Genomic DNA, 461,373 nt, shown 5'->3' on the forward strand with positions numbered 1-461,373 from the left:
AATCGTACGCTGAAAAAACATTTATGAAACCCCTACTTCTTATCTTGAGTTTTATTCTTTTATCTGCCTTTGGTTCTTACGCCCAAACGGGGCGGGAAGTAAAGGGAACTGTTGTCGATTCCACAAAGCTTTCGTTGCCCGGAAGTAGTGTGAAACTGGTTTCAAACAGCGGCGACAGTACCATCGCCATTGCCGATGCTACCGGTAAGTTTTCGTTCCCGGTGGTGAAAGGCAGCAAACTAACTATCACCATTTCGTCAATCGGTTTTACGGCAATAAAAAAACATTATTCGCTTGATGCCGGCACACAGCCTGTTGACCTTGGCCCCATTGTTTTAAAGGCCGAAACCAATATGCTTAACCAGGTTACTATTGTTGGTGTTAACCCGGTAATATTAAAAGAAGACACTACCGAATATAAGGTAAGTGCATATCCCGTACGTGAAAACGCCCCTGTTGAAGACGTATTAAAAAAACTGCCCGGCGTTGATGTGGATAAAGATGGCAACGTAACGGCACAGGGCAAATCGGTTACCAAAGTAAGGGTTAACGGAAAAGACTTTTTTGGCGGCGATGTTAAAACAGCTACGAAAAATCTACCCGCTGATGTAGTAGAAAGCATCCAGGTAATTGATGATTACGGTGATCAGGCCAACCTTACCGGCATCAAAACCGGTGAGCCCGACAAGATCCTGAACATCACCATTCGTAAAGATAAGAACCACGGCTACTTTGGCCAGGCCACAGCTGGTGATGGTGAAGACTTTTTACCAAAAGACCAGGGCATAGCCAACGCCAACCGATACATTGGCGATTTGAAGTTTTTCAACTTCAACAATGAGCAGCAGATAGCCGTGTTGGGTACTATAAACAATACCAACGTAAATACATTTACTTATGGCAGCGCTACATCCGGCGGTGGAGGTGGTGGTGGCTTTGGCGGCGGAGGTGGCGGCAGGGGCAACGCATTGCGCGGTTCCAGCAGCTCAACTACCAGCGCAAACGGTATCACCAATGCGCATGCCATCGGTGCCAACTTCCGCGATCAGTGGGGTAAAACCTTATCTGTTTATGGCAGCTACAGCTATACCGATAATACTACCAACACACTTAGCTCATCTATCCAAACCAACAACGTTCAAACGCCAAGTATCAGTACTCAAAAAAGCGATCAAACCGATAACCCGATCAATCATCGCTTTAACTTTAACCTGGAGTGGAAACCCGATACAATCAACTATTTAAAGGTTGTACCAAACTTTACCTACTCAAGTACCAATACCAATGCAAATGAGTCGGTATCGTCAACTATTGGTGGCATAACAAATTCATCGTATACTTCATTGTCCCACAGCGACGGCACAACGCCAAGCTATGGTATCAATGCCTTGTATAATCACCGTTTTAACGGGCATGGCCGCAACTTAAGCATTAACATCAGCGCCAATACATCAAAAACGTCACAGTTTGATAATCCAACATATGATTATGCCGACGGCGCGCCACACCAGGCACCGGCAAATCAGCAAACCAATACAGACAGCCGTGTAACCAGTTTTGGTACAAACGTATCATACATTGAGCCTATAAGCAAGCGGGGGTACCTGGAATTAAATTATGCTTTTAACCGTTCAAACACCACGAGCGATAAGGAAACCGATACGCTTAGTACGGGCAATACCTATGATCATTACGACAGGTTGAGCAACAACTATAAATATAATTTCACCACAAACCGGGTTGGCTTAAACTATCGCTTTATCGAAAAAAAATACAACCTTACCCTGGGTGTTGGCGTACAGCCGGCTACCTTAAACGGACTGAACCTTAAAAATGATTCGGCTACCCACGTAACCACCTTCAACGTAATACCAACTGCTCGTTTCAGCTATAATTTCTCAAGAGGAAAGGCCTTAAACTTTTTATATAACGGATCAAGCAACCAGCCTTCATTCACCCAGCTGCAGCCGGTTATTGATTTTACAAACGCGCTTTACCCGGTTCAGGGTAACCCTAACCTGAAACCTGAGTTTGCCAACAATTTTTCGTTGAGATATAATAATTTCAGTTTCCAAACCGGCGATATTTTCTTTACTAACTTCAATTTTACTGCAACACAAAATAAAATAGTACAAAACACTATTTCTTATCCCCGTGCATTTAGCAAAGCCGTATTAGCTGCAAATCCGTCATTAAAAAGCTTTGAGGGTACAAACCTCACCAACTATTTAAATGCCGGCGGCTATTATACCGGCGGTGCCAATGTAGTATATGCTAAACCTTGGGCCCAGCGTAAATTTACCTTGCAATTTAATGGCGCTTTAACGTATACCAATGGCGTTGCATTCTCTAATACTATCGACAGTAATAATGTTGCAGCATCGGCTGCGCCTTTAAAAAACATTGCTAAAAACCTCAACTTTACCCCGGGCTTAAAATTCAGGGTAAATATTGTTGATATCATTGATGCAGAGGCCAGCAGCAGCTATGGTATCAACAAAACTACCAACTCTATTCACAGCACGCTTATTGACGGCAGTTCAAACTTCCGTACATTGAATTTAGGCCTGGCCGGTAAAAACTATTTCTGGAAAGACTGGACATTAAGCTACGACTTTACCCGCACGGTAAACTATGGTTATGACGCAAGCCTTGGTATCAAAAACCCCAACATTCTGAATACTTATGTTGAACGCCGGTTCCTGAAAGATCACCGGGCAACCATCCGCCTTGCAGCATACGATTTATTTAACCAAAACACCGGTTATACCTCGGTTGTAAACGGTAACATCACCACGCAATCTACCGTTAACAGATTGGGACGTTATTACCTGTTAACATTTACGCTTCGGTTACAAAAATTTGCAGGGAAGGCGCCAACACAAGAGCCCGGCCAGCGCAGGTTTAACCGTGACGGCGGTGGCCCGGGCGGACCAGGCGGAGGCCCCGGAGGCGGTGGACCAGGCGGTCCCGGTTCTTTTTAATTAAGAAACTCATTCAACCAATAAAAGAAAGCCCCCGTTGCAAGATGCAACGGGGGCTTTCTTTATTCCCTCTTTTTACTTAGTGCTTAACTTGTTAAACTTGATGCTATAAGTAACAAGGAAATACCGCTTCAATGTATTGTTTTGTACATCGCTTACCGAATTGTTGTTGATGTAGCGGTACACGCTCACATTTTGATTAAAGATGTCATAAACAGAAAACTTGAGCTCGCCGCGGTCTTTTTTAAGCATTTGCAGGGCAAGGGATGAACTCACCACATTAACACCCTTTTTAAAGCCGGCGGCCACCTGGCTATTGTAATTAAAGTCCTGCTTTGTTTCCCAGATTATCTTTTTGGGAAACCTTACCACCAGGCTGTTACTGATATTATAGGTGCCAACTTTTACGTTCCTGAAATCATCATAATTGTATTTGGTGTTCGACTGATTAAAACCAACACCGGTGTTCAGGTCAATTACATCTTTCCAATTAACGTTAATATTTTCATGTACCCCATATGAAACCGTGTTTTGCCAGCCTTCTACATTGTTCAGCAGGTTAAGGTTTTGATAATAGTTGCCGTAAAAGTTGGTTGATGAGCCCAACTGCCAGTCTTTCATCTTTTTGAACCGTTTAAAAACCCCTAACGAAAAATTATAGCTTGGCCTTCCGTCGCGGTTAACGGTAGTGTTAGTCTGCGCCCCGTCCGATCGGATGGTTTGCTGTGCAACAGCCATATTTTTTTGCGACGAAATATTGCCGTAGGAGTAAATACCCAGCTGGCTGTCGTTGAAATATTTAAAAAAGTTGATATAATATGTATTGCTTATACCGGGCACCAGGTTGGGATTACCCGTATAACTGTATAGCGGGCTGTAAATAATAGTAATGGGTTGCAGGCTTGATATGTTAGGCTGGTTAACCCTCCGCTCATAGCTAAGTGATACACCATAAGCCTCAACACGAACAGTTGGCAACAGGAAGAAATAATTTTGAGCAAGCCTGCTGGTCACGAAATTGTTGTCGATCTGTTGCCATTGGGTATTAAGCCCCGCTATGATCTGTGTTTTTTTGTTAAGCTGATAAGTGATACCCGGTTTGATGTTTTCTGTCCATTGGTCTCGCTTAAGATCGGAGCTTTGATTGCTGATCAGCGAATCGAGGCCGGTTTTACGGTCGTAAGTAAAAACCTGGTCGCTGGTTTTATTGTAGATGCCCGATGTGGTCACATCAACGATCAGTTTCTTCGTCACCGGAAACCTGTAACTGAAATCAAGATTACCCGAAGCATTTTTTGATGTGCGGACAGACAGGCGGTGCAGACTGTCGGATAAATCGGGGCGCTGATAATTAACCACATCATTGTTGTTAAAGTTGCTATTATGATTGGGGCTAATGCTCAGGTTATGCGAGATGGTGAACGACTCCTTGCTTTTGTTCTTGGATCGTTTATGGAAATAAAAGCTTTGATTAAATTGTGTTGAATGGCCGCTACCGAAGGAACTGGATACCGACTGGTTAACCGGCATATCAAAATTGTTTGATGTGCTGCCACTTGATGCCGAGGTGTTACTATTTGAATTATAATTTAATGATGGGTTATAACGCAGGTTCTGGATTGTATCCGGTTTCCACTCCACAAGACCGCTTACTGTATGGGTATAACTATTAGAATACCTGTTGTTTGACGACCGGGTAAGCAGGGTAGTATCCTTCAAAAACTGCTGCTGAAAATTGGCCGATTCATTCACGTTATTACGCTGGGTATAAAAGTACTGCAGGTTAAGCTTTAACTTTTCGCCATAGTTTTGGTTAATGTTAAATCCTCCCGAGGTGATCTTTTCGATACCGCCGCCCCAGTTTCGGCCGCCGTTAAAAGAGGTGTTTCCCCCGCTTCGGTCAAAACCACCTTCCGAGTTAAGTTCTTCGCGCGAAAAAGCCGTATGGTTAAGGTTGTTGCTTAAGCCAATAACACTCACCTGCAGTGTATCCCGAAACATGTTGAACAAACCGCCGGCCTCATATCTGTCGCGTGAGCCCACACCTCCGAATACTTTACCAAAAATGCTTTTCTTAATGGCTTTTTTTAGTTTGATGTTGATGATCTTTTGTACCTGTGTTTCGCTCACGAGGTGATCGGGGTCGTTTTCGCGGTCATCGTAAACCTGAACCTGCGCAACAATGGCCGCATCCAGGTTTTTGGTGGCGATTTTGGGATCAGAGCCAAAAAACTGTTTACCGTCTATCAGTAATTTGCTTACCTGCTTGCCGTTAACGGTGATGGTGCCGTCGCCGTCTACCTGCACTCCGGGGAGCTTTTTAAGTAATTCTTCAACAGCAGCATTGGGCCGGGTTTTGAAAGCAGCCGCATCAAACTCAATGGTGTCCTTTTTCATTTTGATGGGCACCCGCTCGGCACGCACTACAACCTCTTCAAGCATTTTACTGTTAAGGGCAATATTCCCCAGGTCAATTACTTCGCCTTTCTTAAAATCAAAGCGACGGATATAACTTTTGTAACCCGCATAGGAAACAACCAGGCGTACCTGTTTATCGGGTGGAAGACGTTGTAATTCAAATTCGCCCGTTTTTTTACTGAGCGTATAGGCAATGAGTGATGTATCTTTCAGATCGACAGCAGCAATTGTACTCAATTCGAGGGGTTGCCGGCTTATCGAATCAATTACTTTGCCCTTAATATTTACACGGTTTTGGGCAAAGGATACAGAAAAAAGGCATAGTAATATTAATGAAAGAAAAATTGTTTTCATCCAGGTTTAGGTGCAGGCGGTATAAGGTTAGCTAAATTGTGTAATAGGTGGTGATGTAGGGCCGTGGTAAGTTTTGAAATTAAATCATGTGGTAGCTATAGGGTTTAGATGTTAGTGTAATTGTTAGTTGTTTTGATGATAAGCGCGTGTTAGACAAATATCAACAGTAAAGGTTTAAAGCATAAATAAGCGCCCCTCTACTTAACCACTACACTATAACCCCGCACGGCAGTATTATATGCTATAATTTGCTCCTATAACACATAACCTGTATAAATATTGCCCTATATGCTTTAAAAAGGGCCATATTTGGGCATTGTAACATTTGTTTTACCAAAGCAGACCGTATTTCCAGATCAAATCTGCGAATGAATGGGGATAAAAAATTTTACACGAGTTGATTTTCAAATCGACATCAATGAAAAATTCGTACAATTCGATTAATTAGGAAAAGTTTGTATGAAAATTTCTTACCTATCCCTCTCCAATGCTTAAACCCATTTTATAAAGCTATTTCCCTGATGTTCCCGGGTTGCTTCGAAAATGAAATTGTTCATTTCGTTTTATTGCATTTATTACAATATCGGTAGTCAACCAAATAAATGAATATAAATACGATAAAAATCACGCATAACCGCAATAAAATTTTGCCAATCTCGTTTTTAAACTAATATTGCGCAAGCAATATTAGTTTACGCCGAATTAATTACCTAAAACCATAACATTATGAAAGCAGCAGAAACCTACAAATCCATCTATGTAACGTTTTACCGGTGGAATGTTAAAAACTTTGGTCACGGCGGATTGCCAAAAGCAAACGCCCTTTTTGGAGCAAGCTTTTTGATGATCATTTTACTTGCCGTTTTAGTAAGTGTTGTACAGTTATTTTTAAACTCAGATTGGTTTGAGTTAAGTCCGATTTCCGGCCTGATGATATTGCTTGGAGCAACCGGGGCATTTGTGCTTAACTATTTTGTATTGCTCAACAGCCGTTACTTCAAAAAAGTTAATGCGGCGTTCGCCCGTATCAGCAAACATAACCCCAATACCTGGTCAATAATGCTGATGGTTTGCGTAATTGTTTCCTGCACCATGTTACTGGTGGTTTGCGAAGCCGGGGCATTTTTAAGATAAGATTAAACTACGTGATTATAAGAAAGCCCGCCGGTACCGGCGGTTTTTTTGTTTTATGGTGTCGCTTTATCACCTCATTAAAATTCTATATCTTTCGCTTCAAATAAACTTTTATCACAGTGTTGGTTAAAACTTTCGGAAGCGCGGTTTATGGGATACAAGCTATTACCATAACAGTTGAGGTGAATATTGCATCGGGCACCAAGTATTTTATTGTAGGCCTGCCCGATGTGGCCGTAAAAGAAAGCTATTTCAGGATAGAATCGGCGCTAAAAAACTGCGGCTTCAGGATGCCCCGCCAGCAGGTAGTAGTTAATATGGCCCCGGCCGATATCAAAAAGGAGGGCTCATCTTATGATCTTACCATCGCCACGGGCGTACTGGCGGCATCCGGCCAGATAGAACCCGAAACTCTCGATAAGTTTATCATCATGGGCGAACTTTCGCTCGATGGAAGCCTACAGCCCATAAAAGGAGCTTTGCCTATTGCCATACAAGCCCGTAAAGATGGCTTTAAAGGTTTCATCCTGCCCAAACAAAACGCCCGCGAAGCAGCCATTGTAAATGATCTTGAAGTTTACGGCGTTGAAAGTATTAAAGATGTTGTCGGGTTTTTTAATGGCACATCCGTTCTTAAGCCCGAATTAGTAAACACCCGCGAAGAGTTTTACGATAGCCTATGCAATTACGATAGCGATTTCAGCGAGGTAAAAGGGCAGGAAAACATTAAGCGGGCTTTGGAGATAGCCGCAGCAGGCGGCCATAATGTAATACTGATCGGTCCCCCGGGGGCTGGCAAAACCATGTTGGCCAGGAGACTGCCATCCATTTTACCGCCCTTAAGCTTATATGAATCTTTGGAGACAACCAAGATCCATTCGGTAGCAGGCAAGCTTGCCGCTGCAGATGCGCTGGTAACTATTCGCCCATTCAGGAGCCCTCACCATACCATCAGCGATGTGGCTTTGGTAGGAGGAGGGAGCAACCCGGCTCCCGGCGAAATCTCTTTAGCGCATAACGGCGTTTTATTTTTAGACGAACTGCCTGAATTTAAGCGCAGCGCATTGGAAGTGATGCGCCAGCCGCTGGAAGAGCGCCGTGTTACCATATCACGTGCCAAATTTACGGTTGATTACCCAAGCAGCTTTATGCTGGTGGCCAGCATGAACCCCTGCCCATGCGGTTACTATAACCATCCCGAAAAAGAATGTATCTGCCCGCCGGGTATGGTACAAAAATACCTGAGCAAAATATCCGGGCCATTGCTTGACAGGATTGACCTGCACGTGGAGGTAACACCCGTTAACTTCAGCGAATTATCGTCAGACCGCGCGGCCGAAAAAAGCGAGTTGATCCGCGATAGGGTTATCAAAGCCAGAGAAATCCAGGTAGAGCGTTTCGGCAACCGTCCCGATCTGCACGCCAATGCCCAGATGAGCCCGCAAATGGTCCGCGACCTGTGTAAGATCAACGTAGCCGGCCAAACCCTGCTTAAAAAAGCCATGGAAAAACTTGGCCTATCGGCAAGGGCGTACGACCGCATCCTCAAGGTATCCCGTACCATTGCCGATCTTGCCGGAAGTGAGGAGATTAAACTGGAACATTTAGCGGAGGCTATTCATTTCAGGAGTTTGGATAGAGAAGGCTGGGCGGGGTAATCCGTTTGAGGCAAAGTCTCTCGGCATAATGGACCGAAATCAGAGACTTCGATCAGCATGGTTGGGTGGTTGCGTCGGTGTTAGTAATATGATTGGTCAATAAAATAAAGAATATGAAAAAGTTTTTTTTCATAGGGGTTTTTATCTTACTATTATTTGTAACGGCGATTTATTATTATAATAATTTAGTTCGGAAAAACCACAGCATAGAATTCAACGGGAAAGTGGAAAAAGTTATTTACAGTATTAAAGGCGAACCAACTGTTTCGATCAATGGTAAGACATTTGACCTTCCAGTGAATCTTTGGGATTTCAGTCACAAAATCGAAAAAGGAGATTCGTTGATAAAATCTAAAGATTCCATGGTTATTAAATTAATAAAATATAAGACTGGACAAGTAATTTTTTTTAAATGATTTGTGTTTTAAACCTTACGAGTCTTGCTTGGGGACGAAATTTAGGATTAATATATGTTGTCTTGCGCTCCGGCACAAGTATGAAAACCTGGCGCGTTGTACCTTTAGCCTATATCCCGCACTATTGCCGGTCTTTCCGGGAGTGAAGAGATTAAACTGGAACATTGGGCGGAGGCTGTTCATTTCAGGAGTTTGGACAGAGACGGTTGGCGGAATAATTTGTTTGAGGCCAAACCTTTCGACAGTATCTAACATCTCTCCCCCATTTAATAATTACATTATGATAACCAAACCTTTATTACTTATCACTATCGCAGCTTTAACAATCTTTTCAAGCTCCTGCAAAATGTATTACATCCCCGTTGATAGCTTCAGACAGCAGATGCCAAGTATAGAGACCGTAAACCTAAAACAGGTTACTACTAAAGATCCATGGGGACATAGAGAAACTTACAGCACCTATCCAATCGACTCGATAAAATGTTTTGATAAAGATGGGAAAGGTTATAAGTTAAAGAACAGCCCTTCTATAGAAATCCGATTCACATACGACGATAATAAGCGAACTACTTTTTACTTCGATCGTATTTGGGTAGTAAAAGATTCCGTTACAGGCATCCGGTCGCATTTTCTGATTATGAAAAAAAGTATATCATTAAATACAGTAAAACTGATTGAAGTGCAGGATGGGCACAAAAAATACCGGTATGTTAATTAAAACCTCAGTTCTTTTTTAAAAACCAAAGGAATAAAATATGTGTGCCCGCCTTATCTGATTTAATGACCGGATCATGCGAACAATGGATTTGAATTTAATTTTGATATTTCTTTGCAAATAGAGCCAATCAGAAAAAATACTTTTCAATAGTGAGGATTGCCGCACTTAACGAATCATTACCCGCGGAAGGATTTGCCATAATGGCCGATAACATTGCCCTGTATGAAAACAACACACAAATCTACGGCACGCATTTAAGGCTCAATAACGGTCAATATGAAGCATATGCCATAGCCGACGAATCTGGTGTCGATACCCGTCGCAACCAAATTGGCTTATGCAACTTAGCTGTTTACCTGCAAAACTTTAAGCCCTACAACCAACTATATTATTATATTAAATAGTTTGGTTGAGTCCCTTAAAAGAAGCAGGGCCCCCGGCTGCTACCAATAGGAAATTTGTTAACCCTGCCATACTGATGATCGCAGTGTGTATGGTCGCGGTACATTTTTTGGTGTTGTGGCTGGCAGTTTACCACTAATGGTTGGGTAGTTTCAGTCTTATCAGGCTGACAAACTATCGTAGCTTGTTTTTTCATAACGAATCCCCCTGTTTAGATTATACTGATAATTGGTATAATAAATTTAACTATAAAAACACTTATTTACAATAGCTTTTATCAGAAAAATAATATTAACAGTTGGCTGCTTTAACTTAAGTCATTTATTGAACAAAGAATTTTAAAATCCCCTCTTGAGAGAGGGCGCGGAGGAATGAGTGGTAGCAGGGGTGTGTTTCTGCTACAGGCTTATCAAAGCAGAAACACACCCCTGCTACCCCTCTCAAGAGGTGAATCGCACATCCCTGGCTTTTTAATCTTACTGGAATTAAATAAAAACAGCCGGAGTATTATAATACCCCTGGCTGCTTAATAAGTGTCGCGTAATTATATTTTATTTACCCTTCCAAAATTGCAGGTAATGCAAGTTATACCCACCGTTGTTGGCCAGCACTTTTATCTTATTAGCACCAGCTTTTAAAACAATGTTTTTAACAGCGATAACCTGCCATTTTTTTAACCCTCCGGTATTGGGAACAGACACTTCTTTTGCCTGGGTTGTATTGTTAACCAAAACAGATAGTTTGGCATCGTCGGTAGCAGAAGCCACTTTTAGGCTTATAGAATATACCCCCGGGGTTTTAACCTGTATAGTATACTGTGTCCATTCACTGGTTTCAATATGGTCAACATAATAGCTGTTGTATTGGGTAGAGTCCTTACTGATATCAACGCCGTCGTTACGGTAAACATGCCCCTTGTTGCCTACACCGGGTTTGCCCGAAGTATGATAGTCGGCGGTGTCGGTATCAAAATAAGCGTAACCGTTGCGGCCCAGATCATAGTCAACAGCATTGATCGCTGTTCCGTTACCGATTTTATTGGCTTTAAATGGCCTGGTAACCGCTGTGTGCGGCTGCCTGAAAATAGCGTCGATCACATCATGGTGAATAATGGTATTTTCCAGTTTGGCATAGGTAGCCAGCTCCAGGGTGCCGCTATATGTATTGCTCTCATTAGGCTTATGCCTGCCAGTGTTGAGGTACCTGGCTACATCATCATAATTTAAATTTGAACGGATCTCCATCGGGTTGTTATTGCCCAGTTTTTTCAATGGCCATAACGACCAGCCAATATTGTTTTTCTCTAACAAACCAATAGCTTCGGTTAGCCAGGTATTTGAGTTTTCGCCGGTTTCGCCAAGCCATACAGGTATATTATACTGGTCGCGGGTTTTTACGATATGCTCAACAGATTTTTGATCATTAAAATTCCAGTATTTATGGAAGCTGAGCACCATATTTTTATCCCATTGGGGCAAAATGCCGTTATAGTTATTTCCCCAGCCGTTCCCTTCAATAATGATGATGTGCTTTTTATCTACCTCACGGATGGCTGCAGTAATATCAACCATGAGCTTTCTTAACGGCCCATTTGTTTTTTCCTTTAGGCCATTCTTATCATTTTGCGGATCATCAAAGCCCCAGTTTGGCTCGTTGATGATATCATAAGCGCCAATATTGGGCTCATTTTTATAACGCTCGGCCAGTTTTCGCCAAAGGGCGATGGTTTTTTGTTTATTGGCTTCGCTGTCCCATAGCGATGGCTTATCCGGGTCGCGGTCGGAGATATTAAGATCATTGCCTTGTCCACCGGGAGTGGCATGCAGGTCAAGGATCAGGTACATGTGGTTGGCTTTACACCAGGCCAGCAGATCGTCGGTCATTTTAAACCCCTTATCCAGCCAGGTATTTTGTCCTGCTACCGGTTCTTTATCAACCGGCAGGGTGTACAGGTTATAATGCATCGGCAGGCGGATGGAGTTAAATCCCCAGCGCTTCATCGAGTCCACATCTATTTTGCGGGTATTGTTGGCCAGCCAGGTATCGTAAAACTCTTTGGTTTCGGCTGGTCCCATTAATTCTTCCAGGCGCTCGCGGATGCGGTACTGGCGGCTGTCTTTATTAATGTGCAGCATGTAGCCTTCCTGCAGCATCCATCCGCCTAAACCCATACCGCGCAGCAATACATTCTGCCCTTTTTCATCAACTATTTTTTTGCCGTCGGCTTTTAAAAAGCCTGTTTGCGCATTGCCTTGCAGTGAGCAGAACAGGGCAGGGGCGGCGGCAAGCAATACCTTAATCCCTGTGTTTAACTTTATATTTTTTATTAACGATGTTAACATGTTGTTGTGCATTTAATTTTTTTGAAACAGTTCGTACTACCAGATATATGTTCCTACCGAACCTTTGTCGAGCTTAACAGCCAATATTTTTCCCTGGTATTTAATATTGAATTCCTGCGCATTATCGCCGGTATTGGCAACGATCAGTACTTTTTTGCCATCGGGGGTTTTGAAAGCTACATTAGGCAAAGTATCAGAACTGTTTGATGCGATACGAACCGAACCGGGGCGTACAAATTTGGAAGCATGGGCAACCGAATAGTAAGCCACATTTTTCTTAACCTCATTTTTATCAATGGTAACTGCACCCTGGCACATCGGGCAGCCGCCTCTGTCTGTATATGGTTTATATTCCAGGTCGGCGGCAAGGTTCCATTCCAGCACGTTGCGGCTCCAGTTGCGGGTAGCACCAATGATGAGTCTTTTAACCGGCCATGCAATATTGATGGTGCTTTGGTTCTCGGGCTCAACGGTCATCTGCTCGGTGAAGTAAATGTTTTTATCAGGATGCGCATTGTGTACATCAGTCAGGGCCGAAATATCGCCGCCGTACAGGTGGAAACCAGACCCGTCAACATATTTGCGGGCGGCAGGGTCGTTTAATATAGAGATAGGATAGTCGGGCCTGTCGGCATTATGGTCATAAACAATAATTTTTGTTTTGATTCCTGCGGCCTTAAACGCAGGGCCCAGGTTATTTTTGATAAAGTCTGCTTCATCCGGCGCAACCATCAGCAAGCTGGGGTTATTACCCGGGTGCAATGGCTCGTTCTGAATAGTGATGGCATCAATATTAATTCCGTTAGCTTTCATACCCTGGATATATTTAACCAGGTACTTAGCATAAACCGGGTAACAATCGGGTTTTAAACGGCCGCCGCGGGTATCGTTATTGGTTTTCATCCATGCCGGCGGCGACCATGGTGAGCCCAGGATCTTAATAGCCGGGTTGATAGCCAATATCTGCTTCATTACCGGGATCACATCAGTTTTATCCGCGCCAAGGTCAAAATGCTTCAGCGTTGGGTCGGTTTGGCCATTGGGCATATCATCATAAGAGAATACTTTCTCATTAAGATCCGATGCGCCAATGCTCAGCCTTAAATAGCTGATGCCTATATCGTTCCCGGTAACGGCAAAGAGATTTTTAAGTAAGGCTGCACGGCTACCGGCACTCATGCGGATGATATGCATAGCACTTCCTCCGGTTAGTGCAAATCCAAATCCATCTATCGGCTGGTAATGCTGCTTATCATCAACCGTAATGGTAGTGCCGCCGGCTTCTCCGGTTTTAAATGTAAGCGACTCCTTTTGCTGTTCAAAAAGTACCGACCTATCGGCCTTTGTAAGCCATAAGCTTGCCTTTGTTGTTTGGGCGTTTATTGTTGCCGCCGAACCAAGCAACAAGGCACCTAATAAAATAGATTTAATTTGCGTGTTCATGAAACAGAGATTACAGGTATAGTGTTGGTGTAACAGGAATTAATAAGGCTGTTTGAAATTGGATGGGTAAAAATATTACTGTTTTTATTAAAACGTCGTAATTAATCGGTTACAAATTCGATAATCAGGTTTTGTAGTAGTTAAGAAGTGGCTTTTTATGCAAATTTGTTGTAAGATGATGGTTTGAAACCTGTTTAAACACGCTAAATTTAATTAGCAATTTAAAACATTTGGTTTTATGAAAAGATGTTTATAAATTCACGTACAACTATCTCATGAGTACTTCACATAAAAAGATTGTCATATTTGATGACGACGAGGACATCCTGTCTATTTGCAGTTATATTTTGGAAGAACAGGGATGGGAAGTACATACTTTCAGCGATTGCAATAACATTGTTGAAAAGGTGTCGGGCATTTTGCCCGATGTTATTATGATGGATAACTGGATCCCGGATTCGGGCGGGATAATAGCCACACAAACACTCAAAAAAACAGATCTCCTCAAAGAAATCCCGGTTATCTATTTTTCGGCTAATAGCGACATTCAGATCCTGGCCAGCCATGCCGGCGCCCAAACATATTTAGCCAAACCTTTTGATCTCGAAGACCTGGAAAAAGTGATCAATCGGGTGATTGCGGCGTAGACTGGAGAGAGCCTTAATTCGAAAGAAAAAAGCGTGGGGCTGTGCGATTCCCCTCTCGAGAGGCTTCTGTTTACACATCTTTTAACTAAAAGAAAATGTCATTTCGATTGAGCAGGGATTGGCTGAGTGGGTGGAGCGAAAGAGAAATCTTATACGCCTTGTAGAGCCGGATGGATGGTTTAGAGTATGATGTATACGATTTCTCCTCACCCAGCCGCGCAACCTCCGCTGGTTCGTTCGAAATGACAGTTGTTTTCGGAATGGAGCTCCTATTATTTCTTCTCAAACGATGCCAGCAGGTTCACATTCGGGTCTATCTTAACATCGGCCGGCTTGGCTTTTACTTTAAACTTTGCTGTCGTCGATTTTTCTTTCACCGGCACTGTCAGCAATTGCCCGTCAACAGAAACCTCTAACGAGAGGTTATAAACATATTCCTGGCTCTGAGTCACATTTATAGCGATGGTGCTGTCTTTTTCGTCATATTTCCAGCTAACAGCCAGGTTGGGGTGCCCGGCTGTGCGCAGCCATTGCGTAAAAAACTGTTTCAGGTCTTTACCGCTGGCTTGTTCCATTTCCCTTCTTAAATCATCGGTATTGGCATTACCTCCCTGATATTTGGAATAATAGTTTCTTATGCCCTTCCAAAAAATATCATCGCCCAGTTTACGTCTTAGCATATGCAATACCCAGCCTCCTTTTTGGTAGCTATTGGCGTTGAGCAATTGCATATACTGGGTTTTAACAGCAGTATCAACAACAGGGGTCAATCGCTTTTTTTCAAATTCCAGTACCTTATTTCTATCGTCCTTCAAACGGATTTTTAATGTATCGGCACCATATTTATTTTCGAGGTAAAGGTTGGTCATATAGGTAGCAAATCCTTCACTTAACCAAAGGTGACCGAAACTCTTTTCACTGGCGCCGTCGCCAAACCATTGGTGGGCAATTTCATGGGCCATCAACTCTTCTATATCCGGGCTTTTAACCGATTCTTCAAAGTAAAATATGGCACTGGCATTTTCCATACCACCAAAAATGGTTTTGGATTGCACGTTTGCCAGCTTTTCATAGCTGTAAGGGCCAACATTTTTTATAAAGTAGGGGAGGATCTCTTTTGCCACTGCATAGCTTTTAAACCCGGCTTCCTTACTTTCCGGAAAAACATAGGTGAAAAGCGGGATGCCGTTAACATCGCCAGGGCGATCAACAGCAAACTCGGCAACGCCAATAACCATCACTTTTGTCGGGAGGGCAACTGTTTCAACCCAATGGGTTAGCTTCATTTTTCCGTCGAGTTGCTTTTCTTCCGTTTGCAGACCGTTCGATACCACCTGGTAATGATCGGGCGCGGTTACAATAAAATCAACCGGGGCTTTATCGGCTATATTGTCAACGCAGGGTAGCCAGTTGTGAGCCCGGTTAGGCCAGTTATCTCCAAAAAAAGTCCGGTGACCAAACGCATTGGTGGATATGATCAAGCCATCGGCCGGTATGCCGCTGTAGCTTATGGTGTAATCGCGGGTATTTCCTTTGTACGCGCGGGTATTGATCTTTAATTGTTCATCATCTTGTGTAAACTTTACCGGCTTTCCATTTTCAGTTACTGCAGATACCAGCATACCCTTGCCATGTGCATTCTTTTTTACCAGGTCGAGGTTAAAACCTTCTGTACCATTCAAAAACTTTACCGAAACCGTGGCTTTTCCTTCTATATTATTATCAGTATCATTCAGTTTAATATCAAACGTATAATGTTTAACATCAATCGGCGCCCCGGGAACCTGGGCAAATGCCGGTATAGCAAAAAAAATTGGTAACGATAAAATAACTAAAAAGATCCTGCGCATATGCTTCCTTCAATTTGTAATGAACACAACAAAGCTAACAAAAACAGGCTTTTATATCTATCGCAGGAGCATATAGCTTATCACATTTTTTAACATTGCTAAAACGTTACATTAACGCCTGTTGTAAATAAAAAGTAAAGGCCGTTCATTTTAGTTCCGGATACATAATCAACCTGGTTAAACGGCTTGATCAGGTAGGGAGTAAACAGGATCTGCCACTTGTTGATAGCGTAAGTTAAAGGCAGCGACCCGCTAAAGGCAAGCAGCTTATATTGCCGTACTTCGCGCTGGTTTTGCTGTGTTACGGTTTGGGTAATAATAGTTTGTTTTGGCTGATTAGGAAACAATATATTGATAGGCGTTTGTTTCTCCGGAACTTCTACCGAGCGGGTTACCTGCGATTCGGTATAATATGTTTGGTAAAATGATTGGGTACCGGCATACAGCGTGGCAGTAGGTGTAATTTTTAGGCCGCCTTTTTTATCCACACCTGTTTTCAGGGCAAAAATATCCTTTGATAATTCGGCCGTATTAACAATGTCATTGCTGTTGTTTTTATTAAATCTATAGCTAACCCCTCCTGTAAATTTTACAATATCATCGGGATTGGCATACAACTGCGCGTCGAGCGTGGCGTTGAAAGAGGAAAGTATTATAGGGCTGCTTTTAGTTATAAAATATTTAGTAGCCGATACATTGCCGCCATAATAGCGTTTTGCATCAAAGGTAAAAACATAGCCGGGAGTAACACTAAGCCCCTCGGTGCCCGATTTTGAACCATTAAGATCAAAATAACCGATAGCGCTTACAAAAAGCCCCTGTTTACCTACTAATGTAACCGAAGGAAGGAGGACAGGAACACTGCTCTCATCGCGCCGGCCTGCATAAGTAAGGTTTGACAGGTACTGCAGCCCTGCGTTTACAAACAACTCCTTGTTTTTAGCTGAAGTATCTGCTTTTTGCTGGGCATAAACTGTCGGGCCGGCCAAAACCAGCAGCAGGATAAGTTTAAGCTTTTTCATGATTAATGCTAATTAAAATAGTGCGGATAATCAAAAAGGCCGGTACCGGCCTTTTTGATTTGATATATGTTAAATGCTGTTATTGCTTAGCTATGCTCAATTTTGATGTGCTACGGCCCGAGGTTTTTACAGAGACCCTTTTTTTGCCTGCTTTTACAGTTGTGCCTGAAGTACTGCTACCCGCTGTAGAAGCGTTTATCTTTTTAGCGCTAACCGCAGCATTACCGGTGCTGTTTAGGTTGCCGGAAGAGGTTACACTTACCTTTTTGCTCATAGCATTTACGCCATTACCGGCGGCAACCGCTGTTTTATTCGCAGTTGTTGTAGCACCCGCTCTTAATGCGGCTGCATTGCTACTTACTTTTTCGGAGGTATTGGCGACAATACCTTCGGTTGTGGTTAATGCCTTTTCACCTGCTGCTGCAGCTCCGGCGGTATTTAGGCTACCTGCAGCAGCAGAGGTATTGCTGGTAACACCCGCCTGTGCCGCTGTTGTACCTGCTGCAGCATTTACGGTTGAAGCTGTACTACCGCTAACGTTGGCGGCCTGGCTTGCAGCTACACCTGTTACAGCCTGGTTGGTAGTTGCTTGTCCCTGGGCAGCGGTACGTGCTGCAACATTCTGGGCCTGGGCAGCAGCCTGATTGGTTACGGCAGATGTTGTGTTCACTGCCTTTTGCGCTATAGATGCAGCATTTACGGTAGGTGTAGCTACCCGGGTAGCTATTTTGGTAGCGGTAGTTGCACCGATATTAACCTGTGCCGAACTAACTTTAAATGCAAACAATGCTGCGGTAAATAAAACTGGCTTAATTAAATTTTTCATGGTCAAATATTTAGTTACTCATTGTGTTTGGAGTTGCTTTTATGCAATAGCCAAACTGTCGTATACACTAAATCAAAGGAAATGCCATTGCCCTGCAAATGACATTTTGATGACCAATAGAGCTTCGGGGTGTGAAAATATGCGTAAATGTGTATAATAATTTATACAACTGTTCATTTTGTTCATCGCCCTTTTAAACAAAAACGCCCCTTGTATTTTTTACAAGGAGCGTTTCAAAACACTTATCTAATAGTTTTTTACATCTTCGGCATCCTGCGCATCATGTTTGCCATCGCTGCCGGATTGCTCATTTGCTTCATTACCTTTTTCATATCGTCGAACTGTTTCATGAGGCGGTTAACTTCCTGCAAATCGGTACCCGATCCTTTGGCGATACGGTTACGGCGGCTTTGGTTGATGGTTTCAGGGTTAGCTTTCTCAAACGGGGTCATGGACTGGATAATAGCTTCAATAGCTTTGAAAGCATTATCATCAACCTCAACATCCTTCATCATTTTGCCTACACCCGGTATCATACCCATCAGATCTTTCATGTTACCCATTTTCTTGATCTGCTGAATCTGGCTGTAAAAATCGTTAAAGTCAAACTTATTTTTGCGGATCTTCTTCTGTAGCTCGGCAGCTTCTTTCTCGTCAAACTGCTGTTGTGCACGTTCAACCAACGATACCACGTCGCCCATGCCCAGGATCCTTGATGCCATACGATCGGGGTGGAAAACGTCAAGTGCTTCCATCTTTTCGCCGGTACCAATAAATTTGATAGGCTTGTTAACAACCGATTTAATTGATAACGCTGCACCACCGCGGGTATCACCATCCAGCTTGGTTAATACCACGCCGGTAAAGTCCAAACGGTCATTGAACACTTTAGCGGTATTCACAGCATCCTGACCGGTCATGGAGTCGACCACAAACAGAATCTCATGCGGTTTTACGGCGTCTTTTACCTGCTCAATTTCCACCATCATAGCTTCGTCAATAGCTAAACGGCCGGCAGTATCGATAATCACCACATTATTTCCGTTTTGCTTGGCCTGGGCTATACCTTCACGGGCGATAGCTACCGGGTCTTTCGAGTCGCGGTTGGCATAAACAGGGATGCCTATCTGCTGGCCTAATACCTCCAGCTGATCAATAGCCGCAGGGCGGTAAATATCGTCAGCAACCAGTAAAGGCTTTTTGTTACGTTGTGTTTTTAAGTAATTGGCCAGCTTACCGGTAAAGGTTGTTTTACCCGCACCGTTCAAACCTGCAATTAATATAATGGTAGGGGTAGCCGGAAAATTCAAATCGGCAGTAGTACCACCCATCAACGTGGTAAGCTCATCATTCATGAGCTTGGTAAGCAGCTGGCCTGGCGAAATAGATGTTAATACATTATTACCAAGTGCTTTTTGCCTTACATCATCGGTAAATGCTTTGGCGGTTTTATAGTTAACGTCGGCGTCAAGAAGGGCCTTGCGGATCTCCTTCATGGTTTCGGCCACGTTTATTTCAGTAATTGTTCCCTGACCCTTCAGGACCTTGAACGCCCTGTCGAGTTTATCCGAAAGATTTTCAAACATTATAAAAAACTTTAATCTTTTTTATGAGGATACAAAGGTATGATTTTGAACTATATTAACTCAATTACTTAGTAGATTAACTTCTACTCATTCTGAGTTATATAAACAAAACAGGCCTCATATTTATGAAGCCTGCCGATATTATAAAATATTTTTAAATCCGTTACGGGAACCGGTACAGCATGCCCAACCCAATCCCCTCATAACCCTGCGCGCTATCGGATGTATGTTTATCATATAACAACGTTCCGTTTACCGTTGCGCTAATTAACCTGTTTACTTTAGCTGTAAGCGTTAAGTCAACACGGTGGGTAATAAATTTTGGTGATTGAGCATAGGGGATAAACAACGCATAGCGGGTATTTAAATGAACGTTTTTTGCAATATCCTTATCAAACAAGGCGACCACCTGGAACGCAAGGTCATTTTTTACCGTCTTTAAGGTATCTACACCATAATTATCCGGTTGTTTTTTATGAATGTCATGATCAAGCACAAAAGTTTGCCTTGCAGTACCGGTACCCAAACGCAAATCGAACCAGGGTTTTGGCTTATACTCAAAACCGACCGATTCAGTGAGATAACCCGGCGACATAAAGTTTGAAATATATTGCTGATCGAACTTTCCATTGCCCAGATCAACATAATTAAAGCCTTTATCAAATTGCGACTCAAAGGTTAACGCACCGAAAAAGTACCAGCTTTTTGATAATTGAGAAGCTACTTTGTTATCAAAATAGATACGGTCTTGCGTTTTACGCTTGCCCTGGCCTTTATTTTTTGATACCCCATAAGTAAGGTTAAGCTCGGATACATAGCTGAACGGAGCTTTGTTATATTCGGTATGATATATAAAGTTTGAGCCTAATGCCACTGCACTTACACCACCGGCCGCATAATTGTTGCTAAACGCCGACTGGCTAAAGTTTAAGCCAAATGTGATTACTTTTTTCCAGTAATTTACTTTGTAATCGAGCATGGTAACCGGCACCATTTCGCGCTGGATCTGTATGGGGCGAACCCGGGTGGGGATGGCGTTTTTGCGGGAATTGATCCGGTATTTATTGAGTACTGCAGTATCTATTTTAACAGTATCTTTTTTCAGGGTATCGGTTTGTGCTTTTACTGATAAAACACACGTGACTGATAATGCGAGTATTAGTAATCCCGGTTTTGTTTTTAACATAGTAAACAAATTAAAGCAAAAATCTCCTTTTTCACCTACAATAAACAAAAATGTTGCCCCAGGGTTTAATCAGGCTAACAAGTTTTGCGCAAAAATATTGGAATTTCAGGATATTAAAATGAAGCTTACATTAAGGTTTGTGAACCTTATTCGCGGCCAAGGTCCTTCTTGCTGTCTTCGGGCGTAACAAGCGGGGTAAGGGAATAAGGGCGTTTCTTATACTTTAAAAAACGGTTGAGGTTGGTTTTAATGGAGGCTATAAACTCATAGTCGCTGGCGGTTTTTACCAGGTAATAGCCCGGGCGGTACCGCAGCATGAAATCGGTAAGCTGCTGATCTTTTAAATTGGTTATGGCGCCCACATAAGTTCGGTTAAAACGATAGTCAATAACACTTTGCTGATAGTCTTTCTCGATAGTTTCGCGCAGGTGAGCGGCATTTCTTCCGCTTCGGCTTAACGCATTGTAAATAGCATCAATACTTAAACCCGCACCTCCCGGCCCAAAGCTGAGCAGATCTTTGCTATTAAGCGGGCCAAAGATTTTGGTATAATCGTTTTTGGTTGCAGCAAGCCGCTTTTGCGGGTTAAGCAGGGTATCACGCACAATAACTTCTTTAAGCTGTATGGCTGTGCGTTTCATATAAACAGCCAACGATTCACCGCCTTGTATTTTCAATGTATCAGGGTGATGATCGGATTTTGTAAAAACAAGCACATCGCCGGGTTGGGCTTCAATTTTAAATTCGCCCTTAAAGGTGTTGTAAATGGATTTGCCGGTGGTAATATTTTGTACGTTCACTTTGGCAATGCGGTCCTTGCTGTCTTTATCAAACACAACGCCGTCAACCGTTTTTTGCTGGGCAAAAACTTTAATTGCAGGCAGGGCAGTACATATTAAAAGCGTCCAAAATTTCATTGAGGATGCAAAAATACGTACTGCGCAACGGGAGATCATACAATTTAACAACAATTAACTTTTTGAATGTAGAGTCAAGATGTCAGGAATCAAGATACAAGACAAATTCGAAGATAGTGGATCTCCTTACGTCTTGGTTCTTAATTCTTGCCGTCCTGATTCTATCCCTCACTTTACAACAACAAGCTTCTGGCCAATTTTAATGCCATTATCACTCATACTATTTAACGCTTTCAGGTCGTCGACAGTTATTCCAAAACGTTTAGATATGTTGTATAGTGTATCTCCCTGTTTTACGGTGTAGATCTTATCGTCGGGCGGGGTTTTGGAAAGGGTATCTTGTGCGGGTTTATTGATGTTGTTATTGATCTGGGCCAATACGCGGTCTTCCCGTTTAATTTTAGCTATTTCGCCTTCAGGACGGTCATATTGGGCGAGGTTGTATTTTTCGATGATATTGATCAGCAATTGCGGGTAATTGGGGTTGGTGGCATAACCGGCCTTCTTTAAGCCATAAGCCCAGCCTTTATAATCATCTTTATCCAGCTCGAAAAGTTTGGCGTAGTTTTTACGTTTTAAAAAATTGGAGTGATCGCGGAAAGAGTCCTCAGGGTTGTCATAAACGCGAAAGCAATCATTCACGTTGTCATCGTCCTTATAATAGCTCTTACCGGTCCAATCACTGGTACATTTTATGCCGAAGTGGTTATTGGCGTATTTAGCCAGATCGCTGCTGCCTGCACCGGATTCAAACAGGCCCTGACCAAGGGTAATACTGGCCGGAATACCATACTGGTTCATTTCCTGAATGGCTATTGCCTTAAAGCGTTCAATATATTCTAAAGAAGTGTATGATTTGTAATTGGCAACAGCATCTTTATTCGCTTTTTGGATGCTATTGTTATTTCGCCTTGCATCACGATTGGATACCGTCGAAGTTTTTTTACGGGCAGAGCATGAGCTAAAGCAGGCTACGGCAATAAACAAGTATATAATTTTTCGCATTATGCTTAAATCTTATGGAGTGGCGTATAAATAGCGGCCAAATTAAGATTTATAAACGTAATTATTGTTGTTTAGTTGTCGCGTCGGCCAGTTGTGTTTGGGTTGCCGGGTTTTCATCCAGATCGTTCAGATTATACCTATTGATGATTCCCAAAACCTGTGATGCCCATTTGCGGCTACCGGCATAACCGGCACGCTGAATGCCTTTTGCCCAGCCTTTGTAATCATAATGGGTAAGTGCGTCGGCCAGGTGACTGAACTGTTTACGCTCGGTCATGATGCGGGCAAAATCCTGGAACGAATCAAAAACCGAATCGTAACGTTTGTATGAAGTACGAACCTTTTTGTTGTGTTTGGTATAAACTACAGTGTTATACCCTTTTACCCCAAACTGATTATTAAGGTTTTGTGCTATTGTACTGTTGCCGCAGCCCGACTCGTGCATGGCCACGCCTAAAACGATGCTTGCCGGGATGCCGGTTTCGTGCATGATGCGAATGGCATCATCTTTAAATTTATCAATGTAAGATAGTGAGGTATTTTTCTGTGCTGAAGCAGCTAATGTTGAGATCAACAGTGTTGTAATCAGTAAGATTTTCTTCATAATTTATTTTTTTCTGATAACCAGCAGCCCGTCGCGTACTGGCAGGATCAATTTTTCTATCCTGCTATCAACAGCTATCTGGTCATTTAGTTTGCGAATTCCTTGTGTATCGGCATCTTTTTCGGGGCCATACACCTTTCCTTTCCACAAAACATTGTCAATTATTATTAATCCTCCGGATCTGACTTTGTCAAAAACTAATTCAAAGTAAGTATAATTATTCTTTTTATCCGCATCTATAAACACCAAATCGAAAACATCTTCCTGTAAATCAGCAATAATAGCCTCTGCCGGCCCAAAATGCAGCTTTATTTTGTTTTCAACATCTGTTAGTTTAAGGTGTGAATTGATGATCTCCTCCATTTCGCGGTTAACTTCAATGGTATGGAGGATGCCGTCTTCGGCCAAACCTTCGGCCAGGCAAATAGCCGAGTAGCCTGTGTAGGTACCTATCTCCAGGATGCGCTTAGGCTGCACCATTTTACTTAAAAAACTAAGCAACCTACCCTGGTAATGCCCCGATAACATGTTAGGTTTTAACACCTTGATATGCGTTTCGCGGTTGAGCTTTTTAAGCACTTCCGGCTCCGGGTCGCAATGGTCATCTAAGTAAGCCAATAAGGCATTAGGGAGAATATCCATCCTACAAAACTACGAATTTTATTTTTAATGGAAATTCAGAGCTCTTTTGAAGGTGCCATTACTCCAGCTTCTTCCCTTTACTCAAACCTTTTATACTATTCTCGGCGGGTAAATCCTCAGGCATTGTTCCACCCAATTCTTTTATGGTTTGTCTTACCTTCTTGCCAACCTCATAATGAGTTTTATTTGCTTTATCTTTTCCTTTTATCTGCTCTCTTTTTAACTTTTCTTCTGTTTGAGTGGCACGAAAAAGGTTTGCTGCCAATTCTGTACTTCCCATGTGATCTAATATGTTTTGACTCTTTTTTAAATTCTTCTTAGCATGAATCTCTTTAGCGCCTAATCCATCATATAACCCCATATATCCGTGATTCTGAAAAACAGCATATTCCCGCGGCTGTATCACACCGGCATCTCGCGCTGCATCCGCAAGATGCTTGTTATGCTCTGCCATCTCTCTTCTTAAATACAATCGCTTTTCTTCTTCACTTTTTAATTGTTCAAACCTTTGTTCAAGGATTTCCTGTTTCCTTGTTTGAACAGCAAAATAGGTTTGACCTTGAGCGACAACTTCTTTGGCAGGATCAGCATTTTGAATGATCAAATAGCATGCGTACCTCGAAAGATGTAAATCGCCTATATCCCGTTTAGCACCTTTAGGCAAATCTATCGTTTTCTCCACTCGGGGAAAATGATCATCTGGCTCCTGTCCGGCATTTTTACACGCTTCCTTTGCCTTAGCAATTACGTTTAAAAATTTATCCCACTTAATATAATCCAGTATTTTAAAAAGCTCCCTTCCACTCCAATATTCCTGCCCAATACTATTTAAGTGTTTAATTTCTTCAAAAACGCTTTTATTTTCCATAAATTAAAAATACACTTTATTTTAAAAATACTAAAAAAAATAGCAATTTATTCAGATATTCCTTTCCATCCAACTCTGCAATAATATCACTGCCGATATCGTATCCACCAGCTCTTTATTTTGCCGGTTCTTTTTGTTCATGCCGCTTTGAGCAATGGTTGCCGACGCCATTTTGGAGGTAAACCGTTCATCAATCATTTCGATGGGCATTTCCGGGAAAGTTTTCTTTAACAGGTTCACAAAGCCTTTTACATGAATAGCCGATTGAGAGGGTGTATTGTCCATCTGCTTTGGTTCTCCTACAATAAAGCGCTCCACCTGTTCTGTTTGGAGGTATTTTTTTAGAAACTCAATGATATTATTGGGGTGGATGTTGTCAAGCCCGGTCGCGATGATCTGCAGGGGGTCGGTAACTGCTATGCCTATGCGTTTAGTACCGTAGTCGAATGCCATTATTCTCATTTGGTAAAGATATGAGATGTGAGATATGAGATGTGAGATTTTTTGAAGATGATGGCTGTCTCCATCAAATAAATCTGCTCCGCCATGCCATTCCAGTCTCAAATCTTACATCTCATATCTCACATCTAAAATCTAATTACTATTTTGCACCAAATGCAGTTTAAAGAAATAGTAGGACAGGAAGCAACTAAACAACGATTACTTAACACGGTGAGCGAGAACCGGGTAAGTCATGCGCAATTATTTTTAGGCCCCGAAGGTTCGGGCAGCCTGGCGCTTGCTGTTGCTTATGCGCAATACCTTTCCTGCGAAGACAGGCAGCCTGGCGACTCATGCGGGGTATGTGCATCATGCCGCAAATACCAGAAATTGATGCACCCCGATCTGCATTTTTCATATCCGTTCTTCGCAAAACATAAAGATGATACTGCGCTTACTTTTATTGAGCAATGGCGCGGGGCTTTAACTATCAATCCATATTTAAGCCTTGATATTTGGCGCGGATACCTGGATGCCGAAAACAAGCAGGCCAACATCAACATTGCCGAATGCCACCAGATCATCAAAAAATTAAGCTTTAAACCTTTTGAATCGGAATACAAGATCCTGATCTTATGGTTACCCGAATACCTGGATAAGGAAGGGAACGCACTCCTTAAAATTATTGAAGAGCCGCAGCCCAATACATTATTTTTATTAGTAGCCCAAAACCAGGATCAGATCCTGAATACCATATTATCGCGTACGCAACTGGTTAAAATACCAGCATTAGAGTATGATGAAATTAAAGAACATTTAATAAGTAACCACCATCAAACCGAAGAAGCGGCTGCCGAAATGGCCTATCTCAGCAACGGCAACATGACCGAAGCGCTGGCCATGCTACAGCAGGATAACAAAAGCTATCACGAGCTGTTTGTACAATGGCTGCGCTATTGCTTTGGCAATAAAGGCATTGAGGTTATGGCTTTTGTGGAGCAGTTTGCTAAAATGGGCCGCGAAAACCAGAAAAACTTTTTGCGTTACGGCACCAGCTTTATCCGCGAATGCTGTTTACTGCTTGCCGGGGCCGGTAGCCTGGTACATTTGCCGGCAAAAGAACTGGATACAGCTCAAAAAATGAGCAATGTGCTGAGTATAGGCAAATCGCAAATGATTATTGATGAGCTGGAAAAGGCGCATTATCATGTGGAGCGCAATGCTAATCCCAAAATCTTATTTTTAGATGTATCTTTACAAATTATTAAAATACTAATTAATAAAAATGTCCCTGCGGGGAATCAATATATGCCAAGTTAATTATGGGATGTGGAAGTTGCTCAACAGGTGGCGGATGTTCGCCTGCGGGCTGCAAAAGTAACGGCAGTTGCCTTACTAATGGTTGCAGCAAATTAGATGTTTACGATTGGCTTGCCCACATGGACATGCCGACTAACTATAAGCCTTTCCAGGTTATTGAAGTTAAGTTTAAAGGCTCGCGCAAGGAGTTTTATTTAAACAACGATAATATTTACCTCGAAGCCGGCGAGCTGGTGGCTGTTGAGGCTACTACCGGAGGGTATGATATAGGCCATGTTTCGCTTACCGGCGAACTGGTGCGTATGCAAATGGTTAAACGCCACGTAAAGGAAGCCGACGTAGTAAAAAAGATCTACCGCAAAGCTACCGTTGCCGATGTTGATAAATGGAAAGCTGCCAAAGATATGGAATGGGAAACCATGCACAAATCGCGCAAGTTAGCCCTTGATCTTAACCTGAGCATGAAGCTGAGCGACGTAGATTACCAGGGCGATAAAACCAAGGCAACCTTTTATTACACAGCCGAAGGCCGCGTTGATTTCAGGGAACTGATCAAGAAAATGGCCGAAACCTTCCGCATCCGTATCGAGATGAGGCAGATAGGTATGAGGCAGGAAGCAAGCCGTTTAGGCGGCATAGGTTCATGCGGCAGGGAGCTGTGCTGCTCAACCTGGCTTACTGATTTTAAAACTGTATCTACTTCGGCTGCACGTTATCAAAACCTTTCGTTAAATACCCTGAAACTGGCAGGCCAGTGCGGTAAGCTAAAGTGCTGCCTTAACTATGAGCTGGATACTTACATGGATGCATTGAAATACATCCCTGATAATGTAAACGTACTTAAAACCCAAAAAGGTGACGCCCGCCTGCAAAAAACCGACATCTTTAAAAAAATGATGTGGTTTAGTTATCCCGGCGAAGAATCATGGGTTCCGCTACCTATAAAAAAGGTTAAAGAAATCCAGCAGCAAAATAAGGATGGCGTGATCCCTGAAGACCTGGGCGAAATTGTTGAGGTTGAAACAACACCGGCAAAGGTGCTTGATTACGAAAACGTAGTAGGCCAGGATAGCCTTACCCGCCTTGACGAGCGCCGCAACAACAATAAAAAGAAGAACAAAAACCGCAATAAAAACCAGAAACCCGGAGGCCAGGCACAAGCCGATGGCAAACCTGCTAATCAGCAGCCGCCGCGTCCGCAGCAGCCTCAGCAGGGATCAGGTAATACGCAGGAAAAACCGGCTCAGCAACAACGTACTGAAGGAAACCGCCCGCAACAACATAACAAGCCACAGGGAAACAGGCCTCCTCAACAAAACAAACCACAGGGCGAAGCGAAGCCACAAGGCGAAGCTAAACCACAAAGGGAACCAAGGCCCCTGGGTGAGCCAAAACAACAGCAAGGCGAGGGAAAACCGCAGGGAGAAGGCAGCGGTAATAATAACAGGCGCCGCAGGCCAAACCGCCCAAACCGAAATAATAATAATAACAACAATCAACAGGCAAAACCTGAATGAAACGGGCTTTAAATATCATTTACCCGGCAGCATTGTTATTGATAACGATGCTTGCCGGTTCATGTACCGACCCTAACAGCATTATTGATACCAATACCGAAATTGCCGATCATAACTGGTCGTACGTTAACCGTGCCAATTTTGATGTTAAAATTAATGATGAAAAAGTTGCCTATAACCAATATCTCAATTTACGGGTTACCGGCAATTATAAATACTCCAACATTTTTGTACTGGTTAACCAGATCTCACCCGATAAAAAAGCACATACTACACGTTTTGAAGTAAAACTGGCCAACCCCGATGGCGAGTGGCTGGGCAAAGGATCAGGTAACCTGTATAGCTACCAGGTGCTTTTGCGTAAAGATTACCATTTCCCGGCAAAAGGTGTTTACCGTTTTCAGATAGAACAAAACATGCGCGATAATCCGCTGCATGAAATCAGCGATGTGGGGTTAAGGGTGGAGAAAGCGCAATAATTTAGGCAACTTGGAGTAATGAGCCAGGCCTAATAATTTCCCTGCCAATATTCTGCGCAACCATTTTATCACTATAAGGCACCTATCGTTTCTCATTTTTGAGCACGAAGCAAGCAGCACGCTTATCGATATTCCGTAATCAGCGACTTTATAATCTGTTTTATTTGCAAATCTACTTAGCGCACAATTTCACTTTTAGCATATCGATAACCACATCCCAAAATAAAATATTATTTTAGGATGTTTATTTCCTTATCACAAATGAAAAAACTGCTTTTCGTTATGCTTTTTGCACCATTATTTGCAGGAGCTCAAACAAACACTGATAGTTTAAAATACATCAGCAGCATTAAATATTATACAAAAGCCCTTGCTCAGGAGCCAAATAATGCCGACTACTATCATAAACGTGGGGCTGCCTACTTAAACCTTGATAATTTTAAAGATGCGCTTGACGATCTGAACAAAAGCATTTCTATGGATGTAAAAACCGAAGAAACTTTTTTTGATCGTGGCCGTACTTATTATGCCCTTAAAAACTATGACAAAGCCATTATTGATTATACTAAAGCCATAGCTTTAAAGAAAGGAAATACAGACGCATTTTATAATAGAGGATTGGCTAAACGGCAAAAGGAAGATTATAAGGGTGCGTTGCTCGATTACAATCAAGCAATACTGTTGAGCCCCAAAGACCCTGACGCATTTATTGAGCGAGGGATTTGCAAAAAACATCTTGAAGATTACAAAGGCGCAATAGCCGATTACACCAGGGCTATAGTGCTTGATCCAAAATTAACCGACCCTTACTACAACAGAGCATTGGCTAAAAGTGCCTTAAAGGACTATAAAAGCGCAATTACTGATCTTGACTTTGTGATATCAAAAGAGCCAGACCGTTCAGACGCTTACTTCACAAGAGGGAATGCAAGGCGGAAACTTGGTTTAGATAAAGATGCTATCGCTGATTATTCTGTTTATATTAATCTCGAGCCTAATGATGTTGATGGTTATAACAACCGGAGTTTATCCAAACTAAATATTGAAGACTATTATGGAGCCAAAGAAGATGCTACCAAAGCAATCTCTATTGATAGCACATTTTCTGCTCCATATTATAACCGAGGATTAGCTGAAGACGGATTAAACGATCTTAACTCTTCAATCGATGACTATACAAAATACGTTGCTTTAGAACCTAAAGATACCGATGGTTATTTAAAACGAGGGAACGCCAAATTTGATCTCAAAGATTATAAAAGCGCAATAATAGATTATAATATAACGATAAAGCTCGACCCTCAATATTCAAACGCGTTTTATAACCGTGCGCTATGCAAAAGAAATCTTGATGATTATAGCGGAGCTGTTGCTGACTATAACCAGGTTATATTACTGGATCCCAAAAATGAGGATGCCTATAACAACCGCGGGTTTGCCAAACATTTGCTGAACGATAACAATGGAGCCTGCGCCGATTTTAATAAGGCGGCCTCACTTGGCAGCAAACTTGCACCTGATAATATAAAAAAGTATTGCAAATAGCCTTTAATTGACTTAAAAGATACCACCCATGAAAAAATTGATTTTTCTGCTTTTAATTACTACCGGAATAGCGCTTACTTCCTGTCACGGCTCTGATAAAAAAACCACCCGCCAAAACGATACCAGCGCCGCCAAAGGCAGCGGTGGCCCTGCCGATTCAACTAAAACTGCAACACCCGGAAACAGCGCATCAACCCCTAATTCATCGGATACTACTCCGCTTGGTGCCGATACAGATTCGGCTGTGCACCCGGTTCATTAATTTTATTAGCATTTGTTATTTTTAATACTTTAATTTGCTAATATTATTATCAATAAATGACTGGTATTATATTAGTAATTGTATCCCTGATCATCCTGCTGATCGCTGTTTTTTTATTCCTGAAAAAACCAAAAGCGGTTGAGTTAATCTCGGCCGAAGAATTGAGCAAACTCCGGTATGAGCACGATCAGCTTAAAATTTCATTGGCCAAAGCCGAAGAAAAAGCAAACGGCTTAATAGCTGAAAAAGAAAGCATTACCAACTTTTTAAAAGAGGAAAAGAACCGTCTTATTGACGAACTTTTATACGAGCGTACCCAGCTGGCGCAAGCTAATCAATCCTTAGAAAGTGCCCGTGCTTACTATAAATCGCAACAGGAAAAACTGCAGGAACAAAAAGCAGAGATAGAACATGTCCGCACGCAATTTCAGCGCGAATTTGAAAATGTGGCCGAAAAACTGCTTAAAGAAAAATCGAAGGAATTTACCGATATCAACCGTAGTAATTTGGATGTTATCCTTAATCCGCTAAAGGAAAACCTGAAGGCATTTGAAGATAAAGTTGAGAAAGTTTATAACATGGAAGCGGCTGAGCGAAATACCCTGAAAGGCGTGATCACCCAGCTGATGGACCTCAATAAACAGATCAGTGACGAGGCTCAAAATCTAACCAAAGCGCTCAAAGGCGATAATAAAAAACAAGGCAACTGGGGCGAGATGATTTTGGAGCGGATACTGGAGCGCTCAGGTCTGGTTAAAGACCAGGAATACCGCATCCAGGCCGCGATGCAGGCTACAGACGGTACAAGATATCAACCCGATGTAATCATCGACCTGCCTGATGATAAGCACCTGATCATCGATTCCAAAGTATCACTGATAGCGTACGAAAAACTGGTTAATGCCGATACCGAAGACGACCGAAAACTATTTGCCAAAGCCCATGTGGAGTCTATTCGCGGGCATGTTGCCGGCTTATCAGCCAAAAAATATCACGATTTATATAAGATCAACTCTCCTGATTTTGTGTTGCTTTTTGTGCCGATAGAATCTTCTTTCAGTATAGCAGTACAGCTTGATAATGAGTTATTTAATTACGCCTGGGACAGGAAAGTGGTGATTGTTAGTCCGTCGACATTACTGGCCACGCTGCGTACCATCGCCAGCATGTGGAAACAGGAACGCCAAAACCGTAATGTATTAGAAATTGCCCGTTTAAGCGGCGATATGTATGATAAGTTTGTTGGCTTTTTAGGAGATATGGATAGCATTGGCAAAAATATTAATCAAACACAATCGGCCTATAATAATGCTATCAATAAACTATCGGAGGGTAGGGGCAATCTTACTATTACCGCCGAAAAGATCAAAAAATTAGGTGCAAAGGCGGATAAGCAGATAGATCAGAAGTATATTGGGGATGAATTAAGTAGTTAAAAAATCATGTCATTGCGAGGAGCCGTAGGGGTAGTGTCATCGGGCGACGCGGCAATCTCGTCGCCATGCAGGGAGGGCGGATTTGCATTATGAATAGCATAACGACGAGATTGCCACGCTATCGCTCGCAATGACATATGGCTTAGCACAAATCAATCCTTCTTCCGCTCAAACCACCAATCTGCCTGTTTGGTGAACATCAGCGCCCATCCCCATAGCTCAACAATGATCTCGGCGAGGGTTAAAATGATGAGATAAACTGGTACTTCATGTTCCTTTTTAATATTAGAATCAAGATGCAAAATTCCAAAGCTATATAATAGCGATGATCCAAGGAAAAATACATTCAGCAGTATTAAAACGGAAAGTATGATCCTCGCCCATTTCTTTCCTTCGCCGGTAACAAAAATCAAAAAGCCGACAGCGACGAAAACAAACAATATTCCCGAAAAATTTAACCCATCCAAATATTCATTAAATATTTGAATTAATAAGCCCAGGTAAAGCAATAAAATTCCCTTTACAAAAATCTGTGGTGGTTTACCATCGGGGTGGTTGTTGAGGTAAAATTTATCAAATGCTCCCTGTAACATTATTCAGCTTTCTTAAATGCATTCCAGCCCTGGGCTTTCAATTCATGTACAGTACCGCTTTTGGTGATCAGGTTACAACCAGCCGATGGTTCGGTTATATAGCCGATGATACTGATATCCATTTTAAACTTGATCTTATCATAATCTGCCTGTTTCACAGTGAACAATAATTCGTAATCTTCACCACCGCTTAAGGCGCAAATAGTAGGGTCGAGGTTGAATTCGCGGGCTGTTTCAAAAGTCATCGGATCAAGCGGAATTTTTTCCTCGTAGAGGTTGCAACCTTTGTTGCTTTGCTTACAGATGTGTAAAAGCTCTGAAGCTAAACCATCTGATACATCGATCATCGCGGTTGGTTTTACCTCGATACTTTTCAGCAGTTCAACCACATCACGACGAGCTTCCGGTTTCAACTGGCGCTCAACAATGTAATCTTTTCCTTCCAGATCAGGCTGAATATTAGGATTTTCCATGTAGATCAGCTTTTCGCGCTCCAGTAATTGCAAACCGGTGTAAGCACCACCCAAATCGCCGGATACACAAATCAAATCACCTTCTTCGGCACCGTTACGATACACAATATCAGCTTCATCGGCGTAGCCAATTGAAGTTACGCTGATTACCAATCCCTGCTTTGATGAAGTAGTATCACCACCGATCAAATCCACATTATATTTTTCACAGGCGATATAAATCCCCTGGTAAAGTTCCTCAATGGCCTCCAACGGAAATTTGCTCGACATCCCGATAGAAACCGTAACCTGTGATGCTATACCGTTCATAGCGTAAATATCACTCAGGTTTACCTGTATCGCTTTGTAACCCAAGTGCTTAAGTGGCGTATACGCCAAATCAAAATGGATTCCTTCCAACAACATATCGGTACTTACCAGTACCTTTTTGCCCGCAAAATCAAGCACGGCGGCATCATCGCCAACACCCTTGTTTGAGCTTTCGTTGGTGAGCTTGATATTTTTCGTAAGATGACCGATAAGGCCAAATTCGCCAAGCTCCTCTAAATTGGTTCTATCCTGATTTTCAAACATAATAAGCCACTATAAATTGTTCCGCCTGCCGGCGGAAAAACTTTTAAATTTTTAGTTCCGTACATTCTGGGCCGGAACCCGGTTTTACATATTCCGCCGAAGGCGGGAAAATTTTTTTGCGATTTTTAGCCTACTATCAGCCAAAATCATTCGATTACCCGAAAGTGGGCCACAAATATATCAACGCCTATCCCTCTTTGCAGCTTGCCTGCACCTTCTACTTTTTAACAACAATGTGGATAACCCTATTTTTGGGGCCGCAATCTGTATATAATATATCCGCTTAAAGCGGAAAATTTTTTTGCGATTTTTGGCCTTTAAACTGTCAAGAAGGCGCTTTTATATAAAAAATTCCTTCAGTTTAATGCCTCCGGGTTTTCCACAATCACCCGGTTTATAAGTTTTACCCAAAGGCCATCTCACCAACAAAAATTCAGTGAAATCAACCTAATCGGTGAAATCCCAAAAACTACAATCCCAGCTGTGCCGAAATCTCAAGCATGCGTTCAATCGGTTTTACCGCTTTTTCAATGATATGCTCAGGTACGGTTACCTCTGGCGTTTCGTTTTTAAGGCACAGATACAACTTTTCCAGTGTGTTACGCTTCATGTGCGGGCAATCGTTACATGCACAGTTGTTATTTGGCGGCGCCGGAATAAAAATTTTATCCGGGTTCTCCTTTTGCATCTGGTGTAAAATACCCGATTCGGTCGCTACAATAAATTCTTTATCCTGACGGCTGCCTGCATATTTCAAAATACCGGTTGTTGAACCAACGTAATCGGCCATTTCTAATATAACATCCTCACATTCAGGGTGTGCCAGCAGTTTTGCACCCGGATGACGTTCTTTCAGTTTAGTGATCTTTTCTCTCGAAAATATCTCATGAACCATACAGGCACCATTCCACAATACCAGGTCGCGCCCGGTTTTCTTGGCTACGTACGCGCCAAGGTTTTTATCAGGTCCGAAAATGATCTTTTGATCTTTCGGTAAACTCTCCACAATCTGCACAGCATTGCTTGATGTACAAACAATGTCGGTTAAAGCTTTCAGTTCGGCCGTACAGTTTACATAAGTGATCACCAGGTGATCTGGATAGTTTTCCTTAAACTTTTTAAACAAGTGAGGCGGACAACTATCTGCTAATGAACAGCCTGCCTTCATGTCCGGCAGTAAAACCTTCTTTGTTGGCGACAAGATCTTGGCCGTTTCTGCCATGAAATGCACGCCTGCAAAAACAATGATGTCGGCATCCGTTTTGGCGGCTTGTTGGGATAATCCCAAACTATCGCCAATGTAATCGGCAATATCCTGGATATCGCCGTCCTGGTAATAGTGCGCCAGGATCACCGCATTTTTTTGCTTTTTTAATTTTTCAATTTCCGCGAAAAGATCAAGCGTCGGATCAATTTCTTCATCCACGTATCCTTTCAGATTTATTTCTTCGAAGGTATTCATTTCCACAATTCAATTAATAACAACTAATTTTTAATTAAAAAAGAACTATTGTTTGTTAGGGTGTTGGTAATGTGCAAAAGTCGGAGTAATTTTTGTTTTAAAAGTTAGTTTTCACAATTTATTAACACTTATAAACATTTTTCCACCAAAAAGTATGCTGATTTTTAGATATCTGTGACAATCAATTTTTATTTGAAAAAGTTTTATGTTAATATTTTCAGGGTTGACAAAATGTTAGCTTTATGACTGTAGTGTCGTAAAAGTCGCTCAAAAAATATTGATATTCGACCTGAGAAAGGGAGTTATACACACTGTAAACTATTTTTCACTTTTTGTTTACATAAAATTAACAGGTTATACAGCTGTTATTAACATTAGTACTACTTTTACACACATTCATCTAAAATATGACCCGAAATGTTGATTTCCTTGTAGTGGGTTCAGGGATAGCCGGATTAAGTTTTGCGCTCAAAGCTGCGAAGCATGGTAAGGTTCTGATAGTTACCAAATCGAACGAAGACGAATCCAACACCAAATATGCCCAGGGAGGCGTTGCGGTGGTTGTGGATAAAAAAGAAGATTCTTTTGAAAAACATATCCAGGATACTTTAATTAGTGGTGACGGCCTTTGCGACCGTGAAGTTGTTGAAGCTGTTGTTAAAGAGGGCCCAGCCCGGATCAATGAGATAATTGATTATGGTACCAATTTCGACAAGACCAATGAAGGTGTTTATGACCTGGCTAAAGAGGGTGGGCACTCTGAATTTCGTGTATTGCATTATAAAGATGTAACTGGCTGGGAGATAGAGCGTTCGCTTTTGGAGGAAATTCATAAAAACCCTAATATTGAGATACTTACGCATTATTTTGCTGTTGATTTAATTACGCAGCACCATTTGGGTGAGCTGGTAGGTAAATCAAGTACAGATATTACCTGCTTCGGCATCTATGCCTTTAATACCGAAACAAAGATTGTTGAAAAGATCCTATCTAAAGTTACGGTAATGGCTGCCGGTGGTGCCGGGCATATCTATGCAGTTACCACTAACCCGACTATTGCTACCGGTGATGGCATTGCTATGGTATATCGTGCAAAAGGTAAAGTAAGAAACATGGAGTTCATGCAATTTCATCCAACAGCTTTATATAATCCGGGCGAATATCCTTCATTTTTAATATCAGAGGCTGTACGTGGTTTTGGTGGCGTGTTGAAACGTACCAACGGTGAAGAGTTTATGCACGAGTATGATGAGCGTAAATCTTTGGCACCACGTGATATTACTGCAAGGGCTATTGATGCCGAGATCAAGAAATCGGGAGAGGACTTTGTTTATTTAGACGTAAGGCACCGCAGCAAGAAAGATATCCTGAACCATTTCCCTAATATTTATGCCAAATGTTTGGAAATTGGGATCGATATGACCAAGGATATGATCCCTGTTGCACCGGCCTGTCATTATATGTGTGGTGGTATCCTGGTTGATCATGTTGGTCAGTCGTCAATATTAAGGTTATATGCCTGCGGCGAATGTTCATCAACAGGCCTGCATGGTGCTAATCGCTTAGCCTCAAATTCGTTATTGGAAGCTTTGGTTTTTGCACACAGGATCTATGAAGATGCGGTAAAGAGCTTTGAAAATAATGTGATCCCGGATAATATACCTGATTGGGATGAGAAGGGCGTACAACTGTCAAACGAAGATATCCTGGTTACTCACAACGTTCGCGAAATGCAGAAGCTAATGAACGACTATGTGGGCATTGTTCGTTCAGATTTCAGGCTGGACAGGGCTTTACGCAGGTTGAAGTTATTGTATGAAGAAACCGAAGATTTCTACAAAAAAACAAAGCTATCTGTTAAACTATGCGAGCTGCGTAACCTGATCCAGGTTTCGTTTATTGTAGTAAAGTCGGCTATGTTACGTAAAGAGAGCAGGGGATTGCATTATACTACTGATTATCCGGAGCATGCTGATAAGGTGCAGGATACGGTGTTTTAGTAAATAACCATTAAAAATATGTCATTGCGAGCGTAGCGTGGCAATCGCACGGTAGCATAGCCATCCTGTATAGCATGCGGTTGCCACGCTACGCTCGCAATGACATGTTAAGAAAATTTTTGTGATGAGCGAAAAACGGGATTCGAACCCGCGGCCTTCAGTTTGGGAAACTGACGCTCTACCGACTGAGCTATTTTCGCTTATAATGTATCCAAACATAAAGAAAATTATTTAAATCGCTAATTCACTAAATCAATAATTCGCTAACTAATTAAGCCATGCCTGTAATTCTGCCTGTAAAAGATAAAAGCCCGGTTTGGGGTAAAGATTGTTTTATTGCCGAAAACTGCACTATAGTAGGGGATGTGGTGATGGGCGATAATTGTTCGGTATGGTTTAACGCTGTGATCCGTGGGGATGTGCATTATATTAAAATAGGTAATAATACCAATATCCAGGATGGCGCGGTGATACATGCTACTTATTTAAAAGCACCAACCAACATAGGTAACAGTGTTTCTATAGGGCATAATGCGCTTGTACACGGCTGTACTTTGCATGACCATACTTTGGTAGGGATGGGCGCCATTGTGATGGATCACGCTGTTGTAAATGAGTTTGTGATCATTGCTGCAGGTGCCGTGGTATTGGAAAATACCATCTGCGAATCAGGGTATTTATATGCCGGTATTCCTGCCAAAAAAATAAAGCCCCTTACTGATGAGCAAAGGGCTATGTTGAAGCAACTGCCTCAAAATTATATCATGTATTCGGGCTGGTTTAAGGAGTAACTTTTTCTTTCGGAATAGTGACCGGTTCTTCTGCTTCCCAGTTTGGCCTCAGGGTAATAAGTTTTTCATTTAACCAGATATTTTCGGGCTGTCTTTTTAGCCGCACATTACCGCTGTCCCACTTGCCGTTTTTATTTTCATCATAAATGATCCTTATATAATATTTGGCAGCCAGGATCCCTTTATATACCAGCGAAGTGTTTTTGGTAATCGGATCACTTTGAATTAATTTCTTGTCTTCGCCTAAAAGCTCAACTACATATGCTTTGGCTGTGTCAGGTACGGTTAACTTTACTGTGAGCTGGCTATAATTATCCAGCTTATTGATCTGGAATTTTTTAGTTAGGCGTTTATTCTTATCACCATAAATATCGGTTAAAGCACCGTCGTTCAGTATCAATTCATATTTACTTGTTTCCCGCCATCGGTATTTTAAATTAAGCAGCTTGTAATTGCCTGTGTCTTTTTGGATGGTATAATCGCTTGTAGCTACCGAATCTTCATTTAAAGTGATTAGCGATTGGTCGAAATTTTCGACAGGGATACTTGCCGTGATCACCAAATTGCTGCCCGGTTTTAATTTGCTATCGTTACCAATGTTATAGCTTGTTGTTAAAACGCGCGTAAAGCTTTCGTTTTTACGCTTAAGCTGATATATGGTATCAATAGGCTTACCCTTGTCAAATATGGCTACACGCAGGGAATCAAAGTTCATATTGCGTAGGTAAACGGAAGCTGTATCCTTGGTACGCGAAAATGAGACTTGCTTTTTACTATCAGCATCAGTAGGGTAGAGTACTTTGATAGCCGGTTGCGTTAGCCCTTTATTGAATACAAGCAATAGCTTGCCGTCGGTGTCAAAACGTTTTTCGGATACCCTGAATTTTTCGGGATCTTGCTTAAACAAGTTTAACTGGATGTTAGATGTATCCGCTCTAAGATGGATAGGCTTTTTTAAGAAAGCGATCAATTCATCATCGCGGTTAAAAATTTTATCAGGACTTGCTTCTTTTAGCGCATAGATACGATAGTCATCTTCGCGCAAATTATTCAAAGCAAAATTTCCTGACGAGTCTGTAAGCGCAAAGATCGACGGCTTCTTTTTCCCGAACAGTGTGTCTTGCTTTACAGGAAAAATGAAAACCAATACATCTTTTTCTTTTTCCTGGGTGAGGGTATTGGTTACCGTGCCGGTAATGCTTAACGAGTCGATATGGTTACCGGTAGAAAAAACGTAAGTAAAATTTTTAAGGATGTTACTTTCGTTTACGTCCTGTATTGCTTTACCAAAGTTGATAACGTATGTAGTATTTTTTTGAAGCGTGTCCTTAAATTCAATTTTTAATTTTCTTTTGTTTGATGAGTACTCGGGTTGCTTCTCCATGGCCGGGCTCATGCTGATCTCCTGGTAAGCGTTGGTGAGTTTGATAAACTCGTCAAATTCCAGGTCGATTTGTTTGGCGGCAAAATTCCTGGTTTTATTTCCCGGGATTGCTTTCACCAATTTTGGCGGAGTTTGGTCGCGCGGCCCTCCCTGGGGTGGTTGTTGGGCTGCGCAGCCAAAAATGAATAAAACGATAAAAATCAGTAGTGAATTTTTGTAAAAAATTGCCGGTTTTGTATTTAACATGATTTTTAGGCGATATAAGCGATTTTTATGTTTTTACAACAAGTACTATTAAAAATTGAAAATAATTGATTTAAAAGGATATTTTATAAATACTTAATTATCAGTAATTTATGAATTATCTTGACACGTGAACCATTAAAACAGAGATATCCGATGGTGAAACACCCGAAATTCGTGAGGCCTGGCCCAAAGTACGCGGTTTTATACGCATCAGTTTTTCGCGGGCCTCTTTTGATAACGACACCAAAGTGTGGTAATCAAAATTTGGATTGATCTCACGGTCTTCCATTTTTTTCATTCGGTCAACGATCTCCATCTCCTTGATGAAATAACTCTCATATTTGATTTTTATTTCAGCCTGCTCAATAGTTTCTTTATCATAGGCAGATAGTAACTCGGCTAAAGGAGCGTCTGCTTTTTTAAGATCATCAAAAGTAACCTGTGGCCTGCTCAATAAATTAAAGAGCTTGTTGCTTTGGGTAAGCGCGCTTGTACCTAATTCTTCTAACAGGCTGTTTACCGTAGATGGATCGATAGATTTACTTTTGGTATAAGCTACTATATCATCTGAGTTTTTTACTTTCTGATTTACTTTTTCCAAACGCTCATCGCTAATCAATCCCAGCTCATGCCCCAGAGGAGAGAGCCTGATATCGGCATTGTCCTGGCGTAATAACAGGCGATGCTCTGCCCTTGAAGTGAACATGCGGTAAGGTTCTTCCGTGCCTTTAGTAACCAGGTCATCTATCAAAACACCAATATATGATTCTGATCTTTTAAGGATCAGCTCATGCTTATCGTTAATTTTTTGGTGCGCATTGATACCTGCTATGAAGCCTTGTGATGCCGCTTCTTCATAACCTGTAGTACCATTGATCTGCCCGGCGAAGTACAGGTTACTGATCTGTTTAGTCTCTAACGTTAAACCCAATTGTGTAGGAGGGAAGAAATCGTACTCGATGGCGTAACCTGGCCTGAACATTTTGGCGTTCTCAAATCCGGGTATTTTGGTGAGTGCTTTGTATTGTACATCCTCGGGCAGGGAGGTAGAGAAACCATTTACATAGATCTCCACAGTATTCAATCCTTCGGGTTCAACGAAAATTTGATGACGGTCGCGCTCAGCGAAGCGGTTGATCTTATCTTCAATTGAAGGGCAGTAACGCGGACCTAAACCTTTAATTCTGCCCGTAAACATGGGCGATTTTTCGAAGCCTTCTTTTAGTGTTTCATGTACATCAGTATTGGTATAGGTGATCCAACAGCAGCGTTGTTCTTCTATAAAAGGTACATCGGTAAAGGAGAATTTTCCTCTAACCGGGTCGCCCCATTGCTCTTCCATCAGGCTATAATTAAGACTGCGGCCATCTACACGGGGTGGGGTACCAGTCTTCATGCGGCCTGCTTCAAATCCTAATTCAACTAATTGCTCGGTTAATCCTGTAGCTGCTTTCTCTCCTGTACGACCTCCGCCAAACCTTTTTTCGCCTATATGGATCACTCCATTTAAGAAAGTACCGTTGGTTAATACCACTGCATCTGTTTCAATTTCGATACCTATAGAAGTACGCACACCTGCAATAGTATTGTTTTTTACTATTAAAGAAGTAACAGTATCCTGCCAAAAATCAACATTAGGAGTTGCTTCTAATGCTAAACGCCACTCTTCGGCAAACCTCATGCGGTCGCTTTGAGCTCGTGGGCTCCACATAGCGGGGCCTTTTGACTGGTTAAGCATCCTGAACTGGATAGATGTTTTATCAGTTATAATGCCCGAATATCCACCCAAAGCATCTATCTCCCGCACTATTTGTCCCTTGGCAACGCCGCCCATTGCAGGGTTACAGCTCATCTGTGCAATGGTGCCCATATTCATGGTTATCAGTAAAACTGACGAACCTAAGTTAGCAGCGGCAGCAGCAGCTTCACAGCCTGCGTGCCCGGCACCTACTACTATTACATTATATTTCTTAAACATTTTATCCTCCTTGTTCCACTTTTAGTTAGTCTTGAGTTGTAAGTTTTAAGCCTAAAGTTGACTTATTAGTGTTTTAGTTCAAGATTTGTTCCACGTGGAACGTTTGTTTTTAAAGTCTTGAGTCGTCAGTTCTGAGTTGTTAGATTTATTATATTTTTGAACTGCGACTTTAAACTTCTGACCTTGAAAGAACGTTCCACGTGGAACGTTCTTTCATATTACGTATATAAATTTTGAATGAAGACTTTATACTTTCGACTTAGTTCTTCAGACTTAAAACACAAAATTAACTCAATTAAGCAGATGTTCCACGTGGAACTCTGAATAATGATATTAAAGCTACAAATCCCCAAACGCCTTCTAATACCACAAAAGGGTAGAAGCTTACCATATAGGATGCATAACAACAAGTACCTGCACCAATTAAGTTCATTAAGCTGTATATCTTATTTTGTGCTGATAATTTACCCGTTAAATTCAATAAAAAGGCTATCAAAAGAATGATTACACCTGTTGATGCTATAATATCTGAAGTTTTCATTATCCTTCGTTTAACTCGGTTAATTCCATCCAACGGGTACTTTTGTCGTCCAGTTGTTTGTTTAAAACCTCTATTTGCTTTAATATTTCATCAAGCTTTTTAGGGTCAATTCCTGAAGCGTTTAGTTGTTCGTTTTTGTCCTTAATGTTTGCTTCAATGGTATTGATTTCGCCCTCTATGTTTTCCAATTCCTTTGCTTCTTTAAAACTTAACTTGCTTTTTTTTGCTGTAGGGGCTTGTGCCTGAACTACGGGAGCGGGTTTCTTAGCTTGTTGTTTGGCTTCCTCTAACTCTAAGCGGTATGATGAATAATTGCCGTTAAAGATCCTTACATGACCTTTTTCTTCCATGATGAAAAGCTGATCAGTAAGTTTATCCAGCAAATACCTGTCGTGCGATACCATCATCAATACACCGCCGTAATTGGTTAAAAACTCTTCCAGTACGTTTAAGGTATCTATATCTAAATCGTTGGTGGGCTCATCCAGTATCAGGAAGTTGGGGTTCTTCATAAGGATGCTCATTAATTGCAGGCGTTTCTTTTCACCACCACTTAGCTTTGATATAAAGCCGTACTGTTTGGCAGGAGGGAAAAGGAATAAGGTAAGCAAAGCAGAAGCCGAAATGGTTTTACCATCGGCCATGGTAATGAACTCTGCAACGTTCTTTACAATATCAATAACACGTTCGTCATCCTTAAAAGTGATCCCTGCCTGGTGAAAATAGCCTATTACAGTTGTTTCTCCTTTAACTACACTTCCTTTATCTGGCTGTAAAGCGCCTGTGATGATATTTAGCAGGGTTGATTTGCCACTACCGTTACGGCCGGCTAAGCCAATCCTATCGCCTTTTTTAAATATATAACTGAAGTTATTGATGTAGGTATTACCATTAAAGGATTTGTACAGGTTATCCATCTCCATGATCTTGTTGCCCTGACGCGCTGTTTTAACGCTCAATTCAACCTTATCACGGATGCCGCCGTTCTTGGTTTTCTCTTCCAGATCATAATAGGCATCAATACGTGCTTTTGACTTGGTGCCACGGGCCTGGGGTTGACGGCGCATCCATTCCAGCTCTTTCCTTAACAGGTTTGAGTTTTTCTGAAACGCTGCCTCGTCGGCTGCTTCACGTTCTGCTTTCTTTTCAAGATAGTAACCGTAGCTGCCATTATAAGGCTGGATCTTGCCACGGTCAATTTCTAATATCTCGTTGCACACGTTATCCAGGAAATACCTGTCGTGCGTAACCATCAAAATGGTTTTGTTGCCTTCGGTCAATAATTTCTCCAACCATTCAATAGTATCAATATCCAGGTGGTTGGTGGGCTCATCCAGTATATAAACTTCAGGATCTTCAATAAGCAGTTTAGCTAAGGCTAAACGTTTCTTTTGCCCGCCCGATAGAGTAGTTATGTGCTGATTGAGGTGATGAATATCTAATCGACCTAAAATGGTTTTGATTTTGTATTCGTATTCCCAGGCATCAACCTCGCTCATTTCTTCCATTACCTTTTCAATGGCCTTGGTGTTTTCAGGATCGTTCTCCATCAGTTCCTCGTACCTGCGGATTAGCTGTTGCTGCACATCATCGGCATGGAAAATATAATCGCTGATGGTAACCGCGTTTTTAAAGTTAGGATCCTGCTCAAGGTAACCCATGTTAAGGTCACGGGCCTGAACTACTTTGCCTTCGGTTGGTTTTATAGTACCACCTAATATTTTTAGAAGGGTAGATTTGCCGGCACCATTAACGCCTACAAGCGCAACCTTACGGCCACGGTTAATACCAATGGTTACATTTTTAAATAACCAGTTGTCATGAAATTGATGGCCAAGGTTCTCGGCAGAAAGATAAGTACTCACGATAGTTGTTTTATTTTATCCGACTCGTATATAAATACACCGGTCGCGTTTTTTATTGATTGTTTATACATGGCCATGGCAACGGTTGAGGCCTCAATGCTTTGGTATTTTTTCCATCCTCCAAAAAGCAATGGATTAATAATTTTCATTAAGCCGTTTACAAACTTTTCCATTGGTCTGCTTTCCTGCCTGTCGCCCACTAAAAAGGATGGCCTGTAAATATGAATAGCGGGTATACCCGTTGCCGTTATATCGGCTTCTGTTTCTCCTTTAGTTTTGGTATAGAAATTAACGCCATTGATATCAGCTCCAATTGAGGATACCAAATGATATTGTTCAAACCCGTTTTGCTTGGCCAATTGTGCCAGTAATAACGGATAATCATGATCAATCTTGCGATAAACGGTCAAATCAGGCGTTTTCTTTTTAGTTGATCCTAAACAGGAGAACAGGGCATGGCCAGTCAGCTCATTTTTGTATGTTTCGGGCTGATCAAAGTCAATAACAAGCTGTGTTAATTTTTTATGCTGAAGTGGTATTTTTTTTCTGACCAGGATCAATACTTCATCATAATAGGCTTGTTCTAATAAAATTTGCAGGAGGTGACTGCCAATAAGTCCGCTTGAGCCTGCAATCACAGCTTTTTTTGCCATTACTTATTGATTTTCCGCAAAAATACGCATAATTAAATTGTGGAATAAATATTGTGTGTTTAAACATATAAATCAAAATAAGATGAAAACAATATTTTATCCCGAAGCAGAACGCGGACATAATGATATAGGCTGGTTAAAAGCAAATTTCTCGTTCAGCTTTGCTTCACATTACAATCCCGAAAAAATGAACTTTGGTGCGTTGCGCGTATTGAATGATGATATCATAGCTGCAGGCCGTGGTTTTGGCAGTCACCCTCATGATAATATGGAAATTATCACCATCCCTTTAAAAGGAGGGTTGGAGCATAAAGATAGTATGGGCAATACAGGTGTAATAAATGCGGGGGAGGTGCAGGTGATGTCGGCCGGTACGGGTATATACCATTCAGAATATAATGCGTCGCATAAAGAGGCTGCCAATACATTGCAGATCTGGCTTTATCCTAAAGAAAGGAATATCCAGCCGCGTTACGATCAGATGAATTTTAAAGACCGTTTTAAATTGAACGAGCTAACCACACTGATCTCCCCTCAAAAAAGTGAAGACACACTTTGGATCAACCAGGATGCGACGTTTTCGATGGGCGAATTTGAAGCAGGGCAAACTATCAACTATGATATTAAAACCCAGGGCAATGGTGCTTATGTGTTTGTGCTGGATGGAGTGGTTAAAATAAACAGCCAGGTTTTAAACAAAAAAGATGCGCTGGGCGTTTATGATACAAGTTCACTTACAATTATAACCGAAGAGCCATCCCGTTTCCTGATCATTGATGTACCGATGTCATAATCAGTATTTAGCCTGAATCCACAAAGTGAATATTATTGAAAGTTCAAAAACAATTGAGCATTGCTTTGTTGTTGTTTACTATTATTTAAGATTCACTGATGGAAGCACAGCAGGAACTAAGCGGATGGCGAAAATGGATGGAAGGCATAGGCGACTATGTGGTATTCTTCACACGCTTTTTCCGTAACATATTTACCGGTGGCTTTGAATGGTCGGAGTTTGTGAGGCAGTGCTACGAAATAGGTTACCGGTCCATGATGCTGGTGGGTATAACCTCCTTTATCATGGGCATGGTGCTTATTTTGCAGCTCAGGCCTTCGCTCATCTCTCTTGGCGCCGAAAGCATGCTGCCTAAAACACTTGCAGTATCACTCATCCGTGAGATAGGGCCGGTGATCACTGCTATCATCTGTGCCGGTAAAATAGCCTCAAGCATAGGTGCCGAGCTGGGCAGTATGAAAGTGACCGAGCAAATTGATGCTATGGAAGTATCGGGCGCCAACCCCGTTCAATACCTGGTGGTAACACGCGTATTGGCTACCAGTTTCATGATCCCGTTATTAGCCATTATAGGTGATGCAATTGGTCTATTCGGCGGCTTCCTGGCACTCAATTTTACCGATAGCATCAGTTTTTCTCTTTACTTCAATAAATGTATAGCCTCGCTTGATTTTACTGACCTGCTGCCCGCTGTTGTTAAAACGGTGCTTTTTGGGTTTGCAGTTGGTTTTGTAGGATGTTATAAAGGTTACCATTCGGATAAAGGAACTGAAAGTGTAGGCATAGCGGCTAACTCGGCTGTGGTAACTGCTTCCCTCTGGATCTTCATTATTGATGTGATAGCTGTTCAGATAACCAGTTTGTTATTTTATAAATAAGATGAAAAAAGCAAACGAAGATATCGAACCAAAAAAGGAAGCTCCAGTCCAAAAGGAAGAAGTGGTGATACATGCTAAAGGCATTAAAAAATCCTTCGGAAAGAAGAAGGTGCTTAAAAATATCACTTTCGACCTGAAGAAAGGCGAGAACATTGTTGTGCTGGGTAAATCAGGTCAGGGGAAATCAGTAACCATTCAATGTGTGGTAGGTATGCTTCAACCTGATAGCGGCGAGTTAAAGGTTTTTGGCCAGGATATAACAACGATGAATGATGATGAACTGAAGCAGCTGCGAATAAAGATAGGATTCCTTTTTCAGGGTGGGGCACTTTATGATTCCATGACGGTGAGGGATAACCTGGAGTTTCCGCTTACGAGGGTGTTAAAACTGAAAGATCAGAAGGAGATTGATAAAAAGGTTGAAGGCGTGCTGGATGCTGTTGGTTTATTAGATGCGATAGATAAAATGCCCTCCGATCTTTCGGGAGGGATGCGGAAGCGGGTAGGCCTGGCCCGTACACTGATCGTTAACCCCGAAATTATGCTGTATGATGAGCCTACCACCGGGCTTGACCCCATTACCTCCTGCGAGATCAGTGAGCTCATCAATCGCCTGCAACGAAAGTATGAAATATCATCCGTCATCATTACCCACGATATGGAGTGTGCCCGTATTACTGCCGACAGAATCCTGGTAATGGACGAGGGTGAATATATAGCCGAAGGCTCATACAAAGAGCTTGAAAAATCGGACAATGAAATGGTCAGATCTTTTTTTAACGAACCCGCATGAAAACCACATCAGCTCAAAAAATAAGAATAGGCATGTTTACCTTTTTAGGGTTGGCAGTGCTGTTGGTTGCTATATTTTTAATAGGGAATCAAAAGAGTCTCTTTAATTCTACCTTTCATGTTTATGGACGTTTTAAGAATGTGAGCGGCCTGCAGGTGGGTAATAACGTGCGATTTGCAGGCATTAATGTGGGAGTAGTACAATCTATCAATATCGTAACCGATAGTTCAGTACGGGTTGATCTTACACTGAATAAGAGCGTTAAAAAGTTTATCAAGAAAGACTCAAAACTAAGCATAGGCAGCGACGGACTGATGGGGGATAAGCTGGTAGTGATAGCACCCGGTGGTATTGTAAGCCACGAAGAGATTGAAGACGGCGGAAAGTTAGGTTCGATAAACCCGGTTGATGTAGACAGGATCATCAACAAGCTTACCCGGGTAGCTGATAATGCTGAATCACTAACCGAAAACCTGACCGGCATAGTTGCCAAGATAAATAAAGGGCAGGGCAGCATTGGCCGCCTGTTGAACAGCGACAAAATGGCCCGCGACCTGGAAGGTACCGTTAAACAAGCCCAAACTACAATTAAAACAGTTCATAGTACAACCAACACCCTTAATGAAGACTTAACCGCTGCCCAGCATAACTTTTTGTTGAGAGGTTTCTTTAATAAGAAAAAGAAGCGCGAGCAGCAAAGACAGGACAGTATTAAAAAAGTCCAGGAAAAGATTCAGGAGGATAAAGAAAAGGCAGCCAAAGAAGCTGAAAAGCAAAAGGAGAAAGCAGCTAAGGAAGCAGCCGATAAGCAGAAGGGGAATAATTAAAAACATTTGTCATTTCGACAAACAAGCGCAGGCATCGTGAGGTGGCTGTGAGGAGAAATCTTGTACGCCATGCAAAGCGATCATTGCATGGCGTACAAGATTTCTCTTTCGCCCCGACTCAGAATCTCTCCCTGCTCTATCGAAATTTCATTATTATTTTATTGATAATCAAATAATTATGTAAATGTGCCACGTGGAACAATTATAAAATCAAAGTTATCCCACCAAACACTCTAAACCCATCCCTGAATGCACCATTCATCTGGGTTTTATCAACTTCGCCACTATTAAGATAAAGCTCATCTGTACCATTACCGGTTTGCCAATGCAGGTATCCACCGCCGGCTTGGATTGCTATATGATTGGTAATAACGTAAACCGCTGTCCCATTGGCATTTAAACCATACCCGTTGGCGTGGTGACGATAGCTTACCGGGTGTTGAAACGTGGTGATCAGGTTCCAGTTACCATTGGCATTATAGCTTACCTGGTTGTAGGTGATATCAGCATTAAACTTTAGCTTTTCAATGAGTTTTATCGATGCTATGGCCTTGATAAATACACCTGTCCATTTAGTTTGGTAGCTGCTGTTTAAACCCGGAAAACGATTGTCGCTATCATACAGAGATAACGATTGCCTGTTATCACCGTATCCTGTATAAGGCGTAAGCTTAAGCCAACTATTATTAATTAACTGATAGCCTGCACCTATTGCCCAGCCTTGCATATGTCCTTTACCAGCATCAAATGTTTCATTATAGGTATTACCGATACGATTATCAGTGCTATAGTCCGAATCATTTACGGTGCCCGAGGTTATGAATTGCCGGGTATAATCTGAATAAATTTTAAATCGTTGATATACATTATATTGTAAAGAAGCAGCAATGCTTTGTCCGGCAAGCTTTGTCCATTTCAGCTCCGAAAAAATATTGGGGTTTTGACCATTACTGTTACCAGCTATCGACCAGTGAAAATTTTCGCGCTGATAGCCATCGGTGATATCAAACTGAAGTTTGTTTCCGCCTGATTGTGCGAGTAAAGAATTGGCGTTCAACATCAGCCATAAAAGACAAAAGCCGGTAAATTTTTTCATTAACAGGTTTATAAAAAAGGAAGCCTGCCCGCTAATTAAACGGGCAGGCTAAATATATCATTTTAAATTATTGATTTACACCGAAAGCTTCCCATCCGGATGCCGTTGCCCGGTTACAGGTCATGGGTTGTGTGCCATTTTCGCTGGAAATAAATTTGCCGTTATTACCCCTGAAGGTAACTTTACCATCGGTAGTAGGCACCCAGTCAAATTTTTCCCAATCGCCTACAGTAGTGCGGTTACAGGTAATAGCTTGAGTACCGTTTTCGCTTGATACGTATTTACCCATAGCCTGAAGCGCTACCTTGCCGCCTCCGGCATCAACTACAGTAAATTGTTCCCATGCCGATGCCGTAGCTCGGTTACAATTCATGGCCTGTGTGCCGTTTTCGCTGCTAACGTATTGGTTATTAAATCCTTTTAAAGTGATAGTTTGACCAATAGGAGGATTTGTACTGCTACCCGATAAGTCATAAACCCTTACGTAATCAACCACCATGTTGCAGGGTAATGCACTATCATTGATGGTATTACCCGGCAAATCGCCGCCGATAGCCAGGTTAAGGATAATAAAAAACGGATTATGGAACGCACCGGTATTGTTGATATTATTGGCAATATTGCCGGTTACATACAGGGTATTATCTACATACCAGCGGATTGAGTTGGCATCCCACTCAACAGCATAGGTATGGAATCCTGTTGGCGTAGTGGTTGTGCTGCCTCCATATTGTACGTGGCCGCCATTGTTGTACCAGTGCATGGTGCCCAAAATGGTGTTGGAGGTGTTTACCTGCTCCATAATATCAATTTCGCCGCATTGTGGCCAGCCTACTGTGCCTATGTTTGCACCCAGCATCCAAAATGCGGGCCAGGTACCCTGCACACCGGGAAGTTTGATACTTGCCTCGATACGACCGGATGTTGGCTGATATTTACCTGCCGTAGTTAATTTAGCTGATGTATATGGCTGCCCGCCAACGGATTCCTTTTTAGCTGTAATGGTAAGAAAACCACCAGACACAGTTGCATTTGCCGATTGATAGTATTCTTTTTCATTATTAACTCCGGGATTGCCGTTATCAATGTTCCAGTTGGCGGTGTTAACGCTTGTGCCGTTAAATTCATCGCTCCAAAGCAGTGTACCTGCCCTTGGTGTGGTGGTTGAGCTGCCGGTTGTTTCATCGGTTGTTTTAATGGCGGGTGCCGGTCTGTTCAAGTCCTTGCTGCAGGATGAAATTAAAAGCATAAATGCCGATGCAGTTGCGGCGCTCTTCGCAAAGTTTAAAAGTTGTTTCATAATGATGATATTGGTGAATAATTAATTGGTTTCGTAAGTAATTACTGGTTTACACCAAAAGCTTCCCAGCCCGATGCTGTTGCACGGGTGCAGGTCATGGCCTGGGTTCCGTTTTCGCTTGAGATAAATTTGCCGTTATTGCCCCTGAGGGTAACTTTTCCGTCGGTAGTGGGGATCCAGTCAAATTTTTCCCAATCGCCATAGGTTGTGCGGTTACAGGTAATGGCTTGTGTACCGTTTTCGGAGGATACATATTTACCCATAGATTGCAACGCTATTTTGCCTGCGCCTGCATCAACAACCAAAAACTGCTCCCATGCAGATGCAGTAGGACGGTTGCAATTCATAGCCTGGGTGCCATTTTCGCTGCTTACGTATTGATTATTAAAGCCTTTAAGTGTGATAGTTGAACCGATAGGTGCCCCTGATCCCGAACCGTTTGATTGTGTACCAGTCCATTTAAAGGTTGCTACAGCACCCGCGGCTAAAGTATAAGTAAACGATTCGGCTCCCCATTTTACTTTAAAGCTGGTGCTTGATGAGCCATTGTTAAGAGCGATAAGCACCTTGCTGCCATCGGAGTTTTTAAAAGCTACATTTTGGATACTGCCCGATAGGTTGGATGAAATGCGGACTGCGCCCGGTCTTACAAATTTTGAAGCGTGACCGATAATGTAATAGCCCACATTGCGGGTAATAGATGTACCACTAACAGTGATACCACCTAAACAGGTACTGCAACCGCCCGGTGTGTGTGGATTATTATTAGGATCGGAAGCCAGGTTCCATTCAAGCACGTTGCGACTCCAGTTGCGGGTAGCGCCAATAATGAGGGTGTTTACGTGCCATGACAGATCGCCGCCAAAGTTGCTTGGCGCACCAACCCATTGCTCGGTAAAATAAACGTTTTTGTTAGGATAGGCATTATGTACATCGGTTAAAGAACTGATATTACCTGCATACAGGTGAAATGCCGAACCATCAACATAGGGATTGGCGCCGCCATCAGCCAACACTGTTTCAGGGTAATCAATCCTGTCGGTATTATGGTCATAGGCAATGATTTTGGTTTGGAAGCTTGCGGCCCTGATCTGCGGACCGAGGTTATTTTTGATAAAATTGGCTTCTTCGGCGGGTTGCATTACCATACTTGGGTTGTTGTATGGGTTAAGTGGTTCATTTTGAGGGGTGATGGCATCAATAGTAATACCTTGCGCCTGCATAGCCTGTAGATATTTTACAAAGTACCGGGCATAGGCGTCATAATAGCCTGCTGCTGTATTGAGGCTGCCGCCGGTGTATCCGTTATTGCCGGTTGTATTCACCTTCATCCAGGTAGGGGCAGTCCAGGGCGTGGCGATAATTTTGATGGATGGGTTTATGGCGATGATTTTTTTCAGGATTGGCAGCAGGTCCTGGTTTTCGGCGCTGATGCTGAAGTTGTTCATATTAAAGTCGCCGGCGGTTTGGTTATAAGTAAAATCGCTGGCACTAAGGTCGGATGCACCAATGCTGATGCGGATATAGCTGATTCCGATTTGCCCGTTGGCCGTACCAAAAAGCTCGTTAAGTACATTGGCCTGATTACTGCCAAGACCATTCAACAACCCGGCACTACCGCCGGTTAAAGTAAAACCAAAACCGTCGATACCCTGGTAAGTTTGGTTTTCGTCAACAGTAATGGTTGTGGCATTGGTGCCTGCATCGGCTGCGAAATTGAAGCTGGTTTGTGCCTGCAAAAGATTTGACTGATCGGCAGTGGTGAGCCAGGCATTAACTACTTCGTTGGCTGCACGGGCTACGGTTCCGCTTGTTTTTTGATCGGGAGCTCCAGGAGTGTTTACATTCTTTTTACAGGAGTAAAAAGCAGCGGCAATAAGCAGGGTGAGGGCTGCAAACCGCCTTAATTTGTAATTGATTTTCATTTAGTTATTATTTAGTTGATTGATTTGATATTCAAAAAACATCACATAAGCCGCTATACAACAGCTAAATATGTATAATGATATTTAACTGCCGCTTAAGAATATCAAAGCATTGTTTTGGGGCGAATGCACCTGTATAATGCTGTTTTCCATAAAGCAGAGCTATGTGTAGCTTAAAATTGGCTGTAGCAAATCTACAGGAATTTAAACGGATTGATCAAGTAAAATGTTCATAAATAATTGATTTATAGTGTATTATGTGTGTTTTAATACGCTTGCATCACATTGTTTAAAACAGCAAAAATTACTTTAAATAGCCTGTGCAACGTTTTTGTTGCAATGAATTTTTTTTTGTGATACGCTTACTTCGCAATTGCTTTTAAAGAAAAAATGAGTAGGTATAGCTTTGAGCTATAAATAAATAAGACGAGAGGGAATAAAAAATATAGGTATAATTAAGTGAGAAGGGCTGTCATCCTGAAGAATGAAGGATCTTCTTCTTTTACTGGCGCAAGTCTTGTGTGATGAGTAGCGCCCGGGGGGACTTGTGACTTTCTACAGATATAGTTTTTTCCGGACAGTAAAGTCACAAGTCATCCACCCACCAGCAGCCGCACAAGACTTGCGCCATTTGGTGCAACACTTGCGTCATTTAGGAGTGGAAAAAATTCGTGAAATTCGCTAAATTATAAGCCTGCTCAGGCATTCGTGCTGTTATCAATCACCAGCTTACTCCAGCCTTTATCACCTGCGTTTTTGATCTCTTTTTTGCGCTGTTCCATTACTTTTTTAATGCGCGAGCTGTAGGCCCAGCAGGTACTTTGGCGAATGGAAAGAATTTCGGAGAGTTTATGTGACGAGATCTTGCCTTTGGTTGAGTACATCAGGAAGATCATATAGAAAGCTTTATTAATAGGGATGCGGGTATTTTGCAGTATGGTATAGGCTATCACCGATTCTTCATAACCGCATTTTGAGCACCGGCGACTGTAGGGGAGATGTCCGCTACCGTAGTGGGTGTTGCTGCACTTACGGCAGGCATAGCCATGTTCCCATTTCAGGTCGGACAGGAATTTGAAGCAGGTTTCCCGGTCGGGATAAATACGGCTAAACTCTTCAAAATCAACCTCGGTGAGCATTACCCTGTCGTGGGTAACCTTTTCAATATCGTTATGCAGTATGATGTTATCTTTTTCGAGCAGGACATTCATGCGCGAAATCTCTTCGGCCTGTTGTTGCAGCAATTCATTAACTGATTTAAGTTCTTCGTTTTGCTCGGCTATCATCGATGATTTTTCAACCAGTTCACGGGTACGTTCCTGTACCTGGGCTTCGAGGCTGCGGTTCAGGGTATCTTTCAGCTCCTCGTTTTGCTTCATCTGCGTTATGATGTTTTGCTGGGCGATATCCTTTTCCTTTTTCAGGATCCGCACTTTATCGCCAATAGCAAAAGAGATAAAAAGCATTTCCATAATAAAACAAACGCTGAGGCTGTAATAATCAAACTCGGTAACGGGCAACCACCAGATGTTTAACGCTATACAGGTTTTAATAATAAAGCCTGTGAGCAGGAAGGTATACCCGATAACAAAAAACCTTGCCGGTTTATAACCCTTGATCAAAACATAGCAGCCGGCGTAAAATGAAATACTTAACGGCAAAAATTCGATGATCTTGTAGTTAAACCAGGCCATATTAACAGCGATACAGGCCAGGAAATAGATACACCTGAAAACGATAACTCCTTTGATCACCTTGTTTAAACGAGGGGCATTAACTTTTAAATTGAGCAGGCTTTGAGCAAACAGGATAGCGAAAATGCTGGCCGAGAACAGGGCGATTCCATAGGCATAATTGTTCCAGCCGGGATTATTTGGCCAGATGTACTGGTAGGCAATGCCGTCGGCACACATTTCGTACAGGCCGATACTTAGGTTATAAACGATATAATACAGATATTGGACCTGGCGCATGGCTATAAACATCATAAAATTGTACAGGCCAAAAACCAGGATCATGCCGTAAAAAATGCCAAAGAAGAAATATTCATCGAGCGCGTAACCAATAAAGCGGCTTACGGTACGCAATACCATGATCACATTTACTGAGTGCCCCGAGCGGATGCGGATATAATAAACATCATCAGGCCCAACGTTACTGTTGATATTGACGCTAAAATTTTTGTGTTTGTAAAAACGGGCGGCAAAAGGGTGGCTGCTGCCCAGGGATGTTGCCCTGTAGGTATCTTTAACAGGCGAATAAACGGTAATACTATCGATAGTTTGATCAAAAAATTCCAGGATCCAGTTATTATTGGAGGCATGGGTCTTGCCAATTTTGATACGGTACCAATAGGCGGAGTTGTTATGGTGGGTAACGGGAGTTGGCTCGGGGTTAAATGCAAATTTGCCGGCTAAATAAGCGGCATGAATACCATCGAGGCCAAGTTTACCCGTTGTATCTTCAAAATAAACAATCTGTTTGTATTCAAAAATATGCTGGTTTACATTGTCGTTTATTTGTACCGTAGTTTGGGCCTTTATGCTTGTTGAAAAGCACAAGCAAAACACAACAATACCGATAAAAAATCTCAGTAACGGTTTAAACATAGGCGCAGCAAAATGAATGTTTTTCGCACCTGTAATGTTGGATTCACTACAGGCGCGAATGAAATGGTTGTTTGGTTAGCGTCAGGCCGGATACAATTATAATATTTTTATTTTTCTAATCCTATTAAAAGTATGTTATACAGTTATTTAAAATGTTAATTTTTAGCTATATGTTGCTAAAATACGGGTATTACCATACATAAGTAGCCACCGAGCCGTTGGCTAAAGTGCTCGAGGCTGTTTTTCCATCTATCTTAAAGTTAAAGGTTTGCTGGCCTCCGCTTGAATTTAGCACGATTAAAACCATACTGCCATCGGTATTTTTAAAAGCAACGTTTGGTAATCCGGCTACACTATCAGATGATATCCTTACAGCACCAGGCCTCACAAATTTTGAGGCATGCGCAATAATATAGTAAGACACATTTTTTGTAACGGCGGATGATGAAGTAACAGTTAGCGCACCGCGACAGGTGGTACAGCCGCCATCCGTATGCGGGCCGTATTCTGTATCAGTGGCGAGGTTCCATTCCAGTACATTGCGGCACCAGTTGCGGGTTGCGCCAACAATCAGGTTGCTTACATGCCATGACAAATCGCCGCCAAAGCCGCCATTTGATGGGGTGTATTGTTCGGTGAAATAAAGGTTTTTGCTTGGGAAGGCATCATGCAGCGGGCTAAGCGCATTGATATCGCCATTATACAGGTGGAAAGCCGATCCATCAACAAAAGGGTTTGCCGCAGCATCACTGAAAATATCTACCGGGTAACTGGTGTTATCGGCATTATGATCATAAACGATGATTTTAGTAGTAATACCGGCTGCTTTGAATTGCGGGCCAAGGTTGTTTTTGACAAAATTTGCTTGTTCATTTGATGGCATATACATAGCCGGATTATTGTAAGCGTTTAATGGCTCATTTTGCGGGGTTATGGCATCAATGGTAATGCCTTCGGCTTTCATAGCCTGGATGTATTTTACAAAATAGCGGGCATAGGCATCATAATAAGCGGTATTCAAACTGCCGCCTTTAAATCCATTGTTTCCAAGTGTGTTAACCTTCATCCAGGTAGGGGCTGTCCAGGGGCTGCCTAATATTTTAATGTTTGGATTAATAGCAAGAATCTTCTTCAATACAGGAATGAGATCGGCCTTTTCGGCATCGATAGAAAAGTTTTTCAGATCCACGTCTGTTAAACCGGGGGTAACTTCATCATAAGTGTAATCTGTAGCGCTCATATCAGATGCGCCGATACTGATGCGGAGATAACTTACACCGATATGGGTATCATCGGTGGAGAAAAGATCTTTTAATACTTCGTCCTGCTTTTGGGCTGTTAATTTATTAAGCACCATAGCGCTGCCTCCGGTGAGGCAGTAACCAAAACCATCAATGGTTTGGTAGGTAGTGGCTGCGTTGATATTAATGGTTGAGCCGCTCCCCGCCGTTGTACCAAAATTGATAGTTACATTTTGTTTAGCGAAAGCGGTAGCCTGATCGGCAGTGGTGAGCCACATGGCAACATCGCTTTTAGCTGGTGTTACCACCGGCGGCATAACAACTGGAGATGTTTGTGTTGGCGTTACGGTTGATTTTTTACCGCAGGCTTCACCGCTAAAAATACCGATTGTAATAAATGAGGCTAACAGAACGCTTGTAAAATTATTTTTCATCAGAGGGACATTTAAAACCGGTTTACATAAAATTGAGCGGCTTTACTTTATTAAAAATTGGTTTATTTGACTGCTTAACATGACTAATATATGAACCGCTAATGGCTATAACAAGCGTATATTTGTGGTGCAGAGGTATTAAATAGCCAGTTTTAAGAAATTATGATACGCTTTAATACCAAACGAAACGATTGCCTGTAAAGCAAAAAACTATAAAACCAATGCGAATCGAACATTATAATACCAAGCCAAAAAAAATTATATTTTTTTTATTAGTACTGCTGTTTGCAGCGCGTTTAACAGCAAATGCACAAAATATCCGGGTTGCGGCTGCGGCCAACCTGCAGCCTGTAATGGAGGTTTTGCAAAAAGAATTTAAGCAAAAAACGGGTATTACTATAGATGCTGTAATAGGATCATCAGGTAAGCTGGTGGCGCAGATCAGCAACGGAGCTCCGTTTGATGTGTTTTTATCTGCAGATATGAGCTTTCCGGAGACCTTATTTAAAAATGGTTTCGCAAAAGAAAAACCGGTGGTATATGCCTCTGGTAGCCTCATCATCTGCAGTACGCAAAACATTGGTTTTGAAAACTGGGAGAGGTTGTTGCTTTCGGCCAGGATAAAAAAGATCGCGGTGGCTAATCCTGCTATTGCTCCTTATGGTAAAGCCGCTGAGCAATCGCTTCAGGATAAAGGGATTTTAGATGATGCCAAACCCAAGATAGTTTATGGCGAGAGCATATCGCAAGTAAATACTTATATCACCACAGGTGTAGCCGATGTTGGTTTCACCACGCAATCGCTGGTGAAGGAACTTGGTAATAAAACACCATTATATTACAAAATCATCGACCCAAAAACCTATGAGCCGATACAGCAAGGTATCGTGATTCTGAAGCATGGAGCTGATAATTCATCGGCAGATAAATTTTATCGATACATTTTAAGTCCTGCCGCCAAAAGTATTTTCAAGACCTATGGCTACCGGGTACAATAATTTGTATTTTTATTGATGGACTTATCGCCCATATGGCTTACGTTAAAATTAGCTGGTATTACCACGCTGTTGTTGCTGCTTATCGGGCTGCCATTTGCATGGTGGCTTTCAAAAGGCAGGTCCTTTATTAAAATCATTATTGAAGCAATTATTACCATGCCTTTGGTGCTGCCGCCATCGGTGCTGGGCTTTTATTTGTTGCTGGCTTTTAGTCCGCAGCATGGCTTGGGAAAGTGGCTGCATGATACCTTTGACGTGCAATTGGTTTTTTCGTTTCCGGGCCTGATCCTGGCTTCGGTAATTTATAGCATGCCTTTTATGGTGGGGCCGGTAAAATCTGCCCTGCAGCAGTTACCGGCATCATTGGCCGAGGCATCTTACACATTGGGTAAAACCGAATGGCAAACTTTTAGATATGTGCTGTTGCCCAATATTAAACCGTCACTATTAACCGCTGCGGTATTAACGTTTGCCCACACGCTTGGCGAGTTTGGCGTTGTGCTGATGATAGGAGGGAATATCCCGGGAGTTACAAGAGTAGCATCCATTGCGGTATATGATTCGGTTGAGAAGATGGATTACGCATCGGCTAATAATTATTCGCTAATTCTATTTTCCATTACGTTTATCTTGGTGATATCTGTTTTTATATTCAAGAAATACCAGGCGAAAGGTCCCTTAGCATGATCAGCGTAGATATCGAAATAATGCTAAAGGCCTATCACGACAGGCCGTCGCTCAAAATAAACAGGCTGTTTAATACGGGTAGCATCACTAAAATCTTAGGGCCATCCGGTTCGGGAAAAACCACCTTGCTGAAAATAATAGCCGGCCTGGGCTCTCCTGAAAGCGGAAAGATCGTAGCTGATGGTGTTACCTGGTTTGACGTTGGGCAAAAGATCAATATCTCTCCCCAAAAAAGAAATGTTGGCTTCGTGTTCCAAAGCTATGCCCTGTTCCCGAACATGACAGTACAGCAGCATCTGGAGTATGCCACAACTGATGCGGACTGGATAAAGCAATTACTAAAACTTGGGCAACTGGATAAGTTTATTAATCATAAGCCCGATCAGCTTTCAGGAGGGCAACAACAGCGCCTGGCAATATTAAGGGCGCTGGCCATTAAGCCAAAGCTGCTTTTGATGGACGAGCCATTTTCGGCACTGGATAGTAAAATGAAAACTACATTGATTGCCGAACTTAAGCTTTTACTTAAGCAATTAGGGATTACTACCATTATAGTAAGCCATAATTTGAAGGAGCTGGAGATGTTTGAAGGGGAGGTGATGGATTTTGAGGAGTTGATTTAAGCATTTTATAAATACCCCGTCTCCCCCCTGGCTCCGGCTAAACACAAACTAAATATATTTCTACTTGCGCTCGTTAAAAACGAGTGCTTAATGTAGTTTGGCGTTTGTAACGCCATTTACGCGGCGCTTACGTTATAAACGTAAGCCCATGTTAAGCACTCATCACAGATGAGCGCAAGGTGTAATGATTCAATCATGTGGATGTTACCAAGAATGAAAAGTAAAAGCCATGTCATTGAGAAGGAACGACGGAGCAATCGCATGATATATTGGGCGAATATGCTTCCATGCGATCGTAACCCTTCACTGACCAACGGATTTAAATTACTCAGGGTGACAGGCCCTCTTTGCGGCAACAAAAAATCTTAATTATTTACTATTGCTCTTATCCCCGTCAGATATCGACTTGATGAGGCTGCCCCACGCAAGCGGGTTTAACAGCGGATTTGGGGTAAGGGAGTGCGAGTTCAGGATAGTGGTATGCATGTTTTGTGCATTGGCCGATTGTATTTCCTGGGCATCGCGGGGTAAGGTGTTGTAAAGGGCAGATAGGGTGGCTTTGCTGATGTTTTTGCGGGCTATTTCCAGATCATCATCAGCAAGTTTTATAGCCAGGAAATCTTTTTTAAACTCATCGGTAGTTGCCCACGGAAATACGTGGAACGTGGGCAGGTTAATGATCTGCGCTTTCAGAGACACCTGGGTAGTATAGCTTTCGTTTGGCAGGTTTGACGGGATAACCACGGTAACCGGCGCATAGCCTACGCAGGTAAAACGAAGCGTATCGCGTTCATGTACTACAAATGAAAAATAACCTTTATAGTTGGATACGTTAACGATATTATGTGCCGTAGTATTGGTAATGGTTACGTACGGAATAGTGATCTTGATGCTATCCGCATTATGTGTGATGCCTGTAAACTGCACAACGGGGCGATCTTTGCTTTGCGCAAAAGCACCCAGTGATACAAACATAAACAACAGGCCAACTAAATATTTCATAAAACCATTAACTACTTAACTCAACATATATTACGCTGCCAAAGTCAAAATAGTTTTTAAACTTCATCAAAAGTAAGTCATATCCCCAAATTGATCCGGGGATTTAACATTACTTAACAATTACCTTAAATTTTCGGGAAGCACGGCATTAGGGTCATCAATGTCCGTTAGGTTAATGGCCTCAATGGCGGTAACTTCGGGCACAGCTTTTTTAATAGCCTGCTCAATACCGGCTTTAAGGGTCATGATGCTCATTGGGCATGATCCGCATGAACCCAGCAGCTTTAATTTAACCACATTTTCAGGAGTTATCTCCTCAACAGAAACATTCCCCCCATCAGCCTCCAAATACGGACGGATAGTATCTAAAGCTGCTTCAACCTGATTTAATAAACTCATTTTTATTAATTTATAACGTTATGTAAAGTTATTAATTATTTACAACATTTTCTGCACTTAGTGCTTTGGCATTTGATATGGCCACCTGTTGTGCAACACGCTCGGCCATTTGAACAAAAGCTGTAGTCATTGGGCCGTCTTCTTCAAGTACGGTAGGCTTGCCGGCATCGCCTGAATCACTGATACCTTTAATCAATGGGATTTCGCCTAAAAAGGGAACTTCCAATATCTCCGCCAGTTTGTGGCCTCCGCCTTTACCAAAAATGTAATATTTATTTTCGGGCAGTTCGGCAGGTGTAAAGTACGACATGTTTTCAACCACACCCAATATCGGCACATTGATGGCAGGCATCATAAACATACCAATGCCTTTTTTAGCATCGGCAAGCGCCACATTTTGTGGTGTAGTAACAATTACAGCACCGGTTACCGGGAAACTTTGTGTTACCGTAATGTGGATATCGCCCGTACCCGGCGGCAGGTCGATCACCAGGTAATCCAGATCACCCCAGTCGGCATCATTGAATAATTGTTTTACTGCGGTTGATACCATCGGTCCGCGCCATGGCACAGGCTGGTTAGGATCGGTAAAGAAACCTATCGACAGCAATTTGATGCCATATTTCTCAATCGGCTCAATGCGGGTTTTGCCGTCAACCTGGCTGGCCATAGGGCGAGCACCTTCCAAACCAAACATGATTGGTACCGACGGGCCGTAAATATCGGCATCTATCAATCCCACCTTAGCACCTGATTTTGCAAGACCTAAAGCAAGGTTGGCCGCAACGGTTGATTTACCAACGCCACCTTTGCCCGATGCCACTGCTATGATATTTTTAACACCCGGTACGCCGGTGTTTTTTTGAGTGGTAACCCGCGAGGTCATGTTGATATTGATAACAGCATCCTTGCTTACAAAATGCAGGATAGCGTTGCGGCAGGCATTCTCGATCATCGCTTTTAACGGGCATGCCGGGGTAGTTAGGATTACCGAGAAGCTAACGTTGTTGCCATCAATATGAATATCCTGGATCATGTTAAGTGTAACCAGGTCTTTTTTTAAGTCCGGTTCTTCAACATTACCCAATGCTTGTAATACTTGTTCTTTAGTAATTGTCATAATATGAGGCAAATTTATGAAAACGGGGCGTTGATTGAGTTTATCAGGAAACAATTTGCAAAAACAACCGTTTGCAGGGGATAAGATTTAGTTTAGTTTTGGATAAAATTAACAAATGAAGCGCCTTAATCCTAAATATATACGCATAGCCGCATACATTCTCGTTCCCTTAATTCTTATTCTGCTTATCGGCGGATATGTTGCCTACTCAAAACGTGGCGCCCTGCTCGAAAAAGCCATCGACAAAGCTAAATTAAAAGCGAAGAGAGATTATAATTTAGATGTAAAAATAGGATCGGCCCGGTTTACCGGACTTAGTACGGTTTCTTTTTCCGACATCAGCATTGTGCCTGACGGGCGCGACAGTTTGCTAAGTATCAAAAACTTTGTAGTAAGTGTACGCATTATGCCCTTGTTGCTTGGCGAGGTAAAACTATCAGATGTTGTACTACAGGATGGTTTTATTAGCCTCGTTGACAAAAACGGGGTTAAAAATTTCGACTTCCTGTTTAAGAAGAAAAAGGATTCGACAGCAACCAACAACAAAGCCGATTTAAGCAATATTGCCCATAACCTGATCAATGAGGTACTTTACAAAATCCCCGATAATTTATCGCTCAATAATTTTAATATCAGTTTTAAAAATGACAGTGCACAGCTAAAGCTTTTAGCCCAGACCGCGCAGATCAAAGACGGACAATTGACTTCGACAATAAAGGTTAACGATGGTGAAGCTACCTGGCATTTTGCCGGCAAAATGCACCCCTCGGATAAAGACATCGATGTAATGCTTTATGCCGATAATCACCAAAAGGTTGAGCTGCCGATCATTGAAAAGAAATTTAACCTGAAGCTTAATTTCGATACGCTGCAAACTAAATTAACTAAGGAGGATCATAGCAGCGGTGAAACTTCAATTTCGGGCTCGTGGTCGGTTAAGAATTTACTGATCCGTCACCCGGGCATCTCTTCTTCCGACATTGTGTTCCCGGAAGCTGCCATTGATGCGGATGTTAAAGTAGGTTCCAATTATGTATCTATTGACAGTACTTCGCTTATCCATATAAAAAAACTAACCGCACATCCTTATATCAAATACACGCTAAACCCGGTTAAAATTTATGAACTGAAACTGAATACCGGGTGGCTTAATGCAACTGATATTTTTGATTCGTTCCCAACCGGGATGTTTGACGCGCTCGACGGTATCCAGGTTGCCGGAAAGCTGAACTATCATATGAATTTTTATATGGATTCGTCAAAACCCGATGACCTGATATTTGATTCGGGCATGGATAGGGACAATTTCCGGATCCTTAAATTTGGACGTACCGATTTAAGTAAGCTTAACAGTCCGTTTATATATACGCCTTATGAAAAAGGCAAACCAATGGCGCCTCACCTGATAGGCCCCGAAAACCCGGAGTTTACCCCACTGCAGCAGATCTCGCCTAATTTAAGGAATGCAGTTATGACTGCCGAAGACCCGTCTTTTTACACCAATCATGGTTTTGTGATGGAAGCCATCCGCAAATCGATAGCTACCGATTTTAAAACTAAAAAGTATAAACGAGGGGGCAGCGGAATCTCACAACAACTGGTGAAAAACGCTTACCTGAGCAGGGAAAAAACTTTATCGCGTAAAATAGAAGAGATCCTGATAGTATGGCTTATTGAAAATAACCGCATCATGACCAAAGACCGGATGCTGGAGGTTTATTTCAACATTATTGAATGGGGCCGTAATATTTACGGTATATCGGAAGCCGCGCACTATTATTTCGGCAAAGCGCCATCTGAACTTAGTCTCGGCGAAAGTATTTACCTGGCCAGCATTGTGCCTTATCCTAAAGGGGGCTTGTACGCGTTTCAGCCGGATGGTACCTTACGACCGGGTTTGCACGGCTATTTTAACCTGATAGGTAAACTGATGGCCATGAAAGGATATACTGCCCGTGATACCAATGCTTACGGCTTTTACGAGGTACGTTTAAGAGAAAGCCTGCGCCGCCAGATTGCGCCTGTTGATACCGCTACTGCGGATAGCCTCATGAAACAGGGCGGTGCAGACGATGACAGTATTTTGCCTGTAGTTGAAGAGCCGGTAAAACGACCAAATTTCTTCCAGCGCCTTTTTGGTAAAAAGGACACCACCGAACAAAAAGCCGAAGAAAAGCAGAAACAAAAAGAGCAAACGTTAAAGGAACAAATCAAAGCCCAGATAGAAGCGCTTAAAGCCGAGTATAAATTGAAGATTGACGCAGTAGACACCACCGGCGGCCGAACGCGAAAAGAAGTAAGGCAGGAAAAACGTCGATTAAGGAACGAAGAAGACGAAAAGGAAAAGGAGTTGAAGGATAAGATGCCGTAAAAGTTCTTTTCAGGGAGGTGAAAACGGACATTCTGCTTAGCAGAATGTCCGTTTTGTATTTATACCCACTACCGCGAGTTTAGCGCAGCGTAATTCGTGGTTAGCATCTTGTAAGCTTTCGGCTTACTTAGGTTCGGCTGAAAGCTGAAACCATGGTTGAAAAACCCGCGGCAGCTAAATACAATTAGTGCAAACCCGGCTTGTACTATGATAAATTTAAAATGAAAATTCGTGTAATTTGATCAAATTGTAAGCAAAATAAAGGGGGGTATTTATCTCTTGACATTTGTGTGTTTAAACTTATATGTTTAAACATGTATATTTGTTTCAATAATTGAGATAATCATGTCATTAGTAGAAAAATTACAATGGAGATCGGCCATTAAGAAATTCGATCCCACTAAAAAAATAAGTGCAGAACAATTAGAAGCATTAAAAACAGCTATCCAGTTAGCACCATCATCATTAGGCTTGCAATCATATAAAGTGATTGTTGTACAGGATGCCGAAACCAAACAAAAATTACGTGCTGTAGGGTATGACCAGGCGCAGATCACCGATTCATCGGCTTTGTTTGTATTTGCCTCATTAACTAATCTTGACGAGGATTTCGGTAAGAAATTCATCGACCTTGTTGCTTCAACCCGTAGTATTGCCCGCGAAAGCCTTATCGGTTACGAGCAAATGGTATTAGGTACATTGGCCAGTCGTACAGATGCACAAAAAGTTGAATGGTCGCACAAACAGGCCTATATTGCTTTAGGTGTTTTATTAGCCGAAGCTGCTGAGATTGGTGTTGATGCTACCCCGATGGAAGGTTTTGACGCTTCGAAATTTGACGAGATCCTTGGCCTTAAAGAAAAAGGATTAACTACCACTGTAATTGCCGCGGTAGGTTTCCGTGCCGAAGACGATGCTTATAGCAAAATGCTGAAAGTACGCCGCCCGCAAAGCGAGCTTTTTATTGAAGCGTAAATTTTTATAGTTCATGGGTGATGGTTCATAGTTCATAGCCATCTTGCAAAAACAGGTGATGGAATTATTTCTATCGCCTGTTTCTTTTTTATGTATCTGCTGTCTTGCTATGAACCATCAACCATGAACTATGAACCAGCCGAAGACTTCCGGATAAACAACTTCGATTTTAAAACATGTTCCTTTTTTGAGGTATTGCCATTATTTTCAAGCACATCAAACAATAATGTCGCCGCCTTTACACCCATTTCATAAGCCGGCTGTGTTATGGTTGAAAGGGGAGGAGACAGTAAAGGGGCTACTCTCAGGCTTGAAAAGCTGATCACTTTCAAGTCGTTAGGGATAGAAATACCAAGATCATTGCAAACATAATAGGTAGCAAACGCTAAACGCTCAACTGAGCTGAAAATGCCGTCTGGCCTGATTTCCTGTAAGGCTTTTTTCAGGATCTTATAGTTTATTTTTTCATCGTTGCTACAGTCGATAACGAGGTTATCATCAAACGCTATCTTATGTTTAGCCAGGGCGTCCATATAACCCTGCATCCTCACTTTACCTATCGAAATACTTTTATTAACCACCAGGTAGGCTACCTTTTTGCAGCCTGTTTTAATGAGATGTTCGGTTGCAGCAAAGCTGCTGTCATAGTCGTTAGTGGTTACCTTGGCGGCTTCGATATCTTCGTAAACACGGTCGAAAAATACAACAGGCACATGCTTTTTCTCCAATTGGCGAAGATAGTTGTGATCGTTGGCTTCGCCGGATACCGACATGATGATGCCATCGGCCTTGCCATTGTTAAGGTAGTTTACAAACGAAACTTCCTTTTCAAAAACGTCATCGGTACGGTAAAGCAAAATATAGAAACCTTTTTTACGGGCAACCTCTTCAATGCCATTTATGGCCTGCGAAAAAAAATCGTTGGCTATTTCAGGAACGATAACGGCCAGTGTATTGGTTTTTTTATCGCGCAGATTGCTTGCATAATGATTGGGCAAATAGTTATGCTGCTTGGCGTAGGCCAGGATCCGCTCTTTAGTATCTTTATTAATATCAGTATTTCCGTTAAAAGCCCTCGATATAGTTGATGTGGATATATTAAGTTCCTTTGCCAGTTTCTTGATATTGATATTGTCCATTTTTGCCCGCTAAATCTATTTACTATGTGCCAAATGTAATAAAACAGATCAATTGTGTTTAATAATCAGGAGCATAATTGTTAAAATATCATTACAAAAGATAGCCGTGCTGGCACACACTTTCGGCAGGGGGCGTAAATGCTTAACTCTAAGTTAATCAATGGCATGCACTTTGTATAATCCACGGTATAGTTCCCGTGGCATGATTTATGGCAAAGCGAATTTTGATAGTTGACGATAACGAGTTGATGATAGAAGTAATGACCTATATTTTGCTCGGCAACGGTTACGAAGTAGCTGCATCAACCCATGTGCATGAAATTTTCAATGTTATAAAAGCATGCCACCCGGATTTGGTGATCCTGGATATTGCCGATAAAAGTATGGATGGCCACGAGCTGTGCCGGCTAATTAAATTGAACCGGGCCACCAAAAGTCTGCGTGTAATTTTGTGTTCGGAAAATGAAGAAGTGGGGCATCACAATTCACAAAAAGGAGCCCCGGACGACGTTTTGCATAAGCCGTTTGGGATGAACAGCCTGATCCGCAAGGTTGAACTACAGCTGGCTGCATAACTAAATTTTAAAATAATCAATTGTAAATTAATTAGTTATGTTAAAAAATAGTAATGCTTTCAACCTGCTGTTGCTTTTGTAATATGGGATATGTATGTTTACCGAAGAGAAGATAAAGATGGGATTGCCACTAAGAATAACTTTTAATGATACCGACCACGTGTATCAAATTAACACCTCGCCAATTACCCCAACCACCAGCGAACTTGAGATCCTGTTAAATGGCGAGAAGATAATCCTCCAAAAAGATGCCCGCCGTGTATGGGTGCAAAAAGGCGAAGGCCCGGTAATTGACCCGGAGTTTGCACAGGCTTTGGGCAGATCGGTTGCTTTGCGGTTCAGGATGTAAGAGCGAATAATAAAATGTCATTTCGACGAACGGGCGAAGGAATATAGTGGTGTGAGGAGAAATCTTATACACCCGGCAAATTGCCTGTATGATTTACCAAGCCGCGCGTATAAGATTTCTCTTTCACCCCCGATGCTCATGATCTTCCCAGCTCTATCGGAATAACATAGCTATTTTGAGCGCCTGTTACATCAATCCCAGCATCACAACCCCCATCAAAATCATCAGGCTGTCCTCAATAATGGTAACGGTACTCATGGGCAGGTTAAACACCGCGCCAAGGCAAGCACAACGGATTTTCCTTTTGTTGAAAACGCTTTGCAGTACACCAATCAGGCTTATAGTCATTACTATAACCATGATAGCATTAACGGTTACCGGGGCTATGTTTAGCGCAAAAGCGAGACCTAAGCCCAACTCAATAAAAACATAAGCGTAACCCCATCCGCGCCAGCGTTTGGCCACAATATCGTACATGCTGTAGCTGTCGGCAAAACCGGCAATATCCAACAGTTTAAAAAAAGAAAACATCAGGAAAAAACCGCCCATGAAAATACGCATCATGGTCATGATGTTAAAAGAACTGCTGTAACCTGCAATTAATGAAGCAGCCAGCAAGTAACCGAATATAAGCAGGATGGGTTTATAAGTTTGCAGCCAGGTACGGATTTCAGTATCATCGGTCATGCTCATAACGGGATGATGAGCTTCCGCTTCGCTGAGCTGATATTTAGGGTAAGCTGCAAGGGCTTGCTGAAGATCGGCCGTTGATACATGTTTTTTCATGGTAATATCAGCAGAACCTTCTGCCAATGAAATATCAACTTTTTCAACGTTAGGAACTTGTTGTAATAAGCTTTGAACTTTAGTGAGACAACCGGTGCAGGTCATGCCGGTGATGTTATATGTATGTGTCATGATAATTTGTAATTGTTGATACAAAATTACCGTGAGCAGGTAGGGGAGCCGTTATAGTATTATGGATATGATTTATAAGATTTACAGTTTAGCACGAATGCTCAGCAAGGCGGCCACGATTTGATCAAATTACACGAATAAAAGCGGAGGAAAATTTGTGTAATTCGTTTCAATTCGACTAAAATTAGTGCTTTAATTATATATCTTCCAAATTCCTGCGCTTACTTCCCTGCAATGCCTTAAAGGCCGATGGCGTCATCCCGGTTACCTGTTTAAACTGGCTGGATAGATGAGCAACGCTGCTGTAACCTAACCGAAAAGCAATCTCCGAAAGGCTAAGCTCATTATAGATCAGCAGCTCCTTTACTTTTTCAATTCGTTGCGCAATGTGGTATTTTTCAATTGTTGAGCCTTCTACGGCCGAAAACAGGGTGCTTAAATAGCCGTAATCATAATTAAGTTTTGATGTAAGCAGGGCAGAAAGCTTTAATGGCGATTGTACTTCAGAATAATGAACATGCTCAATGATGAGGGTTTTGATCTGTTCGATGAGGCGACTTTTTTGATCATCAATGAGTTCGAAGCCAAGATTATTCAGCGAACTTTCCAATTGCTTAAGCTGTGACGGGGTAGGGGCCTCTTTAACTTCCACCTCACCAAGGTCTACCATAACAGGTTGCAAACCCGCTTTTTCAAGTTCGCTTTTCACCACCATTTTGCAGCGGCTGCAAACCATATTTTTTATATACAGCTTCATGGCTGCAAAACTACTATTTTACAGCCTCATCCACCAATTGCTTCAACTCCTTGTAGCGTTGTTGCCTGCCATCGTTTTTAATATAAAAAGTCATCAAAAAGGCGGCATATCTTTTATCCTTATCTATCCACGGAAAACTTCCAAATAGCCCCGGACTGCTTACCGTATGTGCATCAAATACCCATTCGCCATAACCGTAACCCAATCCACCGGCCTCGGCAGGGGAGTAGGCTATCTTTACATCGGGCGTGAGCCGGTTTACCTGCATCTCGGCTATACTGTTTTCGCTCAGGATGCGTTTGCCATTAAAAGTACCCCGGCTCATGATCATGATCAAAAAGGTCAGGTAATCTTCGGATGTACTGTAGGCTCCGCCAGCTGGTAGAGCCACTTTAGCGTTGCCGAAATCGGTGTGCTGCATGTTGAGTGGGCGGGCAATGCGCTCGGCAAAAAGGGTTTCAAAACTTTTGCCGCTAATTTTTTCGATGATCGCTCCGGCAATTTGCAGGCCGGCATTGCTGTAATGAAAAACTTTTCCGGGTGTCCCTTCCATTGGCATGGCGGCAATATCAGCTATAGCGTCGTCCATTGAGTTTTCCTGGCGCATATCTTCCAGGCTTTCTTTTAATGGCGGGGTTTTGATACCGGTTTGATGCGACAGGCATTGGCCAATGGTTATCCCTCCCTTGCCATGTTGTGAAAGCACGGGGAGGTATTTACCAACGGTATCTGTAAGTTTTAACTTTCCCTCGTCAACAAAGGTCATTACCAAAGCTGCGCTGAGCCATTTGCTGCAACTGGCAATGGCCACCCGTGATGTAGAGGTATAATCATCCAGATCGGCCTTTTTGCCTTGTTTGCGGGCAACCATGCGGCTAACAAACTTTTGCCTCATATTCATATCATTAACGGCATGATTGTAAACAAGCTTGCCGTTTTGATAAACAACAAGCACCACCCGGCCGCCCATTTCTGAAGCATGATCGTTTAACCAGTTATCAACCTTGCTGAAGTTATATTGCGCATTGGCTTTGATGGTACAAAGCAGTAATAGGCATAGGATAAAGGGTAGTTTGGCTTTCATATTTAAATGATTTATGAGCTTGTTTGACAGCTAAGCTAATTTAAAGTTTATTCGGATATGCTGTTTTAGGCAGGTTGGCACAAAAACGGCTTGTTTTGTAGTTTCAACTTCCTTTTTTACGCGTTTAACGATTGTTTTCCCCCGCCCACCTAATAGCGATGCTGATTATTGTGCATTGTACTTTTCTTTGTATTACAAAACCGAAAGGCCATGAAAACCAAAAAGAAACCTTTATATCAACGAAAAGCATTCATCATTATCCTGATCTTATTTGCAGGCTTTGTGAGCATTCAGTTTGTACGCCCCGATGTAGCTAATCCTCCCGTAACGGGCGACTTTCAGGCTCCGGCTGATGTTAAGGCCATTATTCAACGTGCCTGTTATGATTGCCACTCTAACAACACCAATTTACGCTGGTACGATAAGATAGTCCCTGTTTACTGGGGCGTTGCATCGCATATCAAGGATGGCCGGGCCGATCTTAATTTTTCGGAATGGAACAAGCTTGCCACGGCTGATCAAAAAGGAAAACTCTGGGAATCGATCAACCAGATCATAGCGGGCGCCATGCCTTTACCTGGCTATACGGCTGTTCATACAGAAGCAAAAATATCAGCGGCGGATCTTGCTGTATTAAAAAACTATCTCGCAGGGATGGTGCACAGCAAACCTGCCGATACCGCTGCTATCAACGCTGCAGATAAACAATATCAACACTGGCAAAAAATCGAAGCAGCAATCACCAAACTGCCAACAGCAGCGAATGGGATCTCTTACATTCCAGATTATAAAAACTGGCAGCCTATCAGTACTACCGAACGTTTTGATAATAACACCCTTCGTGTAATTTTTGGTAACGACATTGCAGTTAAAGCCATTAAAGAAAACAAAATCCACCCATGGCCAAACGGCGCCATATTTGCCAAGGTAGCCTGGGCGCAACTACAGGATAAGGACGGCACTACCCACACCGGTGAGTTTAAACAGGTAGAATACATGATAAAAGATGATAAAAAATATGCGTCTACCTACGGATGGGGCTGGGCGAGGTTTAAAACGCCCAAAATGGTTCCTTATGGCGGGGCCAATGTATTATTCACCAAAGAGTGTATGAGTTGCCACAAACCCATGGCTGCCGAAGATTTTGTATTCACCCTACCAATTAAACACTAAACCCATGAAAGCATTATATAGTTTACTAACAGCATGCACATTAATGTTGGCGGCCTGTTCTGATAATAAACAGGTTGAATTGTACAACACCAGGGCGGCGCTACCAGCTTCGCCGAAGTATAACCTTGATGGCCTTAAAGTGATCACTTCCTTTGTAAATAAAACCAGGGGAACGGCTTCAACACTTTATGGTAATGAGTTTGCGCTAAAAGCAGCGATTGAAGGCAATAAGATAATTGCGGCCAATGAAGTTTTTATACTGGTAACCTGGAAACAGCAGGATGATGACCATTGGTTCGGCGCGAAGATCCCTTCGGATGTTGAATCGGTGGAAGTGATTAAAACCGCTTCATCGGGCAATAATGTCGTTATTAATTATGAGCAACTAAATGGTAAATCCCTCGACTTAAAAACGGATACTGTGGGCCAAACTGAAAGGATTAAATATATCCTTGGGCAAAAACCTTCAGTTCTGCCGTAGTTAATGAAAAGGGATTATTAACTTGAAAAAAGCATAGGGCTGTGGGATTCCCCTTCTTGAAATCTATCGTATGAACACATCTTTTTTAATGTTATCATTAATAAAAAAAATGTCATTTCGACGAGCCAAGGGTAGGGTTTGTGCGCCAGAGGTGAGGAGAAATCTTCTACGCCCTGCTTTTACAGGCATAGTTTTAGAACCAGATGTAGAAGATTTCTCTTTCGCTCCACCACCCGATCCGCTGCTGCTCTATCGAGATCACATTTCTTTAAAGAGGTGTCCACACGAGAGCTCCCAATAGGGTACTTAAGAAAAGCTCCTCAATCAGCGTTAAGCTTCTGCTTTTAAGCAATATCTATTTCAGTCCGGTCCCCGTCTTTTGGAGGAGCTTCAAGCGCTTTCACCGGTTCCAATCCTGAAGCATATCCAAACAGGCGGCGTTCTTTAATTATTGTAGCTACCTCGGCAGGTACAAACTCTTCCCAGCCGTTGGCTCCCAGTTTTATCAGCTCCAGCACATTATCAGTTTCAACGTTGAGGTTGTTTTCGTTATAATGCCTGATATCTTCTATTTTATTGTTGGCTATCAGATAGCGGTACAAATCTATCAGGTGAGGCGGCAGGTAAAAGCGCAGGCAATTCCAGATCACGCCATCGCGCAGGGTAGGATATATAAACAGCTTTACCTTACGGCTAAACAACGTGGCGAATGATTCCAAAATACCACCCGGCAAATCTTTATAATGTTCTTCGGAGAAGATATATTCAAGGTTAGGGAAACCAAGCACCACACCCATTTTAAGCTTGGTGATCTTTGACAGATAAGCCACCAGCTTATAATATTCGTGGAAGTTGGAGATCATTACCGTTTGCCCTAAGGAGCCAAGGATATCTACACGATCAAGGAAATCCTTTTCGTCGATATCTGCATTGATATCGGCGTTACGTTCCTTAAGCGCCTGGAGCGTAAGTTCGGTAACAACAACAACATTTTCCTTGTCAACATCTGATTCCTGGAGAAACTGCTTAACCCCCGTGTTTAACATGTCCATATGAACATTGATAACCGGGCGGAAACGGCCGCGCACCATTACAATGTGTTTTTTGTATAATACTTCAGATGGTTGCAGGTTTTTACCGTCGGGCCCGAACAATGCAGCATCCGAAAAACCATATTTTACCAGGTGAAGACTCATCAGGCGGTTATCAACCTTGGTGAAGTTGGGGCCCTCAAAGCGGATCATATCAATCTGGATCCTATCGCGCGAAAGGTTATCCATCAGCGACAGCAGGAATACCGGGGGGATCTCGTTGTAATAGAAACAGGCATACATCAGGTTTACACCCAATATACCTACGGCCTGCTGCTGTAGGTTATTATCATTATCCAGCAGTTTAACGTGGATGATCACATCGTTGTATTGCCCGTTCGGTTCCAGCTGAAAGCGTACGCCCATCCAGCCGTGGCCTTCGTTGGTTTTGTTATAATTAAGGGCCGATACAGTATCCGCGAAAGCAAAAAAGGTGGATGTGTCGCCACGCTGCGCACCAAGGCGCTCAATGATGAGGCCGTATTCATGACTCAACATGGCCATCAACCGGGGCTCGCTCACATAACGGCGGCTTTGTTGTACCCCGTAAATAGCATCTGAAAAAAGCATGTCATAGGCCGACATGGTTTTGGCTATAGTGCCGGATGATGCACCGGCTTTAAAAAAATTTGCTGCTACGTCCTGTCCGGCTCCAATTTCGGCAAATGAGCCATAAATTTCGGGGTTAAGATTAATGGCCAGCGCTTTTTGCTTGGTCCCAATATCTTTATTGTGAATGGCATTCATACCCATAAATTATTATAGTTGACTGTTACCAGTAGTATAATCTAAGAAAGCCTAAAATTACACTTTTTTAAGCGAAGGCGTGTTAAGATTATATCATAAAATGTCGTTGAAATATGTTTTGTAAGTGTGCTGCTTTTTCCGGAAAGTGGTATTTACCGAAAAAAATTTTCGTAGCAAGTGATAATAAGCCATTTACCAACAGCAGGAAATAAAAACATATATTTGAAATTATGTGCGACATGAGGGGAGATAGTTAAACCGTGCTTATAAATTTATGGAGATGATATCAAGCTGTCCGAGTGAATATCTTTTGAAAGTTCTGTTTGGGAAATGGAAACCATGTATATTTCGTTATGCATCTTTTGGGCCGGTGCGTTTTAACCAGTTGATCAGGGTTTTGCCGGGGTCCTCAAGGCAGGCAATAGCATCGGCATTACGGGAGTTGGAAGAAAGTGGTATTCTGAAAAAAGAAGTTATCAGGATTAAACCGCTTCATATAGAATATAGCCTTACTGAAAAAGGTGCATCTTTTATTCCCGTTTTCAAATGCCTTGAAGAAATGAAATTGATCCCCCCGGCAATAACGATGGATAAGCATCTTGTTAGCTGATAGATATAAAGTAGCGCAAATCAATAAAAAATGCGCTCCGGATCTCATCCCGGAACGCATCGTAACATCACATCAGGAAATTACATCAACTAAATCCCGGATCTTGTTATAAACCGCGGGCTCTTAAAACCGGCAAACTGTTTTAATGGGGAAGCCGTATATATCTGCAAATAAACAGTCAATTCATTACCCGGTCAATTAGTCAAATATTTATGACCGGAGTTTTTTGCTGTTTTCTAAAATACCCCAAAAAAGAGAAGCGTAGCTGTGTTGCTCAAAACAGCACCTCTCTTGCCCGTAAGTTATTCACGGAAGCGCCGGCCTGGAGAAAAAGAGCTTCAATAATAATGCTGATTTCGTGTCTTTGGATAAAATGTTGCAGGTCATAAAAAATTGACTTATTGCAGGTTAAAAGAATCGACTATTACTTTGTATTAAAGCAGTTCGAACGCTTAATCATTTTATTTTCTATTAAACAGGAATCATGAAATATTATAAAAATGTAATTATTATGCTGGGTTTTTCTTTTAATGTCCTGGCGGGGGCAGCACAAAATTCGCCTGCGCTCACCTATGCCGAACGGTTAGGCTGGAGCAAAACCGACAAGGTTGTTGTTTTTCATGTCGATGATGCCGGCATGTCATATGATTCAAATGATGGTGCTATAAAGGCATTGAATGGTGATGTGGCCACCTCCGTTAGCGTAATGATGCCCTGCCCCTGGGTACCGGCCATGGTTAAATATTTAAGGGAGCATTCCGGTACAGATGCGGGATTGCATTTGACACATACTTCCGAATGGGATGGTTATCGCTGGGTGCCATTAACGGGCTGCAAACAGTCGCCCGGGTTATGTGATCAGGAGGGCGCGATGTGGAATAATGTAAGCGACGTGCAGCGTCATGCTTCGGCAGACCAGGTGGAGGCAGAGATTTGGGCACAGTTGGAGCGGGCGCGGAAAATGGGCTTTAATCCTACCCACCTTGATACGCATATGGGTACTTTATGGTCTTCTCCCGAATATCTGGACCGCTATATTAAAGTTGGTATCGCTGCACATATCCCTGTTTTATTTGCTGCCGGTCATGGCTCTTTACTTTTGAAGCAATTACAGGAGAGGCCACTTTCCGGGTTAAAAAAATTGGGTGATAAAAAAGAAGATCAGCAGGAAGTAGATGCATCTGTGTTAAAAGGAATTCAGCAAACAGGCGAAAGAATCTGGAATGCAGGTCTGGCGGTGGCAGATGATCTTTATATATCAAGCTACGATTGGGTTTTTCCTAAAGATAAAGAAGCAACCGATGAAAACTTAAGACAATTTAAAACAGAGCGGTATAAAGCTTTGCTACAGGAGGCTAAGCCAGGTATCACAGTCATCCTGATCCATTGCACGGCACCAACAGAGGCATTTAGCCATATTACAGATTCGGGCAATACCCGTAAGGCCGATTTACTTGCGATGACAGATCCTGCATTAATGCAGTTTATACGCCAACAAGGCATCGTTTTGACAACCTGGCGCGAATTACAGGCCAGAAGGGATAAACTAACAGCGCCTGATTTTAAACATAACTAAAAACGCATAAAATGAAAACATATAACATCTGCATGCTTTTGTTTCCGGAGCTTACCATACTTGATTTTGCCGGACCGTATGAAGTATTTTCAAGAGCGGCATGTTTTAATATCCGGATAGTATCGGAAAATACCAATCCGATTCAAACCGAAGGAGGCGCATATTTGAAGGCCGATTATACATTTGATAATTGCCCGCCCTCAGATATCCTTTTTGTACCCGGAGGAAAGGGGATCACCCCGATATTGACAAATGAAAAATATCTCGCTTTTCTTAAAATGCAGGCGGAAACGGCGCAATACATTACAGCTGTTTGTACCGGATCACTAATATTGGCCGCAGCGGGATTGCTACAGGGCTACAAAGCCACTACCCACTGGCGATCTCTCGAATTATTGAGAATACTCAATGTTGAAGCGGTAGATGAACGCGTTGTTACCGACAGGAACCGGATAACCGGGGGAGGTATTACAGCCGGCATAGATTTTGGATTGACATTAACTGCCTTGCTGGGTGGTGAGGATATGGCTAAAACAATACAGTTATTACTTGAATATGCGCCTCTGCCGCCATTCAATGCAGGTTCGCCCAAAGTAGCCGAGCCGCGTATTGTACAGCAGGCCATGGACCTAACCCAACAGGCATTTGATGTAAGGCTGAAATTGCTTGGCGGAATAGTTGAGCAACGTTAACCGGGGGAATAGCCAAAGGATAATATTACGGAAGCCGTTGGCTAATAATATTATACGATTAAGGGTCAGCAGGAAAGCCGTCGGATTTTACCCGATGGCTTTCTTGTTAATGTAGGGGAGATATTGCGATGTTCAAAAGCAAATGGCGCAATTTTTCTGAACTATATGGTAAACCGCATAAAATCAGATCTATCTACAGTTAATGAAGCAGGATAATTGCTTTAAAAAAAGATTTAAAAACACTTGCGTAGTTAAATGGCTACATTTATATTTGTAGTCAAATAGCTACACGATGAATTTACGACGAGATGTATTTCAAGCCATAGCCGACCCAACCCGGCGGGCTATCCTTTTGCTTGTGGCTACACAAGCCATGACAGCCGGTGTAATAGCATCAAACTTTGACACTGCCAGGCCTACAGTTTCTAAACACCTGCAAATACTTACCGAGTGCGAATTGCTTAAACAGGAGCAAAACGGCAGGGAGATCTATTATCATATCAACGCAGAAAAAATGAAAGACGTTGCCGACTTTATCGAACCATTCCGCGCTATGTGGGAAGACAGGTTCAACAAATTAGAAGACATCATGAAAAATTATAAAGGCAAATAACATGGAAAAGAAAACAAAAATTGATGCCGAAAACGGCAAACAGGACTTAACCATAACACGGGTGTTTGACCTGCCGGTCGAACTGCTTTTTAAAGCCTACACAGAACCCGAAATTGTGGAGCAATGGATGGGGACAAAAGTGTTAAAGCTTGAAAATAAGAAGCATGGCAGCTGGCAGTTTGAAACCCAAGACCCGCACGGCAACGTGGTTTTCAAAGCCAACGGAACAATTCATGAGTTTATTCCCGGCCAAAAGATCACCCGCACGTTTGAAATGGATAATGCGCCTTTTGATGTTCAGCTGGAATTTTTGGAATTTGAGAAGCTTACCGACGATACCTGCAGGCTCAATATGCACGTGGTGTACAGAGCGCCCGAGCTCAGGGATCAGATGTTGAAGCTGCCTTTTGAATACGGTATAAACATGGCGCACAACCGCCTGCAGGAAGTATTAAACAAATTGAAATAATAGCCTGTTATGAAAAGAAATAAAATTATTTACTGGATTGCTACCCTTTGGCTTGCACTGGGGATGATATCAACCGGAGTTGTACAGTTAATGAAAATGAAATCAGGGGCCGGCGGTGCCGACAGTATTGCTCATTTAGGCTATCCTGCGTATTTTCTGACTATATTGGGGATCTGGAAAGTTTTGGGTGTTATTGCAGTATTGATGCCTAAGTTTCCGGTAGTTAAGGAATGGGCATATGCAGGCTTTTTCTTTGCTATGTCGGGGGCGATATTTTCGCATCTTGCAGCAGGTAATGCGGTGAACGAGATCTTTCCCGCTTTGCTTTTACTGGTACTAACAGTAATTTCGTGGTATTTCAGACCGGCAGATAGAAAGATGAGCCCGGTTAACCAATAATAAACAACATGAACCCAAAGGTTGATTTTTATTTTAACGAAGCCGAAAAGTGGCAGGAAGAAATAGAGCAATTGAGATTGATTGCACTTGATTGCGGATTGACCGAAGAACTAAAATGGGGCTGCCCGTGTTACACATACCGGGAAAACAACATTGTTTTGATACATGTGTTTAAGGAGTACTGCGCATTTTTGTTTTTTAAGGGCGCGCTGTTAAGCGATACGCATAAAATACTGATCCAGCAATCGGAGAATGTGCAGGCGGCCCGGCAGATCAGGTTTACCAACGTTGAAGAGGTAACCGACCAAAGAAATATCCTGAAAGCCTACATTTTTGAAGCTATTGAGGTGGAAAAAGCGGGTTTAAAGGTAATCCTGAAAAAAACGGAAGATTTTGCCGTGGCCGACGAGTTTCAAAGTAAATTAGACTCGATCCCGGCCCTCAGAGCCGCATTTGAGGCCCTAACGCCGGGACGCCAAAAAGCCTATCTGCTGCATTTTTCACAACCCAAACAATCATCAACCCGAGAGGCGAGGGTTGAAAAGTGGATGCCACAGATTTTAAATGGTAAAGGATTGAATGATTAATTAAACATTCCCCAAAAGCGTGGTCTGCGCGATTCCCCTCTTGAGAGGGGCGTAGGGTGTGTTTATCCCGAAGGTAATGAACGCCGAAGAAACACACCCCAGCAATCACACTATCTCACGCGCCCCCTCTCAAGAGGGGAATTAAATAAACCACAAAACGATAACAATGAAACTATCACCAGAACAGCAGAAAGAACTTACAGATATATTAAAAAACCGCTTTGAGAAAAACATGAACCGTCATAAGGATATCGAATGGGTGAATGTACAGGCAAAGCTGGAGGCCGGCGCGGAAAAACTATGGTCGCTCAACGAAATGGAAATAACCGGCGGCGAACCCGATGTTGTCGCTTATGATAAAAACACCGGCGAATACGTTTTTTATGATTGTGTTGCCGAAAGCCCTAGGGGGCGGCGAAGTGTTTGTTATGACCATGAAGCCCTGGAGGCCCGGAAAGAATATAAACCGGCAAACAGCGCAGTTGAAATGGCGAAGGATATGGGGATTGAGCTTTTGAATGAAGAACAATACCGCGAACTGCATAAGCTGGGAAAGTTTGATACCAAAACATCAAGCTGGATAAAAACACCTGCCGGCATCAGGAAACTTGGAGGGGCTATTTTTGCCGATTACCGCTATGAAACTATCTTCATTTACCATAACGGAGCCGAATCATACTATGCTGCCCGGGGCTTCAGAGGAGCGTTAAGGGTTTAGGCTTTTGCATCCTCGCTTTAATACGGATTTATGGTATGGAGCATCAGGAATAACTATGCATTTGGATTCAGTTTTTCGTTAATGTTCGCACTCCGGGTGCTGGCAAATTTTGAGGATATGAAAGCTCGGAGGAATTTTGTGAGGTAACATTCGCCGGATGGGAAAAATTGTCGCCAGGGAATTAGTTCTTAGCCGACTCTTTTTCCCAGAATTTTTAATCCTCTTTCCTCTCCATCCAGCACAGCTATATCAGGTAGGTTTCCCCATTCTTCAAACCCAAAGCTTTTGAATAATTTTAGGCTGGGATCATTGTGTGCGAAAATAAAGCCGATGAGGGTTTTTATTTGAAGCGTTGGGGCAGTAGCTATACTGTATTCAAGCATTTTTTTTCCGAGCCCCTTGCCCCGGTGGTTGGCATCAATATAAATACTGATCTCAACAGTGGCATTGTAGGCCGGTCGGCCGTAGAAGGATTGGAAGCTAACCCAGCCAACAACATTATTATCGTTCTCCTCTGCTATCCATAATGGCCTCGTGTGGTTATGTTCATCAAACCACTTCTTCCTGCTCTCAACAGAAACGGGTTCGGTATCGGCCGTTGACATCCGTGATGCAACGGTTGAATTATATATTTCAACTATTTTATCTAAATCAGCTTCAGCTGCATCTCTAAAGTTTATCGGCTCCATATAGTTTAAAACTTCTTTTATTCAAAGGTAGAGGGATGTTATATGTTAAAAAATGCTGATTTGTTATCTATTGATGCGGGCGTTGCATTAATGAGGCAACCTATGGTCAGTATTATCACTGCACCATTATTTAACCTGATATTTAATATAAACAAAAAGCCTTCAGATTGTTCATCTAAAGGCTCTCTGTTCAAGTCGGGATGGCGGGATTCGAACCCACGACCTCCAGCACCCCATGCTGGCGCGATACCGGGCTACGCTACATCCCGAATTAATGTATGGCCGGATTGCAAATATAATTGTTGTTGGTATAATTCAAAATCCGGAGGTCAAAAAGCAATAGATTGGATCTTAATAAAAAAAATAAAGCACAAGGTTACTTTTTTATTAACGGCGGGGTATAAGTAAGTGTGAATGTACCGAAGAGTTTTACAGGAGCCCCATGCTCATTATATTGAACCCGTCCTGCTGATTTTATCTCCTTGGGCCGGCCGCCATCTAAAGGGTTAATAAGATAGGTCATTGAAAAATCTGCACCAGTTTTAAATGATTTTTCAACCGCATCAATAACAGCCTGGCGGTAGCGGGAATCAACCACCTTAATAGCTTCATCAAAAACGGGCTTCGAGTTTGCAGGAAAGCCGCGAAGCCGCAAACCATATTCTGAAAACGTAACTTCCCGGCTATTAAAATCCAGCGACCAGTCCCACAGCGTATGGTCATATGCAACGGTTAATTCAAGGCTATCCAATATTTCTGATAACTGGTCATTGAGCCTGTCCGATTTCATGTACGAAAGCTCCAGCTCTTCGCCTATTGCCAGGAGTTCATTTCTAAGAGTCGCTATTTCAATATTTAAATCTGCGGTTGTTTTGAGCCCGGTATTATTTGAAGCCGACAGAATGGACTCGTTTTCATCTGACGGTCCTGTAATTGACTGTACCTTATAAGTTTTCTTTCGCCGGGTTAAAAAAATGTTGATATATATTAGCCCCGATATGGTGGTGTAAAATGCAATATTTTGCCAGGTGCTGCCTACACTAAAATAGTTCAATATGGGGGTATTGAGTTGGATTTGTAGTATCATGATAGGGCAGCGGTTAAATTAATGCAAGATAATAATTAACTATACGTTCAACAACCCGTAAAAACACCCATTTTATGTTAGTTTACGGGGCTAAAATTAATCGATGGTTAAGTTAATGCAGGGTTGAATGAACGGATTGTAATAGTTATTTATAGGCCGGTTGTTGATAGGTATTAATAAAGGCCTGGCTTTTTCTCAATTATTTCAAGGCATAAATTTCCGTACACGGAGGTATAATTTTTATATAAAAAATCAGTTTATATCTTACTTGTAAGCCTTAAATTGTTTAATATCAGTGAGTGCAGAATTTTGTTTCCCGTGCTGCAAATGGTGTTTTAAAATATCAGCATGATTATAGTGCTATATTAAGAAGCTATTCTGCACGTTACAGAAATGCCCTATTGTTATTTTATTGACAGCTATGTATCTTGTTGACGTCCTTAATAAATTATGAACAGGTCATTTACATATAGCTTAAAAGTATGGTTGCTGATGGTGATCATAGCGCCATTACTGCATCTGGTGTTATCCTGGTTTATTATTGAGAATCCTGAAATAAGCCTTATTGATGAAATAAAAAAGGACTATATCATTTTTGCAGATATGATCCTGCTGGTTACTATTCCTTTCGCTTTTGTATTTTGGATAACGGTGTATTCGTTATCAAAGAAAAAAGAGTCGTTTTATATTAAACAGTTTTTAACTACAGCTATACTTATAGTTACTATGCTTCCTTTTTTTGAACTGCTTTTCGAAAAAAAGGTTTCGGCGGTAACTTCAATTGCGGTGATTATATTCCCATATTCAATTACCGCAATAGCAGGGATCTGGCTGCATAAACTGGAGCCGGCCGGGGTAGAAGAAGAGGAAACCGTTGAAGAACCCGAATAGCATAGATAGCCCTTGATTTTTTCCGGTAACGTTGTTAAAAGTTGTGCATTATCCAAATAATGCGCCGCAATCACTTTTATTTGTCATAAACAATTAACATTTTATTATTATTGCTTTAATTTTTAACTTAAACCAATACGTAATTATATATAATACATAGCTTTTGCGTTTAATGAGCATGTATATTTAATGTTTTTTACCCCTATATGGCCTCGACAGAAAATTATGAACTTTTGCTTGGCAAAATCAATACTTTCACCCGGAAGTATTATTTCAATAATTTTCTGCGTGGATTAATATTTTTAGGTGCCGGTCTTTTCAGTGCTTATGTAGTTATTACCCTGAGCGAATATTTTGGCAATTTCAGTATCCTGTTGCGCACTATTCTTTTTTACTTTTTTATCCTGCTCAATACTGTGCTGGTTTGCTGGCTGGTTTTACCATCATTGCTGGCCTGGCTTAAACTGGGTAAAACATTAACGCATGATGAGGCGGCCGAAATTATAGGCCGGCATTTTAACGATGTTCACGACAAGCTGCTTAATACACTGCAGCTTAAAAAGCTTGCTTCCGAAGACGAAAATCACCGTGCGTTGATTGAAGCCAGTATCGATCAAAAAATAGAGGCGCTTAAACCGGTAAGTTTTCCATCGGCCATCAACCTTAAAGAGAACACCAAATATTTAAAATGGGCGCTTGGTCCGCTGGGGGTGATTATCATTATTGCATTGGCTGCGCCATCAGTACTAACCGAAAGCACAAAAAGACTGATCAGGCATAACGAGTATTTTGTGCCCGCCGCTCCGTTCAAATTTATTGTGTTAAATAATACGCTTTCGGTTGTTCAGGGAAACGATTTAAAACTCGACCTAAAGCTGGAAGGGGATAAGCTTCCTGCCGATGTTTATGTTGAAACAGGCGAAAACACTTTTAAATTGGATAAAGACAACATCAGCCGTTTTCATTATCAGTTTAGCAATCTGCAGCAAAATACGCGTTTTAAATTTTCGGGCAACGGGTTTAGCTCGGCGGTTTACGAAATTAAAGTGAACCAGAAGCCGGCGCTGTTGCATTTTGATGTTGAACTGAATTATCCGGGCTATCTCCATAAAAAAAATGAAAGATTGCTAAACGCTGGTGATTTGACAATACCTGCCGGTACAACAGTAAGCTGGCAATTGCATACCCAATATGCCAGTGCACTTATGTTTGATATGAATGGGCAAAGCCATCCGGCTGCGCAAAGCAGCGCTGATTTGTTTGAACATCGCGAACGGGTATTGAAAAATTCGGTCTATAAGCTTTTGCCGATTAATGCACTGGTGAACCAAAGTGATTCGGCCATATACCGCATCAACGTTGTTACTGACGAAGCGCCGTCTATCTCTGTTGATGAAAAGCCCGATTCGGTAAGCATGAAAGCGTTTTATTTTAATGGTAAGATCCAGGACGACCATGGTTTTTCATCACTAACGTTTCATTATACAATCGAAGCTGCAGGCAACAACAAGGAAAGAGAATTTACCAAAAAAGTTAATGCCGACCTGGCCCAAACCCAAACCGATTTCTTTTACTACTGGAACCTGAAGGAAATGGGTATCAACCCCGGTGATCATGTAAGCTACTTTTTTGAGGTTGCAGATAACGACGAAGTGACCGGATATAAAACAGCACGTACAGCAAAACGTACACTAAATGTTCCTGACAACAAGGAGATTAACCAGCAGTTAAATGCCGGAACAAAAGCTATAAAAGAAAAAATGCAATCTGCCATTAAGCTGGCCGGGCAGGTTGAACGGGATGCACAAAAGCTAAATCAAACCCTGCTCAACAAAAATACACTGTCGTTTGATGAGAAAAAGCAGGTGGAAGACCTGATGCAAAAACGGAAAGACCTGGAAGATTTGGTAAAAGATATCCAGGCAGATAACAAAAAGAACTTATACAACCGCCAGGAAAATCAGCAGCAAACAGAAGAGATATTGGCTAAGCAAAAACAGATAGAAGACCTGTTTAATAATGTGCTCGATCAAAAAACAAAGGAGCTGCTTCAAAACCTGCAGCAATTGTTAAATGAGCAACAAAAGGACGCTACCCGCGATGAATTAGCCAAAATGCAGATGGATAATAAATCGCTTAAGAAAGAGCTGGACAGGGTGTTGGAATTGTATAAAAAGCTGGAGTTTGAACAAAAGCTCAATCAAAACCTTGATCAGCTGAATAAACTGGCCGATGAGCAGCAGAAATTATCCGAACAAACCAAACAACCCAGTGCCGACCAAAAGAACCTGCTGCAACAACAGGATAAACTGAAACAGGATTTTCAGGATGTAAAAAAGGGCTTTGATGAGTTGCAAAAAACCAACGATCAGGCCGAACGTAAGTCCGACTATCAAAACCCTGAGAAGGAAACAAAAGATATCGAACAGCAGATGGATCAAAGCTCCGGCGATCTGCAAAAAAAGGATAATTCAAAGGCTTCAAAATCGCAGCAGCAGGCGGCAAAACAAATGAAAGAGCTTGCTGCCAAAATGCAGAAGGACAGTGACGAAGGCGAATCGAAAGAGAATGCTGTTGATGCGCAGCAACTGAGGGAATTGTTAAAGAGCCTGGTTAACAGTTCATTTAACCAGGAAAAACTGATGCAAACGCTTAAAAATACCAATCCTACAGATCCATCATATGTTACGCTGTCGCAAAGTCAAAAGGATATTAAAGACAACCTGAAAACGGCTGAAGACAGCCTGTATGCCATCAGCAGGAGGGTGCCTCAAATCCAGTCGACAGTGAATAAGGAGATTACGAGTATCAATGAGCATATTGACCAAGCGCTCGAGTTTTTGGGCGACAGGCGAACGCTTGAAGCCAATCGCAACCAGCAATACGCCATGACATCCATGAACAACCTGGCCCTGATGCTAAGCGAAGCGCTTGAGCAAATGCAAAAAATGATGAATAAGGGTGGTAAAGGGGGCAAGGGCAAACAACAGTCGATATCGCAACTGGCAAAAATGCAGCAGCAGCTTAATCAAAACATGCAAAAAGCTCGTGAGCAAATGCAGCAACAGGGCAACCAGGGCAAAGGACAGCAGGGGAATAGCGGCAATATGAGCGAGCAGTTTGCTAAAATGGCACGTCAGCAGCAGATGATCCGTCAGGCTTTGCAACAAATTGACAGGGACGAAAACAAGGACGGAACCGGTGGATTGGGCAATTTGGATAAAATTTCGAAAGAAATGGAACAAACCGAACGTGATCTCGTAAACAGGAAGATCACAGATGATGCGCTAAAAAGGCAGCAGCAAATACAAACCCGGTTATTAGAAGCCGAAAAGGCTGAGCAGCAACGAGATCAGGATCAGCAAAGAGAGAGCAATGCGGGGAAGGATTTGCCACCGGGATATATAAAGGCACTGCAGGGATACCAACAACAAAAAGCAAAGCAGACGGAGCAGATCAGAACGGTATCTCCGGCACTTAATTTGTATTATAAACAAAAAATAAAATCTTACTTTGATCAACTTAATGCCAAATAATATGGAAGAGGCAAATGTTCAAACCAGCGAGCTATACACGTTGCAGCTGCCGTCAAAACCGGAGAGCATAACGTTGCTTGAGCAGCTGATAGAAGAAATTGCTGACAAATATCATGTTGAGGAAGATACCTTCGCCAACATGATGACCTGCCTTAATGAAGCGGTTATCAATGCCATCATGCATGGTAACAAACAGGACGAAACAAAAAAAGTGATTGTTAATGCCGAAGTGGAACCGAAGCGTATCATCTGGACTGTTACAGATGAAGGCCCGGGATTTGACTATAATAACCTTGCCGATCCTACAGCCCCCGAAAACCTGGAGAACCTGACCGGCCGTGGCGTGTTTATCATTAAACACCTTGCCGATCAGTGCATCTTTAACGCCTCGGGTAATGAAATTGAACTTCACTTTAAGATCTGATGCCCGCTATTAACTTTTTTGAAGAAGACACTACTTTTAAACCGAAACAAAAAGCACAATTAAGACAGTGGATAAAGGAGACGGTGATTGCCGAGGGCTTTAAACTGAAAGAACTTAATTATATTTTTTGCTCAGATGCATACCTGCTGCAAATAAACCGGCAATATCTTGATCATGATACGTATACCGATATCGTAACTTTTGATAACTCGGAAGTTGAGGGAGACATTGTTGGCGATATTTTTATTTCGATAGACCGCATCCGCGAAAACGGGGACAAATTTAAAACCGGCGAAACCAACGAATTGCACCGTGTTATCATTCACGGCGCATTGCACCTGTTGGGTTACACGGATAAAAGTGTTGTTACAAAACAAAAAATGACACAAAAAGAAGATGAGTACTTAGCTAAAAGAAATTTTTAGCCTTACTTTTATAGTGGATTATTAAAAATCAATTGTAAAAACCATGAAAACACTGGCACTCATCATCGCCCTGTTATTTGCCACCGCACCATCATCAGTATATGATTTTAAACTGAAAACTATTGATGGCAAAGATTTTAGCCTGGCTAAATACAAAGGCAAAAAAGTATTGATTGTAAACACCGCCTCAAAATGCGGCTTTACCAAGCAGTACGCCGATCTGGAAAAACTATCTGAACAGTACAAAGGCAAATTGGTAGTAGTAGGCTTCCCTGCCAATAACTTTGGCGGCCAGGAGCCGGGCACTAACCAGGACATTAAAACTTTCTGTAAAGAGAATTTCAACGTAACATTCCCGATGAGCGGTAAGGTAAGCGTTTTAGGTTTGGATATTGATCCGTTGTTCCAATACTTAACAACCGCTCCAAACCCTGATTTTACCGGCGACATTAAATGGAACTTTGAAAAATTCCTGATAGATGAAAACGGTAAACTGATCCACCGTTTCAGGTCACAAACAACGCCATTATCTGGAGATATTACCAAGTATCTGAACTAATAGTTTTGGTTATCTAAGAAGTACAGGCCCCGGCAACAGCCGGGGCTTTTTTGTTAAAAATGTCCTTGCGGGGAACATCCAGGGAGAAACCTGAAAAAAATGTTATGACGCGTAAACTATGTTTTAAGGCTGTTGCGAAGGGGCTGCGTTAGGGATAGAAGCGTAAAGCCCACAGCGCGGGTTGGGTCTACGGGCAGGAAAGGCGAGGACTTGCAGCGGATAGCCCGGGCCGCAGGCAACGCCCACATCATAATAGATGCTCCGAAAATGTATTTAATAATCAATCACTTATAGTTTTGCCATTATAATGAACGAAGCAGTCACATGCTATACAGAGTGGTTTTGTTTCCGTGCAGTTGCCACACTTCGCTCGAAGACATAAATTTTTCGACAAGACTGATTTTTTGCGTCAAACAACACAATGCGTTGCTGAAATGGAACTTTTCCCTATCTTTGGCTTATCAACAAATGGTAACAGCAAACATTAAATATGGCACCGCAGGGACTTTGAAATCCCTTATTCGCAATATCCTTGCGTCGGAGCCTTTTTTTAATGATCCGCCACCAGTTCCTTTTTGCTAACAGATTATCGATAATTCTATCGGGTCTGAATTTCCAACATTATTTTCAAAACAATTTATTCAATGCGGGCAATTGCAGGTATTGTTATGCTTTGCCCAACCTATTCTTAATTTAGCAAAAAATGAAAAAAACATTTGTTCTATTACATATAGCTGTAATACTGGCTGGTTTTACCGGAGTATTCGGGAAACTTATTTCTTTAAATGAATACCTGCTTACCTGTTACCGTACCCTGTTTTCTTTTTTATTCCTGGTGATTATTGTTTGGATCAAAAGGCCGCAATTTAAATATTCATGGAGTAACATAACGGAAATGGGTAAGGCCGGATTATTGATAGCCTTTCACTGGGTGTTCTTTTATGCCAGCATCAAATATTCAAATGTCTCCGTGGGCGTAGTTTGTTATTGCCTTACCAGTTTTTTTACTGCGTTTTTGGCCCCGTTGATAAACAGGAAGCCATTTAATATAACCGAGTTGTTGTTAAGCACACTCACGTTGGCTGGTATTGGTTTAATCTTCCATTTCGATACCTCATTCCGTACGGGCATTGTGCTTGGGGTTATATCGTCTTTCCTGGCGTCGCTGTATACGATCTTTAACGAACGCCTGGTTAAAAAGTACGACGCAACTGCTATGAACCTTTACCAAATGCTGGCCGGAACTATTGCGTTGGTAATAGCATCACCGCTATATCTTCATTTCTTTCCTTCAAAAGCGATACTACCAGGCACATTAGATATCATTTATTTGCTGCTTTTATCGCTTTTTTGCACGGTTGGGCTTTATGTTATGGTAGCCGAGGTTTTAAAAAAGATGTCTGCCTTCACAGTTAATTTGACATTTAACCTGGAACCTGTTTATAGTATTTTACTGGCGATGATTTTATTCAACGAATCCCGGCAACTCAATGTATCGTTTTATGCAGGCCTGTTGATCATTATAATCTCGGTGGTTTTACAGGCCGGATTAAGCCGACGGAAAAGAGTAGGGGCAGATTTGTGATGGAACTCGGAACCCTCCAGACTTACGAAGTTTTTAAAACTTCGTAAGTCTTTAACAACGTTTATTTTTACCCTCGCTCAGACACTCTCGCCGCTGCTTGTGCCGGTAAATCCATATTGCCATCCTGCTTAATGAGGTTAAGTTTATGTTTGGCAATGATCCATTTGTCATTGCTTTCGATAAGTTCGGTATCGTAGGTGCCTTCAACAGTCCAAAGCTCATCGCCAATAAAATGATCGGCTTTGCCATAATAATGAACAAGCGCGGCTGATCCGTTTTGCATTACATAAAAATCGGCCAGTTGGTGATGCGTTTCGTCGAAACCGGGCAGGAAGCCGCGCCACGCTGTAATAATGTCTTCAGACGTTACAGTACTTGCCGGATTGCCGGTCATGGAACTATAGTCAAGCTCTACATTTTCGGCAAGGGCATTTTTAACTTTGCCCCAGTCGCGCTCGTCGGCCCCGGCAAATAAGGCTGTTATGGTTTCAATTATTTGATCTTTCATGGTTTTGCATAGGTTAAATTCACTCAAATATCAATTATCCGGCTCATTTTACATATTAACAACAATCTTTTATATAAACTTGTACTGTTAATGGTTGTTTTCCCAAAACAGCCTCACCATAAAACATGAGTCAGGATTTTTACCAACATATATTTGCTAAACAGCAAAAGCTGGAGGCTGTACCTTCAAACAGGGAAATTACGGCCTGGGCATTAAAAGTTATTCATTTGCTGTACCCCGAACAAACCGGGCAGCAATATGCCTCGGTTGAGGAACTGAAGGATGAGTTTTTAAGGCTTGAGAACGAATTGTGCGAAATTATGCACGCCACCAAAGCCTGCAGTAACTGCGATACCTCAAAGCTGGCTAAAAAGTTTTTTGAAGGCCTTCCCGAGTTGTTCCGGGTTCTGAATACCGATATCCAGGCCATTTTTAATGGCGATCCGGCCGCGCGTAGCGAGTTTGAGGTGATCCGTACCTATCCGGGCTTTTACGCCATTTCGCTTTACCGGCTGGCGCATAGTCTTTATGTTGATGATATTCCGCTGTTACCAAGGATCCTTACAGAATATGCACATTCTAAAACGGGGATAGATATCCATCCTGCTGCCCAGATAGACGAGTATTTCTATATAGATCATGGTACCGGTATTGTTATTGGCGAAAGCTGCAAAATAGGCAAGCATGTAAAGCTGTATCAGGGCGTTACTCTGGGGGCCTTAAGTGTAGACAAAAGCATGGCCAACACCAAACGGCACCCTACAGTGCAGGATAATGTAGTAATATACTCCGGCGCTACTATTTTAGGGGGCGAAACCGTTATAGGTCACAACAGTGTGGTAGGGGGGAACGTTTGGCTCACCAAAAGCCTGCCACCGAATTCAAGGGTTTATCATACACCGAATCACAGGGTACTGAAAAGATTGAGCATTAAATTGTTCGGCCACAAGAAATAAAACATTTACCTAATAAAAATATATAATGGCTGCATTGATAGACCTGATAGGCAATACGCCTATGGTAGAAATTAAAAAGCTGAACCCTAATCCTAAAGTGCGCATCTTCGCCAAGCTGGAGGGCAATAACCCCGGTGGCAGCGTAAAAGACCGTGCGTCGCTTAATATGATCAGGAGTGCCATTGAGCGTGGCGATATCAAGCCGGGCACTAAATTGATTGAAGCAACCAGCGGTAATACAGGCATCGCACTGGCCATGATAGCCCGCCTGTTTGACCTGGAGATAGAATTGGTAATGCCATCTAACTCCACCCGCGAGCGTACGCTTACCATGGAGGCCTTCGGGGCCAAAGTTACCCTGCTGGAAGGGATAGAACTTTGCCGCGACTATGCCGAAGAAAAAGCAGCCACAGGCGAATATTTTCTGTTGAACCAGTTTGCCAACCCGGATAACTACATGGCGCACGTGAAAACCACAGGCCCAGAAATCTGGCGCGATACTGAGGGAAAGATCACACACTTCGTAAGCGCGATGGGTACAACAGGTACCATTATGGGATGTTCAAGGTATTTGAAAGAGCAAAATGCCAATGTGCAGATCGTAGGCTGCCAGCCGGTTGAAGGTTCTTCAATTCCGGGTATCCGCAGGTGGCCTGAGGAGTACCTGCCCAAGATCTTCGATGCGAAGCGGGTAGATAGGGTAATGGATATTTCGCAGGAAGAAGCTACTCAAATGGCCCGCCAGATGGCTAAGGTAGAAGGCGTATTTGCAGGCATGAGCAGCGGAGGAGCGTTATCTGCGGCAATAAAACTGGCTCAGGAGCTTGGTGAAGGCGTGATCGTGTTTATCTGCTGCGACAGGGGAGACAGGTATTTGAGTAGTGAGTTGTTTGGTTGATAACGTATGGAGCCTACAGAAGATCTCAGTAATTATAAATACGGCGTATTTTACTACAATAAAAACGACAGGCGAATCATCGTACCCAAAAGGATCAAATACCTCGGCTGGACATTAAATTTTGCCCGGCCGGTTAGCTATTTTATTATGGGCGTATTAATAACGCTGATAGTTGTAGCCTGGATGGTTGCGCCGGATAAATAGGTTTGGGCACCGATATATCTTAAATTCATGTCATTGCGAGGAACGAAGCAATCTCTTAGCTATACAGAGCGGATTTGCGTGCGTGCGATTGCTTCGTTCCTCGCAATGACATAAATTTATATTCAGAGGCCGTGTCCCCACAACCGATCTGTAAAGTTTTTACAAAATCTCCAATCCCTTCAACTCCACTTCTAAAGCATCTGATGAGGTGAAGTGAATACATTTGATCCCCATTTTTTCGGCTGCTAAGATATTGCGATAGTTATCGTCAATAAACAATGCTTCGCCGGCTTTTACATTGTAGCGATCAAGCAGGATCTGATAAAAGGCTGGGGTTGGTTTCCGCATTTTTTCGGTGCCAGATACTACAATACCATCAAACCAGTTTAAAAAATCAAAGCGTTCCTGCGCCATCGGAAAAGTTTCGGCCGACCAATTGGTCAATGCGTAGATTTTGTATTTGCCGCTTTCCTTTAGCTGTTTGAAAATCTCTACGGTGCCGTGAAAAGGCTCGCCCAACATTTCTATCCAACGCGAATAGAAAGCGCGGATATTGGCTTCATGTTCGGGAAATTGAGCGACAAGCAAATCGGTACCTTCCTGTAGGGATCTGCCGGCATCCTGTTCCTCGTTCCAATCGGGAGTACAGATATTGGCCAAAAAATCTATTATTTCCTGTTCGTTGGTAAACAGGGTACGGTACATATAATGTGGGTTCCAGTCAATTAAAACGGCACCCAAATCGAATATTATGGTGTTGATCATTTCTTTTTTGCGTGGGTTTCGTGAACCTCGGCTTTGGTAACCACCGAATCTTTCAGGAAAACAACAAGCGTTTGGGTATAAATTAAAGTTCCCTTATTGTATTGCCTGTCGAGATCATACACCATGCTATCCTTGCTGCTTAATTGTGGGCGGTGGAGCAGATGGATCACCTTTTGATATTTAAGGCCATTAAGTTGCTTACTGGCGATAAGATCTTCAACCATGCCGGGACGGTAGGCAAAGGTAATGCCGTCTCCATCATCCCATTTATCACGATCAAACTTTTGTTTGCGGCTGCAGGCCGTGAGGCAAACTGCCAGGAGGCAGGTAAATATCAGGGTTTTGTTAAGCATTTTTGTTTCGGTATTGAATCAGGTGCCGGCGGTGTTTACCCAACCATGTCATTGCGAGCGGTAGCGTGGCAATCGCATGCTGTACAGAGCAGATCTGCATAGTTACGAGATTGCTTCGTACCTCGCAATGACATGTTGGTGGCGGCTTTCTTTTGAAAGCTTTTTCCAGCAGCTAAAAATACTGAAATTAATCAACCCCTAAAAGGTAGCCTTTAAAATCAGCAAAATCTTTACCGATGGCTATTGCCAGTTTGGTTTTTGACTCCAATTCTTTTACCTGTTCCGGCACATCAATTTTAGCGGCTACTTCTTCGCCGAAAACATCCGGGAACTTACACGGATGTGCCGTTGAAAGGAATACGCCCGCAGTATCAACAGCGGCATGGTCCTGCTTGTAGTCGGTTAATGCCTGCCATGCGATAGCGGTATGCGGGCAAACCACGTAACCATAGCTGTCAAATACCCAGTTGATGGCTTTTACGGTTTCTTCGTCGTCATATTTAAAGCCAACAACCAGTTCCTTAAGCGCTTCTGTATCGTTTTTAAACAGATCGGCAATACGTACCCAGTTGCTTGGGTTGCCAACGTCCATCGCGTTTGAAAGTGTTGCTACCGACGGCTTGGGCTGATAAACACCGGTTTTTAAAAACGCAGGCACGGTATCATTAACATTAGTTGCAGCAATGAATTTTTCGACAGGTAAGCCCATTTTCCAGGCTAACAAACCTGCTCCGATATTGCCAAAGTTGCCGCTTGGTACCGAGAACACTGCTTTTTTAATGCCTTGTCTTAACAACTGCGCATAAGCATTGAAGTAGTAAAAAGTTTGCGGAACTAAGCGTGCTATATTAATTGAGTTAGCTGATGTAAGGCGGAATTTCTCGTTTAGCTCGTTATCAACAAAGGCTTGCTTTACCAAAGCCTGGCAATCGTCAAAAGTGCCGTCTACCTCAAGGGCGCGAATGTTTTGACCATTGGTGGTTAATTGTTGTTCCTGCACACCGCTCACCTTGCCTTTTGGATAAAGGATGGTTACGCGGGTATTAGGTACGCCCAAAAAGCCGAGGGCCACTGCGCCGCCTGTATCGCCGCTGGTTGCTACCAATACGTCCAGCTGTTTTTCGCCGGGTTCAAGGAAATAGCTCATGACGCGGCTCATAAAACGGGCGCCAAAATCTTTAAATGCCAGCGATGGGCCATGGAAAAGTTCAAGAACGTAAACATTATCTTCCAGCTTTACGATGGGGGCCGGGAAGTTAATGGCATCATCGATCAGTGCTTTCAGATCAGCTTCCGGAATAGAATCGCCAAGCAGGTTTTGGGCTACTTTAAAAGCGATTTCGGGCAGGGTATATTTATCAAGGTTATTGATAAAATCATCATCCAAACGTGGGATGCTGTAAGGCATGTATAGGCCTTTGTCCTGAGGCATGCTATTAAAAACCGCGTCTTTGAAAGATACTTCAGATAGGGTATTATTGGTACTGTAGAGTTTCATTTTTTGATTTCGGAATTCGGATGTTCGATTTCGGATTTGTTTGCATTATGTCATTGCGAGCGTAGCGCGGCAATCGCGAACTGTACAGGGCGGACCTGCTTATCGGGGGTTGCTTCGTACCTCGCAATGACATGGCTTTTTATGGTTTTGACTTAAAACTTGCGACTTTGAGCTTAAGACTTTGGCACTTATCCCAAAACCTTCGGCCCCGCGTCATTGATGGTTGATACGTAACTGTTCGAGCCGATCTTTAAGTCGGTTAAATGCTGCTGTAGTTTTTGGGTGATGACACGGGCCGTTGCTTCATCTTTAGTAAAAGCAAAAACCGATGGGCCTGAGCCTGAGATACCAAAGCTTACTGCGCCAAGTTCCATCGCCATTTCGCGCATTTTATAAAAATCGGGGATCAGCATAGAGCGTACCGGTTCAACCAGTACATCTTTCATACTGCGGCCAATCAGGTCGATATCCTGCATAAATAAACCACTCACTAAGCCTGCAATATTGCCCCATTGGGTTACGGCATCCTTCATCTGGATGTTTTTGCGGATGATCTGGCGGGCTTCGCGCGTAGGTACATCCACATCCGGGAATACGATAGCGCACCACAGGTTTTTAGGATGCGGCAGCCTTACCACATCAAGCGGCTCATAACTGCGGATGAGCACAAAACCGCCAAACAGGGCAGGGGCTACGTTATCCGCATGACCATGACCGCAAGCCATTTCCTCTCCTTTCATAGCAAAGGGAAGCAGTTTTATCGGGTCGGCATCGTCGCCTAATAAGGTTTTAATAGCAAACAAACCTGCTACGGTACTGGCCGAGCTTGAGCCCAAACCGCTGCCAATAGGCATTTTTTTGTGCAGCTCGATATCCAAACCAATATCGGTACGGCCAACGCTTTGTAAATAATGCTGTACGCTCACACTTACGGTGTTTTTTGCAGGATCAAGCGGCAGGCGACCGTCATCGCCGGTAATTTTGCTAAGGGTGATGCCTGGTTTGCCGGTAACACGCATAATTACCTCGTCGCCTGGTTCATCAACCGCAAAGCCCAGCACATCAAAACCGCAAACCACATTGGCTACGGTTGCCGGGGCAAAAACGCGGATGCTACCCCCCCCGCCCCCTGAAGGGGGTGCTACCTGGGGGGCGGCTTTTATTTCTTCTAAATTATTTTCCATGTTTAAAATATCAAACTATTCCTCCCCCTTCAGGGGGCCGGGGGGTTAATTCGCGCCCACGTTTATTAAATCAGCAAATACGCCGGCGGCAGTTACTTCGGCACCTGCGCCTGGGCCCTTTACAACCAGTGGGCGCTCGCGGTACCTGTCGGTAGTAAAGGATATAATGTTATCACTGCCCGACAGCATGTAGAACGGATGGTTTTCATCAACCATTTGCAGGGTGATGCTTACCTTGCCATCTTCCAGTTTGCCGATGTAACGCAAAACCTTACCGTCTTTTTCGGCGGCATCTTTTAGCCTGGCAAAATGAGCATCTTCAGTTTTTAGTGTCGCATAAAAATCCTCAACAGTTTTAGCTTCAAGGCTCGCTTTAGGCAGTACGCTTTCTATTTCAACGTCGGCTTCTTCCATCGCATACCCGGCGTCGCGGGCAAGGATGAGCATTTTACGCATAAAGTCCTTACCGCTCAGGTCATCACGAGGATCGGGTTCGGTATAGCCTTTTTCCTGGGCTTCTTTAACCACATCGTGGAAATTGGCATCGCCTTTAAAGTTATTAAAGATGAACGATATAGTACCCGAAAGTATTGCCTCGATACGCTGTACCCTGTCGCCGCTGTTCATCAGGTTTTTAAGGGTATTGATAATTGGCAGACCGGCGCCAACGTTGGTTTCATAAAAGAAATCAACACCATGGGCACGGGCGGTATCTTTAAAGGTACGGTATTGTTTGTAGCTACCCGAATTACCTATTTTATTGCAGGTGATGACCGAGATATTGGCTTTAAAAATCTCTTCGTAAAAACCGATAGGAACAGGGCTTGCAGTATTGTCAATAAACACACAGTTTGGCAGGTTCATTTCTTTCATCCGGTTGATGAACGATTGCAGATCGGCCTCGTAAGGTGATGCTTGCAGGTCATTCTGCCAGGTATCTAAAGAGATGCCATCACTGTTAAAAGTCATTTTGCGGGTATTGCTGATCCCGGCTATTTTAACCTGTATGCCATTGTTATCTTTTAAGTAGTCGCTATGGGCATTCAATTGATTAAATAACGTTTTGCCGATATTGCCGGTACCCAGGCAAAATGCATGCAGGGTTTTGGTAAGCTGTACAAAGAAGGCATCATGAACGGCATTTAATGCTTTTGACAGGTCATTAGCCGAGATGATCACCGAGATATTATATTCTGATGACCCCTGCGCTATAGCCCTCACATTAACACCGTTACGGCCCAGCGCATGGAACAGTTTGCCAGACATGCCCGGTGTTTGTTTCATATTTTCGCCAACGATGGCCAGGATAGCAAGTTTTTTTTCGATAACCAGGTGCTCCAGTTTTTTGGCGGCAAGTTCAAGTTCAAATTCCTGCTCAATAACTTGTTTGGCCCTTTCGGTATCCTGGGGCTGCACCGCAAAAGTGATGCTATGCTCAGATGACGACTGGGTAATCAGGATCACGTTGATCTGCTCGCGGGCAAGCAAGGAGAATAAACGGCCGCTAAAGCCCGATTTGCCCACCATGCCGCTGCCCTCTAAGTTGAGGATGCTGATATTGTTGATAGATGAAATACCTTTGATTGGCAGGGTAGAGGCCTTGCAGTCGTGACGGATCACGGTGCCTGCAAACTCAGGCTCAAAAGTATTTTTGATAACGATAGGGATCTTCTTTAAAAACGCAGGGATCATGGTTGGCGGATAGATCACCTTGGCGCCAAAGTACGAAAGCTCCATGGCTTCGGTATAGGTAAGCTCGGTTAAAGAGAACGCTTTTTTCACCATACGCGGATCGGCGGTCATCATACCGTTAACATCTGTCCAGATCTGGATTTCCTGCGTGTTTAATGCTGCACCGAAAATGGCAGCCGTATAATCAGAACCTCCGCGGCCCAATGTTGTAGTTTGTCCGGCGTCATTTGAGGCGATAAAGCCGGTAACGATCAGGGTTTTACCTTTGTTTTCGGTATACAGGCCTTGTACCAATCTTTCGGTAAGCTCGGTATTTACTTTGGCGTTGCCGAAAGCGCTATCGGTTTTGATCACATCGGCGGCATCAACAAATAGCACATCTCCAAAATGCTGGGCTGCAACTTTGCTCACCATCAGGGTTGAGCAGCGCTCGCCGAAAGCCAGTACCTGGTCGCGGGTTTTCGGGGTAAGTTCGCGAAGGGTAAGTACGCCCTGCAGCAATTCTTCCAGCTGGTTGAAGTGAATTTTTAAACGGGTAAGCGCCGGGTTTTGGTTTTGTACATCCAACAGGGCCTTTACCGTATCGAAATGGCGTTTCTCCAATTCGGCCAAACCGGCGGTAAACTCTTTGCCATTTGCCGCGTCTTCGGCCATAGCCGAAAGCAGGTTGGTTACACCGCCCATGGCTGATAATACCACCACGGGTTTTTCATCATTTTTTACTTCATCCTTCAGGATGCTTAACAGGGTTTGGATGCTGCTTACAGATCCAACGGAAGTACCTCCGAATTTTAAAACTTTCATTTATGGGTTAGTAATCGTTCTATAACAAAAAAACCCTCCTCTTTGCGGAGGAAGGTTTTTCTTTTGGCTTTCATTTTATGTTTTTACACCATACGATTATCTTCCTCCGAGGTTTATGCCGGTGGTAATAATAATTGTAGTAATGGTGTTGTTAATTGTCATATATAATGTCTGTAAAGTAAGTAGATTATTTTCTGATTTGCAAGGAATATTTAACAAATTATGATTTTCGCAATAATTGTCAGGTAGTTGGGTGAGTAAATGATGGATTTGATAATGAGGGCGGTAAGTAAAAGGTTTTATCAGCAATTGCATCTTATTGAAGATTGAGACATGGTATCAATAAACTGTTTTGAGACTTACGAAGTTTCAAAAACTTCGTAAGTCTGGATTCTAATTAAAAAGACTAAACGAGCGTCATTGCGAGTAACCATCAGGGAAACCCTGAAAAAATGCGTAATGACGTAAAAAATATATTCCGCGATGCTGTGCGGGAGCCGCGTTAGTGATAGTAGCGGATACCGGCCATGTGGCTAATGCCTGTGCAGTATGAGCGGATAGCACGAGCCGCAGGCAACGTCCATATTCACAAAACCGATCAAAAAAACATGCTTAATAATCAATAACTTACAATCACGTCATTATAAGGGACGAAGTAATCCCTAATAGGCAGAGTTGCTACACAGGTTCGCCCTGTAAAGTCGGGGATTGCTTCGTACCTCGCAATGGCGGTAGTATAAGAGTCTGATCCCAGAATCCGCAATAAATTTAATTTGCTACTTTTGAAGCTTGACAATATGCAGGGACTAATAACAAAATCAACAGGAAGCTGGTATCAGGTACAAACCCCCGATGGGCAAAAGATAGATTGCCGTATCAAGGGCAAGTTTCGTATTAAGGGTATCACTACAACCAATCCTATTGCTGTTGGCGATATAGTTGATTTTGAAATGGAGCCCGACCGCGAAGATGGTGTGATCACCAATTTGCATCAACGCAAAAACTACATCATTCGTAAGGCCATTAACCTGAGCAAGCAAGCGCAGATCATTGCCGCCAATCTTGATCAGGCTATTTTGGTGGTTACGCTGGCCTCTCCGCGTACCTCACTTGGCTTTATCGACCGCTTTTTGGTTACTGCCGAAGCATACGATATCCCAGCAAGGTTGGTATTCAATAAACTCGATCTTTTCAGTGATGAAGGCCTGGAAGTATTGGCCGATTATAAAGCTATTTATGAAGATATCGGCTATCCGTGTTTTGAAGTTTCGGCCATTGAGGGAACCAATATCAGCCAGGTACAGGACCTGCTGAAAGATAAGGTTACCTTGTTTTCTGGTCACTCGGGGGTGGGTAAATCAAGCCTGATCAATGCGCTGCTGCCAGAGCTTGAGCTACGCACACACATGATATCCGATTGGAGCGACAAAGGGATGCACACGACCACTTTTGCCGAAATGTTTGAACTGCCACAGGGCGGTTTTATCATCGATACTCCCGGCATCCGCGAATTGGGTGTTATCGACATAGAAAAACAGGAGCTCAGTCATTTCTTCCCTGAAATGCGTGAGCGGATGCACGACTGCCGTTTTAATAATTGCCGTCATATCAACGAACCCGGCTGCGCTGTGCTTGAAGCTTTGGAAGAGGGAGAGATAACCCTATCCCGCTACGAAAGCTACCTGAGCATTTATAACGGGAACGATACGAGAGCTTAGGAGAGAGAAGCAAGACCGTTAGAATCAGGAGACAAGAAGAATACAACTCTTGTCATTTCGATGGAGCGTGTAGAGGAAAAGCATCGGGGCGAAAGAGAAATCTTATACACCATGTAAGCCGCTCTGTATAGTTCGCTCAGCATGATGCATAAGATTTCTCCCGATGGTCGAAATGACAAATTTGTATTGATACTCTTACTTCTTTGCCGCTTCCTTTACCAGCACATCAACAATCGCCTGCTTATTAGGCAGGTACTTATTGCACAAAAACAAGCCTCCTTTGCCGGTATCCGGGTTAAAGAATAAATAAGTCCCAACACCCGGGTCATCTCCGTCATGGCCAATAGTGCCGTTGGTGTATAAATTCCAAAAAATGCCTTTGTTGCGGTATGTTAAATTGATGTTTTTGGGCGGATGCTCTTTGCTGAACTGTGTGGTAAACATTGCCTGGTATGATGCCTCGGTAAGCAGCTTTTTATCATGCATGGCTATCGCCATCAGATATTTGCTCAGGTCTTCGGGCGAAGTTTTGAGGCCGCCATCGGGATAAGTAACCAAGTCATATAACGGGAAGCGGTTCTTTTGATCAAGATATAATATTGCGTGATTTTTTAAATCCATATCAGGTATATGCCAGCCTGAATGATCCATTTTTAAAGGTTTCAGGATATACTTCTTAGTGAATTGGGTATATGACAGGCCCGATTTAATTTCGATGAGATAAGCCACCAGTGCCGAGCCAATGTTACAGTATGAAGATGTGCCCCCGGCCGGGCCTTCACCAAAACTGGCTTTGCTGTAATACTTTCCCTGCGGCGATAAATAATTATAAAAAAACTGAACTAAAGAAGTGTCTCTTAGCTTGTCTCCAAAGCCAATCTGGTTCAGGGTGCTTACCGAAATACTATCGTACGCCCTTAGTTTGGGATAAAAATGATAGCTGTAATGATAAATCTCCGGATTGTCGACAATGCCTGACGTGTGATTAGTTAACTCCCTGATAGTTATTTTTCCGTTTGGATCGTTAGGGTTAGTTACCCTAAAAGGCAGTACATCGTTAATATCAGTTTCCAGCGTAAAATACTTTAGTTCGATGGCTTTCATTAGCGCTACAGCAATAAACGTTTTACTCACCGAGCCGATATTCTGAACGGTATTGGCCGAATAGGGGGTTTGATTAGCAACATCAGCGTAACCAAAGCCATGGGAATAGGTTATTTTGTTGGCATCGGTCATGATCACATACATACCGGGCAGGCTGTCTTGCGTAAATGCCTGTTGCAATTTGATGGTTAAAGAATCTGGTTGGGTTTGTGCCTGGATACCGTTAGTGATAAAGGCAAAGATTAGCACACAAAGAAGTGTTTTCAAGGTTTTGTAGGTTTTCATATACCTATATTACAACAAACAGCATATAAACCCCTATTGGTAATGAAAATTATTTTACGAGCTGATAAGATAGATGCAGGCAGATGATGTTTTAATAAAAAAGGCCTTGTGAATAACACAAGGCCTCGATATTTATTCGCCTAAAGCGGTCTTGAAATCCTCAAGCAAATCGTCAAGGTCCTCAATACCAATCGATAAACGGATCATACTTTCGGGGATGCCCATTTCGGCACGGCGCTCGGCTCCAAGCTCAAAGAAAATAGTTTGCGCAACCGGGATAGCCAGCGTGCGGGTATCGCCAAGGTTGCTTGATTTAACAACCAGTTTCAGCTTGTTTAAAAACTTTAGGCAATCAATACTTTCGTCAAGCTCAATGCTCATTAAACCGCCATAGCGTGAAAATAGCTCACCAGCTAAAGCATGCTGCGGGTGCGATTCAACGCCGGGATAAAATACTTTTTTAACTTTCGGGTGCTTATCGAAATATTGGGCTAATGCTAAAGCATTACTGCATGCACGGTCAAGGCGAAGGGCCAGTGTTTCGGCACCTACAGAGATCGTATGTGCAGCTTCAGGCGATAAAGTGCCGCCGGCATCACGTAATCCTTTCTTGCGGATCTGGGTCATGCCCAAATTTTCGGGTTTTACAACTGCCTTAAAGCCGGGGAAAATGTTTGGATAGTTTGCCCAATCGAACAAGCCGGTGTTAGTTACCGCGCCACCAAGGGCGTTACCGTGGCCGCCAATATATTTGGTAAGCGAGTTGATCACCAAACTGGCTTTAACGTTGATTGGATTAAACAAATATGGTGAGGTCATGGTATTATCAACCACATACATAATACCTTTTTCTTCGCACAGGTCGCCAATGTTTTTAAGGTCGGCTACTTGTGTGGCCGGGTTGGCAATAGTTTCAACAAACACCATGCGGGTGTTTTCTTTTACTGCCGCGCGTACGTTATCAACCGAGGTAGCATCAACAAAATCAATGCTGATACCCATATCAATAAAAGTTTGGAAAATACTGCGGCTGTTACCAAACAGGAACGAACTGGCCACAATATGATCAGTACCTTTAATAAGCGCCATTACCGTTGCCGAAATAGCGGCCATACCCGTTGAAAAAGCAATGCTTGATACCCCATGTTCCATTTGGGTTACCTTTTGCTCTAACGCGGTAATGGTAGGGTTACCCTGGCGCGAATAAGCATAACCGCTTTTTTTATTCTGGAAAATATCAACCAAATCCTGCACATCCTCATGTCCGTAGGTTACCGAGGTGTGGATGGGTTTATGCAACGAACCATGCTCGGGTTTGCCAAGACGGTCGGCATGTAATATGGTGGTAGTGAAGCCTTTTTTGGTACTCATTTTTTTATCCTATTAATTAGATATACATAATAGCGGTTGCGAACTTAATTAATTACACCCTAATTACACGAATGGAATTGACACTAATTGTACGAATGATATCGAATTGACACGAATGCTTTTATGATGACTTGAATTTGACCGAATTACACGAATTACTTTATACAAGGTAGATGATTAGCGAAATTCGCCTAAATTGTGGCCGATATAAAAGAAATTCGTGTAAAAATATATGAGGGCTGTACTACAACGCGTTACTCAGGCAAGCTGTACTGTTGACGGAAAGATCACAGGTGAAATAGGTGCCGGGTTTTTGGTTTTATTGGGAATTGAAGACGCCGACACTACAGAAGACCAGCAATGGCTGGCCAATAAGATAGTTGGGATGCGAGTTTTCGGAGATGAAAATGGCCTGATGAATAAAGCCCTTGCAGATATTGACGGAGATATACTGCTGATCTCCCAGTTTACGCTTTTCGCACAGACCAAAAAGGGAAACCGTCCATCGTTTTTGAGGGCTGCCAAACCGGATAAGGCTATCCCGATGTATGAGCAAATGGTACAAACGCTTGAAACATTGACAGGCAAAAAGATAGCAACCGGTATTTTTGGTGCAGACATGAAGATTAGCTTATTAAATGACGGCCCGGTAACTATTATTATGGATACAAAGGATAGGGATAGTCATTGAGGATGAGTCGGGTAATGTAAATAACATGGAAAAGAAATTTTCACACGAATTTATTCGAATTAACTAATTACACGAATTGTTTTAAATCAGAATCAATACATTCGGTTGAACTAAAAATTTAAACCTTATCAACGTATGGCTATCTTATTTAAAGAGGAATCGTTTAAAATAATTGGAGCTTGTTATGAAGTTCATACAGTTTTGGGGCATGGATTCATCAAGCAGTTTATAAAGATGCCCTTGAAATAGAATTTACCAGGCTCGGTATTCCAATTTACGCGTGAAAAACCTTATACAATAATCTATAAAGAACAGGAATTAAAGCACTACTTTTTTGCCGATTTTGTAGTTTATGATAACCAGCGGAAATATCAAAGAGTAATTATTTAAGCGATACAGCCTGAATTAGTGTAATTCGAATAATTGTGTATAATGTGCAAATAATTCGTGTAGAAATTTTTAATTCGCTCTTCTCATTCGTGATAAAATCTATTTATTACCCAATCCCTCTTCAATCCTCGCCTGTAAATCAGCTTTAAAAGTATCATCCAATTTCAACTCATTGTTCAGCGAATCACGAAAAAGCTGCTGTACCATATCATTAATAGCACGGCTTTGTTTATTGTATAGTACGCACATACCGCAACCAGCCAGGTGAATCCGTAGTTCAATTTCCTCGCGGAAACTTAATCTCCTGATCTGCTTTTTTTCGATCAGGAAAGTAGCCTGTTTGCAGTTATATATTATCTTATTTAAGTAGCTCATTTTAATTTAATTCCAGTTTTTTTGAAGACATGCCCTCAGGTTAACTTTTGCCCGGTGAATGATTACCCAAAAGTTAGCCTGGGTAACATGCAGCTCGGTGCAGATATTTTCGGTAGCGGCATCATCAATATGTTTCATGGTAAAAACCGCATTCCACAGGGCCGGAAGTTTTTGCAGGCACATTTGTAAAATACTGTTCAATTCTTTTTTTAATAAAGGATCCTGCTCATCCATTCCGGTGATGGGCTGAGGGGCGTACTCCGCTTTCCAGTGACCGTTATCTTCCTCAAAAAATTCATCCTGTTCCTGCGCCGCTTTATTGGCCGAAGCTATGGCAAGTCCCGACGACTTTTTGCGATATACATCAATAATTTTATTTTTAAGGATAGCGGTAAGCCACGTTCGTTCGGTGCTTTTGCCTTCAAACCTGTTAACCTTTTCAAGAGCTGCCAAAAAGGTTTCCTGCACAAGGTCTTTAGCTAAATCCTCGTCATTGATCCGCACAATGGCATACATGTACAGGTAATCGGCATAGGCGGCAACCCATTTATGAGGGTTTAATACATTAGTTTCGGTTATCATGGAATGCAATATGCTTATACATTTGTCAGGTTAGTCGGGCGCAGACATTAATCCTTACAAAAATAATCTCAAAACGGTGTTTATTCCTTACCAGTGCTTCCGGTTAATAACTAAGTTACGTTACTTGAATTGATAATGAGCTTATTATACCGATATTTATATCAGCCAAAAAAATAAAATTTGTTGTAAGGTTATCCCCATAAACCCGACAAAGCAGTAAAAACGTATATCATTTAATCTGAATAAAATGAGAAAGATCAAAGTGTTAGCGCTTGTGTCGATTATAATAGGCGCGGCAATTATTTCAACGGCTTTTACTAATTGTAAAAATACAGCAAAAGGGAATAGCAAAACATCCGCGAGGGAGGGCGAAGGTTTTGCCTTGGTAGAACTGTTCACTTCCGAAGGCTGTTCGAGTTGTCCGCCGGCTGATGACCTGGTAGCCAAAGTTCAAAAAGAAATAGGAGATAAGCCTGTTTACATTTTGGCTTACCATGTTGATTACTGGAACCGTCTTGGTTGGAAAGACGTTTTCAGCAGTGCTGATTATTCAAAACGGCAGAATGAATATGCCCGGTGGCTCAATCTGTCGCAGGTTTATACACCTCAGATTGTGGTTAACGGCAAAACGGAGTTTGTGGGTTCGCAGGAGGGGAGTTTGCGCAATGCCATCAAAAATGGTTTACAGGATGGCAGTAGCGTTAATTTAAACCTGGACGTTGCCCGCAATGCTAATAATACAGCTACTATACAATATAAAATTGAAGGTAATACGGGGAGCAGCAATAATGTTGTATTACTGGCGCTGGTGCAAAAGCAAGCCATAATAAAAGTTGAACATGGTGAAAACGGTGGCCGCACACTGGCACATGCTCAAATTGTACGTAATCTGCAAACCCTGCCTTTAAGTAAAAAAGCCGGCAGCGCAACCCTTGCTTTGCCCGCAGGGTTTAATGCACAGGGCTGGGAGGTAATAGGTTTTGTGCAAAACACCGGCAATGGCGCGATTTTAGGCGCGTCAAAAGCCCAGTTTAAAGTAACGGCAGCTGTTGATAGGCGAGATACCTCAGGCAAATTGTAGTTAAAAACAGTTGTGTCAAAAAAACATATACTATTAGATGAAAGTAATTAAAGAGAAACACCCCCTGTTAATGCGCTGGACGCATTGGGTAAACTTTCCCATCCTCACCATTATGATCTGGAGCGGGTTGCTCATTTATTGGGCCAACGATACCTATACGTTCACCATTTTCGGTGTTACTTTTATCCGGTTTTTTCCGCAGGGCTTTTATGACGCACTGCATATTCCCCGGCGACTGGCCGAGGGCATGGCTTTCCACTTTTTGTTTATGTGGTTTTTTGCGCTTAATGGTTTTTTATATGTGTCATACACCATTATATCGGGCCAGTGGCGGGAGCTCGTGCCCAATCGGCACTCTTTTAAAGAGGCCTGGCAGGTAGTTTTGCACGATCTGCATATCCGTAAAATGGCGCCCCCTCAAAACAAATACAACGCGGCCCAGCGCATTGCTTATACAGCAATTATTGTAATGGGCTTTGGCTCGCTGATAACAGGGCTTGCTATTTATAAGCCGGTACAGTTTAACTACCTGGCCTGGATTTGCGGCGGGTACCACCTGGCCCGCATCTGGCATTTTGTGCTCACTATTGGCTATGTGCTGTTTTTCCTGGTTCATGTTGTTCAGGTAGTACTTGCCGGGTGGAATAATTTCCGGTCGGTTATTTCGGGTTTTGAGGTAATAGATGAAAAGCCACTGCCCGCCATTCAAATTCAAAGCGATGAAACTAACGAAAAAGCTGAATAAGGTTTTCAGCAAAAATAAAGGCCCCAAAAAGGAGCTTACTGTTGAACAAAAGATCAGCCGCCGAAATTTTATCTCTTTCGGCAGCTTCCTGGTATTGGGCGGTGCCGCATATGGCGGCTGGCGCTGGCTTTATACTTCGCCAAATGAGGTGCCGGGTATAACGGGAGAGGCCCACAAACCATTGCGTGCCGTGCTTAACGCCAATGAAAAGGTGGTGCGCCAGTTATACAGCAATAAAAACCTGGTAAAAACCTACCCAAAGGAAATGGCGGCGAAGGTAGTGCGCCACAATAGTGATATAGGTTCGGAGGGGTTAATTGACGTAGACGCCTGGAAACTGTCGGTCAAAAAGCAGAGTGGCGAGATGTTGCACATCGGTATCGACGAAATAAAGAAACTTCCTAAAACAGAGATCATTTATGACTTTAAGTGCGTAGAGGGCTGGGATCAGATCTCGCATTGGGGTGGCGTAAAATTCAGCGATTTTATAGCTCATTTTAAACTTGATGCTGAAACCCAACTGGAGTATGTTGGCATGGAAACCCCCGACAAAGAATATTATGTAGGGGTTGATATGCCGAGCGCTATGCACCCGCAAACCCTGCTGGCCTATGAGGTAAACGAAAAACCGTTGCCGCCAAAGCATGGCGCTCCTTTAAGGCTTATCATTCCGGTAAAATATGGTATCAAAAACCTGAAGCGGATTGGTAGTATCTCCTTCAGTAACAGCCGCCCCCGCGATTACTGGGCCGAACAGGGATATGATTATTACGCAGGGTTGTAAAGTGTAAAGAACCGTTAAATCGCCGTTGTATATTGATGTAATATTTGCATATTGCATTAAATGCCGGCCAATAAACTACCACTTTCCAAACAGCTTGCTTATGCCTGCGGAATGATAGGGTGGAGCATCATGACCAATATTATTATTGTGATGCTTCCTTATTTTTACCTGCCACCAAACAATGCCGGACTTACGCCGCTGGTTCCTCAACTGTTACTTTTTGGCATCTTCAACATCATGTCTGTAATCACAGCTTCGGGGCGTTTGGTGGATGCCTTTTTCGACCCTTTTATAGCTTCATTAAGTGATAAAAGCGAAAACCGGCGCGGGAGGCGCATCCCTTTTATGCAGTGGGCTGTTTTACCTGCTGTTTTATTTTGCGGTTTAACCTTTTGCCCTATGTTAAAGGTTGAAAGTATTCATAATGCTTACTGGCTTACCTTTACGCTCATTTGCTTTTTTATGGGCGCTACGGCCTATATTATCCCCTATAACGCGCTGCTACCCGAGCTTACCCGTACAGGGCGCGAACGTGTTAAGCTGTCATCATTACAGCAGGTTGGCTTTGTGATAGGCATCATCTTATCAGCCATGGTCAATAACTTTGCCGACTGGGTTGAGCGTTTCGCCGGCATAAGCAACCGCGAAACCGCCGTGCAATACACTATTTGGGGGCTTGCCGTATTTGCAGGGCTGGTAATGCTGATCCCAGTATTTACGATTGACGAAAAACGCTATTCAAACGGTCACCCATCTCACCTATCGTTATTCCCGGCTATTCAAAAAACCTTTCAGAACCGCAATTTCAAATATTACCTGATTTCCGATTTTTCGTTCTACATGGCATTAAGCATCATATCAAGCGGCTTACTGTTTTTTTTAAAATCGCTTTTAAATCTGCCCGAATCAATGGGAGGAGAGCTTATGGCTGCCATGGTACTGGTGTCGCTGTTGTTTTACCCGCTGGTTAATTACCTGTCGCAGGCAATTGGTAAAAAGCCTGTTGTGCTTTTTTCGTTTGGGTTATTGAGTTTGGTTTTTGTTGCGATATTTTTCCTTGGTAAACTTCCGCTAACACCGCAGGCGCAAATCTATACGCTGGTTATCAGCGCGTCGTTTCCGCTGGCTTCATTGGGAATATTGCCAAATGCCATACTTGCCGAAATAGCGCAGAGCGATGCTAAACGCACGGGTGAAAATCGGGAAGGGATGTTTTTTGCCGTTAAATACCTTTTTGTAAAGCTTGGCCAAACATTGGGTATCGCACTGTTTGCCTTTTTAACTATCTATGGCAAAGATCCGGGTAACGATTACGGCCTGCGCCTGAATGGTATTTGTGGTTGTGTACTGTGTTTGCTGGCTATTGTTTTCTTTAGCAGGTTCAGGGAGCGGCGGAATGGCTTCAAAAGAAAAACCGCAAGTCATTGAGTTTGTTCTTGACTTTCAGAATGTATGTAAATCTCATCGGATAGATAATACACCTGTTCCTTTGATGCGGCTGTTTGCCGGTTTTGCTTCGGCGGCACAGGCAAAAAGGAAAGATGCCAGTAATATAACTATGAGGTATTTGATTATGGCCGGACTCATTTTTACTTAACGTTAAATACTATAAGTGATTATACTTATTAAAGCAAAAGGCCTGCCATTTATTTTAAATGCAGGCCTTTTAAATATCATTGTAAAAGTAATATTACACCAAATTCTTTTTGATATAGCTGATACTTTGGCTAATACTATCGAAAGGATCGCCGGGGCAAACATCCTGTTCAACAAAGAAATATTTTAAGCCTGATTTTTTGGCCTGGGTAAAGATCTTTTTAAAGTCGATAGTACCGTTACCAACCTCAGTGAATTTCTTTTCAGGGGTTTTGTCCATATCCTTAACATGCCATAGCGGGAAACGGCCCGGATGCTTGTCAATCAGCGCGATAGGGTCCTGGTTGGCTTTAGTTACCCAATAAAGGTCCATTTCCATTTTTACCATATCCTTATCCGTATTTTCCAGGAGAATCTCGTATGGATATTTGCCGTTTTCCTGTATAAATTCAAAGTCGTGATTGTGATAGCAAAGCTGGATACCCGCACCTTTACAGGTTTCGCCGGCTATATCAAGCATGTTTGCTACGTTTTTATAATGGTCGAGATCGCCACGCTCTGATTGTGAAAGATAGGCACATACCATGTATTGTACACCAGCCTCAGCAGCATCATCAACAGCTTTTTTCCAATCGTTCATGATGGTGCCTTTTTGATGTTCGCCATTTACCAGCTCTTCGCCTAAGCGGTAATGTGCGCTTGGCATAATGAGGCCGTTTTGCTTTAAAACATTGGCAAAATCGCCCGGGCGCATGCCATAAAATAATTCGGTGCCGGTATAAGTTGCACCTTCAACAGAGGTGAAGCCCGCTTTGGCAACTTTTGCCAATGCAGCAACAGGGTCGGCGGCCATGGCGTCACGTACGGTATATAATTGCAAGCCGATGTATTTTTTATCGTAGGCAAACAAATTAGGAGCTGCCAGCAAGCCTGCTGAAAGTAGCGCCGAAGTTTTTAGGAATGAGCGTCTGGTAATCATTGGTTTATGTTTTATTGATTGGTTGTGTAAATATAACGCATTAAAAATGCCAAAACAAAGACCGAAGTTACGTTGATTGGTTTAATGCAGCGGTATAGTATTGCAATTTTTACAACGAAGGCCAACCTGGGTGCAAAAAGAAAAAGCCACATTTCAGTGGCCTTTCATAACGGTGTAAAATGTTATCTTCCTTTTTTTACGTTGGGGAACTTCATTTTATAATCCACATCAACCATGCCTTTTGAAATATCGTTAAGCTTTTTTTCGATAAGGCGCTTGCGCAGCGGGCTTAGCTTATCGGTAAACAGCTTGCCTTCAATATGGTCATATTCATGCTGGATAACGCGGGCGGCCATGCCCTTAAACGTTTCTTCATGGTGCTTCCAGTCGGCATCATAATATGACATGCGTACAACCGGCTTGCGGTATACATCTTCGCGGATATCGGGTATGCTCAGGCAGCCTTCGTTAAAGCCCCACTCTTCCCCGGTTTCTTCCAATATGGTAGCATTAATAAATGCTTTTTTGAAATCCTTCAGTTCCGGTTCGTCATCATCAAAAGGTGTAGCATCAACCACAAATAAACGCATGGACATACCCACCTGCGGCGCGGCCAAACCAACACCACGGGCGGCATACATGGTTTCAAACATGTTTTCAACCAGTTCTTTTATATGCGGATACTCGTCGGGCTCAATGGCTGTTGCTTTCTTTCTTAAAACAGGATCACCGTAGGCAATGATAGGATACTTCATCTTGCAAAAATAAAGGATTATTGTTTAGGCTCAAACAGCAAAGTGATCAAGCCGTTATTATCAAAAATTTCATTACTGATCTCCAATAACTGCTCGGCGCTCACTTTGTTAATTTTTTCAAAAATCTCTTCGAGGGTGTCAATACGATTAAAATCAACCATGCTTTTAGCCATGGCAATAATGAGGCTCATGCGGTTTTCTTCGGCAAGGGCTATTTGCCCAATAAATTTTTGTTGTGCCTGGTGTAACTGCAAACTACCGAGCTTTTGCTCCCTCAGTTTTTTTAATTCTTTATGAACCAGTTTTGATGCTTTGTTCGCTTTTTCGGTATCGGTACCAAAATAGATGGAGAAGATGCCGGTATCTGTTAACGGTGTATAATTTGATTCGACGGTGTATGCTATACCATGTTTTTCCCTGATCTCGAGGTTAAGCCGGCTGCTCATGCCAACACCACCTAACAGGTTATTTAGTAATAATAACCCCCATTTATGGTCATGCCCCGACGGGTATGCCTGGGTACCGATAATGCAATGTGTTTGCGAAATAGGTTTGTTAACAAGGTGAATACCGCCGGGGCTCAATGTTGGTTTTACCCGGTTTTTTTTAAGCTGATTGAGAGGGATATGCCCGAAGTATTTTTCGGACATGGCAACCAGCTTTTTGAAATCATAATTGCCATGTACGGCAAAAATCATCTCGGTTGTGTTGTAATTGGATGCTATAAAGCTGCGGATGTCGTCGCCATTAAGCCTGCCAACGGTTTCTGGCGTGCCTAAAATGTTTTGGCCCATTGGGTGCCCTTTAAACAGCAGTTCCTCAAAGTCATCCTGTATGGCTTCTTCCGGCTGATCGAGATAGGAGGCTATTTCATCTAAAATAACCCCGCGTTCCTTTTCCTGCTCATCATCCGGGAATGTGGAGTGAAATAAGATATCCTCAAAAAGGTCCATGGTGCGGTCGAGGTGCTGATTAAGCAGCGATGCATGGATGCAGGTATATTCTTTGGTAGTATAAGCGTTCAAATCAGCGCCCACAAGCTCAAGCCTGTTGAGGATCTGGTTGGTGTTGCGGCGCTCGGTTTCTTTAAACAGCAGGTGCTCGATAAAATGCGCCAAGCCTTCCTGTCCCGGAATTTCATCACGCGAACCCGCGTTTACAATAAAGCAGCAATGTGTAATTGCCGATGGCCAGTGCTTGTAAAGTATACGAATGCCATTAGGCAAAGTATAAAGTTGATAGTCAATCATTCGGCTGCAAAGATAAGGTTATATGTCACAATTATTTTTCATGTTATTGTAAGTGATTTATAGTATTTTAGGCGCTTAAACCCAATTGCATCTACTGTTAAATGATATTTATATGCATTGGAAAACATTTAAAAGCCTGACCCCGAATGAAAAAACAAATTGCCGACCTTGGATTTGAAGTGTTGATAACCGCCCAACAGATTGAAGAACGTGTAAAAGCCATTGGCACGCAGATAAGTGAAGATTTTAAAGACACCGTTCCGGTTTTAGTTGGCGTACTCAACGGCAGCTTTCTTTTTATAGCCGACCTGATTAAACAGGTATCAATTCCCTGTGAGATAAACTTCACCAAATTGGCCTCATATTATGGCGGTACCACCAGTACACTAAAGATACGCGAGGATATCGATTTAACGGTTGATATAAAAGGACGTGATGTACTTATTATTGAAGATATCGTTGATACAGGCAATACAGCCCATTATTTAATTGAAAAATTGAAACTAAGAGAACCTGCATCATTGAAATTATGTTCGTTATTATTAAAGCCCGCTGCTCTGCAAAAAAAGATAGATGAGCTTAAATATGTGGGTTTTGAAATTGAAAACGAGTTTGTAGTTGGTTATGGCCTTGATTACAAAGAAATGGGCAGGAACCTGCCTGATATTTACAAAAAAGTAGAATAACATAGGTCATTTTTTGACGGCCGATACGTTGCCGTGGGGACACGGCAACGGGGATTAAATAACATAACACACAATAAGAGCTACCCGGTTTCGGGTAGCTCTTATTGTGTAACAGCGAATCTGATAGCAATTCCCGACAAGCTACAAATCCATCCCCGGTTGTCGTGTCCCCACGACAACATGCCAGATAAACTATATTCTCCAGGCTGTTATCGTTTCTCCAAATTCTTATTAAGTTTATTTAATGGAATTTAATGAAATCTATTTTTATACTGCCACAATTAACAACTGGATCCCGCTGCTTCGGGCTGATAAATTTAAACACATTGTTTTAAACAGCCTGATCTACCTGGTTAAACAGAAAAAAATAGAAATCTATGGTTTTGTAATTATGCCTAATCACATTCACCTGATTTGGTCGGGATCAAAAATGAATGGCAAGGAGAAGCCTTTTGCCAGCTTTATGAAGTTTACCGGGCATCAGTTTTTAGACGAATTGCGGGAGACAGATGAGCAGCTACTGGCAAAGTTCAAAACAGATTTGAAAAACCGGAATTTCCTGTTTTGGCAAACCAATTCATTGCCGATAAAAGTGTTCGACCGAAAAATGTTAGAACAAAAGTTGGATTACATTCACCTCAACCCCTTACAGGCGCATTGGAATTTGACCGATGATCCCAATAATTATTATTTTTCGTCGTGTTCGTTTTATGAGCAGGAGGATAAAAAGTTTGATTGGCTAACGCATTATATGGATGCGATGGGAGCACATTCCTTTACATGTGTGTTGCCCTGGGGAGATGGCAACCGTTTTTTACTCCCTGTTGGCGTGTCCTCACGCCAACTCTTCAACCAATGTCCTCACGCCAACCCTCTTCACTAATGTATAAAGCAATGTTGCCGAGAGGACACGGCAACGGGGTAATAAAATACTATCGTCCCGGTTGGTGTGTCTCTAAGGCAACATTTACATCAAATTTACCCTATCCCCGCCACCTCGCTAAGCATCCTTACCGCTTCGTCAACACTATCAATGCCCTCAATACCTAACCGAAGCGTGTTTTTAACCTCTTTCAGATTTGTGCGCCTTGGGTTGGCCTGTACAAAACTCAGTACATTCCTGAAAGCCTCCGTTTCAAAATAGCTTGATTGTTGATTGGTAATAAAATAGCCTCTCAAAACATTTTTCTTGAGCGAGATTTTTTCAAAGCCAATTGCCTTGCCCAGCCATTGCAGGCGCAGGGTGTTGAGCAGCCCATCAACCTGTGCTGGTACAGGGCCGAAACGGTCATGCAGTTTTTGTTGAAATGCCTGCAGTTCCACCTCGTTTTCCAGTTTGGAAAGTTCTGTATACAGATTATATCGCTCGGAAAGATTGGTTACATACTCATCGGGGATGAGGATCTCCAGGTCGGTATCAATTTGAGTAAAGGAAATGTAAGGACGCGGCTTATCCTCGGGGAATACACCTTTAAACTCATCTTCCTTAAGTTCCTGTATGGCTTCGTCAAGGATCTTGTGGTACATTTCAAAGCCTATTTCGGCAATGAAACCACTTTGTTCGGCACCAAGTAGGTTGCCGCTGCCACGAATGTCCAAATCGCGCATGGCTACATTGAAGCCGCTGCCCAGGTCGCTGAATTCTTCAATGGCGCTAAGGCGTTTGCGGGCTTCGCTAGTTAATGTTGATAACGGCGGACTTAACAAATAGCAATATGCCTTTTTATTGCTTCGCCCCACGCGACCTCGCATCTGGTGCAAATCGCTCAACCCGAACATGTGAGCATAGTTGATGATGATGGTATTGGCGTTAGGAATATCCAAACCAGCCTCGATAATGGTTGTAGCTACCAGTACATCATACTCGTGGTTAACAAACTTCAGCATTACGTCTTCCAGGTCGTCGCCCTCCAGTTGGCCGTGAGCAATGCCTATCCGGGCTTTGGGCACCAATTTGCGGATCATGCCGCCCAATTGCGGTAAGTCGGCTACCCGGTTATGGATAAAGAAGATCTGTCCGCCGCGGTCTATTTCAAACTCAACAGCCTCTTTGATCAGTTTATCATTAAACACATGCAGTTCGGTAACAACAGGCTGGCGGTTTGGCGGCGGTGTTGATATAATGGATAAGTCACGTGCTCCCATTAACGAAAAGTGCAGCGTACGCGGAATCGGGGTAGCCGTTAAAGTAAGAGTATCCACGTTGGCGCGCATTTGCTTTAGCTTTTCTTTGGTTGATACGCCAAACTTCTGCTCTTCGTCAATGATCATCAGCCCAAGGTCTTTAAACTTCACATCCTTGCTCACCAGGCGGTGAGTGCCTATGATGATATCTACCTTGCCTTCCTTTAGCTTTTCCAGTGTATCCTTGATCTGCCTGGTTGATTTAAAACGGTTAACGTAATCAATATTGGCAGGGAAACCTTTTAGCCTGTCGGTAAAGGTTTTATAGTGTTGTGCAGCCAGAATAGTTGTAGGTACCAATATCGCTACCTGCTTGCTATCAGCAACAGCTTTAAATGCTGCGCGGACTGCTACCTCCGTTTTACCGAAACCTACATCGCCGCAAATAAGGCGGTCCATAGGGTGGGGCGATTCCATGTCCTTTTTGAAGTCGGCCGTGGCTTTTTCCTGATCGGGGGTATCCTCATACAGGAATGACGCCTCCAGTTCGGTTTGGAGGTAACTATCGGGCGAAAAGGCATTGCCGTGCTGGGCTTTACGGAGGGCGTAAAGCTTAATCAGATCGCGGGCTATGTCCTTAACTTTTTTTTTTGTTGTTTTTTTGAGGCGTTCCCAGGTATCGGTACCCAGCTTATTCATTTTAGGTACAGAACCTTCTTTGCCGCTGAATTTGGAGATGCGGTTAAGCGAGTTGATGTTCACATACAACAGGTCATTATCGGCATAAATCAACCTGATCATTTCCTGTTGTTTGCCATTTACATCAACCTTTTCCAGCCCGGCGTATTTACCTATGCCATGGTCTATGTGGGTAACATAATCACCGGGTTTAAGGTCGCGGAGCTCTTTAAGGGTGATGGCCTGCGAACGCTGGTAGCCCTTGCGGGTTTTGTATTTATAGTAACGGTCAAAGATCTGGTGATCAGTATAGCAGGCGATTTTCTGTTCCTGGTCAATAAATCCTTCACGTACGGAGATACTTATGGGCGTAAATTTTACCGTTTTATCCAGATCATCTAAAATGGCATATAAGCGCTCAACCTGTTTGGCCGAATCGGTCAAGATAAAATTCTCGATCTTATCGGCCTCGTTATTTTTAAAGTTGTGAATGAGCAGCGTAAAATCTTTATTGAACGATGGCTGCGGCCGCATATCAAAGTTGACAACGGTTGCATCATGATAAAAAAACTGCTTGCCAAACTCCACCACCGGGAAATCATGCAGTTGATCGGCGATCAGTTTTTCGTCGGTAAAGCCAAATTTAGGATCAATCCAATCGGGGTTTTGCGCTTTTTCATCGGCAGAAAGAGCCTTCCACAGGTTCACGGCTTTTTTATAGCCGGTTTGGATGATATCCAGCGTAAACTGAACATCTTTGATCCACACCTGTGTGCCTTGTTCCACATACTCGAGCAGGGAGATATTGTTTTCGGTTAAAAATTTGGATTGTACATTGGGTACAATGGTAATGCTTTTAACATGCTCGACAGAGAGCTGGCTCTCGATCTCAAACGTACGGATCGATTCAATAAAATCGCCGAAGAACTCAACACGGTAAGGCAACACATGCGAAAATGAGAAGATATCTACAATGCCGCCACGAATAGAGAACTGCCCGGGTTCGTACACGAAATCAACCCGTTCAAAATCGTACTCTATCAAAAACTCGTTGATAAAATCGATACTGAGTTTATTTCCGACAGCTATTTCGAGGGTGTTTTTTTCAAGCGAAGAGCGGTCAATTACCTTTTCGGCCAAGGCCTCAGGGTAGGTAACAATGAGCTGACCGTATTCTGTACTGTGGTTAAGCTCATTCAATACCTCGGCTCGGGCAAGCACATTGCTGCTATCGGGCTGGGTAAATTCAAATGGCTTTCGGTATGATGAGGGGAACAGCAGAGCTTCTTTGCCGGTAAGGTTTTCCAGGTCGGCCTGGAAATAGCCGGCTTCTTCACGGTCGGGCAGTACAAACACCATGTGTTTATGCTGCAAAAAATACAATGCTACCGCCATGGCCGAATCGCTTGATCCCACCAAACCTCGCAGCTGTACTCTTGGATTTTTTGAGGCGTTAAGTGCAGTAGCTAACGCTTTTATCCTGTCATCAGCCTTATATCTGTCTAATATATCGCGGATATTCAAATCGCGGCAAAGATAAACAAAAAGAAAAGCCAAATTAAAAAAGCATTATGGTAAAAATTAATGCAAACAATATGAGGGCTTATTTACTTTTTAATGATAAATTTATGTATGTAAAACATGCATACCGATTTATAAACTCAACCTTAATTATTTAATTATGAAGAATGCAGCGTTATCAGGGGGAATCATCGGCATCTTAAGTATTATCTGGATATTTGCCATGCCGCGGTTTGGTGTTATGCCGCAAAAAGATGTGGTTGCCCCGGCCGAATACTTTTCGTTTATAATACCGGCTATAGGTCTTTTCTTCGGTATCATGAGCTATCGAAAAAATGACTGTAACGGCCAAATGGGTTTTTTAGAAGCCCTTTTTCAAAGCTTTAAGATATTAATTGTAGGCGGTATCATAGCCGTTTTTGGTTCAATACTTTATATCAGCTACGTATCGTCAGCGGGCGATAACATAAAGGATTTTTCTGAACGGATTTTTGGTGCATTGATAGTTGGGGTACTGCTCGCCTTCGCGGTATCATTGTTATTTACCAATAAAGCAAACAAACTTGATTAAACGTTATTTTTCAAAATATTTTGAGCTCTTGTTCTGGACAGCCGCGATGCTTTCATTGGCGATGACCTCGCCGACAGAAGCATCGCATTTTACCCTGTGCCCACTTAAGTTGATGGGCATTGGCTGGTGCCCCGGCTGCGGTCTGGGCCATAGCATTATTTATCTTTTCCATGGTGATATCAGCAATTCATTTCGTGCCCACTGGCTTGGCATCCCGGCCGTAGCAGTGATCTTTAACCGCATTTTTGTGCTTACCAAAGCAAGGCTGATGGAGAGGAGTCAGTTTAAAAGCCTCACCTGATTTTTATTGTGTGCGTGTGTGTTGTTAACGCGGGCACGCCGGCTTAAGTGCTATAGGATTCGCTAATAACATTTATTTGGTATCAAATCGACATTACTATAGTTTTGAGCACCGCAACAGCTTATGCCTAAACTTCATTTGGTTTACAATTATATTGATGACTATTCTGATCTAACTATCCCTTTTATTGTAGGCTTGGTTTTAGCTTTGTTTGTATTTGCTACATTATCCTACTATTTTAAAAAGGAAAATTTAATTACGCGTCTTTTTGAATTAGTTTGGGGAGATAAGGCATGGAATAACACATTGTTTGGCTCTTTTTTTATTGGGGGGATATTTTTTTTGATTGGAGGCCTGATTATCCCTAACTTTTTAAACCTGCGAAAAGTTTATACCAGCCATCAACTTACATTTATAGCGGGAAAAGTAACTGATTTTGGCCCTATGCCTTATGGTGGGCATGCCCCCGAGTATTTTAAAGTTAAGAATGTGCCGTTTCAATTTTCCAATTACGAAACAGGTATAGGAGGTTACCACAATGCAGCCGCATATGGTGGCGTTTTTAAAGAAGGCCTTTACGTTAAAATAGGGTATTATCCTACATCCGATCGTAATCTTATTCTTTGGCTTGAAACTGAATAATAAAGCTTAAGGTTTTTGACCTTTCGTATATGGGCGTTGCCTTCGGCCGGGCTATGCGCTTCAAGTCCTCGCTTTGCCAGTCCTCAATCCCAACTCACGCTGCGGGCTTTCCGCTACTATCCCTAACGCTGTCTGTAGCACTATAGTTCGGGAAAACTATGCTGCCGGTAAAATATCCCCATTGTTTTTCACCGCCAAAACATATCATTTTACCGACTACTTATCTCCGCTAACCTATCTTCTGTAGGCGTTTTATGGCTGCTGCTGTACCTTTATATCATAAAACAATCGCAAACTTTAAAACTTACTGAGATGAACGCTTATCAAAATCCATATATGTCTTTCGACGGTATCACTCCCGAAGAATATACATTTCTGCAACAGGCTACTGCCTCATTAACAGAAGATCAGGCACGCACTTTTATGTCATTTTATGCCAGCAAAAGGCGCAATCCGCAGGATATTATGTTCGCAACGCTTGCAGGCTTTCTTGGTGTATCAGGCGTACAGCGTTTCATGACCGACCAGATTGGTATGGGTATCCTGTATTTTTTCACAGCCGGTTTTTGTTTCATCGGTACCATTGTCGACCTCATCAACTACAAAACCATCGCCAACGATTACAACAGGCAAATGGCCTACGAAAGCTTTAACATAGCTAAAATGAGCAACTAAATCCCTTTAAGGGTATAGTTTCACTATATATCAATAAAAAATCCACCTTCTGTTACGGGGTGGATTTTTTATGCCTCACCCAAACCCTCTCCTAAAGGAGAGACTTTAAGAAAGATCATTCTTAAAGTCCCCCCCTTTAGGGGAGATTTAGAGGGGCTTCTACTTCATCGATTTATCCCTAATCGCTTTAAATTCCGAACCGTTTTTCCAGCCGGGGAATGTGGTTTCGTTGCTTAGCTTAGTGCCAACTTCGTAAAGGATATTGGCTATCTGTGCCATACCGGTTGCATCCATGGTGTCGGTATAATTATCGGCTTGCTGGTGATAGCGGTTATCTCCGTAATCTTTTTGTTTGGCTTCGCCATAGCTACCATCATGTATCACGCTGACGCTGCCATTATTAATATCAAGCGCAGGTATACCCACTTTGGCAAAATTAAAATGATCAGAGCGGTAGTAGCTGCCCGCGCCGAGGTGCCTGTCGCCAACAGTGCTAAGGCCTTGTGTTTTAACAAGCTCGTCAACGTAATCTTCCAGATCGTTCTGGCCTTTTCCTGTTACAGCTATGTCTTTAGTTTCGCCATAGTCGCCAAGCGCATCCATATTAAGGTCGGCAACGGTTTTATTAACCGGGTAAATGGGGTGGGTGGCATAATACTCTGAACCCAGCAAGCCCTGTTCTTCGGCAGTAACAGCTAAAAATACGATAGAGCGTTTGGGTTTTTCCTTAGCCTTGCTGAATGCATTGGCTACACTGATGATAGCGGCAACGCCATCGGCATTATCAACCGCCCCGTTGTAAATACTATCGCCTTTGGCATCAGGCTTGCCTATACCAAGATGGTCCCAATGGGCGGTATATAGCACATATTCATTAGGCTGCGAGCTGCCTTTAAGCGTACCGACAACATTATGAGATGTTGAATATTTTAACTGGTTATTGATGGTTAAAGTAACCGACTGTTTAAGCGGAATGGCCTTGAAATCTTTTTTGCGGGCCAATGCACGGAAATCGCCGGTTATGCCTGCTTCTGCCAGCAGTTTTTTGCCCATATCTTCGGTTATCCAGCCTTCAACCTTGCAGCGATTCATATGCTTGTCTTTTTGCTGCAGGTAAAGTTTAGCGCCTGTATTGCTGTTTGATACTACTTCCCAGCCGTAGCTTGCCGGTTCCTTTTGGTGGATAATGAGAACACCTGCAGCACCCTGGCGCGCAGCTTCTTCGTATTTGTAGGTCCACCGGCCGTAGTAGGTCATGGTATCACCTTTAAAAAATGTAGGATCGCCGTTTTTAAAGCCCGGGTCGTTAACCAGTACAACAACGGTTTTGCCTTTTACATCAAGACCTGCATAGTCGTTCCAATGATATTCGGGAGCAACAACACCATACCCGGCAAAAACCAGCGGGGAGTTTTTAAGCGTTACCGAATCAACTTCGCGGCGGCTGAAAGTTACAAAATCAGTAGTTGCGTGAAGGCTGAGCGGAGTTTTGCCTCCTGTTATCTCCATTACCGGAGAAGGTGTGCTGGTGATTTGCACCATAGGCACATCCTGAAAATAGCTGCCATTGTTACCCGGTTCCAATCCGGCCAGTTTAAATTGCTCCGAGATGTATTTGATGGCTTTGTCTTCGCCTGCGGTGAAAGGCTTGCGGCCCATCATCGAATCATTGGCCAGTGCCGAGATGTATTTTTTTATTTCGGTAGCGGTTATGGCCTTTTCGGCGGGCACGTTTTTATTGTTCTGGCAGCCTGCAAAAATGGCGAGGCCCCCAATGAGCATCAGGTATCGGTGTTTGATTTTCATATTGATGTGAATTTGACAAAGGATCGAATTTACGTAAATCCCGGTCAATTATCCAATCACCAAAATGTTGAAGAAATTTAAGCCACGAATTTTTTTAAATTAACCGAATTACACGAATTTTTCTTTCTGCGTTACGATTTGTGAAATCCGAACTAATTGTATTAGACAGCCAATATAATTCGTGTATAATCATTGCTTCAGGTCCGGCCTGCTCAGCTTAATAATTTGCCATGCCACCTCAGCACTTGATAAGGCCACCAATGCAAAAATAGCCGCCGAGAGGGCTTTAGGTGTTGAGCTTAATGCCCCGCCAAGTGCAACAGCGTAAACAATAAATGGCAGCAATAAAACCAGGCACAGCCCTGTAACACTAAGCGGAATGCGGAATGGCCGCTCTTTCAGCGGTTCTTTGATCCGGAGTTTTACAAGGGCAATGTATTCTAAAGAAAGCCCGGCGCCATAAACGGTTACATCAATAATGAGCAGGTCTGCAAAAGTCCACAGTACCATAAAACTTACTACTATGGAGCAGATAATGATGGAAACGAAGGGTGTTTTGAAACGAGGGTGCAGTTTGTTGAGTCCTTTAGGCAGTAAGTTATCTTCAGACATTACCTGCGGAACGCGTGATACCGATAACAATACAGCGGTATAAATTCCCAGAGTGCTGGCCATACCGCCAGCCGCAACTACTATGCCCAGCCAGTGCCCTCCAATCAGTACGCCTAACGCCGGGAAGCCGCTATCGGTTAGGGTATCATGGTTAATGCCCGATTGCTGGGCTACCCAAATAGCAAAAAAGTAGATTACCATTACCAGTGCGAAAGCTGTAAAAATAGAAATAAGATAGGAGCGTACTGGCTTTTCAACCTCCTCTGCATAGGTGGTTACGTTATCCCAGCCCAGACAGTTCCACATTACGGTATATAAAGCCATGCCGAATGATGGAAAACTAAGTCCTTTTAATGATGATGTGGGGATGTGCATCGCTCCACTGTGGTGATAAATGCCTAATCCGATCAATAATATAATAGGGGCAAGTACAGCGGCACTTAAAAACAGCGAAACCTTGCCTACGGGCATAATGCCCAAAATGTTTAGCCCGGCAGATGCCCAGATGATCACCAAACAAACCGGGATCTGAAAGTTTAACAGCTCGGGGAAAAAGAAACCGGCATATTGTACAAAAAGTACGGGGTAAATAGCCAGGTCAACAAAGGTATAAAGCCAGGTCCACCAGCCTTCAATAAAACCCCAGTGCAGGCCCAGAGCATATTTTACCCATTTATAATAGCCGCCGGTTATAGGCATCATGCTGTTAAGCTCAAGCACAGTAAAGATGGCCGGAACATCCCACATTAAAGGGGTAATAAGCAGGATGATCAACGCCCCATGATCGCCGGCGTAACTCAATAATGGTTCAAGGCCGTAGGGACCTCCGGATACCGTAAAGAAAATAACAGCGACAAGCTGTATGGGGCGTATTTTTTTTAATGAGGCTGCAGAGGGCATAAGCTATAAAAATATAACTTATGCGTTAATATTTTAATTTTTTGTTGATGTCCTTAGGTCGTGCTGAACTTGTTTCAGCATCCCATGCGCTAAGTAACACGCATACTAAGCAATCAGCAGCTTGTCCTGTGGGGGACTTAACAAAAAAGGCCAGCTTTGCAGCCGGCCTTCGTGGATCATTCATAATGTCCTCGTAAAGAATAAACATTGATGGTTTCATCAACCACATCATAGATAATGCGGTGTTCGGAGTTTATTCGTCTCGACCACTTTCCTGTTAATTTATATTTGAGGGGCTCCGGTTTTCCTATTCCTTCAAAAGGATGGGCTTTCATATCATTAAATATCTGCGAGATCTTTTTTTGAATAGCCTTATTGCCGGATTTTTTCCAGTATTCAAAGTCCCTTATCGCTTTTTCGTATAAGTCTATTTCCATAGGTCGTCGGTGTTTACCCTAACGCCTTTTTTGCCTGCTTTTCTTGCCGCTTCGCCTGCTAATACCTGTTCAACAAATTCGGCATTGTATGAGCCTTTATCATGTTTCTCAAAATTGATTTTGAGCGCTTTTAAAAAAGCTTTTATTGCTGCTGACTGTTCTTTGTTTTCAGGATGTACAATGAATGTTTCCATATACAAATTTAATCAATAATATTTAATTGGCATTAACAAAGAAGGCGCCGTGATGGGCGCCTCTTCTCAGTAAAAAACAATTTTTAAATCCTTAACCACTTTTTCCTTACAATCAATTGCTGCTCGCTCGGGCTGTCAACAGTTACAATATTATATTTAACACGGTTACTCTTCAACAAGGTAACCGGGAGGATAATGGCTTGTCCATCCCGGGTTACGGTAACTTCGATTTTATCGCCGGGATTTTTACCATTAATCATAGTTGCAGCATCGGTAACCGGTGTGCCGTCAATCGCGGTGATCTCGTCGTTTACGTTAATGCCATCGATATAAGCAGCGGTGCCACGTTGTACGCCGGTCACAATGATTTTTTTATTGGCTGTTGTTGCGGTGATGACACCTAAGGCGGCGTCATTTTTATCGGCCAGCTCGTCAACTACCTTATAACCGGCATAACCCAAGTATTTATTATAGTTTATAGGGGCAAGGCCGTTGATGTAACTGGCATAAAAATCATCCAGTTTTTTACCTGCGAATTTTTCAAAGGCAGCTTTAAATTCAGCATCGGTATAACCACGTTTTTTGATCTTGTAATACTGAGTGTACATGTACTTCATGGCATCATCTAACGAGTATTTGCCCTTGCTATCGTTGATGATCTCCAAATCAAGCATCATACCGATGATAGCACCTTTATTGTAGTATGAAATAGTGGTATTGTTTGAGTTTTCGTTAGGGCGGTAAGCTTTGATCCAGGCGTCGAAGCTTGATTCGGCAACGGTTTGTACATCTTTACCGGGCAGGTTTTCAAGGATATTGAACTCGCCTTCCAGGGTATCAAAGTAGTTGCCTACAGGGAATAGCTGCGTGCGGCGAACAATGATGCCCTGATAATACTCTGTAAAGCCCTCGGCTATCCACAGGTTGGTAGTGTAGTTTTCGTTATCATAATCAAACGGGCCTAACACAATTGGGCGTAAGCGTTTTACATTCCACAAATGGAAATGCTCATGTGCTACAAGGCCTAAAAAGCTTTGATAGCCTTTGTCATTAGCGTAGTTATCGCGTGATGCTCCTAAAACGGTGGAGCTCAGGTGTTCCAGGCCACCACCGTTACGCTGACGGTTGTGTACTATAAATACATAATGCTTGTTGGGGTTTTCGCCAAAAACGGCGACTTCCTGGTCTACAATTTTATGGATGTCTGATTTCAATCTTTCCTTATCATAATTACCGCCGCCGTACATGCAAATTTCATAATGAACGCCGGATGCATCAAAGCCAAAAACATCCTGGTTGCCTACTTCGATAGGGGAATCGAACAGGATATCAAAATTGGGGGATAAACGGGTGAAGGGATCATTGTTAACCATATCCAGGCTTGTTGACACCTTATCCCAGCCTTTGTATGGTTTGATGTGGATGGTTGCAGGTGAGTGCAGCATACTGGCCGGGTAAATGAAAATGCCGGTGGTTGAAAGGAAAGCATGTGATGCATCGATAAAGCTGGTACGCACCGAAAGTTCAAATGCGTAAACCCTGTATTTTACAGTTACAGATGAAATTCCTTTTGTAACAATTTGCCAGGTATTCTTATTGATTTTGGGTGCTGCAATTGGCTTGCCGTTGGTTTCGGCATTTAGTGATTCAATGTTTTTTGCGAACTCGCGTACCAGGTATGAGCCGGGCGTCCATACCGGCATTTTAAGTTCGAGTGTGTTTTGTTGAAGGCCGGTAATGTGCATTTCAATGTCAGCATAATGGGCCTGGGCTTCCGGAAACGAAACATTGTAGCTGATTTGAGCGTTGGCGGCCGCTTTGCTGATGGTAGTACTCATAATAAAAATCGTTAGAAAAAATAACGTGCGTAGGTTGGTCAGTTTCATGGTCGCAATTTATAAAAATTATATAATCAGTTATGAATGTGGCATTACTGCACCCCAAACACCGTTGTAAAATGGTTGATACATGCAACTATTGTTAATATTATGCTATTAGTTTTACATCGATTTTTAAGTCGATGGAACTGATTGAACCTATTTCGCGCAAGCTGATCCGCTTAGGTAAACTGTACGTGGATGTACTGGTTAAACATACCACTCACCTGGATGTTACCCGGTACCATTACATACTTTCGCTCATTTACGTTCATGACGGTCAACTTACCCAAAATGCTTTGGCGCACCTGCTGGGCAAGGATAAATCGGCCATGGTGAATATCATCAACCTGCTTACCGAAAAAGGTTTTGTTTACCGCGAAAACAACCCGAACGACAGGCGGCAGCAACTGCTACGGGTTACCGATAAGGCAAAACTGGCCGTGCCACAGATCATCGAAACATTTGAAAATATCAACGCAGATAGTACCGAAGGCATATCCGAAGCCGATATGCAGGTATTTGAAAGCGTACTTAGCCGCATGCATAAAAATTTAAAACCATTAATATCACCCGAAACAACCCTACAAGCTAAGCCACACACGGATTAAACAAAGTATGAAAACGAAATATATTATTTACACGGCGCTGGCCCTGCTGGTTGCCTATTTAGTTTACAATAAATTTTTTAGCGAGGGGGCAAAGAAATCGGCCGCGGCTATGGCTTCGGGTAAGGGTGATAAGAAAAAAGGCGGTCCGGTAGGCGTTAACGTAATGATAGTTAAAGATACCGCCGTAAATAACATTATTGATATTACCGGTACCATTGATGCAAACGAAAAAGTGAGCCTGATAAGTCAGACAGCAGGTAACATTACCGGCATATATTTCAACGAAGGCACTAAGGTAACAAAGGGGCAACTGCTGGTTAAAGTTTATAACCAGGATTTGGAAGCATCCCTGCAGCAAAACCAGTACCAGGTGGCATTGGCAAAACAACAGGAGAGCCGTAACCGCCAGCTGCTTCAAAAAGAGGCCATAAGCCAGGAAGAATATGATACCTCGTTAACTTCCTTAAACTCTTTGAAGGCTGCCGCCGATGTGATCAAGGCGCAGATTGCCCGTACCGAAATCCGTGCGCCATTTTCAGGCACTATCGGTTTAAGGAATGTGAGCCCCGGCAGTTATTTGTCGCCATCATCGCCTATTGCTGACCTGGTTAATATCGATCCGGCTAAGGTGACTTTTGCTGTGCCTGAAAGGTACCTTTCCATACTTGGCCCGGGAAGCAGGATCAGGTTCAAGACCGAAAGCTCGATGGAAAATTTTACAGGCACGGTATATGCCATTGATCCTTCCATTGATGCAAGCTCACGTACCATCACCGTGCGTGCTAAGGCGCCAAATCCTAAAGGCATCCTTACCGCGGGTAGTTTTGCCAAAATCAATTTAACACTTGATCAGATCCCTAAAACTATCCTGTTGCCAACAGAAGCTGTTATCCCCGATTTGAAAAGCAGCCTGGTTTGGATCTACCACAATGGCATAGCGGTATCAAAACCGGTAAAAACAGATCTGCGAACAGATACCAAGATCCAGGTTATTGAAGGGTTACAGCCCGGGGATAGTGTTGTTGTATCGGGCCTGATCCAAATGCGGCCGAAAGTGCCTTTGAAAATTTTAAAAGTTATTAAATAAACCAATATGAGTTTATCCTCAGTAAGTATTAAGCGGCCGGTATTGGCAACAGTAATGTCTGTGGTTATTGTTGTGTTTGGTATTATCGGCTATAAATTTTTAGGGGTGAGGGATTTCCCTTCGGTAGATCCGCCCATCATTTCGGTATCCACCAGTTACTCTGGTGCCAATGCCGATGTAATTGAATCGCAGATCACGGAGCCGCTTGAAAAATCCATTAATGGAGTACCTGGCATTCGTAACATCTCGTCAACCAGTTCGGTTGGGCAAAGCAATATCACTGTTGAGTTTGACCTTGATGCCGACCTGGAAACTGCCGCTAACGACGTGCGCGATAAAGTAAGCCAGGCCCAGCGCCAGCTGCCGCAGGATATTAACGCACCGCCGGTAGTAACCAAGGCCGATGCCAGCGCTGATCAGATCATTACCCTTACCGTAAGCAGTAATACCCGAAACATCAACCAACTGGATGATTACGCGGAGAATGTTTTGCTGGAAGGTCTGCAAACCATCCCCGGGGTAAGTACCATCAACGTACAGGGACAGCGCCAGTATGCTATGCGCCTGTGGATTGATCCTAACAAACTTTCGGCCCTTGGTGTTACGGCAACCGATATTGGTGCAGCTTTGGCTAAAGAAAACGTGGAGCTGCCTGCCGGTAAAATTGAAGGTAACAATACCGAGGTTACCATCAGGGCCTTAGGTAAACTGGCAACCGAGAAAGATTTTAACAACCTCATTATCCGTGCCGATAGCAGCAGGGTGATCAGGCTGAGCGATATAGGCTATGCGGTATTGGGTTCGGCGAATGAAGAAACCATCTTTAAAGAATCTGGTGTGCCGATGGTTGGTTTGGCTTTAGTGCCGCAACCGGGCGCTAACTATGTACAAATAGCCAAAGATTTTTACGCCCGTTTAGAGCAGATTAAAAAGGATCTTCCTCCGGATATTTCGGTAAAAGTGGCTTTGGATAATACCCGGTTCATTAACCAATCAATATCCGAAGTACAGGAAACACTCATTGTGGCCTTTGTGCTGGTGGTAATTATCATCTACCTTTTCTTCCGCGATTGGTTGATCGCTTTCCGTCCGCTCATAGATATCCCGGTATCACTGATCGGCGCGTTCTTTATCATGTACATTTTCGGTTTCTCCATCAATATATTAACCCTTTTGGGGATAGTATTGGCAACGGGCCTGGTGGTGGACGACGGTATTGTGGTAACGGAAAATATCTATAAAAAGGTAGAGGCCGGTATGGCAATCCGCAAGGCGGCTTTTGAAGGTTCGGCCGAGATCTTTTTCGCAGTTGTATCTACATCGGTTACGCTTGCAGCGGTGTTTTTACCTATTGTGTTTTTACAGGGCTTTACCGGCCGCTTGTTCCGCGAGTTTGCGGTAGTGGTGGCCGGGGCGGTGTTGATATCGGCATTCGTATCCCTGTCGTTAACACCGATGCTTAACGTGAAACTGATCCGTAAAAATCAAAAGAAATCAAAGTTCTACGAAAGAACGGAACCATTCTTTGTAAACATGATCAACTCATATTCTGAGTCGCTGGTTAAGTTTATGAAGCGCAAATGGGTGTCATTTGCCATTCTTGCTGCTTCAATCATTATCATTGGGGTACTGATAAAAGTTATCCCATCCGAGCTTGCCCCACTTGACGACCGCAGTCTGCTGCGTTATAGTGTAACCGGTTCGGAAGGTGCAACCTATGAGTACATGACCAAATACATGGACAAGGTATCTAACCTGGTTGAGGATTCAATTCCCGAATCAAACGTTAACCTTGAAATTGTTTCGCCATCATTTGGTGGCGGCGGCGCCTCAAATACCGGCTTCGGTAGGGTAGGGCTTGTTAACCCCGATGAACGGAAACGGACCCAGCAGGAACTTGCCGACTGGCTCAACGCTAAACTGAGGAAGATGCCCGATGCCCGCGCTATTGTGGTGCAGGAACAAACCATCAGCGGTGGTGGCTCGGGTTCCAAAACATCATTGCCGGTGCAGTACGTTATTCAGAACCAGGATTTTGAAAAGATCCGCAAGGTACTGCCAACGTTTTTTGCCGAGGTGTCCAAAAGCCCTGTTTTCCAGGGAACAGACGTTAACCTGAAATTTACCAAGCCCGAGCTGCGCGTAGTGACCGACCGTGAGCGCGCCCGCGATTTAGGTGTTTCAGTTGATGATATTGCTCAAACGCTGCAATTGTATTATAGTGCCGGCCGTTTGGATTATTTCCTGATCAATGGCAAACAATACCAGGTGATAGCTCAGGTTGACCGTGCCCATCGAGATCAGCCGCTTGATCTAAAATCAATTTATGTGCGAAGCTCAAAAGGTACATTAGTGCAGCTGGATAACGTAGTTAAAACAACCGAGGGAGCAACACCTCCGGCCATTTATCACTTCAACCGTTATAAATCGGCAACACTATCGGCTGGTTTGGCTCCGGGTTACACCGTTGGTGATGGTATCAAAGAAATGGACAGGATCTCCAAAAGCCTGCTTGATGATACTTTCAGTACTGCGTTAAGTGGTCCGTCACGTGATTATGCCGAAGGTTCATCGAACATCCTTTTTGCTTTTGGTTTTGCACTGTTATTGATCTACCTGGTACTGGCCGCCCAGTTTGAAAGCTTTATGGATCCATTTATCGTGATGCTTACTGTGCCGTTGGCTATTTCGGGTGCATTTTTATCACTGTGGCTGTTTAACCAAACGCTCAATATTTTCAGCGAGATCGGGATCATCACCCTTGTGGGCCTGGTAACCAAGAACGGGATCCTGATTGTGGAGTTTGCCAACCAGCGGATGGAGCAGGGGGTAGCCAAATACGAGGCTGTTGTTGAAGCTGCAACTGCGCGTTTACGCCCGATATTAATGACGAGTTTAGCCGTAGTGCTTGGTGCCGTGCCTATTGCGTTTGCCCTTGGCGCCGGTGCAAAAAGCCGTGTATCATTAGGTATAGTGATTATGGGCGGGATGTTGTTCTCTTTGGTTTTAACACTTTACATCATCCCGATGATGTACCTGCTGCTGGCCGCTAAAACCCGTAAAGACCATGACCGTGATCCCGAGGATATGGCCGCCGAAGCCGAAATGGCCGAAGCCGCACGTCATCCGCATCACCATGAACCTAAACTGATCGAAAACCTGTAATATAATATGATGATCAAGAAAATAACCTGCCTGGTTTTTGGTTTTGCAATGGTATCAACCATAGCCTTAGCCCAGCAGGACGCACCATTACTGACTTTAAAAGATGCGGTGGAAATAGCGCTGAAGAATAACTATAACATCAAGTTGTCGCAAAACAACTCAACAATAGCATCAAATAATGTAACATTGGGCAACGCGGGCGTTTTGCCGCAATTAACCGGAAATTTTTCGGATAATAACAGCCGCCAGTCAACCAAGCAGACACTTAGTACCGGTAAGGATAATAACATTAATGCACATAATTCAAACAATAGTTATGGCGTAAATCTTAACTGGACAATTTTTGATGGCTTCAATATGTTTGCCACTTATGACCAGTTGAAACAGCTTGATAAGCTTGGCGTTTTACGCTTACAGGATACTGTACAGCGCACAGTAGCCAACGTGGTTAATACTTATTATGATCTGATCAGTCAAAATGAACAGATCAAAGCGCTTAAGGGGGCCATAGGTATCTCACATACTCAACTGCGTATTGCTACAGATAAGTTTAATGTAGGCCGGGCATCAAGGCTTGATGTGCTTAATGCCCAGGTAAATCTCAATACCGATACCGGCAACCTGGTTATCCAGTATCAGCTGTTCAAATCAACCAAAATACAGCTTAACCAGTTGCTTATCCGCGATTTGCAAACAGACTTTTCGGTGGCAGATACCATTGTGGTTGACGATAAACTCATCCTGGCTGATGTGCTTAACAATGCGCAGCTACAAAACCCCGGCATACTATCGGCACAAATTAATCAGCGTTTGGCCGAGATCAACCTGAAACAGGTTCGCTCCACACGCTATCCGCAGGTGGGCTTAACATCAGGCTATGTATTCACCAACAGTAAAACGCCGGCAGGCTTTACGGTATCACAAAACGTGCACGGGTTTAATTACGGGCTTACGGCATCTATCAATATTTTTGACGGCTTTAATCAAAACAGGCGCGAAAAAAATGCAAAGATCCAGATTGACAATGCAGGTATCGCTGCCAAGCAAACCAAACTGAATATTGAAAGCCAGATTAACAGTTTGTTTGTAGCATATTTGTCTGGACTTGATTTGGTTAAGCTCGAAGAAGCCAACGTAAACCTTAACAAAAAGAACCTGGATATTACACTTGATAAATATAAGTTAGGCAATATTACTCCGCTCGAAGTTAGGGAGGCACAGCGTAACTATCTTGATGCACAATCAAAGTTTTTTGCTGCACAATACCAAAGCAAACAGGCCGAAATCATGTTAAAACAGATCACCAATAGCATTAACATCCAATAAAAAATATTTTAATAATAAGTTTAAAAACTTATTTTTGAAACATGACCGCCCCTTTTAAAACCTGCTTGCTTATTGATGATAACTACATTGATAACTTTATAACACGCCGGGTTTTAGAGAGCAGCAACTTTGCCGAAAATATCATTGTGCGTCAATCGCCAATGGAGGCTATTGAATCATTAAAAAACGGATCGGTAAACCCCGATGTTATTTTTTTGGATATCAGGATGCCTTTGATGAGCGGTTTTGAGTTTCTGCATGAATATGACGGTTTAGAAATTGCTAAAAAAGGAATAAAAATATATATGTTATCATCATCGCTTGACCCTACAGATATGAAGCAATCAAGCGATAATAAACATATAACCCAGTTTATTCATAAGCCACTTACTGTTAAAGCGCTCGAAGAAATTTGTCAATGATCTTAGTTGCAGATAGCGGATCATCAAAAACTGATTGGCTGCTGACCGTTTCAGACCAGGAAACCCGCTCGTTTCTTACCGCGGGGTTAAACCCTTATTTTTTAACCGAAAAGGAGATAGCCCGCATTGTGCTGGAGCAGGCCCCGGAAATGGTGGCGCTTGCTGCCGAGATTTCTGAAATTTACTTTTTTGGCGCCGGCTGCAGCAGTCCCGACAGGCACGAGATAGTATCCAATGCCCTGAGCACACATTTCGGCAAAGCTTATATCAGTGTTGACAGCGATTTGCTTGGGTGTGCTTATGCAACCTGTGGTCATGAAAAAGGTATTTGCTGTGTACTGGGAACCGGGAGTAATATCTCTTTTTTTGATGGCGAAGACATTTATGACGGCCAGCACGGTCTTGGTTTTGTTTTGGGCGATGAAGGCGCCGGCACCTGGTTTGGCAAAAAGCTGGTTACCGACTTTTTATATGGCAATATGCCACACGATATCAATCAGAAATTTGATAAGGCCTACCACCTTAACAAGGAGATCGTAATCAAAAACGTATATCAAAAGCCTAATGCCAATACTTACCTGGCATCATTTAGTAAGTTTGTAAGTGAAATTAAAACTACCGAATACGGCCATTCCATGCTGGTTGATGGTTTGGTTGAATTTATTGAAACAAATATCAAATCATACCCCGAGTATCATAAGTATAAATGTCACTTTGTTGGCTCCATAGCTTATTCGTTTTCTGAAGAGCTTGTATCGCTGTGCCACCTGCACGGCGTAAAAACTGGCAAGATCATTAAACATCCTATAAACGACCTGATGGCCTTTATCCTGAAAAGGAACGAAATGGCGACGGAAGAGTAGGGGGGGACAATAAGGAAAACCGATTGTCATTTCGACGAACAAGCAAGGGCTGTGCCGGGCTGAGGAGAAATCTTATACTCAATGCCTAAGTCGGACTAGCGATAATGCGTGGCGTACAAGATTTCTCTTTCGCCCCAACGCTTCATGCTCCACCGGCTCTATCGAAATGTCATTATTCCTTATCTTACACACGGCTATTACCTGGCGTATTAATTCTTATTTGTCATCCCAGCCTAATAAAAAATAATTTAGGAACGATTGTTCCAAATTGCACATACATTTGCGGAACGATTATTCCAAAATTAAATTAATCTTCCATAAAATGAAAAAATTAGAGAACAAAGTAGCAGTTGTAACAGGGGCATCAAAAGGTATCGGTGCAGGCATAGCTAAAAGCCTGGCCTCAGCAGGAGCGGCAGTAGTTGTAAACTATGCGTCGGATAAAACAGGCGCCGATAAAGTTGTGGCTGAGATTGCCGCAAATGGTGGCAAAGCTATCGCTGTACAAGGCAGCGTAGCGGTAAAAGCAGATGTTGATCGGCTTTTTGCTGAAACCAAAGAAGCTTTTGGTGGTGTTGACGTTTTGGTAAACAATGCAGGTGTATATCAATTTACGCCGATAGAGGCCGTTACAGAAGAAGAATTTCACCGTCAGTTTAATACCAACGTACTTGGTTTGTTGCTTGCTACTCAGGGAGCGGTAAATAACTTTGGTGATAATGGCGGTAGCATAATCAACATAAGCTCAACTGTAACCCGCATTACCCCACCACAAAGCGCTATTTATACCGGCACTAAAGGCGCGGTTGATTCTATCACACAGGTATTATCAAAAGAGCTTGGCCCTAAAAAAATCCGTGTAAACGCAATTAACCCGGGCATGGTTGAAACCGAAGGTACGCACACAGCAGGGTTTATCGGCAGCGATTTCCAGGTTGAGATTGAAAAAACTACACCGTTGGGCCGCATCGGTCAGCCGGATGATATTGCACCTGTTGCCGTATTCCTGGCATCTGATGAGTCACGCTGGTTAACCGGCGAAATTATTCTTGCAAGCGGCGGTGTAAGGTAAATTACGCTGCTTAGGGCTATTTAGGGGCGCTAACGAGAATACAGATTAACAATTAACTAAAAATGAATAGCTTTGCCCACAAAACGGGTAAAGCTTTTCTGTTATGGCACGAAGTAAAGATTTTGATGAAGCCGAGGTGTTGAGCAAGGCCGTTTGCATTTTTTGGCATAAGGGCTACAATGGCACGTCTATGCAGGATTTGGTTGACGGTTTAGGTATAAGCCGCTCGAGCTTGTATGATACCTTTGGCGATAAACACGCTTTATACATTAAAGCTTTGGATAGCTATCAAAAGGCCGGGGGAAGCCAGATGTGTGATATTATCAATAATACAGCATCGGCCAAAGAGGCGATAAAGAAACTTTTGGAGCTTACTATGAGCACGCTGCTAAATGATGAGCAACGCAAAGGTTGTTTTATGGTAAATGCAGAAATTGAACTGGCATCGCTTGATGCTGAAGTTAAGAATGTGATCTGCCGGAATGAGCAGCAGTTTGAAAACGCGGTTCTTAGTGCTATAAAAAAGGGACAGGAGAGTGGTGAGATCCGTAACACCCAGGATTCCCTTGCATTGGCCCGGTTCATAATGAATGCGGTAAGGGGCATGCAGGTATCTGCCAAAGCAACTGCCGACAAGGCTTTTTTTGATGATATCATCAAAACCACCCTATCAATACTTGATTAACGGTTTATGTGTTAAACTTTTAAGCCGTTAAGGTTTGTTTCTTTCTCAACCTCATTCCTAATAAAAATAATATGCCAACGCCAGCTAACGCACTGCCTGCTTGCGGGATATAATCGCCGTGTTTGACGTAGAAAGTAAGCTCGCTGTTAAGGTTAATATCCTGTTTGATGGCGGTTTTAACCCACCAGTCGGTGTGTTTAACCACATCGCCGCGTTGATTGATGAAGCCGGAAATACCGGTGTTGGCCGATTGACAAACCCAGCGGCGCGTTTCAATAGCGCGAAGTTTGGCGTAATCCAAATGCTGGTCTTTACCCGAGGTGTTTTCCCACCAGCCATCGTTGGTGATAATGGCGATAAACTGGGCTCCTTTTTTAACCGAGCGGGCAATATACCCTCCCCATATCGATTCATAGCAAATAACAGGATCAACCCCGATGCCGCTTTGGGAATAAAGCACTTTTGCATCCTTTTCGGGGGCATAATTGCCTGTGGCGCCACCTAAATGCTCAAATACGGGTTTTAAGAATGAAAGCGCATCTCCAAAAGGCAATGACTCTGCCCCGGGCACTAAACGCGATTTGTGGTAGGCTTGGATGCGGTCGCCATTTTCAATGTTGAGGGCTGTACTGTAAAAATCTGCAAACTGGTCGCCCCCCCATGGCGAAGGAACCGCTGTTGGTGTAGCGCGGTTGTTATACAGCCTGTATGTTTCAGCTCCGGTAACCAGGTTGCCGTTCGGGTACTTGCGTAAAAAGAACTGGGCTTGTTTAATAAAGTCGTTTTGGCCTATCTGATCTTCGTTAATATAAACAGGCGCTGGAATAGCCGTTTCGGGCCAGATAAAAAATTCGGTGTTGGGCTGTGCCACCTGTCTTGAAAGATGGATCAGGATATCAATTTGCAAGGCCGGAGGGATGGTACCGTCCTTTTCATATGGGTCGATATTGGGTTGTGCAATAACAATATTTGATGGGTTTACTTCTTCAACGTAATTGCTGTAAACCGATAGTGAGTAACCGAGAGGCGCTGCTATCGCTATCAGCAAAGCTGCGGATAAAGCCATCCGTGTGTTTTTTGTTTGAGCTTCGCGAAAGCCAATGTAAATTAAAAAAACGAGGATATTTACAGCCCAGATCCATACAGTACCACCGTACACGCCGGTGTACTCATACCATTGCACCCACTGATGTGCTACGGCAAAGCCGTTACCAAGGGTCATCCACGGAAAGTAAAGATCCCAGCTTTGGTGCAGGTATTCGTATCCTATCCAAAAGCAAACCAGGCCAATGAGCGCTATCCAGCGGGGAGCAACCAATCTTAGTCTGTAATATAGCCAGAAAGCTGTTGCCATCAACAGTGGCCCAAGCGAATAGGGGATAAGCGTAATGGGAATAGCTACAACCTCGCCAACTATTTTAAGCGCATTGTAAACCCAGTAAACAGACAGTGAGTTCCAGATAAAAAATCCGATGAAAGTTACATTAAATACCCGTCTGCCTTTTTTAGGCCTGGCATCATTAATGATGTTTTCAATGGCCAGCAGCATAGGCACAAAGCCTATAAAAAGTAAAAATGTAGTATAAGGGGTAGGCGGCCAGGCTATCCATAAAAGTAAGCCCGATAGTATGGCTAATGGTAGTTTTTTTTTCATGTAGATGACAATGTATTATTCAGTTGTCGCTGTATTTATTCAGAACCGTCATTACGAGGTTATTTAGTTTATTTACTTATATTAACAATGCCATTGCGAGCGCAGCGTGGCAATCGCACGGAAGTACAGCCGTTCTGTATAGTATGTGATTGCTTCGTACCTTATAATGACGTGATCGTAAGTTGTTGATTATTAAATATATTTTAAAATCGATTTTATAACATGGGCGTTGCCTACGGCCCGGGCTTTCCGTTACAAGTCCTCGCTTTTCCTGCCCTCACTCCCTACACACGCTGTGGGCTTTACACTGCAATCCCTAACGCGGCCCCCGCACGGAAGCACAGCCGCTCTGTATAGCATGCGATTGCTTCGTTCCTCGCAATGACATACAGGAGAGCAGTTGCTTTATTCCTCCTCATCCCTGTCATACTTTCCCTTTGCCGGCTTAGCCGCAGCCCCTGCAACACACATTACAAACTCGCCTTTCATGGGGTGTGTTTCAAAGTACTGTTTTACTTCAAGCACAGTACCCCGCACGGTTTCTTCAAACATTTTGGTAAGTTCGCGCGATACGGAGATTTGCCTGTCGGCCCCGAAATAAGTTGCCATTTCATCCAGTGTTTTTAACAAACGGTGGGGCGACTCATATAGTATGATGGTGCGTTCTTCTTCGGCCAAAAACTTGTACCTGGTTTGGCGGCCTTTTTTCAGCGGTAAAAATCCCTCGAAACAAAACTTATCGGTAGGGAAGCCCGAGTTAACCAGTGCCGGTACAAAGGCGGTAGCGCCCGGCAGGCATTCCACGGCGATATTAAACTTTAATGCTTCACGTACCAGGAAAAAACCCGGATCGGAAATTGCCGGTGTACCCGCGTCTGAAATAAGCGCGATGTTTTTCCCCTGCAGCAAAAACTTAATGATCTCGTTGCTTGATTGATGCTCGTTATGCTGATGGTGCGCGAATACTTTTTGATGGATCTCGAAGTGTTTGAGCATCGGAGCGGAGGTGCGGGTATCTTCAGCCAGTATCAGATCCACTTCCTTTAGCACGCGGATAGCCCTGAAGGTCATATCTTCCAGATTGCCTATCGGGGTGGGGACTAAGTATAGTTTGCCTATGGGATTGTTCATGGTTCATAGATCATAGTTCATGGATATTGGTTGATGGTTTTTAAATTTCATAAATCAGCTATGAACTATGAACCATAAACAATGAACTAATTATATCTTTGCCTAAAAAATAAAATAATGCTGCAAGTTAGTTATATCCGTGATAACCGGGAACAGGTTTTGGAACGTTTGGCTGTAAAAAATTTTAAACAGCCCCAACTGGTTGATGAAATAATTGAACTGGACGATAAACGTCGCTCCACTCAAACCAGTATGGATAATGTTTCGGCCGAGGCCAATGCAGCTGCAAAACAGATAGGTGAGCTGATGCGCGCCGGAAAAAAAGAAGAGGCTGAAGGGCTTAAAGGCAAGACTGGTGCCTGGAAAGAGGAGATCAAGAAATTGGGAGACCTGCTTGCCATTACCGAAGAAGAATTATACCAAAAACTGGTGTTGTTGCCAAACCTGCCACATAGTTCAGTACCCCAAGGCTTAACTCCTGAAGACAATGAAGTAGTATTGGAGAATGGCAAAAAACCAGAGTTGCCGGCTGATGCTTTGCCGCACTGGGAGCTTGCTGCAAAATACAACCTGATTGATTTTGAACTGGGCGTTAAAATAACCGGAGCCGGTTTCCCTGTATACAAAAATAAAGGTGCCAAACTGCAACGTGCTTTGATCAATTACTTTATTGACGAAGCCGAAAAAGCAGGCTACAGCGAAGTAAGCGTGCCTTTAATGGTAAACGAAGCATCAGGCTTCGGTACTTCACAATTGCCGGATAAAGAAGGGCAGATGTATCACGTAGGTATCGATAACCTGTACCTGATCCCTACTGCCGAAGTGCCTATTACCAACCTGTACCGCGAGGTGATATTAAAAGAAGACCAGTTACCTGTACGTAACTGCGGCCATACACCATGTTTCCGTCGTGAGGCTGGATCATATGGCGCACACGTTCGTGGTTTGAACCGCCTGCACCAGTTTGATAAGGTGGAGATTGTAACTATAGCTCATCCCGATAAATCATACGAAATTTTGGAGTTGATGAGTAGCCATGTGCAAGGCTTGTTACAAAAATTAGGCTTGCCATACCGCGTATTGCGCCTTTGCGGTGGTGATATGGGTTTTGGATCTGCCTTAACCTACGATATGGAAACCTGGAGCGCAGCACAACAACGCTGGCTGGAAGTTTCATCAGTATCAAACTTTGAAACTTTTCAGAGTAACAGGCTTAAACTACGTTTCCGCAATGCCGATGGTAAAACACAATTAGCGCATACGTTAAACGGCAGTGCACTGGCCCTGCCGCGTATAGTTGCTACTTTATTGGAGAATAACCAAACCGAAAAAGGTATTAAAGTGCCGGAGGTACTTGTGCCGTATACTAAGTTTGAGTGGATTGATTAGTAGTCCCCCAGCCCCTAAAGGGGAGTTTTGAAAAGATAAAGGCCCGGTAGGTTCACCCTGCCGGGCCTTTATCTTTTTTCCCTGCGCTCGTTTTCAACGAGTGCTTAACATGGGTTAGCGTTTGTAACGCGACTGGCGATGCAATCGCCAAACCGGATTAAGCGCTCATTACAAATGAGCGCAAGTTGTACACCGGTGGTGATATGTACATCGGTATCTTAATATCAAAGCCAAACCACTTTCTGAAAACTTTCATGTTCGCGGCCGATGATATCACGGTATAGATCAGGCTTCCTGGCCTGGACGTAACGATAGCCCCCTGCTTTTTCCAATTTATCGGGTGTTAGTTCGGCCAAAACAATTTCGTTATTCAATGATCGGCATTCGCTCATAATATCGCCGTAAGGATCAATGATCATGGAACATCCGTTTTTTAGCTGGTCATCATCCATGCCTATTGGGTTGGAGAATATGGCATAAACCGCGTTATCATAGGCCCGCGCTGGCAACCATTTCATCAGCCATTGCCTGCCCTTAAGGCTGTCAAACTCCTGGCGAAGCAGATGAGCGTTTGCTTCTTTATTTTTCCATAATTCCGGGTCAACAAAACCGGCACCTGGTCGGGTTGACGGTGTACACATGGTAACGTGCGGCATAAAAATTACCTGTGCCCCAAGCAAGGTAGTTGCGCGTACATTTTCAATTACATTATTATCATAACAAATAAGGATCCCGCATTTCCATCCATAAAAATCAAATACGGTATATGCGGTGCCCGGTAAAAGATGCGTATTGATAAAAGGATGTAATTTGCGATGTTTGGCAATGAGCCCGGTTTTATCAACGCATACATAGGCTTTAAACAGATTGTCATCTTTGTCCTTTTCAAACAGGCCGGCCAGTATGGCAATGTTATATTTTCGGGCATATTCGGTTAATGTGGTGATGCTCGGTCCGCCGGGAATTTCTTCGGCGAGATCAAGCATCTGTGCTTTGTTAAGTTTCCTGGCAAATGTGTAGCCTGTTATAGAACATTCATGAAAAGCAATTGCTTTGGCTCCTTGCGCCGCCGCATCCGCCGTCATTTGCTCAATAACCGATAAATTGTAGGCTTTATCGCCACTTTTATTTTCAAATTGTGCCGTGGCGATTGTTAGGTTTTCCATATGCTGATCATTTTTTTTCATTTCAAAATTATCCGAAGTATAGCGGATTGCATTGTAAAAAACCGACAAATGCAATTTTAAACCAACGGCATAAAGTTAATTGCCAGTAGATTATGATTGGCTTTGTATTGCAGGGGAGTAACGCCGGTATGTTTCCGGAAAAAGTGATTAAGATGCGCCTGGTCATAGTATCCGCAGGCATAGCTCAATGAACTTAGCTCTTTTATTGAAGATAGTTTTTGTAGTTGCTTGAGATAGGTTTGAAATTTTACTGCGTCGATAAACTTTTTGGGAGAGATGCCAACTTCCTCGTTGAACTTACGCTCAAGCTGCCGTTCGGTTACAGGTATCTTGGTCAGCAGGGTTTGAACGTTGATAATGCCTTTATTTGCATGAATGATGCTTATAGCCTGATCTGTAATGCCAGCATATTTGACTTTGGAAGCGGTCTTTCTTAATAAAAACTGTTCGGCAATTGCGGCTGCAGCAGGAAGGTTGGCAGCGTTTGCGATCCTGTCTTCAAGATCGAGAGCTTCCTGTCCGAAAAGATCTTTTAACGGTACGGTGTTGTCATTTAGCTCATAGGCATGCAGGCCAAGCAGGGGTAGAAATGCATTGGGTTGTAAAACTATAATCAGCATAGCCAGTTCACCCGCCGAAATAATATCACTATAATGAGTTATTTGCCCATAAACAAAACTGCCTGGCTGCTTGCTGGCAAAGGTGTGTAGCTGGTTGTATTGGAGTAGGGGAGCTTTTAAATGAAATACCATCCCAGGGTTTCCGTCAGAAAACAGACGGTAATTCATGACAGCATGCTGTTTATGCGCTATAATTAAATAATGCTTAACAATACCCGAAAGCAAAGGATGTGGGGCTATTTGCATGGTGATGTGACAAACCCTATAAAGATAATTATTCCCTCTTGTAAATAATTATCCAGTTATGGAGCTGTTCGATACTCCCCCTTTAGGACCCTTTAGGGGGCGGGGGGCTAATATTTTCTATAAACGTTATAAAGTATATTTAAATCCAACTGCGTCATTACCGGTGTTTCATCAGTTTGTACAAAGTGACGTTTAAAAGCAACGATGGCCACAGGCAGGTTGCTGATATCATAGCCGATGAGCTTAAGTGCAGTGGCATAATCAAAATTATCGGGCGGAAGCTCAAGCAACTCTTCTCTCCAAAAACCAAAGCCTTTTTGAGCTAATAGTTTCCATGGAAATAATGGTCCCGGGTCTGGTTTGCGTAGCGGTGCTATATCCTGGTGCCCGATAAAATTGGCCTGCGGGATATTGTAAGTTTTCTTTAACTGAGCCAATAAAGCCAGCAGGCTTTTTATTTGTACATCATTAAAAGGTTCGTGCCCGTTATTGTCAATCTCAATGCCAATGGAACAGCTGTTCATATCAGTGATACTTCCCCATTTGCTGATGCCTGCATGCCAGGCCCGCAGGTAATCATTGAGCATATGATAAACCTTACCGTCTTTACTTACTACGTAATGTGCGCTTACCTGGGGTTTTACTAAGGTGAAAGTGTTGAGGGTTTGTTTAACCGAATCCTGTGCAGTATAATGAATGATTACATAGTTAGGTTTGCGCAGGTTAAAATTTACGGTACCTATCCACTCTGATGGAATAGCCTCACCTACACTGTCAACCAGCATAGCCGGTTGTTCGCGACTGATGACTTCAACTAATGAGTCGGTTTGGGTATGATACACTTTATTGGTGGTAGCGTAGGGTTGTACTTTAGGTGAGCATGCGCTAATGGCGGCTATAGCTGCAATAAACAATGAAATGTATATATTTTTCAAACCTTGATTCTCCTGATTTAAGGATTTATCCTGACAACTAAACAAGTATACAAAAAACCTTGATCCATTTGATTTAAAGACTTTCTGATTTTATCAGGTAATCCGCAAATCAAGCGAATCAAGGTTCAGATAGTTTATCTCTTTTGAGATAGCCTATGATTTTATTTTCAGCGGTTTTATATAGCTGTCGACCGCCTGATTAAGCCTAATAAAAGCGCGATAATGGCTATTACCAGCAAGATATGGATCAGGCCGCCTACCGATGTGAAAAATACGCCAATTGCCCATCCTATAATAAGGATCACTGCAATGATATACAGGAGTGAGTTCATAATACTTTGTTTTAATTAATGATTTTCATAGATATTAGTATAATAGCCTTATTGCTTTAAAAGTTTTAAGAAATTACTTTTTTGCGGATAAAAGCACTCATTTACAGCGCCTGTAATGTATCTTTAGCAACATACATCATAAACCGATGAAATACTTTTTACTGTTTATCTGCCTGCTTCCGGCAGGGTTTGTTATTGGCCAGTCGAAACTACCCGTGACCAAAGCGACATCAAAAAAAGTAGCCATTAACGATGGCGGATTTCTGGATAAGAATGCCTGGTCGCTTTCGCCAAAAATGCGACCTGATGTTTATACTGCCGACAGGACACGGGCAACTAAATGGGTTACTTTTTATACAGATATAGATTCCATAAGGGTAAAGGTTAAACCTGGTACCCGATATAATTTCGTCATCCTGCTTAACGGAAAGGATTCGTGCTATACACAAATAGCGAGCGCTATTCCACCGGTAAATAAACAGAATGGGGGCGTTACCAAAAACGATACTATTCCGTTTAAGCTTACGGCCTATAGCGCCATAGCGGTAAAAGCTGTAATGAATGATACCGATACGTTAAACCTGCATTTTGATCTGAGTTCGTTTGATTTTCATTTAACTAAGGATGCTATACTAAAGAAGACTAAGCTATTGCCCAATCACGCCGATGTGCTGGCGGGTAAAGCAAAGCCGAATTTTAATGAAATGAGCAAAGTGCTAAAACTGCAAATGGGAACGGCTGTTTGGCACAATCAGGAAATTTTACCCACAAACATAACCTCGACGGGAATGGATGGCCGGTTTGGCTGGAACCTGTTTGAAGGTAAGTTGGTAGAGGTTGATTATGATAACAATCGTATCATCATCCATAACACAAAGCCAAAGGGGTTGAAAAACTATGAGCGCTCGAAGATTGGGTTTATGCGGTCGTTTCCTTATGCTATCGGAATGTTTGAAATAGGCAGGAAAAAATACACCGGCAATTTTTCGATGGATACCGGGTCCGATCAATCAGCAATACTGGACAGTGCCTGGGCAGCTAAAAATGATTTCCCGACTAATTTAAAAGTTATCAAGTCATCCACCATCAGCGACCCTCGTGGGGTAAAGTATGATATGAAAATAGTAGAAGCTCCGCTGTTCAGGCTTAACGGCTTCCCGGTTACCAATGTGTCAACGCTTATTTTGAGCAATAAAAATCCCCTTGGTTTTGAAATTAACTATCTGGGTAATGGTTTGTTAAAGAGGTTCAATATGATAATCGATTTTAAGAATGATTATCTTTATTTGAAACCGAATAAATTATCGACCTGAACTTGATTTAGCTCCCAGCAGGCACCGCCCAGCTTTGCTGGTCCAAAACCGGGTTCACATCCATATTGTCATATTGGATATTAAGCTTTTGCTGGCCGCTTGTTGTTGCCTCATGATAGGGAATGGTGATACCCTGTACCGGCCGAAGATCTGACAACATCGAGAACAGTGTTTTGTCGCCCACCTTATAGCCGTAAGCCATCAACTGGTTTTGATCATTTATAGCAAATATATATTCGTTACCATTTAACTTGCATTGAACGGTGTACATGTTATTGGCGGGGATTTTTTGCGTATTGATGATCTGCATTTGATCAAGCAATGATTTACGTAAACCGAGAACCCCGGTGTAAAGGGCTGTTTTTACCTCGGCTACGCTACTGGCCGGCAGATCGGACTTGTTACCGCTGCTCCACTGCCATCCGGTATTGCCTTCAGTTTGCTGCACCGAAACAGGTTTGCCGTTTTTCCATATTTCAACACGCACCTTGCTGTTGGGTATATCAATCAGCTCAACAACTTTTAACCCCGAAACAGAGCCTGTTAATCGTGCTGTTTTCAATGCATTCAGTTTATCGCCACCATGAGTGGCATTAGCTTTTAAAAGCAGTGTTTTTCCATCCGGGGCAGCGGCATTATTGGCAGCAGTGTTTTCCGAAGTCTTTTTAGCCCCTGTTAATGACTTTGTGTTGTTGGCAGTAGCATTGTCATTATTGTCTACAAAAAATACCCGTCCGTCAACCACAGCCATACGGGTTTTACCACCCATATCGCAAAAAAAGCTGTGCAGTTCGGTATGGCCATCAGTATAGGTAAGCGTAAGCACCCCTTTGTTTATTTTATAGGTACCGCTGCCGTCCTTACTGCTCGAACTGCCGCCGCCAACATTTTCGCCGGCTACAACGGAGCCCGAATAACGTGAATTGCTAAAGTGACCCTTTTCGTCGAAATTTAATCCCTGTGTGCTTAAAGCACCTACGTAAGTTGTGCCATAGGCTGCGCCTCCACCGCCCATAGCGCTGATAAATGAATAATAGCCCGCAGGTATAATATTCCCCTGAAGCTTAAACAACTCATGTGCATAATTAGAAAGGCTTCCGTATTTGGTTATGGCATAAACAGACGAGCTTTTGGTGTATTTAAGGGTTACCTGTCCTTTGCTTATAGTGTAATGGCCACTCACGTTGGTTTGCCAGTCGGTACGGTTAAGCACATCATTGAAAGTGCCATCGGGCCTGAACAATATAGCAATGTCTGTTCTGTTCATGCCGCCGCCAAATATGGGGCTTGGCGAAAATTCGCATCCTGCATAAACGCCATCTAATTTGTCCTGGGCAAAAACAGAAGCGCAAAAGCAGACTAAAAAGGCAAATAGTACCAGTTTGAATTGTTTCATAGGGCGTCGGTTTTTGACGATAAACCATATTCTCTGGTTATTGTTTGTGGAAAGATTTTAATTAATAGGAGAGTATACAAGTCATTTCGACAAGGAACAAGGGGAAATCTTATACATCCAGCCATCTATATAGCATGCTGATTTGCGAGGTGTATAAGATTTCTCTTTCGCCCCGGCGCACACGCCCCGCCCGGCTCTGTCGAAATGACAATTTGGATGAAAAGGTTTTTTTACAAAAACGGCCGCAAGGAATAAATCCCCTGCGACCGCTCTTAAAAAAACTAATAAACGGTTTAAGCTTTTTCTGCTTTTGATGCCTGGTTAATGCCGGCCTCGGCAATTTGAGTGAGCAGGCTATCGCATGTTTTTTCTTCCTGTAAGGTTGAATCAAGCAGTTCGGCTGCATGATCATACCCCAATACACTGGCCAAAGTGCGGAGCGTACCGTAAGATGCAATTTCATAGTGCTCAATTTTTTGAGCTGCTGAAATAATCCCTGCATCGCGGGTAATGCTGCCTTTTTCTGTTTCGGATACAATTTCTTCGCCTTCCTTGATCAATCCGGCCATTGCTTCACATTTTACTGCTACGGCCTTTTGACCGATAGATGCGAAAGCATCTTCCAAACGGATGACCTGGCGTTCAGTTTCGGCCAGGTGGTTTTCAATAGCAGAACGTAATTCATCAGATGTTGCTGCTTTAGCCATTTTGGGTAATGCTTTGGTAAGATGTTTTTCGGCCCAATAAATGTCTTTTAATTCATCAATAAATAACTCGTTCAAGGCCGATTCCTGCACATTGGCAGTTTGCTCGGGTGATTTTACTTTTGTAGTTGCCATGGTAGATATTTTAATGTTTTTGCGAGGAAATATCTACAAACACAAAGCCGAATTTTATTATTTAAACAATTAAATTAATTATTATGATAATTTTAAGCATATCCAAGACTGGATTTTTCGTCTCAGCATGAAACTTGCCGGCAAGCGCCTGCAATCAAAAGTTCTAAAAAGCATACAACATGCCCGATTTTAAGGAATTAAGTAAGCCGACATAATACTTCCAACTCCCGGCTTCGGACTTCATCAAGCTCCTTTCTTTGTTTTTAAACTTGCCATCAGTTGATCGTATAGATCATCACCGCCGGTTTTACGCGGTTTAAGCTTTTTAACCTTGGCGCGTTTGCCTTTTGATTTGGCTTCGATGATTTTGAGCAGTTCATCATTATACTCATCCTTAAATTTGGATACGTCGAAATCTTCGGCGTATTGGTTTATCAGGGTGAGCCCCATATCCAGTTCTTTTTTACTTACATCAATCTTATCGGGCAGATTAAGGTCATCCGTATTGCGGATCTCCTGTGCAAAACGGATACGGGTAACCACCAGTACATTTTTAAGCGGATGAACTATACAAAGGCTTTCGGTACTGCGCAAAACGAAACGCGCCAGTCCTGCTTTTTTTGATTGTGTCAATGCCTGGATAAGCAGGGCATAGGCTTTATTGTTTTTGGTATCGGGCTCGGTGTAGTATGATGTTTCATAAAACATAGGGTTTACATCGGCTATATCAACAAAGCTTTCTATTTCAATTACTTTGCTTTTTTCGGGTGCGGCATCTTCAAAATCCTGCTCATCCATAATCACATAATCCTCATCCAGCTTGTAGCCTTTTACTATTTTGTCGTACGGTACCTCCTTATGGGTATTTTCATTCACCCGCTGATAGCGGATGCGCGCGTGATCGCGACTGTCCAGCATATCAAAGTCGAGCGAACTGGTTTGCACCGCCGAATACAATTTAACAGGAATGCTCACCAACCCAAAACCTATCGAACCTTTCCATATCGATCTCATAGCCAAATAACTTAATGTGTTGTAATATAACCATTAAAGGTTGAATGGGTTTGAGCGAGTGTTTATTAGGTTTCTGTGGAGAGGGGAATTGAAATTTCACTCCAGGCAAAACCACTCCTTTTTATTTACAAGTATACCAGTGGCTTAGTAAATAATTGTAGCCTTACTGTTACATATTAAACTAAATACACGTTACCTTAGTCATAACATCAAATAAAATACACATGAAAAAGCTATTTATCCTTGCCGCACTATTAGCAACTACTGTTGGAGCATTTGCCCAAAACGTTGACCTTAGGCGTAAAATTGAAGTTACCGGTATTGCCGAACAGGACGTTACCCCTGATATTATAAATGTAACCATATCACTTCAGGAATACATGGACGGCAAAAAGCACATCGCCATCAATGACCTGGAAGATCAGTTGGAAAAAGCCGTGAAAGATGCCGGCATTCCATCGTCAGATTTTACAGTGAATAATGTATCGGCCTGGAACAACACTTACCAAAAGAAAAAAGCACCCGACTTTTTGGCCAGCAAACAATACGGCTTACGTGTGCGCGATTTGAACAAGTTTAACCAGATCATGTCGAAGATTGATCCCAAAGGCATCCAATCAACCAATATTGAAAGCTACGACTATTCAAAAATGGCCGATCTGAAACGAGATCTTAAAATCAAAGCCCTACTTGCCGCACGCGATAAAGCAACTTACCTGTTAGCTGCCCTTGGCGAAAAACTGGGTGGTGCAATTAACATTACCGAAAGTGATAACAGCAGCTTCCCGCAGCCACGCGTTTATGCCAATGCTATGATGTTCAAAGCATCGGCCGACAGCAATGTTGCAGAATCAGATATCAGCTTCAAAACTATTAAGCTGAGCTTCCAGATCCAGGCGGTGTTTGAGATAGTGAAGTAGTATCGCCCCCCGGCCCCCTGAAGGGGGAGTTTAAAAAATCTGAAGCCTCTGTGAAAACAAACAGGGGCTTTTTTTATTATCTCTAAAATAAACACCCCCTTTAGGGGGTTGGGGGGCAAATATGCAATGGTTTGGCAGACGCGAAAGTGATAACGTTAACGATGAACGGGGCGGAGGCGGTGGCAGGTTAGCCATAGGTGGAGGATTGCTTGGCTTGATAGCCGCTGCAATTTATTTTTTTACCGGGGTCGATCCTTCGGCCCTGCTTAACCAGGTGGCAACCAATAGGCCAAGGCAGGAGCAAACGGCCAACAACGGCCCCGAGGATGCGGGCAAGCATTTTGTACGCGTAGTTTTAGCTGATACCGAAGATATCTGGACAAAGCTATTTGATGATATGGGTAAGACCTACGAAAAGCCGCAGTTAACTATATTTAATGGTTATGTACAATCAGCCTGTGGTACGGCAAGCTCGGCAAGTGGTCCGTTTTATTGCCCGGGCGATTCGCAGGTATATATAGATCTTTCTTTTTACGACGAATTGAAAAACCGTTTTGGAGCCTCCGGCGATTTTGCACAGGCTTACGTAATAGCGCATGAAGTTGGTCATCACGTGCAAAATCTGTTAGGTGTTTCGCAAAAAATGGACGCGGCACGGTCTCGTTTAAGTGAAAAAGCATACAACAAACTTTCAGTAAAGCTGGAATTACAGGCTGATTTTTACGCGGGTGTTTGGGCGCACTACGAAAAAAGCATGAAAAACGTGCTTGATAAAGGAGATATTGAAGAAGCCCTGAACGCGGCCAATGCCATCGGTGATGACCGTCTCCAAAAGCAGGCCCAAGGACATGTTGAGCCGGACAGCTTTACCCATGGCACCAGCGCCCAGCGCATGTACTGGTTTAAAAAAGGCTATGAAACCGGTGATATTAACCAGGGAGATACTTTTGGTAATGGGGATTTGGATTGATTAGTTCATTGGGTAGCTTGGGCTTACGAGGAGAGGGGTAGAAAAGAACTTTATTAGTAATTAACTTACATCGTCGCCCTCTTGGCCCGGCCAAGAGGGCGACGATGTAAGTTACAAATCCCCAAAAGCTTTTAATTGCAACCTAAACACCTCAAAATAAATTAACCCCAAAGCTCCATCCAACCCAACCACTCCAGTTTCGGTTATCATGAATAAATGAATGATGCAGATCCCGCACATAGGCGTAGCCATTAACAGGTGTACGCTGATCGGAATATAGAAAATTTAATGACGGGCCTGCGAAAATGGAAAATTTGCGACTAACCTTATAAGTAAAATCAAGATTGAATTTATTAAGCTGATTGGTTTTTAACCAGGTACCCTGGTACAGGTAACTTGAGCCGATTTCGGTGTTGATAGCCAAATGTCTGCCTAAACCAAACTCGCGCCCAAAACCTAAACCAAACGAATATAATTTGCTATTTCCATCAACCCGCATGCCGCCCTGCCAAATGGTATACAGGTTATGGTTACCGTTTTTAAAGGCGAGGTTGATATTCTGTGTTTCGTTGGTGGAGATAGCCAGCTTATGATACCCACTGTTGATGATATTCAGTAACCCAATGCTGAAGCCCGACGAAGTATCGGCAATGTTTACCAATGCCAGCTGCACCCCGGTTAGGTGTTTGGCGTAATTAAACAAGCCCGCTACCTGCAGGCCACCAAATTTTTGTTGTGCAATGTTGCCAATACCTCCAATCTGAAATGCGTCAGAATTTTTACCGGCGATATTGCCTATGGCTCCTAACTGAATACCCCTAACCGATCCACGGGTATGATTATATAGTGCTGACAATTGTAGGCCATTCATATTTTGTTTTACGCTGTTATGCAGCAACGCCAGTTGAATGCCCCGCACGTTGCCCAGTACATTATTATACAAGCCACCAAGCTGAATACCGTTTACGGACCCGCCGACAACGTTGAAGATCCCCGCTATTTGCACCGCGCCAACATCGCCTTTATCTAAATTGAAAATAATGCCCATTTCAAAACCGTCGACACCGGCATTGTACCCGCCGACTGCATTGAGGGAAACTACATTCACTACCTGTCCGCTGAAATTGCCATGGGTGCTAACGCCGGGTATGGCCGAAGCCTGGAAGGGAGCTTGTGCAATCAATCCGCCGAGATTGGCTGCCTGGATCTGTTGTTTGGTAGATAGGAATAATCTGCCCAGGGAAGTATTCTCAACGCCAGAATAATCATCACTAAGGATATAACCCAGCAGGCTCTTTTTCTTCAGTGTAGTATCTGTACTTCTTACGTTAACATCAGCCAGGAAGGTAACGGTGGTGTCTTTATAAAATTCCCTGCTTATGGTTAAGGTGATCGGTTGACCTTGATTGCGAATCGTCATATCAAAATGACCGTCTTTATCTGTCAATACTGATTGTAGTTGCTCATGCGAGTATACGCTGGCATTCGGCAGTTTGTGGCCGGTTTGCTCGTCGGTAACCGTGCCGCTGATGGCATAACTATCGCCCTCCGTAGCAGCCTTATCGGTAACTATGGTGAGTTGGAGGGGGGCATATCTCAGGATAATAAAATTCTTGGTTTCGCGATACTCAAAACGGTAGCTGAGCATATGGTCGAGCACTTCCTTTATTGTCCAGTTATCAGCGTTAACGGTGACCAGGCTATCAGTTTTTACGATGTTGCTATTGTATGAAAAATAGAAGTTACCCTTTTGCTCGATGGTTTTAAGCACAGTACCCAGGCGCATTTCGGTTACATGTACAGAAATATTTTTGGACAGAATAGAATCGGCATGAGCTGTGAAGGCCGTGAGGAGGAGCAGGGCGAGGGTATAGTTTAGGTAACGATGTAGTTTATATAACATAAAATATTCTTAATATTAATAAACTATGTCATTGCGAGGAGGGACGACGAAGCAACCGCATGCTATACAGGGCGGTTATGCTTCCGTGCGGTTGCCACGCTATCGCTCGCAATGACATGCTTTTATAGTAATTAGTATAGCTACTTCCTTACTTCAACACAATCCCCTTTTTCCCCCGCTCCACTTTAATCTTAAACGTTTCGGAAATCACCAGCAATATCTCATCTAACGACTGATCTTTAAACACCGTAGTAATAGGCAGGTTAGTAATGGCCTTGTTGCCGATAACAATATGCGCCCCATAAATCTCGTTCAGCGAACCCACCAGCTCATGCAGCGGGGTTTCATCGCAAACCAGTTCATGGGTGGCATAATAGTTATACAAACGCCCTTTAATGTTCTCTTTCGCTTGCAAGCCATCCTTGCCCGTAACCAGGACTTTCTCGCCGGGGTTAAGGTTCACGTTTTTGTTTTTCTCGCTTACGTTAACAATGCCCGTTTCAACAATTACCTGCGTTTTACCGTCGCGGCTCTTTACATTGAATGACGTGCCAACCACCCTAACCGTTACACCATTCACCTTAATAATAAACGGTTGGGTTTTATTGGGCGTTACTTTAAAAAACGCTTCGCCCAGCATAGTGACTGGCCGGATTTTGCCGGTAAACTTTTCTGGGTAAATAAGCGTGCTATGACTGTTCAACGTAACTACCGAACCATCGGGCAAGGTTTGCGTACGGGTTTTGGCTTCGCTGTTTATCTTAACAAAAGCAATGTTTCTATTATCATAATAATGACTGATGGTTAGCCAGGCTACGGTACAAATCAATAGCAACGATGCCGCTATGCCAACCCACCAGCTGGTTTTCATTTTGCGAACCGGCGCGGGTTGGGTAGCTGTTGGAGCTGTATTATTCAGTCTTTTTTGCAGGCGAAGATAGGCCGCATCTTCATCGAGTGTTTTGGTAGAGGCGATGCGCTGGCTCTCATCCCAGATCAGTTTAAAATTATCATATTCCTGCCTGTTAGCAGGGGAGGCGGCAATCCAATTTTGTATAGCTTCCACCTCGGCGGGCGTAGCTTCGTCAACCAGGTATTTCACCAGCAAATCATCATCTATAGGCATACCGGTATAGCTCATACAAACCAATTCATAAATAACAATAAAATAATGGGTAAAAATTCGGCCAGTTTTTGGCGCATTACCCGCAGCGCCTTGCCCATCTGGTTTTCGATGGTTTTGATAGATAAACCCATCTGATCGGCAATTTGCTGGTATTTAAGTTGCTCAAACCTGCTCAGCTGAAAAATGATGCGGCACTGCTCGGGCAGTTCGCTCAGGGCTTTTTCGATATGCTTTTGCAGCTCGGCGGTGAGCAGTTTTTTTGAGGCCGAATCGTCGTTGCCTACCTGCTCCATTTCATCAGCATAATAAACGCCGAAATTGGCGCGTACCTTCTGGTGTTTTAAGTAGTTCAAACTTTCGTTATGTACAGACCGGTACAGATAGGCCTTGATACTGCCGTCGGTTTTAAGCTGATCGCGTTTTTCCCAAATGCGGCAAAATACATTTTGTACTACCTCTTCGGCCATTTCATCATCCTTTAAAAAAGTGTAGGCATAGGCGTGCAGACTTTTAAAGTGATCTTTAAAAAGCCGCTCAAAAGCCTTCTGGCTTCCCTGTTTAATTAAACCGATGGCCGTGCTATCGCTATATTCCACTTTTAAGGTGTAGATGTTAGCGCTAAAGATAGCTTGTTTGGCCGTTAAATTCATAGAGCCCAAATGTTAAAAATCAATCAGGCCAATTGGATCTGGATGGTGTACAACGAATGGTGGATATCAACTTTGCTGCACACGCCATTGGTATAGCTGTAAAAATTATAGTTGCCATCGGGCAGATCGATACGGTATACATGCGGGCTCACCTGTTTAACCTGCAGAAACTGCTGAAAATTATCTGAGTACACCTGCGCCTGGTTTTCGGGTTCGCGGCAGTACAGCAGCATCAGGTTGGCGGCAATTTGTTTTTGATCAACTGTTTTACCGCATTTGCCTTCGGCTATGGTTTGATAGCCGGAGGCGACGGCCCTGGTTTGGCGATTACATTTTTCAGAGCCGTTAACATGCCGGCATACCTGCGAACTGATGAGCTTGCCATTGTTAAAAGTGCTCTCCTCCTGGATATCAACCTTCACGCTGAAAATGAAGCGCATTTTTACTTCGGAGATCATTTTAAGGTACAGCTCATCGCCCTGGCGTTTTTGGTACAGGTTCATGTGGCCAACCACCTTGCCGCTGTGCAGCACATTGTACTTAACCGTTTGCTCCTGCGCCACGGCACCGGCAGCAAGGCACAATAAAGCAACCACCATTGCCGCCCACCTGAGCGGACCGAAGATATTTAATGTTGGGAAAGTTTTGTTTTGGAGGGCAGGCCGGATATATTTTTTAAATAACCAAATTATTAAAGCGGGTATCATGGGTAATTATTTTAAAGTGACTGAATAAAGCTTTTAACGCGTTTACTTTATTACAACACTGTAAACTTTTACCCCTATGCCTTTGCATTATTTTGCTTAATTAATTAAATACTACTATATCTATCTGTATTATATAGATTACAAACATAGTAAAAAAAATCGGGTGTCCCAATTTTTTGATTCCCCACGAAAAATTGAAAATCTTCGCCGGGATGTTTTATTGAAAAACGGCAATGTTCCAAAAACTAAGAGTGAAACGCGGAACGGGTTGAAACACCATTTGTGTTGATTATCAATGTTTTAGTAAATGATGTGAAACGTGATTAATACGCAGTGAATCAGTTGATTAACCTTTTTTAGCTAAAATTTGAGCGTTCCGGCCGAGGTTTGGAGAATGGTTAATTTTTCATTGATTTTTTGATGTTTTTTGCAGAAAAATGCATTTAGGCGATGTGGGGTTGTTATGGCACTGACAAAATAGCGCCACCAATTGGGCGCGATTTAAGCGTTATTTTTTATAATAACCAATTTGCCGATATCGGCAAATTGGTTGACTACTATGAAGGATTCACAACTGTTTGAAGAATATTTATAAACAAGGCTATATCTGCCCCCTCATCGGCTAGCTCATCGGTATACTCCACACTTTCAAATTCGTGGAAGGTATGATCAAGCTCATTGTCCCAGGTGCTGAAGTGCAGATCAGGTACCTGCCAATCATTGGCATAAAAATATTCACCACCCATTAGTTTGGCTTGTATTAGATTCTGTACTGTAGAAAGTGTGATGTTTTCAGGATTATTGAAGATGATCGATTTTAAATTTTTGTAATTAGCCCCATCACGGTATAGGTAATTGAATTTAATATTCGTTTTCATATACAAGTATAATTAAAAACAGCAAAATGACACTTATAGTCCGTTGACTTATAGTCGACATATGAGCAATTTGGCTTCATGAGCATTAAGGCGCATGTTGGGCAAAGAATTAGAGAATTGAGATTGAAAATTGGAATTTCCCAAGAAGCTTTAGCTAACAGGGCTGAGATAGATAGAACGTATGTTACTGATGTTGAAAATGGAAGAAGAAATATATCCATCGAAAATTTAGAAAAGCTTGTTAATGCCTTAAATGTTGACTTCAAGGATTTTTTTAATTCCCCTTACTTCAACAAATAATGAGTGCGTTCTACCTAAATTCAATCCAGAATTTTATTCATGAAAGTAATAAGTCGATAATTGGTTCTCTAACAAGAGAGTCAGGATTAGCTGGATTTCATGAACTAAAGCACAGCCAAACGCTTTCCTGGGATGAAGAAATTGATGTTTTAAAAAATGCATTAAAGCAATTAACCAATCGCGACAAAAGCGCAAGGGATTTTGGCATATTATTAGAATATCCTATTGCCCGCAGAGAAAAAAGAATCGATGTGGTGATTGTTGGTAACAATATTCTTATTGTTATTGAATTTAAGGTTGGTAAAGCAGAATATCTGAGTGCAGATAAAGATCAGCTATTAGATTATTGTTTAGATCTTCGTGACTTTCATTTTCAATCAAGAAATAAAACAATAATTCCTATTTTATTAGCAACGACAGCCACTTCTTTTGTAAATCAACCCCTTGTTAGTCGGGATTGGGTTCAAGATGTACTTTTCGCTAACGAAAATAATCTAACTAATATCCTTATCGAGATATTTAAGAAATATGATAGCCCCAAGAAACAGTTAGATTTTACAATCTGGAATAATAGTGACTATTCCCCAACGCCTACTATTATAGAAGCTGCTCAAAGATTATATGCAGGAAAATCGGTAGCAGAAATATCAAGATCGCATGCTGGAAAAAAGAACCTAACAAAAACTTCAAATGCTGTAGTTGAAGCCATAAAGATAGCTAAGTCCAAGGGGGAAAAAATCGTTTGTTTTATTACTGGAGTTCCTGGTGCTGGTAAAACTTTGGCTGGGTTAAATATTGCGCATGACAAAGAATTTCAGCAAAACGAGAAATCCTTAGCCACTTTTTTGTCTGGAAATGGCCCTCTTATTAAGGTCTTAAGAGAGGCATTATCTCGTGATGCTCACAAAAAGATTAAGAAATCAGACATTGCTTCAAAGAAAAAAGAAACGGATAGAATTATTGCATTTATTGAAAACGTACACCGATTTTTAGATCACTATTTTTTTGAGAAAGATCGAATTCCCAATAATAAAATAGTAATTTTTGATGAAGCTCAAAGAGCATGGAATGCGGAACACTCCATGAGGAAATTTCAACGGCCATTTTCTGAGCCGGAAATGATGTTTGAAATAATGGACAGGCATAAGGATTGGGCTGTGATCGTAGCGCTTGTTGGCGGAGGCCAAGAGATCAACACTGGTGAAGCTGGTTTACCAGAATGGGGTAGAATTCTTCAAGCAAAGTTTCCATCTTGGAAAATATACATATCTCCGCAATTAAAGGCTGGTGATCATAGCACAGGAAACCTTACTCTGTTTGAACATACTCCAAACAATTTGAAAATTATTGAAGATGAGGATTTACATCTTTCTGTATCTATAAGGTCTTATAAAGCAGAAGAACTATCTCGTTGGGTAAGTTTGATTTTAACAAATCAATCCGCTGAAGCAAAAAGGGTCTTCAATGATCAATTACTTAATTATAAAGTTGTCATAACGAGGGATTTGGAGAAGGCCAAACAATGGCTTAAAACAAATTGCAAAGGTACAAGAAGAATGGGCTTAGTCGCCAGCTCTGGGGCAAGAAGATTAAGACCCTTGGGTTTGGATGTTAAAATGCCTCTTGAAGAAGAGCAATGGTTTTTAAATGGGAAAGACGATGTTAGATCATCTTATTATTTAGAAATTCCCGCTACAGAGTTTGGTATTCAAGGCTTAGAGCTTGATTGGGTTGGAGTTTGCTGGGATTTGGATTTAAGGAGAAAGGGTAAGATGTGGAGTTATAATGCTTTTAAAGGTACCAAATGGCAAAGCGTGGATAAGTTTGAAAATCAGAAGTTTTTAACCAATAAGTATAGAGTTTTACTGACTCGAGCGAGGGAAGGAATGGTCATTTTTGTTCCAAGGGGAGAAGGAAATGATTTGACGAGGCCAATAAATCAATATAATGCAATTGCCGATTATTTAATTTCATGTGGCGTTGTGGAAATATAATGTCAACTCTCCGCATACCACCGAACAATCGCCACATCCGCCTCCGCCCAATCCAAAGCTAATAATTCATTTTTAGACAGCCATTTAAAATCAAGATGCTCTTTAAGTATGATCTCGCCATTGGTGATCCTGCAAACAAAAGGAATCAGCTGTATGGTAACATTAGGATAATGATGCGTATTGGCGGGCAGGGGCTTCAAAATTTCAATAGCCACATGAAGCTCCTCCTTAATCTCGCGGATGAGGCAGGCTTCGGCAGTTTCGCCGGGTTCAATTTTACCGCCGGGGAACTCCCATTTTAAGGGCAGGCTCATGGTCGCGCTTCGCTGGGCAGCAAAAACAAGTCCGTCGGTATCAACAATTATGGCGCAGGTTACTTTGATCACGTTTCTAAGATAGGGGTTTAGGGCAAGAAACAATACAGCAAGAGTCAAGAAACAAGACAGAAAGAGCCAGGGGGAAAGACAGTAAGAGTTAAGAAATGAGAATAATAAAAATGATGTCATTGCGAGCGCAGCGTGGCAATCGCACGGAAGCAAAGCCGCTCTGTATAGCATGCGATTGCCTCGTCGCGCCCTGGCACAGTCCCTGTGCTGCTCCTCGCAATGACATGATTTTTATTGATAATTTCCCAAATAAAAGCGCGCCGGCCCGACAAAAAAGCGGGCCAGGGGGTATGGCCTCCCGATGGGCATCGGGACAGGTCGTGGGCTGAAGCATTTTTTTGTCTTGATGTTTGGTTACTTTGCATCTAAGGTAAAGTAAAGCCCTCCGCCCGACCAAGAGGGCGACGATGTAAGTTATAAAACAACAAAGGTTTAAAAGAACTAACTTTAACCTGTTAAAAACGCATCAAACCATGAAAGCAATAATTTTAAAAAGCTCTGGCGGGGTTGAAAACCTTGTACCTGCCGAAATACCTGTGCCAACCATCGCTGCCGATGAAGTGCTGGTAAAGCTAAAAGCCATCAGCATAAATCCTGTCGACGTTAAAACCCGTTCGGGAAAAGGCGTATGGGGGCGTATTAAGGATGAGTCGCCGGTTATTTTAGGATGGGATATTTCGGGCGAAGTCACCGAAGCTGGTGCCGACGTTACCGGCTTTAAACCCGGTGATGAGGTTTTCGCCATGATCGATTTCCCTAAAACAGGTAAAGCCTACGCCGAATATGTTAAGGCCAAAGCCGATGAGCTTGCATTGAAGCCGGCGGGTATCAGTCATGAGGAAGCAGCAGCAGCTACACTTGCCGCGCTCACTTCATGGCAGGCTTTCCATACCCATGCACAAATTAAACCCGGCGACCGTGTGCTGATCCACGCTGCATCGGGCGGGGTTGGCCATTATGGCGTACAGATAGCTAAGCATTTGGGTGCTTATGTTATTGCCACGTCATCGGCCGCTAACCGCGATTTTGTGTTAGGTCTGGGTGCCGATGAGCATATCGACTATAAAGCCCAACCCTTTGAAAATGCAACCCACGATATTGATTTTGTACTTGATACCATCGGCGGAGAATATATCGATCGTTCGCTGCAGGTGATGAAAAAAGGCGGCACTATTGTAAGCATCGTATCGGGCATGAACGAAGCGGTTACCCCTAAAGCTACAGCGATGGGCATCAATGGTCACAATATCCTGGTTAAGCCAAGCGCCGAAAACATGACAACTATTGCCGGTTTGCTGCAAAAAGGCATCATCAAATCGCATGTATCTAAAGTGTTTCCGTTTGGGCAAATGGCCGATGCGCATTTGCAACTGGAAAGCGGGAGGACGGTTGGTAAAGTAGTGCTGACGTTTTAAAGCGGTTTTTTAATGTCATTGGGGAGCGCAGCAGAGGATGCGCAACGGGGGCGACGTGACAATCCCGTCGCCTTGCAATCCGAAATGGATATCCACTCTGTATTGTTACGGGGACTGCTGCGCTACCGCTTAATAACCTTAGTTGTATTTAACCAACATTGGCCCGCTCATTCGCCGCGGGTTGGCTGTTACTTTTGTCTTGACACAAAAGTAACCAAAAAGTCAAGTCAGCAGGGAGGCTTCTTTGCCGCACAGGCCTTTGCTCACTTGTCCTTTCCTGGCCTTTGCCCTGCAAACCGGGCAGAACCACGGGCTGCAATTATTTTGCCCCGCTTCGCACGCTCTTGGCCCCGCTTCTGCAAAAACTTGCTATGCCCCTGCGACCGCACCACCCACCATTGTTCTGCCCGCTTTCACCCGAAGCTTACCTGCTGACGGGTTTTGGGGAAAGATACAAGACCGTTAGATTCAAGAGACAAGATAAGAGCCATTAATATCAAAACCATGTCATTGAGCGCAGCAACCGCACGTAAGCATGACCGCTCTGTATAGCATGCGATTGCCGCGTCGCGTCCCGGTTCATCTCCCATGCTGCTCCTCAATGACATGGTTTTTGTGATGGCTTAATGAAATCAGAGCATCTTATAATTCCCAAAACAAAAGCGCGTCGGCCCGACAAAAAAGCGGGCCAGGGAGTATGGCCTGCGGGTTGAAGCATTTTTTTGTCTTGATGTTTGGTTACTTTGCATCTAAGGTAAAGTAACTGGCCTCCGCCCGGCCAAGAGGGCGACGATGTAGGTTATAAAACAACAAAAGCCCATTATAAGCCCAAAAAGAAAGCCCCGATCTAAAAAGATCAGGGCTTCCAATATAAAATCACTTAAAAAAAGCTTATTGAGCCGGGAACGCGCTGCTGAAGTGCGAACCATCAGGGTAAATACCGGCAATGATAATGTTGCCTTGTATCGGTTTTACAATTGCCCTGTCAATATCATCAATACTGCTGATAGCTATTTTATTGATGCTGGTGATCACTACGCCTTCCGGAATTTCGGCAGCATCAAATAAACCGCCTTCACGTACCTGGGTTACCAGTACGCCTGCATTAACATGCAGCTTGGCTTTTTCGGCAGGGGTTAAAGCGTGGAAACTTGCACCCAATTTGTTAAACAATTCTTCTGCAGATTTAGAGGATGCTGTACGGTTTGAAGATGGTGCCGCATCGCCTTTTAGTGTTACCGCGAAATCTTTGTCCTTGCCATCACGCAATACGGTGATATTGATCTTATCACCGGGTTGTAAACGGCCTACACGCTCCTGCAAATCTGATGATTCATAAACCGGCTGGCCTTCAACCTTAACAATGATATCGCCTTTGCGTAAACCTGCCTGTTCGGCGCCACCACCCGGTACAAGGTCGTTAACGTACAGGCCGTTGGTGGTTGCTACATCAAGTTTCTGGGCTACATCAGGGTTAAGCTCAGTGAAAGTAACACCAACAAAACCACGTTTTACAGTACCGAATTTTTTGATATCGTTCAATACTTTTTTAGCCAGGTTAACCGGAATAGCGAAGCCATAACCTTCATATGAACCGGTGTGTGAAGCGATAGCGGCATTGATACCGATCAGTTCGCCGCGGGTGTTAACCAATGCACCACCGCTGTTACCAGGGTTAATGGCCGCATCTGTTTGAATGAACGACTCAATAGCCTTGTTCAGCTTAGGGCCTGATTGATTACGGGTACGCCCGAATGGATTCTCATCCTGGTTGTCTTCACTGCCAATGATACCGATGTTACGGCCTTTGGCGCTGATGATACCCGCTGTAACGGTTGATGTTAAGTTAAAAGGGTTACCTACGGCTAAAACCCATTCACCAACTTTAGCGTCATCGCTGTTGCCTAATTTAACAATGGGCAGGTTGGTAGCGCTCACTTTAATCAGGGCCAGGTCGGTACTTGGATCGGTACCGATAACTTTGGCACTGTAAGTGCGGTGGTCGTTTGTGGCAACGGTAATTTTATCGGCCTTTTCAACCACGTGGTTGTTGGTTACGATATAACCATCAGGCGAAATGATTACACCTGAACCTGATGCCATTTGCGGGCCCTGCGGGCGCACACGCTGACCAAACATATCACCAAACATCTGCTCCAGCTGGTCCTGGCCGCCACCACTTGCTTTGCTGCTATACGTGGTGCGGATATAAACCACTGCCGGGGTAGCTACGGCTGCTGCCTGGGTAAAATCCAGATCTCCGGTTGATGATACCGGGACCGAAGGGTTACTTGTAAAATATACTTTTTGTTTGTCCTCAAAGCTCATGTTGTCTGAGTACTTGTTTTCGATAACCTTGTACGTACCTAAGGCTATCGCACCCCCAACAAAAGCGGTTAATAGTGTTAAACCTATCTTTTTCATTTATTATTTGCCTTTCTTATTATTAAGTTTACTTATTTTACAGATCAAATTTAATACCATATAGACGAGATAATCAATGATAAGTTATCCCGTTTTTTGTTAAAATTTGTTAAATAGGTCAACGTTGGCGTTTTTGATTGTTAGCATGAATTTTGCTAATACTAAAAGGCCGACATTAAATAGCATTATACAGTGAATTTACATTTTTATAAGTACCAGGGCGCCGGAAATGATTTTATTTTGATTGATAACCGCGACAATAGCGTTGATCATCATAATCCTAAGCTGATTTCGGGCCTGTGCGATCGTCGTTTCGGTATTGGGGGCGATGGCCTTATGCTGCTGCAAAACAAAGAAGGGTACGATTTTGAGATGGTTTATTACAATGCCGATGGCCAGCCGAGCAGTATGTGCGGTAATGGCGGGCGTTGTATTGTGGCTTTTGCCAAATTTTTGGGTGTCATTGAATCCGAAACGGAATTTTTGGCGGTTGATGGCCCGCATTATGCCAAAATTTCAGACGAAGGTAATTGGGTAAGCCTGCAAATGATAGATGTAAATGATGTTAGCAAAGATGCCGAAGCCTATGTGCTTAATACCGGCTCGCCGCACTACGTAAAATTGGTTGACGGCCTTGAGCAGCGCAACGTTTACCAGGAAGGCCATGCTATCCGTAATAATGCTACTTACCGGAAAAATGGTATCAATGTGAATTTTGTTGAACCCATGGAAGAAGGCTATTTTGTACGCACCTTTGAACGCGGGGTGGAGGATGAAACCTTTGCCTGCGGTACGGGAGTAACGGCTGTTGCCCTGGCTATGGCGCAACACAACGAGCAAACCGGGCATATAACCACCCCTATAAAAGTATTAGGCGGAAACCTCAACATCCGTTTTGATTACGATGGCAAAGCTTTTACCGACATCTTTTTAGAAGGGCCGGCAGTAAAGGTTTTTGAAGGAGAGGTGGTGATTTAAGTAAGAGTATTATTACTTCCCGTCATTGCGAGGCACGAAGCAATCGCGAACTTTACCGGGCGGACCTGCTAATAGGGGATTATTAATAATTATAATTTGATTTTTATAGGTATTAATGAGCTCCCTACGGTCGGTTGTCTTCGTACCTTATAATGACGTGATCGTAAGTTGTTGATTATTGGGCGTGTTTTTTTTGATCTGTTTTATAATATGGGCGTTGCCTGCGGCCGGGCTATCCGCTGCAAGTCCTCGCCTTTCCTGCCCGCAAACCCAACCCGCGCTGTGGGCTTTACGCTTCTATCCCTAACGCGGCCCGCGCAACAGTCCTAAAACATCATGTACATATCATAAAGTAAGTCCCATCAGGATACGGTTATCAAATTTTGGATCTTACTCCCCCTTCAGGGGGCCGGGGGGCCTAATGAACTGGTTTCAACAAACTAAAAAACGTTCCATCCATTATAACATTACCAATGGCGTCGAATACACTTTTTCGCGTGGCTTCTACCTTCATATCTTCCGCATAAAAAATATGGTCAACGCCTAATGTTTTCAGCAATGGATCAATCTTGGAGTGCCATTTATTTTTATAGCAGCAAATCTTAATGCTTTTGTATGCAGGGTTTGAGCTTAAGCGCCGAAGGATCTTTTCTATATCTTGAACAAGATAATCGTAATCGAGAATTAATAAATTGGGTTTGATATCGTGTATTGCCGGAAATATGGCCGCGGTGAGTGAAATATGCTTGAAGACCTTGTTATTAGGCAATACTTCAAGGCCAACTACATGAGGGGCAACCAACAGTACAACTTTAGACCGTACACGGATCATGATCAATTAATTAGGATGCTTAAAATTAGGAGTTAAATTTCTACTTGTCAAGCACTTATTAAATTATTTAATAAAATCCCTGATCTTTTAATCAAATCTTCATCTGTTAGTTCCTTTTACCAGTTAGATTTTTATAATTTTAATATTAATTTAACCTTGCAGGTAGTTTTTTATGCTTTTGCATCTGTTTTTCACCCCTTTTTTAAGCAGTTAATGAGGACGCCACACATCATTTCAATTTTTCGTTGTTTTTATGCCGTTCCGCATCCCGGATACTCTTCTTTTGCATATTTTTTTCCAGGGCTTCGGTCAGGTCGATACCTGTTTGATTGGCCAAACAAATCAGCACAAAAAGTACGTCGGCCATTTCATCAGCAAGGTTAACCTCTGTATCCGATTTTTTGAAGGATTGTTCGCCGTATTGCCTGGCCATAATACGCGCTACTTCACCAACCTCTTCCATTAAAATGGCCGTATTGGTGAGTTCATTAAAATACCTGATACCCATTGTTTTTATCCAGTTATCTACAAGCTGCTGTGCCTCGCTGATCTTCATAAAATTATTTTTTTTTTGCAGGAATTGAATGCGCACGAATTTCACGATTTTTTTCGGATTGGCACTAAGGGAATGGCATTGGAGACAAGGAAATCGCGTTAAAATAATCAGTCTCTTTTGCCAGGGCTGACGCTTAATAATTTTTACCACGAATGCATTGCAATACTTCCGCAATTAATCGAATTATACGAATTGAATCAATTTAAAATTCGTGTAGAAATTTTTCATTTATAGTTTGCTGTTAAAAGCGGTTCTCTCTGGTGCCAAAAATAAAATGAAAATACTTTGTAAGGTTTCACATTTCGCCCCGACTAAGGGGTAAAATATTAACTAAAAGAACCAAACATGAAAACCAGATCAATCATTTCAGGCGCCCTTATCGCCATTTTTACTATCGCCGGCCTTACTGTTAATGTACAGGCGAAAACATTGGGTCCTTTACATAATACTGTTGCCCTTAGCGATACCGGTAAAATGAAAAAGGATAAAATGAGTAAAGACAAAATGAGCCATGATAAAATGGCTTCAGACAAAATGGGCTCTGATAAGATGAGCAAAGACAAAATGTCAAAAGACAAGATGGGTGCAGACAAGATGAGCCACGATAAAATGTCTAAAGGCAAAATGGGTAAAGGTAAAATGGGCAAGGATACTACAGGCAAAATGTAAGTGTTGTTTTTGATCGTTTTGAGGGAGCTGCAAAGCTCCCTTTTTTGTTTTAGTGGATCCGGCCTTTTTCATCCTGGTTACCGGTATCTTGTTTTTCTGCTTTGTTCTGGCTATTGCCAAAGCGGTAACTGATCCCCAGTAAAACGTACCGGTTGATCTGGAAGTTGGTGTATTTTTGCCTTACGCCGTTAACAATTGTAGTAACTGCCGATGCGCTGCTCCTGAAAACATCGTTCATCACAAATGATACATCTACTTTCTTTTTAAAAATGGACGCTTTAAGGCCAAGATCAAGTTTGTAATAAGCATCACTTCGGCCAATATGATCAATCTCCGGAAACTGGTACCAGAAATTCACCGCGCCTGAAAATGATTTATCAGCATTAAAATAGATGTTATTGTTGGTTGCGATATAAGCACCGAACCCGCTGATACCTTTTACAGCATCAAGGGCAGATTTAGCATCGGTATGGTAAAAGGTGAACTGGTTGTTATTATCAAGCCAGCTTAGTAATTGCGTTGAATAATTTTCAGAAATGCCCGCCCTGTAGGTTTTGATAAAATTGAGCGGTGTGGTATAAACCAGGTTGGTATCCGGCCGGGCAATGGTTATATTGTTAAAACCGTTGTTGGTAACATTTAAAAATATGGCCGAAGTAAGCCTGTTTTTGTAGGTATGCGACAGCTCAAAGTTGGTATTGTATTCGGGCTGAAGATAGGGATTACCCTCCCCATAGCTGTAGGCTGTGAACAGGCTTTTGAACGGATTAAGGTTCCAAAAGGTAGGCCGGTTTACCCGCCTGCCAAAGTTTAACGATAAACTATGATCTACTGCAGCCTGATAACTTACCGTTGCCGATGGGAATAGCCTGGTGTAATTATTTACAGTAGTTTGATTTAGTGTGTGCGAAAAGCCTTTGGTTTCGGTGCGTTCAACCCGCAAGCCGGCCTGGTATTTCCATTTGCCGTCCTCACGATTGATACTGCCATAAACAGATTGGGTGTTTTCGGTGTAGGTAAATTCATTGCTCAGGTTTGGGTCATACTTTAGCGAGTCATTGGCCGTCTTGTTATAATAAAAAGCATTGCTGTAATTGTTGATAAAGCTTAGCTTACCGCCAAAAGCAAAACGGGCGTATTTGGTAGGGACTATAGCATCGGCTTTAAAAGTATAAATATTAATATCCTGCTTATTGGTGTCATGATACCGGTTGCGGCTGGTACCATTCAGTGAGCCGTCGGCGAGGTAAGTATTGCTCTCAAAATCTGATCTATCCGTTCGGTAATAATTAAAATAGTCGGCATTAAGCACCAGTTTCGCACCGGAGGTATCCAGGCTGATGGTGCTGTGCAGGTTAACCGCATTGCTGATAGCGACAGGATGATAAGTGGCGTAGGTTTTTAATGTTGAATCGATAGCCCCGGTAGTATTGTTAATGATCGGGTTATTCACATGGTCAGATCCATCATAAGTGTTTTTACCGCCCTGATAATTTACGCCTGCAGTAACTTTAGGACTAAGCCGGTAATCGGCACCGGCAATGAAGTTTAAATTATGGTAACGATAGTTTCCGGTATCTGTTTGCAGCCAGGTTTGCTTGGGGTAATAGATCTCCGTTTCAAAGCCTTCCAATTCATGGTCATGATCTATGTTTACGCTGGCATAGGCCGATAGTTTATTTGAATTATAGTTGATATCTCCGCTTGCGTTTAGCCACCAGTAATTGCTGGTGCCGTAAACCGAGGCCGGGTTATGCAGCCATTGTTTATCATTAATTTGTACACTGCCCGAATAGCCTTGCTTTTTGCTGTGTTTTAAGGTGATGTTGATAATACCTGCATTTCCTTCTGCATCGTACGCTGCACCGGGGTTTTTAATAAGCTCAATAGTGCCAACCTGGCTTGCGGATAATGACCGCAGATAACGGAGCAGATCGGTACCTGCCAGTTGAACCAATCTTTCATTCACCATTACCTTGATACTGCCTTTGCCAACAATACTAAGGTCATTATCACCGACTTTCACGCCGGGCACCCTGCCAATAACCGTAAGCGCATCGGCCCCGGCTGATGTTGCACTTGTGGATACGTTATAAACCAGTTTATCGCTTTTATTTTCAACAGAAGCTTTACTCGCGGTTACTTTTACCTCATTTAGCTGTGTGGTGTTATCCGTGAGTATGATGGCAAGATCGGTATCCCGTTGGAGGTTTATTTTTAGTTCGGTTTTTGGGTAACCGGTGTATGTGACAGTTAAGAGATAATAGCCTTTATCTACATCGGTAAAACCAAACATACCCGTCGAGTCGGTTTGTACTGCCCTTGTTTGTTCAGAGTTTTGCTGCTGTAAATTGACAACAGCAAAGGCTGCCGGCGCTTTTAAATTGTTAGTTATTTTACCGGTAACGTTTACTTGTGCAAACAGGCTGCTATAAATTAAACTGAAAAACAGAACGCTGTAAATATGTTTCAAACCGGGAGCAGGTTGGGGTTTATAATATTTGTAAAATAAATAAAAAACCGCCGCTAATTGTTTAGCGACGGTTCTATTTTAATTTCGGATGTTGCTCCGGAGGCTGGCCTGGTATTAGATTTCGCTCTTTACGTGTTCCAATCCCCCGTTTTCGGTAACGTAATATTCGGAGCGCGAATGGGCGCCCGCGTCAGTGTTACTGCCTTTCTTTTTGCCTTTTCGCGGACCCGACACCGCCAGTATAATGGCTGCCAGGAAGAGGGTTATCTCTATCAAACTCACTAACATGGGGAGATGTATTTATATTCTTCATGATGTTGATTGATTGGGTGATTGTTTTTTGTTCAATTTAGTTTGATTGTAAAATAAGAAAATAAAACCTGATATTATTAACCCAGGTGAAAATTGGTGTGGTTTTTTGTGCCGATATTTGAATTGATTACGCTTTGTTAACAGTATGGAATCAAAACAGGAAGTATTGAACGATTTGCTTGGCAAGTTTGCCGACCTCTCGGCCAACGATGTCAACGTTAGTCTGCCTTACTGGCGAACCCGCAAAATAGCCAAAAGCGATTTCTTTAACATGCAAAACATTGTATGTACCGATCTTGCGCTGATCACCAGGGGGCTGTTCCGCATCTACTACGTACATCCCGAAACACAGGAAGAAAAGAATATCTACTTTTTCTCCGAGCGACAGTTCCTGGTGTCGTTCCGAAGTTTTATAAATCAGTATCCCTGTGCATATTTTATCCAGGCCATGGAAGATGCCGAGATCATATCTATCAATTACACCGATCTTCAGTACCTGTATGGCACGCCAACCGGCTGGCAGCGTTTTGGCCGCCTTATTGCCGAGCTGTTTTTTAACCAGTCGCAAGCCCGTACCGAGGAGTTTTTGTTCAATACGGCAGAAGAACGTTATTTAAAAATGATAACCCAGCACCCCAATATTGTAAGCCGTATCCCGGCTTATCATATTTCATCTTACCTGGGCATCAAAAACCCGTCGCTCACCCGCATCAAAAAGCGGCTATCGCAGCAAAAGCCCTAAAAACGAAACTCTGCTGACAAATGCCCATCGCTGTTTTCACCTAAGTGAAAATTGCCGGCTTGTTTTGTGCGCAACTTTGCTTCATCAAACAAAACGAAATAAAAATTTAAAGTCATGTCAGCAAATAAAACATTAATCATAGAAACTTCAGCCGCGGCTAATACCGCCGCTGCATTGCGCAAACTATATTTTATAAGAGTAGCATTTTCGGTTACCTGGGTAGTATTGGTATCCTTATTAGCTAAAACTTCATTTACGGCAGCTACCATTCTGCTTGTGATCTATCCATTGTGGGATGTTGTTGGCACTTTCCTCGATATCCGCGCTAACCAGGGCAACGGTACATCTGTAACACCTCAATATGTAAACGTTGCTATTAGTGTTATTACAACCCTGGCGGTAGCTTTTGCTATAACTAAAGGGGTGCCCGCAGCATTGATTGTATTTGGTGCCTGGGCGTTATTAACCGGACTGATCCAACTGATATTGGGTTTAAAAAGGCGGAAAGAATTTGGCGGCCAATGGCCAATGATCCTGAGTGGCGGGCAGTCAATGCTTGCAGGTGTATCATTTATAGCCATGGCACATTCGCCTAATATGGGTGTTGTGAATTTGGCAGGATATTCGGCCTTTGGCGCTTTCTATTATTTATTAGCGGCTATAAGGCTGGGAAAAAGCGCGAAGGCGGTTGTGCAGAATTAAAATATTAGATAAAGGATTGAGTGGGATTGGTGAGCCTTTGGTTATATTAAACCAGGGGCTTTTTTGTAATAATATTTAAAGCTCGCTCCACCATTTTTTGACAATGATTTCTTCCGCTAGAGGTTCAATGATTTGGTCTTTATTATGCAAACTATAGCCTCTCAGATTTGAATGTGATATGGGCCACTTATCACTTAAAATATAATCAATGAGATCAATGGCGTTTTCAATATCATTATCCAAATCAGTCTCGTCATATGTAGTTATGTGAACATGCCAATCAGAAAGCTTTTTTGTGTCTTCAAAACCAATGGTAATTTCAATATCCTGGGTTGTAATATATAACTCCAGTTCACCTGTATTGCTTTTATATTCTATATCAACAATATCACCTAACTTTTGGACGTAATGATCCGCAAATTGTGGAAACCTTTCGAGTAGTTTTTTCACCACCTTCTCAGTAAACTGTTTTTGCTCTATCATAAATTAAACACCCCCTTAAACTTCAAAAACACAGCCCCGTTATTCACCAGTTGTGCATCCGCTTTAACCTGCCCATCAACCTCACTCATCTTGATCTCCAACCCAACCTGCCCATGTTGATTAGGATCAATGAACGATAGAAACTTGATATTATCGGCCTTAACAAATCTTAGCTTCTTACTTAAATAGCTTTCCAAAACCTCTTTGATCATTTGCATCATGCACACGCCCGGTACGATAGGCTTGCCCGGAAAATGCCCTTTGAAAATATCATGTGCCGGGTTAAGGGTAATGGTGGTTTTAAGCAAACTGCCATCAATTTCAGGGGGGCTGAAAGTAAAAAAGGTATCTTTGAGCATTATCGTTTAAGGCGTTTGAGGCCAATATTAAATTTAAAGTTTTTATGACTGATGCCTATGGTATCGGGAATGCCATCGTGAAAATTATGCATAATAGCCTGCACCACAGGTTTTCTATCGGAGGAGCGCTCCATGCGGATCAGCTCTGTTCCTGCCTTGTTGGTAATATAGTAATTGGCACCTTTTTCCTGCGGAAAAACATAATACAGGAAGCTATCATCCTGGCGCATATAGCCCGTTTCCGGGTTTTGCCTGCGCATCATCACCAGTTCAAAATCTTTTTGCAGGGTGATGATCACCGGGCGCTTATCCATTTGCTTAATGATGTAATATACCTTAAAGCCACCGTCGGGTTTAAACTCAAAATCAAAGAATTTGAAGCCCATCTCATTGCTGAACACCATACGCACGCTTTTATCGGGCAGGGTTTTGATCAGCAGCAGACCGCTTAAATGATGGCCGCCAATTACGTCAACCTCGGTTTTATAAAGTACATTGGTAAAATCCGGCGCGAATTTTTTGATCTCGCGTACGTTACCTTCGGCCGGTTTCAGGCTTTTGTAAACCGAAGAGCAGCCGGCCAGGATGAACAGGCAGCTACTTAATAGCAAAAAGCGCGTCCGGGATATTGGCATTGATCTCTTTATTAGTAAAATGCAAAATGGTACTATCGCCAGATCCTTCCAGCATTTCAATGGTGTTTACGGAATAATCTTTCTTATCTACGGTGATCTCAATGGTTTTAAAAAAATCGCTCAGCTGCTTGTTAACCGGGGAGAGAGAAACGAGGTACGTGCCCTTGTTTTCATAAACGGCCGACTTAAAATCGCCGCTATTAAGGGCTGTTCCCTGGATGCAGTCCACTACAATTTTGTTGATCTGCTTAAATACTTTGTTGGAACGGGTGGATACCTTGTTTTCCTTTTGCCCGTCTTTAATATATACATTATCCTTGTTCAGGATCATGAGGTAGCTAAAGGGTTGGGTATATTCCATTCGCAGCATATTTGGATTGCGGTACCAGAATTTTCCTTTCGAGGTGATTTTTTCTGATAGCATGCTCAGGTTTTTATCCTGTGTGAAATCACTTTTAATGCTGTTTGTTTTTGCAGCAACTTCGGCAAATCGTTGTTTGAATTTGGCAAGATCGGATAGCTGGGTGTAGCCGGAGTGCTGGGCATGGGCAGTGATGGTGAAACCAAGGAAGGCAACGAGAATACAAATCACTTTGATCGAATTAGAATGAGCGCAAGCCGGCGCGATTCCTTCCCTGGGGAAGGGGGAGGTAGGGGTTAAACGCCGATGAAACCTCTCCCTACACCCTCCCGGGGGAGGGAATCGCACAGCCCCTGCTTTAGCTTTTAATATTTTATTTTCAATCAATCTACGCATAAGCCTGTAAATTTAGCATTTTATCCAGCCGTACTATTTCGTATCCCTGTACTTTAGCTTGTTCAATAAACAAGGGTAAAACCGAAATTGTTGCTGCTCCTGTATCATGAAACAGGAAAACAGCGCCGGGGTTTAAGCGGCGTGTTATCTTATTTAATAGTTTTTTGGGGTCGCTGATAACCGTATCCATCGAGCGAACGCTCCAGCCGATAGGTACCATCCTGCTTTTTAAAATGGCTTTTTTGAGGTTAGGATTAATCACCCCATAAGGCGGCCTGAATAACAACGGACTTAAATTGATAGTCTGCCTTACCAACTGGTTGGCCTGAAGCATATCATCCAGCATTTTGGCCGGTGGAAACAGATCGAACCAGAAATGGTGCGAAAAGCTATGGTTACCGATAATGTGCCCGTGCTGGTGGATTTGTTTCAGGATGGTTTCATTCCCGGCAATTCTGTTCCCGATACAAAAGAAGGCTGCATGGGCATTATGCAGCTTTAAAATATCGAGGATTTGAGGTGTAGCAGCGGCATCGGGCCCATCGTCGAAAGTAATAGCAATAACTTTTTTACTTGTTTTTAGCGAGCACATTACCCGCATAAAAAAGTTGGAGCCGATGTAATAGCATCCGTAAAATAATATCAGCGAATAAATAAATACCAGTACAAGGTAGCTCCACCATGCCCCCCCTTCAGTAATATGCTGCCAGATTATTAACCCCAGAAGCCCGGCAAAAAGGATATTGGTGTTCCTGAAGTTTAACATGCCGAAAGCAGGATTAGTGAGTGGTGGATATTTTGGTAGTGATTGTAGATCAATATCTTTTTTAACGAAGTTTGGTCGGCCTCCGGTACAAATGAACAAACACCGTTTTTGATTTCATGGGCGGCCAGCCACATTGCAAATGCAGATGAGGTTGGGTATTCGCCGCAAAGGGCTTTATAATTGATGACAGGTGCATCGGCAAGGTCATACCTCAGTAATTGCTCATAAACTGCGTCATTTTTTAAATCACCGTTATTACCGGTTATAACCAGATCAATCTCATGGATGTTGGTGTTCTGGCTTTGCAAAAAAATGCTGATCTGTTGTTTTATTTCAGCCGTGTTGCGTGGTTTATAAAAGCTGGATACACCCTCAATTTTAGCCCAATCATTACCCGAAACTTCCCGGCTTAGCAAGAAAAAAGCGGATCCTTCTCCTGCCATTGTGCCCCTGCCGGGGGTATTAAGCAGTTCAAAGTTTGATACCGGCTGACTGCGATATAAACCCATGCGCTTTAAAATAGTATGGCTGTTAACGGTGATTTCATCAATTCCGCCTACGAGTACATTGCTTGCTTCGCCCTCATACAAAAGCATCATAGCATCAAGCAGGGCGTTTTCAAACGAAGCGCCACCGTTCACGAATGTATTGTTGTATTGATGGCATTGAAGCAACAGCGCTATCTGCGCACTGATAGTGTTATGGGTGGATTGGATAAACGGGGTAGGGGAAAGCGCTTCCTCGTTTTGCTGCACCATTTTACTCAGAAAAGTGTTGGTATCCTCTAAGCAGCCGTAAGTGGTTCCGGTAATGATGGCATCCGGTGCATTGATCCCAGCCTGGTAAAGGCAATCCATCCCTGTCGCTACTCCCATTTTAATGATGCGGCTCATGCGGCGGATGAGTTTGGGATCAATCAGAGTTTTATACTCCGGTTCGATACACGTTAGCTGTTCGCCGGTGTATTCGGCCAGCTCCGAAAGATATGGCTGATTACCGAATGTGTTTTGAGGCGATATGTTGCTTGCTGCTTTGATGTACATCGCCTATAGTTTTGAAAATATCAATGATGAACAATTGCCGCCAAACCCGAACGAGTTGGATAACACATGTTTGATTTCCGGCCGTGTCGAAAAGCGGATTTCAGGCGTAAATGGAAAACCTTCCATCTGCTTTTCAAATCTCAGATTGGGATATAACAAACCACGCTGTACAGCCAATGCCGAAAATACGGCTTCAATGCCACCACTTGCCCCAAGGGTATGCCCGGTAAAAGCTTTGGTAGAACTCATTTTGGGAGAGTGCCCGGCAAATAACTTGCCGATGGCAGATCCCTCCGAACTATCATTGTTTTGTGTGCCTGTACCGTGTAGATTTATATAACCGATATCGGCAGGCTGCAAACCACTTTTTTTAAGCGCCCCCTCCATTGCCAGTAACGATCCTGTTCCTTCGGGAGATGATGCCGTTTGATGATAGGCGTCGTTGGTATTGCGGTAACCGCTTAACGAGCAATACAGCTCTTTTTTAAGCGCAAAAGCTATCCGTTTAGAAACCAATACCACATAACCGGCCCCTTCGCCAAGGTTAAGGCCGCGGCGGTTGGCATCAAAGGGCTGGCAGGGTTGTTTATCCAGTATCATGAGGGTATTAAAGCCGTTCAGCGTAAAGCGGGTTAGGGCATCGGTACCTCCGGCTATTACCACATCCAGCATATTGTTTTTGATAAGCCTTGCTCCATACATGATAGCGTTGGCCGATGATGAACAGGCCGTGCTGATGGTGCCGACATAATGCCGGATCCCTAACTGATCTGCAACGAAATTGGTGATGGCGCCACACTCGTGGTTAACCACGTTGCGCAATCTGCCTTTGGTATTGTCGCTTAAAAAATCCCTGAAAAAATTTTCGGTTTTATCCATGCCGCCAACGGTATTGGCCGAGATAAAGCCTGTTCTTAAACCTGCAAGATTGGTAATTCCGGTATCTGTTAAAGCCTCCCGCGCCGCAATTAAACTCAGCATAGCTGTGCGACTGATACCTCGTTTAAATCCCGACAGCCCGGCAAGCTCATCATTGCTTAACTTAACCTCGCCAACCGGAAATTCATCCCGGTGTTCAGTATCCAAGTATTGGATAGGGGCGATGCCCGTTTTTTCCTGTTCAAGCGACAGCCGGTTTTGGGCCACAGTGTTACCTATGGCCGAAATTACCCCCAGACCGGCTATAAAAACAGGTTGATCCATTGTTAAACGTTCGGGGTTTTACTGCTTTCAATAAATTCGGCAATGGTGCGTACCGAGCGGAAGATCTTCGGGCCATCTTCTGCATTGGAGAGTTTTACTTTGTATTTCTGCTGTAACAGCACAATCAGCTCCAGTGCGTCTATGGAATCCAAACCCAAACCATCACCAAAAAGCGGCTGATCATCACCGATATCCTCCGGCTTCAGATCCTGTAAGTTCAACTGCTCAATGATCTGCTCTTTCAGATCGGCCATTAATTTATCCATATCGTAAGTTTTATAATCACCCCCTCTAAATCTCCCCCGATGGGGGGAGACTTTAAAAAAAGTCTTTTTAAACGCTCTCCCTTCCGGGGAGGGTTTGAGTAGGGCTGTAAATTTTATTAATATTTTCTGTTGTGAAGGATATTACGCCTTCTTTTTCTATTAAAAACAAAACAGCTTTATAGCCTGTTGCCGTCATTTCCACCCAGCCGCAAATGCAGGCTTGTAATTGTCCTGTCTCCAATAAAATGGAAACATAGTTGTTGATGAAATCGGCATTAAAACGGTCAAAAATATAAAAAGCGTTTTCGCCTTTAAAATGATGACGGATGCAGATCTCGCCAATACCAATATTGGGCAGCGTGTACACAAACAACGCCGGACTTGCTATGTCCTGCACCGACTCATAATACCGCTTATCGGCATCAAGGCTCGAACCCGCGTTGGTTAATACCACGCCGATGTCGGTCGGTTGATATTTTGTCTTATCAAAATCTTTCAGCAAAACCTCGGCGGCCAGCCAGCCCAGTTTTGCCAGGTTATCCATTTTATAAAACTTAGGATATTTTACCCCAAGATGCTGGTAAACCGACAGCAAAAAACCGGGAATATCATTCTCCGTACCCTCAAACAGCACCTCGTTATTATAACGAACAATGTTGTTGCTGATGCTGCAATGAGCTGATATGTAATATTGATGGTTCAATTGTATAAAATCAAGCTTTTAGCTTTAAGCATTCCGCTTTTAGCTCTTATCCGCCGCAACCATATCCCTTAAAGTAATAGTCCTGGCCAGTTTATGTAATGCTGTTTCGTGGTTTTTAACGTAGGGGTTATCCAGGTCCCAAACGTAGCCTGCCAATACCGAGCAGATCTGGCTTTTTACAAGCGGATCCTGGTTATCGGCAAAAAATATGGTATCCAAAACACCCTCATACCATGAGGTAACATATGAGCGGAAGGTGTTTACACCCTGCATCATGTGTTGCATATATTCTTTATCCCAGTCCACGGTTTCGCCGTTCAATTTGCGGATCACCAGTTTGGCAGCAGTTTGGCTCGATACCGTAGCCAGCGTTACGCCCGATGAAAATATAGGGTCAAGGAACTCCGTAACGTTGCCCGTAAGCACAAAGCCATCGCCATAAAACTTATCTGTAGTGGCCGACCATGACTCAAGCACCCTTGGCGCAAAAGCAAACTCGACACCTTCAAAACGTTCAGCAAAATATGGCTGCGACGCGATCAGTCCGCGCAAAATTTCTTCGTCGGTTCCCTCGTATTGTTTAAAAAAATCAGGGTTGCCCACAAAGCCCAAGGAGGTAATGCCATTGGCAAAAGGAATGATCCAGATCCAAACGCCGGGCTGATGCACAACAATGGTTATGCGGTTGGGCTCATCGGCCATAGAGCGTTTTTTATCAACAGTATGTACAAAAAGCGCCTTACGCGGAACTTGTGTTGATGGCCTGTCGAGATTAAACAATTTGGGGATCACCCGGCCGTAGCCACTGCCATCGATGATAAAACGGGCAGCAATTTCGGTTTGCTTACCGTCTTTATCTTCCACTGTAGTTACCGAGTTTTGACCGTTGAAAACGATGTTGGTAACCGTGGTTTCGTAATGTACTGGGACACCCATCTGCTCAACGGTATCGGCCAATGTTTTATCAAAATCGGCACGGGGAACCTGCCAGGTCCAGTTCCAGCCGGGAGTAAACTGATCAGCAAATTGATAGTCGCAGATCTTGCCATCTTTCACAAACTTGGCGCCCGCTTTTTGCTGAAAGCCTTTTTCGCTTACGGCATCCACAAAGCCGGCTTCGGTTAAGGCTTCCATGCAGCGCGGCAACAGGCTTTCGCCAATTACAAAGCGGGGGAAAAGCTGTTTCTCTACAATTTTTACCTTAAAGCCGGCATGGTGTACAATGGATGCGGCTACCGTTCCTGCCGGGCCGGCACCTATTACCAATACATCTACCTGTTCTGTGTTCATGTTATGAAATATCCTGTTGTGGTTTGGTTAAATTGATTTGCGTTTTTTTATTATCTCTACACATTCAAGGCCTATTTTATTGTTAATATCTTTTGGGACAGGAAGGAGCATTGAATCGGGGTACATTTTTTTCAATCTGTCGATCATGCAATCACATAATTTTTCGCCGTAGCCGGGTGCCATGCTTTGAAACACAGTGACGTAACTATCTCGGAAGGTTTTTTCTAATGCAGGACTCCATTTTCTGTAATAGGGAACTAATTTCGTGACATTACCCTCGTTTCTTTCTTTTATGGCGTATTCACCGCCCAGCTTTGCACCTAAATTGTGCAAACTATCTTTTGATACAGAGTTTAACCCGTTGGGTATTTCCTCTTTGAATCGCTTGGTTAAAAATGTAACAAATTTAGCTCGCTTTATCGAATCTGGTATTGTTGGTTTTAACGTGGAATTGAGGTTATTATAAAGCTCTTGCTCATTTTTTTTTGTCCATGCGTTAGGCTTTTGTTTCTGCTCGCATGCCCATATCAATGAACAGAAAACAAATAATATCAGTGTTTTTTTCATTGTTGTGATTTGGTTAAAATAATCGCCGCGTTGCATCCTCCAAAGCCCGATGCTAGTTTGAGACAACTATTTAGCGGTTTTGATATCAATTGGCTGCAGACATTCACCGGGTTTGCATCGCCCTGTTTGCTAAAGCCTTTTGTTGGAATGATCATGTTTTGCTTCAGCGATTGCGCTGAAATAACGGTTTCAATCAATCCGGAAGCGCCTAACGTATGACCGTAAAAGCCTTTGAGACTGTTCAGTGGAACATCCTGCAAACCCGCCAGCGTTACAGCTTTTGCTTCCATTTCGTCGTTATAAACGGTAGCCGTACCATGAGCCGATATAAAGTCGATATCCCCGGCTTGCAATCCGGCGCTTTTTAGTGCTTTATCAATGGCAAAGTAAAGTTCTTCGCCGGTGCGTGATGGCCCTGAGATGTGATTTGCGTCGTTGCTTATAGCACCCGAAGCCAATTCAATAGTTTCTCCGTCAGGTTTTTCTGCCGATAGAATAACAGTAGCTGCACCCTCACCTAAGTTGATGCCGTCGCGGTTGGCATCAAATGGCTTACACAGGCCAGGACTAACAGCCTGGAAAGATTGAAAGCCCGAAAGCACAAATTTTGAAATAACATCAGCCCCAGCAACAACTGCATGATCATACTGGCCGGATTGGATGAGCCGCATCCCGGTGATCATGGCTACCAAGCCGGAAATGCAAGCGTGAGAAACAAGTATAGGCTCGTTTACAAAGCCAAAATGTCGGGCAATTTTTTTGGCTGAAGTATGCAGGGCTATGCGCGCATCTAATTCCTGGCTTGGGTCTTCAGTTTCCAACAGGCTGATATTACCTTTAGTGGTGGAAATGATCAGAACAGTTTTTTTGTCGGATATTTTTTTATCGACTCCATACAAGGTTTCGGTCAACGAAGCAATGACGAGATGTTCGAATTTTGTCCAGCACTTATCAGTTTGAAAATATCCCTTTTCAAATAACGATGCGAAAAAACGCTCGTCAGACAGGGCTTTGTCATTGTGTTGCCTCACGCCCGTAACGTTGTTAACCAGGTGCTCAAAGTTTTGCGCAGTTGTAGCGCCCAGGGGCGAGGTAATATTATCAGCAACAAGGTAAACCTTCTTCATAACGGCGTTCTGTTATATCAAACCTTGTTGTTGTTTCCAATCCAGAAAAAAATCCGGGTTGGTAAGTTGGAGTTCAAAATTATCACGGCGTACAAACACCTGTACTGTTGAGCCTTTAACAATGAGCTCGCCGGTTTGGGCATTAAGCAGCCGGTACGTAAAATTGATCTTGGCCGATTCGGTAGGGGTGTAGGTGGTTTCGATGATCACCTTATCCTCATATCTTAAAAAACGTTTATAATCACAGTTTACATTAACTATCGGAACAACATAGCCCGCGTTATACACGTCCATATAACCCAGGCCATATTGCTTGCCAAATGCCTCACGGCCATCCTCAAAATAACGGATGTAGTTGCCATGCCAAACCACGCCCAGCATATCTACATCGCTGAATTTAACTTCAATTTCAATAGTATTTATTAGCGACTGCTGCAAAACGCTGTTGGCTTAATATTTTTTGAAAAGATCGAAATCCGAACCAAAATCTTTCAGGATCACGTACCATGGGTGGGCCCAGTAGTTTTTAAATCCAAAACCGAAACTTTTGCCGGTACGGAAAACGGTATATAATACAGTTTTATCGTTCATGTTAACGAAAGTTACCCAGGCTCCGGCTTCTTTACGGCCTTTGTCCATCCCTTCAACAATCAGCAACATGCCGATGCCTTTGTTACCCATGAAATCGTAGTTTTTAACCAGTGCGTCAATATCTTTTTCAGTGAGCACCTTAAAATCGTTAGGGTTAGTATCGAAGAAATTTTTGGTAAGCGCGTTGTTTACTTTTTCGGTAACATTCATGGCAAAATGAACGCTATCGCGGTGAACTGCTTTGGCCGGGTTGTATTTTTTAGGTTCAATGATAAAGAAATTAGCCCAGGCCGGAATGTATTTGCCAACAAATTCGGCATTAATTACCTCGCCTCTGTAAGCAGCTTCCGAACCAATGAATTTCATTTGCGAAAAATCCATACCTAACCAGGTTATCGGTGTTTTTTTGTCGAATACTTCTGCCTTGGTTTGGGCTGTTGCCGGTTTTAAACAAGCGGCTAATAAAAGTATCAGTAAACTCAGTTTAATTGTGGTTTTTTTCATGGTTGATATTATTGTTGGGGTTGAATAAATATTTTCATTTCGCATTGGGCCAACGTATTGCCCATGCAGGTAACTCTTCCTTTGATGATGGTAACATCGAAAACCTGGTTTTCCATTTTTACTTCGGTTTCAATAGTGTCGCCAACTTTTGGCAAGGCAAATACTTTCAGGTTTTTTACGGCGCCGATAAAACCGGGCAGTACAGGTTTACCCAACTGATGGGCAGCATATCCGGCACCCGCCGCGGCTGTTTGAGCAATGTTCTCCACCAGTCCGGCCTCGCTTAGCTCGCCATCGCTTACCAAAACATTACCGGCTTGTATCAACAATGTAGTTAACGTGGTACCATCAGATGAAGATACCAGTGTGTCAATCATTACAAACGGCGCGCGCTGGGGTATTAATGCTAAAACATCCTGTGTAGGTAAGGTCATTGCCAAAAATTATAATAGTTGTACCACTGCTCGGGATACGTTTTTACCTTGTTTTCAAAGCTGCTAATAAAATCGCTGATCACCTGCTCCATGCCTATGCCCCTGCCTTGATCCGAATAATCTTTTACCGGGCTGGCAAAAAAATGATAGTGCAGCGCACTTTCTTTCAGGGCGTAAACAAATGTTACCGGCACTTTAAATTTTTCGGCCATTACGAATGGCCCTGCCGGGAATTTCGCATCCTCACCTAAAAACTTCCTTGTTATGGTTTTATTGCCCTCGATATACCTGTCGGCATGCATACAAACCAGCTCATTGTTCTGGAAAGCTGCGTTGATTTGAAAGATATGCGACAGGTCATTTTTAATGACAATGATATTTATTTTCCGCTCGCCGGTTACCGAATCCATGTATTTTTTGATCTGCTTGTCCTCGCCATCAAACATCACAATATTGATGCGGGTGTTGATATGATCAAGCAGTTCGCCTGCTATTTCCCAGCTGCCTATGTGCGAGCTCAGCAATAAGCCGCCTTTGTTCATGGCTGCAATCTGCCTCAGGTTATCTATCCCATCAAAATTAAAGGTGAATTTGTTGGGAATGCCCGACATGATCACAACCTTATCAATAATACTTTGCCCAAACAGGTAGTAATTGCGGTACAGCTTAACTATTGATTTTATCTTACCGAAGCCAAGTCGCTTATGGAAATAGTAATATGTGCCTTTTGATGTTTGCCACGAAAACAGGAAATAGTAAAGCGCCACAAACCTCAGCATAAAATAGGCCGGCCTTACACCGGCTGTTTTTAATACGCTAACAAAAATGCGATAGCCAAGGGTAGTGCCTTTTGATTTTCCCTGCCAGGCGGGCATTAGGCAAGCTCCTTAGGTTGTACGCGCGATAGTACGTAGTCGTAAAAATCCTGGAAGGTAACAATACCCGTAAAATCCTCTGGCTTTACTTTGAACCCAAAGTTGCTTTCAATCACTACAACAAGGTCAATATAATCAAGGCTATCCAGATCAAGGGTTTCTTTCAGATTTGCTGTGGGCACCATTTTATCTGCATCAACCTCAAATTCTTCGGCAAGGAAGCTGTTGATTCTTTCAATGATCTCTTCAATTTGCATAACGGCTTAGTTTAAATATATTTTTTAATAATCAGGGACGAATTGGTGCCGCCAAACCCAAACGAGTTTGACAGAAATGTATCTATATTTTTCCCGACGGTTTCGGTAGCGATGTTAAGCTTCGCCGAATCTTCATCGGGGTTTTCAAAATTAATGTTTGGTGCCACGAACGAGTTTTGCATCATCAGCATTGAATAAACGATCTCGCTTGCGCCTGCCATCCAGCATTCATGGCCGGTCATGGATTTTGTTGAGCTTACCAGAGGCTTATAATTGCCAAAAACCTCGTCAATAGCTTTAGCCTCGCTGGCATCACCGGCAGGGGTAGAGGTAGCGTGGGCGTTGATATAATCAATTTCGGATGCTTGTATCCCCGCATCTTTAAGCGCCATATTAAGTGAACGCACCGGGCCTTCAACCGTAGGGTTTGAGATATGCCCTCCGTTTGAAGAAAAGCCGTAACCAACAACCTCGCCCAAAATAGTCGCGCCTCTTTTCAGCGCCGAATCCAAACTTTCCAGGATCACGGTAGCTGCACCGCCGCTTGGCACCAATCCATCACGGTCACGATCAAAGGGGCGGGAGGCTTTAGCCGGATCCGCTTCGTGTACCGAAAATGCAGAAAGCGCATCGAAACTGCCCATCGAATAATGGCTTAGTTCCTGTGCGCCGCCGCAAATGATGCAATCCTGCATACCGCTTTTAATCAGGTGATAACCCATGCCTATCGAATGCGAACCACTGGCGCATGCCGCGCTGATGGTGAAGTTAACACCACGAAGCTTAAATATGGTAGCCAGGTTCATGGTAACGGTAGAGTTCATGGTTTGAAAAACCGCCCCTGAGCCAATGAGCATAGTGTCTTTTTTTTCGCGGATGATATCAGTGGTTTCGATAACAGCTTTGGCGGTGCTATCGTTGCCGTATAGGATACCCACGTCGGTCTTGGCGATGTAGTCAGCATCGATACCTGCTTGTTGCAATGCCTCTACTGTTGCTATGTAAGCGTATTCGCCTTGCTCGGGCAGCATAATGCGAGCCCGGCGATCAAGCGTACCTTTAAGGTTGGGCTTTTCAACCGTGCCTGTTAAGCCCGAACGGTAACCAAAATCTTTACGGATAGCATCATATACAATGCCCGACCTGCCGGTGTAAAGGGACTCCTTAACTTCATCAAGATTTTTCCCAATACACGAATAGATCCCCATCCCTGTTATCACAACCCTATTCATATTTGAGCAAAAACTGATAGTACATAGTCAACAAAATATGATAAAAATACAAAAAAATAGAACTTAATCTGTTTTTGTATGTATAGCGCTTGTTTAATATTTCAAATTTCGGCCTTTAAAATACCTGTATCTTAATAGCTTATAATTAAGTTAATATTAAGAGTTAATTACCTTGTGTTTGTTACCTGCAAATAAAATTCGCCGCCGCTCGGCTCCAGCCGAGTGGTAATTATTTCCAGGCCTCCGGCCTTCTTATCTTCTTGCGCACGTTTCAACGTGTGCTTAATATGTTTTAGCGATTGTATCGCCTGTATCGCGTTTTAAACGCTATCCCAGTTTAAGCGCTCGTTGCAAACGAGCGCAAGGTTTGGAATTTCTTTTTTCTTCGGAGGCCAGAGGCCGCTTGATAGTTGTCACTCGGCTGGAGCCGAGCGGCGGCGATTGGGTTAGGAATACAGGCCCCCATTTATCGAAAGCACCTCTGCTGTAATATAAGCCGCTTCCGGAGAGGCCAGAAAGCCTACAGCATGGGCAACTTCTTCCGGAGTGCCGAACCTTTTTAGAGGTACCATCGCTTTCAATTCCTTCTCATCAAGACCGGCAGTCATGTCTGTTGCTATGAATCCCGGAGCCACAGCATTTACTGTAATTCCCCTGCGACCAACCTCCTGGGCTAAAGCCTTGGTAGCACCAATAACCCCGGCTTTGGCCGCCGAGTAATTTACCTGCCCCGGCAAGCCTTTCAATCCCGAAAGCGAAACCACGTTAACAATGCGGCCGTATTTTTTCACCAGCATACTGTTAAGCACCAAACGGGTAACGTAAAAGAACCCGCTCAAGCTGGTGTTCAGCACGCCATCCCATTGTTGGTCGGTCATCCACATCATCAGGCCATCGTCTTTAACGCCGGCATTGTTTATCAAAACTTCAATGTACTTTTCGGCATTGGTTTCTATCCAGTTACCTAATTTTTGCTGGATATCATTTTTATCGGCTACATTAAATTGCAACAGTTCACCGTCGCCTCCGTTGGTTTTGATCTGAGCGAGGGTGTTCTCTGCTTCGTCGATATTGCCTTTGTAATTAATAAGTACATAATAACCCATATCGGCCATTTTGTAGCAAATGGCCCTGCCAATTCCTCTTGAGCCGCCGGTTACTAATGCACATTTCATATGATATTTTTGGTATTAAAAGGTTTAACAATTCAGGAAATAAGTTCGGCCGTTTCAAAATAGGCTTTCACTTGCTGCAGGTCCTGGTACTTGGGTTTATCGTCAATAAATGTAGGGAATATCGCCCTTAAGTCGGCATAAACTTTGTTGGTTGGGGTAGATAACTTGTTTGCACAATCAAGATAATCGACCGCCTGCAGCAGGGTCATGGCCTGGATAGCCAGCACCTCAAAGCTGTTATCGATCACTTTTTTGGTTAACAATGCCGCGTTGCAGCCCATGCTTACAATGTCTTGATTATCATTATTGTTCGGGATGCTGTGTACGTACATCGGGTACGAAAGGGTTTGATTTTCAGCAACTGTCGAGGTAGCTGTAAACTGCATTCCCTGCATCCCGAAGTTAAAACCAAGCACTCCCAGGTTTAAAAACGGCGGAAATTTTTGGTTCAGCTTATCATTCAGCAGATAATTCAGTTGCCTTTCGGATAGCATGGATAACCGGGTAACAGCTATCTTCAGTTTATCCATCTCCAGTGAAACATAATCGCCGTGAAAATTGCCACCGTGAAAGATGTTATGATTTTCGTGATCGATAACCGGGTTGTCGTTTACCGAGTTAAGCTCGTCTACAACTACATGCTCGGCCCGGGCGATGGTATCATACACCGGACCTAAGATCTGCGTAACACAGCGGAGCGAATAATATTCCTGCACCTTATCCTCAAATACTTCCTGATCGATGTTTTCGGGATTGTATAAATGCTCGGAGCGGCTGCGGGTCATTTGACTATCCTTCAGGATTTCTCTTAGCTGTGCTGCAACAGCATTTTGCCCTGTATGGTGTTTTACCTTATTCAGCTCGTGCGAGTAATGATCATCAAAAGCACCTACCACCTCGTTGATCATGGCAGATAGCATCACTGACCAGCCCAATAGCTTTTTAGCGCGGATGATATTCAGCAAACCAATCCCTGTCATAGCCGAGGTACCATTGATGATGGCCAGGCCTTCACGGATCTGGATTTGCAGTGGCTTGATGTTCAGCTGTTCAAAAACTGAAGCTGTTGATTGTACTTCGTTATTATAAATTACTTCGCCTTCGCCAATGAGTACAAGCGCCAGATGGGCTAATTGTACCAGATCACCGCTGGCGCCTACGCCGCCGTGTTCAAATATGCAGGGATAAACGTTTTTGTTAATAAGTTCGGCAAGGAGGTTTACCAGTTCGGGATGTACACCAGAGTGCGCCTGCATAAAGCTGTTGAGCCGGGCAAGCATTAAGGCTTTTACCAGTTGGGGCTGCATCAAATTACCGCCACCTGAGGCATGGCTGCGGATGAGGTTGTACTGTAATTGCAACCGGTTTTCATCGCTCACCTTATATTGCGCCATCGGGCCGAAGCCGGTATTGATACCATAAATTAACTTATTGGATGAAAAACTGCCAAGAAAATTAAAGCTGGCTTCTACCTTTTCGAGCGCCTGTTCATCAGGAACAACGGTAGTGTTTTTAAAAATTACCTGGTAAAAATCATCCAGCGTAAGGGTTTTTCCCCCAACCGGTAGTATGGGCACAGTAGTTTTATTTAATAAGGTTTCCACAAATCAGGGCGAAAATAAGGTAAATGTTCGGATTTGAAAATAACACAGCCGCTGCTCGCCTCCGGACGAGCGGCAATTATTAAACGGCCTCCGGCCGGCGGGTATTGTGAAGCCTATTAAAAGCTATTTGTTATTTATAATTGAAAAAAATAATAGTTTTGATAACACCGCTTATTACTTAATGAAAGCAGCTAAAACTCCCAAACCATTTATTCGATACGAAACCCTCAAAGCTTGGGAGGTTGTTATTGTTGTGATTTATGCGCTGATAACGGTAGTCATTGCGATGTCTCGATTGGTTTTAAATTTATCATTTAGAAGAGACGCAATCATTTTTTATGCTGCAGTGCCTCAGTTGTGTTTCTTGTTTTTTCTTTATGTGTCACTGAGAAACTTTAGATTTTACCTGATTTGGTTATGTTTCGGAGTTATGCATTTTATACTTTTTTTATGTTTTAAAGGCCCGTCTGAATTTCAAATGATTGGAAATCCATCAGGATTACTTGCCAATACGCTTCCATTATTATTTCTTTTTCAAGCGTTAAGATATTATAGTGTTAATATACTACACCGGGAGTTTGTTTCTCCCGCCAAAGGCGAGGATGGCGATTTGATTGAAAACAAAAAGCCAACAGGGACTGACTATTTAATTTCTGTAATTTATTTCGGAACATGGTTTGCGCTTACTATGTTATCGGCAAGTCATAGTTAAATAAATTGCGTATATGCATATTGGGTGTGCTTCTGTATGGCTGCCACGCTATCAATCTTGATGAAGTAATACTTTACATCCACATAAAAATTTAACGTTTAATTTAACCCGAAACAATAACTTTGTAAAGCATTAAACGTAAACCCACCCCTTGGCGCAAGTCTTGTGTGCAGGATGGTGCGGGCGGACTTGTGAATCGGCAAGCCCAAGTTACCCCATGCTCGTTTGCCATCCCGCAAAACTTGAGCTAAGGAAGCGTACCCGCCGTGTATAGCACGCGATTGCCACGTCGCGTCCGGCACGCTAAGCCGGTTGGCTCCTCGCAATGACATGATTTATAACTTCCACACAAAAATTTAACGTTTAATTTAACCTGAAACAATAACTTTGTAAAGCATTAAACGTAAACCCATAAACCCCATTGATAAAAACCTGGACTGAAGCCGGTACGTGCGATTGATTATATGACGGATAACTTACAAATGATACAGGCAAAGTTTAAACAATTACAGGTATGCGTTATTATACCCACTTATAATAACGAGGGCACGCTGGCTGCTATTATTACAGATGTTTTAGCTTATACCGACCAGGTTATTGTGGTAAACGACGGCTCAACCGACAGCACACAGGCTATTATTCAATCATTCCCGCAAATAAAATCAGTAAGCTACACACAAAATGTGGGCAAAGGCTGGGCCTTACGCAAAGCTTTTGATTATGCTATCGAACAGGAGTACCAATACGCCATCAGCATCGATTCGGACGGTCAGCATTTTGCAACAGACCTGCCTGCTTTTATTGAAAAGTTGGAACAGGAACCGGATTCACTGATCATTGGTTCGCGTAATATGGAGCAATCATCTGTGCCGGGCAAAAGCAGTTTTGGGCACAAATTTTCTAATTTTTGGTTTTGGGTGGAAACAGGTATTAAATGTCCGGATACACAATCGGGCTACCGCTTGTATCCCATTCATCTGCTCAAAAACACTAAATACGTTACCCGTAAATACGAGTTTGAAATAGAGGTGATCGTTCGTGCGGCATGGAAAGGTATTAAGATTGATTGGGTACCGGTTACGGTTTATTATGCCCCGAAAGAAACCCGGGTATCGCATTTTCGCCCTTTTCAGGATTTTTCGCGCATCAGTGTGCTTAACACCATATTGGTGATTATAACTTTCGCCTACATCAAGCCCCGCGATTTTTTCAGGACGCTTTTTGATAAAAAAAAAGCGAAGCAGATGCTCAAAAACCTGTTCTTTAACCCTGAACACTCGCCACAGCTTAAAGCTAAATCTGTAGCCTTTGGTGTTTTTATGGGGATTGTGCCCATTTGGGGTTTCCAGTTGCTGGTGGCTATTTCGCTGGCATTCTTGTTTAGGCTCAATAAGGCCATAGTGGTTACGGCGGCGCATATCAGCGTAGCGCCCATGATCCCGGTGATCATTTTTTTGAGTTACAAAACCGGCAGCCTCTGGATGGGCGGCAAGGATGTGGATATTCCCCTGGATAAAATTTCACTCAAATCCATTGGCGAGCATTTGGAACAATATCTTTACGGCAGCATTTCGCTGGCAATTTTTGCAGGTATTATAGCAGGATTGCTCACTTTTGCGTTATTGAAGCTGTTTAAGCGGAGGCCTGTCCCCGCGCTGTAATTCATGGAAAAAATCCTGGTAGGCATCTATAATTATTTCAATGCCCGCAAGCCACTGTTTTATACCGTGTTTGCGTTAAGCTTTGTGCTTATAGGTTTTTTTGCTTCGCGGATAAGGTTTGAGGAGGATATCTCCAAGGTACTTCCCAAAGATAAGAAGATCGAAAAACTTAACTACATTTTCCAGAACTCCAAATTTGTGGATAAGCTGGTGGTGATGGTATCGCTCAAAGATTCCACGCAGCAGCAGCCCGATAGCCTGATAGCTTTTGCCGATAATTTTACCGAAACAGTTCAGCAAAAATTACCTGGATATATTAGTAAGATCAATGCGAAGATTGATGACGGCCTGGTGTTGGAACTGTTTGGCACTATTAATAAAAGCCTGCCCATTTACCTGAACGAGCGTGATTACCTGAATATCGATACACTTATCCGCCCGGATCAGGTAAAAGAAACCCTTGCCCGCAATTTGCGCACGCTAACCTCGCCCGCCGGGCTTGCGCTGAAAAGCATGATCAGCAGTGACCCGGTTGGCATCTCATACCTCGGTCTCAAAAAATTACAACAGCTGCAATACGACGAAAATTTTGAACTGTACGATAGCTATGTGATGACCAAAGATCATAAGAACCTGCTGTTGTTTATCACGCCAAAATATTCGCCCAATAACACCGGCGAGAACGCTGTAATGCTTAAAGGCATTGATCAGGTTATTGATAGTCTGCAGGCTAAAAATTTCAAGATCATCAATTGCAGTTACTTTGGTACCACAGCGGTATCAGTTGGCAACGCCCTGCAATTGCGCCGGGATTCGATGTTTACGCAGGGGATTACGGTAGTGTTCCTGATTGTTTTCCTGGGATTTTATTTCAGGAAAAAGCGAGCGCCGGTTGTGATCCTGGTGCCGGTTTTGTTTGGTGCATTGTTTTCGTTGGCCGTAGTTTATTTTGTGAAAGGCAGCATTTCTGTTATTGCCCTGGGCACAGGCTCGGTGGTACTGGGCATCGCGGTTAATTATTCGCTGCATGTGTTTAATCATTACCGCCATACCCGTAGTATTGAACAGGTGATCCGCGATCTGGCTATGCCGCTTACCGTGGGGAGTTTTACAACCATTGGTGGTTTCCTTTGCCTGGAGTTTGTGAAGTCGGAAATGTTGAAAGACCTTGGTCTGTTTGCTGCCTTTAGTTTAATCGGCGCTTCGTTTTGCTCTCTGGTGTTCCTGCCGCATTTTATTGCCTCTAAAAAAGAACAGGATCAGCATACAGCCCAGCTATCGTGGATTGATAAATTATCAGCCTATAACCCTGAGTATAATAAATTCATTATTTCGGCTATTGTTATTCTCACTGTGGTATTTAGCTATACCGCCCGGAACGTGAGTTTTGAAACGGATATGAACCGCATGAATTTCATGACCGACAAGCTCAAAGCATCCGAAGCTAAACTGAACGCAATTAACAAATATGCGCTTCAATCGGTTTATTTTCTTGCCGAAGGCAAAACGCTTGATGATGCGCTTCGGACTAACGAAAAATTATCGGCTCAGATTGACTCGCTAAAGGGAAAAAATATCGTTAAAAAATACTCGGGAGTATCATCGCTCATCATTTCCGACTCGCTGCAAAAAGCCCGCATAGCCCGGTGGAATAACTACTGGACACCTGCAAAAAAACAGCAGTTGATGGCTGTTTTGCTTAAAGAAGGCGAAGCCCAGGGCTTCAAGCCCTCTGCGTTTGATCATTTTCAGGAGCTCATCAACAAAAACTTTAAACCGGTTGGGCAGGATGAAATGGCAGGCATCCGTAAAAGTTTGCTGGACGATTACATTACCGAGCGACCGGGCCGGGCGGGTGTTATTACACTGGTAAAAATAGCCCAGGGGGATAAAGCCAAATTGTATAGCCTTTTCGAAAATTCGGCAAATGTTACCGTTGTTGATAAGCAATACCTAACTAATCGTTTTGTAGGTATCATCAATAATGATTTTACGAGTATCGCGGTGATGTCGTCGCTATTAGTATTTTCGGTATTGCTGCTTACTTACGGGCGTATCGAACTTACGTTGGTTTCTTTTATCCCGATGTTTATTTCCTGGATCTGGATTTTGGGGTTGATGGGTTTGCTTGGTATCCAGTTCAATATCGTAAACATCATTATATCAGCCCTGATATTTGGTTTGGGCGATGACTATAGCCTGTTTATTATGGATGGGCTGCTGCAGGAATATAAAACCGGCAAGAAAAACCTGTCGTCGTACAAATCATCTATATTCTTGTCGGCCATTACCACGGTGGTAGGTTTGGGTGTGCTGATATTTGCTAAACACCCGGCATTGCGTTCCATCGCCTTGATCTCCATTATCGGGATAGTTTGCGTGGTGGTAATGGCCCAAATCCTGATCCCGTTTTTATTTAACCTGCTGATCAGGAACAGGGTGCGAAAGAAGCAATTCCCGTGGACGTTGAGTGGCTTTGTGATCTCGGTATTTGCTTTTACATATTTTGTGAGCGGTTGCCTGCTCTCAAGCCTGATCGGTTTGGTTTTGATCAAGCTTAACCCGTTTAAGGGTGAGCGGAGTAAATATGTTTACCATGCTATCCTGTCTAAGTTTTGTTGGTCGATGATGTACATTATGCCCAACCTGCGTAAGCGTGTGGTGGATAAAGATAAGTTTGAAAAACCAGCCGTGGTGATCAGTAACCACCAATCGTTTTTGGATATCCTGGTGCTGATCATGCAGCATCCAAAGCTCATTTTGTTTACCAATCACTGGGTATGGAACTCGCCGGTATTCGGGGCTGTGGTGCGCATGGCCGGGTACTTCCCGGTGGCCGAGGGTGTGGAGCAGAATATTGATGAACTGGCCGAAAAAGTAAAGCAGGGTTATTCGATGGTCATCTTCCCTGAAGGTAGCCGATCTCCCGACGGTAAAATGAAACGCTTTCATAAAGGAGCATTCTTTTTGACAGAGCAATTAGGGATGGATATTGTGCCGATTATGCTGCACGGCACAGGCTATAACATGACCAAAGGCGATTTTCTGCTAAAAAATGGTACAGTAACTATAAAATATCTGCCTCGGATTACGCCCAACGATGCAGCATTTGGTACAGGCTATGCCGAACGCACCAAAAACATCAGCCGGTATTTTAAAGAAGAATACCAAAAGCTAAGTGTCGAAATTGAGCAGCCTGCTTACTTTAAAGAGCAGCTGTTTTATAACTACCTGTACAAAGGCCCGGTACTGGAATGGTACATGCGCATTAAGCTGCGGCTCGAAAAAAATTACCAGGTATTTCACGATCTGCTGCCCAAACAAGGTAAAATGCTTGATTTGGGTTGTGGCTATGGCTTTATGCCTTACATGCTGCATTTTGCAGCGCCGGGGCGTGAGTTTACCGGGGTTGATTATGATGAGGAAAAGATAGAAGTAGCCAACAATTGCTTCAGTAAAACGGCTGAGATCAATTTTGTTTATGCCGATGCGCTTGCCTTTGAAATGCAGCAATATGATGCCATCATCATAGCCGATATGCTGCACTATTTGCAACCTGAAGAGCAAAAGCAGTTGATAGAGAAATGTATCGCTAATTTAAACCCTGCTGGTATACTCATTATCCGCGACGGCGATGCCGATCTGCAGCAAAGGCAAAAAGGTACAGCTTTAACCGAGCTTTTCTCCACCCGTTTGCTGGGCTTTAATAAAACGGGCAAAAAAGGCCTGTCGTTCATTTCGGGTAAAGTACTCCGGGAATTGGCCGCCGAGCAGGGTATGTCATGTACTCAAATTGATGATAGCCGGTATACCTCAAATATTATTTTTGTGATCAGAAAAGAAGGGAAGCAGGACTAAATGGACGATAAGTTTGATGTATTGATCATTGGCAGCGGTATGGGCGGTTTGGTTTGCGCCGATATGCTTGGTCGCGAAGGTTACCGGGTTTGTGTTGTTGAAAAGAACAAGCAGCTTGGCGGTTCGCTGCAAACCTACGTGCGCGATAGGGTGATCTTTGATTCGGGGGTACATTATTTGGGCGGGCTCGACAAAGGGCAGAATTTATACCAAATTTTTAAATACATCGATATTATTGATAACCTGAAACTTGAAAAGCAAAGTCCGGACGCCTTTGATAAGATCATGATCGATAACGACCCGGTGGAGTATCCGCAGGCGCAGGGCTATGAAAATTTCATCAAACAATTACTGGTTTATTTTCCGGATGAAGAGCCTGCCTTGCGTGCTTATTGCGACAAGCTGAAAGAGGTTTGCGATAAATTCCCGTTGTATAATTTGCGCTCGTCGGATGATTTTTATGAAAAGGCCGATGTGCTGGAGGTGGATACCGAAGCCTTCCTGGCATCTATCACCAGTAATAAAAAATTGCAGCAGGTACTAGCCGGCAATAACTCATTATACGCAGGGCAAGCCGATAAAACACCGTTGTATGTGCATGCGCTGATCCTCAATAGTTATATTGAAAGCTCATGGAAATGTGTTGACGGCGGTTCGCAGATTGCCAAACTGATAGCCCGCAATATCCGCGAAAGGGGAGGCGTTATCATCCGTAATAAAGCCGTGAAAAAACTGGTGGAGCAGGATGGAAAAATATCATACGTTGAACTGCAACATGGCGAAAAGCTGTATGCCGGTCATTTTATATCCAACATTCACCCGGTAAAAACGCTGGAAATGACGGATTCATCCATGATAAAAAACGTATACCGCAACAGGTTGAAAAGCCTGGAAAACTCGGTGTCGTCATTCACCATCAATATTGTATTTAAAAAAGATTCTTTTAAATATTTCAGCCATAACGTTTACAGTTTTAAAGACGGGCAGGTATGGCACATGGCCGACTACACGCAGGAAAACTGGCCGCTGGGCTATGCCGTGTTCATGACACCCTCGTCAAAAAATAAAGAATATGCCGATGGTATGACCATACTGGCCTATATGCGTTATGAAGAGGTGAAGCCCTGGGAGAATACTTTCAATACCGTATCTGATGAAGCTTATCGCGGAGAAACGTATGAGCAATTTAAAAAGCGTAAAGCCGAAGTTTTACTGGATGACGTGGAACTGAAATTTCCGGGTTTAAGGGACAAAATCTACTCATACTATACCGCTACGCCACTCTCATACCGCGATTATATTGGTAATGATGATGGCTCGCTTTACGGCATAGCCAAAGATTATAAACATCCGCTTAAAACCTTTATTTCGCCGCGCACCAAATTACCCAACTTGTACTTTACCGGGCAAAACCTTAATTTACATGGCATCTTAGGTGCTGCTATGAGCGGGATAGTAACCTGTTGCGCCTTGCTGGGCAATGATGAACTGATAGATAAAATAAGAAATGCGTAACAGGAAATTTAGCTGGAAAAAGTTCGGGAAGAGATTACTGTACACTGGTCTTGTTTTTGTAGGGTTGCTGCTGATTGGCTTTATTTACCTGTATTGCGTAGCTATTGATTATCCCCCCAAACCTGCCGATCTGACCAGTTTGCAATTGCAGCGCAAAGAGCTTTCACCGGGTTTTTATACCATCAATAATAACTGGTTCAGAAAAAGCAAGAGTGGTTTATTTGAGATGTATGTGGAGGGTAAGCCTTTTGAACGTGGGGTGATTAACGGTAAGCTGAGCAAAGAACTGGTGGTAAACCAGGAGGTTTATTTTACAGATCAGATCAACAAGATCATTCCTTCAAAATCCTACCTGTCCTTCCTTAAATATTTTATAGCCTGGTTTAACCGCGATCTGGCGAAAAACGTAAGTGAAGAATATAAAGAGGAGATCTACGGTATCTCTAAATCAGCTTCGGATAAATACCAGTTTATAGGCTCCAATTATCAGCGGATCCTGAATTACCATGCCGCGCACGATATCGGTCATGCTTTACAGAGCATGGCGTTGGTTGGCTGTACTTCGTTCGGTACCTGGAATGACCGTTCGGCCGACGGTACCATGATTGTTGGCCGCAACTTTGATTTTTATGTGGGCGATAATTTTGCGCACGACAAAATAGTGGCGTTCTTTAATCCGTCTGAAGGGCATAAATTTATGACTATAACCTGGGGTGGATTTGTAGGCGCGGTATCGGGCATGAATGAAAAAGGCCTGAGCGTTACCATCAACGCCGATAAAACCAATATCCCATCGGGCTCGGCTACTCCGGTATCTTTAGTGGCCCGCGAGATTTTGCAATACGCCCAAAACATTAACGAGGCCATCGCGATAGCTAAAAAGCGCAAAATGTTTGTGTCGGAGTCATTCCTGGTAGCCTCAGCCGAGGATAATAAAGCCGTAGTGATCGAAAAAACACCTGATACGCTGGATGTATATGATCCGCATCAAAACTATATTATATGCGCCAATCATTTTCAAAGCAAGGGGTTGGCACACTCTAAAGAAAACCTGGTGCAACTGAGCAACAGCGCATCGCCGTATCGATATCAGCGCTTAATGGAACTGCTGAATGCCGAAAGAAAAAACACTGTTCAAAAAACGGTGGATATACTCCGTAACCGCCAGGGCTTGCATGGCGAAGATATTGGTATGGGGAATGAAAAAACGCTGAACCAATTAATCGCCCATCACTCGGTAGTGTTTGAGCCTCAAAAGCTGCTGGTTTGGGTATCAACTTCGCCATGGCAGTTGGGGCAATTTGTGGCTTACGATTTGAAAAAGATCTTTGCCATGAAAGGCATGCAAACTGATCATGAAATTATAGATAGCACGCTAACTATTAAACCCGATACGTTTTTGAATACAAAGGCTTATCATGATTTTATAACTTTCCGCACACTGAAACAAAAAGCTTTTGATGGGGGCGAGATCAATCCGGATAGCGTAGTAGCAAGCAATCCGCAGTTTTACCATGCTTACGTAATAGCCGGAGATTACTCGTTTAAACACCGCGATTATAAAAAAGCCCTCGGTTACTACAAAACTGCTTTAACTAAAGTGATTGCCACTGTAAATGAGGAAAATTATATTAAAAAACAGGTTGAAAAATGTACTAAAAAGCTAAGTCCATGACAGTTTACGGGGTAGGTATTGATATGATAGAAGTAGAGCGCGTGCAAAGCAGCATCGCCAAAGAGCAAGGCTTCCGCGAGCTCGTTTTTTCGGCAAATGAGATTACTTATTGCGAAAGTAAAGCCAACAAGTATCAGCACTATGCCGCCCGTTTTGCCGCCAAGGAAGCTTTTTTTAAGGCGCTGGGTACCGGTTGGCTAAAGGATACCGCCTTTAACGAAATTGAAGTCACTAATGATGAAAGCGGCAAACCTATTTTGGAGCCCATTGGCGAAAGCGCCGTAGTGATCAACCGCAACGGCCCGCTGAAAATTTCTGTATCATTAACCCATTTAAAAACAATGGCATCTGCCGTGGTAATTATTGAAAAGTGATAGTATCTCCGCCTAAATCATTAGCATACCAACCCAGACGCGAGGTTGTTAACATACAGGAACAAAAATTGCAGGAGTTACTGACCTATCTCAGCCGCAATTCGCCGTTTTATAAAGACCTTTTTGCTAAACATCATATCGATATTAGCCAAATCAGAACGCTTGATGGCCTGCGGTTGATCCCAACCACCACCAAAGAAGACCTTCAAAAACGTAATGACGATTTTTTATGTGTGGATAGGGGCAGGGTCATTGAATATAGTTCAACCTCGGGTACCTTAGGCAGCCCGGTAACCATAGCCCTTACTGAGGGTGATCTGGAACGATTGGCATTCAACGAATATAATTCTTTTACCTGTGCCGATGGTTCGCCTGCCGATTTGTACCAACTGATGCTTACGCTCGACAGGCAGTTTATGGCGGGAATGGCTTATTATTCGGGCATTCGCAAGATAGGGGCGGGTATTATCAGGCTGGGACCGGGTGTGCCGTCGCTACAGTGGGAAACCATTTTAAGGCTGAAACCTACGGCCATTGTAGCGGTGCCATCGTTCATTTTAAAGCTGATCCACTTTGCGCAGGAGCATAATATTGATATCAATGCCTCATCGGTTAAAAAAGCGGTTTGTATTGGCGAAAATATCCGCAATACCGATTTCAGCCTGAATATCCTCGGCCAAAAAATAACCGAAGCCTGGAATATCAAGTTGTATTCCACCTATGCCTCTACCGAAATGCAAACCGCTTTTACCGAGTGCGGCGAGGGCAGGGGCGGGCATCACCAACCCGAATTATTGATAGTAGAAGTATTGGATGAGCATAACAACCCCGTTGCTCCAGGCGAATCGGGCGAGGTGACCATTACTACGCTTGGTGTTGAAGGGATGCCGCTGCTGAGGTATAAGACCGGAGATATCTGTCATTATTTTGATGAGCCCTGCGCTTGCGGACGCACCAGTATCCGGCTGTCATCCATAGTAGGGCGTAAAAAACAGATGATCAAATTTAAAGGCACTACCCTATACCCACCAGCATTGTTCGATTTGCTGAATGGAATGGAGGAGATCAAAGATTTTGTAGCCGAAGTGTACTCGAACGAAATTGGCATGGATGAAGTGCTGCTGCACCTGCTGCCTGTGAGCTATACCGATGAATGCGACCGGAAGATCCGCGCCAATTTACAGGCCCGGCTGAGGGTGAGCCCGCATATCACCTACCTTAAAGCCGATGAAATGCAGAAATTACAATTCCCTGAAGCTGTACGTAAGCCGGTTAAATTTATCGACAGGAGAAAGTAAATGATTATGTGCTAAATTTGCGGCATGCATAATGCCGATATCCTGGGCCGGTTAACGCAGCAGCTCGAACTGCCGTTTAGTAACCCGGTACTTATCTTCTCGCTGATATTGCTGATCATTTTGCTTGCCCCCATCATTATGGGTAAGTTTAAAATTCCCGGTATAGTGGGTTTCATTATGGCGGGGATAGCCGTGGGGCCGCATGGATTAAACCTGCTTCGTAAAAGCTCGGCGGTTGAACTGTTCTCTACCATCGGCCTGCTGTATATCATGTTCATAGCCGGTATCGAACTTGACCTAAATGAGTTTAAGCAAAAAAAGCACAAGAGCCTGGTGTTTGGCCTTTTTACTTTCTGCATCCCAATCCTGATAGGTTTTCCGGTTTGTTATTATGTATTGGGTTATTCGTTAATAACCTCGGCCCTTACAGCCAGTATGTTCGCTACACATACGCTGGTGGCTTATCCCATTGTAAGCAAATACGGTATAGCTAAAAATGAGGCTGTAGCCATAAGCGTAGGCGGCACCATACTCACCGACACCGCGGTGTTAATATTGCTGCCTGTAATTATGGGTGCTAAGGATGGCGGACTTGGTTTCAGTTTTTGGCTGCAACTGATGATATCGCTTTCCTTATTTGCGTTCATTATGTTTGCGCTGATACCTCCCTTGGCAGGCTGGTTTTTTAACCGCTATCGCGATAGCAAAACGCTGCCCTATGTGTTTGTGCTTTTTATCGTGTTCCTGTCGGCTTTTCTTTCACAGCTGGCCGGGGTTGAGCCAATCATTGGTGCCTTTGTGGCCGGGCTGGCCCTGAATAAATCGGTGCAGCAATCGCAGGTATTAATGGCACGGATCGAGTTTGTAGGCAACGCTATTTTTATACCATTCTTTTTGATCAGCGTAGGCATGCTGGTTGACCTGCGTGTACTTGGCCGAGGTCCGCAGGCTGCCATAGTAGCAGTTAGCCTTACACTTGGCGCTTTGCTTGGTAAATGGCTGGCGGCGCTATCTACCCAAAAAATATTTAAATATTCGTCAACGCAGCGTACACTGATATTCGGATTAAGCAGTGCGCACGCCGCGGCAACGCTGGCAATTATTTTGGTTGGTTATAAGGCACAAATTATTGACGACAATATCCTGAACGGTACCATCATTCTGATATTGGTTACCTGTGTAGTGGCTTCATTGGCTACCGAACGGGCAGGTAAGAAAATAGTTAAGCAGGATGATGAACAAGGAGTTTTAACAGAGGAACAAACTATCGGCTAATGCCGGTTATGATATGAGAAGACGGTTACACAGGCACATTCGCACGGCAAAATACATAGTTTATAAAGAAACCCTTGTTGATTTCAGAGAGCATTTCTGGACTTTCATTAGCTCCTTTGCCGGTATAGCACTTATTGGGTTACTAAACAGCAAATACTTTACGGCCACGGATAATCTTTTTCTGATTGGCTCATTCGGAGCATCTTCGGTATTGATATATGGTGTTATTAACAGTCCGCTGGCACAGCCACGTAACCTGATCGGCGGCCATGTGCTGTGTGCACTGGTTGGTGTTACTATTCATAAACTGGTTCCTCATGAAATATGGTTGGCGGCGGCACTGTCGGTATCTATATCGATAGTATTGATGCAGATTACCAAAACCCTGCACCCGCCGGGTGGCGCTACAGCATTGATAGCCAATATAGGCTCTGAAAAGATCAAGGCGCTGGGGTATATGTATGTATTTAGCCCGGTATTTTCAGGTGCGATGATCCTGTTGCTGGTGGCGCTGCTGTTTAATAACATGACTAAGCACAGGCATTATCCCAATAATAAAAAATGGCTGCAGGTTTGGAGAAGATATCAGCGGTAGGTGTTGCTGTTTTGTTTATTTACTGTCGCCTCTCGCTATTGTTTGTGATATCATCAGCATTGGCAGAGCCGATATTTGCCTGCTAACGCCCTGATTTCCTTATGGCGCTGTAAGGTTTGGGAATATCTTAATTACAATTGAAAAGAAAACCAAAATGACGATTATATAGGTGATTAACCTATCTGTACGTTTTGTCTTTAGCTGAAAAGCAGTTAAAAAAGAGATAATGGAATTAAATATTGTCATGGCGATAACTGCTACAAGAAAAGAATGTAGCCTGTTTTCGTCAAAAGTTAGCTGCCTGATCGCCTGATACACCGATTCTATTATAAACCAAACTCCGATGCTGTAAAATATAAGTCTGGAAATCGTTAGGTCCGGGTTTATATGCAAGACCTCTTTTTCGAAAAAAATGATGGTTGTTATATGTATGAAAGTGAAAATTAGTCCCCTGATTTTAATAGGGGTATAAGGGATAAACTCAGGGACAAAGCTAGTTTCATTTATGATATAAAATGCAAGCAACAGCCAAACGAGTGTTATTGCGAAGTATTTGAAGGCGGTTTTGGTAATAAGGTTCATTACTATCAAAGATACTAAAAATGGAAGGGTTCCTTTGACAATAGTAAATTCTGCTTTCGCCATTGTTGTCTCCAACAACGGTTCCGTAGTTTTATCCCGCCTGCTGTTCCTCTTCAGTAAATTTCAACAACACGGCTTCATTTTTTATGCGGATGCTTTTGCCGGATATTTCGATGATCTGCTCGTCGATAAAATCATTTATGGTGCGGAACAGTGATTCATAGGCTGCCCCGGTAAATGAGGCCAGGTCCTGCCGGGTAAGTTCAATATTTATAAAACCTTCTTCGTTAAGTCCGAATTTGTTTCTGAGCGAAATGAAAGCCTGCGCTACACGGCCTTTAACCGGCATGTGGGCCAGGTTGCGCATGCGTTTTTCTGACTCCTGCAGTTCGTTGGCAAAGAAGCGCATTAGTTTAATAACAAAGTTATTGTTAACCTGCAGGGTGCTTTCAAAAAATGGCATTTCGATATAACAAATTATACCCGCCTCGATAGCCGTGGCCGAAACCGGGTAAAACTCGGTACTGCCTAAACCAAGGTGACCAACAATATCCCCCTCACGGGCAAAACGGAGGATAAGCTCTTTTTCCTTATCCCACTTTTTATGAACTTTTACGGTGCCCGAATAAACAAAGTAAATGCCGGTAACGGGATCGCCTTCCTTAAAGATCTGCTGCCCTTTTTTTACAACGATATTTTTCCTGGCGGCGCTGATGGCCGGGATCCAGTCGGGCAAACAGTGAGTGCATAAAAAGCAGGTCCCCAAATCGCATTTATCTTTGTTTTTCGCCATTTATTGATTTGTATTTAAGCGGGTACTTTTATAAAACGTGCTAATTTATTAAAAGCGGCGGCCTTTTGGCTGCTCCCAGGTAGCCATGTTGAAAATAACTCCGAGGCTTAACAGTACTGCACCTCCAAAAACAGGCCATGGAAATGACCGGATGCCATTAATGTTAATGCTCCAGGGGTGAGAGTCGAACGGGTTAACTGTATTCAGGTTCCTGAACAATAATAATCCGGCAATGATGCTTACGGCACCTAAAACAGAAAGGATGATACTGGTGATTTTCATGACTATTGTTTGTGCAATGATTTTTATTAAAAATTAAGCAAATGTTGAATAAAAATATTGCATGTGCAATATAAAATTGAAAATAAAATTTATTTATGCTGCTTTAAGTATTACCTTTGCAATAAAAATAGTACAGTCCCCTAAAAATGGAGCGGGACTAATCAAAACATGGAAACAAAACAGAACGCCATCCCGGTTTCGCCCTCCTTAAATGATCTTTACAATTTTAAATCCGGCTTAAAAGGTACCCGGCAAATGAAAACAAGGCTGATCTTTATATCGGCAGTTTGTATCCTCATTGCATGCCTCATCAGCGTAATTGCCAAAGGACTTATCTATCTTATAAACATCGTTACCAATATTTCATTTTACGGAACGCTGGATGCCAGCTTCCATAGCCCGGCCAACAACCATTTGGGTTTATGGGTTATTGTGATACCGGCAATAGGCGGTATTATGGTGGGCTTTATGGCTTTGTATGGTTCAAAGGCTATCAGGGGGCATGGCATACCCGAGGCTATGGAGCAGATACTGGTAAATAAGAGCAAAATAAAGCCGATTATAACATTTTTGAAGCCGGTATCATCAGCAATAGCCATAGGTACCGGTGGCCCTTTTGGTGCCGAAGGGCCAATTATTGCAACCGGCGGCGCACTTGGTTCAACTTTTGGACAGTTATTCAAAATATCGCCCAATGAACGTAAAATCATTTTGGCGGCAGGAGCAACGGCCGGTATGTCGGCCATATTTGGTACACCTATAGCCGCAGTGTTTTTGGCTATTGAATTGCTGCTGTTCGAGTTTTCGCCAAAGGCAATATTACCTGTGGCGTTGGCTTGTATTACAGGAGCGGCGGGGCACCATTTATTGTTTGAATCCGGCCCGGTATTCCCAATGCCTGATGTAGACACACCCTCAAATACTGCACTGGCTGTTTACAGTATTATTGGTTTAGCCATCGGATTTATATCATTGGGACTAACCAAAATTGTTTATCTGATTGAAGATTATTTTGAAAAGCTGCCTATCCACTGGATGTGGTGGCCTGCAATTGGCGGTTTAGCCGTAGGCCTTATAGGTTATTTTGCTCCGCATACCCTTGGGGTAGGGTATGATAATATCATTACTATCCTATCGGGTACATTGTCGGTGATGTTAATTGTGCGTTTGTGTTTTTTCAAATTCCTTTCGTGGGCTATTGCGCTGGGCAGCGGCACATCTGGTGGTACGCTGGCTCCTTTGTTAACCATTGGCGGTGCGGCCGGTGCGGCTTTTGGTGCGTTAATACAGTTAACATTTCCTGATGCCGGTGTAAGTGTTCCGATAGCTGCACTTATTGGTATGGCGGCCATGTTTGCCGGCGCTTCAAGGGCTTATTTAACCAGCATCACCTTTGCCCTGGAAGCCACCATGCAGTCGCATGCCTTGCTGCCCCTGCTTGGTGCCTGTACAGCATCATACCTGGTATCATTTTTCCTGATGGAGAATACCATCATGACCGAAAAGATTGCCCGTCGTGGCGTGTACACACCGGATTCGTACGAGCCTGATCTGTTGCAGGTATTAACTGTGGCTGATGTTAACAATGAAGTAGGTATAACATTAAACAGCAAGAGCACTATAGCCGAAACAAGAGCCCTGCTTGGTGGAAATGGCACTATTCAAAACTTTTTTATTGTTACTAATAATGATGGCTCATACGCGGGTATGGTTAACAGGGCTGATATTTATAATCACAGTACATCTGCAGAGCTCGCTATTGGTAATATCACCCGGGCAAGTAAACAAGCTGTAAAGGGCAATGATCCGTTGAAACGTGTGATGGAGATCATGGCCGAAGAGTCGGTAGAAGTGTTGCCTGTTATCGACGCCGGAAATGCCATCGGCGGAAAGATCTCCTATAAAGAGATCTTAAATACCTATTACCGGCATGTTGAGGAAAACAGGCAGGTGAACACCCAAATCTCGCTTAAGCGGCGCAGGCTTAAAATGGCTGTACGCAATGGCAATAAGGCTAAATTTTAAGAAAGTAATACGTAATTAGGTATAAACCCCGTGTAATGCTGCATGGGGTTTTTGTTTTCGGAAACCTGCGTTAATGAAAATAAATATTCGGAAGTTGGATTATTGTTTATTTATTGTATAGCTTTGGTTTATAAACCATTGCGACTTGCTTAGCGTCGTTTACCGTTCCCCATCTATCAAATTTCACCTGTTTGATTTAACGTTGCTGTTGAAAGTAATATTTAACTATTAAATCATGTTTTATGAAAAAATTTGTTATTGAACGGGAGTTACCGGGGGCCGGTAACTTGTCGCCCGAAGAATTACAGGCAATTTCACAGGCATCGTGTTCGGTTGTGAATGAATTGGGTAAGCCCTATCACTGGATCCAGTCGTTTGTTACTGCCGATAAGATTTACTGCATCCACATTGCCGAAAGCGAAGATGTTGTGCGCGAGCATGCTTTGAAAGGTGGCTTCCCGGTAACCAGCATTGCCGAAGTTAAAGCCATTATTGATCCCACTACCAGCACCATGACTGTATAAAATCAAACAGGCCCGGGTTTTGAAGCCGGGCCTGTTTGATTCGTGTATAAATGCATGACTTACTTACCTACCGAAGCTGAGGCTGTTGTTTTAAACAGCGGATTTTCTTTGAAATAAGTGCCTCCGTTAAAGCTGATCACATAATCTGAGCTAAAATGGGTACTCTTTTTATAATAATCGGTACTGATGATTTGCGCGCCTGATTTTTGCGCTGCTTCAAAAGAACTCATGTCGTTGGCACGGGCTTCCTGGGTATCCGAATCGGCGCGGGTACGGATGATGTAACCTTTCTTAACCAGTTTCTGAATTGCTGCCAGATCCTTTTTAGCATCGTTCATGATGTGGATGGCTGCTTCAGGTGTGCCGGGTTGTGCATCGGCAAATAATACGCGGCCTTTCAACGATGGATGCCCCGCGATATAGGCAGCCCTTTTTTCACCTTTCTCATCAAGAATAAAGATGAACTTACCTTTAGCTGCTTTCAAAGTTGGCCAGTTGTTACGCAGTACCGCTGCCTCAAGGGTTTTGTATGTACCGCGTACATCATCTGGTGTAATTAAATATTGTTTGCCAAGGTTATCCAATATCGCTTTATCCAGATCGGCAAAGGTTTTAGCTGTAAATTTTTCCGGAACAGTGAATCCTGGTTTATCCGAAGCCTCATCTTTGGCGTTCATGGTAATGTATATGGGGTTATGATCCGGGTGTTCATCACTCCATTTCTTCAGCTCCTGCAGGCAAAGCTTAAAAGTGGCGCAATTGCTGCGGAAATCAATATCCTCTATGTGGAATACTTTAAAGCCCGGCTCCTTCATTACACCCTGAGTATCAAAAGCCGGCTGACCCGGTACCCAATCCAGCCCTTTAGGATGGGCATATTTGCCACCTTTGGTATCGGCATAAACGTCAATTTCCAAAGCGTTTAAGCCTAAATTAAGCTGGTCGGTGAGACTGATGTGCTCATAATCAATCTTACTCATGCCAACCGAATCGCGCTGTTGCAAAAAACGGAACAGCTTTGGGTTGATGGCCTGTTTATAGCTATTGTGCGAGCCTATTACCTGAAAATGGTTCATTTTCTGGTCGCCGGGATTGCTCAATAATGCTGATGCTGAAAGAACAATGCCAGCAATTAATCCGCCTGTAAGTTTCATTTGGTAAATATATTATTGGTTTAATAAACAAAGCGCAAAAGGCCCGCCTTTTGCGCTTTGTAAAAAAGTTATTGATTAATAACCCGGGTTTTGTTTCAGGTTAGGGTTGGTTTTTAATTCGGTAGACGGAATTGGATATAACCTGCGGGTTGGATCGGTGTTCATTTTCAGATCATCGGTTTTGCCGCCCATTACCGGTAGCGGGTATTCCTTCTCGAATAAACCATAACGGATCAGGTCATTACGGCGCCATGCTTCCCATGAAAGCTCACGTGCGCGCTCATCCAGCAAAGCATCCAAATCAATTGATGTGGCAAGCTCCGCGTGCGCACGGGTACGTAGCTTATTTACTAATGTAAGTGGAGTTTGCGCGTCGCCGTTTATAGTGGTTGGTGCTGCGCCGCGTAAAATAGCTTCGGCTTTCATCAGGTAAATATCGGCTAAACGGAATACCGGAACGTCGTTACTGTTTAAGCGGGTTGCCTGGATGATGTTAACATCAGGATAATATTTGATGGAACGTACACCTTCAGACTGCGAAGTAGTCACATCATTACCCAAGTCCATCGGTTTTAAACCGGTGAGTGTTAAGGTTGGGATAATGTTAATTTGCTTGGTAGCATTCGGGGCCGGATAGTAAACCGGCTGGTTAGTGAAACCACCATTGCCATCAGGGTAATATTGCGGACCGGCCAGCCAGGTTTTGGTACGGTCGTCGCCCGGGATGTTAAAGCGGTTATAAAACTCAGGCGTAGTGCTCATGGCAATACTTAAACCAACGTTAAAGCCGTACGCCTGGGCCAGGTAATAGAAGAAGCCGAAACGGGTAAACTGGTTGCCCGGGATTTGCTGGTCATAAGGAACTGCGAAAATGGTTTCATTAACCTGCGGACCGTTGGTTGGCAAAAATATGTCGCGGTATTTTGCATCCAGGAAGTAGTTGGTATTGGATTGCACGCTATCGCACATGGCAACGGTTTCCTGGTAACGGGTGGTGCCGGTGTATACACCCGAGTTTAGGTACATTTTTGCAAGCAGGGCAAACACCATTCCTTTTGTCGGGCGGCCGTATTGGCCTACGTTAGTTGCGGCATTGCTGCTTTTGGCAGGTAATAACGGTAAAACACTTTTAAGTTCGCTTTCAATAAACTCATACACTTTAGCGCGTGGCTGATTGGTAGGTTGCGTAGTCACCGGGAAGTCGGTGATGATAGGAACGTTGCCATACAGGTCCATCATGAAGTAAAGGTATAAGGCGCGCATTGCTTTAACCTCAGCAATTGACGACGCTTTTTTCGCCGCTGTTGACGAGGACGCATTGATAACAGTAATAATACGGTTACAGGTATTGATACCACCGAAACCCCATTGCCATACCCCGATAACGTTCGGGTGGTCAAAGGTCCAGGTGTGGTAGTGTAACTGGCGGTATTGACCTCCGTCGTCAAAGTTACCGTCGCGGGCAGGTAGGATAGCCTCATCTGTCGACATATCCTGCATACGCCAGTAAGGCACTGCGTAGCTTGACGAAAGGTTTGAATAAATAGTACCCAACAATGCAGTATAGTCAGCATCGGTAGTTGGGAAGTTGGATTTTACGTATTGTGATTCAACAGGTACATCTAATTTTGTACATGAATATGTGCCAATCATGGTAGCGAAAGCGGCACATGCTAAAAATATCTTTTTCATCTTTTGTCTTTCTGGGTTTATTAGAATTGTGCAGTTATACCTAAGCTGAACGTGCGTGTTTTAGGATAGAAATCGCGATTATCGATACCCGGGGTTAAGCCGCCTATGTTAACTTCGGGATCAACACCACGGTATTTAGTGATGATGAAAATGTTATTGCCCGAAGCATAGAAACGTAAGCTCTTGATAGCCTGGATATGCGGTTTAATGGTGTAACCTAAAGTAGCGTTATCCAAACGCAGGTATGAGCCGCTTTCAAGGAAACGGTCAGAGATCAGGTAGGCGTTGATATCCTTAAATGATTCGCCTAAGGTAAACCTCGGGATGTTCTGCAGTTTTGAATCGGCAGGGTTGTTCAATGCAGCGAGGGTTGCATTCAGGATCTTGTTGCCATAAACACCACGCACCAGGAAGTTTAAGTCGAAGCCTTTATAGAAGAAACTGTTGCTCCATCCGTAAACCAACTTAGGCTGGGCATCATATTTAATAAACTGATCGGTAGTAAGCGGTTGTGTAGCAGTAGTTGAGCCATCGGCTTTTTGATAGGTACTTACGCCGTTAGCGTTTTTACCAAGATAATGCCACAGGTCAAACGTTCCGATGGCATAGCCAGGCTGTATGATCTGGCTGTAGTTTCCCGATTGGCCTTTACCGCCTAACTGGGCAGTTTGAATAAAGTTAAGGCCGAACTGGCTGTTTGATAAGCTTTGAACAACGTTTTTGTTATGCGAAACGTTGAAAGAGGTGCGCCAGGTAAAAGCCTGTGATTTTACAGGTACGGCATTTAAAACAACCTCGATACCGCTGTTTTTGATTTTACCTACGTTAGCAGTGTAAAACGGATAGAAGTAAAGTGTGGTTGATACCGGGTAGGTATAGATCAGGTCGGATGTTTTCTTGATATAATAATCTACCGAACCGGTTAAACGGTTGTTGAACAAACCGAAATCCAAACCGATGTTGGTGGTAGCAGTACTTTCCCATTTCAGATCGGGGTTGTCGTTACGCACCGGGCCAATAGGGTTAACAATGTTACCATTGCTCAAAAATTTACCACCACCCGGAGGCACACCGTAAATCAATCTTGCAGTAAAGGCATCGAAACCTAAGCTGTTACCGGATACACCATAACCGGCCCTTAATTTCAAATCGCTGATAACAGGAACCGATTTTATGAAATCTTCGTTGGTGATCTTCCATCCTGCAGAAACTGCCGGGAAGTAACCATGGCGCTGGTTAACACCAAATGCCGATGATCCGTCTTCCCTTAATGAAGCCTGTAAAAGATATTTATTTGAAAACTCGTACTGGCCACGGGCATAGAACGATACAAACCTCAACGTAGAAATATAGTTAGGGTTGAACACAATTTGTGAAAGCTGCGTTGGATTTGATAATGCCAGATAGTTGTATGTTAAGGCATCATTTGAAAATCCTTGTGTTTGCACACCAAAGCCGTCATTGTTACGGTCTTGCTGATAAGAGTAACCACCTAATAATTTTAGCGAGTGTTTACCAAACACACGGTCATAGTTAAAATAAGCCTCTAAAACGTTGCTGGTATTGGTATAAGCACTACGTACAGCTACACCTCCTGCATTTACATAAATACCCGATTGGCTGGTAGAGTAGGTGTTAACATTGTTCTGCTCCTTTTGGGTCGATCCGGATACGGTAAATTTTAAACCGTTTAAGATGTCAACCGAAGCAAAACCATTGATCAGTGTTTTGTTATTCTCTGTTCTTGTAAAGTTATTATTTATTAACGATAAAGGGTTCAAAGGACCGCTGCCTGTACGGGTATAGTTTTCTTTATAAGTACCATCGGCATTATAAGGGCTAACCGTTGGCAGATAAAATAAAATACCCGATAGAACCTGGCTTTGGAAAATATCGTTGTTTTTGGTAGCACTGTTAGTAAGGGTGATACCCAGTTTTAAACGATCGTTAAAAAAGCGTTGGTTAATATAGCCTTTGTAAATAGTGCGCTCAAGGCTGGTATTTCTGAGGATACCATTGTTTTTCATGTAGTTTACGCTCGCGCCATACTCCGAATTTGTACCTGCGCCACCATATGAAAGGTTATGGTTTTGTGAATAACCTGTTCTTTCGGCCAGCTTTTGCCAGTTGGTATTTGAGCCGTCATCATCTGCGGTGCTCAATTTAGGTACTCCATTGTCGGTTAAATATTTACGAAGCTCATCGCCGGTAAGTACGTCGATGTTTTTTGATACGTTTTCAACTGCTCCGTAAGCACTGTAAGTTAAGCGGGTTTGGCCGGCTTTAGCCCTGCGTGTAGTAACGATGATTACACCGTTGGCCGCACGTGAACCGTAGATAGCTGTAGAAGACGCGTCTTTTAATACGTCGATACTTTCGATATCGGCGGGGGCCAAAAGGTCGATAGAAGCGCCCGGTACACCGTCAATTACATAAAACGGTTGCTGTGCAGCACCTTCACGCAATGTTGATGGCCCCCTTAATATAGTGGCTGGTTGCTTGTTAGGGTCACCGCTTTTGGTGATGTTTAAACCGGCCACCTTACCTTGTAATAATTCGGCAGGAGTAGTTAGTACGCCGGCGTTAAAATCTTCGGCTTTAACTGAAGTGATAGCGCCTGTTACGTCCTTACGGCTTGCGGTACCGTAACCGATAACCACAACATCTTTAAGTTGTTTGGTGTCGGTAACCATGGTAACGTTAACCACTTTTTTGTCGCCGATGGTTACTTCTTTCGGCAAAGAACCTAAAAAAGTAAATTTGATCACGTCGTCCGGTCCGCTTACCATAACCTGGTAAATACCGTTAGCTGATGTTGAAGTTGCTTTACCTGTACTTTTAACCGTTACTACTACCCCGGGTAACGGTAAGTTGGTTTCGTCGGTAACGGTACCCCTGATGGTACGTTGCTGTGCAAAAGCCATTGATGAGGCTACAAGCATCAGCATAAAAAGACAAATCGTTTTACCCGATCTGTGCCATAATCTAAGAATAGATCTGTAGTTTTTTTCCATAGTTTTTAATTAATGATAACCCCTTTTTAATAGCGGCCTAAGTTGAGCATAGGCGGGCAATAAATTGCTGCAAAGCAACGGTTGTTTTATTATCAGGAAATAAATAAGGAGTTAACTTATCTATTAATTAAAATTGGTATTGCTTTTTTAAAACAAGCTACTTTAAGCTGATTTTCAGTTGTTTGCTTGCCATAAACAAATTGGCACTGTTAATAAAGGGTTAAGGGGCTATAAATTTTAGTGTTTTGTAAAAAGCTTGTTGTTAGGCAATAGAAGAAAATGCAAAGCAAATTTTTATGCTTTTTACAATCAATGGAAAGGGGATGAATATATTTTGAACAATTTACCGTAAGGCCAGCGAAATCATGGTATAATGTTCATTGGTTTGGATAGTGAACATGAATTCATTGTTTTGGTAAATTTTGCTTCCGTGTTTTGTATAAATTATATCTATGAAGTCATGATTTTCAAGATAATCCTGGAATGAGTGATCATGCAATGCCGGGCACATATACAATACTTGTTCCATCCTGATAGCGAGGGCTGTTTTTCGTTTTTTATTCTCCCATCTGTTTTTATCCTGATCGAATGCCCAGCCGCTGTTGATCTTATTGAGTTCGGTAGTGTAAACGCCTGGACCTGCTTTGATGAGCCGCATCATATCCGCCGGAGTTATCTCTCTTTCGGCTGTGTTTAATTTCGGACGATGCCAGTAATATAAAACCCCTAAGATTAGGATAACTGCGATGGTTAACAAAGCAGGCCACCAATAATTTCGACGCTTATCGGGCTCAATAAATTCAGGATATTCATCCGGATGCAATTCATGTTTAATTATAGCAATAGTACGCTTTGCTTCGGTACGTGTAACCCCTTCTCCAACCAACAAAGCCTCAATTTCATGGTCGGTATTGCCGTCGGCAATCATCCATTTTATTTGGTCGGTAATTTGTTGCTTGTCCATTGGTAGTGGTGATGGGATTAGGTTTAGTTTTGAAACTCAAGATACATATTTTTATAAAGACAACACAGAGGAAATAAAAGCAGGAATGGTATCACTTTAAAACACGAGGCACCTACAGAGCCCGAGCATTTTGATTTTGCCTGTCTACAAACACGATACTCCTACGGAGTTTGAAAAAGAATTTAGGCTTTATTACTCCGGAGGAGTATCGTGTTTGTAGAAAATTGTTCTAAAGCAACTATAGGCTCCGTAGGAGCCTCGTGTCTATCATTGGTTTAAATAGGAGTTCCCCAGATAAAAGTAGCCATCATTGTTCAAAAGGCACAGTTTATAATTATCATTGTGCTTCTTTAATTTCAGCTCATCATTTGGCAAAACCAATGAAACGTATCCTCCCCGTAATTGTACTTTCCCAGTTTTTTTGTACTTCGTTATGGTTTGCGGGCAACGCGGTTATGGGCGACATTGCTAAACAATTGCAGCTTGAACCATCTTATCTGGCTTACCTGACAAGTGCAGTTCAACTTGGTTTTATTACCGGAACCCTTGTTTTTGCTATCCTGAGTATTGCCGACAGATTTTCGCCGGCACGTGTGTTTTTTATTTGTGCACTTATTGCCGCTTTTATCAACGGGTTGGCGTGCTTACCGGGTACGGACGCCACTACCATACTGATATTAAGATATTCCACAGGTTTTTTCCTCGCAGGGATCTACCCGGTAGGCATGAAAATAGCCTCCGATCATTATCCGCAGGGATTAGGAAAAGCGTTGGGTTTTTTGGTTGGCGCTTTGGTGTTAGGCACATCATTTCCGCATCTGCTTAAAAGTTTAATGTCGGCATTGCCCTGGCGTTACGTTATATTGTCAACTTCGGTATTAGCTGCTTTGGGCGGATGCGCCATGGTATTGCTTGTGCCCGATGGCGCAGGGAGAAAACAGGGATCAGCGCTGAATCCGGCGGCGTTTGTTAAAAGTTTCGGTAACAAACAATTCAGGGCAGCGGCTTTTGGTTACTTCGGGCACATGTGGGAACTTTATGCCTTTTGGGCTTTTGTGCCGGTTATATTAAGCGCCTATAATACCCGGTATACTGAAGCTAATTTAAATGTGCCATTATTATCCTTCCTTATCATTGGCGTTGGGGCACTGGCCTGTGCGGGTAGCGGCACCCTGTCTCAATATAAGGGGGTGAAAAATGTGGCAGTGTCAGCATTGGCAATTTCATGTATCTGCTGTTTAGTATCGCCGCTGTTTTTGTTTGCCGGTTCGGCGTGGATGTTAATTGCGTTTTTATTGGTTTGGAGTATTGCTGTTATTGCCGATTCGCCATTGTTTTCAACCCTGGTTGCACAAAATGCCGATCAGCAATTAAAAGGTACTGCGCTCACTATCGTTAATTGCATTGGCTTTGCCATTACCATTGTAAGTATTCAACTCATCACCGCTTTACGGACAGTTGAAAACTCCAGGTACGTTTATATGATGCTGGCGATAGGGCCGGTATTGGGATTGGTGGCTCTGGCCGGAAAAAGAACTAAATGAACAAAGAGTTTTCAAGTTCCATCTTGAGATTATCGTGTGGACACATCTTTTTAATCTTATCATTGATAGAAAAAAATGTCATTTCGACGAGCCAAAGGTGGGATTTGTGTGCCAGAGGTGAGGAGAAATCTTCTACGCCCAGTCCATCGCAGCTCTATCTATGACATTTCTTTAAAGATGTGTCCACACGATAATCTCGAGAGGGAATCGCACTGTTCCCTCACTTTTTTAAGTTAACTGTGATGTTAATTCCCTGGATAGAAACCTTAACCGAAAACAAAAAGCTCGGGTTACGTAACCCGAGCTTTTATGCCGTACAGAGGCCAAAATGGTTTTACCTGAATTTAATATTAACGCTTCCGCCAGATGCTTCAGCTTTAACCGGAATACCGCCGCCATTGTATTTGCCGTTAACCCGTTCCTTTTCCCACTGCCCGTTAAATTTGGCAACCGATGATGGTGATACGCCTTCACCACGCAGGTCGAGGTCATAGCCCTGGTTCTGCGGAAGTTCGATATCAACATTGCCTGCGCTTGATTCCAGTTTAAGGTATTTGCCAACTTTAAGCATTTGGGCGTATAAGCCACCGCCGCTGGTTTCTGCACTAACACTGCCTGCCATGCGTTTAAGATCGATGCTGCCGCCTGATGTACTGGTAATGAGCTCGCCGCTGATGTTATTGCCATTAACCCCGCCGCCGCTGGTTTCGGCATTGATAGTGCCTTTTAGATTTTCTAAAGTGATGCCGCCACCGCTGGTTTCAAGCCTGATCTTGCCATTGCAGTTTTTTGCTTCGATACCGCCGCCACTGGTTTCAAGCGAGATATCATCGCCCGAATTGGAAACATGAATGCCGCCGCCCGAAGTATTGCCGCGGATAGTGCCATAAAGCCTGTCAATTTGCAAGCCTCCTCCGCTGGTGCTGAACTTTTCGTTGCCTTTTAAGTTATCAAGAGCAATACCGCCGCCGCTGGTTTCCAGGTCGGTTGAGCATTGTTGCGGTACATAAATGCGGAACGAAATGCTTAGCGAGCTTCTCCAGTTAAAAAAACTCTGGCGTTTACTTTTGGCAACGGCCTTAACTTCATGCCCGCTAACAGATATATCGAGCGTGTAATCTTTATCAAGGCGTTTTTTGATCTCTTCTTTTGAGAGTTCACTACCGTTATTGCCTTTAATGTAAACTTCAATCCGAGGGGCCTGTCCGGCTTGCCCGCTAACCACAATACCTCCGGCCGAAGTACGTACTACAGCGCTGGTAATGGCATCGTTGGCTAAGGATTTAGTAAGGTATAATGAACGGCTGTCGCCATCTTGCGCTGCCGCCACAGCGGTTTGCCCGGCAAGCAGAAGAAGTAAAATATAATTTTTCATAAATGGGGTTTTAATCGTGATACAACTATGACCACTCTTTACCCCTATACGTTACAGGTGTTTTAATTTTTATTTAGATAGTTCTTCAACCCAGCAAGTCCCACAAATTACCAAAGGGATCTTTAAAAACGGCAACCGTGCCGTATGGTTCAACCCGGGATTCACGTACGAAATGGATATTCTTATCTTGCATTGCATGGTAGTCGCGCCAAAAATCGTCGGTTCTTAAAAAAAGAAACACGCGGCCACCTGTTTGTTGTCCTATCCTGCTTTGTTGTTCTTCGCCCACAGCCTTTGCCAGCAATAAACAGCACTCTGATGCACCTTTCGGCCTTACCAAAACCCATCTTTTATTTTCCTTGATCCATGTGTCTTCTACCAGGTCGAAATTCAATTTTTCTGTATAGAATTGAATTGCTTCGTCATAGTCATTAACCACCAATGTAATGTGTGTTATAAATTGCTTCATAAGCAGAAAAATAAGATGAATACATCAACAGTTAAGGCCGCCATTTAAACGACATATTGTCGATGGCGCGCATGGTACATAAAATGCCATTTAAATGGTCGTGCTCATGCTGCATCAGTTCGGAGAGGGCATCGGTCATTGCCCATTGTTGCTGCTGCCAGTTTTCGTCCAGATAATTTACCGTTATGGTTTTATGTCTTTTAACTTTTACCAGCAGGTTAGGAAAGCTCATGCAATCGTCCCAAAGCTCAAAAAGTTCGTCGCTGGCATCCTGTATTTCAGGATTAATAAAAACTACCGGCTTATCAATATTCATATAAACAAGCCGCTTCATGATACCCAACTGCGGAGCTGCTATTGCCCGGCCAAAGTTGTATTTCTGCCTTATTTCCTGCATTACATTGTGCATGTCGGCAATCCAGCCGCTTAGCAGTGGCAGCTCATACTGTAACACTGGATCGCAAACCTGGTACAGGCGTTCATCGCCAAGCAGCAAAATATCGGTCAGTTTTTTCATGCTATGGTAAAAGTAACTTTTTTATCTCCCGGATGGTTGCATTAGCCCGTATTTGAGTTAATTTTATACTCGCCAATTGAACCTGCTATTTTCTTGAATTGCGAAACTAAAATACGCGGAAACCGTATAAACGAGAAAGTTAAATGTTGACTTCCTTATCCAGATAAAGTTTTTTGTAGTTATTTTATTATATCATGCAGCCGAAAGAGATTTTAAAAGAACACGTAAGTAAAACCATTACATTAACCGACGATCAGTTCGATTATTTCTTTTCGCATTTTACCTACAAAAAATTTAAAAAAGGGCAAACTATAATAGGCGAAGGCGATAAAGTAGACTGTGAGTATTTTGTACTTTCGGGCTATTTGAAATCGTTTTTTATCAATGATGACATGAAAATGTTCATCCTGCAGTTTGCCATGCCTACCTGGTGGGCTTCGGATTACAATGCGCTTTATAGCGGCGACCGCGCCACAGTTAATGTTGATTGTATTACAGATGCCGAAGTACTTTGCCTCACCAGCCAGGACCGTGAAAAACTTTGCAAAGAAATTCATGAAGGCGAACACTTCTTTCGCTGGCGTACCAATAAAGGCTATGTGGCTACACAAAAAAGGCTGCTATCATTCATGAATAACGATGCCAAACATCGTTATGAAGAGTTATTGGCGCAATATCCAACACTGTATAATATAGTTCCAAAACAGTTAATCGCCTCGTATTTAGGTGTTTCAAGGGAGACATTGAGCCGCTTATACCATTCTTAAAATGTGACGTACATCACATAAACAGGACGGTGTTTCGATTGTGATGTAGGTCACACAGTTTCCGGGCGGTTAGTACGCAACTTTGTATTGTCATTAAAGACATAACAAAATGGAAACTCAAAAATTTGAAATCATCAGCGCAAAAAGTAATATCGACTGGATTGGTCGTAAAGTTACAGGCGCACACAATGGTACCATTGCTATAAAAGAAGGTTCTTTAACTTTTGCAGATGGGCAGCTAACAGGCGGTAAATTCGCTATCGACACCACATCTATTAAAATACTTGACATAACTGACCCGGCTACCAATGCCCAGTTTGCAGGTCACCTCGCTTCTGACGACTTTTTTAATTCTGAAAACTATCCCGAAGCCCAATTTGTGGTTACCGCTATCAACAAAGTGGGCAACGATACTTATGGTATCACCGGAGATCTGACTATAAAAGGAATTTCTCATTCTGTAAGTTTTGACGCACAGGTTACTACCGCCGCTGATACCGTTAGCGCAACCGGTAAAGTTGTGGTTGACCGTACTAAATACGGCATGAGGTTCCGTTCAGGAAACTTTTTTAAAGACTTGGGCGATACCCTGATCTACAACGATTTTGACCTTAATGTAAACATAACCGCAAAAGCTGTTTAACAAACAGCTTTTGCTTAAAAACCAAAGCCATGCCATACGTAAAAATTGAACTGACCCGCGAAGGTGTTACCCGCGAGCAGAAACAAACCCTGATAAAGGGCGTAACCGATTTGATTGTCAATACCCTGAACAAAGATCCGCATTTAACCCACGTGGTGATTAGTGAAGTTGAGCTGGACGATTGGGGATATGCAGGCGAACAGGTATCAGTACTAAGAGAAAAAGGCATCACTGCCGATAAGAAGTAAAACAATGAAAAAACAAACAATAATCGTTACCGGGGCATCATCCGGTATCGGTAAAGAAATAGCCCGTCATTTTTTAGAAATGGGCGATAACGTAGTAATCAATTCAACAACTGCCGATAAACTGGAAGCTGTTTACCAGGAACTTGGGGCTGGCGAAAACCTGGCCATGGTTGCAGGTAGTGTAAGTGATAAAGCAACAGGCGAAAAGCTGGCCCAAACAGCTGTTGATAAATTTGGCGGCGTTGATGTATTGATCAATAATGCCGGGATTTTCGAAACAAGGCCGTTCCTTGAGGTTGATGAGGCATACCTCGATCGTTTTTTAGATACCAACCTTAAGGGTACTTACTTTACTACCCAGGCCGTAATCCCTCAAATGATTAAACAGCATGATGGCGTAGTGATCAATATAGGCACACCCTTGGTTAACCATGCGCTTAGCGGGGTTCCTATCACCGCACAAATGGCTTCAAAAGGAGCGGTACATGCACTTACTATACAACTGGCCGGCGAGTTTGGTAAAGATAACATCAGGGTAAATACCATTGCACCGGGTACTATCCGTACGCCAATGCACGGCGACAATGCCGATCAAACTGCAGGCTTACACTTGCTAAACCGTGTTGGTGAAGTTGAAGATATTGCACAAATGGCTTACTCTGTTGCCAAAAGCAATTTTATTACCGGCGCCATCATCAATGTTGACGGTGGCACCGCTGCAGGCCGTAACTTAAATTAAAATGAAAACCCTTTTATTAACAGCTTTTATGCTCTGCACATTGCAGGGCATAAAGGCACAAAGCAAAAGCAAAATGGAAACTAACAATCAAGACAAAGCAGCCATTGAACAGGCGCTTGAAACTTACTACTTCAAAGGGATTTATGAAGGTGATGTGGATTTGTTAAAACAGGTGATGAATACAGGCACCCTGCTTTTTGGCGACGTGAAAGGGCAACCCTATGCAAAAACATTAGATGTTTATCTGGACGGTGTAAAAAACAGGCAAAGTCCTAAAGATTCGGGTAAACCATTTGAAGGGAAGATTATTTTTGTTAAAACAGTAAACTCAATTGCCGTTGCCGAAGTAACGGTGAAAATGTATGATTTTAACTACTATGAGTTTTTATCGTTTCATAAAATTGACGGTAAGTGGCTCATCGTAAATAAAATGATCAGCGATACAAGCAAATAATAATAAAATCATGTGGTATAACACAAAAGCAACAGAGATACTGGGCATAGATTATCCGATTATGCAGGGGCCTTTTGGCGGCAATCTATCGTCGGCCGAATTGGTGGCCGCGGTATCAAATGCCGGCGGTTTGGGTGGTTATGGGGCGTATACCCTCAGCGCGCCTGAAATTGTTGAGGTTGATAAACAGATCAGGGCGGCAACCAACAAGCCGTATAATATCAACCTATGGGTTTCGGAAACCGATGCGCCCAACGGCGAAGCTACTGATGAACAGTATGAACATGCATCGCAACTATTTAAGCCATATTTTGATGAGGCCGGAATCCCGGTACCACCAAAACCGGCGCCTTTTAAGCTGCGGTTTGAAAATCAGTTACAGGCCATTCTTGACCTTCGCCCAAAAGTTTTCAGTTTTATGTTTGGTACATTATCCGCCGACATCATGGAGCAATGTCGCAGGTTAGGCATTGTCACCGTTGGTGCGGCTACTACACTGGATGAGGCCATTGCTTTAGAAGCTACCGGCGTAAATATGATCATCGCATCGGGCTTTGAAGCCGGTGGCCACAGGCCATCGTTCCTTGCCCCGGCAGAAGCATCAACTACCGGCACTTTTGTATTGCTGCAGCTGATCAAAGACAAAATTAAAACTCCGGTTATTGCTGCAGGCGGCATTGCCAGTGGCAGGGGAGTAGCAGCAGCCTTAATGCTGGGCGCTGATGCAGCGCAAATAGGCACTGCATTTTTAGCCTGTGACGAATCGGGCGCGCTCCCAATCCACAGGCAAATGCTTTTTTCGGATGCGGCTAAGTATACCACCTTATCCCGCGCGTTTACCGGCAGGCTTGGCCGTGGTATTACCAGCCGGGTAGCCAAAGATCTGATTGGCAAAGAAGCGGGTTTTTTACCCTTCCCATTACAAACAACCTTTATGGCCCCATTAAGAAAAGCCGCGCTTGAACAGCAAAAATGGGATATGATTTTATTCTGGGGTGGGCAGATAGCGCCGATATTGAAACATAAAAAGGCTGCCGACCTGATGCAATCCATAATTGAAGATACTACCAAAATCATGAACCCATGAAAAATGAAGTTAATGTAACCTACCTGGGCGGCCCGACCGTTATTTTAGAGATCGGCGGTTTAAGGCTTATGACCGACCCAACACTTGACCCGGCCGGTGAGCAATTCATGATCAATGATAAGCCCGCTTACCATAAAACCGAAGGCCCGGCTACTACGGAAATTGGTAAAATAGATGTGGTTTTGCTAAGCCATGACCAGCATGGCGATAACCTCGATAATGCAGGGCGGGAGTTGCTGAAACAGGTTGATAAAACATTAACAACTAAAATAGGAGCCGAAAGATTAGGCGGCAACACCATAGGCCTTTCACCCTGGGAAAGTATCCAGTTAAATGATGAAGTAGTGGTAACCGGTACACCTGCAAGGCATGGCCCTGCAGGCAGCGAAAAACTTACCGGCGATGTAACCGGCTTTATTGTAACTGTGGAAGGGCTTCAAATTTATTTTACCGGCGATACTGTGTTTTATGACGGGGTGAAAGAGGTTGCAGAAAAGTTTAAACCGCAATATGTATTCATATTTGCCGGTGCAGCCAAACCCCGTGGTCCGTTTAATGTAACTATGGGCACTAATGATGCTATTGATACGGCTTTTGCCTTCCCCGATGCTACGATTATACCGGTGCATTTTGAGGGCTGGTCGCATTATACCGAAACAGGCGAGATGCTACAACAATCATTTGATGCGCTGGGGATTGGCGGACAGCTTAAGATCCTTAAACCAGGCGTAAAAACAAGTTTATAAGTAATACCAGTATGGGTTTGCAGGCTGCTGAAATGCAGGCCGGATGACTCATGCTTAAAAAAATCAAACCATGAACTCAGCAAAAGTATGGTATGTAACCGGGGCCTCCCAGGGATTGGGACTTACCCTTGTAAAAAAGCTATTAGAAAAAGGCTATCGCGTAGTTGCAACGTCACGTAACGCGCAATCCCTGAAACAAGCAGTAGGGATCATTGATACAGACAGGTTTTTGCCTTTGGCTGTTGATTTGAGCAACCCGGATTGTATAGAAGAATCCATCCGTGAAACACTCAACGCTTTTGGACAAATTGATGTATTGGTTAACAACGCCGGTTATGGTATGGCCGGTACGATTGAAGAAACCGAACGGCAAAAGATCCATGATATTTTCAGTGTTAACGTGTTGGCCACGATTGATGTAACCAAGGCTGTGCTGCCTGTTATGCGTAGTCAAGGTTCTGGATATATTATCAATATAGGTTCGGTAGCGGGTTTTGTTGGCGCACCGGGCTGGTCGGTTTATTCGGCTACTAAGGCCGCCATTGCCGCATTTTCGGAAGTGCTGGCACTTGATCTTAAAGAGTTTGGTATCAAAGTAACGGTGGTTGAACCATCAGGTTTCCGTACGGGATTTCTTACTGCGGGCTCATTGGCTTTTACCGAAAGCCATATTGGAGGGTATCATGCAGTTAAAAATGCCCAGCAGCGTTACCTCGCCGCCGATGGCAAACAACCCGGCGATCCTGAAAAGGCATCGGAGATCATGATCGGCCTTACAGAAATGACAGAACCACCGCTCCATCTTTATTTGGGAGAGGATGCCTATAAACGGGCTTCTGAAAAGCTTGGCATAATGGCTGCCGAGCTGGAACAATGGAAGCCGGTTACTATATCTGCCGATTTTAAATCGTGATTTGGGTAGCGGCCTATGCGGGTTTCACCAGTTCAAGCCCGTGACCTTTCATGATGGTTAGGATCTTTTGCATATCCGGTGGACCACCAGGATTGATCACCGCTGCAATTTCGCGGAAATATGCCGGGCCTATAGATGCCGGAGAAAGCGTGCAGAGTGCCCTTGCTGTTTTATCGTGCAGGTTGTTGAAACCATGAATAGTTCCCCTTTTTATAAAGCAATGATCGCCCGGTTGTAGCTCCCGCATTTCTGTGCCTATCAATTGTGTAAGCGTCCCTTCCAATATATACAGCGTTTCGTCTACATCAACATGAAAATGAGGCGCCGGTACTTTCGCTCCGGGCGGAACTACGAGCTCAAATTGTACAAGCGTGCCATCTGTATCATCGCCATCAAACAAAAAATTGATCTCAAGAGAACCTAAGCTGATGCGTTCTTTAAAGTGAGCAAACATGTGTGGTTGGGTTTATGGTTGGTGTATTATTAAAAGTATTCATTTTCCGGTACAATTCCAATAAGTATTAAGCTACAAGATCTCTACATACCCATCCGTGCCGTTTACCCTGATCCGTTGCCCATCCCTGATCAGGTTTACAGCGTTTTCCACCCCGACAATGGCCGGCAAGCCATATTCACGTGCTATAACTGCGCCGTGGGTCATCAGTCCGCCGACTTCGGTTACCAGTCCTTTTATAGATACAAATAATGGTGTCCAGCTGGGGTCGGTAAATCTTGTGATTAAAATATCTTCATCTCCCAGGTCTGCATCTTCCATGTTTAGGATCACGCGCGCCCGGCCCTCAATGATTCCGGCAGATACGGGCAGACCTATGATAGCGTCTGCGGGACGAGCCTCCCGTTGATACCTGCCCACGATAATTTCGCCGTCGGAAGTGATAACACGAGGCGGGTTTAGTTTTTCATGTAATTTATGCTCATCTTTTCGTCGGTTGATAATCTGGTAATCCAGCTCACCTGTGCGTACTACTTCGCGCAGCTCATCAAATTGGAGATAATAGATATCCTCTTTTTCATGGATCAGGCCGGCATGTACCAGCTTTTCGGCTTCCTTTAGCAGTGCCTGTTTATAAACAAAGCTGCGGCTAACAATGCCATATTTAGGATATTCACGATACCCGGCAAAATTGCGGAGCAGGCCTATCTTTTGTTTCGTTTCTCCGGCCTTTGGTTCTCCATCGGGTAATTGCTTCAATTTATCCAGCAGTTCCTGTTCTTTTTTCAAAGCTTCCTGCAATCCATTCTCAAATTTTCGGGCAGCTTCACCGGGGGCAAAATTTTTGATATTATTGAGAAGCATTGGAACCAGGATCATTGGTTTTTCGCTCCAGCGTGTTTTAGTAATATCTATTTCGCCGGCGCAGCGCATCCCGTATTTGTTAAGATAAGTAACGATAGCGTCGCGGGTTTCCTCGCCGCCGGTAAATTTTACCAGTTCATTCAAAAAGGTATCATCTTTTGTGTGTTGCAGATAATCAATTACTTCAGGATACGGACGGATCACATCCGCAACATTCAGCAATTCCAGTCCCATTTCTGAAGTGATATTGTTTGATACAGACTGGGAAACTATATCTGCTGCATTCTTTTCACCCAGCCACTCGCTCATTTTTTCATTGATCCATGATGATGCGCTGATTGCAGCCATGATCATAGCCAGGCTTTGCGGGGTAAATAAACCTCTCCTTAGTCCCTGGAGATCTTCGATAATAAAATCAAACAGATCAGTTCCTGATTTTGTCAGGATATTTTGTTTCAACACTTCTACTGATGCCAGGCTTTGCTTAATCAGGTTAGCTGCAATTTCCGGGTCGTTTTCTATGGGTGCCGGGGGAGCTAAGGCAGGGTTAACCGGTGCGTTTTTACCGGGAGCAGGTTGTGTATTTGGCACCAATTTTATGAAATCGCCACGGTCTATGATGCTCATAATTGCATCTTTTATAAGTGGGTCATGTTGCGCCATCGCATTCAGCAAAGCTTCCCTGCCGGCGGCAGAAGCCAGGCTGTCTGCAACGTCAACAAATAACCTTCCGCCCGCTTTATACATCGGCCGTACAGATGTTAGCTGCCATAAAGATAGTCCTAATGGTTTCATGGCATCGGTCATCATTTGCTGATGGCCTACAGATATGTAAACGTGGTTTTCATGATCATTGGCTTCGGGAACCGGGTATAAAGTAGTGATGGGCCTGCTTTGAACAATATAAAATGCATCGCCGGCCAAACACCATTCAATATCCTGCGGATTACCGAAATGTTTTTCAAGCCTTCTGCCAATGTGCTCAAGCTGTAAAATCTGCTCGTCTGTGAGTACCGGCCTGATTTGCACCTCTGGCTCAAGCTGCTGGTGTTTTGTGCCGCCATCTTTTGATGCATAAATGGCCATCTTTTTGGCAGGAATTTTCTTGTCGATGATCTCTCCCGTGTGTACTTTATAATTATCAGCATTCACCAAACCCGAAACCATGGCCTCGCCAAGCCCGAAACCTGCATCGATAGATACGGTTTTTCTGTTACCGGTAACCGGATCGGCAGTAAACAAAATCCCCGCTGCCTGTGGGAAAACCATTTTTTGGACAACAACAGCTAAGTAAACCTTACGATGGTCGAAACCGTTTTGAATGCGATAGGTCACCGCCCTGTCGGTAAACAATGATGCCCAGCATTTGCTGATATGCTTCAGAATTTCGTTTTTACCGATAATATTCAGATAGGTATCCTGCTGGCCTGCAAACGAAGCTGTCGGAAGGTCTTCGGCCGTAGCGCTGGATCGTACCGCAAAGGCCTGGTTGTTATCAAACTTTGTAATATGGTTTGTAATCTCATCGACTATATCTTCAGTAATAGAAGCATTTTCGATAGCCGCACGGATTTTTGCGCTTATCCGGCTGATACTTTCTCTTTCTTCTGTCTTTAAACTCATTAGTTCATCCAGTAAACCGTTAAGCTCAATGTTATTTTCGGTTACTTCTTTAAAGGCTTCGGTAGTAATGCAAAAACCTTCGGGCACTTGTATTCCCTCGATGCGCGAGAGCTCTCCCAGGTTGGCACCTTTGCCTCCCACGGTCATGAGCTTTGAACGGTTAATGTCTTCAAAGCTGAGAACGTAAGTGTGTGATTTTGTGACTGTGTTGAATTTGTTTTCGGCGGTCATACTGATGGTTTTGGAGAGATTGATAACCAAAAGTATAAGGTAAAAATGATCAAAAAGCTGTTTTTAAAGTATATTTTTTTAAGCGCAATAATGACAGAAACAGGGCGTTATCCTTACAAACAAAGAGAAATAAATGTCTGCTTTATTGCAGGGTTTGGGCGCCGGTTTATTGACCGGCTTTTTGTTTGGGATAAAGCGAAGGATTGTGCAATTTTCTCGTCGAAAACAACCATGTGTATACGCCTTTAAAAAAGAAAATGTCATTTCGATAGAGCAGGAGTGGGCTGCGTGGTGGCGCGAAAGAGAAATCTTCTACATCAGGCTTCACAACTATACTTGTAAAAGTAGGGTGTAGAAGATTTCTCCTCACCTCCGGCGCACAAATCCCTACCCTTGGTTCGTCGAAATGACATTTTTTCTATTAATGATAAAATTACATTTCATCAGGATCTCTCGTAGAAGACCTGACTTCACCAGACAGTTGCACTGATGAGGCAGGAATATCCCTTCAAATATGAAACATCACTTTTAGCAGTATAATTCTTCCCGGTAGGGTATACGAGCTTGCGGTCAATGTATTGGCCGGTAGGTAAAGCGTATTGTAAGTTTTTACATTGAGGAAATTGGCGGCGCTTAGCTCCAGGTCGGTTTTCCATTGCTCTACCCTGAGTTTTGCCGAAGCATCTGCAAAAAAGTATTTCAGATCGGGGTTGCCCTGCTGGCGGGTGAAGTAATGTTCGCCCGATAACTTGAACTGCAGATCGGTTACAGGGTTATAATTTACCGAAGCTTGTTGAAGTAACTGGTTAATGTGATAGGCCGAGGCCTCTGCCACCGAATGGCTGTGTGTTTGTGTAAATATAGCTTTATAGCTAAAGTTTACCTGGTCGTTTACTTTGGTATCAACGCCTGCATTAAGGGTGGTAGAAATGGTATTGAAAGGCAGCAGTGCACTATTCTGGATCTGTACCGATTTATTGCTTTGCCATTGAATCCCTCCGCTAAAAGTTGTTTTTAATGCAAAGGAATATTTGCTGACTGTGCCGTTCGCCGTCCACGAATCGGTACTGTTTTGGTATGGCAGCACTACGCGTTGCTGCAGATTGTTGGTGATTACCCCTGATGCGATGTTATTGGAAGCGATATGGTTATAAAGTACGTTTACACTGGCGAAAAATAGTGTTAGCGCCTTACGATAATTGAATCCCAAGGCTGCCATCTGATTTTGCCTTTCGGTAAGACCGGCATTGTTGGCATAAAGCGTGCGGTAATCTTTCAGGATATAGCCCCGGTACATATCCTCAATAGTACCTGTTTCGTTGCGGTAGCTGTAAAGGAAATTCAGATAGTTTTCGAGCCCGGTTTGATATTTCACCTTTAGTTGAGGATTAAAATATAACCGGGTTAGGCTTTTGCGCAACGAATACAGGCTATCTGAATAATTGATCTGCTGCAGGCTCAGCGGCAGCGTTAGGTTCACTTTCAGGATATCGCCTGGCAGATCGTAGGCGGCTTCGGTATAGATTTTTTTTCGTGTCCAGTTTAAATGGTTTATCGAACTGTCCGATTGGAGGTTAACTGAGTTATTATTTTGAATGGTGCTCAAATCAGATGTTAAATTTTGTGATTGAACACTGAACCCTGTCCTGAAGCTTTGTGTGATAAGGCTTGACGGTATCTTGAAAGAGAGATAGTTATTGGTGTACCATGCCGGTACATTTACATTTTGCGTCAACAGGGCATAGGGTATGCCGTTGTTAAATATCCCATTATTAAAGTCCGGCCCAATAGTTCTGCTCTCTGGTTCGGTCGAGTGGCTGATATAAGAATAGGCCTGGATGATATTATTGGATCTTAAAGATTTGATCAAATTAAATTCATTTGAAAAGTTCAGCGCGTTGTCCCTGAAAACCTGGTTCACCATACTGCCATTGGCGTTCAGGTCTGAATAATTGGTCGACCGGTTGTTATCCATCAGCAGCACATTATTCAGGTAATATTTGTCCTGGTTAACATTCAGCGTAAATTGAGTATGCAGTATGTCCGGGCGAAAGCGGTTATGTTGTGTTTCGTTATAGCGTACCGTGTCGCCGGGTAAATAAACGGTGGTGCGCTGGCTGTAATCCTGCCGGCGGGTATCGTGCAAATAATAGGCATTGATCTTCATTTGCACATTCTTTTTAAAGTTGACCAGGTTATTGAGATTGAGGATGCCGGCCTTGTTGAACAGGTACCGGTTGCGTGACAAAGCCGGATCATTAACCGAACCAAGCGACAGTACCGTGGCAGGCACGTCATTGTCTATTCGCTGGATATAATCAGCATAATTGTGCGATACCAGGTCCTCCTGCAAGTCGTTACCCGTGTTGTTGGCCTTGAGGTAGTTGATAGCCTTATATTTATCCTTAAACATCATGGCATTTAAATCCACATCATAATTTCCAGGCAAGCCGGCACCGATGCTTTCCTGGCCTACCATCTGTAATTTAGCACCTTTTTTAAAGCTGAGGTTGAGCGCTACATCATCGCTCATCACTTTATTTTGAAGTACCTTAACCGGCTGGTGGTTTTGGAGCACCTGCACCTGGTCAACCACGCCCTGCGGAATGGTGCTGGCAGCAATATTATATTTATCATCCAGCAAGTTATCCCCGCCGATGTACAGGTTAGTGATAGGTTTATTGTTATAGCTGATCCTGCCATCGGAGGCAATCGTTATGCCTGGCAGCTTTTTAATTACATCGCCAATAACCCTGTCCTGCACACTGCTGAAATCGGATACTTTATAGCTTAAGGTATCGCCGTTGGTCCGGAGTACCGGCCGGCTGCTTTTTACCACCACTGCCTGCAACTGGTTAATAGAAACGGATAACACAAAATCAACCAGGGCCTGCACATCAATGATATTTTTGCTTTGGGTTTTATAACCCACACAGCGAACTTCAACCATCAAATTGCTTACAGGTGTATTGGCCGGAAGGATTAAAGCATAAGCACCTTTGGCATCAGTTATGGCATAGTTTATAATGCCGTTGGTAGTTATATCCTTCAGGTTAAGGGTGGCGTAAGGAACAGCCCTGCCGGCACTGTCCTTTACACTACCCCTAATACTTTGACCAAAGCAGGCGGCCGAAAACAGCAACGCTATAAGCGATAACCATAGCTGTGTTATAATCCTGCTCATTTCTTTTCAGGCAATTCTATCGGGTTGTTGATCACTGGCTGCGGGCCTATCCTGATATCGATTTTAGGGGCTGGTCTGCCCTGGCTCGCCGCCTGTGCTGCTGCCATTGACTGTGCAAAGGCATTAGGGTCTTTACGCATCGCCTCCTGCAATTTGGCAAATTCCTTTTCGGTGGTTTTGATGGCGTTGACAGGAGGTTGGATGATGTTAGGATCACCGGGCTGATCGTCCATGCCTATCATAACCATTCGCCCCTGGTTGCCCTGGGGCTGGCTGGCAACCTGTGCATCTTTTTGGGTGGAGATTACTGCTTTTTCAACCCCGTCAAACTTAAAAACAACTTCCTTTTTGGTATCATATGCTTCCACAATTACGCCCGGTAGCCCATTGAGTTTCCAGGGACCTATATGCAGCGGCAAATCGGGGCAAAACCATGCTGTATAATCTCTGCCTTTAAAATGAGTAATGGCTTTTTGGCAATGTAAACCACCAAGGGTTGCAGTATCGCGGCTTATTTTCCATTCGACCGATGGCAGCACATCTGTTATAAGATAGTTGTTGAACAGCAACGGTTCTTTGCGGAAGAATTTTTTTCCGTTCGGATATTGGTAGTACTCCACACCCGAGCCGGACGACCGTCTTTGGATATTAACATGCCCGTCGGGAGAGTTGGCCATCTGCTCCTGAACTTGCTTTTTGAACAGCGCATCCTGCAACTGTTTATCATAACTTTTGTAAGCGCCCGCATTTTTACCTACAATCAAAACCATGTTTTCGGTGTAGGGGTGCTCCCGGTTAGTAGTGTCCCTGATATGGGAAAACTTGTAGTGTACCAACACCTGCGCGGTGTCGGGTTTTTGTGCCGATGCAGAGAACACCGAGGTTAATAGTGCGGTGCATATTAGCAATTGCTTTTTCATAATTTGGATATTTTTAAGCAATTGTACGTTGACGTTTCAAGGCGCTAAAAACATTGGTACCAACACCTTTTTCAGATGCTTGTAAAAAGGATATTTGTTATTTGGACCTCCGTCAAAAACAAATTGGCTGCGGTATCAACCCCGGATTTCAAAAAATGCCGGTTTAGCTGCCAAATCATTATATTGACATCAATAATTTATGAGTAACCGGGGCTTAATATACCTTTGACGAATGCGCCGTATCAAAGCCAAACATATCATTGAGATACTGATCCACCTGGCATTCTGGATAGGGGTGTATTATACCCTGACCTCGTTAACAGGCTCAAATGTGAGGGTGCGCATAACTCAAAACGGAAAGGTGATGGAAAAGAGCCAGATCGATACCGTTTTTCCGTATTCGCGTATTACACTTGCTTTTTTGGCCCTGCTGTTTTACGGCAATATATTTTGGATCTTTAAAAAAGTGCTCCGTTATAAAAACGTAGTTGCGGGCATAGCTATGGCGGCGGGCTGGTTTTTACTGGTTTTCATGGCCAATTACATTTTCGTTGTATCTAAATTAAACAATAACCTTCCTGCCGTGCCTCCGCTTCCCGGTTTCGCTGCAGGCGGGGGCGGCAATATTCATCTTATAGATGGCCGTAATGTAATTTTCGGGATGGGGAACTGGATGCATATGCAGCTCACCATGTTGCTTATTTTCTTAACCGCAGCGGGTCTTTCCATAGCCTATTTCTTTTTGAAGGAGTGGGCTCGGAACGAACTGGTACGCAATCAGCTGGAAGCATATCAGCTGAATACCGAGATCAAATTCCTGAAATCGCAAATTAACCCGCATTTTCTGTTTAATACACTCAATAACCTGTTTTCGATGGCTCAGGAAAAAGGGAATGACGAACTTGCCGATGGCATCTCCAAACTTTCTGGCATGATGCGCTACATGATCTATGACAGTAATGCTGATGGCGTACCGCTAAATAAGGAGATAGCATACCTGGAAGATTGCATCTCCCTGAATAAACTGCGCTATGCAGATGATGAAGTAAAAGTGATATTTGATTATCCGGCGCAAACCGGGAACGCCGTTGTTGCGCCAATGCTGTTTATCCCATTTGTTGAAAATGCTTTTAAACATGGCGTTTCTATTGGCCAAACCTCCGGGATAGATATTGCTATCACCCTGTCAGATCATAAGTTGAGTTTCTCCTGCATCAATACAAAATATGGCACTATTAAAAAGATGGAGGATGAAAAGAGCGGTATCGGGCTCGAAAATGTGAAGCGGCGGCTCGATCTGCTATATCCGGACAAACACAGCCTGCAGATAAGTGAGGACGGAGGGAAATATATTGTTAAACTCGAACTTGACCTGGTATGATAACCTGTATTGCCATTGATGATGAGCCAAAGGCGCTTGAAGTAATAGAACGTTATTGCCATAAAACAAGCCTGGTTGATCTAAAGGCTACATTTCGCGAACCGGTGAAGGCGATTGAATTCCTGAACCGGGAAAAGGTGGATCTGATCTTCCTCGATATCAATATGCCCGATATCAGCGGAATGCAATTGGTGCAAACGCTGTCGCCAAGGCCGCTGATCATTTTTACGACAGCCTATAGTCATTATGCTGTTGAAAGTTATGACCTGAATGCGCTCGACTACCTCTTAAAGCCCATTACGTTTGAGCGTTTTCTTGCGGCAATCAACAAGGCGGCGGGGGGTGTGTCTTCAAAAAACGGTGTAAGTAAAGAGGATGAGCCTACCGTTTTTATCAAAAGCGGTCCGCAAACCTATCAGGTTAAGGTGAGCGAGATCTTGTACCTGGAAAAAGACGGTAACTATATCACCGTTCACCTTAAAGACAGAAACCTCCTGGTGCGCGAAAACATGGGAGATATTTTTGACCTTGTGCCGGCAGGGGATTTTTTAAGGGTGCATAAATCGTACGTGGTAGCTATCAAACATATTACCATGATTGAAGTGCACCAGCTTATTATTAATGGCGAAAAGATCCCGATAGGCAGTACCTACCGGGATCTTTTGCGTAACCGACTGGGATTGAAATAGCGGTATCAATTTCTGCTATCGCGTAAAATTGTATTGGTCATCTGTTACGTGTTCCAGCCAATCCACCACTTTGCCATTAAGGTTTTCCTGTATGGCTATATGGCTCATGCCATTGGCAGCCGAAGCACCATGCCAGTGCTTTTCGTTAGGTTCAAACCAAACCACATCTCCAGGGCGCACTTCCTGAACAGGGCCGCCTTCGCGCTGTACCCAACCAAGTCCCGAAACAATGATAAGGGTTTGTCCCAAGGGGTGAGTATGCCAGGCTGTTCTTGCGCCCGGCTCAAAAGTTACGGTAGCAGATACTCCCCGGCGGGCCTCATTGGCATCAAATAGCGGGTCAATCCGTACTGCGCCGGTGAACCAGTCTGCCGGCCCTTTGGCAGAAGGTTTAGTGCCTAATCTTGTAATTTCCATTCTTTTTTATCGTTTTTAAAACCCTGTTTTAACAGGGATACCTTAATTAAGGTTTTTTGTAAAGAAATCAACCAGTTTGTCAAAAGGGATTAAATCTGTTTTGTCGTACAAATCTACATGCCCGGCATTCGGAACAATATACAACTCTTTTGGTTCGGCTGCACGTTGATATGCGTCCTCGCTAAACTCTCTCGAATGAGCATGATCACCCGTAATGAAAAGCATCGGTCGCGGTGAAATGGTTTCGATATCATTGAACGGATAAAAGTTCATGAATTTAACATTGCTGGTTAATGTTGGGTGTGTAGTAAGTTCGGGTGAGCTTCCCTTAGGCGTGTATTCTCCACGCGGCGTGCGGTAAAATCCGTAAAACTCGCGTTGTATAGGGTCAGTATGCTCATCGAGCTTGTGTACTGTGCCGCCGGTGTATTTGATTTCACCGCCATTGAACTCGGTATAGCGTTGTTCGGCTGCTGCAGAAATAATGTTTTTGCGCTGGTCGATGGTTAATGAATGATGGAGCGCATTCCGGTTCGCCGCGCCCATATCGTACATGCTTACGGTTGCTATTGCTTTCATGCGCGGGTCAATTTTGGCTGCGCTGATCACAAAACTGCCACTACCGCAAACACCAATTACGCCTATCCTGTTCCTGTCTGCAAAAGTACTGCTGCCAAGAAAGTCAACCGCCGCACTGAAATCTTCGGCATAAATATCGGGCGAAACAGCATTGCGTGGTTGGCCCTCACTTTGGCCCCAGAACGATAGGTCGATGGCTAAAGTAATGAAACCCCTGTCGGCCATATTGGATGCATACACATCGGCACTTTGTTCTTTTACTGCACCCATGGGATGGCCTACAATGATAGCCGGGTGCTTTTTATTCCGGTCTAAACTTTTGGGGATAAAAAGATGCCCTGCAAGGTTCATCCGGTATTGGTTTTTGAAAGTAACAGCATACATGGTAACCTTATCGCTTACCTTAAAAGTTGTATACCCCTTGGGCGATATTTCTTCCATTTTTTCTGTCTTCTGTAATTTGTCTGATTGAGCGTAGGCCTGTCCTGACAGCATCAGCAACGCAGCCGCTACAATTGTTAAATTTTTCATATGGGATGTAATTTTCTTATTAAAAAATGGTCCTGATTACCTTTGCCGGAACCCCACCGACAACTGTGTTGTCCGCAACGTCCTTGCTGACTACAGCACCTGCAGCAACAACGGCATTTTCGCCAATGATTACACCGGGTAAAATGGTTGCCCCCGCACCAATCCAGGCATTTCGTTTAATCAAAATGGGTTTGCATAACATCCCGCGGCGGTCTGTAGGGTCAAGCGGGTGATTCTCGGTAATAAGGTTTACTTTAGGGCCTATAAGCACATGGTCTTCCAGGGTAATACCGCCCATGTCCAGGAAAGAGCAGGCATGATTAATGAATACATGTTTGCCTATATTGATAAAGCGGCCCAAATTGGTGTGGAATGGCGCAAATATGGTGGTACTGTTGTCAATTTGGCTTCCGATAATTTCGCTGAGCTTCTCTCGTACCTCGTCCACACTGGTTGCAGCATTGAGCGCCGGAGATAAAGACAGCGTGCGGTTTACCACCTCGTTTACCTTCATAAATTCCGGGTCATCCAGCCCGACAAGTTCTCCGGCTTTCAGTCTTTCGAAGATATCTTTCATAGTGCAAAAGTAGGGCGGCCTTACCTTTGCTGTTTATGAGTATCAAACCAATAGTTAAGGATTTCAAACTTCCTGGGCACGCAGGGACGAAGGGGTAGTACCTGTCATGCGTTTGAAATAGTTGTTAAAATAGCTCGGGTACTCAAAACCAAGTGCGTAGGCTATTTCAGCGATGTTCCAGTCGGTGTGTTGTAACAGGGCTTTGGCTTCGCTGATGACGCGCTCGGCAATGTGGGCTGTTGTTGGTTTTCCCGTAACCTCTTTAACCGCGCGGTTTAAATAGTTGATATGCAATGCCATGTTTTGTGCATAGTCCTGTGCCGATTTCAATTGCAGAGGGGTATCCGGACTTTCAATCGGGAATTGCCGCTCCAGCAGTTCAAAGAAAACAGCAGTGATGCGGGAGGCTGCATTTTTATGCTGGTCAAAGTTTTCTGATGGCTGCAATTTCATGGCTTCATGCAGGATCAGGTTAATATAATTACGGATGAGGTCGTCTTTGTAAGCATAGCCGCTTTGCTGCTCCTCAATCATTTTCTGAAAAATAGTATTCAAAAATGTCCGTTGTTGTTCGGTTATGGTAAGAATAGGGGTGCCGCCTATTTTGAAGAATGGTGATTGCTGCAGGATATCCGAACGCTCAGATATGTTAAGAAATTCCTCCGAAAACAGGCAGGCGTAGCCTACGTAAGTGGTTGATAAAGTTTCCCAGGAATAGGGGATGTGCGGATTGCCGAAAAACAATACTGTGCCTTCTGCCTCAAAGCTGCGGTCGGCGTAATGAATGAGACTTTTGCCTGTGGTAAGGCAGATCTTGTAAAAATCCTTCCGGCTGTAAAAACGTGTTGCCTGTCCGTCTTCTTCAATTTGGAAAACATTAAAGCCTTTTAACCTGAGCTCACTGTTAAAAGCAGATAACGAACGCGCCTGGCTGTTTTTCATATTGTAAAGTTAAGAAAATCAAAACAACATCGTACAATAAAGCCCGACTGATACTGGCGCAGCCGGGCTTCTGTTAGCATATTCAGCAGTGGAGGATGTATCGCAACGATACATAATTCCTACTCACTTCTCAGGCTTTTTACCGGGTTTGCTTTTGCTGCCTTTATGGCCTGGAAACTTATTGTTGCAAGCGCGATAATGGTTGCTGCAATGCCGCCTATGGCAAATAACCACCAGCTGATATTTATGCGGTAAACATAAGCTTGCAGCCATTGGTGCATGTAATACCAGGCAATAGGCGTGGCTATAGCAAAAGCAATAACGATAAGTATGATGAACTCTTTTGAAAACAGGTAAACTATACTGCCCGAGGTAGCACCAAGTACCTTACGGATCCCTACTTCCTTTATCCGCTGTACTGCCATGAATGAGGCTAAGCCATATAACCCAAGGCAACTCAGGAATATGGCAATTGCAGCAAAGATTTTATACAATTGGGCTAACTGATTTTCCTGTTTGTAAAAACCGGCGATTTTATCATCAAGAAACTGATATTCATAAACAAAATCAGGAAATGTTTTCTCAAATATTTGTTTAACAGATTGCATCGTCGAAAAAACATTCGTTGTTTTAAGCTTTATGCCTGCCTGATTATACATGGTGATGTTTGTTGCTATAAGTAAGGGCGCAAGGCTGTGCCGGAAAGACCGGTCATTAAAATCTTCTAACACGCCAACAACCGGGCACTTTATTACACCATCCCATATGCTGATTTCTTTGTTCAATATATCTTCCGGCCTTTTAAGCCCTAAACTTTTTACCAGGGATTTGTTTACCAAAAACTCCCTGGTAAAAGGGGAGGGTTGAAGGTTTCGGCCGGCTATCAGTTTTAGCTTGTAAGCGGGTACGTAGCCCTCGTCGGCAAATTTGGTAATGGCTTTGAAATCTGTTTCTTTTGTTGCGTGGTCAAACCTGACTGCGCTCCAGGTATCGTTTCCATTTTCCATCGGGGTATTTGAACTGTAACACACCGCTTGCACTCCGTTTACGGATAATAACTGGTTTCTCAAATAATTCAGCCGGCTCATTCTAAGGCTATCTACCCGAAATGGAATATTGACAATAGTTTCTTTATCAAAACCTAAAGGCTGATCCATAAAATAATTCATTTGCTTTACAATGATAAGCGTTCCGATGATCAATGCCTGCGCAATGATAAATTGAAACACCACCAATCCCCTTCTTAATGAAATTCCACTTGCAGGGTCTGTTGTAAGTTTGCTTTTTAAAGCATTAACAGGATTGAAACGCGATAACACAATGGAAGGATAAAACCCGGCGAGTGCAGTTACAGCAACAGTTACAATTAGCAGGAAAAGGATAATGGCCGGATTGCTGAATATGTTGAATGAAAGCGACAGTTCTAAAAGCTTGCTTACATAGGGCAACGCGAGAAAGGTGATTACTATAGCAAATATCAAAGCGCTTGCAACTATCAAAAATGTTTCGGCGATGAACTGGAGCTGCAACTGAGATTTACTACTCCCCAAAACTTTCCTAACGCCAACTTCCTTAGCCCGGTTAACAGCCTGCGCGGTAGAGAGGTTAATAAAGTTTACACAGGCAATTAACAATATGAAGGCGGCTATCAGCCATAATACGTTAAGCAGATCATGACTGATTGTTTTATTGCTGTAATTGCCAACCTGGGTATCATAATGTACGGCGTTTAATGCCTGAATAATGTGACTGTCCTTGTTGTCGGATGATTCTACCTTTTGTGAATATGTTCTTAGCTGCCGGTTAAAATTATCGGCAGTAAGGCTTTCAGGCAACAAAATATAACAGCCAAAATCAGCTACCGTTCTGTTCCAATCGGTAGATTTTGATAAATAATCGCCGGTAAATCCAGTGCCGAAACTAACAACAACTTTTAGCTGAAAGTCGGAGTTGGGAGGAATGGTTGCCAGGATGCCCGAAACCCTTAGTACATCTGTACCATGCTCAAACATAAAGCCGCCCATTTGCAGTTTGATGGTTTTGCCCATGGCCGTTCTCCAATCGCCAAAATACTTTTCAGCAACCTCTTTGGTAAGCAACACATTGTCCGGGTCTTTTAATGATGCATACGAGCCCGCCAGAAGCGGAAAATTGAATATTTTAAAAAATGACGGATTGGTATAAAACAGTCCCCTTTGCTCCTTAAACATTTTGGTAACTGCGCCATTATTATCGGGTATAATCAGCTGATCATTTTGGCTTGCAAAAATTGGTGCTACCTGTTCTATTTGAGGGAAAGCCGTTTTTAATCCTAAGGGCAGTGGAAAAGGGATATCCTTGCCATAGGTAATATTCCCTGTTTCTGCGTGATGATATTCGGTTAATACACGATAAGCACGATCCTTATTGGGGTGGAAATTATCAAAGCTTGTTTGAAATTGTATAATGATAAAGATCACCATACAAACAGCAATACCCACAGCCAGGCCGGTGACATTAATGGCGGCATAGCTTTTATTGCGTGTTAAATTGCGCCATGCTATTTTGAAATAATTCTTGAACATAAAATTGCGGTTTAATTTCTCACGAAACCTCGTAGGGGCGGTTCCGTGGTTCGAAATTACCGGCGCAAGTTGATGATGACTGCCCAACTTATAAGATGGGAAACCTTTTTTTAGGTCATTTTTATATTCCAGCGGGCTTTTTCCGGTTACCTGTTTAAAAATGCGGTTAAAGGAACTTTGGGAGTTGAATCCGGATTCATATGCAATCCCTAAAAGGGTAATATGGTTGTTTGCAGGGTCATGCATTTTTCGCGCGGCGGCTTGTACCCGGTATTCATTAATGAAATCACTGAAGCTTTTTTTGAGCACTGTGTTGAGGATCCGAGATAATTCATGGGTGTGCAGGTTAAGCTTTGCAGCGAGGGAGCTTAAGGTTAATTCAGGGTCCTGGTAGTAGTGGTTTTCTTTAACAGTCCTTTTCAGCCAGATCCCTTTTTGTCTCAGTTCTGCCGGTAGTGATGGTTTTAAAATTGGCAAGGTATCTGCCTGTGCACTAACTTCCGGTCTTAAAAAAGCCCTTGCTGCAATCCAGGTAAGCATCGACATTAACAGCAGGTACAAAGGATAATAAGCCTGCGGGTTTAATTTATAATTGTAATAAAAATAATCTGCGGCTGTAAAAGGGATCCATAACAGCCATAATAGCCCAAAACCTGTTATTAAGTTTCGAAGCCACCGCATTTCGTGCCGGTACCGGTCTCCTCCGTTAAATTTTAATTGCCGGTAAAAGTTTTCGATCAACGTATGGCATCGGTATAAGTAAACAGCCACCGAAATAAATGCTAATAACTGTAATAAAGGGTTTAATTGCTGGTAGATCGGCGTATTGTAAGTAGCAGCACCAGTTTTTATGCTTTCCTGAATTTCTATGATCCAGGCGCCTAACTCCAATAACAGGGGGGCGAAATGAAGCAGGTCCCTGCTATGAAATTTATATTCAGGTCGCGTTGTTTTAAGTACATAAAGGTAAATAAGCGGACCAAGAGCCAGCGAAAATTGCATTGGTAACCGGCTCCAAAAAACAGCATAATTTGCCAGCTGAATATCAATGGCCAGTAACCTTGCTATCCACAAAACTGCTATTGCTAATGCCATTGCTAAAAATCGGTTTGCAGCTCTGTTTACTTTCCTGGTGAACCATAAAAGCAGGATAAATGTGAAACCAACGAACAGCGTTCCAAAAAACGCAGCATCATAAAGGGTGATATGAAATGTGTACGGTTTCAAGCAATAGGTTAATAACTTATCCAAATTAATAAAATACTAATGGATAATATCTTAACGACTAAATTAAGATAGATGGTATGTTGAACTGAACCATAGAGAGATTGGTTTGAAATAACGCTGCCCGTAGATTTGATGGGCTCTCTTAAGAACACAGGCGTAGCTAAACCGGAATCTTTTTAGCTATCCCGAAAGCGGACAGCCATATGTTCGGATGTATCACAGCGTAGGGAAGTAAAAATATGTAATTTTTTATATATCAATAGATTATAAATTTGGAATAGGGATTGAGTCATCTAAGTAAATTGAAAACTTATACGTTCCATATCAACGCTTACGATCTTGCCTTTTTGGGAGTCATCTTCCTTGGAGTTGGCCTCGCTATGCTTTTATGGAGTACCTCAAAAGTAAACAGGGCTGCAAACCGGTTTTTGGCCCTGGCGCTGTTGGTTGTGGTTATATATATGGTCCGAATGCTGGCCATTGATATTCATCTCACAACCCACATCCCCGATTGGAGCCGGTTGCCAATGCAATTTTCACTGGCTATCGGTCCGCTCATCTACTTTTATGTTCTTAAAACAACTCAGCCTGATTATAAATTCCGGTTAAAGGATTTGCTGCATTTCATCCCACTTTTATTCGAACTGGGCGTTCAGCTTCTGTGGATCAAAGAGAGTATTGAAACCGGCAAGCCCACCTACGAAACACAGGCTTTTCAGCAGTTTGGCCTTGCGTTACAAGTTCTGGCACTTATCTCGGTTATAATTTACCTCTATGCAGCACACCGGCTGATAGAGAAATTTTACCGGCGCCTGAAATTTAATAATGGTGACAGGTACCGGCACGAAATGAGGTGGCTGCAACATCAGCTTATCGGTTTAGGCATTTTGTGGATCTGCTGGATTATCGTTGTCGGGATAGATTATACGTATTATCATCATCGGTTGGGTATCCATGCCTATTATCCTCTATATCTTTTTTTAGCGATACAACTCATCCGGATGGCGGTCATCGTTTTTTCAAAACAGGAGGTTGGTTTACTTCCGGCCGCACAGCCTGCTTTTAAACCGGCACTGCCGCCAGAATCAAAGCAGAAGGGTGCTTGGTTAAAAAAAATAGTGAGGGAAAATCTCTATTACCTGGATCCCGAGCTTAATTTGCGTTCGCTGGCCGAAAAGCTTGACCTGCACCCCAATGAATTATCGCGGATAATTAATACGGTGCTCAAAAAAAGCTTTAATGATTTTATTAATGAATACCGCGTTGCAGAGGTAGCCCAAAAAATGCAGGACCCGGCTTATGCTCATTTAACCCTGCTCGGCATTGCATTTGAATCGGGCTTTAATTCAAAAACTACCTTTAACCGTACTTTTAAACAAATGACCGGTAAAAGCCCGGCAGAATATAAACTTGAACTAAAAAAAGAGCGACCATATTATAAGATGGAACGCCCGCCCCGTTTTGCGACGGTAATTTCGTACCAGGAAGCGGCTCCAAAATGGACCGTTAAGAAACCAAATCGCAAAGCAATGTTCAAAAATTACTTCAAAATCGCCTGGCGCAACCTCATGCGCAACAGGAGCTATGCAACTATCAATATCGCCGGTTTGGCAATTGGCATAGCTGCCTGTCTGCTCATATTTCTGGTTATTCAGTTTGAAACAAGTTTCGATAGCTTTCATGCCAATAAAGACCGCATCTATCGTATCGTAACGGTAAATAGTGGTCCCGATGGTACGCATGCCGGCTCAGGAACTCCGTTGCCGCTGGCAGAGGGATTAAAACTTGACTTTCCGCAAATAAAGCAGGTAGCTAACGTTATGCTGAACGATGGCTCGCACTATGCTGTACATACAGGTAATGATGGCGGTACGGTGAAGAAGTTTAAGGAAGATCTGGCTTATTATGCAGATCCCGGCTTTTTTCAGATTTTTAATATCAAATGGCTGGCCGGCGATAAAAATACTGCTTTATCGGAGCCTAAAACTATTGCATTATCCCGTGACGAAGCCGATAAATTTTTTGGTGATTGGCATACTGCCATGGGGAAAACAGTGCGTTACGAAAACAGGCGCGATCTTAAAGTGACCGGTATATTTGAGGATGCCCCGGTCAATACTGATTTTCCGATGAAACTGGCTGTCTCCTGGGTTACGCTTATTGAAAAAGACGGAGATCTTAGCGGCAATGCCCAGGATTGGATAAGTACCTTCGGCGACAGAAACTGTTATATTGTTTTGCCTCCCGGCATGGACGAAAAACAGCTTAACACCGGGCTTGCATCGCTTGCCAAAAAACGTATCCCCGCGCCTTACAATAAAAATGAGATCTTTCAATTACAGGCCCTGAAAGATATGCATTATAACACCGAAGTTGGCTTGTACAGCAAGCACCCGTTTAGTAAGCAGTTGATTAATGTTATTAGTTTAATCGGCTTGTTCCTGCTGATCATTGCCTGCGTTAACTTTATCAACCTCGCTACTGCCCAGGCCGTAAACCGTTCAAAAGAGGTGGGTATACGTAAAGTGTTAGGGAGTAACCGGTACCAGCTGGTGCTGCAATTCATCACCGAAACGTTGATCATTACTTTATTTGCCGTTGTACTGGCTTCAATAATTGCACTCATAGCTTTGCCAATGTTGAATAACCTGCTTGAAGTACAATTAAGCGGAGGTTTCCTGGCAAACCCAATGGTAATCTTGTTTTTGGCAGGAGTGGTTATTGGGGTTACTTTTCTGGCCGGATTTTATCCTGCACTGGTATTATCCGGATTTAACCCGATAGAGGCGTTGAGAAACAAGATCAACGCCGGACGCGCGAGCGGAATTTCCTTACGACGGGTGTTGGTGGTAGCACAATTCTGTATAGCGCAATTCCTGGTGATAGGCACCCTTGTATTAATTTACCAGATGAATTATTTTAAAAATAAGTCGTTGGGGTTTAATAAAGATGCTGTAATTACCGTTCCTTTTCCGGGCGACAGCATCAGCCGGGCAAGGGTAAGTGCTTTAAAAGATCAGCTTTTGCAGCAGCCGGGAATTAAGGATGTAAGTGCCAGTTTATACGCTCCATCTGATAACAGCGGATGGTTCAGCGATTTTAAATTTAACAATTCGGCCAAACAGGTTGATTTTGGCGCCTGCCTGAAATGGGCCGATGCAGACTATTTTAGGTTGTATGGCATCCAGTTTGTAGCCGGTGGCCCGTACAAAAAAACTGATACAATAGCCGGTTATGTTGTTAATGAAACCTTGATCCATAAACTTGGTATTACCAACCCCAAGGAAGCCATAGGCAAAAATATCATGTTATGGAATAACAACAGTTTGAAGGCCCGGATTACCGGTGTAGTAAAGGATTATAATGTTAGCTCATTGCGTGGTGCTATCCCGCCGGTGTTGATGGGAGCATGGAAGTCACAATATTCGAAGTTGAATATCAAGATCCAGCCTCAAAATGTAAGGCAAACCCTTGAGAATGTTGAAGCTTTATGGAACAAAACGTTCCCGGAGGGGGTATATGAATATCAGTTTCTCGACAAAACCATTGCTGGTTTTTATAAAAGCGAAGGCGAACTATCTGCTCTCTTCAAAATATTTGCAGGTATAGCCATATTCATTTCATGCCTTGGTTTATATGGATTGGTATCGTTTATGGCTTTACAACGCACTAAAGAAGTAGGCATACGTAAAACGTTAGGCGCATCTGTTGGACATATTATGTATTTGTTTTCAAAAGAATTTACGGTGCTTATTGTCATTGCATTTGCCATATCGGCTCCAATAGGTTACTACTTCATGCATAAATGGCTGCAGGATTTTACCTACAGGATCAGCATTGGCCCTGATATATTTATGATGGCAATATTAACCTCGGTGATCATTGCATGGACAAGCGTGGGGTATAAGGCCATAAGAGCAGCACTGGCCAACCCTGTGAAAAGTTTAAGGAGCGAGTAAGCCTACGTTTATAGGTTAATGTCCCATCAGGGTCTCTCGTAGAATTAAGTTTACCCACAAAATCAAAAGTCGTGTTAAGCAATGGTTGGAAAGCAAGTTTACGATTACGAGACTCCGCTGGAGTCCAATATCTCTTTAAAATTTTGTCTATAAACACGTGGCCTCTCTGAGGCCGCTTGGCACGTCAGCGATGTTCATTATGTTATAAATATTACCGGCCCCATCGGGGCCACGTGTTTATAGTGCTAAACGGGGCGTTTTTCTGGCTCCGTAGGTGCCTCGTGTTGAAATTCAGGTTGGTGAATTTGTGGGTAAACGTCAACTCGTAGAGAATCCTGATGTATACGATGTCTTTGAATATTCTGGTAGATGTTTGGAGCGCGGTGGGGCCTCAGGGTACTCTGCAAAAGACCCATAAGGTAACATAATCATCCCTATAAAAACTCAACTACCAATTGTTCCCATTCCTCTTCCAAAGAAATGTCCGGCCGGGTTTGCCTTGCTTTACTGTACCAGTAATCGGCATTCCAGATGTCACCTTCTTTGCGGTGCAGGTAGGCATGTACCCAGGCCGATGCCTGATCATCCAGGTGATCAACCTGTGCATGGGCTTGATGCCAGTCGCCTTTGCCATCATACCAAAGGCTTTTTAACTGAGCGGTGAGCCCGCTAACAGGTTGTTCTGAGTTTAATGACGCTTTAAATTCGGCTAAAGTTTTCATCGGGCATTAATTTTTTCAAAAATAAGCCTTAAACGTGATTTATGCATGAGATTGACGGCAATAATAGGTGTTGTAAATACAGGTAGTAGCAAGAAAAATATACGACCTTATAGCGCTTAGCGGAGTTTTCAAAATCTTTTTAGGAGAGATTGAGGTTTTTGAATTTAATATCGCGGTTTTCTAAAACCAGTAGAACAAAAACTTTTTTCTTTGCAAAAGAGCCTGCAGCTTAACTATCAAAAATTATCACACAAAATGAAGCAAAAAGAATTAACAGAATTATCAAACGAAGAATTAGTACAGGAAGCAAAAAAAATCAAATCCGGCAAAATTTTCGATGCTGCGATCTTTGGTTTTTTGATTGGGGTTGCTGTTTATAGTACCGTAAGAAATGGGTTTGGTTTATTAACTTTTCTTCCCCTGGTTTATATACCAATTGCAGCTAAAAATAAGGCCAGAAATAAAGCGTTGGAAGAGCTGTTAAAAGAAAGGAATCTAAAATAGAAGATGGCGGAAACAGTCGAAGTTAAAAGAAGATATTTATAGGATATGTTTCCAAAGTAAAAAGCTGCTTTGCGAAGGCAAAGCAGCTTGATAGTCCGTAAAGAAAACTTCCCGAAACTGATTTATAAATAGAATATCAGGATTTCAGCGGCCCAATGTGCCGGTAAGTGTTGATAAGTAAACCGGTAGGAGTGCTCTTTGTATCAACAAAAGCAAGTTCCCGGGCGCCAATGCTGTCGGCCAACAGGCGTTTGCCATGGCCAAGCAAAACAGGATAAGTGATAAGTACAACCTCGTCGGCCAGTCCCTGGTCAAGCAGCAGGGATGTCAGGGTAGAACTTCCCACGACGATCAGGTCGGGGCCATCGGTTGATTGGAGATTACGAATTGCCTCCGCGATGTTCCCGCCTAAGCCTTTTACCGGCCCCCACTCTAGGCTGTCGGGCTTGTTGGTTACTATGTATTTTGTGGCAGCATTGATAGCATTCGCCATGGGGAAGTCTCCGGCAGTAGGCCAAAAACCGCTAAATATATCGTAAGTATTACGGGCCAGCAGCAGGTCGAAATTTGATCCGTATGCTTCTAAAAGCGCCGCCGCCCCTGCAGGGCTCCGGTATGGCGTTGTCCATGCGCCATAGGTGTAGTCTCCATCATGTTCTATCACGCCATCCAGCGAAATATGTTCAAAAATTCTGATTTTTCTCATTTGTTTATAATTGGTTTATAGATAGCTCTGTTATTTATGTTCTCTGGTTGAAAATGCAATCCCCCAAAATCTCAAACTCCTTATTTGCAAAACTCGCGGTTTGCTATTGTAAAAAGCCATTCAGCAGATCCAATATGGTTTTTGTTTGCTGCATTAAGCCAACGTGGCTCTGCGCAGGCACAATGGCTAAATGCGATTTTGGCATGGGGGCCAAATCTGCAGCTACGCCGCCTCCCAGTAGTTGGTATGTTTTTGCCAGCTCCACTTTGTCCAGGCCGTCATTATCGCCCGAGATAAGCAATACCGGTGAAGTGATTTTGGCAATATTGGCATCACCAATGTCAAAGGGTACGCCGGCAAAAGCAATCATCTGTTCCACAAACTTTATCCATTTTGTTTTGTCGGGTGCTACTGCATCGTATCCCGTATGTAAGGGAGTGTTGTTAAAAAACTCAGGCTTAAATCCTTTAAACCCGCTGTTTACAACAGGAAGCCAGCCACTGCTTTTATAGGTAGAAGAAATGATCACTAATTTTTTTACCCGTTTAGGGCTTTTTACGGCTAATTGATAAGCTATGGAACCGCCCATACTGTATCCGGCAACATCAGCACTGTCAATTTTTAAAAAATCCATTACCCCATCCACGTCACTTGCCAGGGTAGCAATATCTAATTTTCGGTCTGAATACGGCGAGTGCCCATGTCCCTGCATTTCAAGGGCAATTACTTTTCTTGTTTTTGATAGTTCGGGTATTAGTTGCGCCCAGTTCATCTCAATGGTATAAAAAGCACCGTGCAGTAAAACGATAGGCTTACCCTCGCCATATACTTCGTAATAAACTTTTATGCCATTAACGGGGGCGTAACCACTGGCGGCAGGTTTAAGCTGTTGCCCGTTGCACTGAAGTATTGTAAAAAAAAGCATCGCGATTATTAATGTTGGCGGCAGGATATCAGATCCTTTAAATACTCTTTTCATAGAATGTTAGTTTAATTGTTTCGATTTGATTGACAATACAAATGTCGGTGGTATTTAAGGATTTTGCGCTGTGCAAAAGCGACCACTTGAGGGGTGGATCGCGACAAAAATATTGCCGTTATATAGAAAAAGGGTGAGAGGTGTTTGAACGGAGTTCCACGTAGGTGCATTGCGTTTTGCGTTTCAAAATCAATCTCAACAAAAATTGCTTTACGCTTGCGAGGTTACTTTATTAGTAGCAGGGAATTGATCTCTGTTTGAAGATTCGAATTGCCTGTCCTAACACAAAACTCCCGTCAACAGCCCCCAAAAAAAAATCTCAAATAAATTTGCGCAACTCAAAAGTTGCATATATATTTACGCAACTCAAAAGTTGCGCGTTTTAAAATGAAACAAGATATATTTCAAGCCATAGCCGATCCGACACGCCGGGCGATTTTAACTTTAATTGCTATTAAGGCTTTGACGCCGAACGCGATGGCCGAAAAATTTGATATGAGCCGTCAGGCAGTATCTAAACATATTAAAGTATTACACGAATGCGAATTGATTAAACCCCAACACTCGGGCAGGGAAATTTATTATCACTTTAACGCAAAAAAAATGCAGGAGCTTGACAACTGGTTAGCCCAATTCAGGCAAAGCTGGGAAACTCAATTTAATCAGCTCGATAAAGTATTATCAACAATTAAACAACAGAAAATATGAACAACGATTTGCTATTTGATTTTACCGTTGATAAAGCTGCGCAAACGGTATTTATAACCCGCGAATTTGACGCGGGGCTTGACCTGGTATGGGATGCTTTTACCAAACAGGAAATACTTGACCAATGGGCTGCACCCGCGCCGATGCGCTCCAAAACCAAATACATGAATTTTGAAGTTGGGGGACGGCGATTTTACGCCATGATAAGCCCCGACGGACAAGAGCGCTGGCTATTGCAGAAATATACTTCCATTACGCCCAAAACCAATTTTAAACTATATAACTCATTTGCCGATAAAGACGAAAACCCCGAATTGCCCGGCTCTGAATGGGATTATAATTTCGGCGAACAAGATGGCATAACAACAGTGAATATTTCCATTTATAACGAATCGCTTGAACGAATGGAACGCTTAACCGATGGTTTCACTAAAGGAATGATGTTGATGTTGAAAAACCTGGACGATCTGTTTGTAACCTTATCGCAAAAATCATAAGGAGAATAAACGATTGTTAATAACCGAAGAGATAAACAAAAAAACATAACAATTTAAAACTAAAATTATGAGAGCAATTAATCCCTGGATCAACTTCAATGGCAATGCCCAGGAAGCATTCAATTTTTACAAATCAGTTTTTGGCGGAGAGTTCACCAAGATCATTCGCTTCAAAGACCTGGCAGGTCCTGAGTTTCAGGTAGCAGAAAGTGAAGAAAACAAAATAATGTACATTGGTTTACCCCTCGGCAAAAACAATGTATTGATAGCCAATGATGTCCCTGATTTTATAGGGAAGGTAAACGAAAACGAAAACAGGTCTAAAATATACGCCAGCGCTGAAAGCCGTGAGGAAGCCGACAAGATTTTTAACGGGTTATCAGCAGGCGGAGAGGTTGAAGGACCGATCGGCGACAGTCCCTGGGGTACATACGCCGGTATGTTCAGAGACAAATATGGCATTGAATGGATTGTGGAGTTTGACCCCCAATTATAACGGGTAAATTAAAAGAGAAAAAAAATATGCTGTTGGTAGCACACATGCCGCGTGTTTCAAAATCAAGCAAAAGGCCGATTAACGAGATGTTTAATCGGCCTTTTTGTTTTGTTGTCTGGCGCGAGTATGCGGTGCAAAGGCCAGAGTGTGTGGGGACTCGTAACTTATCAAATTAAGAAGTCACGAGTACGCTGCCCTGCATCCCAGCGCTGCATCGCGCCAGAGGAGAGATCGACTCTCCGGGATTAGTGCCGATGCCGTTGGCAAAGCGGGTTTTGAATGAATAGGCTGTTATTTGCTTTCAGCGGTAAGGATTGCAGCCAGCTTGTCCGGCATAGAAATGAATGGTGTATGGCTGCTTTGTAAGGTATATACTTTAGCCACCTTACCTGTTTTTACCATATATTGTTGTGCGGGGTAACTGATTGCATGGTCATTAACCGTATGGATATATACTTTTTTAATGCTGCCGAAATTCTTTTCAGTCAGGTGGACTGGTGTAGCAAGCGGTGCCAACGGTTCAGGTTTAATGTTAGCGGCAATATATTCCTGAACTTGCTTAGGCGCATCAGCGGCGAAGATATCGGCTACTGCATCTTTTGCGATGATTGCTGCTCCATGTTCCTGATCGATAGTAAGTGATTTGCCAATGTGAGACGCAGGGTCTTGTTTTGCCAGTGATAAAAGGCTGTCACCATCATGCGGCAACGCTGCTGCAAGGAAGATCAGTTCTTTAATCTGTGCCGGAACTTCTTCAGCAACCTGACTGATCACCAGTCCGGCAAAGCTGTGTCCTACCAAAACTACATTACTGCGGGCGCCGATAGCTGCTTTTACCTGGTCAACATAAGTTTGAAAAGTGATACCTGCAAATGAGGTGGTATCTTTTCCGTGGCCTGCAAGGTTAACATTGATCACCTCTTCGCCCTGGGCCTTTAACAAAGGAGTCACCGCATCCCAGGAAGACGCGTCTGACCAGGCTCCGTGAACAAGTACAATAGTTTTAGAATTGTTGTTGGTTGTTTTTTGGGCTTGAGCTGTAAAACCTAATACGCTTATTGCCATCATTAATATTGCTGTTTTCATGTTTTTAAATGCCTAATTGTTTAGGACATGACAAACATCGGGCTATGCCTCAGCAATAAGTTTAACCCAGGTTAAAATCGAAAATCCTCTGAAAAAAAATTTCAGAGGGTTTTGGTAATTCAGAACCTGATGGCCGGCTAATGAGTTTTACCGGCCAACCATTCTTTTACGAATCCGGCTTAGTGATGGTCCCTGGATGCCCAGGTAAGAGGCGATATGATAAAGAGGTACCGCGTTAAAAATATTCGGATGTTTTTCCATCATTTCCCGGTAACGGTCTTCCGGCGTTTTAAACAGAAATCCTTCTGTATTAACCATAACCTCATGAAAGGCCGTTTCGGCGACAATCCTTCCAAATCGTTCCCATTGGTGTGATTGCCCATAAAGTTCGTTCAGGTGATCGACGTGTATGTATAATATAAGCGAATCAACCATCGCTTCAGTATAATAATCGCAGGCTGTCTGGGCTAAAAAGCTTTTATAGGATGCTACAAATTGGTGGTCAGTAAAAAACAGCATATTCTTTTCTTCCCCCGTATTGTTATTTACCCGGTAGATCCTAAACACACCGTTGATAATGAACCCAAGGTGCTTACAAACATTTTTGTATTCGTTATAAAACTCACCTTTTTTATACTGTTTTAATTTCCAGTAAGGCAATGATAAGTCAAATGCTTCCGGTTTCATACCGGCAGATCCTAAAATCGTTCGTAGTAATTCTATCTCTGTTCTATTCTCTGACATATGGTAAAAATATCAATTTTAATAACATTATATACGATAACGGTGTAATGGCCAATAGACATCATTATTACTGATCAATGGTTGTATAGGTTGCTTTATAGGATAGCTTGTTTTGACAGCTTTAAACTGTTTTTCGATTTTAACCTGGGTTAAACTTATCCAGGGCGCATAATCGGATGTTTGTCATGTCCTAAACAATTAGGCATCTCAAATCATGAAAAAACTTATAATAACCTTACTTTCTGTAGCTATAGCTACTATTATGTTTTCATCTTGTTCAAAAAGGAATGATGAAGTAAAACCCGTTGCTAAAAATTATGTACTGGTACATGGCGCATGGCAGGCGCCCTATGTATGGGACGCGGTAAAAGCCAAACTGATCAGTGAAGGGAACAATGTAACGGTTGTAGAACTTCCGGGCCACGGCAGTGATAATACAGTGCCATCAACAATAACTTTAAATCTTTACAGGGATAAAGTGATCAATGCTGTATCAAAAATGAATGGCAAGGTTATCCTTGTTGGGCATAGTCTGGGAGGAATGATCATTTCTTCTGTTGCAGAACAAATACCTACAAAGATCGAAAAACTGGTTTATCTTGCGGCTTACTTACCTGCTTCCGGACAATCATTGTTTAAGCTCGCAAACACAGATCCGGGGTCACAGCTTGGTATACCAGGAAATCTGATTATCGCCGGTCCTATTGCAGATGTGAAACAGGATCAGATTGTAAATATATTTATCCAGGATGGTTCTCCTCAGGTTCAAAACCTTGTGTTGCAGAATTACAGGTCAGAACCCGCAATACCATTGACAGATACCGTAAAATTGACATCTGCTAATTTTGGCTCTGTTGAGAAGGTTTATATTAAAACATTACAAGATCATGTGGTTTCTCCAGGCCTGCAAAACAGGATGATCGCATCCAGTAACGTAAAAACAGTATATCAGTTAAACACCAGCCACTCCGCATTCTTAGCAAAACCGGATTCAGTGGCAATTCTGTTGACTAAAATAGGACATTAATATAGGTGGATATTAAATAACCTAATTGGTCCAGAATGAAATGGCCATTACTTAAAAATAAGGTGATCAACAGTTATCATTTTGTTAATGACTACTAAACGAAACGCGCTGCGAAGCGCGTTTTGTGTTTGTAGCCCGTAGGGGAATCGAACCCCTGTTTGAAGAATGAAAATCTCCTGTCCTAACCCCTAGACGAACGGGCCATTTTTATTTTGTTTCCCATGGCTGGGATCGTATTGTAGCTTAACCGGGTGATTGTTAATGATCCGAACAGTTAAGATATTAAAAAACCCCAGATCTTTCGACTTGAGGTTTTGTGTCCTGGTAGCCCGTAGGGGAATCGAACCCCTGTTTGAAGAATGAAAATCTCCTGTCCTAACCCCTAGACGAACGGGCCATCTTTTTAAGATGATTTTCCCTTGATTTGGGATTGCAAAGATAGGTATTAGGTAATAAAATCAAAATGTTTTTTCAAAAAAAACAAATCGCATCATAAAAGCGTCTGTTTTTCAATGAAATAAATTAAAATTGACCGCATAGACTTGCAATCTTTGCCGGGTTAGGGCTATCTTTATTCCATAAATCAATCATCTTTTTATGAAAGCTATCTGGAATAACCAGGTCATTGCCGAAAGCAATGACACTATTGTTGTTGAAAATAATCATTATTTCCCTAAAGAAAGTGTTAAGACCAAGTATCTTAAGCCTTCCGATGTGCATACCACCTGCCCATGGAAAGGCCTGGCATCATATTATTCGCTTGAAGTTGACGGAAAAGAAAACCAGGATGCGGCCTGGTATTATCCCGAGCCTAAGGATGCCGCAAAAAACATTACCAATTATGTGGCGTTTTGGAAAGGTGTAAAAATTACCGAATAAAAAACTATGAAAACTTACGATGCCATCGTTATAGGTGCCGGTCAGGCCGGCGGTCCCTTAGCTAAACGATTAGCTAAAGCCGGAAAAAAGACTGTTTTAATTGAGAAACGATTTTACGGCGGCACCTGCGTTAATGATGGCTGTACGCCCACCAAAACCATGGTTGCTTCGGCAAAGGCGGCTTATATGGCTGGTAAAAGCCATGAGCTGGGCGTGCCTGTAAAAAAGTTTTCGGTTGATCTGGCAGCCATCAAAAAACGCAAGGACGAAATTGTACTACGCTCGCGTAATGGTGGACTAAAAGCCGCCGAAAAGACACAAAACCTGGATGTAATATTCGGTGAGGCAGTTTTTGCCGGTGAAAAAACGGTGGAGGTTAGGCTCAACAGCGGCAAAAAGCAAACGATTACAGCCGATCTTATCTTTTTAAACCCCGGTGCATTGCCTTTGGTCCCCGAGATTGAGGGATTGAATGAGATAAAATATCTCAACTCAACTACCATACTTGATTTGGAAGAGGTACCGGAACACCTGCTTGTACTTGGCGGTAATTATATCGGTCTGGAGTTTGGACAGATGTTCCGGCGCTTTGGCAGCAAGGTTACTATCCTGGAAAAATCAGACAGGATAGTATCACATGAGGATCAGGATATTTCTGAAGAAATGCAGAAGATCCTCGAAATGGAATCTATCACGATTCACAATAACACGCAGGCCATTAAGTTTAAACAAAAAGCGGGCGGCAAAATAACGGTAACCATATCCCGGAAAGGGGAGGAGCGGAAAATTAAATGCACCCATGTGTTGGTAGCCATTGGCCGCAAACCGCAAACGGAGGCGCTGAACCTGCCCGCTGCCGGGATCGAAACTGATGAGCATGGAAACATTAAGGTAAATGATACGCTGGAAACCACTGCTGCCGGCGTTTATGCGCTTGGCGATGCAAAAGGTGGTCCGGCTTTTACACATATATCCTATAACGATTATACCATTGTTTATCGTAACCTTTTTGAAGGTACAAGCTATAGTATAAAAGACCGCCCGGTGCCTTATTGTATGTTCACCGACCCGCAATTAGGCAGGATTGGGATTGATGAAACCAGTGCAAAAAAACGGGGCATCAAATATAAAGTGGCAAAAATACCCATGGCACATGTGGCACGTGCTATTGAAACCGGCGATACAAGGGGCTTTATGAAAGCCATTGTTGACCCGGACACAAAAGCGATCTTAGGCGCAACCGTGCTCGGCCCGGAGGGCGGCGAGATCATGACTGTGCTGCAAATGGCCATGGAGGGTGGCATTACGTACGACAGGATCCGCTATTGTGTTTTTGCCCATCCCCTGTATTCCGAATCGCTTAATAACCTTTTCATGACCCTTGGGGATTAAAACCGGCGCGCATGATTAAAGTTGACAATGTAAGCAAACATTTTGGCGGGGTTAAAGCGGTTGATGGCGTATCATTTGAGGTACAGGATCAGGAGAATCTTATTCTTTTAGGCACCAGCGGCTGCGGTAAAACCACCACGCTGAAAATGATCAACCGGCTTATTGAGCCAACAAGTGGCGCTATTTATATCGACGGCAAAAATATTATGGAGCAAGAGCCAGAAATTCTGCGCCGTGGAATAGGTTATGTGCTGCAAAACAATGGGCTGTTTCCGCACTATACCGTTGCTCAAAATATAGCAGTTGTTCCTAACCTGTTAAAATGGGACAAGCAAAAAACAGAAAAACGCACGGCCGAACTGATGGAGAAACTTCACCTGGATGCTTCCTATTTAAACGTTTATCCTAAAGAATTAAGCGGCGGCCAGCAGCAGCGTATCGGCCTGGCAAGGGCATTAGTGTCTGATCCGCCGGTATTGCTGATGGATGAGCCTTTTGGCGCGCTGGACAATGTTACCCGCTCAAAAATCCATGCTGAGTTTAAAGCGCTTGATGAGTTGAAACGTAAAACCATCATCATGGTAACGCACGATGTGCAGGAAGCTTTTGAACTGGCCGACAGGATTTGCCTAATGGATAAGGGGAAAATTGTGCAGTCGGGCACACCGGCCCAGTTACTATTTGATCCTGTTAATGATTTTGTAAAGGATTTCCTGAAACATCAGCGCCTGCAACTGGAATTTAAGGCCATTAAACTGATTGACCTCTGGGAGTTGTTACCTGAGTTGAACAAAGAAGCAAAAGCCTCGTCATTTGATGCCGGTATTAACCTGTGGGAGGCTCTGGAGAGTTTTAAATTTAACAATGGTGAAACTATCAACATCAGCAAAGATCAGAATGAGATTAAGACTGTAAATTTTGAGCAACTGATGTCGGCCTTTTATCAATATAAAAATCACCAGGCACATGAATGAGCAGCAGCAAAACTTGTGGCAGTTTATGCAACAGCAGGCCGGCAAATTGCAGGAGCAAACCCTGCAGCATATCGGGCTTACTTTTATTTCGCTGTGTATTGCCGTGTTGATTGGTTTGCCGCTGGGAATCCTTATCGTTCGCAGAAAGCAACTTTCCGGTATTGTTTTAGGTGTTGCCGGGGTGCTGCAAACTATCCCGAGCATCGCACTGCTTGGTTTTATGATCCCACTATTAGGCATTGGCCCAAAACCGGCTATCGTCGCCCTGTTGCTATATGCGTTATTACCCATTATCCGCAATACATACACGGGTATTTTAGGAGTTGATGCGGCTGTTAAGGAAGCGGCTTTGGCCATGGGCATGAGTAAATGGCAAATCTTGTTTAAGGTAGAGTTGCTTCTGGCCATGCCTGTAATATTTGCCGGCATCCGCACGGCTACGGTAATTAACGTTGGGGTGGCAACACTGGCTTCGCTCATTGCGGCTGGAGGTTTGGGCGAGTTTATTTTTGGCGGGATTTCGCTTAATAACACCAATATGATTTTGGCAGGTGCAATCCCCTCTGCGCTGCTGGCTGTCATCTTCGATCTGTTGTTATCGATGGTGCAAAAGATCAGCTTTAAAAAGTTAAAGAGGGTTGTTTATGTATTTCCAATACTGCTGATAGTTTTATGCCTGTTTTACATCGTTCCCGCAAAATCAGAGGGGAAGCTTATAGCCGGTTTTACGCCCGAGTTTATGGGCAGGCAGGATGGCGATTTGGGCCTCCGGAGTAAATATGGCTTAAAGATCCACACTATCGTCATCAGCGATGCGGTGATGTACAAAGCTGCATTTGAAAAGCACCTGGATGTCATTAGCGGATACTCAACCGATGGCAGGTTAAAAGCTTATAATTTGGTTGTGCTGGATGATGATAAACATATTTTTCCGCCATATTATGCGGCGCCTATTGTGCGCGATGAAGTCCTTAAAAAATTTCCTGACCTTGAGCAGACATTAAACTTGCTCGCCGGCAAAATAAATGATTCAGTGATGACGGTTTTAAATTACCGTACCGACTATCTTCACCAAAGCCCCGAGCGTGTTGCAAAAGATTTTTTGGTTGCCAATAAATTGTGGCGACCAGAGAAGGGTGGGAGTGATGGCGTTGTGCGGATAGGTTCAAAGATATTTGGTGAGCAATACATCCTGGCCAATATGTACAGCATGCTGATAAAGGGATATACCGATCATGAGGTATCGACAAAAACAGGCCTTGGCGGCACTAAAATTTGCTTTGATGCGCTAACCAATAACCAGATAGATTTTTACCCCGAGTATACGGGTACAGGTTTGCTGGCCATTTTACAGGCATCGCCAAAAATAGTTAATGAGGTAACAATAAACAGGGATAGTACATACAATTACGTACAGCGACAGTTTGAAAGTAAGTATCAGATAAAATGGCTTAAACCCATTGGTTTTAACAACGCGTATGCTTTAATGATGAGGCAGCAGCAGGCCAGGCAATTGGGTATTAAAACAATTTCAAACTTAAAGCAGTTCTTGGATAGGAAGTAACATCAATGGATTTAATAGCCCGGTACAAAGAGGTACGTCAGCGTACAGAAAAAATTTGCTTTTATCTTCAAACGGAAGACTATGTAGTGCAGCCCGTGGTGGATGTTAGTCCGCCCAAATGGCACATTGGTCATGTTACCTGGTTTTTTGAAACTTTTATTCTTAAGCCTTACTTCATGGGCTACCAGGAATATAATCCTGATTATAATTACGTTTTTAACAGCTACTATGAAACTGTTGGCACACGCGTTATCCGTACCGACAGGGGTAACCTGAGCCGCCCTACAGTTGTTGAAATTTACAGCTACCGTAAGTATGTTGATGAAGCCATGGAAGGCTTTTTGAGTGGCGGAGTAAGTAACGATGTTAAAGAACTGCTTATCCTGGGCTTTAACCACGAAGAGCAGCACCAGGAGCTGTTAATGACCGATATTAAATTCATATTGGGGCATAATCCGCTGTTTCCTGCTTATAATAAAAACTATGCTGCTCCGCATATTGATGAAGGGGGAAATGATGTTTTTATTAACATAGATGAGGGTATTTATGAAATAGGTTTTAACGGCGATGGTTTTTGTTTTGACAATGAGCTTAACCGTCATAAAGTGTACCTTAACGCTTACCAGATAAGCCCTAAGCTGGTGACCAATGCCCAATACCTGGAATTTATAATCAGTGGCGGTTATCATGATTTCCGTCACTGGCATGCCGAAGGCTGGGATTGGGTAAAAACCAATAAAGTTGAAGCCCCTTTGTATTGGCACCTGATAGATAATGAATGGCATAATTATACCTATCATGGTTTGGAAGCCCTGCATTTAAAAGGTCCGGTTACGCATATCAGCTATTTCGAAGCCTATGCCTATGCATCATGGAAGGGATTAAGACTGCCTACCGAATTTGAGTGGGAAGCTGCATCCTCAAAATTTAACTGGGGCCGCCGCTGGGAATGGACGGAAAGTTCATACCTGCCTTACCCCGGTTTTGCCAAAGCGCCGGGTGCTATAGGCGAATACAATGGCAAGTTTATGGTTAACCAAAAAGTTTTGCGTGGTGCGTCGGAAGTTACGCCCCCCGGTCATAGCCGTGCAACATACCGCAATTTTTTTCAGACAAATTTACGATGGCAATTTACTGGCATAAGACTTGTGAAGTAAATTGACACAAAAACCACCACCATCACTTATGAACCAGGTATTTACACCAACAGCCGTTAATTGTACCATAAGCGCCGAAAACATGCAGTTTTATGCTGATGTTATAGCAGGATTGCAAGCGGAGCCCAAGCATCTTAACTCCAAATATTTTTATGATGTAAATGGCGATAAGTTATTCCAGGAGCTCATGAACTGCCCTGAATATTATCCCACCAATTGCGAGCTGGAGATCTTTTCAGAAAAAACTGCCGAGATCTGCGATGCACTGATTGCTGATGGTGATGCTTTTGACCTGATAGAGCTCGGAGCGGGTGATGCTATGAAATCTACTTATCTGCTTAAATATCTGCTGGATAAAAAGGCCGATTTTACTTACCTGCCTATAGATATCTCTGATAATGTTATCTCGTACCTCAATATAACTTTGCCTGTAACCTTGCCCGGTTTAAAGATCACCGGACTTAACGGCGAGTATTTTGAAATGCTGAATAAGGCCGCTGCTATTTCACCAAGGCGCAAAGTTGTGTTGTTTTTGGGCTCGAACATTGGCAATATGCCGCTTGATGAAGCTATTGAATTTTGCCGCGAATTAAGGAACAACCTATCAGAAGGAGACATGGTACTGATTGGGATAGACCTGAAAAAAGATCCGCGCGTTATCCTTGCGGCGTACAATGACAAAGATGGTATTACCCGCGAGTTTAACCTCAACTTGCTTCGCCGCATTAACCGTGAATTACATGCTGATTTTGATATAGCTCAGTTTGAACACTATCCAACGTATGACCCTGAAACCGGAGCCTGCAAAAGTTACCTCATCAGCTTGCAGGATCAACAGGTTATGATAGGAAGCGAAAAAATAGATTTCAAAAAGGATGAATATATCTACATGGAAATCTCTCAAAAATTCACCCTCATGCAAACCGATCAGATAGCTATAAATACAGGCTTTCAGCCCGTGGGCCAATTTTTTGATACCAAAAAATGGTTTATTGACGCGGTTTGGGTGGCAGCGTAAACCTCACCCAACCCTCTCCAAAGGAGAGGGCTTTTAAAAATTACTTTAAAGTCTCCCCTTTGGGGGGAGATTTAGAGGGGGTTACAGCACTTTCGGGTTCAACTCCGAATCTATCAGCCCGCCAATAGGTTTACTCATCAGCCATTTATGATGATCATTTCGTTGCCAGTCATTTTTGTAAGGGGTGACACGGGCGCCATCGGCCACGTAAATGATGGTCATCACCTCACGCATTTTATCCGAATTGTTGCCCGGCGCATTGTGGATGGTAAAGCCCCGGTGCCAGGTTGCATCGCCGGCTTTCATGGTTTTGGCGCGGGTTATTTCAAATCCTTTCTCTTTAACATAATCATCAAACGCTGATTCTGATTCGTCAGAAATTTCGGTGTTAAATACGGCACCGTCAACATATGAGCCAGATGCAAAGGTTAACATGCCCATATTAACATCTATATCAACCAATGGCATCCATAAGGTTACCGTATTATTGGTATCGATAGGCCAGTAGTATTGATCCTGGTGCCATGGGGTGGGGCCGCCGCCGGGTTCTTTAAACAGGGCCTGGTCATGATAAATGCGTACGTTTTCAACCCCCATCAGGTCGGCAGCAATTTTGGCGAGGCGTTTGGCCATTACAAAGGTTTTAACATCCTCGTCAACCTGCCAAAGGTTCATGATTTGCAAAAACGCTTTACCATAGGTGTCACGTTCTTCCAGTTTGCGCTTTTCGGTATTGTACCTGTCAGCGGCGCCAACAATTACAGGGCGGTAAGCAGCAATCTCATCTTTTGTAAGCACTTCGTGTACAAGGGTATGGCCTTTTTCACGAAATTCATTAATATTGTGGTTGGATAGTTTTATAAAATTATCAAGTGACGGTAAGTGAGCGATCTGTGTATTCATAGCTTTTAGGTTTATTTTTCAAAGTAAGATTAACTTTAGTTGAAAAAAAATGAAATGAATGGTACATTTATGGGTGATTTTATCCGTAATTTGAGTTATAATTTTATTTACGTTAAAATATGCAATGATAAAAGCGTCGTACGAAGTTCTTCAGCCCACAAATACGCAATCATTTCTTGTGCGGAAATTTGATAAGCTGGCATTTGATGCCCCTTACCATTTTCACGAAGAATATGAGCTGACGTGTATCATCAGTGGCAATGGCAAGCGCTATGTTGGCAGCCATATGGAGGATTTTGTGTCTGGTGATTTGGTTTTGCTTGGGCCTAACCTGCCTCACTGCTGGAAATTGGAGCCCAATGAAACAGTGCTTCGCGAGGCAAGTGCCGTAGTGATCCAGTTTAATGACGCTTTTTTGGGCGAGGAGTTTTTTAACAAATTTGAGCTCCAGTTAATCAAGAGGCTTTTTCAGCAAAGCGGTTGCGGTGTATCGTTTTATGGTGAAACCTGTGCTGAAGTTAAAAAATTGCTGCTTAGCCTGGTTGAGGAGAAAAGCAATTTCAGGATGCTGATAGGCTTACTGGAAGTTTTGCACCGCATGGCTTCGTCAGAAGAGTATGTACTGCTTGATCAGAACCGCATTATAGGCGAGCGTTCAAATACTGAGCGCGAAAGGATTAATCCGGTATTTGCTTACCTGGTTGAAAATTTCAGAAAACACGTATCGTTAGATAAGGCGGCCAGTATAGCCAACATGACCCCCAATGCATTTTGCAAATACTTTAAAAAAGTTACCCGCAAAACATTCATGGAAACCATAATTGAGTACCGCCTTAATTATGCCATACAGCAACTGGTGCAAACGGATAAACCTATTTCAGAAATTTCATTTGAGAGCGGCTTTGGTGATGTATCGCACTTTTATAAAATGTTTAAAGCCAAAATGAACCTGAGCCCGCTTAACTACCGCAAAAGGTTTATGCGCAACCTGGCAGGCGATAAAAAGCTATCAGCGTAGTTGGGAGTCAGAAGTCGTAAGTCAAAAGTCCTGAGTTATGGTTGCTTTTTCCGATTCTTACTTAATACTTAGAACTAAAGACTTGAGACTAACATCACGTTACATTGATAATGCCGCGTTTAATGGCGTAAATAACTAATCCCACTAAATTCTTCGATCCGGTTTTTTCAAAAAGCCTTGCGCGGTAGCCCTCAACAGTGCGAACGCTCAGGAAAATTTTATCGGCTATTTCCTGGTTGGAGCATTCCTGGCAAACCAGCTTGAGCACTTCAATTTCGCGCTCGTTAAGGTCGGTTTTGTTATTGGGGATGCTATCTGTCTGATCATTGCCTACCAGTTGTTTGATGAGCGTTATGGACAGGTGTTCGTTAAAATAAAAACCCTTATTGTAAACGGTAGATACGGCCTCGATGATCTCTTCCGGTTCGGCATTTTTAAGCAGGTAGCCCGATGCTCCTGCCTTCATCATATCCACAATATATTTGTCTTCGTTGAACATGGATAACGCCAGGATCTTAATGTCTTTAAAATGCTGATGAACATGGGTGGCTGTTTGGATGCCATCCATTTCGGGCATTTTAATATCCATCAAAATAACGTCAGGGGTTTTGTCGGTTAATAAGCCTATCAGTTCTTTTCCGTTCGAGGCTTCGAGTACCAGCTCAAAATCCCCGCAATCTTCAAGGGTAGCTTTTAAACCATTTCTGAAAATCTTATGGTCGTCTACTATACCTAATTTAATTGGGCCCATAGGTTGTTAACAAAATTCAAATAATCAATAAATATAGACTATTGGTTTTAACTATGCTACTTTTAATTTAATGATTGTGATAGCTCCGCTTAGTGGCTTGCTATATGTATTTATTTCACCGTTAATGAGTTGCACCCGGCTCTGTAAATTTTTAAGGCCGAAACCCTGCTTAACATCGCCCATATTAAAACCCTTGCCGTTATCTTTAAATTCCATGACAAGGTAGCCGGAATCTAAAGCCATATTGAGGTTAATAATGGTGGCTTCCGAGTGTTTTATGGCGTTGCCAAATAGTTCCTGCGCTATGCGGTACATGGCCAGTTCAATTTCATTGGGGAAACGTTTATCGGCAAAATTTTTAGAGAACTTAACCTTAATGTGCGTATTGTTTTCAACTTTGGTACATAGTGCTTCAATAGCCACCAGTAAGCCATAATCGGTAAGGATAGGGGGCAAAACGTTTTGTATGATGTTCCTGATCTCCTGGATACATTCATCGGCCAGTTTGCGGGTGTCCATCAGCAGGGGCTGGGTTACTTCGTTTACGCAGTTTTTATCCAATCGGTGCAGGTTGAGTTTGATAGCCGAAAGCACCTGGCCAACACTATCATGCAGGTCTTCGGCCAGGCGACGGCGTTCACTTTCCTGGGTTTCAAAAACGGCATTCATCAAATCGGTTTGCCGGGCATCGTGCAGGGCACGTAACTCTGCCTGGTTTTTAAGCATCCTTCGTTGGTATACAATTACAAAGAAGAATAAAAAAATAATCAATACAACCACCACAAGTGTCCCGATGATCAGAACTGGGATAAGGCCGTTTTCGGATACTTGTAAGATTGGGTTGTTATACATGGTTATTATATATACAAACCTAAATTTATGACGTTTTTTGTGGTTTGCATAGTAAACCTGTCGAATATAATATATTAGCTATAATATTCGTAACACTATGGATTATGTAATAATTATGTTGTTCGGTTTTTGGAATACGATCCAGGAGCATAAATAGAAAAATATTAACCGCTGAATAAAACAATATTCCTGTGTTTATCCAAAATAACCCCAGTTTTTCAATGTGTATAAATTCTTGAGGGTTAAGTAATTGGTAGAAATAGCAAAGAGACAAGGTTATAAGAAGGACACCAAGGGAGGTGTTTGAAACCGACGGATATTGATCTAAATTGTGATTATAAACAATCATTATAATTGCAACTATACATGCCAGTATAATTGTTATATTCTTTAAAATAATTTTTTCAAACAGCTTGTAGTATATAATAGTATAAAAGATCAGGCTTATTACAATGTATATATGGATTATATACATATCATTTTTTGTTCCAATTTCTTGCGCAACCCATAATGTTACATCAACCACAAACGAGAATGCGAATAATGCAAAAATTATCTTCAATAAATTGTTAAGGTTCCTGAATTTCAGTAACGCCGCGGCAATAGGGAAAATACCCGATATAACCGAGAGGATTTCTAACTGTCGCGTATAATTGATAGACATTTTGGAATATTTGATTATGCTGTTTGGCCTGTGAGTCTGTTTTGCGGACATCCAGATGAGCCGGGGCATGGCATCGATTGCTCCCCAAGTATATTAGAAGTAGTCGCAGACATCAACGCAAAGGTTTGTACGCCTTCAGCTGATTTGGCTTTGGGAGCATTATCTTCAGGTAACTGATCTTCGCCTGTTTCCAAAACCCCGGTTATAATAAAATGCTGCTGCCCGCCAACGTTGGCAATTACAGATAATAAAAAATTGCTTATCGCTATCCAGAATTTTTGCCAGCTGTTGAGCCTTTGATCATTAGCATAGTAAATGCGTATCCCCATACAATCGGGCTGATTAAGTATGGTATTTAATATTTCGCGGCCAAAAAATTGTGATATATTATCTTTAGGGTTACGTTGCCTGTGGTTTTCTGTCCATTGTGCAGCTAAATCAAGTTCAATTGGTGCCCCTTCGTGGCCGGTGATGGGTGATAATGGTCTTTTTTCTTGTGTTTCCATAAAAAATAATAGCGTGTTGGGATTTAGTTTGTATAAAACTAATATTAATAAGCATCTCTTTCAATTATATCCCCGGTCATATAAGCTACAATAGATTTTTGATCTGATTTTATGTTATTGATTATTAAGAAATTACAAATAGATTGCGTTTTAATACCCACGTATTATGCGTACTTTTACGTATCAGAAACTGTAATCTTACGTGGCTGTAAACAAGTGCTTTTTGTGATTTTCCTCTCTAAAATATAGTGTTTTAAATAGCAAAAGTTTTTTATTAAATTATAAATATTATTTATTAAATTGCTTTAAGTAGTGTTAATATAACTATTCCCGTTTTGCGAAATGTTAGAGTGAGTTAGTTAAACATGAAACAAGATCACACAGGCCTTTACTGAACCATTAACAAACCAAAATTTATGAGCCTGCGCCTTTCCCTCTGATCAGGAAGGCGCTTTTTTATACAAAAACGTCCCCTAAAGCGTAATTCTACGCCTCGTTCATGTTGATGATACGTTTTTATATCGCGTACCACTACAGGCTATAATAGCGTAGTGGCAACGTTGATTGCGTAACGGTTTTGCCCAAACTTTGATCCAGCAAATAAGCCGTACATCTGCTTGCTTGCGGTGGAGTATGCTGAAAATCCAGTTTAAAGAGTAAGCCGGTACAAATACTAATCAAAAACTTATGAACTACATTATTAAAGGGAACCTTCGCGGTTTGTTATGTTCGGACTGCGAACTGCCTGTTGCGGGCACATCGGTAAAAGTTTATCGCCCTTCTGATCTGCAAAACGAAACCCGGCTTGCGGTGGCCGATCCCAAGCAAACCTTTCACCAGGTAAATGATGATGAACTAAAGGCAAAGGAACGGCTGTTCATTACCCAGGCCGATGTGCAGGAGAACGGCGATTTCACCATCGAAATTGACGGAGGAAAATCCGGTTACGAGGGTGGTAGTATTGATGTGGATTGGTATTGCGGCAATGTCCCTTTCAAAATTCCATTGCCTAAAAAAGGCCCGGCATTGCAGTTTCATATCACTACGCTGCAACCCCTGTATAAAAGCAGCCAGGAAAATGCTCAATATGCAAGATTTGATTATAAAATAGATTCCAAATGGTTTTGCCGCATCCTTACCCTGTTAGATATCTGGGTAGTTTGCGGTTATGTAAACGATTGTGAAACCCAAAAGCCAATCCCCGGCGTTAAGGTTTTTGCCTACGATGTCGACCTGCTGCAAGACGACTATTTGGGCAACGCCTATACCGATAACAACGGAAAATTCACTATTGTATATCCCGGCGACAATTTCAGGAAAACCTTATTACCTTGGCTTAATGTGGAATGGCCCGCCGGTCCTGATTATTATTTCAGGGTTGAAAGCTCATCAGGCACCGTACTCCTGGCCGAAGACCGTACCCGCGGTCGCCAGAACGACAGGCATAATGCCAACAACTGTTTCTGCGTAAAGCTTTGCATTAAAGGAGGCGGCATCATTACCAGTGATACGCCATGGTTTACTTCAGTTGGGAATTTTAGTATTACATCTGATATTGATGCAGGCGGCAAAACCCTCATGAGCAAATTTGGAGCGGGTGGCATCGGCTACGGTTTCTTCGGTTCGGTGAAGCTGGGAGGCTACGCCACCAAAAAGGTGCCCACCGCGCCTGCCAGCCCGCTTTATTACCGCTTTTTGTTCTCGACCGATAATGTGAACTTCAGCCCGGTAACTACTGCCCAAATGGAAGCTACGGCCTTAAAGGTTGCCACCCGGCAAATTACCTGGAACGGCACTACCGCATTTCAGGATGTAGTGATCGATATCAACCAACCGGCCTCTGTGCCAGATAGTATTCCGGCCGATAACTACCCTAATCCAATCCCCGATCATGTGCTGCATCCTGACGCTAACGGCTGGGTACGGGTTGATCAGCCTGCGCTTGATAATGGCTTTTATGGTTCGCTGTTTTATTTAAACACTACTACCATTATTGGCGGCGGTGACGCCAGTGCTGGGTTAACGCCTGGTTTAGCTGTGCCCGTTGCAGATCAGAAAAACGGAAGAATGTTATACATACAATTTCAAACCACTGATGATCCCGCCAATCCAGCTTCGCCAAACCTTAACACACAATCACTCATCGGTAAGATCTACGTGAATAACTGGAACGAGGTGAGCCTGCTGAAACTGGAAGAGCTTTTTGCCGGAGGCGGCAGCGGCTGTACTCCGGTAAGCGGCGCAGCACATGCCGATTACACGGTAGATCATGAGCTGATTGCCAGCTGGTCGCTGGGTGTTTGGTCGAACGCTACAGGTACCGTAAGTGGCTTACCCAGCGGAACAACTCCGCGCGGTGACGCCCAAAAGTTTAACCTGGCCGCACCGGCCCCATTTGTTTTAACTCCTCCTTTCAGCGCATGGCCTTCATGTGCATATAGCCTAACCCTGACAACCTATCGCAAATTAACCACAGGCGAAAGTAATGACTGGGCAAAAACGAACCAGGTTATCTTTTGTAAGTAACCTGCATGTGGACGGGGAAGAGGGTGCCGTTGCATGTCGGCGCCCTCTCATTTTAACCGTTAAAATAATCTCAGGATGTATGAAGCCTCGTAAAGAATAAAGATGATCACCAGGGCGGCGTGGAACTTCCGGTTTTCTACTTTGATAGCTATCATACACAATATGAAATGGCTGATATTGCGGATAGGATATTCGATATTGTAATGGTGCACATAAGTTGGCCCCTTTATTTCGGTATCAATAATATCAAGCAGGTAGCTCGTTCCCAAAATACCGAAGATCCACTTTCGGCGTGAGTAAAAATAATCTTTATAGCCTTGATAGTCTTTTAAATCATCGGGATAAAGCAATGCGCAAACACTGTAATAAGTTACAATGTATATGATAATGAAAAAGTACTCGGTAAAAAGCCAGTGCTTTATTTCATGCAGGCTGATCTCCCACCACCAAAAGTGCAGTAGTAATATAAACACGTAAAGTGTCCACAGGTTATGTACCCAATAAGGTTTATCCCGGCCGGGGTGCTGAATTTGTTTGGCCGCTCCTTTAAGCAGGTGGGTAATGCTAAGGCCCAGCGTAATGCTGATAACAGCCTTGATGTGACTGAAGGTATCCATAGGCAGGTGTTGGATTGATAACTAAAAGTAAATATTTTAATTTATTAATCACAACTAAGCCAGCGGTTTAGGCCTTAAAAACCATGTCATTGCGAGGAGCGGGAGGGGTTGCGCGGAAGAAGCGACGCGGCAATCGCATGCTATACAGGGCGGCTCTGTATAGTATGCGGTTGCCACGCTATCGCTCGCGATGACATTTTTATTCTTGTCCCTAAAATATCGCCTCAGCAATACGTTTAGTTGGCCCGGCATTGCTCATGGTATAAAAATGCAGTACCGGCGCACCAAAAGCAATTAATTCTTTACACTGGTTGATCATCCATTCAATACCTACCTCTTTCACATCCTTTTCGGTGGCGCAGGCATGGATGGCGTCGCTCAAATCTTCGGGGATATCAATATGGAAAGTTTTTGATAGCGTAACCAGTTGCTTTGATGTAGTGATCGGTTTTAACCCTGGAATAATAGGTACATTAATGCCATTAGCCCGGCAGCCATTTACAAACTCCTTGTACTTATCTATATCAAAAAACATTTGGGTTACAATGAATTGAGCACCCATCTCTACCTTCTGTTTCAGGTATTTGAAATCGGTTTTAAGGTTAGGTGCTTCAAAGTGTTTTTCAGGGTAACCGGCAACGCCAATGCAGAAATTGGTTTTTACCGTATTGCCATGATCTTCGTGCAGGTAAATGCCGTTATTGAGGTTTACAACCTGTTGCAGCAGCTCGGTAGCATAGCAATGGCCGTTAGGTGTAGGTACAAACGATGAATCGCCGAGTCGGGCATCACCACGTAATACCAGCACGTTTTCGATACCTAAAAACTCCAGCTCAATAAGGGCATTCTCGGTTTCATCTTTAGTGAAACCGCCGCAAAGCAAGTGGGGTACAGTATCCACCTTGTACTTGTTCATAATTGCCGCGCAGATGGCAATTGTGCCCGGGCGTTTGCGGTACGAAAGTTTTTCGAGCAAACCGGTTGGGTGCTGCTTATAAATAAAATCCTCGCGCAGGGTAGTAACATCAATGAATGGAGGTTTAAACTCCATCAGCGGATCAATAGCATTATAAATGCCCTGGATACTCTGCCCCTTCAAAGGTGGGATCAGTTCAAAAGAAAAAAGTGTTTTGCCGTTGGCGTTTGCTATATGTTCAGGTATTTTCATTTGCCCCCTAACCCCCTAAAGGGGGAATTTTTTATTTGAATTTTATAATATACTTTTTAATTCCCCTCTTGAGAGGGGGCGCGGTGGAAATTTGTTTTGGCAGGGGTGTGTTATGCGTTGTTTATTATCGCTTTTTTAACACACCCCTCCGCCCCTCTCAAGAGGGGAATCGCACGCTTCCTGCGCTTTTTGCCTCGCGCCGCCGCTCGGCTCCCCCCGTGCGGCGGCTTTTTTTATTTTGTGTATTTTATGTAATTAAAATTTCACTCTTACTCCCCCTTTAGGGGGCCGGGGGGCTAATAATTAATATTCGGCCCCAGCCATCTTTCTACATCTTCCAGTGGCATTTGTTTCCTCACGGCATAATCCTCCACCTGATCCTTGCTGATCTTTCCTAAACCGAAATACCTTGCCTGCGGATGTGCGAAGTAGAAACCGCTTACCGATGCAGCCGGCAACATAGCCAGGCTTTCGGTTAGGTGCATGTTTGCATTGTCTTCGGCTTTAAGCAACTCAAATAAGGTGGTTTTTTCGGTGTGATCCGGGCAGGCGGGATAGCCCGGTGCCGGACGGATACCTTGATACTCTTCCTTGATCAGCTCAACGTTGCTTAATTGCTCGCCTTTGGCATATCCCCAATAATCTTTACGTACAAGCTCGTGCATTTTTTCGGCAAAAGCTTCGGCAAGGCGATCGGCAAGGGCTTTGGCCATGATGCTGTTATAGTCGTCATGGTCGGCTTCAAACTCAGCAACCAATTCATCACAACCTAAACCGGTTGTAACCGCAAAGCCGCCGAAATAATCAGGCACACCGCTTTCTTTTGGAGCGATGAAATCCGACAATGCATAGTACGGATCGTTCTTCACCTTTTCGGCCTGCTGGCGTAAAGTATGTATCCGATTTAAAACAGTTGTACGGCTTTCGTCAGTATATAACTCAATATCATCGCCTACGGCATTGGCCGGCCAGAAGCCTATCACACCTTTCGCGGTAAATAACTTATTGTCGATAATCCGTTTCATTAGTACCTGCGCATCGTCAAACAGCTTTTTTGCTTCGACTCCTACATACTTGTCCTCAAAGATCTTCGGATAGCTACCTCGTAACTCCCAGGTATGGAAAAATGGTGTCCAGTCGATATAAGGAAGCAGTTCCTCCAATGGGAAATTCTCAAACACTTTAGTGCCGGTAAATGCCGGTTTCGGTGCCACATCACCATCAAGGCTGATCTGGAATTTACCCGCACGCGCCTCTTCGATAGTTACAAAGCGTTTATCTGATTTTTTGTTGGCATGTGCTTCACGGGCTTTGGCATATTCATCCTTAATACCCTGGATGTAGCTGTCCCGATTTTCCTTGCTCATGAGGTTACTGCATACAGTAACACTGCGGGATGCGTCAAGCACATGAATGGCAGCGCCTGAATATTGCGGGGCAATTTTTACCGCAGCGTGGATGCGTGAAGTAGTAGCACCGCCAACAATAAGCGGGATGGTAAACCCTTCGCGCTCCATTTCTTTGGCAAAATGTACCATCTCATCAAGCGACGGGGTGATCAATCCGCTTAAGCCTATGATATCGACGTTTTGTTTTTTAGCTTCCTCGATAATGCGTTGGGCAGGTACCATCACCCCAAGGTCGATCACCTCGAAGTTATTACAGGCTAATACTACGCCAACTATGTTTTTGCCGATATCATGCACGTCGCCTTTTACGGTGGCCATTAAAACTTTACCGGCATTGGCGCGCTGATCTGCATTAACATTATTCTTTTTCTCTTCCTCAATGAAAGGCAGCAGGTAGGCCACCGCCTTTTTCATTACTCGGGCCGATTTTACAACCTGTGGCAAAAACATCTTGCCTGCACCAAACAGGTCGCCTACTACATTCATGCCATCCATCAGCGGACCTTCAATTACTTCAAGGGGCCTTGCATAGGCCTGGCGCGCTTCTTCCACATCATCGTCAAGATATTCAACAATACCTTTTACCAGGGAGTGGGAGAGGCGCTCCTGAACGGTGCCTTTGCGCCATTCTTCGTCGCGTACTACCTCTTTGCCTTTGCTTTTGATGGTATCTGCAAATTCAACCAGGCGCTCGGTAGCATCCGGACGGCGGTTAAGGAGTACATCTTCTACCAGTTCCAGCAGATTTTTTGGGATCTCCTCGTAAACTTCCAGCATCCCAGCGTTTACGATCCCCATATCCATACCCGCTTTAATAGCGTGGTAAAGGAATGCCGAGTGCATAGCCTCACGCACGGTATTGTTACCCCTGAATGAGAAGGAGATATTACTTACGCCGCCGCTCACTTTGGCGTGCGGCAGGTTTTGTTTGATCCAGCGGGTGGCTTCAATAAAATCAACCGCATAATTGTTATGTTCTTCCAAGCCGGTGGCTACGGTAAGGATGTTCGGGTCGAAAATGATGTCTTGCGGCGGGAAGCCTACTTCGTTCACCAAAATATCGTATGATCGTTTACAGATCTCGATCCGGCGTTCGTATGAATCGGCCTGGCCTGTTTCGTCAAAGGCCATTACTACGGTAGCGGCACCATAGCTTAAAATTTTGCGGGCATGCTCTTTAAATTTATCCTCGCCCTCTTTCAGGGAGATGGAATTTACGATGCCCTTGCCTTGCACACATTTCAAACCAGCCTCAATCACTGTCCATTTAGACGAGTCGATCATGATAGGGAGCTTGGCAATATCAGGCTCAGAAGCAACAAGGTTCAGGAACTTGGTCATTACCGCTTCAGAGTCGATCATGCCCTCGTCCATGTTGATATCGATAACCTGGGCGCCGCCTTCAACCTGTTGTAAGGCAACAGACAGGGCAGCCTCATAATCCTCGGCCAAAATCAGTTTAGAAAACTTAGGCGAACCGGTAATGTTGGTACGCTCGCCCACGTTCACGAAAATACTTTCGGGTTTTATGGTAACCGACTCTAAACCACTCAGGCGCATATCCGGCTCAATTTGTGGGATAGGGCGTGGCGGAAACGCGGCAGCTTTGTTGGCAATACATTTAATGTGTTCGGGTGTAGTGCCACAGCATCCACCTACAATATTTACCAGCCCGGCTTTGATGAAATCATCAACCTGGTGAGCAGTTTCGTGCGGTGTTTCGTCGTACTGGCCAAACTCGTTTGGTAAACCAGCGTTTGGATAAGCAGAGATATATACACCTGCTTTTTCAGAAAGCTCGGCAAGGTGCGGACGCATTTCCCTTGCACCTAAAGCGCAGTTTAAACCTACCGAAAGCAGGTTGGCATGGCTTATCGAGTTCCAGAAAGCTTCAACCGTTTGTCCTGAAAGGGTACGACCAGATGCATCGGTAATAGTACCAGAGATCATAATACCGCCCGAATCTCTGAAAGCAGGGAAATCTTTACCGGCAGCTTTGCATTCCTGCTCATAACGTTTTATGGCGAACAGGGCGGCCTTAGCATTTAGTGTATCAAATATGGTTTCAACCAATAACAGGTGCGAACCACCGTCAACCAAACCACGTACCTGGTCATAGTAAGCCTCGGCCAGGTCATCAAACGTAACAGCGCGGTATCCGGGGTCGTTAACATCAGGCGATAATGAAGCAGTACGGTTTGTTGGCCCGATGGCGCCTGCAACAAAACGCGGTTTTTCGGGATTGCGTTGGGTATACTCGTCGGCTACCTCGCGGGCAATGCGTGCACCTTCGTAGCTTAGTTCGTAAGCCAGTTCTTCCAGGTGATAATCGGCAAGTGAAATCACCTGCGTACTGAACGTATTAGTTTCAATAATATCGGCACCGGCGTCTAAATATTCAGCATGAATGGCCTTGATAATATCGGGGCGCGTAATATTGAGCAGGTCGTTATTGCCCTGCAGGTCACTATGATGATCGCGAAAACGCTCGCCACGAAAATCCTTCTCCGTGAGCTGATACCTTTGAATCATGGTACCCATTGCTCCGTCAATCACCAGGATGCGTTTCTGTAATTCTTTTCTAATGTCCATTGTTTGATTTCACCGATTTTTATTTGATGATTTCACCGATTAATTTGATTTTAAGGAATGGTTTGATCTATCGACGTCTTGAGCAAATAGTCTGTCAGGACGAATCAAATCAGTGTAATCAAAACAATCATTGCAATCACAAATAAATAAAAAGCTTATCTCGAAAAGTCGGGTGTTGATATGACTTTCGCTTATCTGTCCGGGCGCATAATTGCTGCCTGGTAGAATGTAGCACCTTGTGAAGCACAGGTTGCTAAGACATCGCAGGGTCTAATCCCTCCGTCTTTCTCCATAAGCACCGCAAAGTTGCGCAATAAAGTTGTCATTTGCAAGTGTATAACACAGCCCTAATCTCATCGTTAAGCCACATTGTTAAACAAAAAAAGCTGCCTTTTGCGGAGGCAGCTTTTTGATTGAGTTTCTTTGTTGAAATTATCTTCTTCTGCCGAATAAACGGAGGATCATGAAAAACAGGTTGATCAGGGTGATGTACAGCGTTAACGCACCCATCAGAGCAAGTTTTTTCGAACTGGCATCGCCATATTCAATGCCTGCACCAATGCGTTTAAGCATTTGCATATAGTAGGCAGTTAAACCAGTAAATACAGCTATACCTATGTAGCTGATAATGTAGCTCATTTGTTCGCTGTGCATAAAGAAATTAGCCAATGAAGCTACAAATATACCGATGAACAGAATGTACATGATTGAGCCAAACTTGGTTAAATCCATTTGGGTAGTATAACCTGCTACGGCCATGATACCGAAAGTTACCGATGCGGTAATGAAAACACCTAATATTGATGCAGATGTATAGATCAAAAATATCAGGCTTAAGCTGATACCGATGAGGGTTGCATAAGCCACAAAAAGCAATACCAGTACCGGGTAAGAGATACGGTTATAGCCAAATTGCATTACTAATGAAAATGCCAAAGGCGAAAATAAGGCGAAATAGCCAAAGCCTGTAAGACCACCGGTTGGGGCAACAATCAGGCTGATAAGTCCCATGTTTAAAACCAAAAATACTGTTATTGCCGAAACGCCAAGCGCCACGAACATCCAGCTAAATACGCCGGCCATAAACCTGCGTGAAGAAACTTCTGATTGATCTCTAACTTCGATAACATTATCGTAGTTGTATTTAGATTCTTTAAATTCCATTTTGTGTTAAAAATTATAGTACGAATTTATGAATAAAAAGTGAATGTAGAGTGAAGAAAGGGGAGGAAAGAAGCAAGACTGCAAGAGTCAAGAATCAGGAAGGAGGAAAGAGTCTGGAATGTTAGAGTCGAGGATCAAGAAAGTTTTCTTAACCGCCTTGCCTTTTGGCTCCTGAACCCTTGATTCTATTTTTTCTTGACTCTTGATTTCTTGTCTTAATTCAACCTTCTCATCAACTGCTCTTCTACCTTTTTGAAAACCTGTACAGGTTTCAACGCTCGCCAGCCAAGGTTATCCAGCTCGCCGCCGAAGTTGATGTAATAGTCGATGTTGTTGCTTTTAAACTCCTCTATTACATGCTCGCGGAAGTTGATACCGGCTATCCAGCCATCTTCTACATCCTGGAACCACTCTTCGTAATAACAGTCATCGCTTGAGTGAAAGTTGAGTACATTTTCACCTATCAGGATAAAATGGCTGATGCCATTATCTATCATCAAATCGAGCAGTTCACGCTTTAGCAGCATGATGTCGTTATTGATGGCATCGTTCCATTCGCCTATAAGCTCAATAATGGTATAGCCTTTATCATAATCGGCAAAAAGCACTTTAAGATAAAGCGTATTGGAGCCGAACGAGTCCCATTGCGGGTGCAGCAGGTAATTGTATACCTGCTTGTCAAATTCAAACTCGCTGTATTCTGTAGCATAAAAAGGCGAAAACTCATCTTCAGATGCTACGTAGTCATCTCTCCAGCGGTAATATGGTTCAATATCGTGCATTGTGTTAATTCCAAATTTGTCTGAACCCGAATTTTTGAATTGAGGGATTTATCGAATGCCGCTTTGCATTTTCAAATCTTCAAATCAACACATCTTCAAATTCAGTTTATTTTTTAAAATAATGATCAACGGCGCTTCGTACGCTGCCGTATTGCTTCAATAACCAGGCTGCTTCTTCTTCGCTTAGCCCGGTTGCGTCCATTACCATGTGGGTGCCCCTGTTCACCAGTTTGTGGTTGCTTAATTGCATATCAACCATTCTGTTTCCTTTTACGCGGCCAAGCTGGATCATTACGCTTGTGCTCAACATATTTAAAACTAATTTTTGCGCGGTGCCGGCCTTCATGCGGGTTGAGCCGGTTAAAAACTCGGGCCCTGTTACCACCTCAACCGGGTATTTTGCTACGGCTGCTACCGGGCTGCCGCTGTTACAAACAATGCAGCCGGTAACTATATTGTGTTCATTGGCTGTTTTGAGGCCACCAATTACATAAGGTGTAGTACCAGAGGCAGCTATGCCAACCACCACGTCTTTTTCATTTATGTCAAATGCCTGCAGATCAATCCAGGCCTGTACTGCATCATCTTCGGCAAATTCAACCGCTTTGCGGATAGCGCCATCACCTCCGGCTATTAGCCCAACAACCATGTCAAACGGAACGCCGAATGTTGGCGGACATTCTGAAGCATCAACCACACCTAACCTACCGCTGGTGCCGGCACCTATATAAAACAAACGGCCGCCATTTCTCATCCTTTCGGTAGTGATGGTTGCCAATGCTTCTATCTGCGGCAACGCCTTTTCCACTGCCAGGGGAACGGTTTTATCCTCGTTGTTAATGTTTTCTAAAATTTCCCTTACGGTCTGTTTTTCGAGGTTTTTATAGTGCGACTCCCTTTCGGTGGTGGTTTCCATAGCCTATTTTTAAATAATTTATAACAAAATTCGGTAAAAATCATCAAATGCAAGGGCGCAGGTAAAAATTATTGGCCCTGCAATTGTTAACTTTGTGTTATAAGTTATGAAGAGGACCGCGGGTGTAATTTTCCGGACAATGATCCTGCTATTTTTGGGGATAATGATAGGCTTACTGCTTAACAGGGATTTTGCGACCCATAATCTTGGTCTTTCATTTACGGCCAATAGTAAAATAGCCAAAGTACTGCAACTGGTTGACCGCAACTATGTTGATAGTGTTAATATCGATAGTATTGAAGGCGTATCGGTTAACAACCTGCTTCAAAATCTCGATCCGCATTCGCTTTATTTACCCAAACAACAGGCACAATCCATCAACGAACGCTTAGATGGTGGCTTCAATGGCATCGGGATTGAATATCAGTTACTGCGTGATACCCTGATCATTACACAGGTTTACGCCGGCGGTCCGGCCGAAAAGGCAGGCTTATTGGTGGGCAGTAAAGTGATTAATGTTGATGATCAAAAGTTTTCGGGCAGTAAGCTGACAGCTTCCCGTATAAATGGTGTTTTCAGGGGCGAAAAGGATGCCGAAATAAAATTGGCCGTTGTACCTCCACTGGGTAAAGATTTAAAAATACTTACTGTTAAGCGAGGCCATGTCGACTTAAGCAGTGTTGACGCAGCATATATGGCCGATGCCACAACAGGTTATATCAAGATCAGCAAATTTTCGGCAACAACTGATGTTGATTTCAGGAAAGCCTTAACCGTTTTGAAAACAGATGGTATGGATAAACTACTGCTTGATTTGAGAGGCAACGGCGGCGGCTACCTTAACGCTGCAACCTCACTGGCCGATGAGTTTTTAACCGAAGGGAAGCTGATAGTGTATACCAAAGGCATTCACGAACCCCGTACGGATTATTTTGCAACCGATTCTGGCATGTTTCAGAAAGGGAAGGTTACCATACTTATTGACGAATATTCGGCCTCGGCAAGTGAAATTTTAGCGGGTGCCCTGCAGGATTTGGATCGGGCTACTATTGTTGGTCGCCGGTCGTTTGGAAAAGGCCTGGTACAACAGCAGTTTGCATTTGATGATGGTTCGGCAGTAAACTTAACAGTGGCAAGATACTATACTCCGTCTGGTCGTTCTATCCAGAAATCATATAGGAACGGGGTAGACAGCTATCGAAATGAACTGGCCCAACGTATGCAAAAAGGCGAACTTTTTTCAGAACAAAGCAACCTGAACGATAGCGTTTTTAAAGGGACACCATCGTATCATACCTCAAGCGGGCGCAAAGTTTTTAGCGGTGGCGGTATCATGCCTGATGTGTTTGTTCCTGCTGATACCAGCAAGTTCACACCGCTTATTCAGGATTTGAGCCAGCAGCAATTGTTTACCGCATACGTTATTGATCGCCAGCAGCAATTGCTGAAAAAATATCCTACAGAAGCTGAGTTTTTAAAACAATACGCCGTTAGTAATGATGACGTTGATAAATTTATCCTATACGCTTCGCAAACCATTAAAGAAATGGACTCCAACGAGATAAGGAATTCCAGGGAGCCCATTAAAACTATTCTTAAAGCCCAGGCGGCCCGCTTTAAATGGGGTGATAATGCCTACTTTAAAGTGATCAATGCTGATGATGTAGCCTTTAAAAAAGGGTTGGAGCAATAAGAGCCTTGATTTCCCCGATTTAAGGGTTACCTGATTTTACTTCCTGTTTGATTTACTTTATTTAACGTTAATAACCCGTTAAAATAGAATAGCAGCTTCCTGTCACTATCTTGGATGTAGGCTACCGGGTACTCGTTGTATTTAGCAAAGGTCACTTTCCATGCTTTGATAAAATTGGGATGATCAGGTGTATCGTGGTTTAGGTCAAAGTATCCAAATTCAGCATTAAGACAAGATGATTCATTAACATTGTTATCTACTGTATAACCATCTTTTTTAAAAGCATCAATAAAAACTTTGCGTATTTGTGGCAACGTTGCAGCGGCTTTTGTATTGAGGTTAAGTGTGCCATAGCGCCGGCCTATGGAGGTTTCAAAAATTTCGTTCCTGAAGTGATAACTTATTCCTGAATTAAAAATGGGCAAGCCATTGCTTTCTTCGTAAGCCATTACGTGCTGGTAAATATTGGTGCTTATACTATCATTTAAAATAACCCGGTATATGACCAGACCATTAGTTGGGATGTTGTTTTTTTGCAGGAGTTTAATGGCTGTTGCCAGTTCGACTTTATTGCTGTCGCTATAATCGCGTTTAATGCGACTGATACAACCATTGTCCTCTCCATCGCCGGATGAAAGTTGGCCTTTTTTACATGCAGCAAAAGCCACCAGTACTATGAGTACTAAACAATAAAACTTTTTCATGAAGTGTAAAGTATTGAGGTTTAGTAATATTACGGAGCAAAGGAGAGAAACGTAACAACGACCTTGATTTTTAGGATTCAAGGATTGCCTGATTGTTGAGAAGACTTACGAAGTTTTTAAAAACTTCGTAAGTCTGGGAATATCATAAGTCTGGATTTTATAAGGATAAATCTCAAGGTAATCCTTGAATCCTAAAAATCAAGGTTTAGATTATTTCTGCCTGAACCAAACCTGTATTGGAGCACCCGAAAAATCAAAGTTTTCGCGGAGCTTATTCTCAATAAAGCGGTAGTAGGGCTCTTTAACGTATTGCGGTAAATTGCAGAAAAACGCAAACATGGGCGAAGTACCTGCAATTTGAGTGATATATTTGATTTTAACGTATTTGCCTTTTATTGCCGGAGGCGGATAGTTTTCGATAATAGGTAACATTACCTCGTTCAGTTTTGAAGTTGGTATTTTGCGCGCACGGTTCTGGTAAACCTGGTTAGCTACATCAATTACTTTTAATACTCTTTGCTTTTCGGTAACCGAGGTAAATACAATAGGCACATCGGTAAAAGGGGCTATCTTATCGCGGATCTGCTCTTCAAATACCTTGATGGTTTTGCTGTTCTTTTCAATCAAATCCCATTTGTTTACTACGATCACCACACCTTTTTTATTCTTTTCGGCCAGGTGGAAGATATTGATATCCTGCGATTCAAAACCTTCAACAGCATCAATCATCAGGATGATCACGTCTGCTTCTTCCAAAGCCTTAATGGTACGCATTACCGAATAAAACTCGATGTTTTCTTTAACCTTGGTTTTTTTGCGTAGCCCTGCGGTATCTATCAGCATAAAATCATGACCGTATTGGTTATAGTGAATATGGATAGAATCGCGGGTGGTGCCGGCAATAGGGGTAACAATGTTACGGTCTTTACCTATAAGGGCATTGATAATAGACGACTTACCTACGTTAGGCCGGCCAACAATAGCATATTTAGGGCGGGTGTTTTCTTCCAGCTCTTCATCTTCAAAGTGTTTTACCACTTCGTCAAGCAGCTCGCCGGTACCGGAGCCAGTCATTGACGAAATGCTGTAAATTTCGCCAAGGCCAAAGCTGTAAAATACCATGGCGTCGGCAACCTGGTTATTGTTGTCCAGTTTGTTTACCACTACAAAAACAGGCTTTTTGCTTTTACGCAGGCGATTGGCAATCTCGTCGTCAAGGTCGGTAATGCCGGTAGTAACATCAACAACAAATAAAATAACCGAAGCTTCTTCGATGGCGATATCAACCTGCTCGCGGATGGCTGTTTCAAAAACATCATCAGAGTTGGCTACGTAGCCTCCGGTATCAATAACCGTAAAATTATGGTTAAGCCATTCGGCAACACCGTAATGCCTGTCGCGCGTGACACCGCTAAAGTCATCAACGATAGCCTTGCGGCTTTCGGTTAAGCGGTTATATAATGTTGATTTGCCTACGTTGGGCCTGCCCACTATGGCTACTATGTTACTCATTGTGTTATATTAAGAGTCAGGATGCCAGGAATCAAGATTCAAGAATTATGCAAATCTATCTAACTTAACAACTGCTTCTACGAAATTTTTAATTTTTATTAATGATAGATCAAGATGTCGGATTATCCTGCATCCTGATTCTAAAAGTCTTGATTTTGTTCCCCCTATTCGTACCCGAATTGTTTCAGATAATTTTTCTTGGTACGCCAGTCGGGGATCACTTTTACAAACATCTCCAGGAAAATTTTACGCTGAAAAAAATCTTCCATAGCACGACGGGCGTAGGTGCCGGTAATCTTAAGCATTTCGCCGCCTTTGCCAATAATAATGTTTTTCTGCGATTCGCGCTCAACAATGATCTCGGCGCTGATGCGGTAAAGTTTTTCACCCTCGATAAATGCTGTTACAATAACCTCGGTGCTATAAGGGATTTCTTTTTTATATTGTTTAAACACCTGCTCGCGGATCATTTCTGAGGCAAAGAAACGGTCATTACGATCTGTCAGAGCGTCTTTTTCGTAATAAGCAGGATGTTCGGGTAAGTTTTCGATCACGAAATCCATAATGGCTTTGATGTTATGCCCATGTAATGCAGATATCGCGAAAATGGCTTTCGGATTTAGTTTTTCCCTCCAAAATTCAACTTTCTTTTTTACGGTTTCCTCATCGCTTTGATCAATTTTGTTGATCAGGATAGCAAGCGGGGCCGATGAACGTTCCAGTTTTTTAAGAACGTCTGCCTCATCGTATTCTTCATAAATATCGGTAACCAGCAAAATAAGGTCGGCATCAACAATAGAGCCATCAACCTGGTGCATCATACTTTCATGCAGGGCATAGTGTGGCTTGATAACACCCGGAGTGTCCGAAAACACGATCTGGTAGTTTTCATCATTCACAATACCCAAAATACGGTGACGGGTGGTTTGCGCTTTAGGGGTAATGATGGACATTTTTTCGCCCACCAGCGCGTTCATAAGGGTTGATTTCCCTGCGTTGGGTTTACCTATTATACTTACAAAACCTGCCTGATGAGCCATAGAAAAATAATTAAAAATATATTTGGACTGCAAAGAAACGAATTATATCTTTGCAGTCCAATTAAAACAGAGTGCAAATTTGCATTTGATTAATTGGAAGGACCTTTCCGGGGTTATGGCCGGATCTCAAATATATAGCACAATACAGTGCGGGATGGAGCAGTTGGTAGCTCGTCGGGCTCATAACCCGAAGGTCGTAGGTTCGAGTCCTGCTCCCGCTACGAAGAATGAAAAGCCTCAAGTTGGAAAATTTGAGGCTTTTTTGTTTGCGGAAGATTTCATAGATTAGAGTAACCAAAAAAACCTAAATCTATGGCTAAGCCGCCACAGGAAGGAAAATTATTGTATCATTTGACATCCTTATATAATGTCGAGAGTATATTTCGAAAAGGATTAATAGCAAGGAATGATTTAAATGGTTTTGACGATGTTGCTGAACCCGAGATAATAGACCACCGAGAGGTGATGGATCTAAATGGGTTTGTGCCATTTCATTTTTTTGCTGGAACGCCCTTTGACGGCGCGGTTCAAAATGCTTATAGTGATAAAGATTTTGTGTTTATAACGATATGTAGAACTTTTGCTGAAAAAAATAAGTTTAGAATATTAACGCAGCATCCACTGTCGTTAGTTGATTGTTCGACATTACCATATGATCAAGGATTTAATTCGATACAGTGGGAAATAATGAATCAAAGGAATTACAATGATCGTATCTGTAAAGAGATTTGTATGGCTGAATGCCTATCTCCGATTACAGTAAAGCCGTCTGATTTTTTCTGTGTATTTACTCCTAATGATAGGGTTAATAAAGAAGTTGAAAAATTACGAAATTCAATTTTAGGAAGAGGGGCATTTTTGGTTAACATTAACGAGGCATTTTTTATAAAATGATCAATTACACAGTAGGAAACATACTTGAGTCGCAATCCGACGCAATAGTCAACACTGTTAACTGTGAAGGCTACATGGGTAAAGGTATAGCCTATCAATTTAAGATAAAGTATCCTAACAATAATAGGCGTTATGAGGAAGCATGCAAATCAGGAAAATTCAAAATAGGAACAATTTTGACATTTACTGAAAATGAAAAATTGATAATCAACTTTCCCACTAAAGCAGAATGGCGAAAGAAGTCCGAATATTCCTACATATCAAAGGGTCTTGAAACGTTAGTCACAATGTTACCAAAACTAAACGTTAGATCGATAGCATTTCCACCCTTGGGGTGTGGTAATGGAGGGTTAGAGTGGGCCAAAGTAAAGGCTCTTATTACTGAAGCGGTAGAGCCATTTGAGAGTTATTTCGATTTTACTTTATACGAGCCCTCAAATAACATTAGTTCAGTTACAAATTCAAAAAGAATTCCTAAACTGAATGCATCCCATGTAATTTTGATGCATCTAAAATTGGGCTTAAGAAAATTTAATAAGACAAGGCTTCAAAAGGCAGCCTTTTTTATCAATATATTTAGTGGAGAACAATATTTCAAGTTTAATGCTTATAACTATGGGCCATACACTCACTCAATAGATATATTAAGCAGAGATATTAAAGAATATCAACAGTATTTTAATTTTACAACAGAACAAGCATTACAAGCTGCTGAAAATACTTTAGTGAGCCATTCATTAATAGACAAACTTGAGCGATTTGGAGAGCCAATTCTCAAATCGCTATCACTATCAAATAATATCGATTCCGACAGGGAATTAGAACTTATATCAACCATTCTTTTTATTTTGGCTGAAAAAAAAGCTGTAAAGATGGAGAGCTTTCAAACGGAGTTTTTAATCTGGTCTGAAGAAAAGGCATCAAAGTTTTCGAAATCAGATATCGAAAATGGTGTTGACTTATTGAAGCGCAAAGGGATTATTGCTGACTCGTTGCTTGGCTTTGAGTTGAATAAACATTCACTACAAATTTAATCAAACGTGGTTGGTCGAACCTGCTCGGCTGTGAAAGCTTTAAATCGAAAAATTTGAGGCATTCTGCTTTCCTTGCCAATTTGCACATTCCCTCAAATTTAATATGTTTGAGGCTATGAATCAGCAACCTTCCGCAGTGAACCCGGTTAGCCGGATCCTCACTGCAAGCCTCATCGGAACAACCATCGAATTTTTTGACTTTTATATTTATGCCACCGCCGCGGTGCTGGTATTCCCTAAATTATTTTTCCCCGCTGCCGATCCAACATCGGCTACACTTGAATCATTGGCAACCTTTGCACTGGCCTTTCTTGCACGACCAATAGGAGCTGCTATATTTGGGCACTTTGGCGACCGTAAAGGGCGTAAAGCTACGCTCGTTGCGGCCTTATTAACCATGGGGCCATCAACCGTTGCTATCGGGCTTTTGCCGGGCTATGCTTCCATAGGCATTGCAGCGCCAATATTGCTTGCCCTGTTTCGTTTTGGGCAAGGGCTGGGGCTTGGTGGCGAGTGGGGTGGTGCTGTACTACTGGCAACAGAAAATGCCCCTGCACATAAAAAAGCCTGGTATGGCATGTTTCCGCAGTTGGGAGCACCTATCGGGTTCCTGCTATCGAGCGGCACGTTTTTTATCCTCAGCAAAACCATGAGTGAAGATAACTTTATAACCTATGGCTGGCGCATCCCGTTTATTGCAAGTGCATTACTGGTTTGGGTTGGGCTTTTTGTGAGGTTGAAAATATCCGAAACTCCTGAATTTATGAAGATGGTTAGTAAAGAAGAGCGCTCAAAAGTGCCGTTTGCAGATGTTTTTGTAAAACATACTGCAGCCATTACCTTAGGCACGCTGGCAACTGTTACCACTTTCCTGCTGTTTTATTTGATGACGGTGTTTACACTAAGCTGGGGTACTACAGCGCTGCATTATACTAAAAGCTCGTTCCTAATCATACAGATGATATCGATGCTGGCATTTGGTCTGGGTATTCCGCTATCGGCAATCCTGGCTGATAAATATGGACGCAACAACATGTTAATTGTTGCAACGTTATGCATCGTGGCATTTGGTCTTGTTTTCGCACCGCTATTTACTACGGGCAGTTTAGGTATAACAGCAATCTTTTTGTCGATAGGAATGTTTTTGATGGGGCTTACCTACGGGCCGATAGGTACGGCGCTTGCCGGTATCTTTCCGCCGGCAGTACGTTATACCGGCGCTTCGCTGGCCTTTACCCTGGCCGGTATTTTAGGTGCTTCGCTTACGCCATACATGGCAACCATGCTGGCGCATAATTATGGACTCGCCTATGTGGGCTACTACTTAACAGCCGCTTCAATAGTTACGTTGTTAGCTTTAATTGGAGCTAAAAAACTGATGAAACAGCAAGTTGAATAGGTAGAGAGCATGCTGATACTTTAAATCTTATTAAAGAAAAGTACTTTGGAAAAGCCTCAAATCGGAAGACTTGGGGCTTTCTCATTTATCGTTTTGTTTTGCCTTTCAAATGCTTTAAATTTCATTAACTAATTAAAGCAAACGCAAACAAGCTTAACTATAACCGGTCATGAAAAAAACTACCCTTATCCTGCTGCTCATTGCTGCTTCATTTGGCTCCGGGTTCGCCTTTAAGGCTGCCCTGACTGCATCAATCCACCAACCTGCCGAATTAAAAAGGGTAACCGGCATTGGTGGTATCTTTTTTAAATGTAAAGAACCTGCTAAGGTCAGGGCCTGGTATAAGGAGCACCTGGGTTTACAGACAAATCAGTACGGTGCTGTGTTTGAATGGAGGCAAGGTGCCGATACGCTAAAAAAGGGATTTACCCAATGGAGCCCTTTTAACGAAAAAACCAAATACTTTGCACCTTCTGATAAGGATTTTATGGTTAACTATCGTGTTGCAGATTTGACGGCACTCGTAACGCAGCTCAAAAAAGAAGGCGTAGCTATAGTTGATACGATAGAAACCGTTGACTATGGCAAATTTGTTCATATCATGGATATTGAGGGCAACAAAATTGAGTTATGGGAACCCAACGATATCGCGTATGAAAAATTAGGTATAAAAATGGGCGCGCAGACCACCAAATAACGTATAGCCAAGCTGATTGAAGATCACAAGCAGTTGTCGCCCCAATCTCTATTTAAGCAATTCGGGATAATGGCGTGCTATCAGGTCCTTGTCATCATTGTTGAGTGCGCTCAATAATACCGGGGTATCCTGTGGTCTTACTCCTTTTTGATTGATGCGGTTCATGAGGCTCCAGTCTTTTACCGGTTTATCGGGCGATGGATCGGCAGGCTCCTGGGCGGGGAGGTCATAGCGTGTAAAATCCACCACCATTTCCGGGCCATTTTTGTGCCAGTTTCGTAAGGTAGCCAGGCGAAATTCCCTGTTCATGTACCATTTGATCTCTTCATTGCCCCATGAATTACCTATGCCAAGCCCTTTTTCTTCAAAACGGTAATTCCATTGGCTATTATCAGGATAATGACCGCGCCAGGCCTCGCCATACTCGCCAAAAGTGACGAATTTAACATCCGGCCATCGTTTTACGGTATCGCCTGTCCATTTCTCCAATGCCCGGTACGCGAGAGTATCATCCCAGTTTTTTCGTTCGGCTATTTTAACCAAAGCAGCTTCCCAGATGTTGGGGATCCAGCCAAAACCGTTCAGTTCAAAGCCCCGGTCAAAATGGATAGCTTGTGTATGCATCACCGAATAATGACCTATATCCAAACCCCAATCGCCATAGGTTTCAATAGGACCCACACCACGGCGGCTTGCTGCCCCGTTAAAAGGCGTTGTGCCCCACACATTCCCGCTTGGAGTGCGCACAAAAAATCCACACTCCATCCATCAAGGTTCACGCAGTCAATAAAGTCGCTTTTGCCCTGGGCTGGTTTGCAAAAATGTTGTTTTGATGGATAAAAGGGATAGGAGGGTGAGCCGTCGGCCCCGCCACCATCTGTTTCATGCTGGCTCCAGATTACAGCATGTGCTACATGAATGTTTTCCTTTTCGGCTAAATAGGCCAGGTTATCGGCCGATAAAAATCCTCCCATAACAGCTTTAGGCCGGTAGCCATTACCAACCATGGCGGTTATGCGCTGCAAGGCCTCGGTCATTTCCTGGTTTACCCTTTTGCGCGGGAGATACATGGCCGGAAAATATCCCGGGAAATAAGAAACCTCGTCGCCATATTTGAGCTGGCAGTCGGCCGCGTATTTGCGGATATCAACATAATTAGGGCGCTTATCTTCAAGCGCATTTAAGGTAAAGCCCCAGGTTAGTTTGCCTCCCGGCACGTTTTTCGCAAAAATTTCCCTTAAGCGCTGTACCACTTCTAACGTATGGGCAAAGCCTTCGTCCCTGTTAATCAGTTTTACATCCCGCGATACTTCCCACGGCGAAGTACGGATCATGATGCAAAAGGTAACAAAGCGATTGCCCATCAGTTGCAAAGGCTTGTTAACCGAAAAAAGATCCAGCGCAGTGGCTTTGCCGATTAAAGGATTTGCTAATACGGCGGCACCGCCCAGTAAGGAGTTTTTACAAAAAGCCCGTCTTTCCATTAGGTTTACATTTTGCCCAAATGTAAAAACAAGTTTGTTTCTTTTCCGGCAGCGGGGGCATAAAAACTACTCAATTACGTTGGCCTCAAGAACCATTGTTTTTCGATCAAATTTCAATTCGGAGATAAGCGTGGCTGCAAAAATGAGGCTTCCGCCTAAAAACAATCGCCAGGTAAGCTGCTCATGTAAAATGAAACATGCCGCAATTGCGCCAAACACAGGTTCAAAGAGGTAAATGATGGCTACCCTTTCGGCACTCAGGTAACGCTGAGAGATGTTGGAAATGGTGTACATGTAAGCGGTAGAAAAAAGCGAGCAATAAACAACGCCCATCCAAAATTCATTGTTTTGCGGCAGCCAGTTTGTGCTGGTATTATCGCCTAAGGCTAAACAAAAGGTAATTACTGCACACGCAGCAAACATCGGAACAACGGTGTGTGCAATGTGCTGCACTTTGGATAGTTTTTCTACCTTGATCAGATAAACAGCAAAGGCTACCGCTCCGGCAATAGTATACAAATCGCCAAGGCTAACCGAAAAATTAGCATTGATAGAAATAATTGATAAGCCTGCCAAAGCAATCACTGCTGCCAGCCAAATTTTTGCAGGGGCAACTGTGTTATAAAAAATTGCTTTTAACAAGGGAATGATAATCACACAAGTGCCTGCAACAAATGAGCATTGTGAAGCCGAGCTATGTTTGATGCCCAGGGTTTGCAAATAAATTCCGAGCGTAAGGGGTACGGCCAAACTTATGCCTGTTTTAACACCATCCCGGTTTATCTGCCTTAAATGTTTTGAGAAAATGACCGACAAAACTACTGCCGCGGCCAAAAAACGATAACATAAAAAGATGAGCGGGGAGTTATGCCCGATAGCCAGTTTTGTTATTGAAAATGATATGCCCCAAAAGGCTGTGCCTAATATCAGTAATACAAGGAAAATGTTCTTTTTCTCCATCTCAGTCGTTTATTAAATCTTTTTTCATCATGATATCTATCTGCCTGTCTGTGCCTAATATAAATACATGCTGGTCAAATTCTACGAAGCCGTTTTTCTTGTAGAAACTGATTGCCCTGAAATTCTTTTCCCATACACCAAGCCATATGTACGTGGCACCAGCTTTCCGGGCTATCTGAACGGCTTTTTCGTATAGCAGCTTTCCGATGTTTTTTCCAAGAAATGCCTGAGATACGTAGATCCGCTCAATTTCAAGCGCATCATTGTCTTTAACATCTGTTTGTGCCTGCCCTGTGTTCAGCTTCAGGTAGCCGATAACCTCGTCGTTATGTATAGCAAAATAGAATTGCGATAATTTATTGTTCAGTTCATTGCTCAGCTTATTTAGTGACAGGCACTCATTGAGATATTGCGCCATGTCTTCGGGCGTGTTAACTGCCGAAAAAGTTTCGGAAAAGGTTTGTATGCTTATATTTTGAAGTTGAGCTACATCGTTAGGTGTTGCATCAACAATCTTTACGTTATCCATATACAAATTTATCCATCTGTTAAATGCAGTAAAATGCTATTTTATCATCCATTAATGCATATATTGCATTAATGGATTTGCAGCAGATCAAATACTTTTTAGCCCTGGCGAAAGAGCTTCATTTTTGGAATACGGCCGGAAAAATGAACATTACGCAATCGGCCCTCAGCAGGCACATTCAATCATTAGAGAGCGAATTGGGGCTGCTGCTATTTGAGCGGAATAAGCGTAATGTGAAGCTCACCCCTGCAGGTAAGTTTTTGAAGGAGAAATGGGAGATGGAGTTGAGCGAGCTTGAATTTATTCATCAGTTTGCCCGGCAGATCCATTTAGGCGAAAGCGGTACGATAAGAATCGCCCATCCCGATTCCATATCAGGTTCGTTAATGCCGGATATGATTGCCCGTATTTCCAGCGCATTTCCAAAACTCCAGGTTGAGCTGGTACAGCTTCGTTATGAAAACCAACAGGAGTTTTTAAGGAATTATAAGATCGATCTTTCTGTTACAAGGGACGTTAATACCGCCCAGGGAATTAAATCAGAAAAAATTTACAGCGATTATTTGGCAATCGTAGTTCCTGAGGATCACATTTTCCATACTATCGAAGACCTGTCTAAAGAAACCCTTTCCCAACAAAAATTTATACTGCCGATAAGGGATGAGGGAAGCAGTTACAGCGATATCATTCAGCAGATGTTCAGGTCGTTCGATATTGTTCCGGACGACTACGTATATTCCGAATTTGGATCGACCATTATTGCATTAGTTAAGAAAGGGCTGGGGATAGCGATATTGCCGGATTCATACATGTATCATGAAAGCCCGGGGATCCGGTTTATCAGGCTCCCTTTCAAAACCGACCTATACATCAACTGGCGGGCAGATGATCATAACCCCGTACTTTCAAATGTGTTAAAACTGGTGCTGCAGTGAGGCGTACTGTAGATGAAGGTGGACTCATTCTTTGATATCGCTACAAAATCCCTCACTTAGGCTACAAATAGAAAATATTACCTCTCGACCTTTGGTGTATTCAACGTTTAAAATTATGAAACATCAAAATGAAAATCGGGATTATAAAACATGGTTTATCACAGGTGCATCCCGCGGTTTCGGGCGTGTTTGGGCCGATGCAGCGCTTAAACGCGGCGACAAAGTTGCAGTCACTGCACGCAGGCTGGGAAGCATTGCTGATTTCAAAGAGAAATACAGTGAAAACGTGTTAACCCTGGAGCTTGACGTAACCAACCCCGACCAGGTAAAAGCAGCAGTGGAGCAGGCCCATGCATATTTCGGCAGGCTTGATATTGTGCTCAATAATGCGGGCTATTCATTAGTTGGCACCATTGAGGAAGCTAATGCCGACGATGTGCGGGCGATGTATGATACCAATATATTCGGTACGCTCTCCGTTATTCAGGCTGCTTTGCCTTTACTGCGTGCGCAGGGAGGAGGCCATATATTAGGCATATCGAGTGGCCTTGGCCAGGTAACTTTACCGGTGATAGGTTATTATTGTTCATCAAAATGGGCCTTCGAGGCAATTCACGAAAGTTTGGCCAAAGAAGTAGAACCTTTCGGTATTAAAGTGACCATTATAGAGCCCGGTGCCTACGCTACAGAATTTGGAAGCCAGGAGTCGTTGAAGTTTGCTGCCGGTATGGACATTTACACCGATTTCAAGGCACGGTTTTTTGAGCGGTTAAAAACCTCGGAACGGGGAGATCCTGAAGCAACACCCGATGCCATCTTCAAAATTGTAGATTCCGAACATCCGCCACTAAGGCTCTTCCTTGGAAGCCATAACTTACCCTGGATACGTGCCGCTTATGCAGAGCGCTTAGCAACCTGGGAAGAATGGGAGCCTGTTTCAAATGCCGCTCAGGGCAAATCAAAGTAAATGATCACAATTATGTAAAACACCAATGATAGCTGATATTTGTATATAATACCGGCTATCATTGCATTAAGTTTTTGAGATGAAAAAGGAAGAACAGGGGCCCCTTAAATTTAATTCTTTATCAGATGTGCACCGGGCCTTTGGCTTGCCCAAGCCGTTGCATCCATTAATCAGTTTAATTAGCGGTACGGATAACCAGGTTATACCACGGAGACCGCACGGCTCGCATGTGCTTAGTTTTTATAAAATTTCGTACCGGCCAAAGCTTAGTCCGCGAATAAAGTATGGGCAGGATTATTACGATTTTGATGAAGGGGGGTTGCTGTTTGCGTCGCCCAACCAGGTTATCGGCGGCGATAATGATCATAGCGAGGGAGAATGCGCCCTTTATACGCTGCTGATCCATCCGGATTTTTTATGGAATTATCCTTTGGCAAAAAAAATCAAGCAGTATGGCTTTTTCTCATATTCGACTAATGAGGCATTGCACTTATCGGACAAAGAAAAATCAACCATCATTTCCCTTTTTAAAATTATCGAAGATGAATTAAATGGCAGGATAGATGATTTTAGCCAGGATGTCATCATTTCCCAAATTGATTTGTTGCTTAACTACGCGAATCGTTTTTACAAGCGCCAGTTTATCACACGCAAAGCCGTAAACAGCGACCTGCTGCAAAAGCTGGAAGATATTTTAGACCAATATTTTGCCGGTGAAAATTCAATAAGCGAGGGAATCCCAACAGTTCAATACCTGTCGAAGCAGTTGAATATGTCTCCGGGTTATCTGAGTGATATGCTGCGCTCCCTTACGGGGCAAAATGCACAGCAGCATATTCACCATAATCTTATCGAAAAAGCTAAAGAAAAGCTCTCCACCACGGCCTTATCTGTAAGCGAAGTGGCTTACGCATTAGGGTTTGAACACCCGCAATCGTTCAGTAAGTTGTTTAAAACAAAAACTCACCTTTCGCCGCTTGAATTCAGGCGATCTTTTAACTAAATACTTTGAAGATTGGCCTGGTTGCTGACCTGCACAGGAGTTTAATTTGGCGGTCGCGTGCACGGTGGCCGCCAGGTTTAGCAGCTAAACAACAAATAGCTTACCTTAAAATCGTCACATCTCCGCTGCGTATCTGGCTACCGTCTTTTAAATCGATGACATAAAAATAAACCCCGGCAGGCAGGGCGTTACCGTTAAATGTGCCATCCCAAGGTTTAGGATAGCCCTTGCTATAAAAAACAATGCTGCCGTTTCGGTTATAAACAGTTACGGAGCTGTTTATATAATCATTTAAATATTTGATGCTCCATAAGTCGTTGACCCCGTCGCCGTTGGGCGTGAAGGTGTTGGGGATTTTAATATTGGGGATTACCTTCACTGTTACTTCGCCTTCGGCATTACATCCATCAACTGATGTTACAGTAAGTTTATATTTTGTAGTAACCTCCGGGCTTGCCACCGGAAATGCTGATGACGAATTACTAAGGCCTACCGAAGGTGCCCACGTATAGGTTGCTATATCGCCGGTTATCTCCGGGGATAGTGTTATGCTGTTGCCCGACAGAATTTCTTCGTTTGATTTGAGCATTATTGCAGGTATCGGATTCACGTTCATATGCAGATCGATTCCGAGATTGGGGATGCCGCAGCCGTTGCCGGTAGTAACAGCGCAGTTTACTATGTCGCCATCTTTTAAGTTGCTTGTGGTAAATTTAAAAGAGTTGGGGCCGGTAGCAACGCCGTTCACCAGCCATTGAAACGATGTACCGGGATCGCCATTTATTACGTTGGCTGTAAAGGTGACCGGATTGCCCGCGCAAATTTTTAATGAAGGCGTAAATACTGATACCGACCTGCCTGGCGGAGCGGCCGAATATTTAGCGGTTGCCATGAACGATGCGGCTGCTATGCCCCCTGTTTTGTCAATTGCGGTTAAGGTTACCTGTACGGGAACATTATTGTAGATGGGGGAGTTGGGAGCAGGTGTTTGTGTAACTTTGATTTGGCTGTCGGGACAGTTATCTGTTACCAAAGCTTTTACAGCATAATTAGCCAGGTTGGCACAATCTTGCAAAGTAACATCGTTATATGCAGATGTAAATGCAGGTGTACTTTGAACGTTGACAGGTATAACAGCAGCAGTTTGCCGACAGGTGCTTGACCCTATATTTCCGGTAAGCTGATTGGCACCACCGCCGCCTATAGTTGAAACAACTGCGCCAAGGGTAACTTTCCTGATGGTATTGTTTATTTGGTCGACAACATAAAGGTTTCCGCACAGGTCCATATCTATCGCACCCACCTGGCCAAACAGGGCCTGGGATCCGGCCCCATCTATATCGCCTATATCGGCATGACCGGCAAATGTTTTGGCTTTTCCATATTTGTCGAATATTTTTATCATACCGCCATCGCCTATAAATAAGTTGCCCGAGCGATCAAACTTCAGCGCGGTTGGACCTACAAAAAAAGCATTGGCCGGATCGGAAATATCGTTTTCACCCACTTTACCCGGATTAAAATAAGTGGATACTGTACCGTCAGGTGCTATTCTTTTGATCTTAACTTTATCGCCCAGTTTCAACTCCACAATGCCAACATAAACGTACCCCGCATCGTCGGCTGCTATACTATAAATAAAGTGGAAACGGGCTAAGTTGCCCGGGCCATCAAGGTCGCCATCTGTTGTTCCTGCTATCTGTTGTACTGTGCCGGCGGTTGTGATTTTGTAAACCGCGTTACCTGTATTACTTACAACGTACAAGTTTTGCTGTTTATCAATTGTTATTGCTCCGGGGTTGGGTATTAATCCAATATCTGTTACTATGCCATCGGGGCTTAGCTTTTTTACCTTATTGGCGTCAATATCCGAAAAATAGATGTTACCGGTATTGTCGCAAACCATGCCGCCAGGTGGTATACGCCCCACAGTGCCTGCAGTCCCTCTAAAGATGTCACCGCCTGTACCAGGGGGGCCTCCAGCAAAAATGCTCACCGTACCATCCGGCGCTATTTTTCGAATCATGAGCGTAGTTGCCCCTCCGAAATATAAATTGCCTGCCGGATCAAAGCAAAGAGCTGTCAGATCGGTTATCCGGATAGCATCGGGATGGGACGGCGTGGCTGCACCATTGGTTGCCGAGGCTATAGTAACTATTTGCGGACCGACAGTACTGCAATCAAACGTTTGTGGCGTGAACCTGAATTTGGTAGTAGAATCAGTGGTATTAACAACGGTTGCAATATCTGTAACATAAGCGGGGTGATCTCCTGATGAACTAATTACATAATTGCCACCGGCGTCAAGCTTTAATGTAATGGGTTGGCTTTTGGGAACAATTACAGGTGATTGGGCAAAAAGAGATACACACATGCCAAAGCATAGTATCATAAATAGGCATCCGATTTTTTTACAACAGGTCAATTTGCTGTTTAGGTTAACTGGTTTTGGTTCAGGTAAATATAAGTAAAAACGGGTTGGGATTAATAGAAGATGCCTATAACTAACGCGATAATGTATTTAAACAGGTGCCATCTTTTTTACAATTTGATTACTATCCGTGGAATTTTTTGCCTATCATTACAACATGCATTTTGTAATTGGTTCCAAACTCCTCCTTGTAGCTTGTTTATCACTTATGAAGCCGGCGAAGCCTGCCGTACTTCACGCAGCAAAAAAACATAAGGCAAACAGAACGATAAAATCACACAGCCATGCAAGGTTAAGGCATCATTATGCCGAGGTTGAAGTCAATTATGAAACAGGGGAGACTACGCCCGACGAGCTGGTTGAATTTGCCCAAACCCTTAAAGGTATCAGGTACAGGTATGGATCAAGCAACCCGGAAAGGGGTTTTGATTGCTCGGGCTTTGTCAATTATGTATTTACCCATTTCAATATTTCTATCCCCCGCAGTTCATCTGATTTTGCGCCGGTTAAGGGTATTGATATTAAAGATGCCAAATTTGGCGATCTGATATTATTTACCGGAACCCGCAGCCATAATTACCACAGCGCCGGCCATATAGGTATAGTAATATCACAACCAGGTGAGCCATTGGTATTTATCCACTCTACATCGGGCGATGAAAATGGCGTTACTGAAACTGCCATGAACGAACGTTATCAGCGCAGGTATATCAAAACTATCCGCGTGTTTAAAGAAGAGCCGCAAGCACTGGAAGAGGATGATACAGTTCCGGATGCCGTGGAAGATGCCCGTTAATGTCTTGTTGTAAAGACATATAATTGCGTCTATAGTTTTGCAAGGTTATAAAACAGGCAAGTCTACTCTGTATATTTTGAGACGCATGTGATGCGTCTCTACATTTCGCCTTCTCTTTAATAACTCCTCTTTACCAATCTCTGGTCGATAAACAGGTATCCTACAAATCCTGCAATTAATGTTAACAAGATCCATTTAAAGCTGACTACAGCATTTAAAAACATATCGCCACTTTCGGGACTCATCACCGTAAGCAGGCCATAGGCCAGTGCTAAGCCCACAGCAAAAATCCCCAGCGCCAGCAGGTTAAATTGCAGATTGCTTTTGCGGTTGGCCTGTTCCTGTAACTTGCGACGAACGTTTGCCGCGAAGCTCATGGGTAAGCCTTCTGCTGGTTCAGTGCTAAGTGCGGAGAACAGGTTTTGATAAACAAGCAAATCGTCCTTATCTTCTTCCGAAAGTGTTTTGCTATCCGGAACCAAGCCATTGTTCAACAGCTCCTGTAATTCGTCATCATCCAGCTCTTTCATATATTTTCTTTCTTAAGGTCTTTTTCAATTTTTTCTTTCAATAATTTACGCGCCCTGAAAAGATAACTTTTTACCGTTCCCTCAGGTATGCCGGTGATCTCCTCAATCTCAGCACATGAAAACTCATTAAGGTGGTACAGCGTCAATACTGTTTTGTATTGATGCGGCATTTGGTCAATAAGGAGGTTAACATAGGCAGCAGTATTCTTCTTTATCAGTTCCTGTTCCGGTGTTTCGTCTGTAAAATGATAATTATCAATATTTTCAGGATATTCGGAAGGGGAATTGTTCTTGTGCTTTTTTAAATAGTTTACAGCGGTTAAATAGGCAATACGGGCTATCCAGGTTGATAGTTTTGACTGAAACTCAAACCGGTGCAGGCTTTGGTGTACCTTAATGAAAACGTCCTGGCAAATATCTTCTTTGCTTTGCTGGTCTTTCACCAGGCGGTTTATCACAAAGAAAACCAGCTTTTCATACTGCTTTACCAGCAGTTCAAAAGCCCGGAGATCTTTATTTAATATCCTGGATACAACCTCGTGTTCATTAAACATATTACAGTAGTCAATATATAAGGTTTGGCGGTTGCAAAAAAGAAATAAAAAATATTTTAAAATAATTGCAACCGGACTGTCGCGAGCATTGACTACTGTAGCAAATACTTAAACAAATAATATCATGAAACAGTTAATGCCATTCATCGTCATCATAGTATTCTTTATACTGATCGCCATATTCATACTTGCCCTTTACAACTACATGCTGAAAAAACGCATCATTAAAGCGGGCCCGCTGGATGAGAACAGTGTTAAATTTCTGGCCGAGTTAAATTCAGGCAACGAAGCTTTAAAATGGGGACTTATCCTGCTTTGCGCCGGCATTGGTTTTATAGTAATACAATTTATCCCTTACAGCGCCGAAGATTCGCCTGTTCCTTACGGGGTTGAAATGATCTTTATTGCTGCGGGCTTTCTGCTCTATTATCTGCTGCTTCGCCGCCGTAAGGACTAAATAATCAGTTTAATCTATTTTACTAAGCGGGTGGTTTAGCTGCCCGCACACCCAGTTTTTAAGAGAGAAATTGCTCTCATGGAATCCCTTTGCCTAAAAAATCTAACACCCTTACACATATGAAAACTAAACAAACAATAATACGCTTCATCATGATGATAGCCGTATTTATCGCACATAACCTAAACACATATGCTCAAAACGCAATACAAGTAAAAGGCATTGTTGCTGATTCGGTAAGTAAAGCACCGCTGCCGTTGATAACTGTGCGTTTAAAAAATGCTGCCAATGAAACCGTAATGGTAGCCGCTACCAAAGAAGATGGCTCATTCAGCTTTACCGCTGTGCAACCAGCCGGCTATACGCTCCTGATCAATGCTATCGGCTACAGCGCAAAAAACATAACTCTTGATCTTACCCATCAGCAAAAAACAATGGAGCTTAAACCGGTTTTTTTAAGCGATGTAATGACCAATTTGAAAGAAGTTACCATCACCGCCGAAAAGCCGATCATCAGGCAAAAAGCAGACAGGATCATTTACGACCTGAAAGCTGACCCCGAAAGTAAAGGAAACAATGTTTTAAGTATGATGAGGAAGATTCCTTACCTGTCATTAGATGGGAATGATAACTTGTTGCTCAAAGGCAATTCGAGCTTTAGGGTGTTTATTAACGGGAAGCCATCAAATAGTTTAGAAAATAACCTGAAGGCTGCTTTGAAAAGTATTCCGGCTTCAACTATCGAGCGGATAGAAGTGATCACCAATCCGCCGTCAAAGTATGATGCTGAGGGTTTGGCTGGCATCATCAATATCATCACCAATAAAAAGATCAATGATGGTATCAACGGTTCCGTAAACATCAACGAAAGTTTGCCTACTGGCGGTCCTGGTGTTGGCGGGTCATTTACCGCTAAAAAAGGAAAGTTTGGGGTTTCGGCTTTTGGCGGTGGCAGCATCAATAATTCGCCACAAACTTATAATAATAACAAACGTGTTGATACTGCCGGTACAGTACTGGCGCAAAACGGTTCCCAGCGCTCAAATAATAAAACTGCTTATTTCGGAAGTGAATTGAGCCTGCAGATAGATACCCTGAATTTATTAACAGCCCAGTTTAACTATAATGGCAGCCGCGGAAATGATTATGCCGCACAGAATTCCCTGTTAAACGGTGACAACCGCCTTGAGCAATATAGTTTTCAAAACAATAGCAAGGCTACCGGCCACGGTATTGATGCAGGTATCAATTACGAATTAGGTTTTAAAGGGGTTAAAAACAGGTTGCTTACATTTTCATACATGTACAGCAACAACACAAATAATAAAAATGGCAATGTGGAATTTTTTGACCGCGTAAGTTTTACTACGCCCAATTTTCAGCAAATAGACAAGCAAAAATTTAAAGAACATACTGCCCAGGTTGATTTTGTTACACCGGTGAACAAAGTAACTGTTGAAGCCGGTTTGAAAGCGATATTCAGGAATAACAGCAGCGATTTTAGCTACAACACATTTAATTATAGCACCGGTTTATATGAGTATGACGCGGCACAGTCAAACATTTTTACCAATACGCAAAATGTGTTTAGTGTCTACAATTCATATCAAATTGCTTTAAACAGCTGGAATATCAATGCCGGTGTCCGGGTTGAAGAAACCGTGATCCGTGCCAATTTTAAGAACACTGCATCTTTAGCTGATCAGAATTATCTTAATGTGGTTCCTTCTATCGCGGTGAGTAAAAGGTTTAAAGACGAAAGCAGCATCAACTTCGGGTTTTCACAAAGGATCAGAAGACCGGGTATCAACAGGCTTAACCCTTTTGTCGACACTTCAAACCCCAATATTGAAGTTACAGGTAACCCAAACCTAAGGCCTGTTTTGTTGAATGATATCCAGTTTGGTTATAGCAGCAATAAAAAACTATCGGTAAATATCGGGCTCGATTACTCATTTATGAATAACCTTGATGTACAGGTAGTAAATTTTAACCAGGGTAGCCAAATTACACAAGTAACTTATGCCAACACCGGTAAAGCGCAAAGTGCGGGTGTAAATTTTAACCTGAGCTACCCGGTAACCTCTATATACAATGCCAGCCTGAATGGTAACGCGATGTACCTATGGCTACAAGGCCAGGCCGACGGAAAAGCGGTAAACAACGACCTGCTGATGTATGGCGTTACCCTGTCAAATGTGGTACGTCTTGCTCATGGTTGGGCCCTGAATGCCGATTTGGGTGTTAACAGTCGTAATCCCACAGGCTTACAAGGTTATACCAACGGCTTTTTTTACAGCGCCTTTAACTTCAATAAGGATATTGTAAAAAATAAGTTTAGTATCTCAGGTGGTATCAAGAATCCATTTACCAAATACCGCAATAGCATAAGCAAAACTTTTGGCCCGCAGTTTAATCAAACTTACCAAAGCATGAATTATTACAGATCATTCAGCATTAGCCTTAACTATAACTTTGGTGGATTGAGGGACAGGATCAATAAAAACAGGACAGGAATTGAGAATAATGATGTGGCTAATTGAGAGCGTGTCAAGACTAACATCTAAGAGTCATCATCGTGAGTAGCCGTCAGGGCAATCCTGAAAAAAAACCATGATGACGTATGAAATATACTTTGGCAGTGGTGCGAGGGGCAGCGTTAGATTGCAGTGAAAAGCCCACAGCGCGTGCCGGGCTTGCGGGCGGGAAAAGCGAGGACTTGTAACGGAAGCCCGGGCCGCAGGCAACGCCCATATTTACAATATTGATTTTTTAAATATTACATAGTAGTCAAGTTATTGATTATTAAGTGTGTTTAGGAGGCAATTTTATGATAAGGGCGTTGCCTGCGGCCTGGCTGTATGCTCATACTGCACCGGCCTTATCCGTTGGCTAACGGACGGTATCCGCTCCCATCCCTAACGCGGCCCGCACACCATCCCTGAAATGTATTTTACACGTCATCGCGTTTTTTTTCTGGATCCACTTGATGGTACCTCGCAATGATGTGGTGTGTAAAACCCGATAATTTTATCTATGGCAGCAGCTTAACATCCTCCAGCTCATGTTCCAGTTTCCATTTTTCAACAATGGGTTGCTCCAGCTGTATCTGGCGATACTCGTCGGGAGCCATGATAGGTACGCCATAAACTATGGGGTAGTTGCGCTGGCAAGCAGAGCAGCTGAGGATTCCTTCTATAATGTTTTGTGCTGTGTCTTTTACTAATACCTGCAGGTTGAGGTCGCTTTTATCAAAGGGGCAGCATAGTTTTTCAATTGTTTTGAGTTGCATGTTGAGTAGTGTTTGTGCTTAACGCGTTTTTAAATTCTTTAACTTTTTCTTCAGGATCGTCGGCGCTCAAAATGCCGGATATCACAGCTATACCATCAAAAGGGGTTAGTTTTTTGAGCTCGCTGATGTTTTGAGGAGTGATACCTCCGGCCACAAAAATGGGCATACGGGTAAGTTCGCAGGCCCGTCTCACGGTGGCCGGCATAACAATATCACAGCTGCCCGCCGACGATGATGGGAACATGGAACAGAAAGAAACATAATCTAACTGATGATCCTTGGCCCAAACTACCGTGTCAAGATTGCCTGTACAGGTTATTCCGGTTAGGAACGGTCGGTTTACTGCGTTCCGGATAACAGATAATGAAGTTGGCACCTCATCGAAATGGACCCCATCCAAAGCCGGGATATCACGTAACAATGTCCAGTCGGCATTGATAAGCAAGGGTACGGAATATGGTTTGCAAATAGCCGCAATCTTTTCAATCAACGCTGTTTTATCCGCACCGGGCTGCCAGTTGTTCCAAATTTGTACTACCTGGATCCCTCCCAATAGGGCTGATTGTAGTTTAGCCAGCAATATTTTTTCATCAATAGCGGGATTTAGCACAAGGTAAATGCCGCCGGTAATTTTATAGGTGTTTTCCATTATTTCCATCCGTTTTTATAAGCGCTAAAAAAAGCCTCCCAATAAGGGTCCTTACTAAAGTAGGGCATGTCTTTTTCTTCGCCGTTTTCAATTAGTTTATACCCGCGTGCCTTGTTGGTAAACTCACCAACAATGGTAGCCGGTATCTCATTTGCTTTTAAATGATGAAGCGTATTTTGTGCCCATTGCTTTTTTACTGCTATGATCATGGCCCCGGCGCCTATGCAATAACGTGGATCGATGTTGAACAAAGAACAAATACCGCCTGCTACATTATCAACGGGAAGCAGGTCGTTATCTATCAGTACTCCATTGCCCGATGCAACAGCCATTTCATAAATAGCACCCAATACGCCACCCTCGGTTACATCATGCATGGCTGTTACACTGAGGGAACGGTTATCTATCCCGGCAGCAGTTAGTCCGTCTTTTAAGGATGATGTTTGGTAAAACATTTCACAGCCACGGTGATAAACTTCGGTACCCAGTTTGTTTTTTACTGTTTGGGGAAAACTCATAGCCAGTATTGCTGCCGATGACATGGCACATTGTTTGGTAACGATGATCGCGTTCCCATCCTCGGCATTTTTACTAAGGAGGATTTCATTCAATGGGGCGGTAAGCAACATAGTGCCACCACCGGCAATGGTTGAGTTTTGGCCTTCAATACTCCCGGTATGCCCGCCGGTTATGGCTACACCGATATCGTTGCAATAGCGATGAATATGGTCCCAGTAGGTAGTAAAATCGGCCTGGCTTAAACCCGGCGGCAGGTTAAGCACCATCTGGGCATACTGAGGCGCAAATCCCGTTGTGGCCATGTCATTGGCCATTAAGTGTACCGATAGCCATGCCGACTCTTGCAAGCCTAAAGAAGGGATAAGCGATAAAGGATCGCTGGTGAGTGCCAGGCCCAAACCACCGGGCATACTGATCACCGATACATCGACACCAAATGCCGGGCCGCCAATAACCTCGCTGCGCGGGTGACCGCAACGTGGCAGGATGATCTGTTCAAAACCATCGCCTGTTATTTTTCCGGATAAAGACATGGCTCCTTAATCAAGAAGTTTAACATAGAGACCGAAAAAGTCGCCCGCGGGCACGCTCCATTGCTGTACCGGGAACCATTCAGGCAAACCTGTGCACGTCCACTCAATGGTGTATTGGCGGCCTTGCAATGCCTCATCTATTTTTTTGATCAGCATAGCAGGGGTATAAAAAGTAGCCGTTACATAAAAAGGATTTTTACCGAACATTTGCTGTACCCGGCGGCGCAGCACCTTGGGTGAATTACGGTTCATCATACCAAAGGCGATGCCATGTTTACCCACCCGCGCTGCTTCACGGATCACCTGTACCGGATCGCGGTAATACTCAAACGTGGTGATGAAGGCAACAGCATCAAAAGTATGGTCCTTAAAAGGCATAAAGTGGGAATCGGCGTTTACCAGGTCGCCTTTAAACAGGTGTACTGCCTGGCCCAGCATAAAGGGGGAAAGGTCGCCACCGGTAGCGTCAATACCTATTTCATGCCACCAGCGGGTAAAGCGGGTTGTGCCGCAGCCAAACTCAAGCAGTTCTTTTACGCGGGTATCTGTACCCACCAATTGTGCCATTACCTTTTTTTGCCATACTTCGGCGCGTTTATAGCGGCCTTCATACCATTGCTCGTAAGTATCGGTGTGTTCGCGGTTAAAAAACCATTCTTTGCGGCCCTGCCAGTTGGCAAGGCTTTTGGTCATGAGGCCAAAGTTGTTTCCGGATTCCATGTGTTTTTTCATTAAATAAAAAAGCCTTGTTTCAAGCCCGGCAATACCGGTACAGAAACAAGGCCTGTGTATGAAAAAACAGCAAACGCCGAAAATCAAACTGAAAAGCCAGTGCATCCCTACGCCGGTATTATCCGTGTCAGGTTTTGCGGGTATTATCTCAGCCTTAACCATAGTGGTTAAAGCACCCCGTGCTATATGAAACGAAGGTAGTTTATTTAAGCTGAAAACAAAAAACCTAATTTGATAAACGTTTACTGTTTTACGTCAGCGATACCATTTGGCAACATTGCCTTGGCCACCAAAGCCATATCCAAAGCCTCGCGAATCAGTTTGATCCTGCCGTTTTCGGCAACCACGCGGCCCATGTAAGTTTGTGGATAATCCCGGCCTGTTGAGTTTACGACGGCATTCACATCGTACTCGCCAAATGCCTGATCCGGGGTGTCGATATGGATCCGGATGTTTTGAAAATTGAAGTTGCCGAACGTTTTTGGCAGGTTTTTAAGGAAATTGTAAATCACCTCTCTGCCTTTCCATTGCCAGGGTAAACCCAGGCTTGCCAGGTAAGGGAGTTCAAAAACGGCGTCATCTGCAAATAGTTCGATGGCTATATCTGGGTTGTTAACATTTTCAAGATATGCGAGCAATAATTGTTTAGCGGTTTTCATTTTTTGAGATTTTATGATCCTGTCCGTTCATCGGGCGGGGCATTACAAAAGTGCAAAACCGGGCAAAGTTGTGCATTGACATATCGTAATAAAGAAATTGATATTTATCAATGAAATTAAAGGGTTAGCTGAGAGTATGTTAAGTAATTGTTAATGACCTAAACGATTTTGTGACATACAGATGTGATAACTTATTGTACATTTGTACTATCAAAACAGTGCGGGATGGAGCAGTTGGTAGCTCGTCGGGCTCATAACCCGAAGGTCATAGGTTCGAGTCCTGTTCCCGCTACCGAAAGCCGCTTTACGAAAGTAGAGCGGCTTTTTTATTTGGCTAATTTCAGGTATGCTCTAAGCATAACCACTCGAAATTACTTTTGTCTATCTTACATGCAGTTCAAAACCGAACAGCCAGATGTTCGGTTTTATAACAACCTTCAGCATGTTGTAGTGTTAATGTTCAATGTATCAGTATATTAGATCTTTGGAATAATGATTGAGTTATTTGACCTGCTTGAATCCATATACATTCCATATTAACCTTTATGACCTAATCTTCCTGGGAGCAATATTTATCGGGTTGACTTTTATCCTGTTGCTTTGGTTTACCCCAAAAATCACCAGGGCGGCAAACAAGTTCCTGGCCCTGGCAATAGCTGTCATCGTTTTATGGATAGCCCGGATATTGGGCACCGACGTTGGGCTGGAAACTTACATTCAATATTGGAGTTTACTGCCGCTGCAATTTTCGATGGCGCTCGGACCCCTTATTTTTTTCTATGTGCTCAAAATAACCCAGCCTGATTATAAATTTAGTTTTAAAGATTTGCTCCATTTCAGCCCTTTATTGCCGGAGCTCGGCGCACACGTATGGGAGGTTAGGGACAGCGTGAGGACTGGTACAGTTATTTATCGCACACATGCCTTTCAACAACTGAACCCTGCATTACAATTGCCGGCGTTTATTTCAGTAGGTGTATACCTTTACATATCTCACAAACTGATAGAACGCTTTTACCGGCGTATGAAATTTAAAGGGGGCGACAGATATAGGTACGAGTTAAGGTGGCTGCATAACTTACTTACCGGTTTCGGCCTGCTATGGCTATTGTGGATCCTCTTTACTGTAATAGATTTTTTTTATTATCATGGCCAGGCGGGCAGCCATGCTTATTATCCTGTATACCTCCTTTTAGCGGCAATGACAATATGGATGGCATCCGTGGCCTTTTCAAGGCCGGAGGTGAACATGTCACCTAATCCGCCTTTGTTTTTAAAGCTACCGCCACCGGCGGAGCTAAAGCACAAAGGTATCTGGCTAAAGAAGATCATCAAAACCAATCACCATTACGAAGACCCGGAGTTAAGTTTAACCACCCTTGCTGAAAAGCTTGAACTAACTACCCATGAATTATCCCGGATCATCAATACTGTGCTCAAAAAAAGCTTTAATGATTTCATTAATGAATATCGTGTTGCAGACGTAATCAGGAAAATGCAGGATCCCGCTTACGATCATATAACCCTGTTGGGTATTGCATTTGAATCAGGTTTTAATTCCAAAACTACTTTTCATCGCATCTTCAAACAAATGACCGGGAAAAGCCCCGCGGAATATAAGAATGAACAGAAAAAAGAAATCCCATCTTATAAATTGGAACTCAATCCCCGTATTGCGCCGGTAATTTCGTACAAGGAAACCACGCCGAACTGGTTGGGTATGAAATTAAACCGCAATTATATGTTTAGCAATTATTTTAAAACTGCCTGGCGCCACATCGCACGCCATAAAATCTATACGGGTATTAATGTTATGGGGCTTGCACTGGGCATTTGCGGATGCCTGGTCATTTACCTGGTGGCAAACTTCGAATTAAGTTTTGATACTTTTCATCCCGATAAAGAGCGGATCTATTGCGTTGACGTAAGCATTGAGGGTAATCCAGACCCAGATCATGCTCACTGGAATTCGGTGCCCGCGCCAATGCCTGATGCCATGCGGAATGAAATGTCGGGATTTGAGAAAGTAGCAGCTTTTCAGCATTATAATCCAAAAGTGAAGATAAGGAATGGGGACAAGGTTATTAAGGCATTCGATAGGACAGAGGGGATAATTGCCGAAACGGATTATTTTGACATATTGCCCTACACCTGGTTAAGCGGCAGCAAAAAAACATCGTTGACTAATCCAATGACTGTAGTACTCACGCGAAGCCGAGCAATGACCTATTTCGGAAATTTGCAGCCAGACGAGATGATAGGCAAAACGATCACTTATGATGATTCGCTTACGGTAACGGTTACCGGTATCCTGCAAGACTGGAATAAAAATTCCGATTTCAATTTTTCCGACTTTATTTCATTCAGTACCATTAACAGTAGTCTGTTAAAAAGACAGATCCCATTAGATAATTGGTTTATGCTAAATCATGGCAGCCAGGAATTGGTGAAATTGCCTGCAGGCGTTAATCCGGCACAAATAGATGCCCAATTTCCTTCATTCATAAAAAAACATCTTGACCCCGATCCGCACACTAAGTTACGCGCACAGCTTCGGCCATTTACTGGTGCCCACTTTCATAAAGAGTATGGTGGTGAGGGAATGAAGGCTGATCTAAGAATACTGTACGTCCTATCGGCAGTGGCTATATTCATATTGTTAATTGCAGCTGTCAATTTTATCAATTTATCTACTGCACAGTCTATACAGAGGACCAAAGAAATTGGCATACGAAAAGTGCTTGGCAGCGGAAAACGTACCATTCTATTCCAATGCCTGATTGAAACATTCACTTTGACTTTGCTGGCCGTAATCATAGCTGTTATTGCGATACGGCCGGTATTGAATTTATTTGCTGCATATATCCCGCCGGGCGTAGAATTTGATTTCATGGAATATACCACATGGATATTTCTTATTGGTATTGCAATTTTTACTACGTTACTGGCGGGGTTTTATCCGGCAAGGCAACTATCCATATTTAAGCCTGTGTCGAGCCTTAAAGGCGAATTAAGCGAAAAAATGGGCAATAAAGGCTATTTGCGCAAAAGCCTGATCGTGTTCCAGTTTACTATATCGCTTATCTTCATTATCGGAACCATCGTAACCAGCAAACAGATTAGTTATATGCAAAACCAGGAACTGGGCTTCAAAACAAGTAATATTATTACTTTGAGAAGCCTCTGGAACGATCATACGGGGAAAATGCAGGTGCTTGCCGAAAATTTGAAACGACTGCCCGGGGTAGGCCAGGTTATTACAGAAGCATTTCCGCCAATGGGGTTCGCACACATGGGCAACAGTATACAATTGCATGGGAGTAACGAAAAGCCTGTCGAAGCTTCCATCCATTCAGGCAATGAGCGTTTTGTACCGTTTTATAATATGAAAATGATTGCCGGCCGTAATCTGCTTCATAGCGATAGCGTAAGGGAATACCTGGTAAATGAAACTGCTGTAAAAGCGCTGGGCTTCAACAGCCCGAAACAGGCTATCGGCAAGCTTTTGTTATTTGGAGGTCAAAACAAAGCTTATCCAATAGCCGGTGTAGTAGCTGATTTTTACGAGAATTCGTTCCATCAGCAAATTATGCCGGTAGTTATCGCTAATGACCCCAAAGTTCAAATGGGCATAGCGCTAAAGTTAACTTCTGCCGAATATCAAAAAGGCGACATATCTCACCTAATAAACGGAATAGCGAAGGAATGGAAAAAGATTTATCCTGAAGAGCCGTTTGATTATTCTTTCCTGGGCGATTCCATCTCCCGGTTATACGAAAGCGATCAGCAAACACAATGGCTTATGAAAACAGCAACACTCATAACCATCTTTATTTCATGTATGGGTTTGTTCGGCCTGGCGATGTTTACTACTGAGCGGAGAACCAAAGAAATCAGTATCAGGAAAGTGATGGGGGCAAGTGTAACTAATATATTAACCATGCTTAGTAAAGAAGTAGTGATACTGATTGCTATTTCGTTGCTGATTTCATCGCCTGTCGCCTGGTTCTTTATGCACGGCTGGTTGCAGAATTTTGCCTATCACACCAACCTCAGCTTTTGGGTGTTTATTATGGCTGGTGCCGGAGCCATGTTAATAGCACTGGTAGCTATTAGTTTCCGAACGATCAGATCAGCTACAGCAAATCCTGTAAAGGGGTTAAGGAATGAGTAAATGGCGATGGCCGAATGTTTTAAATTATTGTCAATATCAAATGGTTCTGTATCAGTCCTGTTCCCGCTACCTCTTAATACAAACGCCTCAAACCGGAAGATTTGAGGCGTTTGCACTCGTTCGAAAAAAATGGTAAACTTCAGGCAGTTAGGCAATGGTTTGATGAAGCTGCGACTATGATGGCTATAGTGAAAATACTATCGGGTATCAGAAACGATGGCATACAAACTTTAAATTTTAGCTAACATACCTTTTGCGAATAAAGGTAATATTTCAATATTTGTGTAATCTGTTAAAATAGAGTGCTTTATCATTAAATAAACCTGTTATGAAATTAAGATTGATTTTGTCGTTTGTGCTTTTTACCACTTGTTTTACTGCGTTTGGTCAGGAAAAGAAGAGTGAAGTTACTGTTGAAAAAGGCTTAATTAAAATATCCGTCATGTATCCTTATGCCGAGGGTAAAACCTTTAATATGGAATATTATGAAACGAAGCACATGCCGATGGTGGCTGGGTTTTTAGGATCAAATTTGGTTAAATATACCATTGAAAAAGGGATTGCCAGTGGTATCCTAACCAACCACTGCCTTTTATGGCTATCGGTACCTTTTATGTGAAAAGCCTGAGCGACTATCAAGCTGCCATTGCACCGCATAGAGATGCTATTCGTGCGGATTTTGCAAATTACACTAATGTTAGTCCTGTTATTTTGGTAAGTGAGGTGGTGAAATAAGCATAATATTTTTTCGCTGGTTGAACCAATTCTTAGATGTAACGGGTACCTGCGAATCAACCATTAAGTGGTACTATATTTTAGCCTGAGTAACAGGGATTGTAAATAGAAATGCAAACTTTGTAAATAAAATTTAAATAGCATGCGGAACAGCCGAAAGATCTTCTCCGGGAAAGGCAAATACTCGTTTGGATTGATGCTATTCTTGTTTGCCGTTGCAATTTGCACGGCTTTTGGTATGACCGGCAATGACGATTTTAATATCGCCAGAAGGGAAGTTTTGCTCCGCAGGATCGGGCATGAACTACTTTTACAGTCGGGCGATAGTACATCAAGGGTACTTCCGGTAGAAAAGATAGCAGAAAATGAATATCGGATCAGCTTCGAGAAAAATCTCACTTTTCAAACGGATTACCTGGTGAACACTACCCGCCGGCTGTTAGCTCAGGACCCATTGGCACGTGATTATATCGTTAATGTTCTGAACTGCAGCAACACAAGCATAACTTACGGATTTGCTATCTCCAAAAATAAAAGAAACGATATTGTACCATGTAAAGGAAGGGTGCAACCCACAGCATGTTACATGATCGACGTTAAATTTGAACCAACGCATATGAATGGGGCAAAGAGTGTATATCTTCTGAGCGGCCTGCCATTTTTAGCATTTGTTGGTTTTCTCTTTTTCAGATCTGTTAAGCCACAAAGAGCCTCAAATAAAAGTCTGAGTGTGCAAATATTCACTTTCGGTTCGGTTTCATTTTGTCCACAGGAACGGCAGCTGACCATAAATAAGGAGACCATAGATCTTACCGGTACAGAAACGCGTCTGCTGCTTATTTTCGCATTATCTCCAAATCAGGTTATAGAGCGAAGCCGGTTGCAAAAAGAGATATGGGAAGATGAGGGTGTTATTGTGGGGCGAAGCCTGGATATGTTCATATCAAAACTCAGAAAAAAGCTGGAATTAGATCCTAATAGCAATATTGTTGTTATACGCGGCAAAGGATATAAACTGGAAGTGAGTGCTTAGAGGCTGTTTAAAAACGGTAGTTTGAATGTAGAGACGCATAATTGCGTCTATCGCTTGCAATTTATGGCAACAGAGACGCTTTTGAAATCGGCTTGTCCTCAGGGAGACGCAATTATGCGTCTTTACAAAAATATTTCCTCTCATTTTTAAACAGCTTCTTAATAAAAAGGATAGGTTTAGCAACCGAAAAATATCTTTGTTTGGATTGCTTTGATTTGCCGAAGTACCACTTCCTGATAAAAGGTCGTTAGAATGCAATAGTCCTGTTCTTGAAAGGGGTATCAACTAATGATAATTCAAAACCGAACAACTGCTGTGCGGTTTTGTTACAAAAAACATTTGCTGGGTTCTTTGTAATGAATTGATAATTAGCTTATTGTTTAATTGGAACGATGGTTGACTTCAGGTATGTGAATGACCGGCTATCAACTCCATATCAACGCACTCCACGTGCTCTTCCTGGGCGCTATATTTATAGGGCTGGTTTTCAGTCTATATTGGTGGTTTTCCCCAAGAAACGGCAGAGAAGCCAACCGTTTTCTTAGCCTTATTCTGGCCACCATGACATTGTGGTTGGTCAAAACCATATGCATAGACACGCAATTAGGAAAGTATTTTCCGCAATGGAGCTGGGTGCCACTTCAGTTTTTACTGGCTATCGGCCCGCTGGTGTTTTTTTATGTTCGGGGCATTACTCAACCGGGAAAAAAGTTTAAGGTGAAGGAGTTGTGGCACTTCAGCCCTTTATTATTGGAGCAAGGCATACATTTGCTGACGGTGATTCAAAGCAGATTCACCGGGGTCGCTACGTATAGTACCGTGGCCTATAAACAATGGCATCCTATATTATTATTAATGGGCCTTATTTCGGTTGTGGTTTATTTGTACCGGTGCAGGACCCTGGTTCAATATCCTGTTCAACGAGATGTTAACAAACTATCCGGGAAGCAATTGTTGCGTGTAAACTCCTCATCAACAGAAAAGCTGATACAGCGAGGCTATTGGCTGCGACATCAAATGAAGGTTAAGCGCTTTTATCTGGATGAGGAGTTAAGCTTAAATTCGTTGGCCAAAGAGCTCGGGATCTCTATTCACGAATTGTCGAAGATCATCAATACAGGTCTGCGAAAAAACTTTAATGACTTTGTAAATGAATTCCGGATCCAGGATGTAACCCGGAAAATGAGAGACCCGGAGTACGACCGGATAACACTTTTAGGTATAGCATATGATTGCGGCTTTAACTCCAAAACCACTTTTAACCGCGCGTTTAAACAAGTTACCGGCAAAAGCCCGGCTGAATACAAGAGCGAGCTGAAAAAAAAGCGACCAAATCATGATTTGAACCTTCTTTCATCTCCTACTGCGATAATTTCGGGTCACAAAACCATTCCCGGATGGTCTCGTAAGAAATTAAATCGCAATCATATGTTTCGTAATTATTTAAAAATAGCATGGCGCAATATGCTGTATAACAAAGTTTATAGCACGCTGAATATTGTTGGACTGGCCGCCGGCATGGCAGTGGCGCTCCTCATTGGCTTATGGGTGACCAATCAATATTCTTATGATCGTTTCCTGCCCGGGTATGCCCGGTCGTACCAGGTAGAAATGAACCTTACCTCGCAGCATAATGGCACTTCCACCCAAACATCCATAGCCCTGCCACTGGTTGAAGTGTTGCGGAAAGAGATCCCCGGGGTGCAGTATGTTGCTGAAGCCGACAATATTGGTCGGATGAACCATGACTTGTTAGTGGGCGATAAAAAACTATACCTGGGCGGAGGAGCCGCCGGGCCGGATTTCTTTAAAATATTTCAATATCCATTTGTTAAGGGCGATGCTAATTCGGCATTGAAAGATATTTATGCTATTGTGCTGACGGAATCGACAGCCAAAGCGCTATTTGGCAGTGTTGACCCGATGGGGAAAATGGTGCGTTTTGATAATGAGCACGATATGAAAGTTACCGGTGTTATTAAGAATATACCGGCAAACGCTACGCTGCAATTTAGCTACCTGACGCCTTTTGCTTATTCTGAAACAACCCAGGGCTGGATCAGGGATGGGCGAACCAAATGGACCTATAATTCATTCTCTGCTTATGTTGCGCTGCAACCGGGTGTTAACTATGCCCAAATTGCGCCTAAGATCAGGGATATTGTTGATAAAAGGAGCCAGGAGATGCGATCGTTAAAGCCTGAGGTTTTTATGCACCCTTTAGCTGACTGGCATCTATACAACGATTTCAAGAACGGAAAAGTGGCCGGCGGATTTGTGGATTATGTACGTTTGTTTGGTATTATCGGCGTGCTGGTATTGGCTATAGCCTGTATCAATTTCATGAACCTCTCAACAGCGCGATCTGAAAAGCGGGCAAAAGAAGTTGGCGTTCGCAAAGCAATAGGCTCCGGGCGTATTGACCTGGTTTACCAGTTTTTGCTCGAGTCTGTTTTAATTACTTCTATGTCGTTTTTGCTGTGCTTGCTTTTTGTTCAGCTGGCTTTGCCCTCGTTCAATGCCTTAACAGGTTCTTACATCCGCATCCCATACAGCAACATCGTTTTTTGGGGCGTCATGATTGCGTTTGTGCTGTTAACCGGAATGGCGGCGGGCAGCAGGCCGGCATTTTACTTATCCTCATTCAACCCGGTAAAGGTACTTAAGGGGGGTATTCAAATTGGCAAAGCCGCAACATTACCACGCAAAATATTGGTGGTTATTCAATTTACCTGCTCGATAGCATTGATTATCAGTACGGTGATTGTTTACCAGCAAATACAATTTGTAAAGGACCGCCCAACAGGCTATAATGCCGACAGGCTTGTGATGACCGATATGAACGGCGACCTGCCCCAACATTATGAGGCCTTAAGAAATGAATTGTTATCGTCGGGATTGGTGGAAAGCGTTGCTTCATCCACATCCCCGGCAACACAGGTATCCAGTCACTTTTCATTGGAAAAATGGCCGGGTAAAAATGCCGGGGAGGAAGAAGTGAACATAGGTGCAATATGGGTGTCGGACGAATATTTTAAAACCATGGGCATGACCTTTGCCGAGGGGCACAATTTCGCCGGTGACTGGAAAAGCGACTCATTGAATGTAATCGTAAATGAAGCTACGGTAAGGCGAATCGGTCTTAAAAATCCCATCAACCAACTCATAAAAGTTAATTTTGGCAACACGCCGGTTAAAATCATTGGTGTGGTGAAAGATGCCCTGATGGAATCGCCCTATACGCCTGTGGCCCCTGCCGTTTTTGGTCATAATCCTTACGGGTTTGTCATTACCTATCGCCTGCCTAAAAACGCTAATACACATACTACGATAGAAAAAATCGGTGAGGTGTTTCAAAAATATAATCCTGCGTTTCCTTATCAATATAAGTTTATAGATGATGAGTATGAGAGCAAATTTAACCTGGAGGTACTTTTGGGCAAGCTTGCAGGTGTATTTGCAGCCCTGGCTATATTTATATCATGCCTGGGCCTATTGGGCCTTGCAGCTTACGTTGCCGAGCAGCGCACAAAGGAGATTGGGATCCGCAAAGTTTTGGGGGCATCAATTGTGCAGGTGTGGATGTTATTATCGCGCGATTTTGTGGTGCTGGTTTTGATCAGTTGCCTCATTGCTTCACCGCTTGCGCTCTATTTCCTGGAGCACTGGCTCGAAAAATATGCTTATCGCGTGAGTATCGGTCCGTCGGCATTTATAGCGTCGGGGATCGCAGCGATTGTGATCACCCTGTTGACTATCAGTTTCCAGGCCATTAAAGCGGCACTAGCAAACCCCGTGCGCAGCTTACGCTCAGAGTGATTTGTACACTTTGCAAACAGGCTCCGCACACTTAACCTGTAATCTGAGTTTTAGTTGAAATATAAATTGATTGCCTTCAGGGGTAAGGTACGGGACTCATTTTTACTCAAGAAAAGGCCTCAAGCTGAAAGCATGAGGCCTTTTCTTGAGTAGTTTAAATAGGGCTGTAGCACCAATTTTGATTCGGCTCCTATTCATCTGCCGTTATAAACAACGAACAGTACCACCATCTACGCGTATAACTGATCCGGTAATATAATCTGCATAGCTGCTGCACAGGTAAGCTACGGCGCCTGCTATCTCCTCTGGCTGGCCGTATCTGCCGATATCATTGGGTACCAATGCTTCTACAGATTTCTTTTCTATCTCATCCCATGTTTCTCCCCAGCCGTGAGAGGGGGCGAGCTTAGTTACCAATTCCTGCACCGATGGGATCAATATAGCACCCGGAGCAACAACATTTGAAGTAATTCCGGTTCCCTTTAACTGGCGGGCCAATGAAACCGCCAGATTATGGCGTGCAGCTAGGGTGGCACTGTAGTCTGGTAAACTTGCAGTAGGCTGAATAGCAAGGCCCCCGCCAATCGTAATTACACGCCCCCATTTCAAGGTTTTCATTCCCGGTACCAAATGTCTGATCATTCTAACGCCGGAAAGCACATTTGTTTCATAAGTGTTTTTCCATACATCCGCAGTAGCTTCCTTCCAGGTGGTGTGTGCATAACCGCCGGCATTGTTAATTAAAATATCAACCGGGCCATGTGCAAGAACCTGGTCTGCCACGGCTTGTGCACCTTCCTCTGTTGATAAATCTCCTAATGCAATTTCAGCAATTCCGCCGGTTACAATAATTTCGTTGGCAACAGCGCGGGTCCGTTCTTCACTTCGGCCATGCACAATCACCTTTGCGCCTTCAGCAGCTAATAATTTAACGATTGCTTTACCTAAGCCCGATGACGATCCTGTCACCAGGGCCCTTTTGTTTTCTAAATTTAATTTCATAATAATTTGTTTTTGACTGAGTACTCACTCATTTTTTCGGTAAATTTTTTACACTACTGCAAGCATTCTCCACATACCTTTAAAGGCTTCATCTATTAAGGCTTTTGTTTCGGATGGGGGATAATTCCCTTCGGATAAAAATTGAAACATGCCGATCATTTGGCTCATGGCAAGCTCGGCAATCATTTCGAAAGGCAACGGCCGGAAAACTTTATTATCCAGTGCTTCCTGGTAAATAGCACGATGCAGGCTTTTTTCTTTAACTATAGATTCAGTTGAGGCTTTTTTTAAATGTGTTGAATACTGAAACTGTTGGGTGAAGTAAAACTCTTTTCGATTGTCGAGCGACCATTGAACTGAGTAAAAGAAAATATCTCTTAATCTTTCTTTGATAGTGCCCTCGCCTCTGACATTTTTTACCAGGAAATCGCGGAATTCGTTTTTAACGTATTCATACAGCGCAGCAATGAGATCATCTTTGGTTTTGTAATACGTGAAAATTGTTCCGTGTGCAGTACCTGCCTCTGCTGCAATTTTGCTTGTTGGCGTTCCATGAAAGCCATACTCCACAAAAAGGCGGAGAGATGCCTGTAAAATAGCTTCGTTCTTTTCAGATATGTTTGAGTGAGCAATCACTCAGTAAAGGTAGTTATAATTTTAAACGGAGCAACCAGCCGCGGGCTTCTGTTTTCCTTATGACATACTAACGACAAATATTGAAAAGCAAAATGAAATCATAACCGGTCTTTTTAAAGCGGCCAACTTTCGCATATCCCTCAAATGTTATAAGCAGGCAGAAGAAGGTAAGGAAATTGTAACTTTCAGATTGCGTTTTTATTATGTCAGAACATATTTTAGTTCTGGTTACGTTTGTATTAGCGTTGATACTGCCAAACTAAACAACTATAGTTATGAGACTTATTCAGATAGGCGGCTTAGCCATGTTTATAATAGGAGTGTTCTTAATTACAATGTACACCGGAAATCGCCGCATACATGCGGTTACAACTAATAAAATATTTCCGGCTGCCGGTACTGCTATGATTATTGGTGCAATAGTTATAATGCGAAGAAAATAGTTTTTATTAGTGCAAAACCGGCGTTTACCGCCTGCAAATAATGGGAAGTAATAAAATACCGCTAATACTCAATTATCGGGGCGAAAACCACCGGGTACAAATCACTCATGGGCAATACCATAGTTTGATGTCGCTCATAGCAGATCACCTGGCAATCCCCGGCTTTGGATTATGTTGCGGAATGGGGAGCTGCGGTACTTGTGTGGTACAAATAGCCTCGCCATATTCACCGGCCAAAAGGAGTGTTATGGCATGTGCTATGCAGGTGAACGACGAATTAGCCAATACGGTAATTTTAATACCTGATAAAATTTATTAGGAAAGCACCCTGCTACTTTCCTGCTGTATAATTTTACCAAAAGTGCTATCTTTAATCTCACCCAGAACCCGAATGAGCACAATTTTAAAAAACCGGATAACATCTATCGATTTTCTCCGCGGAGCTATCATGATCATCATGGCCCTTGACCATGTAAGGGATTATTTATACTCGGGATCATTTTTTTATGACCCGCTTGATCTTACAAAAACAAGTGCCATATTATTTTTCACCAGGTGGATCACTCATTTTTGTGCCCCGATATTTATGCTGCTTGCCGGAACATCAGCCAGCCTCATCGGTCAAAAAAAATCTAAAAAGGACTTATCCATATTCCTGGTGAAGCGTGGATTGTGGCTCATATTTTTGGAGATGTTCGTGGTTAACTTTGGTTGGAACTTTAATATCACGTTCCCCATGTTTTTCTTTATTACCATTTGGGCGCTGGGCCTAAGCATGATCATACTGGCAGTATTAATTCACCTGCCTAAAAAATTAATCTTTGGCATTAGTGTTGTCATCATATTAGGGCATAATCTTTTGGATGGCGTCCATGTGCCGGGTAGCACCTTGCCGGCTTTCGGCTGGTCACTGCTTCATGAACAACAGTTTTTTATGTGGCACAAAGAAGTATTACTGGTAGGCTACCCGATTGTACCGTTAATGGCTGTTATGTCTTTAGGTTATTGTTTGGGCGGATGGTATACAGCAGGTTACGATGTTGGTAAAAGACAAAGAAATTTATTGATAGCAGGAACATGTTGCCTGGCTTTGTTCATCGTATTACGTTATACCAACCTGTATGGCGATCCGGTGAAATGGAGCGTACAGAAAAACGCATTATTTACCCTGCTTTCGTTTATTAAGGTGAACAAATATCCGCCATCGCTTTTATACCTGTTATTGACATTGGGATCTGCATTTCTGTTTCTTTCCTTTACCGAAAAAACGAAGGGAAAGGTTGTAGATGTGGTTTCGGTATATGGCAGGGTACCTATGTTTTATTACCTGATCCACATTTATATCATACACCTGATTGCAATAACTGCATCGCTGTTGACACCGGGGCAAAACTGGAAATTATGGTTCCTGACAAAACCAATCTGGTTCACTACCGATTTGAAAGGTTATGGTTTTTCATTGCCGGTCGCATACCTTGTTTGGATTGGCATCGTAGTTGGCCTATATCCTTTATGTAAGCGTTATGATGCGTACAAACAAGCCAATAAAGGAAAGTGGTGGTTGAGTTATCTATAAAAATCAAGATATGAAAGCTGTAAATCTGACCTCAAAGGTATCAGGACAAAATAATCCATCAGCCCGGATGAAACCCTTGGGCAGTTGTTTATTGTCAGTTTTATTAATTTTTATGTTATCAGTATCCAAACCTGAAAATGCCGCTGCGCAAGATAAAAACCAGGTGGTCCGTATAGCCAAACTGGTAATAGATTCTGCACAATTAGCAAATTACATGGCTGCATTAAAAGAGCATGCCGAAACTGCTGTACGCGTTGAACCGGGGGTATTAACTTTATATGCAGTAGCCGAAAAGAATAATCCAACCCATATCACAGTTTTTGAGATTTATGCAGATGCTGCTGCATACCAGGCCCATTTGCAAACGCCTCACTTTAAAAAATATAAAAGCACCACAAAAGATATGGTTAAATCGCTTGAGCTTGTGGAAACTGCTCCAATTGTACTTGCCGCTAAGCCGCAATTGTAATGGTGTGCACCGCTATCTGAGTATTATGCGTTAAGGCTCATGTTCCTTTTTCCGGAACGTCAAATGATAATTATTTCATGTCCCGACGCCGGTTAAATACACATGTTTTCTCTACACCTGCTTTTGCCGATAACCGGCGAAAACCTCGGATGTGTTTAACTACCCGCTTATGGCCTCACCTAATGAGGCTATAGCATCAATCAAATGGAAGTCCCCTGGTGTTTTGTTACCTTTAAATTGAAATTTAGCCTATAATATTATGCAAAAAGGGGGGTTAACACTTTTTTGGCATAAAAAAACACTCAATCGTCTGATTATTAATTATATATGTAAATATAAGCGCTGAATTCTGTTAACCCCTGTTAACCCCCCTTTTTGTCAGTAGAGTTAGCCCAAAACTATATCGCTTAAGTATTTGAATAAGTCGAAAAAATCCCGTATTACGGTTTATAATACAGCCTCCTTTAAGAAAAAAAGTGTTCATTCTCCTTTGGAGAGGACTTGGGGTGGCTTAGTTTCCGTGCGAAATCGCAATTGCTGTTTTAAAAGCGATTTCCCTGTGTTTGGTTTTGACTTGCCAATAAATTAAAGCATATTTATAGCCATGGTACTGTGCTTTGTTTGGAACGCACACTACCAAATCCGAATTAACCAATTTATCATACTTGTTTTTTCCTGCTAATGAGTAAAAGCACTACGTACCTTGAAACAAAAGGGCATTATCAAATTCTTGACGGCTTGCGCGGTGTGGCATCGCTGTTTGTAGTGGCATTTCATATTTTTGAGACCTATTCCGGCGATCGTTTTCATCAAATTATTAATCACGGCTACCTGGCGGTCGATTTCTTTTTTGTGCTCTCAGGCTTTGTAGTAGCTTACGCCTATGACGACCGTTGGGACAAAATGACCCAGTGGGATTTTTATAAACGACGTCTCATTCGCCTGCAGCCTATGGTTATTGCCGGGTCAATTATTGGCGCCCTGTTTTTCTATTCACAAAGTGGTACAGCGTTTCCGCTTATTCATGATACGCCGGTTTGGAAAATGCTGCTGATAATGTTGGTTGGCTGTACGCTGATCCCGATACTACCCTCAATGGATATCCGCGGCTGGCAGGAAATGCACCCGCTCAACGGCCCGGCCTGGTCGTTGTTTTTTGAATATATCGCTAATATTCTTTACGCGCTCGTGATCCGCAGATTCTCTAAAACGCTGCTGGCAATATTGGTGTTTGCATCAGCCTGTTTGCTCATCCACTACACAGTGATGGGGCCGCAGGGCGATGTAATTGGCGGATGGTCGGTTGATAAAACACAACTCTACATAGGCTTCACCCGTTTGCTTTACCCATTTTTTGCCGGTATGCTGCTTTGCCGCATGGGCAAGCTGGTACATGTTAAAGGTGCATTTACGGTTTGCAGTGTTTTGATCATTGCTGTTTTATGCGTGCCAAGGATAGGAGGGCCGGAACATTTATGGATGAATGGTTTATACGAATCGTTTTGCATCATTATCGTTTTTCCGTTAATTGTTGCTATAGGCGCCGGCGGAACTTTAAAAAGTAAAAGCTCAATCAGGGTTTGCAAGTTTATTGGCGATCTGTCGTACCCGCTTTATATTACCCACTATCCACTCATTTATTTTCACATAGCCTGGGTAACAAATAATAAAATACCTATGGCACAAGGGCTACTTGGTGGTTTGGGTATTTTTGTAGCGAGCATTGCTATTGCTTATGCTTGCCTTAAGCTATATGATGAACCTGTTAGGGAGTGGTTAAAGAATCGTTTTCTGTTGAAAAGAGGATAACTTATTGGAGGGTATCAACTCTCCACAACATGGCTATATTCACTCTGCCCTCTTTGCACAATTGCAAAGGGGGATTTTTTTGTTTTCATAACGGCTCTTTGCAGAAAAAACGGAGAGAGGGGCGGCGCAACGCATACCCAGCGAATCAGTTAAGTATCTAATATTATATACTTTTAATTAATGCTTTTTGTAATATTAATAAATAAGTCTTGAAAATGTCGTTTATAAACCTCATCTTTAGATGATTGTAAGCCTTTGAAAAAGACCATTGCTTTAATATTACTTAATATTTACCTGCTTAACATTGGTGGGCAACTGGCTTTACATCAATATTTGGTTTATAAATCAGATAAATTTTTTAATGAACAGATTCAAAAAGGGCTATATAATGTAAATGACCTTACTGAGGTTACTATCCCTGTTAATTTGCCCTCTATTCATGACTGGAGTGTTTTTGAAAACATATCCGGGCATATTACATTTGGCAACTCTACCTACAATTACGTAAAAATGCGAATGACAAGGAATGCCCTTCACCTGATGTGCATCCCTAACTATGAAACCACCCGCTTTGCCGATAGCAATGTGCTTGATGCAAAAGGAATCAGAGATATCCCTGTTCCGCAAAAAGAACATGTTCCTTTTGGTAAAATGGTTTTACAGGATAACGTAAGCCTTTCATTTGCGCAATTTGAATTTTATTGCCCTGTAACACCTTTGCCTGAAAAAATTGCACAACCCGTGCCGTTTTTAATAAACGCTCACCGGGAGATTCCTGAACAACCGCCTAAAGCATCTTGCTGATTCTTTCTGTTTAACTCATTTACAGGCCGGCATTTGTTTAATGTTTCCTGTTGGGTTCTGCTGTCTTAAATTTATTTATACAAGTTAATCCGCATCTATTCTATCGCGGATGATTTGCTTTGGCATTTTATCCGCGCAGCAAATGAACATTTTTATGATAAAGAAAAAAATTACCGCGGCGCTTATGCTGCTGTGCGGTTTCACCATAATTGCATCCTGCCAAAGCTCATCTAATGAAGAGATGGTGCAGGTATTAAAACAGATCAATATAAAAAACAATACCATTTCCAATCCTTTCAATCCGGAGATGAAGCTGGCTTACTGCGATTCGTTGCTTAAAATCAAACGGCTTGCCAAAAGTCCTGAGGTTTTATTTTCAAAGGCGTCGCTTTTACTAAAGGCCGGACAAGAGCAGCAATCAGTTAATATTTATAAATACCTGATGGATAATATCGACTTTATGTCGACCGACGAAACGCTGCCCGAACAGGCCATAGCTTATATGCGTTTGGGCGAGCGCAGCAATTGTATGCTTAACCATACGGGTTCATCATGCATCTTCCCTATTAAGGATGATGGCGTGCACAAGATCCAAACCGGATCAAGAAAAGCAATTGAAGTTTATAAAACATTGCTGAAACTTCATCCCGATGATTATGAATCGCGTTGGCTGATCAATATCGCCTATATGACACTTGGAGAGTATCCGCAAAAAGTGCCCCAAAATGTTTTGATCCCTAACCTTAATGTTGATTCGGATACTGCATACCAGGTTAAGCCCTTTGTTGACGTGGCTGCCAACCTGGGCCTCAACATTAACGGCCGGGCAGGCGGCGTCATTGTTGATGATTTTAACAACGATGGCTACCTTGATATCATGACATCGGGCTGGGACCTGAGCGACCCCATGCATTATTTTCAAAATAACCAGGACGGCACATTTAGCGACCGTACCGAGGCTGCCGGTTTAAAAGGCATTAACGGTGGGCTTAACATTCAGCAAACTGATTATAACAACGATGGTAAGCTGGATATTTTTGTATTGCGCGGCGCATGGTTAGCCCGTGGTTTCGGTAATCAGCCAAGTTCGTTATTACGCAATAACGGCGACGGTACGTTTACTGATGTTACTTCCATAAGCGGGTTATTTATGCTGCATCCAACGCAAACAGCAACCTGGGCGGATTTTAACAACGACGGTTGGCTGGATGTGTTTGTTGGTAACGAAAATACAGAGTCAAGGTACTATGCCGATGAATCAACATGCCAGTTGTACATCAATAACCGTAACGGTACATTCTCCAATATCACTACCGCTGCCCATTGTGGTATTAAGGCATTTGTTAAAGGTGTAACATCTGCCGATTATGATAACGATGGTTTTACCGACATCTTTATCTCAACCATGGATGGGCGTAAATACCTGCTTAAAAACAAGGGTAAAACCGCAGCCGGTGTAGATTTTGAGGATGTTACTGCACAATCGGGCCTCGATCAGATCAAACAGCGCACCTTTACTACCTGGTTTTATGATTATAACAACGATGGCTGGCCCGATTTGATGGTTGCCAACTATCACTTTGAGCGTACTTTAGGATACTATAGTGCCGCCGCTGCTTTGGGTAAACCTGTAGCAGAGGCCGGCAATATCTATTTGTATAAAAACAATCATAATGGCACATTCACCAATGTAACCAAAGAAGCCGGCCTGGATAAGGTGGTTTACAGTATGGGGGCAAATTTTGGTGATATTGATAATGATGGCTATCCCGATATGTATTTTGGTACAGGAAACCCTGATTTTAAATCGTTGGTGCCCAACAAGTTTTTCAGAAACATCGGCGGGAAAAGATTTGCCGATATCACTTCATCCTCACGTATGGGAAATTTGCAAAAAGGGCACGGCATTGCATTTGCCGATTTGAGGAATAACGGCCAACAGGACATTTTTGCCGAAATGGGCGGCGCCTATATCGGCGATTCGTATACCAGCTCATTATATATGAACCCCGGTGTAAGTAATAACAACTGGATCAGCTTGAAATTGAACGGTACAAAAGCCAATAATGCGGCCATAGGAAGCCATATCAAGCTTACTTTTATGGAAAATGGTGTTAAGCGCTCTGTTTATAAGGATGTTAACTCGGGCGGAAGTTTTGGGTCATCACCTTTGCGACAGGAGATAGGTATTGGCCATGCAAAAGTGATTGATGAAATTGAGATCAAATGGGCTGGCAGTGGGGCGGTACAATACTTTAAAAATGTTGCCCCAAACCAGTTTCTAAACATCACTGAAGGTAATCCGCAATACAAAACCACCCAGCTAACAAAATTAATTTTCAGGAGCAAAAGCATGTCTGAATGTATGCCTATGCAAATGGCCGCTAAAACAAATTGAGTTAAGCGTTTGTAATAGAAAATATTGACTCGTTTTATACCAAAATGGTTACATTTATATCAATTAAAATTTAATCTTAAACCATGAGAAAGTTCTTATTACTATGCTGTATGTTTATAGGATTGGCTGCAGCAAGCAACGCACAAACTAAACCAGGTGCCAAACCTGTTGAAAAATCAAAAGAGCTGCAAAAACAATTAAAGCTTAATGATAAACAAACCGAAAAAATAGCGGCAATATACCAGGAATCATCTGAGAAATTTGAAAAGATCAAAGCGGCAGACAAAGGCGACAACACTAAAATGCTGGTTGATATTAAACCTTTACGTGCAGCTACCATTTCAAAAATTAAAGCTGTTTTAACTAAAGAACAAACAGCAAAATATGATAAGCTTTTAAAAGGTACAAAAGCAGCAGGCGGCAGCGGCTGGGGCGACGGCTGGAGTGCTACCAATGGGCAATAAGCTGTTTTTTCAATAACAAAAAAGCGGGGCGCTTTTTCTTGATCAGAAAAGCGCCCCGCTTTTTTTAACAACCTTTTGAGCCAAATTTATTGCAGAGTAATTTCCAGGGAGGATAGTTATTTCTTATGTTTTTTAAAATGCCTCATTCAAGCCCAAAAAGAACCCTTTAGAGCCATATCTGCCAAAGGCATAATCAAGACATAGATTGGTGCGGGTAGCTTTGTTAAACAATACACGCAAACCGCCGCCGTAACCCGGCTGCCATACCTGGAATATTTTAGTGCCCGATTCGTCATTGGTTGTTTGCAGGTTGGCAAAAGCCACACCGCTTATAAATTTGTTCCTGAGTATGGGGAAACGGTATTCAACTTCCGAGTAATTGTATTGCGTGCCTTTAAAGTATTGAACAACATAGCCACGGCCGCTTCTAAAACCTGGATCTTTGCCGGTTCCGGGCAGCTCAAGATAGGGGATATTACCGCTAATGAGGTATGAGCCCCAATTCCAAAAGGCTATAACATGTTCGGGGTTAGTTTCCGACAGGCTGAAATACTTTCTGAAATCGGTAGTGAACTGTACCGCGTTTTTTGAGCTGCCCATCCAGCTTTGGTTGATGCGGAAGCCGGCATCCGCATAAATTCCACGGTAAGCCCGGTTCTGATTATCACGCGTAGTGTATTGCAGGTTAAAAAGTAAACCATTGGCAGCGTAATGATCTCGGGCAAAGCCGTGTCGGTCGCTGTAAATATTGTAAGGCGTAAGATCGGTTGTTGATTTGGTGTCCTCAATTTTTCGCCTGATATCAAAAGATGCACCTGCACCTAAAAACAATCCTTTATCTATCTCTTTGTATACCTTCTCCCGGATATTATAATATTGCGAATGCAAGGCCCTTCCTTTACGCTCGGGATTGGCCAGCACCTGGTCGGCTTGGCTGCCGCTTGATGCCTGGCCAATTCCCAAACCATAATCGGGCGAAACTGTTTTGGCTGCAACCAAATTGCCCTGAAAATTCCATTTATTACCCGGTGTGTATACGTTGTGGTTGATATAAAAATAAATGATACCCTTGGTAGTAATTGATGCCGATGTAGCCGCTACCGAAAGCAATGTATTTGGATCGTTCCCTAACTTTTTGCCTGCTACAGCTTTGATCCCAATTTGTGAGCCGATGGTTGGGTTAGATGCTATATTGGGTATAACCGTTATACCCGATGACTTTTTATTGGGAGGGGAAGCGGGCCTGCCGGGATGTAGTATATTACGTACCAGGTCGCCGAAGTCATATTGTTTATATAAAGTATCGGTGGGTTTGGCGGGTTGTACTACTTTTTCTTTAATGCGGAGCGAGTCGGCCCTTACCGAATCGGCAGGAACCTGTACCTGGCCGGAGGCATGTGCCGATATGCTTGTAAATAGTATGAATAAAACCGTTTTTAAAAGCAGGGAAATTTTATGTGGTGGTTTGTGATGCACGCTAACGGGTATAAATATTTAAAATTCAATTTATTGACTATGTAATTGTGATGGGTGTTAGCTCAATTTAAACCCAGAAATGTGCATAATGTTTGAAACCTAAATTTCGGAAGGTGTTGAGCCGGTGCCTTTGGTTAGGTTATTTGATGTTTCCCTTAAATATTGCTACCTTAATATGGTCTTGTTATAAACCACAGAAAGCCAGTTCTGTCCCGCTAAATTTTTAATCGATTATGATCATGAACGTACCTTACATTCGTTTTATGGCTCTTGCTATTTTTATGCTTGATGCTATTGCAGGATTTGCTCAGAATAATCCCGGCGCAACGGATACCATCAACCGCAGATGGTGGAAAGAAGCTATAGTTTACCAGGTTTATCCCCGCAGTTTTAAAGATAATGACGGAGACGGTATTGGCGATTTAAAAGGGATCATCTCAAAGCTTGATTATATTAAAAGTTTGGGTGTAGATGTTGTTTGGCTAAACCCTATTTACAGTTCGCCCAATGATGATAACGGGTACGATGTAAGTGATTACCGAAATATCATGAAGGATTTTGGAACCATGGATGATTTTGACGCGTTGCTGAAGGGGATGCATTCCCGTGGTATAAAACTGGTGATGGACCTGGTAGTAAACCACAGCAGCGACGAGCACGAATGGTTTAAAAAAAGCCGGGGCTCGCGCACAAATCCTTATCGTGAATATTATCACTGGTGGAATGCCGAAAAAGGGAAACCTCCTTATCGCTATAGTTTATTTGATGTAAACCATGATGCCTGGCGGTACGATTCGCTTACCAACGCCTATTACCTGCACTATTTTTCGCGTAAGCAGCCCGATCTTAACTGGGAAAACCCAAAACTCAGGAATGAAGTATATGGCATTATGAAGTTTTGGGCCGATAAAGGGATTGATGGTTTCAGGCTCGATGCTTTTCAATTTGCTGCAAAGGATACTACGTTCCCCGCTTTTCCGAAAGGGTTTGAAAAAAACTTTACCCAATATTACGGTGTGCAAGGCAATTTGCACGGTTACCTGCAGGAAATGAACAGGGAAGTGCTGAGCAAATACAACGTAATGAGTGTGGCCGAAGGCGCAGGAAATACTTTTGAAGACGGCCATAATTTGGTTGATGCCGAAAGGAATGAATTGAACATGGCTTACGCTTTTGAAGGCGTAGATATTGCCAAGCCCGAAGGCTACAGCATAATGCATTTAAAACAGGTATTTACCAAATGGGACAGTGCTTTTGCGGCAAAAGGCTGGTTGTCGATATTCCTGGCCAATCATGACCAGGCCCGGTTGGTGAGCAGGTTCGGAAATGATAATCCCGAGTTTAGAGCCCTATCATCGAAAATGCTGACCACCTTTTTAATGACTATGCGCGGCACGCCTTACTACTATAACGGCGACGAGTTGGGCATGACAAACGCAGGTTTCACCACAATAGATGATTACCGCGATGTACAAACACTGAATGAATACCAGCGACAAAAAAATATCGGCGCCGATTTACCTGCATATTTAAAACGCATAGCCTTTGAGAGCCGGGATAATGGTCGTACCCCATTTCAGTGGAACAGTAATGCTAATGGAGGCTTCACTACCGGTACTCCCTGGATAAAGGTAAACCCCAACTACAAAAATATTAATGCTGCGGCCCAGGAAAAGGATGCCAATAGTACATTAAATTATTTTAGGCGGATAGTAAAACTGCGCAAAGATAACCTGGTGCTGGTATATGGAAAGTATACTTTGCTTGATGCGCAAAATCCTGATACCTATGCTTACACCAGGGAATTGAACGGCAGGAAACTTCTTGTACTTTTGAATTTTACCGCCAAACAAGCTTCGGCACAAACCGGTATAGATTTAAGCAACGCTACCGTTTTAATAGGCAATTATCAAAAGCCATCAAAAAATGGCACACTGATGCCTTATGAGGCGGTTGTTTATCAGCTGAATCAGTAGCCCTTTACTTATTCAGCTCAAGCTTGGCAAAAAAATCATTAAACATGAGGTTAATATCCAACCTGCGATAAATCCGGATATTGCGCCCATGCGCATTATAATCATATCCACCCTGTGTATTAATGAGCGGGCAAGGTTTTAACACATACTCGCTCGATGAAGGATCAGCCTCAAAGGATGATTGCAAGGCTGTAAGCAGCACCAGTGGGCTATCGCCTAAAATATAAGTTTCACCAATATTAAAATGATATTGCTGCAGGCGGCCCATCAGGGTTTCGAGTATACCGGCCAGGTATTTGCCGGCTTCGCCCTGTGGTTTTATTTTAAGCTGTAATTCCGAGTATGGCAATATAGCCTGGCGGTACCCATCCCTCGGGATTTGCCAAAGCTTTAATTGCGAACGGTTAAACACTGCCCTTGCGGCATTGATATCGATATTAAGATTATACTCAGGGCTGCTGTAGTTTGGCGGGGGCAGGGCAAGATCGCTGTATTCCGGACCGCCAATCCATACCACCGTTAATTTATCCGCAATTTTGGGTTCGGTTAATACCGCCGAAGCTAATTCGGTAAGCCCGGCACCGCAAAGGATATAAAGGGGGAGGGAGGTGTCTGTACGTGAGGCCTCTTTAATGATGAGGTCGACAGCTTTACTTTTTACCGGAGTGCTGTCGTTTACCATGGCGGTATTAGAACCTGCTATTACCGGGAATTGGTCTTTGATCTTTAAAACAGCCAATAGATCAGCAGCTTTTTTTGCCGCGTTCTCTGCCTGGGTTTTAGATCTGTCGAAACCGTCATTAGCATTCAGGTGCGAGCCAATGACGCCCCTAACTTCAACTGATGGAGATAGCACCAAATGGGCAAGTGCAAACAAACCATCCGGGTCGCCGCTAAAATCATTATCCATGATCACCCTGATGCGGGGCGAAATGAGTTTATTGTTGGTAGATTGTCCTTTTGAAACAATTGGGAAAACGAATAACAGGAGCAGGAATGGTAAAAACTTGCTGTTGGTCATGGCTTACAGGTCAATTGGTTATAGCGTACAATATAAGCGTTTTGCCTTGAAACAAATAGGTATTTACCCCGCAATACTTTCAAAAGCAGCGAGATATTTATCAATGTAAAATTGCTTACTTGCTGTTTTGTATTGCATGATAAAGCGGGGATGTTCCAGCGCTATGATCTCGTCAAAGAAATAATACTCGTCATTCAGCTTGCGCAGAAATGTTTCATTTTTACCGGTGCCAAAGCAGAAACATTTATCGGTGTTAACCCCAAGCGCAATCTGCTTACGGATGTTTTCGATCATAAACTGATAAACGGCTTTGGTTAACTCCTTGCTGTCGTAGTAATTGTAATTCTTTTCCTTGCCGTTGGCATCAATACTGGTAAAGCCCAACGGGCAGGGTGAGTTGATATAGATCTGCTTGTAAAAAGGTTCCGGGCCGCCAAAGGCATTGATCACCTCGTAAACAAATACAGATGATGGCTCATGCGACATTTTGCCTTCGTAGCTGATATGACATTCGGAGATCAGCCGTTTAGGGTCAGTAAAAGGTATTCCGGTTAAGCCTCCGCCAAACCTGCCCGGATTAATGCCCAAAATGATATGCCGTTGCTGGTTATCGTTGTAATATTTATGATAAAACTCATCAACAATACGCATAGTTTGCGGATGCTCCTTAAATGGGTTCATGATGCGGATGCCTTCGGGTAAAGGTTCGCCGGTGTAGGTTAGCTGCTCATTGAAATGGATAACCCTGTCTGCAAGTGTCATAAGTCAAATTTAGCATTTATAAATTCTGGAGACCAATCGCTTTTTACCAAATGGTAAGTGGAACGATTTTTTTGCGCGGGAACTTTGTGGTGTCTAAAAAAAGAATAAACATCATGAACAATCAAATTGAAAGTAAATCGTCATTAAAGGGCAAGCGGGTAATTATATTGGGTGGCAGCACAGGTATAGGCTTTGCGACAGCAAAAGCTGCCGCTGCCGAAGGTGCTAAAGTTGTCATAGTTTCGGGTAATCAAAGTAAGATCAATAACGCATTAAGTCAATTGCCTGAAGATGCCGAAGGCTACCCAGTGGATCTATCGCACGAAGAAAATATAAAATTATTTTTTGAACAGACCGGTAAGTTCGACCACCTGGTTTATACTGCTGCCGAAAATCTTAATCTTTATAATATCGACCAAACAGATATTGAGGCTGCACGTAAGTTCTTTAACCTGCGTTACTGGGGGGCTTATGCTGCTGTTAAATATGGCACACCGTTCATTAATGATGGCGGCTCGGTAAACCTAACCGGCGGCACAGCGGGAACAAGACCAGCCGCGGGCTGGTCTATAGCCAGCAGTATTTGCGGTGCTATGGAAGGTTTGGTAAGGGCCCTGGCTGTTGAATTGGCTCCGATACGTGTGAACGCCGTAATACCCGGCGTAATTGACACCAACTTGTGGGATAGCATGCCTGCCGAAGACAAAGAAGGACTTTACAATTGGGCAAAAGATACCTTACTGCTCGGCCGTGTTGGCCATGCCGATGATGTTGCCCTTGCTTTTGTGTACCTGATGAAGCAAAGCTTTGGCACCGGAATAAATTTAGTTGTTGATGGAGGTACGTTGCTGGCATAATGGTTTATCGGAAGCATTGGAAGCCTCGAGAGCAGAGAAAAGTGCGACGCCGCTCTTGAGACTGTCGTGTGTGTACACATCTTTAAAAAATTGTCATTTCGATAGAGCGGCGCCGGGTTAAGTGATGGAGCGAAAGAGAAATCTTCTACATCAGGCTCTACAACTATACCTGTAAAAGCAGGGCGTAGAAGATTTCTCCTCACCTCTGGCGCACAAACCCCACCCTTGGCTCGTCGAAATGACATTTTTTCTATTAATCATAAGATTAAAAAGATGTGTACACACACGACAGTCTCAAGAGGGGAATCAATATTGTGCCCGTTTAAGGTGATTGACTATTTGCTGCGCTCCCCATCTTTTGTATCTTGGCGCGTTCATCAACTATAAAAACAATTGACAAGCTCCCCGATACATTTTAATAAAACCCGCATAGCACCAACACCAAGCGGGTTTTTGCATGTGGGCAATATCTTGTCGTTTTCAATTACCGCGGCATTGGCCCGAAAACATGGCGCTAAAATTTTATTAAGGATTGATGACCTCGACCGAGCAAGGGTTAACCGCGAATATCTGACCGATATTTTCGATACACTTCGTTTTTTAGAAATCCCATGGGATGAAGGCCCGCAGAATGCGCATGATTTTCAAACTGGATTTTCACAAATTCACCGGATGCACCTTTACAATGAAACCCTTGAGCAATTAGCCGCCGACGGTTTTGTTTTCGCCTGCACCTGTTCGCGGAAGCAACTCAGTGAAATTGGAACCTGCACCTGTTTAGCTAAGCAAATTCCGTTAAGCACTCCGGAAGCAAGCTGGAGATTACGTACCGATAATGCGGTTTCCTTACAGATAAAAACTTATAATGGTACAACCATCCAAACACAACTGCCTGCCGAAATGGAAAATTTTGTTGTGCGTAAGAAAGACGGTTTCCCGGCCTATCAGCTCACCTCGGTTATCGATGATTTGCTTTATGGGGTTGATCTGATAGTAAGAGGGGAGGACTTATGGGCATCAACACTGGCGCAAATTCAATTGGCAAATGTGTTGGGTAAGCAAGCTTTTAATGATATCGTATTTTATCATCATCCTTTGTTGCTTGAAGCAGACGGCAAAAAGCTATCCAAATCGGCAGGCTCAACATCCATCAGATATTTAAGACATGAGGGCAAAAATGCAGAAGATGTATTTATGCTTATCTCAAATCTGTTTTCACTTCCCGAAAAGGCTATTAATTGGCAGCAGCTTGCCGCATTGATCCTTGGCGAATCTCTATAGCTTATTAACACTTCTTTATAAAATACCTATTTAATGTGAATCCGCTTTAATCGGAAGGTGTCAATTTGTATGCTTTAATGTGATGAAAATGTTAAGTCATTTACAATAAATTAAAACACTTGTTGCTTTTACTTTACCATGACATAACTGCCTGTACATATCGGAGCGGTAAATTTGTAGCAACAAATACAAATTACGATGCAAGCAGCATTTTGCCACAAGCACCTGAAATTTCTGTTTTTTGTTATCCTTACCTTCAGAGCTATTACCTGCCAGGCTCAAAATAACCCCCTCTCCAAAGGTTTCGCCCATAATGATTACTGGCATAACCGGCCTCTGTATGATGCTTTGGATAACGGCTTCCAAAACGTAGAGGCTGATATTTACCTGCGCGATGACGAATTGCTGGTTGCACATATGCTGCCCGCTTTTCAAAAAAGACGAACCCTGGAGCAGCTTTATTTAAAGCCACTGTTTAACTGTTACGAAGGCAAAAACAGGGAGGTGGTGTACCCGCTTTCTCCTGTTACCCTGATGATAGATATTAAATCAGACGCTGAAAAGACTTATGCAAAACTGGCGGAAGTGTTAAAGCGTTACGCACCAATGCTTTCGAGTTATAATAACGGCGAAATAACAGAAGGAAGTGTAACCATTGTTATAACCGGCAATAAGCCTTATAAAATGCTTCAGGCGCAAAAACAGCGGTATGCCTTTATTGATGAAGACCTGATGCAAGTGCATACCGATACGCTTTCAAACACTGTTTATAAAACTGCCAGCTGCAAATATTCGCGCCTGATTAGCTGGACAGGTAAAGGCCCTATGCCTGAAGATCAGAAACAACTGCTGCGTGATTATGTAGCCGCTGCACATCACCATAAAAAACGCGTGCGCCTGTGGGCTTCTCCTGAAAACAAAGAAGTATGGAAAGCCCTGCTTGAATGCGAGGTTGACCTGATCAATACCGATAAATTAGCCGAATTAAGGGAGTTCCTGATGACGGGGCCGGAGCCTGTAAGATATGCGAAGGTGAATACAAAATAAATAACAGCTAATCAGTCAATAAGATGAAAAAGATCAGAGTAGCATTTTTTGCAGAGATACTTATTGAAGATTTTGACGGTGCTGTACGCACCATGTATCAGCTCATTAAACGGATTGACCGTAATATTTTTGAATTTCTGTTTGTTTACGGAGCCGGACCGGATAGCATAGCGGGTTTTGAATCGTTAAAAGTACCGGCTTTAACATTACCTATAAATACAGGTTATACCATGGCTATTCCTGCTTTGGTAACCAGCGAATTAACGGAAGAAGTAAATAATTTTTCGCCCGATATTGTACACATCGCTACACCATCGCTTTTAGGCAATTTTGCGTTAAAATATGCTACTCAGCATGGTTTGCCTGTTATGAGCATTTATCACACGCATTTTATCTCCTATATCGATTATTACCTGAAACATACCCCCTTCCTGATCAATAAGGTTAAGCAAATTATGGCTGAGAACCATAGGGCTTTCTATAACCAATGTGACCAGGTATACGTACCTTCAATTACGATGAGGGATGAGCTGATTGACATGGGAGTTGATACTTATCGTATGAGGCTTTGGCAAAGAGGAATGGATGCCGGTGTGTTTTCACCAGCACATAAAAAAAGTCTGCGATCGGTAACGGGAAATGATAATCCAACTATTTTATTTGCGAGCCGCCTGGTTTGGGAAAAAAATCTGGAGACCCTGTTTGAGATTTATGCAATAATGCAGGATCGGCACCCCAAAGTTAACTTCATAATTGCCGGCGACGGCGTTGCGCGCAAGGCCTGTGAAGCAAAGATGCCCAACGCGGTTTTTACAGGTAAGGTAGATCATAAAATGCTTTCGGTTTTATACGCATCATCAACCATCTTCCTGTTCCCATCGGTATCTGAGGCTTACGGTAATGTAGTACTTGAGGCCATGGCATCGGGGTTACCGTGTGTTATTGCAGATGGCGGCGGTTCAAAAGATTTTATAGAGCAGGGCATCAACGGGTTTAAATGCGAACCTTATGATGCGGACTGCTATGTTGAAAAGATAGAGTTACTGCTTAAGAGCAATAGCCTGCGGGAACAGTTTATTGAAGAGGGGCTTCAATACAGCGGCCGCTTAAGCTGGGAGCGCCTGGCATCGGTATATTTTGATGACCTGGCCGAAATGGCGGGTGCGGATGTATTAAGCATCAGATAAATTCCAGAAAATTACTAAAGTGATTTCCCTGTCACAAAACAGATAACTTCTTGTACTCAAAATCCTATTTCTTACATTTGCCGTTTATTTTAATAATAAGGGCTGATTATCAAATCATAATAGGGAAATTTCATGTACGATATTTGTTGTGTAGGGCATATTACGTTAGATAAAGTAGTGACACCGCAGGCGGTGAAACACATGGCTGGCGGTACTTCTTTTTATTTTTCAAACGCCATTCGTAATATGGATGTGAGTTATACACTGGTTACTTCGCTTGCTTTGAGCGAAATGCCGGTGGTTGAAAAGCTCCGCGGCAAAGGCATCGAGGTACATGCAACAACAGGCGGCGAAACGGTTTACTTTGAAAATATTTACTCTGTTAACCAGGATCACCGCACTCAGCGCGTGCTCCAAAAAGCCGATCCTTTCACAATTGAACAACTTGATGAGATCCGGTCCCGGGTATACCATTTAGGTCCCTTACTGGCCGATGATATTTCGGTAGAATTTATAAAGGACCTCGCTCAACGCGGCAAACTCTCTCTTGACGCGCAGGGCTACCTGCGTAAAGTGGAAGATAAAAACGTGGTGGCTATCGACTGGCCCGAAAAGCGCGAAGCCTTGCAACACATCCACATCCTGAAAGTGAACGAGCACGAAATGGAAGTACTCACCGGGATCACAGATATCCATGAAGGTGCCAAAGTTTTGAACGAATGGGGTGTTAACGAAGTGGTGGTCACTTTGGGCAGTATGGGCTCTGTTATTTATACCGATGGTGTTTACTATCAGATTCCGGCGTATAAACCGATTGAAGTAGTTGATGCTACCGGTTGTGGCGATACCTATATGGCAGGGTATTTATACCAACGCGCCAAAGGCAAAGGTTTCCAGGAAGCAGGTGAATTTGCAGCTGCCATGGCCAGTTTTAAAATAGAATCGTCAGGCCCTTTTACCGGGACGGAAGAGGATGTGCTGGAGCTGCTGGCAAAACACAGCTTAAGGCCAAAAGCTTAAAGCCAAAAGCGAATACACAAATACTGGTTCAAGTTTAGCGATAGCGTAATTTGGACCTACAATAGGTTAAGCTTTCAGCTTAACTGGACTATGGTACTATAGATAATCTACGGAAGCAGGATGCTTCCATTATTTTAGGACGAAGTTACGCTATCGCTAAGCTTCGACCAGTGAAGTGGCCAGTAAAGGAAGTGAATAACTAAAATGAAAATTGTCATTTCGAAAGAGCATAGATGGCCTGTGAAATGCTGCGAAAGAGAAATCTTATACGCCCTGTTTTAACGCTTTCATTGCCGCTAAGCAAGATGTATAAGATTTCTCCTCACGGCCATTACACAAGGCTCTCCCGCTGTTCGTCGAAATGACATGCGGTGAATAATGGAGAGAGAAAAAAGCTTTAAGCTCAAAAAAACTTTCGCCTTTTACCTTTATCCTTTCACCTCGCCTCAAAAACTATATTTCCTTAGCATCCGAAGCATTGATCCAGCCTTCGTTGCCGCTGGCCAGTCTGATCTTCATCCAGTCGTTGTTATTTTCCAGTATCTCAACCTTGGTGCCGTCATGGATCAGGAACAGGTTTTTGGCATTGGGCGTTGGTGCGCTTTTTACATTGACAGATGTGCTGAAGATGATGGCGCCGTGATGGGCATCAAAATATTGATCCTGACGGCTTGCGACAAACATGCTTGCAAAACCGAAAAGCAAGATCACTAAAGCCGAATAAAACGCCCATTTTTTTATGCTTACCGAATTAGTGAACCTGTACACTGTCAGCAATGCACATCCCGCTATAAAGAACAGGATTGTCATCACCGCCAAAGTTGTTAATGAAAAGCGAAGGATAAACGAGTGCCACCATTTGGTGATGAAAAATTCGGTACCGGCCTCTACCTTATCTGTTGTTTTTTGATTGGCAAACTGGATATTGAAATTGATATCCTCATCGCCCGGCGAAAGCTTGTGCGCCTTTTCATAATATAACAGCGCAGATGGTACATCCTCATTTTTAAAATAAGCATTGCCCAGATTATAGTAAACCAATGCCGACTGGTGCCCGTCGTCCACAATTTTTTGGTATGTGGTTATGGCTTCCTTGTACTGGCCTTTGGCGTACTGGTCATTTCCTTTTTTTAACAGGATGTTAGCTTCATCGTTAGCTAATGCATATATCGGCATAACGATGATGAGCAGTAAGTATATAATGCGCTTCATCATGTTATATTTTATTTTCAATGTTATTGATCATGTTCTGGGCCTTATCAAACACCTGCTGCTCGGTAATACCCGATACAGGGGCATAGCGTGCCATTTCGCAAAGGTCAAGCGTGTCAAGCATCTCATTAATGAGACTTTCATCAAGCGAGCGGGCTTTTAGTTCCAAAGCTATCTTTTCACGATTAAGATCTGAGTAAGGGATATTAAGCTTATCACTTAAATAGCCATATAAACCACGGAACAGGTTTTCGTAAAAGGCTTTCTTATCGTTTAATTGTTGTTTGGCACTGGCCAGGTGTTTGGCTGCTATTTTACCAGCCTTACGGCTTTTTAAACCTACTACGTCGGCATTGTTTTTATCGCGCCATTTACCATAAACCAAAGCGCCTAAGAAACCTGCCGGACCGAAGATCAGCAGGAAATAATACAGCCCCGATCCGTAAAAATCGCTGCCTACCTCGTTTAATTCGGTGCCCGTTTTTATGTAGCGGATATCATTGCTCAGCACTTTGACATCCTGTTTGCCCGCGTTTGAAAAAGCGGTAACATTACTGCCATCGCCGGTGCCTTTAGCTACTTTGACATGGAATGCCGGGGTGCTTAATGAAACGTACCTGCCTGTAGCGGGGTTAAAGTATGCGAATTTAACCGGGTCGATAGTAAAATCGCCCTGATGCCTTGGGATCAGCAGATAGGTGTATTTCCTGTTGCCCGATGAACCGCTGGCATTTATGGTAATGGTGTCGGTGATTTTAGGCTCATATTTTTCAAAATCGGCCGGGAAAGTTGGCGTTATCGGTTTCAACAACTTCAGGTTGCCTGTGCCGCTTACCTTTATGGTGTAATTAATGGCATCATTAGCTTTAACATCATTTTTATCAAGTGAAGCTTCGATATTAAATTTACCCACAGCGCCGGTAAACTCGGCAGGTTTGCCTGCCAATGGCAATGGTTTTACGTGGATGACAACGGGCGTACTTTTAACCTTGTACTTCACATCCTCGTATCCGCCAAAAAAGGCATCGAAGGGATCGCCTGAAGATGAAGCGGCCTGTTGCCTCACTATAAAGTTCATGATGGATGGCTCAATAGTGATATTGCCTTCATGCTCTGGGAACAAGACGGTCTGTTTAATATCGGTTACGTTGTACCTTACACCATTTAAAATTTCGGTGCGCCATTGGGCGTTTGGATTGGTGCTTTTGATCTCCTGGCTGTAAAAGCCGTTGAGGTCCGGGATTTTTTCTGGTTCGCCGTTGGCGATGTTGACCCGGGTATAAAGGCGCAGGTTCATCATGATCTGCTGGCCCATGTAGGCGGTTGTTTTATCAACCTCGGCACGTAAAAATAATGATTTGGAGATATCGCTTACACGTCCTTTTTGAATGTTGCGGCTATCGGGACCATTGCTGCTTTGTTGCTGCGCCTGCTGACTGGCCTGCCCGCCCTGGCCTTTTACTACTTTAATTTTTATTGGGGCAGTGCTGTAAGGCCGCCCTCCGGCTACAATAGTAGCGGGGCCAATGGTTATTTCACCTTCTTTTGTTGGTACCAAATCATACCCGTAAGCTATGCTTGCCGAAGTAACCCCATTGATCATGGATATGCTGTTGGATACATTGGGGCCGCCAACTACCTGGAAGCCGCCAAAAGCAGGCGGCGCAAAACGTTCGCCGTTGGCGTTGATGGAGAAGGTAACCTCAAGAACCTCGCCTGTGCCTATCGTAGTTTTATTTACCGATGCCGTAAACTTTACCTGAGCAAAAACCAGGCTTGAGCAACACAGCAACAGCGTTAATATGGAAAGTTTAATTTTCATTAGTATCTACAAAACAACAAAGATTTACCAATCTTTTGAAATAGGCACCTTAGCACCTTTTAATTTTTTATTCTTCAGTTTATCCTGGGTTTGCTTTTCATCATTGTTAAGGGCATCAAGCATACGCTGGGCATCATCTTTTGACAGCTGGTTAGGCTGCTGTCCCTGCTGATCTTTCTTGTCCTGGTTTTGTTTATCCTGATCTTTCTTGTCCTGGTCCTGCTTATTTTTATCCTGGTCCTTCTTATCCTTATCGTTTTTGTCTTTATCCTTATTGTCCTTATTCTTATCCTTGTTTTTGTCCTTGTCCTTATTATTGTTGTTGCCGCCCCCGCCTTTATTCTTATTCTGCTGGTTTTTCAGCATTTTTTGGGCATAGGCAAGGTTATACCGGGTTTCCTCATCTTTAGGGTTATTAACCAGCGCTTTTTTATAAGCATCAATACTTTCCTGGTACTTTTTTTGGGTTAAAAAGGAGTTGCCGATGTTGTGATAAGCCCCTGCTTTTACATTTTTATCGATCGACGCAGTTGCCAGTTTGTTGAATTGCGCGGCTGCATCATCATATTTTTTCTGCTTAAACATGGCGTCGCCAAGGTTAAAATTACCCTCAAGGGTTTTGGCTTTTTTGCTCATGGCCTGACGGTATGCCGCTTCGGCTTCTTTATACTTTTTTTGCTGATAGAGTTCGTCACCCTGTCTCAGGTATTTTCTTTCCTGCTGGGCAAAAAGAAATGAAGCCTGCAGCACTAATAAAATGGCTATGATATATTGCTTCATGTGTTTTTTACTTCAAATAATTTGATCTTGCTCAGGCGCATGTTTTTACGGATGGAGATAAAGAACTCGGCCAGTAACAGCACAAATGCAATGCCCAGGAAAAACTGGAACCTGTCTTCAAAATCCTTAAACTGTTTGGTGTCGGTCATTTTGCGTTGCACTTTGGCTATCTGGTCCATCACAATGTTAAGCCCGCTGTTAGCGTTGTTTGCACGCACGTAAACACCGCTTCCTGCAGCAGCAATCTCCTTGCCCATGGTTTCATCCAGCTTACTAACTACGGGGTGCCCGGTACTGTCATTATGAAAACCAACTTGTTTGCCACCCTGGTAAATTGGAACCGGAGCCCCTTCTTCCGAACCCACACCAACCACATTCACGGTAACATTTCTGGCTAAAGCGGCCTTGGCTGCCTCTACGGCATCATCCTCATGGTTTTCACCATCGGTAATAATAATCATGGATTTACCCGTACCGTTCTTAAAATCAAACGACTGCATCCCCAGGTTAATTGCCGCGCCAATGGCGGTTCCCTGTGTTGGCACCATTTCGGTGTTAATGGTATTGAGGAACAGTTTCGCTGCTGCATAATCGGTAGTTACAGGGAGCTGTACATAGGCCTGCCCCGCAAATACCACGATGCCGATACGGTCATCATGCAGTTTATCAATTAATTGTGATAATGCACGTTTGGCATTTTCCAGCCGGTTGGGGGCTAAATCCTGAGCCAGCATACTGTTTGAAACGTCGAGCAGGATCATCAGGTCGGCACCTTTGCGTTTTACCTCTTCGGTTTTGGAGCCCAACTGCGGATCGGCAATGCCAATAATAACAAGGGCATAGGCTAACATGAAAAAGATAAACTTGATCCAGGGACGTGAAAAGGATACCTGTGGCATCAGCTGCATCACCACCTCCTTGTTACCCAACGAGGCAATTGCCTTACGTTTCCACCAGTTTACCCTCAAAAAAATAAAGAGCAGCAGCGGAATGGCAAGCAATCCCCATAAAAATTCTGTATTTGCAAAACGTAGCATGCTGTTATGTTATAGCCCCCTTAAGCAGGGTGTGTCTTGTTAAAAATTCCAACGATAAAAGCGCCAGTGCAATAATGGCGAACGGCAAAAAGCGCTCGGTTTTTTTGCGGTACTGGGTAACATCAATCTTGGCTTTTTCCAGTTTGTCAATCTGTTCGTAAATATCCCTCAACGCGCTGTTGTTGGTAGCCCTGAAGTACCGGCCGCCGGTAATAGTAGCAATTTTGTTCAGCGTACCTTCGTCAATATCAACCTTCATTCGCTGGTATTGTACGCCCATTGGGGTTTGAAACGGGTAGGGGGCATAACCGTTGGTACCTATACCTACCGTATAAACCCTTACACCAAACTGCCTGGCAATTTCGGCGGCGGTAACCGGGGGAATAGAGCCCGAGTTGTTTGAACCATCTGTAAGCAGGATCACTACTTTACTTTTGGCTTCGCTGTCTTTTAGGCGGTTTACTGCTGTTGCCAAACCCATACCAATAGCGGTTCCGTCTTCAATCATCCCGTTTTTTATATCGGCATAAAGGTTTACCAATACTGAGTGATCGATAGTGAGCGGGCATTGTGTAAAGCTTTCGCCGCTGAAAACTACCAGGCCGATCCTGTCGTTCGGGCGGTTCTGAATAAAATCGATGGCGATATTTTTGCCCGCCTCAAGCCTGTTGGGCTTAAAATCTTCGGCAAGCATGCTGCCTGAAATATCCGAAGCAATAACGATATCAATACCTTCGGTGGTAGTATCCTGCCAGCTTAGTGACGATTGCGGCCTTGCCAGTGCTATGATCAATGCCGCCATTGCCAATGAGCGCAATATGATGCTCAAATGCCTGAAACGGGGCAGCATGCTTTTGGTGATCATGGCAAAGCCCCTTACGGTAGGCATGGCCAGGTTACCCTGCAGTTGCTTTTGCTTCCAGATGTACCAGCCCACCATAAGCGGAATGCTGATCAGCAGCCAGAAAAAGCCCGGATGTGCAAATTCTATTCCTTTAAACCAGATCATCTTGCCTCATCTCCCTTCACATTTACACCGGCTGGTTTGGCATGGGGCTGCGTATCTTTAATAAAAGTAACGGCGTTTTCCATGCTCTTTTCATTTTCATTGGCCGCAGGTTTTTCCTTGGCAAATTTCACCATGTCCGATAGCACAAGCAATTGCCTTAACAGGTTCCTGTCTTCGCTGGCTATGTCCATATGCCTTAAGCTGGCAAAAATTTCTTCGGATGTTTGTTCGAGGGCTTGTATAGTGTACCTTTTTTCGAGGTACTCGCGCACCACATCGCTCAGCTCAATATAATATTGCTTAACCTGGTCGTGCTGCCAAAGCTGTTTGTTTTTGATCTCATCAAGCTTTTGAAGAGCCTGGATGTGCAGCGGAATATCGGGCTTAACCTCTTCAACCACAACTTCTTTTTTCGGCCGTCTGAGCAGATAAAATACTGCGCCGCCGCCAACAATCAGGCCAGCCAGTATGCCTAAAGTTAGCTTCCAGTTGTCACGCAGCCAATCCCAAAACGTATAGTTAATGGCAAGCGGCTGCTTAATATCATAAAAGGCCTTAGTTGTGTCAACCGCGACCGTTCTTACATCAAGGTTCAATGTATCGGTTGGTAAGTCACCTACCGGCGATTTAAATACATATGATGGGATTACATAAGTACCGCTATCGAAAGCAGTAATGGTATAATGCCGGGTTATGGTTTTGATGGATTTATCGCCCGGGTCAAAAGCAGTATCGGCCTTAAATTTAACGAGCTGAATTTTGCCTATACTGTCGGCCAGTTTAGGAAACCCGATGCTATCCTTAGCGTGAAAACGGATGCTTAAATTGAGCTGTGTTTGCTCGCCTATGAGGATAGATTTTTTATCCAGCGAGGCCTTAGCTCCAAAGTTTTGCGCCCTGCCTGTTTGGTAAAAGCCTGCAAGCAATACCAACATAGCCAGGGTATATTTGATGTACCTGTTCATATATTTTACCGCCGGCCTTCCCGCTTTTTAAATAATGTCATTAATGGTTTAACGTATGATTCATGTGTGCCAATGGTAGTATAATCAACCCCCGAGCGTTTAAAAGTATCCTGCAGGGCGGCGTTGCGTTTCACGGCATCCCATTTAAAAGCGTCGCGAACGGCCTTATCACCAGTATTTACCCACATAATTTGCCCGCTTTCTTCGTCCTTAACAGGGATGAGGCCCAGGTTCGGGAACTCTTCTTCGTGTTTGTCGTAGAGTTTTAAGGCAATGATATCATGCTTTTTATTGGCGATCTTAAGCTCGTTTTCAAACTCGGGTGTAATAAAATCAGAGATCACAAAGGCTGTACATTTCTTTTTGATAACGCTTGTGAAATATTTCAGCGCTTCGGCCACGTTGGTGCCCTTGTTTTCGGGCTGGAAAGCGATCAATTCACGGATGATCATCAGGATATGGCTGCGGCCTTTTTTAGGCGGGATAAATTTCTCGATCTTATCGCTGAAAAATATAATACCTACCTTATCATTGTTCTGTATGGCCGAAAATGCCAGTACAGCGCAAAGCTCTGTTGCCAGGTCCTGCTTTTGCTGGTTCTGCGTGCCGAAGTTTTCCGATCCGCTCACGTCCATGAGCACCATTACAGTAAGCTCACGCTCTTCTTCAAATACTTTTACGTAAGGTGCGTTGAAGCGGGCCGTTACGTTCCAATCGATAGTACGGATCTCGTCGCCAACCTGGTATTCGCGAACCTCGCTAAAGGCCATACCCCGGCCTTTGAAAGCAGAATGATACTCGCCCGAAAATAAGTGGTTACTTAAGCCACGGGTTTTGATCTCTATCTTCCTTACCTTTTTTAGCAGATCCTTGGTGTCTTTAGCCATGTACCCCTCCTAAATCCTCCCCGAGGGGGGAGGACTTTAAAAGCCTTTTAATTAACAATTTTACATTTTTATCTCCCTCTCCTTTGGAGAGGGCAGGGGGTGAGGTTTACGGTACCTCAACCGCGTTCAGGATGGCTGTAATGATATCCTCGCTGGTGATGTTTTCTGCTTCGGCTTCGTAGCTTAAGCCAACGCGATGCCTTAGTACGTCATGACAAACAGCACGCACATCCTCAGGGATCACATAGCCGCGGCGCTTAATAAAGGCATATGCTTTTGCTGCCAGTGCCAAACTGATACTTGCCCTTGGCGATGCACCAAAGGTGATCAGCGTTTTGTATTTGGCAAGCTTAAACTGATCAGGGAAACGGGTAGCGAAAACAATATCGATGATGTATTGCTCGATCTTTTCGTCCATATAAACCTCGCGTACTATTTTGCGGGCTTTGATGATTTCTTCGGGCTTGATAATGGCGTTTGGCTTATTCATGCCTGATGGCGAAATATTGGCGCGCATGATCTTTTTCTCATCCTCCTTATTAGGATACTTGATCACCACTTTCAGCATAAAACGATCTACCTGTGCTTCGGGCAGGGGATAAGTACCTTCCTGCTCAATTGGATTTTGGGTTGCCAATACCAGGAATGGATCGGGCAGTTTGTAGGTGGTATCGCCAATAGTTACCTGGCGCTCCTGCATGGCCTCAAGCAATGCACTTTGCACTTTTGCAGGCGCACGGTTAATCTCATCGGCCAAAACGAAGTTTGAGAAGATTGGACCTTTGCGCACAATAAACTCTTCTTTCTTTTGGTTGTAGATCATGGTACCAAGCACGTCGGCAGGGAGCAAATCCGGTGTAAACTGGATCCGGCTAAAATCGGCCTGGATAGCTCTTGACAGCGTATTGATGGCCAGCGTTTTTGCCAGGCCCGGTACGCCCTCCAGTAAAATGTGACCATTGGCCAATAAGCCGATCAGCAAGCGTTCAACCATGTAACGCTGACCTACGATCACTTTATCCATCTCCATGATCAGCAGATCGATAAATGCGCTTTCTCTTTGTATCATTTCATTCAGCGCCCTGATATCGGTTGAATACGATGTCGGAGCCGTCGAAGTGACATTTCCTGTATAGCTATTTTGTTCTTCCATTAAATTTTTTCGTTTCGGTAGGCAAACTTAAACACCCGCCCAATTTTTCGCCAACTAAAATCTATGCTTAAATGTTAAAAAGTGTTAAATCGTGATATATCGTGGCCGATATATCTGTTTAGCACTCACAATGTTTGGTGGTAATTGTTAAATCCGGCCCTGTTAAATCCCCAATATACACTATTTAGTTGCTTTTGTACATATAACGTGTTAAAAGGCATTTTATTGAATGGTGGGTTGTATGGGCTTTCGAACTCGCGCTCGTTTGCAACGAGTGCGTAAACTGGGTTTGCGTTTATAACGCAACAGGCGATACAATCGCCAAACCATATTAAGCACTCGTTGCAAACGAGCGCAAGAATAAGATTTCCTGTAAAAACAAATAAAAACCATGTCATTGCGAGCGATAGCGTGGCAATCGCATGCTATACGGAGCCGCCATGCAAAGTTCGCGATTGCTTCGTCGCCCCTAATGCGCGCGAGGCCTTACTTCGCTTCTCGCAATGACATTTATTTGATTACGAACGCTTAACAAACAAAAAAAGCCGCTCATCGCGGCTTTTCATATATAAATCTATAATAATTCTATTCTTCAACCATTTCGCTGTTGGGGCTGGCTACTTCGGGTTTTTCATGTTTGAAATAGCGTTTCTGGTACAGGAGTATCATAATTACGCCTACGCAGATAGAGGCATCGGCCAGGTTAAACACCGGCCTGAAAAACTCGAACGACTCACCTGCCCAAAACGGGAACCATGATGGATAGGTGCCGCGTAGCAACGGAAAGTAAAACATATCAACCACACGGCCATGAAATATCGGGGCATATTTATACATCAAACCATAAAAGGTTGAATCAATGATATTGCCCATAGCACCGGCTAAAATGAGCGCTACGTTCATGATGAGCCCGCGGTGGTATTTATGTTTAATTAAATAAATAAGGGTGTAAATTATACCGCAAACCGCAACTATGCGGAACAGCGTTAATGCCAGTTTACCCGCATCGCCGCCCCATTCCATGCCAAATGCCATGCCGTTGTTTTCGGTATAATGCAACATACCCCGGCTCCCCAGGAAACGAATTTCTTCGCCCATTTGCATATGCGCACGAACCCAGGTTTTAATGATCTGGTCGGCAAGGATGATAAAGGCAGCAGTTAAAAAAGGTTTGGTATAAGCAGCCTTCATTTATTGCTTTAATTTAGCTTCCATTGAGAGGGTAGTGTGCGGAACAGCACGTAAACGCTCTTTCGGGATCAGCTTGCCTGTTTCGCGGCAAACACCGTAAGTTTTATTTTCAATACGTACAAGGGCAGCCTCAAGTTGCTCAATAAACTTTTTTTGACGGGCCGCCAATTGGTTTATCTGCTCTTTTTCAAGCGTGGCCGAACCGTCTTCTAATGTTTTGTAAGTACCGGCGGTATCATCGGTGCCGTTGGCATTAGGCGAACTTAATGACGTAGCCAATGAACTTAATTCTTCGCGGGCTATGCGCATTTTATCCAGGATAATCCCTTTAAATTCCTGCAGGTCAGCTTCAGAATATCTGGTTTTTTCTTGTTCTTGTTTCATTATACTTTACTAATAGCAATCAATATTTCTTGTTCATCAATTGTAACAGGTTCTCCCCCGGTCAGGTTCTCCACAAACACGATGCTGTCGGCCAGGATTTCGGCGCAAATATAGGATAGATTGTTTTCCACGGCCTCTTTGATCACCGGGGTGCTGCTTGTCTGCACGTTTATCCTGTCAGTTACTTCAAATCCTTTGGTCTTACGTATATTCTGCACACGGTTGATAAACTCGCGCGAGATACCTTCCTGTTTCAATTCGTTGGTTATGGTAACATCTAAAGCCACGGTTAGTTTTCCCAAATTTGCCACCTGCCATCCGGGAACATCTTCGGCTATGATCTCTACGTCGGTAGCTAATACTTCGTATTTGCCATCAAGAACCTGGATCTTGCCATTAGTTTCTAACGTAGCAATATCATCCTGGGTGAAGTTTGTGATGGCTTCGGCTACAACTTTCATATCCTTACCTACCTTTTGGCCTAAGGCCTTAAAGTTTGGCTTTATTTTCTTTTTAATGAAACCTGCGGTATCGGTAATATACTCAATATCTTTAATGTTGGTTTCAGACAAAATGAGGTCTTTAACCTGCTCAACGTGTAATTTAAAGCTTTTATCCAGTATTGGCAATAAAATTTTGCTCAATGGCTGGCGCACGTTGATATTCACCTTTTTACGAAGCGACAATGTTAATGACGAAACATCCTGTGCAAGTTGCATGCGCTCTTCCAGCTCAGCATCAACCAATGCGCTGTTGTACTCAGGGAAGTAAGCTAAATGTACCGATTCAAACTCTTCCTTGCCGGTAACAGCATTCAGGTCGCAATATAACCTATCGGCAAAGAACGGCGCAATGGGCGACATCAATTTGCTGATAGCTATTAAGCAGGTATACAAGGTTTGATAAGCCGAAAGTTTATCCTCCGAGTCATCTGATTTCCAGAAACGGCGGCGGCTTAAACGGATAAACCAGTTGCTGAAATGTATATCCACAAACTCCTGGATAGCACGGGCGGCCTTGGTTGGCTCAAAATCGGCATAGTAGCCGTCAACCTCTTTGCTTAAGGTGTTTAACAGGGATATGATCCAGCGGTCAATTTCAGGGCGTTTGCTGTTCTCTATCTCCGGTTCGCTGTAAGTGAACTTATCAATATTAGCGTACAGGGTAAAGAACGAGTAGGTGTTGTACAATGTACCGAAAAACTTACGCCTAACTTCATCAATGCCCTCTTCATTAAATTTAAGGTTATCCCATGGCGATGCATTGCTGATCATGTACCAGCGGGCGGCATCGGCACCGTATTTTTCGATGGTCTCGAACGGATCAACAGCGTTGCCTAAACGTTTAGACATTTTATTGCCATTTTTATCCAGCACCAGGCCGTTTGATACCACATTTTTAAAGGCGATACCTTTGTTGCCCACCTGTTCATTGACGGCTTTAACCTCATCACTTGCTTCGCTCAGCATTACGGCTATCGCATGCAGGGTAAAGAACCAGCCACGGGTTTGGTCAACACCTTCGGCAATGAAATCTGCCGGGTAAGCGTTTTTGAATTCTTCCTGACCTTCAAATGGGAAGTGCCATTGTGCATAAGGCATAGCGCCCGAATCAAACCAAACGTCGATCAGATCGGGCTCGCGGAACATTTTGTTGCCGGTTGATGATACTAAAACAACATCATCAACGTAAGGGCGGTGCATGTCTTCCAACTCAAAGCCTTCAGGCATGAAACCTGCTTTGATTGATTTCGAGATCTCTGTATTTAATTCAGCAATCGAACCAATACAGATCTCTTCGGTACCATTTTCCTCGCGCCAGATAGGTAGCGGGGTACCCCAGTAGCGAGAACGCGAAAGGTTCCAGTCAACCAAATTTTCAAGCCAGTTACCAAAACGACCGGTACCAGTTGATTCCGGTTTCCAGTTAATGGTTTTGTTCAGTTCTACCATTTTATCCTTAACCGCGGTGGTGCGGATAAACCAGCTATCGAGCGGATAATATAATATCGGCTCGTCGCTGCGCCATGAGTGCGGGTAGCTGTGCTCGTATTTCTTAACGTCGAACGCGCGGTTCTCAGTTTTTAATTTGATAGAGATGAGTACGTCGGTTGGTTTAAAACCTTCTTCGGCACGCTCGGCATCAGTATAATATTCTTCTTTAACGTAACGGCCCGCATAATCGGTAACTTCGTCAACAAAACGGCCCTGTTTGTTCACCAGTGGAACATCCTTGCCGGTTTCGTCTTTTACCATTACTGATGGTACGTTATTTTCCTTACAGGCCCTGAAGTCGTCCGCGCCAAAAACAGAAGCAGTGTGTACGATGCCCGTACCATCTTCGGTAGTAACAAAGTCGGCCGGGATCACGCGGAAAGCGTTTTGCTCCAAATCCTCATTGGTTACATAAGGCATCAGTTGTTCGTAATGGATGCCCACCAGCTCACTGCCTTTTACTTCGGCCTCAATTTTCCATGGGATGATCTTGTCGCCGCCTTTGTAGTCGGTAAAAGAGGCGTTCTCACCCTCGGCTTTAAAGTATTTTTTAACCAGGTCTTTAGCCAGCACTACACAAACCGGCAGGTAGGTGTATGGGTTAAAGGTGCTGATCTTAACGTAGGTAATATCTTCGCCAACGGCAAGGGCACAGTTTGATGGTAAAGTCCAAGGAGTAGTTGTCCAGGCCAGGATAAACACCTCGGTATCTACGCCATTAAACAAAAACTCCGAATCGGCATCGTGTTTAACTTTAAACTGGGCTACTATGGTAGTATCCTTCACCATTTTGTAGGTGCCCGGCTGGTTAAGCTCGTGTGAGCTTAAACCGGTACCTGATTTTGGCGAGTATGGCTGTACGGTATAACCTTTGTACAGCATGTCTTTTTTATGCAGCTGCTTCAGGATCCACCAGAGGCTTTCAATGTATTCGTTTTTATAAGTGATGTACGGATCATTCAGGTCAACCCAGTAACCCATTTTTTCGGTTAGGTCGTTCCAAACGTCGGTGTAGCGCATTACCTCCTTACGGCAGGCATCGTTATAATCTTTAACGCTTATTTTTTTGCCGATGTCATCTTTAGTGATGCCCAAAGCTTTTTCAACAGCAAGCTCAATTGGCAAGCCATGGGTGTCCCAGCCGCCTTTGCGTTTTACCTGGTAGCCTTTAAGGGTTTTGTAGCGACAAAAAATATCTTTAATAGAGCGCGCCATTACGTGGTGAATACCGGGCATACCGTTAGCGCTCGGCGGCCCTTCATAAAAAGTATAAGGGTTACCCGCCGGACGGCTGGTAATGCTTTTCTCGAAAATATTTTTCTGTTTCCAGAAGTCCAGTATCTCTTTGCCTGTTTGCGATAAGTTTAACTGCTTATATTCCTTGTACATCTATTATTTCACCTCGTTTTTAAGAGGTTGCAAAAATACAGAAATTAAAAATGATTTTTTTAATTTACGCCGATGAAAAATAAAGCAAAACGCTCTGTTTATCTTTTGTTGATAGGTATTATCCTGTTTTCGGCAGGGATGGCCATTCCCAGTGGCCCGGCCGATAATTGGGACGATTACGCACGTGGTGCAGGAGCAGGGTTGTTTATTGCCGGCTTCATTGGTCTGGTCACCTGGCTTATTGATGTGGTGAAGGAAAATAAGTAAGTCGTAAGTTCGGAGTTCTAAGTCTCAAGTCGTTAGTTTTAAGTTCAAAGTCGGTTATATTGTTAAAAACACAACTTAGATTTACAGTTGTGTTTTTAGTCGTTAAGTTTATGGTATACAGCATGTAATGTTGATAAATAAGACTTAAGACTAAAAACTTCAGACTTAGCACTTTTTTATGCTTGTTTAAACACTAAAACTTTAGTTGATACGTTATTGATAAGATTAAAAAATAAAAGCCTCCTTGCACTCGCTGCTTGGAGGCTTTAAACCTAAACCTTATCACAAATCAAGGTGGTAACCTTGTATTGAAATAGCTGCAAATCTAATACATGGATTGTTAAAATCAAAAAAAAACCGACGAATCTGGTGAATGAATCGACGGATTAGTAAAAATTATCATTTTTCGTTCAAATTTTTCTAAAAAAGCAAGTCTACGGGTTACCTTCAATCCGATTTATTTCAGAAAAGGAGTTGGGTAGGCGTAAATGCACTCAAAATCTAAAGAAGTATCAGCAGGTATTCGCGGGTTATTTTACCCCCGACAATTGGGAGCTTATTTGAGAAAACAGAGGACGCTTCAGCGCATTATCACTCATACACAGATCCCGGAGCGCCGTAAGTTTTTCAATGCCGGGATGTTCAGCTTCATTACACAGGCTGATAAGATCATCAAGCAGGCAGCCATAGGCTCTTACTTCAAGCAGCTCAAGCTTCTTAGCGGTTTCTATATCTGAAAGATCATAAAAGCAGGCTGCTCCAAAATCGCTGAACAGCGTGTTAGCTTCATCATCAACCAAAATGTTGTGGGCGTAAAGGTCACTGTGCATAATGCCTTTGTTGTGCAGGTGTTCTGCTACGGAGGCAATGGTTCCTGCAATTTTTAATACATGTGCCGGTGTAAGGCCCATGCCGGGTTTAAAAACATCGCGCGTGCAGCTAACGAAGCTGGGGGGCAGACCGAGGTTGTAAAAGCTTTCGGGTATGAGTTTCATTACCAGCCCTTCTTTATTTTCGGGATGATTGGTGATCTGGCCTATCAACTCTACTAATCCGTCATGGTTGCCAGCGGTAATACAAGCGTTCATTTCATCTTCGGGCAGGCCATCGCTGGTAACCGCGCCTTTAAATATTTTGACAGCAACTTCACTGGTTTTACCAGCATGTCGCCAGGTAGCTTTGGAGATGATGCCCGATGCACCTTCGCCAAGCATTTCGCTGATTTCCAGCTGGCGACTGTCGATTGGTGTAAACGGTTGTACTGTTGGTTTATAGCTGAAAGGATTGCCCGAAAAGGCCAGCCATGATAGCTTGGGCAGAGATAAAAGCCATTCAGGAAATTCATTTAACTGATTTGCGGAGATCCGGAGTAGTTCTAAATTACGACACTTGGTAAGCGACGCCGGTAACTCCTTTAATTTATTACCTGCAAGCATTAGCTTCTGCATTCTGCTGCAATTGCCTGTTTCGGCAGGTAACTCAGTAATCCTGTTGTTGGTAAGGATAAGCCAACGGAGATTTGAATTAATTGATGCCGATGGTACTGTTTCTATCCGGTTTGATTTAAAGCCAACGATATCGAGTAGGGGGCAGTCGGACAATACCTCCGGTAAAACAGTAAATTGATTTTCTGAACAAAAAAAGATCTTCAGTTTTTGGAGCCGGCCAAAATCAGGGGGTAATGAGTTCAGGTTATTGAATGACAGATCAAGGTACTCCAGCGTATCTGCCAGTTCAAAAATTTCAACAGGGAAATGGGAAAGGTTGTCTGATAGTTTGAGCGATATAGCTCCTTTTAATTCTCCGTTTTGTAACTGCTTTAATGTTTGCATAGGTTGCAGACAAAGGAACAAAAAAGGCTAAACATTTATGTTATTTCTTGTGATACTAAGGAGGGTTTCGGGTTAAGGGTCCCGATATAAGTAACAAATAAGATAGATTTTAGAGGTGCGTTAACAGTAAATACTTTTCCCTTTAATTCGCCGTTTGTTGCGGAAACCCCTATATGTTTATGCATAAGAAAGTGCAGTTAGCACATATTCGCTATAATACCAATAGTAATGGTCAAACCCAATGCTGGCGCCTTGTGCTCGATGGCGAAGAGATCCTGGTAGAATCTGTTCAGATCGAAGCGCCGGTATTCACCTCGCGGGATTGGATCGAACTCATCGGTCAGTTTAAGCATCATATTTCAGTAAAAGATTGCGATGTTATTATAAGCGAAGCAGGCGCAGCCCTCATTACCCGATCAGAAAATCTGATTTACATTTAATAGCGGATTGGGATGTTATTTAAGAGGTCTTGCATTTCTTAATCTACGTCATCTTTTTGTTTTTTTATTTCCCCCATTTTTGACGTATCAGTAATTTAAACATCGTCATCATGGAACACGCTATTACACTAACTCAAAAATTATCTGTAAAATCTTATATAGGTTCGTTACGGTTGCTTATCGCCAGTGTAGCCATCGTTTTAATCAATTTTACAAACGGGTGGGCACAAACGCAGGCTTCGGCATTGCCCGCCGCCGGAACATCAGCCATATTGGGGCAAATAGATGGGATGACGATAACAACGGCTGTTCAGGCGCCGTCTAACCAGCAAACGCCCTTACAGGTTATTTGCGTTTTTGAATACACCGATGGAGATATATTTAACTCGCCGCCCGCATTGCCGCGTAACCTTAACGGATTGGTACATATAGATGACGCGCTGAAGGGAATGCTTACCGAATTACGAAAAAGCGGCAGGTTTGAAGGCCATGCATTGGAAACCATATTGATTACACCACCCGCCGGCAGCATGCCTGCCGAAAAGCTGCTGATCATTGGGCTTGGCGACCGTAAAGCATTTAACTCCGAGCTGATGACCAGTGTTGGCCGTGTAGAAATGCGTGAAGCTCTGCGCTTAGGCGTAAGCAGCTACTCGCATGCCAGCGATTTAAAAGATGCCGGTATTGATTCGCCTACGGGTATTGTAGCAGTGAATGTTGTTAAAGGGGCTGTAAATGCTTATGAAACTGAGCAGTTTTTGAAAAATCATTCGCTGAGCTCGTTTCAACCTATAACCAAAATAACGCTGCTTGCAGGTCCTGCTTATTTTCAAATTACAGGAGATGCGGTTAAAGCTTTTGTTGGTACTTCAAAAGGCAATTAACCGCTTCTGTACGATCAGTTTGTTATTTAACTTTTACTTTACTTAGGTTGTTTAATTTTGGCGGATGCAACAATTTGATACTCCTCCTGCTGATCATGAACTGTTGGAAATGCTTAGAGACGATAACATCAGTGCTTTTGATGTATTGTTCAACCGCTATTGGAAGTCCCTTTTTATGGCTGCGCAGGTAAGATTAGGTGATTACGAGGCCGCGAAAGACATTGTGCAAAACCTGTTGATAGATGTTTGGCAAAAGCGAAATGAACTACAAATAAACACCTCTCTTGAGCAGTTTTTGTTTGGTGCGGTTAAACGCAAAGTATTAAATCATTTTCGGTCGGAGGGCATCAGGCAAAATGCTATGGAGCATGCACTGTCACGGATGAACGATATCATCTATAAGGAAGAAAACCTATCCTCATATTTTAACCTCGAAAAAATTGTGAGCGAAGAAGTAGAAGAGATGCCGGCTAATATGAAGCGTGCTTTCCTGCTGCGGAGCGATAGCTATTCGGTAAAGGAAATTGCCGAAAATCTTAACCTTGCCGAGCAAACCGTATCAAATAATATTACCGAAGCGCTAAAGCGTTTAAAGCGCCGCCTTAAAGTTGAATATCCTGATCGTTATATTAACTGTTTTATTTGCCTCGTGATCTTGTTTACACAAAGTTAACGAAAAATTGATGTAAAATAGAAGTAGTAAAAGCGGCTTTGTGCAACATCCCAATAAAAAGCACAAAACTGGATGGACTCGTCGGAGCTTAAAAAATTAATTGACCGCTACGTTAAAAATAAAGCTACCGAACAGGAGCGAAAATTGGTTGATGGATGGTATCAATCATATGATGATATCGATGAACCCTTGCCCCTCGCTAAAGAACAGCAGTTAAAAAGCGAAATTTACAACTACGCCAAAGCGCATGTAAATAACAATCCTCCCAAAATACGAAGACTTAATTTTATCAGGTATGCCGCCGCCGCTGCAATCATTGTGCTGGTTACAGCAGGGTTGCTTCTGCGCCGAGAAATAGCGCAGCAGCAGGAACAGCAGAAGCCGACCTATGCTATCTTTAAAACAGGTATAGGGCAGGTAAAAAAATTGGAACTACCTGATGGTTCAACTGTTTGGCTCAACGCCATGTCACGCGTCCGTATCATTGAGGGCTTTGAAAAAAAGGCAACCCGCAGTGTTTATTTAGATGAGGGTGAAGCTTATTTCGAAGTAAAGCATGATGCCGCCTATCCCTTCCTGGTAGTAACAGGCAGTATAACCACAAAGGTGCTGGGTACATCATTCAATGTAAAAGCCTATAAACAGCTAAACTATGTAGCTGTAACCCTTCGCACCGGTCATGTGGAAGTAAGTGATAAGCAGGGGAAAAAAGCTGTATTGATCCCTAATCAAAGGGCAGTTTATTCATTGCAGGAACATAGCTATAAACTAAGCAGCTACAATGGCGAAAAAAGCAAAGGTTGGGTAGAGGGACGATCGGCGCTCAGCAATGCCTCTTTCCGGGAATTGGCCCTAACCGTCAATAACATTTACGGGGTAAAACTCACCAGCAAAAACAAGCAAACAGATACCTACAAATACAATATCATCATCAGCCGGTCGCGCACGGTTGATGAAACCATGAGGCTAATATGTTCAATCCATAAAAACAGTTGCAGGAGGCAAAATAATGATGTAACCCTATATTAATAAAAAAAGCCGGTCTGTAGCAGATCCGGCCATAGTTCGCAAAGCTAATAGATTGAGCCCTATTTGCTTATGCCCTTAGTTTCTCCGTTAAAAATCCACTAAGAACTCAAAAGTATGAAAAAAAACTTACGTTGCTTAAGTAAAGCCATGCGTATCACTTTTCTGATTTACACCATTATTATTGCGGGCGCAGGTGTATTGATAGCCGCCCCAAGCACAGGACAGGTTTTTGAGAAGCGCGTTAGCGTTTCCCTTTCAAAAGAAACACTGTTAACCTCAATTAAAAAAATTGAAAATGCCGGGAATATTGAATTTGCCTACGACCCCAAACTGCTTGGTTTGGCCGACGTGCAGGTGAAAAGCCAAACCTTTAATAACGAGCGTTTAGCCGATGTATTGAAAAGGCTTTTGGCTAATACCGATATCGGTTTTAAGGAAGAGGTATCGGGTACAGTTACCTTATATAAAAAAGATCAGCCAAGGCCGGCCTTAGGTAAAATTGCCGGGAAAATCATTGATGAAAAAGGCGCGCCTTTAACCGGGGCTACCGTTATGTTGCTTGAAGCCAGCAAAGGCGTACAGGCCGATATCAACGGCGAATTTACCATCAGTGCCGACGAAGGAAATTACACCTTAATGGTAAGCTTTATTTCGTTTGAGTCGAAGCGTGTAACGGGCGTAAAAATAAAACAGGGCGAGGTTACACAACTTAATCCCATAACACTTGTTGCACAATCGGGTACGTTGAACGAAGTATTGGTTGTTGGTTACGGCACACAGAAAAAGCAAAACCTTACCGGTGCCGTTGAGCAGGTTACCTCAAAGGTATTTGAAAATCGTTCACTGCCAAACTTAACCCAGGGCTTACAGGGCGTAATCCCTAACCTGAACCTGGTGCCGCTTGATGGTAAGCCTATCCAGTCGCCCACCTACAATGTAAGGGGTACTACTTCGATCGGGCAGGGCGGAAACGCGCTGGTTTTAGTTGACGGTGTGGAAGGCGATCCAAGCAGGATTAACCCGAATGATGTGGCCTCAGTATCGGTATTGAAAGATGCGGCTTCGGCCTCTATATATGGTGCAAGGGGTGCATTTGGCGTGATCCTCATCACCACTAAAAATCCATCCAAAGAAAAAACCAGCGTTACCTATTCATTTAACCACTCGGTTAAAAGCCCAACTGCTGTGCCTAAGTTTGTTACTGATGGCTACACCTTCGCCAAGATGTTTAACGATGCATGGAGTGCCTGGAATGATTATTCACAAACACCACAAAACATCAACAAAACAGTTAAGTTTTCTCCGGCATATCTTGAGGAATTAAGAAAACATTCTCTTGATCCTTCTTTGCCTTCAACCATAGTTAACAGCGCCGGCGAATATGAATATTATGGCAATACCGATTGGTACAAGCTGTTATACAAAGATCATAACGAAGCCCGTGAGCATAATCTTGCTATTTCAGGTAACAGTGGCAAAGCCGACTTCCTGATCACCGGGCGTTATTATTCGCAGGATGGTTTGTTCCGCTATAATTCTGATGATTATAGCATGTACAACCTGAGGGCTAAAGGTTCATTGCAGGTTTACCCATGGTTAAGCCTTTATAATAATGCCGATTACTCAAATATGAAATACCACAACCCGCTGAACGTGGGTGAGGGGGGAAGTATCTGGAGAAACCTGCAGGACGAAGGCCATACCATGGTACCCTTATTTAATCCCGATGGTACGCTTACTTACTCGGCCGCATATTCCGTGGGGGACTTTTACTACGGCAAAAATGGTATCAACTTCGATAACCGGGTATTCAGAAATACAACCGGCTTTGTAGCCCAGTTTTTTGATAATACATTCCGTGTTAAAGGCGATTTCACTTTTCAAAACACCGATAACGGTCAAAACCGTAAACGAGTGCCCGTTCCTTACAGCCGCAAACCAGGGGTAATTGAATATGTTGGTACTGCTTATAACGATCTTGAAGTTTACAGCCAGAGTACGCAATATATAGCTACAAATACTTACGGCGAGTTTGAACCTAAATTAAATGGTGGCCACTACTTTAAAGCATTAGCAGGGTTCAACTTTGAGCAATCAACCAAAAAAACGCTTGATGTAACACGTAACGGTTTAATTTTTGAAGATGCTACTGATATTAACCTGGCATTGGGTCAGGCAATCAGCACTTCAGGTGGTTGGGACCAGTGGGATATTGTGGGCGGTTTCTATCGTTTAAATTACTCGTTTAAAGACAGGTATCTAATTGAAGCGGATGGTCGTTATGATGGTTCGTCAAAATTCCCTGCCGATCAGCGTTATGCTTTCTTTCCTTCAGTTTCTGCAGGTTGGAAAATCTCCAACGAGCCATTCTGGAAAGTATCGAAAGAGCTGATCACCAACTTAAAAGTAAGGGCTTCTTACGGTTCATTGGGTAACGGCAGCATCGGCTCATATGCATTCCAGGAAAAATTCAATATTTCTAAATCGGGCAGGATCCTGAATGGGGTATTGCCTCAAAAAACCAGTCAGCCGGGCGTATTGCCTGATGGTTTAACCTGGGAAACTTCAAACACACAAAACCTTGGTTTAGACTTGGGCATGCTATCTAACCGTTTAACCATTTCGGGCGATGCCTACATCCGCAAAACAACAAACATGTTTACTGTGGGTATGACGCTTCCCGCTGTTTTTGGTACCGATGTGCCTAAAGGTAACTACGCCGACCTGAAAACAAAAGGCTGGGAAGTAACCGTAGCCTGGCGCGATAAATTTAACGCCGGTACCAAGCCGTTTAACTATGGTTTAAGATTAACACTGGCCGATTACACTTCTAAAATTACCAAATACAACAACCCCGATAAACGTTTAAGCGATTATTATGCAGGCCAAACAATAGGCGAGATCTGGGGATTTGAAACAGCTGGTTATTTTACTTCTGCACAGGATATTGCCAACTCGCCTAAGCAAACGCTTATCAAGGCTTCTACTACAGGGCAACTTTTGCCGGGCGATATCAAATTTAAAGACCTTAACGGCGATGGCGTAATTGACTACGGCGACCAAACCGTAAACAAACCCGGCGACAAGCGCATCATCGGTAATGCTACCCCAAGGTATACTTACGGTATTGGTGTTGATGCCGACTGGAACAACTTCTTTTTCTCGGCATTTTTTCAGGGTGTTGCCAAACGCGACTGGTACCCGGGCTCAGAAGCAAGTGTTTTCTGGGGACAATACAACAGGCCTTACAACAAAGTGCCACAATCGCAATTGGGTAAAATCTGGTCGGAGGATAATCCTGACGCTTACTTCCCAAGGTACCGCGGCTATTCGGCACAAAACGGATCGGGCGAGTTAACCCAGGCGCAAACCAAATATTTGCAAAATGCTGCTTACCTGCGTATGAAAAATGTACAGGTAGGTTATAACCTGCCATTGCGTTTGATCCAGAAGATCAAACTAAACAATCTTCGCGTGTTCCTTTCGGGCGAGAACCTGTTGACATGGTCGCCGCTTTATAAAATTACCAAGGATATCGACCCCGAAAGTATCAACGGATCAGACAGGGTACTTACCGATGGTAACAGCGGTAACGGTAATAACTACCCGATATTAAAGAGCGTAACCCTGGGCTTAACCGCAACATTTTAATCAATCGCAGTACGAAAATTTAAAAAACATTAAATATGTTTCACATAAAAGCAACACACATTAAGTTAGCCATAGCAATGCTTTTTGCAAGCTTGATTACAGTTAGCTGTAAGAAATTAGACCAGGTACCCAAAGACACCGCTACCAACAGCGCTGTTTTTGGAAGCATAAACGGCCTGCAGCTTTATGCCAACTCGTTTTATGATATCCTGCCAACCGCGGGCGATGCTGTACGCGGTGATGCCATGGCTGATTACGCGGCAAGGACATCGGTTCCGGATTTTTTAAGACCGGGTGCCTATGGCCCAAGGCAAAGCAGCGGCTGGACCTGGACCGGCCTGCGCAACATCAACTACTTTATCGAAAATTGTAATAACCCGAGTATTTCGCTTGATCAGCGCCAGCATTTTATTGGCCTTGCACGCTTTTTCAGGGCCTGGTTTTACTTTGATAAGCTTAAGCGTTTTGGCGACGTGCCATGGTATGGCAAAACAATGAAGGTTGATGATCCTGCGTTATATAACGGCAGGGATAAAAGGACCCTTGTTGTTGATTCGATACTTGCCGACCTTGATTATGCAGGCCTGCACATTAATACTACCGACAACACCCGCAGCCTTATCACTAAATACACTGCTTATGCATTTAAATCAAGGGTTTGCTTGTTTGAAGGTACATTCAGGAAATACCATGATGAGTACGGTTTGCAGTCGTCAGTTAATGGCCTGCTTACCCAGGCTGCAGATGCTGCGCAAAAAGTGATGAGCGAAGGCGGTTTTAGTCTTAATACTGCAGGTGGAACAGATAAAGCTTACAGGCAGTTGTTTACCAGCCAGGCGCCGGTAGCATCGGAAGTGATCCTTGCAGCAATTTCTGATCCTGCACTGGGTATCTTCAATGATTCCAACTGGTACTGGACTAGCGCCACTTACGGCGACAGGTTAAGCTTTATCCGCACATTTGTAAATACTTATTTGAATATCGATGGCACGCCGTTTACCGATAAGTCCGGTTATAAAACAATGCCTTTTGCGCAGGAGGTAAAAGGCCGTGACATGCGTTTGCAACAAACCATCCGTATGGGCAACTACACCCGCTTAAACGGCGCTACTCAGCAAGCAGCACCGCCGGTGTTTTCATATACCTATACAGGTTATCAGCCCATCAAATTAACCCAGGATGATGCCTCAATGGATGGCGGATCGCGCAATACCAACTCAATACCGCTTATGCGCTATGCAGAGGTGTTGTTAAACTATGCCGAAGCAAAAGCCGAGTTGGGTACCTTTACTGATGCCGACTGGAACCTGACCATTGGTTCTTTACGCCGCAGGGCAGGCATAACAGGTAACACTGCTACCAAGCCCGTTGTTGCGGATAAATACCTGCAAACAAATTACTTTCCGGCTATCTCTGATCCTGCTTTGTTGGAAATAAGGCGCGAGCGCGGCATTGAACTTGCCTTTGAAGGTTTCAGGTTCAATGACATAGTAAGGTGGAAACGCGGCGAGTTGATGGACCAAACCTGGAACGGCTTTTATGTACCGGCCCTGGATGTGCCGCTTGATTTAAATGAAGATGGCAAGCCTGATGTATGTTTTTACACTACATTGCCGGCAAACCAGGTGGCAGGTGTAACCTATGTGAGCGTTGCCGCTACATTAACCGGAGGTACTGCAAACCCGCAAAGGCTTAACAGTGATAATGAGCTTACCTGGCTAACAACGGTTCAGCGTAAATGGGATAATAAATTTTACCTGTACCCAATCCCTGAAACCGATAGGCTTCAGAACCCTAAATTAGGTCAAAACCCGGGCTGGGAACAATAATTATAACAGATATATATCATGAAAATAAAACAATATTTATTTGCGGCATTATTTGCTTTGGTATGCATGCAGGGTCGTGCACAGCATTTAATTGCCGGAACTTTCAATTTGCGTTTCGATAACCCAAGGGATACCGGTAATTTATGGATTAACCGCGCACCTGTTGCCGCAGCACTGATCCGCTTTCACCAATTTGATATTTTTGGTACGCAGGAAGGTTTGAAAAATCAGCTGGATGATTTGAATAATGCCCTGCCCGAGTATGAGCGTTATGGCTTAGGTAGGGATGATGGAAAAGATGCGGGTGAGCATTCGGCTATCTTCTTTAAAAAGAGCCGCTTTGTGTTGCTAAAAAAAGGCGATTTCTGGCTGTCTGAAACGCCTGATAAGCCGGGTTTGGGCTGGGATGCAACCTGCTGTAACCGCATCTGCTCATGGGTATACCTGCAGGATAAGGAAAGCAAAAAGAAATTCTATTTCTTTAACGCGCACTTTGATCACCAGGGAAAAATTGCCCGCGAAGAAAGTGGTAAACTGATCCTGAAAAAGATCAAAGAAATTGCAGGCAACGAAAAAGCCATATTTACCGGCGACCTGAACGGCGACCATAACAGTGCCTGGTACCAGCGACTGGCGACCTCAAATTATTTAGTTGATACTTATAACCAGGCAGCTCAACCTTATGAGTTTAACGCCTCTTTTAACTCATTTGGAAGGGCTTTAAAATCAAACGGCGTAATCGATCATATTTTCACCACCGGTAAAGTGGATGTTAAAAGGTGGGGCATTTTAAGCGATAGCTATCACGGTAAATTTCCGTCAGATCATTTCCCGGTATTGGCGGAAGTGAATTTATAGGATAATAATTTTTTATTGTTTGAGGGGCTGCCGGAGGCAGCCCCTTTTTTTGTGTTTTGAGTTTTAGCGCAGCCTTGCGACATTAAAAACAAAAAAGCCTAACATTTCTGTTAGGCTTTTTCCGTGGGAACTACTGGGTTCGAACCAGTGACCCTCTGCTTGTAAGGCAGATGCTCTGAACCAGCTGAGCTAAGCTCCCATTGTGTTTGATTTTACCATTATGTTTGGTAAAACCGAGCGGCGAAGTTAAATTACTTAGCCATATAATGCAAATACTTTTGCGAAGTATTTTGCGTGTAATGCAAGTATAAAAAGCCCAACATTGCTGTCAGGCTTTTTTGTGGGAGCTACTGGGTTCGAACCAGTGACCCTCTGCTTGTAAGGCAGATGCTCTGAACCAGCTGAGCTAAGCTCCCTTGCTTTTGGGACTGCAAATATAGGAGTTGACGTTTGTTTGTCAAAATAAAATTTCAAAAACTTTTATGTGGCTGATTTTTAATAAATAAGAACGTTACTGCTACTTCACATCCCGGTATTGGGCTCGTGGGCGAGGGTCTTCGGGGAGGATTTCCATCTTCGGGAAATCAATATAATTAGCATACCACTGTATGGCACTTACTAAATCAAGCGCATCTTCGGCTGCAACATTGACGGTTTCAAAAGCATAGAGCTTATGACCGGCATAGCCATAAAGCTGGATTTCGTTATCATCCGCACTAAATTGCTCTTCGTCAAGGCAATAAACTTTTACTTTAAGACGTGTATCCCTGGAGTGGATCACATCCCTGCAGGGGTTTTGAGGATCGGTTGCCAGTAAATATACATTATAGTCCATAGTTAGGCTAACAAAGTTTAATTGGGATGGTTTCTATGATTAAGTATTTAATGAATGAAATTGTTTGAATTTTATACGTATTTCTCAAGATGTGGAAATCGCACCCTTGTTTGGGGAAAGTTTCTACAGTTTAACGTTTAGGTAATATTAAAAACCTGTTTTTTAAGCAAATAAGTGCTAAATTATCAATTGGCATTTCGTTTGAATAAATGTTATTACCCTTCTCAAAGGGTTGTTTTTCATAGGTAGATGTAGGGTCGAAATACTGCGAGAGTGTTTCGACCTTTTTTATTGGCCTGGATTGGATGTAAGAAACGGTTTGAAATAAATATTACTAAATAGAAAGTTTTATTGTCTATTGCAAACACTTACCCCGTGATAAGTATCATATGCAATTAACATAAGCTCGCAAAGCCGCAAAGAAAAACCTTTGCGCCTTTGCGAGAAATCAAATACGTTATCGGGTTACTTCAACCTTCAATGTTAATTACTGATGCTGCCAATTACTTCGCAACTCATCCAGTTTAACCTTTGGGAAAATTATACCACCATTCCCGGTATGTATTTACACACTTTACTGCCATAAAGCATTTAAAAATCGCTCTATGGTGTTTTATGGCTTTTTTTTCATTTGGCATTCTGTTTGAATTAAAGTTAATGTCCTTACTAAAAAGGACTGTTTTTCATAGGTAGATGTAGGGCCGGATCAACTGCGAGGGTTGTCCGGCCTTTTTTATTTGCTTTATGATGTTATCTGAGAATTAAAATAAATACTGCCAAATTAACCATTGGGAAATTAATTCCCGGTTCCGGGTGTCATTTCTACACATTGAGCCCCACTTAGGCTTTAAAAAGCTGCCAATTAGGCAATTAAAGCTATTTTTTGAGATTGGCACCCCGTTTGAATATAACTTATTACCCTTCTCAAAGGGTTGTTTTTCATAGGTAGATGTAGGGCCGGAATAACTGCGAGAGTTGTCCGGCCTTTTTTATTTAATGGAAATTCAAATTCATTTTATTCCATTGCTTTTTAATTAAGAATATTTTATTCATTAGTTGCTTATAATCCCCGGTTTTGGGATTGCTTTCCACAGTAATTGCGTACAATTACCTCAAAAAGCTTATTTATAGCGACGTGGAGCACTTTTGTGATTTGGCACCTGGTTTGGATAAGTATTAATACCCTTCTCATAGGGTTGTTTTCATAGGTAGATGTAGGGCCGAAAAACTGCGAGAGTTTTTCGGCCTTTTTTTATTGCCCTTCCTTTTTGGGAATTTTTTATTGCGTATAGAGCCCTGGGTTTTACTGAAAGTTAATTACTCTAATTAAGAGTGTATTAATGTCAACTAATTGCAATCCGCCATGTTGTTACAGGCGTATATCCATCTACAGAACGACTAATTATAACATCAAAAAAATCGAACTTTATGAAAACATCTGAACAAGAAAGCATAGGCGGGGCAAACATGGCCAGGAGGTCATTTTTACGCTATGCGGGGTTAGGCGTGGCATCAGCCGGCCTTTTAGCTACAGCAGCATGCCACAAAGATCATAAGGTAGTAGTTGGCGGGGGCATTGACATCGGTGCCAAAGGCGATCTTGCTATCCTGAACTACGCTTACGCACTTGAGCAACTGGAAGCAGCTTTTTATATCCAGGTAATTACTACCCCATATTCGGGCATGACATCTGATGAAAAAGCGCTTTTCACTAGTATCCGCGATCACGAGGTTCTTCACCGCGAGTTTTTCAAAGCTGCTTTAGGCGGTAACGCAATCCCGGCGCTTACTGTTGATTTCAGTACTATCGACTTCACTAAAAAGTCTGCCGTACTTGGTGCAGCTAAAGCATTTGAAGATACCGGCGTTAAAGCCTATGACGGAGCGGGTTATCTGATCAAGGACGCAGGCTATTTAACTATTGCCGGTAAAATTGTGTCAGTTGAAGCAAGGCATGCAGCGTTAATCAGTAATATGCTGGTTGCTGGCTCATTTGCTGCCGATGACCAGGTTGACGGCAACGGTTTAAATAAAACAGCCACTATTGCCGAGGTATTACCCATTGCAAATACCTACCTGAAAACTAAAGTGAGTGCCTCCAATTACAGTTACACAGCTTAATTCCCCATCGCCATGAATTTATTTAATATAATAGACGAAATAGAAAAATTTGATCCGGAACTGAACGACAGGCTTAACCCGCGTCGCGCAGCCATCAAAAACATAACCAGCTTCGGTTCAAAAGTAGCTCTGGCTGCGGTGCCGTTTGCTATGGGCACTATGCTCAAAAGGGCATATGGCGCAGCTGCAGCCCCAACGGTGGTTGAGGTTTTGAATTACGCCTTAACGCTTGAGTATCTCGAATCATCATTTTATAATACAGGGGCTGCCTCTGCAGGTTTGATCCCTGCGGCAGGTGCTTCTTATATCAACACAGTAAAAGACGACGAAAACCAGCATGTAGCGTTCCTGAAAACAGCTATTACCGCATCGGGCGGAACTCCGGTTACTTCGCCTAAGTTTGATTTTACTGCCGGCGGCGGTACCGGTAACGGGCCGTTTAAAGGCTTGTTCAGCAATTATAACTTGTTTTTGAAAGTGGCATTGGCTTTTGAAGATACGGGTGTACGCGCCTACAAAGGCCAGGCGCCTAACTTGCTGGGCAATAAAGATATTTTGACTGCTGCTTTATCTATCCACGCGGTTGAAGCCCGCCATGCTTCAGCTATTCGCCAGTTATTGGGAGTTTCTCCATGGATCACCAGTACAGCTACTTTAGGTAATGATACCGGTGTGTCGCTTGTAAACGGTAATTATGATGGAGAACAAAATGTTACGCAGGGGGGTGTTAATGTTACCACATTGCCAAGCATTTCCGGTTCTACCACTTCGGTTGCTATTGCTACCGCTGCTTTTGATGAACCTTTGTCTATGGACCAGGTGTTAGCTTTATTAGTAGGTACGTTTATCTACACCTGAATAAAGTTGTTAATTGAGTTAAAAAAAGACCGGTTGCTTATAGCGCCGGTCTTTATTTTATAGCGAAAATTGAATTATTTATTTAATGCCTGCTGGCCAAATTTAATTAAGTCGTTTGCCCTGATGTAGCCCACAGTACCTGAAACAGGTTTGCCTTTACTGGTAAATATGATCATGGTGGGGTAGGCCTGCAGTCCCCACTGGGCGGCAAGGGCGGGTCCTTGTCCTTTTTCCATATCAATGGCTACATTCACAAAGTTATCGTTATAAAAGTCGGCTACCTTATTGTTTTTAAATGTAGTAGCCTTAAGCATTTTGCAGGGGCCGCACCAGCTGGCGTAGGCATCCACAAAAATATATTTGTTTTGGCGGGCAGCCTGTTTTAAGGCCTCGGTCCAGGAGTTTTCAATAAAATTGATCTGGGTTGATGATTTACCCGCGTTTTCCTGGGCCTTAACTGAGGAACTAAGGAAGAGAATGAGCGCAATAATAAAATAATTGATATGCAGGAGTTTCTTCATTACTAATAGTAGCGGTTATAATAAAACAGCACGTATATAATGCTTTATACGTGCTGTTTATTGTAGCGGTTATAAATTTATTTTACCGGTTTGCAGGTCGCCTTTCGTGTTGCTGGCGCTGCTGTTGTTCCTGCTGTTGTTGTCTTTGAGCTTGTTGTTGCTGGCGCTGCTGTTCCTGCTGCTGGCGTTGGGCTTGCATTTGTTGCTGGCGCTGCTGTTCCTGCTGCTGGCGTTGGGCTTGCATTTGTTGCTGGCGCTGCTGTTCCTGCTGCTGACGTTGGGCCTGCATTTGTTGCTGGCGCTGCTGTTCCTGCTGCTGACGTTGGGCCTGCATTTGTTGCTGGCGCTGCTGTTCCTGTTGTTGCCTTTGAGCCTGTTGTTGTTGCTGGCGTTGCTGCAATTGCTGTTCTCTTTGAGCCTGCTGTTGTTGCTGGCGTTGCTGCGACTGCTGCTCTCTTTGAGTTTGCTGTTGTTGCTGGCGTTGTTGCAACTGCTGCTCTCTTTGAGTTTGCTGTTGTTGCTGGCGTTGTTGTGCCTGTTGCTGCCTTTGTGCCTGCTGGTCAGCTTGGCTTTGTGGGCGCTGTTGTTGCTCTCCTCTGGCTTTTTGTTCCTGCTGGTGTTGTTGCAGTTGCTGTTGACGCTGTGCCTGCTGTTGTTGCTGGCGCTGAGTTTGATCGTTCTGTTTTCGATCTAACTGTTGCTGCCTTTGAGCCTGTTGCTGTTGCAAACGTTGCTGTGCCTGCTGCTCGCGCTGCGCCTGATTGTCCCCCGGCCTTGCATTTGGCTGGTTTGGGCGTGCTCCGTTTTCTGAGTTAGGGCGGCCTGCCGGATTCGGATGGTTAACCTGTACTACTTTATTATCAGGCCTTTCGTTGCGGGCAATTTCACGCAAACGGGCCGCATTATTGGGATTGATAGCTGCGTTACCACCACGCCTGTTGGCAATGCCATCATTAGGGTTTTGCTGCCTGTAAGCCGCTGCGTTTACTACCCTCGCCGGCCTGGCGTCAGGCGCTTTCCTTACTTCGGGGCGATAAATGTTTACAGCGTTGTTAACTATCCTGCCGCCGCCGTTAGGCCGGTTAACATTAGTAATATTATAAACACGCACGTTACGGTTGTTGGTAACCTGCCTTATTTCGTTAATTCTTGGGCCGGCTATATAGGTACGGTTATTATTAACATAAGTATTGTTAATAATTGTTGTTTGATGAATAATGTTAACTACTCGTGTTTGCGGCACATAATAATTATAGATATTGGGCCTGGTGATATATGCCTGTGGTGCGCAAACCCAGTAATTATCGGGTACATTGTAACTATTACCCAAAGAGATATTGATGCTGATGCCTGGCTGTAAAGGTGCCCAGCCATAATAACCACCGCCGTGCCTCCAGCTTACCCATGCTGGTGCCCATTCATGACCGGGGATCCATTCCCAGCCGTAATAATCATCATAACGCCACCTGCCATAGTGGAAAGGTGCCCAGCCCCATTCATAATCAGATACCCAGGTATTACCATAATCGGTTACTACCCAGTGACCGCGGGTGGCATAGGGTCTAAAATCGTCGCCGGCATCGGGTACCCAAACGTTTCCATATTGTGGGTCGCTAACCCAGGTGCCGTACGGGTCAAGCTCGTCATAAAACTCCTGGTCGGATACGTAGCCTCCTTCCTGGGCTTTACTCATGTTTGGTGCGGCAAGCATTATTAAAAATGCTATTAAGCTGATACCGCATATTTTATTGATGAATTTCATAATAATTGATGTTTAAAAACAACCTGTCGGGTTGCTGTTGCTAAATATATGACAGGCAGAAGTATAAAACGTTTAAAGCAAAAATTGTTTTAAGGCTTAATACAAACTAAACCGGTGTAATTATGGGGATAAAATTTTATTGCTATCTTGTGTTCCTCGCTTAAAAATTAAATAATTTTGCTACCTGTTTTATAAACTACAATTATGAGCACAATAACCATTCCACGTCTGGATCTGAATACCTATATAAGCGGCACGGCCGAAGAGCGCAAACAATTTTCGAACGATATTGGTAAAGCTTTTAATGAAACCGGCTTTGTGACTATCACCAATCATGGTTTAAGTAAAGAACTGATTGATAAACTTTACGAGCAGGTGAAAGCGCTGTTTGCCGAGCCGGATGCGGTAAAACAGCAATATGAAATCCCCGGTTTAGCAGGCCAGCGTGGGTACACGGGCAAAGGCAAAGAAACTGCGAAAGGTTTTAAAACTCCTGATTTGAAAGAATTTTGGCAAATAGGTCAAACCGTGACAGATGATGACGTGCTGAAAGCACAGTATCCGGATAACGTAATTGTTAATGAGCTACCCGAATTTAACCCAACCACTATTGAGGTTTATAAAAAGCTGGAAGCTGCCGGCAAACACTTGCTTCGTGCAATTGCCGTTTATCTCGAGCTACCCGAAAACTATTTTGATGATAAGGTGCACAACGGTAATTCGATACTCCGCACCCTGCATTATTTCCCTATAACTGACCCTGATTCGGTACCTGATGACGCTGTACGTGCCGGTGCCCACGAAGATATCAACCTGATTACTTTATTAATAGGTGCCAGTGCCGATGGCCTCGAACTGTTAACCCGCGATAATACCTGGTTTCCGGTTAAAGCTTATGGCGAAGACCTGGTAGTTAATGTTGGCGACATGCTGCAGCGTTTAACGAATAATAAACTAAAATCAACCACGCATCGCGTTGTGAACCCGCCTCGCGAGTTGATGAAGTTTTCCCGTTTTTCTGTGCCGTTTTTCCTTCATCCCAAATCGGGCATGGATTTGACCAGTCTTGATTCGTGTATTGACGAACAACATCCTAAACTATACACTGATATCACTGCCGGTGAGTATTTGGATGAACGCTTGAGAGAGATTGGTTTGAAGATGTAAATCTTTAAAAAGCATCTAATAAAAGCGTCATTGCGAGGAACGAAGCAATCCCAAGCTATACAGAGTGGCTCTGCTAATCGGGGATTGCTTCGTTCCTCGCAATGACGTCGTAGCATAACAAAGCCCTTTCCAAACGGAAAGGGCTTTCACATTTAAATATAGGTAGATGATATAACTTTACTTTGCCAGCACTGCCTTGCCATCAACGCTTTCACCAACTGCCTGCCTTCTTTTATACAATACAAACAATGCGGTAGCTAATACGCCAATGATTCCCTCAATACAAACAGCCCTGCGTGGACCGAGCTCGTTGGCTAACCAGCCAGCCATCAAGCTGCCAACCGGGATCATGCCCTGGTAAGCCATAACGTAATAGCTGATAGCCCTGGCCCTCATGGCCGGTATGGCGTGGGTTTGGATATAAGTGTTAATGGCTGATGTTTGCGCCATCATACCAACCCCGGTAAATACCATGAATACCAAGGCAAACGGTAGTTTTCCTGCATAAGCCACCATCAGCACACTTGTACCGAAGATGAGGCTTGCTATCGACATGATCTTTACCAGGTTCTTATTACTCTTTAAGTTTGCCAGGTACACCGCACTGATCACCGAACCTAAACCAGCTGCGCTCTCAAACCAGCTGAAAGTTTTAGCATCGCCATTAAAAAGGTCTTTAGCGAAGATGGGCATTAACGTATTAAAAGGAATAACGAACAGACTGCTTGCAGTGAGCATCAGGATCATGCTGCTCAGGTCGCTGTCACCTGATACATATCTGAAGCCTTCCTGTAATTCTGTCCAGATGCTTTTTTCTGAACGTACCGGTACAATGGTATTCAGCTTCATCATAAATAAACAGGTGAGTACCGGGATATAGCTCAGAAAATTGCCGAAGAAACAAACATCCTCACCGAAAGCGCTCAATACGATACCGGCAATGGCCGGGCCCGCAATACGAGCCAGATTGGTCATGGTTGAGTTTAGGGCAATGGCATTAGGCAAATCGGCCTTGTCGTCAACCATATCCACCATTAACGATTGGCGGCAGGTAACATCAAAGGCGTTTACAATACCCTGCAGCAGGCTTAAACCAACAATAGCTGGTATATTATAAATTTTGAAAAAGATCATGAAAGCAAATACCCCGGCCTGCAGCATGGATACCACTTGTGTAATAACCAAAATGCGGTAACGGTTATGCCTGTCAACAATACTGCCGGCATAAGGAGCTAATATCAATGATGGGATCAGGCTCACAAAACTTACTATTCCCAGTAAAAGCGCCGAACCTGTAAGACGGTAAACCAACCAGCTTACTGCTGTTTTTTGCATCCATGTGCCAATGAGGGAGATTGACTGACCGTAAAAAAACAGCTTAAAATTACGGTACTTTAAAGAGCGAAACACATTCATTTGTTCAATTCATAACAAAAGCAAATTCAGGGGAGTACTTAATGCAAGACTATTGAATTGTTTTATGCTGCAAATATCGCCCATATCAATATATTTGTAAAATAGATTGTTTTAATAGGATTGATAGATAAAAACGATTGATTGTGGAATTGCGTCAACTGCAGTATTTTGTTAAAGCTGCCGAAACCATGAACTTTACTGAGGCAGCAGCAGCTGTGTTTATAACACAAAGCACGTTATCACAGCAAATCAAACAACTTGAAGAGGAGCTGGGTATGCTGCTGTTCGACAGGATAGGCAAGCATGTACGTATCACCGAGGCCGGGCATATATTTTTAACCCATGCCCGCAAAATCCTTAACGATGTACAGCGGAGCAGGCAAGCCATCAGCGAGTTGCAGAACGCTACAATCGGAGAACTGAACCTTGGCGTTTCATACGCTTTTACTTCTTTGTTGTTACCGGCACTGGCGCCGTTCAGTACCAAATATCCCGGTATCAAGATCTTTATCACTTATGGCAGCCCCGAGGAACTGGAAAAAAAACTACGGCTGGCTGAGCTGGATATGATCCTTGCTTTCCATAATGAAAGCGATGACGAAGACCTGGAAATGCAGGAATTATTTAGCTCGAGCGTGGTCATGGTGGTTTCTAAAAACAATCCATTGGCCCAACTCAAAAAGGTAAGCCCGGAAGAGCTTGCCAAACTTGATCTCATCCTGCCGGGAAAAGGGTTCAGTTCGCGCGATTTTATTAATGAGCTGTTTAACCGTAAAAAAATAATCCCCAATATTAAAATTGAGCTCAATGATGTGCATTCATTGCTGGCCCTGGTTGAGAATGGTCATTGGGCAACTGTTTTGAATGAAAAAGCCATCATAGGTTGGAATAAAGTTACTGGCATTCCTATCGAATCAAAAGATATCAAACGGCAATCATATATCCTATGGCAAAAAGGTGTTTACCGAAAACGTGCAGCTATTTTATTTATTGAGGAGTTGATGAAGGTGATGGAGAGTGAATAAATCATATCTCAAACTTTTTGTCATTTCGATGGAGCGTGTAGAGGAAAAGCATTGGGGCGAAAGAGAAATCTTATACGCCATGTAAGTTCGTCGTTGGAGTTCGCGGGCAGGGCGTATAAGATTTCTCCTCACGCTACTACTCTTTTCCTGCGCTTGTTCGTCGAAATGACAGGCGCATAATATAAGCTGCCCCCCGCGGTCGCGTCCTCACGACCAACGCGAATTACTTTTTCATCTCTTCCCTTATCGCTCTTAAAAATTCATTAGGGTGCTTGGAGCCGATGATATAAAGCAGGCCATCGCGATCGGTAAGGTGAATGGCTTCATTGCCCGATGTGAAAAAGCGGATGGTGCCTTTGGTGTGCAGGTTATAAACCGGGTTATTGAACATGTAGCGGCTGTAAGTACCCTTTTCGGCTTTAATAATGCTGTTCAAATCTATTTTTACCAGTTTGGTTGTCCACAACCCGTCGAGCATAACACTTTTGTTTTCTACACGGGTACGGAAATGCAGCAGGAAGCCCAGAATAATTGAAATAATGATGATGGAAAAGCCCACTACAACCAGCAAATCGCCGTTGCGTTCGCGTTCGTCGGTAAAAAAGTAGGCTGCAAAACAAAACATGGCTAAAACCAGGCGTATGGTTAGCGGTATAAATTCCCGGCCAAGGTATTGTTTTTCGGTAAAAACGGATTTATCGCTCATGTTAGTTTAAACAGTTCGAAGATAGTAACTTTTTTAGTGTTATCACTCACTTTATACCTTTCGTCGGGGCGATAGCCGCCAATCCACATAATTTCACCGTTGCCATTTACAAGGATTGGGATTTCTTCCTTTTGGTGCAGCGGCACTTTCTGGTTAATGAAAAAATCGCTCAACTTCTTTTTGCCCTTCATCCCCAAAGGAAAAAAATGGTCGCCCTCATACCATGTACGCATTTTTAGCGGATAAACCAGTTTATCGGCATCAATGGATACTGCCAGCGGATTATCTTTTATAATCAGCGGGCTATCATCGTGTAGCAGGTTAAGCTTATAAACGCCAAAATTTGCTTCATGGTCTGTAGCGTTGATAATAACTTCGGCAGGCGGCCCTATAGTTTTGGGTTTAAGGATGATGTTATCCCTGTCAAGCAATAAGGTATGTGTTCCTGATTCAAATACCCTGCCGGAGTGTTTATCAAGCGAAGCAATGAGATCGTCAATGGTGGCTTCATTAAAACCATACTCATCCAGCAATTTAAAAAGAAGCAGCCTTTTGGGGTTAAGCTTCTTTACGTTGTTAATTGGAAAATAGGCAATATCATCATGTATTTGCGGCAGTGTTTGCCTCAATTCATCAAGCCTGATCTCCAGTAATTGTTCAAGATCACGAAAATGGAGCAGGTTATTTTCAAAAGTTTTTTCGAGTGATGGGTTGAGTTCCTTCAGCTTAGGCACAACTTCCAGCCTGATCTTATTGCGGGCATATTTGGCCGAAGCATTGGAGCTGTCCTCTACAAAATTTAAACCTTCGGCAGTAACAACGGTCTGTATCTCATCCCGTGTCAAAAACAATAGCGGGCGCACCAACTTGCCATTTTTGGGCAAAATGCCGTGCAAGCCGGCAATTCCGGTACCGCGTGTAAGGTTTAACAATATTGTTTCGATAGTATCGTTTTGGTGGTGAGCAAGCGCAACAACCTCATAACCTGATTGCTGACTGATAGTGTCAAACCACTGATAACGCAAATCGCGGGCTGCCATTTGTATGGATATCTTGTTGTCTGCAGCGTATTGCTCTGTATTAAAGTTAACAGTATGAAAAGGTACATTGAGGGTTGTTGCCAGATCATGGCAAAAGGCCTGGTCGCGCAGGGCTTCATCACCGCGCAGCTGAAAGTTACAATGGGCAATGCCAAAATCATAGCCTGCAGCATTAAGCAGGTGTACCATCAAAACCGAATCGATGCCGCCGCTTACAGCTGCCAGTATTTTGGTAACAGGCGTAAATAAGCTGTTTTGCTCAATAAAATTAACAAACTGATTAACTGGCAGCATTCATCAAAATTATTAATTTAATAACCCCAACAAAAAACTAATTTTGCCATTGTGAGGAAATACGTTTTATGCTTTTTGTTTTTGGCGATGGCAACTGCAGCTATGGCTCAAAAAAAATCAATTGTAAACCTGATACAATCTGAACGAAGCACCGGCACAAAGGTTAACGGCAGGCAGCTGATCAAGGTATATAAAGGTGTGTTTAAGCAGGATTATTCCCTCCTCCGGTCGGATAGTGCTTACTTTTACCCCAACGAAAACGCTTTTGATGCTTTTGGCAACGTAAACATAAACCAGGGCGATACGCTGAATATATTTTCGGATAAGCTCAATTATAACGGGAATACCAAAACGGCCATCCTTACCGATAATGTTAAAATGGTTGACCGCGATGCTACGTTAACCACCAACTACCTTACGTATAATACGGCCAGCCGCATAGGTACCTATACAGGTGGCGGAAAGCTGGTGAATAAGGACAACGTGCTTACCAGTAAAAACGGTTATTACTTTGCTTTCAGTCGCGATTCATATTTCAGGTACGATGTGGTACTTACTACGCCCGATGCATTGATAAAAAACGATACCCTTAAGTATAACACGGGCACACGTATTGCCTATTTTTTCGGTCCAACCAATATTTACGGTACTAAAGACAAGGATACTCTGTATACCGAGAACGGTTTATATAACACTGTTACCGAACAGGCGTATTTTGGTAAGAAAAACTCATACAGGCAAGGCACTAAATCATTAAAAGGCGATAGCCTTTTTTATGATAAGCTGAAAGGCTATGGCCGTGCGGTAAAGAATATCACCTTTGAAGACAGGGAACAAAAGGTAACTATAAAAGGCGACCTGGGTACTTATTTCAGGGCCGAGGAAAAAACCGTTGTTACCGAAAATGCTTACGTGGTATTGATCTCCGAGCAAAAAGATACCAGTAAAACGGATACCTCGGTTAAGCAATTACCTGTTGCAAATAAGAATGCCAAAGCGTCCGCTAAAAATATAACCGATCTTACCAAAATAGCCGGTGCCATAAAGCCCGACAGCAGCCACAAGGCCCCGGCCAATACCATGCCCATTAAGCAGCCTTTTGCTATAGGTAAAAAAGATAGTGCCAATGTTGATATGGCAACTAAGCTGGTGCAGGGCGCTTTACAAAATAGTAAAGATGCCAATGCTGACGCATTGATAAAAGCAGCAACGCAGGCTGAAAAAGGGAATGAAAAGCTGATTGATTCGGCGCTGAAGGCTGCAGCTCCGGCATTAAAAAATAATAAAGACAAGGCTGGCATTAAAAACATAGGGAACCTGGCCGGAGTGGCTGATGCTATTAAGCCGGGCATTGCCAAAGTAAAAGGCAAGCTTGTACCTGTTAAAGCGGTAGTGGCGCCAAAAGATACGAGCCACATCAAACGCGATTCGATATACATGACTGCCGATACCATTGAAACGCAGATCATGACTTATAAAGACCAAAAGATTTACCAGGAACGCCAGCGGACCTTACGCGATACTACACTAAAGCAACGCAAACTGGCGGCTGATAAAAAGTCGTCGAAGTTCCTTACTGCTTATTATATAAAGGTACCTAAAGACACCAGTTACTTTCACCGCGACTTTTTTGGAAAGCCTAAGCCTGTAAATGATTCATTGCAGCGCAAAAAGGATGCACTTGCGGCTATTAAAAAAGCAAAGCAGGATAGCATAGCCCGTGAACAGATGCAGCGCGACCCGGTTTTTAAACAATACCCGGTTAATTTGAAGGATACGGCACGCGTGCGGATGCTTATCGGCCATCACCATGTTAAGATTTTTAAATCTGATCTGCAGGCTAAATCCGATTCGGTATTTTATAGTAACAGCGATTCAACCATGCGCATGTATGTGAACCCTATTATCTGGACACAGGGTTCGCAGTTGAGCGGCGATACCGTATACATGCAAATGCGACATAAAAAGCTGGATAATATTGAGCTGTTCCCCTCTGCATTTATCGTGAATATTGAAAAAGATGATTCAACGCATTTTAACCAGGTGTCGGGTAAAAAAATGCGGGGATATTTTAAAGATGATAAGCTTGACCAGATGTATACATTTGGTAATGCCGAAACAATTTATTTTCAGCGCGACAGCGGTAAAGTTTCGGGCATGCAGCGATCATTGAGTAGCAGGATCCGTACAGTTTTTAAAAAGAACCAGGCTACGGATATCTACTTTTTAACCAAGCCCGAAAACCGGTATATCCCTATTGAAAAGGTTAAAGAAGATGATAAGATATTAAAAGGCTTTTTATGGAAACCTAAAGAGCGCCCTGCATCAAAAGAAGACATCATTAAAAAGCGTAGTAAAAAATTACCTGCGACTAAATCTCCGACAAAAAATGCTCCTGCTAAACCCGGAACTGCCAAGCCGGGGGCGAGCCTCAAAACGGATAGCCTTAAGGGCCCCGGAATAAAAAACATGCAGGATAGTACTCTAAAAGTTGATACTGGAAAGAATAATGCGATAAAATTAAAAAAGGATACGATAATCAGAAATTTCGCACCAAAACGGACCGGAAATGAGCAAAAAAAGGACAGTATTGTTAACAAAACGCCATCTGTTAAGAAAAACTGATCCAAAATGAAAAAAAAGTAACATTTTTTATCAAAAAAATTAGTCTACTAATTCTATAGTGCTTATATTTGACTAATTGTTATTATCGATCTAACCAATTAGTTCTTTATGATAAATAATGAGGTCAGTCAACTTAAATTTAAAAAAGAGACAGCCGGCGGGCTATCTCTTTTTTTCTGCCTCGTTTTAAAGCATGTTTAAACAACTGTTTTATTTGTTTATAAAGGAAACATCATTTATCGTGGCGTGTTATCTCAATAAACACTAACGCCATGATCGATCAAAAAGACACCACTCCGGCCGCAAAAGACGGGAAATACGAATTCCTGATCAATTACTCAGAGCGTGAGCTTACCTGCCGTGTTGAAAAAGAACAAAACAAGCTGCATGTTTTTATCGATAACAACATCAACGCCGAGCTGGAATTGCAGCCCGATGGCAGTCTTACCCAGGTCAGCGGCAATGCCCTGCCCGAATCAACCATCGAGTTTATAAAAAAACATGTGTTGGAACAGTAGGAGATAAAACTGTTGCTTTGAACTTGAAGGAGGTATTTTATAAAGCTCTCGTTGAACACCTGTAGCATATTTGAAACCGCTTATGTCAGCAGGTAAGCTTCGGGCGAAAGCGGTCAGAACGTGGTGGGCATGTGTGGCTGTAGGGGCATAGCAAGTTTTTGCAGAAGCGGGGGCCTGTGAAGACAGGGCAAAATAATTGCAGCCTGTGGTTCTGCCCGGTTTGCAGGGCAAAGGCCTTGCGCGCAAAGAAGCCTATCTGCTGACTTGATTTTTGGTTCTTTTTATCAAGAAAAAGAACAAAGCCAGCCCGCGGCGATTGAGCGGGCCAATGTTATTAGAGGATCTCAACCGCTGTTACTTGCCTTTACAACATCTTTCAAAAGTTTTCAATTTTTAAATATTATTCGCTAATCTTGAACGGTATTCTGAACCAGGTAAATCCTGTGCGCTGCTCCAATTATCGGCGCTTTATTATATATACATTTTATGAACAAAACTAAAGTAGCCATACTGGGTGCCGGTTTTATTACCGATATCCACATGGAATCATACCATCGCTTTATCCCCGAAGCCGATGTTGTGGCCTGTTACGCCCGTAACCCTGAAAAAGCCAAAGCCTTTGCCGAAAAATATCACATAGCCCAATGGTTTGATGATATTGACAAACTGCTTGCCGAATCAGGTTGCGAAGTAGTAGATATCTGCCTGCCCAATTACCTGCACGCCGAAGCTACCATCAAGGCGGCTAAAGCAGGGAAACATGTAATCATCGAAAAACCGCTTGCTATTACGCTTGAAGAGGCCGATGAAATGATTGCCGTATGCAAGGCCAATAATGTAAAGCTGATGTATGCCGAAGAGCTTTGCTTCGCGCCAAAATATGAACGGGCACGGCACCTGGTAAAGGAAGGCGCTGTTGGCGAGATCTATATGCTGAAACAGGGTGAAAAACATTCGGGACCTCATTCGGACTGGTTTTATGATATCAATTTTTCGGGTGGCGGTGTGATCATGGATATGGGCTGTCATGCGTTAGGCTGGTTTAGGTGGATGCTTGATAATGCCCAACCTAAAAGTGTTTACGCCAGCATGAGCACGGTACTGCATAAAGGCCGCACCAAAGGCGAAGATAATTCGGTAATTATTGTGGAGTTTGAAAACGGTGTAACCGCTGTGGCCGAAAACAGCTGGGCAAAACATGGCGGTATGGATGATCGCTGCGAGATCCATGGCCTTGGCGGTGTTATTTATGCCGATCTGTTTATGGGCAATGCGGCAGTAACCTACAGCAGGGATGGATACGGCTATGCCATGGAAAAATCAGATACTACGCAAGGCTGGAGCTTCACCATATTTGAGGAAGCCTTTAACCAGGGCTATCCGCACGAGTTAAAACATTTTATTGATTGTGTACAAAATAACAAAACTCCGTTGGTAACCGGCGAAGATGGCAGGGCTGTGCTTGAACTTATCTACGCGGTCTACGCATCTGCAGGAGCGGGTAAAAAAATTGAGCTGCCGTTTTCGGCAAAGATTGATAAACCGGTAAATCTTTGGCTCAATAACAAATAGAAAATGAAACTACATATATATCCCGATTATAATACCATGTCGAAATCTGCAGCCGATTTGGTAGTTACCCTGGTTAATCAAAAGCCCGATGCGCTGATCTGTTTCCCTTCCGGCGATTCGCCAACCGGCATGTTCAGCTACCTTGTTCAATACGCCAACCGCCGCCTGGTTGATTTTAGCCAAACCAACTTTGTGGGACTTGATGAATGGGTTGGCCTCGACCGCACTAATGACGGCAGTTGTACTTACTTCCTTGAAAAGCATTTTTTTAAACCGCTTAATATTTCGCCCGCTAAGATGAAGTTTTTTAATGCCGTGGCCGATGATCTGGATGCCGAATGCCAGGCTATGAATAAACATATTGATAAGCTTGGCGGGTTAGATATGATGGTGGTTGGCGTTGGGCTTAACGGTCACATCGGCCTTAATGAGCCTGGCGCCGATTTTCATTCTTACGCGCATCATTCGCCTTTAGCTCCAATTACTATAGAAGTTGCTCAAAAGTATTTTACTACCGATACTGTTTTAACCGAAGGCATTACCCTTGGCTTGCGTCATCTGGCCGAAGCCGCGGTACCGGTACTTATAGCCAGCGGAAGTAAAAAGGCACCCATTATTGCCGAAGCATTGCAGGGATGTGTTACTAATGATGTGCCTGCTTCTATATTTAAAACGCTGCAGAATGCGCAGGTGTTTATGGACGACGCCGCGGCAGCGCAACTGAGCTTAGCAGTATAAGAACTGTTATGATGATCTTAAAGCTTAAGGCAAAAGCCGAAAGCTAAAATTTAAAGCTTTGAGCCTTCTGCTTTGCGCTTTCAGCTTTTCAGGACTGAATGCTTTATGCTTTTGGCTTTGCGCTTTCAGCTTTATACAAAACCTATTGACAATTAAATAGTTTATTAACCATAACCAATTGTAGCCATGCCTGACGAGCCAAAAAGTACTGAAAATCAGTTTACCTATGATGCCATAGTTATAGGCTCGGGTATTAGCGGGGGCTGGGCAGCGAAGGAGCTTTGCGAACAAGGTTTAAAAACGCTTGTACTTGAACGCGGCCGGGACGTGCAGCATATCAAGGATTACCCCACAGCAACCATGGATCCCTGGGAGTTTAAACACCGGGGGGAGATGACGAAGGCTTTTTTGAAAGAAAACCCATTGATTAGTCGTGCTGCGGGTTATGGCGAGGATGATGCCCATTTCTTTGTAAAAGATAAAGATCATCCCTACATACAGGAAAAACCTTTCGACTGGATCCGCGGTTACCAGGTTGGCGGTAAGTCGCTTACATGGGGCAGGGCTTGTCAACGCTGGAGCAAATATGAGTTTGAAAACCCGGCACGTTTTGGTTATGGCATTGAGTGGCCTATTGGTTATGATGACGTGGCGCCATGGTATTCGCATGTAGAAAAGTTTATAGGCGTTTGCGGTAACAAGGACGGTATTGAAGCAATGCCTGATGGTGAGTTTTTACCGCCCTTTGATATGAACGCGGTGCAGGAACATATCAGCAAAAAGATAAAAGAAAACTATCCCGACAGGCACCTGGTACATGCCCGCTGGGCGCATATCACCGAGCCTAAGCAGATCCATATAGATCAGGGCAGGGTTAAATGCATGGCGCGCAACCTGTGTATGCGCGGTTGTCCCTTTGGTGGCTATTTCAGTTCGGTTAGCTCAACGTTGCCCTGGGCCAAGAAAACGGGGAATCTAACTATACGGCCTTTTTCGGTAGTTCATTCTGTTATTTATGACGAAAAACTTGGTAAAGCTACCGGGGTAAAAGTTATTGATACCAATACTAAAGAGGAGTTTGTATACAAAGCCCGCATCATTTTCATGAATGCTTCGGCATTGAATACCAATCTGATCTTGCTTAATTCTAAATCAAACCGGTTCCCGAACGGGCTCGGCAATGATAATGGTTTGCTGGGCAAATACATCGCTTTTCAAAACTACAGGGCATCGGTAACGGCCGATATGGATGGCTTTTTAGACCGCTATTATTTTGGCCGAAACCCGACCGAGTTGATCCTGGCCAATTATCGCAACCTGCACCAACAGGAAACTGATTATAAAGGCGGCTTCACCACTTTTATGGGCGCTTACCGTAACCGGGGGCCAAAAGAAACAGCCGAAGGCGAATTAGGCGGCGCTTACAAAGATTCGCTTACGGAGCCGGGCGGCTGGAGCGCGTATATGTACCTGCAGGGCGAAACAATACCCAAGGCCAGCAATCATGTGCGTTTAAGTCCGGATAAAAAAGATCAATGGGGTATTCCGCTGCTGATCACATCTGTTGAGTATGATGATAACGATGAACGCATGATCAAAGATTTTTTAACCCAGACTGCCGATATGTTTGAAAAAGCCGGATGCTCCAATATTCAAAAGCACGAGAACAAACAGGCACCGGGACTGGATATACATGAAATGGGAGGGGTAAGAATGGGCAAAGATCCCAAAACATCGCTGCTGAACCAGTGGAACCAGCTGCATTTATGTAAAAATGTGTTTGTTACAGATGGTGCTTGTATGACAACTACCGGAAACCAAAGCCCCTCAATTTTGTATATGGCTTTAACTGCCCGTGCTGCTACTTATGCGGTGGGTGAATTTAAAAAGGGAAATATTTAAAACTTACTAATTAAACATAGCACCAATGAACAAGTTATTTTTAATAGCAATAACAGCCGTCGCCATAAGCGGCTGCCATTCATCCACCCCCAAAAACTATAATAACGACAGTACCGTAGTTGCCGATACCAACAAAAAAACGGCAGGCCCAACTTCGGCGTTTGAGCCATTGTTTGATGGTAAAACTACTGATGGCTGGCATGCATACGGTAAACCGGCACCGGGTTTAGCCTGGAAAGCAGAAGATGGGGTGCTGCACCTCGACGCCTCGCAAAAAGGCGACTGGCAAACTAAAAATGGCGGTGATATGGTAAGCAACGAGGAGTATGAAAACTTTGATCTGAAGCTGGAATGGAAGATCTCCAAGGCTGGGAACAGCGGCATTCTGTTCCTTGTTAAGGAAGATACCTCCAAATACAAATACAGCTATTTTACCGGTCCCGAATGCCAGGTTGTCGATAACAAAGAAAACGAAGACGGCAAACTCATCAAACACCGTGCAGGTGATCTGTATGACCTGATCTCCATATCAAAAGAAGTAGTTAAACCTGCCGGAGAATGGAACCAGGTAGAGATTGTTTGCAATAACAGCAAACTTGATTTTACTATCAACGGCGAGCATGTATTGTCAACTACCCTCTGGGACGATAACTGGAAAAAACTGGTAGCGGGCAGTAAATTTAAAGAATGGCCCGATTTCGGCACGTTTAAATCAGGGCACATCGTGTTGCAAGACCATGGTGCTGATGTTTGGTACAGGAATATTGAGATCAAGAAGTTGTAAGGTCTGCATCTCCAATAGAACCCAGACTTACGAAGTTTTCAAAACTTCGTAAGTCTTCCACGATTTTTAATTTCTTGCTTCCTGGCTCTGACATCTTGCGTCTTACCTATCTCAGCGCCGGCACATTTATATAACTATCATTAAACCATTTTATTTGCAGCGGTTCCTGAGCATCGCGGATAGTTTCATCGCTCACGTTTTTTCCTGTCCCGTAGTTGATCTGTTCAAAAGGGCTTTTGTTGATATTGAGCAGGATCACGATGCGACTGCCTTTGCTGAATTGCCTGCTGGTGATGTATGAGTTGGTAAACGGGATAGTTTCCATTTGCCCCGGCTTTAACAACCTGCGTTTCTCCGGGTTTGTTGTATAACTCGCCCTGCCCATAAAGTAGGTGAGGTAAAAATATTTGCCGTCGGGCATTTCCTCAAACATCACCACATGGTAATCCATGTCTTTTTTATTGATGATGGTTTTTAATACGCCCGAAAACGCACCGCTGACAGTAAGCGGCTGGGCGAGCGGATCACTTTTAAAAACAAGGCTGCTGCCGGTGTTCAATGTATCATAAATAAGCTGGTTTAAAAAGTAATAACTGCTGATGCTATCCCGGTTGGCGAAATTGACCCTTTGCGATGCGAAAGCTTTTTTTAATGGTTTAGCAGGATTTAAACGCGAATTATCAAGATAAAACTTTAGGGTATCATTGCTCATTTGGTTGAGCGAGGGTACATGCTTCCATTCGTTGCTACCCATAACTTCAAAGTTGAATTTATCCTTCAGGAAGGCAGGCTTAGGCTTGTGTTTAAAAATATAATCAAACCATTGGTAAATAATTTCGTGAATGTTGATCCTGGCTGCATCATCAATGCGGTAGCCGTTAAAAATGGAATCAGGGTGCCCCTGTGAACCGAAATGCCCATATGGCCCGATGATTACGTAATGATTGGCTTTAGGATTGTATTTCAGATGCTGGCGGTAATAATACATGCCGCCAATTTGCCCGCCATCGTAATAGCCGGTGGTTGTTAAAATGGGTATATTGATATTTGCAAAGTCCTTTTTGTATGGGATCATATGCCGCCAGTATTGATCATAGGTAGGGTGCGCCACCCAATGCCCGAACATATGATTAACTCCTCTTCCAGTAAGGCTGTCGAGCGTGTGATATGCTAATCCCGCGTTGTACCATTTCCAATACAACTGGTTCCATTGCGGACTGTTGTAATCTTTTTCGTCCAGGAATTTATTGTTGCTGGTGTAGTATGTCCACGAAAATACGAAGCTCATTTGCACGTTATTGGTCATGGGTACATCAAGGCCCGGCGCTACGGCAGCTGAAGGCACAATGGTTTTAAGTGCGGGATGAAGCTTTTTTGTAGCCGCCCATTGTGTAAAGCCGTTGTAACTTCCACCATACATGCCCACCCGGCCATCGCTCCAGGGTTGTTTGCTAATCCAGTCGATCACCGCATATGCATCGCGGCCATCGGTTTCATAAGCCAGCGGCTCACCTGGGCTGTTCCATTTGCCGCGGGTATAGGCCATTACACCAACATAGCCCCGGTCGGCAGCTTCCTTGGTTTTTAGTGAATCTGTAGGGCGGGCGTAAATAGTGAACTGGAAAATAGCAGGTAGTTTTTCCGTTACCTCTTTTTTACGCGTTGTCATCACGGTTATGAATGCACCATCGCGGGTTTTTAGCAGAACACTATCCCTAAGGTAAGATGCTGTAGCTTTTTTGTTTTGTGCCGATGCTATGCTCCCGAAAATAAGGCATAGCAAGAGCAGGGAGAATAATTTTCTCATTATTTTAGGTGGTTAATATGTGTTTATGACTTTTAGATATGAAAGATTTCTTTCAATATTTTAAGGTTCCCCTCTTGAGAGGGGGCGCTGGGGTAAGAGCGACGGGAGGGGTGTGTTTATGCGTTTGACTTACCAAAGTAGAAACACACCCCTCCACCCCTCTCAAGAGGGGAATCGCACTTTCCCGAGCTTCTTTTATTTAATATTTATCCATGCTCTATTTACTTATCTGCTGCCCATTGCCTGAATTTCACCGATTGCCTTTCGGAAACCTCCAGTTGGGCACCTGTACTGATTGCTATTTTTAAACGGCCATCAACAGTTGTTATAGTTTGTATGTACTGCCTGTTGATGATCTGCGCCCGGTTGATCCTGAAAAATATGCTGCCGTTCAATTTTTCCTCCAACTGGTTAAGTGAACTTTTCAGGAACACATTTTTATCACCAAAAAAGATCCGGGCATAGTTATCCATCGATTCAATTAGGTGCACCGAGCTCCATTGAATAAAATGGTATTGCTGGCGGTCTTTCACAAAGATCTGGCCCGCGGGATCTGCCTTACTCAATCGTTGCCTGGCATGTGCTACGGCTTTTTCAAATCTTTCTTCACGAATTGGCTTTACGAGATAATCAAGCGCACTTACCTCGAAAGCTTTAACGGCATACTGGTCATAGGCCGTGGTAAATACCACCGGCGGGACCTGATCTAAGGATTCCAGTAAATCAAAGCCTGATTTTTCGGGCATCTGGATATCCAAAAAAAGGAGATCAGGTATTTGATCATTTATTATTTTCAGGGCATCATCGGCGTTGGCGGCTTCTCCCATAATTTCAAAATCAGGGTAACCTGCAAGTAGTCGCTTTATTTCACTCCTGGCAGCGCGTTCATCATCAATAATCAAAATCCTTATCTTTTTCATGAAACGGGAATTTTAATGGTTGCTGTTACTATGCCATTGGTTTCGCTGACAGCAAAGCGGGCGAATTCTTTGTACTGTAATTGCAAACGCTCGGTTAGGTTTTTAATACCCAACCCGCCGCTTTCTTCAAGAAGGTTTAACCTGCCGGGATTACTTACGGATATGATCAGATTGTCTTGTTCGTTAATAAGTTGCACTTCAATAAGTCCACCTTGTTTTTGCTGGCCGATGCCATGCTTTATGGCGTTTTCAACAAGCGTTTGGATACTTAGGCGTGGGATAAGCATGGCATTCAATTCATCGCTCGCTCCGATATGATATTGCAACCGCTCTTCAAGCCTGAGTTTTTCCAGTTCGAGGTAATCCTTAACCAGTTCAAGCTCTTCTTTTATGCTGATCATTTGTTTGTCGCCACTGTAAAGAGAGCTCCGCAGCAGATCGGCCAGCAGGTCGATTGCCCGCCTTGCCGATTTAGGATTATCAATAACCAAAGCTTTGATATTATTTAAAGAGTTGAACAAAAAATGCGGATTAAGTTGAGCGGACAGGTTATTAAGCTGAGCGTCTCGGGTGACGATCGCCAGTCGTGCGTTTTCTTTGGCTATATTAATTTCGCGTTTTGCGTAGTGGTATAGATGATAAGCCAGCAGCCAGATCGACATCAATCGTACCCCGGCCACAAAAATGCTATCGCGGTAGAAATCAAAGAAATCACTGAACGCTTCCGAGAACCCCGGTTTAAACCACACCCTGAAAAGGTAAACCTTTGAAATGGTTACAAACAGGTAAACCACCCCTAATAAAAGAACAGTAGGTATCAATCGAGGCAATAGTTTATTAAGTCCGAGGCTTTGCCAGCCTTGTTTTAGGGCGAAGCAACGGTAAAGGTGTGTAATGAGGATATAAACGGCAACATCAGTAGTGAATTGAAGAATACCCAACAACCAGTTAAAGCCCGGCTGATTAAAGCCCGTATACCCCCAATAAAGCGCCGCAACCGACCAGCCAATGAGCTGGCATTTCCAATAAAGTGATATAGTTACCTGTTGTTTCAATTTGCTTGCTGTCCGAATTATTACCAAAGCAACAAAAACTATTATACAGTTAAAAGATAAAGTACATGAGTGCAGGTATTTAGGGGATAAACGCAGGCGTGGGAGAATCAAGACTTTTAGACATAAGAGCCTGGATTGCTATAGCCAGTAAAAGCTTTGGCAGATCTATAAACTTTAATCGGGTTACTTCTTAGGCGCTTTGGGCTTTTTTTCGCGCTTATTGTCAGATATCATTTTTACAATGGTTTTACCATGGCTTAGTTGCATAGCATCTTTAACTTTTGCCAGCGAATTTTGCCAGGCCTCATCAACCAGTTTCTTTACTTCCTGCTGCGGAAATGTTTCAATATCGTTCACCAGCAAATAACGGTACTGCTTACCTTGGCCAATAAGGAGTTTCTGCGGATCGGAAAGTTCTGAGCCCCAGTAAAAGCCAAAATGGGTATTGTAGTTACCCCCACGGTACAGGGCAAAGGAGCAAAATATGTGGCTCATTTTTTCGGTAGGCGACCAGCCCACGGCCAAAGCATTGTAATTGTCATAAATGAGCTCGTTGGCCTGAGGGTACAGATCCCATATAAAATCGCGCAGCCATAAGGCACGCTCCCTCACTTCGGAAGGAAACATTCTCAAAAAGAAAAGCAAATCGGCAACTTCTTCTTTGGGCATATTATAAATATACAACCTTTTTATTTGTAAGTAATAATAAGCTTTATATAACAGTAAGTTAAAGAGGGCGTTATTGATCTGTTTTCCTTTTTTAAATATTCATAGGCTTCGGCTTTAAGCTTCGTCAATATCCGGGCCTTTGATCTTGTCGCGGTCAACGCCGCCTTCAAGCGATAGTAAAAATGCAGGTAGTAGTGTCAGATTGCTTATCATCGCTACCAATAAGGTAATAGATAACAGTACACCCAGGGCAACAGTGCCGCCAAATTTTGATATAGCGAAAATGCCGAAACCAAAAAACAAAACAGTGGCAATGAAGATCATGCTCACCCCGGTTTCACGAATGGTGTCTGAAACTATTTGCGATATGCCATTTTTGCTGTGGCGCAACTCGTGGCGGTAACGGGTAATGAAGTAAATAGTTTGGTCGGACGAGATCCCCATCGCTATACTGAAAATCAATATGGTTGATGGTTTAAGCGGAATGCCGAAAAAGCCCATAATGCCTGCGGTTATAACCAGAGGGATTATATTTGGTACCAACGATATGGCAATCATTTTTATGCCCCTGAAAAGAATCCACATTACGCCTGCAATAAGCACAATAGCCCAGGCCAGGCTTTCATACAGGTTTTTCAACAGGTAATTGGTGCCCTTTATAAATATAATGCTCGAGCCGGTAAGTTCAACATGAAATTTCTTCGGGTTAAAAATAGAATCAATACGTGGCTGTAATTCGGCCAGTACGGTATTCATTTCTTTTGAACCTGCATCAACCATTTCGAAGGTAACACGGGTCACGCGGTGGGTACTGTCGAGATAGGTTTTCAGTAAGCCGCTTGTGCCTTTGCCCGAATTGCCTGCATAGTTGAGGATAAAGTTTTGCTCTAATCCGTCGGGCAGGCGGTAATACTCCGGGCTGCCGCCATAAAACGCCTGTGTGCTGAATTTCAAAACCTGGATCAATGATACCGAGCGGCTGAATTGCGGATAGGAAGAAATTAGTTTTTCCAGTTTCTCTACCTTGCGGATAGTGGCCAAATTCATTACCCCGTTTTTGCGTTTGGTATCGATACTAACTTCCAAAGGAAGTACCCCGTTAAAATTCGATTCGAAAAATTTAAGATCATGCAGGGTGTTGTTGCTTTGGGGCAGATCGTCAACCACATATCCATTGATATTAATCCGCACCATACCAACAATGGCGATAATAACCAATATTGCGGTAGTTAAATAAATGGCTTTACGTTTGGTATGCACCAATTTATCTAAAGTGGCCAGCAGACCATCCATCAACTTGCTGTCTTTAATACCGGTTTGGCTTGCCTTTGGTGCCGGCAGAAAACTGAAAATGATGGGGACTAATATAAGGCTCAGCGCGAAAGTCCCCATGATCCCGATTGAAGCTATCAAGCCAAACTGGGTAAGTAACTCACTGTTGGTAAAGCATAATACGCCAAAGCCTATGGCCGTGGTAACATTGGCTATAAAGGTGGTGATCCCGGCACGCTCCACGGCAACCTCCAAAGCGGCCATTTTATTACCGCTGATGCCATACTCATGAAAATATTTATTGAGGATGAATACACAGTTGGGGATCCCGATCACCACAATAAGCGGAGGGATGATGCCGGTTAAAAGTGTCATCTCATAATGCATCATTTGCAACACGCCAAGACTGAATATTACACCCAATATCACGATCAGCACCGGGAAAATAACCGGAAATACCGAGCGAAAAAACAGCAAAAGGATAAGCGCAGTAATAACCACCGAAAGGCTCAGAAATAACGAAAACTCGTGGGCTACCAGGTCGCCAACCACGGTACGGATAAGCGGTAAGCCAGAATAGTGTACTTTGATATTATGCTTGTTTTCAAACGCCTGCCCAAGCTGATCTATCTTTTTAATAATAGGTACGCGGAAAGGTGTGTTGATGATCTTATCATCAAAAGTGATGGCCATCAGGGTGCTTTGGCCATCGTTACTTACAATTAGTCCTTTATAAAAAGGCATGGATGTAAGCTGTTGCTTTACACTATCAACAGCAGCTTTGGTTTGCAGCGGGCCGTTAACCAAAGGTTTGAGCACAAATTTATGCTGAAGGGTATCTTTTTGCAGATTATAGATATTGGCAGCCGAGATTACGGCCTTAATTCCTTTTATTTTCTTTAGTTGCTCGCCAATCTGGTACCAATCGTTAAAAACATCTTTATCAAAAATATTGGGCGACTTAATACCGATAACCATCGATGAGGCATCCTGCCCAAAGGTTTTCTTAAATTCTGCATAGCGGATAAATGCCGAATCGGTAACCGGAAGTACCTTGCCTCCATTGAAGGTTATTTTTACCTTCGAAGCTTCATAACCCATAAAAGCGCTTAGCGCCAAAACGCAAATAAAAATTATCAGCCTGTTTTTAAGAATTGCAGAAGCTATATGTTTCCAGAACATTATTAACGATATAAGAGAGGCGCAAAACTACGAAAATTGCGCTATCTGCCTATTAATGATAGTGATAATGTGACAAAGAATTAACGGGTAATGCGTTACATTTTGGTTAACAGATTTGTATACCGTATTAGTGTTCAATTTTTTTAGGTGTGAACACTTGCGCTTGTTTTTGAAATGAACATTACTGATAATCAGCAAGTTGTGTTTTGTTGAATTGGGTGTTTTTGATGATTTGAACAGATTGTTGTTGATAGTCAGTTATTTATGTTTTTTGGAACAAAAAAGTTGAACACCCATTTTTTTAAAAGTTGAACACTTATGTTGACAACACCAACAACGAGGTAAGCCCGAATATAACACCTATCCATACTTGTGCGTAAACTTTGTATTTTTGAACATGAAAAGGTTGATGCGCAGTTTTGGTTTTGCGTTTAAGGGTTTAGGATATGCGGCTCAAACTCAGCCCAATTTCAGGTTCCATTTGGTGGCGGGTTCAATTGCCCTGATCCTTGGCTTCCTTTTTCAGCTCTCAACCGCCGAATGGCTTTGGCTTATGGCCAGCATCGCTATTGTGCTCATCGCCGAACTGCTCAATACTTCAATTGAAACATTAACCGACCTCGTTTCGCCTACATATAATGAAAAAGCGGGTCATGTAAAAGATGTGGCTGCCGGTGCCGTTGTTGTGGCTGCGCTATTTGCGCTGATAACAGGGATCATTATCTTTTTACCGAAGATCATTTTAGCGTTAGAAAGATATGCTGCATAAAACCCGTGGCATCATATTCCGCGCTACCGATTATGGCGAAAGCAGCGTGATCGTCCAGATCTTTACCGAAAAGTTTGGACTACAATCATACATTATCAATGGTGCTAAAAAGCCAAAAGCTAAGATTAGCAGGAACATGCTGCAGCCCCTGCACCTGCTTGATCTGGTGGTTTATCATAAAAATACCGGTAGTGTACAGCGCATCTCCGAACTAAAAAATGCACCGGTATTGCTTGATATTCCTTATGATGTTATAAAAAGTTGCATAGCTATATTTTTAAACGAGGTGTTGTATAAAGCGATAAAGCAGCAATCGCCTGATGAAAACCTGTTCGATTTTATTTTCAGCGCTATTGAGTGGCTCGATCATCAAACCGAAAGCGTGGCTAACTTTCACCTGGTATTTTTAACCCGCCTAACCCGCTATCTCGGTTTTTACCCCGATCGCTACATGGCCGGTGAAGCCGATTATTTCGACATAAAAAACGGGCACTTTACTCGATACAAACCCGAAAGTGTTTCATACCTGTCGCCCCCGCACACCCAAAACTTCGGATTAGTGTTGCAAACCGGCTTTGAAGATATGCAGTTGCTTAAGCTGAGCAATGATGAACGCCGATACCTGGTACAAAAGCTTTTGGAATATTATGCCATGCATATAGAAGGTTTCGGCAACATCAAATCGGCCGATGTGCTGGAAGAGGTGTTGGCGTAGCGTAATTTTATTGTAATGCTTTTGCGTTAGCGATAGTAGCGGATACCGGCCGTGAGCGCAATGCCTGCAGGCGTATGAGCGGATAGCGCGGGCCGGAGGTAACGCCCTGAACAAGATTAAAAGATGTCATTACTTCGTGGCTCACACAACCGTCGCGAGTATGCAGCGCCGGGCAAAGCGTGGCGTACTCGTAACTTTTTAGCCAATTTGGAATTTGCAGAAAAGTCACGAGTACCCCAAAGCACTCAGCCTCTCCCTGCATACCCGAGCCAGAATATAGTTTTCTAACCCATAGCTTTATTGCCCCCCTCCATCCATATTCTTTATCCTTTCATAGATAAAACTTGCTATTGTAAAACTTAATTTTTACTATTGTGTAATAATGACACAAAGAGTGTGATTTCACAACGGTCATTATAGCCAATCAGCCCCTTTAACCTATTTATTTTTTAAACATGAGAATGAGCTACAAATTACACGTTGCTTTAGCGGGTGTTTTATTTGCTGGTGGCATCCACCAGGCAGTACAGGCCCAAAGCAAAAGCCCCGCACCACAATTAAGCGCAACAAACGTAAAGCAGATTGTTGCTGCCATGACACTCGAAGAAAAATCGAAGCTTGTTGTGGGAATGGGTTTTAAGATGCCGGGAGTGCCCCCTCCTTCAAAGGACAAAAAGAACGAGCCAATTGATATCGGCGGTTTTAAATTGCCGCCTTCTGATCCGGATGCTTATAATATTCCCGAAAAAGTGCCCGGAGCTGCCGGTCGCACCCATGCTATTGCCCGTTTAGGCATTCCGTCAATTACGGTGTCTGATGGTCCGGCTGGGTTGAGGATAGAACCTATCCGCAATGGTGATAAATCAAAAACATATTACGCTACGGCTTTCCCGGTGGCTACTTTATTGGCCTCAACCTGGGATACACAACTTGTAAACAAGGTAGGTGTTGCCTTTGGTAACGAGGTGCGCGAATACGGCGTGGATATTTTGCTTGCACCGGGCCTGAACATTCACCGTAACCCGCTTGGCGGACGTAATTTTGAATATTATTCTGAAGATCCGTTGGTTGCCGGCAGCATGACCGCTGCCATTGTTAACGGTATAGAATCGAATGGAGTAGGCACTTCCATTAAACACTATGCGGCCAATAACCAGGAAACTAATCGTAACTCCATCAATACCATTGTAAGCGAGCGTGCTATGCGGGAAATATACCTGCGTGGTTTTGAATTAGCGGTAAAAAAAGCGCAGCCATGGACGGTGATGTCGTCATATAATAAACTGAACGGCACTTTTACATCCGAAAGGAGAGACCTGCTTACTACCATTCTTAAAAAAGAATGGGGCTTTAAGGGTTTTGTCATGACCGATTGGTTTGGCGGCAAAGATGCCGTAGCCCAAATGAAAGCCGGCAACGACCTGCTGATGCCGGGTAACCCAACACAATCCGATGATATAGTGGCTGCGGTAAAAAGCGGTAAGCTTAGCGCACAACAGCTTGATGCCAATGTGGAGCGCATTCTGAATGTGATAGTTCAATCGCCTACCTTTAAAAAATATAAATACTCGGATGCACCGGACCTGGTGGCTCATGCCGCTGTGGCCCGTGAAGCTGCGGCCCAGGGTATGGTACTTCTAAAAAATGACGATCATGCACTGCCGTTTGGCGCGGGTAAAAGGATAGCTGTTTTCGGTAATACTTCATATGATATTATTGCAGGAGGTACCGGAAGTGGTGACGTGAATAAGGCATACACTATTTCATTAATGCAGGGCCTTGCTAATGCCAACTTTAAGCTGCAGGAAACGCTTTCAAATAATTACAAAGCATATCTTACAGATATGAAGGCCAAACAGCCAAAACCTAAAAACTTCTTCGATCATCCGGCACCTATCCCCGAAATGGACGTAAACGCCATCGTAGCAGAGGAAGCAAATGGTGCTGATGAAGCGCTGATCACGATAGGCCGTAACGCAGGTGAAGGCGCCGACCGCAAACTGGAAAGCGATTATTATTTGAACGATGCTGAAAAAGGATTGATCAGCGGTGTTGCCAACGCTTTTCATGCAAAAGGCAAAAAGGTAATTGTTGTACTTAACGTAGGTGGTGTCGTTGATGTTACCGCCTGGCGCGATAAGGTTGACGGGATCTTATTAGCCTGGCAGCCTGGACTGGAAGCCGGTAATGCCATTGCCGATGTGCTGAGCGGAAAAGTAAACCCATCAGGTAAGCTGGCAACCACTTTCCCAGCCGATTATAAAGATGTGCCGTCAGCTAATAATTTCCCGGGCACACCTGAAGGAAAACCTACCCAGGTTATTTATGAGGAAGGTATTTATGTGGGCTATCGTTATTATGATGCCGCTAAAGTTACCCCGGCTTATGAGTTTGGTTATGGCCTGTCATACACCAGTTTTAAATTCAGTGATCTGAAACTGAGCTCAAAGGTTTTCAAAAACATGATTACGGCTACCGTAACAGTTAAAAATACCGGCGATATAGCGGGTAAAGAAGTGGTGCAGTTATACTTAGCCGCTCCTAAAAAGGATCTGGACAAACCGGAGGATGAGCTGAAAGCTTTCGGCAAAACCAAACTGTTGGCTCCGGGCCAATCACAAACGTTAACATTTACCATTAAAGCGGCAGATCTGGCTTCGTTTTATACCGACAGGCAGGCCTGGATAGCTGATGAGGGAAGCTATAAAGTGAAAATAGGTTCATCATCACGCAAAATTGAAGAAACCGCATCTTTCAGCCTTGCAAAGGATATCACTGTTGAAAAAGTAAACAAGGCATTGGTGCCCGAGCAAACTATAAACGAACTAAAACTAAAGTAAAACCAACCCCGGCCTCTGCAATATTTTTTGCAGGGGCTTTTTTCTTTAACCAGAATCATGAATGATCATGGCCAAACCAATTAAACTGATAACCCTGCTGGCCCTGCTGCCTGCAACTGCTGCAATAGCGCAAAACAAGTGGACAGAAAGAAAAGCGGGCGATATTGCTTTTGTTAACAATACCGGCGGACAAAACTTAGGTTACTCCACCACATCCGGCGTAAAAATATTAACTGTTGATGGACTTGCTTTTAAAGACCTGAACAGGAACGGCAAGCTTGATAAATATGAAGATTGGCGCCTGCCGGTTGATGAACGCGCTAAAGACCTCGCCTCAAAAATGAGCGTTGAGCAAATAGCAGGGTTGATGCTTTACAGCCGTCACCAGCCTATCCCGGCGGCAGCGGGTGGTCCATTCGCGGGGACTTATAATAACAAGGTTTTTGCCGAAAGTGGTGCTAAAGCTTCTGATCTTTCCGATCAGCAAAAACAATTTTTAGCTAAGGATAATGTAAGGCATGTACTGGTAACGTCGGTGCAAAGCCCGGAAATAGCCGCACAATGGAATAACAATGCCCAGGCTTTTGTGGAAGGACTGGGTTTGGGTATTCCCAACAATAACAGTTCTGATCCGCGGCATGGTACCGTGGCTACCGCCGAATATAATGCCGGTGCAGGAGGGGCTATTTCTATGTGGCCGGGATCGCTCGGATTGGCCGCGACTTTTGATCCTGAAGTGGTAAAAAACTTCGGCCATATAGCTGCACAGGAATACAGGGCCTTGGGTATTTCAACGGCGCTTTCGCCGCAGGTTGATATCGCTACGGATCCGCGCTGGGCGCGTGTAAGCGGTACTTTTGGCGAGGACCCGCAATTAGCTGCCGATATGGCCCGCGCCTATATTGATGGATTCCAGACTTCAGAAGCTGAAAAGGAAATAAAGAATGGCTGGGGTTACAACAGTGTAAATGCTATGGTGAAGCACTGGCCAGGCGGTGGTGCCGGAGAGGGTGGGCGTGATGCGCATTATGCTTATGGCAAATACGCCGTTTATCCGGGTAATAATTTTAAACAACACCTGATCCCTTTTACCGAGGGTGCATTTAAGCTGCAAGGTAAAACCGGTATGGCCGCGGCGGTGATGCCTTATTATACCATTTCCTATAACCAGGATACCAAAAACCACGAAAACGTAGCCAATAACTATAACTCCTATATCATTAACGACCTGCTTCGCAAAAAATATAAATATGATGGCGTGGTATGTACCGATTGGCTGGTTACCGGCGATGAAACCACGGTTGATTTGTTCCTTTCGGGCAAATCATGGGGTGTTGAAGGGCTTTCTATTGCACAGCGTCATTACAAAGTGCTGATGGCCGGTGTTGACCAGTTTGGAGGTAATAACGAGGTAGCACCGGTTACTGAGGCCTACCAGATTGGCGTAAAAGAGCATGGTGAAGCATTTATGCGGGCAAGATTTGAGCAGTCGGCAGTGAGGTTGCTGCGCAATATTTTCAGGACTGGCTTGTTCGAAAACCCTTACCTGGAACCTGAAGTTTCCAAACAAGTTGTGGGTAAGCCTGAGTTTATGGATGCCGGTTACCAGGCGCAGCTTAAATCGATAGTGATGCTTAAAAACAAGGCTAATATTTTGCCTTTGCAAAGCGGCAAAACGGTGTATGTGCCAAAGAAATTTACACCAGCAGGCAGAAACTTTTTAGGGATGGAAACACCCGAAAAGCTGGAATATCCTGTAAATATGGAAACGGTTAAAAAATATTTTAAAGTGACCGACAATCCTGATGAGGCCGATTATGCATTAGTATTTATTGCCAGCCCCAACAGCGGCGGCGGTTACAACAGCGCCGACGCTAAAAACGGCGGAACAGGTTATGTGCCGGTTAACCTGCAATATGGTGCGTACACGGCTACCGACGCCCGTGCTACCAGTATAGCAGGCGGCGATCCGCTGGAGAAATTTACTAACAGGACATACAAGGGTAAGTCGAGCACTGCTATTAATGTTACCGATCTGGCTATGGTTACCGATACTTACGCAAAAATGAAAGGCAAGCCGGTTATTGTATCGGTTAATATGAGCAACCCGATGGTATTTTCGGAATTTGAAAAGGATGCCAATGCCATCATTGTTGATTTTGGCGTACAGGGCCAGGCCTCGCTTGATATCATGACCGGTAAAGCCGAACCATCGGCATTATTGCCGTTACAGATGCCTGTTGATATGAAAGCCGTTGAAGCTCAATTTGAAGATGTACCGCATGATATGAAATGCTATGTTGATGAACAGGGTAATAAATATGATTTTGGTTTCGGCTTAAACTGGAAGGGTATAATTAAAGACGGGCGCGTGGATAAGTATGTGAAGAGTGTGGTGAAGCCGTAAGCAGGTTGTTTAAAAAAATATTTTTAACGTAGAGACGCATATTTGCGTTTCATCGCTACCGCAAGCGTCCTCGCTTGTGGGCATCATGTTGAGTTATGCAAGCGGTTTGCTCATTAAACGCGGGCCACAAGCGAGGACGCTTGCGGTAGCAGCAGGATTAACATGCAGTATTTTGATGTAGAGGCGCATAATTGCGTCTCCCGTAGGACATGCCGTATGATGATCTATCGTAGCTTGCAAGCGGGAGACGCAATTATGCGTCTCTACGTTGACGGGCAATTTTATTTCACAACCCGTTTGGCATTATCCTTTACAAAAGTATCCCAGCCGGAGTAAGATTTTTTAGAACCTGCCTTGCTTGACCCCGAACCAGTTGGAATCCGTTGAAATGAATGACAAACGGCAACCGCTAAACCATCGGTAGCATCCAAAAAATCGGGAGTTTCTTTGAATTTTAACAGGCTTTGCAGCATGGCTGCAACCTGTTCTTTGGTAGCGCTGCCGTTACCGGTTATGGATTGTTTGATTTTACGGGGAGCATATTCGGTGATCTCTACATTACGCGATAATGCTGCGGCTATCGCCATGCCCTGTGCACGACCCAATTTAAGCATCACCTGTATATTTTTACCATAAAAGGGAGCCTCGATAGCCAGGCAATCGGGGTGGTAGTTATCGATGAGGGCAACCGTTTTTTCGAAGATGCGCTGCAGCTTAAGCATATGATCGTCGGTGGTAGGCATTTTTACTACCCCCATAGCCAGCAGCTCAATTTTAGGACCGGTTTCCTTAAGCAGGCCGTAACCCATAACCGCTGTTCCCGGGTCGATGCCTAAAATGATTCTCTCCTTTAAATTTACCGCCTGCTGCATAGGCTCAAAGGTAATTAATCAAACTAAATTATTTAGCAAAACATCCATGTATTCTTCCCGGGATATCATCCTGGCTCCCATCGATTCGAGGTGGTCAGTATGTACCTGACAGTCGACAAGCTTATAAAGCCCGGTATTGCACAGATAAATGAGCGCGGTTTTTGAGGCATTGCTAACCCGGCTAAACATACTTTCGCCGCAAAAAACGCCACCAACGTGTACGCCGTAAAGGCCGCCGACCAGCTTATCATCCAGCCATACCTCAACAGAGTGTGCATAACCTTCCTGGTGCAGGCGGTTATAGGCAGCTATCATATCAGGCACTATCCAGGTGCCGTCCTGTCCCTCACGCGGAGCGGTTGAACAGGCTGTTATAACCTCATTAAAACAGGTATCAACCGTAACCCTCAATTTGTCCGACCGTAACACTTGCCGCATGGATTTGGATACTTTTAACTCGTCGGGATATAATACAAAACGCTCATGGGGCGAATACCACAGGATCGGGGTATCATCACTATACCAGGGGAAAATGCCGTTTCGATAGGCCAGCAACAAGCGCTCGGTGCTCAGGTCGCCGCCAACAGCCAAAAGCCCGTCTGGTTCGGCCAGATCGGGCTTTGGAAATATTAAATGTTCGTCGAGCCTGAATATCATCAGGCGCAAATTTATGCTTTACGGCGGATCACCAGCTTTTTATTTTGGGCTTTGGCTATAGCATCCATATAAACCTGCATCTCGGTGTATTTGGCAGCAGGGATTACATGATTGGTTAAGTTAAACTTGGCGGTGCTGATGATCTGGTTTTTGGCAGCATCGTAAGTATATTTAACATCATAAGTGCCATAACTGAATTCTAAGCTTTGATTTGTTGGCAAGGTTTCAACTTCAAAACCCGCCGGCAGGTCTATAGTTGTTACGCATGTTTTTGAAACCGGCGAATTGAAATAATATGTGTTTTTACGTTTTTGCTCAGCAGGTAAAGTAAGGTCCCAAAGCATAAAACCAAGCGGACGATAGAATAGTTTGTTACCTGTGTTTACATCGCAAAACTTATCATAATCCATAGCAATACTTACATGTTTAATTCCGTTGTTATCATCCGCCGGTATGTAATCAAAAGCGGCTGGTTGTTTTATATCAAACTGCTTAAGAAGGTACTCCTTTTGATCTTCCTCTTTATAATACGGTAGCCTGTCAACAAAAATGCTGCGGTACTCGCCGGTGCTTGCAAATTTAATATTCACCTTGGCGCCGCCTTCGGCATCAAGCACCACGTGTACCTGGCTATCGAGTACATTATCTTCCTTGGTGCTGCGAGGGGTATTTACCAGCTTCCCCCCGTCATCAGTTATTAATAAGGCGTTGCGGTTTTCGGTAAAGGGGCCAAGTTTGCCAAATTGCGCGGTTGTACTGGTACACTCAAGCCAGGTGGTATCATTTTTAAAAGGAACGCACAAAATGGCATGATTAAATGAGTTTGCCGGGAAATTATAGTCGGCAGGTTCTGCATTATAACCTGCCCTTATGATGGCATAGTTTGATGGAATATCTACAGCTTTAAGCAAGGCGCGCATGTAATTTGATAAAGCCTTACAATCGCCATATTTTTTCTCGTCCACAAATGATGCGGCAAACGGCTTATATCCGCCAATGCCAAGCTGGATACTTACATAGCGGGTGTTTTTTTGCATGTAATTGTAAAGGAACCGGGCTTTTTCTTTATCGGTTTTAATAGTATCGGTCATTTTTTTGATTTGCACCACACGTTCGGGGCTGAGGGTGCAAACGTCGTCATTTAATGATTTTATCCATTTACCAAAAGCTTGCCAACTGGTAAAATCGCCGGAGTAACCGTAGCAGTCAAAGCTATTGGCGGCAAAGGTTACCCGGGGCATAAAGTTCCAAGCCAATACCCGCTCTTCTTTTTTTATGGCTTTAAGGTTTTGCACCTGCCACGTGTAGGTTTGCAAGTTATTTGTATCGGTTTTTAAAGGTTTGATACTGGTGTTGCTGTTTTTATAGCGAAAGCCCATTGATGGGTTTACCATAACTTTGTATATTTTATTTTGTACAGATTGTTCCATCCCATCCTGCAGGTACCAGCTGCCAAGGCTTATGAAGCTGTTCTCGGTTTCTTCATATTTGATCTCTACGGTTGTTGGGTAGGTAGCAATCGCATGTCTTACAGCCAGGAAACGTTCGTTGGTAACCATGGTTTCATCATTTGCTGCCGAACCATCATACATATCGCTTTTATGGTAACGTTTTATTTGCTGGCCCGCGGCGTTGTATATGTTCATCTCGATGTCCGAGTAGTTATCATATTTTTTATTGTAGCCCATTTGCAAAATTGCCTCATCATCGGCCTTTTCATTTAAAATGGTGATTATACTGTGATGAACAGTTATCATTTTGCCGGGGCCTTTTACGGTAACCTCATCTTTCGAATATCTAACCACCGAGTTAGCATCTTCTTTTAGCGAATCGGGGATGGTTGAGGCAATGTAAAAGTCTTTCGGGATTTTTTTGTCCTGCCCGTAGCTATGTAAAACAAACAGGAACAGGACTATCGTAACAAGCGGTAACCTGTTAAAATATCGGTTATTTATTATATTGATCATGACTTTTTAAGTACTATCGATTCGTTGAGCATCTCGTACATTTTTTTGTAAAACTCAAAAAACTCAGCGTAGTCTTCTTTAAAGAAAATTGATTTCTGGTGGTCAACATTAAGGCGCACCATAACCTGCCCGTCCTGCTCGATAACCATACGTTTAAAGCTTACCGATTTATCGGGCATTACCATGCTTACGCTTTTAGGCAGGGCATCAACCTTGTAGCCTGCCGGTAGTTTAAAAATGCCGGTGATATTAAAATTGTCGCGATAACCGAAATCAATATCAGTGGTACGACTCATGTTCAGGAACGGGTTTTTATCAAGGTTGGTAAACAGGTTAGCGTTAAAATAAATATAATTTTCGTCCGAACCGGCGAGGTCGAGGTTGAAGTTTACGTTTTGCCTTAAAGGCACAGAGTCTATATCTATATCCTCTACTTTTAGTGAGGATATAGTTAAATTGTTGTTACCGCCGCGCAACTCATCAATATATTTTTTTTCACCGTCTGTTTTGTAGTTTTTAATTGCGTTGATCCTGTTGTAGGCAAAGCTGCTTATGTCGGCGGCCCCTGTCATTTTACCGGTGGGTTTAATTTCGGCATTTATAAGTACTACCTGCCTCACGGGTTCAACATGCTGTAAAAAGGTCATGTCGTAAACTTTATCGTCCTTGTTGAGCAGTAAGCCAAACGAGTTTAAAAAGTTAGAAGGTGTTTGGTTGTACATGTTGTATTTGTTTGAGGCATCGAGCGCGTAGTATTTAGCGCTGTCTACCGGTATGTAAGCTATGGTGCTGTTAAACTGGTATGAGTTTGGATATGCTGGGTTTACACGCCCGTGTTTGCGGGTGCTTACCATCATAGGATAAACGTTTATACCCGTTTTTTTCAACAAATGGTAAAGTATAAGATTGATTTCGGTAGCATTACCTACTTTTTTCTCCCATGCTTTAACTGTGCCATCTATTGTGTAATTACCATAGTTTTCGTTCCATTTCATAGTATTTTTAACTTCGTTAAAAATATAGGCTATTTTTTCGTCGTTGGTTTTGAAAGTTTTGGCTTTGGCCGCAATCGTTTCTTCGCCGGTAAGTTTGCGGTTTAGCTGGGTGCCAAAATCGTCCCATTCCAGCACCTTTTCGCCAACCTTGGTCCAGGTATCCTCATAGCTATGGGTGAATGTTAAGCGTACACTTAATAACTGAAAAAGAATACGCTCCATGTTATCGTTAAGCGCCCCCATATATGGTTCTTCTTTAACCGATGGTATATTCATTAATGCCTGTATGTGAGTGTTGGAACCAGAAGTTTTATCAACAACAAATGGATAATGCAGGTTTTGCAGATTTTTATAGGTTAAAATATCCGGTATATTGGTGCTTAGCTCACTATATCGGGTTGGTATGGTGCTTTGAAAGTACCAGTCAGGAAAGTTGCCAATGTTAGTGGATGTTAAACGATATTTGAATTCAATAATACTTCCTGGCTTTACGTTTGGAAATGAGAATACTATTGCCGAACGAAATTTATCTACCTCTTCTGAAAAAATTTGTTTCTTTTCGACTTTCACCGGTACAATAGTGCCGTTTTCAAGATTAATAGTTTGTGCTTCAACGCCGGTAACAAATTGTGATCTATTATAGCTCAGATATTCGATACGTACGTTGGCCGCATCTTTTCCGCGGTCATTAAATACTTTAATTCGTTTGTGCCGTTCAAATATGATCTGGTATTGGGTGTCAAAGTATACATCGCCCTTATCAAAAAGTATCTCGGCATTTGCATCTGGTTCAAAGTCACATTTTGTCATTTCCATGTCGGCTTTGTCAACTTTGCCAAAGGCCTTGGTGGTTGGGATAGCAGGAGCTTGTGCTTGTGCAGCAGTTGCAAAGGCTCCTATTGCGATAAGGGTTAATAACTTATTCATTTAAATTAATTGTAAGGGTTTAACTATACTATGATGGTTTGAATGTAGGTCAATAGAGCATTAATCCTTAATGCTTGTTGAATGTTCGAGGTGTTTTGCCCGTTAGATTATCTTTATTTACTCAGGACATTCGGGTTGCAGAATTATACGTAATCGTTCCGGTGCCGATAAGTTCAAGTTGTAAAATGAAAAAAATTGAAGTTGTGTTTCGGCTTCTGAGGCTTTAGCCGGTAACCTGAATAGCGCTGATTTAAACAGCATTAAGGGCCTGTTCATCGTGATGAGGTTTAATCAAACCAAAAATAACAATTGCCGGGATATTTAAAAGCGAAATTTTTTAGCCATTTTATCTATTTACTAAAAATGTAATCTATGTCACTAATTAGCCGGTACCATGTTATTTTGACATTAAAATTTCATTTCATACTGCTGTTTACGTACATTTATTTAATTGGCACTTTGATTGATATACTGTAATTAATGAAGCAAAAATTTTATGATACTGCTGTGAAGCAGGAAAAAGCTGTACTTGTTGGTGTAATAACTCCAAATGAAACCGACGAAATAGAGAAGGAGCACCTTGAAGAGCTGGAGTTTCTGGCAAGCACTGCTGGTGCATTAACAGTTACCCATTTCACTCAAAAACTACAGCGCCCGGACAGGGCAACTTTTGTTGGCTCCGGTAAACTGGAAGACATTAAAGCATACGTTAAGGAAGAAGAAATTGATATAGTTATTTTTGACGATGGCCTGTCGCCCTCGCAACTGCGTAATATTGAGAATGAACTACAGGTAAAGATCCTTGATCGGAATAACCTTATCCTGGATATTTTTGCGAGTCGTGCCCAAACAGCCCAGGCCAAAACCCAGGTTGAATTGGCCCAATTGCAATACCTGCTGCCCCGCCTTACGCGCCTCTGGACCCACTTAGAACGTCAGAAAGGTGGAATCGGGATGCGTGGCCCGGGTGAGTCGCAAATTGAAACAGACCGCCGTTTGATTCTGAATAAAATATCGTTATTAAAGGAAAAGCTGAGGCAGATAGATAAACAGAATGAAACCCAGCGTAAAAACCGCCATCAACTGGTGCGTACGGCACTGGTGGGTTATACCAACGTGGGTAAATCAACTATCATGAACATGATAGCCAAATCGGAGGTGTTTGCGGAGAATAAGCTGTTTGCTACACTGGATACCACGGTAAGGAAAGTTGTGATAGAAAACCTGCCCTTCCTGATGTCGGACACGGTAGGGTTTATCCGTAAGCTGCCTCACCATCTGGTTGAGTGTTTTAAGTCAACATTGGATGAAACCCGTGAGGCTGATATCCTGATCCATGTGGTGGATATCTCACATCCCAATTTTGAAGATCAGATCCGTACCGTTAACGAAACCCTGAAAGACATCGGTGCTATTGATAAACGCATTATTACGGTATTTAACAAGATAGATGCCTTTAAACCCGAAGAACACTTGCTACCACAGCAAGAAGAACCATTAACGCTGGAAGATTTTAAACAAAGCTGGATGGCTAAAAATAATGCTCCTGCTATATTTATCTCGGCAACTAAAAAAGAAAATGTGGAAGAGTTTAGGGCATTGTTGTATAAAGAAGTGAAAGCTATACATACTGAACGGTATCCGTATGATGCTTTATTGTATTGATAATTGATGGGATAAAATAAGAAAAGGACGCATTTTTGAAGTGTGTCCTTTTTGTTTTTTATAGCAGATCAAATTCTGCTGTCATCTTAATCAGTCAAAAATATCCTATATTTTATCTCCGGTATAATACCTTTTTCTAAAGCAGTATCAAACATCAGGTTAATAGCTTTACGACCTTCTTCGCCCAACTCAACTGAGTACTGGTTTACATAAAGCTCAATGTGCTTGTACATCACCTCCTCGCTCATTTCCTGGGCGTGCTGTTTAATAAACTCTAAGCCCGATTTTGGATTGGCAAAAGCAAACTCAACCGATTTGCGTAACACCCGGTTTATTTTATGCTGAACATCCTGTGGTAAATTGCGGTTAGCTACAATGCCGCCAAGAGGTATAGCGCAGCCGGTACGTTTTTCCCAATAGTCACCAAGATCGATTAATTTGGCCAGCCCCCTGTCCTGATAAGTAAACCTGTTTTCGTGGATGATCAATCCAAAATCAATGGTTCCGTTTAGCACAGAGTTTTCTATTTCAGAAAAAACAATTTCTGTTTTATCATTGGCGTCCGGAAAAGCAAGACTTAGTAAGAAATTGGCGGTTGTATATTTTCCTGGAATCCCAATTTTGGATTTTGAAACAATGGGGACCAGATCAACTTTTTCGCTGGTGCCGGATTCTCCCTTGAATACTTCCTTATCCCCATCATTTATAAAACGAGTTATCGGTGGATTAAAAATGAGCATGGGGCCTACACCAAACCCTAATGCACTCCCCGAATCAAGCAGTACATATTTATCAGTGACGTAAGCAAAAGCATGGTAGCTTAACTTGGTAATATCAAGCTCGCCGCGGAAAGCCTTTTGGTTAAGCGTTTCCACGTCATCATAAAATACTTCAAACTCCAGGCCTTCGGTATCAATTTTATGGTGGATGAGGGCGTCAAAAATAAAAGTATCGTTAGGGCAGGGCGAAAATCCGAGCGTTAGTTTCATGTTATTTATTAAATTTTATAGGAGTCAGATATTCGGGATTGATTTTATTAGGTTCGTCGGCAATATCAACGATTTCTTCTTTGATAAGTCGCTCTAATTCTTCAATGATGGTTTTATCGAGACGTTCAGGAACCTTGCCCCGATATAGGTTTGCCATTTCAATCAGAAAATCATGGGTAGTTATTTTGCCTGTTGCATGCAAAAAAATCTGTTGCGGCCAAGGATCAAAAGTAATCAGCCTTGGCGATTTATTATCCATAGCTACAATTCCAACCTCATCGTTTAAATAATAAAAGGGCATTTTGCGAAAAAAATACTTGTCTTTTAAATCGTGATTTAAAAAGTAGGTAGAGGGTGTGTAAACAGATTTGCTTTTCGAAAAAAAATCAAATAAGCCCATGGTGAATTTTAACTATTAATGATCTGGCTCACCAGGTCGATGGCAAATGTATTCAGATTTTTAATGGCCAGCCCAATGTTCCAGGCCTCCCGGTTACGTTTCTCCACATAATTTGACACTGCCCTGATTTGCATGCCCGGTATGTTCATCTGCCGACAGGCGTAAAAGAAGGCCGCGCCTTCCATACTTTCCAGTTGCGGATTTAACCGTTGCTGTATTTTTTGGATAGCTGGTTCATGGCCATGGACCGTATTAACAGTAATAGCTTTTGCTTTTTTCAGAAAGAAGTTAGGATAAACCTGGTCAAGTGATGTTGTTGGGGTAAAAACGCTTTCGCCGAAACCGAGAGTATTGATAGGGATAAAATCCTCATCATCCTGTGCTCCAAGTTCGGCAAAGGTATCTTCGGTAATTTCCAATACATCTCCTAAATTAAAATTACGGTCGAAACTGCCTGCAATGCCAAGGTTAATCGCCAGGTCGTAAGTATGATTGCTGAGTTGCCGGGCCATGCCAAAGGCTGTTGGCACCATGCCTGCACCGGTTATAAGAATATCAACTTTGCTGCCAAAGGCATTGGCCAATGGCTCAACTTCAAATTTGGTAGCTGCAACAATGAGTATAAGCATATTGCATTATTTTGACGGCTAATATAAAACAACTCACCTGTTTTTGTTTTGTATATTTGCACCCACTTTTGTTATGATGATACATATAACGCGCAAGGAACATTTTAATGCCGCTCACCGGATGTACCGTGAGGAATGGAGCGCTGAAAAAAACTTTGAGGTGTTTGGCAAATGCGCAAACCCCAACTGGCATGGTCACAATTACAACCTGTTTGTAACTGTAAAGGGCGAAGTCACGCACGCTACCGGTTATCTTATCGACTTAAAAGAGCTGAAGATAATTATCAATGAGTATGTTATTGAAAAGCTTGACCATAAAAACATTAATAAAGATGTTGATTTTATGGCAGGTAAAATGGCGTCGACCGAATTGCTCTGCATTGAGATCTTTAACCAGTTAAAAGGACCTATTGAAGCTTACGAGGGTGTATTTTTGCACTCGGTAAAGCTGTACGAAACCGAAAATAATTCTGCCGAGTATTTTGGCGATTAATTTTATAAAATGAGCGATTCACAATTTAGCCAGGATACCGACGATGACGATTTCGGCGGATACATCAAAATAGATCGTTACAACCAGGAGCGGATTGATAGTTTAAAGGGGAACTATCACAACGTATTAAAGCAAATAGGCGAAGATGCCGAACGCGAAGGTTTATTGAAAACTCCCGAGCGTGTGGCCAAAGCGATGCTTTACCTAACCCACGGTTACGAGCTTAATGCCGAAGAGATCCTGAACTCGGCCAAGTTTAAGGAAGATTACAGCCAGATGGTGGTGGTGAAAGACATTGAAGTATATTCCATGTGCGAGCACCACATGCTGCCCTTCTTTGGCAAAGCACACGTGGCCTACATCCCGAACGGGCACGTGGTAGGTTTGAGCAAGATCCCTCGTGTGGTTGATGTATTTGCCCGCCGGTTACAGGTACAGGAACGTTTAACCAACGAAATTCGCGATTGCATTCAGCAAACCCTGAACCCGATAGGCGTTGGCGTGGTAATTGAATGCCGTCACTTGTGTATGAGCATGCGTGGCGTACAAAAACAAAATTCGGTAACCACAACATCGGCCTTTACCGGTGAGTTCCTGAAAGAGAAAACCAGGACTGAGTTTTTGAATTTGATAAGTTCGAAATTAAGTTAAGAGCCCCCCGGCCCCCTAAAGGGGGAGTAAGGAGCTAATGATTATATTTATAAACCACTAAAACAATATTCCCCCTTTAGGGGGTTAGGGGGCAAAATGAAAGCATATATTTTCCCGGGCCAGGGTGCCCAGTTTGTAGGTATGGGCAAGGACCTGTACGACCAGTCAGAAAAAGCGCGTGAGCTGTTTGAAAAGGCTAACGAAATTTTAGGTTTCCGCATTACCGATGTAATGTTTGAAGGGACTGCCGAAGATTTAGTGCAAACTAACGTTACCCAGCCTGCTATCTATTTACACTCAACTATTTTGGCTACAGTTTTGGGCGATGACTTTCAACCGGAAATGGTTGCAGGCCATTCATTAGGCGAATTTTCGGCCTTGGTTGCCGCAGGTGCTTTATCATTTGAGGATGGTTTACGTTTAGTAGCCGCACGTGCTAATGCCATGCAGAAAGCCTGTGAAATACAGCCATCAACCATGGCAGCTATTTTAGGACTGGATGATTTTACTGTAGAAGATATTTGTGAGCGTATAAGTGAAGTAGTTGTTCCTGCTAATTACAATTGCCCGGGACAACTGGTAATATCAGGCTCAATTGCCGGTATTGATGAGGCTTGTATTAAGATGACCGAAGCCGGAGCTAAACGAGCTTTAAAACTTAAAGTAGGTGGCGCATTCCACTCTCCGTTGATGGAAGCGGCAAGGGTTGAACTGGAAGCCGCTATTGTGGCTACCGAAATCAAATCGCCGGTATGCCCTATCTATCAAAATATAGATGCCAAACCATATACCGATCCTGAGTTGATCAAGAAAAACCTGATAGCCCAGTTAACCGGCGCCGTTAGATGGACCCAAACCGTAATGCATATGCTTGAAGACGGTGCTACCTCATTTACCGAAGTAGGGCCGGGTAACGTGCTGCAGGGGCTTGTTAAAAAGGTTGATAAAACCGTGATAACAGCAAGCGCTTCATTACCGCAATAATTTTTAAAAGCCACATACAACATGTGGCTTTTATTTTTGTTATAGGCTTGTATTAATCAAAAAATCCATAGTATAGCAATATCTTGACTACATCCGGAAAAATACGCCTATTGCTTGCCCTTTTAGGGCTTAGTTTGCTGCTTACGGCCATTATTGTACAAAAAACGTACACGCCGGTGAACAGTCTTGTGCAGTCTGCCCGGGTGCTTGAAAATAATCTCCATAACAAGGAAACTTTTATAAATAAGCAACTTAACGGCACGGGGCGTTTTAATAAGATGATGAACCTGCGCAATAATGAGCAGGATGCTATTAATGCTATTGAAGATTTTACCACCCAAAACGGTATCTGGTTTATAACCCTAACCAACAACAAATTAAGCTTTTGGAGCGGAATAAAAGTGTTGCCCGATAGTACAAATACCATTAAGGAGGGCTACTCATTTATTCAGCAACCTAATGGGTATTATGAAACGTTCCGGAAAAGTGAGGGGGATTTTTCCGTTATCTTCTTTATACCGGTAAAAATCAATTATGCCTTCCAGAACAAATACCTCCAAAACAAATTTGCTAAAGATCTGCTGGACGATGATAACATCGATATAGCTGATTTTACGGATATTAACGTTTACGAAGTTCATAGCAGTGATAATGATTACCTGTTTTCGGTAAAGCTTAAAAATAATGGTGCCAATAATGATTTTGTTTACTATGAACTTTCATTTTGGATCCTGACGGCCCTTACGCTTTGTATCCTGATGCATAATATCTGCAATTATGTAGCAGCAAAAGGGTATGTAGTGCTATCCATCATTTTCCTGGCTTTGTACATTGTATTGTTCAGGTTTGTTAACCTGCATTATAACCTGCCCGATTTTACATATAAGCTCAGTATTTTCAATCCCATATTTTATGGCTCAAGTTTGGTTTATCCTTCGCTGGGCGATTTTTGCATCAATATCCTGGTTATTTTTTGGTTTATAACCTTTGTGTACAGGCAACGGCGCCGGTTTTTAAATAATGTGCAAAGTAAAACAACAGGCTACACTATAGTTGTCGTCTCTGTTTTAACTCTTATAGTGGTTTCAACTTCATTATTAAGTTTGTTTTATGGGCTGGTTATTAACTCAAAAATCAATTTTGATGTAAATAATGTACTCAGTTTAACCGGGTTCAGCTTGCTGGGAGTGCTGATGCTGTGCTTTAGCTTTTTGATATTTTACCTGCTTAATGAAATTGTTTTAACCATATGCCTGAAGCTTAATGTTCCCCGCACCCACCAGTTGTTCCTGTTTTTGTTTGGAATTGCCATAACCACAGTTGTATTTACCTATTACCACGAATTTACACTGTTTTATCTGTTATGGGCGTTGCTGGTATTGATAAGGGCCTATAACTTCATATACTATAAAGAGCAACTTTTTGCCACCTCGTTTTTAGGGATTGTATTTGTTTGCGCCCTGATAGCAGCTATTAAGCTTAATCATTTTGAAGATTTAAAAGAGCATGAAACCAGGAAAGCGCTGGTACAAAAACTGGAGATTCCGGATGATGCTACTGCCGATTACATTTTTAAGAAGGTAGAAAACCAAATCATAACTGATACTGCCATAGTACGCTATTTTACCAACGGTCTGCACAATGGCGATTACCTTAAAACCCGTTTTCAAAAGCTTTATTTTGATGGGTACTTGTCAAAGTACGAGTTTAAGGTTCATGAATTTGATGCTAATGAAGAACCTACATCGGCCGATAAAAATTATTCGCTGAGTGTATTTAAAGATCTGGTACTATACAGTTCGTTTAAGGTATCCGACTATTTTTACCGCGAAAATGAATCGTTTGGCTATCAGAATTACTTTGCAATATTGCCGGTAAATACCAGTAATAAGCAATTGGGCACCATTGTAATTGAGCTCAAATCCAAGCCGCTTCAAGTATCCGGTACTTTTCCCGAACTGCTTATTGATGGTAACATAAGCCCCGAAGATGATTTTAAAGATTACTCATATGCTTTTTACAGCGATAATAAGCTGCTGAGCCAGCGCGGTACTTACGTTTATTCGCTTGATAACAGTGAATTTAAAGGAGAGCTAAAAAAATACACTGAAAAAACCACCAAAAACCACAGCTCCGCCTGGTACGAAAGCTTTACAACATACAATCACCTGGTATATAAGCCCAGCGAAAGGAACCTGATTGTTGTTAGCCGGGAGGAAAACTCACTTTATTATGCTGTTACCTCGCTTACCTTCTTTTTAGTTGTAATACTGATATTCAGTGCGGTTATTATCACTTTAAAATGGTCATGGGCCCGCATCAAGATTTTTAATATCGCCGAAGATGGGCTAAAGATAAACTTCAGGATAAATTTTGACAAGGTGTTGTACAAAACCCGCATCCAGATCTCGATGATACTGGCCGTGGTAGTTACCTTGGTGCTTGTTGGTTTTATTACCTTTTTATCCATCAGTAACCAGTACCACACCCAGCAGGAAAAAATGATCAGGGATAAAATAACCCGTATCGCATCGGCATTTGAAAACGGTCTTTTTACCCAATACGTTGAGCATATTAATGAAGAGAGCCAGGTTCATTTTAATGAGCTTGCTAATACTTACGCAACCGACCTTACCGTGTTTGATACCAATGGCGTTCCTCTGTTAACCACGCAGCCCAAAATTTATGAAAACGGCCTGGTAGCTAAACGGATGAACGCCCGTGCATTTATCTTTTTGAGTAAACTGCAAAAAACCGAATTTGTAAACGACGAAAAAATAGGCGAGTTGAGTTATAAAGCTGCCTATGCCCCAATAACACTTACATCATCAAACAAAACCGTAGCCTATATCCAACTGCCTTACTTTAGTAATGAAACGGATTACCGTGAGCGCATAAGCTCGTTACTTAACGTAATGATAAATGTTTACGCTATAGTATTCATTGCCATAGGCTTGTTTGCTATCATTATAGCCCGGCAGATAACTGCGCCGTTAAACTTTATACAGCAAAGTCTCAGCAAAACCATCTACGGTAAAAAGAACGAGCATATTAAATGGTCGCGCGATGATGAGATCGGGGCATTGGTTAAAGAGTATAATAAAATGATATCGGCGTTGGAGAACAGTGCGCAGCGCCTGGCGCAATCTGAACGTGAAAGCGCCTGGCGCGAAATGGCCAAGCAGGTTGCTCATGAAATTAAAAATCCGCTAACGCCTTTAAAACTGGGCTTGCAACTGCTTGATAAGTCGTGGAAAGATAAAGACCCTAGGTTTGATCAGAAGTTTGAACGTTTCAGCAAATCATTTGTTGAGCAGATTGAAAGCCTGTCGTCAATAGCTTCAGAGTTTTCGGCATTTGCCAAAATGCCCGATACCCGCATTGAGCAGCTCAATATTTTTGATGTGCTGAACCAGGCGGTTACCATTTTCAAGCAAATGGATAACGTGCAGATTACTTACCAGCAGCCCGAAAGCACTTTTACTATCAATGCCGATCGCGATCAGTTGTTGCGCTGTTTTAACAACCTGTTAAAAAATGCTATTGAAGCTACCCCTCCTGATAGGAAATGTATCATAGATATTAATTTCCTGGTAACCAGCAAAAACATACTGCTCACTATTAAAGATAATGGGAACGGGATCCCCGAAGACATGCGCGAAAAGATCTTTGAGCCAAACTTTACCACCAAAAGTTCCGGAACAGGTTTAGGTTTGGCATTCATCAAAAACTCCATCGAAAATGCCAATGGCAAAATATGGTTTGAAACAACAATGGGCATAGGCACCACATTTTATTTGAGCTTACCGGCTGCTTAAAGGCAAATAATAAGATGTTTGTTTCGATTTCATTTGGCCACCGGGGAAAAACCGTCGGAGGGCTGCTGTGTAACCATAAGTTTTAAATAAAAGATATTATTTCGATAGAGCATGGGCAGGGCTAAGCATTGGAGCGAAAGAGAAATCTTATACGCCCTGTTAAGTCGCTTTACATAGTTTAGAGCCGGATGTATTAGATTTCTCCTCACCATCCGCACGTTCCCCAGCAGGTTCATTGAAATGATATCTTCTTTTAATTCATCATAATAATTAAAAGATGTGGGTACACGGTAGGCCGGGAGGGGGTATGATCGTAACTACTTATTGATCACTTTAAACCGTTGTTTTTCAGCTACAGCCATTAAGGGCCTGAAACCGGGCTCGGAAGTGCCTTCCTGGTTATAAAGCCAAAAAGGGTCTTCATTAAACCTCTTCCAGTCGGCTTCCATGGTTACTTTAAGTTGTGTATCGGCGGTAGTCCATGTTTCCGTTGGCTCTGTTGCCGGTTGCTTAATGTCCTGCAATTTCACCCGCTGTTGTTTTGCATAAAGGTGTTTCAATAAATTATAGCAGGTTGTAAACTGGCCGGTTGCCACAACGGCTGCTTTGCTATTGTCTTTACGCTGATATTTATCGAACCAGAGGGTAGTGGCCATCATCCTGGCTTTTTCTGCAATACCGATCAGCGCAGCCGAAGGTGGGGCCCCTTTATCAAGTTGCTGTTCGGCGGCTTCATCATCCGGATTGGTTGTTTTCTGCTGTATAACAGGAATTACGATTGCGGCTTTTTGCTTTACCATGCTCAGGTCATAGATAGCGTTGCTGACAACCAGGTAATGCGTTGCCGGATCGGCATAAAGCTGGCTATAATAATGCGCCCTGATCTGTTTGAGGTAAATATCAGAGGTGATCATCAACACTGATTTTAAGCGGGCAGTAAGCATCTGGATAAGGGCACTCAGGCGGAGTTTTAAAAAATATTCCGCATAACTTAGCAGCATCAGGCTCCAGGTCGATCGTTCGCGGTTGGCACTTATACGGGTTATCAGGAGTTTGACCTGAATGGCAAGCCAGCTTACCAGTGCCAGTAATGATGGAATAAAAAGCAGGTACATCCACCGGTGCCAGCCTGCAAAGAGGGATATCAGGATCATTATAGGAAACAGGAGGCCCAGGATAAACAGCGACCAGGTAATACCGTTAATCGTGGCTTTGCCGGGGATGCTCTTTTTTTCCAGTGGAAGGGTATAGCTGTCAATCAAGTAGCTCGTTACATCGGTGATCAGCAACAGATCAAACGGAGGACGGGATTTTTCCTTGCGGCGCTGGTTGGCAAGCAGGATGCTGTCGATGGCCTGGTTATCGGCAATACCACCGTCCATCAGGCCGAAACGCTTGGGATTGTCTTTGAAATCGTCGTCCTCAAAAATATCGTCTGGTTTTTCATCGGTAGTAAAAGGATTGTTCTTGAAGTTTATTGCCTCATTTAGCTCTTCTGGTTTGAGGCCGACATGGGTAAAATCTTCCGGGAAGATCAGCGGCTCAAAACCACCGGGAAAACAAGAGGAGCTTGCCAGGATATCCGACAGCTTTAAACGCCAGGCCGCATCCAGATCATTGAAATAAATATAGCCGTTACCAACCTTCCCGTTATTAAGGGTCGGGTGCTGGGATTGAAAGCGAAAACTTAACCCGTTGGCAAATTCGGTAGAATTTACGCAGATCTCTTCAAGATGTGTTTTACCCAGGTGATCAGTATACAACTTAAAATATTGATCGGAATAAAGTAATTCGTCATAGGCCATGGAAAAGGCATTGATCAGGTTCCGGCTTTTATCTGGTCGGGTTTGCCAGGCAGCGTCATGATTAAGGATCTCAAAGGCCCTTTTAATTACTTTTTCGCCGTCGATAGCATTTAACAGCCGGTGATAGATGGTTGAAAAAGAATCGCCCCGGCATACTCCTGCACTGTAGGCAATATTGGTAATACTGCCGCCAGATGTTGAACTCATGAACGTTACGTTTTGTAACAGGGTGCTATTATCATACCCGGTATTGTTCAGATAAGATAAAGCACCAAGAGAAAATGCCGCTGCCCGGTACCCTCCGCCAGACATGGCCAATGCAATATTTTTCATAAAATGGGTTTAGGTATTCATTGTGTTAATTTATTGAAAATTAGTATATTAATATATAAAAATAAATTATTTATTTTTTTGTGTTATGCCGGATATGATCGCGCCGAAATTTTCTGAGTGCAGTACTTATTTAATAGATGTAATACTACTCAACCCTGTTAACACGGGGTTGAGTAGTATTACTGTCTCTGCCGGTGTCCGGGTTTTATCGGAGATAGGCTAATGTGCCAAAGCCCAGCTGATCATAGCCGCCACTTGTAGTGCCATAGTTGCCGCCGCCGCCTTCGGGACGCATGCTGGCAGCATAAGCGGCAATATTGGGAGAGCTTAGTCCGCGTAATTGTACATAATGTGCGTAGAGCAGCTCCCAGCTTGGCCGGCGGTCGCCGCGGCCCGACGCTGAGATAACCGTTTGCGATTGTGCTGTACAGTTGGTGCCATTGCCCCAGTTATAAGTAGTAAATGGAACCGTATTGTTCAGATTGTATGAGGCTACGTACTCACACATACCCTGAATGCGGGGACGTACATCATTCCAGGGGTTGTAAGCAAAAAGGTCCTGTCCCTGGTTAAAAGCCATTTGACAAATAGCTCCATAAAGAGATACATCCAAACAACTGTGGCCCTGATCGCGGCCGCTTTCCTGGCATTGGGCAATACCGCCCTGGTCTGTATAAGCAAATGGTGCTACATGACCGTAAGCGCCATTGCCGGCCCCGCTTTTGAAATAGGCAATTGCTTCATTAAACTTAGCGGTGTCATCACATAATACACCAATAGCAAGTATGCTGGCCATATTGCAGGCATCCCAGTTAGCCCAGTAATTGGTAATGCAGGCACCGTTATGATTGGTAAGAAAATCATGATTTACCGGGTAAAACACGTTCAGCATCATATTCTTGAATTGGGTAAAATCGGCAGCTGCCCATCCGCTGTACGAACGCATAATTTCGGCTGCGTTTGCAAATTCATAGCCATAAATACCGGCTGCAAGAAAACGATCTGCCGAACCCTGAATGGAGGTTAGGGTGGAGGACCATGCATTCATGATCTGGACAGCTTTATCTGCGTTAGCCGTAGTACCGGCTATTTTCCAGCGCAGTGCATTTTGATAAGCAGCAGCGATATCATTATAAAGTTTTGAATAGTTTTCCGGCGATCCGCTGCCCCGGTAAACAATTGCCACAGGCCCTTTCATGGCATAGGTTGACGAAGAATGTGAATTGGCCACAAGTGTGTCCCAGCCTGATTTTTGCGGTTGCGTGTTTGAATTGACCTTACTGATCATCCTGGTGAAATCCGCAGCGTTGTGCAGCAGTCCCGGATGTGCAAAAGTGGTAGCCTGGGTAGCGAGGCGTGCCGTGCCCGCATTTGGTGAGCTAACCTGCAATTGTGACTGATTAATGTTGGTAGCACCCTTCCTGCATGAAAATAACGCGCATGGAAGCATAGCCAGTACGGCTACGTAAAGTTTTGTTTTCATTTTAAGTAAATTATAGGTTTATAAATACTGACAGAGACAGTACAACCTATAGACAATGTTGAAACTTATTGATACTCTGTTTACTATATATTTTAGGTGTCAAATCATTTGCAGTTACAGCCGCTTGTTACATAGTTAGAAAATACACTATCGCAAAAGTTTTAATCACAAATGATTTTTAATTTTTGATTAAAACATGCATTTTTAGCCTTGAGAACGATTTAGCCATTTTGCTTTTGATTTACATTTAATGGCCGGTTGACATCTCACAAATTTCGCTCTTACCAGAAACCTAAAGATCATACCTGTAACACATGAATAAGATTAAACTGTTGAGCATCGGCTTAATTGCCCTTGCCGGTAACGTACTTGCCCAGGAAAAGGCCGTACCTACGCCGCATTGGCGACCTGCATACCATTTTACGCCACCGGCAAACTGGACTAACGATCCAAACGGCTTGGTATTTTTAAATGGGGAGTTTAATTTATATTATCAGCATAATCCATTTGAAAATAAATGGGGGCACATGAGCTGGGGGCATGCCACAAGTAAAGACCTTATTGCCTGGAAACATCTTCCTGTTGCCATTCCTGAGGTTATTACAAAAGATACCACTACCTGGATCTATTCGGGCTCTGTTGTATTGGATAAAAGCAATACCAGCGGGTTCGGCATCAATGGCAAACCGCCGCTGGTAGCCATTTTTACAGCCGATCAGCCTAAGCAGAAAAAGGAATCGCAGTTTATTGCATACAGCAACGATGGCGGCTTAAGCTATAAGCAATATCTGCACAACCCGGTTATTGATCTTAATATGCATGACTTTCGTGATCCTAACGTTTTCTGGTATCAGCCAACGCAGCAATGGATCATGACTGTATCGATGGTTGACGATCATATGGTTCGGTTTTACGGCTCAAAGAACTTAAAGGACTGGAATAAACTGAGCGACTTTGGCCCGGCAGGCTTTACAAAAAATGGCTGGGAATGCCCTTCGTTGTTGCCCCTTGTAGTTGACGGTAATCCTGCAAATATCAAATGGGTACTTTTTGTTTCTTCAGGGGGCGAGCATGGCCCGCTGATCCAATACTTTGTTGGTGATTTTGATGGTACTACATTCAAAAGTGTTAACGAAAGTAATAAAGTATTAAAAGTTGACTATGGTGATGCTTTTTATGCTGCGATAGCCTGGCGGGATGCCCCGGAAAATAAAAAGATACTTTTAGGGTGGCTGCAAAATGGCCGCCAGGAAACCTACCCATGGAAAGGGCAAATGTCTGTTCCGCATGATCTTTCGCTAAAAACTACAAACGATGGCTTGGTTCTTAATCAATTGCCTTCTGTATTTGTAACCGGGGCGCTGCATAAGTATGCTACAGGAAAGGTTATTGAGAAAAAGAATATCGATATAAACGGTATCGGGTTAAAATTACCGGGAGATGGAAATGCTTATTGGATTGATGCGGAGTTTGACACCAGGAATGCCAAGAAGGTAGGTTTTAATGTTGCCGCAAAAGCCGGGACGGATAAAAAAGTAACAGTAGGTTATGATGCAGAAAAGCAACAGCTTTACGTCGACTGCACGGGTTCAGAAAAAAATAATAAGTCACCGGAAAATTTGATACAAACGGCTCCCATGAAAGCGGTAAACGGCATTGTTAAAATTAAGGTATTACTTGACAGGTCATCATTGGAAGTGTTTGGTAACGATGGTGAAAAAGTGATCTCAACCATGATCTATCCTGATAAAGACGCTACTGGTTTAGCTTTGTTTTCGGAGGGTGCAGCTGTATCGAAAAGTTTAAAGATGTGGAATTTGAATATAGGAAATTAAACGGGAAAGGGGGGTAAGAAGGCCATTGCAGGATTATCTTATTGTTTAAGCGTTGCCAGTATACCTGCTGCATTCTTATTTTTAGGATCGATCTCCAGTGCCTTTGTATAGTTTTCTGCAGCGCGAACCCTGTCGCCTTTTTTGAAATAACATTCGCCGATTAGTTCATAGCCATATGAAATATCCGCAGCTTTGCCATTTAAACCAACAGCAACCGTGAATACTTTAACCGCGTCATCCAATTTATTCCGTCGCTGCAAATATTTACCGGTGCTGATCAGGTCAGGAATCTCTGAGGAAAAATCATATTTATCCGGATGGTTGGCTTTCAGGTCCCGGTATAAAGCAAGCCCCTGATCAGGATCAGCGAGTACCTTAGTCCTTATTTCAAGGTAAAGTGATTTTTTCGGCACTATAACAGGTTCGCCTTTCAGGGCTGCTAATATAGCGAACTTAATCCCGTAAACTTTCATCGGCTGATTGTTGGTGTGGCTCAATATCCTCATGGTAACTCTATTTATATGAAACTCGCGTGCCGCTGATTGGCAACACGCGAGTTTAACTTAATTGACTTTCTCAAACTGTTGTCCGTATGTATCGACACCGTCCCGTAGTACCGTGTCCCTGCTAAAGCAGATGAGGTCGGCAACCGACCCTCCGAATCGTTTGGGATTGTCCTTGTTCACTGTCAAATACCCGAGGCATTTCCCGTTTTTATCAACCACTCGCGGCGGATATTTCGCCTTTGGGTTATAGGGCGAATAATTGCTTTTCACGGAGCCGTACAGCCCCCGCTCGTTCCAGATCGACTTCGGGTTGTGCGAGGAACCGTAGTCGGAAAACGGGCTCCATATGGAGTTCGGCGTTTGGCTGTCGCACTCCATGCAACCCAAGAATTGGTCATAGTGTTTGCCTCCGTAAATTTTCGCCTGTGCCTTTGCGACGCCAGCAGTCGCAACGGTCAAACATAGTATTGCTATCAGTTTTTTCATAGTTGTCTCGTGTTTATGGCGTGCACTTCGTTCCCACCGAATTGCCCGTGCGGACGTCCTTTTCGGAATCGTTGAAATACTTGTTGCTCGTGTCGTTCAAGAATATGCCCCCTCTCGCAAGCCCTGTAGCCCTGTCAGCGGGAAAGCTCGGATTATATGCTAAGATAGCGTCTCTGAGCTCTTGGGTGAAATAATCCGCCATCGTTCTGTGCTTGGGGTCGATTGGCGCCATAGTCGTGCCGTCGTCGAAATAATAGTCGTTTTGCTTGGTGATGTTGGGCGAATAATTGGGTCTCGCCACCACGTGTATTGCGGGATATCTTGTCGCAAATGCAGGAGCACCCAGCCTGTTCATCTCAACATCCAAATACGCATGGATTGCTTCGTGATAGAGCGTCACCAATCGGTATTCGTTCGACGCATTCGCCAACACAGCAGGGTTGATATACACGTTCGATATCCCGTTTTCATACTGCGTATACCCATCCTCCTTGGGATTTGCCGCGAAATACGCGGCGTCACCGATGCGGAACGTTATGTTTTTGCCTGTCGGCGAAGCAAACGCCTGATAAATGAGCCGTGCCACCGCCGTTGGAAGGTTAGGCAATGACGCAATTAATCGTCCCGTGCAGGGATATTTGGCTCCTAAACTATCGATGATGTCGGGGGTGGGAAATGATATTGTTGTGCCAGTCACTACGGTCGCACATGGCACATTGCCATCTGGCGGTGGAAAGCCGCCTCCTGGGTCAACTGGTGTCGCTGGTGGCTGATAGGTGTTCGTTTGCACCCCGTTTACGCTAACCGTTTTGCCAATGCTCTCAACAGATCCGCCTTTAGGAGCGCACGGATCGTCCTTGGGAGCGGGCGGAGTACCGGGGCTGCCTGTTCCTCCGCCGCCGCCATCACCGCCGGGACTCCCTGAACCGCCGTTGTTATCCGGGCCTCCCCCCATGCCGCCCGAGTACGTGGTGACGCAGTAGCTGTCAAGCACGACCGTTCCCGTGGTCTGCCCGTTGTACGAAGAGGTTTGCGTCCACGTGTAGCAGGTGGTGGTCTCAATCAGATTGGTCTTTACGGCGTTAATCTGTTCTTTGCCTGAAGCAGTGGACGCAGACGACGCACTGTCAGGAGATAGGTGCCCGCTGATTGCGCCGTTCTTATATGTCCACGCATTCACGAACTTTCCCTTGGGAGTGGAATAGAGCACCACACCGGTGAAGTTGCTGTCGCGCTTGTTGTATTTATTTTTATCAAGCTTGGTCAGGTCGCCTTTGAGGTATGCTGGGTCGCCGATGATGGTCATAATGTACGCATGATAGACGCCGAGCGACTTGATTAACAGGAATGAGCTTTTGCTGTTGGCCGCCTTGTATTCCGTCCCGGTGGTCTGTTCTTTCAGGCCAATGTTCAGTTTCCCCGAAATAGCCGCATCCACAGGCAGCTCCACCACATCGTCCTCGTAGCGGGTATAGGTCGCTCCGTTGTTCCAATCAGGCTTTATGCCCTGGCTCCAATCCTGACCGACGGAGGCCGTTTGTGTCGCAAGCTTGGCGTTCGCGGGATACGCCTTTTCATACCAGCTCTTGGCATCCGCAACAGCGGGTATGGAGACGGCAGGCTGTGTGGTTGAATGATTGTCTTTTTTGCAGCTGCCGACGAGTATGGCAGCAAGCGCGACAGGTACGCATAGAAGGAGTAGCTTTTTTAAAGCTGGTTTAGGTTTTTTCATAAGTAGATGCGTTTATTATTTAGCTAATATAATAAATAAACACTATTATATTTTTCTTACATAAATATATCGAAATAGACAGCCGTACTTCGAAAATAAGAAACGGAGAACACGGGGCTTAGAACAGCGACGTGTTCTTAATAGAGATAAACAAAAAGCCGATTTTTCAGTCGGCTTTTTGTTTATCGGAATACGCAATACTACTTTTGTGATTCAAACGGTCTTTATGGTTGCTTTTTATTAACTGTCCATTCAGCCATCTGGAAATCACGGCTGCCATTATTAACCTTGATGCTTAGCCTGTAAAACTTGTAAGCCACATTATTATTAAAGTGGTACAGGATCCGCTGAAAGCGGTTGGCGAAAACTTCGTTGTTTTTGCTGTGCAGGTTTATCCAGCGTATGCCATCCTCGGAGCCCTGAAGGATCCATCCTTTCGGATCACGATCGGGCGAGTCATTTGCCGATGTCATGGTATATGCTCCTGCAACAGCGGGCGTTTTAAGCTCATATTTCATCACCAGGTCGCCGGAGAACCCCGATTGGAAAAATTTGGTATTCGGGTCGCCGTCAACCACTTTTAGTGAGCCCTCATTTGCATTTGGGCCGCCGCCATTATCACGTGATACGGTAAATGTACCGCCTATGGTAGCAAAATAGCTTTCACCAACTTTGGTGCGGTCAAAGTTTGGATCGGCAACGTTCAATATTATTTCGCGGGCAGCCGAATATCCCTGCGAATTTCTGGCTGTTAACGTTACATGATACAAACCATCAAAGGCATACCTGTGCTTAGGTGCTTTTTCGGCCGATGTGCTATCGTCGCCAAACTGCCATAGGATATCTTTGTAATTAATGGATGTACTGGTGAACTGATAACTCAAAAAATCAACACTATCTGTTCGTGCTACTGTAAAACCTGCAATGGGTTTGGGCTCATCCGGTTCGGGTTGCGGTGCAGGTTTATCTTTTTTACACCCGGCAAACAACAGGACTACTGTTGAGAATACCGATATAATATGCAAAATCTTTTTCATGTCCTTGTTTTCATTAATCTGTTAGTAGCTTAAGGGGCCGGAAATAGCTGGCTTTGCGGTATTATCCTTCTTCCATTGATACCGGCAGATGGTACCTCAAAAGTTAACCGGGCGCGCTGACCGCCTACATTCTCACGATGATCAGCTTCTATTTTATAGCGTTTTCCGCGCTCCAGGAATATTTTGGCTGTACGGCTGTCCTTATCCCACTCGGTGGTGAAATCATTGATAATGGCCTTGCCGTCTATATATAATCTTGATCCGTCGTCCCATTCATTTTGCCAGAACACGTACTCGCCGCGAACTGGCGCAAGGAACTCACCGGTCCACCTGGTGGAGAAATTATCATGGCTTATGGTCGGTATAGCAGCTTGCCAAACCCCATCGTTAGGCCAATCAATAGTGGGTTCTATTTGTACAAGATCAGGTTTCCTGCCATCAAAATCGAGCAGCTGATTATTGGAGAAATATTCTGCTTTTAAACCAGTTCCATTGCCGGTTATGTACGAGTTATTATCAAGATTAACCTCGGGTTGTACCAATACGATCAGTTTGCTGTTTGTTGGATGCAGGATGTGTTTTGACGGATTGACCAAACTTACTACAAAGCCAAAGCGTTTATTGGCAGCAATGTTTGCATCAAAAACCGGCCAGCCTATTGATAAACGAATAACCGCGGTACTGGCATTGGAGTTTACCCTGATCATGGTATCGATAGAAAACTGATCGGCGTTAAGCGCGATGGTGTTATCAGGCAGCACTTTTTTGCTTACCAGATCGGTTATCGTATCCATGTTCAATTTTACACTAACATTGAACGCTCCTGCCGGTACACCTGCCAGGTTTACAGTTAGCGGAATGGTGATACCTGCAGGCGATGTTGTATAGTTTTTTTGATAATCAACATCCATAATACCTCCGCCATTTAAAAGCGACACGTAATGGATATCGCTTTCTTTAATAAGCTTTTTGGTATCAAGCACCACCAGGATATTTGATTGTGATCCTTTGATCTGGTTGCCCTTGCCCGGATCGGTAAGTTTAAAGGCAAAGGCTACATTTTTGCCATAATTAGCTTCTATGGCTGATAACCTGATACTTGCAACTGATGTCGCGGTATCTGCCCCAAATGATACGTTGATAACACCGGGGTAATCAATTGCCCCGGCAGGCAGTACGACTGTATTTTTAAGGGTACCATTTGCTATCAATTGGGTTACGGTATCATTGTTAAACGTTATACCCACCTGAAATGCTTTAGTTGCCGGGCCTGATAAGGATATTTTAAATGGCACTTTAACTATTTCGTTACCGGTACTTACATCTCCTATATTGGCTCCCGCGCCGGAAATATTCCTGTCGGTATTTTGAATTGGTTTCAGATCGTCAAGAGCGTTGTTTTTGCAGGCGGCCGCTACCAGGATCATTAATCCGATAAGCAGAACATATCTGTATTTTTTCATCATCAAATAATTTAGTTTGTAATGGTTAACATCTATTGATCAAGCCAAACGCGGCCGTCAAGCCCCCAGGCCTGCCTATTAGGTATCCTGAACCAGTTTATGATCTGTGCCGGGATATCAGCCGTTTGCGGAACAAACTGGGCAAGCGCTCCTGCAGGCGGCGGACAGATCAGGTCATTAAAATCTTCCCACTGGTAATTGCCTTTTAATTTAAAGTCGCGGGCCTGCGGGCCTACGTCCCTGATCCTGTCGCCCTGGCCGTCTGTGCCCGGCCAGTAAGCCGCTAAGAAGGTGTAGTAAGGGTGGCCTTCGCTGATAGATGTTTCGCAGGCATAATTTCCTATCACAGCATCGGGCACATCAACCTTGAAAAATCTGATATCTGTTACATACACATCTGGCGTACCATGCCCGTTACCATTTAAATAACCCAGTTTTAGCTTGCTATTGTTGCTGAGACTCCCGGAGGCAGTTATTTCCAACTCATTATTAAAAACCCCGTCGGTGTAGGTTCTGATATATCGTTTGCCTGCCCGTATCTCACATTTAACAGAAAGGTTTTGCCATCTGCCTTTTTGAAGGTCGCCGCCGCGGCATTGATGATAATCATTATCCTTTGTGCCCCTGTATTCAAAATACCAGTAAGCATCTTCGAGGTAAATTACCCAGCCAACTCCGGGATGACCTGCTGACCATTCCGGTCTTTTACCCAGGATACTTGGCCAAAAGAATTTATCCTCATTTTTCTTAACCTTTAGCTCAATGGTGAACTTAGTAGTGTCATCGATGTTAAAAATATCAGCGGTATCAATTTCGGCCCTTATACCAGTGTCTTTCAGACGCACCGTACGTCCCAAGTACCTGTTGCCGGTAAATGGTTTGCCTATTACCCTTTGTTTATATTTTGGATTGTAATAAATAGTAAATGTATTGGCGGCAGTATTGCTGAAAACGGTATTATCATTTTCATTAGCCGGGATATTAAATTTACCACCGCCGCTTGATGCAATCACCACCAGCCAGTCTTCATTGGCGTAGTTTTTCCTTTTTTTCAGGGCATTGACAATCTCGCCTACGTAGCCGTCAAACTTTTCAATGGAGGCTTTATACTGCGACGAAGAATTATCAAATCCATATTTGGCACCGGCTTCTTTGATATCATTAAAATGGCCAACTATCAATTGGGCCGTATCTGTATTCAGGTCATTAACTACAGCGGTTTTAATTTGCTCGTCTGTATCATATAACTCGCTCACAGCAGCACCCTGCGTTAACTTGTTTTTGAAAATAACTGATGAAGCAAATGAAACGATTTTGGCATTTGGTTTTTCTTCTTTTATCCTTTCAAAAAATACCGGGTAAGTTGCCAGGTTGTTCCCGGTAAAATCATCCGATAAGATCTTGTGTTTTTCTTTCTTCACACCGGTTAGCATATTGGCCCAGTTGCTTACATCACGGGTCGAATCCGGATCGCTCAAAGCAACCCAGCTGTAAATTGAATTGGGCAGTAAAGCTTTAATATTAGGCACATTAGCGCTATTGACCGATGAACCTCTTGCCCCGTCAATAATCAGGTACAAAACCTTACGTTCGCCGGATGTTGCTTTGGCTGTATCGGTATAATTTTTATCGGGCAGCGTGCGCACAAAATCCTTATTACATGATATTGTAGCAACAGCTAATGCACAGATAATTGAAAAGATGACCTGTTGGTATTTTTTCCTGTTCTGCATTTCTTTATAGATTATAGGGTCTCTTAAAAATTTATTCAATGGTTACGCGAATGATATTGCTGACCTGAATGTTATCAAAACGGTCAAAGCCGCCAATCAGCAATAAAGCCCGTTTGCCATCTGTCGATTTAGTTTCGATAATGTCAGACAGGGTACCTGAGAATGGCCCGGTGGTATTGTAACTCCCGGCAAGTTCGCCTTTGGCATTTAGTACCATGAAACCATTGCGGGTAACATTATCATATTTTTTAAAGCTGCCGCTAACCACTACCAGTCCGTCATTAAGCTGGCGGGCAAAGCCAGGGTAGCCTCCTTCAAATGTCTTAGCTACAAAAGTTTGATCAAGACTACCATCCAGGTTAACCAGCGCTATGCTAATGGCCGTTTTGCCATTATATGTTCTGAAGATCCCTGTTATCAGATACTTTTTGGTTACCGGGTTGTATGTTAAGGACGAGATACTGTTATCGGTACCCGTACCTGTTTTAAAGGAGTCGTCAATAGTTCCATCGGCACTTAAGCGAACCAGGCGACCCGCGGCTTTGGAGTCAAAGGTGGTAAAGCTTCCAAAAAGCACCAGTTTTTCCAGCAGGTCAGCATCGGTATGCATGTAGGAGTCAACGGGGCCATTTGCCGAGGGCAGGCCTTTATTGGTTGCTATGTTGAAACGATACGTTTTATCCAGTGAGCCATCCAGGTTAAAACGAGCCACCTGCCTGATCTCCGTACTATCAAGAATCACCGTATCACGGCTAAAATCATGATTATGTTCAGTATAAACCCTGCGTACATAGTATCTGAAACTTCCGGTTGCCAGTATTTTGTTCTGATGCTTATATACTTTACTTATATAGTCATTAGTGCCACCATTAAACCGTGGAAAGTATTTGGTTGTATCTGTTTGTGAGGGGCGCCTGTAGGTTTTCACGCCAATGGTATCAATACTGCCATCAACATTTAAAGTGGTGATGTTGCTGATGTTTTCTGTACGCTGATTGTAACCGCTGAAGCCACCCGCAATAACGTATTTTCCACCAAGTTCAATAACCCTTGATAATGATCCGTTTGCTGCTTTGCCTGTCCGGAAAGTGCGGTCAAACTCGCCATCGGCAGATGTTCTTACTATGCGGTTAAGTGGCGTGATGATACCCTTGTTATCATAGTTGGTAAACCAGCCCAGTACCAGGTTCCGGCCATCGGCAAGGGGATACACCTGGTTTACAAAGTTATTTGCTCCGGCTGTAGCCCTAAAGGAGGGATCGATATTAATTAAGCCCGACACTTTAAAAAGCGGTCCGAGTACTAATTGGTCATCAATGGCAATTGAGGTAATACCTGTACTCCCGAATGGGGGCACCTTAACTTTAATGGTTGATTCTGTTACTTCAATGACCTGACCGGGTTCGCCGTTAAACATGAACTTTATTTTATCTTTATAAGGGACCAAGCCTGTGGCTTTAAACGTTACCTCAGTACCTACCGCTCCGTTTGCCGGTGCAGGTATCGCGTCGCGGCTTAAGGTGACGCCCAATGGTGGGTTTCCATCCCCATAGGGATCAGAATAAATTGTTTTATCCTTCTTGCAAGCTTCTATTGTAAGTAAAAGCAGGATAAACGTGATGATATGGTTAATTCTTCTCATATTTCAATTCGTTACTATTGAAAGAATATTGTTAATAATGTTTTACTCGGAAGGGTGAAGACCTGCAAAGTATATTTCCTGGTAAAAGTCATCCTGGCTGAACCCAAAATAGGCTTCGTTATACTGCAGGGTATGCACTATACCATTCTTGGGTTTAATATCTGAAGAGGAGATTTTATTACGGAAAACCGCGTTTTGCGCATTATTAATGTCATAGATGTAACTAATTTGCAGTGTACGCGGGCCAATATATTTGATGTTATTGGCGTCGCCATATATTACGCCAATGTTTACTACGTCGCCACTATAGGAATAATAAAGTGCTCCCGGATATTGATTTTGCAGGTCATTATCTATTTGCGGATAATCTTTAAGGCGGTTGACGCCCTTGAACATATATCGTTGCAGGTATTTTTTCCATATGGCAGAGTCGATATCCGATAGCTTTTTCACGGTATCGCGACCGGCATCAAACAAAAATTTATTTAAGGAGCCCCTGGTTTTGTTATTGCCTATGGTTCTTTTGATAACATCATCATCGGGTGCAAAAAAGGTGAAATCACTTTTGCGGAATGTTTCTTCCATGCCGGCCAGTTTCACGATCTGGGCAATGGTATCAAACGGTACTGCTTTATCTTGCAGATATTGAAGCATATCGGCAGGGTAATCAGCATTAGCTTTACCTCCGTCTTTATAATACTCGTCGCGTTTACAGCCGGTAAGTACCAGTAATAACCCGGCTAAAACAATAATTATATTTTTCATATCTCTTATCATTACTTTTTAGGAATAGGTTAATTACCTCCGTTAACCCAGTACATGTTTAATGACATAAAGGGGTTATTAGCCAGCGCGTTACTACTGATTGGCCAGGTCCATGCTCCCCGGTTAAATTTGTCAAGTGTCAACACATTGTATGACCACTCGCTATTCATGATCCTGCGGGTACGTACCAGGTCAAAGTAATGGTGCCCTTCACCCATTAGTTCCCTTGATCTTTCCAGGAAAATGAAATCCTTCAGGTCCTGACCGCCGCCGCCTGCATAGCGTGATGCTTCGGCCCTGTCCCTCACTTTATTTACCAGGGCAATTGCCTGATCATCCTGCCCCAATTCGGCCAGCGCCTCTGCACATAGCAGTATTTCACCTGCATACCTGAATATCATGAAGGTGTTATCGGGGTTGGCATCTTCTTCGCCGGTTGCGAACGAGTTTTGGGCAAATTTTAGCATCATGAATTTTCCGTTATCAGCATAGATATCGGAGTTAAACCATATAGTAGCGCGCTTATCGGCAGTGCCCGGGTATAGTTTTTGCATGTACTCGGCCCTGAAATAGGCAAAGCTTATGCGGTGTGTATATTCAGGCCTTTTATAAGGATAGTGCAGAAACATATCGCCAATAGGAGCAACGTTGGTGTTCTGATCGCCATAGTTAATACTGCGGTAAAATTCAAACAAGCTCTCGTCCGACCGTCCTTTGATAACTGTAGCCCACTCGTTTATAGGTAGTAACCTGAAAGCATTGCTCTTAATCAATTCCTGCCCAAGATCTGCGGTTTCCTGGTAGTACTTGATTGCATTGGGTTTATCAAAGCCTGCATTCCACATGTTCATGTTCATGATAAGGGCAATAACGCTGCCTCTGTTAGCCCTTACGCCTTTTAAAGCCGGATCGGCATAAGTCCATGGTAAGCCGTCCTTGTATTTTTTAAGATCAGCAATGCATTTATTTAAGACTGATACCATGTTTTCGCGCGGTAAAGCTGTTGAATGATAGGCATCGGTATAATAGGGCACATCACCGTAAAGCCTTACCATAAAGAAGTATGCGAGTCCGCGTATAAAAGCAGCTTCACCTTCAAACTGCTTTTTTTCGCTTTCTGATACGCCGGGTACACCTGCTTCCAGTTTCGAAATAAGGATGTTGGCACTCTGTATTACCTGGTAATAGCCGGTCCAATCGGTGATGCGATAAAAGTTGTAAAAATTCCAGGGTGGGTTACCATTGATAAGCCCAAGCAGGTCATTCCTGCCTAACACCTCTACATATGCACGTGCCGGCCCATTATCTGCCTGAGGTTCAGATAAAACCTCGCCTGAGCGATATTCGCCCGTGGCGCCAATAAAATGTGTTTCGTTGATCTTGCCAAAAAATGTTCTTGACATATCATAAATATTGGCCACAACGTCATCTTTTGACTGGTAAAAGTTATTCCCTGTTAATTTATCAATGGGCTGTACGTTCAGAAACTTTTTACAGGATGGTAAACACAAGCTTGCTGCCGCTGCTAAAATGTATATAACACTTTTTTTCATGATCTTGAGTTTTATTTACTTGTATTGAGTTCGATATTTAAACCTAAATTATAAGTGCGCGGTACCGGGTACCCGCTTGATATATCCCGGCCCAGCGATGTTACGTTTTCGGGGTTGGGGCCATTGTATCCTGAAAATGTGATCAGGTTGTTGGTTGAGAAATAAACCCTTACGTTATTGAATCCGAACTGCCGTACAAACTTTCTGTCGAACATGTAGGATAGCGTAACGGTGTTGATCTTCAGGTATGATCCTTCTTCCTGCCATAAACTTTGATCGGAGCGAAGTGGCCTGATCTGGTTGAACCTTGAAAACGAATAGGGGTTAGGGTATTTGGATTGATCGCCTGGTTTTCGCCAAATATCCAGGTCATCCAGCGGAACCGCCGCCAGCAAGGCATAAGGGTCGCGCATGATGGATAAACGATCTGATAGCGCATTATTTAAGATTGTTCTCTTGGCTGTATAAGTGGCATAAATATTCAGTCCGAAATTTTTATAGTTGATATTGGTTGATACACCACCTGTAATTAAAGGCTGCGAGTTACCGGTTATTTCATAATCACGGTCATCAAGGATATAATCGCCATTAACATCTTTAAACCTCGGGTCACCACCCTTGAAAGCCAGCCCGCTGGTTTGATATTTTTTACCGGTTACAGGGTCTACAGGTACATCGGCATCGGTTGAATAAACACCCTGGTTAACCAGCAGATAGTTCGACAAGGTATTTTTACCCACCCTGAAAACGATGTGCTGATAGTTGTTGTAATCAAATTTGATATATTGTCCGTTATATTCGGCGGGTAACCTCAGCAGGTAATCGCGGTTAATAGCGCCATTAAATGAAACTGTCCAGTTAAAATCCTTGGCGGTTAGCGGCCTTACCGTTACCATCAGCTCATAGCCATAGTCGGCAATGGATACATCATTGCTTGATTTTTTCTGAAAACCGGTGCTGTTAGGTAAAAACCTGTCGAATAATAAATTATCAACCTTTTTGTAATAGGTGTCAAAGCTCAGGTCGACTTTACCCTGCAAAAGCGTCATGTCAAACCCAAGGTTGTATTGGGTGGTAGTGGTGGGTTTTAATGAAGGGTTTGGTACAAATTCATAGTTAATGCCGATAGTTGGATTATTGTTGAAATTGCCATTCAGGTTGTATAAGCCGTAAATACTTTGTAAACTGCCGGTTGGTACAATGTTTTGCCCCCAGGTTAACCTTAAACCACCTGATGTGAGCCAGTCCCAGTTTTTGAACCAGTTTTCCTTGTAGTAATTCCACCTGAAACCGGCGGCAGGGTTTTTAGAATACGGGTTCTCCAGGCCGTTGGAGGATGTACCATCCAAGCGGTAAGATAGCTCCAGAACATACTTCTTTTTATAATCGTAGTTAAAGGAACCAGCAAATGATGCAATAGTGGCATTTTTGTAGTTTGACAATACGCCCCCGCCCCTTGAATTATAAGAGTCGGACCCTACAGGCCCCTGCAACTGGTCATTAGGTATACGGGTTTGCCTGATGATGCCGCTTTGACCGCCCTGTTTATATATTTCATTAAAAGTATTAATGAATATGGTATGATCGGCACCGAATGTCTTGGCATAAGTAAGCGCGTTACGGTTATATAGCGTGTAATTGCGGCCTGCATAATCATAGATCTGCGCGAACTGGGCATTTGCGGCCGCGGGCGTAAATGTCGATTCGGCATCCGAAGTGTAATCGTAACTGATGCTTGAGGAAAGCGCCAGCCCCCGGATAAACTCATAGCGACCATCAATATTGGTACGAATATTTCTTGTGCTGTTGCTATTTTGTGTTTGCAGGGCCGATGTAACGCCATCAGGTGAAAGATAAAAGGATGGAGGAGGCAATAGGGTAGAAGCCTGCCCGTTTGTGGCCACACCTTGCTGCAGCAAACCCACACCATTGCCCTTAGCCTGGCTTCCCAACGAACCGAATAATGAACCGAAGAATCTGAATTTATCATTCGGCTTAAACTCCATGTTCATATTCAGGTTATACCTGTCGAAACCGGTGTTTTTGATCACCCCCTTTTCCGAATAATATCCCATGTTCACTTTATAGTTGAAGCGGTCGTTACCCCCGTCTAAGGCTACGTTATGGCTCTGGTTGTGTGTTGTGCCGTAAAAAATAGATTGCCAGTTGGTTGAGTTATTCCAATACGCATTCAAGCTATCGGCCAGGAAGCCTGTTTGCCCCAATCTCCTTAGCTCATCAATAATGGTGGCATTAGATAAGATCTGCTGAATTTTTGCCTGGCGCTCGGAATTACCGCCCAGCGTTGCACGTAGTTGCGGAGTAGCGTTAACAAAGAAGTTGCCGGTATAACGAACCCTTGGTACTTTGGAATTTCCGCGTTTAGTGGTGATGATGATTACACCATAAGCACCTCTTGACCCGTACATTGATGTTGCCTGGGCATCCTTCATCACCTGTATGCTCTGGATATCCTCAACAGGGATCAATGATAAAGGACTCACGCCCGGTCCCTGCGTTTGAAAACCAAACTCAGCCGCTTTATCCGCATCCAAGGGTACCCCGTCGATAATGTACAGTGGAGATGTAGGCTGCAGAAACGATTCGCTGCCACTGCCGGATACACTCAGGGTTGACAAACCACGTACCTGAACCGAGCCTCTGAAGCCGGGAGCGCCGGTGTTGTTCTGAACATTTAAGCCGGCTACTTTACCCTGCAGCAGGTTTTCAACGTTTGATGTTGGTACATCCTGAATATCCTTGGCGGTTATCGTAACAGAAGCACCGGGAGTTGATTCTTTATTCCTGTTCTGATAGGCAACAATGACCACTTCATTGAGGCCTTTCTTGTCTTCAGTCATTGTAACCGTTACAGTTTTTTGTCCGGGTTCAAGTTTTACCTTCTCTGTAACAAAACCTACAAACGTAAAAGTAAGTGTGCTGTTAGCCGGTACAGAAACGGTAAACTTTCCTTTATAATCGGTTTGTGTTAAGCCTTTACTGCCCATGTATATATTTACGCCGGGTAAAATTTTATTGGTTGCTTTTTCAACCACCGTACCCGTAACCGTTATATTTTGTGCCTGTGCATCAACCTTTGTGCAGGAGAAGATTATGCAAACAGCAAGCACTATATAAAATAGTATGTGTTTTCTCATCGTGATAAGTTTTAATTCGGTTATTCGTCTTCAAACTTTGGATTGTCCTTCAAAAAATGGAATACTATCTCCCAATCACCTTTTTTGTATATGGCGAAATCTATCCCGAAACTTGCCACTACCCGGGTGCCACCGAAACCGATTCTTGAATATTTAAATTCGGCGTGGTCTCTGGTTCCTCCAGGGGCATAAACTGTTGGGATCTCTACTAAAGGAATAGGATAAGCGACATCGTATTGCACATAGGTTGCAGTTTTTTGCATGTTAAACCCATGTACTATTTTATCCCAGGCTGTTTCGTTCAATAAAGCCGGGTTCATCTCTACCGAATCCTTATTCAGGAACTTGAACCTTAACGAATTACCTGTGCCGCCGGTAAATGGACGGATGTAAACTACCACATCCTTTTTATCGTCATTGCTCTGCAGCGGGATGTCAGTTACCTGGCCTATTACCCCATTTAGAAATGGCCTGATATAGTTTCGGCTGGCCGGGTTATAGGGCGTTTTGGGGTGAGGCGCTGGCCCGCCTGAATAAATGTTAAAGTCGTCAGACGGCTCATAAGGGCGTTCGCGGAATGGCCGCACCTGCAGATCACGAATTATAGTACTGCCTCCAGTGTTAGTTATCTTTACATCGAAATAACGCGTATCCTGCGGAAAATTGGTGCTGTCGGCCGGCCTCGGCGTGATCAGCGCATTGGTGGAAGAGGCCCACATGATAAACTCGCCCGAAGAACGCACTTCAAATAGGGGGTGATCTTCCAGTTTGCGTTTTGCTTCTATCTCGGCCAGGCTTTTTTCAAGCCCGTTGTATGGGGCTGTCCATACATAGGTTGGCTTTTTTTGAAAAAGATCGGTTACTGGTTTACCATCACCAAAACGTGCGTTGATGATCTCAAACTTGAGCGGCTGGGTTGAATTATCTCCATTAAATCCTCCCATTAAAGAGGTCCGGCCTAAAATTGGTTCAAAAACTTTATTGGCGTAGTTTACATTGTTACTCAGATAATCCTTCTCATCCGGAATTCCGTACATCTTTTTACAACTACTCAGCGCGGCTGCAACAAACAGCAGAGCTACAGATCCCATTTTTATGAATGCTCGCATGTCTTTTCGTTTTTTTATCGCATTAATATTTTGATCTTCCATACTTTACTTCACTTTATTGATAGTCCATTCAGCCAGTTGGAACAGACCTCCATCACGCAGCTCGGTAATATCTACCCGGTAAAATTTATAAGCTGTGGTATTGGGGCATCTGAAAACTTTTGTCTGGTATCTTTCCTCAAAAAAGAAGTTGCTCCTTCGATCTAACTCAGTCCAGATTTTGCCGTCATTTGAACCTTCGTAAGTCCAGGCCCTGGGATCACGTTCAGGCGCGTCATTGGCAGATGTGAGGGTGTAAACACCTGATACTGCAGGCTCATTCAATTCAAACTGCATCCATAACCGCCCCTGCAGTTCGGCCAGGAACTTGGTATGGTCGTCGCCGTCAATTACTTTTTTAGAACCTTCGCCGTTATCCGGACCACCATTGTTATCCCTTAAAACGGTAAGCTTACCACCTATCTGGGTCATCAGGTTTGGCGGTGGCGGAACAAAGGTTAAACGCGATACAAATTCATCAAATCCGAAAATGTGATCGGGGCTCAGCACATGAACAACACCATTTTTAGTGCTGATATTATTAGAACCGGTTGTAGTGGTTGCCCAGTTTCTGATAAACTTACTGCGTTTGGTGTTGCTAAATTCAATAACATCGGGGCCACCACCGGTAAGTCCGGAAGCTGAGATCTTGGAAACCTTGCCATGCATGGGATATCCGAAACGTACGCTCAAAAGATCGAGCCCATCCTGCAGCAGCAGGGAATCGGTTGTACGTTTGCCCCTGATAATGTAGTATGACACCATAGTATCCAGTTGTACGCCATCAACCTTTGCCAAAAACAGCGGGTCTTTGTCGCTTTGTCTCCTTAGCGTATTCAGGTTATTGATTGCCAACTGAAAACTTGGGTTGGTAACAGCAAAAAGTGTAACATTACTATCCATGAGCGTTTCCTGCAGGCCCATCCTGTTTATTACAGCCAGCAATGAATCATACACACCGGGTTTGCTTTTCAGATATTCATAGGTGTTACCGGCAAATTTTGAGTTTGTGCCTGTGGCGTCATGATAACCGCCATCCTTTTTACAGGCTGTTTGCAACAGGGCTGCAATCAACACCGGCGTTAAGGCACTCATATATTTTATCAACTTTTTCATATATGGTCAGTTTATTTCCAAAATGGGTTTTGAGTTAACAGGTTATTTTGAGCGATGAGCTTACGCGAAACAGGCCAGTAAATCCCCCCTGAATTGATGAGTTTGACGAATGCCGGGTTGTTTTGCTTGATCTTATTATATCGTACCAAATCATACCAGCGGTGGCCCTCGCCCATAAGCTCGCGGTGCCGCTCCTTAAATATCAGATCGATAATATCCTGGTTGCTGTCGATTACATTGTCTGTCATCCCTCGTCGGGCCATTATAGAAGTTACTTCAGTTTGCGCGCCGTTCACATCTCCTAAAACAGCCAGCGCTTCGGCACGCAGTAACACGATATCTTCTATCCTTGTAAAAATCAAGGCGCTGGTGAAGTATCGGAATGTTGGGTCAGAAACACCCCCTTGTATTACTTTTATTTTGCTGAAGATGGGGTACTTGCCATTGATATTGGTGAAGTATCTTTCGGTACGGGGCTGGCCAAGTGTATCAATACTAAAGCGTTCATCTTTCGGCATGTCAAATATTTTAAGGATGGTATCCTTAGGCATGTAGATATCCGGTACCTTTTTATTCACCACGGGTTCGGCCAGGGTTAACTCTTCCAGGTGGCCGGCTACAGATCCTTCAACGTGTCCCCAATCTGAGTTAAAACCAAACATCTGGCTGGTATTCTTATTAAAAAAGAACCCGTTTGATTTGGTAAGGTCTTCGGTGCTTTGAAAGTTGATGCCACTTTTGCTATAATTATCTTCAACAAACTTTGCGTAGGTAGCTACATCGGTATAGTTACCCTGCCACGCGGCTAAATGGGCCAGCACTGCATAAGCCGAGTTTTTTGTGGCTAAAGCGCCACCCCAGCGGGTAGCATCTTCATTATAATAATTGCCGGGCTGCTGCACATCGTTATTGCTATACACAAACGGCAGATCGGCCGCCGCTTTAAGCATTTCCTGCTGGGCCCAGACTAATATTTTGCTGCCGCTTTCGCGGGGCTGGTTTTCAAACTTGCCATCGTGCGATGCCGTGATGAAGGGCACATCTCCCCAAATCCTTACCATATAGAAATAGGTAAAGGCTCTCAGGAAGCGAACCTGGGCTACATCAACTATCATATAGTTTTCTGTATAGCGCTTATCGGCTGCTTTTACATCGCCAATGCGTTCAAGAAAAATATTGGCGGCATTAACTATGGCGTAAAATCTTGTCCAGTCGCTCAGGGCATCAACAGTAGGGTAGGATGCGTTGAGCTGGTTACTTGAAATTGCTTTCAGGTCCTGCCGGTTTGGACTGATAAATTCGCCGGTACGTATATCGCCATAAAGCCAGTGGCCGTCGTTATCAGATAAAGCGGCACGGGTGAGCGCGTATACGCCCAACAAGCCGGCACGCGCATCTTCAAGCTTATTCCACATGTTTTTTTCGCCCACAACCCTCGTTGAATCAATATCCAGTGTTTTATTACAGCTTGTTATTGCTGCGCTAAACAGGACAAGGACGATACATAATGTCTTTTTCATTTTTACAACATGATTTTTGTGATCGTTTTTCATATCATAATTCCATTTTTACACCCAGGGTATATGTTCGTGGTATAGGCAGTCCATAACCGGTATCATAACCATCGTAGTTTACCAATTCGGGGTCCTGCCCTGTATAAGGTGTTATGGTGAACACATTATTCGCTGTGGCATATACATAGAACCGGGTTAGCTTAATTTTCTTTAAGCGCATGGCTTTGGTTAGGTCATACCCGATAGAAACCGTTCTTAATTTCAGAAATGAAGCGTTTTCAAGAAAAAGGTCCTGATCAACACGGTAGGGGATAACAGTGCTCCATGGATTATACAGTGGGTATTTGCTGTAGTCGCCACGTTTTTCCCAGAAGGTGATCTCTTTAACAGAGTTTACATCGCTGTTCCCCTCGCGGTTAATAAAATCAAACCGGTTGGCCATTTCCTGGTGTATCAGGTCGCGCCCCAGGTTGAAATACATGTTGATGGTTAAATTCCAGTTGCCGTATCTGAAATTATTATCATATCCACCTGAAATTTTGGGGAAAGAATGGCCTTTTAATACCTTATCATTATTATCAATTACATTATCGCCATTGATATCACGCCATCTTGGGTCGCCGGCGTGCAGGGCGATGCCATTGTACTTAAGTGGTTGTCCGTTTACAACAGGTACTTCGCTTTCCGATTTATAAATGCCATCATTTATCAGCAACCAGTACTGATCAACCGGGCTGCCTACTTTTAATAGCCTGTTATCAACAATGATCTGATTTAGGCCTCTTGGCAGTGCTTTTAGCTTATTGGTATTATGATTCAGGTTTAAAGAAGATGTCCATCCAAATTTTGTGTTTTGGATGATATTGGCTGATATAGATACGTCAATGCCAGTATTATTTACAGCCATGCCGCTTTCGATAGACTGTTTGTAGCCATACTCGGCAAAAGCAGGGATGCCTATCAGCAAATTCTTTTCCTGTTTCAGGTACCAGTCAACAGAAAGGTGCAAACGGTTATTCAGGAAGCCGGCATCTGTGCCTATATTAAGCTGATTGGAGTATGACCATGGTATGCCGTAACCGATCCAGCCGGTAGAATATGGCCTGGTAAGTACACCAAAAGCATTATAGCCAGGTACAGTCAGGTTGCCGGTATAGCCTACCGAAGCGGTGTATTGAGGCCCCTGCGCATAATTATCAAAGGCGTTAAGGCGGCCTAACCTGCCAGCGCTTGCCTTTAAAATAAGATCACTGACAATAGTGCTGTTATTTAATACCTCTTTCTTAATGTTCCAGGCTGCAGATATCACAGGCGAATAAAACCACCTGCTGGTAGGCTGCGCGTTTGATGACCCATCGGCACGTACCGTTGCCGAGAGGAAGTATTTTTCTTTGAATGAATAATCGGTTTTTGCATAAAATGAAACCAGGTTATGCCTGATCTTATCCAGGAAACGGAAGGTTAATTCGCGCGGAAAGGCGGTAGGGTTAAGATAATTGGGATTATCAGATCCGTCGGGATTTTTTGGATTTGAATCCAGCAGGTCTATCTTAATATAGTCATTCACCCCTTTGTATGCATAGGCATTACTATACTTATAAATATCCCACTGTGTTGATTGTCCAAGCTCAAAATGGAAGTTGTTTACTTTGTTTAAAGTTAGATCATAAGTTGCCCTGTTATCAGCCATTATTCGTTGGCTAAAGCCAAAGTAATTGGAGGCATAGCTGTTGCCCTGCAAAAGGGTACGTGCATAAAACACGTCGCGGTAACCCTCATTATAATCTACATTAAAGGTGGTTACGAATTTAAATTTCCCGAGATCGAGGCCTATTTTAGCGTAGCCATCAACAATATTGGTTTTGTTGTTATCGAAGCCTTTTTTGTACTGTGCCAGGTAATCGGCATAATACTCTTTGTTGGGTGGCAGTGGGGCACTTAGATCGGGGAAGTAGTTGATCTGGGCAAATCTGTCGCGAAGATATTTATTACGTTGCCTGTCGAGCCGGTTGGCATTTACCATGGTCGAAAAAAGGAGCCATTTGAGAGGCTTCATGTTGATATTGAACATGGCGCTATAACGGTTTAGCACTGTTCCATCAGCAATACCATTATTCTTCAGATCCCCCAAAGAGAAACGGAAGTTAGCACGGTCTGTTCCCCCCGAAATACCGAAGTTTATGCCGTAAACTACCGCATTACGATAATAAAGATCGCTCCAGTCAGATTTCCCGCTGTAAACATTATTTAATGAGTCGCTCAGGTAGATGGGATAGTTTTCATCATCCGAATACCTTCCATTTGTAGTATACAGATCATAAAAGCGCTGTCTGAAAGCATTTTCATACTTGCCGTTTATGGTAGTTACATGAGGGTGCTGTGCCAAACCTATATACGAATCAAAAGTGATGCTTTTGGCGGCGATAGGGCTTTTAGAGGTTAAAATGATAGCGCCATTAACTGCACGCGGTCCGTAAATTGCCGTGGCCGACAAGTCTTTTAATACCTCAACCGAGGCAATATTATTCATATCGATACCGGCAAACGGGTTGGTGGCTGTTCCCATCCTGTTATAGTCATATAGCTGGATATCATATGCAAACGGGTGTTCTGTTACCAGTGGAATACCGTCCAGCACAACCAGGGGTTGTGATTGGTAAACATCCCGCGGAGAAAGAAGCGGCATGGGCACTCCTCTTATAAACATATTTTGAACAGTGCCGGGTTCACCAGAGGGTTCCTGCACATAAAGCCCCGCAAATTGACCTTTTAAAAGTTGCTGCAGGGAAACGGCCGGGAATTTGGATAGATCATAAGGCTTTTTGGTAACACTATCTGCAAGCTTATTATATAAGGTACGCCTGATAATAATATTTATACTATCTTTTAATAACGAATCTTTTGTCGTTGTATCCCGATGGATGTGGAGCTTACTGTAAAAAGCGGGATCAGGACGTTTTAATTTAATTGTTTTACCCTCATTCCCCTTAGCTAAGCCTGTAAGTGCATTTGCGGTAATTGCTGCGAAAACCACAAAGCACAGCCATAAGTATCGCATAATGAATGGATCTTTTAGTTTGTGAAATAATTTTTTGATTTAACGGCCACATGTTGCTGTGCCTGCAAATGAGTTATGCAGATAACATGCGCCTTTACATTAGGTAGCGCGTAATTCTTTTTTCATAGTGTTGGTTTACAAGCGAAAAGAACAAGAAATCAAAAATAATCTGCAGGAATATCTTTGATAGCGGTGCATAGTTATACACCCTCGGGTTTGTCATTTAAAATGACCATACCCAAGTCGTTCTTTTCACTTTTGGTGATTAGGTTAAATAATAAAGTCTTGATGCCTAAAACCTCAGCATGAGATTTTTTGGTGGCGCAGCCTTATCAGATGAAAGGTTTCTGAAAGATGTGGTACAGGTAAATCAGGTTTTTCATGTCAGTGATATTGGTTAATTTATTAATTACGTAAAGTCTCGAAACAAGCAGGTCAGGTGGCTTAAACGATTAAGCAGTAACGTATTTTTATAGCTGGTTTAAACAAATATAATTAACAAAAACGTTTTACCAAGTAATATCATGAAAATATTAAATTTTTGCTATTTCAAATGGCAACAATCGATCTTAATTAAAAAAATGGTAAAAAAAGTGTTAAAATATTGGTTTTTTTTGACAATATATCATAAAACATGTCTTGTGAATTTTTGATAAAATGCTAAAACGATGTTACTGAAGATTAAAAATCTGTCATGAAATGTAAGAATTACATTTTTAGTTAAAGTATTGTGCCTATTGCTTTATAATCTTATCATTGATAGCGACTGCCTTTTACTATAACAAATTGTTGAGTAGGCGTATTCGCTGATATAATAACAGTAAATCAGGGGGGCAAAACATGGCAGTAAAAGGTGAACATTCCTGATATTTCTATATAAGAGGAACGTATTCTTTCTATTTGCAGCTCTTATTTTCTTTATGTTTTCTTTTTATTCCGCAACAGGATGATATTTATATAGTACACGCCCATCAAGCAATTTGCCACGGTCGACATTTAAGCTATCATGGTGATAGAGACAAAACGGTAGCATTGAGCTGACCTTCTCTAAAAAGGAATTGTTCAATAACTCATTTAGTATCTACATCGGGATACCCGTCTTGCCATGGAACACGATTGGCGAACATCCCTTGGTTTGTGGAGCAGCAAGAATTTTATCAAGATAAACGCTGTCGGTCAATTTCTCGTTAAAATCTAAAACCTTTTTACCCTGCATCATACATTCATCGTATTCCACTTTGTTACCTGTTCGGATTACGCGCATGTATTTCATTATCCCCTTGCCAAGGTCTTGTTGTAAGTAAATAAACTCTTTTTCCATATGTTAATGATTATTTGAGCTGTATATATGAAATAAGAATAGAAAGTTTTAAAGAAAAACATAAACAGCAGAAAAAGGGTGTCAACCTGAAGCGGAAAATAACTGAACAGCAATTACTTTTTCTTTGCTATAACTTCTCTGCCTGATCCATGATCTGGCTAACAGATTTTTATTGGCATAAAAAAGGAAACAACTTAAGAGTGTTGTTTCCTTAAGTAGCGGGCAGGATCGAGCTGCTGTCCGTTATATACAAGAAAAGCCCCTTAAAAAAGGGGCTTTCTGCCAATGTAGCGGGGAGCAGGATCGAACTGCCGACCTTAGGGTTATGAATCCTACGCTCTAACCATCTGAGCTACCCCGCCGGGTTATTTTCTATCTCTTATTGCAAGAGAACTTGACTTTTCATTTCTGAGGACTGCCGTCCGTTAATTAACGGATATGAATCCTACGCTCTAACCATCTGAGCTACCCCGCCGTTTTTATTTTATGGCTCTTTTTATGGTTGGTAAAAAGAGTGGCCTTGCCTTAAAACAAGTGGCCGTCCCTAAAAAGGTTTGCAAATATAGTAGAAATTCGTTTTCTTTAGAAAAAATGTTTCATTTTTAGTTTTGTTCCTCTTTTTTTAAGTGTAAACCGAATGTCCGAAAAGAAAAAATTTACCATTGAATACGAGATAAAGTCATCTCCGCGTATCCTGTTCAGCTTCTTAAGCGAGCCTAATGGCTTGTCTCAATGGTTTGCCGATGAGGTTAATATTCGTGACCATGTTTATACTTTTACATGGGATGATGAGTCGCAAAAAGCCAAACTTTGCTCAGTTAAGGAAAACAAATCCGTACGTTTTAAATGGCTCGACGATGATGCGCAGTATTATTTTGAAATGGAAATATTGCAGGATGAGCTTACCAATGATGTAGCGCTTGCCATTACTGATTTTGCTACCGAAGATGCCATTGCAGAACGGAAGCTGATCTGGGATAACTCTATCGATTACCTCATAAGTGTATTAGGCGCCTGATAAAACTTTATTTTAGCTAATTTTGTACGCTGAGCTGTTTTTGCACGTTAATGGATTTTAACTGTGCGCCCAACTGTTTTGCCCTGTTAATTGCAAATAGCACTAATGAAGAAGATCCACCTTTTACTCCTTAAATCATTTATAAGGCCTTTTTTGGTTACGCTTTTCATCGTGATGTTTGTGCTGCTGATGTTGTTTTTGTTTAAATACATTGACGATCTTATTGGCAAAGGCTTTGCATGGTATACCATACTTGAGCTGATGATGTATAATTCGGCAACCAACGTTCAGATGGCCCTGCCGTTATCGATACTACTGTCGACTATTATGACTTATGGTGCGCTTGGTGAAAATTATGAGCTGGTGGCAATCAAGGCTGCCGGTATTTCATTAAGGCGTGCTATGTACCCCATGATCGCTGTTGTTACCATTCTTAGTATCGCCGCGTTCTTTTTTTCGGATTATATGCTGCCGGTAGCCAATCTGAAATATTATTCGCTGTTGTATGATGCGCGTAAACAAAAATCGGCCGATTTGCTGCCGGAGGGGGTGTTCAGTACCAGCTTTCCCGGCTATACAATCCGTGTAAAACGTAAAGACCCCGACGGGCAGCGTTTGTACGATATCATGATCTATCAAAAAAGCCCGAACGGTGATAATAACAATACCGTAATTTTGGCCAGGGAAGGTACCATGTTCCGTACCATGGGCGACAAATACCTGGTATTGCGTTTAAAGGATGGGGTAAGATATGAAGAAACCGCTTCCGAAAACGCAACCTATAATACGAGGCAGCGCCTGCTTCGTCAGCGCTTTAAGGAAACTGAAACCAAGTTTGATCTTTCGGGTTTCAAGCTTGCCCGTACTAATGAAAGCGAGTTTAAAACCGCATCGCAAATGATGAACATCAGGCAACTGCGGCATTATCTCGATTCGTCTCAGCATTCTGTTGATAGTAACGTGATGGTGAATTATAAACTGGTTACACCGTATATCAAATACTATTCAATACCCACGCAATCAAAGGCTATTAAAAATTATAAGGAGTTTGATCCTAAAAAAGATGCCTTTCAGGGCCTTACTTTATCCGAGCAGCAAATGAGCTTGAGTAGTGCAGCATCTGAGGTGAGATCTATTAAAGATGTTATCAGGAACCGGAGCGACAGGTATAAAGGCGATTCGGAAAATATCCGCAGGTACTTTGTGGAGTATCAGAAAAAGTATAACCTTTCGGTAGCCTGTTTAGTACTGTTTTTAATTGGGGCACCATTGGGCTCCATTATCCGTAAGGGAGGTTTGGGGTTACCGGTAGTGGTTTCGGTAGTGTTTTTCCTTATCTACTACATCATTACCACCATTGGCGAAAAGTCGGTTAAAGGCGGGGATATTAATAAGTATCTGGGGATGTGGATCTCTATTATTACGCTGCTGCCTATTGGCCTGTTCCTTTCGTATAAGGCGGCTACTGATTCGGCCTTATTTGATATGGAGATTTATAAGCGTTTTATAAATCGCGTAACAGCAAAATTTAAACCCAAGGCAACCCGTCACACGCATTAGCGGTATATTAATAAACGCCATATTATAAAAGCAATATCATTTTACACAACGCCGACCCAAGTCATGGTAATATGCGTTAAATTTGATTTAGATTAAACAAGCGTTTAGGCGCTACCCAACAAGCCAGTAAATAATGTTAAACACCATACAGGAAGCGATCGAGGAAATCAAAGCAGGTAAAACAATTATCGTAGTTGATGACGAAGATCGCGAAAACGAGGGCGACTTTTTAACAGCCGCCCGTAATGCCACCCCCGAAACAATTAATTTCATGGTTCGCCACGGCCGCGGCCTGGTTTGTGCTCCTATTACTGCGCAACGGGCACGTGAGCTTGATCTGATGCCGATGGTAAGTCACAATACCACATCGCACGAAACTAATTTTACGGTTTCTGTGGATTTGCTTGGTCATGGCTGTACTACAGGGATCTCCGCAAGCGACAGGTCAAAAACTACCCTTGCACTTATCGATCCCGCTACTAAGCCCGAAGATCTTGGTCGTCCGGGACATATTTTCCCGCTGATAGCTAAAGATGGCGGCGTGCTGCGCCGCGCCGGCCATACCGAAGCCGCTATTGACCTGGCTGTTTTAGCCGGTTTGGAGCCTGCAGGTGTTATCTGCGAAATTATGAAGGAAGACGGCGAAATGGCCCGTTTGCCGGATCTGCTGGAAATAGCCAAAGAATTTAACCTCAAAATAGTATCTATCAAAGATTTGATCGCTTACCGTTTGGAGCATGAATCAATGGTGAAACGTGAGGTAGCTGTTAAAATGCCTACCGAATGGGGCGACTTTGATATGATAGCCTATACCCAGGTTGATACCGGCGAAAATCATCTTGCCCTGGTAAAAGGTACCTGGGAGCCCGGCGAGCCAATTTTAGTTAGGGTGCATAGCTCATGCATGACCGGTGATATTTTTGGTTCATGCCGTTGTGATTGCGGTCCGCAGTTACATAAAGCAATGGAGATGATCAGTAAGGAAGGTAAAGGCGCTATTGTTTACATGAACCAGGAAGGCCGGGGCATTGGCCTGATCAATAAATTAAGGGCCTATCACTTACAGGAAAACGGTTATGATACTGTTGATGCCAACCTGAAGCTGGGCTTTAAAATGGATCAGCGCGATTATGGTATCGGCGCACAGATCCTGCGCAGCCTTGGTATCACCAAAATGCGCCTGATGAGCAACAATCCTAAAAAACGTGCCGGCCTTATCGGCTATGGTTTGGAGGTAGTTGAAAATGTGCCTATCGAAATTGCATCAAACCCACATAACGAAGCTTACCTGCGCACCAAACGCGACAGGATGGATCATGCTATTATGCGCGATCATTGAGCTGAAAGCGGAAAGCTCAAGGCTTAAAGCCAAAAGCTAAACGGGCGGGATATAATATAGTAAAGAGGCTGTATCATAACGATCAGCTTCTTTGTGTTTTCAGATACTTAAGCGATATATAGTTTCGGTTGAATTAACTTTATTGCAAAATAGGGGTTAACAGGGTTAACACAATTTAGCGCTAATTTTTTATTAAATTATTTATAATCAAGTAGTTAAATGATTTTTATGCTAAAAAAGTGTTAACCCCTCTTTTGTTTAAATATTTTGATTCATAAGAAATAAAACGTCAGGTCGATCAATTTGATTTGTGATACAGCCTCTTTAGTTTTATGTATTTGTTGAGAAGTTTTGAGCTTTCTGCCTTTAACTTACTGGTCATCATCTTCATCCGGTTTTGTTGCTGGTGTGGTAGTTGATGTTGGTATTGGTGCAGGATTAACCGGTGCGGTTTTGCGGCGGCCCTGTCTGAAGATATTGCGGATAAACTCTCCAAAAGTGTCAAAATCCCGTTGGTAAACCAAGCCAAAGCCATTAACGTATTGTGGTGCCAACACATCGGTAAGGCTGCTTAATGTTACGTTATTCAAGGCACGATACGAATAACGTGCTGTTAAGTTGCCGTCGCGGCGTATTTTATATAGTGCCTCAAAGTCTTTGGTAAGATTGTTAAACCGCTGATTAAACAGGTTACTGTTATTATTATTGAAAATATCGTTTGATCCGTTGTTGCTGAATAAGCTTCCGTTAAATGATAGCCTGCTATCAAAGAAACGCAACGAAGCACTTGCCTCATTAAAAGAGCGGATATTTAAATCGAAGTTTTTGATGTTCGATTGCGAGATCAGGCTGTTGAGCTTATTAAACGCAAATTCGCTCACGGCTTCGCCTGCAGTTCCCAGCACCTGGTTGGTTAAATTGTTACTGTTTGAGGTAAAGTTACGGCGCACGATAATGCTGATGGCTTGCTGGCTCCTGTTATTGGCATCGGCGAGGTAAGTAGCCAGATCGTCTTTAACAGATGGATCGGTAGGGAAGTTAAAGTCAAAATCAATATTAGGCTGCAATAACGATTTGGTGAGGATCAGCTCAGCCTGTACCAGTGTTTGCTGTCCGGAGGTAGGGGTTTGTAAACCTGCTGCAGTATATAACGGCGCTTTGCTGGTACGCACCTCATAAAGGGCTTTAAGGTTGATCTCTGCATTTGAAGGGTTGCCCGTCCACCTGATAGTACCGCCCTGGCTTACTGTAAAGTTTTTACTGATGAAGTTTTTGGCCGTAAACTCAAACTTACCCGAGGAGATTAAAAAGTCACCATACATTTCAAAATCGCCCAGGCTGTTGATATTCAGCTTTAAATTACGTGCAACGCCGCTGCCTTCCAGCTGGCCGTAATCGGTGGCTATTTTTACAATGGTTTTTTCATCAGCACTTAAATCAAAATTGAGGGTAACACCATTAAATGCACGGGCTTTGGGTGCAACTTTGGCGGTGTCACTATGGCTTACAAACTTAATAAAATCGTAATCGCTGGCGGTTGATGACGTATTGAGGGGGATATTAAACACGGTGCCGGCATTGGTACTGGCGGTAATATCAATTTTCATGTTATCAACCGGACCGTTAAAGTTAAACGTGCCTGTGCCATAAGCTGTACCAAAATAGAGGTGATTATCTTTAAAGGTGGTATTCAGGGCCATCAGGTTATCGGCTTTAAGGCTAACATTAATATCCGGATTGGATAGGTTATTCAAGTCTACGGTGCCATTGGCAGTGCCGGTGCCTTTATGAATATCCTTCAAAACCATGTCTTTAATGCTGATAACACTGTTATTTACGTCCAGCTTATTATTAACGGTGTAGGCCGTTTTTAAATAGTTAACGGTAAGGCCAGTGTTGATAAGGGTGACGGAGCCGTTAAGCTGCGGGTTGGATGGTTTGCCTGTAAGCTTCAGATCGGTTGAAACGTGCCCTTTTACATCCGAAACAAGGTCTTTGATAAACGGCTCAAATATAATGGCTTCGGTTTGGTTCATTTTGATATCAAAATCAAGATTATCATCAGCTTGCTGGCCAAACGAGTAGGTGCCCCCAATATTCATGGTTTCCAGTCCGCGGTTAATGATATTCATATTAATATCGGCCTGTTTACGGTCGTTGCCAAGTGTGGTAACCAGTTTTACATTGCCCACGAGTGTTTTGTTCATGGCAAGTGAATCGATGGTTAAATGCGAGTCGATCCCCGGAGATTTAAGTACTGAGGTCATTTTAACATCGCCATCCAGATAGCCCTTTAAGTTGACGCCCGAAGTGCGCGTGAGCTGATTAAATGTACGCATGTTAAACTTTTGGAACGAGAGCTTCAGCTGATCTGCCGGATTGTCGGATATAAACCCGTCAATAAATACCTTTTGTGGCCCGTTGGAAAGCTCAAATCCCGATACCTGGGTTTTGCCATCCAATAAGCGGATGCGTACCTGCTCCTGGATCTTCCATTTCTCTTTTTCAAGTATTACATCTGATGGCAGCAATTTTAGTTTGGCGGTGGTATCGCGCCCAAACTCAACAAGGCCGTAAAGGTCAAGCTGGTTAACCGCGTTTTTATCCGAAAGCTTAACGTTAAAGTTAAGACTGTCGTTTTTGAGGAAGTTGGTGATGTTGATATCCTTGATAAAAAGGCTATCTGTAAGGTCAACTCGTCTCAGGGATAAGTTGAGGCCCAGCATGCTTTCGGTCGTGTTTTCGTCGATAATGAAATCATGGAAAACAGTTTTGCCATATTTAAGCGTTTTGATATAGCCCGATAATGTGGCTGTTTTCTTTTCCGAGTTAAATTGCCCAACAAAGGTTCCCTGATCAGGAATTTTCAGATCGGGCAGGAATATCGCTGTAAGCGGATCGAGGTTTTTCAGGTTCAGGTTAAAATCAAACTCCTCGGGCTTAGGCGGTACGATGGTTGTTTTAATAGATGGGATATACTTTTTAACAATGGTTTTAAAGTACGAGGGCAGCGTTGCCAGGTCATATTTACCCTTGATGCTGCCATCGGCAAAGTCGGATTTTAGAGCTATAGTGCGGTTATTGCCAATGCCTTCGGCTGACAGATAAAGAGAATCAAGCGCATAATTATTTCGCGGATCGACTACCCTTGCCGGCGAGAACAGGATGTTGCCCTGAATATTGGCCAGGTCATCGCCTTTAAACTGGGTTTTAAGCAGTGTGGTGATAGTTAAAGTATCTTTGGTGAAACCGAGCTTGTTCAGATTAGCTTCTTTGATATCGGCAGTAAGGTCATATGTTGGCAGGGTTGGCCTAAGGTCAACTTTACCTTTCAGGTCAAGCTTTACATTTTTATCGGTGATGGTTATATGCGCATTGGCCAGCCTGTTTATAAAGGTGCCATTAAGTGTAAGCTTGTTATAGGTGTAGTTGTTGTAAGTGATGGACGCAATTTTAGCATCCACTTTTTCGGTAAGGCTTTTCAGTGCATCGCCGCTGCCTTGTATGTTTGAAGCAAAGGTGGCCCTGCCCAAATCGCTTTGATCAAGCAGGCTGCCTAAGTCAAAGGCATAGGCGTTAATCCTGCCGCTGTAGCTTGGGCGGTCGTTTTTATCAATTTTGAGGTTGATATCAGAATCAAAACGACCGAGTGCGGTTTTGAAGACACCGTAGGCTACAAAGTCATTTTGTGAGCCGGTAAACCTGCCCGTAAAATTAAAATTGCCAAATTTGGATAGGATAGAAGGTGCTTTTTCAGTTGGCGTTCCCGAAAAATGGCTGATCAGGTAATCGAGATCTTTTTTGTTGGAAGCAACCTGGTCAAATTTTAGTTCGAGGAAAGCGTTGTCCCAATCGGTAAGGTTATGGAGCCTGAAATCACCTTTAACAAAAGTAGCCTGACCGCCGCTAATGGTTACTTTTTTGGCGTTGAGATTGTTTACATAACCCTTGGCCTGCCCGTCAATGCCCAAATCAAAACTTACTTTTTTTAGTGCACTGGTAAAGTAGGCAATATCCGATGATGAAATGCGCGACGATTTAAAGTTGGCGTCCATATGCACCTTATTCTCAAAATTGTCAAAATCATCAAATGATTTAAACTTCATCCAGAAAAAATCCTTCAGGTCTGATCGCGGGGTTTGGATGGCCAGATGTTTGAGCAAAATCTGGTTGGTATCAATGGTAGCGTCTGAAGCAAAGTGTTTTACCGTAAAGCCACTTTTTTCATGCAGGCTCAGGCTTTTGATATTGCCTTTAAACAGGTGGTTCTTTAAATCCATACCCTGTATTTCGGTACTGAAATGCTGCACGTCCAGGTCGTTAAAGTTAACCCCGGCTATTACGGTATCGCGCAGGCTGTTCTTGTACCTGAAGTGGAAATTATTGATTGCAATAGTGCCAAAATTTAATGTCCAGGGTTTACTTGCTGTTGTTTTTGTGGTATCGCCCGAGTTAAAGTAATCTATGACAAATTGAAGGTTGGTAGTGCTGTCTTTTTGCTTTTTGAGATAGAAGTACCCATTATCCAGTTCGATGTTTGAAAAGTTAATGGTACGGCGTTTGATACTGCTAAACAGGTAAAAATCTTCGATATCCACAGCCAGTTTGGGTGTGCTTAGCAAGGTATCCTGTTTTTTATCTAAAATGTAAAGTCCCTCAATAACAACCGAACGGAATGGCCTCAGGTAAAGGCTTTGGATGCCTACTTTGGTTTTCAATTCGCCGGCAAGGTAAGCTGCTGCTTTTTTTGCAGCCCAGGTTTGCACGGGCTTAAACTGAAACGTGAGTAAAAGTATGCTCAATGTCAATAATATGAACAATACCAGGCCCAGGAATATTTTGAGTACTTTTTTAATAACTTTGCACCTTTAATTAGTGAGTTAGCGAATTAGTGAGTTAGTGAATTTTTCTCCATTCCTATACAATTATCAAGACGGATTAGTTTGCTTCTCATTAATAAATCACTAATTCACTAAATCAGTAAATCAATAATTAATAAATACGTGCCCGTAATTTTAGGAATCGAATCATCATGTGATGAAACCTCAGCTTCGGTTTGTGTTGATGGCGTGATCATGAGCAATGTTATTGCCAATCAAACCATACACGAGGCTTATGGAGGCGTAGTCCCTGAGCTAGCCTCAAGGGTTCATCAGCAAAATATTGTTCCGGCTGTTCAGCAGGCATTATTGAACGCAAAAGTAAGCAAAAATGATATTGATGCGGTAGCTTTTACGCGCGGTCCGGGACTTTTAGGCTCTCTTTTAGTGGGAGTTTCATTTGCCAAGGCATTTGCTTTAGCCAAAAACATCCCGCTTATTGATATTAACCATATGCAGGCCCATATCCTGGCCCATTTTATAGGTGATAAAAACCCTTCATTTCCTTTCCTTTGTCTTACAGTATCAGGCGGGCATACGCAAATTGTGCTGGTGAAGGATTATTTTGATATGGAGATCATAGGGCAAACCCTTGATGATGCTGCCGGTGAGGCCATGGATAAAACCAGTAAAATTTTAGGGTTGCCTTATCCCGGCGGACCGCTCATTGACAAATACGCACGCCAGGGCAACCCCGATGCTTACAAGTTCCCCGAGCCGCAGATACCCGGATATGATTTTAGCTTTAGTGGTTTAAAAACATCTATCCTGTATTTTATCCGCGACAACGTAGCGCAGAACCCCGATTTTATCCACGAGAATATGGCTGATATTTGTGCATCAGTAGAAAAGCGGATAGCTACCATTTTGCTTAACAAACTGCAAAAAGCAGCGCAGGCATATGGTATAAAAGATATAGCTTTGGCGGGCGGGGTTTCGGCCAATACCGGCTTAAGATTAGGGTTGCAGGCCATGGCCGAACAAAATGGCTGGAACAGCTTTATCCCCAAAATGGAATACTGTACAGACAATGCTGCTATGATTGCCATAGCAGGTTACCATAAATACCTTAAAGGCGAATTTATAGGACAGGACGTTGCTCCGATGGCGAGGATGGCTTTTTAGCCCCCCGGCCCCCTAAAGGGGGAGATATAGCGTAATAGCTTAAATATAAAATTACTTATAAATATAATACATTAACGTTCCCCCTTTAGGGGGGTAGGGGGCTTGGCATATGAACGCATCAGGATATATTTTTTACATTGTTTTTGTTATCCCATTAATAGCCGCTATGGTTTGGCTTATGCGCCAGGATAAGAAAAAGGGAAAGATCGGGCTTATTGTACTGGCTGTGCTGGTAGTTGGTGTTTTGATTTACGTTTATCTTAACCGCGATGCATTAAACGGCGTAAGGCCGTAAGCATTATTCATTAGCTTTCATTTCTTCGTATGCTTTGATCAGCTTTTTGGTGGCTCTTGCAAGATAAGCTGTTATTAATAATTGCTTCAGGTCGTTGGGAGATACTGTTTCGAGGCGCACCAGCATGTATTTGTAGTTTTGATAGTGCGGGGTAATGAAAAAGGTATGCGGATCAAGCGCCATCCATTTTTCGCGCTCGATGGTATGGATAGCCAACAATTCCTCCTTTTCGTGTATGTTGGCGAAAATCTTGTCATTTACATAAAATGCCGGATGCTCAAAGTGCATTTTATTTGTAACACCCGGCAGTGGCAACAAGGTGCTTTTCATAAACTGCAGAAATATGTGCATATCGGTAGCCATACTTAAAGTTAATAAGTTTTCTTAAAAGCATCTAATAAAACAGTAATTTCGGGTGTTTAACAGTATTGGCCATGAGCAGCAGTAACCTCCGGAAACTATACGGCAATATCGACATCTATTTGTTCGACCAGTTATTGAAAGGGCGTTTTGACAATTGCCGCACTATACTTGATGCAGGCTGCGGCAGTGGCCGAAACATTGCTTATTTTTTGCAAAATGGCTTTAAGGTTTATGGCGTTGATCAAAGCGAACATGCTGTTGAGTTATCCAAACGGTTATCTGCCGAGCTGTGCCCCAATCATTCGCCCGATAACTTTAAACTGGCCGCTGTTGAAAACCTGCCTTTCGGTGATGAGCAGTTTGATCTGGTAATTTGTAGTGCCGTACTGCACTTTGCCAATGATGCCGAGCATTTCGATAGCATGCTGCGTTCATTGTGGCGGGTATTGAAACCGGGTGGCTATTTCTTCGCAAGGCTGGCATCTGATATCGGTATTGAAACATTAGTACAGCCATTGGGTAACTACCGCTACCTGCTTCCTGATGGCTCCGAACGTTTTTTAGTAAATGAAGAGATCCTGCTTGAGTATACCCGCGAGCTTGATGCACAACTTTATGAGCCCATCAAAACCACCAACGTTCAAAACCTGCGCTGCATGACAACCTGGTGTATGCAAAAATAGTAACTGTAGTTGACAAATTAATTTCTTTTCCTACGTCTACATCATTTCCCGGTTCATCGATACAATGCAGCTATGTATCGATACACAAAGTGTTAACGGCAATTTCGTCCGAAATATTTGCGTTAAGCCTTCGATAACGGTTTATACTGTAATTATTATTAACGCTTAACACACCACCTTATGATTATTCTGCTTTGTGGGTTATCCGGCTCCGGTAAAACTACCCTTGCCCAAAATGTTAAAATGAGGTTATCAGATACTGATATTCCTGTGGAAGTTATTGATGCAGACGTATACCGCCAAAAACTGTTCCCTAACCTGGGCTATAACAAAGAAGATCGCTTTGAAAACATCCGCAGACTGGGTTTTATTGCCAATAAATTAGCCGGACATGGCGTAGTAACTATCATCAGCGCTATAAACCCGTATGACGTGATTCGCCGTGAGCTGATAGCCACCTATCCGGACGTGAAACTGATACACATTGATTGCCCGGTGAAAACATTGATGCAAAGGGATACTAAAGGTTTGTATAAACGCGCATTACTGCCCGAAGGGCATCCCGATAAGGTAACTAACCTGAGTGGGGTTAATGATCCCTTCCAGATCCCTTCTTCGCCCGATCTGTATATCAACACCCATATTACGAAGTTAACCGATGCTACGGAAACGTTAGCCGGTTTTATTCTTGATAACTATCAGCAGGTACTAAGCAGACAACTACAGGCAACCGGCCGTTATTAAAACTAAACCATGATCAATACCACAGTTAAATTCACACCCCGGCAAACATTGATTATTACCGGTATGCACCGTTCAGGTACATCACTTGTAACCAACTGGTTAAGCCGCTGTGGCCTGCAGGTTGGAGAACGTTTATGTGGAAGCGGCATTGGAAATGTCGACGGTCACTTTGAAGATCTTGAGTTTTTAAAGCTCCATGAAGAAATACTTGATCGTAACAGTATTGAAGTGTCGGGGCTTACCGATACCAAGGATATTGAAGTGCCGCTTTACCAACTCGAAAAGATGAAGGCTGTTATCGGTATCAAACAGCAGCTTTATGAGCAATGGGCCTGGAAAGATCCGCGTACCTGCCTTTTCCTGGATACTTATGCTAAGTTGCTGCCTGGTGCCAGGTACCTCGTGGTATTGCGTAATTATCAATCGGTAGTCAGTTCACTGCTAAGGCGTGATTTTGCTGCGATCGACCAAAAGTATATGGCCCGCAATTATGTTCAGCGGATGGCCTGGGCTTATTTCAGGCGACCACGCAGGTTGAAGGCTTTTTATAATGATCATGCCGAGAGTTACCTGAAGGTATGGATCAGCTATAATGAGGCTATCCTGCATTCGTTAAAAAAGCTTCTTCCAGACGATTACCTGGTAATTAACTACTCGCAATTACTTGAAAATGACAGCGAGGTTTTTTCATTTTTAACAAGCAAGTGGAACTTTACACTCAATTACTTTGATTTTAAAGATGTTTACAAGCAGGAGCTGATGAACAAAGCCGACGATATCAGCGATTTTATTACTGACAAAACACTACTGATAAAGGCAACCTATTTGCTCAAACGCTTGGGAAGCTACATGCGTGGCAGCGAAAGCTTTCCGGGAAAGGAGGAGTAGACTACAGAGAGATCGCTTTTAACCACATGCAGATAGAAATAGTATAAATGAAAAATTTTCACACTAATTTTTACGTATTAATCGAATTACACGAATCTTTTTTAATTGAAAATTCGTGTAATTCGATTAATTGCGGATGGTTTGAAAAGCATTCGTGTAGAAATTTTTCAGATGAGATTTAGCAAAACAGATCAAATTATTTTAAACGCGATTTCCCTATAGTAGATTGTAGATAAGCTTTGAATAAGCGTGTACCTGTTATCTATTTATGATAAATCCGAACAGGAGATATGAGCAATAATGAATTACTCAGGTTGCTCGAACTGGTTAGATAACACCATTTTCTTATATGTTATTACTCATCATCGTCAAAATCTGATTCAAAGTCGTTATTTTCAAAGGCTATTGTTTGCTTTACGTAGGCAATATAACGGGCGTTTTTATAAGCGAACCATTTTTCTCGTAATTCGGGGTGATCATGCAGTAAATTATTGAAATTTCTGAATGGCCCTTTGTAAGAAAGTGCATCCGTAAACCGGGTATGGGTAAGTACGTCTTCAATTGTGCTTACAAAGTTTCCATTACTCTGAATGCTTCACGGCTGGCCATAGGCTCAAAGGCCAAATAATCATCCGGGTTGGCTTCTATTTTTTCTGTTACCTCGCTCCACATATCTTCCATCCCCGAATATTCTAAATTTTCGGGATAAGACTCAAGTTCGCCTGTGGTTTTGATAAAAACAAAGCATGCCTGTATCAAGCCAGCCTGCAATTTCTTTTATTATTTCGGGTTTTATTTCTATTGCCATATCTTGATCTTAATTTTTTCGGGTTGAAATTAATTAAGCTTTCTTTTGTAAAGATATAAGCGAAATATAACATATCGTGCTGTGCAAATAATTTATAACGAAGAAAAGTTTACACTAAAAAACTTTGAAAGGTGAATCAATCCAACCATACTTCAAAGAGGGAAAAGTGTTGGTGTTAATTATGCACGTCGCCGGGCGATGATTTGATAAGCTAAACACGTTGTGATTAAAGAAAAAATATTCCGTAATCATTTGTGATTTTCTATAGCACTCATCATCAACCTAAGTAAGCTAAATCTTCAAGCCTTATTTGTAATTAATCTAAATAAATATAACTTTGCGCCGAAATCCGGTGTGTGCTGGTCGCCAGAAAATTTTGTGGCCCGGATCAATTAATGCAGATCCTTTTAATCAATTTATTATTTAAGTAAAATATGGATTTTACAAATACCCCTATTTATGCGTTTGATAAACCTGTAACAATAAACGTTAAAAATAATTTCAACAAGTTTTTTACTTGCCTATTGGCATTATTGCTTTTAAATATTAACGTAAAAGCTCAAACTGGCACGGGCACTGCAAAAGGTTCTGTAAAAACTTCGGACGGTAATCCTGCCGAGTTTGTCAATATCATTTTAACCAATACCAGGTTTGGTGCTACTGCCGGGCAAACCGGACATTTTACCATTAAAAATATTCCGGCAGGTACATACACCGTGGTTGCAAGTTTTATTGGCCTGCAAACTCAAACCAAAGAAATTATAATCACTGCCGGTGAAACCACTACAGTGAATTTTGTTTTGACTGAAGGCGCGAAGGACTTGCAGGAGGTTTATGTGGAAAGTGCCAAACACAACAAATTTCTGAAAAAGGAAACTGAGGATGTTGCGCGTTTGCCCATCAAAAACCTCGAAAATCCCCAGGTTTACAGCGTAGTTACCAGCGAACTGATGAAAGAGCAGGTAGTAACCAGCTATGTAGACGGGTTTAAAAACATTCCTGGTACAGGCGTGCCGCTGGTGTATAACAATGGGCGTACAACCCTGCTGTCGCGTGGTTTTGTTACCGGTAATTTTATCCGTAATAGCGTTGCTGGCTATAACTTTAATAGTATCGATCCTGCCGATATTGAAAAAATAGAAGCGATCAAAGGCCCTACTGGCACACTGTTCAACAGCAGCCTTGCTTCATTTGGCGGCTTATTTAACCGCGTTACCAAACAGCCCAATGAAACGCCCCGCACCGAAATTGCTTACCAAACGGGCAGCTTCGATCTTAACCGCCTTACGGCCGATGTGAATATGCCTTTGAATAAGGATAAATCGGTACTGTTCCGGGTAAATGCAGCATTACATAATGAGCATAGTTTCCAGGATGCAGGTTTTAACCGTGGTTTTTTTATTGCGCCAAGCATTACTTACATTGTTAATGACCGTTTAACAGTTGACGTAGACGCCGAAATTGGTAACTCAAATGCGACATCGGCATACAGGCTTGCACCCGATACTAAAGGAAAAATCTACAATGTTAAAGATCTGGGTATTGATTACAAACGTTCATTTGGTAACAATAGTGTTGATTACCTGAGCCGGCAAATTGACCTTTATTCATTAATCAATTACAGGATTTCTGATAAATGGAAATCCCAAACCATGTTTAATAAAACCTTTTCAACTACCAAAGGCATGGTTACAGCATTCACCCTTGTTGACAGTACCAAACAAATAAAACGCCAGGTTACCCAGGAGGATTATCCGTATTATATCACCAACGTGCAGCAAAACTTCATAGGCGATTTTAAAATCGGGCAATTCCGTAACCGTATTGTTGCCGGCTTAGAATATTACAATCAGAAAAGTAATAATACCAACATTACAGTAAGCACTCCATCTATCAATTACCTCGATCCGGGAGCCGCTTATAATAGTTTTACGGCAGATAAAGTTTCGGCCCTCGTGGCCGCTGCTGCACCAAAGGCAGGTGATTATGTTCAAAATAACCAGAGCTCTTACGCGGCTTACGTGTCAGATGTGTTTAATATTACCGAACGCCTGAATGCCATGGCCAGCATCCGTGTTGATAGGTTTGTTAATAAAGGCGCTTATACTCCTGCCGATGGTAAAACTACCGGAAATTTCAGCCAAACGGCATGGTCGCCGAAATTTGGTTTGGTTTACCAGGTGGTTAAAAACCAGGTATCATTATTCGGAAACTATATGAACGGCTTTAATAATGTGAGTGCAACCAGCTTTGATAACACACCATTTAAACCTCAATATGCCAACCAATGGGAAGCGGGTATAAAGGTTGATGCCTGGGACCACAAAATCAGCTCGACTGTGAGCTATTACGATATTTCGGTAACCAACACCACCATGGATGATCCGGCCCATCCAGGCTTTTCAACCCAGGCCGGTACGCAGCTCAGCAAAGGCATCGAGGCCGAATTAATTGCGAATCCTTTTAATGGCTTTAATATTGTAGCAGGGTTTGCATATAACAACAGCAAAATTACCAACGCTGCCCCGGGTACGGGGCTGCAGGGTTTACGTCCGGCTAATTCAGGTCCGGCCCGATTGGCCAATGTATGGATGAGTTACCGCATTACCCATGGTAAAATCCAGGGTTTAGGTTTTGGAGTGGGCGGTAATTACGGAAGTGATTCATATCAAACCAATACAGCAACATTTAAATTCACCATTCCGTCATATACTACGGTTGATGCTACTGTGTTTTACGATCAGCCCAAATATCGTATAGGCTTTAAGCTGGATAACCTGACGAACGAAAAATACTGGTCCTTCCGTTTGGCCCCTCAAAATCCAACACGCGGAACCCTGAGCATGAGCATAAAGTTTTAAAAGTAACCACTAAAATACAAAAGGCTTACCCGGTAATAGGATAAGCCTTTTGTGTTTAATTTATAAAGATCCGCCATTAACGGCAAGTGTTATTAGGGATCTATAATTAATTGTTGCTATAGAAAGGATAATCGATATAGCCACGTGCATCTCCTCCGTAAAATGTATCCCTGTCATAAGCATTAAGCGGCAGGTTTTCTTTTATCCTTTTAACCAGATCTGGGTTGGAGATAAAATATCTGCCAAAGGCAACAAGATCTGCATCGCCTTTTTCAATAATATCTTCGGCATTATCGGGCTGAAAGCCACCGGCTGAGATAATGTTGCCTTTAAAAATGGCCCTCAGGTTTTTGGATGCTACCGGTTCAAGACCTTCGGCAACTTCATAACTGCCATTGATGCGTGGTTCAATAATATGCAGGTAAGCCAGCCCAAACTTGTTTAATTGTTCGGCAACATAGCTGAAAAGAGCGACTGGGTCACTATCATGCATAGAGCCAAATGTCCCGCTTGGTCCCACACGTACACCTACACGGTCGGCACCAAAAACAGAAACTATAGCTTCGGTTACTTCTAAAAGTAAGCGGGCCCTTTTTTCGATAGTACCGCCATATTCATCTGTTCGTTGGTTTGAGCCATCCTGTAAAAACTGGTCTATCAAATAACCGTTGGCACCGTGCAGTTCCACACCATCAAACCCGGCGGCAAGTGCACGCTCTGCACCTGAACGGAAATCGGCAACAATGGCCTTAATATCCGCTACGGTAGCTTCGCGGTTAAGCGTTACGGGCACCCAGCCTTTAGGCGTGTAAACCACATCGTCATGAGGGATTACAGATGGGCCAAGAGGTAAGCCGCCGTCGGGTTGCAAATCCACATGCGATTGACGGCCACCATGCCACAATTGTAAAAAGATCTTACCACCTTTATTATGCACGGCGTTAACAACTTTTTTCCAGCCTTCGGCCTGTGTATCATTGTATATGCCCGGTGCTCCGTAATAACCTTGTCCGTTGGTTGATACCAGGGTGGCTTCGGCGATAATCAAACCGCCTTCGGTTGCGCGCTGACTGTAATATTCGGCCATCAGATCGTTTGGGATACTGCCGGTAACTGTGCGCATGCGGGTAAGCGGAGCCATTACCACACGGTGGCTTAGTTCTGTAGCGCCGACTTTTATAGGGTTGAATAATTTATTTTGAGATAATGCAAGGCTTTTATCGCCTGTTAGGTCACTTATCCCGTTAACTGAATTTTCCATTTGCTTTGATTAAATTGATAATCAAAGGTCCGGTTAAGTGGCCTGTATAAAAATGAAGAAAACCAAGAAATTCAGTTGAAGTTTTTCAACTTTTTTTAACCCGCTTATTACGGATCTTGCTTAAAAGTTCATGCGAAATGCCTAAATATGAGGCTAATGCATATTGCGGAACACGGACTGCAACAAGCGGATATTTTTGCAGGAAATTTTCATAGCGCCCGGTGGCGTCGAGGCTGATATCGGCCAAAATACGTTTTTGAAGATAAGCGTATCCGTTTTGAGCAAGGATGCGGTAAAACTTTTCAAATTTTGGATAGGTATTAAGCAGCAGTTGTTCGTCATCGTATGAGATCTGGATAATTATACTTGCTTCCAGTGCTTCTACAAACAGTGTGGCTGGCTGCCTGAAAAAAAAGCTGTTAAAATCAGAGATCCACCAGTCATCAATGCCGAAAGCTACCGTGTGGTCCTGCCCGTCTGCATCAATAAGATAGGAGCGCAGGGCGCCTTTAACAACATAGGTACGATGATTGCAAACAAAATCGGGTTGAACGATAAATTGTTTCTTCCTTACCTTTTTGATCTTTAGGAGCGAAACGTAAAAAGCTTCTTCTTCCGGCGTGAGCTGGATATACCGCTTTACATAGTTCACTATCGCCGAAAAATCATCCATGATCGTCTTTAATTAAACCGAAGCACGATTGGTTTTCTAATCCCGTGCCTTCGTGTCTCAAATCTAACAACTTTGGGATAAACAAATAGTCACTTTAGCTATGGCTTATCAAATGCTATTAAAACTTTCATAGCCGAAATTTGTATTTCAACTATGAAAGCACTGGTTTTTGAGCAGGCAGGTAATGCCGCCGATGTGATACAACTGAAACACTTAGCTTATCCCAAACCGGCGCCCGGCCAATTGCTCATTAGGGTAAAGGCCTGCCCCATACATCCGGCCGACCTGCTTTTTATTGAGGGGAAATATCGCTATCAACCCGTGTTGCCGCAAATAGCAGGACTGGAAGGCGCTGGTTACGTTGAAGAGGCCGGGCATGACAGCATTATCCCCAAAGGCAGCCTGGTAGCTTTTAGTAAAATAGGGGCCTGGGCGCAATACGTGGTAGTTGATGAGCAGGACGTTGTATTATTACCCGACAATTTCCCGTTACAAAAAGCAGCACAATTACTACTTAACGCTTACACTGCATATGGCCTGATACAGGAAGCAAAAGTTAAAAGCAGCGACTGGCTACTGCTTACTGCCGGTCATTCAACAGTATCGCGTATTGTGATACAATTGGCTGCAGAAAGAGGCATTTGTGTAATTGCCACCGTGCGGCATGAGGAACAAAAAAAGGAGTTGCTCGCATTAAAGGCCGAACACGTAATTGTTCCCGAATCGGGAAAGCTTAAGCAAACTATTGATGAGCTTACCAAAGGTAAAGGTATAAAAGCGGCGCTTGATGCTGTTGGCGGGCCATTAGCTACCGAAATAATTTCATCACTGTCGCCAGGCGGGTGCCTTATTGCTTACGGTTTACTTGATCCCGAACCAACATCATATTTCAATGCCGAGGTTGTTTTTAAAAATCTGGTCATTAAGGGCTTTGGCGTGAGGGGATATGTGGCGGCACTCTCACATGAAGAACGAAGTCATATGATCAGCCATTTGGTACATTCCATTGGCCGGGCCGAATTTCAGCTTGCTGCTTCGGCAGTTTTCCCAACTGAACAGTTTAAGGATGCCTTTGCTTATAATAAAGGGGGTAAGGTTTTATTAGCGTTTTAGCGATAAAATAGTTGTATTAAAATAGTTAAACAAATCGTAAATTTAGCATTAAGCGCACGGGGCTCGTACGTACCTAAATTGTTTGTTATGAAAACTATATTAATACCTGTAGATTTTTCCGACACCAATGCCAATGCCATCAAATATGCAGCCGACATGGGTTGCGATATGCCGATAAAGAAAATCATACTCCTTAAAAGCTACTATACATCGGTATACGAGCAGATCCTTCCTTCGCCCGATTTTTTGCTGATAAGCGCTGATGATATTGAAAATGAGCGGCAAAAAATAGAAGTTCAGCTTAAGGAGCTCATGAAAAAGCTGAAAAACCGCTGTCACGAAACCATTGAAATTGAAACGGTAGTTAGTACTGAGCCTATTATTAGGGCTATACACGATGTAGTTGAAGATCAGCATCCTGATCTGATGATAGTTGGGGGCGATATGGGGCACGAGTTAAGCATGATTGGTGAACAGATCATAGAAATTGCAAAAAGCAGTCCGGTAAAAGTATTGGTGATCCCGCCTGATTGTAATTATCAAAAAATAGAGCAGGCACTGGTACCCTGCGATTTTGAAGCCGTAGCCCGGCTCGGCGTTTTAAAAGGCCTTAATACTTCGCACAGCTGGCTTAACCCAAAGCTGATGCTTCTTTATGTCGATCCGAAGAACAAGCATATTGGTCGGGAGGCCGAGTTTGAAGCTTCGGTAAAACAATTGGTTAACTGCTATGAGTGTAAGCTGCATTATTCGGATGATAAGAATATAGTACGTGGTATACTTAATTTTGCCACAGAACAGCGGGTGCAACTGATCATTGCCCTGCCAGGTAAGCATAGCTTTTTTTATAATTTAACCCATAGCAGCATCACGGAGGCTTTATCTTTAAATGCCAGGCACCCGGTATTGATACTTAAATAAAATTTGTAACGATTTTATCATCTTGCCTTTTATTTATTTGCAGTTGTAATGAATTGTTAATATTTACTGCAAACAGATAAGCATGTATAAACTCAAAGTAATAACATCAACCGTACGCCCGGGCCGTAAAGGGCCCGCAATTGCCAAATGGATAACTGAGGCAGCCAATAACCATGGTTTTGAGGCCGAAATGATTGACCTTGGTGAGCTTAACCTCCCGCTGATGAACGAGCCAGTTCATCCTGCCCTTAAACAATATGAACATGAGCACACCAAACAATGGAGCGCTAAAATTGAACAAGCCGATGCCTTTATTTTTGTAACTGCCGAATATGATTATAGCTATCCAGCCCCGCTTAAAAATGCCATTGAATATTTGGTACACGAATGGGCTTACAAGCCAAGTGGCATTGTAAGCTATTCTATTGGCCCCTTTGCCGGTGTAAGAGCGGTTATGAGTTTAAAAACCGATTTGCTCTCACTTAAAAATGTGGCCCTTGCCGAAATGGTGAATATCCCTCAGTTAAATCAATTTGTTGACGAGGATAATAACTTTACCGCAGACGAGAGACTTGATAAAAATGCCAAAATCATGCTCGATCAATTAGTGCGATGGACAAAGGGCATGAAAGCAATACGGGAAGATAAATAGCATTTGCAGTTACGAAATTAAATCCCCTCGCCAGAGCAGCTGAGGATTTTTGTTTTAATCATCAATAGGGCTTTGATGTAAACATGTTGATTTATTGTATTAAATTTATCATATCATACTGTATCATCATTGGCTATGGAAAAGCAATTGGAACAGATCCGCGATCAGCAAAAGCAATCGTGGAATAAGTTTTCGCCCGGATGGAAAAAGTGGGACGAATTCAATATGCGGTTTTTAAAACCCATGGGCGATGCTATTATTAACAACCTTAATATAAAAGACGGGGATCATGTGCTGGACATAGCTGCCGGTACCGGCGAACCGGGGTTAACCTTGGCCGCTTTAACACCTAATGGTACGGTAACAGGCACTGACATTGCCGAAGGTATGCTCGAAATAGCAAAGGCAAATGCCGCAGCCAGGGGAATAAAAAACTACAAGGCTCAAATTGCCGACGTAAGCGAACTGCCATTTGACGCCGAAACATTTGATGCTGTGAGTTGCCGCATGGGGTTCATGTTTTTTCCGGATATGCAATTGGCTGCAAATGAAATTTACAGGGTACTAAAGCCCGGCGGTAGCTTTGCTACTGCGGTATGGGCAGGCCCCGAAAAAAATAACTGGGTTACCACCATGATGAGTGTTATCCAGAAACACGTGATATTGCCCGCCCCGCCTCCCGGCGCTCCGGGAATGTTTCGCTGTGCAAAGCCGGATGTTATTGCCAATTTATTAAAGCACGCAGGCTTTAATCATATAACCCAAAGTGAGATAGCCGGAAAGGTAGACTATGGAAGTTTTGACCTTTACTGGCAAATAATGATGGAAGTTGGCGCCCCGATAGTAGCCGCCATGTCGCAAGCTGATGAGCCATCCAGGCAAAAAATAAAGGAAGAAGTTGCAGCATTGTTTCAATCACAGAATACAGGTGGAACAGCACTGCTAAATTATGGTGTTCTTATAATTAGCGCACAAAGATAATCTCAAAAAACTTGCCATAGCCTATTATAGCTTTATAATTGCCAGGCTGTTAATGTGATCGCTTGTACGGTCATCGCCTGATAGCGCTACAGGATCCATGCGGGGTAAATATTGGTCCACAATGATTTAATGCTGTCTTTAAGTCTTGCTAAAACCTTTCTGCGTATATTTAGTTAAGTATCAACTATAAATAGCTTACTTAATTAAACGCATGGAAAATTTTACAATGCTGCAGTTTTTTGAATGGTATTACCCCGCCGGAGGCAGATTGTGGAATCAGTTAAAAAATGATGCAGAAAATTTAAAGAAAAAAGGGATCGATTCGGTATGGCTTCCGCCGGCTTATAAAGCTGCAAGCGGAGGCTACTCGGCCGGGTACGATGTTTATGATATTTATGATCTTGGCGAATTTGATCAGAAAGGTACCGTCGCTACCAAATACGGCACTAAACAGGAGTATCTTGATGCCATAGCCGCTGCTCAAAAAGCCCAGTTAAAAGTTTATGTTGATGTTGTGCTTAATCATATGGGCGGAGCCGATGAAATTGAAAAGGTTAACGCCCGTAAGGTTGACCCGGCCAACCGCAACGAATTTATAAGCGATGTTTATGAAATAGGTGCTTATACCAAATTCACATTTCCCGGTCGCAAGGGGAAATACTCCAAATTTATATGGGATTGGCAATGCTTTTCGGGTATTGACTATGATGCTTATAAAAAGGAAACGGCCATATTCAGCATCCAGAACCAATATGGCGAGGGCTGGAAGGATGTGCTTGACGATGAAAATGGCAACTATGATTACCTTATGCTTTCGGACATTGACACCCGTAACCCGAGCGTAAGGGAGGAATTAAAAAACTGGGGCAAATGGTATTTCAAAACTGCCGGGTTTAACGGCTTCAGGCTTGATGCCATAAAACATATGGATCACGGTTTTTATAATGAATGGCTTGATTATATGCGCAGCGAGTTTAAGCACGAGTTTTTTACCGTTGGCGAGTACTGGGCTTTTGAGTTACCAAAGCTGTTAAAATATATTGAAGCCACCGAAGGTCGCATGTCGCTTTTTGATGCCCCGTTGCATGATAATATCCATCATGCTTCTAAACAGGGCAAAGATTATGACCTTACTACAATTTTTGATAATACATTGGTTAGCGTAAACCCCGAACGGGCAGTTACCCTGGTTGAAAACCATGATACCCAACCGCTGCAATCGTTGGAGCAGCCGGTAGAGCAATGGTTTAAACCAATTGCCTATGCGCTTATATTACTGCGCGACGCCGGTTATCCATGTGTTTTTTATGCCGATATGTACGGCGCAAAATATACCGACAAGGGCGGCGACGGTGAAGAATACGAAATTGAACTACCTGTGGTTGAGGAGCTGGAAACTATGCTTTATGTAAGAAAAAATATGGCTTATGGAACCCAGCGCGATTATTTTGATCACCCAAATTGTATAGGCTGGACGCGTGAAGGCGATACGGATCACGAAGATTCAGGTTGTGCCGTGGTAATTTCAAACAGCGAGGATGGTTTTAAGGAAATGGAAATCGGGGCCGGGCATGCAGGTAAAGTTTTTGTGGATTATTTGAACAAGCATGATGGGGAGGAAGTAGTGATCACTGCCGATGGCTGGGCTGAGTTTAAAGTTAAAGCGGGATCGTTATCGGTTTGGGGAATTAAGAAGTAAAATCTGTTAAACAGGGCGAACATTTTATACATTTACATTTGTTCATCACGTAACACATACAGCTATGAAATACGAAGAGATTCCCCTTGTAAATAATGAAGCCATCCACAATTTTGAATTGATTGTTGAAGGTCACCGCGCTTTTATCGACTACAAAAAAAGAGACGATAAAATTTACCTCATCCATACCGAAGTGCCGGTTGAGCTGGAAGGCAAAGGTGTTGCATCGGCCATTGTTGAAAAGACATTTAATTATATTGAAGAAAACAATCTGAAACTGGTACCGCTCTGTGTTTATGTGGCATCATACCTGAAACGCCACCCCGAGTGGACCCGGATATTGGCAATAGCGCCCGGACATTAATATATGCGTGTTTTAGTTACAGGCTCATCGGGCAGGTTAGGGGGAGTTACAGTTAAACATTTGCAGGCGCACGGTCATGGTGTTATCGGTATAGACATAATCCCCGCCGAAACAACCGATGTGCAGGTTGATATATTAAATAAAGATGCTGTTTTAGCAGTGTCTCAAAATATCGATGCAATTATTCATACTGCAGCCATCCATGGTAAGCATTATGAGTTGAATTATCCAAGGGAAGCATTCATCGATGTAAATATTTATGGCACGCTTAATTTGCTCAACGCCTGTGTAGCCAACGGCGTACAAAAAATGCTGTACACCAGCACCACATCTATTTACGGCTATGCGATGGTTGATGCTAACCAGGCAGTTTGGGTTGATGAAGAATTGATGATTAAGCCCCGCGATATTTATGACATTACCAAGCAAACTGCCGAGCAGCTTTGTAAAGATTTCTTTTATCGCGAAGGATTGCAAACATCAGTTTACAGGGTTGGTCGTTTCCTGCCCGAAACTGATAACCTCAAACTAAATCATCGCCTGTACCGCGGCCTTGATGAACGGGATGGTGTCGAAGGTCTGCGATTGGCTTTAGAGCAAACTTTTCCGGAGTTCGAGATCTTTAACATCACAAGCAGTTCGCCTTTTAAAAAGGGCGAGCTTGCGCAGCTAAAGCATGATCCAGCATCAGTTATAAAGAAACACTATCCGGGTGCTGAAGCTGTTTACCAATCCAAAGGTTGGGCTCTTCCGAAAAGCATCGATAGGGTTTATGTAAGCGACAAGGCTAAACGGTATTTCGGTTATGAGCCGAAGTTTACGTTTGATTATTTATTGAATGATCTTAGAGTCCATTAAGACTTACGAAGTTTTTAAAACTTCGTAAGTCTGGTTTTTAATCCAAAGGAAGAAGACCACTCACCCAATCAACCACTCACTAATAAGGCGAAGTACTCACCGCCGTCCATCCGCCATCAACTACCAGGTTTTGCCCGGTGATATGCCTAGCATCTGGCGATACTAAAAAGAGCACGGCATTTGCCACATCTTCAACGGTTGCGGCGCGACCCATGGGCGTAATGCGGGCCCAGGTTTTTTGATAGCCGGCATCTTCCATAGTACGCTCGGTTAAAGTAGCGCCGGGAGCAACGGTATTTACAGTAATTTGATGCTGTGAAAGTTCAACCACCAAACTTTTGGCCAGCATTTCGAGGGCAGCTTTGGTCATGCCATAAGCGGCAAGGTCCTGGTGGGCCTGGTGCCCCGTAACCGACGACATGAACAAGATGCTTCCCCCGCTTTTTTGTTTTACAATTTGCCTGGCGGCCCTTTGCGCTAAAAAGAAGCTGCCTTGCAGATTAACATTCATCACACTTTGCAGGGATTGGGCCGGATAATTCAAAAAATCGCCAAACAAAGTGATGCCCGCATTGGCAATGGCAATGGTAAGTTTGCCGTAACGTTGAACAGCTTCAGCAACCATTTGCTGTATGAAATCGATATCTGAAGCATCCCCGGCTATCGGATAACAATTACCTCCCAAACTATTAATAGTATCTGCCGCCCTGGTGGCCAGTTCTTCGCTCAAGTCATTTAGTAATACGGCTGCTCCGGCAAGGCTTAGCTGTTTAGCTATCTCAAAACCTATCCCTTGTCCGGCGCCGGTTATTATGGCTACTTGGCCGCTAAATTTATCAGTTATCATTTTTTAGGTTGATGGTTGGTTAATGGCCACTTGTCATTTCGACGAACGCGTGCGTGGGAGAGTGCCCGGCGTGAGGAGAAATCTTATACAAGCGATAAGCAAATGCATGGCGTATAAGATTTCTCCTCGCCCCACAGCGTCTTCCTCTCCTGCTCGTCGAAATGACATTTTTATAATTTACTAATGCGAATCCCTCAAAACGTCGCTTCCCGAGCTTCCCTTTAAAAAATCAAGATCGGCGCCAAGATGAGCCTGTTCCACATGATTTTGATATAAATAAGTGTATCCGCGTTTGCTGATATTGTTATTTAATACCAGTTTTGATTTTCTTTCGGCTATCTCGTCGTCGCTAACTTCAAGATGCAGCGTGCCGGCGGGTACATCAAGTTTGATAATATCGCCATCCTGTACCACAGCCAATGTTCCGCCGATTGCCGCTTCCGGCGATACATGCAGTACTACGGTGCCAAAACCCGTACCGCTCATTCGCCCGTCGGAGATGCGCACCATATCGGTAATGCCCTGGTCGGCCAGTTTTTTAGGGATGAGCATATTGCCAACCTCGGGCATGCCGGGATAGCCTCTGGGGCCTGCATTTTTCAATACCAAAACGCTGTATTTATCTACGTCCAGTTCCGGGTCATTGATCCGGTGGTTAAAATCCTCTATATTTTCAAATACAACCGCCCTGCCGGTATGTTGCATTAAACCGTTGCTTGCAGCAGACGGTTTGATCACCGCTCCGTTTTGGCAAAGGTTGCCTTTAAGTACAGTTATGCCTGCTGTTGGGTTAAAAGGATTATCAACCGGAGCTATGAGCTCGCGGTTAAAACATTCGCTGTTTTCATAGTTGTGTGAGATAGGATGCCCGCTTACGGTTATTGCACTGCTGTTAAGCTGTTCATGGAGCTCTTTCATCAGGGCTGGCAAACCTCCGGCATAATAAAAATCCTCCATAAAATATTTGCCTGATGGCTGCAGATTGGCCAGCAAAGGTATTTTACGGGCGGAGGTATTGAAATCATCCATATTCAGATCAATCCCGATGCGACCTGCTATCGCCAGCAGGTGAATAATAAAATTGGTAGATCCGCCAATCGCAGCATTAACAGTGATGGCATTTTCAAAAGCCTGCCGGGTAAGAATGTCCGAAGGCTTGAGGTCTTCCCGTACCATGTCAACAATGCGGCTGCCGGATAAATGCGCTAATACTTTGCGACGCGAGTCGGCCGCAGGGATGGCAGCGTTCTCTGCCAGTGAAAGTCCCAGCGATTCAACCATGCAGGCCATGGTTGATGCCGTACCCATTACTGCGCAATGCCCCTGGCTTCGGGCCATACAGGCCTCGGCAGTATAAAGGTCTTCATCGTTCATTTGCCCGGTTTGATGATCGGCAAAAAAACGCCATATGTCTGATGTTCCAATATCCCTTCCCCGGTATTTGCCGGTTAGCATGGCCCCGCCCGAAACAACAATAGTTGGGATATTAACACTACACGCGCCCATCACCAGGGCCGGCGTGGTTTTATCGCAGCCGCAAAGCAACACTACGCCATCCAGCGGGTTGGCGCGAATACTCTCCTCAACATCCATACTCACCAGGTTTCTGTAAAGCATGGCAGTAGGTTTAACCAAAGTTTCGCCTAATGACATTACCGGAAATTCTACCGGATAACCTCCCGCCTCATAAATGCCGTTTTTTACAGACTGCGCCAATTCCCGGAAATGAGCATTACAGGGCGTAAGCTCTGACCATGTATTGCAGATCCCAATTACGGGTTTACCTTGTAGCTGATGTGCCGGGATGCCCTGGTTTTTCATCCACGCGCGGTATATAAAGCCGTCTTTGCCCTTTTTACCAAACCATTGCTGGCTTCGTAGCGGTTTATCCTCCATATATTAGATGTGTTGTGTTTATTCTGGTTATTTAACAAATATAGATTTCTGTAAATCGTTTTAGGTATCGTAAACGAAAAGTTGGAGTTCTTTTTACTTAATTTAGATAGGCAAAGCATATCCGTGATGAAGAAGGTATTGGTACCATCCATATTGCTTTTATCGCTGAAGGGAGGGTTTTCGGGTTTACGGCTTATAAATAACAATAAAATACTGCCATTTGATAAGGTTATGGGCGTTCCTTGCGGCCGGGCTATCCGCTCATACTGCACGGGCATTAGGCGCGGGCCGGTATCCGCTACTATCCCTAACGCTGGCATTTGCGGCTTGCTTTAAACTTTTTCTTATTGAGGAATAGTGAGTTATAGGGAAAGGGTTAAAAATGGGTAAAAATAATTTGGATAAAAAGGAAAAGTGTCTACCTTTGCAGCCCGCAAACGAGGGAGCGGGGATAGTTCTTTAAAGGTTGAGAGTGAGTTAGAGAAGAGGAGAAAAAAGATAAAAATCTTTTTGTGGAATTGGGAAATAATTCACACCTTTGCAGCCCGCAAACGGGGAGAAAGAGAGAGGGAAGCGGGTCTGAAACTTAGAATAAAAAAAATAAAAAAAAAGTTTTGGAAATAAAGAAAAGGTTTCTACCTTTGCAGCCCCAAGCGGGACAGAAGTTTAAAAGCTTCTAAAGAAAAGAGGATGAGGGTTTTAGGTTCTCGGAATCAAAGCGGAAAGAGAGCGATTCTCGCCGGATAGAAAATGACAAATCAGATCAGGTAATCCTGATAGATTATATAGCAGAACCGTGAAGGGGAGGCGAAAAAGTTCTTTTAAGAAATGGAAATCATGTAGCGTAACGGGAGATCGGAAGGGGCTGAGGCAACGGAAGATTGAAGAGTTACAAACAAAATGAGAGACTGTATAAAGATATAATAATACAGATTCTATTAATTAATAATAGGGTCAGAGATTAAAACAAAACATTTTACAATGGAGAGTTTGATCCTGGCTCAGGATGAACGCTAGCGGCAGGCCTAATACATGCAAGTCGGACGGGATCGGGGAGCTTGCTCCCTGTGAGAGTGGCGCACGGGTGCGTAACACGTATGTAACCTACCTTAGTCAGGGGGATAGCCTCTCGAAAGAGAGATTAAGACCGCATAACATTATGATGTGGCATCGCATTATAATCAAATATTTATAGGACTAAGATGGGCATGCGGAACATTAGCTAGTTGGTAAGGTAACGGCTTACCAAGGCTACGATGTTTAGGGGATCTGAGAGGATGACCCCCCACACTGGTACTGAGACACGGACCAGACTCCTACGGGAGGCAGCAGTAAGGAATATTGGTCAATGGACGGAAGTCTGAACCAGCCATGCCGCGTGCAGGAAGACGGCCCTATGGGTTGTAAACTGCTTTTGCAGGGGAATAAACCTCGATACGTGTATCGAGTTGAATGTACCTTGAGAATAAGGATCGGCTAACTCCGTGCCAGCAGCCGCGGTAATACGGAGGATCCAAGCGTTATCCGGATTTATTGGGTTTAAAGGGTGCGTAGGCGGCCTGTTAAGTCAGGGGTGAAAGACGGTAGCTCAACTATCGCAGTGCCCTTGATACTGATGGGCTTGAATGTACTTGAGGTAGGCGGAATGTGACAAGTAGCGGTGAAATGCATAGATATGTCACAGAACACCAATTGCGAAGGCAGCTTACTAAAGTATGATTGACGCTGAGGCACGAAAGCGTGGGGATCAAACAGGATTAGATACCCTGGTAGTCCACGCCCTAAACGATGAACACTCGATGTTGGCGATATACGGTCAGCGTCTAAGCGAAAGCGTTAAGTGTTCCACCTGGGGAGTACGCCCGCAAGGGTGAAACTCAAAGGAATTGACGGGGGCCCGCACAAGCGGAGGAGCATGTGGTTTAATTCGATGATACGCGAGGAACCTTACCCGGGCTTGAAAGTTAGTGAATAGAGCAGAGACGCTCTAGTTCTTCGGAACACGAAACTAGGTGCTGCATGGCTGTCGTCAGCTCGTGCCGTGAGGTGTTGGGTTAAGTCCCGCAACGAGCGCAACCCCTATGTTTAGTTGCCAGCATTTAAGGTGGGGACTCTAAACAGACTGCCTATGCAAATAGAGAGGAAGGAGGGGACGACGTCAAGTCATCATGGCCCTTACGTCCGGGGCTACACACGTGCTACAATGGATGATACAGAGGGCAGCTACCTGGCAACAGGATGCCAATCTCATAAAGTCATTCACAGTTCGGATCGGGGTCTGCAACTCGACCCCGTGAAGTTGGATTCGCTAGTAATCGCGTATCAGCAATGACGCGGTGAATACGTTCCCGGGCCTTGTACACACCGCCCGTCAAGCCATGGAAGCTGGAAGTGCCTGAAGTGCGTAACCGCAAGGAGCGTCCTAGGGTAAAGTCGGTAACTGGGGCTAAGTCGTAACAAGGTAGCCGTACCGGAAGGTGTGGCTGGAATACCTCCTTTCTGGAGCAGTTTCTCAGAGTGATTCGGAACTGTTACCTACATGATATTTCTTAAAGTAGTAGATATGAGATGTGAGATAAGAGACATGAGATATCGCTATAAAATAAACGTAAAAAAGAAAACCCAGAAGATGAAGCCATCGTGTTGTGTGAACAACTGAGGCAGGATTGTAAGAGATTACGATTTACGATAAAAATCTAAAATCGTAAATCCGAAATCCGAAATAAAGAATAGTCCTGTAGCTCAGCTTGGTTAGAGCACTACACTGATAATGTAGGGGTCAGCAGTTCAAATCTGCTCGGGACTACAAAAAAGGCAATAAGTGAATTAATGAGTTAGTGAGTTAGTGAATTAAAAGAAATCGCTAATTCAAAAAAACACCAAATCACTAATTAATCTTAGGGGGGATTAGCTCAGCTGGCTAGAGCACCTGCCTTGCACGCAGGGGGTCAACGGTTCGAATCCGTTATTCTCCACGATGCAGATTAGCAAATGTGAAGATATGCAGATATGCAAATGAGAAATCATCTGCACATCTGAAATCAAACATCTGTACATCCGCAAAACGTTCTTTGACATATTGGAAGAAGTAATTGAAAACAAGAGAAAACAACAGATAGAGACGTTTTTTCAGTTCAATGGTTCATTAGTAAATTAGTTCATTGGTAGCAATACTGCTTGGACAAATGAACGAGTGAACAAGTGAACGAATCAACTAATCTAAAATAAAGACATACCTTGCGGCGCAAAAGGCGCAAGAGTAGAAGAAAGTAAGAAAGGGTACACGGGGGATGCCTTGGCTCTCAGAGGCGAAGAAGGACGTGATAAGCTGCGATAAGCACCGGGGATTTGCAAATAAGACTTGATCCGGTGATTTCCGAATGGGGAAACCTAATTATCTGAAGGATAATTGCATAAATGCGCTAACCTGCCGAACTGAAACATCTAAGTAAGCAGAGGAAGAGAAAACAATAGTGATTTCCAGAGTAGTGGCGAGCGAAATGGAAGAAGCCCAAACCTGTTATGTTACGGCATAACAGGGGTTGTAGGACCACAACATGAATATTAAAGAGAACCGGAACGGGGTGGGAAACCCGGCCAAAGAGCATGAGAGCTGCGTACGGGTAATTGATAGTAGGATAGTGGTATCCTGAGTACCGCGAGGTCGGAGACGCCTTGTGGGAATTTGCCGGCACCATCCGGTAAGGCTAAATACTCCTGAGAGACCGATAGTGAACCAGTACCGTGAGGGAAAGGTGAAAAGAACCCCGAACAGGGGAGTGAAATAGAACCTGAAACCGTGTACTTACAAGCGGTCGGAGCCAGTAATGGTGACGGCGTGCCTTTTGCATAATGAGCCTACGAGTTACTCTTCCCTGGCAAGGTTAAGTGTTTAAGACACGGATCCGAAGCGAAAGCGAGTCTGAAAAGGGCGTATAGTCAGGGGAGGTAGACGCGAAACCTTGTGATCTACCCATGGGCAGGTTGAAGGTGCCGTAACAGGTACTGGAGGACCGAACCGATAAACGTTGAAAAGTTTCCGGATGACTTGTGGGTAGGGGTGAAAGGCTAATCAAACTGGGAAATAGCTCGTACTCCCCGAAATGTTTTTAGGAACAGCCTGGCGGTTGAGTTATAAAGAGGTAGAGCTACTAATTGGGTGCGGGGGAGTCAAATCCTACCAAATCCAGATAAACTCCGAATGCTTTATAATATACGCTGGAGTGAGGCTATGGGTGCTAAGGTCCATGGCCGAGAGGGAAAGAACCCAGACCATCAGCTAAGGTCCCTAAATTATTGCTAAGTTGAACTAACGAGGTCCGATTGCACAGACAGCTAGGATGTTGGCTTGGAAGCAGCCATTCATTTAAAGAGTGCGTAACAGCTCACTAGTCGAGCGATCGGGCATGGATAATAAACGGGCATCAAGCAGTATACCGAAGCTATGGATTCATATTTAATATGACTGGTAGGGGAGCATTCTACAATCGGCGAAGCAGGAAGGTAACTGACTGTGGAGAGTGTAGAAAAGCAAATGTAGGCATAAGTAACGATAAGGCGGGAGAGAAACCCGCCCACCGAAAGACTAAGGTTTCCTGATCAACGCTAATCGGATCAGGGTTAGTCGGGGCCTAAGGTGAAGCCGACAGGCGTAGCCGATGGACAACTGGTTAATATTCCAGTACTTTTTATTACTGCGATGCGGTGACGGAGTAGTGACACTGACGCGAACTGACGGAATAGTTCGTTAAAGGCTGTAGGTATATGGTTTGTAGTTAAGTACGCAGATCATGCTGAAAGCTGATAGTACACAGAACCTTCGGGGGATGTGATAGTTCAGGTAATCAGACTTCCAAGAAAACCCGCTAAGCTTCAGGTAATAAAAACCCGTACCGTAAACCGACACAGGTAGTCGAGGAGAGAATCCTAAGGTGCTCGAGTGAATCATGGCTAAGGAACTCGGCAAAATGGCCCTGTAACTTCGGGAGAAGGGGCGCTGGCAGCAATGTCAGCCGCAGTGAAAAGGCCCAGGCGACTGTTTAACAAAAACACATGGCTATGCAAAATCGAAAGATGACGTATATGGCCTGACACCTGCCCGGTGCTGGAAGGTTAAGAGGGGATGTTAGTCGCAAGGCGAAGCATTGAATCGAAGCCCCAGTAAACGGCGGCCGTAACTATAACGGTCCTAAGGTAGCGAAATTCCTTGTCGGGTAAGTTCCGACCTGCACGAATGGTGTAACGATCTGGGCGCTGTCTCAGCCATGAGCTCGGTGAAATTGTGGTATCGGTGAAGACGCCGGTTACCCGCAACGGGACGGAAAGACCCCATGCACCTTCACTATAGCTTAACATTGATATCGGATACAGGATGTGTAGGATAGGTGGGAGACTGTGATGCTGCTTCGCCAGGAGTAGTTTAGTCAACGTTGAAATACCACCCTTTCTGTATTTGGTGTCTAACTCTACAAAGTGGAGAACATTGTTTGGCGGGTAGTTTGACTGGGGTGGTCGCCTCCAAAAAGGTAACGGAGGCTTTCAAAGGTAAGCTCAGTACGCTTGGTAACCGTACGCGGAGTGCAATAGCATAAGCTTGCTTGACAGTGAGACAGACAAGTCGAGCTGGGTCGAAAGACGGATATAGTGATCCGGTGGTTCTGCATGGAAGGGCCATCGCTCAAAGGATAAAAGGTACGCTGGGGATAACAGGCTGATCTCCCCCAAGAGCTCATATCGACGGGGAGGTTTGGCACCTCGATGTCGGCTCGTCACATCCTGGGGCTGGAGAAGGTCCCAAGGGTTGAGCTGTTCGCTCATTAAAGTGGCACGCGAGCTGGGTTCAGAACGTCGCGAGACAGTTCGGTCCCTATCTGTTGTGGGCGCAGGAAGTTTGAGTGGGGCTGACCTTAGTACGAGAGGACCGGGTTGGACTAACCTCTGGTGAATCTGTTATGCCGCCAGGTGTACTGCAGAGTAGCTACGTTGGGAATAGATAAGCGCTGAAAGCATCTAAGTGCGAAACTAGCCACAAGATGAGACTTCCATAGAGGGTCGTAGGAGACTACTACGTTGATAGGTTACAGGTATAAAGGTGGTGACATCATAGCCGAGTAATACTAATTGCCCGAAGCTTTCTTCGTGAAGAAACGTTCACTGGTTCATTTGTTCATTAGTTGATTGGTAGCAATACTGATAAGACGAGGGATAGATGAGCCGGTGAGAAACAAAACAAACAGATAAAGAACAAAAGCTGTTGTTTTCTCTTAAATTCAATCACTTCTTTCAATAATATGTCATTGTTTGCTGGTTCATTAGTTCATTGGTGTCATTGGTTCATTAGTAGCCAGATAACGAAAGAAGAGAGGACAATAACAAACAAATAAAATATCGGTACAAAGGTAAAATTCTACAGTATGCTCAGACCAATGAACTACTGAACGAATGAACCAATGAACCAAAAGAAATTCAGGTGCCTATATCGGCGGTGTCTACCTCTTCCCATTCCGAACAGAGAAGTCAAGCCCGCCAGAGCCGATGGTACTGCGGTAAAACGTGGGAGAGTAGGTCGGTGCCACCCTTTATCACCTTCAATGGTGCAACATTGCAAAAGCCTTAGCTAATACCTAAGGCTTTTTGCGTTTACAGTACTTTGCTATCTCAACAACTCCAACATCAATAACAACCATCCTCCCTAATCAACCACTCACTACTCACTATTCTCCACTAACCCGCACAGCGCAGAAGATGATCCTTCGTCCCTCAGGATGACAATCGGGGTAAATCGAGCAAAGCTTTGTAGCAGTAGAAGCGCATAGCCCTTCCTGCGGCTGACGGGAACGCCAAGTAATGCCTTCCAACTTTATAATGTACCGTTACGGCGTCCTGTAGCGTTAAACCGGATTCGATTTCTACCATAAATTGAGCAAAAAAGATTATTCCAATTAAAAAAAGTACACTATATTCACAGTGTCTAAATAGGTGTCAATCTCACACTCAACATAAACCAACTTGTGTACTCATGATGTTTAAACAATTATCTCATAAAGGCGCAAAAATTACGCAATCGATTGTGTTAATTATTTTGCTTCTAACTGGCGTCTCAACCATGCCTGCTTTTGCATTAATTAAATCTTTCAAAAAAGCAGCAGATGGCGTTACCTTCACGCTCGACAAGGGGTTGATGAAGGTGCTTATCCGTAAGGATGATATCATCGAAGTAAAATATACCATCTTCGATGCTTTTGAAAGTAAACCCTCGCTGGTTGTTAACAATAAATGGCTGCAACATTCGGTTTACCAGGTTTCGGATAGTAAAACCGACGTGCTTATTACTACGGCGAAACTGAAAATAAGGATCAATAAGGCCACTAACGCTATCATCTATACAGATCTGAAAGGTAACGTGATCGCCGGAGAAGATAGCGATAATAAATCTATGACTCCGGCTACCGTTGCCGGTATCAGCACTTATAATATTACCACGCAATTCACGTCACCAACCGATGAGGCCTTATTTGGTTTGGGCTGTCATCCACTGGATTCGATGTCTATCAATTACAAAGGCCGTAACCAGGACCTGGCTATTAAATATCTTACCGGCGCTATCCCGGTGATGCTATCAACAAAAGGCTATGGTTTGATGTGGGACAACTACTCGGCAAGTAATTTTTACGGAGCCGAAGCGGACAATACCAAATTTAAATATGTATCTGAAAGTGGCAAGCAGGTTGATTATTTCTTTTTCTACGGGCCCGGCTTTGATCATATCATCGACTTATATCGTACTGCCACCGGTAAAGCGCCGATGTTTGGTAAATGGGCTTACGGCTTGTTTCAATCACAAGACAGGTACTTGAGCGAGGATGAGATCCTTACTGTAAAAGATAATTATCGCAATAACCACATTCCAGTGGACGTGATTGTGCAGGATTGGTATTACTGGGACCCGTTGCCAATAGGTTCGCATGTAATGAAGCCTGAGCGCTATCCGCATCCACAAAAGTTGGTTGATGCTTTGCATCAGGCGAACATCCATGCCATGATCTCTATCTGGCCGGTGTTTGGTAAAGGCACACCTAACTATGACGCACTGGACAAAATGGGCGGCTTAACCGATATCACCTGGGACAACGTAGTTACCCATACCTTTGATACTTATTACGACGCTCACAACCCTAAAGCGCGCGAGCTATACTGGGACCAGGCCCGCGACAGCCTGATTAAGCGCTACGGCTGGGATGCCTGGTGGATTGATCAGTGCGAGCCCGATAATGGTGCATTGCTGGACGCCCGCCGTCAAAGTAATTTCAGCATAGGCAAGGGCATAGATTATTTTAATACCTATTCATTACAGCATACCAAAGGCGTGTACGAGGGCTGGCGCAGGGATATTCAGGGTAAGCGCGCCTTCTTTCTGGTAAGACAGTCGTTTGCGGGTGAGCAGCGCAATGCATCAACACTGTGGTCGAGCGATATTGAGTGTACTTTTCATGATTTTAAAGACCAGGTACCACAGGGCATCAATGCCTGTACCTCTGGCATCCCTTACTGGACGTCGGACATCGGTGGATATCACTACCACTGGAAACCTGCCGATTGGTCGCAGCCGGATAAGCGCGAATTGTTTACCCGTTGGTTCCAGTTCGGTACATTTTGCCCTATATTCAGGATACATGGTAAAGGCGAACGCGCCATCTTCAGCAAAAACTGGGATGAAAATACGAGGTCGATCCTGCTTAATTTCGATAAACTCCGTTACCGTTTGATGCCTTACATTTATTCATTAGCGGGGCGAGTAACTAATGATAACTACACCATTATGCGTTCGCTGGCTTTTGATTACCGTGGCGACGCCAAAGTTTATGGTATTCCTGATCAGTATATGTTTGGGCCGGCCTTTATGGTTAACCCGGTAACCGAGCAATTGTACACCTCAAGTGATGCCGACAAAAAAGCTAAAGCCCGCCAGGTTTATCTGCCTGCAGCCAGCAAATGGTATAACTTCTGGACAGGCGAACTGCTCGATGGCGGCCAAACAATCAGCGCTGCCGCGCCCATCGAAATATTGCCGCTTTATGTAAAAGCAGGTTCAATTATACCTATGGGACCGGATGTTGAATACGCAACCGAAAAACCAAATGCTAATATCGAACTACGTATTTATCCCGGTGCCGACGCATCATTTAAGTTTTATGAGGATGAAAACGATAACTATAATTACGAAAAAGGACAATCAGCTACGTTTACGCTAAACTGGAATGATAAAACACGCAAGCTTACTATTTCAGATACCAAAGGACATTTCCCCGGACAATTAAAGAGCCGCACTTTTAATGTGGTATTGGTTAAAGGAGCGCATGGTTCGGATGTGGCTTTAACGGCTAAGGCTGATAAGGTGGTTAAGTATAGTGGGAAAGCGGTGACCGTAGTATTATAGAAAAGTTATTGAATTATATAAGTCTATTGACTTTTTCCCACATATCATTGAGTAACCATCAGGGAAATCTTAGAAAAATCGTGATGACGTGCAAAATATGTTTTGGAGATATTGTGCGGGGGCCGCGTTAGGGATTGCAGTGAAAAGACCACAGCGTGTGCCGGGTTTGTGTGCGGGTAAAGCGAGGACTTGTAACGGAAAGCCCGGGCCGCAGGTAACGCTCAAGCTGTAAAATCTATCTAGTAATCAATAGTTTACGACTGTGTCATTATAAGGCCCGGCAGGATGAACCTGCCGGGCCTTATGCTTTTTCCTTGCGCTCGTTGAAAACCTACCGTGTAACCCAATCTTTTAACTATTATTATTAATTAAAAAACGATGTCAATGACATAAATTAGATTCACAATAGTTTTTTAATTCCCTTTGCTTGCTATTTTCTTGCCCTTATTCGCTTTCATTTTCAAATTAAGCATCTCTACTAAAACCGAAAAAGCCATAGCGAAATAGATATATCCTTTAGGGATATGCTGTTCAAAAGCTTCAGCTAAAAGTGAGACACCTATTAACAACAGAAATGATAAGGCGAGCATTTTTACGGTTGGATGCTTGTTTACAAATGACGCTACACCGTTTGATGCCCACATCATAATGCCTACGGCAATTACAACGGCGAGGATCATGATCTCTACATGGCTCGCCATCCCCACGGCGGTGATCACCGAATCGAGCGAGAATACGATATCCAGCAGCATGATCTGTAATATGGTGCCCCAGAACGAATGCTTTTTTACCGAGCCTTCGTTTTCGTCATCGCCTTCAATCTTATGGTGAATTTCGGCAGTACTTTTATAAATCAGGAAGAGGCCGCCAATGATCAGGATCAGGTCACGGCCCGAAATCGCGAGCTTCTCGACCCATTCGGCATCGGTAATGCTAAAAATTGGGCTTAAGTTAAACAAGGGGGCGGTTAAGGTCATTACCCAGCTGATGGATAGCAGCAGCAGGATACGGGTGATCATGGCCATGCCAAGGCCAACCCGCCTGCCTTTGCTTTGCTGGCTGGCAGGGAGTTTATCGGATAGGATGGAGATAAATACGATGTTA

At 43.2% G+C, this 461,373-nt stretch carries 393 protein-coding genes, 11 tRNA genes, 3 rRNA genes, 1 pseudogene and 2 riboswitches (1 of these 410 running past the window's edge); of the genes and pseudogenes, 194 read left to right on the top strand and 214 right to left on the bottom strand.

The genetic code is table 11. The features are described from left to right. The first annotated feature begins 23 nt into the window (after positions 1 to 23). Positions 24 to 2,984 carry an outer membrane beta-barrel protein gene (locus ACEN9X_RS11460; protein WP_413670498.1) on the top strand — a complete coding sequence of 987 codons (2,961 nt, stop codon included), beginning with the start codon at positions 24 to 26 and terminating at the stop codon, positions 2,982 to 2,984. Positions 2,985 to 3,059: 75 nt separating this feature from the next. On the opposite strand, the gene ACEN9X_RS11465 is transcribed toward ACEN9X_RS11460, so the two are convergent. Continuing rightward, entirely contained in the window at positions 3,060 to 5,756 is a 2,697-nt protein-coding gene (locus ACEN9X_RS11465; protein WP_413670499.1) for an outer membrane beta-barrel protein, read from the bottom strand. 726 nt (positions 5,757 to 6,482) lie between these two features. Here ACEN9X_RS11465 and ACEN9X_RS11470 point away from each other — a divergent pair. From ACEN9X_RS11470 to ACEN9X_RS11490, 5 genes and pseudogenes are all read left to right on the top strand, one after another. Next, positions 6,483 to 6,890 (top strand): hypothetical protein, encoded by a 408-nt coding sequence (locus ACEN9X_RS11470; protein WP_110584323.1) that lies wholly within the window; start codon positions 6,483 to 6,485, stop codon positions 6,888 to 6,890. Positions 6,891 to 7,009: 119 nt separating this feature from the next. Further along, entirely contained in the window at positions 7,010 to 8,548 is a 1,539-nt protein-coding gene (locus ACEN9X_RS11475) for a YifB family Mg chelatase-like AAA ATPase (protein ID WP_413670500.1), read from the top strand. 113 nt (positions 8,549 to 8,661) lie between these two features. After that, complete coding sequence (locus ACEN9X_RS11480) at positions 8,662 to 8,964, top strand: hypothetical protein (protein WP_413670501.1); 303 nt, start codon at positions 8,662 to 8,664, stop codon at positions 8,962 to 8,964. Between the two features lie 280 nt (positions 8,965 to 9,244). Continuing rightward, a complete protein-coding gene (locus tag ACEN9X_RS11485; RefSeq protein ID WP_413670502.1) occupies positions 9,245 to 9,682 on the top strand; it encodes a hypothetical protein in 438 nt (145 codons plus the stop codon). A 134-nt stretch (positions 9,683 to 9,816) separates the two neighbouring features. Continuing rightward, a pseudogene (locus tag ACEN9X_RS11490) lies at positions 9,817 to 10,086 on the top strand (DUF6624 domain-containing protein); the annotation flags it as partial. A 549-nt stretch (positions 10,087 to 10,635) separates the two neighbouring features. On the opposite strand, the gene ACEN9X_RS11495 reads toward ACEN9X_RS11490, so the two are convergent. Next, positions 10,636 to 12,426, bottom strand: a complete 1,791-nt coding sequence (locus tag ACEN9X_RS11495; RefSeq protein ID WP_413670503.1) for a cellulase family glycosylhydrolase — start codon at positions 12,424 to 12,426, stop codon at positions 10,636 to 10,638. Positions 12,427 to 12,462: 36 nt separating this feature from the next. After that, positions 12,463 to 13,869 carry a glycoside hydrolase family 30 protein gene (locus ACEN9X_RS11500; RefSeq protein WP_413670504.1) on the bottom strand — a complete coding sequence of 469 codons (1,407 nt, stop codon included), beginning with the start codon at positions 13,867 to 13,869 and terminating at the stop codon, positions 12,463 to 12,465. 275 nt (positions 13,870 to 14,144) lie between these two features. Between ACEN9X_RS11500 and ACEN9X_RS11505 the strand changes: the two genes are divergently transcribed. Continuing rightward, positions 14,145 to 14,516 carry a response regulator gene (locus ACEN9X_RS11505; protein ID WP_413670505.1) on the top strand — a complete coding sequence of 124 codons (372 nt, stop codon included), beginning with the start codon at positions 14,145 to 14,147 and terminating at the stop codon, positions 14,514 to 14,516. Positions 14,517 to 14,788: 272 nt separating this feature from the next. Here the strand turns inward: ACEN9X_RS11505 and ACEN9X_RS11510 are convergent, their stop codons facing one another. The 11 genes from ACEN9X_RS11510 to ruvX form a co-directional block, all read right to left on the bottom strand. Next, positions 14,789 to 16,366: a M1 family metallopeptidase gene (locus ACEN9X_RS11510; protein WP_413670506.1), complete on the bottom strand. Its 1,578-nt coding sequence runs from the start codon at positions 16,364 to 16,366 to the stop codon at positions 14,789 to 14,791. 98 nt (positions 16,367 to 16,464) lie between these two features. Next, on the bottom strand, positions 16,465 to 17,388 hold the full coding sequence (locus ACEN9X_RS11515) for a hypothetical protein (RefSeq protein WP_413670507.1): 924 nt from the start codon (positions 17,386 to 17,388) through the stop codon (positions 16,465 to 16,467). A gap of 79 nt (positions 17,389 to 17,467) precedes the next feature. Next, positions 17,468 to 18,214, bottom strand: coding sequence for a hypothetical protein (locus ACEN9X_RS11520; RefSeq protein WP_413670508.1), 747 nt, complete (start codon positions 18,212 to 18,214; stop codon positions 17,468 to 17,470). A gap of 257 nt (positions 18,215 to 18,471) precedes the next feature. Beyond that, complete coding sequence (gene ffh / locus ACEN9X_RS11525; protein ID WP_413670509.1) at positions 18,472 to 19,800, bottom strand: signal recognition particle protein; 1,329 nt, start codon at positions 19,798 to 19,800, stop codon at positions 18,472 to 18,474. A gap of 163 nt (positions 19,801 to 19,963) precedes the next feature. Beyond that, positions 19,964 to 20,986, bottom strand: a complete 1,023-nt coding sequence (locus ACEN9X_RS11530) for a DUF3078 domain-containing protein (protein ID WP_413670510.1) — start codon at positions 20,984 to 20,986, stop codon at positions 19,964 to 19,966. A gap of 146 nt (positions 20,987 to 21,132) precedes the next feature. Further along, the gene (locus ACEN9X_RS11535; RefSeq protein WP_413670511.1) at positions 21,133 to 21,903 is read right to left on the bottom strand and encodes a hypothetical protein; all 771 of its coding nucleotides are present in this window, start codon (positions 21,901 to 21,903) and stop codon (positions 21,133 to 21,135) included. Between the two features lie 168 nt (positions 21,904 to 22,071). Then, positions 22,072 to 22,908 (bottom strand): glucosaminidase domain-containing protein, encoded by an 837-nt coding sequence (locus ACEN9X_RS11540; RefSeq protein WP_413670512.1) that lies wholly within the window; start codon positions 22,906 to 22,908, stop codon positions 22,072 to 22,074. A gap of 61 nt (positions 22,909 to 22,969) precedes the next feature. After that, positions 22,970 to 23,512 carry a glycoside hydrolase family 73 protein gene (locus ACEN9X_RS11545; protein ID WP_413670513.1) on the bottom strand — a complete coding sequence of 181 codons (543 nt, stop codon included), beginning with the start codon at positions 23,510 to 23,512 and terminating at the stop codon, positions 22,970 to 22,972. A 3-nt stretch (positions 23,513 to 23,515) separates the two neighbouring features. Further along, entirely contained in the window at positions 23,516 to 24,154 is a 639-nt protein-coding gene (locus ACEN9X_RS11550; RefSeq protein WP_413670514.1) for an O-methyltransferase, read from the bottom strand. A 58-nt stretch (positions 24,155 to 24,212) separates the two neighbouring features. Next, the gene (gene dinD / locus ACEN9X_RS11555; RefSeq protein WP_413670515.1) at positions 24,213 to 25,022 is read right to left on the bottom strand and encodes a DNA damage-inducible protein D; all 810 of its coding nucleotides are present in this window, start codon (positions 25,020 to 25,022) and stop codon (positions 24,213 to 24,215) included. 51 nt (positions 25,023 to 25,073) lie between these two features. Continuing rightward, positions 25,074 to 25,484 (bottom strand): Holliday junction resolvase RuvX, encoded by a 411-nt coding sequence (gene ruvX, locus ACEN9X_RS11560; protein ID WP_413670516.1) that lies wholly within the window; start codon positions 25,482 to 25,484, stop codon positions 25,074 to 25,076. Between the two features lie 153 nt (positions 25,485 to 25,637). Here ruvX and ACEN9X_RS11565 point away from each other — a divergent pair, with 153 nt between their 5' ends. From ACEN9X_RS11565 to rmuC, 6 genes are all read left to right on the top strand, one after another. Further along, positions 25,638 to 26,783: an ATP-binding protein gene (locus ACEN9X_RS11565; RefSeq protein WP_413670517.1), complete on the top strand. Its 1,146-nt coding sequence runs from the start codon at positions 25,638 to 25,640 to the stop codon at positions 26,781 to 26,783. 2 nt (positions 26,784 to 26,785) lie between these two features. Next, positions 26,786 to 28,300, top strand: coding sequence for a regulatory iron-sulfur-containing complex subunit RicT (ricT, locus tag ACEN9X_RS11570; protein WP_413670518.1), 1,515 nt, complete (start codon positions 26,786 to 26,788; stop codon positions 28,298 to 28,300). Further along, positions 28,297 to 28,779 carry a gliding motility lipoprotein GldH gene (locus ACEN9X_RS11575; protein ID WP_413670519.1) on the top strand — a complete coding sequence of 161 codons (483 nt, stop codon included), beginning with the start codon at positions 28,297 to 28,299 and terminating at the stop codon, positions 28,777 to 28,779. Before ricT ends, ACEN9X_RS11575 begins: the two co-directional genes overlap by 4 nt. A 261-nt stretch (positions 28,780 to 29,040) precedes the next feature. Next, on the top strand, positions 29,041 to 30,324 hold the full coding sequence (locus ACEN9X_RS11580) for a tetratricopeptide repeat protein (protein WP_413670520.1): 1,284 nt from the start codon (positions 29,041 to 29,043) through the stop codon (positions 30,322 to 30,324). 28 nt (positions 30,325 to 30,352) lie between these two features. Further along, the gene (locus ACEN9X_RS11585; RefSeq protein WP_413670521.1) at positions 30,353 to 30,586 is read left to right on the top strand and encodes a hypothetical protein; all 234 of its coding nucleotides are present in this window, start codon (positions 30,353 to 30,355) and stop codon (positions 30,584 to 30,586) included. A 56-nt stretch (positions 30,587 to 30,642) separates the two neighbouring features. Next, complete coding sequence (gene rmuC / locus ACEN9X_RS11590) at positions 30,643 to 32,022, top strand: DNA recombination protein RmuC (protein ID WP_413670522.1); 1,380 nt, start codon at positions 30,643 to 30,645, stop codon at positions 32,020 to 32,022. Between the two features lie 152 nt (positions 32,023 to 32,174). Here rmuC and ACEN9X_RS11595 read toward each other — a convergent pair whose 3' ends face one another. The 3 genes from ACEN9X_RS11595 to nadA all read right to left on the bottom strand — a co-directional run bounded on the left by ACEN9X_RS11595 (position 32,175) and on the right by nadA (position 35,123). Continuing rightward, on the bottom strand, positions 32,175 to 32,615 hold the full coding sequence (locus ACEN9X_RS11595; RefSeq protein ID WP_413670523.1) for a hypothetical protein: 441 nt from the start codon (positions 32,613 to 32,615) through the stop codon (positions 32,175 to 32,177). Continuing rightward, positions 32,615 to 33,661, bottom strand: a complete 1,047-nt coding sequence (thiL, locus tag ACEN9X_RS11600) for a thiamine-phosphate kinase (protein WP_413670524.1) — start codon at positions 33,659 to 33,661, stop codon at positions 32,615 to 32,617. The genes ACEN9X_RS11595 and thiL overlap by 1 nt, the downstream gene beginning before the upstream one ends. A 469-nt stretch (positions 33,662 to 34,130) precedes the next feature. Beyond that, positions 34,131 to 35,123, bottom strand: a complete 993-nt coding sequence (nadA, locus tag ACEN9X_RS11605) for a quinolinate synthase NadA (RefSeq protein ID WP_121808327.1) — start codon at positions 35,121 to 35,123, stop codon at positions 34,131 to 34,133. A gap of 407 nt (positions 35,124 to 35,530) precedes the next feature. Between nadA and nadB the strand changes: the two genes are divergently transcribed. Further along, entirely contained in the window at positions 35,531 to 37,123 is a 1,593-nt protein-coding gene (gene nadB / locus ACEN9X_RS11610; RefSeq protein WP_413670525.1) for an L-aspartate oxidase, read from the top strand. Positions 37,124 to 37,250: 127 nt separating this feature from the next. Here nadB and ACEN9X_RS11615 read toward each other — a convergent pair. Next, positions 37,251 to 37,323: transfer RNA gene (locus tag ACEN9X_RS11615), tRNA-Gly, on the bottom strand. 78 nt (positions 37,324 to 37,401) lie between these two features. Here ACEN9X_RS11615 and ACEN9X_RS11620 point away from each other — a divergent pair. Further along, entirely contained in the window at positions 37,402 to 37,914 is a 513-nt protein-coding gene (locus ACEN9X_RS11620) for a gamma carbonic anhydrase family protein (RefSeq protein WP_243484361.1), read from the top strand. On the opposite strand, the gene ACEN9X_RS11625 is transcribed toward ACEN9X_RS11620, so the two are convergent. The 5 genes from ACEN9X_RS11625 to ACEN9X_RS11645 all read right to left on the bottom strand — a co-directional run bounded on the left by ACEN9X_RS11625 (position 37,904) and on the right by ACEN9X_RS11645 (position 44,581). Beyond that, positions 37,904 to 39,544, bottom strand: a complete 1,641-nt coding sequence (locus tag ACEN9X_RS11625; RefSeq protein ID WP_413670526.1) for an Ig-like domain-containing protein — start codon at positions 39,542 to 39,544, stop codon at positions 37,904 to 37,906. The genes ACEN9X_RS11620 and ACEN9X_RS11625 overlap by 11 nt on opposite strands. 115 nt (positions 39,545 to 39,659) lie before the next feature. After that, a complete protein-coding gene (gene mnmG / locus ACEN9X_RS11630) occupies positions 39,660 to 41,522 on the bottom strand; it encodes a tRNA uridine-5-carboxymethylaminomethyl(34) synthesis enzyme MnmG (protein ID WP_413670527.1) in 1,863 nt (620 codons plus the stop codon). A 295-nt stretch (positions 41,523 to 41,817) separates the two neighbouring features. Further along, on the bottom strand, positions 41,818 to 42,063 hold the full coding sequence (locus ACEN9X_RS11635) for a CBU_0592 family membrane protein (protein ID WP_413670528.1): 246 nt from the start codon (positions 42,061 to 42,063) through the stop codon (positions 41,818 to 41,820). Next, the gene (locus tag ACEN9X_RS11640; protein WP_413670529.1) at positions 42,063 to 43,928 is read right to left on the bottom strand and encodes an ABC-F family ATP-binding cassette domain-containing protein; all 1,866 of its coding nucleotides are present in this window, start codon (positions 43,926 to 43,928) and stop codon (positions 42,063 to 42,065) included. The genes ACEN9X_RS11635 and ACEN9X_RS11640 overlap by 1 nt, the downstream gene beginning before the upstream one ends. Next, positions 43,925 to 44,581, bottom strand: coding sequence for an oxidoreductase (locus tag ACEN9X_RS11645; RefSeq protein WP_413670530.1), 657 nt, complete (start codon positions 44,579 to 44,581; stop codon positions 43,925 to 43,927). The genes ACEN9X_RS11640 and ACEN9X_RS11645 overlap by 4 nt, the downstream gene beginning before the upstream one ends. Before the next feature lie 82 nt (positions 44,582 to 44,663). Between ACEN9X_RS11645 and ACEN9X_RS11650 the strand changes: the two genes are divergently transcribed. The 4 genes from ACEN9X_RS11650 to ACEN9X_RS11665 all read left to right on the top strand — a co-directional run bounded on the left by ACEN9X_RS11650 (position 44,664) and on the right by ACEN9X_RS11665 (position 47,872). After that, positions 44,664 to 45,374, top strand: coding sequence for a pirin family protein (locus tag ACEN9X_RS11650; protein ID WP_413670531.1), 711 nt, complete (start codon positions 44,664 to 44,666; stop codon positions 45,372 to 45,374). A gap of 98 nt (positions 45,375 to 45,472) precedes the next feature. Next, positions 45,473 to 46,252 carry an MlaE family ABC transporter permease gene (locus ACEN9X_RS11655; protein WP_413670532.1) on the top strand — a complete coding sequence of 260 codons (780 nt, stop codon included), beginning with the start codon at positions 45,473 to 45,475 and terminating at the stop codon, positions 46,250 to 46,252. 1 nt (position 46,253) lies between these two features. After that, positions 46,254 to 47,045, top strand: coding sequence for an ABC transporter ATP-binding protein (locus ACEN9X_RS11660; protein ID WP_413670533.1), 792 nt, complete (start codon positions 46,254 to 46,256; stop codon positions 47,043 to 47,045). After that, positions 47,042 to 47,872, top strand: coding sequence for an MlaD family protein (locus ACEN9X_RS11665; protein ID WP_413670534.1), 831 nt, complete (start codon positions 47,042 to 47,044; stop codon positions 47,870 to 47,872). Before ACEN9X_RS11660 ends, ACEN9X_RS11665 begins: the two co-directional genes overlap by 4 nt. A 202-nt stretch (positions 47,873 to 48,074) precedes the next feature. Here the strand turns inward: ACEN9X_RS11665 and ACEN9X_RS11670 are convergent, their stop codons facing one another. From ACEN9X_RS11670 to ACEN9X_RS11690, 5 genes are all read right to left on the bottom strand, one after another. Then, on the bottom strand, positions 48,075 to 48,968 hold the full coding sequence (locus ACEN9X_RS11670; protein WP_413670535.1) for a hypothetical protein: 894 nt from the start codon (positions 48,966 to 48,968) through the stop codon (positions 48,075 to 48,077). Positions 48,969 to 49,035: 67 nt separating this feature from the next. Next, positions 49,036 to 50,268, bottom strand: a complete 1,233-nt coding sequence (locus ACEN9X_RS11675; protein ID WP_413670536.1) for a family 16 glycosylhydrolase — start codon at positions 50,266 to 50,268, stop codon at positions 49,036 to 49,038. Between the two features lie 41 nt (positions 50,269 to 50,309). Then, on the bottom strand, positions 50,310 to 52,193 hold the full coding sequence (locus ACEN9X_RS11680; RefSeq protein WP_413670537.1) for a glycoside hydrolase family 30 beta sandwich domain-containing protein: 1,884 nt from the start codon (positions 52,191 to 52,193) through the stop codon (positions 50,310 to 50,312). A 698-nt stretch (positions 52,194 to 52,891) separates the two neighbouring features. Next, on the bottom strand, positions 52,892 to 54,802 hold the full coding sequence (locus ACEN9X_RS11685) for a 7TM diverse intracellular signaling domain-containing protein (protein WP_413670538.1): 1,911 nt from the start codon (positions 54,800 to 54,802) through the stop codon (positions 52,892 to 52,894). A gap of 190 nt (positions 54,803 to 54,992) precedes the next feature. Next, entirely contained in the window at positions 54,993 to 56,477 is a 1,485-nt protein-coding gene (locus ACEN9X_RS11690) for a glycoside hydrolase family 30 protein (protein ID WP_413670539.1), read from the bottom strand. A 221-nt stretch (positions 56,478 to 56,698) separates the two neighbouring features. Here ACEN9X_RS11690 and modA point away from each other — a divergent pair, with 221 nt between their 5' ends. Genes modA through ACEN9X_RS11705 form a run of 3 tightly spaced genes read left to right on the top strand, consistent with a single transcriptional unit; the run spans position 56,699 to position 58,785 of the window. Beyond that, positions 56,699 to 57,475 (top strand): molybdate ABC transporter substrate-binding protein, encoded by a 777-nt coding sequence (gene modA, locus ACEN9X_RS11695; protein ID WP_413670540.1) that lies wholly within the window; start codon positions 56,699 to 56,701, stop codon positions 57,473 to 57,475. 15 nt (positions 57,476 to 57,490) lie between these two features. Then, positions 57,491 to 58,162, top strand: a complete 672-nt coding sequence (gene modB, locus ACEN9X_RS11700) for a molybdate ABC transporter permease subunit (RefSeq protein WP_413670541.1) — start codon at positions 57,491 to 57,493, stop codon at positions 58,160 to 58,162. Then, positions 58,159 to 58,785 (top strand): sulfate/molybdate ABC transporter ATP-binding protein, encoded by a 627-nt coding sequence (locus ACEN9X_RS11705; RefSeq protein WP_413670542.1) that lies wholly within the window; start codon positions 58,159 to 58,161, stop codon positions 58,783 to 58,785. Before modB ends, ACEN9X_RS11705 begins: the two co-directional genes overlap by 4 nt. Positions 58,786 to 59,154: 369 nt before the next feature. On the opposite strand, the gene ACEN9X_RS11710 is transcribed toward ACEN9X_RS11705, so the two are convergent. The 3 genes from ACEN9X_RS11710 to ACEN9X_RS11720 all read right to left on the bottom strand — a co-directional run bounded on the left by ACEN9X_RS11710 (position 59,155) and on the right by ACEN9X_RS11720 (position 61,306). Then, positions 59,155 to 59,787 carry a hypothetical protein gene (locus tag ACEN9X_RS11710; protein ID WP_091210216.1) on the bottom strand — a complete coding sequence of 211 codons (633 nt, stop codon included), beginning with the start codon at positions 59,785 to 59,787 and terminating at the stop codon, positions 59,155 to 59,157. Positions 59,788 to 59,907: 120 nt separating this feature from the next. After that, positions 59,908 to 60,186 carry a NifU family protein gene (locus ACEN9X_RS11715; protein WP_091210217.1) on the bottom strand — a complete coding sequence of 93 codons (279 nt, stop codon included), beginning with the start codon at positions 60,184 to 60,186 and terminating at the stop codon, positions 59,908 to 59,910. A gap of 31 nt (positions 60,187 to 60,217) precedes the next feature. After that, entirely contained in the window at positions 60,218 to 61,306 is a 1,089-nt protein-coding gene (locus ACEN9X_RS11720; RefSeq protein WP_413670543.1) for an Mrp/NBP35 family ATP-binding protein, read from the bottom strand. A 115-nt stretch (positions 61,307 to 61,421) separates the two neighbouring features. Between ACEN9X_RS11720 and ACEN9X_RS11725 the strand changes: the two genes are divergently transcribed. Together ACEN9X_RS11725 and ACEN9X_RS11730 are read left to right on the top strand one after the other, a co-directional pair. Then, positions 61,422 to 63,677, top strand: coding sequence for a transglycosylase domain-containing protein (locus ACEN9X_RS11725; RefSeq protein ID WP_413670544.1), 2,256 nt, complete (start codon positions 61,422 to 61,424; stop codon positions 63,675 to 63,677). A gap of 345 nt (positions 63,678 to 64,022) precedes the next feature. Continuing rightward, a complete protein-coding gene (locus ACEN9X_RS11730) occupies positions 64,023 to 64,652 on the top strand; it encodes an NAD(P)H-dependent oxidoreductase (RefSeq protein ID WP_413670545.1) in 630 nt (209 codons plus the stop codon). Between the two features lie 128 nt (positions 64,653 to 64,780). Here the strand turns inward: ACEN9X_RS11730 and ACEN9X_RS11735 are convergent, their stop codons facing one another. Beyond that, positions 64,781 to 65,791: a LacI family DNA-binding transcriptional regulator gene (locus ACEN9X_RS11735; protein ID WP_413670546.1), complete on the bottom strand. Its 1,011-nt coding sequence runs from the start codon at positions 65,789 to 65,791 to the stop codon at positions 64,781 to 64,783. Between the two features lie 209 nt (positions 65,792 to 66,000). Here ACEN9X_RS11735 and ACEN9X_RS11740 point away from each other — a divergent pair, with 209 nt between their 5' ends. Next, entirely contained in the window at positions 66,001 to 66,366 is a 366-nt protein-coding gene (locus ACEN9X_RS11740) for a response regulator (RefSeq protein ID WP_413670547.1), read from the top strand. Positions 66,367 to 66,484: 118 nt separating this feature from the next. After that, complete coding sequence (locus ACEN9X_RS11745) at positions 66,485 to 66,715, top strand: hypothetical protein (RefSeq protein ID WP_090532876.1); 231 nt, start codon at positions 66,485 to 66,487, stop codon at positions 66,713 to 66,715. A gap of 186 nt (positions 66,716 to 66,901) precedes the next feature. Here the strand turns inward: ACEN9X_RS11745 and ACEN9X_RS11750 are convergent, their stop codons facing one another. From ACEN9X_RS11750 to ACEN9X_RS11760, 3 genes are all read right to left on the bottom strand, one after another. Next, complete coding sequence (locus ACEN9X_RS11750; protein WP_413670548.1) at positions 66,902 to 67,633, bottom strand: heavy-metal-associated domain-containing protein; 732 nt, start codon at positions 67,631 to 67,633, stop codon at positions 66,902 to 66,904. A 196-nt stretch (positions 67,634 to 67,829) separates the two neighbouring features. Then, positions 67,830 to 68,390 (bottom strand): AraC family transcriptional regulator, encoded by a 561-nt coding sequence (locus tag ACEN9X_RS11755; RefSeq protein WP_413670549.1) that lies wholly within the window; start codon positions 68,388 to 68,390, stop codon positions 67,830 to 67,832. Between the two features lie 13 nt (positions 68,391 to 68,403). Next, a complete protein-coding gene (locus ACEN9X_RS11760) occupies positions 68,404 to 69,474 on the bottom strand; it encodes a serine hydrolase domain-containing protein (RefSeq protein WP_413670550.1) in 1,071 nt (356 codons plus the stop codon). 210 nt (positions 69,475 to 69,684) lie between these two features. On the opposite strand from ACEN9X_RS11760, the gene ACEN9X_RS11765 reads away from it, so the two are divergent. Both ACEN9X_RS11765 and ACEN9X_RS11770 read left to right on the top strand, forming a co-directional pair. Then, positions 69,685 to 70,647, top strand: a complete 963-nt coding sequence (locus ACEN9X_RS11765) for a heme-binding domain-containing protein (protein ID WP_413670551.1) — start codon at positions 69,685 to 69,687, stop codon at positions 70,645 to 70,647. Positions 70,648 to 70,651: 4 nt separating this feature from the next. Further along, complete coding sequence (locus ACEN9X_RS11770; RefSeq protein WP_413670552.1) at positions 70,652 to 71,128, top strand: hypothetical protein; 477 nt, start codon at positions 70,652 to 70,654, stop codon at positions 71,126 to 71,128. Between the two features lie 344 nt (positions 71,129 to 71,472). Here ACEN9X_RS11770 and ACEN9X_RS11775 read toward each other — a convergent pair whose 3' ends face one another. Next, positions 71,473 to 72,966, bottom strand: a complete 1,494-nt coding sequence (locus ACEN9X_RS11775) for a TonB-dependent receptor (RefSeq protein ID WP_413670553.1) — start codon at positions 72,964 to 72,966, stop codon at positions 71,473 to 71,475. Positions 72,967 to 73,240: 274 nt separating this feature from the next. On the opposite strand from ACEN9X_RS11775, the gene ACEN9X_RS11780 reads away from it, so the two are divergent. The 8 genes from ACEN9X_RS11780 to ACEN9X_RS11815 all read left to right on the top strand — a co-directional run bounded on the left by ACEN9X_RS11780 (position 73,241) and on the right by ACEN9X_RS11815 (position 78,630). After that, complete coding sequence (locus tag ACEN9X_RS11780) at positions 73,241 to 73,576, top strand: winged helix-turn-helix transcriptional regulator (protein ID WP_413670554.1); 336 nt, start codon at positions 73,241 to 73,243, stop codon at positions 73,574 to 73,576. Between the two features lie 484 nt (positions 73,577 to 74,060). Further along, positions 74,061 to 75,152, top strand: a complete 1,092-nt coding sequence (locus tag ACEN9X_RS11785) for a polysaccharide deacetylase family protein (RefSeq protein ID WP_413670555.1) — start codon at positions 74,061 to 74,063, stop codon at positions 75,150 to 75,152. A gap of 11 nt (positions 75,153 to 75,163) precedes the next feature. Continuing rightward, entirely contained in the window at positions 75,164 to 75,844 is a 681-nt protein-coding gene (locus ACEN9X_RS11790) for a DJ-1/PfpI family protein (protein ID WP_413670556.1), read from the top strand. Positions 75,845 to 76,136: 292 nt separating this feature from the next. Then, positions 76,137 to 76,457 (top strand): ArsR/SmtB family transcription factor, encoded by a 321-nt coding sequence (locus ACEN9X_RS11795; RefSeq protein ID WP_413670557.1) that lies wholly within the window; start codon positions 76,137 to 76,139, stop codon positions 76,455 to 76,457. Position 76,458: 1 nt separating this feature from the next. Further along, positions 76,459 to 76,926 (top strand): SRPBCC family protein, encoded by a 468-nt coding sequence (locus tag ACEN9X_RS11800; protein WP_413670558.1) that lies wholly within the window; start codon positions 76,459 to 76,461, stop codon positions 76,924 to 76,926. Between the two features lie 9 nt (positions 76,927 to 76,935). Next, the gene (locus ACEN9X_RS11805; RefSeq protein WP_413670559.1) at positions 76,936 to 77,325 is read left to right on the top strand and encodes a DoxX family protein; all 390 of its coding nucleotides are present in this window, start codon (positions 76,936 to 76,938) and stop codon (positions 77,323 to 77,325) included. An 8-nt stretch (positions 77,326 to 77,333) separates the two neighbouring features. Further along, positions 77,334 to 77,912: a YdeI/OmpD-associated family protein gene (locus ACEN9X_RS11810; RefSeq protein ID WP_413670560.1), complete on the top strand. Its 579-nt coding sequence runs from the start codon at positions 77,334 to 77,336 to the stop codon at positions 77,910 to 77,912. A gap of 166 nt (positions 77,913 to 78,078) precedes the next feature. Then, a complete protein-coding gene (locus ACEN9X_RS11815) occupies positions 78,079 to 78,630 on the top strand; it encodes a DUF4256 domain-containing protein (RefSeq protein ID WP_413670561.1) in 552 nt (183 codons plus the stop codon). 188 nt (positions 78,631 to 78,818) lie between these two features. Here the strand turns inward: ACEN9X_RS11815 and ACEN9X_RS11820 are convergent, their stop codons facing one another. From ACEN9X_RS11820 to ACEN9X_RS11830, 3 genes are all read right to left on the bottom strand, one after another. Beyond that, positions 78,819 to 79,319: an N-acetyltransferase family protein gene (locus ACEN9X_RS11820; protein ID WP_413670562.1), complete on the bottom strand. Its 501-nt coding sequence runs from the start codon at positions 79,317 to 79,319 to the stop codon at positions 78,819 to 78,821. 195 nt (positions 79,320 to 79,514) lie between these two features. Then, positions 79,515 to 79,588: transfer RNA gene (locus ACEN9X_RS11825), tRNA-Pro, on the bottom strand. 107 nt (positions 79,589 to 79,695) lie between these two features. Next, positions 79,696 to 80,406 carry a hypothetical protein gene (locus tag ACEN9X_RS11830; protein WP_413670563.1) on the bottom strand — a complete coding sequence of 237 codons (711 nt, stop codon included), beginning with the start codon at positions 80,404 to 80,406 and terminating at the stop codon, positions 79,696 to 79,698. A gap of 450 nt (positions 80,407 to 80,856) precedes the next feature. On the opposite strand from ACEN9X_RS11830, the gene ACEN9X_RS11835 reads away from it, so the two are divergent. From ACEN9X_RS11835 to ACEN9X_RS11860, 6 genes are all read left to right on the top strand, one after another. Beyond that, positions 80,857 to 81,297, top strand: coding sequence for a hypothetical protein (locus tag ACEN9X_RS11835; protein ID WP_413670564.1), 441 nt, complete (start codon positions 80,857 to 80,859; stop codon positions 81,295 to 81,297). A gap of 206 nt (positions 81,298 to 81,503) precedes the next feature. After that, entirely contained in the window at positions 81,504 to 84,833 is a 3,330-nt protein-coding gene (locus tag ACEN9X_RS11840) for a hypothetical protein (RefSeq protein WP_413670565.1), read from the top strand. A 1-nt stretch (position 84,834) separates the two neighbouring features. Then, positions 84,835 to 85,257 (top strand): ATP-binding protein, encoded by a 423-nt coding sequence (locus ACEN9X_RS11845; protein WP_091174936.1) that lies wholly within the window; start codon positions 84,835 to 84,837, stop codon positions 85,255 to 85,257. After that, the gene (gene ybeY, locus ACEN9X_RS11850; RefSeq protein ID WP_413670566.1) at positions 85,257 to 85,682 is read left to right on the top strand and encodes an rRNA maturation RNase YbeY; all 426 of its coding nucleotides are present in this window, start codon (positions 85,257 to 85,259) and stop codon (positions 85,680 to 85,682) included. The genes ACEN9X_RS11845 and ybeY overlap by 1 nt, the downstream gene beginning before the upstream one ends. Before the next feature lie 43 nt (positions 85,683 to 85,725). Further along, entirely contained in the window at positions 85,726 to 86,241 is a 516-nt protein-coding gene (locus ACEN9X_RS11855) for a glutathione peroxidase (protein ID WP_413670567.1), read from the top strand. 703 nt (positions 86,242 to 86,944) lie between these two features. Further along, positions 86,945 to 87,826 carry a DMT family transporter gene (locus ACEN9X_RS11860; protein WP_413670568.1) on the top strand — a complete coding sequence of 294 codons (882 nt, stop codon included), beginning with the start codon at positions 86,945 to 86,947 and terminating at the stop codon, positions 87,824 to 87,826. Positions 87,827 to 87,893: 67 nt separating this feature from the next. Here ACEN9X_RS11860 and ACEN9X_RS11865 read toward each other — a convergent pair whose 3' ends face one another. After that, a complete protein-coding gene (locus tag ACEN9X_RS11865) occupies positions 87,894 to 88,334 on the bottom strand; it encodes a nuclear transport factor 2 family protein (RefSeq protein ID WP_413670569.1) in 441 nt (146 codons plus the stop codon). Positions 88,335 to 88,459: 125 nt separating this feature from the next. Between ACEN9X_RS11865 and epsC the strand changes: the two genes are divergently transcribed. The 3 genes from epsC to ACEN9X_RS11880 are packed head-to-tail and all read left to right on the top strand — an operon-like array spanning position 88,460 to position 90,392. After that, entirely contained in the window at positions 88,460 to 89,290 is an 831-nt protein-coding gene (epsC, locus tag ACEN9X_RS11870) for a serine O-acetyltransferase EpsC (protein WP_413670570.1), read from the top strand. Between the two features lie 25 nt (positions 89,291 to 89,315). Then, complete coding sequence (gene cysM, locus ACEN9X_RS11875; protein WP_413670571.1) at positions 89,316 to 90,188, top strand: cysteine synthase CysM; 873 nt, start codon at positions 89,316 to 89,318, stop codon at positions 90,186 to 90,188. A gap of 6 nt (positions 90,189 to 90,194) precedes the next feature. Beyond that, a complete protein-coding gene (locus ACEN9X_RS11880; protein ID WP_413670572.1) occupies positions 90,195 to 90,392 on the top strand; it encodes a DUF5808 domain-containing protein in 198 nt (65 codons plus the stop codon). 159 nt (positions 90,393 to 90,551) lie between these two features. On the opposite strand, the gene ACEN9X_RS11885 is transcribed toward ACEN9X_RS11880, so the two are convergent. The 5 genes from ACEN9X_RS11885 to thrA all read right to left on the bottom strand — a co-directional run bounded on the left by ACEN9X_RS11885 (position 90,552) and on the right by thrA (position 96,688). Next, a complete protein-coding gene (locus ACEN9X_RS11885) occupies positions 90,552 to 91,157 on the bottom strand; it encodes an HAD family hydrolase (protein ID WP_413670573.1) in 606 nt (201 codons plus the stop codon). Continuing rightward, positions 91,154 to 91,510, bottom strand: a complete 357-nt coding sequence (locus tag ACEN9X_RS11890) for a hypothetical protein (RefSeq protein WP_413670574.1) — start codon at positions 91,508 to 91,510, stop codon at positions 91,154 to 91,156. The genes ACEN9X_RS11885 and ACEN9X_RS11890 overlap by 4 nt, the downstream gene beginning before the upstream one ends. 187 nt (positions 91,511 to 91,697) lie before the next feature. Continuing rightward, complete coding sequence (thrC, locus tag ACEN9X_RS11895; protein WP_413670575.1) at positions 91,698 to 93,008, bottom strand: threonine synthase; 1,311 nt, start codon at positions 93,006 to 93,008, stop codon at positions 91,698 to 91,700. 188 nt (positions 93,009 to 93,196) lie between these two features. Next, a complete protein-coding gene (locus tag ACEN9X_RS11900) occupies positions 93,197 to 94,192 on the bottom strand; it encodes a homoserine kinase (protein ID WP_413670576.1) in 996 nt (331 codons plus the stop codon). A gap of 45 nt (positions 94,193 to 94,237) precedes the next feature. Further along, positions 94,238 to 96,688 (bottom strand): bifunctional aspartate kinase/homoserine dehydrogenase I, encoded by a 2,451-nt coding sequence (thrA, locus tag ACEN9X_RS11905; protein ID WP_413670577.1) that lies wholly within the window; start codon positions 96,686 to 96,688, stop codon positions 94,238 to 94,240. Positions 96,689 to 97,485: 797 nt separating this feature from the next. On the opposite strand from thrA, the gene rsgA reads away from it, so the two are divergent. Further along, complete coding sequence (gene rsgA / locus ACEN9X_RS11910) at positions 97,486 to 98,406, top strand: ribosome small subunit-dependent GTPase A (protein WP_413671132.1); 921 nt, start codon at positions 97,486 to 97,488, stop codon at positions 98,404 to 98,406. A 195-nt stretch (positions 98,407 to 98,601) separates the two neighbouring features. Here the strand turns inward: rsgA and ACEN9X_RS11915 are convergent, their stop codons facing one another. Next, positions 98,602 to 99,795, bottom strand: coding sequence for a serine hydrolase domain-containing protein (locus ACEN9X_RS11915; RefSeq protein ID WP_413670578.1), 1,194 nt, complete (start codon positions 99,793 to 99,795; stop codon positions 98,602 to 98,604). A gap of 132 nt (positions 99,796 to 99,927) precedes the next feature. Then, a complete protein-coding gene (locus ACEN9X_RS11920; protein WP_413670579.1) occupies positions 99,928 to 101,166 on the bottom strand; it encodes a cystathionine gamma-synthase family protein in 1,239 nt (412 codons plus the stop codon). A 232-nt stretch (positions 101,167 to 101,398) separates the two neighbouring features. Between ACEN9X_RS11920 and dtd the strand changes: the two genes are divergently transcribed. Continuing rightward, positions 101,399 to 101,857 (top strand): D-aminoacyl-tRNA deacylase, encoded by a 459-nt coding sequence (dtd, locus tag ACEN9X_RS11925; protein WP_413670580.1) that lies wholly within the window; start codon positions 101,399 to 101,401, stop codon positions 101,855 to 101,857. A 489-nt stretch (positions 101,858 to 102,346) separates the two neighbouring features. Here dtd and ACEN9X_RS11930 read toward each other — a convergent pair whose 3' ends face one another. Together ACEN9X_RS11930 and ACEN9X_RS11935 are read right to left on the bottom strand one after the other, a co-directional pair. After that, positions 102,347 to 102,622: a hypothetical protein gene (locus ACEN9X_RS11930; RefSeq protein WP_413670581.1), complete on the bottom strand. Its 276-nt coding sequence runs from the start codon at positions 102,620 to 102,622 to the stop codon at positions 102,347 to 102,349. Between the two features lie 6 nt (positions 102,623 to 102,628). Then, positions 102,629 to 103,204: a sigma-70 family RNA polymerase sigma factor gene (locus ACEN9X_RS11935; protein ID WP_413670582.1), complete on the bottom strand. Its 576-nt coding sequence runs from the start codon at positions 103,202 to 103,204 to the stop codon at positions 102,629 to 102,631. Between the two features lie 247 nt (positions 103,205 to 103,451). Here ACEN9X_RS11935 and ACEN9X_RS11940 point away from each other — a divergent pair, with 247 nt between their 5' ends. The 4 genes from ACEN9X_RS11940 to ACEN9X_RS11955 are packed head-to-tail and all read left to right on the top strand — an operon-like array spanning position 103,452 to position 107,242. Then, a complete protein-coding gene (locus tag ACEN9X_RS11940) occupies positions 103,452 to 104,285 on the top strand; it encodes a DUF1223 domain-containing protein (RefSeq protein WP_413670583.1) in 834 nt (277 codons plus the stop codon). A 37-nt stretch (positions 104,286 to 104,322) separates the two neighbouring features. After that, the gene (locus ACEN9X_RS11945; protein ID WP_413670584.1) at positions 104,323 to 105,030 is read left to right on the top strand and encodes a cytochrome b/b6 domain-containing protein; all 708 of its coding nucleotides are present in this window, start codon (positions 104,323 to 104,325) and stop codon (positions 105,028 to 105,030) included. Further along, positions 105,005 to 105,814, top strand: a complete 810-nt coding sequence (locus ACEN9X_RS11950) for a molybdopterin-dependent oxidoreductase (RefSeq protein ID WP_413670585.1) — start codon at positions 105,005 to 105,007, stop codon at positions 105,812 to 105,814. The genes ACEN9X_RS11945 and ACEN9X_RS11950 overlap by 26 nt, the downstream gene beginning before the upstream one ends. A gap of 60 nt (positions 105,815 to 105,874) precedes the next feature. Beyond that, positions 105,875 to 107,242 (top strand): MFS transporter, encoded by a 1,368-nt coding sequence (locus ACEN9X_RS11955; RefSeq protein ID WP_413670586.1) that lies wholly within the window; start codon positions 105,875 to 105,877, stop codon positions 107,240 to 107,242. A gap of 33 nt (positions 107,243 to 107,275) precedes the next feature. Here the strand turns inward: ACEN9X_RS11955 and ACEN9X_RS11960 are convergent, their stop codons facing one another. From ACEN9X_RS11960 to ACEN9X_RS11975, 4 genes are all read right to left on the bottom strand, one after another. Further along, positions 107,276 to 107,401 (bottom strand): hypothetical protein, encoded by a 126-nt coding sequence (locus ACEN9X_RS11960; RefSeq protein WP_413670587.1) that lies wholly within the window; start codon positions 107,399 to 107,401, stop codon positions 107,276 to 107,278. A gap of 103 nt (positions 107,402 to 107,504) precedes the next feature. After that, on the bottom strand, positions 107,505 to 108,389 hold the full coding sequence (locus tag ACEN9X_RS11965; protein WP_413670588.1) for a sugar phosphate isomerase/epimerase family protein: 885 nt from the start codon (positions 108,387 to 108,389) through the stop codon (positions 107,505 to 107,507). 182 nt (positions 108,390 to 108,571) lie between these two features. Beyond that, positions 108,572 to 109,144, bottom strand: coding sequence for a peptide deformylase (gene def / locus ACEN9X_RS11970; protein WP_112568308.1), 573 nt, complete (start codon positions 109,142 to 109,144; stop codon positions 108,572 to 108,574). A 17-nt stretch (positions 109,145 to 109,161) separates the two neighbouring features. Beyond that, complete coding sequence (locus ACEN9X_RS11975) at positions 109,162 to 110,391, bottom strand: M16 family metallopeptidase (protein ID WP_413671133.1); 1,230 nt, start codon at positions 110,389 to 110,391, stop codon at positions 109,162 to 109,164. 149 nt (positions 110,392 to 110,540) lie between these two features. On the opposite strand from ACEN9X_RS11975, the gene hpt reads away from it, so the two are divergent. Both hpt and ACEN9X_RS11985 read left to right on the top strand, forming a co-directional pair. Next, positions 110,541 to 111,080 carry a hypoxanthine phosphoribosyltransferase gene (gene hpt, locus ACEN9X_RS11980; RefSeq protein WP_413670589.1) on the top strand — a complete coding sequence of 180 codons (540 nt, stop codon included), beginning with the start codon at positions 110,541 to 110,543 and terminating at the stop codon, positions 111,078 to 111,080. Positions 111,081 to 111,324: 244 nt separating this feature from the next. After that, on the top strand, positions 111,325 to 111,963 hold the full coding sequence (locus ACEN9X_RS11985) for a transposase (RefSeq protein ID WP_413670590.1): 639 nt from the start codon (positions 111,325 to 111,327) through the stop codon (positions 111,961 to 111,963). A 95-nt stretch (positions 111,964 to 112,058) separates the two neighbouring features. Here the strand turns inward: ACEN9X_RS11985 and mfd are convergent, their stop codons facing one another. Next, complete coding sequence (mfd, locus tag ACEN9X_RS11990) at positions 112,059 to 115,406, bottom strand: transcription-repair coupling factor (protein ID WP_413671134.1); 3,348 nt, start codon at positions 115,404 to 115,406, stop codon at positions 112,059 to 112,061. 157 nt (positions 115,407 to 115,563) lie between these two features. Here mfd and ACEN9X_RS11995 point away from each other — a divergent pair, with 157 nt between their 5' ends. From ACEN9X_RS11995 to ACEN9X_RS12010, 4 genes are all read left to right on the top strand, one after another. Continuing rightward, the gene (locus ACEN9X_RS11995; RefSeq protein WP_413670591.1) at positions 115,564 to 115,974 is read left to right on the top strand and encodes a DUF4199 domain-containing protein; all 411 of its coding nucleotides are present in this window, start codon (positions 115,564 to 115,566) and stop codon (positions 115,972 to 115,974) included. Next, positions 115,967 to 116,275, top strand: a complete 309-nt coding sequence (locus ACEN9X_RS12000; protein WP_413670592.1) for a DUF2752 domain-containing protein — start codon at positions 115,967 to 115,969, stop codon at positions 116,273 to 116,275. The genes ACEN9X_RS11995 and ACEN9X_RS12000 overlap by 8 nt, the downstream gene beginning before the upstream one ends. A gap of 123 nt (positions 116,276 to 116,398) precedes the next feature. After that, entirely contained in the window at positions 116,399 to 116,917 is a 519-nt protein-coding gene (locus ACEN9X_RS12005; RefSeq protein WP_413670593.1) for a hypothetical protein, read from the top strand. A gap of 312 nt (positions 116,918 to 117,229) precedes the next feature. Then, complete coding sequence (locus tag ACEN9X_RS12010) at positions 117,230 to 117,592, top strand: TM2 domain-containing protein (protein WP_091210286.1); 363 nt, start codon at positions 117,230 to 117,232, stop codon at positions 117,590 to 117,592. Between the two features lie 159 nt (positions 117,593 to 117,751). Here ACEN9X_RS12010 and ACEN9X_RS12015 read toward each other — a convergent pair whose 3' ends face one another. From ACEN9X_RS12015 to ACEN9X_RS12035, 5 genes are all read right to left on the bottom strand, one after another. Then, positions 117,752 to 119,398 (bottom strand): M28 family metallopeptidase, encoded by a 1,647-nt coding sequence (locus ACEN9X_RS12015; protein WP_413670594.1) that lies wholly within the window; start codon positions 119,396 to 119,398, stop codon positions 117,752 to 117,754. 189 nt (positions 119,399 to 119,587) lie between these two features. Then, complete coding sequence (locus ACEN9X_RS12020) at positions 119,588 to 120,910, bottom strand: APC family permease (protein WP_413670595.1); 1,323 nt, start codon at positions 120,908 to 120,910, stop codon at positions 119,588 to 119,590. Between the two features lie 176 nt (positions 120,911 to 121,086). After that, a complete protein-coding gene (locus ACEN9X_RS12025; RefSeq protein WP_091210289.1) occupies positions 121,087 to 121,347 on the bottom strand; it encodes a Txe/YoeB family addiction module toxin in 261 nt (86 codons plus the stop codon). Beyond that, positions 121,338 to 121,541 (bottom strand): DUF2683 family protein, encoded by a 204-nt coding sequence (locus ACEN9X_RS12030; RefSeq protein ID WP_091210290.1) that lies wholly within the window; start codon positions 121,539 to 121,541, stop codon positions 121,338 to 121,340. Before ACEN9X_RS12030 ends, ACEN9X_RS12025 begins: the two co-directional genes overlap by 10 nt. Before the next feature lie 83 nt (positions 121,542 to 121,624). Continuing rightward, entirely contained in the window at positions 121,625 to 123,379 is a 1,755-nt protein-coding gene (locus ACEN9X_RS12035; protein WP_413670596.1) for a M61 family metallopeptidase, read from the bottom strand. Between the two features lie 182 nt (positions 123,380 to 123,561). Between ACEN9X_RS12035 and ACEN9X_RS12040 the strand changes: the two genes are divergently transcribed. The 8 genes from ACEN9X_RS12040 to ACEN9X_RS12075 all read left to right on the top strand — a co-directional run bounded on the left by ACEN9X_RS12040 (position 123,562) and on the right by ACEN9X_RS12075 (position 132,649). Next, the gene (locus ACEN9X_RS12040; protein ID WP_413670597.1) at positions 123,562 to 124,029 is read left to right on the top strand and encodes a MarR family winged helix-turn-helix transcriptional regulator; all 468 of its coding nucleotides are present in this window, start codon (positions 123,562 to 123,564) and stop codon (positions 124,027 to 124,029) included. A 7-nt stretch (positions 124,030 to 124,036) separates the two neighbouring features. Continuing rightward, complete coding sequence (locus ACEN9X_RS12045; RefSeq protein ID WP_413670598.1) at positions 124,037 to 125,116, top strand: efflux RND transporter periplasmic adaptor subunit; 1,080 nt, start codon at positions 124,037 to 124,039, stop codon at positions 125,114 to 125,116. Positions 125,117 to 125,122: 6 nt separating this feature from the next. Next, positions 125,123 to 128,281, top strand: a complete 3,159-nt coding sequence (locus ACEN9X_RS12050) for an efflux RND transporter permease subunit (RefSeq protein ID WP_413670599.1) — start codon at positions 125,123 to 125,125, stop codon at positions 128,279 to 128,281. 9 nt (positions 128,282 to 128,290) lie between these two features. After that, positions 128,291 to 129,607: a TolC family protein gene (locus ACEN9X_RS12055; protein ID WP_413670600.1), complete on the top strand. Its 1,317-nt coding sequence runs from the start codon at positions 128,291 to 128,293 to the stop codon at positions 129,605 to 129,607. Positions 129,608 to 129,648: 41 nt separating this feature from the next. Then, a complete protein-coding gene (locus tag ACEN9X_RS12060; protein WP_110584211.1) occupies positions 129,649 to 130,029 on the top strand; it encodes a response regulator in 381 nt (126 codons plus the stop codon). After that, positions 130,026 to 130,892, top strand: coding sequence for an N-acetylglucosamine kinase (locus ACEN9X_RS12065; protein ID WP_413670601.1), 867 nt, complete (start codon positions 130,026 to 130,028; stop codon positions 130,890 to 130,892). The genes ACEN9X_RS12060 and ACEN9X_RS12065 overlap by 4 nt, the downstream gene beginning before the upstream one ends. Before the next feature lie 322 nt (positions 130,893 to 131,214). After that, positions 131,215 to 131,964, top strand: a complete 750-nt coding sequence (locus ACEN9X_RS12070) for a glucose 1-dehydrogenase (RefSeq protein ID WP_091210298.1) — start codon at positions 131,215 to 131,217, stop codon at positions 131,962 to 131,964. A gap of 103 nt (positions 131,965 to 132,067) precedes the next feature. Next, on the top strand, positions 132,068 to 132,649 hold the full coding sequence (locus tag ACEN9X_RS12075; RefSeq protein ID WP_413670602.1) for a TetR/AcrR family transcriptional regulator: 582 nt from the start codon (positions 132,068 to 132,070) through the stop codon (positions 132,647 to 132,649). A gap of 19 nt (positions 132,650 to 132,668) precedes the next feature. On the opposite strand, the gene lnt is transcribed toward ACEN9X_RS12075, so the two are convergent. Continuing rightward, positions 132,669 to 134,303 carry an apolipoprotein N-acyltransferase gene (gene lnt / locus ACEN9X_RS12080; protein ID WP_413670603.1) on the bottom strand — a complete coding sequence of 545 codons (1,635 nt, stop codon included), beginning with the start codon at positions 134,301 to 134,303 and terminating at the stop codon, positions 132,669 to 132,671. A gap of 405 nt (positions 134,304 to 134,708) precedes the next feature. Next, entirely contained in the window at positions 134,709 to 135,434 is a 726-nt protein-coding gene (rsmI, locus tag ACEN9X_RS12085; protein WP_413670604.1) for a 16S rRNA (cytidine(1402)-2'-O)-methyltransferase, read from the bottom strand. A 117-nt stretch (positions 135,435 to 135,551) separates the two neighbouring features. On the opposite strand from rsmI, the gene serS reads away from it, so the two are divergent. Further along, positions 135,552 to 136,823 (top strand): serine--tRNA ligase, encoded by a 1,272-nt coding sequence (serS, locus tag ACEN9X_RS12090; RefSeq protein ID WP_413670605.1) that lies wholly within the window; start codon positions 135,552 to 135,554, stop codon positions 136,821 to 136,823. Positions 136,824 to 137,047: 224 nt separating this feature from the next. On the opposite strand, the gene ACEN9X_RS12095 is transcribed toward serS, so the two are convergent. The 4 genes from ACEN9X_RS12095 to ACEN9X_RS12110 all read right to left on the bottom strand — a co-directional run bounded on the left by ACEN9X_RS12095 (position 137,048) and on the right by ACEN9X_RS12110 (position 140,143). Continuing rightward, the gene (locus ACEN9X_RS12095) at positions 137,048 to 137,989 is read right to left on the bottom strand and encodes a nitrilase-related carbon-nitrogen hydrolase (protein ID WP_413670606.1); all 942 of its coding nucleotides are present in this window, start codon (positions 137,987 to 137,989) and stop codon (positions 137,048 to 137,050) included. A gap of 77 nt (positions 137,990 to 138,066) precedes the next feature. After that, positions 138,067 to 138,876, bottom strand: coding sequence for an AraC family transcriptional regulator (locus ACEN9X_RS12100; RefSeq protein WP_413670607.1), 810 nt, complete (start codon positions 138,874 to 138,876; stop codon positions 138,067 to 138,069). A gap of 107 nt (positions 138,877 to 138,983) precedes the next feature. Continuing rightward, on the bottom strand, positions 138,984 to 139,811 hold the full coding sequence (locus ACEN9X_RS12105) for an N-acetylmuramoyl-L-alanine amidase (protein WP_413670608.1): 828 nt from the start codon (positions 139,809 to 139,811) through the stop codon (positions 138,984 to 138,986). Between the two features lie 176 nt (positions 139,812 to 139,987). After that, positions 139,988 to 140,143, bottom strand: coding sequence for a lmo0937 family membrane protein (locus ACEN9X_RS12110; protein ID WP_143065138.1), 156 nt, complete (start codon positions 140,141 to 140,143; stop codon positions 139,988 to 139,990). A gap of 146 nt (positions 140,144 to 140,289) precedes the next feature. On the opposite strand from ACEN9X_RS12110, the gene ACEN9X_RS12115 reads away from it, so the two are divergent. Next, a complete protein-coding gene (locus tag ACEN9X_RS12115) occupies positions 140,290 to 141,456 on the top strand; it encodes a hypothetical protein (protein ID WP_413670609.1) in 1,167 nt (388 codons plus the stop codon). Between the two features lie 7 nt (positions 141,457 to 141,463). Here the strand turns inward: ACEN9X_RS12115 and ACEN9X_RS12120 are convergent, their stop codons facing one another. From ACEN9X_RS12120 to ACEN9X_RS12130, 3 genes are all read right to left on the bottom strand, one after another. After that, positions 141,464 to 142,852 (bottom strand): hypothetical protein, encoded by a 1,389-nt coding sequence (locus ACEN9X_RS12120; RefSeq protein ID WP_413670610.1) that lies wholly within the window; start codon positions 142,850 to 142,852, stop codon positions 141,464 to 141,466. A gap of 293 nt (positions 142,853 to 143,145) precedes the next feature. Further along, positions 143,146 to 143,691 carry a ferritin-like domain-containing protein gene (locus ACEN9X_RS12125; RefSeq protein WP_413670611.1) on the bottom strand — a complete coding sequence of 182 codons (546 nt, stop codon included), beginning with the start codon at positions 143,689 to 143,691 and terminating at the stop codon, positions 143,146 to 143,148. Between the two features lie 243 nt (positions 143,692 to 143,934). After that, positions 143,935 to 144,705 carry a Ku protein gene (locus ACEN9X_RS12130; RefSeq protein WP_413670612.1) on the bottom strand — a complete coding sequence of 257 codons (771 nt, stop codon included), beginning with the start codon at positions 144,703 to 144,705 and terminating at the stop codon, positions 143,935 to 143,937. A 224-nt stretch (positions 144,706 to 144,929) separates the two neighbouring features. On the opposite strand from ACEN9X_RS12130, the gene ACEN9X_RS12135 reads away from it, so the two are divergent. Both ACEN9X_RS12135 and ACEN9X_RS12140 read left to right on the top strand, forming a co-directional pair. Then, on the top strand, positions 144,930 to 145,625 hold the full coding sequence (locus ACEN9X_RS12135) for an SIMPL domain-containing protein (protein ID WP_413670613.1): 696 nt from the start codon (positions 144,930 to 144,932) through the stop codon (positions 145,623 to 145,625). Between the two features lie 121 nt (positions 145,626 to 145,746). Continuing rightward, a complete protein-coding gene (locus tag ACEN9X_RS12140) occupies positions 145,747 to 146,595 on the top strand; it encodes a neutral zinc metallopeptidase (protein ID WP_413670614.1) in 849 nt (282 codons plus the stop codon). Between the two features lie 151 nt (positions 146,596 to 146,746). Here the strand turns inward: ACEN9X_RS12140 and ACEN9X_RS12145 are convergent, their stop codons facing one another. From ACEN9X_RS12145 to ACEN9X_RS12165, 5 genes are all read right to left on the bottom strand, one after another. Beyond that, complete coding sequence (locus ACEN9X_RS12145) at positions 146,747 to 148,498, bottom strand: carboxypeptidase-like regulatory domain-containing protein (protein WP_413670615.1); 1,752 nt, start codon at positions 148,496 to 148,498, stop codon at positions 146,747 to 146,749. A gap of 148 nt (positions 148,499 to 148,646) precedes the next feature. Continuing rightward, on the bottom strand, positions 148,647 to 149,639 hold the full coding sequence (locus ACEN9X_RS12150; RefSeq protein ID WP_413670616.1) for a FecR domain-containing protein: 993 nt from the start codon (positions 149,637 to 149,639) through the stop codon (positions 148,647 to 148,649). Further along, complete coding sequence (locus ACEN9X_RS12155; RefSeq protein WP_413670617.1) at positions 149,636 to 150,274, bottom strand: RNA polymerase sigma-70 factor; 639 nt, start codon at positions 150,272 to 150,274, stop codon at positions 149,636 to 149,638. The genes ACEN9X_RS12150 and ACEN9X_RS12155 overlap by 4 nt, the downstream gene beginning before the upstream one ends. A 23-nt stretch (positions 150,275 to 150,297) precedes the next feature. Beyond that, a complete protein-coding gene (locus ACEN9X_RS12160; RefSeq protein ID WP_413670618.1) occupies positions 150,298 to 150,981 on the bottom strand; it encodes a DUF6134 family protein in 684 nt (227 codons plus the stop codon). A 557-nt stretch (positions 150,982 to 151,538) separates the two neighbouring features. Then, the gene (locus tag ACEN9X_RS12165) at positions 151,539 to 151,859 is read right to left on the bottom strand and encodes a hypothetical protein (protein WP_413670619.1); all 321 of its coding nucleotides are present in this window, start codon (positions 151,857 to 151,859) and stop codon (positions 151,539 to 151,541) included. A 78-nt stretch (positions 151,860 to 151,937) separates the two neighbouring features. On the opposite strand from ACEN9X_RS12165, the gene ACEN9X_RS12170 reads away from it, so the two are divergent. Together ACEN9X_RS12170 and ACEN9X_RS12175 are read left to right on the top strand one after the other, a co-directional pair. Next, positions 151,938 to 152,159, top strand: a complete 222-nt coding sequence (locus ACEN9X_RS12170) for a helix-turn-helix domain-containing protein (protein ID WP_413670620.1) — start codon at positions 151,938 to 151,940, stop codon at positions 152,157 to 152,159. Next, positions 152,159 to 154,153, top strand: a complete 1,995-nt coding sequence (locus ACEN9X_RS12175; protein ID WP_413670621.1) for a DNA/RNA helicase domain-containing protein — start codon at positions 152,159 to 152,161, stop codon at positions 154,151 to 154,153. Before ACEN9X_RS12170 ends, ACEN9X_RS12175 begins: the two co-directional genes overlap by 1 nt. Positions 154,154 to 154,155: 2 nt before the next feature. Here the strand turns inward: ACEN9X_RS12175 and ACEN9X_RS12180 are convergent, their stop codons facing one another. After that, the gene (locus ACEN9X_RS12180; RefSeq protein ID WP_413670622.1) at positions 154,156 to 154,539 is read right to left on the bottom strand and encodes a (deoxy)nucleoside triphosphate pyrophosphohydrolase; all 384 of its coding nucleotides are present in this window, start codon (positions 154,537 to 154,539) and stop codon (positions 154,156 to 154,158) included. Between the two features lie 473 nt (positions 154,540 to 155,012). Between ACEN9X_RS12180 and ACEN9X_RS12185 the strand changes: the two genes are divergently transcribed. Then, complete coding sequence (locus tag ACEN9X_RS12185) at positions 155,013 to 155,954, top strand: NADP-dependent oxidoreductase (RefSeq protein ID WP_413670623.1); 942 nt, start codon at positions 155,013 to 155,015, stop codon at positions 155,952 to 155,954. Positions 155,955 to 156,845: 891 nt separating this feature from the next. Here ACEN9X_RS12185 and ACEN9X_RS12190 read toward each other — a convergent pair. Beyond that, a complete protein-coding gene (locus ACEN9X_RS12190) occupies positions 156,846 to 158,378 on the bottom strand; it encodes a Do family serine endopeptidase (protein ID WP_413670624.1) in 1,533 nt (510 codons plus the stop codon). A 192-nt stretch (positions 158,379 to 158,570) separates the two neighbouring features. On the opposite strand from ACEN9X_RS12190, the gene dapF reads away from it, so the two are divergent. After that, the gene (gene dapF / locus ACEN9X_RS12195) at positions 158,571 to 159,356 is read left to right on the top strand and encodes a diaminopimelate epimerase (RefSeq protein WP_413670625.1); all 786 of its coding nucleotides are present in this window, start codon (positions 158,571 to 158,573) and stop codon (positions 159,354 to 159,356) included. Positions 159,357 to 159,774: 418 nt separating this feature from the next. On the opposite strand, the gene ACEN9X_RS12200 is transcribed toward dapF, so the two are convergent. Together ACEN9X_RS12200 and ACEN9X_RS12205 are read right to left on the bottom strand one after the other, a co-directional pair. Then, positions 159,775 to 160,188 carry a hypothetical protein gene (locus ACEN9X_RS12200; RefSeq protein ID WP_413670626.1) on the bottom strand — a complete coding sequence of 138 codons (414 nt, stop codon included), beginning with the start codon at positions 160,186 to 160,188 and terminating at the stop codon, positions 159,775 to 159,777. Between the two features lie 229 nt (positions 160,189 to 160,417). Further along, a complete protein-coding gene (locus tag ACEN9X_RS12205) occupies positions 160,418 to 160,744 on the bottom strand; it encodes a nucleotide pyrophosphohydrolase (protein ID WP_413670627.1) in 327 nt (108 codons plus the stop codon). Between the two features lie 345 nt (positions 160,745 to 161,089). Here ACEN9X_RS12205 and ACEN9X_RS12210 point away from each other — a divergent pair, with 345 nt between their 5' ends. Continuing rightward, positions 161,090 to 161,413 carry a hypothetical protein gene (locus ACEN9X_RS12210; protein WP_413670628.1) on the top strand — a complete coding sequence of 108 codons (324 nt, stop codon included), beginning with the start codon at positions 161,090 to 161,092 and terminating at the stop codon, positions 161,411 to 161,413. A gap of 49 nt (positions 161,414 to 161,462) precedes the next feature. Here the strand turns inward: ACEN9X_RS12210 and ACEN9X_RS12215 are convergent, their stop codons facing one another. Together ACEN9X_RS12215 and ACEN9X_RS12220 are read right to left on the bottom strand one after the other, a co-directional pair. After that, positions 161,463 to 163,886, bottom strand: a complete 2,424-nt coding sequence (locus ACEN9X_RS12215; RefSeq protein ID WP_413670629.1) for a TonB-dependent receptor domain-containing protein — start codon at positions 163,884 to 163,886, stop codon at positions 161,463 to 161,465. A 114-nt stretch (positions 163,887 to 164,000) separates the two neighbouring features. After that, positions 164,001 to 164,174, bottom strand: a complete 174-nt coding sequence (locus tag ACEN9X_RS12220; protein ID WP_413670630.1) for a hypothetical protein — start codon at positions 164,172 to 164,174, stop codon at positions 164,001 to 164,003. Positions 164,175 to 164,343: 169 nt separating this feature from the next. On the opposite strand from ACEN9X_RS12220, the gene ACEN9X_RS12225 reads away from it, so the two are divergent. Both ACEN9X_RS12225 and ACEN9X_RS12230 read left to right on the top strand, forming a co-directional pair. After that, complete coding sequence (locus ACEN9X_RS12225) at positions 164,344 to 164,940, top strand: Crp/Fnr family transcriptional regulator (RefSeq protein ID WP_091222582.1); 597 nt, start codon at positions 164,344 to 164,346, stop codon at positions 164,938 to 164,940. 114 nt (positions 164,941 to 165,054) lie between these two features. After that, positions 165,055 to 165,642, top strand: coding sequence for a DUF308 domain-containing protein (locus tag ACEN9X_RS12230; protein ID WP_413670631.1), 588 nt, complete (start codon positions 165,055 to 165,057; stop codon positions 165,640 to 165,642). Positions 165,643 to 165,717: 75 nt separating this feature from the next. On the opposite strand, the gene ACEN9X_RS12235 is transcribed toward ACEN9X_RS12230, so the two are convergent. The 20 genes from ACEN9X_RS12235 to ACEN9X_RS12330 form a co-directional block, all read right to left on the bottom strand. Continuing rightward, on the bottom strand, positions 165,718 to 166,125 hold the full coding sequence (locus ACEN9X_RS12235) for a hypothetical protein (RefSeq protein ID WP_413670632.1): 408 nt from the start codon (positions 166,123 to 166,125) through the stop codon (positions 165,718 to 165,720). After that, complete coding sequence (locus ACEN9X_RS12240) at positions 166,122 to 166,484, bottom strand: hypothetical protein (protein ID WP_413670633.1); 363 nt, start codon at positions 166,482 to 166,484, stop codon at positions 166,122 to 166,124. The genes ACEN9X_RS12235 and ACEN9X_RS12240 overlap by 4 nt, the downstream gene beginning before the upstream one ends. Then, the gene (locus tag ACEN9X_RS12245; RefSeq protein ID WP_413670634.1) at positions 166,484 to 167,119 is read right to left on the bottom strand and encodes a hypothetical protein; all 636 of its coding nucleotides are present in this window, start codon (positions 167,117 to 167,119) and stop codon (positions 166,484 to 166,486) included. The genes ACEN9X_RS12240 and ACEN9X_RS12245 overlap by 1 nt, the downstream gene beginning before the upstream one ends. Further along, entirely contained in the window at positions 167,082 to 167,711 is a 630-nt protein-coding gene (locus ACEN9X_RS12250) for a LolA family protein (protein WP_413670635.1), read from the bottom strand. Before ACEN9X_RS12250 ends, ACEN9X_RS12245 begins: the two co-directional genes overlap by 38 nt. Positions 167,712 to 167,868: 157 nt before the next feature. Beyond that, positions 167,869 to 168,642, bottom strand: coding sequence for a polysaccharide deacetylase family protein (locus ACEN9X_RS12255; RefSeq protein WP_413670636.1), 774 nt, complete (start codon positions 168,640 to 168,642; stop codon positions 167,869 to 167,871). Beyond that, positions 168,636 to 169,685 carry a beta-ketoacyl synthase chain length factor gene (locus ACEN9X_RS12260; protein ID WP_413670637.1) on the bottom strand — a complete coding sequence of 350 codons (1,050 nt, stop codon included), beginning with the start codon at positions 169,683 to 169,685 and terminating at the stop codon, positions 168,636 to 168,638. Before ACEN9X_RS12260 ends, ACEN9X_RS12255 begins: the two co-directional genes overlap by 7 nt. A gap of 3 nt (positions 169,686 to 169,688) precedes the next feature. Next, the gene (locus tag ACEN9X_RS12265; RefSeq protein WP_413670638.1) at positions 169,689 to 170,888 is read right to left on the bottom strand and encodes a beta-ketoacyl-[acyl-carrier-protein] synthase family protein; all 1,200 of its coding nucleotides are present in this window, start codon (positions 170,886 to 170,888) and stop codon (positions 169,689 to 169,691) included. A 2-nt stretch (positions 170,889 to 170,890) separates the two neighbouring features. Further along, positions 170,891 to 171,154 carry a phosphopantetheine-binding protein gene (locus ACEN9X_RS12270; protein ID WP_413670639.1) on the bottom strand — a complete coding sequence of 88 codons (264 nt, stop codon included), beginning with the start codon at positions 171,152 to 171,154 and terminating at the stop codon, positions 170,891 to 170,893. A gap of 67 nt (positions 171,155 to 171,221) precedes the next feature. After that, the gene (locus ACEN9X_RS12275) at positions 171,222 to 171,857 is read right to left on the bottom strand and encodes a hypothetical protein (RefSeq protein WP_413670640.1); all 636 of its coding nucleotides are present in this window, start codon (positions 171,855 to 171,857) and stop codon (positions 171,222 to 171,224) included. Between the two features lie 39 nt (positions 171,858 to 171,896). After that, on the bottom strand, positions 171,897 to 173,147 hold the full coding sequence (locus ACEN9X_RS12280; protein WP_413670641.1) for an NAD(P)/FAD-dependent oxidoreductase: 1,251 nt from the start codon (positions 173,145 to 173,147) through the stop codon (positions 171,897 to 171,899). A 27-nt stretch (positions 173,148 to 173,174) separates the two neighbouring features. Next, positions 173,175 to 173,714, bottom strand: a complete 540-nt coding sequence (locus tag ACEN9X_RS12285; RefSeq protein ID WP_413670642.1) for a hypothetical protein — start codon at positions 173,712 to 173,714, stop codon at positions 173,175 to 173,177. Continuing rightward, positions 173,711 to 174,841, bottom strand: a complete 1,131-nt coding sequence (locus ACEN9X_RS12290; RefSeq protein ID WP_413670643.1) for a beta-ketoacyl synthase N-terminal-like domain-containing protein — start codon at positions 174,839 to 174,841, stop codon at positions 173,711 to 173,713. Before ACEN9X_RS12290 ends, ACEN9X_RS12285 begins: the two co-directional genes overlap by 4 nt. Positions 174,842 to 174,853: 12 nt before the next feature. Continuing rightward, positions 174,854 to 175,279, bottom strand: a complete 426-nt coding sequence (locus ACEN9X_RS12295; RefSeq protein WP_413670644.1) for an acyl-CoA thioesterase — start codon at positions 175,277 to 175,279, stop codon at positions 174,854 to 174,856. Between the two features lie 12 nt (positions 175,280 to 175,291). Next, positions 175,292 to 175,936, bottom strand: coding sequence for a hypothetical protein (locus ACEN9X_RS12300; RefSeq protein WP_413670645.1), 645 nt, complete (start codon positions 175,934 to 175,936; stop codon positions 175,292 to 175,294). Positions 175,937 to 175,944: 8 nt separating this feature from the next. Then, the gene (locus ACEN9X_RS12305; RefSeq protein WP_413670646.1) at positions 175,945 to 176,370 is read right to left on the bottom strand and encodes a 3-hydroxyacyl-ACP dehydratase; all 426 of its coding nucleotides are present in this window, start codon (positions 176,368 to 176,370) and stop codon (positions 175,945 to 175,947) included. Further along, complete coding sequence (locus tag ACEN9X_RS12310) at positions 176,367 to 177,245, bottom strand: hypothetical protein (RefSeq protein ID WP_413670647.1); 879 nt, start codon at positions 177,243 to 177,245, stop codon at positions 176,367 to 176,369. The genes ACEN9X_RS12305 and ACEN9X_RS12310 overlap by 4 nt, the downstream gene beginning before the upstream one ends. Continuing rightward, positions 177,245 to 177,502, bottom strand: a complete 258-nt coding sequence (locus ACEN9X_RS12315; RefSeq protein ID WP_110584161.1) for an acyl carrier protein — start codon at positions 177,500 to 177,502, stop codon at positions 177,245 to 177,247. The genes ACEN9X_RS12310 and ACEN9X_RS12315 overlap by 1 nt, the downstream gene beginning before the upstream one ends. A gap of 11 nt (positions 177,503 to 177,513) precedes the next feature. Next, on the bottom strand, positions 177,514 to 178,734 hold the full coding sequence (locus ACEN9X_RS12320) for a beta-ketoacyl-[acyl-carrier-protein] synthase family protein (protein ID WP_413670648.1): 1,221 nt from the start codon (positions 178,732 to 178,734) through the stop codon (positions 177,514 to 177,516). A gap of 446 nt (positions 178,735 to 179,180) precedes the next feature. After that, entirely contained in the window at positions 179,181 to 179,909 is a 729-nt protein-coding gene (gene fabG / locus ACEN9X_RS12325) for a 3-oxoacyl-ACP reductase FabG (protein WP_413670649.1), read from the bottom strand. 32 nt (positions 179,910 to 179,941) lie between these two features. Next, positions 179,942 to 181,486, bottom strand: a complete 1,545-nt coding sequence (locus tag ACEN9X_RS12330) for an HAL/PAL/TAL family ammonia-lyase (protein ID WP_413670650.1) — start codon at positions 181,484 to 181,486, stop codon at positions 179,942 to 179,944. Between the two features lie 208 nt (positions 181,487 to 181,694). Here ACEN9X_RS12330 and ACEN9X_RS12335 point away from each other — a divergent pair, with 208 nt between their 5' ends. From ACEN9X_RS12335 to ACEN9X_RS12375, 9 genes are all read left to right on the top strand, one after another. Next, positions 181,695 to 182,225 (top strand): hypothetical protein, encoded by a 531-nt coding sequence (locus ACEN9X_RS12335; protein ID WP_091222647.1) that lies wholly within the window; start codon positions 181,695 to 181,697, stop codon positions 182,223 to 182,225. A 464-nt stretch (positions 182,226 to 182,689) separates the two neighbouring features. Next, positions 182,690 to 183,886 (top strand): DUF2062 domain-containing protein, encoded by a 1,197-nt coding sequence (locus ACEN9X_RS12340; protein WP_413670651.1) that lies wholly within the window; start codon positions 182,690 to 182,692, stop codon positions 183,884 to 183,886. Between the two features lie 3 nt (positions 183,887 to 183,889). Beyond that, complete coding sequence (locus tag ACEN9X_RS12345) at positions 183,890 to 187,744, top strand: 1-acyl-sn-glycerol-3-phosphate acyltransferase (protein WP_413670652.1); 3,855 nt, start codon at positions 183,890 to 183,892, stop codon at positions 187,742 to 187,744. Next, positions 187,745 to 189,259, top strand: a complete 1,515-nt coding sequence (locus ACEN9X_RS12350) for a phytoene desaturase family protein (protein ID WP_413670653.1) — start codon at positions 187,745 to 187,747, stop codon at positions 189,257 to 189,259. Then, positions 189,252 to 190,934, top strand: coding sequence for a C45 family autoproteolytic acyltransferase/hydolase (locus ACEN9X_RS12355; protein ID WP_413670654.1), 1,683 nt, complete (start codon positions 189,252 to 189,254; stop codon positions 190,932 to 190,934). The genes ACEN9X_RS12350 and ACEN9X_RS12355 overlap by 8 nt, the downstream gene beginning before the upstream one ends. Continuing rightward, the gene (gene acpS, locus ACEN9X_RS12360; RefSeq protein WP_413670655.1) at positions 190,931 to 191,308 is read left to right on the top strand and encodes a holo-ACP synthase; all 378 of its coding nucleotides are present in this window, start codon (positions 190,931 to 190,933) and stop codon (positions 191,306 to 191,308) included. Before ACEN9X_RS12355 ends, acpS begins: the two co-directional genes overlap by 4 nt. After that, complete coding sequence (locus ACEN9X_RS12365; RefSeq protein ID WP_413670656.1) at positions 191,305 to 192,606, top strand: phenylacetate--CoA ligase family protein; 1,302 nt, start codon at positions 191,305 to 191,307, stop codon at positions 192,604 to 192,606. The genes acpS and ACEN9X_RS12365 overlap by 4 nt, the downstream gene beginning before the upstream one ends. A 24-nt stretch (positions 192,607 to 192,630) precedes the next feature. Beyond that, a complete protein-coding gene (locus tag ACEN9X_RS12370; protein ID WP_413670657.1) occupies positions 192,631 to 193,881 on the top strand; it encodes a cation:proton antiporter in 1,251 nt (416 codons plus the stop codon). A gap of 13 nt (positions 193,882 to 193,894) precedes the next feature. Further along, a complete protein-coding gene (locus ACEN9X_RS12375) occupies positions 193,895 to 194,476 on the top strand; it encodes an HPP family protein (RefSeq protein ID WP_413670658.1) in 582 nt (193 codons plus the stop codon). 99 nt (positions 194,477 to 194,575) lie between these two features. On the opposite strand, the gene ACEN9X_RS12380 is transcribed toward ACEN9X_RS12375, so the two are convergent. From ACEN9X_RS12380 to ACEN9X_RS12390, 3 genes are read right to left on the bottom strand one after another with little or no spacing between them, the layout of a single operon-like run. Then, entirely contained in the window at positions 194,576 to 195,121 is a 546-nt protein-coding gene (locus ACEN9X_RS12380) for a hypothetical protein (RefSeq protein ID WP_413670659.1), read from the bottom strand. A 28-nt stretch (positions 195,122 to 195,149) separates the two neighbouring features. Continuing rightward, complete coding sequence (locus tag ACEN9X_RS12385; protein ID WP_413670660.1) at positions 195,150 to 195,851, bottom strand: Crp/Fnr family transcriptional regulator; 702 nt, start codon at positions 195,849 to 195,851, stop codon at positions 195,150 to 195,152. Positions 195,852 to 195,899: 48 nt separating this feature from the next. Next, positions 195,900 to 196,133: a hypothetical protein gene (locus ACEN9X_RS12390; protein ID WP_091222681.1), complete on the bottom strand. Its 234-nt coding sequence runs from the start codon at positions 196,131 to 196,133 to the stop codon at positions 195,900 to 195,902. Positions 196,134 to 196,301: 168 nt separating this feature from the next. Here ACEN9X_RS12390 and ACEN9X_RS12395 point away from each other — a divergent pair, with 168 nt between their 5' ends. Both ACEN9X_RS12395 and ACEN9X_RS12400 read left to right on the top strand, forming a co-directional pair. After that, positions 196,302 to 198,158, top strand: coding sequence for a chloride channel protein (locus ACEN9X_RS12395; RefSeq protein ID WP_413670661.1), 1,857 nt, complete (start codon positions 196,302 to 196,304; stop codon positions 198,156 to 198,158). A gap of 242 nt (positions 198,159 to 198,400) precedes the next feature. After that, positions 198,401 to 198,682 carry a DUF4242 domain-containing protein gene (locus ACEN9X_RS12400; protein WP_091222764.1) on the top strand — a complete coding sequence of 94 codons (282 nt, stop codon included), beginning with the start codon at positions 198,401 to 198,403 and terminating at the stop codon, positions 198,680 to 198,682. A 59-nt stretch (positions 198,683 to 198,741) separates the two neighbouring features. Here ACEN9X_RS12400 and ACEN9X_RS12405 read toward each other — a convergent pair whose 3' ends face one another. The 4 genes from ACEN9X_RS12405 to ACEN9X_RS12420 form a co-directional block, all read right to left on the bottom strand. Beyond that, positions 198,742 to 199,836, bottom strand: a complete 1,095-nt coding sequence (locus ACEN9X_RS12405) for a phosphatidylinositol-specific phospholipase C1-like protein (protein WP_413670662.1) — start codon at positions 199,834 to 199,836, stop codon at positions 198,742 to 198,744. Between the two features lie 75 nt (positions 199,837 to 199,911). Then, positions 199,912 to 201,528, bottom strand: a complete 1,617-nt coding sequence (locus ACEN9X_RS12410) for a RagB/SusD family nutrient uptake outer membrane protein (protein WP_413670663.1) — start codon at positions 201,526 to 201,528, stop codon at positions 199,912 to 199,914. Positions 201,529 to 201,548: 20 nt separating this feature from the next. Next, complete coding sequence (locus ACEN9X_RS12415) at positions 201,549 to 204,542, bottom strand: SusC/RagA family TonB-linked outer membrane protein (protein ID WP_413670664.1); 2,994 nt, start codon at positions 204,540 to 204,542, stop codon at positions 201,549 to 201,551. A 343-nt stretch (positions 204,543 to 204,885) separates the two neighbouring features. Beyond that, positions 204,886 to 205,506: a hypothetical protein gene (locus tag ACEN9X_RS12420; RefSeq protein WP_413670665.1), complete on the bottom strand. Its 621-nt coding sequence runs from the start codon at positions 205,504 to 205,506 to the stop codon at positions 204,886 to 204,888. Between the two features lie 380 nt (positions 205,507 to 205,886). Between ACEN9X_RS12420 and ACEN9X_RS12425 the strand changes: the two genes are divergently transcribed. After that, on the top strand, positions 205,887 to 207,050 hold the full coding sequence (locus ACEN9X_RS12425; protein ID WP_413670666.1) for an MFS transporter: 1,164 nt from the start codon (positions 205,887 to 205,889) through the stop codon (positions 207,048 to 207,050). Between the two features lie 334 nt (positions 207,051 to 207,384). Here ACEN9X_RS12425 and ACEN9X_RS12430 read toward each other — a convergent pair whose 3' ends face one another. From ACEN9X_RS12430 to ACEN9X_RS12440, 3 genes are all read right to left on the bottom strand, one after another. Beyond that, positions 207,385 to 208,425 carry a DUF4097 family beta strand repeat-containing protein gene (locus ACEN9X_RS12430; protein WP_413670667.1) on the bottom strand — a complete coding sequence of 347 codons (1,041 nt, stop codon included), beginning with the start codon at positions 208,423 to 208,425 and terminating at the stop codon, positions 207,385 to 207,387. Positions 208,426 to 208,510: 85 nt separating this feature from the next. Continuing rightward, positions 208,511 to 208,894, bottom strand: coding sequence for a VOC family protein (locus tag ACEN9X_RS12435; protein ID WP_413670668.1), 384 nt, complete (start codon positions 208,892 to 208,894; stop codon positions 208,511 to 208,513). A gap of 31 nt (positions 208,895 to 208,925) precedes the next feature. Next, the gene (locus ACEN9X_RS12440) at positions 208,926 to 209,411 is read right to left on the bottom strand and encodes a peptide deformylase (RefSeq protein WP_413670669.1); all 486 of its coding nucleotides are present in this window, start codon (positions 209,409 to 209,411) and stop codon (positions 208,926 to 208,928) included. 194 nt (positions 209,412 to 209,605) lie between these two features. Here ACEN9X_RS12440 and ACEN9X_RS12445 point away from each other — a divergent pair, with 194 nt between their 5' ends. From ACEN9X_RS12445 to ACEN9X_RS12480, 8 genes are all read left to right on the top strand, one after another. After that, the gene (locus ACEN9X_RS12445; protein WP_091222718.1) at positions 209,606 to 210,178 is read left to right on the top strand and encodes a Crp/Fnr family transcriptional regulator; all 573 of its coding nucleotides are present in this window, start codon (positions 209,606 to 209,608) and stop codon (positions 210,176 to 210,178) included. A gap of 109 nt (positions 210,179 to 210,287) precedes the next feature. Beyond that, positions 210,288 to 210,821 carry a YceI family protein gene (locus tag ACEN9X_RS12450; protein ID WP_413670670.1) on the top strand — a complete coding sequence of 178 codons (534 nt, stop codon included), beginning with the start codon at positions 210,288 to 210,290 and terminating at the stop codon, positions 210,819 to 210,821. Between the two features lie 29 nt (positions 210,822 to 210,850). Continuing rightward, complete coding sequence (locus ACEN9X_RS12455; RefSeq protein ID WP_091222767.1) at positions 210,851 to 211,069, top strand: tautomerase family protein; 219 nt, start codon at positions 210,851 to 210,853, stop codon at positions 211,067 to 211,069. Positions 211,070 to 211,073: 4 nt separating this feature from the next. Further along, complete coding sequence (locus tag ACEN9X_RS12460; RefSeq protein ID WP_413670671.1) at positions 211,074 to 211,808, top strand: SDR family NAD(P)-dependent oxidoreductase; 735 nt, start codon at positions 211,074 to 211,076, stop codon at positions 211,806 to 211,808. 1 nt (position 211,809) lies between these two features. Further along, on the top strand, positions 211,810 to 212,262 hold the full coding sequence (locus tag ACEN9X_RS12465; RefSeq protein ID WP_091222729.1) for a nuclear transport factor 2 family protein: 453 nt from the start codon (positions 211,810 to 211,812) through the stop codon (positions 212,260 to 212,262). Positions 212,263 to 212,272: 10 nt separating this feature from the next. After that, on the top strand, positions 212,273 to 213,349 hold the full coding sequence (locus tag ACEN9X_RS12470; protein WP_413670672.1) for an NAD(P)H-dependent flavin oxidoreductase: 1,077 nt from the start codon (positions 212,273 to 212,275) through the stop codon (positions 213,347 to 213,349). Continuing rightward, the gene (locus tag ACEN9X_RS12475; RefSeq protein WP_413670673.1) at positions 213,346 to 214,095 is read left to right on the top strand and encodes an MBL fold metallo-hydrolase; all 750 of its coding nucleotides are present in this window, start codon (positions 213,346 to 213,348) and stop codon (positions 214,093 to 214,095) included. Before ACEN9X_RS12470 ends, ACEN9X_RS12475 begins: the two co-directional genes overlap by 4 nt. Before the next feature lie 70 nt (positions 214,096 to 214,165). Further along, on the top strand, positions 214,166 to 215,008 hold the full coding sequence (locus ACEN9X_RS12480; RefSeq protein WP_413670674.1) for an SDR family NAD(P)-dependent oxidoreductase: 843 nt from the start codon (positions 214,166 to 214,168) through the stop codon (positions 215,006 to 215,008). 13 nt (positions 215,009 to 215,021) lie between these two features. Here ACEN9X_RS12480 and ACEN9X_RS12485 read toward each other — a convergent pair whose 3' ends face one another. From ACEN9X_RS12485 to ACEN9X_RS12500, 4 genes are all read right to left on the bottom strand, one after another. Beyond that, the gene (locus tag ACEN9X_RS12485; protein ID WP_413670675.1) at positions 215,022 to 215,462 is read right to left on the bottom strand and encodes a cupin domain-containing protein; all 441 of its coding nucleotides are present in this window, start codon (positions 215,460 to 215,462) and stop codon (positions 215,022 to 215,024) included. A gap of 72 nt (positions 215,463 to 215,534) precedes the next feature. Then, positions 215,535 to 218,180, bottom strand: a complete 2,646-nt coding sequence (gene ppsA / locus ACEN9X_RS12490) for a phosphoenolpyruvate synthase (protein WP_413670676.1) — start codon at positions 218,178 to 218,180, stop codon at positions 215,535 to 215,537. A gap of 508 nt (positions 218,181 to 218,688) precedes the next feature. Further along, complete coding sequence (locus ACEN9X_RS12495; protein WP_413670677.1) at positions 218,689 to 221,364, bottom strand: carboxypeptidase regulatory-like domain-containing protein; 2,676 nt, start codon at positions 221,362 to 221,364, stop codon at positions 218,689 to 218,691. After that, the gene (locus tag ACEN9X_RS12500) at positions 221,361 to 222,284 is read right to left on the bottom strand and encodes a GLPGLI family protein (RefSeq protein WP_413670678.1); all 924 of its coding nucleotides are present in this window, start codon (positions 222,282 to 222,284) and stop codon (positions 221,361 to 221,363) included. The genes ACEN9X_RS12495 and ACEN9X_RS12500 overlap by 4 nt, the downstream gene beginning before the upstream one ends. A gap of 232 nt (positions 222,285 to 222,516) precedes the next feature. Here ACEN9X_RS12500 and ACEN9X_RS12505 point away from each other — a divergent pair, with 232 nt between their 5' ends. Both ACEN9X_RS12505 and ACEN9X_RS12510 read left to right on the top strand, forming a co-directional pair. Further along, positions 222,517 to 223,665 (top strand): sensor histidine kinase, encoded by a 1,149-nt coding sequence (locus ACEN9X_RS12505; RefSeq protein ID WP_413670679.1) that lies wholly within the window; start codon positions 222,517 to 222,519, stop codon positions 223,663 to 223,665. Then, positions 223,662 to 224,354 (top strand): LytR/AlgR family response regulator transcription factor, encoded by a 693-nt coding sequence (locus ACEN9X_RS12510; RefSeq protein ID WP_413670680.1) that lies wholly within the window; start codon positions 223,662 to 223,664, stop codon positions 224,352 to 224,354. Before ACEN9X_RS12505 ends, ACEN9X_RS12510 begins: the two co-directional genes overlap by 4 nt. Positions 224,355 to 224,369: 15 nt before the next feature. On the opposite strand, the gene ACEN9X_RS12515 is transcribed toward ACEN9X_RS12510, so the two are convergent. From ACEN9X_RS12515 to ACEN9X_RS12535, 5 genes are all read right to left on the bottom strand, one after another. Next, on the bottom strand, positions 224,370 to 224,771 hold the full coding sequence (locus ACEN9X_RS12515) for a cupin domain-containing protein (RefSeq protein WP_413670681.1): 402 nt from the start codon (positions 224,769 to 224,771) through the stop codon (positions 224,370 to 224,372). A 42-nt stretch (positions 224,772 to 224,813) separates the two neighbouring features. Then, a complete protein-coding gene (locus tag ACEN9X_RS12520; RefSeq protein WP_413670682.1) occupies positions 224,814 to 225,881 on the bottom strand; it encodes an alpha/beta hydrolase in 1,068 nt (355 codons plus the stop codon). Positions 225,882 to 225,900: 19 nt separating this feature from the next. After that, on the bottom strand, positions 225,901 to 226,458 hold the full coding sequence (locus ACEN9X_RS12525) for a DapH/DapD/GlmU-related protein (protein WP_413670683.1): 558 nt from the start codon (positions 226,456 to 226,458) through the stop codon (positions 225,901 to 225,903). A 63-nt stretch (positions 226,459 to 226,521) separates the two neighbouring features. Continuing rightward, entirely contained in the window at positions 226,522 to 227,400 is an 879-nt protein-coding gene (locus ACEN9X_RS12530) for a helix-turn-helix domain-containing protein (RefSeq protein WP_413670684.1), read from the bottom strand. A 119-nt stretch (positions 227,401 to 227,519) separates the two neighbouring features. Further along, positions 227,520 to 231,059: an ABC transporter permease gene (locus ACEN9X_RS12535; protein ID WP_413670685.1), complete on the bottom strand. Its 3,540-nt coding sequence runs from the start codon at positions 231,057 to 231,059 to the stop codon at positions 227,520 to 227,522. Between the two features lie 434 nt (positions 231,060 to 231,493). Here ACEN9X_RS12535 and ACEN9X_RS12540 point away from each other — a divergent pair, with 434 nt between their 5' ends. Beyond that, on the top strand, positions 231,494 to 235,150 hold the full coding sequence (locus ACEN9X_RS12540; protein ID WP_413670686.1) for an ABC transporter permease: 3,657 nt from the start codon (positions 231,494 to 231,496) through the stop codon (positions 235,148 to 235,150). A gap of 434 nt (positions 235,151 to 235,584) precedes the next feature. Here ACEN9X_RS12540 and ACEN9X_RS12545 read toward each other — a convergent pair whose 3' ends face one another. Then, entirely contained in the window at positions 235,585 to 235,872 is a 288-nt protein-coding gene (locus tag ACEN9X_RS12545; RefSeq protein WP_413670687.1) for a hypothetical protein, read from the bottom strand. Positions 235,873 to 236,127: 255 nt separating this feature from the next. Between ACEN9X_RS12545 and ACEN9X_RS12550 the strand changes: the two genes are divergently transcribed. Continuing rightward, the gene (locus tag ACEN9X_RS12550; protein WP_413670688.1) at positions 236,128 to 236,376 is read left to right on the top strand and encodes a hypothetical protein; all 249 of its coding nucleotides are present in this window, start codon (positions 236,128 to 236,130) and stop codon (positions 236,374 to 236,376) included. A gap of 136 nt (positions 236,377 to 236,512) precedes the next feature. Here the strand turns inward: ACEN9X_RS12550 and ACEN9X_RS12555 are convergent, their stop codons facing one another. Together ACEN9X_RS12555 and ACEN9X_RS12560 are read right to left on the bottom strand one after the other, a co-directional pair. Further along, on the bottom strand, positions 236,513 to 237,082 hold the full coding sequence (locus ACEN9X_RS12555) for a dihydrofolate reductase family protein (RefSeq protein WP_413670689.1): 570 nt from the start codon (positions 237,080 to 237,082) through the stop codon (positions 236,513 to 236,515). A 103-nt stretch (positions 237,083 to 237,185) separates the two neighbouring features. Further along, positions 237,186 to 238,061 (bottom strand): alpha/beta fold hydrolase, encoded by an 876-nt coding sequence (locus tag ACEN9X_RS12560; protein ID WP_413670690.1) that lies wholly within the window; start codon positions 238,059 to 238,061, stop codon positions 237,186 to 237,188. A 387-nt stretch (positions 238,062 to 238,448) separates the two neighbouring features. Here ACEN9X_RS12560 and ACEN9X_RS12565 point away from each other — a divergent pair, with 387 nt between their 5' ends. The 3 genes from ACEN9X_RS12565 (at position 238,449) to ACEN9X_RS12575 (ending at position 239,762) form a co-directional block, all read left to right on the top strand. Next, positions 238,449 to 238,769, top strand: coding sequence for an ArsR/SmtB family transcription factor (locus ACEN9X_RS12565; RefSeq protein WP_413670691.1), 321 nt, complete (start codon positions 238,449 to 238,451; stop codon positions 238,767 to 238,769). After that, positions 238,766 to 239,266, top strand: coding sequence for an SRPBCC family protein (locus ACEN9X_RS12570; RefSeq protein WP_413670692.1), 501 nt, complete (start codon positions 238,766 to 238,768; stop codon positions 239,264 to 239,266). Before ACEN9X_RS12565 ends, ACEN9X_RS12570 begins: the two co-directional genes overlap by 4 nt. A 67-nt stretch (positions 239,267 to 239,333) precedes the next feature. Beyond that, positions 239,334 to 239,762: a VOC family protein gene (locus tag ACEN9X_RS12575; protein ID WP_413670693.1), complete on the top strand. Its 429-nt coding sequence runs from the start codon at positions 239,334 to 239,336 to the stop codon at positions 239,760 to 239,762. A gap of 291 nt (positions 239,763 to 240,053) precedes the next feature. Here ACEN9X_RS12575 and ACEN9X_RS12580 read toward each other — a convergent pair whose 3' ends face one another. Beyond that, on the bottom strand, positions 240,054 to 240,848 hold the full coding sequence (locus ACEN9X_RS12580; RefSeq protein ID WP_413670694.1) for an alpha/beta fold hydrolase: 795 nt from the start codon (positions 240,846 to 240,848) through the stop codon (positions 240,054 to 240,056). A gap of 147 nt (positions 240,849 to 240,995) precedes the next feature. Further along, a complete protein-coding gene (locus tag ACEN9X_RS12585) occupies positions 240,996 to 241,592 on the bottom strand; it encodes a Crp/Fnr family transcriptional regulator (RefSeq protein WP_413670695.1) in 597 nt (198 codons plus the stop codon). Between the two features lie 214 nt (positions 241,593 to 241,806). Here ACEN9X_RS12585 and ACEN9X_RS12590 point away from each other — a divergent pair, with 214 nt between their 5' ends. After that, positions 241,807 to 242,619, top strand: a complete 813-nt coding sequence (locus tag ACEN9X_RS12590; protein WP_413670696.1) for an alpha/beta fold hydrolase — start codon at positions 241,807 to 241,809, stop codon at positions 242,617 to 242,619. Between the two features lie 131 nt (positions 242,620 to 242,750). Here the strand turns inward: ACEN9X_RS12590 and ACEN9X_RS12595 are convergent. Further along, positions 242,751 to 242,822, bottom strand: a tRNA-Glu gene (locus tag ACEN9X_RS12595). A 119-nt stretch (positions 242,823 to 242,941) separates the two neighbouring features. Further along, positions 242,942 to 243,016: transfer RNA gene (locus ACEN9X_RS12600), tRNA-Glu, on the bottom strand. Between the two features lie 200 nt (positions 243,017 to 243,216). Between ACEN9X_RS12600 and ACEN9X_RS12605 the strand changes: the two genes are divergently transcribed. The 6 genes from ACEN9X_RS12605 to ACEN9X_RS12630 are packed head-to-tail and all read left to right on the top strand — an operon-like array spanning position 243,217 to position 249,603. Further along, positions 243,217 to 243,498, top strand: a complete 282-nt coding sequence (locus tag ACEN9X_RS12605; protein ID WP_413670697.1) for a DUF427 domain-containing protein — start codon at positions 243,217 to 243,219, stop codon at positions 243,496 to 243,498. A 6-nt stretch (positions 243,499 to 243,504) separates the two neighbouring features. After that, positions 243,505 to 244,890 carry a mercuric reductase gene (locus ACEN9X_RS12610; protein ID WP_413670698.1) on the top strand — a complete coding sequence of 462 codons (1,386 nt, stop codon included), beginning with the start codon at positions 243,505 to 243,507 and terminating at the stop codon, positions 244,888 to 244,890. An 11-nt stretch (positions 244,891 to 244,901) separates the two neighbouring features. After that, complete coding sequence (locus ACEN9X_RS12615) at positions 244,902 to 245,864, top strand: ABC transporter ATP-binding protein (protein WP_413670699.1); 963 nt, start codon at positions 244,902 to 244,904, stop codon at positions 245,862 to 245,864. Beyond that, positions 245,857 to 247,428: an ABC transporter permease/substrate-binding protein gene (locus tag ACEN9X_RS12620; RefSeq protein WP_413670700.1), complete on the top strand. Its 1,572-nt coding sequence runs from the start codon at positions 245,857 to 245,859 to the stop codon at positions 247,426 to 247,428. The genes ACEN9X_RS12615 and ACEN9X_RS12620 overlap by 8 nt, the downstream gene beginning before the upstream one ends. Before the next feature lie 5 nt (positions 247,429 to 247,433). After that, a complete protein-coding gene (egtB, locus tag ACEN9X_RS12625; protein ID WP_413670701.1) occupies positions 247,434 to 248,585 on the top strand; it encodes an ergothioneine biosynthesis protein EgtB in 1,152 nt (383 codons plus the stop codon). Positions 248,586 to 248,613: 28 nt separating this feature from the next. Then, positions 248,614 to 249,603, top strand: a complete 990-nt coding sequence (locus ACEN9X_RS12630) for an L-histidine N(alpha)-methyltransferase (protein ID WP_413670702.1) — start codon at positions 248,614 to 248,616, stop codon at positions 249,601 to 249,603. A gap of 81 nt (positions 249,604 to 249,684) precedes the next feature. On the opposite strand, the gene ACEN9X_RS12635 is transcribed toward ACEN9X_RS12630, so the two are convergent. Continuing rightward, the gene (locus tag ACEN9X_RS12635; RefSeq protein WP_413670703.1) at positions 249,685 to 250,506 is read right to left on the bottom strand and encodes a phytanoyl-CoA dioxygenase family protein; all 822 of its coding nucleotides are present in this window, start codon (positions 250,504 to 250,506) and stop codon (positions 249,685 to 249,687) included. 124 nt (positions 250,507 to 250,630) lie between these two features. Between ACEN9X_RS12635 and ACEN9X_RS12640 the strand changes: the two genes are divergently transcribed. Next, positions 250,631 to 251,524, top strand: coding sequence for an AraC family transcriptional regulator (locus tag ACEN9X_RS12640; protein ID WP_413670704.1), 894 nt, complete (start codon positions 250,631 to 250,633; stop codon positions 251,522 to 251,524). A 94-nt stretch (positions 251,525 to 251,618) separates the two neighbouring features. Here the strand turns inward: ACEN9X_RS12640 and ACEN9X_RS12645 are convergent, their stop codons facing one another. The 3 genes from ACEN9X_RS12645 to ACEN9X_RS12655 form a co-directional block, all read right to left on the bottom strand. Continuing rightward, positions 251,619 to 252,275 (bottom strand): response regulator, encoded by a 657-nt coding sequence (locus tag ACEN9X_RS12645; RefSeq protein WP_413670705.1) that lies wholly within the window; start codon positions 252,273 to 252,275, stop codon positions 251,619 to 251,621. A gap of 51 nt (positions 252,276 to 252,326) precedes the next feature. Then, complete coding sequence (locus tag ACEN9X_RS12650) at positions 252,327 to 253,127, bottom strand: sensor histidine kinase (protein WP_413670706.1); 801 nt, start codon at positions 253,125 to 253,127, stop codon at positions 252,327 to 252,329. Between the two features lie 678 nt (positions 253,128 to 253,805). Beyond that, positions 253,806 to 254,297: a hypothetical protein gene (locus ACEN9X_RS12655; protein ID WP_413670707.1), complete on the bottom strand. Its 492-nt coding sequence runs from the start codon at positions 254,295 to 254,297 to the stop codon at positions 253,806 to 253,808. 687 nt (positions 254,298 to 254,984) lie between these two features. Here ACEN9X_RS12655 and ACEN9X_RS12660 point away from each other — a divergent pair. After that, positions 254,985 to 256,823 carry a hypothetical protein gene (locus ACEN9X_RS12660; protein ID WP_413670708.1) on the top strand — a complete coding sequence of 613 codons (1,839 nt, stop codon included), beginning with the start codon at positions 254,985 to 254,987 and terminating at the stop codon, positions 256,821 to 256,823. Positions 256,824 to 256,882: 59 nt separating this feature from the next. Here ACEN9X_RS12660 and ACEN9X_RS12665 read toward each other — a convergent pair whose 3' ends face one another. From ACEN9X_RS12665 to murQ, 6 genes are all read right to left on the bottom strand, one after another. Then, entirely contained in the window at positions 256,883 to 257,440 is a 558-nt protein-coding gene (locus ACEN9X_RS12665) for a hypothetical protein (RefSeq protein ID WP_091216811.1), read from the bottom strand. 211 nt (positions 257,441 to 257,651) lie between these two features. Further along, on the bottom strand, positions 257,652 to 258,608 hold the full coding sequence (locus ACEN9X_RS12670; RefSeq protein WP_091216806.1) for a methylenetetrahydrofolate reductase: 957 nt from the start codon (positions 258,606 to 258,608) through the stop codon (positions 257,652 to 257,654). A 296-nt stretch (positions 258,609 to 258,904) separates the two neighbouring features. Next, positions 258,905 to 262,609: a methionine synthase gene (metH, locus tag ACEN9X_RS12675; RefSeq protein WP_413670709.1), complete on the bottom strand. Its 3,705-nt coding sequence runs from the start codon at positions 262,607 to 262,609 to the stop codon at positions 258,905 to 258,907. Positions 262,610 to 262,797: 188 nt separating this feature from the next. Next, positions 262,798 to 262,907, bottom strand: a riboswitch (SAM riboswitch). A 134-nt stretch (positions 262,908 to 263,041) separates the two neighbouring features. Then, a complete protein-coding gene (locus ACEN9X_RS12680; protein WP_413670710.1) occupies positions 263,042 to 263,773 on the bottom strand; it encodes a Bax inhibitor-1/YccA family protein in 732 nt (243 codons plus the stop codon). A 215-nt stretch (positions 263,774 to 263,988) separates the two neighbouring features. Continuing rightward, entirely contained in the window at positions 263,989 to 264,555 is a 567-nt protein-coding gene (locus tag ACEN9X_RS12685; RefSeq protein WP_413670711.1) for a hypothetical protein, read from the bottom strand. A gap of 106 nt (positions 264,556 to 264,661) precedes the next feature. Next, a complete protein-coding gene (murQ, locus tag ACEN9X_RS12690; protein ID WP_413670712.1) occupies positions 264,662 to 265,471 on the bottom strand; it encodes an N-acetylmuramic acid 6-phosphate etherase in 810 nt (269 codons plus the stop codon). A gap of 106 nt (positions 265,472 to 265,577) precedes the next feature. On the opposite strand from murQ, the gene ACEN9X_RS12695 reads away from it, so the two are divergent. Beyond that, positions 265,578 to 267,164, top strand: a complete 1,587-nt coding sequence (locus tag ACEN9X_RS12695; RefSeq protein ID WP_413670713.1) for a S41 family peptidase — start codon at positions 265,578 to 265,580, stop codon at positions 267,162 to 267,164. A gap of 26 nt (positions 267,165 to 267,190) precedes the next feature. Here ACEN9X_RS12695 and ACEN9X_RS12700 read toward each other — a convergent pair whose 3' ends face one another. The 3 genes from ACEN9X_RS12700 to era all read right to left on the bottom strand — a co-directional run bounded on the left by ACEN9X_RS12700 (position 267,191) and on the right by era (position 270,420). Further along, a complete protein-coding gene (locus tag ACEN9X_RS12700) occupies positions 267,191 to 267,868 on the bottom strand; it encodes a hypothetical protein (protein ID WP_413670714.1) in 678 nt (225 codons plus the stop codon). 210 nt (positions 267,869 to 268,078) lie between these two features. Then, complete coding sequence (gene der, locus ACEN9X_RS12705; protein WP_091216773.1) at positions 268,079 to 269,380, bottom strand: ribosome biogenesis GTPase Der; 1,302 nt, start codon at positions 269,378 to 269,380, stop codon at positions 268,079 to 268,081. Positions 269,381 to 269,544: 164 nt separating this feature from the next. Beyond that, positions 269,545 to 270,420 carry a GTPase Era gene (era, locus tag ACEN9X_RS12710; protein WP_413670715.1) on the bottom strand — a complete coding sequence of 292 codons (876 nt, stop codon included), beginning with the start codon at positions 270,418 to 270,420 and terminating at the stop codon, positions 269,545 to 269,547. A 148-nt stretch (positions 270,421 to 270,568) separates the two neighbouring features. Between era and ACEN9X_RS12715 the strand changes: the two genes are divergently transcribed. From ACEN9X_RS12715 to ACEN9X_RS12735, 5 genes are all read left to right on the top strand, one after another. Further along, positions 270,569 to 270,641 (top strand) — tRNA-Met (locus ACEN9X_RS12715). A 91-nt stretch (positions 270,642 to 270,732) separates the two neighbouring features. Next, entirely contained in the window at positions 270,733 to 271,314 is a 582-nt protein-coding gene (locus tag ACEN9X_RS12720) for a DarT ssDNA thymidine ADP-ribosyltransferase family protein (protein ID WP_413670716.1), read from the top strand. Next, the gene (locus tag ACEN9X_RS12725) at positions 271,311 to 272,348 is read left to right on the top strand and encodes a macro domain-containing protein (protein WP_413670717.1); all 1,038 of its coding nucleotides are present in this window, start codon (positions 271,311 to 271,313) and stop codon (positions 272,346 to 272,348) included. Before ACEN9X_RS12720 ends, ACEN9X_RS12725 begins: the two co-directional genes overlap by 4 nt. A gap of 115 nt (positions 272,349 to 272,463) precedes the next feature. Further along, entirely contained in the window at positions 272,464 to 273,747 is a 1,284-nt protein-coding gene (locus ACEN9X_RS12730) for an MFS transporter (RefSeq protein ID WP_413670718.1), read from the top strand. Positions 273,748 to 273,916: 169 nt separating this feature from the next. Beyond that, the gene (locus tag ACEN9X_RS12735; RefSeq protein ID WP_413670719.1) at positions 273,917 to 274,444 is read left to right on the top strand and encodes a VOC family protein; all 528 of its coding nucleotides are present in this window, start codon (positions 273,917 to 273,919) and stop codon (positions 274,442 to 274,444) included. 48 nt (positions 274,445 to 274,492) lie between these two features. On the opposite strand, the gene ACEN9X_RS12740 is transcribed toward ACEN9X_RS12735, so the two are convergent. The 4 genes from ACEN9X_RS12740 to ACEN9X_RS12755 form a co-directional block, all read right to left on the bottom strand. Then, positions 274,493 to 275,125: a DUF3863 domain-containing protein gene (locus ACEN9X_RS12740; protein ID WP_413670720.1), complete on the bottom strand. Its 633-nt coding sequence runs from the start codon at positions 275,123 to 275,125 to the stop codon at positions 274,493 to 274,495. Beyond that, positions 275,083 to 275,928: a DUF3863 domain-containing protein gene (locus ACEN9X_RS12745; RefSeq protein ID WP_413670721.1), complete on the bottom strand. Its 846-nt coding sequence runs from the start codon at positions 275,926 to 275,928 to the stop codon at positions 275,083 to 275,085. Before ACEN9X_RS12745 ends, ACEN9X_RS12740 begins: the two co-directional genes overlap by 43 nt. Before the next feature lie 66 nt (positions 275,929 to 275,994). Further along, entirely contained in the window at positions 275,995 to 276,888 is an 894-nt protein-coding gene (locus ACEN9X_RS12750; protein ID WP_413670722.1) for a DMT family transporter, read from the bottom strand. Between the two features lies 1 nt (position 276,889). Continuing rightward, positions 276,890 to 277,417, bottom strand: a complete 528-nt coding sequence (locus ACEN9X_RS12755) for a GNAT family N-acetyltransferase (RefSeq protein WP_413670723.1) — start codon at positions 277,415 to 277,417, stop codon at positions 276,890 to 276,892. 71 nt (positions 277,418 to 277,488) lie between these two features. On the opposite strand from ACEN9X_RS12755, the gene ACEN9X_RS12760 reads away from it, so the two are divergent. The 3 genes from ACEN9X_RS12760 to ACEN9X_RS12770 all read left to right on the top strand — a co-directional run bounded on the left by ACEN9X_RS12760 (position 277,489) and on the right by ACEN9X_RS12770 (position 280,322). Continuing rightward, positions 277,489 to 278,352 carry a LysR substrate-binding domain-containing protein gene (locus tag ACEN9X_RS12760; protein WP_413670724.1) on the top strand — a complete coding sequence of 288 codons (864 nt, stop codon included), beginning with the start codon at positions 277,489 to 277,491 and terminating at the stop codon, positions 278,350 to 278,352. 115 nt (positions 278,353 to 278,467) lie between these two features. Further along, positions 278,468 to 279,319 (top strand): SDR family NAD(P)-dependent oxidoreductase, encoded by an 852-nt coding sequence (locus ACEN9X_RS12765; RefSeq protein ID WP_413670725.1) that lies wholly within the window; start codon positions 278,468 to 278,470, stop codon positions 279,317 to 279,319. 79 nt (positions 279,320 to 279,398) lie between these two features. Continuing rightward, on the top strand, positions 279,399 to 280,322 hold the full coding sequence (locus ACEN9X_RS12770) for a helix-turn-helix domain-containing protein (protein WP_413670726.1): 924 nt from the start codon (positions 279,399 to 279,401) through the stop codon (positions 280,320 to 280,322). A gap of 100 nt (positions 280,323 to 280,422) precedes the next feature. Here the strand turns inward: ACEN9X_RS12770 and ACEN9X_RS12775 are convergent, their stop codons facing one another. Then, positions 280,423 to 282,714 carry a gliding motility-associated C-terminal domain-containing protein gene (locus tag ACEN9X_RS12775; protein ID WP_413670727.1) on the bottom strand — a complete coding sequence of 764 codons (2,292 nt, stop codon included), beginning with the start codon at positions 282,712 to 282,714 and terminating at the stop codon, positions 280,423 to 280,425. A 247-nt stretch (positions 282,715 to 282,961) separates the two neighbouring features. On the opposite strand from ACEN9X_RS12775, the gene ACEN9X_RS12780 reads away from it, so the two are divergent. After that, on the top strand, positions 282,962 to 283,549 hold the full coding sequence (locus ACEN9X_RS12780; protein WP_413670728.1) for a C40 family peptidase: 588 nt from the start codon (positions 282,962 to 282,964) through the stop codon (positions 283,547 to 283,549). A gap of 116 nt (positions 283,550 to 283,665) precedes the next feature. Here the strand turns inward: ACEN9X_RS12780 and ACEN9X_RS12785 are convergent, their stop codons facing one another. Continuing rightward, positions 283,666 to 284,079, bottom strand: a complete 414-nt coding sequence (locus ACEN9X_RS12785; RefSeq protein WP_413670729.1) for a hypothetical protein — start codon at positions 284,077 to 284,079, stop codon at positions 283,666 to 283,668. After that, the gene (locus ACEN9X_RS12790) at positions 284,076 to 284,633 is read right to left on the bottom strand and encodes an RNA polymerase sigma factor (protein ID WP_091216737.1); all 558 of its coding nucleotides are present in this window, start codon (positions 284,631 to 284,633) and stop codon (positions 284,076 to 284,078) included. Before ACEN9X_RS12790 ends, ACEN9X_RS12785 begins: the two co-directional genes overlap by 4 nt. Positions 284,634 to 284,757: 124 nt before the next feature. Between ACEN9X_RS12790 and ACEN9X_RS12795 the strand changes: the two genes are divergently transcribed. Both ACEN9X_RS12795 and ACEN9X_RS12800 read left to right on the top strand, forming a co-directional pair. After that, positions 284,758 to 285,090, top strand: coding sequence for a hypothetical protein (locus ACEN9X_RS12795; protein WP_413670730.1), 333 nt, complete (start codon positions 284,758 to 284,760; stop codon positions 285,088 to 285,090). A gap of 119 nt (positions 285,091 to 285,209) precedes the next feature. Continuing rightward, the gene (locus ACEN9X_RS12800) at positions 285,210 to 287,633 is read left to right on the top strand and encodes an outer membrane beta-barrel family protein (protein ID WP_413670731.1); all 2,424 of its coding nucleotides are present in this window, start codon (positions 285,210 to 285,212) and stop codon (positions 287,631 to 287,633) included. 491 nt (positions 287,634 to 288,124) lie between these two features. Here the strand turns inward: ACEN9X_RS12800 and ACEN9X_RS12805 are convergent, their stop codons facing one another. From ACEN9X_RS12805 to ACEN9X_RS12825, 5 genes are all read right to left on the bottom strand, one after another. After that, entirely contained in the window at positions 288,125 to 288,382 is a 258-nt protein-coding gene (locus tag ACEN9X_RS12805; RefSeq protein ID WP_413670732.1) for a Trm112 family protein, read from the bottom strand. Continuing rightward, positions 288,363 to 289,040 carry a thiamine phosphate synthase gene (locus ACEN9X_RS12810; RefSeq protein ID WP_413670733.1) on the bottom strand — a complete coding sequence of 226 codons (678 nt, stop codon included), beginning with the start codon at positions 289,038 to 289,040 and terminating at the stop codon, positions 288,363 to 288,365. The genes ACEN9X_RS12805 and ACEN9X_RS12810 overlap by 20 nt, the downstream gene beginning before the upstream one ends. Further along, the gene (locus ACEN9X_RS12815) at positions 289,031 to 290,083 is read right to left on the bottom strand and encodes an AIR synthase family protein (RefSeq protein ID WP_413670734.1); all 1,053 of its coding nucleotides are present in this window, start codon (positions 290,081 to 290,083) and stop codon (positions 289,031 to 289,033) included. The genes ACEN9X_RS12810 and ACEN9X_RS12815 overlap by 10 nt, the downstream gene beginning before the upstream one ends. 6 nt (positions 290,084 to 290,089) lie before the next feature. Then, positions 290,090 to 290,803 carry a class I SAM-dependent methyltransferase gene (locus ACEN9X_RS12820; RefSeq protein ID WP_413670735.1) on the bottom strand — a complete coding sequence of 238 codons (714 nt, stop codon included), beginning with the start codon at positions 290,801 to 290,803 and terminating at the stop codon, positions 290,090 to 290,092. A 99-nt stretch (positions 290,804 to 290,902) separates the two neighbouring features. Continuing rightward, a riboswitch (TPP riboswitch) is annotated at positions 290,903 to 291,005 on the bottom strand. Positions 291,006 to 291,057: 52 nt separating this feature from the next. Then, a complete protein-coding gene (locus ACEN9X_RS12825; protein WP_413670736.1) occupies positions 291,058 to 291,474 on the bottom strand; it encodes a nuclear transport factor 2 family protein in 417 nt (138 codons plus the stop codon). A 219-nt stretch (positions 291,475 to 291,693) separates the two neighbouring features. On the opposite strand from ACEN9X_RS12825, the gene ACEN9X_RS12830 reads away from it, so the two are divergent. The 6 genes from ACEN9X_RS12830 to ACEN9X_RS12855 all read left to right on the top strand — a co-directional run bounded on the left by ACEN9X_RS12830 (position 291,694) and on the right by ACEN9X_RS12855 (position 301,235). Next, positions 291,694 to 291,766, top strand: a tRNA-Met gene (locus ACEN9X_RS12830). A gap of 222 nt (positions 291,767 to 291,988) precedes the next feature. Beyond that, entirely contained in the window at positions 291,989 to 295,648 is a 3,660-nt protein-coding gene (locus ACEN9X_RS12835; RefSeq protein ID WP_413670737.1) for an ABC transporter permease, read from the top strand. Between the two features lie 328 nt (positions 295,649 to 295,976). Beyond that, positions 295,977 to 296,267 carry an EthD family reductase gene (locus ACEN9X_RS12840; protein WP_413670738.1) on the top strand — a complete coding sequence of 97 codons (291 nt, stop codon included), beginning with the start codon at positions 295,977 to 295,979 and terminating at the stop codon, positions 296,265 to 296,267. Beyond that, positions 296,243 to 296,383, top strand: a complete 141-nt coding sequence (locus ACEN9X_RS12845; RefSeq protein WP_413670739.1) for an EthD family reductase — start codon at positions 296,243 to 296,245, stop codon at positions 296,381 to 296,383. Before ACEN9X_RS12840 ends, ACEN9X_RS12845 begins: the two co-directional genes overlap by 25 nt. Before the next feature lie 142 nt (positions 296,384 to 296,525). Continuing rightward, complete coding sequence (locus ACEN9X_RS12850) at positions 296,526 to 297,416, top strand: winged helix-turn-helix domain-containing protein (protein ID WP_413670740.1); 891 nt, start codon at positions 296,526 to 296,528, stop codon at positions 297,414 to 297,416. 414 nt (positions 297,417 to 297,830) lie between these two features. After that, a complete protein-coding gene (locus ACEN9X_RS12855; protein WP_413670741.1) occupies positions 297,831 to 301,235 on the top strand; it encodes an ABC transporter permease in 3,405 nt (1,134 codons plus the stop codon). A gap of 204 nt (positions 301,236 to 301,439) precedes the next feature. Here ACEN9X_RS12855 and ACEN9X_RS12860 read toward each other — a convergent pair whose 3' ends face one another. Both ACEN9X_RS12860 and ACEN9X_RS12865 read right to left on the bottom strand, forming a co-directional pair. After that, positions 301,440 to 302,237: an SDR family NAD(P)-dependent oxidoreductase gene (locus tag ACEN9X_RS12860; RefSeq protein WP_413670742.1), complete on the bottom strand. Its 798-nt coding sequence runs from the start codon at positions 302,235 to 302,237 to the stop codon at positions 301,440 to 301,442. A gap of 48 nt (positions 302,238 to 302,285) precedes the next feature. Continuing rightward, positions 302,286 to 302,873, bottom strand: coding sequence for a TetR/AcrR family transcriptional regulator (locus ACEN9X_RS12865; RefSeq protein WP_413670743.1), 588 nt, complete (start codon positions 302,871 to 302,873; stop codon positions 302,286 to 302,288). A gap of 483 nt (positions 302,874 to 303,356) precedes the next feature. On the opposite strand from ACEN9X_RS12865, the gene ACEN9X_RS12870 reads away from it, so the two are divergent. From ACEN9X_RS12870 to ACEN9X_RS12900, 7 genes are all read left to right on the top strand, one after another. After that, positions 303,357 to 303,635, top strand: a complete 279-nt coding sequence (locus ACEN9X_RS12870; protein WP_413670744.1) for a hypothetical protein — start codon at positions 303,357 to 303,359, stop codon at positions 303,633 to 303,635. Positions 303,636 to 303,707: 72 nt separating this feature from the next. Then, positions 303,708 to 304,892 carry a DUF1624 domain-containing protein gene (locus tag ACEN9X_RS12875; RefSeq protein ID WP_413670745.1) on the top strand — a complete coding sequence of 395 codons (1,185 nt, stop codon included), beginning with the start codon at positions 303,708 to 303,710 and terminating at the stop codon, positions 304,890 to 304,892. 10 nt (positions 304,893 to 304,902) lie between these two features. Then, on the top strand, positions 304,903 to 305,361 hold the full coding sequence (locus ACEN9X_RS12880) for a putative quinol monooxygenase (protein WP_413670746.1): 459 nt from the start codon (positions 304,903 to 304,905) through the stop codon (positions 305,359 to 305,361). Between the two features lie 681 nt (positions 305,362 to 306,042). Continuing rightward, positions 306,043 to 307,170 carry an acyltransferase family protein gene (locus tag ACEN9X_RS12885; protein WP_413670747.1) on the top strand — a complete coding sequence of 376 codons (1,128 nt, stop codon included), beginning with the start codon at positions 306,043 to 306,045 and terminating at the stop codon, positions 307,168 to 307,170. A gap of 255 nt (positions 307,171 to 307,425) precedes the next feature. Beyond that, complete coding sequence (locus tag ACEN9X_RS12890) at positions 307,426 to 307,974, top strand: hypothetical protein (RefSeq protein ID WP_413670748.1); 549 nt, start codon at positions 307,426 to 307,428, stop codon at positions 307,972 to 307,974. Between the two features lie 154 nt (positions 307,975 to 308,128). Beyond that, a complete protein-coding gene (locus ACEN9X_RS12895) occupies positions 308,129 to 310,372 on the top strand; it encodes an FG-GAP-like repeat-containing protein (protein ID WP_413670749.1) in 2,244 nt (747 codons plus the stop codon). A gap of 83 nt (positions 310,373 to 310,455) precedes the next feature. Next, positions 310,456 to 310,836, top strand: a complete 381-nt coding sequence (locus ACEN9X_RS12900; protein WP_413670750.1) for a hypothetical protein — start codon at positions 310,456 to 310,458, stop codon at positions 310,834 to 310,836. A 132-nt stretch (positions 310,837 to 310,968) separates the two neighbouring features. Here ACEN9X_RS12900 and ACEN9X_RS12905 read toward each other — a convergent pair whose 3' ends face one another. Then, positions 310,969 to 312,312, bottom strand: coding sequence for a BamA/TamA family outer membrane protein (locus ACEN9X_RS12905; protein WP_413670751.1), 1,344 nt, complete (start codon positions 312,310 to 312,312; stop codon positions 310,969 to 310,971). 239 nt (positions 312,313 to 312,551) lie between these two features. Here ACEN9X_RS12905 and ACEN9X_RS12910 point away from each other — a divergent pair, with 239 nt between their 5' ends. Further along, the gene (locus ACEN9X_RS12910; RefSeq protein WP_413670752.1) at positions 312,552 to 314,288 is read left to right on the top strand and encodes a glycoside hydrolase family 13 protein; all 1,737 of its coding nucleotides are present in this window, start codon (positions 312,552 to 312,554) and stop codon (positions 314,286 to 314,288) included. 4 nt (positions 314,289 to 314,292) lie between these two features. Here the strand turns inward: ACEN9X_RS12910 and ACEN9X_RS12915 are convergent, their stop codons facing one another. Beyond that, on the bottom strand, positions 314,293 to 315,309 hold the full coding sequence (locus ACEN9X_RS12915) for a nucleoside hydrolase (protein WP_413670753.1): 1,017 nt from the start codon (positions 315,307 to 315,309) through the stop codon (positions 314,293 to 314,295). Positions 315,310 to 315,372: 63 nt separating this feature from the next. Then, the gene (locus ACEN9X_RS12920) at positions 315,373 to 316,071 is read right to left on the bottom strand and encodes an SMUG2 DNA glycosylase family protein (RefSeq protein WP_413670754.1); all 699 of its coding nucleotides are present in this window, start codon (positions 316,069 to 316,071) and stop codon (positions 315,373 to 315,375) included. Positions 316,072 to 316,184: 113 nt separating this feature from the next. Between ACEN9X_RS12920 and ACEN9X_RS12925 the strand changes: the two genes are divergently transcribed. The 5 genes from ACEN9X_RS12925 (at position 316,185) to ACEN9X_RS12945 (ending at position 321,463) form a co-directional block, all read left to right on the top strand. Further along, entirely contained in the window at positions 316,185 to 316,928 is a 744-nt protein-coding gene (locus tag ACEN9X_RS12925) for an SDR family oxidoreductase (protein WP_413670755.1), read from the top strand. A 393-nt stretch (positions 316,929 to 317,321) separates the two neighbouring features. Further along, positions 317,322 to 318,209, top strand: a complete 888-nt coding sequence (locus ACEN9X_RS12930) for a glutamate--tRNA ligase family protein (RefSeq protein WP_413670756.1) — start codon at positions 317,322 to 317,324, stop codon at positions 318,207 to 318,209. Between the two features lie 198 nt (positions 318,210 to 318,407). Then, on the top strand, positions 318,408 to 319,256 hold the full coding sequence (locus ACEN9X_RS12935; RefSeq protein WP_413670757.1) for a phosphatidylinositol-specific phospholipase C/glycerophosphodiester phosphodiesterase family protein: 849 nt from the start codon (positions 318,408 to 318,410) through the stop codon (positions 319,254 to 319,256). A gap of 23 nt (positions 319,257 to 319,279) precedes the next feature. Continuing rightward, the gene (locus ACEN9X_RS12940) at positions 319,280 to 320,443 is read left to right on the top strand and encodes a glycosyltransferase family 4 protein (protein ID WP_413670758.1); all 1,164 of its coding nucleotides are present in this window, start codon (positions 319,280 to 319,282) and stop codon (positions 320,441 to 320,443) included. Between the two features lie 132 nt (positions 320,444 to 320,575). Beyond that, positions 320,576 to 321,463 carry a PfkB family carbohydrate kinase gene (locus ACEN9X_RS12945; RefSeq protein WP_413670759.1) on the top strand — a complete coding sequence of 296 codons (888 nt, stop codon included), beginning with the start codon at positions 320,576 to 320,578 and terminating at the stop codon, positions 321,461 to 321,463. 453 nt (positions 321,464 to 321,916) lie between these two features. Here ACEN9X_RS12945 and ACEN9X_RS12950 read toward each other — a convergent pair whose 3' ends face one another. The 11 genes from ACEN9X_RS12950 to ileS form a co-directional block, all read right to left on the bottom strand. Then, a complete protein-coding gene (locus ACEN9X_RS12950; RefSeq protein ID WP_413670760.1) occupies positions 321,917 to 322,675 on the bottom strand; it encodes a tetratricopeptide repeat protein in 759 nt (252 codons plus the stop codon). Between the two features lie 4 nt (positions 322,676 to 322,679). Then, positions 322,680 to 324,497 carry a BatD family protein gene (locus ACEN9X_RS12955; RefSeq protein ID WP_413670761.1) on the bottom strand — a complete coding sequence of 606 codons (1,818 nt, stop codon included), beginning with the start codon at positions 324,495 to 324,497 and terminating at the stop codon, positions 322,680 to 322,682. Between the two features lie 24 nt (positions 324,498 to 324,521). Next, entirely contained in the window at positions 324,522 to 325,277 is a 756-nt protein-coding gene (locus ACEN9X_RS12960; RefSeq protein WP_413670762.1) for a tetratricopeptide repeat protein, read from the bottom strand. Next, positions 325,274 to 326,314, bottom strand: coding sequence for a vWA domain-containing protein (locus tag ACEN9X_RS12965; protein WP_413670763.1), 1,041 nt, complete (start codon positions 326,312 to 326,314; stop codon positions 325,274 to 325,276). The genes ACEN9X_RS12960 and ACEN9X_RS12965 overlap by 4 nt, the downstream gene beginning before the upstream one ends. Positions 326,315 to 326,318: 4 nt before the next feature. Continuing rightward, positions 326,319 to 327,323 (bottom strand): vWA domain-containing protein, encoded by a 1,005-nt coding sequence (locus ACEN9X_RS12970; RefSeq protein ID WP_413670764.1) that lies wholly within the window; start codon positions 327,321 to 327,323, stop codon positions 326,319 to 326,321. Next, entirely contained in the window at positions 327,320 to 328,288 is a 969-nt protein-coding gene (locus ACEN9X_RS12975) for a hypothetical protein (protein WP_413670765.1), read from the bottom strand. Before ACEN9X_RS12975 ends, ACEN9X_RS12970 begins: the two co-directional genes overlap by 4 nt. Before the next feature lie 5 nt (positions 328,289 to 328,293). After that, on the bottom strand, positions 328,294 to 329,175 hold the full coding sequence (locus tag ACEN9X_RS12980) for a DUF58 domain-containing protein (RefSeq protein WP_091216540.1): 882 nt from the start codon (positions 329,173 to 329,175) through the stop codon (positions 328,294 to 328,296). Positions 329,176 to 329,281: 106 nt separating this feature from the next. Further along, positions 329,282 to 330,241: an AAA family ATPase gene (locus tag ACEN9X_RS12985; protein ID WP_394332326.1), complete on the bottom strand. Its 960-nt coding sequence runs from the start codon at positions 330,239 to 330,241 to the stop codon at positions 329,282 to 329,284. A gap of 672 nt (positions 330,242 to 330,913) precedes the next feature. Then, positions 330,914 to 331,519, bottom strand: coding sequence for a lipoprotein signal peptidase (locus tag ACEN9X_RS12990; protein ID WP_413670766.1), 606 nt, complete (start codon positions 331,517 to 331,519; stop codon positions 330,914 to 330,916). Then, positions 331,520 to 331,903 (bottom strand): TraR/DksA family transcriptional regulator, encoded by a 384-nt coding sequence (locus tag ACEN9X_RS12995; RefSeq protein WP_413670767.1) that lies wholly within the window; start codon positions 331,901 to 331,903, stop codon positions 331,520 to 331,522. It abuts the gene before it with no gap. After that, entirely contained in the window at positions 331,903 to 335,286 is a 3,384-nt protein-coding gene (gene ileS / locus ACEN9X_RS13000; protein ID WP_413670768.1) for an isoleucine--tRNA ligase, read from the bottom strand. The genes ACEN9X_RS12995 and ileS overlap by 1 nt, the downstream gene beginning before the upstream one ends. 72 nt (positions 335,287 to 335,358) lie before the next feature. On the opposite strand from ileS, the gene ACEN9X_RS13005 reads away from it, so the two are divergent. Then, the gene (locus ACEN9X_RS13005) at positions 335,359 to 335,553 is read left to right on the top strand and encodes a hypothetical protein (RefSeq protein ID WP_413670769.1); all 195 of its coding nucleotides are present in this window, start codon (positions 335,359 to 335,361) and stop codon (positions 335,551 to 335,553) included. Between the two features lie 530 nt (positions 335,554 to 336,083). Here ACEN9X_RS13005 and ACEN9X_RS13010 read toward each other — a convergent pair. After that, positions 336,084 to 337,385 carry a leucine-rich repeat-containing protein kinase family protein gene (locus ACEN9X_RS13010; RefSeq protein ID WP_413670770.1) on the bottom strand — a complete coding sequence of 434 codons (1,302 nt, stop codon included), beginning with the start codon at positions 337,383 to 337,385 and terminating at the stop codon, positions 336,084 to 336,086. A 179-nt stretch (positions 337,386 to 337,564) separates the two neighbouring features. Between ACEN9X_RS13010 and ACEN9X_RS13015 the strand changes: the two genes are divergently transcribed. The 7 genes from ACEN9X_RS13015 (at position 337,565) to ACEN9X_RS13045 (ending at position 346,749) form a co-directional block, all read left to right on the top strand. Further along, a complete protein-coding gene (locus ACEN9X_RS13015; protein WP_413670771.1) occupies positions 337,565 to 337,825 on the top strand; it encodes a hypothetical protein in 261 nt (86 codons plus the stop codon). A gap of 110 nt (positions 337,826 to 337,935) precedes the next feature. Further along, positions 337,936 to 338,709: a M17 family peptidase N-terminal domain-containing protein gene (locus ACEN9X_RS13020; protein ID WP_413670772.1), complete on the top strand. Its 774-nt coding sequence runs from the start codon at positions 337,936 to 337,938 to the stop codon at positions 338,707 to 338,709. A 64-nt stretch (positions 338,710 to 338,773) separates the two neighbouring features. Continuing rightward, the gene (locus ACEN9X_RS13025; protein ID WP_413670773.1) at positions 338,774 to 339,382 is read left to right on the top strand and encodes an RNA polymerase sigma factor; all 609 of its coding nucleotides are present in this window, start codon (positions 338,774 to 338,776) and stop codon (positions 339,380 to 339,382) included. A gap of 72 nt (positions 339,383 to 339,454) precedes the next feature. After that, positions 339,455 to 340,411 carry a FecR family protein gene (locus ACEN9X_RS13030; protein ID WP_413670774.1) on the top strand — a complete coding sequence of 319 codons (957 nt, stop codon included), beginning with the start codon at positions 339,455 to 339,457 and terminating at the stop codon, positions 340,409 to 340,411. 114 nt (positions 340,412 to 340,525) lie between these two features. Next, positions 340,526 to 344,062 (top strand): SusC/RagA family TonB-linked outer membrane protein, encoded by a 3,537-nt coding sequence (locus ACEN9X_RS13035; RefSeq protein WP_413670775.1) that lies wholly within the window; start codon positions 340,526 to 340,528, stop codon positions 344,060 to 344,062. A 35-nt stretch (positions 344,063 to 344,097) separates the two neighbouring features. Further along, positions 344,098 to 345,891, top strand: coding sequence for a RagB/SusD family nutrient uptake outer membrane protein (locus ACEN9X_RS13040; RefSeq protein ID WP_413670776.1), 1,794 nt, complete (start codon positions 344,098 to 344,100; stop codon positions 345,889 to 345,891). Between the two features lie 18 nt (positions 345,892 to 345,909). Further along, the gene (locus ACEN9X_RS13045; protein WP_413670777.1) at positions 345,910 to 346,749 is read left to right on the top strand and encodes an endonuclease/exonuclease/phosphatase family protein; all 840 of its coding nucleotides are present in this window, start codon (positions 345,910 to 345,912) and stop codon (positions 346,747 to 346,749) included. A 124-nt stretch (positions 346,750 to 346,873) separates the two neighbouring features. Here the strand turns inward: ACEN9X_RS13045 and ACEN9X_RS13050 are convergent. The 3 genes from ACEN9X_RS13050 to ACEN9X_RS13060 all read right to left on the bottom strand — a co-directional run bounded on the left by ACEN9X_RS13050 (position 346,874) and on the right by ACEN9X_RS13060 (position 347,584). Further along, positions 346,874 to 346,948, bottom strand: a tRNA-Val gene (locus ACEN9X_RS13050). A 142-nt stretch (positions 346,949 to 347,090) separates the two neighbouring features. Beyond that, positions 347,091 to 347,165 (bottom strand) — tRNA-Val (locus tag ACEN9X_RS13055). Between the two features lie 101 nt (positions 347,166 to 347,266). After that, the gene (locus ACEN9X_RS13060; protein WP_413670778.1) at positions 347,267 to 347,584 is read right to left on the bottom strand and encodes a hypothetical protein; all 318 of its coding nucleotides are present in this window, start codon (positions 347,582 to 347,584) and stop codon (positions 347,267 to 347,269) included. 1,428 nt (positions 347,585 to 349,012) lie between these two features. Between ACEN9X_RS13060 and ACEN9X_RS13065 the strand changes: the two genes are divergently transcribed. After that, positions 349,013 to 349,705 (top strand): ferritin-like domain-containing protein, encoded by a 693-nt coding sequence (locus ACEN9X_RS13065; protein ID WP_413670779.1) that lies wholly within the window; start codon positions 349,013 to 349,015, stop codon positions 349,703 to 349,705. Between the two features lie 12 nt (positions 349,706 to 349,717). Beyond that, positions 349,718 to 350,563: a ferritin-like domain-containing protein gene (locus ACEN9X_RS13070; protein WP_413670780.1), complete on the top strand. Its 846-nt coding sequence runs from the start codon at positions 349,718 to 349,720 to the stop codon at positions 350,561 to 350,563. A 74-nt stretch (positions 350,564 to 350,637) separates the two neighbouring features. On the opposite strand, the gene ACEN9X_RS13075 is transcribed toward ACEN9X_RS13070, so the two are convergent. Both ACEN9X_RS13075 and ACEN9X_RS13080 read right to left on the bottom strand, forming a co-directional pair. Then, positions 350,638 to 351,084, bottom strand: a complete 447-nt coding sequence (locus ACEN9X_RS13075; RefSeq protein ID WP_413670781.1) for a thioredoxin family protein — start codon at positions 351,082 to 351,084, stop codon at positions 350,638 to 350,640. A gap of 82 nt (positions 351,085 to 351,166) precedes the next feature. Beyond that, the gene (locus ACEN9X_RS13080; RefSeq protein WP_413670782.1) at positions 351,167 to 352,846 is read right to left on the bottom strand and encodes a DUF6600 domain-containing protein; all 1,680 of its coding nucleotides are present in this window, start codon (positions 352,844 to 352,846) and stop codon (positions 351,167 to 351,169) included. Positions 352,847 to 353,050: 204 nt separating this feature from the next. Here ACEN9X_RS13080 and ACEN9X_RS13085 point away from each other — a divergent pair, with 204 nt between their 5' ends. After that, the gene (locus ACEN9X_RS13085) at positions 353,051 to 354,013 is read left to right on the top strand and encodes an isopenicillin N synthase family dioxygenase (RefSeq protein ID WP_413670783.1); all 963 of its coding nucleotides are present in this window, start codon (positions 353,051 to 353,053) and stop codon (positions 354,011 to 354,013) included. A 177-nt stretch (positions 354,014 to 354,190) separates the two neighbouring features. On the opposite strand, the gene ACEN9X_RS13090 is transcribed toward ACEN9X_RS13085, so the two are convergent. Continuing rightward, positions 354,191 to 355,429, bottom strand: coding sequence for an MFS transporter (locus ACEN9X_RS13090; protein ID WP_413670784.1), 1,239 nt, complete (start codon positions 355,427 to 355,429; stop codon positions 354,191 to 354,193). 143 nt (positions 355,430 to 355,572) lie between these two features. Between ACEN9X_RS13090 and ACEN9X_RS13095 the strand changes: the two genes are divergently transcribed. Further along, a complete protein-coding gene (locus ACEN9X_RS13095; RefSeq protein WP_413670785.1) occupies positions 355,573 to 356,454 on the top strand; it encodes a LysR substrate-binding domain-containing protein in 882 nt (293 codons plus the stop codon). A 223-nt stretch (positions 356,455 to 356,677) separates the two neighbouring features. On the opposite strand, the gene ACEN9X_RS13100 is transcribed toward ACEN9X_RS13095, so the two are convergent. Together ACEN9X_RS13100 and tilS are read right to left on the bottom strand one after the other, a co-directional pair. Further along, a complete protein-coding gene (locus tag ACEN9X_RS13100; RefSeq protein WP_413670786.1) occupies positions 356,678 to 357,160 on the bottom strand; it encodes a hypothetical protein in 483 nt (160 codons plus the stop codon). Further along, positions 357,157 to 358,494, bottom strand: coding sequence for a tRNA lysidine(34) synthetase TilS (gene tilS / locus ACEN9X_RS13105; RefSeq protein ID WP_413670787.1), 1,338 nt, complete (start codon positions 358,492 to 358,494; stop codon positions 357,157 to 357,159). Before tilS ends, ACEN9X_RS13100 begins: the two co-directional genes overlap by 4 nt. A gap of 51 nt (positions 358,495 to 358,545) precedes the next feature. Between tilS and ACEN9X_RS13110 the strand changes: the two genes are divergently transcribed. The 6 genes from ACEN9X_RS13110 (at position 358,546) to ACEN9X_RS13135 (ending at position 366,633) form a co-directional block, all read left to right on the top strand. Beyond that, entirely contained in the window at positions 358,546 to 361,119 is a 2,574-nt protein-coding gene (locus tag ACEN9X_RS13110; RefSeq protein WP_413670788.1) for an OstA-like protein, read from the top strand. A gap of 272 nt (positions 361,120 to 361,391) precedes the next feature. Then, positions 361,392 to 361,637: a hypothetical protein gene (locus tag ACEN9X_RS13115; protein WP_413670789.1), complete on the top strand. Its 246-nt coding sequence runs from the start codon at positions 361,392 to 361,394 to the stop codon at positions 361,635 to 361,637. 486 nt (positions 361,638 to 362,123) lie between these two features. Beyond that, positions 362,124 to 363,209, top strand: coding sequence for a Gfo/Idh/MocA family protein (locus ACEN9X_RS13120; protein WP_413670790.1), 1,086 nt, complete (start codon positions 362,124 to 362,126; stop codon positions 363,207 to 363,209). A 3-nt stretch (positions 363,210 to 363,212) separates the two neighbouring features. Next, the gene (locus tag ACEN9X_RS13125) at positions 363,213 to 363,947 is read left to right on the top strand and encodes a 6-phosphogluconolactonase (protein WP_413670791.1); all 735 of its coding nucleotides are present in this window, start codon (positions 363,213 to 363,215) and stop codon (positions 363,945 to 363,947) included. Between the two features lie 186 nt (positions 363,948 to 364,133). Next, a complete protein-coding gene (locus tag ACEN9X_RS13130; protein ID WP_413670792.1) occupies positions 364,134 to 365,849 on the top strand; it encodes a GMC oxidoreductase in 1,716 nt (571 codons plus the stop codon). Positions 365,850 to 365,874: 25 nt separating this feature from the next. After that, positions 365,875 to 366,633 carry a DUF1080 domain-containing protein gene (locus ACEN9X_RS13135; RefSeq protein ID WP_413670793.1) on the top strand — a complete coding sequence of 253 codons (759 nt, stop codon included), beginning with the start codon at positions 365,875 to 365,877 and terminating at the stop codon, positions 366,631 to 366,633. A gap of 106 nt (positions 366,634 to 366,739) precedes the next feature. On the opposite strand, the gene ACEN9X_RS13140 is transcribed toward ACEN9X_RS13135, so the two are convergent. From ACEN9X_RS13140 to ACEN9X_RS13160, 5 genes are all read right to left on the bottom strand, one after another. After that, positions 366,740 to 368,440: a CocE/NonD family hydrolase gene (locus tag ACEN9X_RS13140; RefSeq protein WP_413670794.1), complete on the bottom strand. Its 1,701-nt coding sequence runs from the start codon at positions 368,438 to 368,440 to the stop codon at positions 366,740 to 366,742. A 221-nt stretch (positions 368,441 to 368,661) separates the two neighbouring features. After that, positions 368,662 to 369,360, bottom strand: coding sequence for a LytR/AlgR family response regulator transcription factor (locus tag ACEN9X_RS13145; RefSeq protein WP_413670795.1), 699 nt, complete (start codon positions 369,358 to 369,360; stop codon positions 368,662 to 368,664). After that, on the bottom strand, positions 369,357 to 370,415 hold the full coding sequence (locus ACEN9X_RS13150; RefSeq protein ID WP_413670796.1) for a sensor histidine kinase: 1,059 nt from the start codon (positions 370,413 to 370,415) through the stop codon (positions 369,357 to 369,359). Before ACEN9X_RS13150 ends, ACEN9X_RS13145 begins: the two co-directional genes overlap by 4 nt. Positions 370,416 to 370,598: 183 nt before the next feature. Then, a complete protein-coding gene (locus tag ACEN9X_RS13155) occupies positions 370,599 to 371,084 on the bottom strand; it encodes a hypothetical protein (protein ID WP_413670797.1) in 486 nt (161 codons plus the stop codon). Positions 371,085 to 371,198: 114 nt separating this feature from the next. Continuing rightward, the gene (locus ACEN9X_RS13160) at positions 371,199 to 373,538 is read right to left on the bottom strand and encodes an efflux RND transporter permease subunit (RefSeq protein WP_413670798.1); all 2,340 of its coding nucleotides are present in this window, start codon (positions 373,536 to 373,538) and stop codon (positions 371,199 to 371,201) included. A 397-nt stretch (positions 373,539 to 373,935) separates the two neighbouring features. On the opposite strand from ACEN9X_RS13160, the gene ACEN9X_RS13165 reads away from it, so the two are divergent. From ACEN9X_RS13165 to ACEN9X_RS13180, 4 genes are all read left to right on the top strand, one after another. Beyond that, complete coding sequence (locus tag ACEN9X_RS13165) at positions 373,936 to 374,307, top strand: diacylglycerol kinase family protein (protein ID WP_413670799.1); 372 nt, start codon at positions 373,936 to 373,938, stop codon at positions 374,305 to 374,307. Next, the gene (gene recO, locus ACEN9X_RS13170) at positions 374,297 to 375,022 is read left to right on the top strand and encodes a DNA repair protein RecO (RefSeq protein WP_413670800.1); all 726 of its coding nucleotides are present in this window, start codon (positions 374,297 to 374,299) and stop codon (positions 375,020 to 375,022) included. Before ACEN9X_RS13165 ends, recO begins: the two co-directional genes overlap by 11 nt. Before the next feature lie 461 nt (positions 375,023 to 375,483). Beyond that, complete coding sequence (locus ACEN9X_RS13175; RefSeq protein ID WP_413670801.1) at positions 375,484 to 377,862, top strand: glycoside hydrolase family 3 C-terminal domain-containing protein; 2,379 nt, start codon at positions 375,484 to 375,486, stop codon at positions 377,860 to 377,862. A 67-nt stretch (positions 377,863 to 377,929) separates the two neighbouring features. Beyond that, complete coding sequence (locus ACEN9X_RS13180; protein ID WP_413670802.1) at positions 377,930 to 380,269, top strand: glycoside hydrolase family 3 N-terminal domain-containing protein; 2,340 nt, start codon at positions 377,930 to 377,932, stop codon at positions 380,267 to 380,269. 281 nt (positions 380,270 to 380,550) lie between these two features. Here ACEN9X_RS13180 and ruvC read toward each other — a convergent pair whose 3' ends face one another. The 4 genes from ruvC to ACEN9X_RS13200 are packed head-to-tail and all read right to left on the bottom strand — an operon-like array spanning position 380,551 to position 385,687. Further along, positions 380,551 to 381,141 (bottom strand): crossover junction endodeoxyribonuclease RuvC, encoded by a 591-nt coding sequence (gene ruvC / locus ACEN9X_RS13185; RefSeq protein ID WP_413670803.1) that lies wholly within the window; start codon positions 381,139 to 381,141, stop codon positions 380,551 to 380,553. Positions 381,142 to 381,159: 18 nt separating this feature from the next. Continuing rightward, a complete protein-coding gene (gene aat, locus ACEN9X_RS13190; protein WP_413670804.1) occupies positions 381,160 to 381,798 on the bottom strand; it encodes a leucyl/phenylalanyl-tRNA--protein transferase in 639 nt (212 codons plus the stop codon). Positions 381,799 to 381,809: 11 nt separating this feature from the next. Continuing rightward, positions 381,810 to 383,765, bottom strand: coding sequence for a DUF3857 domain-containing protein (locus ACEN9X_RS13195; RefSeq protein ID WP_413670805.1), 1,956 nt, complete (start codon positions 383,763 to 383,765; stop codon positions 381,810 to 381,812). Continuing rightward, complete coding sequence (locus ACEN9X_RS13200) at positions 383,762 to 385,687, bottom strand: DUF3857 domain-containing protein (RefSeq protein WP_413670806.1); 1,926 nt, start codon at positions 385,685 to 385,687, stop codon at positions 383,762 to 383,764. Before ACEN9X_RS13200 ends, ACEN9X_RS13195 begins: the two co-directional genes overlap by 4 nt. 480 nt (positions 385,688 to 386,167) lie before the next feature. Between ACEN9X_RS13200 and hflX the strand changes: the two genes are divergently transcribed. Further along, positions 386,168 to 387,352: a GTPase HflX gene (gene hflX, locus ACEN9X_RS13205; protein ID WP_413670807.1), complete on the top strand. Its 1,185-nt coding sequence runs from the start codon at positions 386,168 to 386,170 to the stop codon at positions 387,350 to 387,352. Positions 387,353 to 387,438: 86 nt separating this feature from the next. Here hflX and ACEN9X_RS13210 read toward each other — a convergent pair whose 3' ends face one another. Genes ACEN9X_RS13210 through mqnB form a run of 3 tightly spaced genes read right to left on the bottom strand, consistent with a single transcriptional unit; the run spans position 387,439 to position 389,370 of the window. Next, entirely contained in the window at positions 387,439 to 388,341 is a 903-nt protein-coding gene (locus ACEN9X_RS13210) for a menaquinone biosynthesis family protein (protein WP_413670808.1), read from the bottom strand. Position 388,342: 1 nt separating this feature from the next. Continuing rightward, positions 388,343 to 388,741, bottom strand: a complete 399-nt coding sequence (locus tag ACEN9X_RS13215) for a hypothetical protein (protein WP_413670809.1) — start codon at positions 388,739 to 388,741, stop codon at positions 388,343 to 388,345. Positions 388,742 to 388,749: 8 nt separating this feature from the next. Then, the gene (gene mqnB, locus ACEN9X_RS13220) at positions 388,750 to 389,370 is read right to left on the bottom strand and encodes a futalosine hydrolase (protein ID WP_413670810.1); all 621 of its coding nucleotides are present in this window, start codon (positions 389,368 to 389,370) and stop codon (positions 388,750 to 388,752) included. 76 nt (positions 389,371 to 389,446) lie between these two features. On the opposite strand from mqnB, the gene ACEN9X_RS13225 reads away from it, so the two are divergent. The 4 genes from ACEN9X_RS13225 (at position 389,447) to ACEN9X_RS13240 (ending at position 395,316) form a co-directional block, all read left to right on the top strand. Next, entirely contained in the window at positions 389,447 to 389,863 is a 417-nt protein-coding gene (locus tag ACEN9X_RS13225) for a 6-pyruvoyl trahydropterin synthase family protein (protein WP_413671135.1), read from the top strand. A 9-nt stretch (positions 389,864 to 389,872) separates the two neighbouring features. Then, positions 389,873 to 390,514: a GTP cyclohydrolase I FolE gene (gene folE, locus ACEN9X_RS13230; RefSeq protein ID WP_413670811.1), complete on the top strand. Its 642-nt coding sequence runs from the start codon at positions 389,873 to 389,875 to the stop codon at positions 390,512 to 390,514. A gap of 96 nt (positions 390,515 to 390,610) precedes the next feature. Further along, entirely contained in the window at positions 390,611 to 391,498 is an 888-nt protein-coding gene (fabD, locus tag ACEN9X_RS13235; RefSeq protein ID WP_413670812.1) for an ACP S-malonyltransferase, read from the top strand. A gap of 83 nt (positions 391,499 to 391,581) precedes the next feature. Next, positions 391,582 to 395,316 carry an ATP-binding protein gene (locus ACEN9X_RS13240; RefSeq protein WP_413670813.1) on the top strand — a complete coding sequence of 1,245 codons (3,735 nt, stop codon included), beginning with the start codon at positions 391,582 to 391,584 and terminating at the stop codon, positions 395,314 to 395,316. A 317-nt stretch (positions 395,317 to 395,633) separates the two neighbouring features. Here ACEN9X_RS13240 and ACEN9X_RS13245 read toward each other — a convergent pair whose 3' ends face one another. Continuing rightward, positions 395,634 to 397,454: a patatin-like phospholipase family protein gene (locus ACEN9X_RS13245; protein WP_413670814.1), complete on the bottom strand. Its 1,821-nt coding sequence runs from the start codon at positions 397,452 to 397,454 to the stop codon at positions 395,634 to 395,636. Positions 397,455 to 397,659: 205 nt separating this feature from the next. Then, on the bottom strand, positions 397,660 to 398,937 hold the full coding sequence (locus tag ACEN9X_RS13250; protein ID WP_413670815.1) for an alginate lyase family protein: 1,278 nt from the start codon (positions 398,935 to 398,937) through the stop codon (positions 397,660 to 397,662). A gap of 314 nt (positions 398,938 to 399,251) precedes the next feature. Between ACEN9X_RS13250 and ACEN9X_RS13255 the strand changes: the two genes are divergently transcribed. After that, positions 399,252 to 400,772 (top strand): glycoside hydrolase family 32 protein, encoded by a 1,521-nt coding sequence (locus ACEN9X_RS13255; protein WP_413670816.1) that lies wholly within the window; start codon positions 399,252 to 399,254, stop codon positions 400,770 to 400,772. Between the two features lie 38 nt (positions 400,773 to 400,810). On the opposite strand, the gene ACEN9X_RS13260 is transcribed toward ACEN9X_RS13255, so the two are convergent. The 16 genes from ACEN9X_RS13260 to ACEN9X_RS13335 all read right to left on the bottom strand — a co-directional run bounded on the left by ACEN9X_RS13260 (position 400,811) and on the right by ACEN9X_RS13335 (position 423,366). Then, a complete protein-coding gene (locus tag ACEN9X_RS13260) occupies positions 400,811 to 401,278 on the bottom strand; it encodes a tetratricopeptide repeat protein (RefSeq protein ID WP_413670817.1) in 468 nt (155 codons plus the stop codon). Between the two features lie 57 nt (positions 401,279 to 401,335). Next, positions 401,336 to 401,764 carry a hypothetical protein gene (locus ACEN9X_RS13265; RefSeq protein ID WP_413670818.1) on the bottom strand — a complete coding sequence of 143 codons (429 nt, stop codon included), beginning with the start codon at positions 401,762 to 401,764 and terminating at the stop codon, positions 401,336 to 401,338. Positions 401,765 to 401,777: 13 nt separating this feature from the next. Then, positions 401,778 to 403,496, bottom strand: a complete 1,719-nt coding sequence (locus tag ACEN9X_RS13270) for a hypothetical protein (RefSeq protein ID WP_413670819.1) — start codon at positions 403,494 to 403,496, stop codon at positions 401,778 to 401,780. Positions 403,497 to 403,720: 224 nt separating this feature from the next. Next, a complete protein-coding gene (locus ACEN9X_RS13275; RefSeq protein ID WP_413670820.1) occupies positions 403,721 to 404,533 on the bottom strand; it encodes a PKD domain-containing protein in 813 nt (270 codons plus the stop codon). A gap of 29 nt (positions 404,534 to 404,562) precedes the next feature. After that, the gene (locus tag ACEN9X_RS13280; protein WP_413670821.1) at positions 404,563 to 405,996 is read right to left on the bottom strand and encodes a PA14 domain-containing protein; all 1,434 of its coding nucleotides are present in this window, start codon (positions 405,994 to 405,996) and stop codon (positions 404,563 to 404,565) included. Positions 405,997 to 406,028: 32 nt separating this feature from the next. Next, positions 406,029 to 407,729, bottom strand: coding sequence for an alkaline phosphatase family protein (locus ACEN9X_RS13285; RefSeq protein WP_413670822.1), 1,701 nt, complete (start codon positions 407,727 to 407,729; stop codon positions 406,029 to 406,031). Positions 407,730 to 407,760: 31 nt separating this feature from the next. Further along, positions 407,761 to 409,371 carry a DUF5008 domain-containing protein gene (locus ACEN9X_RS13290; protein ID WP_413670823.1) on the bottom strand — a complete coding sequence of 537 codons (1,611 nt, stop codon included), beginning with the start codon at positions 409,369 to 409,371 and terminating at the stop codon, positions 407,761 to 407,763. A gap of 42 nt (positions 409,372 to 409,413) precedes the next feature. Beyond that, a complete protein-coding gene (locus ACEN9X_RS13295) occupies positions 409,414 to 410,136 on the bottom strand; it encodes a hypothetical protein (RefSeq protein WP_413670824.1) in 723 nt (240 codons plus the stop codon). 29 nt (positions 410,137 to 410,165) lie between these two features. After that, on the bottom strand, positions 410,166 to 411,689 hold the full coding sequence (locus ACEN9X_RS13300) for a RagB/SusD family nutrient uptake outer membrane protein (RefSeq protein ID WP_413670825.1): 1,524 nt from the start codon (positions 411,687 to 411,689) through the stop codon (positions 410,166 to 410,168). 11 nt (positions 411,690 to 411,700) lie between these two features. Beyond that, positions 411,701 to 414,847, bottom strand: a complete 3,147-nt coding sequence (locus ACEN9X_RS13305) for a SusC/RagA family TonB-linked outer membrane protein (protein WP_413670826.1) — start codon at positions 414,845 to 414,847, stop codon at positions 411,701 to 411,703. 20 nt (positions 414,848 to 414,867) lie between these two features. Then, the gene (locus tag ACEN9X_RS13310; RefSeq protein WP_413670827.1) at positions 414,868 to 415,956 is read right to left on the bottom strand and encodes a DUF5007 domain-containing protein; all 1,089 of its coding nucleotides are present in this window, start codon (positions 415,954 to 415,956) and stop codon (positions 414,868 to 414,870) included. A gap of 45 nt (positions 415,957 to 416,001) precedes the next feature. Then, the gene (locus ACEN9X_RS13315) at positions 416,002 to 417,111 is read right to left on the bottom strand and encodes a fasciclin domain-containing protein (RefSeq protein WP_413670828.1); all 1,110 of its coding nucleotides are present in this window, start codon (positions 417,109 to 417,111) and stop codon (positions 416,002 to 416,004) included. 11 nt (positions 417,112 to 417,122) lie between these two features. Continuing rightward, the gene (locus ACEN9X_RS13320) at positions 417,123 to 418,631 is read right to left on the bottom strand and encodes a RagB/SusD family nutrient uptake outer membrane protein (protein ID WP_413670829.1); all 1,509 of its coding nucleotides are present in this window, start codon (positions 418,629 to 418,631) and stop codon (positions 417,123 to 417,125) included. A gap of 34 nt (positions 418,632 to 418,665) precedes the next feature. Beyond that, positions 418,666 to 421,683 carry a SusC/RagA family TonB-linked outer membrane protein gene (locus ACEN9X_RS13325; RefSeq protein WP_413670830.1) on the bottom strand — a complete coding sequence of 1,006 codons (3,018 nt, stop codon included), beginning with the start codon at positions 421,681 to 421,683 and terminating at the stop codon, positions 418,666 to 418,668. Positions 421,684 to 422,764: 1,081 nt separating this feature from the next. Then, a complete protein-coding gene (locus tag ACEN9X_RS13330; RefSeq protein ID WP_413670831.1) occupies positions 422,765 to 423,004 on the bottom strand; it encodes a hypothetical protein in 240 nt (79 codons plus the stop codon). A 288-nt stretch (positions 423,005 to 423,292) separates the two neighbouring features. Next, positions 423,293 to 423,366: transfer RNA gene (locus ACEN9X_RS13335), tRNA-Met, on the bottom strand. A gap of 275 nt (positions 423,367 to 423,641) precedes the next feature. On the opposite strand from ACEN9X_RS13335, the gene ACEN9X_RS13340 reads away from it, so the two are divergent. The 3 genes from ACEN9X_RS13340 (at position 423,642) to ACEN9X_RS13350 (ending at position 426,921) form a co-directional block, all read left to right on the top strand. Continuing rightward, complete coding sequence (locus tag ACEN9X_RS13340; RefSeq protein WP_413670832.1) at positions 423,642 to 424,022, top strand: START-like domain-containing protein; 381 nt, start codon at positions 423,642 to 423,644, stop codon at positions 424,020 to 424,022. Positions 424,023 to 424,127: 105 nt separating this feature from the next. Next, the gene (locus ACEN9X_RS13345) at positions 424,128 to 425,582 is read left to right on the top strand and encodes an LptF/LptG family permease (RefSeq protein WP_413670833.1); all 1,455 of its coding nucleotides are present in this window, start codon (positions 424,128 to 424,130) and stop codon (positions 425,580 to 425,582) included. A 133-nt stretch (positions 425,583 to 425,715) separates the two neighbouring features. Then, complete coding sequence (locus ACEN9X_RS13350; RefSeq protein ID WP_413670834.1) at positions 425,716 to 426,921, top strand: bifunctional 3,4-dihydroxy-2-butanone-4-phosphate synthase/GTP cyclohydrolase II; 1,206 nt, start codon at positions 425,716 to 425,718, stop codon at positions 426,919 to 426,921. Positions 426,922 to 427,292: 371 nt separating this feature from the next. Here ACEN9X_RS13350 and ACEN9X_RS13355 read toward each other — a convergent pair whose 3' ends face one another. Continuing rightward, positions 427,293 to 431,723 carry a translocation/assembly module TamB domain-containing protein gene (locus tag ACEN9X_RS13355; protein WP_413670835.1) on the bottom strand — a complete coding sequence of 1,477 codons (4,431 nt, stop codon included), beginning with the start codon at positions 431,721 to 431,723 and terminating at the stop codon, positions 427,293 to 427,295. A 201-nt stretch (positions 431,724 to 431,924) separates the two neighbouring features. Here ACEN9X_RS13355 and tsaD point away from each other — a divergent pair, with 201 nt between their 5' ends. Together tsaD and ACEN9X_RS13365 are read left to right on the top strand one after the other, a co-directional pair. Beyond that, positions 431,925 to 432,926, top strand: coding sequence for a tRNA (adenosine(37)-N6)-threonylcarbamoyltransferase complex transferase subunit TsaD (gene tsaD, locus ACEN9X_RS13360; RefSeq protein WP_413670836.1), 1,002 nt, complete (start codon positions 431,925 to 431,927; stop codon positions 432,924 to 432,926). A gap of 109 nt (positions 432,927 to 433,035) precedes the next feature. Continuing rightward, positions 433,036 to 433,221 (top strand): hypothetical protein, encoded by a 186-nt coding sequence (locus ACEN9X_RS13365; protein WP_413670837.1) that lies wholly within the window; start codon positions 433,036 to 433,038, stop codon positions 433,219 to 433,221. A gap of 3 nt (positions 433,222 to 433,224) precedes the next feature. Here ACEN9X_RS13365 and ACEN9X_RS13370 read toward each other — a convergent pair whose 3' ends face one another. Then, positions 433,225 to 433,584 carry an MmcQ/YjbR family DNA-binding protein gene (locus tag ACEN9X_RS13370; protein ID WP_413670838.1) on the bottom strand — a complete coding sequence of 120 codons (360 nt, stop codon included), beginning with the start codon at positions 433,582 to 433,584 and terminating at the stop codon, positions 433,225 to 433,227. 71 nt (positions 433,585 to 433,655) lie between these two features. On the opposite strand from ACEN9X_RS13370, the gene ACEN9X_RS13375 reads away from it, so the two are divergent. From ACEN9X_RS13375 to ACEN9X_RS13385, 3 genes are all read left to right on the top strand, one after another. Next, a complete protein-coding gene (locus ACEN9X_RS13375; RefSeq protein ID WP_413670839.1) occupies positions 433,656 to 434,267 on the top strand; it encodes a class I SAM-dependent methyltransferase in 612 nt (203 codons plus the stop codon). Positions 434,268 to 434,447: 180 nt separating this feature from the next. Continuing rightward, the gene (locus ACEN9X_RS13380; protein ID WP_413670840.1) at positions 434,448 to 435,011 is read left to right on the top strand and encodes an adenylyl-sulfate kinase; all 564 of its coding nucleotides are present in this window, start codon (positions 434,448 to 434,450) and stop codon (positions 435,009 to 435,011) included. Between the two features lie 9 nt (positions 435,012 to 435,020). Continuing rightward, the gene (locus tag ACEN9X_RS13385) at positions 435,021 to 435,899 is read left to right on the top strand and encodes a sulfotransferase (protein WP_413670841.1); all 879 of its coding nucleotides are present in this window, start codon (positions 435,021 to 435,023) and stop codon (positions 435,897 to 435,899) included. Between the two features lie 355 nt (positions 435,900 to 436,254). Here ACEN9X_RS13385 and ACEN9X_RS13390 read toward each other — a convergent pair whose 3' ends face one another. Then, complete coding sequence (locus ACEN9X_RS13390; protein WP_413671136.1) at positions 436,255 to 436,491, bottom strand: UPF0158 family protein; 237 nt, start codon at positions 436,489 to 436,491, stop codon at positions 436,255 to 436,257. After that, positions 436,467 to 436,670, bottom strand: a complete 204-nt coding sequence (locus tag ACEN9X_RS13395) for a hypothetical protein (RefSeq protein ID WP_413670842.1) — start codon at positions 436,668 to 436,670, stop codon at positions 436,467 to 436,469. Before ACEN9X_RS13395 ends, ACEN9X_RS13390 begins: the two co-directional genes overlap by 25 nt. Before the next feature lie 471 nt (positions 436,671 to 437,141). Here ACEN9X_RS13395 and ACEN9X_RS13400 point away from each other — a divergent pair, with 471 nt between their 5' ends. Beyond that, positions 437,142 to 439,568 carry a TonB-dependent receptor domain-containing protein gene (locus tag ACEN9X_RS13400; RefSeq protein WP_413670843.1) on the top strand — a complete coding sequence of 809 codons (2,427 nt, stop codon included), beginning with the start codon at positions 437,142 to 437,144 and terminating at the stop codon, positions 439,566 to 439,568. A gap of 106 nt (positions 439,569 to 439,674) precedes the next feature. Here the strand turns inward: ACEN9X_RS13400 and ACEN9X_RS13405 are convergent, their stop codons facing one another. Both ACEN9X_RS13405 and ACEN9X_RS13410 read right to left on the bottom strand, forming a co-directional pair. Next, positions 439,675 to 440,829, bottom strand: a complete 1,155-nt coding sequence (locus ACEN9X_RS13405; protein ID WP_413670844.1) for an alkene reductase — start codon at positions 440,827 to 440,829, stop codon at positions 439,675 to 439,677. Positions 440,830 to 440,914: 85 nt separating this feature from the next. After that, positions 440,915 to 441,502, bottom strand: coding sequence for a Crp/Fnr family transcriptional regulator (locus ACEN9X_RS13410; RefSeq protein WP_413670845.1), 588 nt, complete (start codon positions 441,500 to 441,502; stop codon positions 440,915 to 440,917). A gap of 153 nt (positions 441,503 to 441,655) precedes the next feature. Between ACEN9X_RS13410 and ACEN9X_RS13415 the strand changes: the two genes are divergently transcribed. From ACEN9X_RS13415 to ACEN9X_RS13445, 7 genes are all read left to right on the top strand, one after another. Continuing rightward, positions 441,656 to 442,615 carry a zinc-dependent alcohol dehydrogenase family protein gene (locus ACEN9X_RS13415; RefSeq protein ID WP_413670846.1) on the top strand — a complete coding sequence of 320 codons (960 nt, stop codon included), beginning with the start codon at positions 441,656 to 441,658 and terminating at the stop codon, positions 442,613 to 442,615. Between the two features lie 87 nt (positions 442,616 to 442,702). Next, entirely contained in the window at positions 442,703 to 443,536 is an 834-nt protein-coding gene (locus tag ACEN9X_RS13420; protein ID WP_413670847.1) for a universal stress protein, read from the top strand. 82 nt (positions 443,537 to 443,618) lie between these two features. Beyond that, a complete protein-coding gene (locus ACEN9X_RS13425) occupies positions 443,619 to 444,188 on the top strand; it encodes an NADPH-dependent FMN reductase (RefSeq protein ID WP_413670848.1) in 570 nt (189 codons plus the stop codon). A gap of 135 nt (positions 444,189 to 444,323) precedes the next feature. After that, the gene (locus ACEN9X_RS13430; protein WP_413670849.1) at positions 444,324 to 445,169 is read left to right on the top strand and encodes a class I SAM-dependent methyltransferase; all 846 of its coding nucleotides are present in this window, start codon (positions 444,324 to 444,326) and stop codon (positions 445,167 to 445,169) included. A 211-nt stretch (positions 445,170 to 445,380) separates the two neighbouring features. After that, positions 445,381 to 446,868 (top strand): alpha-amylase, encoded by a 1,488-nt coding sequence (locus ACEN9X_RS13435; protein ID WP_413670850.1) that lies wholly within the window; start codon positions 445,381 to 445,383, stop codon positions 446,866 to 446,868. A 64-nt stretch (positions 446,869 to 446,932) separates the two neighbouring features. Beyond that, a complete protein-coding gene (locus ACEN9X_RS13440; RefSeq protein WP_413670851.1) occupies positions 446,933 to 447,232 on the top strand; it encodes a GNAT family N-acetyltransferase in 300 nt (99 codons plus the stop codon). Positions 447,233 to 447,235: 3 nt separating this feature from the next. After that, on the top strand, positions 447,236 to 448,090 hold the full coding sequence (locus tag ACEN9X_RS13445; protein ID WP_413670852.1) for an NAD-dependent epimerase/dehydratase family protein: 855 nt from the start codon (positions 447,236 to 447,238) through the stop codon (positions 448,088 to 448,090). A 79-nt stretch (positions 448,091 to 448,169) separates the two neighbouring features. Here the strand turns inward: ACEN9X_RS13445 and ACEN9X_RS13450 are convergent, their stop codons facing one another. Together ACEN9X_RS13450 and ACEN9X_RS13455 are read right to left on the bottom strand one after the other, a co-directional pair. After that, positions 448,170 to 448,937, bottom strand: a complete 768-nt coding sequence (locus ACEN9X_RS13450; RefSeq protein WP_413670853.1) for an SDR family NAD(P)-dependent oxidoreductase — start codon at positions 448,935 to 448,937, stop codon at positions 448,170 to 448,172. A gap of 180 nt (positions 448,938 to 449,117) precedes the next feature. Then, the gene (locus ACEN9X_RS13455) at positions 449,118 to 450,833 is read right to left on the bottom strand and encodes an IlvD/Edd family dehydratase (RefSeq protein WP_413670854.1); all 1,716 of its coding nucleotides are present in this window, start codon (positions 450,831 to 450,833) and stop codon (positions 449,118 to 449,120) included. A 126-nt stretch (positions 450,834 to 450,959) separates the two neighbouring features. Here ACEN9X_RS13455 and ACEN9X_RS13460 point away from each other — a divergent pair, with 126 nt between their 5' ends. The 7 genes from ACEN9X_RS13460 (at position 450,960) to ACEN9X_RS13490 (ending at position 460,269) form a co-directional block, all read left to right on the top strand. Beyond that, positions 450,960 to 451,169, top strand: coding sequence for a hypothetical protein (locus tag ACEN9X_RS13460; RefSeq protein ID WP_413670855.1), 210 nt, complete (start codon positions 450,960 to 450,962; stop codon positions 451,167 to 451,169). A gap of 642 nt (positions 451,170 to 451,811) precedes the next feature. Beyond that, positions 451,812 to 453,332 (top strand): 16S ribosomal RNA (locus tag ACEN9X_RS13465). A 232-nt stretch (positions 453,333 to 453,564) separates the two neighbouring features. Further along, positions 453,565 to 453,639 (top strand) — tRNA-Ile (locus ACEN9X_RS13470). Between the two features lie 95 nt (positions 453,640 to 453,734). Next, a tRNA-Ala gene (locus ACEN9X_RS13475) sits at positions 453,735 to 453,808 on the top strand. Positions 453,809 to 454,095: 287 nt separating this feature from the next. Further along, positions 454,096 to 456,973, top strand: a 23S ribosomal RNA gene (locus ACEN9X_RS13480). Between the two features lie 325 nt (positions 456,974 to 457,298). After that, positions 457,299 to 457,410, top strand: a 5S ribosomal RNA gene (gene rrf, locus ACEN9X_RS13485). Together the 16S, 23S and 5S rRNA genes with 2 tRNA genes alongside form the textbook arrangement of a ribosomal RNA operon. 528 nt (positions 457,411 to 457,938) lie before the next feature. Next, entirely contained in the window at positions 457,939 to 460,269 is a 2,331-nt protein-coding gene (locus ACEN9X_RS13490) for a TIM-barrel domain-containing protein (protein ID WP_413670856.1), read from the top strand. Between the two features lie 413 nt (positions 460,270 to 460,682). On the opposite strand, the gene ACEN9X_RS13495 is transcribed toward ACEN9X_RS13490, so the two are convergent. After that, on the bottom strand, positions 460,683 to 461,373 hold the 3' portion of the coding sequence (locus ACEN9X_RS13495) for a TerC family protein (RefSeq protein ID WP_413670857.1). The gene runs 83 nt beyond the window's last position; the window shows 691 of its 774 coding nt (coding positions 84-774); the start codon falls outside the window, past its right edge; it ends in the stop codon at positions 460,683 to 460,685.

The organism is Mucilaginibacter sp. Mucisp86, from assembly GCF_047324315.1.
Classification (GTDB): domain Bacteria; phylum Bacteroidota; class Bacteroidia; order Sphingobacteriales; family Sphingobacteriaceae; genus Mucilaginibacter.

Coding starts and splice junctions, on each gene's coding strand:
- ACEN9X_RS12790 (WP_091216737.1), bottom strand. CDS start 284,633: ATGTTTAATGAACACGAGGTTGTATCCAGGATATTAAATAAAGATCTC.
- ACEN9X_RS13315 (WP_413670828.1), bottom strand. CDS start 417,111: ATGAAAAAGTTGATAAAATATATGAGTGCCTTAACGCCGGTGTTGATT.
- ACEN9X_RS11460 (WP_413670498.1), top strand. CDS start 24: ATGAAACCCCTACTTCTTATCTTGAGTTTTATTCTTTTATCTGCCTTT.
- der (WP_091216773.1), bottom strand. CDS start 269,380: ATGAGTAACATAGTAGCCATAGTGGGCAGGCCCAACGTAGGCAAATCA.
- ACEN9X_RS13045 (WP_413670777.1), top strand. CDS start 345,910: ATGAAAATAAAACAATATTTATTTGCGGCATTATTTGCTTTGGTATGC.
- ACEN9X_RS12855 (WP_413670741.1), top strand. CDS start 297,831: ATGACCGGCTATCAACTCCATATCAACGCACTCCACGTGCTCTTCCTG.
- nadB (WP_413670525.1), top strand. CDS start 35,531: ATGACCCGAAATGTTGATTTCCTTGTAGTGGGTTCAGGGATAGCCGGA.
- ACEN9X_RS11470 (WP_110584323.1), top strand. CDS start 6,483: ATGAAAGCAGCAGAAACCTACAAATCCATCTATGTAACGTTTTACCGG.
- folE (WP_413670811.1), top strand. CDS start 389,873: ATGAGCGATTCACAATTTAGCCAGGATACCGACGATGACGATTTCGGC.
- fabD (WP_413670812.1), top strand. CDS start 390,611: ATGAAAGCATATATTTTCCCGGGCCAGGGTGCCCAGTTTGTAGGTATG.
- ACEN9X_RS13175 (WP_413670801.1), top strand. CDS start 375,484: ATGAGCTACAAATTACACGTTGCTTTAGCGGGTGTTTTATTTGCTGGT.
- ACEN9X_RS11900 (WP_413670576.1), bottom strand. CDS start 94,192: ATGGAAAATAATTTAGAAGAAATAAAAGCCGCCCCCCAGGTAGCACCC.
- ACEN9X_RS13300 (WP_413670825.1), bottom strand. CDS start 411,689: ATGAAAAAAAGTGTTATATACATTTTAGCAGCGGCAGCAAGCTTGTGT.
- ACEN9X_RS12990 (WP_413670766.1), bottom strand. CDS start 331,519: ATGAAGGCTGCTTATACCAAACCTTTTTTAACTGCTGCCTTTATCATC.
- ACEN9X_RS13460 (WP_413670855.1), top strand. CDS start 450,960: ATGAAGAAGGTATTGGTACCATCCATATTGCTTTTATCGCTGAAGGGA.
- ACEN9X_RS13160 (WP_413670798.1), bottom strand. CDS start 373,538: ATGTTCTGGAAACATATAGCTTCTGCAATTCTTAAAAACAGGCTGATA.
- ACEN9X_RS11675 (WP_413670536.1), bottom strand. CDS start 50,268: ATGAAACAACTTTTAAACTTTGCGAAGAGCGCCGCAACTGCATCGGCA.
- ACEN9X_RS13415 (WP_413670846.1), top strand. CDS start 441,656: ATGAAAGCACTGGTTTTTGAGCAGGCAGGTAATGCCGCCGATGTGATA.
- ACEN9X_RS12645 (WP_413670705.1), bottom strand. CDS start 252,275: ATGGGCCCAATTAAATTAGGTATAGTAGACGACCATAAGATTTTCAGA.
- ACEN9X_RS12840 (WP_413670738.1), top strand. CDS start 295,977: ATGAAATTAAGATTGATTTTGTCGTTTGTGCTTTTTACCACTTGTTTT.
- ACEN9X_RS13215 (WP_413670809.1), bottom strand. CDS start 388,741: ATGGGCTTATTTGATTTTTTTTCGAAAAGCAAATCTGTTTACACACCC.
- ACEN9X_RS11775 (WP_413670553.1), bottom strand. CDS start 72,966: ATGAATGCCATTCACAATAAAGATATTGGGACCAAGCAAAAAGCGCTG.
- ACEN9X_RS12510 (WP_413670680.1), top strand. CDS start 223,662: ATGATAACCTGTATTGCCATTGATGATGAGCCAAAGGCGCTTGAAGTA.
- ACEN9X_RS12130 (WP_413670612.1), bottom strand. CDS start 144,705: ATGAGATCGATATGGAAAGGTTCGATAGGTTTTGGGTTGGTGAGCATT.
- ACEN9X_RS12040 (WP_413670597.1), top strand. CDS start 123,562: ATGGAACTGATTGAACCTATTTCGCGCAAGCTGATCCGCTTAGGTAAA.
- ACEN9X_RS12650 (WP_413670706.1), bottom strand. CDS start 253,127: ATGTATAACAACCCAATCTTACAAGTATCCGAAAACGGCCTTATCCCA.
- ACEN9X_RS11880 (WP_413670572.1), top strand. CDS start 90,195: ATGGAGCCTACAGAAGATCTCAGTAATTATAAATACGGCGTATTTTAC.
- ACEN9X_RS11645 (WP_413670530.1), bottom strand. CDS start 44,581: ATGGCAAAAAAAGCTGTGATTGCAGGCTCAAGCGGACTTATTGGCAGT.
- ACEN9X_RS13435 (WP_413670850.1), top strand. CDS start 445,381: ATGGAAAATTTTACAATGCTGCAGTTTTTTGAATGGTATTACCCCGCC.
- ACEN9X_RS11845 (WP_091174936.1), top strand. CDS start 84,835: ATGGAAGAGGCAAATGTTCAAACCAGCGAGCTATACACGTTGCAGCTG.
- ACEN9X_RS13340 (WP_413670832.1), top strand. CDS start 423,642: ATGTCCGAAAAGAAAAAATTTACCATTGAATACGAGATAAAGTCATCT.
- ACEN9X_RS12520 (WP_413670682.1), bottom strand. CDS start 225,881: ATGAAAAATTTAACAATTGTAGCGGCTGCGTTGCTGATGCTGTCAGGA.
- ACEN9X_RS12470 (WP_413670672.1), top strand. CDS start 212,273: ATGTGGTATAACACAAAAGCAACAGAGATACTGGGCATAGATTATCCG.
- ACEN9X_RS12155 (WP_413670617.1), bottom strand. CDS start 150,274: ATGAATTTAACGGCCAAACAAGCTATCTTTAGCGCTAACATCTACACC.
- ACEN9X_RS12745 (WP_413670721.1), bottom strand. CDS start 275,928: ATGGAAAGACGGGCTTTTTGTAAAAACTCCTTACTGGGCGGTGCCGCC.
- ACEN9X_RS12880 (WP_413670746.1), top strand. CDS start 304,903: ATGAAAGCTGTAAATCTGACCTCAAAGGTATCAGGACAAAATAATCCA.
- ACEN9X_RS11940 (WP_413670583.1), top strand. CDS start 103,452: ATGAGAAAGATCAAAGTGTTAGCGCTTGTGTCGATTATAATAGGCGCG.
- rmuC (WP_413670522.1), top strand. CDS start 30,643: ATGACTGGTATTATATTAGTAATTGTATCCCTGATCATCCTGCTGATC.
- thiL (WP_413670524.1), bottom strand. CDS start 33,661: ATGTTTGAAAATCAGGATAGAACCAATTTAGAGGAGCTTGGCGAATTT.
- ACEN9X_RS12500 (WP_413670678.1), bottom strand. CDS start 222,284: ATGAAAAAGCAATTGCTAATATGCACCGCACTATTAACCTCGGTGTTC.
- ACEN9X_RS12910 (WP_413670752.1), top strand. CDS start 312,552: ATGAACGTACCTTACATTCGTTTTATGGCTCTTGCTATTTTTATGCTT.
- ACEN9X_RS12730 (WP_413670718.1), top strand. CDS start 272,464: ATGAATCAGCAACCTTCCGCAGTGAACCCGGTTAGCCGGATCCTCACT.
- ACEN9X_RS11485 (WP_413670502.1), top strand. CDS start 9,245: ATGATAACCAAACCTTTATTACTTATCACTATCGCAGCTTTAACAATC.
- ACEN9X_RS12545 (WP_413670687.1), bottom strand. CDS start 235,872: ATGAAAACTTTAGCCGAATTTAAAGCGTCATTAAACTCAGAACAACCT.
- ACEN9X_RS12660 (WP_413670708.1), top strand. CDS start 254,985: ATGAACTACATTATTAAAGGGAACCTTCGCGGTTTGTTATGTTCGGAC.
- ACEN9X_RS12965 (WP_413670763.1), bottom strand. CDS start 326,314: ATGCTACGTTTTGCAAATACAGAATTTTTATGGGGATTGCTTGCCATT.
- ACEN9X_RS12395 (WP_413670661.1), top strand. CDS start 196,302: ATGGAAACAAAACAGAACGCCATCCCGGTTTCGCCCTCCTTAAATGAT.
- ACEN9X_RS13140 (WP_413670794.1), bottom strand. CDS start 368,440: ATGAGAAAATTATTCTCCCTGCTCTTGCTATGCCTTATTTTCGGGAGC.
- ACEN9X_RS12895 (WP_413670749.1), top strand. CDS start 308,129: ATGATAAAGAAAAAAATTACCGCGGCGCTTATGCTGCTGTGCGGTTTC.
- ACEN9X_RS12415 (WP_413670664.1), bottom strand. CDS start 204,542: ATGGAAAAAAACTACAGATCTATTCTTAGATTATGGCACAGATCGGGT.
- ACEN9X_RS12575 (WP_413670693.1), top strand. CDS start 239,334: ATGAGAGCAATTAATCCCTGGATCAACTTCAATGGCAATGCCCAGGAA.
- ACEN9X_RS11915 (WP_413670578.1), bottom strand. CDS start 99,795: ATGAAAACCTACAAAACCTTGAAAACACTTCTTTGTGTGCTAATCTTT.
- ACEN9X_RS11575 (WP_413670519.1), top strand. CDS start 28,297: ATGAAACGGGCTTTAAATATCATTTACCCGGCAGCATTGTTATTGATA.
- ACEN9X_RS12290 (WP_413670643.1), bottom strand. CDS start 174,841: ATGAAGAAGGTTTACCTTGTTGCTGATAATATTACCTCGCCCCTGGGC.
- murQ (WP_413670712.1), bottom strand. CDS start 265,471: ATGGAAACCACCACCGAAAGGGAGTCGCACTATAAAAACCTCGAAAAA.
- ACEN9X_RS12610 (WP_413670698.1), top strand. CDS start 243,505: ATGAAAACTTACGATGCCATCGTTATAGGTGCCGGTCAGGCCGGCGGT.
- ACEN9X_RS11765 (WP_413670551.1), top strand. CDS start 69,685: ATGAAAACCAAAAAGAAACCTTTATATCAACGAAAAGCATTCATCATT.
- ACEN9X_RS12775 (WP_413670727.1), bottom strand. CDS start 282,714: ATGATACTATGCTTTGGCATGTGTGTATCTCTTTTTGCCCAATCACCT.
- ACEN9X_RS12015 (WP_413670594.1), bottom strand. CDS start 119,398: ATGAAAATCAAACACCGATACCTGATGCTCATTGGGGGCCTCGCCATT.
- ACEN9X_RS11680 (WP_413670537.1), bottom strand. CDS start 52,193: ATGAAAATCAATTACAAATTAAGGCGGTTTGCAGCCCTCACCCTGCTT.
- ACEN9X_RS11500 (WP_413670504.1), bottom strand. CDS start 13,869: ATGAACACGCAAATTAAATCTATTTTATTAGGTGCCTTGTTGCTTGGT.
- ACEN9X_RS12070 (WP_091210298.1), top strand. CDS start 131,215: ATGAAAAAATTAGAGAACAAAGTAGCAGTTGTAACAGGGGCATCAAAA.
- ACEN9X_RS12940 (WP_413670758.1), top strand. CDS start 319,280: ATGAAAAAGATCAGAGTAGCATTTTTTGCAGAGATACTTATTGAAGAT.
- ACEN9X_RS12915 (WP_413670753.1), bottom strand. CDS start 315,309: ATGACCAACAGCAAGTTTTTACCATTCCTGCTCCTGTTATTCGTTTTC.
- ACEN9X_RS12810 (WP_413670733.1), bottom strand. CDS start 289,040: ATGGAAATAATGGAAAACACCTATAAAATTACCGGCGGCATTTACCTT.
- ACEN9X_RS12285 (WP_413670642.1), bottom strand. CDS start 173,714: ATGAAAAAAACACTGATATTATTTGTTTTCTGTTCATTGATATGGGCA.
- ACEN9X_RS11730 (WP_413670545.1), top strand. CDS start 64,023: ATGTCATTAGTAGAAAAATTACAATGGAGATCGGCCATTAAGAAATTC.
- ACEN9X_RS12375 (WP_413670658.1), top strand. CDS start 193,895: ATGAGAAGACGGTTACACAGGCACATTCGCACGGCAAAATACATAGTT.
- ACEN9X_RS12340 (WP_413670651.1), top strand. CDS start 182,690: ATGACGGATAACTTACAAATGATACAGGCAAAGTTTAAACAATTACAG.
- ACEN9X_RS11565 (WP_413670517.1), top strand. CDS start 25,638: ATGCAGTTTAAAGAAATAGTAGGACAGGAAGCAACTAAACAACGATTA.
- ACEN9X_RS11750 (WP_413670548.1), bottom strand. CDS start 67,633: ATGACACATACATATAACATCACCGGCATGACCTGCACCGGTTGTCTC.
- ACEN9X_RS11665 (WP_413670534.1), top strand. CDS start 47,042: ATGAAAACCACATCAGCTCAAAAAATAAGAATAGGCATGTTTACCTTT.
- ACEN9X_RS11930 (WP_413670581.1), bottom strand. CDS start 102,622: ATGAGCTACTTAAATAAGATAATATATAACTGCAAACAGGCTACTTTC.
- ACEN9X_RS12420 (WP_413670665.1), bottom strand. CDS start 205,506: ATGGACAAGCAACAAATTACCGACCAAATAAAATGGATGATTGCCGAC.
- rsgA (WP_413671132.1), top strand. CDS start 97,486: ATGCAGGGACTAATAACAAAATCAACAGGAAGCTGGTATCAGGTACAA.
- ACEN9X_RS12750 (WP_413670722.1), bottom strand. CDS start 276,888: ATGGAGAAAAAGAACATTTTCCTTGTATTACTGATATTAGGCACAGCC.
- hflX (WP_413670807.1), top strand. CDS start 386,168: ATGAAGCAAAAATTTTATGATACTGCTGTGAAGCAGGAAAAAGCTGTA.
- ACEN9X_RS11865 (WP_413670569.1), bottom strand. CDS start 88,334: ATGAAAGATCAAATAATTGAAACCATAACAGCCTTATTTGCCGGGGCC.
- ACEN9X_RS12140 (WP_413670614.1), top strand. CDS start 145,747: ATGCAATGGTTTGGCAGACGCGAAAGTGATAACGTTAACGATGAACGG.
- ppsA (WP_413670676.1), bottom strand. CDS start 218,180: ATGACCGCCGAAAACAAATTCAACACAGTCACAAAATCACACACTTAC.
- ACEN9X_RS12060 (WP_110584211.1), top strand. CDS start 129,649: ATGACCGCCCCTTTTAAAACCTGCTTGCTTATTGATGATAACTACATT.
- ACEN9X_RS12450 (WP_413670670.1), top strand. CDS start 210,288: ATGGAAACTCAAAAATTTGAAATCATCAGCGCAAAAAGTAATATCGAC.
- ACEN9X_RS12120 (WP_413670610.1), bottom strand. CDS start 142,852: ATGAAACAATTCAAACTGGTACTATTTGCCTTTTTAGTCTGCTTTTGC.
- ACEN9X_RS12050 (WP_413670599.1), top strand. CDS start 125,123: ATGAGTTTATCCTCAGTAAGTATTAAGCGGCCGGTATTGGCAACAGTA.
- ACEN9X_RS12005 (WP_413670593.1), top strand. CDS start 116,399: ATGCCTAAACTTCATTTGGTTTACAATTATATTGATGACTATTCTGAT.
- ACEN9X_RS13305 (WP_413670826.1), bottom strand. CDS start 414,847: ATGAGAAAACACATACTATTTTATATAGTGCTTGCTGTTTGCATAATC.
- ACEN9X_RS13265 (WP_413670818.1), bottom strand. CDS start 401,764: ATGAAAAAACTGATAGCAATACTATGTTTGACCGTTGCGACTGCTGGC.
- ACEN9X_RS12445 (WP_091222718.1), top strand. CDS start 209,606: ATGCAGCCGAAAGAGATTTTAAAAGAACACGTAAGTAAAACCATTACA.
- ACEN9X_RS11735 (WP_413670546.1), bottom strand. CDS start 65,791: ATGGACAATATCAATATCAAGAAACTGGCAAAGGAACTTAATATATCC.
- ACEN9X_RS12720 (WP_413670716.1), top strand. CDS start 270,733: ATGGCTAAGCCGCCACAGGAAGGAAAATTATTGTATCATTTGACATCC.
- ACEN9X_RS13060 (WP_413670778.1), bottom strand. CDS start 347,584: ATGGACTATAATGTATATTTACTGGCAACCGATCCTCAAAACCCCTGC.
- thrA (WP_413670577.1), bottom strand. CDS start 96,688: ATGAAAGTTTTAAAATTCGGAGGTACTTCCGTTGGATCTGTAAGCAGC.
- ACEN9X_RS11480 (WP_413670501.1), top strand. CDS start 8,662: ATGAAAAAGTTTTTTTTCATAGGGGTTTTTATCTTACTATTATTTGTA.
- ACEN9X_RS12950 (WP_413670760.1), bottom strand. CDS start 322,675: ATGAAGCGCATTATATACTTACTGCTCATCATCGTTATGCCGATATAT.
- ACEN9X_RS13065 (WP_413670779.1), top strand. CDS start 349,013: ATGAAAACATCTGAACAAGAAAGCATAGGCGGGGCAAACATGGCCAGG.
- ACEN9X_RS11815 (WP_413670561.1), top strand. CDS start 78,079: ATGAAACTATCACCAGAACAGCAGAAAGAACTTACAGATATATTAAAA.
- ACEN9X_RS12590 (WP_413670696.1), top strand. CDS start 241,807: ATGAAAAAACTTATAATAACCTTACTTTCTGTAGCTATAGCTACTATT.
- ACEN9X_RS13325 (WP_413670830.1), bottom strand. CDS start 421,683: ATGCGATACTTATGGCTGTGCTTTGTGGTTTTCGCAGCAATTACCGCA.
- ACEN9X_RS12860 (WP_413670742.1), bottom strand. CDS start 302,237: ATGAAATTAAATTTAGAAAACAAAAGGGCCCTGGTGACAGGATCGTCA.
- ACEN9X_RS13130 (WP_413670792.1), top strand. CDS start 364,134: ATGCCTGACGAGCCAAAAAGTACTGAAAATCAGTTTACCTATGATGCC.
- ACEN9X_RS11685 (WP_413670538.1), bottom strand. CDS start 54,802: ATGTTTAAACCGTTACTGAGATTTTTTATCGGTATTGTTGTGTTTTGC.
- ACEN9X_RS11770 (WP_413670552.1), top strand. CDS start 70,652: ATGAAAGCATTATATAGTTTACTAACAGCATGCACATTAATGTTGGCG.
- ACEN9X_RS11625 (WP_413670526.1), bottom strand. CDS start 39,544: ATGTTAAATACAAAACCGGCAATTTTTTACAAAAATTCACTACTGATT.
- ACEN9X_RS12190 (WP_413670624.1), bottom strand. CDS start 158,378: ATGAAAAAGATAGGTTTAACACTATTAACCGCTTTTGTTGGGGGTGCG.
- ACEN9X_RS12110 (WP_143065138.1), bottom strand. CDS start 140,143: ATGAACTCACTCCTGTATATCATTGCAGTGATCCTTATTATAGGATGG.
- ACEN9X_RS12260 (WP_413670637.1), bottom strand. CDS start 169,685: ATGTACATCAAAGCAGCAAGCAACATATCGCCTCAAAACACATTCGGT.
- ACEN9X_RS12945 (WP_413670759.1), top strand. CDS start 320,576: ATGTACGATATTTGTTGTGTAGGGCATATTACGTTAGATAAAGTAGTG.
- ACEN9X_RS12780 (WP_413670728.1), top strand. CDS start 282,962: ATGAAGCCGGCGAAGCCTGCCGTACTTCACGCAGCAAAAAAACATAAG.
- rsmI (WP_413670604.1), bottom strand. CDS start 135,434: ATGAACAATCCCATAGGCAAACTATACTTAGTCCCCACCCCGATAGGC.
- ACEN9X_RS12115 (WP_413670609.1), top strand. CDS start 140,290: ATGAAATACTTTTTACTGTTTATCTGCCTGCTTCCGGCAGGGTTTGTT.
- ACEN9X_RS12620 (WP_413670700.1), top strand. CDS start 245,857: ATGAATGAGCAGCAGCAAAACTTGTGGCAGTTTATGCAACAGCAGGCC.
- ACEN9X_RS12495 (WP_413670677.1), bottom strand. CDS start 221,364: ATGAGCAGGATTATAACACAGCTATGGTTATCGCTTATAGCGTTGCTG.
- ACEN9X_RS11755 (WP_413670549.1), bottom strand. CDS start 68,390: ATGAAGCTGTATATAAAAAATATGGTTTGCAGCCGCTGCAAAATGGTG.
- ACEN9X_RS13280 (WP_413670821.1), bottom strand. CDS start 405,996: ATGAAAAAATACAGATATGTTCTGCTTATCGGATTAATGATCCTGGTA.
- ACEN9X_RS12815 (WP_413670734.1), bottom strand. CDS start 290,083: ATGTCTTTATCCGGAAAAATAACAGGCGATGGTTTTGAACAGATCATC.
- ACEN9X_RS11550 (WP_413670514.1), bottom strand. CDS start 24,154: ATGGATATTCTCCCTAATGCCTTATTGGCTTACTTAGATGACCATTGC.
- ACEN9X_RS13005 (WP_413670769.1), top strand. CDS start 335,359: ATGAAAAATAAAGCAAAACGCTCTGTTTATCTTTTGTTGATAGGTATT.
- ACEN9X_RS12345 (WP_413670652.1), top strand. CDS start 183,890: ATGGAAAAAATCCTGGTAGGCATCTATAATTATTTCAATGCCCGCAAG.
- ACEN9X_RS13275 (WP_413670820.1), bottom strand. CDS start 404,533: ATGAAAAAGATTTTGCATATTATATCGGTATTCTCAACAGTAGTCCTG.
- ACEN9X_RS13290 (WP_413670823.1), bottom strand. CDS start 409,371: ATGAGAAGAATTAACCATATCATCACGTTTATCCTGCTTTTACTTACA.
- ACEN9X_RS12075 (WP_413670602.1), top strand. CDS start 132,068: ATGGCACGAAGTAAAGATTTTGATGAAGCCGAGGTGTTGAGCAAGGCC.
- hpt (WP_413670589.1), top strand. CDS start 110,541: ATGAAAAAACAAATTGCCGACCTTGGATTTGAAGTGTTGATAACCGCC.
- ACEN9X_RS12565 (WP_413670691.1), top strand. CDS start 238,449: ATGAAACAAGATATATTTCAAGCCATAGCCGATCCGACACGCCGGGCG.
- ACEN9X_RS11960 (WP_413670587.1), bottom strand. CDS start 107,401: ATGAGTCCGGCCATAATCAAATACCTCATAGTTATATTACTGGCATCT.
- ACEN9X_RS13145 (WP_413670795.1), bottom strand. CDS start 369,360: ATGAAAAAGATAAGGATTTTGATTATTGATGATGAACGCGCTGCCAGG.
- ACEN9X_RS11795 (WP_413670557.1), top strand. CDS start 76,137: ATGAATTTACGACGAGATGTATTTCAAGCCATAGCCGACCCAACCCGG.
- ACEN9X_RS12795 (WP_413670730.1), top strand. CDS start 284,758: ATGAAACAGTTAATGCCATTCATCGTCATCATAGTATTCTTTATACTG.
- serS (WP_413670605.1), top strand. CDS start 135,552: ATGCTGCAAGTTAGTTATATCCGTGATAACCGGGAACAGGTTTTGGAA.
- ACEN9X_RS12560 (WP_413670690.1), bottom strand. CDS start 238,061: ATGAAAAGAGTATTTAAAGGATCTGATATCCTGCCGCCAACATTAATA.
- ACEN9X_RS13085 (WP_413670783.1), top strand. CDS start 353,051: ATGAGCACAATAACCATTCCACGTCTGGATCTGAATACCTATATAAGC.
- fabG (WP_413670649.1), bottom strand. CDS start 179,909: ATGAAATGTGCATTAGTAACCGGCGGCTCAAGAGGAATTGGCAGGGCC.
- ACEN9X_RS12025 (WP_091210289.1), bottom strand. CDS start 121,347: ATGGAAATAGACTTATACGAAAAAGCGATAAGGGACTTTGAATACTGG.
- ACEN9X_RS11540 (WP_413670512.1), bottom strand. CDS start 22,908: ATGCGAAAAATTATATACTTGTTTATTGCCGTAGCCTGCTTTAGCTCA.
- ACEN9X_RS13400 (WP_413670843.1), top strand. CDS start 437,142: ATGGATTTTACAAATACCCCTATTTATGCGTTTGATAAACCTGTAACA.
- ACEN9X_RS12160 (WP_413670618.1), bottom strand. CDS start 150,981: ATGATACCCGCTTTAATAATTTGGTTATTTAAAAAATATATCCGGCCT.
- ACEN9X_RS11595 (WP_413670523.1), bottom strand. CDS start 32,615: ATGTTACAGGGAGCATTTGATAAATTTTACCTCAACAACCACCCCGAT.
- ACEN9X_RS12315 (WP_110584161.1), bottom strand. CDS start 177,502: ATGCAAATTGAAGAGATCATTGAAAGAATCAACAGCTTCCTTGCCGAA.
- ACEN9X_RS11890 (WP_413670574.1), bottom strand. CDS start 91,510: ATGCTTAACAAAACCCTGATATTTACCTGCCTCCTGGCAGTTTGCCTC.
- ACEN9X_RS13210 (WP_413670808.1), bottom strand. CDS start 388,341: ATGAAACTAACGCTCGGATTTTCGCCCTGCCCTAACGATACTTTTATT.
- acpS (WP_413670655.1), top strand. CDS start 190,931: ATGACAGTTTACGGGGTAGGTATTGATATGATAGAAGTAGAGCGCGTG.
- ACEN9X_RS13010 (WP_413670770.1), bottom strand. CDS start 337,385: ATGCAAACATTAAAGCAGTTACAAAACGGAGAATTAAAAGGAGCTATA.
- ACEN9X_RS12235 (WP_413670632.1), bottom strand. CDS start 166,125: ATGATAGAGCAAAAACAGTTTACTGAGAAGGTGGTGAAAAAACTACTC.
- ACEN9X_RS11945 (WP_413670584.1), top strand. CDS start 104,323: ATGAAAGTAATTAAAGAGAAACACCCCCTGTTAATGCGCTGGACGCAT.
- ACEN9X_RS12410 (WP_413670663.1), bottom strand. CDS start 201,528: ATGAAAAAGATATTTTTAGCATGTGCCGCTTTCGCTACCATGATTGGC.
- ACEN9X_RS13375 (WP_413670839.1), top strand. CDS start 433,656: ATGAGCAGCAGTAACCTCCGGAAACTATACGGCAATATCGACATCTAT.
- ACEN9X_RS11860 (WP_413670568.1), top strand. CDS start 86,945: ATGAAAAAAACATTTGTTCTATTACATATAGCTGTAATACTGGCTGGT.
- ACEN9X_RS11855 (WP_413670567.1), top strand. CDS start 85,726: ATGAAAACACTGGCACTCATCATCGCCCTGTTATTTGCCACCGCACCA.
- ACEN9X_RS12125 (WP_413670611.1), bottom strand. CDS start 143,691: ATGGCAACTACAAAAGTAAAATCACCCGAGCAAACTGCCAATGTGCAG.
- ACEN9X_RS12210 (WP_413670628.1), top strand. CDS start 161,090: ATGAAAACCAGATCAATCATTTCAGGCGCCCTTATCGCCATTTTTACT.
- ACEN9X_RS12680 (WP_413670710.1), bottom strand. CDS start 263,773: ATGGAATTTAAAGAATCTAAATACAACTACGATAATGTTATCGAAGTT.
- ACEN9X_RS12310 (WP_413670647.1), bottom strand. CDS start 177,245: ATGCCCGCCTGGCAGGGAAAATCAAAAGGCACTACCCTTGGCTATCGC.
- ACEN9X_RS12485 (WP_413670675.1), bottom strand. CDS start 215,462: ATGTTTGCTCACTTTAAAGAACGCATCAGCTTAGGTTCTCTTGAGATC.
- ACEN9X_RS12640 (WP_413670704.1), top strand. CDS start 250,631: ATGATAAAAGCGTCGTACGAAGTTCTTCAGCCCACAAATACGCAATCA.
- ACEN9X_RS12900 (WP_413670750.1), top strand. CDS start 310,456: ATGAGAAAGTTCTTATTACTATGCTGTATGTTTATAGGATTGGCTGCA.
- ACEN9X_RS13250 (WP_413670815.1), bottom strand. CDS start 398,937: ATGAAAACAAAACTTTACGTAGCCGTACTGGCTATGCTTCCATGCGCG.
- ACEN9X_RS11830 (WP_413670563.1), bottom strand. CDS start 80,406: ATGATACTACAAATCCAACTCAATACCCCCATATTGAACTATTTTAGT.
- ACEN9X_RS13070 (WP_413670780.1), top strand. CDS start 349,718: ATGAATTTATTTAATATAATAGACGAAATAGAAAAATTTGATCCGGAA.
- ACEN9X_RS11660 (WP_413670533.1), top strand. CDS start 46,254: ATGAAAAAAGCAAACGAAGATATCGAACCAAAAAAGGAAGCTCCAGTC.
- tilS (WP_413670787.1), bottom strand. CDS start 358,494: ATGCTGCCAGTTAATCAGTTTGTTAATTTTATTGAGCAAAACAGCTTA.
- ACEN9X_RS11790 (WP_413670556.1), top strand. CDS start 75,164: ATGAAAACATATAACATCTGCATGCTTTTGTTTCCGGAGCTTACCATA.
- ACEN9X_RS11620 (WP_243484361.1), top strand. CDS start 37,402: ATGCCTGTAATTCTGCCTGTAAAAGATAAAAGCCCGGTTTGGGGTAAA.
- ACEN9X_RS12515 (WP_413670681.1), bottom strand. CDS start 224,771: ATGGAAATTACAAGATTAGGCACTAAACCTTCTGCCAAAGGGCCGGCA.
- ACEN9X_RS12850 (WP_413670740.1), top strand. CDS start 296,526: ATGCGGAACAGCCGAAAGATCTTCTCCGGGAAAGGCAAATACTCGTTT.
- ACEN9X_RS12845 (WP_413670739.1), top strand. CDS start 296,243: ATGGCTATCGGTACCTTTTATGTGAAAAGCCTGAGCGACTATCAAGCT.
- ACEN9X_RS12020 (WP_413670595.1), bottom strand. CDS start 120,910: ATGCCCTCTGCAGCCTCATTAAAAAAAATACGCCCCATACAGCTTGTC.
- ACEN9X_RS12435 (WP_413670668.1), bottom strand. CDS start 208,894: ATGAAGCAATTTATAACACACATTACATTGGTGGTTAATGACTATGAC.
- ACEN9X_RS13385 (WP_413670841.1), top strand. CDS start 435,021: ATGATCAATACCACAGTTAAATTCACACCCCGGCAAACATTGATTATT.
- ACEN9X_RS12970 (WP_413670764.1), bottom strand. CDS start 327,323: ATGATCTGGTTTAAAGGAATAGAATTTGCACATCCGGGCTTTTTCTGG.
- ACEN9X_RS12200 (WP_413670626.1), bottom strand. CDS start 160,188: ATGATCCGTGTACGGTCTAAAGTTGTACTGTTGGTTGCCCCTCATGTA.
- ACEN9X_RS12635 (WP_413670703.1), bottom strand. CDS start 250,506: ATGAATACACAGATCGCTCACTTACCGTCACTTGATAATTTTATAAAA.
- ACEN9X_RS11965 (WP_413670588.1), bottom strand. CDS start 108,389: ATGATTACCAGACGCTCATTCCTAAAAACTTCGGCGCTACTTTCAGCA.
- ACEN9X_RS11805 (WP_413670559.1), top strand. CDS start 76,936: ATGAAAAGAAATAAAATTATTTACTGGATTGCTACCCTTTGGCTTGCA.
- ACEN9X_RS13285 (WP_413670822.1), bottom strand. CDS start 407,729: ATGCAGAACAGGAAAAAATACCAACAGGTCATCTTTTCAATTATCTGT.
- ACEN9X_RS11820 (WP_413670562.1), bottom strand. CDS start 79,319: ATGGAGCCGATAAACTTTAGAGATGCAGCTGAAGCTGATTTAGATAAA.
- def (WP_112568308.1), bottom strand. CDS start 109,144: ATGAAGTATCCTATCATTGCCTACGGTGATCCTGTTTTAAGAAAGAAA.
- epsC (WP_413670570.1), top strand. CDS start 88,460: ATGAGTCAGGATTTTTACCAACATATATTTGCTAAACAGCAAAAGCTG.
- ACEN9X_RS13310 (WP_413670827.1), bottom strand. CDS start 415,956: ATGCGAGCATTCATAAAAATGGGATCTGTAGCTCTGCTGTTTGTTGCA.
- ACEN9X_RS12465 (WP_091222729.1), top strand. CDS start 211,810: ATGAAAACCCTTTTATTAACAGCTTTTATGCTCTGCACATTGCAGGGC.
- ACEN9X_RS11985 (WP_413670590.1), top strand. CDS start 111,325: ATGGAATTTAATGAAATCTATTTTTATACTGCCACAATTAACAACTGG.
- ACEN9X_RS12460 (WP_413670671.1), top strand. CDS start 211,074: ATGAAAAAACAAACAATAATCGTTACCGGGGCATCATCCGGTATCGGT.
- ACEN9X_RS11785 (WP_413670555.1), top strand. CDS start 74,061: ATGAAATATTATAAAAATGTAATTATTATGCTGGGTTTTTCTTTTAAT.
- ACEN9X_RS12240 (WP_413670633.1), bottom strand. CDS start 166,484: ATGCTCAAAGATACCTTTTTTACTTTCAGCCCCCCTGAAATTGATGGC.
- ACEN9X_RS13035 (WP_413670775.1), top strand. CDS start 340,526: ATGAAAAAAAACTTACGTTGCTTAAGTAAAGCCATGCGTATCACTTTT.
- ACEN9X_RS12385 (WP_413670660.1), bottom strand. CDS start 195,851: ATGGCGAAAAACAAAGATAAATGCGATTTGGGGACCTGCTTTTTATGC.
- ACEN9X_RS12585 (WP_413670695.1), bottom strand. CDS start 241,592: ATGTCAGAGAATAGAACAGAGATAGAATTACTACGAACGATTTTAGGA.
- thrC (WP_413670575.1), bottom strand. CDS start 93,008: ATGAAACTCTACAGTACCAATAATACCCTATCTGAAGTATCTTTCAAA.
- ACEN9X_RS12150 (WP_413670616.1), bottom strand. CDS start 149,639: ATGAGCTATACCGGTATGCCTATAGATGATGATTTGCTGGTGAAATAC.
- ACEN9X_RS12825 (WP_413670736.1), bottom strand. CDS start 291,474: ATGAAAACCGCTAAACAATTATTGCTCGCATATCTTGAAAATGTTAAC.
- ACEN9X_RS12555 (WP_413670689.1), bottom strand. CDS start 237,082: ATGAGAAAAATCAGAATTTTTGAACATATTTCGCTGGATGGCGTGATA.
- ACEN9X_RS12960 (WP_413670762.1), bottom strand. CDS start 325,277: ATGAAGCAATATATCATAGCCATTTTATTAGTGCTGCAGGCTTCATTT.
- nadA (WP_121808327.1), bottom strand. CDS start 35,123: ATGAATACCTTCGAAGAAATAAATCTGAAAGGATACGTGGATGAAGAA.
- ACEN9X_RS11885 (WP_413670573.1), bottom strand. CDS start 91,157: ATGATCAACACCATAATATTCGATTTGGGTGCCGTTTTAATTGACTGG.
- ACEN9X_RS12885 (WP_413670747.1), top strand. CDS start 306,043: ATGAGTAAAAGCACTACGTACCTTGAAACAAAAGGGCATTATCAAATT.
- ACEN9X_RS11580 (WP_413670520.1), top strand. CDS start 29,041: ATGAAAAAACTGCTTTTCGTTATGCTTTTTGCACCATTATTTGCAGGA.
- ruvC (WP_413670803.1), bottom strand. CDS start 381,141: ATGCAGCAGGCGGTAAATTTAAAGGAGAGAATCATTTTAGGCATCGAC.
- ACEN9X_RS11715 (WP_091210217.1), bottom strand. CDS start 60,186: ATGAGTTTATTAAATCAGGTTGAAGCAGCTTTAGATACTATCCGTCCG.
- ACEN9X_RS11495 (WP_413670503.1), bottom strand. CDS start 12,426: ATGTTAACATCGTTAATAAAAAATATAAAGTTAAACACAGGGATTAAG.
- ACEN9X_RS11515 (WP_413670507.1), bottom strand. CDS start 17,388: ATGAAAAAGCTTAAACTTATCCTGCTGCTGGTTTTGGCCGGCCCGACA.
- ACEN9X_RS12270 (WP_413670639.1), bottom strand. CDS start 171,154: ATGGATAAATTAATGGCCGATCTGAAAGAGCAGATCATTGAGCAGTTG.
- ACEN9X_RS11635 (WP_413670528.1), bottom strand. CDS start 42,063: ATGAAAACTTCAGATATTATAGCATCAACAGGTGTAATCATTCTTTTG.
- ACEN9X_RS13425 (WP_413670848.1), top strand. CDS start 443,619: ATGTATAAACTCAAAGTAATAACATCAACCGTACGCCCGGGCCGTAAA.
- ACEN9X_RS13115 (WP_413670789.1), top strand. CDS start 361,392: ATGATCGATCAAAAAGACACCACTCCGGCCGCAAAAGACGGGAAATAC.
- ACEN9X_RS12735 (WP_413670719.1), top strand. CDS start 273,917: ATGAAAAAAACTACCCTTATCCTGCTGCTCATTGCTGCTTCATTTGGC.
- ACEN9X_RS13015 (WP_413670771.1), top strand. CDS start 337,565: ATGCATAAGAAAGTGCAGTTAGCACATATTCGCTATAATACCAATAGT.
- ACEN9X_RS12185 (WP_413670623.1), top strand. CDS start 155,013: ATGAAAGCAATAATTTTAAAAAGCTCTGGCGGGGTTGAAAACCTTGTA.
- ACEN9X_RS11920 (WP_413670579.1), bottom strand. CDS start 101,166: ATGAGTACCAAAAAAGGCTTCACTACCACCATATTACATGCCGACCGT.
- ACEN9X_RS13455 (WP_413670854.1), bottom strand. CDS start 450,833: ATGGAGGATAAACCGCTACGAAGCCAGCAATGGTTTGGTAAAAAGGGC.
- ACEN9X_RS12695 (WP_413670713.1), top strand. CDS start 265,578: ATGAAGAGGACCGCGGGTGTAATTTTCCGGACAATGATCCTGCTATTT.
- ACEN9X_RS12935 (WP_413670757.1), top strand. CDS start 318,408: ATGCAAGCAGCATTTTGCCACAAGCACCTGAAATTTCTGTTTTTTGTT.
- ACEN9X_RS12095 (WP_413670606.1), bottom strand. CDS start 137,989: ATGGAAAACCTAACAATCGCCACGGCACAATTTGAAAATAAAAGTGGC.
- ACEN9X_RS13420 (WP_413670847.1), top strand. CDS start 442,703: ATGAAAACTATATTAATACCTGTAGATTTTTCCGACACCAATGCCAAT.
- ACEN9X_RS12010 (WP_091210286.1), top strand. CDS start 117,230: ATGAACGCTTATCAAAATCCATATATGTCTTTCGACGGTATCACTCCC.
- ACEN9X_RS11465 (WP_413670499.1), bottom strand. CDS start 5,756: ATGAAAACAATTTTTCTTTCATTAATATTACTATGCCTTTTTTCTGTA.
- ACEN9X_RS13040 (WP_413670776.1), top strand. CDS start 344,098: ATGTTTCACATAAAAGCAACACACATTAAGTTAGCCATAGCAATGCTT.
- cysM (WP_413670571.1), top strand. CDS start 89,316: ATGGCTGCATTGATAGACCTGATAGGCAATACGCCTATGGTAGAAATT.
- ACEN9X_RS12800 (WP_413670731.1), top strand. CDS start 285,210: ATGAAAACTAAACAAACAATAATACGCTTCATCATGATGATAGCCGTA.
- ACEN9X_RS12165 (WP_413670619.1), bottom strand. CDS start 151,859: ATGAAAACGAATATTAAATTCAATTACCTATACCGTGATGGGGCTAAT.
- ACEN9X_RS12570 (WP_413670692.1), top strand. CDS start 238,766: ATGAACAACGATTTGCTATTTGATTTTACCGTTGATAAAGCTGCGCAA.
- ACEN9X_RS13260 (WP_413670817.1), bottom strand. CDS start 401,278: ATGAGGATATTGAGCCACACCAACAATCAGCCGATGAAAGTTTACGGG.
- ACEN9X_RS12980 (WP_091216540.1), bottom strand. CDS start 329,175: ATGGCTAAAGACACCAAGGATCTGCTAAAAAAGGTAAGGAAGATAGAG.
- ACEN9X_RS13125 (WP_413670791.1), top strand. CDS start 363,213: ATGAAACTACATATATATCCCGATTATAATACCATGTCGAAATCTGCA.
- ACEN9X_RS12320 (WP_413670648.1), bottom strand. CDS start 178,734: ATGAATAGGGTTGTGATAACAGGGATGGGGATCTATTCGTGTATTGGG.
- ACEN9X_RS13430 (WP_413670849.1), top strand. CDS start 444,324: ATGGAAAAGCAATTGGAACAGATCCGCGATCAGCAAAAGCAATCGTGG.
- ACEN9X_RS13195 (WP_413670805.1), bottom strand. CDS start 383,765: ATGATCAATATAATAAATAACCGATATTTTAACAGGTTACCGCTTGTT.
- ACEN9X_RS12725 (WP_413670717.1), top strand. CDS start 271,311: ATGATCAATTACACAGTAGGAAACATACTTGAGTCGCAATCCGACGCA.
- ACEN9X_RS13155 (WP_413670797.1), bottom strand. CDS start 371,084: ATGCCCAAAGAAGAAGTTGCCGATTTGCTTTTCTTTTTGAGAATGTTT.
- ACEN9X_RS12430 (WP_413670667.1), bottom strand. CDS start 208,425: ATGAAAAATTATATTTTACTTCTTCTGCTTGCCGGGCAAACCGCTGTG.
- ACEN9X_RS12400 (WP_091222764.1), top strand. CDS start 198,401: ATGAAAAAATTTGTTATTGAACGGGAGTTACCGGGGGCCGGTAACTTG.
- ACEN9X_RS13330 (WP_413670831.1), bottom strand. CDS start 423,004: ATGGAAAAAGAGTTTATTTACTTACAACAAGACCTTGGCAAGGGGATA.
- ACEN9X_RS12030 (WP_091210290.1), bottom strand. CDS start 121,541: ATGGAAACATTCATTGTACATCCTGAAAACAAAGAACAGTCAGCAGCA.
- ACEN9X_RS13120 (WP_413670790.1), top strand. CDS start 362,124: ATGAACAAAACTAAAGTAGCCATACTGGGTGCCGGTTTTATTACCGAT.
- ACEN9X_RS11950 (WP_413670585.1), top strand. CDS start 105,005: ATGAAACTAACGAAAAAGCTGAATAAGGTTTTCAGCAAAAATAAAGGC.
- ACEN9X_RS12355 (WP_413670654.1), top strand. CDS start 189,252: ATGCGTAACAGGAAATTTAGCTGGAAAAAGTTCGGGAAGAGATTACTG.
- ACEN9X_RS13020 (WP_413670772.1), top strand. CDS start 337,936: ATGGAACACGCTATTACACTAACTCAAAAATTATCTGTAAAATCTTAT.
- ACEN9X_RS12670 (WP_091216806.1), bottom strand. CDS start 258,608: ATGAAAATACCTGAACATATAGCAAACGCCAACGGCAAAACACTTTTT.
- ACEN9X_RS13165 (WP_413670799.1), top strand. CDS start 373,936: ATGAAAAGGTTGATGCGCAGTTTTGGTTTTGCGTTTAAGGGTTTAGGA.
- ACEN9X_RS12205 (WP_413670627.1), bottom strand. CDS start 160,744: ATGAAGATCAGCGAGGCACAGCAGCTTGTAGATAACTGGATAAAAACA.
- ACEN9X_RS12145 (WP_413670615.1), bottom strand. CDS start 148,498: ATGTTATATAAACTACATCGTTACCTAAACTATACCCTCGCCCTGCTC.
- ACEN9X_RS12370 (WP_413670657.1), top strand. CDS start 192,631: ATGCATAATGCCGATATCCTGGGCCGGTTAACGCAGCAGCTCGAACTG.
- ACEN9X_RS12630 (WP_413670702.1), top strand. CDS start 248,614: ATGAACCAGGTATTTACACCAACAGCCGTTAATTGTACCATAAGCGCC.
- ricT (WP_413670518.1), top strand. CDS start 26,786: ATGGGATGTGGAAGTTGCTCAACAGGTGGCGGATGTTCGCCTGCGGGC.
- ACEN9X_RS12925 (WP_413670755.1), top strand. CDS start 316,185: ATGAACAATCAAATTGAAAGTAAATCGTCATTAAAGGGCAAGCGGGTA.
- ACEN9X_RS13295 (WP_413670824.1), bottom strand. CDS start 410,136: ATGAAAAATATAATTATTGTTTTAGCCGGGTTATTACTGGTACTTACC.
- ACEN9X_RS13450 (WP_413670853.1), bottom strand. CDS start 448,937: ATGATAACTGATAAATTTAGCGGCCAAGTAGCCATAATAACCGGCGCC.
- egtB (WP_413670701.1), top strand. CDS start 247,434: ATGGATTTAATAGCCCGGTACAAAGAGGTACGTCAGCGTACAGAAAAA.
- ACEN9X_RS12170 (WP_413670620.1), top strand. CDS start 151,938: ATGAGCATTAAGGCGCATGTTGGGCAAAGAATTAGAGAATTGAGATTG.
- era (WP_413670715.1), bottom strand. CDS start 270,420: ATGGCTCATCAGGCAGGTTTTGTAAGTATAATAGGTAAACCCAACGCA.
- ACEN9X_RS13440 (WP_413670851.1), top strand. CDS start 446,933: ATGAAATACGAAGAGATTCCCCTTGTAAATAATGAAGCCATCCACAAT.
- ACEN9X_RS13370 (WP_413670838.1), bottom strand. CDS start 433,584: ATGGCTACCGATATGCACATATTTCTGCAGTTTATGAAAAGCACCTTG.
- ACEN9X_RS13030 (WP_413670774.1), top strand. CDS start 339,455: ATGGACTCGTCGGAGCTTAAAAAATTAATTGACCGCTACGTTAAAAAT.
- ACEN9X_RS11520 (WP_413670508.1), bottom strand. CDS start 18,214: ATGAAAAATTTAATTAAGCCAGTTTTATTTACCGCAGCATTGTTTGCA.
- ACEN9X_RS12530 (WP_413670684.1), bottom strand. CDS start 227,400: ATGAAAAACAGCCAGGCGCGTTCGTTATCTGCTTTTAACAGTGAGCTC.
- ACEN9X_RS12350 (WP_413670653.1), top strand. CDS start 187,745: ATGGACGATAAGTTTGATGTATTGATCATTGGCAGCGGTATGGGCGGT.
- ffh (WP_413670509.1), bottom strand. CDS start 19,800: ATGTTTGAAAATCTTTCGGATAAACTCGACAGGGCGTTCAAGGTCCTG.
- ACEN9X_RS12920 (WP_413670754.1), bottom strand. CDS start 316,071: ATGACACTTGCAGACAGGGTTATCCATTTCAATGAGCAGCTAACCTAC.
- aat (WP_413670804.1), bottom strand. CDS start 381,798: ATGATATTCAGGCTCGACGAACATTTAATATTTCCAAAGCCCGATCTG.
- ACEN9X_RS13380 (WP_413670840.1), top strand. CDS start 434,448: ATGATTATTCTGCTTTGTGGGTTATCCGGCTCCGGTAAAACTACCCTT.
- ACEN9X_RS12380 (WP_413670659.1), bottom strand. CDS start 195,121: ATGGCGAAAGCAGAATTTACTATTGTCAAAGGAACCCTTCCATTTTTA.
- ACEN9X_RS11935 (WP_413670582.1), bottom strand. CDS start 103,204: ATGATAACCGAAACTAATGTATTAAACCCTCATAAATGGGTTGCCGCC.
- ACEN9X_RS12755 (WP_413670723.1), bottom strand. CDS start 277,417: ATGGATAACGTAAAGATTGTTGATGCAACACCTAACGATGTAGCTCAA.
- ACEN9X_RS12425 (WP_413670666.1), top strand. CDS start 205,887: ATGAAACGTATCCTCCCCGTAATTGTACTTTCCCAGTTTTTTTGTACT.
- ACEN9X_RS13075 (WP_413670781.1), bottom strand. CDS start 351,084: ATGAAGAAACTCCTGCATATCAATTATTTTATTATTGCGCTCATTCTC.
- ACEN9X_RS12045 (WP_413670598.1), top strand. CDS start 124,037: ATGAAAACGAAATATATTATTTACACGGCGCTGGCCCTGCTGGTTGCC.
- ACEN9X_RS11710 (WP_091210216.1), bottom strand. CDS start 59,787: ATGAAATATTTAGTTGGCCTGTTGTTTATGTTTGTATCACTGGGTGCT.
- ACEN9X_RS11655 (WP_413670532.1), top strand. CDS start 45,473: ATGGAAGCACAGCAGGAACTAAGCGGATGGCGAAAATGGATGGAAGGC.
- ACEN9X_RS12975 (WP_413670765.1), bottom strand. CDS start 328,288: ATGAACAGGTACATCAAATATACCCTGGCTATGTTGGTATTGCTTGCA.
- ACEN9X_RS12655 (WP_413670707.1), bottom strand. CDS start 254,297: ATGGAAACACAAGAAAAAAGACCATTATCACCCATCACCGGCCACGAA.
- ACEN9X_RS13410 (WP_413670845.1), bottom strand. CDS start 441,502: ATGGATGATTTTTCGGCGATAGTGAACTATGTAAAGCGGTATATCCAG.
- ACEN9X_RS12615 (WP_413670699.1), top strand. CDS start 244,902: ATGATTAAAGTTGACAATGTAAGCAAACATTTTGGCGGGGTTAAAGCG.
- ACEN9X_RS12955 (WP_413670761.1), bottom strand. CDS start 324,497: ATGAAAATTAAACTTTCCATATTAACGCTGTTGCTGTGTTGCTCAAGC.
- mqnB (WP_413670810.1), bottom strand. CDS start 389,370: ATGCTTATACTCATTGTTGCAGCTACCAAATTTGAAGTTGAGCCATTG.
- ACEN9X_RS12035 (WP_413670596.1), bottom strand. CDS start 123,379: ATGAGTACTACCATCAGCAAAGCGGCCGCCAACGCTCAAATCAGCTAC.
- ACEN9X_RS12455 (WP_091222767.1), top strand. CDS start 210,851: ATGCCATACGTAAAAATTGAACTGACCCGCGAAGGTGTTACCCGCGAG.
- ACEN9X_RS12820 (WP_413670735.1), bottom strand. CDS start 290,803: ATGGAATCCGGAAACAACTTTGGCCTCATGACCAAAAGCCTTGCCAAC.
- ACEN9X_RS13490 (WP_413670856.1), top strand. CDS start 457,939: ATGCCTGCTTTTGCATTAATTAAATCTTTCAAAAAAGCAGCAGATGGC.
- ACEN9X_RS12505 (WP_413670679.1), top strand. CDS start 222,517: ATGCGCCGTATCAAAGCCAAACATATCATTGAGATACTGATCCACCTG.
- ACEN9X_RS11995 (WP_413670591.1), top strand. CDS start 115,564: ATGAAGAATGCAGCGTTATCAGGGGGAATCATCGGCATCTTAAGTATT.
- ACEN9X_RS12765 (WP_413670725.1), top strand. CDS start 278,468: ATGAAACATCAAAATGAAAATCGGGATTATAAAACATGGTTTATCACA.
- ACEN9X_RS11780 (WP_413670554.1), top strand. CDS start 73,241: ATGGAGATGATATCAAGCTGTCCGAGTGAATATCTTTTGAAAGTTCTG.
- ybeY (WP_413670566.1), top strand. CDS start 85,257: ATGCCCGCTATTAACTTTTTTGAAGAAGACACTACTTTTAAACCGAAA.
- ACEN9X_RS12870 (WP_413670744.1), top strand. CDS start 303,357: ATGGGAAGTAATAAAATACCGCTAATACTCAATTATCGGGGCGAAAAC.
- ACEN9X_RS12785 (WP_413670729.1), bottom strand. CDS start 284,079: ATGAAAGAGCTGGATGATGACGAATTACAGGAGCTGTTGAACAATGGC.
- ACEN9X_RS11745 (WP_090532876.1), top strand. CDS start 66,485: ATGGGATTGCCACTAAGAATAACTTTTAATGATACCGACCACGTGTAT.
- ACEN9X_RS12475 (WP_413670673.1), top strand. CDS start 213,346: ATGAAAAATGAAGTTAATGTAACCTACCTGGGCGGCCCGACCGTTATT.
- ACEN9X_RS12550 (WP_413670688.1), top strand. CDS start 236,128: ATGAAGCAAAAAGAATTAACAGAATTATCAAACGAAGAATTAGTACAG.
- ACEN9X_RS12225 (WP_091222582.1), top strand. CDS start 164,344: ATGGAATCAAAACAGGAAGTATTGAACGATTTGCTTGGCAAGTTTGCC.
- ACEN9X_RS13080 (WP_413670782.1), bottom strand. CDS start 352,846: ATGAAATTCATCAATAAAATATGCGGTATCAGCTTAATAGCATTTTTA.
- ACEN9X_RS11740 (WP_413670547.1), top strand. CDS start 66,001: ATGGCAAAGCGAATTTTGATAGTTGACGATAACGAGTTGATGATAGAA.
- ACEN9X_RS13320 (WP_413670829.1), bottom strand. CDS start 418,631: ATGAAAAAGACATTATGTATCGTCCTTGTCCTGTTTAGCGCAGCAATA.
- ACEN9X_RS12335 (WP_091222647.1), top strand. CDS start 181,695: ATGAAAGCAGCTAAAACTCCCAAACCATTTATTCGATACGAAACCCTC.
- ACEN9X_RS11530 (WP_413670510.1), bottom strand. CDS start 20,986: ATGTTAAAAACAAAACCGGGATTACTAATACTCGCATTATCAGTCACG.
- ACEN9X_RS12300 (WP_413670645.1), bottom strand. CDS start 175,936: ATGAAAAAAACCACAATTAAACTGAGTTTACTGATACTTTTATTAGCC.
- ACEN9X_RS12055 (WP_413670600.1), top strand. CDS start 128,291: ATGATCAAGAAAATAACCTGCCTGGTTTTTGGTTTTGCAATGGTATCA.
- ACEN9X_RS11840 (WP_413670565.1), top strand. CDS start 81,504: ATGGCCTCGACAGAAAATTATGAACTTTTGCTTGGCAAAATCAATACT.
- lnt (WP_413670603.1), bottom strand. CDS start 134,303: ATGAAAAAAAAACTACCATTAGCCATACTATCGGGCTTACTTTTATGG.
- ACEN9X_RS11690 (WP_413670539.1), bottom strand. CDS start 56,477: ATGAAAAATAATTTTACAAGCGTTCTGTTAGCCTCATTTATTACAATC.
- ACEN9X_RS12230 (WP_413670631.1), top strand. CDS start 165,055: ATGTCAGCAAATAAAACATTAATCATAGAAACTTCAGCCGCGGCTAAT.
- ACEN9X_RS12265 (WP_413670638.1), bottom strand. CDS start 170,888: ATGGATCAACCTGTTTTTATAGCCGGTCTGGGGGTAATTTCGGCCATA.
- ACEN9X_RS12535 (WP_413670685.1), bottom strand. CDS start 231,059: ATGGCATTAGCAATAGCAGTTTTGTGGATAGCAAGGTTACTGGCCATT.
- ACEN9X_RS13225 (WP_413671135.1), top strand. CDS start 389,447: ATGATACATATAACGCGCAAGGAACATTTTAATGCCGCTCACCGGATG.
- ACEN9X_RS12805 (WP_413670732.1), bottom strand. CDS start 288,382: ATGCAACTCAAAACAATTGAAAAACTATGCTGCCCCTTTGATAAAAGC.
- ACEN9X_RS12685 (WP_413670711.1), bottom strand. CDS start 264,555: ATGCACGATATTGAACCATATTACCGCTGGAGAGATGACTACGTAGCA.
- ACEN9X_RS12135 (WP_413670613.1), top strand. CDS start 144,930: ATGAAAAAGCTATTTATCCTTGCCGCACTATTAGCAACTACTGTTGGA.
- ACEN9X_RS13445 (WP_413670852.1), top strand. CDS start 447,236: ATGCGTGTTTTAGTTACAGGCTCATCGGGCAGGTTAGGGGGAGTTACA.
- modA (WP_413670540.1), top strand. CDS start 56,699: ATGCGAATCGAACATTATAATACCAAGCCAAAAAAAATTATATTTTTT.
- ACEN9X_RS11800 (WP_413670558.1), top strand. CDS start 76,459: ATGGAAAAGAAAACAAAAATTGATGCCGAAAACGGCAAACAGGACTTA.
- ACEN9X_RS12220 (WP_413670630.1), bottom strand. CDS start 164,174: ATGTTAGTGAGTTTGATAGAGATAACCCTCTTCCTGGCAGCCATTATA.
- ACEN9X_RS13135 (WP_413670793.1), top strand. CDS start 365,875: ATGAACAAGTTATTTTTAATAGCAATAACAGCCGTCGCCATAAGCGGC.
- ACEN9X_RS12405 (WP_413670662.1), bottom strand. CDS start 199,836: ATGAAACTTACAGGCGGATTAATTGCTGGCATTGTTCTTTCAGCATCA.
- ACEN9X_RS11670 (WP_413670535.1), bottom strand. CDS start 48,968: ATGAAAAAATTTACCGGCTTTTGTCTTTTATGGCTGATGTTGAACGCC.
- ACEN9X_RS13025 (WP_413670773.1), top strand. CDS start 338,774: ATGCAACAATTTGATACTCCTCCTGCTGATCATGAACTGTTGGAAATG.
- ACEN9X_RS12390 (WP_091222681.1), bottom strand. CDS start 196,133: ATGAAAATCACCAGTATCATCCTTTCTGTTTTAGGTGCCGTAAGCATC.
- ACEN9X_RS11650 (WP_413670531.1), top strand. CDS start 44,664: ATGAAAACAATATTTTATCCCGAAGCAGAACGCGGACATAATGATATA.
- ACEN9X_RS13180 (WP_413670802.1), top strand. CDS start 377,930: ATGGCCAAACCAATTAAACTGATAACCCTGCTGGCCCTGCTGCCTGCA.
- recO (WP_413670800.1), top strand. CDS start 374,297: ATGCTGCATAAAACCCGTGGCATCATATTCCGCGCTACCGATTATGGC.
- ACEN9X_RS12665 (WP_091216811.1), bottom strand. CDS start 257,440: ATGGATACCTTCAGTCACATCAAGGCTGTTATCAGCATTACGCTGGGC.
- dinD (WP_413670515.1), bottom strand. CDS start 25,022: ATGGAAAATAAAAGCGTTTTTGAAGAAATTAAACACTTAAATAGTATT.
- ACEN9X_RS13350 (WP_413670834.1), top strand. CDS start 425,716: ATGTTAAACACCATACAGGAAGCGATCGAGGAAATCAAAGCAGGTAAA.
- ACEN9X_RS11760 (WP_413670550.1), bottom strand. CDS start 69,474: ATGAAAGCCAAACTACCCTTTATCCTATGCCTATTACTGCTTTGTACC.
- ACEN9X_RS13100 (WP_413670786.1), bottom strand. CDS start 357,160: ATGAGCGATAAATCCGTTTTTACCGAAAAACAATACCTTGGCCGGGAA.
- ACEN9X_RS11720 (WP_413670543.1), bottom strand. CDS start 61,306: ATGACAATTACTAAAGAACAAGTATTACAAGCATTGGGTAATGTTGAA.
- ACEN9X_RS12760 (WP_413670724.1), top strand. CDS start 277,489: ATGGATTTGCAGCAGATCAAATACTTTTTAGCCCTGGCGAAAGAGCTT.
- ACEN9X_RS12245 (WP_413670634.1), bottom strand. CDS start 167,119: ATGCCAATATCCCGGACGCGCTTTTTGCTATTAAGTAGCTGCCTGTTC.
- ACEN9X_RS13200 (WP_413670806.1), bottom strand. CDS start 385,687: ATGAATAAGTTATTAACCCTTATCGCAATAGGAGCCTTTGCAACTGCT.
- ACEN9X_RS12605 (WP_413670697.1), top strand. CDS start 243,217: ATGAAAGCTATCTGGAATAACCAGGTCATTGCCGAAAGCAATGACACT.
- ACEN9X_RS11535 (WP_413670511.1), bottom strand. CDS start 21,903: ATGAAATTTTGGACGCTTTTAATATGTACTGCCCTGCCTGCAATTAAA.
- ACEN9X_RS11705 (WP_413670542.1), top strand. CDS start 58,159: ATGATCAGCGTAGATATCGAAATAATGCTAAAGGCCTATCACGACAGG.
- dtd (WP_413670580.1), top strand. CDS start 101,399: ATGAGGGCTGTACTACAACGCGTTACTCAGGCAAGCTGTACTGTTGAC.
- metH (WP_413670709.1), bottom strand. CDS start 262,609: ATGGACATTAGAAAAGAATTACAGAAACGCATCCTGGTGATTGACGGA.
- ACEN9X_RS12480 (WP_413670674.1), top strand. CDS start 214,166: ATGAACTCAGCAAAAGTATGGTATGTAACCGGGGCCTCCCAGGGATTG.
- ACEN9X_RS11835 (WP_413670564.1), top strand. CDS start 80,857: ATGAACAGGTCATTTACATATAGCTTAAAAGTATGGTTGCTGATGGTG.
- ACEN9X_RS12065 (WP_413670601.1), top strand. CDS start 130,026: ATGATCTTAGTTGCAGATAGCGGATCATCAAAAACTGATTGGCTGCTG.
- ACEN9X_RS12770 (WP_413670726.1), top strand. CDS start 279,399: ATGAAAAAGGAAGAACAGGGGCCCCTTAAATTTAATTCTTTATCAGAT.
- ACEN9X_RS11505 (WP_413670505.1), top strand. CDS start 14,145: ATGAGTACTTCACATAAAAAGATTGTCATATTTGATGACGACGAGGAC.
- ACEN9X_RS13270 (WP_413670819.1), bottom strand. CDS start 403,496: ATGAAAAAACCTAAACCAGCTTTAAAAAAGCTACTCCTTCTATGCGTA.
- ACEN9X_RS13365 (WP_413670837.1), top strand. CDS start 433,036: ATGAACGCATCAGGATATATTTTTTACATTGTTTTTGTTATCCCATTA.
- ruvX (WP_413670516.1), bottom strand. CDS start 25,484: ATGAGAATAATGGCATTCGACTACGGTACTAAACGCATAGGCATAGCA.
- ACEN9X_RS13345 (WP_413670833.1), top strand. CDS start 424,128: ATGAAGAAGATCCACCTTTTACTCCTTAAATCATTTATAAGGCCTTTT.
- ACEN9X_RS12440 (WP_413670669.1), bottom strand. CDS start 209,411: ATGAAAAAACTGACCGATATTTTGCTGCTTGGCGATGAACGCCTGTAC.
- ACEN9X_RS11955 (WP_413670586.1), top strand. CDS start 105,875: ATGCCGGCCAATAAACTACCACTTTCCAAACAGCTTGCTTATGCCTGC.
- ACEN9X_RS12305 (WP_413670646.1), bottom strand. CDS start 176,370: ATGACCTTACCTACACAGGATGTTTTAGCATTAATACCCCAGCGCGCG.
- ACEN9X_RS13245 (WP_413670814.1), bottom strand. CDS start 397,454: ATGAAAAATATTGCATTGGCCATGTCTGGCGGAGGGTACCGGGCAGCG.
- ACEN9X_RS12255 (WP_413670636.1), bottom strand. CDS start 168,642: ATGTTAAACTTCAGGAACACCAATATCCTTTTTGCCGGGCTTCTGGGG.
- ACEN9X_RS12525 (WP_413670683.1), bottom strand. CDS start 226,458: ATGAAAGATATCTTCGAAAGACTGAAAGCCGGAGAACTTGTCGGGCTG.
- ACEN9X_RS12995 (WP_413670767.1), bottom strand. CDS start 331,903: ATGAAACAAGAACAAGAAAAAACCAGATATTCTGAAGCTGACCTGCAG.
- ACEN9X_RS12175 (WP_413670621.1), top strand. CDS start 152,159: ATGAGTGCGTTCTACCTAAATTCAATCCAGAATTTTATTCATGAAAGT.
- ACEN9X_RS12700 (WP_413670714.1), bottom strand. CDS start 267,868: ATGAAAAAGTTTTATTGTTTAGTACTCATAGTACTGGTGGCTTTTGCT.
- ACEN9X_RS11725 (WP_413670544.1), top strand. CDS start 61,422: ATGAAGCGCCTTAATCCTAAATATATACGCATAGCCGCATACATTCTC.
- modB (WP_413670541.1), top strand. CDS start 57,491: ATGGACTTATCGCCCATATGGCTTACGTTAAAATTAGCTGGTATTACC.
- ACEN9X_RS12875 (WP_413670745.1), top strand. CDS start 303,708: ATGAGCACAATTTTAAAAAACCGGATAACATCTATCGATTTTCTCCGC.
- ACEN9X_RS11545 (WP_413670513.1), bottom strand. CDS start 23,512: ATGAAGAAAATCTTACTGATTACAACACTGTTGATCTCAACATTAGCT.
- ACEN9X_RS11510 (WP_413670506.1), bottom strand. CDS start 16,366: ATGCGCAGGATCTTTTTAGTTATTTTATCGTTACCAATTTTTTTTGCT.
- ACEN9X_RS11810 (WP_413670560.1), top strand. CDS start 77,334: ATGAACCCAAAGGTTGATTTTTATTTTAACGAAGCCGAAAAGTGGCAG.
- ACEN9X_RS11585 (WP_413670521.1), top strand. CDS start 30,353: ATGAAAAAATTGATTTTTCTGCTTTTAATTACTACCGGAATAGCGCTT.
- ACEN9X_RS12100 (WP_413670607.1), bottom strand. CDS start 138,876: ATGCAAATAGCCCCACATCCTTTGCTTTCGGGTATTGTTAAGCATTAT.
- ACEN9X_RS12280 (WP_413670641.1), bottom strand. CDS start 173,147: ATGAACACAGAACAGGTAGATGTATTGGTAATAGGTGCCGGCCCGGCA.
- ACEN9X_RS13090 (WP_413670784.1), bottom strand. CDS start 355,429: ATGAATGTGTTTCGCTCTTTAAAGTACCGTAATTTTAAGCTGTTTTTT.
- mnmG (WP_413670527.1), bottom strand. CDS start 41,522: ATGTTTAAGAAATATAATGTAATAGTAGTAGGTGCCGGGCACGCAGGC.
- ACEN9X_RS13255 (WP_413670816.1), top strand. CDS start 399,252: ATGAATAAGATTAAACTGTTGAGCATCGGCTTAATTGCCCTTGCCGGT.
- ACEN9X_RS13405 (WP_413670844.1), bottom strand. CDS start 440,829: ATGGAAAATTCAGTTAACGGGATAAGTGACCTAACAGGCGATAAAAGC.
- ileS (WP_413670768.1), bottom strand. CDS start 335,286: ATGTACAAGGAATATAAGCAGTTAAACTTATCGCAAACAGGCAAAGAG.
- ACEN9X_RS12580 (WP_413670694.1), bottom strand. CDS start 240,848: ATGAAAACAGCAATATTAATGATGGCAATAAGCGTATTAGGTTTTACA.